Source organism: Marinobacter alexandrii, assembly GCA_039984955.1.
Taxonomy (GTDB): Bacteria; Bacteroidota; Bacteroidia; order Cytophagales; family Cyclobacteriaceae; genus Ekhidna.
On sequence record JBDWTN010000007.1, the window covers coordinates 1,581,544 to 2,042,916 of the forward strand.

A 461,373-nucleotide genomic window follows, 5' to 3' on the forward strand; every position below is an offset into this window, starting at 1 on the left:
TCTTTTACAGGAACAGCTAAATGAAAAGGTCTTAAATTATTCATGAGGAAAGCGTTTTAATTAACCAAGAAAAGGATATCTGTAATCAGTAGGGGAAACAAAAGTTTCTTTAATGGTTCTTGCACTAACCCAACGCATGAGGTTCATCATTGCTCCCGCTTTATCGTTTGTGCCAGAACCTCGCGCACCACCAAATGGCTGTTGGCCTACTACAGCCCCTGTAGGTTTATCGTTGATGTAAAAATTACCTGCTGCGTTTCTTAGTTTTTTAGTAGCAACGTCCACTGCGTATCTATCCTTACTGAAAATAGCTCCGGTTAGTGCATAAGGAGATGTCTCGTCCACGATACTTAAGATTTCCTCAAACTTATCTGCATCATATACATGAATGGTAAGCACTGGTCCAAAAATCTCCTCACACATTGTTGTGTACTTAGGGTCTTTCGCTACAAAAACTGTCGGCTCAACGAACCATCCTTTAGTGTCATCATAATTGCCTCCAGCAACTAATTCTACATCTTTATCGGTTTTTGCTTGCTCTATGTAACCCGAGATCTTTTTGAACGCAACACCATCTATCACAGCATTTACAAAGTTTGACGGATCTTCAGGAGAGCCCATTTTGATTGATTTTAAATCTTCAATCATGTATTTCTTAACATCTTCCCAAATGTTTGATGGAATATATGCTCTAGATGCTGCACTGCATTTCTGACCCTGAAACTCAAATGATCCTCTTACTAAGCCAGTAGCCACTTCTTTTGCATCCGCAGATCTATGAGCTACTACAAAGTCTTTTCCTCCTGTTTCTCCTACTATTCTTGGATACGTTCTATATGAATCAAGATTAGCTCCAATGGTTTTCCAAAGTGTTTTAAAAACCCCTGTACTTCCTGTGAAATGAAGTCCTGCAAAATCTCTGTGGTTAAATACGACATCTCCTGCTACAGGACCATCCACATAGATCAGATTGATTACTCCATCAGGGAGTCCTGCCTTTTTGAAGACTTCCATTATTACTTGTGCCGAATATACTTGTGTATAGCTCGGTTTCCACACAACAGTGTTTCCTAACATTGCTGGAGCCGCTGGGAGGTTTCCCGCAATGGCTGTAAAGTTGAATGGAGTGATGGCGAAAATAAAGCCCTCTAATGGTCTATACTCCAACCTATTCCATATCCCTTCTGATGATATAGGTTGCTGCATATACAATTCTTGCATAAAAGAAACATTGAACCGAAGGAAGTCAATGAATTCGCAAGCAGCATCAATCTCTGCCTGATGTACATTTTTTCCTTGACCAAGCATTGTCGCAGCATTCATTTTAGCTCTGTATGGCCCAGCTAATAAGTCAGCCGCCTTAAGAAAAATGCTAGCACGATTTTCCCAAGACATATTTTCCCAATCTTCTTTGGCAGATAAAGCTGCATCAATGGCCTCTGTGACATGTGAAGCATCTCCTTCTGAAAAATGTCCTAAAACATGCTTATGATCATGAGGGCAGGTCATTGCAACCTTATTGTCTGTATGCACCTCTTTGTCACCAATAAACATCGGAGCATTAACCTGGCTTGCATACATTTCTTTGTATTTAGCCAATAATTCTTCTCGAGCAGGAGTGCCCGGGGCATAGCTCAATATAGGCTCATTGATTGGGTCTGGTATGAAAAAATTTCCTTTAGGCATGTTGTATACATTTATTTGTTAGGTAAGACAAAACTAAGGTGAATGGTTCAAAATACTAGAGGTAACTAATTCAATAATCTAGAGGTAACTAGAAAATTTTTAAAAGCTCCATATGGGATTGAATAGTGTAATCTGCTAGTGATTTCTTTCTCCCACTTGGATCGTAGAAGACTGTCTTAATACCAAATTCTTGAGCTCCATGAATATCCGTTCTGGGATTATCTCCAATCATCACACTATTTGTTTTGGAGGAACCCGCTTTGCTAAGGGAGTACTCAAAGATTTCCGGGCTTGGTTTTCTTGAATCTGCACACTCTGATGTCACCATTATGTTAAAGTATTTAGCTATTCCTGAACTACTTAACTTTCTATTCTGAGCATCTAGGAATCCATTGGTAATTATGTGTAATTCGTATTTACCTGTTAGGTAATTCAAAGCCGTCAAAGCATCAGGCATGAGATAAGATTTTGACGAACAATTTTTCATGAAATAAGCCGAAGCATCTTTAGAATGCTGAGCATCTATCCCAATACTTGAAAAAATTTCATTGAATCTCTCATTCTTGATGTACTCGCGATCTATCAGCCCGTCATTGTACTTACCCCACAATTTATCATTCACTTCATAAAACTTGTTGAAAAGTTTTTTCTTCGTTAATCCAGACTTGGATAACTCTAGCTGAATGAATATTTCCGATAATGTTTCTTGTGCACTTCGATCATAGTCCCAAAGTGTGTGGTCCAGATCGAAGAAAATGTGCTTCATTCCCTTCACCTAATATAATTTTTCGCTTCTATCTTGTTCTTAGCTAAAGCAAGATTTGCGTTCATTGTTTTGTAAACTTCTAAATCCTTTCTCAAAATGAGATCTTTACTTAGAAATTCAAAAATCTGGCTAACCATATCATAGCCTTCCTCTTTAATACTATAAAACACCCACTGATCATATTTTCTAAAAGTTACCAAACCAGCATTTTTCAAATACGTTATATGACGGGAAGTTTTTGTTTGTGTAAAGTCAAGTATAGATTCGAGATCAGATATGCAAAGTTCCTCTTGACGATATAAAAGATGAATGATGCGTGTACGAGACTCATCTGAGAATGACTTGAAAATCTGGGTGCCATAAGACAAATTGAAATTCTTGAGCCTCATTTTTTAACTACTTTTACCGAAGTTAAACTTTTATTGAATAAAACACTTTATTAGTATAAAGAACTTGATTTGAGATATATACTGACATTATCTTTTTTATTTTTTTTAGTTTCGCAGCTATGCGCCCAAGAGCCGCATGAGAAAGTAATTCAGTTTACAGGAGTTGTATTTGGATCAGATAGTATCTCCGTTGTTCCAGGCACTCATGTGTACATTCCTAAATCTGGAAGAGGTACAACAACCAATCCCTACGGCTTTTTCTCTCTTCCGGTCCTAGAAGGTGATAGCGTTCTTTTCAGCGCTGTTGGATTTAAAAGAGCTTATTTCATTGTCCCAAAACATGAAAAGGAAAGTAGTTTTAGAATTATTATCGCTTTAGAGGATGATATCCAGTTTTTAGAAGAAGTGGAAATCAGACCTTATCCTTCTGAAAGTATGTTTAAGGAAGCATTGATAACAATGGAACTTCCAGATCAGAAAGAATATGCAAATATCTATCAATGGCTGAATAGCCAGGTGATGACGGAGGCATATCTAAATTTGCCTGCGTCACCAAATGCTAATCATCAGTATACTATGCAACTGCAAAGACAGTCATATATCAATCGCTACTCACCACCTCAAAATCAATTACTTAATCCTTTCGCTTGGTCAAGTTTTATAAACTCTCTCAAGCGAAAGAAAAATTGACTTCTTAGGCATCAGATCATTGTAGTCCTTGAGCCACCTCTTGCACTTTTCTCCATACTCGGAAAGTATTCTTGTAACAGATTTTCTCAATTTCCTTTGGTGTATAACCTCTTTTGAGCAACTCATTTAGTAGGTTAGGGTAGGTTGAGACATCTTTCAGTCCTTTGGGCAATGAATCACCAACACCATCATAATCTGATCCAAATGCTACATAATCAATTCCAACTAGGCTAACTACATGATCAATGTGGTCAGCAACTTTCTGAACGTCTTCATATACATCATTATCTATTGCATATTGATTTGCATAGGCAGTATAAACCGAATCATCTGAAGATAATCCATTCTCAGCGCGATAATTTGTTAAATCTTCTCGCATTTTATCAAACTTATCCCTGGACTCCTTTGATAAGAAAGTAGATCCAAAATTGATATGAATCACACCTCCATTTTCAGCTAAAGCATAGATAAGCGTATCTGGCATATTTCGTTCGAATTCTGGTGTGAATCTTCTACAAGAGGAATGAGAAGCAATGACTGGTGCCTTTGTTAATCTCAAAGCATCAAAAGCAGCACTGTCTGTTACGTGAGAAATATCCACCATAATTCCCCATTTGTTCATCTCAGCAATTACTTGCTCACCAAAAGGGCTGATCCCATTCCAAGTGTTAAGTGTATCATATGAAGAATCACTTATTTGATTATCCTTTGAATGTGTTAAGGTGATATACCGTATTCCTCGATCGAAAAAGTACTTCACATTATTTATATCGTCTTCTATTGGCGCTCCATTTTCCATTCCCATAGGTAGAGAAATCAACCCTTGATCAAAATTTACCTCGATATCTGCTGGTGTGTTGGCCATTGCAAACATTGTAGGAAATGTTACTGGAAGTCTAGATACCATATCAATAAGGGAATCAGCAAAATTCTTAGCTCCGCCTGTTTCTTGATACCCTGCAGGGATATAAATTGACATAAAAGGTGCATCCAACCCCCCTCGTTTTGATTTAGGAAAATCAAAATTACCAGTTGTTTCAACTGAAACGTCTTCTACCGTCTTGGTGATCATGAATCCTTTTATATTCATTCTATATGGAAGGTCAACGTGACCATCCACCATGATAAAAGTTTTAGCAAGCGAATCAGCAATAGCCATTACCTCCTGATCGGACTTCCCTTCAATACTCCAAGGTTCTTCTGTTGATGTTGAGCATGAAGCGAATATTCCAAGGATGATTGTAAAGGTGAGTGATCTTTTAAGTGAAAAATTCATATTGTATTTATCCTGTTGATTGATTTCAACAAAAATACCGAATAGGAACTACACGGGCAGTCCAACAACAATTCGATTGCCACTGTTACATTTTTTTTTGATATTTTACAACAAATTTGAAGAGCTCACCTACTTCTTATTTGCTTTATATTCGTTGATTTTTTAAAAAAATGTGGCATTTTTGTACTAGGAGTTTTTTCCGACTAATAAATAGACGCTATGACTGACCCTATTTCACCTGAACTACTTAGCAACTGGAACACCTACGGAGGATACCTAGCCATGGCCGTGGCTGGTGTTGGTTTATTAATTCTGTTAGGCCATTATTTAAAGTTGCTGGCTACCAGTGATTATAAAACAAGATATGACTACATCAATATGCATGAAATAAACATGCTATGGAATGGAGCATTATTAATTATAATCGGAGGCACACTCTTTTTCAATACTCTTTTTGCTGAGTCTACTTGGTTATGGTTTTTCGTGAGACTCTTTATGAGTTCCATGTTTGCAGTAATCCTTGGAGTAATTATTCAAAACGTTTTGAAATTTTACTATCCATTCTTTATCGAAAAGCGTCTTAAGAAATTAAGATTCACGCCAAGAACTTCTCCTGATGGAAAGAAAATGAAGCTTCTCAGTGAGGAAGAGGAAGATGTTTACCTCGATGAAGGTATGCAAGCTGAAGAAGATGCATTCTCAGTAGATTATGATGTTTGGATTGACGAAGAGTCAGGATTCACAAAAATCGAAAAATACAACGGTAGACTGCATGCACTTCAGTGTAATAACTGTAACTACCAGACTTTAAAAGTTGATAGAGAAGAAATTATTCAAACTGCTTCTGAAGCTGAAGAAGGAGAGTTGATGAAATATTATGCTTGTGGGTATTGTGGGCATAAAGAAAGAAAGTCTTTCAAGATTGCAAGATTGAAAGAAGGAGAATCGGTTTAGTTGCGGATTCACAAATAATAAAAACAAAAAACCTGGCTTAGTCAGGTTTTTTTTGTTTTAAAGCTTAATGCAAACATTCTGAGGTTCAGAAAAAAACCTGAGTGCTTCGTTCCCTCCCTCTCTTCCAATTCCGGAATCCTTCATTCCACCAAAAGGAGTTCTTAAATCACGCACTAACCAGCAGTTGACCCAGATAATGCCCGATTGAACTGCATGCGATACTCGATGGGCTCTTTTGAGATCAGAAGTCCAAATAGTACATGAAAGTCCATATCGCGTAGAATTTGCTATATCAATTGCCTCTTCTTCATTTTTAAATTTATTCAAGGTCACAACAGGCCCAAAAATCTCTTCTTGATTTGTTCTGCAGTTTTTATCTAATCCTTCAATAACTGTTGGCTCATAATAAAATCCTTCTCGAGCGATTCTATTTCCACCATGCAAGACCTTACCTCCTTCTTCTTTGGCCAATAGAACATACGAGTCTACTTTATTTAGATGATCTTCTGAAACGAGTGCACCCATGATAGATTTAGCATTCATAGGATCACCGACAACTATTTTTTCACACTCTTTCAAGAACCTGGCTTTAAACTCATCATAAATTGAATCCTCGACAAGGATACGTGACCCACAGAGACATATTTCTCCTTGATTAGTAAAAGAGCTTTTTACACTTGTTTTTACGGCTTCATCCAGATCACAATCCGCAAAAATGATGTTCGGATTTTTTCCTCCAAGTTCCAGTGATACTTTCTTGAATTGTTGAGATGCCGTGGCACCAACTATTCTTCCGGTAGCTGTACCTCCTGTAAATGAAATTGCCTTTGTCACTTCATGTTCAACAATTGCCTGGCCAATACTTTTACCTTCTCCATGCAAAATGTTCAATACTCCGTTTGGCATTCCAGCATCTTTGCTAAGTTTTCCAAGCAAAAAGGCAGTCATTGGTGTGAGTTCTGAAGGTTTTGCAATAACACAATTTCCCATGGCCAAAGCAGGGGCAATCTTCCAAGAAAAAAGATATAACGGCAAATTCCACGGTGATATACAACCAACGATACCGACGGGTGACCTTCTAGTATAATTCACCATGAAACCCTCTGAAACCTGCGCCTCCGAAGAAAAATTGACAATTGCTGAAGCATAAAATCTAAAATTCGCGCTCGCTCTGGGTATATCCACGGCCTTTGCTAACCATAAAGGTTTCCCATTATCACGACTCTCCATGAGTGCTAAATCATCAAGATTATAATCAATTAGATCTGCAAGCTTGTGGAGAATTCTACTTCTCTTATCAACAGCCATGCGACTCCAGACAGGAAAGGCTTCTTTACTAGCTTCAACAGCTAGATCCAGATCCTCTTGTGTTGAATTTGGAACCTGGGCAAAGACTTTTCCAGTGCCTGGTTCTATGTTTTCAATATAATCACCTTTGATAGGATCTCTATATTCCCCATTTACGAAGTTTTGAATCTTTTGCATTTTATTATATTGATCCTGTTCTACCTCCGTCAATTCTTAAGCTAGTCCCGTTAATATATGCGCCGCTAGGACTACATAGTAAGGCTGCATAAGCTGCAATTTCAGAAGCTTCTCCAAATCTACCTGCAGGTATCATTTTCTTCATACCTTCTTCGATTTCCATTTCGGTCTTACCCAAATTCTTAGATTTTCCGGCAATAAGGCTTTCAATGCGAGCCGTATTGATAAAGCCTGGAAGAATATTATTAACCGTAATACCATATTGACCAAGCTCACTCGCCAGGGTTTTGGACCATGAAGCCATAGCTCCTCTCACTGTATTACTAACTCCTAACCCAACAATCGGAATTTTCACTGATGTGGAGATTATATTAACTACTCTACCGTAATTAGTTTTTTTCATTCCAGGTAGCAGGGCTTGGACAAGTAAATGGCTTACGTTCAAATGTCTATTCATTGCCACCTCAAAATCCAATAAATCAGCTTCCGCCAGAAGGCCAGGTGCTGGTCCCCCAGAATTATTCACCAAAATATGATAATCGCCATTCTTAAGCCCTTCTTTCACCTTCGTCTTTACAGCATCCAGGTCATCAAAATCTGCTACCAAGTAGTCATGGTCTCCTGGCGCTAGTTCTTGAAGAGCCTCTTTCAAAGAATCTTCATTCCGTGCAAAAAGAGTAACTCGCGACCCTAATGAGCTCAATTCCTTTGCTATCGCCAATCCCATTCCTTGAGAGCTTCCACAAACCAAAGCTCTTTTACCTTTAAGGTCTAAATCCATAAATTCTTTCTAACTTTTCTTCAAAAATAAACATCTCTAACATGGCGATACAAAGACCTTTCAATCTACAAAAATGGATTGAAGAAAATCGTAACCTCTTAAAGCCCCCTGTTGGCAATAAGAATCTATATACGGAAGCTGGAGATTACATCGTAATGATTGTAGGTGGCCCTAATGCTAGAAAAGATTATCACTACAACGAAACAGAGGAGCTATTTTATCAACTCGAAGGTGATATCGAAGTTACTATTCAGGAAGATGGTAAGGCAGTCAAGATTCCAATAAAAGAAGGGGAAATGTATTTACACCCTGCAAAAGTTCCTCACTCTCCCGCCAGACCTGAAAATACGGTTGGACTAGTCATCGAAAGAAAACGTGAATCGGGTCACACCGACGGTCTTATGTGGTTTTGTGATAACTGTAATAACAAATTACATGACACTTATTTCAATCTTGAAGATGTTGAAAAAGATTTTCAGCCAAGATTTCGAGAATTTTTCAATTCTGAAGAGTTAAGAACTTGCGATAATTGCGGAGAAACCATGGAAACAGATCCAAGATTCACAGACTAAACTTACATTTTGAAGGAAGCATTACAAAAAGCTAAAGAATTAGATGATTCTGATTCTCTATCTCATTATAAATCTCAATTCCACTTTCCTCAACGTAATGGAAAGGATTGTATCTACTTATGTGGAAACTCTCTAGGCCTACAACCTAAGATTACAGAAAACTACGTTGTAGAAGAATTAAAAAATTGGCAACAAAAAGGTGTAGAGGGCCATTTTACTGGCTCAAAACCATGGGTCTCCTATCATAAAAACTCAAAAGCTTCTTTAGCCAGAATTGTAGGTGCTCTAGAAGAGGAAGTAGTCGCAATGAATAACCTGACTACAAACCTACATTTAGCCCTTGCTTCATTTTATCACCCTAAAGGCAAAAAGTCTAAGATTCTAATAGAACGTGGTGCATTCCCATCAGATTTTTATGCGGTCCATTCGAGGATTTCTTTAAGCGGATACGACCCTTATGAAAATTTGATTGAACTTCAACCACCTAAAGGCTCTGATTGTCTCAAGACAGAAGAAGTTATTGAAAAAATTAATGAGCTTGGAGATGAGCTTGCATTGGTAATGTTTCCAGGAATACAATACTATACCGGCCAGCTATTCGATATTAAGCGTATCACTGAAGCAGCACATAAGGTGGAAGCTAAGGTTGGATTTGATTTGGCGCATACTGCCGGGAATATTCCATTAAATCTCCATCATGATCAAGTTGACTTTGCCGTATGGTGCACTTATAAATATTTAAATTCTGGTCCTGGAGGAGTAGGAGGTTTATTCATTCATGAAAAGCATGCAAAGAATCAATCAATCCCTCGTTTGTCTGGATGGTGGGGTCATAATTCAGAAGATCGGTTTAAAATGAACAACACAATCAACCCAATACCATCTGTGGATGGATGGCAGCTAAGCAACATCAATATCATTTCACATGCTTCGCATTTAGCTTCATTGAGTCTATTTGATGAGGCCGGGATGGATAATCTAAGATCCAAGAGTATCAAGCTGACTGACTTCATGGAACATTTGATTCTTGATTCTGATATACTAAAAAACCAAGTCAAGATCATTACTCCGGGGAATCATGAGGAGCGCGGAGCACAATTATCAATCTTTCTATTGAATCATGGTAAGAGCGTATTTAATTATATCATTGACAAAGGAGTCATGCTTGACTGGAGGGAACCAAATGTGATTAGAGTTGCACCAGTCCCTTTGTATAATTCATTTGAGGATGCTGTGAATTTTGTAACTATTTTGGAAAACGCCCTAGCGAATGAAGGATAAAATTAGCATAGTAGGAGCTGGGCTTGTCGGCTCTTTAATAGCTGTAATGCTTAAGAAAAAGGGATTTTCCGTTCAAGTGTTTGAAAAAAGAGAAGATCCTAGAAATTCATTAGTAGCTCAAGGAAGGTCTATCAATCTTGCATTAAGTCATAGAGGAATTCAGCCTTTAAAATTAGCTGGGGTTTATGATACCATCGCTCCTTTTTTGATTCCGATGAATGGCAGAATGATGCACGATCAATCTGGAGCTCTCACGTATCAATCCTATGGCAAAGAGGGACAATTTATTAACTCGGTTTCAAGAGCCCAACTGAACGAACTGCTCATCAACTCAGCGGAAGAATCCGGTGTTGAAGTGTACTTTAATCATAAATGTACTGATATCGATTTCGAAAAAAACAATATTAGTTTTGAAAACGGGGTAAGCGTAGAATCTGATCTTATCATTGGCACTGATGGGGCCTTCTCCGCTTTAAGAAAAAAATTGCAATTCACTGATCGTTTTAATTTCTCTCAACATTACATCGAACATGGCTATAAAGAATTATCTATCAAGCCAATTAATGGAGAATTCGGATTAGAGCAGAATTACCTTCATATCTGGCCAAGAGGTAATTTCATGCTTATAGCTCTTCCGAATAATGATAAAACTTTTACTTGCACACTATTTTTCCCTTTTGAGGGGTCTCCTTCCTTTGCACAATTGAGCAGTAAAACGGAAGTTGATTCTTTCTTTGATCAATTTTTTGCTGATGCTAAGGCATTGATACCAGACCTTTCTGATCAATTTTTTGAAAATCCTACCTCTTCGTTAATCACTACAAAATGTGAGCCTTGGAATAAAGGCAGGAGTATTCTATTAGGAGATGCAGCTCATGCAATTGTCCCTTTTTATGGACAGGGGATGAATTCAGGATTTGAAGATGTTCGATTGTTTATCGAAATGAGTGAAAAAATGAATTGGGACTGGGATAGCATATTACCTTCCTATTCACAACAAAGAAAAAAGGATGCTGATGCCATTTCTGAGCTTGCTCTTATGAATTTCATCGAAATGAGAGATCATGTTGGTGATCCAATTTTTTTAAAAAGAAAGAAACTAGAAGCTAAAATTCAAGAACAATTTCCAAATGAATGGATACCACTTTACAGCATGGTAACATTTTCAGATATTCCCTATTCAGAAGCTTTACGTCTTGGGAAAATCCAAAAACAAGTCATGGATGAGGTTCTTCAATCGGAAACCGAAGAAATAGATTACAATAAAATAATTGAACGATTTAATGCTCTAAAGAAAGTCGGCTAGATAATTTATCAATGGCACGTTGTTCCTCGTGAGCTATGCCATCTGCTGCATTTGCGAACAAATACATTGCTTCATAAACAAATTCTTTCTCGTCAGGATGCTCCTCCAAATAGCTTTTCAGTGTATTGAGAAACTTCTTTTCCCACTTATCAATGTTTTCAAGTAAATAACGAAACTCAGTCCGAAAAAGAGTCTCCACTCGATCCGCGTTTGTATTTGGCATTTGGTCCAAGTATAACAATGCCAGGCCTTTTGAAATATTCAATACTCCATCCCACTCCTCCTTATCCAGCTTACCATCACTCATACAGACCAATAATGAAGGGTATATTTTGAGGATGTATGTGAACTGATCAATTGAAAGATCAGATTTTCTAATCTTGTGGTACTCTTCCAGTAGTATTTCGTGCTGGTTTTTCATGGCTAAGACGGGTATTAACTTCAAAGATAAGATTGTTTCCAGATATGACATACATCATTGATATATGTCATAGCTTTTTTTACGCAATAACCTCTACTGAGCGATTGTCTGAAGCTGACTTTGCTGTTGCAGGATTTCTTTATAGTTCTGATAAACATCTAATATCTTGGATACATAATCTATAGGTTCAGACCCTCTACAGTATCCAAATTCTACAACTGGGTCATTAAAGAATTTTGATTGAGATTTTTTTAGGAGGAATTCGCTTACATCGTCCCATTTTTTAGTATTACCGCCATATTTTTCTGTCAAACGAATGGCGTCTTGTAAATGACCTAATCCGACATTGTATGAGGCCAAAACAAACTTTAATCTTTCATCTTCGTCTTCTATCACCTTCTCCCATTGCCTTTGAAGCCAAAGTAGATGCTTCATCCCAGCATAAATATTATCCTCAGGGTCATACAAACTCAATACTCCATATTCTCTACCTGTACGTGGCATGACTTGCAATAGACCTATTGCACCGGCCCAAGATTCTGCATTCGCATCAAATTTTGACTCCCTAAAAACCTGAGCAGCCAACAATAACCAATCCCATTCAAGCTCATTTGCTGCATTTTTTATAAGTGAATCGTAAGGAGAAATTGCTTCAGACCCACCTATAGAAGAATACTTACTTCTAGATCTTCTTAGTGCAGACTTAGAACTCTTAAAGTACTTATCATAAATAACATAGTAATCTGTTGTCTTTCTCATTTTAATGATCCACTCATTGAGTGACGCTAACAGTTGACTTGAATTTTTTCTCACGCCCCATGCAATTTGCGTAGGGAAGCTGACAGGTGTTTTTATATCAATATTGGAATAATAGGTAGAATTTACCAAAGCAACATCTTCCTCTGCAACTGTATAATCTATAGTTCCTTCAGCTACTCTTTTGATTAACTGCTCAGTTTCCACATTCGAATCTCCGGCAACTATTAGAATATCACCGCCAATTTCATCTGATAGATTCACCATTCTATCATAGTAAGATGAATGCGGTCTAACCACTACTTGCTTTCCAATTAGATCGACCGGATTTCTTATCAGCTGAGCTTCAATTTCGTGTAGTTTAATTTTTCTCCAATTTTCAGGTTTTCTTTGAATCAAGACCTGACGTTGAAGGTTGTGATAATGAGTAAATGAAATTCGCTTTTTGCGCTCTTTAGTTACTGTAAGATTATAAGCTAAAATATCTCCTTCCCCAGTGTTTAGTTTATTAAAGCCTTCTCCTATATTCTGTGTTATATTAATTCGAAGCTGTAAACCATGTTCTGCACAAAAACGTTTTAGAAGTTCATATTCATACCCCATAGTCTTCCCTTTGTATACAAAAAGACCCGTTGAACTATTATCCATAATAGCGGTGAGATAACCTCGCTCTTTGATCACTTCAAGATCAAGGTCTATAATAAATTCTTCGCGTTCTGGATAATCTGAATTGGCTTGACTTGACGTAGACTTCTTACATGAAGTGGTCAATGAAAAAAGTAAAACAATGAGAATAATGGTTTTTAATCGAACCTTCATATTGTTTTAAAATAGTAAAAAAAACTTAGACCAGCTCTCTACCAGGGCATTCTAATTACTTCAGACTAGTGTTTCTTTTTTTGAAAGCACCTGAAAAACTGCTTGCTTAATCGCATTAACATCATAGCCACATTCATTATGCAGCTGCGACTGCTCTCCATGCTCGATGATTTTGTCTGGAATTCCCAATCTCTTCACACTAGAGTGGTAATTATTATCTGCCGCAAATTCAAGGATAGCTGAGCCAAATCCTCCCATGATACATCCATCCTCTAAAGTAATTAAGTGTCGGTGCGACTTGAAGATTTCGTGAAGCAGCTCTTCATCTAGAGGCTTGACAAACCTCATATCATACACTGATGGACTCAACCCTTCTTTCTGAAGCTCTTCAGCAGCATTCAAGGCGTAATTCCCTACTTGACCGATTGATAGTATAGCTATGTCTTTACCTTCAATTAATCTTCTTCCTTTTCCTATCTCAATCTTTTTCATAGCTGTTCTCCACTCAGGCATTGTTCCAGCTCCGCGTGGATATCTAATAGATATTGGTCCATCGTGCTCGCTGGCCGTAAACATCAAATTGCGAAGCTCTTCCTCATTCATAGGAGCAGATACTACCATATTGGGAATACATCTCATATAAGCTATATCATAAGCCCCGTGATGCGTTGGACCGTCAGCACCTGCAACTCCTGCTCTATCCATGCAAAAAACTACATGAAGATTTTGGATACACACATCGTGTATAACTTGATCATATGCTCTTTGCATGAAGGTGCTATAAATGTTGCAAAAAGGCACCATTCCTTGTGTAGATAACCCAGCAGAAAATGTAACAGCATGCTGCTCTGCAATTCCCACATCGTAAGCCCTATCTGGAATTTCTTCCATCATTATTTTCATAGATGAACCAGAAGGCATAGCCGGCGTGATACCAACAATCTTTTTATTTTCTTTGGCTAATTCAACTAATGTGTGACCAAATACATCTTGAAATTTTGGAGGTTGAGGAGTTTCATAGGTTTTTTTATTTATCGCTCCGGTAATTTTATCAAATGTGCCTGGGGCGTGCCATTTAGTTTGATCTTTCTCTGCTAATTCGTAACCCTTTCCTTTAACTGTAAGACAATGTAAAATCTTTGGGCCTGGAATTTTTCTCAAATCCTCCATAACATCAACAAGATGATTTACATCGTGTCCATCAATAGGACCAAAATATCTTAAGTTGAGTGATTCAAATAGATTGCTTTGCTTAAGTAATAGGCTTTTCATTGAGTTTTCAACCTTCGCCGCAATTTCCTGAGCATTGGGACCAAATTTGCTTACTTTCCCCAATAACTTCCAGATTTCATCTCTGAACTTATTATAAGTTTGACTAGTGGTTATATCTGTTAAGTAATCCTTCAATGCTCCTACATTCGGATCAATTGACATACAATTGTCATTTAAAACAATGAGAAGATTTGAATTTGAAACACCACCATGATTCATTGCCTCAAAAGCCAGACCTCCAGTCATCGCACCATCACCAATTACTGCAATATGTTGCTTCTCTTTTTCATTTTTCAACCTTGAAGCTTCTGCCATACCTAAGGCAGCCGAAATGGATGTAGAAGAGTGTCCAACACCAAAAGTGTCATATTCACTTTCACTTCTTTTAGGAAAACCTGAAATCCCTTTGTATTTACGGTTTGTGTGAAATGAATTCTTTCTTCCTGTAAGTATCTTGTGACCGTAAGCCTGGTGGCCTACATCCCATACTAATTGATCAACTGGTGTGTTAAAAACATAATGAAGAGCTACAGAAAGCTCCGTTACTCCAAGGCTAGCACCAAAATGTCCTCCATATACGGAGACATTATCAATAATAAAATCTCTTAATTCCTGACATACTTGAGCTAGTTGTCTAACATCTAACTTTTTAAGATCGTCGGGTGAGTCAATTTCCGCTAAAAGAGGTCCAGGTATTATCTCCATTTTATTCCTTATTTCTTCCAAACACCATCAAGTTCAGATTGTTTGAAAAGCTGTTCTATCTAGCTAAACAGTCTGCAAAACTAAACATTCGATAGAAAGGTAAATTAATCAAAACGAAATTCCATAGAGTCCTTAATTTTGAATGGTGGTAAGTGATCAAACATTTGAAATAAAGCTAGAGCTATTTGAAGGACCCTTCGACCTTCTCTTATTCTTTATAGAACGTGACGAGCTGGATATATATGATATTCCTATAGCTAAAATCACCAACGACTTTTTGGAATACCTTGAGCATCTTGAAAAATTAAATGTAGAGGTAGCTAGTGAATTCATTTTAGTTGCAGCTACTTTGATGAGAATAAAAGCTAAAATGCTATTGCCAAGACCCGTGATCGATGAAGAAGGGAATGAGATTGACCCTAGGGAAGAACTGATAAAACACCTATTAGAGTATAAGAAATATAAGTCTGTAGTAGCTACGCTTTCAAAAATGGAAGCTGATAGATTGGATCGAGAAAAACGAGGGAATCTTAAAAAAGAAATTAAGCGCCTTTCCGAGACTATCAACGTTGAAGCTGAGATGCAAGACCTTGATCTATACAAGATGATGAAGGTATTTCAGAAGGTAATGACACGCTATGAATTTGAAAAAAATAAGCCAATTCATAAAGTAGTCCAATACCCATATACAATCGAAAAACAAAAAGCCAAGCTCATGGAACGCTTAGTTTATGGTAAGAAACTTTCTTTTACTGATATGATTGATGAGAAACCAGAAAAAATTCTTATCATTTTTAATTTCCTGTCTATTCTAGAGCTGCTGCAATTAAAACAAATAGTCATTTCATTAGGTGAGGGATTTAATAATTTCTGGATTGAGAGAAGAGATGAATCAGCTTTAGCTGAGACAAAATAAAACCCACGATAATTTCTATCGTGGGCTCAAATTATTCCAAAAGTCTTTGTTTACTCTAAACCTTAAGTCTTAGAATCTCTCCGTCATTGAGAAAAAGAAGCTTGCCTCAATAGCAGCATTCTCGTCGGAATCAGATCCATGTATAGCATTTGCTTCTATAGATTTTGCAAATTGCTTTCTAATTGTACCTTCGGCAGCCTCAGCAGGATTCGTCGCACCAATAAGATTTCTAAAATCTTCAACAGCATTTTCTTTTTCAAGTACCATCGCTATAATGGCCCCTGAAGACATATAAGAAACAAGGTCATTATAAAATGGTCTCTCTTTATGAACTTCATAAAACTGCCCTGCACGTTCTGCAGAAAGTTTAGTCAATTTTGCAGCCTCTACTTTAAAACCTGCTTCTTCAATAATTTTGATGATCGCACCTGAATTACCAGCTTCATAAGCATCTGGTTTGATCATTGTGAAAGTCTTTTTTCCAGCCATTATTCGTTTTGTTTACGCTTCTAAAATCGCCGCAAAAATAACGGAATAGCAGAGAGTTTTAATGGCTAATAGAAGGTTTTATAAATGTTACTAATTTTGCCGTTCACATTTGCCCGTCAGGGCATTTTTTATGCAGGATATACAGGCGTTAAAGGATTATCTAAATACTCCTAAAAAAATTGTGATCACGACTCATGCCAATCCCGATGCTGATGCACTGGGCTCATCCTTAGGATTGCATCATTTCTTAGTTCAATTCGGTCATAAGGTCACTACAATCGTTCCGAATAGTTATCCGGACTTCCTAGAATGGATGCCTGGAAATCATCTGGTAGTTAATTATGAAAAATCTCAAGATGTTGCCGACGCATTAATCAATGATGCTGATTTGCTTTTTTGTTTAGATTTTTCCGGATTTGGTAGAATCAAACGAATGAAGGAAGTTGCTTCGAATACTCCAGCTAAAATTGCCCTTGTAGACCACCACCTTAATCCTGAAATTATTCCTGATTTTAATTTCTGGAATGATAAATCGGCAGCTACAGCAGAGTTAATCTATGATTTGATCAATAATTATTCTGGAAAGGATTCGATTAATCAAGATATTGCAGAGTGTTTATATGCAGGCATAATGACCGATACCGGGTCGTTTAAACATCCTTCTACCACTTCAAAAATTCACAGGACGGTAGCGGAATTAATTGACTTAGGAGCTGATGTTAATAAGGTTAGTCGATTTATTTACGACACGAATTCTTTAGAACGGCTTAGATTTTTGGGACATGCTCTTGCACAAAAACTTGAAGTAGATGAGATTGCCAGGGTTGCTTATTTTATCATCGAAGAGGGTGATTTTAAAGATTTTAGATTAAAACAAGGGGATACCGAAGGGTTAGTCAATTATGCATTATCCATAAAAGGTATTGCAGTAGCAGCAATAATTATTGAGAGAGAAAAAGAAATTAAGCTTTCCTTTAGGAGCATTGGGGACTTTGCAGTGAATAAATTCGCGGAAGAATACTTTAACGGAGGCGGGCACAAAAATGCAGCCGGAGGATCTTCAGATCTATCGCTAAAAGAAACTGAACAAAAATTTAAAGATTTAATAGAAAAAGACATTTTAAATACACGCATAAAATGAGAAAAATAGGATATATCGTAATAGCTGTGCTTTTTGCTGCATGTGGGACGAGTTCATTTGAAACAGAGAGTGGGGTCACAGTAACCTACCTTAAAAAAGGAAATGGAGATCAACCTGTTGACAGTCTGGTTTCAATGTTTATCATTAAATCTACAACTGAAGATGGTAAGGTGGTCATGGATAATGCCGATCCAATACCTTTAAAAATTGATCCAACCAATGCTCAAGATCAGGGTGAGCTTTTCCAAATATTACCACTTCTGAAAACAGGGGATAGCGTAAGCTTCGACTTGGCAGCATCAGAGTTCTTTCAAAAAACGTTCAGGGCTCCATTACCTGATTCTATTGCCCCTGAAAGCAAAATTAATTTCCAAGTCAAGTATGTAGATCAATTAACTGAAGAAGGTTATTTCGATATGGTGGCTAAGAAAGCTGAAGAGGCTGCTTCTAAACAAATTGTTATCGACAATCAGATAATAGATGACTATTTAATTGAAAATGGAATAGACGCTGCTAAAACAGAAAGTGGCTTGAGATTTGTAATGACTGAAGAAGGCACAGGCTCAAAACCCACACCAGGACAACAAGTCAGTGTAAACTACACCGGATGGGTTTTAAATGGCGATTATTTTGATTCTAGTAATAAGGAAGTTGCGATGGAGAATGGCATCTACAACGAAAGAAGAGAACCATATGTACCCTACTCATTCCCTCTTGGACAAGGAGAAGTGATCAAAGGGTGGGATGAAGGAATTGCGTTGTTAAATGAAGGTGGGAAAGCAAGACTATATATTCCAAGTACATTAGGATATGGCAGTAGTAACAGAAGTGCTGTTATCAAAGCAAACTCAATCTTAGTCTTTGACGTTGAATTAGTTGAAGTTAAAGACTAAAAACGGATGAAAGAAATAGTATTAGGTGTTGTATTAGCATTGGTGATTGCATCTTGCGGTGAAGGGGACGTGGCTATTATTACAGATCCTAGCATACAAGCTGAAAAGGATAGTGTTGCAATTGCAGAGTATCTAGAGATAAATGGATTTTTAGAAAATCAAATTGGTACTGCTACAAATGGTGTTAGATATGTAATTCTTGATTCTGGTTCGGTGAATGCCGCTGATAGAATTGACGAAAGCGATCAAGTAAATTTCAACTACATAGGTAAAACACTAGGCGATACAATTTTTGATACCTCAATAGAAGTTATTGGAGATTCTTTGCAAGCCTACTACGAAGAAAACCCATTCGTAATCGATAACGATACAATAAGTGTTTTTACTGGTCTAAATTATGAGCCACTTTTCATTACATATTCGAGTTCAGCTTGGACAATTCCGACAGGAGATGGAGGATTTGTAGCAGGCTTTGCAAATGGTATAGCAGGAACCTTCAAGCACTTAGGGATAGGAGGAAAAGCGATCATCCTAATTCCTTCTGGTCAAGCTTACGGTGAAAGAGGTATAGGTGTATTCATAGGGTCTAATGCTCCGATTCTATTTGAATTACAACCTGTTTCAGTCACAAAACAATAGAGCATGAAGATTTGCTTTGCCTCCCACAATCCAAATAAGGTAAAGGAAATGGCTCAAATAATGTCGGATCACTTCTCCATTGTTGGGTTAAATGAGCTTGGAATTTCGGAGGACATTGAAGAAACTGGAGACACCTTTGAGGAAAATTCGAGAATCAAAGCCAGATATGTTTACGAAAAACATGGAATCCCCACATTCGCAGACGATAGTGGGCTTTCTGTATCTTCTTTGGATGGAGAGCCAGGTGTTTACTCTGCCAGATATGCCGGAAAGCATAAAAACGATGATGATAATATCGACCTCCTCCTTGAGAATCTAAAAGACATATCTGACAGGTCTGCGAAATTTCAAACGGTAGTCACCTTTATTGACGATAAAGGAAATGAAAAGCAGTTTTCCGGAGAAGTAAAAGGAAAGATCATCGAGGCAAGACTAGGTACAAATGGTTTTGGATATGATCCCATTTTTCAACCTGAGGAATATGAGGAAACTTTTGCACAGCTATCTATCGAAGTGAAAAATAGAATTTCTCATAGAGCAAAGGCTGTTCAAAAACTTTTAGAACACCTCAATCAAACCTATGTCTAAACCAATAATAGTAGGAATCACAGGCGGGAGTGGATCAGGGAAAACCCTTTTCATGAATAGCCTGATTTCTCAAATCAAATCAGCATCTCTTCTTTCCATGGATAATTACTATGTTGAGATATCAAAGCAAAAGAAGGATGAAGAGGGTATAGAAGATTTTGATCGCTTAGAGTCAATTGATCATCAACAATATATTGAGGATCTAAAGAAACTTATCAAAGGAGAATCTATCTCATATAAAGAATACACTTTCAACAATAGTAATTCAAAATCAAAGATTGTTACCATTGAGAGTCAGCCCGTGATCTTGGTGGAGGGTATTTTTATTCTATATATACACGAAATTCGAGAGCTGCTTGACTTAAAGCTTTATATAGAAGCCCCAGATTATTTAATGATGAAAAGACGTATTATTCGAGATGCTAATGAAAGAGGATATGACCTAAATGATGTTCTATATCGATATGAGCACCATGTTACACCTTCATACACAAAGTATATTGAGCCATCAAAAAAATGGGCAGATCTTATTATTCCGAATCATGAGAATTTTAACACCGCGTTAAAGGTCGTATCTACCTACCTTAATCATTGATTTAGTACATTTGCCTCCGCTTTGAAATACTTCAACAAAATATCGACAAAATTTTCGCAAACAGTTTTTGGTTTTGTGATAGCCCTTTTTGTGCTCACACAAGCTGTAATCGTAACTGAAGAAAACAAAGAAAATCCAGAACAAGAACAATCAGACAAAACTGAAAATCAACAAGTTGGAGAAGCCATAGCAATACCTGCATCTTCTTTACAACTAAATTTAGATTACCAATCTTATCTAGTTGAGGAAGTTTTTTTTCAAAATGAAAATGAAGAAAACGCTCCTATTGTAAAATCAATTTTGCCATCCGCGCAAAAAGCTCTGAAGATTCTTTTTAGAAGAATTATCTCTCCTAACGCCCCCTAGTTCTTACGAGCTATCAAGTACTTACAAAAAAATTCTAAACAATTAACTTAAATGCTGACAGGTTAATACGTCAGTTCAATTCTTATTACAATGAAAAATAAAGGATTTATAGTCTTTTTAACGATACTCATCTCATTGCTGTGTATCTATTACTTATCGTTTACCTACATCTCTCAGAATGTGCAACAGCAGGCTGTAGAAGCAACTCAGGATAGCGATGGCGCCACGGATGTGGTTGAAAAACAACGATACCTTGACTCTATATGGAATGAGCCTGTATACGATCTTTTTGGGATTGGTTATACATATAAGGAAATAAAAGAAACAGAGTTAAATCTTGGACTTGATCTTCAAGGAGGAATGCACGTAACTCTCGAGGTTTCTCCTGTAGATATTATTAAAGGATTAACTGGAAATAGTGGAGACTCAGACTTTACTGCATCTTTGACCGCTGCAAAGACAAGTGTCAGAGGAACTCAGCTCGATTTCGTGGATGAATTTTATAATGAATTCAAAGAAAGGGCTCCTGAAAAAGAACTTGCTCAAATTTTTGCTACAGCCGCCAATAGAGGTAGAATAAGTTTACAAAGCACAGATTCTGAAATTCTTGATATTATCAATACAGAAGTAGAAAGTGCTATTGATCGTTCTTTTAACATTCTAAGAACAAGAATTGATCGATTCGGAACTTCACAGCCTAACATCCAAAGATTGCAGGGAACAGGTAGAATTCAGATAGAACTTCCAGGAGTTGATAATCCTCAAAGGGTACGAAAGCTTCTTCAAGGGGTAGCTAAGCTTGAGTTTTGGGAAGTTCATCAGCAGCAAGAAGTTGGACAAGTATTGCTCCAAATTAACTCACTGATAGTTGAGGAGATGAAGAAGAATCCTGTAAGTCAAGAGCTAGCAGAAGACGGTCAACAAATAAAAGATGATATTACGGCCTTGCTTAGCAGTGATGACGAAGCAGATTCTCTAGCGACTAATGAAGAAGATTCTGTAACCAATGATCAGCTTGATTCGCTGATCAATACCCAAAACTCTCCTCTACTTGATTTGATGATAAATACTGGTCAAGGAGGCTTTGTTTACAATGCAAGGGATACAGCAAAAATTAATCGAATTCTTGAAAGAGAGGATGTTCAAGCTATCATTCCATCTACCATGAAGTTTCTCTGGGATGTTCAGCCAAAAGATAAAGGTGATGATCTTACAGGACCCGACCTTCTCGAATTATATCCTATCAGAACAAACAGAAGTGGGAAAGCTTCTTTGACAGGTGAAGTTATCTCTAATGCATCTGCTTCTTTGAATGAAAGAGCCGAACCTGAAGTAAGTATGCAAATGAATGCATCAGGTTCCAGAACCTGGGCAAAAATGACGCGTGAAAATGTAGGTCAACGCATAGCAATTGTATTAGATAACTACGTTTTTTCAGCTCCAAATGTAATAGGCGAGATTCCAAACGGTAGCTCACAGATTTCTGGAGGTTTTCAAACCATTGACGAAGCGAAGGATTTGGCCAACATCCTGAAAGCTGGTTCGCTCCCGGCTCCTACCACTATTGTTGAAGATGTAGTTGTAGGACCAACTTTAGGGAAGGTGGCTCAAGATCAAGGGTTAAATTCAATACTCATTGGTCTGATAATCGTAATTGTGTTCATGGTCATCTACTATGCGAAAGGGGGGCTGATAGCCAATCTAGCGCTATTCTTTAATGTATTCTTCATCATGGGTATTCTTGCCCAGTTTGGCACATCACTGACTTTACCTGGTATTGCAGGTATAGTACTAACCATTGGTATGGCTATTGATGCAAACGTGCTAATATTTGAAAGAATCAAAGAAGAACTACGAAATGGTGCTGGACTTAAGGCAGCAATATCTTCTGGTTATTCAAAAGCTTACTGGTCAATTTTTGATGCAAACGTTACTACATTAATTGTTGGTTTCATACTATTTACATTAGGTCAGGGCCCTGTAAAAGGATTTGCAATTACCTTGATGATTGGTATCGTATGTTCATTCTTCAGTGCAGTATTTATTACACGTGTTGTTGTAGAAGCATTCTCTAAAAAAGGAGATAATTCAAAGTTATCTTTTGCCAATGCTTTCTCAAGAAATGCACTTACCAAATTGAATTTCGACTTCCTCAGCAAGCGCAAACTTGCTTATGTATTCAGTTCAATTTTTATTGGTGTTGGCATAATTGCCATGATTGTGAAATCATTAGCCCTTGGAGTAGATTTCAAAGGAGGTAGGGCTTATGTTATCACTTTTGATGAAGATAGAGATCCTACGGAAATTAAAACCTCATTAGGCAGCTACTTTGATAATGCAAGTACGGAAGTGAAAACTTTTGGTGCTGACAATATCTTAAAAATTACTACATCATTTAAAATCGACGATGAAACTGATGTAGCTGATGCTGAAGTTAGGGACAAATTAATTGAAGGTCTGACTGCCTCCACAGGCCTAGCTTATATTGAAGATGGGGCTATACTTAGTGATGGTAACTTTACCATATCCAGTTCTTCAAAGGTAGGAGCTACAATAGCTGACGACATTAAGAATTCATCTTACAAGTCTGCGATTTTTGCACTCGTATGTATTTTCATCTATATCGTATTTAGATTTAGAAAGTGGCAATTTGGACTTGGGGCAATCATAGCCTTATTTCATGATACAATGTTCGTATTGTCTGCTTTTGCTATAGCTAATTTGCTAGGCATTTCATTCGAAATAGATCAGGTCTTTGTAGCAGCAATTCTCACAATTATTGGATATTCTATCAATGATACAGTGGTAGTATTTGATAGAATTCGTGAAAATATGGGTATCAAATCAGGATCAGAACTGATTCCTGTTTTCAATGAATCATTAAACAGTACGATAAGCAGAACATTCATCACCTCTGTTACTACTTTAATTGTGGTAATTGTTCTATTCTTATTTGGTGGTGCGGTGCTACAAGGCTTCTCTTTTGCCTTACTTGTAGGTATTATCGTAGGTACGTATTCATCTATATTTATTGCAACACCTATTGTAATTGACCTAAATAAGAAAAAAGATTAGTCCATCTTATCTGATATTACGCCCTCATTTGCTTTGTGCAAATGAGGGCTTTTTTGTGCACATGAGTATTTTGGTTAAATTCAGGGTGCCAACAAAAATCACTGCAAACCAATGGGCAGATATCCAATCTATGCCATAATGGCTATTATCTTCATCGGGCTGATCAAACTCTTACAGGTTTCTGCCTTTGATGCTGATAAATACACCAAAAATAGAAAAGCTAGTTTTTCCGAACCTATTGAACAGCCTAAAGCTGGCAAAAATCAAAACAATAAAGAAATCAAAAAAGAGGCATCCACTGAACTTCAGACTCCAAACGAAAAGGAGGCATCTTTCCAAACTAATCAACAAGAGACTGACTCCACTTTTCAGGTGGACACAGAAAGTGTTGCCTTTAAAGAGGTTGAAACAACCGAAGTTGAGACTGCAAGAACTTATAGTTCTTTTTCCGATTTGAAAAATAATTATTTAGCTCCTAAAATGGCAAGCTTACCAGCAGGTCAGCTAAGAGAAGATATTGTTGTTAGGTATTATAGACATGAACAAGATGGTGATAAAGTTTATGCTTTAAAGGATCAAGGCTACTACATACATGAAAAGGAAGCTACTGAGACCATGGGTCTTGGAAGCAATATCCTTTACTATGGAGATGATGTAAATATTGAAGACATTCAATTAATCGCCTACATTCTGTTAGAAGAAAACCTGCCATTAAAAGCAATTGAGCCTACTCAATTTGGATGGAAATCCACTTCTGTAGAAATTGGTACCGACACACTTATGTTAGAGGAACAAACATTGTCTATTGACGATATCAAGAATTTTAGAAAATAGACTGTTAGCCTTCTTCTGCCACTACTTCTTTTACTTCAGGTACCATTCGCTTCAATAGATTCTCAATACCATTTTTTAAAGTAATGGTTGACGATGGACAACCACTGCACGACCCTTGAAGCGTAACGGTCACTACGCCATCTTTGTACGAAGCTAACTTAATGGCTCCTCCGTCCATCTCGACCGCAGGTTTTATATATTCTTCTAGTACTCCCTTGATCTTCGCTTCTGCGTCATCTCCAGTGAGTTCTTCATCAATATTATCTATGATTTTTTCTGTGATGATATCTTTTCCTTCGGTTAGAAAGTCTTTGATGTATTGCTGAATTTTAGCTTTTACCTCGAACCACTCAGTTTCTTCATTTTTTGTGATGGTAATGAAATTACTCATATAGAATACTCCTTCTATAAAATCAAACTCATTGAACAGTGACTTAGCCAAAGGAGCCTCTACTGTACTTTCATTATTAGGGTAGTCCCTGCTTACACCTTCAGGCATCAACATAAAGTTGGCAACAAACTTTAAAGAGTTAGGGTTAGGGTTAGATTCTGTATAAATATTCACTGCTCGTGATTCTTCTGTGGCTTGCATAGTTTCTGCGTTTAGCAATACAATGGTAAAGTTCGTAGAAAAGTTCGAAAGCAACCTAGACATATCTGTTTAGTTAAATAGATATCAATAAATCGCTTAACCTCTCTAGGTTTAGTAAATACGAAATAGCCCTAGCTTGTTAAGAATAGCAACAAGCATACGCTCTCAAATTGCATACTTCAAAGTCTGCTATTGCACTTGAATAGACCTCATAAGTTGAAATATAAGCGGTTAGCCCTCTATTTAGAGCATGTTATCGAAATAATATAGCATTATTCCTAGGAGTGGCTATTATTGTTAGCAAATAACCAAAAGTGAATTTATGTATACTAAGAAAAATCTATTGACAATACTCACAATGGTATTCTTTGCCTCTATTTTTGGGCTTGTAGCATTGCTAAAGGCCATAGCACTTTAGTATAATTAGGTTTCTGGTTTCAGTTCTCCTTCGGATTTTGAAATCAGCGTGGCTACAGTAGCATCTCCAGTTACGTTGACTACCGTTCTACACATATCTAAGAATCTGTCTACAGGGAAAATAATAGCAACCCATGCTGGATTCAACCCGACAGATTGTAATACAACAATCATCATAATCAGCCCTGCACTTGGTACCGCTGCTGCACCTATTGATGCAAGAGAAGCAGTTAAAACGATCGTGAGTTGCTGAGCAATAGTTAAATCGATAAAATGAAGTTGTGCCATAAAAATCACAGCTACTGCCTGATGAAGGCTTGTTCCATCCATATTGACTGTAGCTCCGATAGGTAATACAAAGCTTGAAATCTTTTTGGGTACACCTAATCCTTTTTCCACACACTCCATCGTCACAGGAAGCGTAGCAGCACTGGAACTTGTAGAGAATGCAAGGAATTGAGCAGGGCTCATTTTCTTGAAAAAATCTTTGTAGGAGAACCCTGAAACGAAGATTTTTAAAATTAATGGGTACAGAATAAATACTACAAAGAACAATCCACCCAGCAAAGTGAGCGAGTATGAACCTAAGCCAAGAAATATCTCAAAAACTTCTGCAGGTGTATCGGCCATCTTGGCCACCACACCTGAAAGTAATGCGAAAACAAAAAATGGAGCAGCTTTCATAACAATATCCACCATCTTGAGAAAGACAGAATTGACACTTTCTACAAATGAAACCACAGGGGCTACAGTGTCCTTAGGTAGTAGTACAATCGTTACTCCAAAGAAGATAGCAAAGAAAATCACCTGAAGCATTAGTTGATTGTTGGAGATGGATAGAATGATATTTTCAGGTACCATATCCACTACAAATTGAAGGGGAGAGCTTTCCTTTGTTTTCTCCGCCTTTTCCATTTTATCCTCCAGATCCTTCCGCTCTTTTTCAGACATCTCACGCTCTGCTTGAGCATCAGTAAGGTATTTATTGTATGTAGGATCAGACAAGAAAGACTGACCATCCTGTGAAAGTCCCATGTTATTGTCTTGCAACCATATCTCATAGGAAAGCCTATTCTTTATTCGTTGTGTCTCATCGACATGTGATCCTGGCTTAACTACATTAACGAACAGTAACCCAACACCAATGGCCAGAAATGTCGTAATCATATAAGCAGTCACCGTTTTTGCACCCAACCTACCAAGGCTGGAAACATCGCTCAATCCAGAGATTCCATTGATAATGGAAAAAAGAACTAATGGAACTGCAATAAACTTTAACAATCGAATAAAGATGGTTCCAAATGGATTGATCCAATCAATGGTGAATTCATTCCACCCTAGGTAACTAGAGGCAAATGCCCAAATAGTTCCGAGCACTAATCCAATTACAATCTTGGTATGTAGAGGTAATTTTTTCATTGATTCATTAATCGTTTACGTGCTCTTTCAATACTTCTTTATCGATAGCATTCTCCGTTGATGCCACAACGACGGATACAGCAGCATCTCCACTGATGTTGATCATGGTCCGCACCATGTCAAGAATTCTTTCTGGTGCCATGATAAGTGCAATACCTGCAGCAGGTATACCCACAGCCTCCAATACAATCACAAGCATGACAAGGCCTGCCCCAGGCACACCAGCTGTTCCTACAGCTGCCAGAGTTGCGGTGAGTACGATCATTAGTTGCGAACTGAGTGATAATTCCAAACCTAAGGCTTGTGCAATGAATATTGCCGAAACGCCCTGATACAAACTTGTCCCATTCATATTAATGGTAGCTCCCAAGGGGAGGACAAAACTGCTAACCTCTTCCGAAACACCTAAATGTTTCTCTACACGCTCCATGGTAACGGGCAGTGTGGCTGTACTAGAGCTGGTGCTGAAACCCAATAACATAGCAGGTCGCATTCCTTTGAAAAAGTCAAGTACGTTAATCTTCGTGAATGTTCTTAGCAATAAGGGATAAATAACCAGCATCATAATCAACATCCCTCCAATAACAGTCATTGAGTACCATAGAAGAGCATATAAGAGTTCCCAAGCTTTGGACGGATCATTGCCAGCTATTTCAATCATTAAGGAAGCAATAAGGGCAAAAACTCCGTAAGGAGCAATGAGCATAATAAACTCCACCACTTTAATAATTATATCATTGAATCCATTGAAAAAAGCAACAACAGGTGCACTCTTTTCTTTTGGAACTTTGAGCATGGCTATACCTATGATGATCGCAAAGAAAACAACTTGAAGCATGGCACTATTGCTGGTAGCGGCCATAAAAATGTTATCAGGTACCATATCAACCAAAGGCTGTAATGGCCCTCTTGACTTCACCTTTTCTGCAAAATCTATTTTGCCAGCTGCGTTTGAGTTATAAAGTTCCATCAAATTGGTCCTGGTCTCTTCTGGCAACTTATGACCCGGTTTAACTATCGCAACAATAGATAAACCTATTGTAATGGATATCACCGTCGTGACAATGAAGATTAGCAATGTCTTGCCCCCCATCCTGGTGAGCTTAGAGATATCACCAATATTGGCAACACCTATTATTAAGGAAGCCAATACCAATGGCACAGCTATCATTTTCAAACCTCGAATGAATATCGTCCCAATTGGCTTAACATAATCAATGGTAAATCCGGACATGGATGGAAACTGTATGCAAAGCATGCCAAATCCAAGTCCTAGCGCCATGCCTATTAAGATTTTGGTGTGGAGGGGTAGCCTTTTAATCATTGAGAAATGTTAGGTTAAATGAATTTTGAATGTCATGTTAGCCTCGCAATTTATTCGTTTGAGCCAATAAATAGAAATCTGCCATGACGATTGCCGACATTGCTTCAACTATTGGGACTGCACGAGGTACTACGCAAGGATCATGACGTCCTTTACCCTCGACAGTCGCAAAGTTTCCTTCTTTATCTACCGAGGGTTGATCTTGCATAATAGTAGCTACCGGTTTGAAGGCAACATTGAAATAAATATCTTCTCCATTCGAAATTCCTCCTTGAATTCCTCCCGAATGATTGGTGACGGTATGAATCTTCCCCTCTTTATTCTCAAATGAATCGTTGTGATTTGAGCCTTTCATTTCCACTCCTTTGAAACCACTTCCTAGCTCAAAACCTTTCACAGCATTGATGGAAAGCATTGCATGACCTAATGCAGCATTTAGCTTATCAAAAAGCGGTTCTCCTAGACCTACAGGAACATTAGAAATTACTCCTGTAACAACTCCTCCAATGGTATCACGATCTTTTCTAATTGTATCTATTAAATCAAACATTTGTTGAGCCATAGCATCATCTGGGCATCTTACATCATTTGATTCTGTTTTTGCCAAGTCTAAATCACTGTAATCTTTATCCAATTTCAAGTCACCTACTTGTGATACGTATGCTTGGCATTTAACTCCGACATCTTCTAAAATCAATTTAGCTATCGCACCAGCTGCCACCCATCCCGCTGTTATACGAGCAGAGCTTCTTCCCCCTCCTCTATAATCCCGTATTCCATACTTTTCCTGATAGGTAAAATCCGCATGGGATGGCCTGTAAACATCTTTGATATGATTGTAATCCTTGCTTTTCTGATCTTGATTCCTAATAAGGATTGTAATCGGAGAGCCTGTAGATATTCCCTCGAAAACTCCTGAGAAGAATTCAAATTCATCGGCTTCCTTTCGTTGTGTTGTAATTCTAGATTGGCCAGGTTTTCTTCGATTCAGTTCTGCTTGAATAGAAGTATTGTCCAGTTTTATGCCTGCTGGACAGCCGTCAATAACTACTCCAACACCAGAACCATGAGATTCTCCAAAAGAAGTAATTTTTAAAATGTTTCCGAAAGTATTACTCATCTAAATTATGCTGTCTTCTTGAACAGCATGTAAGCTGTAAGAGCCAATGTTAAGACAATAAAGATATTAACTATGATAGTAAACCAGTCATTTCCACTAATGGTATTAAGTTCATTATCTGCTGTGTTAATTTGATCATAAAAGTCACCTAAATCATTGGAAGCTATAGAGAGGTTTTTTCTACTTTCTCCTGTCACTGTTAAATTATAGTCTGACTTTAATGTATCATATGATTTCGTTGCAGGATTGAAGTATATCCATTTAAAAAAATCTGAAAGAGCATATGTGCCCGGCTCATTAGGGATACCGTAGTAATCATAACTTTTGATCCCACGCACCTTACCACCGGATCTATTGACTTGCTGAGTAACGTTTGGTGCATAAAAATCAAACACATCTTTTCCATCCGGATTTGGTGCTTCAATAGCACTGATATTTCCTTCACCTACAATGTCAAAAGAGTAATTGAGGCTTTGACCTGTTACTAATATTTCACTGCCAATTTTCTCATCTAACCGATAGTTACCTACTGCAACCTGATCTCTGAGGGGATGTGGGGGTAGCTCCTTTACCTTCACTTTCTTTTCTCTTGAATAAAAAGTTTGGAAATCCTCTTGCCTGTTTCTTCCAAAGAAGGAAGGATTTTTTGCAACCTTATATTTAATCATTTTTAGACCAACAGAAGGGAAATCAATATCCTGTTGTGTCAAGGGATAGTAGGCGGTTTGATAAATTTTATAGCGGGTATATTTTCTTCCACCTATGGTGACCGGATCTCCTGATATTTGATCAATACTGAAATTTTCCTCCCAGCAGTTTCCTGGCTTAACTGTTTTAACTATTTCAGTGATCTGGTTTGCCAAATCATAGAATCTCATTTCAGCTCTGTTCGCTTCAGCTACATAGAATGCCAAGGTGGCTGTGAATCCCTCGCCGACATAAACCTCATCTTTATCCAGTGATAATGCGACAAACGCATCAGCTTTGATATCAACAAATTCTTCAGGCTCTGATCTACCACCAAAAAGATCTTCAAAAGGATCTCTCCCAACTCGATTTTGTCTTGCTTGGCGCTGCACAGCTTCTCCTACCACAATTTGGATACCCTCAGATTTCACCTCCGTACCATTGATCGTTATGAAGAAGGGCTCTAACAAAAAGGTGCCTTTTTCAGTAGCTTGATAGTTTTGAGTAAGGCTTTGGGTGGACGACATCCTACCATTTACATAGTTAGTAGTGGTCGATGAAGAAGTACCCCTTTTTATAAAACCTTCAATACTAGGAAATTCACTGTACTGCTTGAGTCTGTCATTTTCAACTTGTAATGTGATAGTGAAATATTGATTAATCCCAATCTCATTTTTTCCCAACTTGATGGAAACATCTTGGCTGAAAACATTTGTAACAAATAGTAATATACCAGCACAACCTATCAAGAACTTGTTCGTTAGTTTCATGTGTATTGTTTGTTTCAATGCGAGATGAAATTAGTCTCAAAGATTTTCAAAACTAATTTTCATAGCACCGCAAATTTTTTACTCAAATTAAATGTTGTAATTAATCACTAGTCAAATCAGAACGCCAAATTTAAGGTGTGGGTTTGATCATTAACAATTATTCACATGCTAGAGTACTTCAAAACTATTTTATCGAAAGTAAGCTTTGATAAACGGCTATTTGAGAAAGAGCTGAAGAAAGCAATTAAAACCCTGGTAAACGACGAAATAGATCAGCTAAAAGAATGGTGTTATCAAAAATTCGGGATGCAGTATCAACCAATACTCGCCGACTGTTTTAGCTAAAAATAAAAATCCCAACTCAAAATGTGCTGGGACTTCTTTATCGATTACTTTTTCTTCCCCTGAAATTTCTTTAGAATCTGCTCCATGTGCTTGCCTGCGGCTTCACGACCTCCAAGTCCGTACGAAAGTGCTACAGCTATAGCGATAGCCCCAAGGGTAAGCCCAAAGGCTAGCTCTACAATACTGTTTGCAATGCCCATTGTTCTGAGTGCAATAGCTAAGAATAGGCCGACAATGGCTACTCTCGCTATTCCCGCAACAAAGGAATTCTCTCCTGAGCTATCCATTGATTTAAAGATGACAGACCCAAGAAAATTACCCATCACTAAAATTATTAGGCCGAAGAGCACATTTCCCGATAGATTCAAGATTGTATGCAAAACTTCAGCTAGCCTGTCTAATCCAAGCATTTCTACTCCTGAGATAACTCCGAAGAAGACCATGAAAAAGAAGATGATATTCGCAACAATGCTGGAAAGTTTTTGATCTCCCAGCACTGATTTTAATTGTAATCTTTCGATCAGCCTGTCGATTCCAATATTTGCCAGAAGATCCTTGACAAAGGACGTAATGAATCGTCCCCCAACAACAAAGATTGCAATTATTAGCACTGCACCTATAATATTAGGAACTGAATCCAGCATCTGGTGGAGAACATTGTTTGCCGGATTAGTTATAGCCTCTAAATGAAGTGCATTTAAACCCTGAATGATGAAAGGAATAAATATGACAATAAAGACAACTTGCTGGATAAAATGGACCAGTTTGTCTGTCTCTTTAAAGCCCATATTGTTGGCCAGTCGATCAAAGAAACTACCCGCCATTTTCACCAAATTCGAAATGAATTTCGCGATTATATAACCGATGAATATGATGGCTGATCCTGCCAGTATGTTTGGAATGAATCCTAAGAACTCATTCAACATATTTCTGATTGGATCCAAGACATAGCTAACGCCAAGCATCTCTAACACAATCAGTAAAATGATCAACATGAGTATATAATACACCAAGTTTGCAATAAACTTGTTTGTATCCAGGATTGTATTACCTAATAGTCGCTCATCCCACTCTGTCTTTTTCATGAGGCTATGGACAACTTTTCGAACAAGGATTGCAAAAAGCCATCCTACGATTAACACGAGAACTGCGCCTACTACTCCTGGGAGAGAGTCACTAATAGTATGAATTAATCGCTCTAGGTAATCAGGCATATTCATGGTAAGATTGGTTTAGTTAAAAATATTCTTCTCTTAATCCAAAGATAGACATTTTAGTAACCTCCTATCAAACCTTGAAATTTTCGTACTAGCTCATCACACGACCATCCTCTAATTGGATAACACGAGAACCATACTCGGCAAATTTTTCATTGTGTGTAACCTGAATAATGGTCATACCTTCTTTATGAAGCTGTTTTAAGACATCCATCACTTCCTCACCTTGAGACGAATGAAGGTTTCCCGTAGGCTCATCTGCTAAAAGCAACTGCGGTTTACCAATGATCGCCCTTACAACACCAACTAGCTGCTGCTGTCCACCGGAGAGTTGTTCAGGGAAAAGATCCTTCTTGGCAACCATGTTAAATCGATCTAGCATTTCTGCTATCATACTTGCTCTTTCTTTCCCTTTGATTCCTCTATAGATCAATGGTGTTTCAATGTTTTCATAAACGGTGAGTTCATCAATCAGGTGGTATGCCTGAAATATAAACCCAATGTGTTCTTTATGAATTCTAGAAATTCTTTTTTCGCGAAGCTTATGAACCGGTTCATCCATGAAGTAGTATTCCCCTTCTGATGGCTTATCCAGCATTCCTATGATATTAAGTAAGGTGGACTTTCCTGAACCAGATGGCCCCATTATGCTAGCAAACTCTCCTTCTTTTATTTCTAAATCGACTCCTTTCAAAATGAAAGTTCTTTGGTATTTAGATTCAATGAATTTGCTTACGTCTTTTAGGTTGATCATGTATTTTGAGTTTTACAAACTAAACCTAACGAAATGATTTGAATTTGGATGCATTAATCGTACTTATAGCCGCCAGGATTATTTTCAAGTTCAACACCAAGGCCTAGTACAATTCTATTCACGAAATTAAAATAGGCGACAACAAGAGTTGCGTCTAAAATTTCTCTATCAGATAAGCCTATTTCCTTTAATGGATTTACTAGCCCAGCATCATTTGATTTTTCAGGATTCTTGGTCAGATCCTTAGCAAAATGGCAAAGTGCTTTTTCTTTTTCATCCAATCCTGCATTTTCAAAATCTCGTTGAAATGAGTCGAGTTTGGAATCGTCTCTCCAAAAATTCTTTACGGCTTCCAGATGATGAGTTTGGCAATACTCACACTTATTTTCAATAGATACTACAACAGCCATCATTTCTCGATCTACTCTCTTGAGTGGAGACTTCCCAAACATGATAGTCATGTATAAATCCATATGATTCACAATAGAAGCTGGATTTAGCGACTGGATTTTATGTACTTCAGCAATCTTTCCCCTGCTCTCAATCAGTCCATCATAAATGTCTTTTAGGTCACCGTCTGCTTGATCAGGCTGTATTGTCTCGATGTATGGCATAGACCAAATATAAAACCTATACTAATCCTTATCAAAATGACAAAAGCATTGAGCTTATTAAGCGATTGAATCATGTTTCATATGTTAGATAGCTGACAGTCATTGAAGCTAATTTTTCGTATGCTCCTTGAAGCGGATCTGAAACCCATCAGCTGCTCTTTGATCAATCACTAATTCATCATTGATTATGTACGCACTACCTAGATCTTGAGCGCTTACCAATAAAGTTTTCTCACCATTGGTCTCTTTGATGGAATAATCATACGAACCAGAATCGAACCCGTCATAAACCATTTCATCATTTGGATTATTGTTGACCACTTTCACTTTTGATTCATCAAATTCCCAAGTGATAGATCCTGCAGGAAAATCAGTATCTACTCCTAGTAGACCTCCATTGACATTCATGAGGTCCCATTTAGCTTGGATTTGGGTTTCCAAAACTGAATCCTTTCTGTATTGATAGAGCAACGGCTCATCATATCCATCTAAATTTAATATAACAGATGAATAATTTTCTGTCTGTACTGGTGTTAAATCAAAACTCACCGTTTTTGTAAAAATCGCAGCACACGCTTCTTCATTTTTAAGGAGCATTCTGAGTTTTCTTTGGATTGGGAATGATTCTAAAATTTCTTCTGAATCAATCATCTCTTCTTCCCAGCTTTCTCCATCACATCCTGATGAAGAATATTCGATTTCCAGGCAATCCCCAGCAATTGACACAGAAACTATTGAGAATTGAGAGCTGGCACCATTTTGATATTTCTCAGCATCTAATGTAATGAGTGAATCACAGTCTGAACTGATGATATCATCCTCTTCACATGCATTAAGCATCACGAGTAAGGAAACAAGTATAAACGTCTTTAGATAAGTAGATGTCATAGATTAATTCATTGGTTACATCTACTACAGCTCATTTAAAGTTTACCCTACTAAAGCAGCTCGTTTGCAAGATTTGCCAGTTCGGATCTCTCTCCTTTTTCGAGCGTGACATGTGCGAACATTGGATGGTCTTTGATCCGATCAATTAAATATGACAATCCATTTGACTGTGAATCAAGGTAAGGTGTATCAATCTGATAAATGTCTCCTGTGAAAATGATTTTGGTATTTTCTCCTGCTCGAGTAATGATTGTCTTCACCTCATGAGGCGTTAGGTTTTGAGCTTCATCCACAATGAAAAAGATATTAGACAAACTTCTACCACGAATATATGCCAATGGTGTGATCATCAGTTTCTCCTGATTGACCATATCCGTAATGCGAGTAAATTCTTTGTCATTTTCTCGGAACTGATGCTGGATAAACTTGAGATTATCCCAAAGAGGCTCCATATAGGGATTAAGCTTGGACTTTATATCACCGGGCAAATAGCCAATATCCTTATTGCTTAGCGGTACAATGGGGCGAGCTAAGTAAATCTGCTTGAAATTTCTTCTTTGCTCTAAAGCCGAAGCTAATGCTAATAACGTTTTTCCAGTTCCTGCTACCCCATTGATACTGACCAGTTTAATTTCAGGATTAAGCATGGCATGCATGGCAAAAGTTTGCTCTGCGTTCTTTGGTTTTATGCCGTAAACGGTCTGCTTCTCTACTTTCTCTACAGTATCATTAATAGGATTGTAATAACCTAAAACAGAATTCTTTTCACTCTTGAGAATGAAGTAATTATTCGCTGGAAACTTTTTTCGCATCAACACTTTCTTGCGATCAATCACATTCCTTTTAAACAACTCATCGATGTGCTCTGAATTAATATCTTCAAGTTCTGATTTCCCGGTAGTCAACGTATTGACATTTTTTATTTTGCCAGTCTCATAATCTTCTGATGTCAATTCAAGTGACTTTGCTTTAAGTCTCAAATTGATATCCTTAGATACCAGAATCACTTTTCGCTTCGGCTCTTGCTCCTGAATGGTGAGCGCTGCATTTAAGATTCTATGATCATTCTTCCCATCATTGAATATCTGAGTCGCGTCTAATGTGCTTTCAGAATCCATGATCACCTTGAAGCATCCTTTTGTTTTTCCATTTAATGGAATCCAGTCTTTCAGGCTATGATCTTTAGCCAACTTGTCTAATAATCGGATAAACTCACGTGCCTCAAAATTTTTGGTATCGTTACCCTTTTTGAACTGATCTAACTCCTCCAAAACGGTAATTGGCAAGCCTACATCATGCTCGGCAAAATTGAGAATGGAATCGTGTGAAAAAAGAATAACAGAGGTGTCTAGAACGAAAATTTTTTTTTTCTTAGTGGATTTCGCCATGCGGTGTGTGTGGTTTTACTTTCCAATAATCGAACGACTGTAATATTGGAGTTTCACCTGAAAAAAAGAAGGGAATTATCAGGAATTTGAGGATTTTTATTTGACTGGCATAAAAATATCTCCCCCTTCTTTGGGCTCAATTTTTAAAGCACCAGATAAAGCCAAGTGAATTAACTTATTAGAGGCTAGCTTTTTATTCAGCCCACTTAACTGCCTATATTGTGCGAGTGTGATTCCTGAATGAGATTCAAAATATTTGAATAGCTCGCGTGTTTTATCTTCAAACTCAATCGCACGATGTGGTTTATCGCTTTGCTTTAAGATTTGCCTAACCTCATAACTTGCCTGAATAGAATGATCTGCCGAGCGAACAAATGCTTTTCCGTATCGGTGACGTTTTTCTAAAAAAGCAAAGTGAGGTTTGAGGTTGCTCTCTTCAATATGATAGTGGAGAATTTCAACATCTTCTCTCACCTGAACCAAATCAACTTTAAATTGAATGGCTGGTCTGCACAATTCATTTATGGCTTTTGTAAGAACAAACTCCTCATCTTCAGGATGTTTTAATCCCGCCAATGTGCCATCATCATTTACTCCAATAAACAGGTGGCCTCCTTTGGAATTGGCAAAAGCCACCACTTCTCGTATAATTTTCTCCGGGTGAGCTGCCTTCTTCTTAAATTCTACAAATTGACTTTCTCCTCCTCGAATTAACTTAAGAAGCTCGATAACGTTTTCTTGCGTATCGCTTTTTTTTAAAGGCCACATCGAATGCTCGTAATTCTTGTTCATCCTTCCTTCGCGCTTTTGGAGTTAGACTTATTTCATTCTTCATCCCCCATTTCCGGCATAGAAAACATGCTCGTAAATAAATCCTTGAATTGCATGCCTTGCTCAAGTTGGTGCTTACTAAGCATACTATATTCAGCTAATCCAAACAAAGCAAATTCCATTAAGAAGTATTTAAATCCTTCGTGGGATGTCTTCTGATACTTATCTACCAGTGCTTCGAGACCTGGAATACTCTTAAGTTCTTCTTGATAGTCGCTTTCTTTTGCATCGAACATTAGGTCTATCATGTTTCCCTTTTCGAACCATTCTTTGATAGATTCATAAGGGTTATCCGATTCCTTTTTTCTCTCCTTCTCAGGATCAGGGAAATAGTTGATGAATTGTGATCTTATTGCTTTTCCCACCAAATTATTAGCTACTATGCCTGGTCCTTCTTGTTCTCCTTCGTAAACTAATTCCACTTTTCCTGTGATTGCCGGAATTACCCCAACGAAATCAGTCACTCTCACGTTTGTCTTATCTTCTTCGCTAACTAGCATACGTCTCTCGCAAGCACTTACCAGATTCTCAAAAGCTGAGATTGTCAGTCGGGCTGAGACACCACTCTTCGCATCTACATATTCACTATCTCTTGCCTCCATAGCAATTTGTTCTATGAGGTCTTTGGCTAAATCAAAAACTTCTACTCCTTCTTCTTGCTCTTTGGCTAGTGCTGCTTCCTGCAATGTGATCTTCTTCCCAATTTCAATGGATGACGGATAGTGCGTAATAATCTGGCTATCAATTCTATCTTTTAGCGGTGTTACGATGGAGCCTCTATTGGTATAGTCTTCAGGATTAGCTGTAAAGACAAATTGAACATCTAAAGGCATTCTTAATTTAAATCCACGTATTTGGATATCTCCTTCTTGCAGAATATTAAAAAGTGCAACTTGAATACGAGCTTGCAAATCCGGCAGTTCATTTATTACAAAAATTCCTCGATGAGATCTTGGAACTAATCCGAAATGAATGACTCGTTCATCTGAATATGGAAGTTTCAAGCTAGCAGCTTTTATGGGGTCTACATCACCTATCAAGTCTGCGATCGTTACATCAGGAGTAGCTAGTTTCTCAGTATATCGTTCATCTCGATGCATCCACCCCATGGGTGTAGCATCTCCTAGTTCATTTATTTTATCGATAGCAAATTTTGATATCGGATTTAGTGGATCATCATTCAATGGAGACCCTTTTATAACAGGAATATATTCATCAAGGAGTCGTGTCATCATCCTGGCCATACGTGTTTTTGCCTGACCTCTGAGTCCTAGGAAATTGATATTATGTCTTGATAGAATGGCTCGTTCAACATCTGGAATAACTGTGTCTTCATATCCCCAGATTCCTTCAAAAATATTTTCGCCCGCCTTTCTGGTCTTGACTAGATTAGCTCTCAACTCTTCTTTAATGGATACCGATTCATATCCTGAATTCTTTAACTCGCCCAGCGTATTGATCTTCAGTTTTTTCTCAGCACTCAAATCTTGGTATTTCATCAATTATATTTTTCCGTGTATTAGCACTTTAGTTTCAAAAGCAATGTGATCGAATTATAGATTTTTTCTTCTATTTCTTCTATAGTCTTCGAAAATCAGGTTTCCTAAGCCTTGTAGACTACTGTAGTATGCATTGCCTTTATTAACCTCAGTAAATTCTCTCACAAACTCTTTTAGGTATGGATCTGAAGCAATCATAAATGTAGTAATTGGGACATTTATTCTCCGACACTGAGCAGCTAAGTTCATTGTCTTGTTTAAAATTTTAGGATCCAGACCAAAGCTATTTTTGTAATATTTCAATCCCTCTTTCAGGCAAGTAGGCTTACCATCCGTGATCATAAATATTTGTTTGTTCTTATTTTTTCTCCTTCTCAATAAGTCCATCGCCAATTCTAACCCCGCTACTGTATTGGTATGGTATGGTCCCACATTCAAATAGGGTAGATCTTTTACCTCTATCTGCCATGCATCATTGCCAAATACAATTACATCTAAAGTGTCCTTCGGATACTTTCGTTTCACTAATTCAGCCAACGCCATTGCTACCTTTTTCGCAGGAGTAATCCGGTCTTCTCCATAGAGAATCATTGAGTGACTTATATCTATCATCAAAACAGTGGAAGTCTGCGTTTTATACTCTCGTTCCCTTATCTCCAGGTCATTTTCAGTAAGCATCAGATCATTGAGTCCATGATTGATTTGTGCATTGCGCAAACTTTCCGTCATCTCGATTTGCTCTATTGAATCTCCAAATTGAAATTCTCTGTAGTCTGATGTGATCTCATCCCCTGAGCCTGTATGATTTGTTTTGTGATTTCCCTTTCCAGACTTTTTTAGTTTTCCAAAAATTTCTTCTAATGCACTTCTACGAATTTCCTGTTCACTTTTTGAGGTAATTCTAAGTTCACCCTTTTCATTTTTATCATCGATATAGCCTTTGTTTTTCAAGTCATCAATGAAATCACCAATCCCATAATCTGCAGTAGAAAGCCTATGTTCACGATCAAGGTTTGTAAGCCAGCTCAATGCCTCACTCACATCACCAGATGTAATGACCATAAGTTGGAGGAAAATATTCAGCAGATTGTCAAACGCATTCTGTTCTGGGTTTTTCTCTGGAATAAATTCTGTAAATCGATATCCGATCATAATAATTACTTTAACTAAAAAGATACAGGAATGATTTCTTCTGGATTAAAAAGAATAATGAAATCAGAATATTTCTGACTAAATTAACATACCAATACATTTAAAAATGCCTGGTAGACGACCCATATTCGTATCATTGGTTTCCAATCTTTTTTGGGGCACAAGGGACTTCATTTTCAAAGCCACGCTAGAGCCTGCCTCACCAGAAAAGAGAAAAAGGAAAGAGGCTGCTAAAAAAGCAAAAGAAGATAGAAATAAATAAATTCTATTTCTTAGGCATTGTTCCAAATATCATATCCCAAAAAGGAGATGATACGCCAAAGGCATTTCCAGGATCTTTATAATGGTGTATCCCATGATGAACCCAAAGAACTTTCCAGAAATTCTTAGGAGGTTGGAACGCATGTACCATATAGTGTACCCATAAGTATGACGCGTATCCTATTAGAAAGCCAGGAAGAAATGCAAATACATAAATTCCCATAATCAACTTAAAAAAGAAAAAGAAACCAGTAGAAAGAAGTAGACTTAAAGGAATCGGCATAGCAAGGCGATCTCTATCTTTCGGATAGTCATGATGAATCCCATGCACTGTATAGGCAAATTTTTCTTGTTTTTCAGTCTTAGGATGTAGGTGAAAAAGAAACCTATGCATCACATATTCTACCAATGTAAATGCTAGGAATCCAGCGAAGAACAAAAGAGGAGCGCTTAAGGCAGTAAGATATGTGCGATTAAATCCGAAGATCATTAATCCGGTTGAAATAGCTGTAAAAAGGATCAAAGGCATGGCTATGTGTGTTCTCGTCAATCGCTCCATAAATCGGTTATTGAAGAGCGCTTTTGTTCCCTTGGTATGTGGCTTATTCTTCAGTTCCATAGCTTTTTTTGAATTCACGGCAAAATTAGGAAAAAGAAACCCTAATTTTTCACAAACTCTCTGATAATGATTTTTTATGTTTTTCTAAAACGGATTCATAGTATGACTCGTATTTCGGTAGGATATTATTAACATCAAACTCCTTGGCTCTGGCGAGAGCTCCTCTTTTAAATGATTCTAAATTTTTCTCATCCAAAATATGAATCGCTCGCTTAACCATGGTGTCAACATCACCTACTTCACATACGTATCCTGATTTACCTTCATCATTTAATTCCGGCAACCCTCCTGCATTAGAAGAAATAACCGGCACTTCACATGCCATCGCCTCAAGTGCTGCCAGACCAAAACTTTCTTTTTCTGAAGTCATCAGAAAAAGATCACTTACCGACAATACTTCCTCAACTGCTTCCAACTTCCCTAAAAATCTTATGTCATCTGTACAGATACCTTTTGCGATATCTTCCATACTCTTCCTTTCAGGGCCATCTCCAATTAACAACAGTTTAGATGGAACAACCTTTCTTACTTCACAAAATACTTTCAATACATCTTCGACCCTCTTTACTTTTCTAAAGTTCGAAGTATGAACAACTAATTTTTCTCCATCAGGACAAATTGCCTTTTTGAAATGCTCTTTTGGTTGTTTCTTGAACCGATCCAAATCAATAAAATTAGGAATAACTTGAATAGGTACTGAAACATCGAAGTGCTCCAACGTATCTTTCTTGAGGTCCTCAGAAACAGCAGTAACTCCATCCGATTCGTTAATAGAAAATGTGACAACTGGTTCGTTAGTTGCATCTTTTCCTACTATCGTAATATCTGTTCCGTGAAGTGTCGTTATAAATGGAATTTCATAACCTTTTGTTTTCAAGATTTGCTGCGCCATATAGGCAGCTGAAGCATGTGGGACAGCATAATGCACATGAAGCAAATCAAGTTTTTCATGCAGGACTACATCCACCATTTTACTTGCCAATGCTAGCTCATATGGAGGATACTGAAAGAGCGGATATGATTTTACACTCACTTCATGATAATACAAGTTTGGGTTAAAGAAATCCAGACGAGTAGGCTGAGAGTAGGTAATGAAATGAATCTCATGTCCCTTTTTTGCCAGAGCTTTGCCAAGTTCCGTGGCGACTACACCACTACCCCCATAGGTGGGATAACATACAATTCCTACTTTCATGTGTCAGGTCAATTTCTTCAAGGGTTTTAAACCAAGTCTATCACGAATAAGTTTCGTCAATTAGTATTTTCCAATGATTGATATATAACATCATGAAGATTGGTGCGTGTATTTAGCTCTCCAAGCTTCCAATTATTAGCATCAGGATAAATTCTGTTGGCTAGAAAAACAAAAATTAAATCCTCCTCTGGGTCCGCCCATACCATAGTTCCTGTAAAACCTGTATGACCAAAACTTAGATCACTTGCAAGTGACGATGCTGAATCACGTTTTCCATCTTTTTTATCCCAACCAAGACCTCTTCGATTATCATCAAAATATCTTGCATTGAATTGACTTAAGGTTTCTTTGGAGATGTACTGCTTGCCACCATAGTAGCCATTATTTAAAAACATGGACATCATTTTAGCTAGATCAGAAGCTGTAGAAAATAGACCTGCATGGCCCGCTACACCTCCAAAAACCAGAGCATTTCGATCATGAACTTCTCCCCAAACTTGATAATTGCGATATCGCTGATCGTATTCTGTGGGTGCTATTTCTTCAAATGACCTGCCTTTTAGTTTTGGATTGAATGCCGTATGATTCAGTTTCATGGGCAGGTAAAAATTTTCTGCTAGATACTGCTCAAAAGGCATCTCTGAAATTTCTTCGACTAATAAATGAAGTATCATAAATCCAAGATCACTATAGGTATATTCAGTCGGGTCTTTAATTAGGTTTGACCTCACGATGAAACTCTTAAGTGAGTCTACCATACTAGGGTGTGGCTCCAATCCATACGTTCTCACATCATTCGCTTCATCTTCAGGAGTCTTGTAGTAAAATGCATCTAACCGATCTCCATCCATAACCATGCTCCAAAATGGCACATATGGAAGAAGCCCTGCATTATGAGCCATGAGCTGACGGATTGTAGCCCCCCCTTTATTTGACCCTCTGAATTCATCAAGATGTTGACTTAATGAATCGTCTAATGAAAGTTTACCTTGATCAATCAATAAAGCAATTGCAGGAAGCGTGCCTATTACTTTTGTGAGTGAGGCAATATCATACACCGTTTCATTGCTTACTGGCTTTATACTGTCGTACGTGTAGAATCCATATGGCTTTTCCATGACAACTGACCCATTTTTTACAACAACCAATTGCATCCCAGGAGTAGCAAAATTTTTGATAGCATATGACGCTAACGAGTCCATCCAAAGTAAATGGCTATCATTCATTCCCTCAAACTGAGGATCGGCAAAACCTAAATATGCTGGATTAATCATCTTCCTGGAATCTGAAACATCACTTCTCCCATGTATACCATGTGCTCCAAAAAGCATTTTTCCTATCAACACGTCTTGTCCAGCAAAATCCAGATTGGAAAATATTAATGCACTATTCCTTTTAATTTTTGCTTCAGTAAGTAGAAGAATATCTTCGTCAAAGTAGTCCCTCTCTCCATATCGGAGATCGACAATACAGGTAATTTCTTTTCTTCGGTAATTCAAAACTTTTGCATACTGTCCAAGTCTCTTCCTAAGCTGCTCATCGTCTCCTAAATATGTTACTGTCTTTTCCAGTATCGGAAACTTGATAGATGGATCGATCGCAATGACACTTTCTGAGAATACCCTTTTTGCCAACGAAACTGGAAATTCGAAAGCAGGAATGAATTCTACTTGTTTTGATTTTTTAAGTGCTGAATAAAAGGTAAACCTTTTCGAATCAGCTGCCTTTTTACTCCAACGATTGAGTTTCTTGGTATTCTCATTTTGGTTTGCTATCCAGATAGTACGTTGTATTTCTGACTCGACTAAAAATTCCTTCTTAGAATCGGGTAAAGAGTGTGTGAGGCATGATTTGAGAAGAAAATAGTACGGAGAGTGCTCATTTGCCTGAATGACTATTTCCTTTTCATAAACACTAAGGCCTGCTGTATCAGGCAAAATCATGTGATTTACACCGTAAGTTCTTCCAAAGCTTTCGAGGAATCTGAAGTAATCAATCCTTACATTCTCATTTTCAATGGCTGATAAATCTCGCAAAGAGGGTAAGTTGATGTTGTCATTTGGTAGTGGATCTAGTGTTAGACCTAGTTGAAGGGCTACATAATAATTATCGTCCGATAAAAACTGCTCTGTATATGTAGTCCATTTATTAAAATAAAGTGTGGTTTTTTTCTTATGATCTAGTGATTTATAAAAAGAACTACCGTCAATCCAAACCTCACTCAATGTTCCTGAGTCATTTGCAAAAACAATTGCGCAATTGAGAATGAATACTATTTGAAGATACCTTTTCATAACTATGGCCTACGACAAGAATAATAGATTGCCTGAATATTCTCAATCATGCTCATTTCATCTTAAATTTGAACAATTTTTCATTCACGTCGTGTTCATTAATAAAACATTCGACCAATAACTATACCTAATGCGATTTCCATCTCTTTTCCGTCTACCAAGACATCAGCAGTTTCGAATAAAACCGAGGTATTATGATCCTGTAAAAGAAGAAATAAAGGAACGTACTGAACGGATAAAACAGCGAATGGATGGAGCCGAATCTGTAGATTATCAACCCTCCAAAATCAACTTCAAAAGAAAAGCTAAATCAGCACCTGCTGCTTCCATGATTCAGCTCGGGATTGCTACCCTTCTGGGTTTAATGGTTCTCGGTTGGCTTCAATTTGGAAATGAAATTTTTTACTACATTCTGTGGGTCATTGTTCCCGCCTACCTTATTTATCGACTTAAAAATTTGAGGAGTAAAAGATGAGTGATGTCATTCACTTATTACCGGATAGTATTGCTAACCAAATTGCAGCTGGGGAGGTTGTGCAAAGACCCGCTTCTGTTGTAAAAGAGATGCTGGAAAATAGTGTAGATGCTGGTGCTACATCTATCAAACTAATTGTAAAAGATGCTGGAAAAGCTCTTATTCAAGTAGTAGATAATGGCTGTGGAATGAGTGGAACTGACGCACGAATGAGCTTTGAAAGACATGCAACTTCCAAAATTCGCACTTCGGATGATTTATTTAAAATCAGAACATTGGGATTTCGAGGCGAAGCAATGGCATCCATCGCGGCGGTAGCTCAGGTTGAACTTAAAACCAGACAGGAGAGTGATGAACTTGGAACACAATTGATCATAGAATCATCTGAGATAAAGAGTCAAGAACCAATTGCTTTCAACACAGGTAGTTCTATTAGTGTGAAAAATCTTTTTTACAATGTTCCTGCCAGAAGAAATTTCTTGAAATCAAACCCAGTGGAACTGCGGCATATTAGTGATGAGTTTCAACGTATCTCACTCGCCAACCCAGAAATTTCTTTCTCAATGATTCAGAATGATCTTGAGACTTACAAATTAGAAGCAGGAAAACTGAGTAAACGAATCGTCCAGTTATTCGGAAAAAATTATCAGCAGCAATTGGTTCCCTGTAGTGAAGAAACTGATTTAGTGAAAATTTCAGGCTACATAGGAAAACCTGAAAATGCTAAAAAGACCAGAGGCGAGCAGTTTTTCTTTATTAATAACCGGTTCATTAAGAACAGCTACTTGAACCATGCGGTGGTAAGGGCTTATGAAGGGTTATTGAAGGAAGACTATTTTCCCTTCTATGTTTTGTTCATTGAAATTGATCCTGTTCATGTGGATATCAATGTACATCCTACCAAAACAGAGGTGAAATTTGATGACGATCGAATGCTGTATGGAGTGATCAACTCTGCCATCCGGCAAGCCCTTGCATCATTCAACGTGACACCTTCGCTCGATTTTTCAGCTGATGTAAGCTTTGAACATTTAAATATCCAGCGAGAGAATCAGACTTTCACAACTAAGAAAGATCGAGATTATGGTTCCTTCAAGTCAATTGAAAATAGCCAAGAGCGACTTGAGAAGCTCAATGAACTTTATGCATCTGCCTCTCAAGAAGAAATCGCAACGATAGAAGAAGCAGAAAAGGAGCGTGTGATTCAGACAACTTTCACTAGTTCTATGAATCAATCTTCTGAGATTGAAGAAAAAAAACCAACATATCATCTTCACGGACGTTATTTGCTTCGTCAGGTTAAGAGTGGGATGGTAGTATTGGATAAGGTGTCTGCTTTGGAGCGAATCCTTTTTGAGCAATATCAGCGATCAATGAAGACAGGTTCGGGAGTATCGCAATCTTGCATGTTTCCCCAGCAAGTTGTGCTAAATCCTTCTGACTTTGCACTTACGATGGAGTTGAAAGAGGAGATTAATCGGTTAGGTTTCGAGTTTGAACAAATGGGCGAAAGCATGATTGTCATTCAAGGAATTCCGTCTGAGTTAGCCCCATGCAACGAAAAAGAAGTATTTGAGGGATTGATCGAGCAGTTTAAGTTTAATGCTGAGAAATTGGATTTACCTAGAAATGAAAGTTTGGCGAGAGCACTAGCCAAAAGAACAGCAGGGGATCGATGTAATAAGTTGAAAGAAGAAGAGATGGATCATTTAATGGATCGACTCTTTGCATGTACCCAACCAAATTATACACCTGATGGCAATCCTACGTATGTTTTGGTTAGTTTAGAGCAGATAAATGAGTGGTTTAAGAAAAGTTAGTAGTTAGAATTCAAAAAAAGTGTTTAGAAGACTTACCCCAGTAGCAAAGAATATCTTAATTATCAATGTAGCAATACTACTGCTATCATCATTATTGAAGTTACCATTATCTGAATGGTTCGGATTAAGAGTGATTTATTCATCCGAATTTGCTCCATACCAATTCCTTACTTACATGTGGTTACATGGAGGAATGTGGCATTTATTTGGGAACATGATAGCTGTATTGGTTTTCGCTCCTATGCTGGAAACGGTATGGGGATCTAAGCGATTTCTTATTTTCTATTTGGTTTGTGGAATAGGGGCCGGCATTCTTTATGGAGCTGCTGACGCTATTGAAAAATTACCTTTAAAAAATGCAGCTGAAGCCTACATGTCTGACCCAAGCCCTGAAGCTTTTGAAAGGTTTATCCTTGACAACAAATCCTTTATTAATGTGGCTAGAGGTGGAGAATTGCTAGACTTGTATTACGATGATCCATCATACGCAGGACAAACAGTAGCTGCAGTAAGAAGTATTTATGAGGGTGTTGTTACCAATGGAAACATGGTTGGTGCTTCAGGAGCAGTGTTTGGGATTCTGTTTGCTTTTGCTTTTTTATTCCCTAATACAGAACTCTTCCTACTTTTCCCCCCTATACCAATAAAAGCAAAATATCTGGTGTTCTTCTATGCGATGTATGAACTCTATGCTGAATTTAATAGAACACCTGGAGATAACGTTGCTCACCTTGCACATCTCAGCGGAATGCTAATCGCTTTTCTGTTGTTGAAGTTTTGGAAAAACGACACCAAGAAATTTTATTAGAATGAACGGAGGAATTTTAGAAGATTTCAAAAACGCTTGGAATAAGCCAAATAATGCGGTTGCGCAAATAATTCTTATCAACGTAATTGTCTTTGTTTTCACTGGACTTATGTTAATTCTAGGTCTCGGGGATCAGGTTAGACCTTGGCTTGGTTTGCCATCAAATCCATCAACTTTACTTTTAAAACCCTGGACACTTCTTACCCACATATTTGTTCATGATGGCTTCATGCATATACTATTTAATATGCTTTGGTTCTATTGGTTTGGTAGGATCATTCAGGACTTTATAGGAAGCGATAAGGTCATTGGAATATTTTCAATGGGAGCTCTATTTGGTGCCTTAGTTTACATTTTAGCTTATAATGCGATTCCAAAATTTGAAAATGCCTCTCACATAGCCACAATGGTGGGTGCAAGCGCAGGAGTTACCGCAGTTGTAATAGGAGCTGCAGTGCACTCACCTAATTACACGATACTCCTCATGTTTATCGGCCCTGTTAAGATCAAGTACATTGCCTTAGTATCAGTATTCCTCAGCCTGATTGGAACCAGAGGCAATGTAAATGCTGGAGGAGAATTTGCGCATCTTGGCGGAGCGATGATGGGATGGTTCTATATAACGCAATTAAAGCAGGGTAATAACATAGGAGGCTGGATTACTGCTTCTATACAATTCATCAAAAGCATGTTTAAACCACAAACTAAAATCAAGGTCACCCATCGATCTGGTAACAGAAGGCCAACTAAAAAGGCAACAAGTTCTAAGCAATCTGAGAGTGGCAGCACTCCACAATCAGAAATAGATGCCATTCTGGACAAGATATCTGACAAAGGCTATGAGAGCTTAACAAAAGATGAGAAGCAGAAGCTTTTTAATGCGAGTAAAAAATAGCGAAACCCATATCTGGATTTCGCCATTAAACGATTTCATTAGGAGTTAATCCTCAACCTTGTAAGAAATAAGACCAGGATATAACTCACTGTTCCTTGTTGCATAGATATATTCTGATCCATCGAGAAGAACTAGGAAAAGTTCTTCATCCAATACTGCATTTGCATGCATCTTAAATGTTTCCACTGTAGCGGGATCATCAAGGAAGGAAGTAGTTGTGAAAGTGATACTATCGTTTTCATCAAGTTCTGAAATTTCTAGTTCACTATTGAGAGAGGTCACAATAAAAGGATCTGAATTTTCATCCTTCTTCCCATCTAGAATTAGAAATTGCTTGTAAGTACCTTGAATTTCATCAGGGTTTCCCGAAGTTTTTCTCAGATTGAAATATCCTATGAAAGTGGAGTCGTTATGATCTACAATGTAACCCGGACTTGAAATTCTATTCCTGTATAAATAGAAAAGCTCTGGAGTTTCATTGATATTTTGATAAAGTGAGCCTATCCCAAAAAGTGTATCAGAAGTGTATTCAACCTCGAAAATATAAGCTGTGCCTCCACCAAAATTATACACAACACTGTCTGCATTGATATTAAACACATACTCAACCTCTGGGTCTCCATAACCTGTTGAATTGTAAGCGAAATAGAACCCATCCTCCCATCTTCTCCCAGATTTCACTGTAGATGTTAATATCACTTCATCTTCCAATTCTAATGAGGTAGCAAGGTTTCTGGCTGCATAAAATGGATGTACAAATTCAAGGTCTAAACTAAGGCCAGCGTTAAGAGTTGTAAGTAAATTCTGTAATTCACCACCAAAATTTGAAGATGATAAATCGATCGAATTAGATTCTATTTCATCTGAAACTTCTTTTTGAATAGCAATCCCATTCGAAGTATTTCCATCTGAATCGAGTGATTGCAGGAGTGACGCAATATTTTTCACTAAAGATGTATTGATTGTCGCATCTGCGCCTCCAAGATCAATTGGGCTAATTGTTTCCTTCGGAACAACTTTTCCAAGACTTACTGCTCCAACTCTAAATTCAATATCCTCTCCTTCTTCGTAAATAAAAGTTCCTTCAGAATTGGTGTACCCGGTTGTGTCTCCAGAAATAAATAGCAGCCCCTCAACTGGGGAGTCTAAAAATACTCCTGATAAATAAGACTTTTCTTGTTCCTTAGGTGTCGTTGAATCATCTGAACCACAACCTGTCCATAAAATAAGTACTATCAGAGCAAGCAAAATTTTAATGTAATTTCTCACTATAGTTGAATTTAATTTTAAAAATGCAAAGGTAGTATTTAACATTCGGATGGCAGAAGGATACTATTTCATCCGTTCAAAGACCAGCATCTCCTGTGGCTTTCCTTCGTTCTTCTCACTTAGTGTATAGAAGTTTTTTTTATACCAGCACATCGCCTCACCTTGAGGTTCGGGTGCATACGCTATGTTGATGGGATTCCAATCTAAAATCCTTTCTAAAGCTGGCTTCTTAGACGCACTCCAGAAATAGATGGCATCATAATGTTTTAACAATATCTCTCCATCCTCATTGATATCTGCAGCGGTAAAATTTCTAGAGGGTATTGTCCCTTTTGATTTGATGACTGTTTTAGCACTTTCCTTAAAAGGGAAAGAATAAACCATGGATTTTTTTTCTCGCTTGGTTATCAACACGAATTCCTCCGTGCGCTTATCATACATAATAGCTTCAGCATCTCTCGAGCCTTCTTGATATTGAAATTGCATAACAGCTATTTCTTCTTTTGGAATGGAAACACTCCCCCTTTTGTCAAACTTTGGTTCCTCAAGACGGATCAGTTTAACTTCATCATATACAGCTCGATTGTCACCAATTTCTGCAACATAGATATAAGAGGTGTTTCCCTCTCTTACGGTTACAATTTCCTCCCAATCGCGATTAATTATCCCCTCTAATTTCACCTCCATTTTCACCTGTCCATTCGTATCAATCAAGAACAGCATAGGCCGACCTCCACTATCATTGTGGGTCCAGAAATAACCAGGGTTTTGATGTGATTCTTCTAAACCAGAGGCCTCTATGAGCCTTTCATCTTCAATTATCGCGATTACCCGCTGAGATGAAAAAAACTGGGGTGATAAACTAGCAGACAATAATGTCAGTAAAATAATGGTAGCTGTCTTCAACATATGATTCTTAAGGATTTACAATATTAAGATTTTATGAAATGATTATGCAAGCCGTTCGACGAAAGCTCAACAAGCGTTGGGTTATTGGCTACTTAGCCACATATAGCATTCATATATTCTACTAGTTTTTGAAAGGAAACCTAAAGAATGAGCCCCATTAGATAGGTTCAACAAATTCCAATAAAAACTATTTCTTTTTGACTGTATGAGCGTAAATAACATTGCCATCCACATCTACATATTGATTGTAAATGGAATCTTGCGTAATAGAGCTAGCCACAAAACCCTGAATGGCTTTTGCGAAAACTGAGTGCTCCATCATACCTGTTTCCCGAACTTCTGATCCCGCACCAGAAATGATGTGATGAGTAGGTAATTGATCGTTTTTGATATGCTGTAAGTCATGTTCATGACCCGCCAAGTATAAGTGTACTTTATGTTTTGTCAGCAGTTTTTCAATATGTGTTCTTACCCACATTTGATCTTCGACTCGCTTCCCGCCAGTATATAGTGGATGATGTCCAACAACTATTTTCCAATCTACTTCCACATCTAAAACTTCATCCATCCAGGCAAGCTGTGCCGTCGTGTCTTGATCATGTACTTTGACATACTTGGTCTCTTGGTAGTACTCATCATTTAGAGGACTGGTATCAATGAATACAAATCGAATAATCGCTCCGTCATCAGTCTCAATATCTTTGAAATAGTATTGAGCTGGCATATTCCATCGTTGGCTGATGTTGGAATAATCGATTTGAGCCTGATAGTTTCCTCGGTAGTCGTGATTTCCAAGCACCACATACCACGGACAAAAAAGTGTATGCCCTGAATATATGTTTTCAAAAGATGAAACCCAATAAGGGTCCTGAGTGCTGGCCACACCATTGGGATAAAAATTATCGCCTGTTGAGACAATAAACTCCGGCTCAATCTTTCTGCCCGCAAGGTCCATCATATCTGCAAGCTCCTTTTGCTTATACTCTCCATTTCTTCCCCAATCACCAATAGTATAGAAATGATAGGCATCTTCTATCTCATGGAAATCTGATGAGACTTTTACTGCCTTCCCCTCGGTTGTCTTTTGCTCTGCAATTGGCTGACAACTAACAAATGCAATAATTATTAAAAATAAATATCTGAATTTCATCTTGTGTATAATTAAAGAAAGGAAGGTTGCTTTATAGCACCTTCCTTTACAATGATTTATTTGTTATTCTTATTTGTTGAACATGTCAAACTTCACTCCGAAGTTATACTTAGGACCGTAGAATTCAGACTGCATCGTTCTGTTCTGCTGACCTTGATAATACCTCAATGGTTGGTTCGTCAGGTTGTTTGCTTCTCCGAAAACCCTCCACTTGGATGTCACCGCGTATGATGCATTGATGTCGAGGAAGAACTGCTCATCGTAATATCTGTCTTCAAATGAATTCCCTCCAACCTCATCGATGTAATCAGATGAATAGTTTATAGAAGCTCTTATTACTAACTTCTTGGACTCAAAGGAAAGTGATCCATTGAACATGTTATTCGCCGTTCCCGGAAGATCAATATCATCTCTGGTATCTCCGTCCTCATTAGCAATGCCCGTTACATCGGAGGATAGATTGGTGTAGTTCAAATAAACTCCAATTCCTTTCCAAATGCCAGGTAAGAAATCTAGTTGACGCTGGACGGATACTTCAAACCCTGTGATGCTACCTTCACCTGAATTCTGTGCTTGGAATACATCGTAATTTTCTCCATCAATTACCTGCTCACTTGAGCCGATGTAAATAAAGTTGTCAATCGATTTGTAGAATCCTCCTATGGAAAAGAGACCTACTGACTGAAAGTACATTTCTCCCATCAAGTCAATGTTTGAAGAAGTAGTTGGATCCAAATTTGGATTGCCTAAAAACAATTCAAGGTCTTCCGTTCTGTTATCTACATATGGCACCAAATCGAAGTAGTTGGGTCTTGCCAATGAATTGGTCCAAGCAGCTCGTACAATTATATCATCTGTGAAATCATACTTGAAGTGCAATGAAGGAAGTATGTTCGTATAATCATCCGATCCTGTTATTTCCTGAACCAGTGTTTCTTCATCGACTACCTCGTTTCCAACATAGTCAAAAGATGTCCTTTCAATTCTCACTCCGGCCAGCACTTTCAGGTCACCAAAGTTTTGATCCACCTGAGCATAACCGGCAATGATGTTTTCTTCTGCTGTGTAGTTTGCGGCTAAGAATTCACTCGGCTGAGATTCACCTTCAAACAGTGCGCTGTTATCCAAATCAAGACCGCCAAGATATTGAGGCGATACAAAGTTTCCTGCCTGGAATTGGCTTCCGGCGAGGTAGTCAGCATCTGTTTGATTGATGGTAGGTACTTGACTTAAAGTTGCCACATTAGTATCATCCACCCATCCATACTCAGTGAAATTGTTGTCTCTGAATTTCTTCTTTCCTCGGTATTTAGCTCCAAATTTCAGAAAGCCTCCATCTTGAAATTTAACAGGTAGTTTAAAGTCTATTTGAAATACCTGATCCTTTTCTTCCGTGAATTGAAACTCTCTTTCAATTTTATCAAACGCATAATTGTTATCTGCTCCGTCTGCAGCATTCGTAGGGGTAATGAGTGGGAATTCCGGATCTGAAACATCCACATTCAGAGGTCCTCCTGCAAAATCTGTTTCGTAAACGATGTATCTCTCATCCGGGCGCTCCTCAGAAGCTTTGGCAATCGAACCCATCCAGCTCATGTCTAAAGCACCAAAGTCATGCTGTCCTCCGATAGATAGCATTCTTACTCGCTGATCTTCCAGTCGTCTGTTATCTACTCGATCACTTCCTACACCTCCTTTGGTCTGACGAGATGCTTCACCATAATAGGCTGTAGGAGCGCTGTTTGTGCCATTTGCGAAATCTGCATTTTCTACACTTGTTCTTAGTCTGAACCTATTTTCCCAATCATCTCTCCAAGTGTACATGCTTTTCACAAATAGGCTGTGACTTGTATTGATTTCATAGTTGAAGTCAAGTGACGCACTTCTTCGTGTTCTTTCTATTTGATATTCTCGGATATCCGTTTCAGCCACGTATGGTGCAACTTCATAGTCTTCACCATCCGCTGCGTTTTCTACTTCATTGGACCACTCTGCTTCAATATTATCAGACCCAATCATATCATTTCGATACGATCCGCTAAAGATCACGCCTAGCTTTCCAAATCCTTTACCTACTACAATTCCTCCATTGTATCCAAGGCCTTCACCAACTACTGCTCTGCTTGTTCCCAGGTTCCCTGAAACTCTCAGACCTGTAGGAGGCGTTCTGGTCACCAGGTTTACTGATCCTCCAATTGCATCGGCATCCATTGCTGGTGTTATCGCTTTATTAACCTGCACAGTTTGGATCATATCCGCAGGTATCAAATCCATCTGGATGTTTCTATTATCGCCCTCAGCAGATGGCAACCTGTTTCCATTCAATGTTACTGAATTGAGCTGAGGTGCCAGACCTCTGATAATGATGTTTCTAGCCTCACCTTGATCGCCTTGCATGGTAATGCCGGGTACACGCTTTAAAGCATCTCCCATGTTTGCATCAGGGAAGCGGCCTATTTGGTCTGCAGCGATTACATTAGTAATGTTGTCATTCGTTCTTTGCTGATTGATCGCCTTGGCCTGGCCCTTGAGTCGATCTCCAAGAACAATAACTTCTGCACCTTCGGTTGCTCCTGGCTCCATATCAAAATCAACTTTTGTATTTCCGGAAACTGTCACCGGCTGAGTGATTTTGATGTAACCAAGATAAGATACTTCAAGTGTGTAATCACCTGCTTCAACATTGATGGTGTAGTTTCCATTTCCATCGGAAATACCTCCTACATATTCCTTTTCGAGTACTTTAATAGTAGCGCCTGGAAGTGGCAAGCCAAATTCATCGGTGACTCTTCCTTTGATACTTTGTGCGAATAGCGAAGTGATACTGATCATGAGTATCACACCAAGTAAAATTCTTTTCATTTAGTTAGGGATTGATTATCCCGCTAATGTAGGAGACGTGTTTTGCGACAAGGTGAGCCTTGATTTAACAAAACATGAACAATCCCGCTCCAAAATGAACAGGCATTTACCTGTTTATTATGAATGTTAATCCTGCTTTAAGCCTAAAATGTAACCTCTTGATAATCAAGATACCTCTTCTTAACATAGGCCATTTCTGAGGTATCAAAACTCTCAAAGCTCCGATAAGGCACTAGGCGATAATAATGTCACCCACTAGATACTCGATGAGAATACTGCTGCTTAATATGATCTACGTATAATTAAATAGCTACTCTTGTCTTATGAAAAATACAATCTTCATTGCGCTCATAGCTTTTTCGTTAAGTGCTACCGCTCAAAAACAGATCTCATTTCCGTCGAAAGATGCGATTAGTGTTGTAGCTGATCTGTATGCTTCACATGACAAATCGGCTCCATTCATCATTCTGTTTCATCAGGCAGGATACAGCCGCGGTGAGTATCAGGAAATAGCACCCAAACTTAATGCTATGGGTTTTAACTGTCTCGCCGTTGATCTCAGATCTGGGAATGCTGCCAATGGTATTGAGAATCTTACTACTAAAAATGCCCGAAGTGCTGGTAAGCCAACTAAATATGTGAACACTATTCCAGATATTGAAGCGGCAATCGAATATGTTAAAAGCAATGATTTAGCAAACGAGCACCCAATCATTTGGGGAAGCTCCTATTCTTCTTCTTTGGTATTGAAATGCGCAAGCTATACTGAAGTGAGAGGGGTGCTTTCATTCTCCCCAGGTGAGTATTTCAAGAATGATGGAGAGTCTGGTGACTTCATTACAAGTAGTGTTAAAAACATTAAATATCCGGTCTTCATTACTTCTGCAAAAAGTGAGAAAGGCAACTGGTGGAAGATGTATGAATCAATATCTTCTGAAAAGACTTATTTTCTACCTGAATCTCAAGGTAAGCATGGATCCTCAGCACTGTGGGAAAAGACTAATGGCAATGAAGAATATTGGAAAGCTGTCACTTCTTTTTTAAGTCAATTTCTATGATGCAACCTTGCTCTTGTTAGCAAGTTGCCCACAAGCTGCATCAATATCTTTACCTCGACTTCTTCTCACACTGGTATGAATTCCTCCTTTTATCAAGTGATTGGCAAAACGATCAATGGTCTCCGGGTCCGCTTTACTGAATGACGCCTCTGAGATTGGATTGTATTCAATAATGTTGATCCGAGTGGGCACCCTGCGAGCATATTTCAATAATTTTTCTGCATCCTCAATTGAATCGTTGAAATCATAAAAGAGTATGTATTCAAATGTGATTCGATTACCGGTCTTTTCATAGAAGTAACGCAATGAATCCATTAAAGCATCGAGGGTGTTTGTTTCATTGATAGGCATGATGGTATCCCGCTTCTTATCATCTGCTGCATGAAGGGATAATGCTAGATTAAACTTTACTTCATCGTCCGCCAGTTTAGTGATCATCTTAGCGATACCTGCTGTAGAAACAGTAATTCGCTTAGGAGACATATTCAGGCCATCTTCGGAAGTGATTCGATCAATCCCCTTCATCATTCCTTTATAGTTAAGAAGAGGTTCACCCATGCCCATGAAAACTATGTTAGAAAGTGGTTTTTGATAATGCTCTTCTGCTTGATCGCGAATAGCAACCACTTGGTCATAAATTTCCCCTGCATCTAGGTTTCTCTCCCGCTTCATGTAGCCCGTAGCACAAAACTTGCAACTCAGTGAACACCCAACTTGAGAAGAAACACAAGCGGTCATACGATCATCTGCGGGAATTAACACCCCCTCAATCAAATGTTTATCATGCAATCGAAAAGCGGACTTGATGGTGCCATCATTTGAAAGCTGAGAATTATCTAGTGCAATGTGGTTGATACTGTATTCTTCTTTTAGCTTATCTCTCAATCCCTTTGAAAGGTTCGACATTTCATCGAATGTCTTTGCAGACTTCTCCCACAGCCATTCCCATACTTGTTTAGCACGAAACTTTTTCTCTCCATTGGCCTCAAACCAACTCATTAATCCGTCTAGCGATTCTTTACGAATATCTTGCATTTTGCAAAGGTATGAATATGGTATTGGTTCTTTTACTATTTTCGTCAAGTGACCCTGATTGATAAACTAAATAATACCATTGGGAAGGCTGTATCATGGCTTACTCTTTTGCTGGTTTTGGTAATTGTAGTGGACGTCATCCTTCGATACTCCTTGAGTATGACTTCCGCCGCTTCATTTGAACTAGAGTGGCACCTTTTTGCTATTGTATTTATGCTAGGTGCTTCTTGGGCATTACAAGAAGATAAACACGTAAGAGTTGATGTTTTTTATCACAAATTTTCTGAGGTCTCAAAGGCCTGGGTAAATCTAGTAGGAACCATTGTACTCCTGCTTCCATTTTGTGCCGTAGCTTTCTGGGAATCTTTGTCATTTGTAAAAACCTCTTATCTACTTGGTGAAACCAGCCCACAACCTGGAGGGTTGCCTATGAGATATATCATCAAATCAACAATCCCTATTGGTTTCCTTTTGCTCGGGCTTCAAGGAATTTCATTGTCTATTAAATCGCTTAAAACCATCCTGAATGGACGAAAAAAATAAGAAAAAAGAAGCTGGAGAAAAAACTCCTCAATGGCTCAAAACCATCCAATTAAATAGCTGGGAGGCTGAATTGCTCATATCAGCACTTGTGCTATATGCGTTGTATCAGGTACCAGATTATCTGGACAGGACAGCTTTGCAAAGTTTTGATAGAGGGAGCAGTATGCACAACCTTTTTTCGCTTTTAGAAAAAGCTGTTAAACTATTGAGTTTTGGGTACATCCTTCATATCCTCGTACGAGGAATCTGGGTAGGTTCGGTTGGCTTAAGTTATGTATTTCCCAAAGGTGTAAACCAGGATGCACTTAAATTCAAAGGTCAGTTCAAAAAAGAATTGCAAAAATCTGGCTCTTTGGTAAAGATGGTATTAAGACTTGAAGAACTCTCTTCAATCATCTACGGTATCTCATTTATCTTTTTCGGAACACTTGTAGGATTTACCGCACTTATCTTCTCATTCATTTTCTTCTTTGAGTTTGTAACTCCACTAATGAATGAAAATCCATACTTTGCTGTTCCTGTCGGATTTTTTATCCTTTTCTATTTTCTATTATGCCTAATCGTATTTATCGATTTTTTGACAAACGGATATTTCAGAAGAAAGAATTGGTCTGCCGATTGGTTTTACTACGTTGCTTATTTCTTTAGGATTGTCACTCTATCCTTTCTCTATAGAAGGTCTCTTTTAGTACTTATTTCAAACACCAAAGGCTGGAAATCATACTTGATCCCTTTCATTGTACTTGGAGTGACTGCCGGATTTGTTTATTTAAATGGATCTATTTCTCGTAATAAGACAGAGAACTACTATAAAGCAAGCGCTAGTGGTGATTATAATGGTGCAAATTATGAAAGTACTAGAAACGAACACGATCATTTAGTCACTACTATTCAATCAGACATCATCCAACAAAATACACTTAAAGTATTTATTAGAAATGTCGGATCTTTAGGTGGAGTCTACACTTTTGAAGGGAAACTAAACAAAACTAAATGGGATGTCCTTTCATCAGATTCAGTTTCTGCGTTTTTCAATAAAAGGTTGAGCATTCGTATTGACAGCACAAGAATTTGGAATATCCAATGGTTCAAAACGCAGCATCCAGTAAATTATGAATTTGGATTTACCTCTTTTATAGACATCAGTCAACTTGAAAGGGGCTCTCACTTCTTGAGAGTAGGAATCGATACAACTGGTATGAATAAAGCTGCCAAAAACGTAGTGGAAAAGGAAAACTTCTCCATGCAAGAAATGAGCAACATCTATTTTGTTTACGATAAGCCGTGATAGAGTATCTACCACTCATCCTGTTCGGGGTAATCTTTCTTGCGATCCTAGTAGGTTACCCAGTAGCATTTACGTTGGGTGGGCTATCCATTTTAGTTGGTCTTTTCGTTTTTGATTCAGACTTTTTTTACCTCCTCTCTCTTCGGGTTTATGGCACCATGCAAAACTTTGTTTTGCTTGCAGTTCCTCTTTTTATCTTCATGGGAATCATGCTGGAAAAGTCTGGCATTGCTGAAAAACTTCTTCATACCATGAGCATGCTTTTTGGAAATATTCGAGGTGGTTTAGCGATTGCTGTAGTCGTTGTAGGCGCCATGCTGGCAGCTTCTACTGGTATTGTTGGGGCTACAGTTGTGACGATGGGGCTCATCAGTTTACCTACCATGTTGAAAAATGGTTATGGTCCGAGAATAAGTACTGGCGTCATTGCTTCTTCCGGCACATTGGGTCAAATCATACCTCCATCGGTTGTACTCGTCTTACTGGGAAGTGTTTTAAATGTGTCTGTTGGTGATCTGTTTCTTGCAGCAATTGTTCCCGGAGTGGCACTCGTCTTGATATACCTGATTTACATCATTGTGTATGGGCAAATTTACCCTGATAGAGTACCTAAAGTCTCTAAAGAAAAACTCCAGGAATTTAGAAGCGAAGGTTTTTCCATGGAGGTAGTCAAATCATTCCTTTTCCCTTTCATCTTAATTTTAATCGTTCTGGGATCCATTTTCGCTGGTATAGCTTCTCCCACGGAGGCTGCTGGAGTTGGTGCGTTTGGAGCTATGATTCTTGCTATAATCAGCAAGAAATTTCATGTAAAAATGCTAAAGGAGGTGATGAGGGAAACAACCATGCTCACCTCCATGGTCTTTATGATTTTGGTAGGTGCTACTGCTTTTTCTCTTGTGTTTAGAGGTCTGGAAGGTGATAAATTTCTCTTGGATCTGATTCAGAGTGCTAACCTGAATGCTACTGGGTTTTTAATTTTGGTCATGATCATTGTATTCATTTCAGGATTTTTTATTGACTTTATTGAAATCGTATTCATCATTGTGCCTGTAGTTGCTCCAATCTTTGTTTCATTAGGTATTGATTTGATATGGGTAGGTATATTGCTTGCCGTCAACCTTCAAACTTCATTTCTCACACCTCCTTTTGGTTTTGCCTTGTTCTATCTCAAAGGTGTGGCGCCTCCAGAAGTAAAAACCAGCCATATCTATCAGGGCATTGTCCCATTTGTAATCATACAGTTACTATTTCTTATTCTGCTGATTTTATTTCCTGAGATGATTAATTTGGTAGGATGAACTCCACCGAATTAACATTCATTCTTTTTCTTAGTTATGCATATCGAGACTATAAACTAAAACAAAAAACCAAGACTAAATTGGCTACATGAAAGCACTTCATTTTCTATTTTTTTTCTGCACGTGCGCCTGTGTGTATAGTCAATACAATGTTTCCGAAGGTGTCACCCTAATGGAAGAAGGGCAGAGAATGGAAGAAGAGGGAAATTACAATAGTGCTGAACTTCTTTTTGATTCTGCAGCCGTCATTTTCAATAATGCGGAAGAATATAATCTTTATGTAGAAGCCGTTTCATTTCGCCTGGACATGATGGCTCAATCACAAAAATATAATGAAGCCATATCTATAAGCGAAAAATTGATATTGGAGTATTCGAGCTTAATTTCTGGGGATAAAAGACTCATCGCAATCTCACATAATGCTATAGGATTAAACTATGTAGGAAGTCAAGCCTCCATATCGAAAGGTGTATCCTATCTCAATCAGGCTATGGCAGCTGCCAGATTATTATCAAATTCAGAGCGATTAAAAAGGAAAATTGCATTTAATATCGCCGGAGCATTTTACTATCAAGCGCACTATGACTCTGCTATTCGCTTGTTCCAAGAAATCATTGAAAGTAGCAATAAGAATAAACTTTTGGAAAGTAAGTGTCTTCTCGCCATTGGAAATTGTTATTGGGGATTGGGACGTCTAAACAAGGCCTCATTCCATTATGATGAGAGTTTGTTGTTGCTTCATAGTATGAAAGAGGTAGATAGTTTAGCAATTGGAAAAACACTCCATTCAAAAGGATACATTTTTATGGATTCCAATAAGCTAGAAGACGCTCTTAATACGTTTAAATCTGCTGCAAACTATCTGTCATCTTCACTGCCTCAAATACATCCACATGCTGTTTGGATCTATGGGGATGTAGGAAGAGCATACAACGCCCTAGAACAATACGACTCGGCACTCATTTATCTTCAAAAAGCCTTAAAAGCCAATGTTTATGATTTTGAAAAAATGGATTATCACGAAAACCCAAAATTGACGAACGTAAACGATGTGTTTCAGCAATTTATGATCCTGAAATTAAAAGGAGAAGCATTGTCTGGTAAATACTTGAAAGTTCCTTTGGAAAAGGATTTACAGACACTTTACAATACCTATGATTTAGCAGATCAACAAGTAGATGAAATTCGTATGGGATTGTCAAGTTCTGACCAGTCAAATCTTGGCTATTATTCTGAAGAATTATATTTCAAAGCAATAAGAGATTACATAAGAATTTATGAAAAGTATGGAGATCCTGCAATCCTTGAAAAAATTCATTTTTTCTTCGAAAAGCAAAGTATCACAAGGGTCCAACTAAGATTTTTGGAAGTGATAGCTAAGTCAAGCAATATTCTTCCAGAAGAGATCGCAAATAAAGAAGCTCTTTTAATTTCTAAATTGGAGCGTGTAAAGACGAAAATTCTCAAGCAAAAAAGTGATAAGGGGGACTCCCTACAAATACTTGAAACAACTCGATTTGAGCTTGAGCAATCTCTAGATAGTCTTTTGATTCGAATCAAAAACAAATACCCAAAATACCATCAGACTAAGTATAATTTTAAGCCAGTTTCTTTAAAAACGATTCAAGAAAAACTTAAAAATCTCACTCAAAAAACTGGTGTTGTTTCTTCATATACATCTGGGGAAACATTGTATACTTCTTTGATAACAAAAGACACGGCTGTTTTTTTATCTCAAAAGACAGACGAAAGGCTCGAAGAGGTAGTATCAGAGTTCAGAAAAGAAATACTTGAACAAAAGCCAATAGAAAATTCGAAAAGCAACGACTTATTATATGATTACCTTTTTGGCAGAATTTCTCTAATTCTAGACACTCAAAAAATTGAAACACTTGTAATAGCTCGATCTCCATCATTACAGCTCTTTCCATTTGAATTGCTACATGAGAATAAATTTCTCTTTGAGAAATTCAACATCAGCTATCATTACTCTTCAACAATCTTCGCAGACGAGGAAATCAAAGGTTTGAAAACTGCCAATTCAGACTATCTCGGATTAGCGCCTGACTTTTCTAGCATTACAACTGATACATTGCTCTACAACGAGCAGTATGGCAATTTGCCAGGAGCAAAAATTGAAATTGAAAGTATCTCATCCATTCTCAGAGGACAAGTTCTGACAGATCAGTTGGCCACTGAAGAGGAATTTCGAAAACACAGTTCAGATGCAGGAATCATCCATCTTGCTACTCATGCGGTGATAGATGAGCTCTCACCAGAAGCTTCTTTTCTTCAAATGAGCAAGACTGATACTGTTCAGAAAAAGGACGGGAAGTTGCATTTCTTTGAAATCTATAACCTAAACCTCAACGCCCAACTTGTCACATTAAGTGCCTGTAATACTGGTTTTGGCAAAATTCAAAAAGGAGAAGGTGTGATGAGTCTTTCCAGAGCATTTGCCTACGCTGGAGTTCCTGCTACAGTCGTAAGCCTATGGCCTGCATCTGACAAGTCCACTCCAGAGCTGATGAAGCATTTCTATCAAAATCTAAAAGATGGACAGGCAAAAGATGTGGCGCTCAACAATGCTCGCAAGCAATACTTAGCAACTGCAAAAGGCAAAGCTCGTCACCCATTTTACTGGGGAGGATTCGTGCTGATCGGTGACAATAGTCCGATTGAGGAAGATGCAAACCTTCTCGTCTGGGTAATCCCGGGCGTTCTTGTAATCGTGATGATCCTGACGGTTTATAGAAGGAAACGAAAATCTAAAGTTGCTCCAGAAGTTTAGTTGAAACACTAGCAAACTCAGACTGACCGTTGCTTAGTTTTTCCAAAATTGGAATAGCTTCTTCTTGTTCCTCTTGTTTCAGTTTAATCAAAGCGGTATACCATTGCGCAGCACTTTCATAATCTTTATCGTGAAGGTCGATGACCGCATTAAAATCAGATAATGCGTCTTTATAGTTCTTTATCTGAATCCTGGCAATACCTCTAAATAAATAATCCGCTCCTAAGAGTGAATCAAGTTTGGTAAATTCTACAATCGCCAGCTTATAATTTCTTTGATCATACGCCTTGTATGCTTTTTCCCGAACGGAGGAATCTTCCTGACCTCTAAGGGAAGTAACCTCATAGTTAGGATACACTTCATAGTACTGATCAAATAGTGACGACTCATCACGCATGAGATAAACAACAAGTGAAGAAATCAGCAAAAATGAGGCTGCCACTCCGATAAAGGCAGGATTCATCTTTCTTGCTCGATGACTTCTTTCTTCAAAAGCACTCACTTTCGATTTTAACTCTTTACGGAACTCTTCATTGAGGCCTTCCATGATGCCTAGTTCCTGAGCAAGGAATGCACGTTGTTCAGGAGAAAGTTCTTTTTCAAAAGCTGCTCTCTCCTCTTCAGATAGACTAAGGTATTTTTCCAGTAACTCATCCATCCTCGTTAGTATTTTTCAGCTGTTCTCTAATCTTCTCCAGGCACCTTTTCTTTGATGTTCTAGAAACTCCTTCATTTTTATGTCCCATTAATTTGGAGATTTCAATCATCGATTTCTTTTCGAAATAGAAGTACTTAAGCAATTTCTTACAAGATTCTCCTAGCTGATTAAACGCATTCACTGCAAGATTTTTTGCCTCCTCAAATGTGCTGTGATTTTCAACCCCTTCTCCTAAAAATTGATAGTGCTCTGTCATCCCATCCAAATGATCATCAGCTTTTGCGTCCTTCTGAAACTTCTGTCGGATCTTATTTTTTCCAATTCCAAAAAGGTACGTCTTGATTGTACTTTCAATTTTCTCAAGCATGCCATTCGAAACCTTCTCAAAAAAGATTGTAACCGCATCCTGATAATGATCGAGCGCATCGTCTTCGGATACATTGTACTTATCCATGCTCCAGATCAAAAACTCACTTCGATATGCATGATAGATACGTTCCATCGCTTTTTCATCACCAGAACGGATTTGTTCTAGTATCTGGGTTTCGCTTTTTGAAAAACTAATTCTCACTTATTGGTCTGTGAAATGCTTAAACGTGAACATCACTTCAAATAAAAATAAAAAAAAATCAAAGCCATGTTCACATTCTGCAAAAGCAGTGACTAAGTGTGTAACAAAATCGCAAAAGCCTTATGAAATGAGCATGATTGAGTAATCGCATTTAAGTATGCCTTAGAATTCATGCGAATTCCATGTGCCTTTAGAAAAAAATAGTACACACATGAAAAAAACTTACTTACCCTTATTTCTATTCCTCCTCATTATGCTTGGAGTGGGAAGCGTAAAAGCTCAGCAACCAGAATTGGTTGAGGATATCAATACAAAACTTACTCGAACCTTACCCTCTTTTAGCCAGAAACTGGAATCAATTAATGGCAAGCTCTTCTTCCGAGCGGCTTTGAATGGTACTGAGCTTGGCGTATATGATGGGACCACCTTCGAGCCATTCGAACTTTATGAGTTTGGAAATTCCGAACCTGAAAACTTTACCGCTGTTGGAGAGGTGGTCTATTTCTCTGCAAGAGAAGAAGGAACCGGAGGGGCAGAGCTGTATCAATATTTGAATGGAGAGGTTTCTCTGATTGATATTAATCCGTCCGGAGCTTCTAACCCCGGCAATCTCATTGAATATGATGGAGCACTCTATTTTTCTGCAGAGGATGCAACGAATGGCACTGAACTTTGGAAATATGATGGAACCACTGCTACAGTCATAGATATTCAAACAGGATCTGGAAGTTCAGAGCCAGAATATTTTTATGTGTTCAATAATGAATTATTGTTTTTTGCCGACGATGGAGTAGTTGGAAATGAACTATGGAAATACGATGGGACTAATGTTTCCTTGTTAGAAGATATTCGTACTGGAGCAATTGGGTCAGTGGGGTCAAACGGTCCTTCCTTTGCAAGGAATGAAAACATAGTGGTCTTTCAGGCTTTTAGTGAACTCTATCAATACGATGGCACAAATGTTACTCTTGCTGCAGATATCAATCCCACAGGCGGTTCTACACCCAGGAACATCACCGAATTCAATGGGATTTTCTATTTCAGCGCTTTTGCTTCGGTAGATCAAAGCACCGAATTATGGCAATATGATGGAACCACTGCATCTCTTGTATCAGATATTTATCCTGGATCAGAAAGCTCTCAGGTTAACCGGTTAGTTGCAACAGATGACTACTTATACTTTGTTGCTCGTGATGGAGTTTCTGAAAAAGATTTATACAAATATGATGGTACTACCATCACTTCAATTGATGTGAATCCAAACAATTCGGATCGCAATGGAGAGGCATTTATAGACTTTCTGACTGCTATTGGAAATACCGTTTACTTCCAAGGTTACGGTAGTGTTGAACAACGCTCAGAACTATGGAAATATGATGGGACGACTCTTACAGAAATCGTTATTCGACCAGGAGAAGAAACCTCGGCACCAAGACACATAACTGAACTCAACGGCGAGATCTACTTTACTGCACTAGAAGGATCTGGCACACAAGGATGGCATCTTTGGAGATATGACGGAATCGATGCATCGGTTGTTGTGACTAATGGTATAAATGAGGGATCAAACCTTTTTAATCTGGTTGGTGATGGCGAAAGATTCTATTTCACTGCCACAGAGGATAACATTGAAAGTAATATTTTCACTTCAGATGGCACCATCACTTCCAAAATCTCGGATATCTCTTCCACACCAGTTGGGGAAGAACATTACGAGTTGACTGCATTCAATGGTGGACTCGCATATCTTGGATATGATGATGAAGATGACGGAGAACTCTATGTTTTTTATGGAGCAGATGTACAAATATTCGACATCAACACCGAGGGATCATCAGAGCCCGAAGAATTGGAGGTAGTAAATGATATTCTTTACTTCGCAGCAACAGATACTGATGGTCGTCAAATCTATCAATTCAATGGAACAGAAGTTTCTTTAGCCTTTGATTTGGTTACCGAAGGAATCGGTCAACCACGAGATTTCTATGCCGCCGGTGATGACCTCTACTTCACTGCTCAGAATGCCACTGTGGGGAGAGAGTTATTCAAATTTGATGGCACAGATGTGACGCTTGTAACCGATTTGAATCCGTCATCATCTACTAGTGTTTACGATTTGTTTGAATTCAATGAAATGGTATATTTCGTTGCTAATACACCTAGTGGAAGAGAGCTTTGCAAGTATGATGGCACTGCTGTAGAGATCATTGACATCAACCCTGGTAATGGAAGCTCATTCCCTTTCTATTTTACAGAATATGACGGAAAGCTATTTTTTAGTGCTGATGATGGCTCCAACGGAAACGAGTTTTGGTCATACGATGGGACAGATGCTAGTATAATTGATATACGGCCAGGATCTCTTGGTTCATCTCCTGGAGAATTCACGCAACTAAACGGCGTACTCTACTTTAGAGCACGAACTAATGACACTGGCTCTGAGCTATTCAAATATGATGGAACCTCTGCCTCCCTTGCAAGAGACATTAATGAGGGGAATGGCAACTCCTATCCAAGTAACTTATTTGCTCACGGTCCATATCTTTATTTTACCGCAGCAAATTTTAGTGGTGCGGAAGATCCATTGGGTGATCAGATAGGGCTTTCAATTGCTGAAGATCTAGAAGGGCTTTGGAGATTTGATGGAACTAATCTCGATTTCATCACAGAATTCAATTTAGACGAAGATGATGATAGAATCTTCTTAGGTAACTATGTATATCTCGCTGGAGATACCGATGAACTTGGGACTGAACTTTATCGCATTCGTGCCATCAGCGAAGAAGTCGAGATACTTACGTTTTCGTTGGCAGAACAATCAGAAGCAGCTTCCATTGATGAACAAAACAGAATCATCACCGTGAAAGTGCCTGCTGGAACTGACGTGACTGAGCTTACTCCAGACATTACAATTTCTGAACTAGCATCCATTGATTTAGATGGAGCACAAGATTTTACCAACTCTGTCATTTACACAGTCACTTCTGAATTTGGTAACACGCAAGCCTGGATAGTTACTGTCGATGTAGACAAATATACCGGCACGGATATCCTTTCTTTCGCAGTAGAAAATCAGACTGGAGACGCTAGTATTGATCTTTCTGCTCACATAGTGAGCTTGACAGTATCCAGAGGTACTGACGTCACAAGTCTTGCCCCTGAGTTTACGCTATCTCCTGGGGCATCTATTTCTCCAGAAGGCGCACAAGATTTCACCAACGCCTTTGTGTATACAGTCACGGCAGAAGATGGTAGCACACAGGGATGGACAGTGGAAGTTCAAGCAGAGCAGCTTTCAGGTACGGATATGCTTACTTTCTCCGTTTCAGGTCAAGTAGGAAGCTCTATCATTGATGCTACGGCTCATACCGTCTCAGTGATTGTTCCTTTCGATGCGAACATCACCGCGTTAAATCCGACCATCACTATTTCTGAAGGTGCTTCTATTTCTCCAGAAGTCGCTCAAGATTTTACAAATACTGTGACCTACACCATTGCAGCAGAAAATGGAGGCACGCAAGACTGGACAGTAACTATCACTAAAGAAGATCCGCCACTTGGGTTGGATGATGTGCAAGTGTCGGTTTATCCTAATCCTTCAAGTGACTTTATTCAGGTAGATGCCAAACAAGCAATATCAGTGAAAATGCTCGATTTAAACGGAAGAAGTATTCAATCGAAAGCAGGTAATACCATTCAACTTGACATTCAATCTCTTCAACCAGGTATCTACATTCTCCGAATAAGTGACGGAAAGCAAACCATTAATCACAGAATCATAAAGGCAAACTAAGGAAGCATAGACTAAGCAGCTATGCAAGGGCCGACTCCAGGAGTCGGTCTTTTTTATTTCACTGAGGTGCGTTTCCTAAAATGAATTTAATAATTTAAGGGTCACACTACTACCAATGTTGACCAAGGGAAAATTATTACTTGTATTATGCCTTAGCATTCTGATTTTTTCAGGACATGCCCAAGATCCCGAGTTTCAACGATTCACCAAAGAGGATGGACTTCCCGGAAACTTCGTAAGGTGCTTTCTCAAAGACAATCAGGGTTTTATGTGGATTGGTACTTCTTCTGGGCTATGCAAGTACGACGGATTAGAATTCAAACTCTATACTAAAAAATCGGGGTTTGGCATCTCCAATGATTACATAAGCTGCTTGTTTCAAGATTCAGAAGGGCTTATCTGGATAGGCACCAACAATGGGGGTATTAACGTCTTCGATCCAAAGACTGAATCATTGTCTATTTATCAGCATGACAAAAATGATCCTAACAGTATCCCGGGTGATCGGGTCGGAGTAATTACTGAAGACCAAAACGGAGTGATTTGGGTAGGGTTTGATAATGGAATTGGTCTAAGTAAAATAGACAAGAAAACAGGTACAGTTACCAATTACGATCCTTTTGCATCCATTTCAAGAAAGGGAGCCAAGGCCATACGGACGATTATAGTAGATCAATGGCGTCCTGATACTTTATGGATTGCTACCACAAGTGGTCTCATTTCGTTCGACAAAACGAATGAATCCTTTTATGTGATTGATCACCCACTAAAAAGCGTAAACAGACACGGCTTCTTTGATGCGGATCAGATAGATAAGGATCATATACTCGGGGGCCTTTTTCATGCTGGCACAGATATCTACAACATCAATGAAGATGCCTGGCAGGGAAATTTCGAAGACCTTGAAAAGGAAGTTAGGATTATGGATGTCGTTAGAAAATCTGAAACAGAATACTGGCTTGCAGTTAGAAAAAAAGGATTAGCTCTTCTCGACCTTAAGACAAACAACATTCAATTTGTCCCCTCTGATCTGAAAAACTATGAAACTGTTTTCCCCGGCTTTACCTATGCCGTTTTTTCGGATGAAAACAAGCTATGGGTCGGGGGAATCAATGGATTATCCTTCTACAATGGAATCCAACCAACATTTCCCTTTGACTCTCTTTCCTTTACTCAAGAGCTGTACGGCAGGGTATCGAGTGCTTCGGCAAAATATGACAAGAACTACCTGGCTGGTACTTATGGAGCAGGACTATGGGAAATCGATAAGCTGACCAATGAAAAGAAGATACATGCTTTCGATAATGCCTCTTCAGAGATTATTACTGATATGTTGGAGATGAGCGACAAGATTTTACTGGTTGGACATAGTGGACTAAAACTATTCAATAAGAGGACTGGGCAGGTAAGATCATTAGAAATAGGGCCTTTCATGGATCTTGAATTCTTTATGGAATCCATCCATCCATGGACAGACGAATTTGCCTTGATACTGACTCGACATGGAGGAGCCTTCAAGATACACTTGGAGACATTCGATATTTCCCCATTATTTGAAATCAATGAAAAAGTCATTCCTTATAATCATGATGTTTTCCAGACAAAAGATGGTAAGCTTTGGATAGCTACCGATAAGGATATCCTCATTTATGATCCACAAAATGATTCTATTTCACACTTCAGTCCTACGAGTATGTCCAGCCAAGGAAACAAGCATATTTTGACAATCAAAGAAGACAGACACGGCACAAAGTGGATAGGTACATTAACAGGACTCATCAAGCTAGAAGATGGAAAAGAAACACTTATCAATAGCTCAAACTCAAATCTGCCCTCAGACTATATCCAATCAATCTTATTCGATAAGAATCATGACCTATGGGTAGCCACCGATGTTGGCATCAGCAGAATAGATCATGAGACACTAGAAACTATCAATTACGATAACTCTGACGGGGTAAACTACTCTGGAGCCTTCGAGCGAGTAGACGATCAAATTTTAGTAGGATCTTATGGAGGCTACTCCCTATTTCATCCAGATTCTATCGATTTCAAATACGATCCTCCAAAAGTTTACTTCACTGCTTTCAATGTAGCCAATGAAAAGTACCAATCGGAAAAAGCAATAAACTATAGTGAGCAAATCAATTTAAACTACAATCAAAACTTCATCTCCTTTGGATTCTCGGCACCTTCATTTATACAGCCTAATAAATTGCAATTTGCCTACAAGTTAGAAGGACTGGATAGTGATTGGATTTATTCTGGCAACCGGAGATATGCCAATTATACCAATCTGGATGGCGGTGAATATTCTTTCGCTGTAAAAGCACGCTATGCAGATGGTGATTGGGGGGAAATCAAAACTATTCCCATCAACGTATCCTCTCCCTTCTGGGAAACCTGGTGGTTCTATACACTCTGCTGCCTAGCTATTGTTGGAGCAGGATTTAGCTTCTACAAAACACGCATAAACATCCTGCAACGAAAGGCAGATCAGGAAGCACAAGAATTGAGATTAGAGGCTTTTCAAAAGCGACTTATGGATTTGAATGCCTCTCCGCCAGACCTGGCACTCAACATGGATGAAGTGAATAGCAAGCTATCCACTCCACTATCTGAAAGAGAATTCGAAGTACTCCAGATGAGTTTGGATGGCAAGTCAAATGCGGAAATTGCCGAAGGGCTTTTCATTTCTATGAGTACTGTGAAGTTTCATTTGCGCAACACGTACAGTAAATTAGGCGTAAGCAATCGCAAAGAAGCCTTAATATATGTGGTCAAAAAGCCTTAGTCTAGTTTTTGTTCTACTTCCATGCGTTCTATTTTCTCAATCTGATCTTGCCAAATCAGCCAATGATTTGATAGAAGGTGAGAAATATGAAGAAGCCATTACTCGAGCAGATTCCCTATTGAGATTGCCTCAATTCTACGAAGACTATTACTACCTCTATAGCAGAAAAGGTGATGCCTACTACTATCTGGCTGATATCAAAAACTCGCTGAAGAATTATCTACTATCAATAGAAGAGCCCCAAATTTTGCTTTTAGAAAATCAAAAAGCACTTCAGGAATCACTTAGCAATGTTGGGTTTTGCTATAGTGAACTAGGCATCCATGAAAAGGCCTATACATATTACCAACGCTCCTTTAATCTGGCTGTTGAGTTGAATGATAGCACAGAAGTAGCAATTGGATATTTCAATATGTCTAACGCACTCTTGAAACAAGGGGATTTGCAGCGAGGTATGCAACTATTGGAAGAAGCCTATGCCATTGACAAGCAAAGAAAAGATACGGCCGCAATCGGATTCGACCTTAATGCACTTGGGTATGCTGCGCTCGAACTCAACAATGTAGACCAATCGATAAAGTACTTCAAAGAATCCATTGCATTACTTCAAAAAAGTACCGGAAACTACAATTCTCTGGGCACACGATACAACAATCTTTCAAAAGCTTTTCTGAGAAAACAGGCATGGGATAGTGCGTTGTACTACAATCGAAAATCCATTCAAATTCATGAAGAATTGAATGATGAAATCAATCTGGCCGAACGATGGGTGAATAGAGCCGTGATTCTCAATAAAATGAATCTCCCGGCTGAAGCGATTAATTGGGGAACAAAGGCAAAGGAAAAAGTAGCATCTCTCGAGAAAAGTGACCTGATTCTAAAAGCCAATCATACACTAATTGAATCCTATGAAAAACAAGGCAAATTAAATGCAGCACTTACACTGGCAGAGAACAATCTAAAACTTGCCGGCCAAGTTCGTTCCTTAGGCCAATCACTCATCGCTCAAAAAAAATACGCCTCATTACTGGCAAAAGTGGGAAGATCAAATCAAGCGTATGAAGCGCTCAATTTTGCAAATGTCCTTGCAGATTCTATCAATACCATTGACGCACAAAGAGCTACTTCTGAACTTGCTGTAAAATATGAGGTAGATAAAATTGAGAATGAGAATGAGATTCTAAAGCTTCAAAATGATGTTGCTAGTGCTCAATTAGCAAAAGAGCAAACGACTAATTTTTGGTTGACATTATTGGTGATAATAACTGTATTGGCTGGTGTTGTTATTTCGTATGTTTTCATTTCCAGAAGTAAAATCAAAGAGCAATTAATGCAATCTGAAATCAGTGAGTTGAGGCTGCAGATCAAACAACTGATTGACTATAAACCAGAAGAATCTAGTATCTCTCTGGAGCAAATTAATAAAGCACTCAAAGAACCTTTGAGTGAGAGAGAATTTGAAGTTTTGCAAATGGCTATGACTGACAATAACAACAGTCAGATAGCGGAAAAAATCTACGTATCTACTAATACTGTGAAATTCCATCTCAAAAACATCTATCAAAAGCTAGGCGTTTCCAACCGAAAGGAAGCATTGAAATTCGCCTTTCAGGCAACTTCTGGGTAATATATAACCCTATCAGGATTTTGAATCCTGATAGGGTTAGCTGGATAAATCGACAAAATGAAAAATACTCCGCCACTCGAACCAGAAACATATTACCATATCTACAATCGTGGCATTAATGGAGAGCCTATTTTCAAACGTGAAGAAAACTACACCTACTTTCTCGGTAAATATGACAAATACATTTCCCCAATCGCACACATATGCGTATTGTCTTTTAAATAATCATTTTCATTTTTTGATAAGGACGAAAGGTGAATCTGAGATATTGGAAAATAGTTCTGTTAAAGAAACTGTCCCAGAAGTCAATCCTATCAGGGTTTTGAACCCTGATAGGGTTTCTAAATACATCAGCCTTCAATTCTCCCATTTCTTCAACGGTTACACTCAAGCTATCAATAAACAAAATGATCGTACTGGCAAACTATTTGAGTTGCCATTTCGAAGGATAGAAGTAAACAATGACGCCTACCTTTCCATGCTCATCTATTACATCCATTCCAATCCCCAGAAGCATGGATTGATAGATGACTTTCGAGAGTGGCCTCACTCCTCTTATCATAGTCATTTAAGCGATCGTCCTACTAGTTTGAGCAGAGAAGAAGTGGTGGAATGGTTTGGAAATAGGAAAGCCTATCTGGATTTTCATTCTTCTTTTCAGGATGTAAGAGAAATTAATTCGGTGCTATTAGATTAACCCTATCAGGGCTTAGAACCCTGATAGGGCTGTTTTTCATAAAACCACCCACCAGGGTAGGTCAAAACTAGCCCATAAGGTCAGGCGATTTTTTAAGGTATTGCAGCAAGTTTGATTTCGAACTTTAAATCGCAATGCCTTATGAAAAAATTAGTACTACTTACATTTCTTCTTTCAACATTCTCAATAGTCCAAGCTCAAATTGCTGGAGGCATCTATTCTATAGGGGCAGGAGAAGATTATGAAACCTTAGTAGCCGCTTTGACAGACATCAACACAAACGGTATCTCAGGAAATGTCACGCTGGAATTGGTGGATGGACACGTAGAAGATGCTTATTTGCCTATTAGTAACTATCCAGGGAATTTTGATTTTGAGCTCACAATAAGACCAGAGGCCGGTGCTACTTCTGTACAGTTAATTAGTTCTGCAAATAGTTTTGTTATCGAGCTCTCAGATGCGACAAACGTCATCATTGATGGACGTGCCGGCGGAGTTGGTGAACCCGTGATGGAGATCAAAACTTTTGAAGCTGCCAGATTCGAGGCTATTCGCATAGCTCGATCCGCTAGTAACGTACAAATTAAATATTGCAAAATACAATTTGGCGGCTGGGGTATCGCTACCAATGGCAATTTTATTCAGACTGATATATTAATTGAAAACTGTGTTTTTTCCACGCCAGAGATTACTACACCGAAAGGCATGTATGCCGTGTTTGTAGTTAATGGTAACGTTGTTATTAGGAACAACTCTTTTCAAAGTCCAAACTTGAACTATACACCAGACGGAATCTCAGCATACTCGGCAATCCGCTCCAGGTCTATTGCCGAAATTTACAACAACTTTATTTCAGTAGGACATGTAGCCTCAGATGAACTATACGGTATTCATATTGAGCGTAATGGTACTGCTGAAATCTCGCATAATACCATTGCGTTTCAAGGCGGATCTGCCAGTAATGTTACCAACAGTGTATTCCCTCTTTTCTTCAATCACGGAAGCGGAGTAACTATTCAAAATAACATTATTTATAATGGTTTTGATTGTGATGGGGACTGTAATAGGGGAGCTATTAAATTTGATACTTTTCGAGGAGGAAGTCTAGCTTTAAATGACAATGCCATAGGTGTATCCACCAGCAATACAGCCCCATTTAATTTTTATTTTCTTGATGGTGAGTCGGCCAATATTTTGGAAAACTTCCCTAACAATAATTTTGTTGGAAGTGGTTCTTTTAATTTTGTCGATTTCCAACAAAATGATTTAACGATCACCGAAAGCACATTGAATAGCACCTCAGTATTTCGCACCTCCAATGATGCCGATATTGCTACGGACATTTTTGGGAATGCCAGGAATCCTTCTATTAAAACAAAGGGAGCTGTAGAATCTCCCTTTTCGGATGGGGATAACAATATCTACACCATGTCGGCACCAGAACTGTCAAGCATTACGCTTCAAGACATTGGAAACTCTGGAAGAATCAACATTGAGGTAGAAAACCCCACTACTGACCTCACATTCACACCAACCTTCACACTTGCTCCTGGGGCCACTATAGATCCTGAAGGAGGGCAACCATTTGACTATAGTCGAGTGGCTAATTTTACAGTTTTCTTTGATGTGACTGCTGCCAATGGAATAGATGCTAAGAGGTGGATACTTAGTGTGACAGGAACGAATCGCTGGCCAGCAGGCACATACAGTGTTGGTACAGGTGGAGATTTCGAAGACCTGGAAAGTGCTAGTAACTCATTCGCCATATTTGGAATCGAAGGAGATGTAACGCTCGAATTAAAAGATGGGTATTCTGCAAATTGGGATTCTTTTTTCCAAGGAGCTGGCATAGATGAGCACACCATCACCATAAGACCTGAGGTTGGCGCTACTGAAATAGCACCATTTTTTCAAAACGTAGGAGGTCGTCATCTCATTATTGACGGTAGGCCAGGTGGTGTGGGTCAATCTGTACTATCTTTCAAATCCCTTCGCGTAAATATGTTTAGTGGTGCGTCTTCTGCTCAAATACGATATGTTAAATTTTTGAGATTAAATGGTATCAATAGTGGAAACTTATTTGGACTACAAGTAAGAGGTGGGACCGGAGATGTATTAGTTGAACATTGCGAATTCAATACAAATGGGTTTGAGCAAAGAGGAACCTTACAAGGACTTATCATTGATGGTGCCGGAAACGCTCGAATTTCTAATAACAAATTCTATAACATTGAGCACAATTCTAGTGGAGAAAGTCGATCCATCGATGTATTAGGAGAGATAGGAAAAATCGATATAGTAAACAACAGCATAAGCCTGGGATCCACACGAGCTCTCAATATTTACGGAATACAACTAAACAATCAAGTCACAGGTGAAGTCAATATTCTTCACAACACCATCAACATAGGTGGAACCAGCAGCGGAAATACATCAGCCATGCTGATCTCTGGCGATCCTTCAAGCCTCAAAATCAAGAACAACATGGTGTCCTTAACAGGTGGGGGAAGTAGAACAGGATTAAGCTGGACGAATGGTTCAGGTACCAGAGATATCGATTTTAACAACATCTCCGGTATTGAACCGATTGCTTACAATTCTGGCGATGTGGTAGCAAATACAGCAGATGACTTCAAATCCAATTTTATCAATTCAAGCTCGGAAGATGTAACCTTCACAAATGCTTCCGTTGGCGATCTCTCTTTATCTGCAAGCTTGAACAACAACTCACAGGTTAGAACAGTATTTGACGCCAGCCTCCCTGAAGACATAAATGGTACTACAAGAAGTTCTTTTCCTATGAAGGGGGCTTATGATGCCCCAGGAAGTGGATTTAACGATATTCTTAGTTTGAATTTTGAGGGTGCTTCAGGTCTGACTCTTGATGCAGAAAATGCAACTGTTTCTGTTGATGCTGACCCAGCACTTGACAGAAGTAACCTAGCTGTTGATATAACTATTCCACCTGGTGCTTTCATTTCTCCTGACCCATCTGTAGGTCAGGATTATACTACCCCAATGACATTCACGGTTACTTCCGAAAATGATATTGACAAGACCTGGATGGTAACAATGCAAGATGCTCAAGTTGCTCCTTCAGGCCTCAGCTTGTCAACTAACGATGTGGTAGAGAATACACCAACGAATACCACTTTTGCAACCTTCGTCACAACAGATGGTAACTCAGAGGACACACACACCTATGAGCTTGTAGCAGGAGAAGGAGATGACAGGAACAACCGATTCACGATTGTAGACAATGGCTTACAATCAACCGCCGGGCTTAACTTCGAAGGTTTCAATACTTTAAGTATCCGTGTAAGAACCACCGACAATACGGGTCTTAGCTTTGAAAAAGCACTAATCATAGAAGTGACTGACATTAATGAAGCTCCAGAAGATCTGTATGTTGATGAGAATGAGTGGGACGAAGGAATTGCTGCCAATACGGCATTCACGGATTTATTAGTTGATGACGAAGACGAAGAAGATTCATTTACTTTTTCGTTTGTAAGTGGGGATGGGGATTCAGACAATGATAAGTTTGATTTAGACGGAGCGAATCTCATCACCTTGGTTGATTTTGATTTTGAGTCTCAAAATGAATTTTCTATAAGAGTGCGTGTTACGGACTTAGGTGGATTAATGTACGAATCAATCATTGAAATATTCATTTACGATATAGAGGAAGTACCAACAAATATCACTCTCAGTTCAAATAATATAGATGAAAACAGTCCTCCAGGAACAGTCGTAGCTAATTTATCTACCGAGGATGATGATGAAGCAGATACTCATACTTACTCCCTAGTTGTAGGAGATGGAGCTGAAAACAATAATGCTTTCCAAATATCTGGTGATCAATTGCTGAATGAAGGAGACCTCAATTTTGAAACAAAAAGTAGCTACAATATTCGTATTCAAACCGATGATGGCAATGGAGGAACTTTCGAGAAAGCATTTATAATCAGTATCAATAATGTTAATGAAGCGCCTACGGATATTTCTCTTGCCAATAGTACTGTGGATGAAAGTAATCCAGTTGGCACATTGATCGGCTTGCTAGATGTTACAGATGAGGACTTGACTGACAACTATACCTATTCACTTAAAGGAGGTGTGACAGACAATGAATCATTCGGCATAGATGAAGATCAATTGGTTACGACTGTTGAACTGGATTTTGAGACAAAAGCATCCTACACCGTGGAAGTAATCGTTACCGATCAGGGGGGATTGACTTTTGAGAAAGCCTTTATCATTACGGTAAATGACCTTCCTGCCCAGATAACTTCGATTGTTTTGGATGGCACCACCATCAATGAGAATGAAGCAACCAACAGTGCAGTAGGGAATCTTTCTTCTTTCGGTGAAGACCTTTCTGGAAGCTATACATATACCTTTGCCGCTGGTACTGGCGATGAAGACAATGCTTCGTTCTCTCTCTCCGGCGATCAGTTGCTTACATCTGAAAGCTTCAACTTCGAGGCGAAGAGCATCTACAGCATTCTAATCATGAGTGATGATGGGAGTCTTACCGGAACACAGGTCTTCACCATTAGCATAAATGATGTAAATGAAGCTCCTACAGATATGGATTTAGTTGGAAACAGCATCATGGAGAATAACACTGTTGGAGAGGTCATTGGAAGCTTAAGCGCTACGGATGAAGATGCTGGAAATAGCTTTACCTATAGCTTGGTAGCAGGAGTTGGGGATACGGATAATGCCGCGTTCTCCTTCTCTGGCGATCAACTTCTCGCGGCTACTGTTTTTGATTTTGAGGCGCAATCAAGCTACACGGTACGTGTGGAAACCAACGACGGAAACGGCGGAACGTATCAGGAATCCTTTACCATTGAGATCTTGAATGAGAATGAAAGCATTGTTGCTGCCAATCCAATAGCAGATCAGGAGTTAGATGAAGGGTTCTCTTCCCTGGAAATTGATCTGGCAGCTGTTTTTGTTGATACGGACGGTGACGTTCTTTCTTTCTCCGTTTCCAGCTCAAATACAGCGGTTGTCACAGTGAACAATACGGTATCAACCCTTACCATTACAGAAGTTGGAGGTTTTGGTTCTTCTACTATAACTGTAACTGCGGATGATGGGTCTGGTGTAACTACTTCGGATGCATTTGAGGTGACCGTGGTAGAAGTCAATGAGGCACCTATTGTTGCAAACTCTTTCCCGGATGGTTTTGGAGCTCCAGAAGGGTTTGGCATGACTCAAATCAACTACGGGGATGTATTCTCAGATCCTGATGGTGATGAACTTACCATAACGGTATCCAGTAGTGATAAGAGTGTGGTAACTGTTGAGCTTATACTCAACAACCAGTTTTCGGTAAACGAAGTTGGGGTAGGTGTAAGTACCATTACCGTAACTGCAACAGATGGCGATGGTGCATCAGCTAGTGATACATTCACTTTCACCGTCACAGAAGCTCCTCTGGGATTTGAAGATGAAATAGCTATCGAAGTATATCCAAATCCAGCAACTGACTTTGTAAACATCCATGCAAGTGAGCAGATGACGATTTATCTCACCAACTCGAAAGGACAATCCATCCAATCTGATACTGGACAAGCTGTACGAATGAATGTGAGTGAGCTCAGTTCGGGGGTTTATTTCTTGAGAATCACCAATGGTGAGTCTACCACATACAAACGAATCATAAAGGCAAACTAAGGCAGCATTAGCTATGGCTATTGCGATAGGCCGACTCGAGGAGTCGGCCTTTTTTTATAAAGCCTATCATCATTTGTTCACATTTCACAAATGACATGATAAAGAATCAAAGCAATTACACCAATAAACCTAATCTAACATCATGAAAATAAGATATCTATTATCGCTTCTAACAACTGTACTATTTCATTTCACAGAAGCAAATGCGCAAACTGTAAATATCCCAGATGCACAATTCAAAGCCGCATTGCTCACACATACACCTACAATAGACAGCAACAGCGATGGTGAAATACAACTTACAGAGGCCGAAAGCTACACCTATACAATGAATGTCAATAACAAAGGAATTACTGATCTGACAGGTATAGAAGCCTTTCCCAATATTTCACGATTGGAAGCCCGACAGAACAACATCAGTTCGGTAAACCTATCTCAGAATCCTCTACTAAAAAATCTATCCTTAGGTAACAATCAGCTTACTTCCATAGATCTTTCTGAGAACCTGCTCCTCGAATATGTATGGATGAATGGTAACCAGTTGTCATCACTAGATTTTAGCGCACACACTTTCTTAACTGACGTTAATTTATTGAGCAATAATCTGGAAACACTCGATGTTTCTAACAGTCCCAATCTCACAGATCTAGTACTGGCAAATAATAGCATTCAGGAAATAGATCTGAGTAATAATATACTTCTACAGCAACTGTATCTTAATGAAAACTTTATCTCTCAGCTATCTCTTGCTTCACAAAGTGAGCTTGAGATTTTGGTATTGTACGATAATCAACTCACCCAGATTGACCTTGCCAACAACACGGCACTTAGGTCGCTGGACTTGAGCGAAAATCCTGTTTTCGGTCACTTGGATTTAAGTGCGCATACAAGCATTGATTATCTAAAAGTCAACGACACTCAGCTAGAAACTCTCAACATTGCCAATGGCAATAACATGAACGTAAATTATTTCAGCGCAAATAATAACGATTCACTAGAATGTATCCAGGTAGATGATGTGGCTTACGCTACATCCAATTTTACGGTAGTAGATAGTCATGTTTCGTTCAGTTTGGATTGTCGTCCTATCATTGAAGTAGATAGGCAATTGTATGACTGTGTAGATCTTGGCACAGTTGCTACAGCCACTCTTACAGATGTTTCATTTATCGGCGAAGTAGACTTCACTTTGGGAGATGTGCTACTTTACAAAACAAATAGAGGGCGATACGGAAAGCTCCTGATAACCTCCAACATCGATGGAGAAATTGCCTTGGATTGGGTGACTTACAATACCAATGGATCAGTCTACACTGAAGGTCAATTGGACGTCGTTCAAGCCACAGATTTAGATAGAGGCACTTCGCAAAGCATCCCAAATGGCAATGCGGATTTTGTCTGGTCCAGAAACACATTTTCACCTACAAATGGTGCACTGTTCAATGTTTATGACGGAATCGTAGAAATCCCTGATGAAGATTTCAAAAATGTATTGCTTAACCATGATCCAGTCATTGACACCAACGGTGATGGTGAAATTCAACTGTGTGAAGCCAAAGCATTTGATGGCTTTCTATACGCAGATAATGCCAGCATATTCAACCTACAAGGCATTGAAGCCTTTTCAAACATTCCGTATTTGAATGTAAGTAAGAATACCATTAGCAGAGCGAATCTGGATTGGAACCATGCACTGAGATACCTGAATTTCAGCGAAAACAATATGCTGGTGCTAGATGTAAGCAAGAACACACAGTTGATAAACTTGGACTGTAGCAACAACCGCATATTCGGTCTTAATCTTCAAAAAAATACTGCGTTGCAGTCTTTGGTTTGTTCAAATAATCAACTGCGATCACTCAACTTATCTGAAAATGACAGTCTGTACGTATTGGTGGCCAGCCATAACTTATTGACACAGCTAGACCTTTCACTTAATCCGCTATTGCATACTATAGATGGCTCATACAATAGGCTCGAATCAATCGATTTGAATCAAAATAGAAAACTTAAGAAAGTGACGTTGAACAACAATCAGCTTCGCTTCATAGACTTTACCAACCAGGCAGTTTTGAATTCGTTGGAGGTCTCCCGCAATGAAATCGAAAAAATTGATTTAAGTCAAAACAATGAACTATTGTGGCTGAGTGCTTCTGACAATGCACTGATCACGATTCTTTTTCCGACAAACAAGCGTCTCTATGAAATTGACTTGAATGACAACCGATTACGTTCATTAGATGTCGCTGATTTTTCTATTTTAGAAAAACTGAATGTAAGCGAAAATAGGCTTGAAACAATCAATGTTACTGGAAGCCTGTCTTTGAAGTACCTCAATATTGGAAGTAATTTCTTGTCAGGATCGATTGATTTGAGTCGACACTCAAAGCTTAGAACCATCTGGGCTGCAAAGAATAATTTTTCTGAGGTTAATATAGCCAATGAAGCAAATCATTTCATAAGAAATCCTTACCACTTTGATATGCGCTCCAACCGAAATCTATTTTGCATTGAGGTGGATGACGTTGGATATGCAGAGACAGTATTTACCAACAAAGATTCGCATACATCTTATAGCACAGATTGTAATAAATCGAAATCGAATATTTCGTCAAAGATTCAGTCTGATAGCAATAGTCAAGAAAAAACACTTGAAAATACAATTGCCATCTACCCAAATCCAACTACCAATGTGGTTCACATTAAAGCAAGTGAAATCGTTTCAGTAAGTCTTATCGATATCAATGGAAAAGTAATATTGGTCGATAGAGGGATGAGCCTAAAATTCAATATTAGATCTTTCACATCAGGCATTTACATCCTGCAGGTGAATAATGGCACCAGCTCCACTAAGCATAAGATCATCAAAACAAACTAAGGCAGCATTAGCTTAGACAGCTTAATGCGTGGGCTGGTCCGCCAATTGGCGGATCGGCCTTTTTTTATTAATCACATTTTATGCTTTCATTTTACTCCATATCAACAGTTAACTTCTTTATCTATTTTTAAAGTTGCTAATGGAACATTTTAAACTCCATTGCAATACATAAAGTAATCCTATAGTTTTCACACCGCTTAAACCAATTAAACTAAGATGAAAAAATTATTTACTGCCCTCTTAATCATCCTTGCATTTGCATGTGAGGAAGAAAATGAACCAATGCAAACTGGTTTCATATCATTATCTGCCGATATCGGCATAGAAATTATTGAGAATGAGAATGGTCGAACAGATGAGGTTGTACCTCTTGATGACTTTATTGTTGAAATATTTGATGCAGAAGACGTCCTTGTTGAATCATATGAAAGATATGCTCTTTTGCCCTCAGAAATTGAATTGCCAATAGGTAATTACCGAGTGGAAGCACACTCCAATAATGAGTCGGAAGCCGAGTTTGACAATCCATACTACTATGGAGAAGCCCAATTCACGATTTTACAAAGCCAAACAAGTCTACTTACAGTTTTTTGTGAGCTTGCCAATGTAAAAGTATCCGTTGAATACTCAGAAAATGTTGTTTCAAATTTCACATCCTACCAAACAATTGTATCTAATACCACTGGAGCACAATTAGTATTTGAGGAAAATGAAACAAGAGCAGGTCATTTTACAGTCGACCCACTAAGCATTATTGCTCAATTGACCTATATAGAAGTAGATGGAGACATAATTGATGTAGAGTTTACAGGAGCTATCACGGATCCTCAACCAAAAACACATTATACAATTAGGGTTGATGCTATCATTCAAAATGGACGAGCTATGATTAATCTAGTCCTTGATGATTCTACCAATGAAGTTGATATCGTACTCGGGAATAGTGATCTAGATGCAGATGGTGATGGAGTCACGATTGGAGATGGAGATTGTGATGATACAGACCCGACCATCTACCCAGGGGCGACAGAAATTCCTAATGATGGAATCGATCAGGACTGTAATGGTTTTGACTTAGTGGAGAATGTCGATGCAGATGGCGATGGTTTTTCAGTTGATGCTGGAGACTGTGATGACCTTGATTCAACTGTATACCCAGGAGCTACCGAAATTCCAAATGATGGTGTAGATCAAGACTGTAATGGTTCCGATTTGATTGATGGTGATGGTGATGGTGTTTCTTCTCTCGATGATTGTAACGATACTGATGCTACAATTTACCCTGGAGCCACAGAGATTCCTTATGATGGAATTGATCAGGATTGTAATGGTTCTGACTTAATTGATGTTGACGGAGATGGGGTTCCATTCCCAACAGATTGTAACGATAACAATCCTACGATCCGTCCTGGAATACCAGAAATTCCATATGATGGAATTGACCAAGATTGTAATGGTTCTGATTTAAGAGATGTAGATGGAGACGGATTTGATTCCGAAATCGCAGGTGGCGCAGATTGCAATGACAACAATCCTTTCATTAATCCTGGAGCTTTTGACATTCCTAATAATGGAATAGATGAGAACTGTGATGGATTTGATGAGTTTAGTTGTGGTGGAATTGGAGAAGATCCGTGTCAATAATTGATGAATCAAACTAATTAAGCATTACTAATCCAGGAGGTATACTTCCTGGATTTTTTTATGTATTGAAAACTGGAGGAAATAGAATTTTATATTGATGTGAGATAGTCTATTTTTCTATAGCTAATAAACAAGTAGTATCTACTTAAGGGTTTACTTCATATTTCCTTAAAGCTATTTACGATCCAAAAAATACACTTCTTGAATTTTATTGGCTGAGATTTTATACATGACCATGGCATAAATTTTCTTACCCTCGCCAAAAGTTACTTCCTCATGTTCTATCACCGTATTATTCACTGCTATTCTATTCAATAGATTACAATTCAAATCAGGCGTTCTTTCGAACATGCTACCATACTGCGTTCGCATCGTTTCTTTACCTTGATATAGTAACTCCTTCGTGCCATTATACACTTTCACCGTATCCGAATATGGTGCTAGGAATGCTTCAATATCCTGATTGTTGTACGCTTCTAACTGAGCATTAGCCAGCTCTTCAGGAGTTTGGGAGAATAGGCTTAATCCCATTCCCGAAACAAAAATTATCACTAATAGATATTTCATTTATTTACTTTTTTGAATTGCACTTAGTATATCTTCAAGAATATCATTGCGGTGCTCCAATCCTACTGAAATTCTCACCATTCCATCAGTAATCCCTACCTGATTTCTTTCCTCTTTAGTTAGTTTACTGTGTGTGGTTGAAGCAGGATGGGTCGCAATAGTTCTAGTGTCTCCCAGATTCGCAGATAAAGATATCATTTGAAGCTCATTGAGAAATTTTCTTCCTTGATCAAGACCTCCCGCCAGCTCAAATGTGACGATCCCTCCGCCATATCTCATTTGTTTTTTGGCCACATCATGCTGAGGATGAGATTTGAGAAAGGGATATTTAACAAAATTTATTCCTTTCTGTTTTTCCATTTCCTTCGCAACGTACAGCGCATTTTCACAATGCCGCTCCATTCGTATTGCTAGCGTTTCCAGACTCTTGGACAAAAGCCACCCATGAAAAGGAGACATGGACGGTCCAGAATGCCTCGCTAAGAACTTCAATTGAGGGTAAAGTTCTTCGGTTGTAAGAATAGCTCCTCCAAGAACTCGACCTTGACCATCAATATACTTTGTCGCTGAATGGGTAACCACATTGACACCCCACTTAGCAGGGTTTTGGAGGAAGGGTGTTGCAAAGCAGTTGTCTACGTTCACGATTAGCCCATGTTTTTTTCCGAGATTGCCAATCATCTCTAAGTCAATGAGATCCAAAGCTGGATTTGAAGGAGTCTCTAAGAACAACATCCGTGTATTTGAGTTGATAGCGGCCTCCCAGTCTTCCTGTTTGTCTCCATCTACATAGGTATGCGTGATGCCCCAGCGAGGTAAGAGGTTTGTCATGATCTGATGTGTAGATCCAAACAAAGCCCTGGACGCCACAATATGATCCCCTTGCTTCAAGAAAGCTGTAATGCTGGTAAACATAGCAGACATGCCACTAGCGGTTGCAACTCCTTTTGGAAGTCCTTCAAGCAAACAAAGTTTATCTATAAACTCATTGGTGTTTGGATTTGAATATCTGGAGTAGACATTCCCTTCTTTTTCTTCAGCAAACTGAGCTCTGGCATCTTCCGCATCTTCAAACTTAAAGCTTGAAGTGGCATAAATTGGAACCGAGTGTTCTCCATTAAGTGATCTTTTTGCTTGCTCTCTAATAGCTAAAGTTTCAAATTTCTTATCTTTCAATCTGATTTTTTAATTTAAAATTAGCACCAAATAAAGTGAAAGAGATAACCGTACTAGAACTTAAGAAATTGATGGATGAAAAAGCGGATTTTCAATTGATAGATGTGAGGCGTGAGGATGAGTTCGCTTTCGCAAACCTTGGAGGTGAATTGGTCGAGCTGGATGCTGTTCCGGATAATGTCGAAAAGTTTCACAAAGAAAAGCAGGTGATTGTACACTGCAGAAGTGGGAAACGAAGTGCTGATGCAATTCTTTATCTAGAAAACAATCATGGATTTAACAATCTCTACAACCTGGTAGGTGGTATTTTGGCTTGGTCAGATGAAATTGATCCAGGTATTCCAAAGTACTAATCACATGATTTGATCGTAAAATACGCGTTCGCTCACATTCATCCACACACTCACATCTTTTCTGAATTTCTCAAACGCCTCATACACTTTCTTACTTGGTGCATCTTTTTCGCAAAGCTCAGCTAATGCTTCTTTCGTGTATCCTTTAAGCGCCTCCAGTACTTCAATAGGGAAAGGGGCAACAGTCACATCAGTTTCATTGATTATTTTCTGCAAATACTTTCCATTTCTTGCATCAAATTCAGCTCCCATCCAGCGATTAGTTCGGTAGCATGCCGTTCTGATGATTTCTTGTAAGTCGGTAGGAAGTGCATCAAATTTTGGCTTATTGATAAGCATCTCCAATGCTGGACCTGGCTCGTGCCAACCCGGGTAGTAGTAGTATTTGGCTACATTGTAAAACCCCATCAAATAATCATGAAATGGCCCTATCCATTCGGTTGCATCGATAACTCCACGCTCTAGGTTTGTATATATTTCTCCACCTGAAACGAGCACTGGAGTTCCTCCTGCTTTTTCCAATACCTTTGCTCCCAATCCTGGGATACGCATTTTCAGTCCCTTCAGGTCTTCTAGTGTTTTGATTTCCTTCTTGAACCATCCAGCCATTTGAACACCCGTGTTACCACACAAGATTGGTTGAATGTTAAAGGGTTCATACAATTCTTCCCAGAGCTCAGCCCCACCTCCAGAAATGATCCATGAACCCATCTGCTGGGCATTCATCCCAAAAGGCACTGCTGCGAAAAATTGCGCCGCAGGCACTTTTCCAGCCCAATAGTATGCAGCACCATGATTCATTTCCACAGCGCCATTGCTTACGGCATCAAATCCTTCTAATGCCGGAATAAGCTCACCTCCTCCATAGACGGTGATTTCCATCCGTCCACCTGACATCTTTTTAACCCAATCCACAAGTTGCTGGCATCCTTCGCCTACTACTGGAAAGTTTGGTGGCCATGTGGTGGTCATCTTCCACCGATACGTATTGTTGAAATTGATGTAAGGGCCCTTGCTTACCTCTTCTCCTTTTACACAAGAAGCTAGTGTAGATGCTCCTGCAGCTGCCAAAGCAGACTTGGTGAGAAATTTTCGACGTTTCATGTGTGTTATCTGTTTTTAAGCCACATGGAATTCGCAATCAGTAACATTCATTCAAGCACCTATGGTATAGGTGTGATCACTACTTATGCTCATTTCATAATTTAAAAATAGTCTATTGTAAAGACTACTCTTAAATTATTAAAACATCAAAATGTTGAGAATTTTATTGTTGCGCTAGCGGAAGTGAAACAGTAAAGGTGGTTCCTTTATTTACCTCACTTTTAACGTTGACTTTCCCTTTATTTAATTTGACAAAATCAAACACAAGCTGTAATCCTAATCCAATTCCCGTTTCCCCAGAAGTACCAGGAGTAGAAATCTTTTCATTCAGCTTAAAGAGATTGTCCAGTTTTTCTTTTGGTATACCTACTCCATTATCAGAAACAGTAATTACCCCGAAATTATTTTCCGTATCTATCTCTGCTCCTATATCAACCTGTCCTCCTGAAGAAGTAAACTTAACTCCATTATTAACCAGGTTTCTGAGGATTGTAAGCGTAGCATTTCTATCTACATACAGTTCGAAATCTTTATCTATGGAAGTATTCAGCTTAATGTTTTTTGAAATGGCCGTGTTGTTCGACGTTTCAATAACATTCTCCATGATGCTTTTAATGCTTATTTCTTCAGGAACATAAGGAAAATGACCACTCTGCTGAAGAGCCCAAGAAAGCAAATTCTCCAACAACTTGTTCACTCGCTTTACCAGCACACCCATGTTATCTACCATCTCAAGGATGTTTTCTTTCTTACCTTCTTTTACAAAATATCTAGCTACATCCACAAGTCCAATCAGTGTCCCAACAGGCCCTCTCAAATCATGAGAGATGATGGAGAAAAACTTGTCCTTTGTCTGATTCAGGGTTATCAAAGAGTTTTTCTGCTCTTCCAGTTGCTTATTCAATCTTATTTTAGATCTATAATTCACGTAGATGGTGACTACCAGAATAATGGTGATCAGTAGAATGATTCCACCAGTAATCATAATAATTTGATGACTTCTCTTCTGCTCTAGCAGCAAGTCTATTTCTACCTGCTTCCTTCCAACTTCAAACTCTGTTCTTAGGTTAGCTAGATACTGTGTTGTCTCCAGGTTTTGAATACTGTCTTTGTACGAATGATATTCCGTTTGATACTCCAGCGCCTTTTCGTAGTTCCCTTGAGCCTTATAAGATTGGTACAAAAGATTACTCGCATCCCGAGCCTGTTCCTTAAATTCCTCATCAACAGAGATATCATAGCTTTTCGAAGAAAATTCAATGACTTTATTGAAAGCTTTTTCTTCTAGAAATATGTTCCCAATTTGATTGTAGTAATCTGCCATTGCATAGTTATCACCAAATGGTTCTAGCATTTCGATAGCAGCAAATAGATCTTTCTTGGCCTTCTCCGGATCACCCTTTTTCCAAAAAACTAATGCACGGTTTCCTTTGATATAGGCTAGCCCAATAGTCATTCCAATATCTTGAAGGATTGGCTCAGATTCATTGTAGTAAGCCATTGCTGAATCATATCTACCTATCAGATAATAATCGTAACCATTATTCAGAAGTGTAAGCGCCAGCTCTTGTTTTTGGTTGGTCCCTCTAAGGATACTAATTGTTTTCGCACCGTACAATAATGCATTTTCAGAGTCTCCGTTTTGGGTATAACAAGTGGAGATTTCTGCATATATCTCTGCTAAAAAGACCTTTAACTCATCAATATCAGCTGCTTGATTTGCGCTTTCAAATAGATATTCTAGCGCTTTATCCAAATCTCCAGCAAACCTGTAGGCGAGTCCTAGTCTACATTTCGCCTTAATCTGATATTCAAGATTATTAGCTTCTTTGGATAAAGAAAGCAACTGCTCAGCATATTTTATCCTTTTTTCAGGAGAACTTGAATGAGTTGTTAACCAAAAATACGCTTCTAAATTTTCGCTTTTTGTGAGTTTCTTACTGTTAATAATTCTCTCAATACTATCAGCTTTTATCTGGTTTTGAGTAAAAGCTACATTTCCAACAAGGCACAGTAGTACAACCCAGAGTATTCTAGATATTAGATTGAACATGGTAATTTGGATTTCGTTAATTATTCGCCTTCTGTTCCATCATCTCCAACTGACACTGAGTTACGTCCAATAGTGATTTTTGGATCTAATCGAATGATCGGGCCAGCATTCCCTTCGAAATCATAAACGATATCATATTTCAGGTATTCAGTTCCTTCCTCTATATCCTCAGGCACTTGTATCACCCACATTTTATCTGGGTTGATCTCATCAGGTAGATCATGAAGAGCTGCTTCAGAAGCAGCATCAAAATCGATTCCTTCTAAGTCCGTGACACCACCACCAGAATACCAGAAAAGATAATCCCCGGGCTCAGCTTCTGCTGTTACTGTTTCTTCGGTTACGGGTTTATACCCAGCAGTAGTATCACCGGCAGTCTTAAAAAGTAATTGACCGTTTTCGTACTTAAATACGGTTACTGATTTTTCAACACTATTGATCCTGCCATTGGTTGAAGTGAGGTAATCATCTGCAAACTCAACAGCTGCGAGCATGTCCTCGTCCAATTGATCTAATTCATCCTCCGCTAAATTGCCCTCTTGACAGGCGAAAGTGATAAATGAAAAAGTAATGGCGAGTACGAGTAGTTTTTGTAAAGTAATTCTCATTAGAAGGTGGTTTAAGTCTTTAAATGTATTACAATAATTATCAACTGATAATGCAATTTGACGTATGAAACAATTTCATCGATTAAGTGTACGACTTTCTCGATTAACGATTTACAGACGTCTACAAACTACTGCTGGATTTCTTACTTTATTTCTTCTTTACCATCTGCATGTAAAGCGAATCTCCCTTTCTCTTTTGGGTGTACAAATTCATCTTTCGGCCAGGGCCAGCCACCAAACTGAGTGCGTTGATATTCTCTTATCGTATCATAAATTTCTTCTTGGCTGTTCATGACGAATGGACCTTGCTGCACTACCGGTTCGCCTATCGGTTTTCCTTGCAAGAGCAGTATATGAGCTTCTTCGTTTCCGTTCTTTATAGTTGCCTCTTGATCCGGGTGCAAGTCAGCGCCTTGTTGTACATTCAAGGTTTCATGATCGATGGAAATATGGTTGCCTTTATAGAAATAGATGGATCGGTTAACCTCTTTTTTTGCTAAAGGAAGTTTCAACTCACCATCTGCTTTTATTTTAATCAACCATACAGCTATACCATTTTCTGGATCAGCTGCCCATGAATCAGGTGTGGTATCCAATGATTTGGTTTCATTGAAATCTCCAGCAATAATCGTCACTTCTGCATCCGATGTTTTGTGTATAGGAATATCCTCCGCCCATAGCATCTTGTAGTGAGGTTCCACAAACTTGCTTCTGCTAGGCAGGTTGAGCCAAATCTGAAATAGAAGTAATGGATTTTCCTCTTCATTATTTACCAGTGGGAACATTTCTGAATGCAGTACGCCTTTTCCTGCAGTCATCCATTGCACATCTCCATGACCAAATCTTCCTGTAGCGCCCATACTATCGGAGTGATCAACCAGTCCTTCTGGCACAACTGTGATCGTTTCAAATCCCCTATGTGGATGCTGTGGGAAGCCAGGAACTTGTTGTCCATGATACATGCGCCAACCGTCCTTAATGGTAAAATCTTGTCCAATCATTCTCCCCTTCAACAAATCAGGGTCGGGACCCATTCCTTCATTTCCTTTTGGATATAAATCCCGATGATAGACACAGAAAAGAAAGGGGTCTTGTGTTTCCCATGGAAAACCAAGTGGCTTAATTTGCTTGATTACTGACATGAACTTTAATTTTCATGATAAACTAGTAACAGATAGGTAGAGTTCAAATCAATACTTTTACAGGATGAAAAGAATAGCCATTTTCTGTGGATCAAAAGTGGGTAACGACCCGGCTTACAAAGAAGCTACAAAAGAACTTGTTAAGACACTTATAGAAAAGGAAATAGAGATTGTATATGGAGGAGGCGCAGTTGGACTAATGGGAGTGGTGGCAGAAACCGCCCTGGAAAGCGGAGGTATAATCACGGGAGTAATTCCTGATAAATTATATGAGATGGAAGTGGCCCACACTGGACTATCTAAACTCTATCGTGTGAAAGATATGCACGAGCGTAAAGCGCTTATGGCTGATTTATCAGATGCATTCATCGCTTTACCGGGTGGTGTTGGCACATTGGAAGAAATAACTGAAGTCATGACTTGGTCACAGATAGGTTATCACTCAAAACCTTGTGCCTTCCTTAATACCAATGGCTACTATAATCATTTCATTTCTTTCTTCGATCATATGGAACAACAAGGATTTTTATATAAATCGATTCATGATCAAGCGATCGTTGAAGAGGTGGTCGAAAAGTTGGCTCTAAGGCTTTTAAAGTAGTCTTCTACCTATCAGATCTCTAGCCACTCTTCAATCTTTTTCTTGTTTTCCTCAAAAAGCTGTATTCCATATTCTTTGAGTCTGGACATATTTTCAGGTGTCGCACAATCCATATCAGGATCAATGTCTGTAGACTTCAAATCTCCATCTATTCGTAAATATTGATTGGGATTATCAATTGTACCATATATTTTCTCAAGTTGATAGTGCGCGACTTCAGAAGCTCCAGACATCATGATATCTATTACTGGTTGCACCCACTCTGCCATCCCCCATTTTTTCGCTTTTTTATACGGATAAGGTTTATATGTGTATCCAGTGCCTATCGATAAGATTTTCATATCCTTAGCAGTAGCTTCATCTCCATTCACTTTGAAGATGTTTCTCCCTTCGGCATACGCCACAAGTGCCGGATTGTTAACAAACACTCCACCGTCAATCAATGTATACGCACCCCCGCCCTGAGACATGATTTGTTCACATTCAAAATAAGTGGGCGCTGCAGAAGTAGCTCTGGCTACATCTTTTACTTTAAAGTTGAAATCAGCCTTCTGTTTCGCCTTGTGCTGACCAAAAAAATGACCCTTCCGATTTATAATATCATAAGATGTGATAATACACGGTTTTAAGAGGTCTTTTAACCATGCTTCTCCAAAATAATCTTGAAGAGCCTCTTCTATTCCATCAGCTGGATACTTTTCATCCAAAATCCCACCAGCAGTCCGAACTTTATGAAAGAACGGCACATCAAAAATTTCCTCTCCTCGCTTGAAATATAAGCCGACAACCTCCTCGGCGTTAAATTTGGGTGTATCTGGCTCGTTTATGTTCTCGAGTAAAAAGGCACATGCTAGGATTCCTCCAGTACTAGTTCCCGCTACAAGATCAAAGTCATTGGCTACTTTAACATTATACGCTTTTTCTATCTCCACCAGAACCTGACCTGGAATGATTCCACGTATTCCTCCTCCATCGATGGACAAAACCCTATTCAATTGCGACATGATCGTAATTGGTTAATTGATACTTAATATGTAACTATTTTCCTACTTTGACTTTCTTGAAGCCAAAGAAAGCCAGAACAATAGCCAAAACAATAAAAACAATTCTTGAAATCTTTTTCATAACTAAAGTGATATAAACTTACCCTAAAGTTCGTTAGTTATATACCTGATTATCAATACCCTAAAATGGGTAATCTTCCGTTTTTTCCTGATTTTCACCGACCTTTTTCAAGTATAGATCGAAAGTTAAAAATTACGCTTGAGGAATTGATGCGCATTTTCAAAGCAAATGCCTCTTACAGCAGCTTCCACATCCGTATCAGAGTGGAGGTGATATGTTGCTCCGTCTAGTACCTTCAACTCATTCATTTTATCTAACAAGTCATTTTCAAAATCATCGAATAATAATGAGTTACTATAATCTTGAGTAGGATCAATATATCCTTCGAAATCTGTCCCTATCGTGAAGTAGCTCCAGCATTTCTGTTTTTGATCTTTTGTTAAATCAGTACTTTCAATGATTTCATCTACCATCGCTTTTAAATTTTTCCAAATGAGATCAATACTGTTCTTTTTGTCTTTTTTATCTCCAAGGATTCGTTGGTCAAAACAAATTCCAATCAGGCCTTCTGTCTTGGCTACCCATTGTATATCTTCTCCACAAGCATTAATATTCCATGGGTAAAACCCATCCTTCAAATCCTTATCATTTTCATGATTAGCATTATCAATACTTTCCTTCAAAGTGTGCCAACCGCTGTAACCAACATGACTCAATATCACTGGGATGACATCTCCCTTATCTATACACGGACTCACTATTTCATCATAATACCACTTCCTTGATTTAGCTGCCGTATGTTTCAAATCCAGCAAAATTCGATGACCCAAAGAAGAATCTCTTTGAAGATCAGAATCCAAGCTTAGCAAAAGCTTTATTGCTTTCTCTCCTTCAGGCTGTACACCTTCGTTCATTCCATCAACCTGATCAGATACAATCTTTAGTGCGTCTGGCATACTATGAGCATGTCCAGCAAGAAAATTATTGAAATGGTGGGCGAAAGTGATAAAGAAAACAGGGTTGTCCCATTTTTTTAATTCATGAATTCTTTCTTCTACTTTGTTCAAATTAGTATCTGTTCCCAAAGCATGCATCCCTTCGATGGTTAACACCATCGCGATCTCATTTTTATCTAAAGTGTCTTTTACTTCTGAATAATTTTTGCAGAGGACATATTTACCTTCAGCATTCAGAGATTCAGGATATTTCTTTTTCAATTTTGAAGCGCTCTTAATCAATCGTCTAAGACCGGGTATGAAGATGTTGTTCTTCGTTTTTTGATCGCTATAATTAATCAAGAAATCACGTTCTCTTATGAGTTCTTCGTAATAATCATAGGATGGGGACACAAAGAATTTTATGCGCCGAATAGGCATGCGCATCAACAATGATTGTAGGAACGTACGAAGGAGCTTTAATACGGTAGGCGCACCCGTAAAAAAAGCCAGCACCAGTTGAGCCCATTTGATTGGATTTAAAAAACCTAATCCAGAGGTGGACAGAATATCGAGAATTCGTATGACTTTGCTTTGCTCCATCTGTCCTCCTTTGTAAAATCCTTTTTCAAATGGATAAAGTGAGGCAAAAACAAGCTTGGTCTCTCCATTCCAAAGCTTTACAGGATCGCACTGAGAGTAACTAAAAGCACGCTTTCCTTTTTCCTGTTTTTTGAAATTACTCAGAACGATGTTCCATGGATGATATTTTTTTTGCTTTCTTTCATATTTGGTATGACGCATCCAATGAAAAGCACGTGAGTGCGGATGACAATGCAGATCTGCATACTTTTTCATAGCAATTAGGTTAGGTGTGACATTTAAAGTTCAAGTTACCTAACCTAAAACTCAACTTGGTAAATCCTAACCAAAAAGTTGTTCAGTCTTCTTTCGCACCTTATATCCATAGAAAATCATTACGGGTGGATAAAGCATGTAGGTGAACCCTGCAATTCCGAAATTAAGCGCTCCATGCCCAAAAGGATGTAAGAACGCAATTACGGTAGAGAAAAATGGAATTGCGCTCATCAAGAGGTTTTGTTTTAAACCGACCTTCGTACAAAAAGTCTCAAATTCATTTAGTTCTAGCTCCTCTCTTTTTTTGTAGGCATGGCGATAGAGCCATGTCATAGCTACAAATATTAAAGTAGCTCCTGCCCCATAGGCTGTCATGAGTAAGGTCATGTTTTCGCTATTCATTTCACCTCCAAAAGATTGCATAAAGTTGACATTCTTACCAAAAAGAATAGCTGAGTAGAGTTCTACAAGAAATCTCGCCAAAAATTTCAGTGGATATATGTAAATCAAAAGAAGAAAAAGTAGAAATGTATTAACCACTACCGTCTTCGTATTCTGAAGACCAAACCTGAGAAAGAACAGATAATGCTGATACCAGATAACGACAATCAATACGATACATATAAATGAAGGAATGATATCATTAATCGATTTTCTAAGTTCATCAAATGTCTCAGGTACAGTAGTAGAAAGAACCACCAAGGTGAAGGCAACAGCAAATACTGCATCACTAAAAGTTTCGATCCTCGTCTGATTCAATCCACGATATCTAAACCTAGGGTCCAGGCCTACCAATTGATCTTTTAAATTCCTCATATCTATAAAGTTAGGTTCTCAATGATAACCATTCATCTACAAAATAACCCCTTGATAGAAAAGAAAAAGGTAGCCAGAAAAATCAGCGTTTTGATTAACACACTAACTCTCATACTTATGAACTACAACAAGAAATTTTTAGGAATGCTAATCCTCTCTCTATTAAGCTTTGGTGGATTGGCGCAACTGAGCACTCCACCGGGTGGAGGCAGTCAGCGCTCATATGTAAGGCAACACATTGGAGGTGTTGGGAAGGTCGCAATTGAATACAGTAGCCCGGGAGCACGCGGAAGAACCATATTTGGTGGAGTTGTACCTTATGGCTTCAACAATCTCGGATTTGGCACTAGTTCAGCAGAAAATCCTTCTCCATGGAGAGCAGGAGCTGATCAAAACACGACATTTCATTTTTCGCATGATGTAATGATTGGTGGGAAAGCATTGAAAGCGGGAAAGTACGGGTTTTTTGTAGCACCATCACAGGAGGGCGCTTGGACAGTAATTTTCTCAAGAGACAATAATCACTGGGGAAGTTTCTTCTATGATGAAAAAAATGATGCTCTCAGAGTAGAAGTAGCTGCAGAGGATGCAAGCTTCCACGAGTGGCTAACTTATGAGTTTATCGATCGACAAAACACTTCTACTACCGTTGCATTGATTTGGGGAGATAAGAAACTTCCCATAAAGATCGAATTAAAAGATCCTGTGAAAGCGCATATGAAAGCATTGACAGCAGAATTGAATAATCAGCCAGGGTTTACCTACCAAAATTATGGAGCTGCGGCGAGATATGCATCAAGCGTAGGAGAACATGATCAAGCCATAAAATGGTCAGATTTGGCAATAAATGCTCCGTTTTTTGGTCAAAAAAACTTTGGAACCATGCAAACAAAAGCAGGTGTCCTTACAGCAGCTGGGAAAACTGATGAAGCTATTGCCGTCATGGACGAGGCTATGAAATTACCAGGTGCGACGGCAGGTGCAATTCACCAATATGGTCGTCAGTTAATCACCGCTGGGAAAAAGGATAAGGCACTTGAAGTGTTCAAATACAATCAAAAAACTAATAATGGGGCATGGCCAACAAATTATGGTTTAGCAAGAGGATACTCGGCTGTAGGCAACTACAAACAAGCCATAAAATATCTAAAGCTTGCTAAAGCAAATGTACCAGCAGGAGATACTGTAAATGGCCCTCTCATCGATCAAAACATAGCGAAACTTGAGAAAGGTGAGGATATAAACTAAGTCTGAGCTCCGACATAACCTAAAGAGCTCGCGAATGCGAGCTCTTTTTTTATAACTCAACTAAGTAAATCTCGTAAAAAATAGTCTCACAAAACATTAAATGATGAAACGATCAATCTTAACCTTAAGTCTGGCGTTACTGGTATCTTTTCTATTCGGAAAAGATCCAGGAATGAAAAAGGGCACACCGGAGATCACCTCAATCTCCGTTCTATCTTTTAATCAAGATGGTATTCTTTTCGTAGGTGACTCCAAAGGTGGTTCAATTTATGCCATCGATCTCGGAGATAATCAGAAGAGCACGAATGACAAAGCATTGAACATGCTGGATTTGGAAGGAAAACTTGCTGAAATGCTCGGTACTACCTCGGATAACGTCATGATTCATGATATGGCTGTAAATCCTATTTCTCAAAACACATATCTGAGTGTCTCAAGAGGAAGAGCTAAATGGAGCTCCAAATGGGAAACTCCAAATGATCTGGTGGATGCGGATATTCTTATAAAAATTTCCCCGGATGGAGAAATGTCTGAAGCTAGCTTACAAAATGTTGATTACTCAATGGCTCGCCTACCAAACCCGATAGATTCTAATATAGAACACCGGTGGAAGAAAGGGGCCAAGCTAAGATCAGATGCCATTACAGATATTGCGTTCGATGATGGTAAAGTATATATCGCAGGACTATCTAACGAAGAATTTCGTTCTGCTATGTGGACTGTGCCTTTCCCTTTTACTAACAATGTAGAAGCAAACACGTTGGAAATTTTTCATGGTGCACATGGGAAATGGGAAACAGCCTCTCCAGTTAGGGCTTTCTTACCTTACGAGTTAAACAATCAAAAGCAACTTTTGGCTGCCTACTTGTGCACCCCTCTTGTAACCATAGATGCTACCAAGTTGAGTGATGGGCAACATGTGAAGGGTAGAACAGTAGCTGAATTTGGTGCGGGAAATTTTCCAATCGACATGGTTCTATACCAGAACAATGGCAAAGACTACATTCTGATGTCAAACAGTGCACTTCCGCTCTTACTATTTGATCCAAGTGATGTCGCAAGCTATAAAGGAGAAATCACAGAAGAAGTTAAAGGCTATTTGGCAGGCGTAAAATACACACCTCGCTCTGGTAATGGTGTTCAACAACTTGCTGACTTCAATGAAAAGTTTATTCTTTCAACTCAGCGATTGCCAAACGGCAAGCTTGCATTAACTTCACTATCAAAAGAGTGGCTCTACCCGTGATACACATTTCAAAAATGATTAGAGGAGGCGCTTTTAGCCTCCTTTGCTTTTTATGTACTTGTACCATGGTACAAGGTCAGAGTTTTTTCTCCGCACAGATTCTACCTCAATCCAAAAAGTATGGTCAGGTGTCTACCAGCCATTTATCTGAGAATGTAATAACTAGTTTAAGGAAACAGAATTTCACCTTTGAAGAATGGTCCTCATTTTTCAGCCTAAAAACGACCCCCAATGGTGCTGCAGTGATTGGTGAATATGCATTTGAAAATGATCAACTCATTTTCAAACCACGATTTTTACCTGATCCCGCTATTAGATATATCGTCTCCTTTTCATATCCCAATCTTGCCATTTTACTGTCAGAGATAGAAGAAAAATCTATTTACACAGATATTATTTCTTTTAAGCCCCCAGAAACAACCCAGCCTGAAATTATCTCTGTACTTCCCAAAATGGATGTTATTCCAGCCAACTTATTACGGTTGTACTTATACTTCTCGGCTCCTATGGGACTTGAAAATCCCTATGATTTTGTTTCTATAGAAGATACGGATGGAAAAAAATTAGTTGATCCTTTCGTAATCATACCCGAAGGTTTGTGGAATATAGATAGAACTCGTCTTACGCTGCTCTTACATCCAGGGAGGGTTAAACAGGGAGTTGGTCCTAATATGACACTTGGTGATGTACTGAAAGCCGGAAACAGTTATACACTCAAAGTGGATAAAAAATGGAAAGGATCCAGTGGAGAGGCTTTAAAAATCAACTTCATCCAAAAGATTAATGCATCTAATCCACTTCGAAATGCTATAAATGTGAATATCTGGGCCTTAAAAGCGAAAGCTGACAATATTGGAACATTAACCATTGTTACTGATCGTCCACTGGATCAGCCTCTTGCCCAACGCATGCTTTTTGTAAGAAATATGGATGGTGTCATTCTACCTTCCAGAGTTGAATTTGAAAATTCTGAAAAACTTAAAATACTTTGGAGAGCTGATGGATCAAAGGAACTAGAGCTTGTAATCGATCCTCGACTCGAGGATGTTTGCGGGAATACTCCACTGTATGCATTTGATCTTGAAGAGGGAACTAGGAACTCTATATCTGAAGAGATCAAGTTAAAATTTAAGGTAGAATAGGCATAAAAAAAGGGAGCACCTTCGTACTCCCATAGCCGATCCCAATGTGCTGGTTGGATCGAACTTTCGATCCGGCTAATAGCCGAATCTAATCACCGCCTAATTTACTCGCCTGTAAATGTAGACGGTAAATATAACCATTTGATCAAATTATCTAGCATAAAACGTAATTTTTCAATATTTAAATATCAGTTGTTCACAACAATCAAACAGAGTAGAATTTTCGTGCGTTAATTTGCGTATATGTCCATGACTAAGACTCTTTGTCTTTTGCTGCTTTCTCAATTTCTAGTTTTTGGTACGATAGATCGTATCAAAAAAGCATTGGAAAAAAAGGAATATGAGAAAGCTAGTGAGTTGATTTTAAAAGGATATGAAAAGGAGCCACTCAACCCAGGAGTTGACTACTATCATGCAACCCTCTTATTTGATCTTGAATTTGCGGGTTATGAATTGGATTCTGCGAGAATTACCATAGAAAAGTCAAAGCAAAAGTACTCTGAAGCTTCAGATGAATTCAGAAGTGAACTTACAGAAGAGGGAATCACTGAGGAACGAATAAACCAATTACACGATAGGATTAGGGATCGAGCATTCCAAAACACGCTGAATACCCTATCTCTTGAAAAGATTCTACGCTTTCAAGAGAATTTTCCTAATTCCATATTTCAGAATATTTTATCCTTTAAAAAAGATAGCATCGAATATAAGGAAGCTTCAATACTAAATACACAGACAGCCCTCTTAGAGTTTATCCGCAAAAATCCAACCTCCGTATTCAAACCAAAAGCAGACTCCATTCTAGATGGATTGAGGTATAAAGTGCTTCTTGAAAATGGGAGCTTAAGTGATTATTATCAATTCATTATCAGTTATCCTTTCACCAGATATAATGAAGCCATAGAGAGCTATATTCTTAAAGTATCAACTGCATCGCATAATCCCAGCAAATATGTTGACTTCATTTCATCTGCCACCAACAAAGCGCTCAAGAAAAAGGCAGGCGACATTCTTTACTACCTTCAGAATGCTACAATGCATCATCCAAGTATTGATTCCATCCAACAGGCACAAAAAGTATCTAATATATCTCTCTATCCAGTAATGGATCAAAATCAATTTGGCTTTTATGATCAGGCTGGGCTGTTGAGAATCAACTTTGCTTACTCCGATATCTTGAGTGATTATAAGTGTGAAGTAACAAATGACGATTGGATTTTTGTTTTCAATAGTGATGGTGGTGAAATTTTAACCAAAGATGGTAAGGTTATTATGAGAGACATAGAAGATTACGAATCCATCAGCCGCGATCTCGGACTTATAAAAAATAAAGGCCATTGGTTTTTATATCACAAGAGCGGTTTTCCCATAATAGATGATCCCGTAGACGGTGCAGAAGTCTTGGGAAACAAATGGATCAAAATAGAACGAAACGGGAAATTCGGATTGACAAGCTATTTAGGATACCCAATAGCCGACATTATGTATGATGATATCTTCAAAGAAGGATCGTTTTGGGTATTTCAAAAAAGTGAGCTTTTGGCCGTTTATACACAAGAATTGATTTTGAAGGAGGTAGAAGAAAAAGGCCTTTCCCTTGAATTTAAATTTGAAGATATTGAGTTAGTCAACAAGGATTTTCTGATCGGATTTAGAGACAAACGTGAGTGCTTACTTGATTCAACGCTAAATTTTCTCGTGCCTTGGGGCGAATATGAAATCAATTTGGCACAATCAGGGTGGTACTTAAAAACGGATGACGGATACAGACTTTACAATCAATCAGAAGCTGAAGTCATGGATCAAACCTACTCTTACATCGAATCCAACGAAGGGTGGCTGGCGATTCAAACAGAGAACGACTGGATGCTCCGGCCGCAAAAAACTGGACTCACTCCATCGAGGGGTTATGACTCCATTAAATTGGTTAATTCAAATGCTGTGATTACCATTCAAGGTGATGAGAGAACACTTCGATTTTTGTCTGGAATGAAAATAGATCTAGAAGATCAGCTAGTAAAATCGTTTTTATCTAACTCAGAATTTATCAGCATTTCAGAAGAATCCAAAAAGACTCTTTACAATAAAGATGGTGTTCCGATTATCGATGGAGACTTTGAGAAAATCACTTTTCTAAATGACACACTCATAAAAGTCGAAATAAGAAATAAACAAGGCATAATGAACATCAAAGGCGATTGGATTATTAATCCTGTTTTTGAGTCGTTGGATGAAAAGGATGGGCTGATTTTAACCTTATTGGAAAATAAAATTGGATGCTTCGATTTATCAAATAGTGCACTCATTCCAGCAGAATATGAAGCACGTCTTGAAAAAATAAACGATGCTTACCTGGCCAAAAAGAATGGTAAGTATGGTGTCATCAGCATCGGAGAAGAAAGCATTCTTCCATTTGACTATGATGAAATACAACAATGGAATGACAGCACTTTTATCGTGAGAACAGGTGAAGAATTTCTAATTATAAATAAGGAAGGTGAGGACATGTATGAGCCTATGGAAAGCATCGAGCTCCTCCTAGAAAATAATCAAAACAACATATTTAGATTTATCCAAAATGGTCGATATGGCCTACTGAGCAATACATTTGGCGAGCTGTTGAATTCAGAATTCACCGATATCTATAATATTGGAAACCAGGACAGTCCACTTTTTTTTGCAGATCAGCATTTAGATAAGGCTGGATTTCATGTGGTCAGCTATGTTAATCAATATGGAGATCTCATACTATCAAAGGCGTATACAAAGGTAGAGTTTGATCGAATTCTATGCGATAATTAACTGATCAAATAGCTCCATCACTTGTTTTATTAAAGAGTGATGTTCATCATTACGAATGACATAATCTGCTAATGAAATTTTCTCCTCATCTGTCATCTGCTTATCCATGATATCTTTTATATCCTGTCGATTTCGATGTGTATCTCTCTTCAACACTCGTTCTATTCTGATATCATCTGGAGCTGTGACCAAAATAACTTTATCAAGTGATCTAAATGACTCAGTTTCAAAAATTAAGGCCGCTTCCTTAAGCAATAACTTAGCATTCTTATTTTCATTCATCCAGTCTTCAACATCTTTTCCTACAACTGGATGAACAAGTGCATTCAATGTTTTAAGTAATGAGTCATTCTTAAAAACCTGCTTAGCGATATAGGTCCGATCAAGTCTCTGGTTCTTATAGGCATCCTGACCAAACAAATTTTTAATTGATTGAATCAGGTTATCATCATGTTCCATCAACCATTTAGCCCTATCATCCGCATAATAGGTAACCGCTCCCAGTATTTCAAATATTTTACAGACCGTAGACTTACCTGATCCAATACCGCCTGTTATTCCTAGTATTGGAGGACTATTTTTCATAAGTAATGGCAAGAGAATCGGGAGTAGTCTCCACCTCAATCACGTGATCAGGGTGAAAAACAATGATGGCGGGAGCTGTAGAATCTGCTTTGTCAATCAGGTTATAATCTACAACCACTTTAAAATCTTCAGCAAAATACTCTTCTCGCAACTCGCTTTGTACTACGAATTGAATAACAACATTGGGATTAGTTACAAAAACAGATGAATCACTTGGGAAATTTTGCATTTCAACCAAAGCTCCTAGCTCCAACTTATCAAATTGGTCGACTTCAAATCCCACATTTACTGTTGGAGGGTCAGAGCGGATTTCAAAAATTTCCGGAAGTCCTAATTTGACAAATCGATCAAAAGATTTATCAATATCATCTGCATCCAATGGGATAAAAAAATCTCTCCCCAGTGTATCTATAAAGCTTGTAGGCCCATATATCCTGGCCGTATCAGGTGTGAGAGAAATAGCTGATATGATGCGATGATCTGCATCCATGCTAATTTGAGCTGAGTCTATCTTGAGGTTAACTACCTTAGAGATTTTTCGGTCTACATCAATAAAAAGCGTATCTGTAAATAGAAAATTGATACGATATTCACTAAGTTGATCAGATATAATAGGTAGAATAGTGGGTCGCGTGAGATACCTGATTGCTGCAGGGTTATCCAGCTCAAATACAATGGGCTCAGTGAACCAAAATGATTCTCGAAATAAATCCCATCCACCACCAGAGACATCAATATCAACAAAATCTGGGAGTGGTTTAACTGCCACCAAACTATCCGAATTGTATACAAAATTAATTGGATGCTTGATTCTATAGCTATATTCTTTACCCAAGGCACTAAAAAACCAAAAGGTAGTAGCTCCCAAAAATGAGAGTAGTACTACCTTCCAATTGCCTAAGATCTTGGGAACTCCCATTGTTCAATTTATTTTTTTTCTTTCTTTTCTTTTTTCTCATCTTTTTCGTTGAGACGCTTACTGGCCTCAAGTGATACGGATGATTTCTCTATAAGCAATTTGGTACCACGATCGACATCTACAAGAACAGTAGTATCCGAAACTTCTACAATTTTGCCATGGATTCCACCTACGGTTACTACCATTTCACCCTTTTTGATCTCCAGTAAATACTTTTTTGTCTCCTTTTGCTTACGCTGTTGAGGTCGGATAAAAAAGAAATAGAAAATCGCGACCATACCAATGATCGGTAAAAATGAGGTGAAATCGCTTCCTCCACCTGCTTGCAATAAAACTGTGTTCATGTGTATTTTTTTGAAATAAAAAACCCTGACGAAAATCGTCAGGGCAATGTTAATAAATTGATGTGCGAAGTGGAAACTTACTCCCCTTCCTTCACCACATTAGCCTTAATTCTAACTCTCTGGGTAGTCGGCCAAGTATTTGATGTAAGAGTTACCGTTTTGTTTTGTACTCCAGGCTTGTTCTTACTATTAAATCGTACTTTAATTTCCCCAGTCTCTCCAACTGGAATAGGTTCTTTCGGCCATTCCGGGACAGTACATCCACATGTTGCTTTTGCATCCGAAATAATCAATGGCGCTTGCCCCTCATTCACGAATGTAAAAACATGTTCTACTACATCACCATCCTTGATGGTTCCAAAATCATGCAACTCTTCACTGAAGGTAATTGCAGGAAGAGGCCCTTCCGGCTTAGTTGCCGGTGCAACTGGTGTATTATTTACAGCGACAGGCTGAGCAGTTGGGTTTGCTTTAGCTACACCACCTTTTCCTTCGATGGCTGCTATTTTTCCTTCCAGTTTAGTAATTCTGGACTCTAAATCACTATTGCTACAGCTAGTCATAACTACTGCGACAATCACTCCTAATAAAATCTTTGCTATTTTCATTGCTTTAGTGTTTTTAACAATTGCATTACAAATTTACGAAAGATAAGGTTTCCAAAGTCTTAATGAAATGTTAAAAGTAGTAGAAATTAATTTTTCTTGATCTGACCAATCAACCCATTAACATCATCCAATAAGCGTTCAGCCTTGTCTTTTGCATCTTTTACGATCTTATCTCCTTGATTTTTCGCATCATTTGCAAATACCGCTTTCCCATCAGCAACGTCATCTACAAAGCCTTCTAATTGCTTTTTAAGCTTATCCAATTGAAAGCTAAGCTTATCTCTCGTGTTTGTGCCTTTGTCAGGAGCATATAGAATTCCTAACACCCCGCCAGTTACTATTCCTAAAAGGAATGCGAAAAAAGAACTTCCTGATTTACTCATGTCTACTTGTTTTTACTTATTATCTATAAGGCCTCTACCGCTCTTACGAATTTTGCCACTCGAAGTTAGCTCGTTTGAGAGTACATCCAAAACGCCATTTATAAATTGTTTGCTTTTGGGTGTGCTGTAAACCTTCGAAATTTCGATCGCTTCATTGATCGTCACTTTGACAGGAATACTTGGAGAATTCATCATTTCTACAAGAGAGAGCTTTAAAATAACTCGATCGGTCAAGGCTATTCGATCAACATCCCAATTCAATGTCTTACTTTGAATAATCTCTTCTAGAAAATCATCCTGCTTGATTACATCTATGAATAAACGTTCTAGAAATTTGAAATCATCCTCTCCATTTTTAGTCAATTCCGCCAATTCAACTCCTTCCCCGTCTTGTAATGACTTGATGGTTTTGACCACCATACTTTTAATGATTGGCTGATTCTCAACCCACTGAAGGTGATTAAGCTCCAGATACGAAGCAATTGCTTCATTTTTAAAAACTACTCGCTTAAAAAGCTCCAGAACAATATCATTCTCTGAGGCTTCTTCAGGTTTTGGGCCGCCAAAAAAGTGGCTTAATGCTTCAGAAGTTCTGATTTGATCTCGATACCATGACTTGATGTCTCTATGCTCATTATCCCAGCTAATACTAGATCGTGAAGCTTCTTTTTGAAGTGTGTCTGATTCTTTGAGTTGTCTTACGAGATCATTTCCTATAAAGGGATAGATTTTCTTCTCCCTGGTCAGATAAGCTTTATCTTCTTTTTCAGAGTCAAGTTTTTCACGTTGTTCAATTTCAATAGGAAAGAGTAGCAACTTAATGTAGGTATCCTGAAGCCTCTCAGCTTCTTTCATCATGTCATTCTTTCGAACTCTGGATTCTTTTTGAACATCATTTTCAAATTCTGTTAATGCTGTGTTGACATTTTCAACAACCTCCGCTTCCACACCTTCGGCCTTCCCTACTTCACCTGCAAGTATATTTTCGTTAAAAAGCTTGACTGCCTGTTTCTTCCGCTCTTCAAACAATGCTTTATCGGCAAAATCGTGCTTTGCAGGATCTAAAGCATGCATTTCCTCTAGCTCATTTCTCTTCACTTCTTTAATCGATTCCACTGCCGTGAAATGACCATACAATGCTTGCATTGCTTTTACCCTAAGTATTCGTCTATTTAGCATGTCTTTGGCTTATCGCCTAATCTTCCTTATTTCAATTATTTGCAGGTATCCTCTTTCGGATGCTGAAGTTGAGGCATTAATTTTTATACTCCAAGTTTTACTTTCCCAATCTTCTCTATTCGCTGAAGAGCTAGTTCTAAAGCTGCTTCATGTGATCCTATCCCATTCTCCTCCGCATGACTCAATACATCAATGCATACATTATAAATATACTCTGTTGAGGCTAATACGCGATCCTTATTGTAGTTACCTAAATATTCGTGATAGACATTTGCTATTCCTCCGGAATTAATCAAAAAGTCTGGTGCATAGATGATCCCACGATCATTCAACATTGCGCTATGTTTTTCTTCTTTTGCCAATTGATTATTGGCTGCCCCTGCTACAACGGCACATTTAAGTTCTGGAATAGTATCATCATTCAAGGTGGCACCCATTGCACATGGCGCATAGATATCCATCTCCATTTGAAATACCTTATTTGGATCGACTACCGAAACTTTTGAATGCTTATCTGTGATCGCTTTAATCTTGTCTTCAAAAATATCTGCTATAAACACATTCGCATTCTCTTGAATTAAATGATCAACCAGGTATTTTCCGACTTGACCAGCGCCTTGAACTAGAATATTTTTTCCATCAAGTGAATCATTACCATAAGCCTTCTTAGCACCTGCTTTCATGCCCATGTAAACACCATAGGCTGTCATAGGGCTTGGGTCTCCTGATCCACCCATATATTCCGGCTTTCCTACCACGTATGGTGTCTCCATACTCATGTATTCAATATCACGCATGCTGATATTCATGTCTTCAGCGGTGTAATACTTTCCGTTCAAGCTGTTTACAAACTTTCCAAAGCGTCTCATCAGAGCTTCATCCTTCACTTTTCTAGCGTCACCAATGATCACCGCTTTTCCACCGCCAATATTCAAACCCGCTAGCGCCGATTTAAACGTCATTCCTCTAGATAATCTAAGCACGTCATTAAGTGCTTCTTCATCTGTCGCATAATTCCACATTCGTGTACCTCCCATAGATGGGCCTAGTACAGTATTATGAACGGCGATGATTGCTTTTAATCCTGTGTGCTCATCTTTGCAGAAAACAACTTGCTCATGTTGTAAGTCTGTCATCTGATCAAAGATGCTGTTCGTTTTTACTTGGGGTTGTGTGTCTATCATTGTGAATGAACTTTATTCTAACTTTAAACCTTCTTTGCGAAGTGTGGGTTGCACTAGCATAAAAGGGTTGCAAAACTATCTATTTTAACTAAAACACGTTGGCTATCAGGCCTTTATAAAATTCTGTGAAAGACTTAGGCTACCTAAACAAATACTTACTCAAATATAAGTTTCGCCTAATTTTTGGTGCCTTATTCATCATTATTGCAAATTTCTTTGCGATTGTTCCCGCAATAATTGTGCGTTATGCATTCGATATTCTACAGCGTAGCTATGGAATTTTCTCTTCTTTCGAGGGTTTTGATATTCAATCTGATACGGTCGGCATTATTGGCTCAAGCATTATTATTCTATCTGTTCTGATCCTTGTATCAGCTTTACTCAGAGGAGTGTTTTTGTTTTTTATGCGCCAGACAATTATCGTCATGTCAAGACATGTTGAGTATGACTTGAAAAACGAAATCTACGAACATTATCAGACTCTTCCACTCAGCTTTTACAGAAAGAATAACACTGGAGATCTGATGGCCAGAATCTCGGAGGACGTAAGCAAAGTGAGAATGTACATTGGCCCAGCAATAATGTACGGGATCAACCTTTTCACACTTTTTGTGATGGTGATACCGTACATGATCTCGATCAATCCTACCTTGACGCTTTATTCACTTTTACCTCTTCCAATACTTTCAATAAGTATCTATTTCGTAAGTAATATTATTAACAAGCGTTCCACAGAAATTCAGGAGAGCTTATCAGGACTATCAACTTATGTTCAAGAGGCATTCTCGGGAATAAGAGTAATCAAAGCGTTTGTCCGCGAGGATGAAGTTGCGAAAAATTTTGAGACAGAAAGCATCGAATATAAGGACCGATCGCTAAAACTCGCTTTTGTGCAGGCCTTATTTATGCCTCTGATCATGGCGCTTATTGGCCTGAGTGTGATACTTACTATTTGGATTGGCTCCATCCAAGTTTTTAATGGAGAAGTGAGCACAGGTAATATCGCCGAATTTATCATTTATGTCAATATGCTTACATGGCCAGTGACAGCACTGGGTTGGATTACTTCAATCATTCAGAGGGCCGCTGCTTCTCAGCGTAGAATAAATGAATTCCTCAACACAAAAACAGATATTGTTTCTGAGAAAAATATTCAGAAAGAGATTGATGGACACCTGATCTTCGATGATGTTAGCTTCACATACCCCGATTCAGGAATTAAGGCTTTAAAGAATGTTTCTTTTGAGGTGAAACCAGGAGAATCCATTGCTATTGTAGGGACTACCGGGTCTGGCAAGAGTACCATTGCCAATATGGTATGTAGACTTTATGATATTGATAGTGGGAAACTTCAGGTTGATGACATTGGCGTGAAAGAATTCGACATTTCTTCTTTAAGAAGTCAAATTGGATATGTCCCTCAGGATGTTTTCTTATTCTCCGATACCATAGAAAGTAACATCGCTTTTGGAAATAGAAGCATGAGCAAAGAAGAAGTTGAAAAAGCTGCGAAGGATGCAGATCTTTTGAACAACATCAAAGATTTTAAGGACGGCTTCCAAACAAAATTAGGAGAGCGGGGAATTACTTTATCAGGAGGTCAAAAACAGCGGGTGTCTATTGCGCGAGCTATTGCGCGTCAACCCAAAATTTTAATCCTTGATGATGCGCTTTCTGCTGTAGATACAAAAACGGAAAATGCTATTTTAAATGCTATGCAGCAAATCATGAAGGATCGGACTTCCATCATCATTTCACACCGAGTTTCATCTGCCAAACTTGCGGATAAGGTAGTCATGCTGGATGATGGAGGAGTTGTAGAGCAAGGCACTCACAACGAATTAATGGCTAAAGAAGGGGCATATCGAGAGCTTCATGACAAGCAACTTGCGGGAGAAGAGGTATAGACTTCCTAATTATCTAGCCCAGCGTTCTACACTTAGGCTTTCATCCTCATAATATAACTCAAAGCTAACAGGCTGAAGCACTGCTCCTTCTTCAATAGCTTTCACTTCCATCAATTCTTTCATCTCTTCTGGAACAGGCCTTACAAGCCAATGTTGGGTAATGAAAATTTTAAAAATCTTATCCGTCTTAAATTCTTTGTAAGTGTAGCCTGCTGGCAATCTAAGCACATCATTTATTTCCTCAATAGAAGCCCCCATAAAGTAGTGAACAGAATCTTTTCCAAGATTATATTCATCATAGAATAGCACTGTTAGTTGTCCTTTGAGGAATCCAGAGTCAATGGCTGCCTTGGTTTCATCGAAGCGTCCTCCGAATATCTCGAAATCGTATTTCTCCACATACTCTTTCCCAATAACCGTTCGTTGCTTTCCTTCCATGACAAAGACATCTACTGGATCGAATCCGCCAAGGGTATAGTAAATACTAACTGAGATAATAATCAGGCAGATAACGATCACTGCCATATAGAACTGCTTAGCTCGTTTCATGGATATTTATTTGTTTTTCAGTAGCAAATACGGAATTCGTAAAAAGCTTATTCTTAGTTGCTGTAAAGTTCGAGTCTTGATTTTATACTTTCTTAGAGTCAAAGAAAAAGGAATTAGACTGCTTTTGCTACCTCTTTATATTGCATCTGATGAAGTTGCGCATAGAATCCATTTTTTTCAATCAATTGATCATGATTCCCTTGCTCTACGATTTCGCCCTTGTCCAATACAAGAATTTGCTTAGCATTCTGAATGGTAGATAATCTGTGAGCAATGACAATGGACGTTCTGCCATGCATCATTTTTTGAATAGCAGATTGTATCAACTCTTCGGTTTCAGTATCAACGGATGAAGTCGCTTCATCCAATACAATGATTTTTGGATCATAAACCATGGCCCGCACAAATGAAATCAATTGCCTTTGACCTACAGAAAGCGTTGCTCCTCGCTCCATCACATTGTAATCAAAGCCTCCAGGGAGTTTTTCAATGAATGGAAGGGCGCCTACCATTTCTGCAGCTTCTTTGACTTTTTCTCTTGAGATATTGGGATTTCTGAGCGTAATGTTATGGTAAATCGAATCTGAGAAGAGAAAAACGTCTTGCAATACCACCGCTATGTGATTCCGAAGATTTGCCAAATCATACTCTCTTACGTCCGTCCCATCTACGTATATGTGTCCTTTATTTATTTCATAAAATCGACTAAGAAGATTAATGACTGATGATTTTCCTGCTCCTGTTGCCCCAACTAGTGCAATGGTTTCTCCTGTATTGACTTCAAAAGAAATGTCCCGTAGCACATAATCTTCTTCTACATACGCGAACCACACGTTCTCGAATTTTACATCTCCTTTTAAATGTGCTGGACTGTGCTCTCCTCGATCCTCGATATGGTCCTCATTATCTAATAAATCTAGGATTCGATTGGAAGATACAATCCCCATTTGAAGCGTATTAAAACGATCCGCAATCATTCGTATCGGCCGAAAGAACATCTGCAGGTACAATATAAAGGCAATCAACATCCCAAATTCCATATTGCCCTGTATAAGTTGACCTCCTCCATACCATACAATCAAGCCAATTCCTGCAGCCTGAATCACCTCTGAAACGGGGAAGTAAATAGCATAGTAAAGCACAGAATTGATATTGGCTTTTCTATGCTCTTTGTTAATTTCTTTGAATTTTTCAAATTCACGCTTCTCACTGTTAAAAATTTGAACGATGTTCATGCCAGTGATATGCTCCTGCACAAATGAATTAAGGTTAGAGACAGCAGCACGTACCTCGTTAAAGGCCACTTTAATTTTTTCCTTGAAGATGTAAGTGGCAAAAAGGAGTATCGGAAGCAACGAAAGACTCACCAGTGTCAATGACCAGTTCATCCAAAACATGAAGCCCAGAATAACCATGAGTTGCATGACATCTGCTATAATTCCTGCAATCCCAGTACTGAACACCTCTGCAAGCGTTTCAATATCTGAAACATTTCTAGTGACGAGCCTTCCGATGGGAGTCTTGTCAAAAAAAGTGAGTTTCAAGCTTTGTATATGGCGATACAGCTTAATTCGAATGTCTTTGATGATGTTTTGTCCTAACCAACCTGAATAGAATGTATGAAGATATTGAACAATGGCCTGGATAACGAGCAAGCCAATCAATAGCATGATCATTTCAACCAGCCCTGGATAATCTCCTTTCGCAACATTGTTATCAATTGCCTTTTGAATAAGCATAGGCCTGAGGGGGCCGATAATACTTAATGAGACAGTAAGAAATATTAAAAAGTAAAAGACACCTTTATAGGGTTTAGCAAAAACGAATAAACGTCTCAGCACATTTAAGTCTACAATGTTTCCGCTTGCTTTTTCTTTTTCCAATGTGCTAGTCTAAATAAATTTCTTTTGGGTATACTACTTCCTGCAAAAAAAGCCCTTCCGCTGGAACTGCTCTCCCAGCTTTTTGTCGATCGTTGCTTTCCAAAATATCCCGTACACTATTCAAGGATTTTTTACCCAATCCAACGTCTATTAACGTCCCAACCACAGCTCTCACCATACCTCGCAAAAATCGATTTGCTGTAATTTCAAACAAATGATCCGATCCTGTTAGAACCCATTTGGCCTCAAAGATTTGACAGTTGAAGTTGTTTACCTCGGTATGAACCTTACTAAAGCACTCAAAGTTCTGCCATTTCTTAATTATTTCGCACGCTGAATTTATTTTCTCAACATTAAGTTGTGGATGATAGTAATAGGATACTCCTTTTTTAAAAGGGTTTTTGGCTTGATGAATGTGATAATGGTACGTTCTATGTGTAGCTTCAAATCGAGCACTTACATCATTTTTTACGGGCTTGATTTCATTTACAGAGATATCGCCATTCAAAAATGAGTTCAATTTGAATACCAATTTTACTGGATCTAATTCATCGGCATCAAAATGAGCGATCTGATGACTCGCATGGACGCCCGTATCAGTTCGCCCACTTCCTGTAATTGGTGTTTTAGATTTAAGAATAGTTGATAATGCTTTCTCTACTTCCTCCTGTACGGTTATCCCATTGGGCTGAATCTGCCAGCCATTAAAGTTGGTGCCCCTATAACTGATGTCCATGAAATATCTCACAGCGACAAATTTGTAGGATTCCTTCCATTTGATCATCGAATCCATTCATATTTGCAACTACATTGTTTCAATTAAAGTCATGCTGAATTTATTTCAGCATCTTTCCATTCAGAATTATCATAGATTCTAAATAATATAGAAATGCTTCAACGAGTACAGACCATTTTTATGACAATCGCTGCAATTGCCATGATTCTTATGTTATTTTTTCCTGTATGGGAAAAATCAGACGGCCAATTTGAAGCTGAAAAACGTGAGTATGCAATCATGGATGCATTTCAATTGCGATATGAGCAGCACATCACTGAGACTGGTGAAATTCAATTGTTAGGAACTCAGGATACCTTTCTGATTTCCATTGGCGGAGTGTTGGCAGCATTGGTCATGCTATTTTCTGTTACGCGGTACAAAAATCGCATGACACAAGTGAAACTCAATGCATTGTTTTCTCTGATCACTGCTGCTACATTGGTTGGAATCTACCTATACATAAGTAAAGCCAATGCCCTTTTTGACCCTACCGTACAAGGCACATTCCTGATAGGGTTTTACCTACCCATTGTCGCGATGCTCAACAACTTTCTAGCAAATCGTTTCATCCGAAAGGATGAGCAGTTGGTGAAGAGTGCGGATCGAATTAGGTAAACGTTGTGTAGCGGCCTTCAATTCAACCAAAAAGACACTAGTGTCCTGCCAACCTGTCAGTTTTCTTCCTCTGGAATAGAATTTGAGTTTAAGCACCGAATAACAACAAAAAATTGTAATCAGACAATGGCAGAGAAAGGTACAATCTCGATACACACGGAAAATATATTTCCGATCATCAAAAAATTCCTCTATTCCGATCATGAAATCTTCCTTCGCGAGCTGGTTTCTAATGCAGTAGATGCAACACAAAAAATCAAACAACTGGCTTCTCTGGGAGAGTACTCAGGTGAGCTCGGTGATTTAGCTGTCGAAGTGTCATTCGATAAGAAAAAGAAAACTATCACGATTTCTGATAATGGAATCGGGATGACTGAGGAGGAGATAAAGAAATACATCAACCAAATTGCATTCTCAGGTGCGACTGAGTTTGTAGAGAAGTACAAAGACAAAGCAGATAACCAACAAATCATTGGTCACTTCGGGCTTGGGTTTTACTCGGCTTTCATGGTAGCCAAAAAAGTGGAAATTAATACACTATCCCATCAAGATGGATCGGAATCTGCCAAGTGGATTTGTACAGGTGAGACTGACTTTGAAATCAAAAAAGGAACGCGTAAAAAAAGAGGAACAGATATCATCCTCCATGTAGCTGACGATTCTGAAGAGTTTCTAGAGGAGCCGAGATTGCAGGGCATTCTGGATAAATACTCCAAATTCCTTCCAATCCAAATAAAGTTCGGACAGAAAGAATCAAGTGTAGAGGATGGAAAGGACAAAGAAGGAAATCCAAAATACAAGACAGTCAAAGAGGATAATATCATTAATGATACTGCCCCAATTTGGACCAAGTCTCCAAGCGATCTGAAAGATCAGGATTACCTGGATTTCTATAAGACACTTTATCCATTCAGTGAAGATCCGCTTTTCTGGATTCACTTGAATGTGGATTATCCTTTCAATCTGACAGGTGTGCTATACTTCCCTAAGTTGAAAAAAGATTTTGATCTTCAGAAGAATAAAATTCAGTTGTATTCTCGTCAGGTGTTCATCACTGATGAGGTGAAGGATATCGTGCCTGAGTTCTTGCAGCTACTGCACGGTGTAATTGACTCCCCAGATATCCCGTTGAATGTATCTCGTAGCTACTTGCAGTCAGATTCCAATGTGAAGAAGATCAATGGATACATCACCAAGAAAGTAGCTGATAAACTAGCTGAACTATTTAAAGGGGATCGAAAAGGATACGAAGAGAAATGGGAAGATATTGGTGTGTTTGTGAAATACGGAATAATTTCTGAAGAAAAATTCGAGGAGAAAGCAAAGGATTTTGTGTTATTGAAGAACACAGAAAACAAGCATTTCACTACTGAGGAATATAAAAAGCACATTGAGGCCAATCAAACCAATAAGGATGGTAATGCGGTAGCACTGTATACTTCAAACCCTGAGGCGCAACATGGCTACATCGAAACTGCCAAGAAACGTAGTTACGATGTAATCGAGCTAACTGGGCCTATTGACAGTCACTTCATCAATCACCTGGAACAGAAGAATGAAAAATTCCAGCTACAACGTGTTGATGCTGATGTGATCGACAAACTCATAGACAAGGATGAGAAAAAGGAGTCTGTACTTTCTGAAAAAGAACAGGAAACCTTGAAAGAAATCTTTGATAAAGCAATCAATGACAAGAATAACAGTGTGAGCATTCAGCCCATGGCTACTGATGATCTTCCTGTAACTATTACACTTCCTGAGTTTATGCGTAGGATGAAAGACATGCAGGCAAGTGGTGGCGGCCCAATGATGTTTGGCGATATGCCAATGACCTTATCCGTTGCAGTAAATGCAAATCATGCCATGACCAAGAAGATCATGGAAGCAGACTCTGATGATGCAAAACAAAAGCTAGCAAAACAAGCGTATGATCTCGCTTTACTTGCGCAAGGCATGTTGCAAGGCAAAGACTTAACAGACTTTGTAAATCGTAGTGTGGAGTTGAGCTTAAACTAAAAAATCTTCATTCTTTAAGAACACAGAACCCACTCAATCGAGTGGGTTTTCTTTTATTGCTATTAATCTTTCTAATGCTCCTTTCAAGGTCAGGTAAGTAAAATCTTTTTGATCGTTGTAAGTAACGAAAGAAGTGTATTTGACAATAGTACCACTAGGACCAACGATGTATGTAAATGGGTAGAATTGAATATCGTAATCAGTTACAATATCCATAGCATCAGCAATGATTGGAAAAGTAACAAAGTCTTTTCCAAATAATCTATGATCCTCTTTTATAAAATATCGATCAAGAGAAGTAATCGAATCAAGATATATACTAAAAAACAAGACACCTTTTGTTTTGTATTCATCACTTAGCCTATTCAACAATGGCATTTCGTATATACAAGCGGAACATCTATCAGACCAAAAATTAAGTACTATTATTTTACCTCGAAGACTGTCTAAACAAACTTTATCACCTTTAGTAGTAGTTGCATTAATTGCAGGAGCAATGTCTCCAATAGACAGTGGATTAGTGAATGAAACACCTGAGAAGTTCATATAACCGAACTGCCATTCTTTCATATATTGAAGTTCTTGATCTAAATTTTCTTCCCCTATTAGTACTTCCTTCAGTATCCTATCATTCATAGTGTAAATGATTTTTATCTGATTTTCATTTCCCAACTCTTCTCCTAACCGACCTTCTCTGTCTAGAAATATTTGTTTATGCTCATTTACAATATCTGACGAAAAATGCTTTTCGAATCGTTTCTTCTTACCCGTAAGAATATATTTAACATGTGATAAAGGAGTTCCCCACCAATGAAAAAAAGGTGCAAGTAAATCAACTTCTTCCTGACCTATTTCATCTGATACAATGACATAAGTCTCAACCATTTTAGTAGTGTCGTACCCGATACTTTCTAGTTGCTCTTTTAGGTTTGTATACGAAAATCTCTGACTATACACATTACCAGTAAGTAGAAGAGCAACAGCTAGAATCAACAAACATCTCATCGTATTTTACTCTTTTAAATAATAAAATGAAAGATTTCCATTTACATAGACAGAGAAAATAAAGATAATTCACTTATATCTAGAACTTAAAACTCCTCACTAATTTGCCAATATGATCATCACATGGTTGCTACTTTTCTTAACCCCACCTCAAACCTCAGATGGATTCTCAGAGGATATCCTTAGAGGTCACAGATGCAGATTTGAATACATTGAAGATAGTGTAGGAATTAACATAGATCAAGTTCAGCAACCTGAATTTCAAGATCAATTTCTTCCAATGGATTCTCTTAAGAGAACCAAGAAGTTCCAACATTACTGGATGAAGATTTATGTGCCTGTTTTAGAAGACAGCACGACATACTACTTCAATCATTACGCTTGGTTTGATGAATTAGCTCTCTATTTTGCAAAGGGGCCTCCTCTTACCAAAAACTGGTATAAACCATCAGATACTTCACGATTTACTCCCGGAAGACGATATGTCTCATTAGAAAAAGATGACCTTTTTGAGGGAGGCTATTTCTACCTGAAGTGGTATAACTCCACTGATCGTTTTGATAGGCTTAACTTCCAAATTTTGAATGGAAAGGCTGTGTACACTTTCATTCATACCATAAGCGCAGATCAATTTGTAAGTTATGACATGTTCAATTTTTTATACCTGGGGGCAGTTTTCATTATTTTTCTCTATGTATTGACCACCTACTTCTACAACAGGGAACCTGTCTATCTGTACTACCTGGCTTATCTTTTTTCAGCAGGAATGTATCTTTTCTCTCGGTCAAACCTGGTATTGAACGATATTTTTTCACTTATCACACCTTATATACCCACCGTCCCTTATCACGCTAGGTACACTTTACAATACTGCATGCACCTGTCTTACTTATGGTTTGCAATGTCATTTTTGGATTTCAAAAAATACTATCCAGTCTTCTACAAAATAGGCAGGTATATGACGTATTTTTTCCTACTATGCATTGGAATAACATTTGTTTCTATTGAATTCTTCCCAAGAAATAAGGCATGGATATACATCTATGATATTGAGCGTCTGGTTGCAATCGTACTTACCATTGGTCTTCAAGTATATGTGTTCTTTAATAAAAAAGATCGCTTAGCAAATTTCATCATCGTTGGTTCAGCCTTTTTTATTGTTAGTGCACTTATTTCAATCATTGCTTTGGAAGTTTTCTACTTCCGGTTGGGAGTAATCATTGAGATCATCACATTCTCTTTGGGACTTGCTTACCGGTTAAGGCAATCAGAAAGTGCCAAAATCTCATTAGCGAAAGAAGTTGAAAGAGTCAAAATGATTGCTTTAAGAACGCAGATGAAACCCCATTTTCTATTCAATACCATTAATTCCATCAGAGCATTGATTTTGAAAGGAAGTAAGGAGGAAGCATATGAGCATTTAGCTGTTTTTTCTAAGCTCATTCGCTATGTATTAGAAAGTAGCGAGAGCGAATTAGTGCCCCTTAAGCAAGAACTTAAAATGCTGGATATCTACGTCGAGATGGAAAAAAGACGTCTGTCAAATGATTTTAACTACAAACAAATAATTGAACCTTCTGTAAATGAAGATACGACTTTGATACCACCCCTCATTCTTCAACCGTTTATTGAAAATTCCATTATTCATGGCTTATCTTCTAAAGAGGGACAAAAGAATCTTGAAGTTCAATTAACACGAGTTGATCATCAACTAAAATGCATAATCACAGATAATGGAGTCGGTCGTAGCTTTAAGAGCTCACGACTTGAATCTGTTGATAAAAAATCAATGGCCATAGACTTAACGGAAAAGAGAATAGCTCTACTGATGCAGGAAAAAACCTTCTCAAAAAGAAACCACGTTCAAATACGAGACATACGAGATGAAGAAGGGCAATCAGCTGGCACAGAAGTAAAGGTGACACTACCTTTGATATTAAGCCATGAAACTTAAAGCACTCCTCATTGATGACGAGCAGCACTGCCTCGATACCCTGTCTTATGATTTGGAGACCCACTGCTCCCATCAGGTAGATATTCAAGGAACTTCCAAAAATACAATGGAGGCAACTGCACAAATCAACAAGGTTAAGCCTGATCTCATTTTTCTTGACATAGAACTTCCAGGCATGAACGGAATTGAGTTTTTAGAGTCCATTGGAGAATTAGATTCTAAACTTGTTTTTACTACTGCGTATAGTCAGTATGCTTTGGAAGGATACAAGCATAACGCCTCTGGTTACTTACTCAAGCCAATTGATAAAGAGGAATTAATCAAAATCGTATCAAAGCTCTATGCTGAAAAGAAAAATGATCAATCAATCTTTAATGATCGGTTGACAATCAAAGATGCTCAAGGCACTGAATTTATCAAGCTTTCAGATATACGGTTATGTGAAGCGAGTAATAATTACACAATCATACATTTAACGGCAGGAGATAAAAAAACGGTTAGCAAGACCTTGAAGGCGGTACAATCAGAGCTCCCAACCAATCAGTTTGTCAGAATCCACCAATCCTACCTCATCAATATGCAGTGTGTTAAGAAATATTTGAGGATGGATGGAGGAACTATTGAATTAGATAACGGTGAACAATATCGATTGAGTAAAGGGTACAGAGAATCATTCCTTTCCATGATTCAGTAGGATCAGTTCTTAAGTAAGATTCAATACTCAAACAAAAGTGACGTCTACTCATCAAGTCTAGAAGGATACTCGAAGCGCATTGAGTTTCCATCACCTTCCTAATAGTTTTGGTGTGTTTAACCGTAAATTTTATTAAACATGAACACACAAAATTTTCTAAGAATCATTTCCATGATGGTCCTATTTATCTCCATAACTGCTATTAGTAGTTGTGGTTCTGATGATGAAGAAGCAGGTCCTGATGAGATAGTAAATGATGAAGTATCACTTGAATTCACTCTTGACGGCACGAAACAAACAGCAGTTTTTAATTCCGGAAGTTCTTTTCTAGCACTTTCTGATGGTGAATCTTCTGTTCTAAGTGGCAATGGATCATTAGTATCTGGTCAAAATTATGCCGTAGCTATTGCATTTGTAGGCACCTCGAATGGTACATATACACTTACTAACGCAGCTGGAGAAGATGATGAGAATACAAATGGAATGTCACTAATTATACTGAATGGTCAAAACTCAGTGGGGTATAATGCGAAAAATGTAACATTGGAAGTAACCAGTTACACAGTTATTTCACTCGGTCAAATTGTTGTAAAGGGTACATTCAGCGGAACACTAGAGAACGAGGACACACTAGAGGAAGTATCAATCACAAATGGATCTTTTGTGACTGGTTTTACCAGTTAAATAGACGCGGTTAAAAGCGGTTTCATTGAGCAATTAGTGGAGCCGTCTTTTAATTCCCGAATGAATCACAAGCGTAATCTCGTTTCCAATCATTGAATCCATCAGTCCAAAATCAAGCCCCACAGATTCGCGATCTATAACAACAGGTTCCGAAATCAGCTCATCATCAACTTTCATTAATGGAGTTTCAAATATTAATGGAAGCCCACGAATATGGGCTTCAACGGACATTATAAGAATACCCTCAGAAATTTCAATCTCCGCTACGAATGGAATGCTTGGATTTTCCTCCGCATTCAAGTACTGCTCGGTCAGGATCGTTCTATCACGCATAGAATTATCCGTATCAACACTTTTCACATCAATACGTCCTGTGATAATCCAACCTTTATCTTTTCTTTCGAACTTACCTTCGATATCACTAAACTGCCCCTCAACCTTCAGCGCACCTAAGTGCGAAATTTCAAAAGTTACAATTGCATCATCTAGATTAGGAGTCTGATTAAAGCAGACTCCTAGTAATAAAAAGGATAAGAACTTCATTGTTGAGCTAAGCCCAGTATTACAAAATCGATGTTCACTGAGTTATCAATAATAGTCATCCCGTTAGGTAATTTCATTTCTCGTCCTACATCAAAGGATGTCCGATCAATAGTTAGACTTCCCATAATTCCAACTGATTGCTTTTTGGTAGGGAGATCTATGGAAGGGCCAATAATGCTAACAGGACATTCTATTTCTTTTTTCACTCCATGAATTTCAAGTGTCCCTTTTGCTCTGTAATTGTCTTCTTCTCCAGTCAAAGAAGTCAATTCAAATTGGATTTCCGGGAATTCAGCTACATTAAGAAATGCAGCGCTTTTTATTGCATTTTCACCCGCCTCATTATTTGCCCTGTAGCTATCCGTTTTGATGGTAATAGAGGCCGTAGTTTTATTTAAATCTCCCTTTTCAAAAGTTACTTCACCACTGACATCACTAAATCTTCCTACTACTGGCACCACTCCAAATCGGATGACCTTAGACTGAAAAGAAGAGTGCCCCGCATCAACGACATATGTTTGAGCTGGAAGTGTCGCTACAATGGATATTAAAATCATGAATACCTTAAATCGAATTTTCATAGTTTTTTTTCATTCAAGGCTAGCCATTAAGCCAATCGAAATCGACAATTCCAATCGGGATTGCCGAATTAAGCTGTTTTTTTCATGTATCTGGAAGGAGTAGTTCCTTCGAATCGCTTAAATGCATTCACAAACGAAGTTTTGTTATTAAAGCCAGAATCATACGCAATTTGTAAAAGGGTATACTCAGGGTTTTTTTGAATTCTTTGCTTAGCCTCACGTACTCGATAGATATTGATCAAGTCAAAAAAGGTCGTATTGAGATATTGATTAATTAATTGAGATAATTGATGTGTATTGAGTTCTAAGGTCTCTGCCAAATCTTGAAGTTTCAGGCCTCTGATGAGATAAAGCTGTTCTTCCAAAATCACTTTGTGAATTTCGTCTTTATATTTTTCTGCTTCCTCCGCTTTTAGCCCACTTTTTTCATACTTCAATGTTGCAGCTGGACGCTCCCATTTCACTCCAGCCAACTTATACGAAACCAAATAAATCAATATCGATGAGGGCAATACATACAGATAGTCCATGTGCCTACGATAAATCTCTGTATAAAATAATATGGTCATAAACACCATTGCAAACACCCAAATAGTCACCAACCCAAACCACATAATACGCAACCAGCGAATGTCTTCTTCATTAATTGTAGACTGAGTTTTTTCAAGCTGCCCCTTGTAGTCTCCAATTGCATTATGTGACCTTATCAAGAAATAGAAGAGGTATAAAAATTGAAAAATGAATACGAAAGAGTAGGTATACTGAATCCAATTGATTTCATCCGGACGCTTATCAAACGGCGTTAGCATTCCATAGTGAACTTGGCGATAGCTAAGAAAATCTTGGAAAAAAACAGGGATAATAAGCGTGAAAATAATGAATGGAAGAAACCAAAGTCTGTAGGATTTTTCAGGTTTGTTTCCTGCCACGGATAAGATATATCCAAAAAACAATGGACCTATTAGCATCCAGGAGCCGAATCGACTTCCGTAGAATGACATCACACCCACATCAAACGGCCAGCGTATCGCAAGAAACTCAAGTTGCAACCAAAGAAGTGCTCCCATCAAACTCAGCAACCACTTGCCTTCAGGAGTTTTGTGATTTTTTTTGATTACGATCAAATTGATCACAAACAAACTGTGAGCAATACTTATGATTATAAGCAAGCTCCATATGTCTAAAGATTGAGGCATACCATGAAGTTAATGAATCGCTTTTTTTTGCTATAGGATATTTGATAAATGGATGAAATACCATCCATCAAACCTCTCTTTTTTCTGCTCTCGCATTTGGTTAGTTTAGTCATCCTAAAAATTTAACAGAGCATGAAGAAGCACCTCACCTTACTTTTAACCTTTTTATCTTTTTTCTCCTTTGCGCAGGTAGATATGAGTTATTATCTGCCTGAAGGATTTTCTTATAATCCTGACATCCCTACCCCCAAAGAAATTTTGGGCTATCACCCAGGAGAATGGCATGTAAGTCATGATCAGCTACTTTATTATATGCGAGAGGTGTCTGCAGCTTCAGATCGAATGATCATGGAAGAGATTGGCCGCACTTATGAGGGTCGCCCATTGGTTCAAATTACGGTCTCTTCTCCAGCTAATTTGGCCAGACTAGATCAAATCAAAGGAGATCATAAAAAACTCACTGATCCTTCTTCATCTGGATCAATGAATACAGATGAGATGCCCATTGTCATGTGGCTTGGATATTCTGTTCATGGTAACGAAGCAAGTGGATCTAATGCTTCATTATTAACTGCGTATTATTTAGCTGCAGCTACAGGTTCGGAGATAGACAATATGTTAGAGAATTCTATCATCATAGTCGATCCATCATTTAACCCAGATGGGCTACATCGATTCTCTACTTGGGTAAATATGCATAGATCACATACCATCAATCCTGATCCGAATGATAGAGAATATGGAGAGGTGTGGCCAGGTGGACGTACTAACCACTATTGGTTTGATTTGAATAGAGATTGGCTTCCACTTCAACATCCGGAATCAAGAGCGAGAATAGCAAGATTCCATGAATGGAAACCAAATATTCTCACAGATCATCATGAGATGGGCACTAACTCAACCTTTTTCTTCCAGCCGGGAATTCCTTCACGAAAGTTTCCTTGGACACCAAATAAGAATGTTGAGCTGACTCATAAGATGGCGGCTTTTCATGCAAAGTATTTGGACAATATCGGATCACTCTATTACAGTGAGGAAAGCTTCGACGATTTTTATATTGGGAAAGGATCAACTTATCCAGATGTAAATGGAAGTGTAGGTATCCTGTTTGAGCAAGCTAGCTCAAGAGGCCATGCTCAAGAGAATGATTACGGAATTCTAACCTTCCCAATGGCTGTTAGGAATCATTTTACTGCTTCGCTTTCAACGCTTGCCTCCGGCATTGAACACAGAAAAGAGTTTCTAGATTATCAAAAGGATTTTTATCGAGGCGCATCTAATCTAGCCTCAAATGATGCAACAAAAGCATACGTTTTTGGATCATCCAAAGATCTAATTAAAAATTATGAACTAGCGAAAATGCTTGTTCAACATAAAGTGAAAGTTTACGAATTAAAAAGCGCTGTTCGCAAAAATGGATCTCGATTTCAACCAGGATCAGCCTATGTTGTTCCGATGAATCAAGATCAATATCGATTGGCTAAAGCCATTTTTGAAACTCGCACTTCATTCAATGATAGTTTATTTTATGATGTTTCTACATGGACCATGCCACTCGCATTTAACCTCCCATACGCCGAACTTGGAAGTAAAGATTTTAACAGTGGTATCCAAGGAGCAATGGTAGATTATCCAGAAGAACCTAAAGCTCAAATGATTGGAAGCAAAGGGGCCTATGCCTATGCGATAGAGCCATATGGTTACCTGTCCTTTAGAGCTATCAATAGACTGTTGAGCAAAAAAGTAGTGGTTCAAATGCTGAACGAAACCCACAGTGATGGTAATCGAACGTACCCTAGAGGCACGATGATCATACCTGTAGGTGTTCAAGAAAATAGAAGAGCATGGATTGAAAACACACTAGATGAAATAGTACAGAAAGATGCTGTGAATGTCTACGCGCTCAGCACCGGATTAGCTAAAACTGGTGTTGACCTTGGTAGTAGAAGCAACACAACAATGAAAGAGCCAAAAATTGCTGTCTTAGTAGAGGGAGGAGTAAGCAGTAACGAGGCAGGAGAAGTTTGGCACCTCCTTGATCAACGATACAAAATGAAAGTCACTTTGCTTCCTATTGACAGATTAGGACGTGACCTCTCCAGATACAATCGAATCATTATTCCTAATGCCTATCTAGGTTCAGTCAGTGATTCTCAAAAGAAAAACCTCAAAGATTGGATTTCACAAGGTGGAGTTGCTATCGCTTGGAAAAACGGAGGTAAATGGCTTTCTGATTCAGAGATTACCGGCGTAAAATATGCGTCCAGTACTAATGATGAAGAGAAAAAAGAAGCCTTCAAGGCATACGAAAACCTAAATGAGGAGCGAGGCGCACAAGTAACCGGCGGATCAATTTTTGAAGCACGAGTAGATTTGACCCATCCACTTGCCTATGGTATGGAAAGTGATAGGATACCGCTTTTTAGAAATCATAACTTAGTTATGGAAAAATCTAAGAATGCCTACGCAAACCCCTTCGTTTACACAAAAAACCCTTTGATTTCAGGGTATGTATCTGAGGAGAACCTTGAGCGTTTTAAAAATTCGCCTGCGGTGACAATATCCAATGTAGGTAGAGGAAAAGTCATTACCTTGGCAGACAACCCAAACTTTAGAGCATTTTGGTATGGCACCAATAAAATCTTTATGAATGCGTTGTTTTTTGGAAAGGCCATAAGCCGGGGTGCCGGTGAATAAAAAAAATGAAACGAAGTACTGAATGAAGATTCAGATAAAAATAATCATATCAGTTAGCCTCATATTTATGGGGCTTTCTGCATTCTCTCAAGATGGTGAGTCGCTAGAAGCTCTCTTCAAAGTAGACTATGATACACCTCTGACCTTAGATTTAGAAGCTGAGGAAGGAGAAGATGCAGGTATTGAGCCTGTTAAGCAAAAGAAAAAAAAGAAAAAGCGCAATGTCTATTTTGGCTTAAAAACTAGAAAAGGATTTACCAGAACTATACGTGGCAATGACGTGATTTTTGAAATCTTCCATGTCCTTAAAGAATATGAGGGTCCTCCAGAATATGCCTCCGACTTCTATTGGCTTGACTATAAAAAAAAGAAGGTGATGAACACACTTCGAATAAAACAAAAAGATGCTCAAGTACTTCATGGCCCTTACAAAAAAACGCTTGGGGATCAAGTGATCGAAGAAGGTTGGTATTACAAAGGGATGAAACATCGAAGGTGGGTTCGGTTCAACAGGCACGACATACTACAAGACAAGGCCTATTGGTGGAAAGGGTGGCCACAAGAATCTAAGCTTGCATATTACGATTTTAAGAAGACCAAATTAAGGGAGGTTATCCCTGTTCATTATGCAGAAAGAGATGGAGAATACTGGGCATTTCATGAGGATGGTTCTGTAGCTGTGCGAGGCGATTATAAATTTGGTCACCGAGTGGGTATGTGGAGAGAATATTATGATGGTGGTAGAGTGAAACGTGAGGTTATGTATCCAGAAGATCCCTTTGACTTCAAATTCAATCCGTATATATCACGCGAATGGGATTCAAAAGGGACACTTATTTACGATCGAAAGAAGTTCCTAAAAAGTCTAAACTAGAGTTTTAACTCCATCTGTACATTACATCTTGAATACGGTGAATCCTTCCCATTCATCTCTTGAAATCCTAATTTTTTGTATAAGTTAATGGCAGGCGTCAATATGCTATTTGTTTCTAAGTAAACAGTTTTAGCATCGAGAGATCTCGCTTTTTCAATAGTTGCGTTCCCAATCTGCCAGCCAATCTTTTGCCCTTGAGCTTCTGGTGAAACTGCCATTTTTGCTAGCTCATAATTATCATCATCTATTTTTATCAACGCACAAGTCCCTACTGGTTTTTCATCCATCAAGGCAACTAAAATCGCACCCCCTTTATCTAAAATATATTCTTTAGGATTGTTCAGCATATTTTGATCTGATTCCTCCATTTCAAAATATTTATTAATCCATGCTTCATTCAGTTCCTTGAACGCTAAAGCATAAGAAGGTAAATAGTTTACAATTTTGATCATCGTTGGTAACTGTAGAATAGTCCGAATACCATAACTATAACAGTAAGCAAGGCAATATTAATTCCCACAGAAAAAAACATGATCCAAAAAATCAGAAGCCACCAGAGTGGGAAAACAAATAATCCAATCCCAAATTTTAGTGACGAATGAAATACCACATCGTCAATATCCCGAATAATTCGATGGATAATGTAGAGAGGTAATGGATTCAGTAACCAAGCTAACACATGTCTTTTCCTTTTTTTTTGAGCTCTTGGGATTTCCAAGGAAGGATCAACAGACCTTAATTCTTGGAACGATTTATCCTCATGAGACTCTTGAAAAATAGTTTTAGAACGCTTATCGTAATTAGGTGTTTCCTCAGGAATCACCAATGACTCTTTCATCCCAGCACTGATGGCATCCCTCATTTTTATCAATCCCTTTGCTTGATTTTTTCGGTATTCTTCAATGTATTCATTTACCGGAATTGGCTTTCCGAAACTTATCAAAACAGTAGATTTTGGTGCTTGATGATCAAAATAGTTTAATCCTACGGGTAGCACCATCAAGTCCTTGTCCATTGCTTCCTGAGATTGCAAGGCCAGTCTGGCCGCACCCTTTGTCAAAGGACGGAGGTAATAATGTTTTCCATGATTTCCTTCTGCAAAAATTAAAACTGACCCTTCTTTACTAAACAGCTCCTGACAACCCTCAAATACCGAATCATTCAAAGACAACTTAGCATACCCATCACGTATACGATAAATGGGTGTCATATTCATCAACCGCAAAAACGGCTTACTCCACCATGTAAATACATCTGAACGAGTCAAATAATGAAGTGAAATAGGTATAAACGCTCCAACCAGCAACGCATCTAAAAAGGCATTCTGGTGATTTGGAGTTACAATAAGTGGCGTATTTAGCGGGACATTTTCCCTTCCCTCAATTTTTATCTTTCTAAAGTATAAACGAAGAACAAGCTTCATAAAGACCTTAAAAAGTGAATAGAAATCAAGCATTTAAATCAATTCTTCTGCACTTACGAGTGTTAGTTTCACTTTATCAATTCGATTCTCTTCCATTGTGAAAATGGTGATGACGAATGGAGGTATCTCAATAACTTCATTTACTTCAGGAATATCTTCGTGATATTCGAAAATCAGCCCGCCTAATGTATCATATTCTCCCTCAGGCAGTGACAACTCATATTGATCATTCAAGTAGTCAATTTCATGCCTGGCACTAAAAATGAAGTTATGTTTATCCAATTTTTGCTCAGTTAGATACTCATCATCGTGCTCATCACGGATTTCACCAAAAATTTCTTCGATTACATCTTCGATGCTGACTAGCCCTGAAGTGCCGCCATACTCATCTACTACCAATGCTAAGCTCTTTCTATCCGTAATAAATTGAATCAACAACTCATTTGCGAGCATCGTTTCGGGCACAATTGGGATCTCCGTCAAAATCGATTTTATGTCATCAGGTTTTTTGAATAGTTCAAGCGCATGACAATATCCAATCACTTCATCTATCGACTCTTTATAAACCAGAATTTTTGAGTGCCCACTTTCAATGAAATTCTTCTGTAATTCTTCAACTGGATCATTGACATCCACAGCAGTAATCTCTGTTCTCGGAATCATACATTCGCGCACCTTTACCGTCTTGAACTCGATAGCATTATTGAAAATTTTTGCGTCAATTTCAGCTTCCTCCTCATCTTTGATATTGAGGATGTTATTCTTAATGTAGTTATTCAGGTCTGTTAGACCAAATACTGGTTTTTCGTCCGAAAGTTTGTATCCAAACATCCATATAAAAAAAGATGAAATTTTTACTACAAAAAACACCACCGGGTACATCAACCCGTAAATCGCCCCCATAGGGAGCGCAAATAACTTGAGCGAAAAGTCCGGATTTATGAGGAAGAGGCTTTTAGGGAGAAACTCAGCGGTAAGCAATACAATCGCAGTTGATATAATAGATTGTATGATTAGAACGACTACATCTGTTCCCAGGGAGAGCGGCAATATAGAAACAATAAATGGCTCTAATAGCCCCGCCATAAAGATTCCGTAGAGCACTAGTGCAATGTTGTTTCCAACAAGCATTGTTGCGAGAAATTGGGATTGATTATCCGTGAATAGTGCTAAAATCCGACCAGAAAATGTCCCTTTTTTTCTTAAAACTTCGATATGAAGCTTATCTGCTGATACAAATGCGATTTCCATTCCAGAAAAAAACGCTGACAATAGTAAACAGAGAACTATGATCAAATAGGAGAGCGGATCATCCATGCTTTCTCTTCTTTTTCTTTTGGTTTTTGGCCGATTTCAATTCTTCCTGTTCTCTTACTTTTCGCTGACCTTTACGATAACCATATAAAAATAAGAGTGCCAGGCTAAACATAAAAATCCAATAAGATTCTGCAAGACCAATAACTATTGCCTGATCAATACCTATAATGAACGTGCAGAATACCAAAACAAACAGAATTATATCAAAAAGTTTCATTTCTATTCTTTCTCTGGCTCCAGGGGAATTTCCCGGTTAGGTGGACGGTTTGGGTCGTCCTCAAGTGTGAATGTCCCGCTTGGCTTAAGAATTCGATATTCAGTAAAATCCTGGTTGGATTCCATGCCCTCTCCCGTATGTACCTCATCTTCTGAATTGATCGTCACAAACTTGTCGGTATAAAACTTCTCCTCTATTTGATTCCAAAAAAGCTCTTCCGTATTTAGCTCATCTTGATTCACGTTGCTTCTTACCACCACATTGCCTTCTGCACGATAAAGATTCTCTGATTTAGTGAAGTAAACGTAGTTAGCTGAAAAATAACTAGTCACTTGTCCTCTACTATTATACCATTCGATATAAAACCCTTTTGGCCATTCCTGATCTCCATTTTCAAAATTATTCTGAAGATGTGAACTCATGTTCATGACCACTATACCTGAATCACTTAACAAAGTAATGGAACTATCCATGGAGGACAAAGGGCCTTCATAAAGCGATTGGTCTATCAGGTCTTTCCTTTGATTACAAGCAATCAATATCAGCCAAAAGCCTAAAACCAAAAAGCGACCTGAAATGATATTCAAGGTCGCTATTAAACTTTTTTGTGGTGCACTACTAGTTGGCAGGTCTTCTTTCAAGAGTCACTGTGGTGTTAATCCAACATCCTACTGTAATCGATTGGCCTTCTTCTTTATTTTCATTGAAAATATCTTCAATAGAAGGGAATTGAGCTTTTGCTGCATTCATTTTAGCTGAAGCGCCTGCTCTACGGTATTGATCGTAAGCAGCAATAAATACTGCTCTATCTGCAATCTGACTTTTTTCTTGATAACAAGGGCCACTGCCAAAACTTGAGAAGTAAAGATCCCCTATTAGTTCAAAAGCATCTTTGAAAGCAGGGTCAAAAGAAAGAGCTCTTCTGGCACTATTCCTTGCTGTAGATTTCTGACCTTGTTTTACGTATATACGTGCAGAATTCACAAACATCTCCGCTTTTTGTGAATTATCATCTGTTAGCGAAACAGCTTCGTTGTAGTATTTCAATGCCTCTGCATGATTTTCTTCTTTGGCATACTTAGCGCCTAAGAATTTGGCCACTCCATATGTTGGTTCATCTTTTTGAATTATTTCGGCAGCTTTAAGAGCAAGTGGACGATCAATACACTCACCATCTATCATTAGTTTAAAAACCTTCTTGGCAATTTTTACATCATTACCTTGATCTAATTTTGAGCCAAAGTTCTCCTCTACAAAATCGCAATTAATATCAACCTTGGTTGCCAAAAGTAGACGGTCAATAGTGTCTAGAGATTTGTCCATCTTCTTTCTATTCCCTTCGGAAGCACCTTGCTTTTGAATTTCAATTGCATCAGAAATATCAAAATAGATATCAATAACTTGAGTGTCACTTAATTCGCCTCCTGCAAACCGATATTTATAAGCTGAATTCATATAAGCTACCAAGTAACGATGATCCATTTCTTTACCTTCAAGCTCAAAGGCCTTAGAAAAAAGCTCAAACAATAGAGGATACTTTTCTTTAGTCTTGTTATAATAAGAATAAGCGAAATATGCCTTTCTAACACTTATATCTCCTTCTTTTCCGAAGTACTGAATTCTTTTATCATGCAGATCTAATGCTTTTTGAATGTACTCGTCTTTCTTAGAAGGGTCAGTCGCTTTTTTCGCCAAACCGTCATAGACTTTAATTCCCTGAATATAAATTGAAGGATTTAAATCAGGCGTGTTTGTCAATAGCCAAGTCAAAGGCTTTACAGCTGCTTCATAATTTTTGGCTTTCAATGCATCTGTATAGAGCACATTTTTTTCTTTGGCAATATCCACTTGCTCTCCCCAGTTCCATCCGTTTTGAGCGTTAACTCCAAGTGCTAGAGAAAGAAAAAAAGCTGCTCCAAGTATTTTAGTAATCGTCTTCATAACTCACTTTTTGCTAGTCGTACTTTCGTTTTATGAACCACCTATCATTAATGGTTGCTCCTATAACAACCTTATAATAGGTTTCCTTAATTAATCCGTTTGATGATTCTCCAAGCTGACCCCATTTAAAGGCTAAGTCCAGACTTGAAAATCCACTTACTGGTAAAGAGGCACCAAAATTAATACCAAAATCTGTAAGTGACCGGTTATTTACGATGTATGGTAATCTCTGATAGTTAAACCCTGCAGAATACCTGGTACGTTTCCAGTATGAATTAACATTATCATAGTCTGGAATCCATGAAATACCCATCGATAATTTGTATGAATTGTTGAAATCCTCTGATTCATCCCCTGCACCATTCCAAGCTTGGGTCTCATAGTCTACTCCAATTTTATAGAGATCGACTTTTTCATAAGACATCCCAAAACCTAGCGTTTGCGGCAAATCGAATGTGATACTTTCTGATGAAACTTCTACTGTTTCTATTTCTCCACCAGCACTAGAAAGACGGGTGAGAGACAGGTCAGAGTTGCCACTAAGGCTACTCTTTGCGGAATAGGTCAAACCAAAATTCAAAAAAGACTCTTCAGAAAGTGTATGTCGGTAGCCAAGGCCAAACAAAAAATTCATGTCTGAATATGACTGCTGCAAAAAAGAGGAAACTGGATCTCCTATTTGGAAATTAACCACAGTGGTGTCCCCATCGTTAATGACCTCTCTTTGTTCAAAGAGAACTATATCTGAATTTTTTTCAATAGACCCAAAAGTATAATTGATTCGTAAGCCGACAAGTAATTTTTTCTTGATTCTGAATCCATTCGCCCAATAAAAATTAGTCAAACCACCCTCACCTCTATTATCCGAAATCTGTTGAACTGGGTTTTCAGTGCCCAAGACTTCTCCCTGAGAAAACGTGTTGTAATCAACTGAGCTATAGGGCAAAATACCAATTGAAGAAGACCACTTCCCTTGAATTACCGGAAACGCATATCCTAAAAACCTGAGACCTCCTCCTGTATCATTTCCAGAAACTCCATCTCCAGAAAAACTTCTCCTATCTACTTCAAGGCCGACTTGAAATGTACTTAAAGTATTATAAATGAGGTTAGCAGGATTTTGGGTATTAATATGCCATATAGCTGGCGTTCCTATACCAACCTCACCCATTCCTACATTATTGGGCATACCTTGGTGATTAAGGCTTCCTAATCCTTGAAATGAATAAATAGACTGTGACTGACTGAAGTGCCCCAACAAAATACAACAGGTTATTCCTGTTAAAATCCTTTTCATTTATTTCTTCTTACTTTATCAACTGCCTTCTGGGAATGACTCGTTTACTAGCAACTATCAAACCATTCATTTTTAACAAACCAGCAAGAGGGCTTAATTACGAGTTGGAATTTGACTGCTGTTTCCAAATTTTGTAAAGTCCTTTATGCACAATTTTTGAGCCTGCAAAGATGTGGGCTTTTAGCTTGGATTCAAAGAAATGAGCATCTCCTCCGGTTAATAACATGTTAAGACTTGTGAAATCCTTCTCTAATGTCCGGAAGACACCTTTTATTTCATGCATCATGGCCCAAAATGATCCACTCAACAGGCATTCTTTCGTTGTTTTTCCTATTTCAGAGGAATTTATCTCCAACCATTCTTTAGAAATATCTGGAAGTTGATCTGTAAAATGATTCAAAGATTTCATCCGCATCTGCAAACCGGGGGATATAACACCTCCCTGAAAAATCCCTGAGCTATCGATCAGATCAATTGTCATACATGTACCAAGATCAACGATCAAATTATTTCTATCGGGAAATAGGTCGTGTGCCCCCACAGCAGCAGCAATCCTATCAGCTCCTAGTGTTTCTGGAGTGTGGTAATCCAATGATATCGGTAATAAAGATTCATCGGACAGAAAATGAACTTTTCGATTTGCAAATACGCTTTGATCCAGGTTTTTTACGGATGAAATGATGAATGGTATTATCATATCATAATGGTTTTGTATTGACAAGAAGTCTTTCCATACTATAGTCTTTCCAAACTCCCCTCCAGATACCTCAGCAGTTTTGATAGAGCTATTCCCAACATCAATTAATATTACCTCTGTCTTTCTCTCCATGATGCTACAAAAGAAATGAAAACATCTTATTCTATTATTGGTGCAATGGCCGGCTCTTCAATGGATGGCTTAGATTTAGCACAAGTGACATTCTCTTTGCGAAAAGGTTTTTGGGATTATGAGATTGAAAAATGCGAAACGATACCTTACAGTAAAGTGATATTCGCTGAATTAAAGAAGTCACCTCTTTTAGAAGAGAGCGAAAAAAAGAAAATTGACAGCTCATTTGGTAAATGGATTGGTGAGAAAATAGAGGGATTCGTGTTAGATACGCCTGCGGTTGATCTTTTGGCAGTTCATGGCCACACCTCTCTTCATGATCCAGAAAATGGCATAAGTGAACAATTGGGCAATGGAGAAGTCATTGCATCCGCTTGTGGAATTCCTACCATAACAGAATTCAGAAGTAGAGATGTCAAACTGGGAGGTCAAGGCGCTCCTCTTGTGCCAGTTGGTGATTTTGATCTTTTCAAAGAGTTTGATGCATGCCTAAACTTGGGAGGAATTGCCAATGTTTCAATGAAGTTTAATAAAACTGCCTGGGATATCTGCCCATGTAATCAAGTATTGAATCATTTTTCTGAAAAGCTTGGATTACCATATGATCATGAAGGTAGAATTGCGGAAAAGAGCTCTTTGGACAAGTTATTTTACAGTGAAGTAGCCAACTTAGATTTCTTTAAGCAGTCTCCTCCAAAATCATTGCCCAATAATTATGTTTCAAGTGAAGTGCTTGAAAAAATAAACCCTAAAACAGGATTGCACACCTATGTTGCAATTGTTTCTGATCTAATCTCACAAGCCCTGAATCTTTTCCCTAAGAAATCTAAATTGCTGATTACAGGTGGTGGAGCTTTTAATACATACTTAGTTGAAGAGATTTCAAAAAGATTAATACAATGGGAAGTTGTCATCCCTGATGCCAAACTAATCTCATTTAAAGAATCTTTGGTTTTTGCATTTCTTGGACTAAAAAGATTTCGAAATGAAATAAACGTACTCGCCTCTGTTACTGGAGCAAGTAAAGACACCTGCTCTGGTGTGATTCATCTTCCCAAATGATTAGATTTGCGCCCCAATATTTATAATTATCTATGAAAGATCTCCTGAATAAATTTGAAAATAAGACACCAGAAATTGTTTTTGAATGGTCTGACTCTGAAACAGAAGCTAAAGGATGGGTAGTGATTAACTCATTAAGAGGAGGAGCTGCAGGTGGCGGGACCAGAATGAGAGTGGGCCTAGACAAGCGAGAAGTAGAGTCTCTTGCTAAAACGATGGAGATTAAATTTTCAGTTTCAGGACCTCAAATCGGTGGAGCTAAATCTGGAATAAACTTCGACCCCAATGATCCTAGAAAAGAAGGTGTACTTAAGCGATGGTATCATGCTGTATATCCTTTACTAAAAAATTACTACGGGACCGGTGGAGATCTAAATGTGGATGAAATTCATGAAGTAATCCCCATTACAGAAGATTTTGGTTTATGGCATCCTCAAGAGGGAATCGTAAACGGCCATTACAATCCACGTAAACCCACTAAAATACACATGCTTGGTAGACTAAGACAGGGAGTCTCCAAAGTCTTAGAAGATCAGGAATACATTCCCACTTCGCCAAAAAAATATGTTGTTGCAGATATGATAACTGGATATGGTGTGGCTGAGGCAGTACGGCACTATTATCAAATCTGGGGAGGAAATATTGGAGAGAAAAAGGCAATAATTCAAGGTTGGGGGAATGTTGGATCTACCGCTGCTCTCTACCTTGCAAAGTATGGAGTCAAAATCGTTGGAATAATTGATCGTGTGGGCGGACTTATGAATCCTGATGGATTTACATTGGACGAAATAAAAACACTTTTCCATGATAAAGATGGAAACAAACTGGTAGCAGATAATTTAATTCCGTTTGATCAAGTAAATCAAGAGATATGGTCAATGGGTGCCGAAGTATTTATTCCTGCAGCTGCTTCAAGATTAGTCTCAAAAGAGCAAGCAGAGTCAATGATCAACAATGATCTGGAAGTTGTTTCCTGCGGTGCTAATGTCCCTTTCAACGATACTGAAATATTTTATGGTCCTATCGCCGAATTCGTTGATAGAAAAGTTTCTCTCCTTCCAGACTTTATTGCAAACTGTGGAATGGCAAGAACTTTTGCTTTTCTAATGGATCCAGACAATGATGACGTATTAACTGACTCAGATATTTTTAATGACTGCTCTAAAACGATAGGTGACGCATTGCAAGCTGTCCATGAACAAAATAAGGATCGAGCAAACCTAGCGGAAACAGCCTTTACCATTTCATTAAATAAGCTTGTTTGATCATGGATAGATTTGTTTTTGTCTATGTGAATGATAACTTTAGAATTAATCCGTAACGCCTAAGCATGATCGCAAGAATTCTTGTTGCTATTTTATTTATGTCAGTGCTAATCGTGGCAAATGCCAATGATGATTTGCCTGTACAAGAGCAGCAAGAAACTCATCAGACATTAGAGCACGAGGTTGATGAGAATGAACATCATTCAGCCAAACCTCCTATGTGGAGTGTGATTCCATTTGTTTTGCTCCTGGTAATGGTAGCCACAGGGCCACTTTTTTATCCTCATTTCTGGCATAAAAGCTACCCTGTAATTTCAATTATTTTGGCCTCCCTGGTCTGCGTATATTATCTATTCGTTTTACATAATCAACATAGCCCTGTTCATTCGGCAGCTGAATACATACAGTTTATAGCTCTTTTGACCGGGCTCTTTGTGGCATCAGGTGGTATTCTAATTATTGTTGACAAGGAAGCTAAGCCACTAACCAATTTAATTATTCTAGCTATAGGGGCGGTTATCGCAAACATCATTGGGACTACTGGCGCTTCTATGCTTTTAATCAGGCCTTTCATTAGGCTGAATAAAAACAGGATAAAACCATATCATATAGTTTTCTTCATTTTCATAGTCAGCAATGTTGGAGGGTCTCTAACCCCAATAGGTGATCCACCACTGTTTTTAGGTTTCTTGAAGGGTATCCCTTTTGAATGGACTGTAATCCATAATCTAGTACCATGGGCAATAGCGTGTGTTATACTCCTTGTGTTCTTCTATTTATTTGATATCCGAAATAAGACAAACTATGCTCTAATGAGAGGGGATGAGGAAGAGGAAGAACCAGTAACCGGAGCGATTGAATTAAAAGGGAAAAGAAATTTCATTTGGCTGGCAATAGTTGTGGCAGCAGTTTTTCTAGATCCTAATGTTTTTCCATGGGTTCCTGGAATTGAATACATGGGACAAAAATTCTCCTATCTGAGGGAGGTCATAATGCTTGCTGCAGCTTTCGGTTCTTACAAGTTTTCTGATTTACAAGCGATGCAAGGGAATGAGTTTAGTTTTGAGCCCATAAGAGAGGTTGCTTTTCTTTTCATTGGTATATTTTTCACTATGATGCCAGCGCTTGAACTGGTTAGTGACTTTGCCCAATCCCCTGAAGGCGAAAAATTAATCAGACCTAGTACTCTTTATTGGGGTACTGGAATCTTAAGTGGATTTTTAGATAATGCTCCCACGTACGTCAATTTCCTTACGGCATCAATGGCAAGTGTTGGGGCTGATGTAAACAAAATGCAAGAAGTCATTGCATTTGCAAATAATGAGTATAAAGATTCCATGCTCGATTTAATGGCTATCTCGCTGGGGGCCGTATTTTTTGGAGCTTTCACCTATATTGGAAACGGGCCAAATTTTATGGTTAAGTCCATTGCTGAGCAAGTGGGAATCAAAATGCCTTCATTCTTTTCATACATCATCAAGTATTCCATCCCGATACTTCTACCCGTATTAATAATCATTTGGCTCATATTCTTCATGGGCCATTGACCCAATCAGAATTGTATTGTTCCGATATAGGATAAAATTTCCTTTATTTGCGGTTAATTACTTAGTTTGGGTTGCATCCAGATTAACCATAATCGCCTATAATAATGTTGTTGAATTTATTTAATGGACAAAATGAAGGAATACTCTTTGGGGTATTTGGGGTGATTATTGTCGTTTTCCTAATCGTTGATTTAGGTGTATTTCACAAAAAACATCAGAAAGTCACTCAAAAAGAAGCAATCCAACAATCTATTTTTTGGGTCCTAGTATCTGTCGGATACGGCACACTTATTTACTTCTACGGTGAGGGTTCAGGAGCTACTCTCCAGTTCTTCTCCGCTTATGTAACAGAAAAGGCTCTTTCTGTTGATAACATATTTGTTATTCTTTTGATTCTACGCTACTTCAAAGTAAAAGAGGAGTACTATCATAACATTCTATTCTGGGGAATCTTAGGCGCTATTGTATTCAGAGCCATTTTCATCTTCGTTGGCGCTATTTTAATTGCTGAGTTCCACTGGATACTCTACATATTTGGTGTATTCCTTGTTTATTCAGGGATCAAACTGTTTAGTGAAGAGGATGATATGGAGATAGAGCCAGAAAAAAACCCTCTGCTAAAGGCGGCTAAAAAAGTATTACCCATAAGTACTACAGATAAAGGCGGTAAGTTCTGGTTTCGCGAAAAAGGAAAACTCTTATTTACGCCTCTATTTTTGGTAATAATATTAATAGAATCCACGGATCTAATCTTCGCTGTAGATTCAATCCCTGCAGCATTTGCCATTACGCAAAATGAGTTTGTCATCTACACCTCAAACATTTTTGCAGTCATGGGATTACGAGCAATGTTTTTCTTATTGGCCAATGTTCTTGACAAATTCTATTTGTTGCAGAAAGGCTTATCAGTTGTATTGACATTTATTGGTGCAAAGATGCTCGCAGAAATCATCGACTTACATATACCAATCTACTTGTCTTTTGGTATTATCATAGGAGCTTTAGTGGTCGCAATAGTACTCTCGCTCATGTTTCCCAAAGAAGAGGAGCCAGAGTCTCTAGAAGAAGAATTGCCTGCTGAATAGGCTAGTTATTTATCCAGGCTCTTTACGCTTTCCATCACCTTATCACGTAAGCCATCTTTATATTTTTGAAGATTTTCCGCTGTAGAAGAATCAGTTGATCCTACAATCTCAGCAGCAAGGATACCGGCATTTTTGGCACCATCCAGAGCGACAGTTGCTACTGGTATGCCTCCTGGCATTTGAAGAATGGAGAGAATAGAGTCCCAGCCATCAATAGAGTTACTTGACTTTACCGGAACGCCTATCACTGGAAGTGTAGTTAATGAAGCCACCATTCCTGGTAGATGAGCTGCTCCACCAGCTCCAGCTATGATCACCTGGAGACCTTTACTCCTCGCGGACTCAGCATAATCTAGCATTCGATGAGGAGTGCGGTGAGCTGACACTATAGTTAACTCAAAAGGAACTTCAAGGTCTTTTAAAATATCTGCAGCTTGCTGCATAACAGGAAGATCTGATTTGCTTCCCATAATTATGCCTACTTTCGGATTACTCATTTTGATAAATTGATTAAGCTTTAACCTTAAGCGTATTCTTGACTTTTCTTGACTTCACTTTCAAATTGTCAATAGATGTATCTGTAATAGTTACATGTCCCATCTTCCTGAAAGGCTTGGTTAATTTCTTGCCATAAAGATGCACATAAACTCCATGCATTGCCATGCATTCTTCCATTCCTTCGTATTTCGCATTCCCACTATATCCGTCCTCTCCCAAAAGATTCACCATAGCAGCAGGAGTGACTAATTCAGTTGATCCGAGTGGCATATTCAGAATAGAACGCAAATGCTGCTCAAACTGTGAAGTGCGATTAGCTTCTATTGTATGATGTCCAGAATTATGTGTTCTTGGTGCCACTTCATTAATCAGGAGCTCTCCATCCTTGGTCAAAAACATCTCAACAGCCAGTAAACCAACCATATTCAGTTTTTCAATTACATTTCTGGCAAGATCATAAGCTTCATCTTCAATAGTATTATCTATTTGTGCTGGCGCAAATAGAAATTCAACCAAATTATATTCTGGATGATAGGAAAGCTCAACCACTGGGAAACATTCCATTTCACCATTTTCATTTCTTGCAACTACTACGCTTATCTCCTTTTCAAAATCAACCAATTTTTCAAGTAATCCAGGTCTATCAAATGCCTTAGTCATGTCTGACGCTGTTTTGATCATCTGAACGCCACGTCCATCGTATCCTTCAGTTCCAAGTTTATTCACCGCCGGAAGCATTTCTATATGCTTAGCCACATCCTTTGCATCTTCTGTCAAAACAAAATCTGATGTTGGAATTCGATTGGCTTTATAAAATGTTTTTTGTTTTCTCTTGTCCTGAATCAACTCTATTATCTCAGGTTGTGGGAAAACTTTTACCCCTTCTGCCTGAAGTCTTTTGAGTGCTGGGACGCTTACGTTTTCAATTTCAATAGTGATCAAATCAAAATTCTTTCCCCATTCAAATACACCGTCCTCATCGGTTAGCTTACCCGTAGTAAAATTCTCAACCAAGTGTGAACAGGGTGCGTTTTTGTCCGGATCTAGAATTGAGATATCTAAATTATAGTTAATCGCAGATTGGATCATCATTCGACCTAATTGGCCTCCTCCTAGTACTCCAATTTTTAAGTCTGTAATATCTTTCTTAGGCATGGGGCAAAGATAACCTTCAACTTTGTTTTTCGGTTTAAATAAGAGTTAGCTTAACAAATAGAATTTATGGAAAGAGAGGGCTCTGAAAAATCCGAAGGAAAAATAGAAACGGAGCAATTCGCAGAAGAAATAAAAAAAGAAAAGGGCGGATTTCCCGAAGACGTAGATTTTAAAAAATTCTTGGGATGCGGTGGGTAACTCCTATCTACTCCGAGATGAATATCCTTTTTACGCGATTGCTAACATTCGTTAATATCTCATAAGGAATTGTTCCTGACCATTCCGCTAATTCTTTAATACTTGGTTTCTCTCCAAAAATAACCACTTCATCCCCTTCTCTGACGTCAACTCCAGTCACATCTATCATCGTCATATCCATGCAAATGCTTCCTATAGTGGGACATAACTTATTTCCTATTAGCACTTGTCCTATACCACTCCCAAAGACTCGAGAATAGCCGTCCTCATAGCCAATCGGTATAACAGCTACCTTACTATTTTTCTTAACTTTTCCCTTCCTTAAATACCCCACTGTATCTCCTTCTTTCAAATGTTGTATTTGAGACACATTAGTGATTAACCTACTTGTGCTTCTTAAATCCATCAAGCCTGTAGGATCAAACCCGTGGAGGCCAATACCAAGCCGAACCATATCAAAATGATATTCAGGCCATCTAACCATTGCTGGAGAATTGCAGGCATGCTTTACAGGGTTATAGCCAATAGCATCTACTATTTGGTCATATGTTAATTTAAAAACACGGGCTTGCTCAATAGTAAAGTCATCCTCCTGGCTTGAATCAGAGCTAGAAAAATGAGTAAATATCCCCTCAACTTGTACTTTAGGGTTATTCTTAAGCCTTTGAATTAACGGAGGGATTTCTGTTTGCGTAAAACCCAGTCTGTGCATCCCAGTATCTATCTTTAAGTGAATCTTAGGAGGGTTTTGAGTATCCTTCAACATGCGATCAAAATGACGAAGGCTAAATATCTCCGCCTGCAAATCATATCTTTCGAACTGCTCGAAACTGGTTATATGAGGATTCATTATCATGATAGGAATGGAAATTCCATTTTTCCGTAGTTGAATAGCTTCATCCACATAGGCTACCCCTAACATGTCGGCTCTTTGATGCTGCAGAAAATTGGCTACCTCCAGAATTCCACTCCCATAAGCATTCGCTTTTACCATGACCATGAGCTTTGTTTCTGTCCTGATCAAATCTCTGTACTGATTCAAGTTATGCCTCAATGATTCAAAATTGACCTCCAGAACAGTGCCATGGTTTTTTTCTTCTAACCTTTGGACTACTCTCTCCAATGCAAAATCACGAGCACCCTTTACGACAATCATCTCATCTTGAAAATCTGGAAAGTTTTGTAAGAAATTTTCAGTACTCTCAAAAAAATGACTGTTTTGAGGAAACACATCTCTCATACTTCGTATTCGTGGGCCCACACCTATCAGTCTAGAAATATGTTTAGACCTAAGAAGCTCAGCTATCAGTGTATAGAGTTCTTCATCAGATCGCCCAGTATGAAGAATATCAGAAAGAATCAATGTTCTTTTTGTCTTTTGCTTGTGAGATTCCAAGTAATCCAAGGCTACTTTCAATCCGATTTCATCATTGTTATACGAATCATCCAGTATGTAACATCCATTTATCCCACTTTTCAACTCCAGCCTCATCGGGACTCCCTCTATCAGATTTATTCCTCTCTGAATTTGTTTAGGATCTAATCCTATTTCCAAACAGGTGACTATGGCATGCGTCAAATTTTCAAGTTGCGTTTCACTTGTAAAGTCGCATTGAAACTGATATTCACCTATCTCTATGAGCCCATCGACCCACGAAACATCATATTGATTGCCTTCATCTAGACCCCAAAAAATTACCTTTTCAACAAGTATCTCTCTTATCTCCTTCGAATAAGGTTGATCAGATCTGCAAATCACTTTATCTACAGACTTAAAGAGTACTAATTTTTCTGCTAACTTCTGACTTTTAGACGCAAACCCATCATCATGAGCCTGACCCAGATTTGTAAAAACTCCAATAGTTGGCTTTATCATTTCCTGGAGTTTTTTCATCTCGCCAGTTTGGGAAATACCGGCCTCAAAAACCCCTAATTCATGGTTCTTTCTTATCTCCAATAGTGATAGCGGAACTCCTATTTGAGAATTATAGCTTTTAGGGCTTTTGATCACAAAAAATTTCTCAGAAAGAAGTGTAGATATCCACTCCTTGACTGTCGTCTTGCCATTACTACCTGTAATTCCAATAACTGGCAGCTGAAATTTCTCCCTGTGATCTCTGGCTATATTTTGAAAAGTTGCCAGTGAGTCTTCAACTAATAGCACATTGGCATTTTCATTCAAAATTTCATCTTGAACGATAAAATTTTTAACCCCTTTCTTTAAAGCGCTTTTGATATAATCATGTCCATTTCTCTTCCCTTTTATGGCAATAAATACCTCTCCTTGATAGCCTGAAAGTGTTCTCGAGTCAGTAGAGTATTTACTCACTTCGATATCCTTATGCAATTGGAGCTGGCCTGTTGAAATTTTTTGAAGTTCAGAAAAAAGCATCGTCTAAATTATCAATTCCATCTCATATTGATTCACTTGATTTTGAAAACCATATTTTTTTAAAAAGGAATCAAATGCAATTTCATCATCTGGAATGTTCATGATAGTAAGTGGTTTTTCTGAACTGGCTTTCGCTGTTGCTAAGAGTGCATCACCAACACCTTTGTGCCTATGAATTCTATCTACAGCAAGTTGGGATATCCTACCTAAATGTGGTTGAAAAATCACATATCCTACAACAGAATTTTCTTTTTTTGCTACATAAATCTTCTCATCGCCTTTCTGAATATGATTAGAACTATCTATAAAAGACGGTTCAAAATCATTGAAATCGAAATTGACATCTGAAATAGATCCTTGAACAACATCAATTTCCGAAAATGAAGTAATTGACCGAGTCATCTTGTAACATCTAAATCGACGCTTAAATACAAATCCTAATTTTTCGTAAAGAGCAATTGCTTTTTGATTTGTTTCGATCACTTCCAACAATATTCTAGCTAAGAACTTGGCTTGGATTTTTGGAATCAAAAATTCGTACATCTGCTCAGCTGTTTTTTGATTTCTAAAACCAGGTAACACACCAGTCCCTCCATTATAAGCTGTAGGAATACCTTGATAAATATTAGAGCTATGAAGGATAAATCCAGTCATCTCATTCCCATCAAAAGAAGCTGATGATATGGCCCTGTCAAATAATAATTTTTTATGGATTCGATAAGAAAATTCTTTGAAAGTAGGTTGAAATCTTACTTCATTTTCGGTAAATGCCATTTTAAACGTATAAAACAGTTTTTCAAAATCTCCTTCTGTCAACAATCGTATATTCATGAATATAATTTGTTGATTAAGGAACTAACAACTCCTGTTTTTCTCTTATTACTTTCAGCATAATTAAAATTACGCCTATCTGATCAAAAGGAAAACCCTCCATGCAACTAGACGAATTAGAAAAATGTATTGATCTGGAGATTGTCAAAACAGAAAAGAGAAGACTCGAGATTTTTCTTGGTATTCTAGTAATCGCTTTAATCCTATTACTAGCTAACATCACATTCTTTCCAACTGCAATTTCGGAAACTTTCCTAGATAATAGGAGCATCATGCTCGGTATCTACACATCTGCAGGCTTCATAGTCATTCTACTAATTTCAAGATGGATGGTTGGGAAAATCGCACACTGCGAAAAGCCTCTTCCCGTATGGTATAAATATTACTCCGTTATTTCTGACTCAGCCATCCCTTTTATATGGCTTTATTACATAATCAAGTGGGAAGGCAATGGTATCTTCTTAGATTCCCCTTTGATATTCATTTTCGTTCCGATTATCATCGTGTCAGCATTGTATCTGAATTTTTGGATAAGTTTTCTTAATGGTGTGATAATCTCTGCTATTTATGCAATCATTATCTTCTGGACTTTTGAAAGCTATGATACTTCTTCGATGCTCCCTTCAATCGTTTATTACACAAAGGCAGTAATGTTTCTCGTTGCAGGAACATGCGCAGGATTGGTCGCAAGTGAGTTAAACAAAAGGCTTACGGTTTCTATTAAAACACAGGAAGAGCGTGATGAGATAGAGTCGTTGTTCAACAAGCAAGTTTCTAAGGAAGTCGTGCAGGCACTAAAGGATTCTGGAGAGGCCAGTTTTAAGATAAATGCATCTGTTCTCTTTCTTGACATCAGAAATTTCACTCATAGAGTCCAGTTTCTATCGCCGGAAGAAGTCAATAAATTTCAAAATAAGTTTTTTGGACCAATCATGGATTGCATTCACAATAATAATGGCATCATCAACCAGCTAATGGGGGACGGGTTAATGGCATCTTTTGCGACGGAAGAAGGGGATAGCCCTGAATTGGCTTTTAAAGCCGCCAGAGATATTCTTCAAACAGTCAGTCAAATGAATAAGTCAAACTGGGATCAAGAAATCAAAGTTGGAATTGGCATTCATAACGGAGAGATAATAGCCGGAAATATCGGAAATAGTACAAGACAACAATTCTCTATATCTGGGATTCCTGTAATCACAGCGGCCAGACTTGAACAAATGACCAAGGATTATAACTGCACGTGGCTTGTTTCATCTAGCTTTTATGAAGAAGTCAAGCATTTGAAAAATAATGGTTCCTCACTTGGACTAGTGAAGTTAAAAGGAATAGACCAAGAAATGGAGATTATAAAACTTGCCTAGCATGAAATATCTTGATCGCGATTTGAGTTGGCTATCTTTCAATTATCGCGTATTGATGGAAGCCATAGATCCATCGGTACCTCTATTGGAAAGGTTGAGATTTATTGCAATTTATTCATCTAACCTAGATGAATTTTTCAGAGTTCGCGTTTCCAATATCCGTAATATTGAGCGAATCGATAAAAAGAAAATTAACAAGAGAGTAGACTTTGATGCCAAAAAGCTTTTAACCGAAATCCATTCAGAAGTAAGCCATCAGCTAGTCGAATATGGACAAGCACTCGAGGCGATTATCAAGAACCTATCTGACAAAAGCCATATCATTTGCACCAAACTTGAAGACATTCCAGACGCACTAAGGCCTAAGCTTTTGCATTACTTCAAAACGACCGTTTCTGCTTTTTTGAGACCAATTAGGATGGACTCTGAAGAAGAGCTTTTTCTAGATAATCAGGCTATCTACCTTGCTATGGTGACTAATTCTGGAGAATCAATTGTGGTGAATATTCCTTCAGCACAGCTTGGAAGATTTTCTAGTTTCAGTGTTGATGGAAAGTCCTATTACATTTTTTTAGACGATGTGATTCGGGCGCACATAGACATCCTATTTTCAGGAGAGAAAATCAATAATGTATTCTCTATTAAGCTTAACAAAGATGCAGATCTTCAAATAGATGATGAATATGAAGGAAACCTAGTAAAGAAAATTGAGAAGCAAATTCAAAAAAGGAACCTGGGAACTCCCTCGAGGTTTTTATATGACCAATCAATGCCAGACAAGCTTCTCACTACATTGATAGAAAAACTTGAACTTGCTCCAGAGGACATGCTCACAGGAGGTAGATATCACAACCTAAATGACTTCTTTCAAATAAATATCAAAGACGCTGGATTATCTTATGAAAGTCTTCCCTCCATCCATTCCCTAAAACTCGAAGGAAGCAGATCAATTCTTCAAGAGATTGAACAACAAGATCATCTATTGCATTTTCCATATCAATCATATGATTATGTGCTACAGTTTTTCAATGAAGCTTCGATAGACCCAGAAGTTGTAGAAATAAATGTCACTTTTTACCGAATGGCAAAAAAATCAATCATAGCAGAAGCACTAATAACTGCTGCTAAGAATGGTAAAAAAGTAGCCGTATTCATGGAAGTAAAGGCTCGCTTTGATGAGCAAAATAATCTGGAATGGGCAAAAAAAATGAAGGATGCCGGAGTAAAAATAATATACAGTCTTCCTGGACTAAAAGTACATGCCAAAGTGGCACTGGCTAAGAAGAAGGATAAGATGTATGGGTTCTTCGGGACGGGCAACTTAAATGAGAAAACATCCGAAATCTATTGTGACCATGGTCTACTTACTGCCAATGAAGCAATGACAAAAGAGTTATCTAATCTTTTCCAGCACTTATTAACTAAATACACCCCTCCTTCCTTTGATGAGCTAATCGTATCTCAATTTGGCGCCTATGAGAGTTTTTTGGGGAAAATTGATCGAGAAATAAAACACGCTGAAGCTGGCAAAGAAGCTCGAATCATTATTAAGGTGAATAACCTTCAAGAAAAAGTATTGATTGATAAACTATACGAAGCAAGTAGTAAAGGCGTGGACGTAAAACTCATCGTGAGAAGTATCTGCTGCTTAGTTCCTTCTAAAAAATTAAAAATTAAGCGTATAGTTGATCGATATCTGGAGCATGGAAGAATCTTCTATTTTCATAATGATGATAATCAAGAGGTTTTTCTTGGATCAGCGGATTGGATGAACCGTAATCTTCATAGAAGAATAGAAGTGTGCTTTCCTATCAAGGAAGATCATATGAAACAAGAAATTCTTACATTCTTAAAGTATCAATGGAAAGATGATGTAAAAGGTGTTTGGCTTTCAAGTCAAATGAAGAATAAAAGACCGAAAGTTGAGTATAAAGTAAGATCTCAAAAAGAGATCTATGAATATTTGAAAAATCAATACGGGTAAGGAGATCTTAGAAAGAGTTCTGCTATGATAAAACCTAGAATTGATAGCACAAAACCAAACATAAAAATGGTATAGCTCATTCTTAGCAATCGATACTTCTTTCCAAGCACAGCGCCAAGGAAATAAATATCCTTTATCATACTTCCGTATAAGTAGTCGGCATCTTTGAGCATCTCTTTCATTCCCCATTGAAAATCCTCCAACTTCATTTGATGAAAGTTGCCAAAAAATAAGAGGTTCGCCTTCTTGTTAATAATATCCTCATGCTCAAATTTCCCTTTTGTCACATTTGGTCGAGTGGCGAGAACTGCAAATACAATGGTTGTCAAACAAACAAATGTGAGCATGACTGCAGGAATTGTCATATGCGGATACTCTTCCAATTTTCTAATTAAAACTGAAACCAATACTGATAAAATGATTGAGTTTATTGAAATCATAATATTTGCCTTATTGTCGGCAATAGCACTTAGCTCCATATGATTTTTGGAAGTAGTCCGAAACATCGTCTCAATACCCCTAGTAGGCTCATTGCCTTTCTTCTTTTTCTTCTTTTTTGGCTTAGTCGTCTTGCCTTCTAGCTTTTCTAATTTCTCGATTTCTTCCATGATTTAAGGCGGTCTCTAACCTTTTTTAAATTTTCCTTAACTGCTGATTCGTAGTTTTTCTTTGCATAATCAGTGAAAAAACAATGGTTATCCAGAAATTCCTGATTCATCTGTAGCCATTCCTTTTCGGTTATTTTGCAAAGCTTAGTTGTCTCGATTTCTTGATGAAGAAGAGCTGCTTTCTTAAAATAATCCCTATCTGCTAGATGCATAAGATCAGCGTCACAAAGAATTTTTTCAAGATTATTTTGGGGATTTTGCGGCATTTGAGTCGCCATGATACACCCTGCTACTTGCTCAATCTTTTCTTCAGGATAATTTTTTGTCGCTAAAAACTCACGTGCCATATCAGCACCGTTTTTTTCGTGGTGCTCACAACCTCTGGTATAACCTAGATCATGAAACCATGCGGCTATTTGAACGACTTCAACGTCATCATGTGAAAGGTTTTGTTTTTCAGCTATTTCTTCCGCCGAAGCAACCACATCTATTGTATGATTTACCGAATGATAGATCATATTATCAGGAAGTTGCTTTGAAAGCACCTTGATCGCATGATCTTTTACCTCGCTAATAATTACGCTTGAAACCATTATTCTCACTTATCCTTCACAAAATAGAACAAAAATTAAGCAATTTAGTGTTGTAACGTTGACATTTTAGACCAACCTATGATTTTCATAAAGAACATATCTACTCTTTTATTGTTCATTCTTGCTATTTCTTTTAACCAAAGTTGCTCATCAACTACTTTCGGTCAGCATGCCGACAGTCTTTTCTTAGTAACTGACAATGTGGAAATCCTTTATAATTTGAAGAGTCCAGATCAAAAATACTTTATGCCATACGTGCTAGAAGAAATTTCTGGTCTCAGCTTTATAGAGCCCAATCATATTCTAGGAGTAGATGATGAGTCAGGTAAGGTTTTTCAATACGATTTATTTCAAAAAAAAATTATCCACTCAATCACATTCCATAAGCCCGGTGACTATGAAGGTATAGAAATTATTGACAAGACTATTTATGTACTTAAGAGTGATGGTGATCTTTTCCAGTTTGAGTTTGGAACGAAAAAACAACTGGTCTCTACAAAGTATGAAAATGATCTAAGTAGTAATAATGATACGGAAGGATTGGGTTATGACCCTCATTCAAATCAGCTAATTATTGCATGCAAAGAGAATGGTGAGATTGAAGGAAAAAAAATAGACGGCAGAGCATTTTATATGATGAACATCGATGCTATGGAACTTAATAAGAGGCCCGCTTTCGTTATTGGTCCAAATGAACTTGAAACATTCTGGGAGAAAAATAGAGACTTTGATTACGAAAAAAATCGAATTAAATTCAAACCCTCTGCAATAGCCACACACCCAATTTCAGGCCATTATTATATTCTATCATCTGTCGGTAAAATGCTTGTAATAGTTAATAAGTCAGGTGAAATACAGGCTACATATCCTATATCCCCTAAAGTTCTTGGTCAACCTGAAGGAATTTGTTTTTCTTCTTCAGGGGATATGTTTATTAGCAGCGAGGGACAAGGAGACAGAGGATATGTTCTGAAATTTAAAATGAAACAACGCTAACACATGAGAAAGCTGCTTTTCCTATTTATGCTTTTCCCAGCACTCGTATGGGCACAAAAAATCTTTCTGATTGGTGATGCGGGAGAACCAAAAAATCCAGATAAAAACCTTGAGCTTCTAAGTGAAAAAATCAAAGCAGCAACTGAAAAAGATTTCTTGATTTTTTTAGGAGACAATCTTTATCCAAAGGGATTGCCTGGTAAAGAAGATCCGGAACGAGAAGAAATGGAGAATAAGCTCATTCCTCAATTAGAAATCATGAAATCTTTCCCTGGAAAGGCATACATGATTCCTGGGAATCATGACTGGGCTCAAGGACGAAATTATGGTTGGGAGCGAGCTTTAGAGATGGAGCATTTCATCCAGAATTATTTTGATGATGAAAATGTATTTCTACCTACAGGTGGGTGCCCTGGCCCCTATGAGATTCCGATGAGTGATAAATCTACGCTCATCTTGTTAAACACTCAGTACTTTTTGCATGGATGGGATAAACCTGATGAGGATGATGATTGCGATAATAAATCCACTATCGAGACATTAGAAGACCTAAAGTCTATCATAAAAAGGAATGTAGGAAAACACATCTTGATAGCAGCGCATCACCCAATGTTTACTTATGGCGAGCATAATGGGAATTTTAGTTTCAAGGAACAAATGTCTCCTTTACCTATTTTGGGAAGCCTTCAACCACTCTTCCGTAAGTTGATTGGAAACATTCAGGACAATACACATCCGAAGTATCGCGCCATCATGAATCAGATTCTCATTGCAATGAATGAAGCTGAGAATGTCGTATATGCTGCTGGTCATGAGCATTCACTTCAATTCATCCAAAAGGAGGGACATCATTTCATAGTCAGCGGGTCTGGTTCAAAAGTCACACATGTGAAAAAGGGGGATGGAAGTCTCTTTGCAAAAAAAGAACAGGGGTTTGCTGTCCTTGACTTACAAGAATCAGGAAGTGCTTCGGTAGAGTACTCGGGTATCCATGGTGGAGTTCTTTATCAAAAAGAACTCTACAAAAAAAAGCTTAATGAAAGTCTGCAAGAGCTCCCTCCAATGGATTTTTCTGATAGTACAATTACAGTTGTTGCAAGCAGCAAGTATGAGGGTAGCAAAGGGAAACATCGCTGGCTTGGTAAAAATTATCGTGACGTTTGGAGCACGCCGGTGGAAGTAGATGTCTTTGATATTGGCACAGAAAAAGGCGGGTTGGAAGTGTTGAAAAAAGGTGGAGGAATGCAGACTAAATCCTTAAGACTACAAGCTAATGATGGAAGGCAGTATGTACTAAGATCGATTGAGAAGTATCCTGAAAACGCTATTCCAATAGCTCTGCAAAAAACATTTGCGCAAGATATAGTAGAGGATCAAATTTCATCTTCACATCCTTATGCCGCATTTATCATACCTCCTCTGGCCGAGTCTGCAAACATCTATCATTCAAACCCTGAACCAGTCTTTATCCCTAACGACCCACGCTTAGGTCAATTTCAAAATGCCTTTGCCGGAACACTTGCACTATATGAGGAAAGAGCAAATGGTGCTGCTGCCAGTGATGCTCACTTTGGTAGCGCTGAAGATGTTGAAGGCACATTAAAAGTTATTGAAAAACTAAAAAAAGATAACGATAACACTGTAGATCAAAATTTTGTTGTTCGAAATCGCCTATTTGACATGTGGATTGGTGACTGGGACCGCCATGATGATCAGTGGCGCTGGGCTGAGTTTGATAATGAAAATGGCAAAATGTATCGACCGATCCCCAGAGATAGAGATCAAGCATTTTTCATGAATCAGGGTATTATCCCAACAATCGCCGCTCGTAAGTGGGCTTTACCTAAGATTGAAGGTTTCGATGAAAACGTAGACTGGGCACCAGGCATCAGTCAAAACGCTAGGTACTTTGACAGAACCTTCATGAATGAACCGGATTGGGACGAATGGAAAGAACAAATTAATTTTTTACAGCAAAATCTTTCCAATGAAGTCATTGAAAATGCTGTATCTGACTGGCCGGATTCAATAGAAGAGCTTACCGGAAATAAAATCACTTCCGGATTGAAAGCACGTAGGGGAAACATGGAATCTTATGCCAGAGAGTTGTATCTGTATCTATCCAAAGAGGTTGAAGTAATAGGTTCTGACAAGCATGAACACTTCCTGATTGAACATTTAGATGAAGGACGAACCAAGGTTACCGTCAGGAAAAGAAAGAAAGATGGAGAGATTGAGCAAATCATATATGAAAGACTATTCAAAGCTGATGAGACCAAAGAGATAAGACTTTATGGGCTTGATGGTGAAGATGTATTTGAGATAAAAGGCAATCATTCCAAAATTAAAGTACGGATCATTGGAGGTACGGATAAAGACCTGATCATCAATGGCAATGAAGGTGAGAAGCTGTCCAAATTGAAAGTGTATGACCGACTGAAGAGCACAAAAGTGCAAGGAAATTCCAAAGGAATTTTAAAACTGAGCGATAATCCGGATATCAACAGGTACGACAGAAAGGCTTTCAAATATGACATACTCATGCCCTTAATAACAGGTGCAATCAACCCTGATGATGGAATTTATTTGGGGGCAGGTTTTGTCTACACAAAGAATGGGTGGAGGAAAGAACCCTTTGCAGCAAAGCATGCCTTTACCGCTATTGGAGCTTTTGAAACAGGTTCTTTTCAATTTAATTATTCTGGAGATTATACCGACGTTCTTGGACGATGGGACCTGAATACCAAAGTGCTTTGGCAAGAACCATTCTTCGTAAACAATTTCTTTGGACTAGGTAATGAGACCCAATTTCTCATGGATCAATTTGTCTTCCCAGATGATGATCCTATTGACTATTATAGGGTGAGAATGGATCGTTTGGAATTTGATGCTGGGCTTTCAAGGAATGTTGGAGCTCAAGCAAAATTCTACTTTAGCACAGGGTATAAAACTGTAGAAGTGGAAAGCACAGCCAATCGATTTATTTCCGATCTATCAGCAGATGCCTCAGATTTTGATGCAAATCAATATGTCAAGTTTATCGCTGGTATTTCTTTTGACTCTCGAGACAGTAAAGTATTGCCCAAAGCTGGAATGACCGCAATGGCTGAAGTAGAACACTTAGAAGCTATTACGGATATTTCTGAAAGTACCACAAGACTAAGCGGAGAATGGTCCTTCTTTTTAACAACTAAACTTCCTTCAAGGCTGATGATTGGCAACCGGCTAGGATTGGCTCACATTATCTCCGATGAATTCGACTTTTTCAATGCTAATATTTTAGGGGGACGAACGAATTTAAGAGGTTATCGAAGAACGCGTTTCTATGGTCAGACTTCTTTTTATCATAACCTGGATTTGAGGCTGAAAATAGCCTCATTTCGTAGCTACATATTTCCAGGACAGTTTGGGGTTCTGGCATTCCATGACATAGGGCGCGTGTGGATAGATGGGGAAAACTCGAGTGAATGGCATGCAGGCAAAGGATTTGGGATTTGGGTGAGCCCGCTTAATACCCTTGTACTCAACCTCAATTATGCATTCGGGGAAGACGAAAACATACCTACATTCGCAATGAATTTTTTCTTTTAGAAAGTGATAATCCCCTTGCTTTAGGCAAGGGGATTATGAATTCACTCAACTACTTCCCCTTTGAAATTCAGGTATGTATACTCCTCCGATTCGGATGTTTTGATTCGGATATTCTTTTTGAAAGCTCCAACGCTTCCCGATCTAAAATTAGCTGTAATAGATGCTGTTTCACCTGCTTTTATTTCTCCACTAGGAAACTTTACATTGGTGCATCCACATGAGCCTTTTGCTTCGAGAATCTGGATAGATGACTTTGTCACATTAGTAAACTCGAATGAAAGATTTTTCATCTCATTTTTAGTTACCTGACCCAAGTCAATAGAAGTCGTTTTCCATTTAATTGGAGCTACTGCAGCCATTGCAGCTACTGCAATTCCAAGCATTACGATAAATGTTGTTTTTCTCATTTTATTTAAAATTTGATTTCTCCAAATGTGAATTTTATGCATAAGAATGACTGTTAACAAGCACTTAATGATTGTTAATGAGATGTTAAACCCTAATTTCTACCATTCTTAAGGACTACATTTGAAATATGAAAAACGCACATATACGTGTTTTAGTCATACTCGCTATTCTTTCTTTAGTCGGGATAATAGGCACTCAGATTTTTTGGCTTAATAACGCTATAGAGCAACAGGATCAAGTTTTCAATCACAATGTTCAGGTTGCTTTAAGAAATGTAGTTGAATCACTATGTGAAGCAAATGGGAAAGACTTCCCTGAGGTCAATCCTATCGAACAGGTTTCCGGTAATTATTTTATTGTACGAACAAACGACCGTATTGATCTTGCCAATCTAGAGTATCTTATTTCTGCAGAAATAAAGAAAAGATCTATATCTCAGGATTTTGAATATGGAGTTTATGACTGCACCAACGATCGAATGGTATATGCAGATAACATTAATCTTAAGGCCGAATACAAGCGCTCTGTAATTCCTGTTTTACAAAATGAAGAGTATTACTTTGGCGTTTATTTTCCAGAAAAATCTAAAACTCTTTTTTCCGGATTTGATCTTTGGAAATTTACATCAGCTATTACCCTTGTTGTCATTGTATTCTTTGGTTATGCCTTGTTTGTAATCCTTCGACAAAAGCGCTTGAGTGAAGTTCAAAAAGATTTTATAAACAATGTTAGCCATGAGCTGAAAACCCCATTAGCTACACTTTCCTTGGCGACTTCAAGCTTACAGGAAAGATCCAATGGGAAGGATGGAAAGTACTTACAAATAATTCAAACTGAAGTTTCACGTCTCAAAAAAAATGTGGAAGATATTCTTTATTCTTCATTGGTAGATACCAGAATCTCAATCAAAAAAGAGGTTGTATCAATTCCAGATTTCTTGAATGAATTGGTTGATGAACTTAAGAATGAGTATGCAGCTCATATGATTGAATGGGAAGTGAAAGGTGAAACCAAACAAGTAGTTAACACGAATCAAAAAATATTGACAAATATTGTTAGAAACCTTGTGGATAATGCGGTCAAATACGGAGGGAAAAAAATCATTGTGGAATTTCATCAAGACGAAAAGAAAACAACGATCTCAGTCCAAGATGACGGCATTGGAATCTCAGAAAGTCAGATCAAGAAAATTTTTAACAAGTTTTACAGAGTGCCAGAAAGCCAACATCAGCACAATCAAAAAGGATTTGGCTTAGGATTACACATAGTTAGTTCTGCGCTAAAAAGATTGAAAGGAAGAGTCTCTTTATCATCGCATTTAGGTAAAGGAAGTACATTCAAAATTATATTACCCAATGGCTAAAATCCTACTAGCAGAAGACGATGAGAATTTAGGTTTCATGGTTCAAGACAATCTTGAGCAACTTAATCATGAAGTCGTATGGTATAAAAATGGGATCGAAGCATTCAATGAATTTCAAAATCAATCATTTGAAATATGCGTGCTGGATGTAATGATGCCAAAGATGGATGGATTTGAGCTAGCTTCTAAAATACGCGAGCAGGATGAGTTCATCCCTATCCTCTTTTTAACTGCTAAATCTCAAGAAGAAGATCGCCTTGAAGGCTTTGAGGTTGGTGGTGATGACTATATCTCAAAGCCATTTTCAATGAAAGAATTAGGCTATAGGATCGAAGTTTTTTTAAGGAGGAGTAATTCCAAAGAAATTGGTTTTTCTGATGAGACTAAACATTTTGGGAGTTCCGTTTTTGATGTCAAAAACCTTGTCTATAGATGTGACGACTTTCAGAGTTCATTAACTCAAATGGAGGCCAACCTACTTAATTTGCTTCTCAAGTATAAGAATCAATTAGTCAAACGAGAAGTTATTCTTGAAACAATCTGGGGTGAAAATGATTACTTCAAAGGTCGAAGCTTAGACGTATTTATTACACGACTCAGAAAGTACCTCAAAAATGATAGCTCATTAGAAATTAGAAATCACCATGGTGTAGGATTTAGTCTAATAATTTCAGAATAGGTGAAATTAAAGTCATCCCACATTAAGGTGGCTTTTTAAAACTTTAATTGATCACTATCTTTTTAGTCAATCTCTTTTTACCTTGACTGATTTCCATTAAATAAATGCCCTCTTTTTGATCAGATAAATCAATCATCTCTGAGTATGTTCCACCAAATCTTTCAAAACGTCTATTAAAAACTTCCTTTCCTTCCAGATCAGAAACACGAATATCCAACTCTCCTTCTTGAGGCAATTCAAACCTCACTTTAAAACGACCATTGGATGATGGATTAGGGGAAAAACTTAAATCATCTAAGACAAGCTTATTGCTATCTTCCACTTTCCCCTTTTTACCAAACTCATCTTCAACATCAAGAATTTTTATTCTCTTTGTTACAATTACCTTCACAGATTTATGAGCGTTACTATCATCTAACTTATCAAAAAGAACGTCCAGTTCGATACCTAGTTCTTTCATTTTTTCTTTGTACTCATCCATATTCATTCCATCTAAATGAAAATTGAAAAAGCTATTGGAAGAATCTCCATCAAAGTGCTTAAAAAAGAAGGTATTATCATTATCCTCCTCATCTTCTCCATTGTGGAAAAACTTAAAAAAAGATTTGCTGTGATCTCTCATTTGATCTAAGTGAAAGATCATTTCTTCATCATCAGATCCATCAAACCAGAAATCAAATGCTTCATCATCGCCTGCGAATTCCTTATAATTTGGATCCGCATTCATCTCTTCAGTAGAGTTATATTCTCCCTTAAAAGTTTTTTTCTCACCATTAATCTCTTTAGTGATTTCTACTACAATTTTTCCTTCATCTTGTGATTGAGCAAAAATTGAAACGTTCATAATGAGCAGCAGGCCCATGATTAAAATAGTTACTTTCTTTTCCATTTTATCCCAGTTTATTTTTTCAATTTGACTAATCGAAAGTACGAACTGGTTTTATATCTCACTGTTAATCAGTAGTTAATCCTTGTTAAAAATGGTTAAACAAGAACTACGCTCCATTCAACATCGTATTTTTGAACTATGAAGCGAAAGACACTTAGGTGGATAATAGGGTTAATGGGTTTGTCCATGATGGGCCTTATTGCTTTTCAGCTTTACTGGATTGATTCATTGGTTACTGCTAATGAAGAGCGTTTTAGAAAAGATGTTTTGGATGCTCTAAGCACAGTTGCTGGTAAGCTTGAGAAACAAGAAACATATGCTGCCCTTCAGAAATTGAATTATTTGAATTCCCCGATATATAATGATGTTCAACTTCGAGAAATACAAAAAAGTCAACAATCAAATAATTCTAGAAATGTAGAGGTAGTACAGCGAGGAAATCAGCAGGTTTTTGTTTTTGCCGATACTGTACAGAATGGCAGTTTCGAATTTGTTGTTAACTTTTCCAGCACTGCTGATAACTTCTTTTTTGAAGACTTTGCACCTCCATTAGGTTCCTCAATGGAGGAAATGCTGGAAGAGCGAGATGTTAAAATAGAGCAGCTTGAAAGTAAACTAGCTAAGGTTTCCAGAAAATATGAGCTAACTTTTGATGTAGTGAAAGACCTAATGGGTCCCAATAGATCAGTTTCCTCACGTTTTAATCCAAATCAACTAGACTCATTATTGAAAAGTGAGCTGATCGGAAAAGGAATTAATATAGACTATGATTATGGCGTTTTGCAGCCTCATGCGAAAAGATTCCTTCTCTTAACGAATAATATTAGACAAAATGAGCTGAAAGAGAGTGAATTTAGGACAACATTATTCCCGAATGATATATTCGAAAGTGATAGTATGTTAATTATAGATTTCCCTGGAAAGCAAGGGTATTTGGTTGGTAAGGTATGGTCTGCAATGGCAAGTTCGGGTTTTCTCGTTCTCGTGATCTTATTCTGCTTTGGGTATAGCATTAGAACGATAGTTCGACAGAAGAAGCTTTCTGAAATGAAGAATGATTTCATCAATAATATGACTCATGAACTTAAGACACCTATTTCCACTGTTTCATTGGCTGTTGAAGCTCTCAATGACAAAGAAATTGAGCAAAGTAAGCTCAGGACAAAATACATCAAGGTAATTGGTGAGGAAAATAAGCGTTTGGGAGATCAGGTTGAGAAAGTCTTACAAATAGCTGCTATTGATAGAAATGATTATAATCTTAAAGAAGAAATGTTAAGGATGAGTGATGTAATGAAAAGTGCTGCTGATCATATTTCTATTCAAGTAGAGCAGCGTGGCGGCAGATTAAATATGATCGAGAAAGCTGATAAGGATCTAGTCAAGGGTGACGAAATTCATCTTACAAACATCATTCTCAATTTATTAGATAATGCGAATAAGTATTCGTCCGAAGCACCCAATATCACCCTAAGAACTGCTTCGGATACAGAAGATTTTATTATATCCATTCATGATAAAGGAATAGGTATGACTAGAGAGCAACAAAAGCATATTTTCGAAAAATTTTATCGAGTTCCCACTGGGAACCTTCACAATGTCAAAGGTTTTGGCTTAGGCCTAGCCTATGTACAACGCATCGTAGAGGCTCATGGTGGTAGTATTCATGTAGATAGCGAGCCAGGAAAAGGAAGCAAGTTTTCAATCACATTACCACTAGCAAATGAAGCCTAGATTATTAATAGTAGAAGATGACCCAAATCTGGGCGAAATTTTAAGTGAATACTTAGGATTAAAAGGTTATGAAACAACATTAATGAGAGATGGTGAAGAAGGTGGAAGAGCTTTCAAAAAAGCCGAATTTGACCTTTGCATTCTTGATTTAATGATGCCCAAAAAAGATGGGTTCACGTTAGCTAAAGAGATAAGAGCTACCGATGATGATACTCCTATAATCTTTCTCACTGCTAAGTCCATGAAACAAGACATCATCAAGGGATTCACTATTGGTGCTGATGATTACATGACAAAGCCTTTTAGCATGGAAGAGCTACTTCTTCGAATACAAGCAATCCTTAAAAGGTCAATTAAAAAAGAAGAACCTTTTCCAAATCCTTTTACTATAGCAGGGTTGGTATATTATTATCAAGAGAATAGATTAATTACACCCAAAAGAGAAATCAATCTGACAACAAAAGAAAATGAGCTCTTGAAAATCTTCTTTGAAAATGTAAACAAGACTGTTGAAAGAAGTTCAGCTCTAAAAAAAATCTGGAAAGATGACAGCTACTTTAATGCAAGAAGCATGGATGTATATATCGCTAAAATTCGAAAGTATCTTTCGGATGAACCCAGCCTTAAGATATTAACAATTCATGGTGAAGGTTTCAAATTAGTGGAGGTCAATTGAGATAATTCTAGTTCTATTTGCTTATATTTATAAGAAGCGTTTCTCAAAGAACCAATCTTATTCAATCATGCTATTAGTACCATCAATATCAGTTATTGAAGGCAGAACCATACGCCTCAAACAAGGAGATTACTCCAGTGAAAAAGAATATAGTGACACTCCAATAGATGTCGCTAAACAATTTGAAGATCATGGTATTTCGAGAATTCATTTGATTGACTTAGATGGCGCGAGAAAGGGTACTTCCATCAATTATGATATTCTACACCTTATTTCAGCTTACACAAACCTTAAAATTAATTTCACTGGTGGTTTGCACACTGATGGAGATGTGCTTAAGGCATTCGAATATGGTGCAGAAAGCATCGCTGCTGCTTCTATTGCCTTCTCAAATAAAGAACAGTTTGCTAACTGGTTGATGTCGTATGGTCGTGAAAAGATTGCATTAGCAGCTGATAGCTTGGAAGGTAAAATAAGAATTAGGGGGTGGCAAAAGGGAACGTCAAAAGATTTATTTAATCATATTGCCTACTTTTATGAAAGAGGCTTGAAATACTTGAAAACAACTGACATATCTAAAGATGGAGCGATGCAGGGTCCTTCTTATGATCTATACATAAAATTATTGAATGAATTTCCAGACTTAAGCATTTTTGCCAGCGGTGGAGTTCGTACCATGGATGATGTAAAAAAATTGAGAGATTTAGGACTCTACGGCGTAATCTTTGGAAAGGCTTTCTATGAAGGTGCTATCACCTTAAAAGATATTGATGACTATCAATCTATATCAGCTACCTAGGGAGAAGTCTTGGTGTCGTATTTAAACTTGTAAAGGAAGTAGAAGATAAAATTGTATTTACTCACAGAATCATCTTTTAAAGAATCTATCGATTCCTTTTTCTGATAATCAATTACTTCCACTTTAGCTTCCTCGCTATTTGAGACAGAATATTCCTCAACAGAATCAGTCATTTCCGAATCAACGTTACCGTCAGGCCTCATCATCGTCTGGCTTTCCTTCCTTCTTCCATCCTGTTCTTGCTCTTGATTAATCGGGGAGTCATCACTCCCTTCTGTATTAGCCAAACCAATGTTGACAATAAAGATGAGTGTAAGTGCTAAAAATATACTGTGACTATTTTTCACCATGTGTGTATAACCTTCAAAGTAACGAAATAATTGATAGAAGGTTTTAATTTTTCACAAAACTTAACTTTAGGATTTAAAGAAATAATCGTGAACAGCCAGCATTAAACAAAAAAGCCTGCTTGGATGCAGGCTTTTTATTCGTAATTGAATCCTACAGCGTACGTTTTACCTCTTTCACTTCAAACCCTTCTATAATATCTCCAACTTTTATGTCATGGAAATTCTTGATACTCAATCCACACTCATACCCATTCTTCACTTCACCAACATCTTCTTTAAATCGTTTGAGTTGATTAATTTCTCCCGTGTGAACTACGATACCATCTCTAACCAATCTAACCTGATTAGATCTCTTCACATTTCCATCTGTGACATAACAACCAGCTACGGTACCTACTTTAGAAATCTTAAACACATCACGAACCTCAATATTCCCTGTGATCACTTCCTCGCTAGTCGGTTCTAGCATTCCCTCCATCGCATCCTTCACATCATTGATTGCATCATAAATAATTGAGTAAAGTCTTATCTCAATTTCCTCATTCTCAGCTAATTTTCTAGCTCCTCCTGAAGGTCGAACCTGAAATCCAACAATTACAGCATCAGATGCCGACGCTAATAATACATCAGATTCTGAAATTTGACCAACTGCTTTATGAAGAATATTTACTTGTACTTCTTCTGTCGAAAGTTTCAACAATGAATCAGCTAATGCTTCGATCGATCCGTCCACATCACCTTTCACTATAACGTTGAGCTCCTTAAAGCTTCCTATCGCAAGTCTTCTACCGATCTCATCTAATGTAATGTGTTTCTTAGTTCGGATGGATTGTTCTCTTAGTATTTGCTCTCTCTTATTCGCAACCTCTCGAGCTTCACGATCACTCTCCATCACATTAAACTTGTCTCCCGCTTGTGGTGCTCCATCCAATCCTAGCATTAAGACAGGAGTAGATGGGCCGGCTGTTTCAAGTTTATGACCTCTGTGATCAAACATCGCCTTAACTTTTCCAAAATATGGCCCTGCTAGAAGCACGTCACCAACTCTTAAACTTCCTGCCTGTACCATTATGGTTGAAACATAACCTCTACCTTTATCCAAAGAGGCTTCAACAACAGATCCTACAGCTGGTTTATCTGGGTTCGCTTTTAATTCTAATAGTTCTGCTTCCAGAAGAACTTTATCCAACAATTCATCAATACCTTCTCCAGTCTTAGCAGATACATGCTGACATTGATACTTACCTCCCCAATCTTCTACTAGAATATTAATTTGAGAAAGATCTTCTTTGATTTTATCTGGATTAGCGTTCGGCTTATCTACTTTGTTAATGGCTATTACAATTGGAACGCCAGCAACCTGAGCATGATTAATTGCCTCTTTAGTCTGTGGCATTACTGAGTCATCAGCAGCAACAACTATGATCGCAACATCAGTAATTTTTGCTCCTCTAGCCCTCATTGCAGTAAATGCCTCGTGACCAGGAGTATCAAGGAATGCTACTCTCTTACCACTCTCAGTCATCACATCGTAAGCCCCAATATGCTGAGTAATTCCTCCCGCCTCACCTTCTGTAACTTTTGAATCTCTAATGTAATCGAGCAATGAAGTTTTACCGTGATCAACATGACCCATAATTGTCACAATTGGTGCACGATCTAACAACTCACTTTCACTATCAACTTCTTCAACGATATCCGTCTCTTCTTTCGCCTCGGTAAAATCCACTTCGAAACCAAACTCATCTGCTATGACAGTAATAGTTTCGGCATCAAGTCGTTGATTTATTGACACAAACATACCCAAAGACATACATGCTGAAATAACATCATTAGCTGTCACGTCCATAAGTGACGCAAGATCACTTGCAGAGATATACTCTGTTACATGTAATATTTTTGAATCCTCTTCAGCCTGTAACTGTCGCTCTTCCTCCGCCTCAGCTTTTGCTGACCTTTTATCTTTTCTATACTTAGATCTTTGTGACCCTCCTTTGCCGCCTCCGCCGCTAAGCTTAGCAAGAGTTGCCTTGATTTTATCCTGAATTTCTTTATCTGAAAGTTCTTCAGTCTTTCTTCCTGAACTAGCATTCCTACCTCGGTCATTTCGATTATTACCTCCCCCACTTCTTTGTGGCGGCCCTCCGCTAGATTGAATACGCTTTCTAGGGCGCTTCTTTCTGTCTTGATTCGAATCAGAAGACGCAACCGGCTTAGGCTTAGGCTTATCCTTAGGAAGCTCTATCTTATCTAAGACTTTCAATCCTCTAAGAGAATCTGCTTTCGCTTTTATAACCTCATTTTTCGGCTCCTCTTTTTTCTCCTCTTTGGGAGCTTCATGTGTCGGCTTCTCAGCTTCCACCTTTTCCTCCTTCGGCTCTATCGTCTTTGATACCTCTTTTACTGGAGCTTCTTTCTTCGGTTCTTCCTTTACTGGAGCCTCTTCCTTTGGTTCCTCTTTAGGGGCTTCTGGTACCAGCTCCTCAACTTTCAGCTCCTCTTTTGCTGGCACTTCTTCCCTAGATTCCACCTTTGCTGGCACTTCCTTCTTCTTATTCAGGTCTATTTTGCCAACAATTTTTGGACCATCCAATTTGGTCCGAGCAGATATCTTCTCTGGTTCGGCTTCAGCACTTACGTTATCCTTTATGAGGATACGTTCATCTTCTTTTTTCTCCTCAGCAGGTACTTTTTCTGAATTGATAACAAAATTGTCGGTTTTACCCCCAATTGTTAGCTCTGATGCCTCTTCTTTGTCATGAGCTGAGTCAGCAAATTCACGGGCAAGCATATCATACTGATCCTGAGGAATCTTAGAATTCGGGTTTGAGTCTACCTCATGACCTTTCTCTTTTAAGAAATCCAGGATTGTATTCTTACCTACGTTTAGCTTTCTAGCTACTTGACTTAATCTGTATTCTGCCATATAAAACTTTCAAGTTAGTTTATTCAAATTCCTGGCTTAGAACTCGAATAACTTCATGTACTGTTTCTTCTTCTAAATCTGTTCTACGCACTAAATCGTCAGTTCCGAGTTTTAATACGCTTTTTGCTGTATCTAACCCAACTCGTTTTAGCTCATCTATTACCCAATCTTCTAGTTCATCGGTAAATTCATCCAAGTCCACATCTTCCTCTGAGGCTGCATCAAGCTCACGGAAAACATCGATCTCCATACCCACCAATTTACTAGCTAATTTAATATTTTGACCACCTTTTCCTATTGCCAAAGATACTTGATCAGGCTTGAGATATACCGAAACACGGTCTTTCTCTTCACTTATTTTCATACTAATAATCTTAGCTGGACTTAAGGCTCTAGCTAAATAAAGCTCCAGATTATCAGTAAAATTGATTACATCAATATTCTCATTTTGTAATTCACGTACTATTGAATGAATACGAGACCCTTTCATTCCAACACATGCCCCTACAGGATCAATTCTATCATCATACGATTCTACTGCAACTTTTGCGCGCTCTCCTGGTTCACGTACTACATTTTTTATGGTAATCAATCCATCATAAACTTCTGGTACTTCTGCCTCAAACAGACGTTCAAGAAAAACAGATGACGTTCTTGATAAAATCACTTTAGGGTTCCCATTCACCATCTCAGCTCGATGGACAATCGCTCTCACACTATCCCCCTTCCGATATCTATCCTTAGGTATTTGTTCTCCCTTAGGAATCGCTAACTCATTTCCTTCACTATCTGTAAGTAGAATTTCTCTTCCTAGAACCTGATACACTTCTCCTTGAATGATCTCTCCTACAAGTTCCTTGTATTTTTGAAATAGAATATCTTTCTCAAGATCCTTTATTTTTTGAATCAAAGTTTGACGAGCAGTCATCACTGCTCTTCTTCCAAAATCTTCTAATTTAATTTCTTCAGCAACCTCTTCTCCAATTTCAAAATCTGGTTCAATTTTTTGAGCATCAGTCAAACTTATCTTATCGTGATCCCATATGTCCTCAGAGTTATCATCAACAATCTCCCTAAATCTCCAAATCTCCAAATCTCCATTGTCGGCGTTTATAACGATATCGAAATTATCATCGGTTTCGTATTTCTTACGAATCATAGTTCTGAATACATCTTCCAGAATTCTGATCATAGTCGGGCGGTCAATGTTTTTGCCTCTGGCAAAATCCGCAAACGAATCAATTAATACTGACGCTTCCATTTACTTGAATAATACTTTAACTTTTGACTGTTTTATTTTCTCGAAACTTAGCGATAAATCTTCACTTTTATTCCTCAAAGTAATCGCTTTGTCATCTGCTTCAACTAGCTCCCCCTCAAACTTACTTCCATCGTCAATCTCCACTTCCAACATCCGCCCTATATTCTTTTTATATTGACGTAATAATGATAAAGGATAATCTAACCCTGGTGAAGAAACTTCTAACGTGTATTTACCCGACATAAAGTCTTCCTCTTCTAGCTCAGACCCAACTTGTCTACTTATTTTACTACATTGATCAATAGAAATACCATTATCACCATCCACAAACACAAGAACCTTCTGATTTCCTGTATTTCCTTTCACTTTTACATCAACCAAGAATAAGTCTTTCTGATCCTGAATCGCTTTCTCTACTAACTCTCTAATCTTCTGTTCTTCCAAAATTTCCATGAATAAAAAGAGGGGACTGTTGTCCCCTCTTTCGGTATTCTAATTAATTTTGAAGCAAAGGTAGAAAACATTAAGTTAATCCCCTAAAATCAGGTGAAAAATCTCTTTTCCCCCATCTGGAAAACCATTCAAATTCTAAAAGATGTCTTTCGTCTAAAGATCCATTCATAAGCAGTTGATTTTTTGGAAATTATCGTTGCTTAGTCTAATTTTTACACCCAGTTATAGAAATAGTTTCATCGCCCTATTTTTTTTAACCGAAAACCAAGATCAGCCGTTAGGCAGCCTTAGTAGTCTCATATAGATCCCCATGATTATGAAGCTTTTAAAAAAAGCAACAGCTGTTGTATTTTTTCTCTCTTATCTATTTTCCAATGCACAAGACAATTCGGTAGGTATCAATACCAATTCACCAAATGCAAACGCCGTACTGGAACTTGTCTCACCAAATTCAAACCAGGGATTTCTTGTACCAAGAGTAAATTCTTCCCAAAGATCTTTGATGTCTGGGTCACTGAGCAATCTAGATGATGGCTTAATGGTTTTTGACACTGACCTAAACGTTTTTTATTATTGGAACAATGGTAATTGGAGAGCTGGTCTAGGAATCTTGAACGCTCTAACTGCAGGCGGGGATCTGGTAGGGGCGTATCCGAATCCACTTATAGGATTAGCGAAAGTGACTGAAGAAAAAATTGCAGACCAAGCAGTTTCTAACACAAAACTTGGAAATGGTAGTGTAACTACCGATAAAATAAGTGACAATGCAGTAACTACCGATAAAATTGTTAATCAGGCTATTACAGGAGGTAAGCTTGAAGATATTGGATCTATAAATGCTGGAACTTATGGAACGGAGACTTTTAATGTTCTACAGCTTACCGTAGATCAAAAAGGGAGAATCACTGGAATCTCAGAGGTTGTTATAAACATTGGCAGTGGTAACATTACCAATGGCTCCATTCTCAATGAAGATATTGCAAATAGCACTATCACTATTTCAAAGATCAATAGCGGTCTTGGAAATCAGAATTCGGTCTTGACCACTGATGCTTCAGGGGTTCCGCGTTGGACAAATAGATCAGAATTTGCATCTTCAGCATTATCTCAAAATAATATTTATATAGGTAGTGTGGCTGGAGTAGCTCAAGGATTGCCTGTGATTGGAGATGTAAGTGCATTAAATACTGGTTCTGCTGCAGATATTCAAATCAACCCTAGTGCTGTTGGTACAACAGAAATTGTAAATGGTAGCATCACAAATGAAGATTTAAATAAAAGTAGTATCCCATTAAGTGGATTTGGGGATGCAGTAGATAACGTTAACCTTGGAAACAATAAATTAATCAATGTGGCAGATCCATCTAATTCTCAAGATGCCTCCAGCAAAAATTATGTTGACACTGAAATTGCAGACATCAACACTGAGTCGGATGCAGATTCAACGGCCATCTGGAATAAGGTTCAAGCAGATTCTACTTACTTAGACGATCGTATCGCAACGAATATCACCGATATCGCAACTCTGGATGCCGAAGTGGATGCCGATAGCTTGGCACTGTATACTAAGTTGCAAGTGGACTCAACCTATCTGGATGATCGTATTGCGACCAACATCACTGACATTGCAGGGAAGCAAGATAATGATGCCGCTTTAACTTCGATTGCCGGACTTACAACATCAGGAGGCGAGATCATATATACCAATGCATCTGACTCATACACTACTGCTACACTGACTCCTGCCGGAAGAGCCATTCTTGATGACACAGATGCAACAGCCCAAAGAACAACATTAGGGCTTGGCTCTCTTGCTACATTAAATTCTGTTTCTGCGACAGAGATAGCTAGTGATGCTGTTGGAGCCGATGAGATTATTGATGGCTCAATTACAAACAACGAAATTGCTCTCAATACCATTATTGCGGATGACATAGCAACAGGTGCTGTTACAACTCAAGAAATATTAGATGGAACTATCTCTTTCGCAGATATGGCTCAAAATGGTGCTACCAACGGACAAGTCATGAAATGGAATAATGTTTTGTCAGTATGGGAGTCAGCGGATGATGTTGCGGTTTCGGATGCTCGTTTCAAAAGAGATATAGTTGCAATTCCTGAGGCTCTTGCTAAGATATTAGCTATACGCGGAGTAAACTATTTCTTTAGATCTGAAGAATTCCAATCCTATCAATTCTCGGATAAAAAACAATACGGGGTAATTGCTCAAGAATTAAAAAAGGTATTTCCCGAACTTGTTTCAAAAGGCAAGGAGGGCTATTACAGAGTAAACTACGAGCAGTTGATTCCGGTACTTGTTGCAGCAATGCAAGAACAGCAAGAACAAATAAACTCTTTGAATAAAAAAGTCACTTCTCAAGAATCAAAACTATCAGAACTAGAGTCCGATAATAAAGAGATGAAAAGCGATCTTGACTTAATCAAGAAGATGCTCATCGGGGATCCAGCAGCAAAAAAGGAAGATAAATGAGAAAGCTGCTTTATATAATCGTTCTAATTCCTTGCTGGCTAGGGGCACAATTATATATTCCTAACAGTTCACTAGTTCATATATCTGATGGTGCCAATCTGGAAGTAGGTGGCGAACTCCAAAATAGAGGGATTATTCAAAATGAAGGCACTTTGTCACTATATGGAAACTGGTTAATTAATAACAATTTCAATGGACTCATTGGAACTTTACAATTTTTAGGGGATAGTACTCAAATGGTCGGGCCACCTGAATTAACTATCAGCGGGCTTGTGATTAATCAGGGAGGTGAAGTTATGTTTCCTGGTGATGAATATACTATTCTAGATAGGCTAGAATTGCGATTTGGCAATATAAAACCAGGAGATGACACAAGGTTTGTTTTAGGACCGACCGCTGAAATTTTTGGTGGATCTAACACTTCATATTTCGATGGCACATTAATTTCTAGAGGTAGTGGGATTAAAACTTTTCCAGTTGGATCTGATGGAGTGCATGCACCGATTACTTTGCTAAATGTGTTTGGTTTTGATACTGAAATCGCCGCAACTTTCCTAGGTGAAAATTCATCAGACCCTATCCCCGGAGATAGTTTACTTGGTGTTTCACACAAGGGGCTTTGGGAGGTCGAGTTATTGAGTGGTACCACAGACCCTACCAGAATTGCAATAGATTTCAACAATGAAGATTTGAATGATTTTAGAGTAAAGAATGATATTCGTCATAGAATCAGCTCTCCTGTCATTGCATATTCGGATAATCCTACAGGAATTTTTCAATCACTTGGCGTAAACTCTCTGGTTAATACCGATTCGATCACTTTTGGATCAATTGCTAGTCAACTTACCGTACGTCCAATTCGCGATCGAAAAATTTATCTGGCTTTAGCTTTAGCACCACAAGTACCAGATGAAGGGTTATATTTTATCCCACAGGCTTTTTCACCGCAAGCAAGCGATCCAAAAAATCAAACATTTAGAATTTTTGGCCAACAAGTTGCCGAAGAAGGATTTGCTCTTCAAATCTATAATAGGTATGGAGTATTGGTGTACTCCACTTCTTCATTTGCTGAGGCGAATCAGAGAGGCTGGGATGGAATTAGTCAGCAAACAGGTGCTTCCGAGCCAGCTGGTGTTTTTTACTATACAATCAGGTTACAATTTGAAACTGGCCTTCCAGTTGAGGAAAAAGGAGCATTCTATTTAGTTAAATGAAAAGACTCATTACCATATTGCTCCTAATTTTTGCTGCAAAAGCGTTAAGTCAAGATGCGCAATTTTCTCAATATTATGCCGCTTCGTTATACTTAAATCCCGCTTTTAGTGGCATATACAAAGACGCTTCTCTTCACATGAATCATAAGAGACAGCTTCAAAGTGCTGATTTGCTAAATGAGTTAACTCAGGTTTCTTTTATCTTTCCTATTAAACCAAAGGGGAGCTTAGAGCAATCTTTAGGAGGTGTTGGAGTGATGGCTTTTAATGAAAAAAGTGGATTTCAGGGTATTTATGAACGAAATTCTGTTTTCCTTAATTATGCTCATAACCTGAAGTTTGGACTCTTGAATTCTTATTTGATATCAATAGGTGTACAAGCGGGGTATGAAACGCGTAGGCTTAACTTTAGTAATCTTACATGGGGATCTCAATACAACATTTTTTATGGTTTCGACAATACATTGGCAGGGCCGGTAACAGAATTTGATGATCAGCAACAAAATATTGTTTTAAATGCTGGCATTATGTATTATTATAATCCTGAAAGAAACTATCTTCTTCATAAGTATAGTGCCTTTATTGGTATGTCTGCCACCAATCTTAATCGTCCAAATACCTCTTTTACAATCGATTCGGAAAGTCGCGAGCCTATGCTACTTAAATACAATGGAGGCATTGAATTTAAACTCAATAAACTGTTCGTTACCCCAAGCCTTCTATATCTATACCTAAGACGAAACCAACAATTCAACGCAGGTCTCAATATGGCCTATGTACCAAATGCTGAAAGGTACAGAGCAAGTGGCACTCAGCTTCTATTTGGAACATGGTATAGATTCAGAGACTCCTTTATTTTCATGGGAGGTGTAAAAGTAAATTCTTTGACTGTTCGTGTCAGCTACGATCTGAATAGTACTCTTTTTGTTCCTGAAAAGGGTGTTGACCTTGCTCAAAACAGCATGGAAATTTCAATTCAATACTCACTTTCTAAAAATCGTGGGTTGAGAAAGGCTTCCAATCCTCTATTCTAATTTTTAGGGTATATAATCAACCTACTTCCAGGTTCTAATTGAGTTGATGTTAGACCATTCTGCTCCATTATCAATTCTTCAGGCACATTAAATTTCTTAGATACAATCTCCAGATTATCTCCAGCTTGTACGGTATATACAAAGTCTGATCCACTTCGAATATCCGCTGGTACAACTAAGTTAAAATCAGGCTCGAGGTTATCAGATTTTTTGAGTCTAATTGGACGATAATCTTCTAAATTATCACCTTTCAAACCATTCAAACTTCGGACTTGTTCAGCAGGAACTCCCATGCTTGATGAGATCTTAGAAACAGTGGCTCCAGGTCGGATCAAATAGAAGTTACCGAAAGATTCATGTCTCTTACCAATTAATCTCACGTCAATACGTCGGTTTAATTGTCTACCGTACGGATTGTTATTGTCTGCAATAGGCTTCTCAGACCCATGCCAAATTACTGAGATTTTAGATTGATCAATTCCACGCGAAATAAGGTAATCTCTTGCTGCATATCCTCTATCCTTACTCAGAACCAAGTTTAACTCAGCACCTCCAGTATCATCTGTGTGCGACTCAATTTCAATTTTAGTTCCTCCTCCTCTAAACGCTTTAATTACCTCATCTAAGAGAATTGTTACTTCAGGCCTCAAATTTGAAGAACCGATATCGAAGAAAGCACGAGTAGCATTAGTAAATACTCCAGATTCTTTTTCCCTTCTCCCTTCTACATTAAAGCCTTCTAAAACAACGGACTCTGCACCAGTGGCTTTTTTGAATGTCAAATCATATTTAGCAGGCGATACTTGAAACTCAAAAGCACCAACAGCGTTCGTATACCCCTCTATAACTGTTTTAGTATTATCAAACTGGATGAGAGTTATGGAATAAGATGATAATGGTTGCCCGGAATTAGCACCTACAAGCTTACCTGAAATCGTTATTTCATCGTATCCATCAATTTTACTTATTGGAAGGGTGATTTTAATCTCGTCAAGCTCTTCTGATGCAAGAATATCTTCTTCGCCAAGCAGTTTCTGACTCTCTTGAGGATCAGGCTCTACATTGCTGGCAAGTGTCATTATATTCACTGGCACTTCATCAACATCTTTTGAATCTAGTGCTAGATTATCTGTAAGAATTCTATCATTATTAAACCTGAATTTTTTGACTCTCTCAAGAAGGCTTCTTTCACTCGAAGAGAGAGATCCCCGTGCTCTTGCATCACTTTCCGGAAGAATATAATTTCCATTTCTTTTAGGTAGTCCCTTGTCTAAAACAACTCTACTTATAAATGCTTTGCGATCTTGAGACAAGTTATTAAAGTAAGTAAATGCATCATTTATAAATGCTTGCTCGGTAGATCTAATTGCTTGACCAGATACTTTCTTCGAAAGCGCTGCAATGTGTACTTTCTCTTGACTATTAATTTCAGTTAGCTTCTGCTCATCTTGAAGACGAACCGTTCTATCCGAGTATTCACTCACGATGTAGTCAAGTGCTATTACATTATCAATCACTCTTTTTTTACTTTCACTCAACCCTTCATACTGGTTGATATCATCGTTGGTAAGTCTTGCTGATGGATCCGCACCAGGAACTGTTGAGCCTGAAGTTGTAACAACAGTAGGAGTTGTATCGAAAAATATTGGTTTAGCTTCACTCAAATAAGAATCATAAGCTGTCTTAACAAATCTTTTAACCGCACTCTTCTGCAAATCACTTAGATCAGGTCTCATTTCAAGTAGTTTCTCTACAGTTTCCTCTGAGGTTCCGCTAATCGCTGCTTGAAGTTCATCTTGAGAAAACGTTGTTTCTGTGAGATAAATACTTGAATTAGCAAGGTTTGAAATCTGCTTAAGAAGTAGTTTATCAAGACTGCTCTGATCCTTAGCATTCTTATTTTTGAAAATGTCAAGATCTGAATTGCTTACGTTTTGATCAAAGTTGCTAAGGTCAGAAACCATAAATGTTGTAGCAATTGATTTCAATCGCTCTTTATCCTCTTCATTCAAGGTTTCATAAAAATCTCTATCCTCTTTAACCAATCGGTATTTTTCTTCATTACTTAAGCCGATAAGTCTCTCCCTGATAGCCGAGTTCACATCTTCAACTCCTTCTTTATTATCTCTCATGAAAACCTTCTCAGACATATCAAGAGAGATACTTTCTAAATTTCTTTTTTGCTTTAGGTATTTAATAGCTATACCATCCAGGTTTTTTTGCTCTGCTGGTTTAAATGAATTGTATGTTGGAGTTGCTGGTTTAAACTGTTGAGCGTTTTTCAATCTATCCGAAATTAAAATATCGATCTTCTCACGCTCTTCAGTTCCTACACCACTGTAAAAACTAAAAACATCATCTGAAAGATTTACGCTATTCCCCATTCCTTGCTGCTCCAAATAAGTTGATACGATATTGTCAACTCTTCTTCTCTTATCTGTACTTAGTTGTTGGTAGTAATGATCATCCTCTGTACGAATCGAGCGAATCATGTTACTCGTCATTTTCCGTACTCTGGCATTAACAATTTTATTGATTCTCTCTATATCGTCTTCACTAAGGGAATTGTAAACAGCTAATTGCCTTTCAGTGAGAATTAGATCGACATCAGAAACTGATGATGACAGCATTCTAGAAATGATCTGATTTATAATTTCTGTTTCACTACTGTCAAAATTATAATCGTCTGTAAAAAGAGAGTTTCTTCCTGCGATTGTTCCTTCCGTTGATACTTCAGATATGATGTCTCCTTTAGATCTGATATTGAATCCATATACATCAAACTTACCTATACCTTCTTCTCTATTTGAGGATAAATAACCTTTGCCTTTACCCATGAAAAAGAATATATCATCACGATATGAATTAAATGGAATACCTGCATTATAAATCTCAGCTGTCTCAAACTTGGTTCCACGTGCTATGTATATATCAAACCCTCCGAATCCTCTGTGCCCATTTGACGCGAAGAATAGAACTCTCTCATTTTGATCGTAAAAAGGAGAAACTTCATTAAAAGGTGTGTTAATCTGCCCTCCTAAATGAATTGGTGGGCCCCAGTTATCATCTCCTGCATTTAAGCTCATGTATATATCCAACTCACCCAATCCACCCTCTCTATCCGAAACATAAAATAGTGTATCTCCTCCAGGAGTTAGGTTTGGATGTTTAGAGCTAAAACCATATTCATTAATGTTTAAATTCAAAGGCTTTGGTTCAGTCCACTTTCCACCAACTAATTTTGAAACATATATATGACATACCTCTCCTAAATCCTCGTCACAATTGGTATAGTAAAACTTATTTCTTTCTCTATTGAAAGAACCTGATCCGTCACCAAACTTTGTGTTAATTATCTTTTCAAAACGATCACTTTGATCATATTCTACCCACTCTCCATTTTGCTTAGAAAAGCGAAATAGATCAGCAAATGCCTCTCCGAATTGATTGTCAACTAAACTTCCTTTTCCACTCCCTCTCGCAGAAGTCAAGCAAACGATAGAGTCTGAACCTACACTAAAAGCAGCATAGTCATTAAATTCTGAATTCAGTGGAGCTCCTAATGCCAAAAATTGATAATCTGGGTGAACAAGGGTAATCTGATTTAAGGCTAACTGACATCCATCTATCTCAATCTTTCCCTGTTTATAATAATACCTATATTTCTCATCTTCATGAAGTTCATTTGCAGCTAAGAACTTTCTAAATTCTTTGAAGTTTTGAAGCGCCTGATCATATCTTCCTTTCAGTTTCTGCATCATGGCATGATAAAAGCCTGCCAAGGGAAATCTAATATCTTGTTCCGCACCGATGGCTTCATAATGATATTCTGCACTCTCATAGTCCCGAATTAATCGATAACACTCAGCAAGTTGGTACTGAGCTTTCATATTAGAGGGGCTCTCTTCAAGCGCTGCTTTATAGTTCCTTATTGCGCTCATGTATTGAGCATTTTTCAGATCTTCGTCACCGAGTGTCAACAATCTTGAAACAAAAACATTGTTCGTTTGAGCGAACGATATGGTTACAAACACAAGTGCGAGAAGAAAGAACAACTTTTTCATATCTTCAATTTTTTATCCATTTCCTGTTAAAACAAATGCACCCCACACCTTGGGGTCTCTATATTTCTCTCTCAACTTTAGTTGAGCATACTTCAAAGAATCATCGACTTTATCAGTCTCAGCAAACTTCTTGTAAAATAAAGTGATTAACTCACTTGTAACCTGATCATTAACATCTATCAAGTTAGTAATAACATTTCGGGCTCCAGCAACAACAAACGCTTTCTGGAGTCCAAAAACACCTTCAGCATTCGTGTTCTCTATTCCAGGTTCACACCCGGAAAGAAACACCAATCTTGTTTTACTGAGGTTAAGGTTCATTGCCTCATAAGTTGTCAGTATTCCATCGTTCTCTGAAATAGTGGGTATTCCATCCATGTACCTATCAAAAGTTTCAGAAGCACCGCTCAGAAAAATACCTGATTTGAAAGGAGAACTATTGATTGGGCTATTTGAAGCAATGAAGTTAAGTCTATCATTAAAGAAGCCATGTGTAGCAATGTGTAGTACAGTTGGGTTGTAAGCTGACCGTACTCTTAGTTCATTTGCATCACTCTTCAAATAAGACTTCACATTCCAATCATCTGTAAGAATGCCCTCAATCTCTCTTATTTCAAGCTCAGAGAAGGGAAGCTGTTTTAAATTAAGTCTATCATTGGAATTACCTTCATTGAAGTTAGGATTGCCAAACAAATAAGACTTTTTGTTGAAAATTTCAATTTCTTCCCTAAACAAATCTCTGGCACTTGTTATATAGGTCACATAATAGTCATCTATCACATACTGCCCTTCAGACTTAGTCAAGATGTTAGGGTTGATCTTATTGTAAACACCATCCGGTGAAACTTTAACGGATGTTATATCTCCCAATACATCACCAATTGGGCGCCAGAAGTAGTTATATGCGTCTGAAAAATCAACCCCTATTGAATTTTTGTAGTGGCTGAAGTGATCTTCTTCGAGCTGAAACTCATCACCCAGAATAGCATACTGTAGTTCTTCGCTCCCTTTTTTGAAAATGATGGCTAAGTACCTGGTTAAGTCTGTGAATCCGAAAAGTGTTCCTTGGTCTCTTGTCAAAGAATTAAACTCAGAAATTTTGACAATCTCTACAATTGCCTCATCTCCGCTCACATAACTCTGGACAGATCTCCAGTTTTGGTTCACTTTCTGCAACAATCCTTCAAAGTCTGGAAGTAGAGTCGCGAGCTCCTCCTCTTGTCTTTTTACTTTGGCTTCCTCGTATGGGAGATTTACATTTTGTTGTTCCAGCTCTTGCACCCCCATTTGGTAGTAACTAGCCAATAGTCTTTTATCCGACTGCCACCTTCGGTAATTGGATCTTAACTTTTCATTGGTGCTTTCAGCAATTTCTTCATGTACTTTATCAGAGGTACTGAAGAGGATATCTTTTGTTTGTAATTGAAAGTCAAAAATTGTTTGTACTAACTCTGGTTTCTTGTCTAGAAGGGTAAATGCAACATAATTGTATCGATCTACATTTGATTTCACTTTTCGGTAAAAACTCTGCCGTTCTTGTTCTGACATAATTGGAAACAACATGTGTATTTGACCAATCTGGATACTGACAGACTTACGGAAAAATTTTTCAGCCTCTTCTTTGTTGTCAACTGCCATGAAATGCATGCCCATATATTCCAAAGCTCCAGCATATGCCGGATGATTTTGTCCGAGTACTTTTTCACGAATGGACACGGCTTCCGCATAGAACCGTTCAGCTTCCTGCTCACGGCCCATTGAACTATAGAGTACCCCTACATTGATTAATGTTGTTGCGTAACCCGGGTGATTTTTGCCATAGATTTTTTCATCTATTTCAAGTACTTCCATGTAGTGTTTTTCAGCAACTTCATTGTTTCCCAGTTTCCTTTCTACACGAGCGAGGTTATTTAAGGTATTGGCATAATAAGGATGTACAGTTCCAAACTTAGCTTTGTATGTTGCTAGCGCGTCATTGAACATGTCTCGAGCACCAGCCACATCTCCATTAGCCAAGGCCAGTGTACCTAGATTATTTTTAGCTGTTGCGTAAAAAGGATGGTTAGTACCTACATTTTCTTCACTCTCCTTTACTACCTCTCTGAACATTTCACTCGCTTTTCGGAAATTCCCTAGCTGATGATACATCACCCCCAAATCATTCAAGGTTTCTATAATCAGAATATCCGCTTCATCGGGAATACTCCTTTTTAAACGTAAAACCTCAAGCAAGGTGCTTTCAGCTTCATCAAAACGTCCCATTCTTTCGTAAAAAACGGCAAGATGCTCCATGGACTCTGCTTGCTCTACCGCATATTGTGATCCTAAAGATTCATAAATTGTTGTACTTAGATTAATAAACTTTTCTCCTTCTACCGGCTCTCCGGTTAGAATCAGAATACGTCCTTTATGCATACATATCTCAGCAAAGTCAGGAGATAGGTCATTTCCGCTCGCGACCAATTGATCATAACAATTATTGTAAATGCTAAGAGCAAGTGTGTAGGAGCCTGCATCTTCATATAGGTAAGCCAACTTTGATCGGGCGATCCAATAATCAGGCTTATCTCCAGGAAGTTCTTCTAAAATATCAAGTGATTTTTGAATATATCTACGAGCAAGATCAAATTCAACTTGCTCTGTATATAGAATTCCCATGTTTAGTAAAGCATCGGCATAGTCTTTTTGATTAGGTATCCCTGCCTCCTCATGATATAGAATAGAAAGATTCATATAACTCTCGGATTCGAATGGATCGAGAAGCTGTAGATTTAAAAAACCAAGATCATTGTAGATGTTTGCCCTTTGCAAATAAGTAAGATCATCTACATGGTTTTCTAGAATATTTTTAAAGTTTCGGGTAGCTTGTTCCCAATGGTTTTTTTCTAGGTTTTCCTCTGCTTCAGCTATCAAATAAGTGATATTCTGAGCACTTGATATACCTATCGTGCATGAAAAAATGATACAGGCGAGTATGTTTTTCATTGTTGATGGAAAAGAATACACGAACCTAGTCATTTAATTAGCAAATTATAAATCTGTTTTTGCAGATAAAGGTGAATTAATTGCAGTTAAAAAGGATTCATCAACCATCACAATAATTTTTCGATAAATACCTTTCTTTGTCCCTCAAAATTCGCAGATGATAGGCAAACTCAAAATCTTTAATTCACTTACTCGACAGAAGGAGGAGTTTAACCCATTGAACCCCCCATATGTAGGTATGTATGTGTGTGGCCCAACGGTTTACAGCAACGTACACCTTGGAAATGTTCGAACATTTTTGAGTTTTGATGTGGTAAATAGGTACCTACGCTTCCTTGATTATAAAGTGCGCTATGTTCGCAACATCACCGATGTAGGACATCTTTCTGATACTGGCGAAGATAAAATCTCAAAGAAGGCCAAACTGGATAAGCTTGAACCCATGGAAATTGTGCAGATGTATGCAAATGATTTTCGTGATGTCATGCTGGAGTTTAATGCAATACCACCCGATATCGAACCATCAGCAATTGGTCATTTGATGGAGCAGATTGAGATGACAAAGAAATTGATCGAAAATGGATACGCATACGAATCCAATGGGTCTGTCTACTTCGATGTAGAGAAATATCATAGGGAAAATGATAATTCATATGGGATATTAAGCGGAAGAAAGATTGAAGACTTGCTCACTGAGACACGTGACTTGGATGGGGGCGGTGACAAAAGAAGTCCATTGGATTTTGCACTTTGGAAAAAAGCCGCTCCTGAACATATCATGCGATGGAAAACCGAATGGAGTGATGGCTTTCCTGGCTGGCATCTGGAATGCTCAGTGATGAGCACAAAATACTTAGGTGAAGAATTCGATATCCATGGTGGTGGAATGGATTTAAAATTCCCACATCATGAATGTGAGATAGCCCAGAATGCAGGTTCTCACGGGCATGGTGGAGCCAAATACTGGCTACACACGAATATGCTTACCGTGAATGGGCAGAAGATGAGTAAATCGCTTGGAAATTCATTCTTACCAAGAGAGTTGATTTCCGGTGACCATGAGCTCCTTGAAAGAGGATACAGCCCAATGACTATTCGTTTCTTCATGATGCAATCACATTACGCCAGTACTTTGGATTTTTCTAATGAAGCTTTAGAGGCTGCTCGAAAGGGATATGTTCGCTTAGCAAATGGCATGAGGACCATGCAAGAAATGGAATGGAAGAAAGATGATGGCATAGTTAATGAAAAACAGGTAGAACAGATCATTAAGATGTTAGACAACCTTTACTATGCCATGAATGATGATTTCAATACTGCCTTGACCATAGGTCATTTGTTCAACTTAGTAAAGAAGATCAACTCTCTTCATACAGGACAGCTTAAATTCGGAGAAATTGGAGAAGAAACATTCCTAAGAATGAAAGAAACATTCTTAGGATTCGCAGAGGATGTGCTAGGCCTAAAAGTAGAAGCTGATGTGGATTATAAAAATCTAGTAGATACAATCTTAGGTGAGTATAAAGACGCGAAGTTTAATCGAGACTTTGATCGAGTGGATAAACTGAGGGCAGAACTAAAAGCTGAAGGTATAGTAGTGAAAGATATGAAGGATAAGATTGAATGGGCGTTTGAGGAATAGTTTGATTTGATGATTTAAAGTAAAACTGGATTAGTAATAATCCAGTCATACAAATTATTTCCAATTAACATGTACTTCAGCAAACTTGGGTACTTAATGTTCCTATTGTAACTCGAGTTTGTGAACAATCTCCAGGGCCATGCAAAGTATTTGATAATAGTCATGAACTAAATCTCCAATACAACCGGATGTATCTCCAAATTGCTACAACTCCCCAAATCTTCATATCCACTTGGACAACCAGCAGCAGGTATCGGTTCCAAAATTCTTGCCCCTTTAGATTTATTTACATGTTCAAAAATTAAAACTTCATTAGTTTTAGATATCGCCTGATATCCTTCTAGAACGATGTTGTTTTCATTATTTATTATAAATACAACGACTTCTTCAATTTCATTATTCTCTTCCTTCATTAAATCAATTTCTAAGTAAAGATTCTTAAAAGCTTCATTAAGACTTTTAGAGTTATCCAAATTGCCCAGAACAACTCCATTCTCAAACAGATCATCTATTAGGATCTCAATATCACCTAGCTGAAAATTCTCAGTTACTTCAGAGTTATCAGTACATGAAGAACAACTAATAATGAATACAATTAACGAATAAATAGCGATTTTGCTCATAGCTTTTTAATTAATTGTTGATAACGTAAGGTATCAAAAAAATCGCAATTTTAAATCCTCAAATCTCCTTAGCCTTCTCCCAATACGCATCCATTTCTTCCAATGTCATCTCTCCAATGGTTTTACCCTCTTTCTTGGATTCTGATTCCAGGTATTGAAAGCGCTTGATGAATTTCTTATTGGTACGTTCTAAAGCGTCTTCTGGATTGATATCAACAAAACGGGCATAATTAATCAGTGAAAACAAAAGATCACCAAACTCTTCTGCTTGTTTCTCTTTTTCAGTCTCCTCTTTAAACTCTTCTATCTCCTCTTGCACTTTTTCCCATACTTGATCTTGGTTGTCCCAATCAAATCCCACTCCTCTTGCTTTCTCTTGGATACGCATGGCTTTGACCAGTGCAGGCAATGACTTTGGCACTCCACCAAGCACCGATTGATTGCCTTTTTCATTCAATTTAATCTTCTCCCAGTTTGCTTTTACCGTTTCTTCATCCTCGGCATTTATATCTCCATAAATATGCGGATGTCTTCTTATCAGCTTTTCACATACAGAATTCAACACATCGGATACATCAAACGATTGCTTCTCATCACCTATCCGTGAATAAAATACTAGATGAAGCATCAAATCGCCTAGCTCATTTTTAACTTCCTCTAGATCATTCTCGATAATAGCGTCCGAAAGCTCATAGGTCTCTTCTATCGTCAAGTGGCGCAAGGTTTCCATTGTCTGTTTTTTATCCCACGGGCAATTTTCTCTTAGCTCGTCCATAATGGTCAGCAGACGATCAAAAGCTTCGAGCTTTACTTTTCGATTCGGATCTAAAGAGGATAATGATTTTTTTGACATAAAAATGGAATTCTAAAGTCGTCTGTTTTGTTGACAGACTACAGCCGCAAATTGGCTAATTTTGTATCAAAATCTGAACGAATGCAGGTAGTATTATTAGGAATCGGAATATTCGCTTTATTTTTTGTGGGACTGTCTATCCGCATTTTGTTAAAAAAAGACGGAGAATTTAAGGGGACATGTGCTTCTCAGAACCCTTACCTCAATAAAGAAGGTGCGTCCTGTGGGTTTTGTGGTAAAACGGTTACTCCTGGTCAAGACTGTGGAAACTCTGATTCGGAAGTAAATAAAGTGTTAGCTAAATTCTAGTACAGTCTTTACGCTTTAGACTTTTTACTTCTAACTACATTTCTATATTTGCGCACCGCTAAAAATTTAGAAGACTTTGACATTAATTAAATCAATATCCGGCCTGCGTGGTACGATAGGAGGAAAAGCTGGAGATAATCTATCCCCATTAGATGTAGTTAAATTTTCTGCCGGCTATGGAGCTTGGCTGAAAGAGACTCATAAAAAAGCAAAAGTTATTATTGGAAGAGATGCCAGACCTTCGGGTGCATCCTTCACACAATTGGTTGCTAACACACTCATAAATCAAGGGATCGATGTTGTAGATCTAGGATTGAGCACCACCCCTACCGTGGAGATGGCTGTAATGGCTGAAAAAGCTCAAGGCGGAATCATTCTTACAGCAAGTCACAACCCTGCCGGGTGGAATGCTTTGAAGTTATTAAATGACAAAGGAGAATTCATTTCAGCCGAAGAAGGAAAAAGAGTATTAGATCTCTCTGAATCAAAAGATATAGAGTTTGCTACCACACCAAAGATTGGTGAATTCACCACCAATGATTTTTACATTGATTATCATATTGAACAGGTTGTTAAACATCCTTTAGTAGATGTAGAAGCTATTAAAGCTGCAGGGTTTAAGGTGATTGTCGATGCTGTCAATAGTACAGGAGGAGTTTCTATTGTCCCTCTTCTAAGACAAATGGGTGTTGAGGTAAAGGAATTATACTGTGATCCGACAGGTAATTTCCCTCATAACCCTGAACCCCTACCCGAAAATCTTCGAAAGATATGTGGTGAACTGGAGGATGGTAATTATGATTTAGGAGTAGTCGTAGATCCTGATGTGGACCGTCTCGCACTAATTTGTGAAAATGGTGAGCCATTTGGTGAAGAGTATACCCTTGTAGCAGTCGCGGATTATATTCTATCACAGAAAAAAGGTAACACTGTGTCTAATCTTTCTTCTACCCGCGCACTTAAAGACATCACAGAAAAACATGGATGTGAATACAATTCATCCGCTGTGGGTGAGGTGCATGTAGTAGCAAAAATGAAAGAAACAAACGCCGTGATTGGTGGTGAAGGAAACGGGGGAGTAATCGTTCCCGATCTTCATTATGGCCGAGATGCACTGGCTGGGATAGCATTATTCCTGACTCATCTTGCCAAGTTTGGTAAAAGTGCCTCAATGCTAAGGGCTACTTATCCTAACTATCATATTTCCAAAAATAAAATTGAGCTTACGCCTGATATCAATGTAGACGGTGTACTAGAGGCCATTAAGGAAAAATATAAAGGTCAGCCTATAAATACGATCGATGGTGTCAAGATTGAGTTTGATAGCGAGTGGGTACAGTTAAGAAAGTCGAATACTGAACCTATAATTCGTATTTTTGCAGAGTCCGAAAGTCAGAATACTGCTGAACATTTAGCAAAAAAGCTGATCATGGACATTAAGGAAGTTATTTCCGGATAAATATCTGTAAGTATGAAAGTTTACTTTGACAATGCCGCTACTACGCCCATCGACATAGATGTATTTGAGGCGATGAAACCTTATATGTTAGAACATTTTGGTAATCCATCATCTATCCACTCGCATGGCAGACAAGTACGAACAGCGATAGAACGGTCCAGGAAAAAAGTAGCAGAATTATTGAATGCCGCTCCCGCGGAAATATTTTTTACATCAGGAGGAACAGAAGCTGACAATACGGCCATTCGGTGCACTGTAAGCGAAAAGGGAATTAAGCATATCATTACCAGTAAAATTGAGCATCATGCGGTCTTACACACAGTAGAGTCGCTGGAAAAAAGAGGTATCAAGGTTAGTTATGTGGAATTAAACAATAAAGGTCAGGTCAACTATGATCACCTTGAAGTTTTGCTAAAAGACAACCCTCATACATTGGTGACTTTAATGCACGCCAATAACGAGATAGGAAATTTACTTGATATTGAGCGTGTTGGAGAACTTTGTAGAGCGCATGATGCTTGTTTCCATTCAGACACAGTACAAAGCATGGCTCATTATGCCCATGATATGTCAAAGCTTAATCTGGATTTTGCTGTAGGTTCAGCTCACAAATTTCATGGTCCAAAAGGCATTGGTTTTTTGTATATCAATCATGAAAATAAAATTCATCCATTTATTCATGGAGGAGCTCAAGAGCGAAACATGCGAGGCGGTACAGAAAATGTCTACGGAATCGTGGGGTTGGCTAAAGCCATGGAAATAGCCTATGATGACATGGAAGCTCACAGAAATCATATTGAAGGATTAAAGGCCCATATGATAGAGAGGTTGAAATCTACCATTGATGACGTAGCTTTCAATGGTGTCTCTGATGAAATGGATAAGAGTCTTTACACTGTTCTAAATGTTTGCCTGCCTCCAAGCGATGATAACGACATGCTACTCTTCAATCTTGATATCGAGGGGATTTCTGCTTCCGGTGGAAGTGCTTGTAGCAGTGGGTCCAGTATAGGATCACATGTCTTGGCGGAGCTAAATAGAAATCAAAATAGAGGAGCTATTCGATTTTCTTTCAGTAAATACAATACCTTAGAGGAAGTAGATTATGCAGTTGAGAAGCTAATCAAGCTATATCAACCTGAGACTACTTCTGCATGAAAGTACAATTGATAGGACAAGGATTTAAAACGAGGGATTTGATTCACATCATTCCCAGAGTTATTGTTGTCATCATTTTAGCACAAACCCTTCCATTTAAATTCAGTGGTGCGCAAGAAAGTGTCATGATCTTTACCCAGCTTAATATGGAGCCTTGGGGAAGGTATTTAATTGGCACTATCGAGTTGATATCGACTTTATTTTTAATTACCAACTTTTATATCATCGGCGCGATTATTTCTCTGAGTATAATCAGTGCTGCTAATTTTTTGCACTTCACTAAACTTGGCTTTATCATCAATGATGATGGAGGTACACTTTTTATATTAAGTATCATCGTGATTTTCTGTTCCTTATGGATCGTGCTATACTGGAACATGCAAAGGGTAGAGAGTAAAACGGCCAACTTTGAATTTAACTGGGATGACGAGGATGATGAGTTTCTGATTTAAGCTCTTTCAACCATTCCCTTTAAGCATTCCACCCATTTATCTTCAATGTTGAGACTTGGCACCAGGTCCCATTGCTCCCCTCCAGCTTTTATAAAATCTTCTTGATACGTTTCGCCCACTTCTACTGTCGTTTCTAAACAATCAGAAATGAATGAAGGAGAGAAAGCGAGCACTTTCTTTTTCCCATTGTCAGCCAGGTCTTCTAATACTTCATCAGTGTAAGGTTTGATCCATGGAGTCTTACCCAAACGTGATTGGAAACTTACGGTGTATTCCCCCTCTTTCAAACCTAGTTTTTTAACAAGCAGTCTCGTTGTAGCATAGCATTGCGCCCTGTAGCAGTAGCGATTCTTATCCGTTAGAGAATCGCAACAAGTCCCAAGCTGACAATGATTATCAACCGATCCTTTTATGATCTGCCTTTCTGGAATTCCATGATAGCTAAATAGAAAGTGATCATATTCCTTTTTTGCCATCATTTTCTTAGCATTATCGGCTATCGTTTCCAAAAACAATTCTTCCTCAAAGAATTGAGAAGTAAAACTAATATCCGGAATGATTTGCCAATCCTTCACAATTTCCATTACCTTATCTTGAACAGACCCAGTACTTGCCGAAGCATATTGAGGGAACAATGGGATCACATGAATAGAAGCGCAATCTTTCAACTTATCCAATCCTTCCTGAATGGAAGGGCTTTGATATCGCATAGCAAGTTCTATTTGATAAGAATTATCAACCTTTTCTATAAGTTTATCAAGCACCTCAAAACCAAAATATTTGAGTGGGGAGCCTTTTTCATCAAACAATCGCTCATACTCTTTAGCTGATTTGGGAGCTCTTAAAGGTGCAATGATCAAGTTAACTAACATCCATCGGTTAAGGAAAGGAATATCAATCACTCTTTTATCCATCAGAAACTCACGTAGATATTTCCTCACATCCGGAACAGCGGTAGAATCTGGTGTCCCCAGGTTTACAAGTAAAACGCCTCTCTTTTTAGTCATATAATTAGAAGATATTGGCTTCCCAGATCACAATTCCATACACTAAGAATCTTAGAAATCGGAATAATGAAAACCATAAATATTTTTTAAATGAATAATGCACTGAACCTACAAGCATTGCAATACCGGAAAATGGTAATGGAGTAAGCGCAGCAACAACTACAAGAAAACCTCCATAGTTATTTAGATGTTTTTCAAATTTTCCAAAAACCCGTCGCTTCATAGCTCTATAGAATTGGGTGTTTTTAAGGTAAGCTCCAATTCCAAAACCAATGATTCCTGCCATGTAAGAAATAGTAGAAAGCGCAATTATATTGTTGATGTAGGTTGAAAGGACTTCACTTCTTAAAGACCAGATCATGAAAAACTCCGGAGGTATAATTCCAAAGATGACTTCTGAGGCCAGAAAAAATAAGTAGACTATGGTTGGCTGGTCATAAACGGGTCCTAATACCGTCTCTAACGTGAAATCATAATTCTTTCTAGCATAAATAAACGCGATGACGATAACAGCTAACCACAAGAATCCTCTTAGCAGATTCTTTATCAGAAACCTTCTCCTATCTGGAAGTTCTTTTTCGGTTTTTGGAGTCATGTTGAAGCTAAACTGGAAATGCTAAATTATTGTTCCTCGATGGATGATTCGGTATCTTTTTTTGCTTTTGTTTTAGAGAACGATACTTTCCAATACGGGTCTTCTAATTCAGTGTATCTACCATAGAATTGAGTTAGCATAATTTTTACAGCATAATTGAGGCGATTTTGAGCATCTTGGAAGTAGTCCATCCGATTTTTTGGATGATAGATAAAGAACTTGATCACAGGAAAAGCGCATGTTCGGAAGTCTCCAAGTATTTTTTTCACATCTGCTTTTTCCTTCTCCAATGCTTCCATCGCTTTTCCGCAGCACTTTCCTATTCCTTTAATTAATGGGATGTAGATCATGCCTACATCCGCTTGACTTTCCTCTAGTTCCGTGCATGCCTCATCACAAAAAGCTCTCAAAATCCGGAGTGATGGAATACTCATACTCGCATCCGTAAATATATCTGGTTGCCATAAAATTTCTCGGAAGGTAAAAATGGATGGTAAAAGCTCTGTATCGTAAGTTTCATCATCCTTTAAAGCCAACATGGTTTCTGTTGTGATAGAATCAACTCTGACTCCTCCAGCGCATAGAGCATAAGACCAGCCTTGCTCCTTGCTGTTGACCATCTTTAAAAAATTCCATATTTCGTTGAGTGCTATCCTCATCTCATTCCTGTAAAGATCACAAAATAAACATTCAACATCATATACGACAAACCCATCTATTTTGCCTTTTGATTTTATATCTTCAACCCGTGGAAAAAAGATGGGTACATAAGGGGGAGCCCGAAAGTGAAATAGTCGAAAAGCTCAGCAAAGAAATTAACATCAATGAGTACTTATCAAAAATACTGATTCAACGAGGAGTCAAGACTTTCGAAGAGGCAAAGGAATTTTTCCGTCCATCACTTTCAAAATTGAATGATCCCTTTTTAATGCTCAATATGGACAAGGCAGTCAACCGACTGACCGATGCTGTATTCAATGAAGAGAAGATTCTCATTTACGGAGATTACGATGTAGATGGCACCACTTCTGTTAGTCTAGTGTATCTATTTTTGAAGCAGTTTAATGATACCATTGAATTTTATATTCCAGATCGTTATTCTGAAGGATATGGCATTTCTGAAAAAGGGATTAAACATGCCATTGATAATAGTTTTTCATTAATCATAGCGCTTGATTGTGGTATTAGAGCAATTGACCGTGCTTCTCAAGCACAAGATGCTGGAGTGGACCTTATCATTTGTGATCATCACATCCCAGGAAAAGAATTGCCAAATGCGTTCGCTATCCTAGATCCAAAACAGAAAGCCTGTAAATACCCGTTTAAAGATCTTTCCGGATGTGGTGTTGGGTTTAAGTTATTAGAAGGGTTCTGCCAACAGAATACCATTGAAAAAGAAAAACTATTTGAGCTTCTTGATCTGGTAGCCGTGAGTATTGGATGCGACATTGTTCCGATTGTTGAAGAAAATAGAATTCTAGCACATTATGGGCTAAAAAAATTGAACCATTCCCCTTCTGCCGGACTCAAATCTCTTATCGAGATTAGTGGTAAGAAAAAAGAATTCTCCATTTCAGATGTAGTCTTCTCAATAGGCCCAAGAATCAATGCCGCAGGAAGATTAACTCACGCCAAAGAATCCGTGAATCTACTCATAGGTGATAGCTCCGAAACATCTGCTTTTGCGGATAACTTAAACAGCAGAAATCAGGAAAGAAGAGAGTTTGACCAAAACATTACCGCAGAAGCTTTAGAGATGATTTCTAAACTTAAGTCAGATCAAAAATCTACCGTTTTATTTAAAGAAGATTGGCATAAAGGTGTAATAGGTATAGTAGCATCCAGATGCATTGAGCATTATCATCGTCCTACAATTATTCTTACAGAATCAAAAGGTAAAGCAACTGGATCAGCTCGATCAGTTGATGGATTTGATGTGCATTCAGCTATTTCAGAGTGCTCCGATTTATTAGAACAATTTGGGGGTCACACCCATGCTGCCGGATTGACGCTACCATTAGAAAACCTTGAAAGATTTGTTGAAAAGTTCGAGGATGTGGTAAGTCAAAAAATTCTTCCAGAACAGTTAATACCAAAGGTTGAGATAGATACCGAAATTCCTCTGTCTGCTATCAATTATAAGACTTACAACATCATGAATCAAATGGCGCCATTCGGCCCAAAGAATATGGCTCCTGTTTTTGGCACAAAAAATGTAATTGTCGATGCTAAACCAAAGCTGATAAAGGATAAACACATTAAAGGATCTGTTCGTGAAGAGAACAGCACAAAGCTTTTTGAGTTTATCGGGTTTGGAATGGCCGATAAAATGGATTCAATTGCTGTTGGATGCCCATTTCATATCGCCTATCATTTGGAAGAAAATAATTACCTAGGCAATAAGTCACTCATCCTAAACCTGAGGGATGTAAGATTTGATGCATAAATTGCAACTCTTTTATGGAATTACGCGCAGAACATTTAATCAAGAAGTACAAAAAAAGGAAAGTTGTAAATGATATTTCCGTTACGGTAAAAACTGGTGAGATTGTGGGTCTCCTAGGGCCAAATGGAGCAGGGAAAACAACATCTTTTTATATGATAGTGGGCTTGGTCAAGCCTAATGAGGGTCATATCTTTCTTGATCAGGAAGACATCACTGATTTACCTATGTATCAGCGTGCTAAAAGAGGAATTGGGTATCTGGCCCAAGAAGCTTCAGTCTTCAGAAAACTAAGCGTGGAAGACAATATCCTGGCTGTTTTAGAAATGACTGGAAAGAGTAAGCAGGAACAGAAGGAAAAGTGTGAAAGTTTACTTGAAGAATTTAGCCTTACCCACGTGAGAAAAAATCTGGGACAGGTCCTCTCAGGAGGAGAGAGAAGAAGAACAGAGATTGCCAGAGCACTTGCAGTAAATCCAAACTTTGTATTGCTAGATGAGCCGTTTGCAGGAGTGGACCCGATTGCAGTAGAGGAGATTCAAACAATCGTGGCACAATTAAAAAACAAGAATATTGGCATACTGATTACAGATCACAATGTGAACGAGACTTTATCAATTACAGATAGAGCTTACTTGATGTTTGAGGGTAAGTTGCTCAAAGCGGGTACGGCTGAAGAATTGGCCAATGATGAACAAGTAAGAAAAGTCTATCTTGGTAAACACTTTGAATTAAAAAGAAAGATCTAGACTAAGCCATGGAAATTCTGAACTCCATATTATCATGGGTAATGAAGAAGCGAATTCATCAGATCGAGCTTTTCATGAAATACCCACACGAAGTTCAGAACGAGCTTTTGGAAGACCTTGTAAAAAAATCTTCTAAAACTGCCTACGGAAAGCAATATGGTTTTAAAACGATCGAAAATTACGAGCACTTCAAAAGCAAGGTACCCATCGTAAATTACGAAGAGCTCTTTCCTTTTATCGAAAGATTAATGAAAGGAGAGCAAAACGTGCTATGGCCGTCAGAGGTGCGATGGTTTGCAAAATCCTCTGGTACAACCAATGCACGAAGTAAGTTTATTCCGGTATCCCAAGAAGCACTGGATGATTGTCATTATAAAGGCGGAAAAGACCTTTTAAGCATCTACTTCAATAATTATCCGGATGCAAAGATGTTTGCAGGAAAGGGGTTAGTTATTGGTGGTAGCCATCAATTGAATCAATTTGATGAGAATGCTAATTCATATTATGGAGATGTTTCAGCAGTTCTTCTAAAGAATTTACCCTGGTGGGCGCAGATGGTGCGAACACCCAGCTTGGATATCGCTTTAATGGATGAATGGGAAGGGAAGATTGATAAAATGGTTGATATTACCTCCTCTGAAAATGTTACGAACATATCTGGTGTGCCAACCTGGATGATCGTTCTTCTAGAAAAGATGATCGAAAGAAATAAGGTCAATAATATTCTTGATATCTGGCCTAATCTCGAGGTGTTTTTTCATGGAGCTGTTTCATTCACCCCTTATGAAGAGCTTTTCAAAAAACTAATTCCGTCCAAAAAGATGAGATATATGGAGACATATAATGCGTCCGAAGGATTTTTTGGGATTCAAGATCAAACTGATAGTAAGGATATGCTCCTTATGCTAGACTATGGCATTTTTTATGAATTTGTCCCTTTTAGTGAGCTTGATCAAAAGAATCCAAAAACGCTTACACTCGATGAAGTTGAAGTTGGAAAGAACTATGCAATTATTATCACCACAAATGCCGGGCTTTGGAGGTATCGAATTGGAGATACAGTCACTTTTACCAGCATCAACCCTTATCGTATAAAAATCTCCGGTAGGACTAAACATTTCATCAATGCTTTTGGAGAAGAGCTGATCATTGAAAATGCAGAATCAGCAATCGCTGAAGCATGCAAAAAGACCCATGCTACAATAGACAATTTTACTGCAGGCCCTATTTATCTGGAAGAAGGTCAAAAGGGTGGACATGAATGGGTCATTGAGTTTACGCATGAACCAAACGATTTGACTCGCTTTAAAAAACTTCTTGATGAGCATCTCAGAGAAATAAATTCTGACTATGATGCCAAAAGATACAAAGATATCGCGCTGCAGGAGCCTGTAATCCATGTAGTACCAAAAGGGTCATTTTATGAATGGATGAAGAACAGAGGCAAGTTAGGGGGGCAACATAAAGTTCCAAGGCTAGCAAATAATCGAGAATATTTGGATGAATTAGTCGGATACAGAACCCACTCATCATAAAAAATCTCAGCACCCTCGATCTTGACTATTATCTTTAATCTATAAATTGATTCGTGAAACTTTGAGAAATCAATTGGAGTTACTAGGGAAGATGAAAAACATATTTTTCACACGTATTTTAGTTTTTGTTCTCTGTTTTTCTATGATGGCTGAAATTTCAGTATCTGTCATAAACCAAGATGTAATTTCTATTGAAGCGGATACAGAAATAGAGCATGAAGAGGGTAGTGAAAAAGGCAAGGAAAAGCATGCAAGTAATAGGTATCTGTATTTACAAGAAATAGAAATCATGCCCCAGTTAGCAAAAATCACTAGCTATAAAGACTGGTATTGGAATACACCTTCTTTAGACTTCCAAACACCCCCGCCTAAACTGTGTTGAGTTAATCCGTTCCTCAATTATTCTTTACTCAACACAACTTAAATTATGGACTTAAATAAGACCGGTCTATTCAGCAATTTTAAATCTGATCTATCTGCCAGTGTGGTGGTATTCTTAGTAGCTGTTCCACTTTGTTTGGGAATAGCACTTGCCTCAGGAGCACCGCTATTCGCCGGGGTTATATCCGGAATTATCGGAGGAATTATCGTGGGGATGATTAGCGGCTCATCCGTAGGAGTCAGTGGGCCAGCTGCAGGTTTAGCAGTCATCGTTTTAGGCGCTATTCAAGACTTAGAATCATTTCCTATTTTTCTAGCTGCTGTAGTTATTAGTGGTATTATTCAAATCATCTTAGGACTTTCTAAGGCAGGTATTATAGGTTATTACTTCCCCTCCTCTGTGATAAAAGGGATGCTTTCCGCCATTGGAATTATCATCTTTCTAAAACAAATACCTCATGCTGTAGGATATGATGCTGATCCAGAGGGTGATCTTGAGTTTTTTCAACCGGATGGGGAAAATACATTTTCAGAGCTCTATAAAATGCTTGACTATATCCAAGAAGGAGCTTTGATCATTTTTGTTATCTCAATGATTATTTTAATTCTTTGGGAATCTCCATTCATGAAACGAATCAAGATTTTCAAAGTAATTCAAGGGCCGCTTATTGTTGTAATCACAGGTATAATAGCAAATATCCTATTCAAGGGTTCTTCACTATATATCGATGAGACTCACATGGTAAGCCTACCAGTTGCAGGATCTTTGAATGAATTTATCAATCAATTTACCTTTTTTGATCCTTCAGCGTTGCTAAGAAAAGATGTACTTCTACTTGGCGGAACGATTGCGGTAGTAGGATCTCTCGAGACGCTATTGTGTGTTGAAGCAACAGACAAGCTAGATCCACAAAAAAGAATTACTCCGACTAACAGAGAGCTCATTGCTCAAGGAGCTGGTAATATTTTCTCAGGAATGATTGGTGGACTACCAATCACACAGGTAATTGTACGTAGCTCTGCCAATATACAATCAGGTGGAAAAACCAAGATATCAGCCATATTTCACGGCTTACTTCTCTTGATATCAGCCATATTCATACCAAACATATTGAACTTAATACCGCTTTCAAGTCTAGCCGCGATTTTAATTGTGGTAGGTTACAAACTTGCCAAGCCTTCTTTATTTAGAAAAATGTATTTCGCTGGAAAGTCAGAGTTTATCCCGTTTATGGTCACATTGCTTGGAATCATATTTACTGATCTCTTGATTGGAATTCTAATGGGGCTAGCAGTAGGTATTTTCCAAGTTTTGTATAATAATTTCAAAAAACCATACGCACTTCAGACAGTAGAAGAAAATGGGATAACTAAGCTGAAATTGGAATTATCAGAAAACCTCACCTTTCTAAACAAGGCAAGCATAATTGAAACCCTTTCTCATCTGCCAGATGAATCTGATATTGTCATTGATGCGTCCAGATCTCATTTTATCCATCCAGATATACTTGAGATTCTTCAAGACTTCCGGAAAAATGCTGAGTACAGAAAGATTAAGTTGGAAATCATTGGAATGGATAAGGAGCATGAAAATCCAGTACAAAAGCTAAAGAACGTAACAAAGGATTTCTAATAAAATGGCTGTCTTAAAACCTTATGAACGTCATAGCGAACCTGCCTGCGGCAGGCAGTCGAAGTGAAGCTTTCTCTTAAATGAGAGAAGAGATTTTTCAACATGAGATCGCTTCGATTCCTTTACGATGACGACTTTTGAGACAGCCCCTTTTAGTCTATATGATCAATGTAATGCTTCCATTTTTCTAGCACCAATGAAAAATCTTCGGGAAGGTCCGAGTCTACAAAAACTTGTTTTTTGGTTACAGGATGAACGAATCCCAATGTTTTCGCATGAAGGGCTTGTCGAGGTATAACCTTGAAACAGTTCTGAACAAACTGTTTGTATTTAGTGAATACTGTTCCCTTTACGACCTCATTTCCTCCATAAGTAGCATCATTGAAGAGAGGATGCCCTACAAATCTCATGTGAGCCCGTATTTGATGGGTTCTTCCCGTTTCCAGATTGCATTTTAAAAGTGATACATATCTAAGATCTTCCAGTAATTTGTAATGGGTAACAGCATGCTTGCCGAAATCACCTTCAGGAAACGCACTAGTTATCCTCCTATCCTTTAAGCTACGCCCAACATTTACATCTATAGTTCCTTGTGCTTCTTCTGGTACTCCCCAAACCAAAGCATAGTACGTACGCTCGATTGAATGATCAAAAAATTGCTTTGCTAAGCCATTCATCGCCTGTTCGGTCTTAGCTATCACTAAAAGACCAGAAGTGTCCTTATCAATTCGATGAACCAAACCAGGCCTACCATCATTTCCTTTCATTTCAGGTAAGTTTTGGAAATGAAATGCAAGGGCATTTACTAGAGTACCTGACCAGTTTTGATAAGCCGGATGTACCACCATACCTGCTGGCTTATTAACCACTAACAGGTGCTCATCCTCCATCATGATATTTAATGGAATATCCTCGGGAACCAAATCTTCATCTCTGGGAGGTTCCGGTAGCATAACAGATATTTCGTCTCCTGGATGTACTTTATAATTCGGCTTTATCTCAGCTTCATTGACCTTGACAAATCCCTCTCTTATCCCTGATTGCACCTTATTACGTGTGACATTTGGCAATCTATCCATCAAGAATTTGTCGATTCGCAGTAAATCCTGACCAGCATCCACTTTGATATGATGATGTTCATATAAGTCCCCCTCGATTTCACTGCGTTCGTCTGTCATGGATGTAAATTTAAAGTATGGTTGCACTTCCTACACCAACACAAGAAATCATTCACCCTTTACTTAGAGAAAAGCACATCCGCTTATTTGTAAAGCGTGACGACCTGATCCATCCAGAAATCATGGGCAACAAATGGAGAAAATTGAATTATAACATTGAAGCTATGCGACAGGAAGGAAAGAAAACCCTAATCACAATGGGGGGTGCATTTAGCAATCATATTGCAGCAACTGCAGCGGCAGCCAAAATTTATGCATTTGAAGCTATTGGGGTTATTAGAGGCGAAGAGTTAAATACAAAAAGTAATACAACACTCGAACTGGCATCTAAAAACGGAATGACGCTTGAATTTATAAGCCGACAAAATTTTAAAGACATAAGAGAGAAGCCCTCATTGCTTACCGATAAATATCCAGACTATTACTTTTTACCTGAGGGGGGAACTAATGACCTAGCAATTAAAGGAACAAAGGAAATCTTGGAAGAGATTGAAATAGAATTTGATGTGCTTGCAACTCCAATTGGAACAGGTGGAACTTTTGCTGGTCTTTTAGCTTCTTCCTCATCCGAAAAAATTCTTGGAATAAGTTCCTTGAAGGGTTCTTTTATGCACAAGGAAATTGCTGACTTACTGAAAAAAAATTCCATTGACAGATCTAATTACCAACTATCAACTGATTATCATTTTGGTGGGTATGGTAAAACAACTTCCGAATTAATCGATTTTATCAACTGGTTTAAAGAAAAATTCAACATCCCCTTAGACCCCATTTATACCGGGAAGTCTTTTTTTGGCGTTTGGGATATGATTAAAAAAGGTAAATTTGAGAAAAATCTTAAAATAGTCCTATTACATACTGGCGGTTTGCAGAGTATATCAGGGTTTAATCGAAAAAATGAAAATATTATTCAATAAGACTTAACTTTAGATCAATTTGTCGGCGGTGAAAAAATTTGTGTGCATTATTATTACCGTATCTCTCTTTGCTTCGTGCAATGTCAACGAACTAGATTTTGACAATATAGAGGTACAGCCCATCACTGGTGTATTTAGCTTCCCTCTTGGGGAAACTACTTACCTCATGAGGGATATATTGACTAAGCAAACTGGGGATTCTCTGGATTTGTTGGAGGACAGTACATCTCTGTTTACACTTCAATACTTTGATACAATTACCTATAACGCTCCTGACGACTTCATTCAAATCAATGATATCACAGAAAGTGGGAGTATATCTTCTGTGCCAACAGCAAACGGCCCCATTACTATAAACTTTGGAGAAACATTCGTGTCTCTATATGATCCACAAAATGGTGAGCAGTTGGACTCTGTGTTTTATGAAAGTGGCGATCTTACCATCACTACAAATTCATCGATAAACGGAACTGTTGACTATAACTTTACTATTTCTAATACTACACGCGTAGATAATGGCACTCCCATAAGCTTAGGCGGCAGTATTCCTGCAGGTGTTGGCTCTGATACACAATCTGCCTCGTTAGAGGACTACAAAACTTCATTGACAGACATGAGTGGTGATAATAGATACATCATCATTTTTGATGTTGAAGTTACACTTGCTACAGGAGATATGATGGATCCTACTGATGACCTATCTTTCGATCTTACTTATGGAAATCAAACTTTTAGCTTGATCTATGGAAAGTTTGGACAGGATACAGTTCAGGTTGGAGATCAATCAATCGAAATAGATTTTTTTAGCCAAGCTGCTAGAGAAGGAATTACTTTTGGAAACCCCAGCTTGACCTTTGATTTTAGAAATTCATTTGGTGTTCCTGTAGAAGTTGATTTTTCTGGATTATCAGGCCAAGATGCTGAAGGAAATCAAACGTTTCTTACGGGTGACATTGTACGAAACCCTCGACAAATAGATGGATCCGATGTTAATACTCCTACAAGAGACGCCACTGGAGAGACGGTGCAATCAATTATTGAAATAAATAATACTAATTCTAATATCATCCAACTATTCGGCTCGTCTCCAGAAAGACTTTTGTTCGATGTGATAGGTCGTTCAAATCCAGATGACGTAACAGCACTTAACTATCTTCATGCAGAAAGTCAACTAACCGCCAATGTGCAATTGGAGGTTCCCATGGAAATTCAGCTAGAAAATTTCCAAGAGTCGGGCTTCTTTAGTTTAGATGGGGGTGTAGATCTCGAAAACATTGACTCTGCATTTATCAGAGTCGTAACAATCAATGAGCTGCCTTTTTCAGGGACGGCTACCTTGGAGATTCAAGATGCTGACAGTACCACACTCTACATCGCAGCAGACAATATTATTTTAAAAGCTCCTCTTATCAATATACAAGGAGTAGTTACAGATCCAGGAGGAAGCACAGCGGATATCCCATTATCTCAAGAGGGTGTAGATGCTTTGGCAATTGCGTCTCATGTTAAAATTACTTTGACTCTCAATACTCCTGTAAGTCAGACTTCAAGAGAAATATACGTGAAGGTTCTGGCCGATTACACACTTGAATTAAAAGTTGGAATAGGTGGCAAGTTTAATCTTGAATTATAGATGAAGAAATACCTAGCCGCAATAATATTCTTCTTGATCAGCCTGACCTTAGTTAAAGCTCAGACAAGTGTTTCATTTCAACACTTGGGCAATGCTACTTTTCAGAATAATCTATTAAACCCCTCTCTTATACCTGAAGGGCGATGGTTTGTAGGGCTCCCCATTTTATCTGGTGTCCACGTCCACGTAAACAATAAAGTAAGCTACAATGAGGCTTTTACTAAAGAGGCGAATCAAACGACAATAAATATTGACAAAATACTCGGAGAATTACAAAATCAAAACTTATTGAGTATTCAAGCTAATGTGAATCTTTTACATATTGGCTATCGTCTTGATTCTGGGCCTCTTGTCAGTTTTACTGCTAATGAACGTATTGAAGGTGATTTTCTTTATCCAAAAGAAATGGTTGACTATGTTTGGAATGGCAATAATAATTATCTGAATGATGAAGTAGTGGTCTCTAAGTTTGGAGTACGGGCTACTCATTTCAGGGAATTCGGTTTAGGGATAGCTGCTCCAGTAAGCGATCAATTAACTGTTGGAATACGGGCAAAATTTCTTGTCGGATTTGGCAACATTAGCACACCAGGCAACTTCAAAGCTTCACTTACCACAAATGGGGAAGCATACCAGATTGATGCGGATTGGAAAAATGCTTCATTAAGAACTTCTGGACTTGACATTTACCAACAAGAAGATGGTTTTACGAGCAGTGATCTAAGCTCTCATTTGATCATGAATGGCAATACAGGTTTTGCTATAGACCTTGGAGGAACATATAAATTGAATCGGTATTATACCCTCACTGGAGCCATCGTAGACTTAGGATTTATCAACTGGAAAGAAAATATAAATAACTACGCTCTAGGTGATACCACTTTCAATTACAGCGGTGTTAGCTTAGCTGACCTTGGTAATATTCGGCAGACACTTGAGGATTCGCTCTTCAGTAAGTTTGAGACTACTGAGAATAGCGAAGCGTATCGAAACTGGCTACCCATAAGAGCGCATGGTAGTTGGATCTATCATTACAGTCCAAACATGGATTTCTATGTTACAGCTGGAACACGACTGGTCCAAAGACAATTTAAGATGATGTATGGAGGTGGAGTCACATATAAATTTGGCAGGGCATTTACCGCATCTGCAAGTGCTACAAAACTTCCTCAACAATTCTTTAATGTTGGAGCAGCACTAACGGCCAAAGCTGGTCCTGTTCAGATGTATATGGCAGCAGATCAGATTGTCAACTTCTCAGTACCAGATGCTAAAGCCATTGATTTCCGTTTTGGAATGAATTTCGCCTTCGGGCAACTTGGTGGAGGCAAGGAATCTCCAAGTGGATTATCACGAAGTAAAATAGCAGGAGCAAGAGGATTGGATACAAATGTCTTCTTGGGCAAGAAAGTAAAAACCAAAAAACGTGACGGCATTTATTCTATCATAAAACGTCAAAAACCTAGGGAGCTTAAAAGCAGAAGAACAAAACGAAATGGTGACGTTAAAAAGAAAAGCTTGAATGGTAGAAGTGGCAAGAAAAATACCAACGGCTCAGAATAGGCTATTTTTTACACTCCAGAAAAGCTAATCCCCAATCGACAGAAAAGTAATTAGCTTTTTTTGTCCCTAGCTCTTTTAAAGCTTCCATTAATTCATCATTTGATGGATTTAAGTCTAGACAGAATAAAAGACGAAAAAAATCCTGGGCTTCTTCTTGATTTTCAAAATTCCACATGTAATCATCTTTGGCAGAGGTGACGTCAAAGCCTGCTTTAGAAATTTCTTCTATATCACTATCCTGAATAAACCTCCCAGCATGCCCCATGCTATTCCACTTATTAAGGAATCCATTTAAAAAGGAATCTAATTTTCCTCCTACAAGCGCATCCCCAATAATCAGCTTACCTCCCGGCTTAAGGACACGATACATTTCACTATAAAATGCTTCCCTGTCTACAATGTGATGCAATGCAGCAAGGCTAACTATTTCATCAATAGTTTCATCTTCAATGTTGACTTTTGACTCTTTACATTTTTTGATCGACGAGTGATTATCATCAAATTCTCCAGAAAAATCATATGCTAAATAAGTAACGTCTGGATTTAAGTATTTTTCAAGATAACCTCCGCCGGCTGGTAAGTCCAGAACAATACTTGTTGGTTTTTGATCAAGTCTTTTTACGATTGCTAAAAATTCAGCATCTCTGGCCAATGGATATTTCTCCATTGCCAGCTGGTAAGATTTTCCTCTCTTATTAAAAATTTCCTCATACCCCTGCATCCACAAATTCTTTTACATCCTTACAAGTTTGACATTTACCACAGGCCTGAGGAGGCTTGCCTTCTTTATACACAGGTCTTCTGCACCACCATGTGCTTTTTCTTACTTGCTCAGGCAAAAATTTCCAGATTTCCCCTTTCGTAAAATCAATTACAGGAAAAATATACTCCGGAAGATTCGTGTTCTCTAGTGACATCACGCTCTTAAAAATAGCCTGAGCTCTTTTCATACGAACCATAAAATTATCTCCACCAGAGTCTACATCCGTTTTCGTCCTACCCATGGCTACAAAATCTATTTCTTTTCTAGCTGCGCATATATTTCCAGAAAAGAAAGCGCACACATCCATATCGAATGGAAAACGGCTTGATTGAAGCGGAGCGAACCCTGTTGTATTAAACGTACTCTCTGTTACCAGAAACTTTCTATTTACATTTTTATGATAGTAATTCAGAATTGAACTAACAGCTGCCGCTTCTGCTTTAGCTCTATTTTCCCTATTAAAAATATGAATATGATGAACAATTAACGGGTGCTCTGTAAATTTTTCATTGGTCATTAATTGATGCAAAACACCCGTTGAATCAATCCCTCCTGAAAACATACAGAGTATAGCCGGCTTCTTTTCCATTAAAATAGATGTCTAAATGTATCACTGAGTTTAGAGAAAGAAAGCACCTTAATCTTGAATTGATCCATGTCCTTGGCTTTAAGGTTATGCTTTGAAATATATATTTCTTTAAATCCTAGTTTCTCTGCTTCATTAATTCTGTTTTCAATACGGCTAACGGGTCTAATTTCTCCTCCTAAGCCTACTTCTGCAGCAAAGCAAACATCATCTCCAATTGGAGCATCTTCAAAAGAAGAAAATATAGCAGAACAGATAGCTAAGTCTAATGCTGTATCCTGGACTTTAAGTCCACCAGCAATATTCAGAAATACATCCTGAGTACTCAGACGAATACCTAGACGTTTCTCCATTACAGCTAAGAGCATGGTTAATCTTTTATAGTCATATCCGGTTGTACTTCGTTGAGGGTTTCCATAACTAGTAGGGCTAACCAAAGCCTGTGTTTCAAGTATCAAAGGCCTGTTTCCTTCTAAGGTCGCTCCCAAGCCAATGCCGCTTAGTCCAGGTTCTCTTGGCGAGATGAGTATTTCTGACGGATTGGTCACTTCCCTCAGCCCATTAGCATTCATTTCAAACATGCCAAGCTCTGAAGTAGACCCAAATCTATTTTTGATCGTTCGTAAGATCCGATATGAAAGATGCCTATCACCTTCAAATTGGAGCACAGTATCAACCATATGTTCCAGCACTTTCGGTCCAGCAATGGCACCATCCTTATTCACATGGCCAATTAAAAAAATTGGAATTCCTTTTTGCTTAGCAAACTTCATTAGCTGCCCAGTACATTCTTTGACTTGAGAGATTGATCCGATTGCAGCTTCTAATCGTTCTGAATGCAGCGTTTGAATGGAATCAATCACAAGAATATCTGGCGCTAAGCTTTCTGCTTGTTTAATAACTTCCGATAGGCTTGTTTCAGCGAACAAAAAACACTGATCAGCAGTAGTCCCTATTCTATCAGCTCGCATCTTTATTTGCTCCGCACTCTCTTCACCGGATACATAGAGCGTTTTCTTTTGTAGCCTGACAGCCATCTGCAACATAATGGTCGACTTCCCTATTCCAGGTTCACCGCCAACCAAAACAAGAGAACCTGCAACGATACCTCCCCCCAAAACTCTGTCCAATTCACTAATTCCTGTGACCATTCGCTTACTCGCAGCATTTCCACCGGCTTCTTTAATGTTGATGGGAATACTTTTTTCTACTGAGAATTCTGGCACATTTGACGTGCTTTTTGAGACTACCTCTTCTACATAAGTGTTCCACTCACCACATGACGGACATTTTCCTACCCATTTTGCAGACTCGGTACCACATGATTGACAATAAAAGACGGTTTTAACTTTTGCCATATTAGCTTGAGATAAAAGCTAAGATATAAACTGTCTCATATAATTTTACGGTATGCAAAAAGATCAGAAAGTTTTCGACTTAATAAAGGCTGAAGAGAAGCGACAATTGGAGGGAATAGAACTGATAGCCTCAGAAAATATTGTATCACCTCAAGTGCAGGAGGCCGCAGGCAGTGTGCTTACGAATAAGTATGCTGAAGGTCTACCCGGAAAAAGATATTATGGAGGATGTGAGGTAGTAGATCAAATTGAAGATCTCGCCCGTGAAAGAGCCAAGGAACTTTTCGCAGCTACATGGGCAAATGTTCAACCTCACTCAGGTGCGCAAGCGAATGCAGCCGTGATGCTCGCTTGTCTAAATGCTGGAGATGAGATATTAGGATTTGACCTTGCTCATGGCGGTCACTTATCACACGGTTCCTCAGTCAATCTATCCGGAAAGCTTTACAAGCCAAATTTTTATGGAGTAGATAAGGAAACAGGATTGCTTGATTACGACCAGCTGGAGAAGGTAGCTCGAGAAAAAAATCCTAAGATGATTATTTGCGGAGCTTCTGCCTACAGTAGAGACTGGGACTATGCAAGATTTAGAGCAATAGCAGACGAAGTAGGCGCAATACTACTTGCCGATGTTTCACATCCATCAGGATTGATAGCAAGAGGATTGCTAAACGATCCTTTAGAATACTGTCATATCGTTACTACTACCACTCACAAGACGCTACGAGGACCTAGAGGTGGAATGATTCTGGTACGAGACGATATGGATAATCCTTGGGGTATTACCACTCCTAAGGGTGTAGTTAGAAAATTGAGTTCACTACTCGATTCAGGTGTATTCCCCGGAACCCAAGGTGGGCCACTGGAACACATCATTGCGGCTAAAGCTGTTGCTTTCGGGGAAGCTCTCTCAGAAGATTATATGAACTACCTTCTTCAAGTAAAAAAGAATGCTTCTGTCATGGCGGATGCTTTTTTGAAAAAGGGATATGATGTTATTTCTGGCGGAACTGAAAACCACTTAATGCTCATAAATCTTCAGTCCAAAGACATCACAGGGAAGGATGCTGAAAATGCACTTATCAAAGCAGATATAACCGTAAATAAAAACATGGTTCCTTTTGACGAAAGAAGTCCATTTGTTACCTCCGGCATGCGAATAGGAACTCCCGCCATTACAACTAGAGGTATGATGGAAGATGATATGGTCAAAATCGTGGATCTTATAGATACAGTCATCACGAATAAAGAAAACGAAGGCAAAATCAATGAAGTAAAAGCAGAAGTCAATCAATGGATGACTGGATTCCCATTGTTTAAAGGTTAATATGCCGCTAGATCAAATACCAGATGATAAAGAGATGTCTTTCCTGGACCATCTCGAAGAGTTAAGATGGCACATTATTCGTTCATTGATCGCCATAGTGATTTTTGCTATTGCTGCTTTTATCGCAAAGGATTTTGTAGTAGGCACAGTAATATTAGGTCCGTCCAGAACTGATTTTTGGACATATACTAAGCTTTGCGAACTAGCAGACTTAATTCGAACGCCTGCCTTATGTATTGACACGCTTTCATTTGAACTTGTAAGTAGGAAACTCAGCAGTCAGTTTATGACTCATGTGTCAGTCTCCTTTATTGTGGGTTTGATTATTGGTTTTCCATATTTATTCTGGGAAATTTGGCGTTTTATCAGGCCAGGATTGCATCCAAAAGAACGAAAAGCTTCAAGAGGAGCTACGTTTTCGGTAAGCGTGTTGTTCATTTTGGGAGTACTATTCGGCTATTTTGTTATTGCACCTATTTCAGTCAGGTTTTTTGCTACCTATCAAGTAGACCCATCACTTCAAAATCTATTTGACCTCTCATCCTACATTAGCACAGTCACAATGATAGTTTTTGGAAGCGGTATTTTATTCCAACTTCCAGTAATCGTCTATTTTTTGACTAAAGCTGGAATTGTCAGTTCTTCTTTGATGAAATCGTATCGAAAGCATGCAATCATTGTAATTTTAATACTTGGAGCTGTAATTACTCCTCCAGATCCTTTTAGTCAGGTACTCATTGCATTACCATTAATGCTACTTTATCAACTTGGCATTGTGATAGCAAAACGGATAGAAAAAAGAGAATCAAAACAAAATACGGAAACATGAAATGAGCATACTGCGAATTCCATCTGACTCAATTAAATAAATACTCATGAAAATAGCTATAGGTGGCGATCACGCCGGATTTCAGTATAAAGAGAGACTAATCAAGTACCTAGAAGGTGCCGGACATGATGTAACAGATTTTGGCCCTGATTCAGACGCTTCTGTTGATTATCCAGATCATGTACATCCACTAGCTTCCTCTGTGGCTTCAGAAGATCACGATCTTGGTATCTTGATCTGTGGTAGTGGTAACGGCGTGGCGATGACAGCCAATAAACATGAAAATGTTCGAGCTGCCCTGTGTTGGAATACAGAAATCGCATCATTGTCGCGGCAACACAATAACGCTAATATTATTTGCTTACCTGCAAGGTTTGTAGCCTATGAATACGCTGAAAGTCTAGCAGAGACATTTGTCAATACTGAATTTGAAGGTGGAAGACATGGACGAAGAGTAGAAAAGATTAATTGTTAATCTTTCGGTACTTTTTTTGATCTACTGCTTCGTAAGATTCTTCAATTATAGGAAAGCGATAAAAAAGCTTATCGATAATATCAATTTCATCGATAATATAATCCGGTTCCGTTTTCTCTAAAAGCTTGTAAAGTCTACCGGCAGAACCGTAGTATTCTAATCCATGAAAAGCTCTTTCTGTAAGAATATTGTGAAAGCATGGGGTGTAAGCAGGAATATCTGCGTAGTAATCGATATTCTCTCCTAGTATCATTGTTCGTTCCTTGGGTGCCTCATTTCTTTGTATTTCAAGTGGTACATAGAGGTTTTCGTATGAGTAAAAAGAAAAGGCTAAAAGACCTAAAACCATCAATACAGGCATTAAAAATCGGAATACACGTCTCTTTAGAAGAATGAAGTAATAGGTCCAGAAATAGGCTATCCCCGGAATTAAAAAAACGAGCTCGTGAAGTGCTTTTTCATTGGATAAAAAGAATGTGCCACCAGCTCCTAAAAACATCAACCAAATGACTTGTTGAATTTTTTGCTGAAAATTTGTCAGCCTGGATGAGCTCCAGGTTTTAAGAATAGACAGAAGGAAAATCACAATTAACCCAGAACTAATAATCAACCCCTCGACTATCGATAAGTTAGATTGAGCTGATAAAATGAAATTTTGGGTAATGTAACTGTCAAAAAAGATGGATAGATCATCTCTCCAATAGAAATATAATGAGCAAAGAGCAAAGACAAGTAGAAAACTAAAAAGGTATAATATCAACCTTCTTGCTACTGCTGTAGAAAACAGAATAAGAGCAAATAAGAATACGATTAGAAAAACTATTGCCGGAAGGTAAATCATTGTGGCAACTCCGATGTAAATACCAGAGTTTAAGAATAATTCATCTGTTACTTGATTATCTATTCTCCTGAGGACATTTCGCAATGACATCAATACGAAAGTTAGACTAAGCAATTGTGGGGAAAGAGTCATGAAATCAGGTACTGAAACCATCAGAATCACGTATAGAAAAGCCGGCAAGTAGCTGTTTTCATCAAACGCTTTATTCCGCAAAAGCAGTTGGTTAAAAATTCCTGCTTGAAAAATGATTACCAAGGAACTCACACCGTAGTGTATAAATTCTGTCCTGCCTAATAGAAAAGTCAGGTACTTATAAAACAGAACTGCAATGGGGCCCGTGTAATCAAACGCCTCGCTATACATACTATAGCCTTGATTGAGCCAATCTCCTAGTAACAACCACTTTAACCCAAAGTGTGATTGATCACCTATAAAGTAGCTTTGAACAAAGCGAATCAAAATCATCAAAATAAAGATGATTACTAGTCTATATGGGTCATTTACTCTAAAAAATCGAAGCAAAAGTTCCTTGATTTGAATGGATGAATGTTAGAATTATTTCGAAATTAGAATATTTGGATAAACCTCGTAACCAATATCTTCGGATATTTGCAGATATATGGAAAGTAAGCGCCAAGTAAAATATGGAAAACAACTTCAAAAAGATATAGCTGAGATCTTTCAGAAAGATTCATCTCATTATTTTGGTTCTGCCCTGGGAACGGTCACTGGAGTTTCTGTATCACCAGATTTAGGTCTTGCAAGAATCCACCTTAGTATTTTCCCAATAAGTAAATCAAAAGAGGTTTTTGAACATATCAATGAGATCAAAAGTGAAATTCGATTGAAACTTGGGAGAAAAATTGGCGACAGAGTACGAATCATCCCGGAGCTAGCTTTTTTCCTTGACGATACAGAAGAAAAAGCTTCACACATTGATAAGTTGATTGACAATCTCAATATTCCATCTTCGGAGGAAGAAGAATGAATTTTCCCTTTTTTATAGCGAGGAAGTACTTTCTGTCTGGGAAGAAAAAAAACTTCATCAATGTAATCTCGATCATATCAATGATTGTGGTGGCTATTGGGACAATGAGCCTCATCCTATCTCTTTCAGTATTTAATGGGCTGGAAGGGTTGTTAAGATCGATGTATGGCAATTTTGATCCAGATATTGTTATTACTCCCACTGCTGGAAAATCTTTTGAATTTGACTCTAGCTACGTTAAAAAAATTAAATCCATAGAAGGAGTTGTTGGTGTATCTGAAGTAATCGAAGATAATGTGCTTGTAGAATACAAAGAGGCGCAGCGATTGGTTAGAATGAAAGGTGTAAATCGAGATTTTGATCAATACAGTGGAATTAAAAACGTCATGGTTTCTGGCTCATTTCCTTTAGTCAGAGATAGTATTGGGTATGCTCTGATTGGTAGAGGTGTACAATACGATCTTTCATTAAGTCTTAGAAATGATTTCTATACTCTCCAGATGTATTATCCAAAGGATATTGGTCCTGGCGTAATAAATCCATCCAAAATGTACAACCTACTTAACATCATACCTGGAGGTATTTTCGCAATTGAAAAGTACTATGATGATAACTATGTCTTTGTGCCCATCGAGTTTGCCAAAGAACTTCTTGAATACGGAAATAAGATATCGTCGATGGATGTATACTTAGCGCAGGAAAAAGATGCAAAGACTGCAAAGACAGACATACAGGAAATCCTTGGATCGTCATTCCAGGTAAAGTTGGGAGAGGAGCTTCATAGTGATCTATACAAAGTCTTAAAAATCGAAAAATTATTTGTCTTTCTGATTTTAGTAGCAATCATAGGCATTGCATCAATCAACATTTTCTTCTCACTTACAATGTTGGTCATTGAAAAGAAAAAAGACATCTCTATTCTTTTTGCTCAAGGAGCCCAACCAAAGCTTATTCGAAATATCTTTCTTTATGAAGGTTGCATTGTTGCTTTTTCTGGCGCGCTCATTGGTCTTATTTTAGGCATAGGCATTAGTCTTGTACAGCAAGAATTTGGATTAATAGGAATGGGTATGGGTTCTGCGGTAATAAATAGCTACCCAGTTAAGATCGAAGTTTTGGATGTTGCATTAGCTATTCTTGCTATCATAATTATCACTATTATTGCTTCTATTCAGCCAGCAATTAAGGCTAGTAGATCATTTTCTACACATACATTACAATAAGTCTTAATTTCTTCACAATTAATTGATTGTCAAATTTCGAATTTTTACTACTTTCGAAGTTTATCTGATCTAAAAAATTTGTGAAAGTATCTCCTGACGAACCATTTGAGCTTATCTATTCTCTCTATGATCATGAATACTTAGGGTATCTCATTGAGTCTTTTGTTGTACAACTGAATGATAAGAATGAACTGACTTACTCCCATCAGAACATTTCTTCCAAAAACGCCGAGGAATTTAGTGCTAAGCTTGATGAAAACGATTACCAGATCATTAAGCTCATGGATCAGATTCAGCAAGACCGCATTGCCCATCATTTTCAAAAAAAGCGTCAAAAACCTGAAGAATTTTTTCTTAAAGTTTATGACAGTGAAAATGGAGATAAAGCGCTTAGGAGTGAAATAGATGGATATATTGAGCGCAGAAGATCTCAGATTTTAGCTCTCATACATGGAAAACGTCTTTTTGAGATGGGTAAAGACGGTGAGCCAACATGGAAAGAAATAGAAGTAGTCGATGAGAAAGCTACTGTCTTGTTTCACTTCAGAAAGAATGAAGACAATACTCATTATTTTCCCACGATTAAGCTTCATGATGAGAAGGTAGAGTTCCTAAACAATGGAAGCTACCTTTTGTGTAAAGAGCCCGCTTGGTTAGTTGCCAATGATCAACTTTTTACTTTTAAAAAGCCGGTAAGCGGCGGTAAGTTCAAGCCCTTTTTGAAGAAAAAATTCATTCTTATTCCTAAAGACATAGAAGAAACCTATTACCAGAAATTTGTAGCTCCTCTTATTTCTGAATTTGATGTTTACGCAAAAGGGTTTGATATTATCACTCACAAGCCGAAACCTACGCCAAAAATTACGGTTAGTGAGCTTCAAACAAGTCGCAACGCAACACTCTTCGACACTGCAGTTGATAGCCAGCCCGCAGATAGTGAAAAATTGCTACTAGAACTTTCCTTTGATTATGGGAAACATAATTTCAATGCTGACAAGCTTAGCAAAGTGAGTGTTTCCATGGAAAAACAAGAAGACAATTACACTTTCCATCGAATAAGTAGGGATCATGAGGGCGAGAAAGGGATCATAGAGCAGCTTGCAACTACTGGACTGCCTTTAAGAAACTCTCGTGTGACCCTTCCAAAAACAACTGCTTTTGATTGGATAGGCAGAAACCATGATCTACTTCAAGATTTTATAATCAAGCAAAACCAACAAGGCAAAAAGTTTTTTGTAGGAGAATCAACCATCGACCTGGAAGTAAATGAAGGAGTTGATTGGTTTGATTTAAAAGCTAAAATCCGGTTTGGCGACTTTGAAATTCCTTTTGAGGCTATAAGAAAATGTATTCTTAAAGGAAAGACGGAAGTTATGCTTCCTAATGGTGAGGTTGGTGTTATTCCAGAATCATGGATTGAGAGATACAAAGATTTATTGGCGTTCTCCTCAGAAATAGATGGAGGAATCACACTAAATAAAATCCACGTATCTCTGGTTCAAGAACTTAAAGACGGAGACTATGCTAAGGTGACAATGGACCGGAAGCTTGAAAAGCTATTGGACTTTGAAAAGCTAGAAGAATATGAGGTTCCGGGTTCATTTAAAGGTGATTTAAGGCCTTATCAACTGGCTGGATACAATTGGCTAAGATTTTTGGAGGACTACAACTTTGGTGGGTGCCTAGCAGACGACATGGGGCTAGGGAAGACGATTCAAGCACTTACTCTGTTGCAGCACCAGAAGAATGAAATTCCTGACAGCACAAGTCTGCTTGTTATGCCTACTTCCCTTCTTTACAACTGGGAAATGGAAGCAAAGAAATTTACCCCTCAGCTAAAAATCTTGAATTACACAGGGATCAATCGAGTAAAGGACAGTACGCTATTTGGGAAATATGATATTGTAGTAACCAGTTATGGAACAACCAGAGTAGATTCTGAAATTCTCTCCGAATTCTACTTTAATTACATCATTCTGGATGAATCACAAGCTATAAAAAATCCGGATTCTCTGATCTCCAAGAAAGTAAGAGACTTAAAATCCAGGCGAAAGCTAATTCTTACAGGTACTCCCATTGAAAACAGTACGCTGGATCTGTGGTCACAGATGAGCTTCTTAAATCCTGGGCTTTTAGGTAATGAAGCTTACTTCAAGAAAGAATACCTGAAACCTATCGAGAAAAAAAGAGATGAAGCCAAAACGAAAAAACTTAATGCCCTCATAAAACCTTTTCTACTTCGCAGAGAAAAAAGTCAAGTCGCTGCTGACCTTCCAGAGAAGGTCATTAACATTAGGTATTGCTCCATGTCTGAAGCTCAACGAGAAGCCTACGAAAAAGAGAAGAATGCTTTCAGGAGCAAAATCATGGATGTGATTGAAACCGATGGTATAGGTAAATCTCATATGATCCTATTGCAAGGATTAACTCAACTCCGTCAAATCGCTAACCACCCGAAGATGGTAGATCCTGACTATCAAGATAGCTCTGGCAAACTGGAAGAGGTTACTTACATGATAGAAAACTCCATTTCCAAAGGGCATAAGGTCTTAATTTTTAGTCAGTTTGTGAAACACCTGAAGATTGTATCTGAGTATCTTCAAGATAAGAGTATGGCATTTGCCTATTTAGATGGGTCAACTAAAGATAGGCAACATCAAGTAGAAAAATTTCAAAATGATGTCAATGTATCCATTTTCTTGATCTCCCTTAAAGCAGGGGGCACGGGACTCAATCTTACTAAGGCAGATTATGTTTTCTTACTAGATCCCTGGTGGAACCCTGCGGTAGAAGCTCAAGCAATAGATAGAGCACATAGAATAGGGCAAACCAGAAAAGTCTTCGCATATAAGTTTGTGACGAAGGATACAATAGAAGAAAAAATCATTAAACTACAAGAACATAAGCAAAAGCTGGCTTCAGATTTGATTTCTGTAGAAGAAAGTTTTGTAAAAAGTCTGTCGCAGAACGACATTAAGGATCTGTTTGACTAATTTTTATTGTTCAAATAAGGGTTGGTTTTTGTCCGTGTTGTTAAATGAGTGTAATTCACTACCTAAGAGACTTCCATATGAGAAATCCGATTTTAAGTCTGATTGCATTCTTTCTATTCATCAACGCTTGCCTTTGTTCCACCGTCTCTGGCCAGAAAGAGTTTGGATTCCGAATGCCTGCTAGCGTTAAGAAAATCAGCATCCCTTTTGAGCAACACAATAATCTTATCATCATACCAGTAACGGTCAATCGCTTCTTGACACTCAAATTTATCCTTGATACCGGAGTGGAAACGGCGATTCTTACGGAAAAAGTCTATGGCGATATTTTAAATGTAAACTACATAAGGGAAATAACTATTGCAGGCCCTGGGCTAGCAGATTCTGTGGAAGCGTTTGTGGCTAATCAAATAACTTTTGGACTTCCAGGAGGAGTACTTGGCAAGAACATGAACATGCTTGTGCTAAAAGAAGATTACTTGAAGTTATCAGAGAATATAGGAGATGATGTTCATGGCATTATTGGATATGACATATTTTCAAAGTTTGTAGTAGATATCAACTATGATGAAAATATATTGACACTCTCGGATCCAAAAAAGTATAAAAGAAACAAGAAGGCTGTTGCAATTCCCATTGAAATAAGAGGTTCTAAGCCTTTTATAAGCGCTACTATAAGGCAGGATAATAAAAAAACCAATCTAGATGTCATGGTAGATACAGGGGCAAGTCATGCTGCGTTGATTGATTATGCCTACGTTGATGGTGTAGACATGCCCAAGGATAGAATCGTGACTCGACTTGGGAGAGGTATAGCAGGAGAGATTCCCGGTTACGTTGGGAGGATGGATTCTGTACAAATTGAATCATTTGATTTCACTGAGATGCTAGTCTCAGCGCCATTCGATGGTGCTTATAATAAGGTAATAAAACGTGGCGCAAGAGTGGGGACTTTTGGTGGAGAGCTACTCAATCGCTTTAATGTAACCTTTGACTACTCTTCAAGAAAAATGTATCTCAGGAAAGGAGAACAGTATAGGTCCGCATTTGAATATGACATGAGCGGGATGACTGTAAACGCAGTGGGTAAAAATCTTGATACACTCAAAGTTGTGAATGTCGACAAAGACAGACCAGCTTATCAAGCTGATATTAGAAAAGATGACATTATTATGATGATAAATGGTAGAAGCCTTAAATACCATAGCTTATCCGACATCTATACGCTACTCCAATCTAAGGATGGAAGGAGAATAAGAGTTAAAATTTTAAGAGATGGAGAAAAGATTAAGACCTCTTTCAAACTTAAGAGAATCATTTAACCAAAAAATCAGCCTTCTCTAACTTGAAGAGCTGCCCAGTTCTCTTAAAATATCGTGTCAAGAAAACGGACAGAATAACAGGTTCAGATAGAACTCCGAGCTTAAATTCCACATGAGTTGATGGGATCTTCCTACAATTGAATGAATGTTCAGTATCAAGCTTTAATTGATACTACCAGTACATAACAAAAAAGGGATGACTACTGTCATTCCCTTTATCACAAGTGATTAGGTATTAATCTCTTACTATCACCCGATAGCTAATAACATTATCTTTTGGACTCTCTCGATCGAAGAACCTTAAGATATAAACACCTTCAGAGAAGCCTGAAACATCTATTCTTATTTGTTCATCAAATCCATTTTTAAGATCGGAAGACCACTTAGTATTTCCTGATAAATCCACAAGCTGAGCAGTCACATCGTTCGACTTAAGATGTCTATAGCTCACATTCAAGAAGTCTCTTGATGGATTGGGATAGATCTGAAGTTCTTTGAAGTAGTCTAGAATCACTCCTAGAGCTTCTTCTATCGTTACTTCAATACCATCTTCGGTAGCAAAGGCAGCAAGCTTAAAGTCTGTATCTCCTATACCTGCTTCGCCTACAATAAACTGTACTTCCGAGTTCTCATCTAATGGAATACCAGGGTATTCTACAAAGAATCTGTAAGTTCCTTCTGGAAGAAAGCCAAACTGGAATTCTCCATTATCATCTGTTTCTCCATAAGCGATCAATACAAACTCATCATCTTGATTTGTTCTTCCCCCTCTTCTTCTCTGTTTCAACCCACACTTACGTTTTTTCGCTCTCCTCCTCGCTTCCGTTCTCGCTCCATCATCTCCAAAGTCTTCTTCAATGGTAACACCCAGGGTACCTTCTCCATCGTCAGCTGTTAGTTCTGGTGGGTCAGCTGTCATTTTAATTATGAGTGTAGCGTTTTCTCTGAGCTCTATTGTATCAGCTTGATCCCACTCGAAAACATCTCCAAAATATGTTGGAATTAAGTCTTGCTTATTGTTGGGTTCAATACCACACAAATAGTTTGCAAGAACGACATCTTCGAATATAAATTCAGCAGAAACATTTCCATTTGTGCTTGCCAATGTATCATATCCAGCTGGTCTTCTAATAGCCTCAAGTAGTGCCCCTGTAAAAGTCTCACCACTTAAGAGTACCTCATCAAAGTCCGTAAGTCTCATCGTAATATCTGCGGTAGCTAATACCGCTTGAGGATCAATATTGATTGTTAAGCCTGGCACCACTGTACTCGATACCTCAGCTCTGAATGTCCCCATATTATCAAAATCAATTTCAACAATCTCAGTAACACTATTTAAAACATTGAAATCTGCAGTTGTTGATATAACCACATCATCCTTATACCAAACAAAAGTGTTTCCAGCTCCATCGATTGATATGTTTAAAACATAGTTCTCTAAGTGAGGAACAATAATTAAATCATCTCTCAAATATGCTGGTCGAATCTCTGGATCAAACTGGATACTTGCTTGAGTTTGATAATCTAAGCTCGAAATTCCCAGCCCTATAAGAGGTTCTAAATCTCCAAATGTTAGGCTATTATTTGAAACATTTAACAAATCAATACTTGTGGAAGCAAAATCTATTAGGCCAGTAATCTCATTGCCAGATAAGTTCATATCTATCAAATTCGAAAGACCTCCATCTGTCAATGCATCACCTGTGAATGGGTTTGGCATATCTCCAACAGAACTTGTTCCATCAAGGTCAACTAAAGAGACTCTCGTTTTACCAGCATCGAATTGGATACCATCCCAATCTCTCAGTCTGGCAGTTTCCCAATTCAATCCTTGTGGATTGATTGCGTCAAATATTTGTACCAATGCCAAGGAATCTGCCAACGTTGGAAGGTCAATTATTGTTTTTAAGGAAGTTGTGTTAGAATTCGCTAAAACTTCATCAGCTGTATTGACTACTCTTACGCGATAGAAATACTCTTGAGAGAAGTCAAGGTTTGTCAAGGTTTCATTGGTAGCTGTAGTCTCAAAGTTTTCGTAACTACTTACGAAAGTGGAAAAATCTGCTACTTCAGAAACATCAAGTTGATAAGTCTGAACATCTAGTCCCTCACTCCAATTGGCTTGAAAAGATGTAGAAGTAATATTTGACGCATTAATTGCAATAGTAGTCTGTGAAATAACAAGCTCATCCACTGTGGCATCTGTACCTACATTACCAGCTGCATCTGTACCAGTAACGATTACATCATATGTTCCATCTGTTAGAGTGGCAATTATCCCAGCAGGCAATGTCCAAGTACCATCACCATTATTTACTGCAGAATAGGAAGCTCCATCTACCTCAACATCAATAGTCGCTGTAGCATCATCTACTGTTCCGGTTAATTGCGGGCTAGTGATTGAAGTGCCGTAAGTATCAACTGTAACCACAGGGGCAGTCACATCACCAGATTGAATAGTAAATTCTCCTCCAGCATCTAAGGAGCCTAATGCATTCGTCTCTTGTACTATTCCTACCTGTTCCTCCAAATCAACAGCCAAGATTCTGAAGGAGTTGTTTGGAGTTGCACCCGCATCTATATCTACAGATGCATATATATATGTCGGAACACCTGGAGAAAGAACTTCACTAAAAAGAAGTGCTACCTGATTTGCGGGAACAGATCCTCCATCAGGAAGCATGTTACCAAACTCAAATGCACCTATCTCCGTTGCGGTAGCGAAATTTTCTTCCGCTGTATTGATCCAAACTTTAACCGGATTCGGAGCGAAATCATCGACCGTATAGTTGGGAGCGTTATCATCCAAACTTAGTATAAACCCTATCGTTTCGACTGGCGCTGATGGGTTCATACTGAAAGCATAAATCAAATTATTTATGGAGCCTATTTCCAGATTCACATCTGGGACAACAACCTGGTCGAATGTAATACCAACAGGGGTAACGACCGCATCGGAACTTACTTCATCAATAAATAGTGGATTAGAACCACTTTCATGTTCAATCCTGATAGGGCCTATAAGTGAAGGATCAAATAGCGAAACTAAATCAAAAGTAAACTCCTGGTAAGTCGGATCTGGATTGATTGTTCCCAATTCGTGAGGAAATGTAGCTCCCCCATCATTAGATGCCAGAACTCTATAACTACCACCAGTATTTTGCCCTTTAAATCTAAAATTAAAACTTGTCGCTTCATTCAAAGATGGGGTTTGTATATAGTTTCCTCCTAGAGGCTCCAATCTCAATGCGTTTCCAGCACCATCAAATGCATCTAAAGCTCCTGCCTCCAATGCATTTACGATTTCCCAAGTTCCCGAGGAAAGAAGAAGAGCCCCCGTTGTAGCAACCCCGGGAAGTGTTCCTTCATCAAAATCTTCAAAGAAAGTATCTGGACCTCCCGGATTAGAAAAGTTTAAGAATGGGCCTTCTACCCAATCCGTGTTTTCATCCATATTGGTAAGTGAACCATCAGGCCCTCCAACCAGGTCTGTGACTGTGATACTTCCAGGACCATTATCTAGTTGGTAATACGCCAAAAGACCCGCTTCATCTCCTATCAACCTTTCGTCTTTTTGTGATGTAATCTGAATATCATCCTTGGCAAAGTTCCAGATTCGTACTTCATCTATTTGACCATCAAGAGGGAAATCGCCATTCTTACTGATACCTAGTCTAAACGCTCCATCGGTACCTTCAGGCACTCGGGGTGCCTCAACTTCAAGCACTCCATCTATATAGGTTCTAATATCCGATCCATCAAACGTAACTGCTAAATGATACCATGTATCTATTGCCAATGTTGTCGTGCCAGTGGTATTCGCGCCTTGATTTGAAGCAAGGTTCTGACCAGAAAAGAACAAGTAAGCTCTACCAGTTCCTGTCCCATCTTCCTGAACAATCAAGTTGTTTGTTCCTGTAAATGCATCTGCTTTTGCCCAAAGTTCCACTGTGAAGTTATCCGTATTGGGATTCAATGGAATGTTTGGCAACTGCACAAAGTCATCCGTTCCATCAAAATCCAAAGCAAAATTTGAAATTGGATCAGATGTTCTAAAACTGATTGGGTTATTTACTTCCGTGTTTGTATTGTATGTATCGAATGTTGGAGGTCCATTTACACTTAAGACAGCTATTTCATAATCTGTGCTACCACTTAAGTTTTCAACGCTTGCATTATTCCCATATCCATTGTAAACCACAAACCATCCGTTATCCAGGTCTGAACCTAAACCATATTGATCAGCCGTTCCATATGAGCCATCTGCTGGAAAAGGAAACGGGTTTCCTAAGCCATCATGCATAAGCACCACTGTTCTGTCTCCTTCGCCACTTGTCCAGCTTATGTCTGCTGTGAACTCGGCCACATTAAATACAGAGATATTAGATGCCTGTGTTATAGGAGCTGTTGGCGTAAAAGAAGTGTTCCCTGAAGTCACGAAGTTTGAGGTCGCTCCAGTGAGTGCAAATCCATTCAATCCTCCATCAAGTGCACTAATTGTCTGATCAAAGATTGCAGTTTCACCGGTGTTGTTACCTCCTGCACTTCCTTGGTTGAAATTATAATGAAGTACAAGATTTCCGGAATTTGAACTCCCTATTAGGTCATCGTTATATAAAAAATTTCTTATTTCATCTTCAGGAAGAGCTATATCCCAGATTCTAACTTCATCAATATCTCCTGTGAAGAAATTATCGTTACCCGTGCCATCCAGGAAGCTACTTCCTACCCGATTGGCAGAAATGCCCGTCGAATAGATGGTGCTTGTCGCAACAACATCGAGTATGCCATCTACATAAATTCTTACTTCATTATCGCCACTCTTATGGGTAACAGCTACGTGATGCCATTCACCATCATTTACATCTACCGTTCCATCTATAAGATCAAAATCTGTAGCTGTTCCCTGATAATGGGTGTATCTGACTTTTCCATCGTGAATACCAAACGCTCCCTCAATTGCATTGTCATTATCTCCAATAACAGTCAATGCTGGATTGCCCTCGTAAACTGAAGAGTTAGCTGCAGAGGTTGTGTTGATCCAGGCTTCATAAGTTAATCCTGAGCTAAGATTTTGTCTTGTGAAGTCAATGAAATCATCCCCATCAAAGTTGAGCGCGTTTTGCACATCTATCTCAGTGACGAAGTTGAGTGTGGTATTATCAATGATTCCTGAATAAGGATTTGCAAAAGGGTCCACTATTGCTGTGCTAGCAATCTGGAGAGCATACGTTTCAAGTTCTTCAAGGTCTGCAGATGGAACTATAGTCAAAAAGCTGGTTCCAAAGCCTGTAATAGAAGCAGAAGGAAGGTTAAAAATTTCGTTCCCAGATCCATCATTCGTATCAAAAAGTGAAAAAGATCCAGAGCCTGCATTGACAGGCTCAGAAAATTCTAGTACAATATTTGTGTTTAAAGCGACACCTGTTGCCTCATCGAGTGGGTTCGAGTTTATAAGAGCAGGGCCAGCACCATCCGCCGGAGTGAAAATCTGACTTCCATTAACTACGCCTAACAAATCTAGTACCGTTGATGATATCACATTAATGTTGGGTATCTGATCGGTATCTGGACTCCCAGACTCATTCAATATCAAGTCCACTCCATTCGCCCCAGTTGGACTTGAGGAAGCAATTGTATATCCTCCAGCCAGCGTAAATTCCGCAGGAACGTCTGAAACAGATGGGCCATCTATGTTTTCAGAGAAGACGATCGAAATAGCATCAATTTGACCATTCTGATCGGTATCGAAAGTTACAGCAGAGGAGACAGCAGGTCCACTACCGTCAGTAGTGCTTGTAAATGACTGATCGGACACCAATGAAGAAATGCCATCACTAAGTCTCGCATTGAATAAAGTTATATCTGGAGTCACATCCGTATCTGGAGTCCCCGACTCTGTGAACGTAACCTCAATCAGGTTATCATCTGCAACACCTCCTGTGGTAGCAAATGAACCACTAAATGCTTCTACAGTCACGGTCGTTGCATCAAAAATGGATGAAGCATCTACAATATTCTCTGAAAGAGTAAGCATCAAAAGACCTATTTGACCATTGTTATCTGCATCAGCTGTAGAAGCTGCAATGATCACTGGGGGGGCATTATCAGTAGGCGTAAAAGCCTGACTTAAGACATTACTATTTCCTAATAAGTCTGTCAGCGTACCAACAAGTAAGGTAATATCAGGTATTTGATCTGTATCAAATCCACCTGATTCATTGAGCGTAAGGTCCACGCCATTCGTCCCATTTAGCGCAGTAGAAGCAATAGTGTATCCTCCACCGAGTGTGAATTCAGGTGCTGGGTCAGTAACTGACGCACCATCGAGATCTTCAGAAAAAAGAATAGAAAGCATATCAATCTGACCATTTTGATCAGTATCTGAGGTCGATGCAGAAATCATAACTGGAGCGAAAACATCTAGATCAAAAGCTGTAGATGTTACCCAGTTGGATGTAGCACCAATAAGTGCAAATGGCCCGGTTAATGTTCCATCATTTCCATTACCAGTAATATCTTGAAGGGTTGTCGCAGACGAATTATCCGAGCCGGCAATTCCTCGATTGAAATCAAGCGAGGCGACCAGACCAGGCCCTACAGACAATGTAGTATAAGCGTCTGATATGATCTGTTCCTGCGTTCGAGCAACATTCCAAACTCTTACTTCATCGATTTGTCCTGGGAAAAATTCTCCTCCTACGCTAAAGCTCCTCCTACCTATTGTAAATGACTCTGCTACTGTGGCATAAGTTCTTATCGAACTTACATCCAGTTCTCCATCGACATAAAGGAATGCTGTACTGCCATCAAATGTAGCAGCAATATGGTGCCATTGACCATCGTTCACTTGTACAGTCCCCACCATATCATTTCCTGATGCCACTACACTGACTTCTCCAGTAGCAGTAACGACTATGCCAAAACGCTGATTTGCCACCAAATCGTTGGAACTCCATCCAGCTACAGCAACATCTGTAGATGAGCTTGTATTGATCCATGCCTCTAGAGTACGGACAGTATTTCCAACTGGAAGCCCGATAGGAGAGGTTGTTTCAACAAAATCATCAGTCCCATCAAAGTTGAGTGCGTTGTTTTGTAGTGGAGCTCCATCTATATAGCCAATGGATCCTGCTACAACAGTTCCATCTTGAGATCCATTTCCACCTGCATTATCAGCTAGATTGTTTTCAAACTCTAAATAAACTTCCAAACCAGCTTCATCCCCAACAAGCTTAGCATCATAGTCTGCATTGATTTGTGTTCCTGTTCTGGCAACATTCCAAATTCTTACTTCATCGATGTAAATATCATCTCCTTCAGTTCCATCGGCTCTTCTCCCAATTCTGACAGGGCCATTATTTGAAACAGGCGAAGTAACATTTACACCAATCAAGGCTGCTGTTGCTCCATCGATGTAGATTTGACCTTCATTTCCAGAAGCAAGCGGGTCATAAACAATAGCTACATGATGCCAGTTTCCTGGTGTTATAACACCAGGTAAAGTACTATTACTTGATTCGGTTGCTCCGTCACCAAACAGGATACTAATACTTCCATCTGTATCTACATATGCATCTAGAGGAGCTGGAAGATTCACATTCGATTGATTAACCAGAGAAGTCAGAGAGGTAATTGTAGGAATGTGAATCCACTGCTCAACTGTGAATCCTGTCCCAGTATTGAGATCGTAAGTCACATTGACTTCATTTCCTGATCCAGAAAGATCTAAAGCATGCTGTGCTGTGCTAGAGAATGAAATAAGAAAAATAAGGGCAATTGATATTGACTTGACTAAGGTGGTAAAATTCATTTTAACTATTATATGGTAGATGACTAAGGCAAATAAGGTTATTTATAAGGCTAATTAAAATCCCCTAAAACAGGTATTTTAAATTGAATTAAGCAACTAAAATAAGTCGACAAAAGCCAATAGTATTTTATTAAATTATTATTTCGATCAATATTCTGAATTCGACTATTAACAGGGTGCAATCAGGATTTTAAATAACCTAATTTTCAGTTTTGAAATGTTATCCGGTTTTTTAATTGGGTATAGCCTTACTTTAATTTGTTGTAAATACACTACCATGAAATTCTTAACAACTGCCGCCTTAGTCCTCATCTCAACAACTGCTTTCTCTCAGTATTCCTTTGAAAGCAAAAAAGCTGAGAAGCTCTACAACAAGTTGGATGATGCCTATCTGGATTATGATTATAGCACTATTCTAGATAATGAAGATCTCGCTAAGGAAACCTTCCTTTCTAAAGAAGATACGATAGCGGCCAATGTTTATAGTTTTTTAGCTGAGGCATACGATTACGAAATTGGTGATTACCAAAAATCACTCGACTTCTACAGTCTTGAACTGGAGCTAAGAAAAAAGATTGATCCAACAGGAGAACGAAAAGATTTGCTTTATAACATGGCAACTCTTCAAACTGAACTCGGTTACTACAATCAAGCTGAAGCGCTACTTGTCCAAATTCAATCAAGGGATGCTGACCTATATGGGAAGAGCAGCGAAGAGTATTTTGACGTTACAAGCTCTTTAATTGAACTATACAATCAAACAGAGAAGTTTGATGAAATTCTATCGATTACAGAAGATTTAAGAAAGCATTTAGAAAAAAATACCGTTGAAGAAGCGGTTACATACAAGTGGATTGGAGATTCCTATACTACGAAAGGATCTTATAGAAAAGCGGAAAGATCCTTTGATAAAGGGCTTGGGATGTTTCAATCAAATGGACTTGAAACCACTTTTGAATATGTATCAACGCTGAATAGTTTGGGCATCTTATTTACCGATGCTGGCAAGTTTCCAGAGGCTGAAGAAGTTTACCAAGAGGCCTTGGGTATTTTGAATAGACTACAAGGTGAAAACGAAGACGCAGTAAGTCGAGTTCAAGAGAATCTTGCACAGGTTTATATAAAACTAGGAGACTACCAAAAGGCCATCGATCTTCAAAAGAATGTCATTACCTATTATGAGGAATACTTTGGTTCAGAGTCTTTGATTACTGGTGTGGCTCGCCTGAATTATGGATTGTTCCTAATCAAAACACGTTCATTCAATGAAGCAGAAAAACAACTCGTACAAGCCATCTCCATATTCGAGGAAGGTGGTGAAGGACAATCGTTGGATGTTGGTCGAGCGCAAAGTTTACTTTCCAACCTCTATGTGAAAACAGGGGCTATTGATAAGGCTATTGAACAAGGCAAAAAGTCAATCGAATCGTATGAATCAGCACTCTCGGATGACAATCCAGAAATAGCTTATCCATATTTCAATTTGGCAAATGCATACCTCGTGTATGATGAAGTGGAGAATGCTGAGAAATTAGCAATGAAAGCTTATGATTTGCGGAGAAAAGGATTAGGCAAAAAGCATCCATTCTTTGCTCAAAGTGCTAACCAGTTGGCTATTGTAAGCTGGAAGAAGGGTAATACGAAAGAAGCTCTATCTTATTACAAGGAAGCTTTCGATAATTATTTTAATCAAATAAACACATTCTTTCCTGTACTAACGGAGGAAGAAAAAACGACTTTCTATTACATAACAGTAAAGCCAGCTTTCGAGCAGTATGTTTCCTTTATTGAAGAAACCTCTCAAGACAATAAGGAGCTATTAGGCGAGATCTATGATTATCAGCTTTCGCTTAAAGGTTTGATTATGTATGCTACATCTAAAGTGAGGGAAAGTATCTTGTCTAGCGGTGATAATACACTTATTCAAATGTTTGAAGACTGGATTAGTCAAAAAGAACAATTAGCTAAGCTCTTTAGCGCTACTGATATTGATATAGCAATTAGAAATCAAAAAATTGATTCTTTAACAAGTACCTCTGACGAATTGGAAGAAGAACTAAGCAAAGCATCACAGGCGTTTGGAGAAAATTTCGCGAACAAATCGCTTAGTTGGAAAGATGTCCAAAATACCTTGAAGCCAGGTGAAGCAGCAGTAGAAATGGTAAGGTATCGTGATTTCACAACTGACTCATCAGGTGTTTTCTCAGACGAGATTCACTATGCTGCCATGATTGTTAGACACGATACGGAAGACTACCCTGAGATGGTCATTCTGAGAAATGGAGAACAAATGGAGAACAAATTCTTAGCTAACTATCGTAACGCCATCAAATACAAGATCTCTGAAAACTACAGTTATAAACTTTTTTGGGAGCCAATAGCAAGAAGACTAGAAGGAATCAATAAGATCTACTTTGCTCCAGATGGAGTTTACAATCAAATCAGTATTTACACACTTCAAAATCCGGAATCTAAGGAATACCTATTGAATGAGATAGACCTTGCACTAGTCACCAATACAAAAGACCTACTAACTGAAAGTGATCCATTTAAGAAAGATGGAAGAAGTGTTTTCTTTGGATACCCACAATATGATATGGGATCTAATGTAAAGAATGATAATGAAGCAGATAACAGAGGAGTTAGAGGTGTTGACAGAGGAATGCGGAGCGGTTCTGGCAAAAGTGAACTTTCTCGGGGAGCATCCATTCCAAGAGGAGTTAGAGGTAATTTAGTTAGATACATGAGATCTTTCAATGGCCTTGCTATGTTACCTGGCACCAAGAAAGAGGTTGAACTTATTGATAGTTTATACAGCGAAAATAATCGTGTAAGAGATGCATATTTCTTAAATGACGCATTGGAAGGGACAGTAAAGAGTGTAAACAATCCTAATATTTTGCATATTGCCACACATGGGTTTTTCCTCGAACAAGATAATGATGATCAAAGCGATCAGTATGTTCAAAATCCTCTTTTAAGATCAGGACTCATCCTAGCGGGGGCTAATAATTTCATACGAACAGGAAATATTGTCTCTGAACAAAATGGTGATGATGGTATTCTCACTGCCTTTGAAGCAATGAATATGAATCTCGATAAAACAGATGTAGTGGTTCTATCTGCCTGTGAAACAGGACTTGGTGAAGTGAAAAATGGCGAAGGAGTTTATGGGCTTCAGAGAGCTTTCCAAATAGCAGGAGCTGATGCTATTATCATGTCCATGTGGACAGTTGATGATGCTGCCACGCAAGAATTGATGACCACATTCTATGAAGAATGGTTATCACACGGAAATAAGCAACAAGCATTTAATGCCGCCCAAAAAAGACTAAAAGAAAAATATAACAAGCCCTACTATTGGGGTGCCTTCGTTATGATTGGCGAATAAGAAGGTTTAGTCGCATGAAAAAGGGGAAGTTATCGCTTCCCCTTTTTCTTTTCCCAGGCTTTTAAGTCAAGTATCAAAATTCCCCTTCCTTTTCCAGCCGGATCTTCCGCATGCGCATACTGAAAAGCCATGTACTTGCCATCATCGCTGATTACTCCATTTGATGCTTTGAACTCAGGGTTATCATTGAAATACGTGATTCGTTCTACCTCTCCAGATTCATCCAACTTCATCTTGTAAAGATCAAGTGTCAAAAATTCTTTCATGCCTTTATATTTTGTCCTGTGCCTGTTACTCTCTACTAAAAGGCTAAGGCCGTTAGGAAATGTTCCTTCAGCTTCGTCATACGTACTCTCACTTTTAGAATAATTTACGAAAGCCTTCTTCTCAATATCGTACCCCAATACTTCTGCCTGAAAGCCAAAGTTTCCACCAAAGGCATAAAAAATGAGTTCACTTTCATTTCCTGGTCTAAAATTTTGCGTTTCTAAATCCCATCCCTTCGCAGGTGTAGGTAGATCTGAGGATTGAAAAAGAGGTTTCCAATTTTTAAGTTTTGGCTTACCTTCTTCGTAAGCTATTTCTCCCTGATAGATTGTTGAGCCCAGAGCCCAAGCAATATTCATTTTGGTACGTGATACCGCAGGGCCTTCTTTACAATGTACTCCCAATGACGTTGGGGCAGATTTAAGGTCTCTTTTCAGTACCCATAATTCTGTATTCCTAGCATCTCTACTTTTCCAGGGATCATCCGAATTGAAGTTTTTTGCTCCTGAAAGAAGAATATCTCCATTTGATAAATAAAGAGCACGCACAAAACCTTCATGGAAAAAATGATGGGTCATTGGTCGGATGTTCCCCGTTGCAATTTCCACCTCGAAAACATCACCAAACGTTTTTTCTATAAAAAGTATTCTTTCACCATCATGTGACCAGTCAGCACGTTCACCAAAGAAAGTGACTTGTTTGATATAATCAGGAAGATCATCAATGGGGGATTTTTTTTCTTGTGAAAATAAGCTCGTACAAGTAGCAACAAAAATGACGATTGAGGTGTATATATGTTTCATGTAAATTGGGTGATAAGCCTCAAAGATAAAATGAAACTTCTCCTTACTATTTTCATCGCTTTTTTGACCTATTCATGTGTTTCTAAAACAGAAGGATCCATAGCAGATTTAGAAGTTGCCATACAGGAATTTAACGACGCATTTGAAAAAGGGGATACCCTGCAGCTTTCCTCAATGATCACTAATAATTATGTGCACACGAACAGCTCCTGGAAGTCTTTTGGGAAAAGTCAATGGATGAAGTACATGAAAGCAAGAAGTAAAAAGCTGCAAAGAGGCGAATTAATTATTCACCAATATATGATGGAAGAAGTATCGATTGAGTCACATGATCAAACTGCTATCGTGACTGCAAAAATCCTATCTTCCGGAGAAGAAGATGGAGTCTCTTTTGAAAAAGCTTTTAGAGTGACGAACCTTTGGGTGTATGATGGAAGCCGCTGGCTTAGAGCGGGCTTCCATGATACTGCAATCAAAAAGCCTACCTCCTGACTAAAGGAAGTAAGACTGCCTGATTCAATTTAACTGGTCTATTGCGTATTCCAGAATCGTGTCTCTTCCGTTCAACCGATCTTCATCAGTAATATCTACCTGAACGTCTGGTGGAATCCCATCCTCAATAATAAATCCATTTGGTAGATAGGTGATTGAATTTGAAAAATTAAAATTCCATCCGTTGGGGAGCTCCCATCCTAAAGGTACTCCTCCACCTCCTCCCGTCGTATCGCCTATTACTATAGTATTCGGAAGTGCTTTGATCATTGCTGTGAAGAAATTGCCGGCACTGTATGTAACTCTATTGGTAAGTAGAACAACTAGCAAATCGAATTTTGGACTATCATTTATATCCAAGTATGCTTCTGTTGGAGTGGTGAAATCCCCTCTTTCCGGCCCATTTTTATAGATAGTGGTATAGATATGAGTCCTCTCTGTTGCTATTCTTCTTGCGAGCCTAAAACCAAACTCCGGATCTCCTCCTTCATTATCTCTGATATCAATAATCAGCCCTTTAAGGCCATTGAATCGTTCCACCATAAAGTCCAGCTCTTTTTCCTCAATCGGTAGTTGGAAACTCGGATAATGAATGTAGCCGACTGAGTCAATCACTCCATTCAACAGATTACCTGTAATTCGAAGGCTCTCGCCCAAGTAATTATTTCTTACATCGTGAAAATGAAAGTTGCGTGGCGCATCCCCAGAATAGTTATAAAATGAAATGTCGAAATCCGTCCTAAGATTTACGTGTGCATCTCTGAGTGTATTCATCATATCTTCTATCACATCAAAAAGCTCTTGGGGTGTTGATTCGCTAGAAACCATTGGTCTATAAACCGCATACACAGAATCCCAATCGACATTCTTATACTCGAAAAACGAGTATCGTTCATCCATTCTATCCCACAAAATATCAAAATTGGTGACAGGGTCATTTGAGGGGTCTTCACCAAAAAAAGGTTCTTCGCAACTAACTAGCAGAACAATAAGCAGATAAACTATTCTTTTCATAACTGTATTTTAAAAGTGGAATAAGAAGGAGAACAAGTAGGTGTGAGTAGCATTGGTAGCCTTTAGCTCACTATCGATATGATAAAAGTCCCACTCATAAGAAAACCGTAAAACATTGCTAGTACTTATCGGGTAGAGTAGAGAAATGGTGGAAGTCACATTTGTGAAAGATGTGATGGACCTCCATTTGCTGTCATCCAATCGTTCTTCTACCCAATCATTCTCTGGATTGACAAAGTCATAAATATTCAGATAACTCGGACGAATTGTGTGGTTGATGATTGGAAGATCTAGCTGCCAACTTACTGTAAGAGGTTTCTTGGAAATTCGAACCTCTCTTTCCAAAACAGAGCTTGCAAACAACCCATTTGTAAACAAGAACGTGATGAAGGCTCCATCTAATTGTGGATTCATGCGCACATTTGAATGAGACCTAATTTTCCCTCCGACATACCATCGGGTAGTTCCATTCCAGAAAGAACGGATGTAATACTGCTGTGCATAAGCCAGGTCGATCCTAAAATACTGGCCTCTTGGATCAATTTCTCGATTATCTCCTCTTGCGCCAATGGTACTATAATTCAGTCCTATGGTTAAATTTCGGAGTGTTTTCTTTTTACGCTTGAATGCTCCCAGTTGGAGATACATGGAGCTTCCATAGTAATTCAGCGGGGACATATGCTCGTCATTTAGCTGTACCGCCATACTCCCTACTCCGAGGGTTAAGTACCTGCTTGTAGGAATATTAAGTACAGAATCACTATCCTGCGCATTTTCCTGGGACCAGCCACTGACGCTGACCAAACTGAGAAGACATAGCTGTCCCAGTCGAATAAAATTTCGATTTAAATTCATGATAAGTATTTGTTTAGTTATTTAGAAGGCTATCCCCAGTTGAATGCTTGTGGTAAAATCAATGCCGGGAGTATTGTCCTCAAACGAGGATATAATATTTTCAATACCTATATCAACATCCAGATAGCCGTATTTCCATAGTCTCCTTTGGACACCTAACAGAATGTCTATTGATAACTGGCTATCGGCTTCATTCGGTCTGTGTTTGTAATTGGTTCTGGCGCTCAAATAATTAGCTGAGAAGTTATTTGCGCTTCTCCCACGAAGTATCCTCTGCTTCATATCAAAGTAGTACCTTATTCCTCCTCTGTACCTGAGTTCAGTAAATTCAATTTTATTGGCTTGCCCGCTGAATGCCACAATCCAGCTCCACTCAGGCTTGAACTTCCTCTCAAAGGAAATTCCAATGAGGTTGAGTTTTGCCGTATCGATCCCGGACATGAGATACAGAAGAGGACCAAAAAGGTCAAGTTTAACTAAAGTGGTTTCTTCACGCTCTGCCATCACAATTCCTCTATAGCTTTTTACCAACCTAGAGAATTTTACACTGTCCATTTGCTCCGTAGAAGATTCAATAGAAGTATCCTGAGCACACAGGGGTATTGTAATGAGAGCTAATATGATAAGTAGAGATAGTTTCTTCATTGCTGTTTAATCATAATGTCTCCAAAATCTGTTGACAATTCAATCAGTGGCTGGTTTTCATTCCCGGAGAGAATCTTCGTTTCACTTTTATCTGAATCAGCTTCCTGCATGCTATGGGGAACATCAAGAGAACCGTATTTTGATCTAATCTTCCACAGGTAGGATTTAAGGTTTCTAGTTTCAATAGTGATGTCTGATTTTTCCCCGTTGATTTCCAGATGCTTCATCTGGTACGGATTTTTGATTAATACATTGCCAAGGTTAGAGTTGATCTTTGATGTGCCTGTAAAAGAATCCAATGTAATCTCAACATGATCTGTGTCTAAGAATAATTTGCCCTTCAGGTTCGATCCTTTGAAGTCTCCATAGTTTCCCTTAATTATACATTCTCCATTAAAGTCATTAATTATGATGTCTCCATAATCATTTTTGATATCCATTTTACCTGTCAACTTTATCAGTTCGATTGAGCCAAATGAATTAGTAATGGAAAGATCCACTCCTTTTGGAATACGAACTTCCATTACAGTCTCTTGAATAGTGGAAAGCTCCTTGTTGCTAGGGAGTAGCAAATAATTCCGAATAACAACAGTTTTTTTGAACTCATCAATCGCATATTTTTGATATTCTAGTTCTCTTTCTGCTATGCTTTTCGTAAGACCTTTAGAGATTAGTTTCAGGCGAACCCGAATGTCATTCGATTCTGATTCTCCAACGAAAATTTTAGCCCCTTGACCTTGTAGGGAGACATCATATCCACTTCTTAATGGAATGGTTTTTTCAACCGTTTTGGTAATCACTTCTACCTGGGTTTGGGCAAAAGACTCTGTGTAGCCCAAGATCACGCAGAATAAGATGTATGCCTTAATCTTGTTCATGAATTTCTCAATTTTTTAAGCATGTTTTTGCCCACTTTTGTCTGATTCTTTTCTACCCGAATCAGATACTTCATTAGCTGAGGTTGGTTTTTCTTTTCCAGTTCTTGGACTAATTCCTCCTTGGCCTCATTAAGCTCTATATATGTCTCCAATAACCCCTTAAATTCTGGGTCATTACACGTTAGAGCCAATCTTCTGCAATTTGTCCGGATGTAATTCAAAATGGCATCTTCGCCCGTATCCAATGATTCAATTTCCAACGCCACATTGAAGTTTTCAAGTATCTCAGTAGAATGTACAAGCTCTGACTCTTCGCTATTTTCGTAAGAGCTAACAAATAAGAAAACACTGCACAAAAAGAGCACAATAGAAGCAGCCACCATCCATTTGGAATGAAAACTCTGCTTCTTTGGAAGAGAAACTTCTATTGGGAACCAGATGTCCGGAGCTTGTTTTTGTGGTAACTGTCCAACGGCCTTTTCAAGGGAATTTTTGTTGTCCTCAGTCTTGCTCAATTGAGATTCAATGTTTGACCAAACGTCTGGAGCTTCAACATTTGAAAACTCAGAAATTGCTCTTAGTAAATGTTCCTTGTTTTGCTCCTCCATTTTTAGTTCTCTTTTAGCATTTGTTGCAAGCGCTTCTTGGCATGGTACAGCTGAGATTTAGAGGTGCCATCACTTATTCCAAGCATCTTCCCAACCTCTTGATGAGAATATCCTTCTACTTCAATCAAAAGAAACACACTCCTATAGCCATCCGATAGCTGAGCTATTGCTTTCTCTAAAATCTCTCCGTTTAGACTTTCTGGCCATATAATAGGTTCACTGTTTACTTGATCAACAGGAATTACCTCTAGTCTTGATTTTCTTCTTAAGAAAGCTATTCCGGTACGAACGACAATACTTTTGATCCAAGCGCCTAATGTCGATTGATGTTTGTAAGAGTTTAGTGCTTTGAAAACAGACACAAAAGTCTCTTGCAAAGCATCTGCTGCCTCTTCTTCATCATTCAACATACGGCATAGTATGGTGTACATAGCATCTTTATACTTTAAGAAAAGTTCTCTCTGAGCCATTCGATCATCATCGAGGCATCTTTCAATTAATTTTCGTTCTATCTCCGTTGGCAACTGAGTCACTTAAAAGCGCTTTTGAATTAAAGTAGAGAAAACCTCTTGATTGGTTGTATGTGGATGAAAAAAAATAAAAAATAAAAAAAGGGAACATTAAATGTTCCCTTTGAAATCTTGACTGGTTTTAGCTGTCTACTTTGGAGCCACCTGCGCTCCTTCAGGCATTGCAAACAAACTCTCATCCGGTGCATCAGCTGTGATTTGAATGTTTTCAAACGGAGTTGCTTCTCCTCTTGCCTCACCAACCGATTCACCATCATATTGAAACCATTGTAGCGAGGTTGGAAGCACTACACCGTTAAATTCTTGCCAAGTCCCATACTTGATAAGGCTGAACTTATCACTAGGCTCACCACTTCTATACGTTACGGTGTACATCAACCATTCCATTTTGCCTGTTTCAGGATCATACCAAACGATGTAATTATCATCAGGGGCATCACCTACTCCTGCATTGTAGGATACTTTGATACCACTGTAGGTCTTGCCATCCAATTCCTTAGGCTCTACATCTTCATAGTTAGCTCCGGGATCTCCTACTACAAATGGCATAGCATAAAAATAGAAATACAAGTTATGATAAAATCGAGCTCTGCTTGCATCCACAGAATCAGGAGTTACCCATACATCCTGCCCATCAAAACCAATTGTCTGGTTTGGAGATTCAAGTCTGATCTTTCTATTCTGAAGGTTAGTAATAGTAGACTCTTCTCCTTTTTTATAAGAGAGTGATTTCATAGTAGACCATTGCTCATGGCCACCATGTGCGTCAAATACTTTGGTTAGTGACTCTGAGTGATGCGCTGGCTTTTGATAAACAGGAACTGTTTCTTCGGCAGTCTCTTTTTCTTGAGCAGGTTGGCAAGAGAATGCTAACGCTCCTATTGCTAAAAAGGTAAGGTTTTTCATTTTCATAACCGCGAAGATATTATTCACTCAGGACCTAACCTCTTTTGAGGTATTAAAAACTCCCCAAACGTATTGAAGCTAACATTTTTAAAAATAGTTGTACTCAATTGAGACATTAAAACTACAATTAAGGTATAAGATATTTATTATTACTACATTTGAGGTAAATATCAATACAATGGGAAAACATCAATTAGGAGAATTTGAAGAAGTGGTGATGCTGACAGTCGCCATTCTCACCGATGACGCTTATGGATTTGCCATCATTGAAGAGATGGAACAGCGGCTCAACAGAAAGGTGAGCATTGGAGCGCTTCAAACTGTTCTCCGTAGACTAGAGAAAAAAGGCTACCTATCTTCAGAAATGGGAGAAGCTACTGCCGTTCGAGGTGGTAAACGTAAACGTTTCTTTCACTTAACCTCAGCGGGTAAAAACATCCTGCAAGAAACCAAAGAACAGCGACTCGGACTATGGAATGCTGTTCCTGAATTCGTAGTGAAATTCAGTCATTAAAAGATGAGTAAAACTCCTCCAAAATATTGGCTAAAGTTCTTTCGATGGTTCTGTAACCCGGACTATGTGGAAGACATAGAAGGGGATTTGTTGGAACGATTTGAAAAAAGACCATCCAGATGGCTTTTTGCCATTGAGGTATTGAAACTTCTAAAACCAGAAATAATAAGGCCCGCTGGAGGTGGTCAAAAACTTAACTATTACGGCATGTTTAAACATAATCTTCTTATCACATTTAGGAGCTTCAAAAGATACAAAAGCTCATTTTTCATCAATCTGATTGGATTATCAACTGGTCTGGCATGCACACTATTGATTTACTTATGGGTAAATGATGAACTAAGCATCGATAAATTCCATGAAACAGATTTACGTCTTTTTAGCGTGATGGGAAATTTCAAAAGCTCTGAAGGAATCAACACCTGGAATGGAATGCCTCCACCTCTGTCAAAGGCTCTAAAAGAAGAATTCCCTGAAATCGATAAGGCAGTAAGTACCACTGATCCAAAGTGGCATATTGTTTTCAATCTTTCAACTGAAATTAAAAAATTGAAAGCGGTAGGTAAATATGCATCAGAGGATTACTTCCATTTGTTTTCTTATGAGCTCCTCAAAGGAAATCAAAATCAAATCTTATCCGACCCAAATTCGATTACCATCTCAAGTCAATTAGCTAAGCGACTTTTTAAAACCGAGGATGATGCCATTGGAAAAACAATTGAATGGGCTACCCCTTCTCAGAACGGTGCTTCAATAATCACTGGTATTTTCAAAGCACCTCCTCGCAATTCTACAGATCAATTCGACTTCTTACTTCCTTTTGAGATTTATCAGAAAGAACAGCATGCTAATTGGTACGCTCCAATCTCAGTCGCTTATGTCTTGCTAAAAAAAGAAGCAAACGTTCAGGCAGTGAATCAACGAATTTCCGATTTCATGCAATCTAAGGTAGCAGACTCCAAGATTAATTTGTTTTTAAAGCCTTATTCGGAAAGCTATCTCTATGGCAATTATGAAAATGGCGTCTTATCCGGTGGCAGAATACAGTATGTAAAACTCTTCTCAATCATTGCCTTATTCATTCTCATCATTGCCTGCATCAATTTTATGAACCTTTCTACGGCGAGAGCTTCAAGAAGAATAAAGGAGCTTGGAGTAAAAAAAGCCTCTGGCGCCAGTCGTGGAAATCTAATTGTCCAGTACTTAAGTGAATCGATTTTAATGACTCTGGTTTCTTTGATTGTGGCAGGGCTTATTGTTTTCATTCTAATGCCTCAGTTCAATTCGATTACCGATAAGCAGCTTGTTGTTTCATTTGATTTTAATCTTATAATATCAGCGTTGATAGTCGCCTTAGCTGCCGGCTTAATTTCAGGAAGCTACCCTGCTTTCTATCTATCTGGATTCAATCCAATAATGGTTCTCAAGGGAAACTTCAAAAGCTCTGTTGGTGAGACCTTGCTAAGGAAAGGGCTTGTGATTTTCCAGTTTTCTATTTCTATTATTTTAATAGTTTCCGTGATTGTGGTCTTAAAACAAATCGAGTTTGTTCAAAATAAGAATCTCGGTTATAACAAAGAAAACGTACTGCTTTTTGAAAGTAATGGGAAGATTTCAGAAAGTTTTGACACGTTCATTAATGAAATGAAAAAAGTCCCGGGTGTAGAAAATGCTTCCGGAATGACCAACGGAATGTTTCTTGCTCCAGGTGGAGAACTTGAATGGAACGGTACAGAAACGAGTTCAAGTTTTAGTCGGTTCATCGTCCATTATGATTTTATAGAAACATTGGGGCTCACCGTAAAAGAAGGGCGCAGCTTTTCTAGAGAATACACGGGGGATGCTAATATCATGATCAATGAATCAGCTGCAAGACTCATGAATCTGGAAGATCCAATCGGTGCAACTTTGAAATTTTGGGGAAATGACGTAAAGATCATTGGAATAGTAGAAGATTTTCATTTTCAATCATTGCATGAAAATATAGGTCCGCTTTTCTTTCATCTGGCACCTACACAGTACCTATCGAGCATCGTGATACGACTTAAGCCAGGAGATCAACAATATGCCATCTCACAATTAGAGGATTTTTACAGTGAATTCAATCCCGGTTATGAACTAAACTATCGATTCCTGGAGAGTGAATATCAGTACCTCTATGAATCAGAAAACAAGGTAAGTGAACTTTCAAAATATTTTGCTGGCATAGCTATCCTGATCTCTTGTCTAGGTCTCTTTGGCCTAGCTTCCTTTACTGCAGAAAAAAGGATAAAAGAAATTGGCATTCGGAAGATATTGGGATCAAGTGTCTTCCAAATTGTAAAAATGCTATCTGGGGATTTTACTCGAATGGTTCTAATCGCCATTATTATCGCCCTTCCAATCAGTTATTTTATCGCAAGGAACTGGCTTCAAGGTTTTGCATTCAGCATTGAGCTTGAATGGTGGTTTTTCATAGGCGCTGGATCTGTGGCACTTCTAATTTCATGGATTACAGTTGGATATCAAACGCTTAAAGCTGCTAAGACCAACCCAGCTAATACATTGAAATATGAATAAGACACCTCCAAAATATCCCCTTCGCTTCTTTCGCTGGTTCTGTCATCCGGACTATGTGGAAGACATAGAAGGCGACCTATTAGAGCGATTTGAAAAAAGGACTAATGAAAAAAGGGCAGCCAAATGGCTGTTCACTATGGACGTGCTTAGGCTTTTCCGTCCAGGCATCATCCGAAATTTTGAAGGGGCTAAAAAACTCAACTACTACGATATGTTTAAAAACAATTTAAAAATCGCTTGGAGAAATGCGATTCGCCAAAAACAATTTACTCTACTAAATGTACTTGGGCTCACCATTGGTATAGCTACTAGTGTTGTGATAGGCCTCTATGTCTATGACGAAACCACGTATGATCAATTTCATGCAAATGGTGATCGCATCTACCGAGTCAATCAACCAAATATCTGGTTAGATTGGACTGAGCAAATCTCCACCACCGGACCAAATGTAGCCACAGCATTGAGAGAGGAAGTCCCTGAGTTTGAACAAATAACACGCGTGCTAAGTCTTGGCGCTCAAACGGTGAGCTCAGCCTCCAGAAACGTAAATGCAACCGTGTTTAAGGAATTGCAATTTTATGCCGCCGAGGAAAATTTCTTCGAAGTATTCTCATTTGAATTTCTTGAAGGAGATGCAAAAACTGCACTCAATGAGCCAATGAGCATGATCCTTACCTATGAAACTGCAAAAAAATACTTCGGTGAAGATTACTCACCATCCGAAGCTATTGGCAAATCGATAGAAGTAAAAGACTGGGACAATTCCTGGGCAACTTATGTAGTCAGCGGAATTTTAGCGGACGTTCCAATCAAGTCACACCTACAATTTGATATGCTTGTCTCCCTCAGCAGCTTTCCTGAAATGATGCAGGCCCACGGTTGGAAATGGATTTGGAATGCATTTGCTACCTATGGACTTGTCGTTGAGAACACTGACATTCCCTCACTCATTAGCAAACTTCAAGCAATCCCACCAAAATGGGCAGCACCTACCACAGAGCGGATTTTCAATCAGACGGTCGAAGAATTTACCGGGGGTCTCCCATGGAGATTGGATCTTCAGCCCTTGAGCGAAATCTATGTATCTGGATCTCCTACAAATTCCTTCGGCCCTACGGGCAATCCAGCATTCATTAAAATATTTGGTGCTATTGGATTACTTGTTCTCATCTTGTCTGTCATCAATTTCATGAACCTCTCAACTGCCAGATCTTCCAACCGTGCAAAAGAAGTTGGGGTAAGAAAAGTGCTGGGGTCGGAAAGAAAGGCCTTGTTGTATCAGTTCATTTTTGAATCTGTATTTTTTGCTTCAATAAGTACCTTATTGGCCATTTTAACCGTCTATTTTTCCCTTGATGCATTCAATGCACTGGCCGACAAAAACATTGAATTAACAGGGCATTTGAATAATCCATTTTTCTATGGGATTATTATTGGATTTGTGCTGATCATCGGAATTTTTGCAGGAAGTTATCCCGCCTTCTATCTCTCTTCATTCAAACCTATAGAAACGTTAAAAGGAAAAATCAGTGCAGGATTCAAGGGTAAAGGAATTAGAAATGGACTGGTTATTTTCCAGTTTACCATTTCAATTGCACTGATCGTATGTACATTTTTCGTGCAGAAACAATTGGCTTATGCTTCTTCCATGGATGTGGGATTTGCAAAAGATAACGTCCTACAAATACACAACATCGAACAAATGGGGTTTGATACAGAAAAGCTGAAAGCACGATTGGAAACAAATCCTGCTTTTACGAAAGTAGGAAAATCCTTTGGGCTTCCTCCTCGGGTATCTTCAGGAGACAGGTACAAGACTCCAGGTGCTGAAAGTGAAGTGTTCCAATTGAGAAACCTCCGTACTGAAGAAGACTATCTTGATCTGCTCGGCTTGGAATTTCTTGCAGGTAGAAATTTCGATCCATCCCGTCCAAATGACAAATACAAGGTGGTTCTCAATGCTGAAGCAATTCGCCTATTAGGTTGGGGATCGGTGGAATCTTTTGCCAGTGATTCCCTTGTCGGCAAAAAACTAGCTCTTGCATCAGGAGACGAAGATGAGTTTGAGGTCATCGGAGTAGTGAAAGACTTCAATTTTAACAGTGTGAAACAGGAAATTCTACCTCTGGTGATTATCCATCATTTGAATGATAAAGTATGGGATTATGGCAGAGGTCTATCTTATTATTCCATGAGGATGAATCCTGAAAAAATTAGAAATGGTGAGGATCTTGACCTGCTCATTGAAAATGTGCGAGATGAACTGACACAGGTGGATCCATCAGTCCCTTTTGAGTACAGTTTCATGGATCAGGATTTTGAAAATACATTCCGTTCTGAGCAACGTATGGGCCAGATATTAAACCTCTTCACCTTCATGGCTCTGGTTATTGCTTGCTTGGGCTTATTTGGACTTGCTGCTTTCTCAGCAGAACAGCGGACAAAAGAACTGGGAATAAGAAAAGTATTGGGTGCCAGAGTTTCTGAGCTTGTCATTACATTTTCCACAGAATTTACCAAACTCATCCTGATTGCCATTCTTATTGCTTCACCTATTGCTTACTTTCTTGTAGATAGCTGGTTGGGAAATTTCGCTTATAGAACACCAATTGATCTTTGGGTTTTTGCGGTAGCGACAATGGCTGCATTAGTGATAGCGATAGTAACCATTAGCTTTCAATCGCTTAAGGTAGCAAACAAAAATCCTGCAGAGACACTAACGAATGAATAGAACGCCTCCTAAATATCCCTTGCGATTCTTCCGCTGGTTCTGCGATCCAGACTATGTGGAAGATATTGAAGGTGATCTTTTGGAACGTTTTGAAAAACGACCTTCTACACTTCGATTCGGAATTGAGGTGTTAAAACTCTTTCGGCCAGGCATCATTCGAAAATTAGAAGGAACTAGAAAACTCAATTACTACGATATGCTAAAACATGATTTAAAAATCGCCTTTAGAAATCTGAAAAGACAAAAAAGTATTTCATTTATCAATATTAGTGGCTTGGTTTTAGGCTTGCTAGTCACGCTCATGATTGGGCTGTGGGTGGAAGACGAATTGTCATGGGATAAAGACAATGAAAACTATGACCGAGTAGTTAGGGTCATGCAAAAAAGAGTCTTCAATGAAGATCTTGCAGTAACACGTGCAGTGCCTCATCCACTAGCAACAACGCTTAGCAAAACGTACGATGATGTTTTTGATCATGTCGTGCTCTCTTCTTTTTATTATGATGTTCTCATAACCCAAGGAGAAGATGCAGTAAACATGACTGGAGTTCTTATGCAATCAGCAGCACCTCATGTAATGTCGCTCGAAATGATTAGCGGATCCAGAAATGGGCTCAAAGAAGAAGCGGCTATACTTCTTTCGAAAAGCTCCGCCCTTGCGCTTTTTGGGGATAGTGATCCGATGAATCAAATGGTAAATATGAATGATTTAGGCATGATTGTCCGTGGCGTATATGAAGATATACCACGTACTAGTCGTTTCAACGGAATAGGTTTCATAGCATCTTTGGATTTTTATCTGACAAATAATGACTGGATGAGAGAAAAAGCAGAACAAGCTGATTGGGATTCCAACATATATCAAATATTTGCTACGACCGCTGAGAATGTCGCAATTGAGACCACTAATGAAAAAATACAAACCCTGATTAATGATCATTTACCAGATGGCAAAAAAAATGAAAAAAATACGGTGTTTCTACATCCAATGAAAGACTGGCACCTAAAATCTTCATGGAATAATGGTGTTCAATCAGGGGGTGGTATCCAATATGTTCGCTGGTTCAGCTTGATAGGTTTGCTGGTATTGTTTCTAGCCTGTATCAATTTCATGAATTTAAGTACTGCACAATCTATCCGAAGAGCCAAAGAAGTGGGAATAAGAAAATCACTTGGATCTGTTCGCAATCAGCTGGTTGCTCAGTTTATGACTGAGTCTACGCTATTGGTATTCCTCTCATTCTTAGTCGTGACTGGAATCTCCTATCTCATTACTCCTTATTTTAATCACCTAACTGATAAGCAAATAAGCGTTCCGTTAGACACCTGGCAATACTGGGGTTATGGATTAGGTACTGTATTAGTTGTGGGTATTTTATCAGGCAGCTATCCTGCCCTTTACCTTTCTTCGTTCAGGCCCATTCACGTATTAAAAGGAACTTATCAGAGTCATTTATCCGCTAGCATTTTTAGAAAAGCCATGGTTGTTTTTCAGTTTACCATTTCCATCGCTCTGATCATTGGAACCATGGTCATTACACGGCAGATCGAACATGCAGTTAACAGACCGTTAGGATATGATGGTGAAGGCACTATTTCGATTGCGGGGAACTCTACTAAGCTTCTTGAAGATGAGCTCATGCGATCAGGAGCAATTGTTCACCTTGCAGAATCTTCTAACCCACTTACTGAGACCTGGATGATGAACAATGACTTTTCCTGGGTAGGCAAGGATCCTACCTATACACCTATGGTTAATACCATCTATGTTACTCATGATTTTGGGAAGACGATCAACTGGGAAACTGTAGAAGGAAGAGATTTTGATCAGGCTTTTTCTTCGGATTCAAGTGCGGTGATACTCAATGAAACGGCCGCTCGAACCATGGGTATAGAAAACCCAGTTGGGATGGATATTAAGTGGCAAGGAAACACCTACAAAGTCATTGGTATGGTGAAAGATCTTCTCCTTGACTCTCCTTTTAAAAACAATAAACCTACCTTTTATTTTTTTATCCTAGAACATTTTAGAAGCTTTACTCTGATAAGACTAAATGATCAGCTTGCAAAAGTAGAAGCGATCAATAGGGTAGCTGAAGTCTATGAAAAAGTACATCCCAATGTTCCTTTTGAGTTTGAATTTATACGTGACGAACATGAACGTAAGTTTCGATCCATTAACAGAATAAGTTCACTCTCTGGTATTTTCTCCTCATTTGCTATCATTATCAGCTGCCTTGGGCTTTTTGGTTTGGCTTCTTTCCTGGTAGAACAGCGGACCAAGGAGATCGGTATACGGAAAGTACTGGGAGCATCCGTACTTACCCTATGGCGATTAGTGTCAAAAGAGTTTGTTTTGCTAGTTCTCCTATCTAGTCTTATTGCTATTCCAATTTCCATTATTGCTCTGGGCAACTGGCTGGAAAGCTACGAGTACCGAATTGGGTTGGAATGGTGGGTTTTTGTATTAGCAGCTATGGGTGCTTTGGTATTGACTATCACAACAGTAAGTCTTAAATCTGTTGGGGTTGCTAAACTCAATCCGGCAAAGACACTAAAGGATGAATAAAACACCTCCTAAATATCCCTTACGATTCTTCCGCTGGTTCTGCCACCCAGACTATGTGGAAGATATTGAAGGTGATCTGCTGGAGCGATTCGAAAAAAGACCATCAAGATGGCTTTTTACGCTCGACGTATTAAGACTGTTTCGGCCCGAAATAATTAAACCTGTCAGTGGAATGCAAAAACTCAACAATTACGGTATGCTAAAGCATCACCTTAAAATCAGTTATAGGAATCTACTCAGAAGAAAATCATTCACACTAATAAATATTGGTGGACTTGTAATGGGTTTGACTATTACCATTCTCATTAGTCTTTGGATAAACTATGAGTTTTCGTTTGATCGACAAAACGATCATTATAATCGTATAGCTCGAGTCATGTTACATCAAAGCGTCAATGAAGAAGTACAGACAAAAGGCACTATCCCTTTTCCGCTCTCCATTGAACTGGAAAAACAATATGCTGATGATTTTGAACATGTTGTACTATCAACTTGGTCAGGTGATTTTACCTTATCGAGCAATGAGGTAGAGGTCACTACTCGCGGTGCATTTATGGGTGAAAGTGCCCCGAATCTCATGTCTTTAAATATGTTATATGGAAATCGAAATAGCCTATCAGAAGCAAGTAGTGCATTGATCTCAGCGTCTACCGCTAAGTCCTTATTCGGTGGTGAAGATCCTATCGGAAAAACCATCACTACTCATCAAAATTGGAGCATGACCGTAACAGGAATTTTTGAAGATATTCCTTCAAATAGTCGCTTTCATCGAATCAATTTTATTGGTAGTTGGAGTGTTTATGAAGCTTCGATTCAATGGATCAACAAAATGAGTTGGAATGGTGCTTCTTTTCACTTGTTTGTACAATTAAGAGAAGGAGTAAATATGGATGTCGTCAGTGAGAAAATATCTCCTATAGTTCAGGACCATTTAACTCCCGAAAGGAAGCAGTACAATACAAAAATATTTCTTCACCCTATGAAAGACTGGCATTTGAGATCAAATTGGAAAAATGGAATAAGGACAGGAGGTGAAATCCAGTATATCTGGTGGTTTGGGATCATTGGTGGTTTTGTACTGCTTTTGGCTTGTGTCAACTACATGAATCTAAGCACTGCTCAGTCCATCAAGAGAGCTAAAGAAGTAGGAATTCGAAAATCTATAGGAACTAATCGTGTACAACTAATTACCCAATTTCTAACTGAATCCGTATTCATTGTATTTATTGCCTTCCTCATTGCTTCTCTAGCAACTTTTTTCGCATTGCCTTACTTCAATTTATTGACAAGTAAAGATATTATCATGCCATTAAGCTCACCTTACTTTTGGGCGTTTGGGCTAGGATTCGCTGTACTTGTGGGCCTTCTATCCGGCAGTTATCCTGCACTTTACCTGTCATCTTTCAATGCTACTCAAGTATTAAAGGGAACTTACCAAAACACGCTTTCAGCTGTTTTATTTAGGAAATTTCTAGTGGTTTTTCAATTCACAATTGCGATGATTTTAATCATCGGAACGCTTATTATAGCCCAGCAAATCAATTATGCGGGTAAAAGACTACTTGGTTATAATCAAAGTGGCATCATCTCGATTCAAATGAAGACTGGAGATCACTGGAACAAGAATGAAGTAATTAAAAATGAGTTATTGTCTTCAGGGTTGATTTCCCACTTCACGCAAACATCAGCCTCGCTAACTGAAGTGTGGACTGAATATGGTGATATTAGCTGGAAAGGCAAAGATCCCAATTTTCAATCTTGGTTTTGTGCATTCTTTGTCAATCATAATTATGGAGAAACAATTAGTTGGAAAATTATTGATGGTAGAGACTTTTCTACAGAAATGAGCAGCGATTCCTCAACCATAATCATTAATGAAGCTGCTGCTAACTATATGCAATTAAATGACCCAGTAGGCAAAATCGTCAAATGGAATAAAAATTTCAAAATTATTGGTGTAGTTAAAAATCTATTAGTGGAGAGTCCATTTAGCGAAGTGAGGCCTACTGTGTACGTAGTTAATCGAGGCGACATGGCAAATCATCAATTATTAAAACTCAATCCTAAGGTTCCTACACTTAAAGCAATTGAGGGCATTGAAGATATTTATAAGCAACATGTATCAAAAGTGCCTTTCACATTTGAGTTCGTAAGTGATGTTCATGAAGAAAAATTTAAATCAATCAATCGAATTGGGATGCTATCTACAGTTTTCGCTGTATTGGCCATATTTATAAGTGGCCTTGGCTTGTTTGGGCTGGCAGCTTATATAGTGGAACAACGAACAAAGGAAATAGGCATTAGAAAGGTATTAGGAGCATCAATTTTTAGTTTATGGAAGCTCCTGTCTAGCGAGTTTGTATTACTTGTGCTAATCGCCTGCTTTATTGCACTACCATTCGCTTATTACTTTCTAAGTGACTGGCTTGAAGATTATGAGTATCGAATTCAAATTCAGGAATGGTTATTAGTAGCCTCTTGTTTAGGAGCACTTTTCATCACCTTACTCACCGTAAGTGCTAAATCAGTCAAAGCAGCATTTGCAAATCCGGTAGAGTCACTGAGAAATGAATAAAACACCTCCAAAATATTGGCTAAAGTTTTTCCGCTGGTTCTGTAATCCAGACTATGCGGAAGATATTGAAGGTGATCTATTGGAACGATTTGAAAGAAGGCCTTCAAGATGGCTTTTTACGCTCGATGTACTGAGGCTGTTTCGGCCAGGGATTATCCGACAATTAGAAGGGACTAAACGATTAAATTATTACGGTATGTTTAAACATAATCTACTTATCACATTTAGAGGATTCAAAAGACACAAGACCGTCTTTACAATTAATCTTGTTGGCCTTGTAGCTAGCTTAACCTGCATTTTATTCAGCGCAATCTGGATCAATGATGAACTTCAAAAAGATCGGTTTCATGATGGCTCAGATAAATTATTCCAAGTTTATTCCAAATTCAACAATACAGATGGAATAAATGTATGGCGTGGTGTGTCGGGTTTACTTGAGACAGAAATTGAAGCTCAAATTCCACAAGTAAGCCATTCAGCAGTCTCAACAGATGTCCATGAATATACTTTAAGTGTAGAAAATCAAGGATTTAAGGTTGGCGGTAGATTTGGTGATAAGGACTTTCTGAAAGTATTTAACTACCCATTGTGGAAAGGCGATAAAGAGGCGCTAGCAGATCCTTCAAATATTTTGATCACAAGATCTTTGGCAAAACGAATGTTTGGGGAAGAAGATGTCATTGGGGAATCTATCAAATGGTATTTTTGGAATACTGAAAAAACGTTCCGTATTGCAGGCATCCTAGAAGATATCACTTCGGCCACTTCTGAGCAATTCAATTTCATTTTGCCCTGGTCATTTTATCATGACGAACTAATCAATTTCAAGGGATGGGGTAATTACTATGGAAGAGCTGTGGTGAAGCTAACTGACCTTTCACAGAAAGAGCTGATAGAAGAAAAAATCAACGAGATTTTTAAAAGTAACACTGAAAATGAACAAGTCGAATTATTTCTTACAAGTTATTCTGACCAATATCTTTATGGAAACTATGAGAATGGCGAACAGGCCGGAGGAAGAATTGAATATGTGCATTTAACCATTATTGTTGCTGTCTTTATCCTTTTAATTGCTTGTATCAACTTCATCAATCTATCTACAGCTTTTGCTTCGCTTAAAGTCAAAGAAATTGGTGTCAAAAAAACCTTTGGTGCAACAAAAGGCGTATTGGCATTTCAATTTTTTCTTGAATCAGTAATACTAAGCACAATAGCTATTTCAATCGCCATTCTATTGGTTGCCATTTTGTTAGATCCATTCAATCAATTGACTGGTAAGCAATTAGATTTCAGTTTTGATCTAAGATTTGTTGGGTTCGTTTTCTTGTTTGTTCCATCTATTGGTTTAATCGCGGGATTGTACCCAGCAGTCTATTTGTCTGGAATGGAGGTTATTTCAGCACTAAAAGCTAAAACGTTTACTCGCCAGCTAGGTGGAATATGGAGTAGGAAAATTCTTGTTTTTGTCCAATTCTCACTTTCCATTATTCTGATCGTAGGCACATTAGTTGTTAGCCAACAAATGGATTATGCCTTAAACAAAAACTTAGGATATGACCGTGATAATTTACTCTATTTATTAAGAGAGGGTCGTCTTTTACAAGACGGTAATGCTTTTACCACAGAACTTGAAAGTATTCCAGGCGTTTTATTGGTTTCTGAAAGTGGCTTTTCGGTTGGTCCAGATATGCAAAACAGAACTGCTGGTATTAGCTGGGAAGGTAAACCCGAAGATCAACAAGTACAATTTTGGGAAAACAACGGGGATGCTAAGTCAATAGATATTTTGGGATTAGAGTTGATAGCAGGAAGATCATTCAGTGAACAACTGAGTAACGAAGAGAATAGCATCATATTCACCGAAACTGCTATCAAAATTATGGGTCTAGAAGACCCTATTGGTAAAATAGTAGAACATTACTCGGGAAAGAAAGAAATCATTGGTGTTGTTAAAGACTTTACCACAGAATCTATTCACAATCCTATGGAGCCCGCCATGTTCATGTATCGACCAGAAAGAGCTCACTATGTCATGGCAAAAATTGAAAAGGGAAAAGAGCTTCAAGCAATAGAAAAGATAGAATCTCTTTACCAAAAGTTTAATCCCAACTACCCGTATGAGCCCAGATTCGTAGATCAAGATTATCAAGCTATGTATGATTCTGAGATGCGGGTTTCAAGTCTTTCTAAACTCTTTTCTGGATTGGCTATTTTAATTTCATGTATGGGGCTATTTGGGCTCACCATTTTTCAAGTTAAGCAAAAAGTAAAAGAGGTGGGAATAAAAAAGGTACTTGGATGCAGCAGCTGGAATCTCACACTAGCCATGACCTATGACTTTACTAAATCCGTGTTCATGGCACTGCTTGTTGCTATCCCTGCAAGTTATTTCTTAGGAAGAAAATGGCTTGAAAACTTTGCGGATAGCATTGAAATCAGTTGGTGGATGCTGGCGCTCGCTGGAATCATTGCGATCTCTATTGCTTTGATTACTGTGGGCTCTCAAACATTGAAGGCAGCAAATGCCAATCCTATAGATGCACTAAGGGATGATTAGATAGCGTACAACACTTCAATTAGGAAACAACCTGAACAAGTTCTCGTTGACATTAGCTACTACATAAGAATATGTTAAAGAACTTCCTGCTTATTACCCTACGCAATATTTTAAAGAACAAAGGGTCTTCCTACCTAAATATTGCCAGTCTGACCTTTGGAATAGCAGTATGTCTCTTCATATTTCACTACATCTATTTTGAATTAAACTATGATACTTCTCCTTCTGAAAACAATGTTTATAGAGTTGAATCTCAGTTTTTTGATGATGAGGGACTATCCTATCAGGAAGCACGGACATCAATGTCTGCAGCTCCATTTTTACAGCAAGAGTTTGCCGAAATCAAAGACTATACTCGTATCATTTCATTTTCAGAGGAAGGTACTGGCTTGTTCCGAAAACAGAAAAATGATAGTGTTGAAGTAGGTGTCTATATCCCTAAAGTATTTTACGCTGAACAATCGATTTTCAGTGTATTTAGCTTACCTCTCGAAGAAGGAGATAAATCAACATGCCTAACCGAGCCTAATTCAATTCTACTCTCCAGTAAAACAGCAAATGACATATTTGAGAAAGAGCTAGCTTCAGGTAAGTCAATCATTGGAAAAAAGCTTAAATCTCCTGGAATCGGAAATGTAGTAGAGGAATTTGTGATAACCGGAATTTTCACTGATCGTCCAACCAATACACATATAAAATTCGATGCACTTGTAGCCAAGCCTATGGATAGAAAAGTCCATAGAATCGAATCGGAAGAAAAAAACAATACCTACTCTTATGTAGCTATTGCTAACCAGGTGCTTTCAGAAGATTTAACCAATGGGGTGAATTATCCGGAAAAAGTAAGCTTAAATAAGCTGGCACTACGCCCTATCAATGAAGTCCATCTGGCTTCTGGAATTTCTGGCAATACAGAGCCTGGTGCAAATAAGCGATTAATCACATTTTTATCAATCATCGCCGTAATTATTCTCTTACTTGCTTCTACCAATCATACTAACAATTCCATTTTCAATTCCATAGATAGAGCAAAAGAGATTGGCGTGAGAAAGCTTCTTGGCATAAAACCAAAACAGCTTTTCTTTACTTTATTGGGTGAGGCTTTCTTAGTCAATTTGATTTCGACAATCGGTGCAATTGTCATATTTCTGATAGGCGTTCAATCGGTTCAAGTACATACAGGCATTGCATATCCTTCATTCAAAGATGCTGATCTAATTGTCTACTTAGAAGCTATTCTTTCCTTGCTTATCATTAGCACAGTTTTGTCAGGAACTTATCCTTCTTTCTACCTCACTTCTCTGAGTCCTATAGCATCTTTAAAAAGTAAGTATGAATTGATGAGTTCAAGACAGTTCAGTTCTGCTGGTCGAGTCATTAAGTATCTTTTAATTTTTCAATTGGGTGTATCTATTTGTTTCTTGTCTGGATTGTACATTGTTTATGCACAGCTACAATATCTAAAAGAGAGTGGTCGCTCTCCACTAGAGGTCTCGATTACTGGCATTTTTCCAGGTTCCTCAGGTGCCGGCGAAAAATTTACAGAGGAAGCCTATTTTGGACTAAATGAGTATCAAAAAACAAATGCATTAGAAGCATATGCTATTTCTAACCTTTACAAAAATGAGATTAAAACCGTACAATGGTTAAGGCTTGATTCAATTGACGAGCTTATTAAAATCAGTGTAGTAGATCACGCATACATTCAGAAATCAGATATCTCTTTCTTATCTGGAAGAAACTTTCATCATGTATTTGGAAGCGATGCTGGAAATGCAATCATCACCCGCGAAGCAATGTACATAGCAGGGTATAATCATCCGGATAGCATTATAGACAAAACACTCATTTCTAAAGGGAGTAGATGGAAGGTAATCGGAGTAATAAAAAACAGAAGTAGTTCTAAGGAACCTGAAATTTACGTGACAGGCTTTCGCTACCGAACTTATGTAGATGTAATTTTAAATTACCCAGGAGGTAAAGGGGAAACACTGAATCAGTTTTTGGACAAAAATGAATATTACTTAGCAAAAGCTCTCCCATTCTTTTCCTTATTCAAGAGAAATTATCAAAATCAAGCAACCTCTGAAGAGTCCATGATGAAACTGTTTCTGTTTCTATCAATAATGACATTAGTGATTGCAAACATGGGTATGCTCGGATTGTCTTCTTTCATTGCCCAAAAGAAACAGAAAGAAATAGGTATTCGGAAAATACTTGGCGCTGAATCTATGCACATCCTGGTGGTTCTCCTTTTAGATTTCCTTAAACTCATTGGTTTGGCTTCAATTATTGCAATCCCATTAGTACTGGTCGGAAGCAAAAATTGGTTGGAAAACTATGCCTTCAGAATCAGCGTGGATCCTTCAATGATTTTGATTCCACTTTTAATTGTATTCCTTATTGCTCTAGTGGTAGTGGCAGAGAAGTGTTTCAAATTAGCAATGGCTAGTCCATTGAAATCGCTGAAAAATTAGACTCTTGATAAGCTCAAATTTGGTTTAGAGGAAAATAATTGAACCTTAGCACACTGTAAGAAGTATTATGACAGAGGCTTAAACAAAATAACCATGAAAATCTTCATTTTCCTATCTGTCCAATTTTTCCTGTTCTTCAACCTTTACGCTCAAGAAAGCAGCACTTATCTTGGTCAAGATACTCCAGATTTAGATCCTCAGGTTTTCGCCGAAGAATTTCTACCAAAAGGGGCTTACCTACATACAGTAAGCTTCACTGCTGATGGTAAGGAATGCTATTTCACTGCTGAGTCTCGAGCATATAATGGGGGAACAATCATGGTTTCTAAACTTGAAAATGGAAAGTGGACCAATCCGAAACCTGCACCGATTCCTGGTACTTATCGAGAGATTGATCCATTGATTACACCAGATGGATCAGCAATGCTTTATTGTACAAATCGACCTGTTAATGAGGGAGACGCTGTTACTGGCAACATGGATATTTGGATGATAAAAAGAGTGGGGCAGTCATGGGGAAAACCGATGTATTTAGGAGCCGATGTAAACACGGAAGGTCAGGATTGGTTTCCAACCATTACTCGGTCAGGTACGCTATATTTTTCTCCTTGGATCGGAGATGTGAGCAATATTCACACCTCGATGATGAAAGATGGAAAATACCAGAAAAGTAGAAAGCTCAGCGATCAAGTGAACTCACCCAATTTAGATTATGACCCGCTCATTTCACCCGACGAAAGCTTCCTTATTTTCTGCTCCGACCGACCAAATGGGTATGGTGATGTTGACCTATATGTGTGCTTCAAAAAAGAGAATGGCTCGTGGACCAAAGCCAAAAACATGGGAAATAGGATCAATACAGAGGGTGCCGAATTTGCTCCAACCATTTCCCCTGATGGAAAATATTTGTTCTTCGCAAGGGATAAGCAGATTTATTGGGTCAAGTCAGATATCATTAATCAGTTTAAATCTAGATGAGAATCTATATTGTGTAAGATGTGCTAAAGGCAATTAAATCACTCTTTTTTAACTATAAAAATAGTTGTATTACTATAATTATAGTTATGTTTGCGCAATGTTCAAAAACAATTTCAAAATAGGGCTAAGAAATCTCTACAAAAGAAAGGGCTTCACAGCGATTAACACATTTGGCTTAGCAATTGGTTTGACAAGCTGCATACTGATTGGCCTTTACCTTCAAAACGAATTCTCCTACGATAAGTCTTTTGAAGATGGTGATAGGATCTATCGAATGTTGGAAGAGCAAACTGTCAATGGTGATACAGAAATCAACAATAGGATTCCTTATTCATTTGTGGGAATTGTGCCGAGAGACTATCCAGAAGTAGATGGTGCCACGGCAGTAGCTGGTCCATTCGAAAGTCAGACTGTAGGAATAGTAGATGAAAAAGGACAGAAAACGAGTTTCCTAGAGGACAATGTATTGATAGCTGATAGCAGCTTCTTTGCTGTTTTCAGCTTTGAAATGCTCAGAGGAGATAGAAATTCGGCTCTTAAGAATCCGAATAGTGTTGTTTTAAGTAAAAGCACAGCCAAGCGTTTCTTTGGAGAAATTGATCCTCTGGGAAAACCTATTGCAATAGGCCGACGAAGTTGTATTGTTACTGGTGTTTCTGTGGACGCACCACCAAACTCCCACATTAAATTTTCCTATATCTTATCCTCAACGTCTATTCAGTGGTTTAGTCAAAACCACTTCAACTTGCGGGGAGCATTGTGTTATTTTAAGTTGAGGTCAGGTACTGATCCACGAACACTGGAAAGCAAACTACCAGATATGGTAGATACCTATATTGCTGCGGAAATCGAACGAATCAACAGAGTCACTTGGAAAGACTACAAAGAAGCAGGAAACGGATTTAGATACTTCATCAGACCTATCTCAAGCATTCATTTAGACCCTGATATTTCTGGGGGAATGAAGGCTGGCGGAAATATTGTAACACTTAGGATACTGATTGCAGTTGCAATTTTGGTCTTTGTGATTGCTTGTATCAATTTCATGAACTTGTCAACTGCCCGATCTATGGAACGTGCAAAGGAAGTTGGTGTAAGAAAAGTAATGGGTTCGTTCAAAACGCAATTAATTTTTCAATTTTTGACTGAGTCGTTGATTATCAGCTTTGCTAGTCTGGTTGTCGCAATTGGTCTTACACTTCTGGCTCTTCCCTACTTCAATATCCTCAGTGACTCATCTCTATACTTAGCTTTTAACTGGATCAACGTAATAGTATTCTTTTCAACAGCCATGTTTATTGCACTAATAGCAGGTATTTATCCAGCTTTTATTCTCTCCTCATTTAAACCTATTAAAGTACTAAAAGGAAATTTTACTGGAAATACGAGTGGGAAATGGCTTAAGGATGGTTTAGTAATTTTTCAATTTTGGATATCAATTATCCTGATCTCGAGCACCTGGGTTCTGTACAAGCAAATCCAGTTTCTGTCAGAAAAGGATCTTGGATATGATACAGAAGAGCTACTGGTCCTGAAGGGCGCCTTTCATATGGATCCTAATTTCACCAAATCTTACCTAGATGAAATAAGAGAAATTCCAGAGGTAAAGGAAGTCGCTGGAACACTTTGGATGCCCGGATTTCAAGGAGTCTGGAGGGATGAATATCGATTTCAGGAATCAACGGAAGTACACACTTTCAACAGAGGGGCAGTTGGTGATCGCTTGTTGAAAACCATGGGCCTAGAGCTTGCTATGGGAAAGTTCTTTGATCCAAGGACTAACGATTCCACATCCGTGGTTCTGAATGAAAGAGCTGTCAAAGTCTTGAATATCATTGATCCTGTAGGAAAGAAGCTTATCATGCTCGACCATGACGAAGGACAACTGGTTGAAATTCCATTTACAATTAAAGGTATAGTGAAGGATTTCAACTATGGAACCTTGCGTACGGATATTGAACCCCTTGTGCTTCTAAGTAATGAAAAGTTCTTTGGACGAGTCAGCAGTATTGCAATCAAAATTGAAGGAAGCAATTTGAAAAGTACGATTTCGCAGCTCGAAGAAAAGTGGAAAAAACTAATTCCTGATCGCCCCTTTGCTTTTCGATTTGTTGATGATGTTTTGCATGCAGATTACCTGAGAGAAGAGCGACTTGGGACAGTATTTACCCTTTTCTCAGGGCTAAGTATTTTCATTTCCATCATTGGGCTTCTAGCGCTTTCCATCTATTCGTCGGAGCTTAGAAAAAAGGAAATTGGCATAAGAAAAGTTCTAGGCGCTAGCATCAATGATCTATTGAAGTTGCTCTCAAAAGACTTCACAAAAGTCATTTGCATTTCCATCCTTTTAGCAACCCCTGTTGCATGGTATCTGATGGACAATTGGCTAACAGACTTTGCTTATCACATAAAGTTGCAGTGGTGGATATTTCCTCTTACAGGCTTAGGAACTTTAGTTGTTACATGGCTTACGGTCGGTATTCATACCTATCAGGCGTCCAAAACCAATCCAATAGATTCCTTGAAGGATGAGTAGATCAAAGCTTATCAATCTCGTATTGGTAGTCAGCCTGCAAGTCTTCATGTAGAGACGATAGCGCTTTTTCGATGCGTTTAATTTCTCTATGATATAGATTATTGATAGTGGTATGTCGGGTGATTTTGATCCCTTCCTTCCTAATGCATTGACAGAAGTATAGTCGTACTTCAACTTCTGTTTGCTTCTGCCCTGAGTATCTCAGCGACTTGTTAAGTGACCTTACTATTTTCTGAAGTCCTTTTTTGACGTAATAGAGATGTGTAGTATTGATCTCATCCATCATATCATCTACATCTTCTTTCAATAGCTTAGCATAGCCTCCTTCATCCTGCGCTTCAAAAAGCAAGTAGGTAAGCAGTTCTTTATTGTCTTTTTTGAATCGACCAAGACGGAGACACAGTTGAAGGATTTCCTCTGAATCACGGTCTTTTAGTTCTCGCTTTATTTCTGCCAGTGAAGCTGCTTTCATAACCCGAAGTTAAGCCCCTCTTTTAAAAATAATTTTACTACAAATAGGAATTTATAACCAAAATTCTCTTTATTCGTAAACACTACAAATAGGAATCAATTATAAGCGTGCCGCTTAACCCAATTATTGAGAACACCAAATCGGATATAATCAAAAGGGTGGCAAATCGCTAATTTTCAACTTTTAGACAAATGAAAAAATTTCAATTAGGCGAGTTTGAAGAAGTGGTCATGCTTACGGTAGCCATTCTTTATGAAAATGCATATGGAGTTTCCATCAAAAAAGAAATCGAGAATAGACTGGGTAGAAATGTAAGCGTTGGAGCACTACAATCTGCCCTCAAAAGATTGGAAGACAAAGACTATCTGGTGTCACACGACAAAGATGCCACACAGGAAAGAGCCGGTCGTCCAAAGCGATATTTTAAAATCACCTCTTTAGGTAAACAAGCCATGCAGTATACCAAAGAGACACGTAACTCGCTTTGGGATGCCATTCCTTCCATTTCATTGGAAGTAAAATTTTCTGAAGTATACAATGCATAATCCTCCCAAACTATTTCTCCATTTTTTCCGATGGTTTTGCCACGCAGATCTACAAAAACCGATTGAAGGCGACCTCATGGAACTCTATGAAGAAAGAGTAAAGGATATAGGAAAAAAGAAAGCTGATAGAAAGTTCAAATTAGATGTACTTCAACTTTTCCGACCGAGTATCATAAAGCCAGCAGATGGCACTTACAGACTTAATAATTACGGCATGTTAAAGAACTATTTTAAGGTAACAGTAAGAAATCTGTTGCGTCAAAAACTCTACTCTGTTATCAATATCGGAGGACTTTCCATCGGTATAGCATCGTTTCTTTTGATCTTCATTTATGTACAATATGAACGTTCTTTTGACAAATTCTATCCCAATGCAGATAATATTTATAATATCTATCAGCAGCAGCCAGGAAATCATTCATTAGGAACCGACTTATATGCAGTAACCCCTGCTGCACTAGCATCCACTATTGAGGTTGAGTATCCCGAAATACGATATGCGACCACAATTCTCTCTTATTCCACGCTTTTAGAGGCTAAGGATGAGCATCATTTTAAACAAGTTATAATGGCAGATGAGCACTTCTTCAATGTGTTCAAACACACTTTCATAGCTGGTGATCCTAAGACAGCATTGAACACAGCAGAGGGTATCGTTCTTACACAATCGTTTGCCAAAAAACTATTCGGTGATGAAGACCCTATCGGAAAAGAAATCAAGTTTTGGGCAGGGCCAGCCTATGTTACGGGGATCATCAAAGACCAACCTAAGAATTCTTCAATTAAGTTTTCTGCAATCCTTAGCATTCAAGCTAGTGAATACTACAGAAGCGAACGAATAAAAGAAAAGTGGGATGGTAATTCCTACTATACTTTTTTCACATTTGAAGAAGCGGCAGATCCTGTAGCATTTGAAAAAAAACTAGTCGATCTTCTTGCTGTTCGGTGGATGTATTCCAAAGAAATTCCCAACAAATACTTCGTAGATCCTTTCTCTAAATTTCATTTGAGAGATAGTGTCAATGAAGACTTTGGGACAAAGGGAAATGCAAAACAACTTAGCCTATTTTCAGTGATTGCTGTCCTCATCCTTTCATTAGCTGCAATCAACTATATGAATCTTGCAGTAGCAAGATCTATTAATAGAGCAAAAGAAGTTGGACTCAGAAAAGCTATTGGGGCTAGAAAAAACCAGCTAGTATTTCAATTTTTGACTGAATCAATCTTTCTCTCTGTATTAGCCTTTCTCATTGCATTGGGAATCACTCAGTTGTCACTCCCTATCTTCGGAAGTTTGGTAGAGCGCCAAATGGAAATAGGTCTTCTTAACGAATTAAACCTCATACCATTCCTATTCATTACTGTCGTGATGTTAGGTATAATTTCAGGTAGCTATCCGGCTTTATTTATGTCCTCTTTAAAGCCTGTTCACGTTTTAAAAGGTAGGTTGGGAAGAAGAAAATCTGGAGGGAAGCTGCAAAAACTTCTGATCATTTGTCAATATTCTATTTCAATCATCATGCTAATATGCACGCTAATCGTATATCAGCAAATGCGATTTATCAGTGAAAAGGAGCTGGGAATCAGTAAAGACCAAATTGTAGTAGTTCGTGTGAGAGGGAATGAGATGCGAGAGAATATCGAGCTGATTAAAGAACGGTTTTCAAACTATTCCAATGTTCAATCAGTCAGTTCGGTAAGTAGCTTCCCGACTAATATACAATCCAGCACCTTTTTTAATGCTGATTGGACTGGGGGTAACATCTATAGGCTATATACCGATCATCAGTTTTTGGATGTTTTCGAAGTTGAGTTGCTCGCTGGTCGTTTTCTCGACTCTGACCTTCCTACTTCCAATGAAAAAGACTTTGTAATCAACGAAACTGCAGCAAAAGCACTAGGTTGGACCGCAGAATCCGCCATCGGTCAAGAGTACATCAACGGAGATGGAGATCAAAAAAACATCATTGGAGTTATTGCAGACTTTCATATGCACAGCTTGCATATGCCCATCGAACCATTAGTCATTGGCAAGCGTGATCTGCTTCGATACATATCAGTAAAGATTAGCACCGGAAAAATTGCCGAGACTCTTCAATACTTACAGGAGACCTCTGAAGAGTATTCAAACTATCCATTTGATTATCAATTCATGGATAATCATTTCGACCAAATCTATAAAGAAGATCAGCGGCAAAGCCAGTTACTAGGGTTCTTTGCTCTGCTAGCGATGCTTATCGCAGGTTTAGGACTTTTTGGACTTGCAGCTTTTGAGGCAGTTCAGAATCAAAAAGAGGTTGGTATCAGAAAAGTCCTTGGTGCCACGATCCAAAACATCGTGTGGATTTTCGGGAGGAAGTTTTTATCTCTTGTTACCATCGGGTTTCTTTTAGCAGTTCCAATCTCATGGTTCCTCATCAATGGTTGGTTGCAAAATTTTGCCTATAGGATCACTCCAAGCTGGTGGATATTTGGGCTTGGAGGTGCTTTTGCTATCCTTATAGCCTTCCTCACTATTAGCAGTCAGTCGATAAAAGCGGCACTAGTTAATCCAGTAGAGTCCTTAAAGAATGAATAACCAACCACCCAAATATTTCCTCCGATTCTTCCGGTGGTTTTGTCATCCACGATTGCAAAAACCGATCGAGGGTGACCTAATGGAACTCTACGATGAGCGACTAAAAGAAATGGGAAAAAGGAAGGCAGATCAAAAATTTAGAAGAGATGTACTTCAGCTTTTCCGGCCAAGTATTATAAAGCCAGCAGATGGCACTTACAGACTAAATAACTACGGCATGTTTAAACATAACTTAATTATCTCCTTTAGAAGCTTTCTAAGATTTAAAAACACATTCCTTATTAACCTGCTAGGACTAGCAAGTGGTTTAGCGAGTGCTATATTGATTTTATTATGGGTAAATGATGAGTTGAACATGGACAGATTCAGTGAGAAGGATAGCCATCGCCATGTTCAGGTGATACATACTTACCCTACATCGGGTACATATCACACCAATGCCAATGGGTCTACGCCCAACCCTTTATTTGAAGCATTACCTAAAGCAATTCCTGAAATTGACTACTCTTTTCCTGTAAAAGCACATGCAAGCTATCAAGGCGTTCTCACCACAGGTGAAAATAATGTAAGAGCAAGCTATCAATTCATCGGGGATGGATACTTCAATGTATTTCCAGCAGACTTTATTCAAGGCAACAAATACAAGGCACTATCGGACAAGAACGATATTGTGATATCGGAAGAAATGGCACTAGGTCTGTTTGACTCTACTGAAGAAGCCATAGGACAAATAATTGAGTTGAAAGATGAAGATTTTGGGGGTTCGTACATGGTGACGGGTGTATTTATCCCTATCTCAAATTCTTCTCATCAATCTGACGTTCTATTTCATTATGACCTTTTCCGTGAGGCCGACTACATGCAGTGGTACAATGGTGGCACACAAGCTCATTTGGTATTGAAGGAAGGGGTCGACCTTGCTCAGTTTAATGATAAAATCAAAAGCTTTTTAAAGACGTTAGCCCCAAATTGGGAGGACATCTTGTATGCACAACCCTACGCAGAAAAATACCTCTATGGAAAATATGAACAGGGAGTACCTGTAGAAGGAAGAATTACCTATGTCAAACTCTTTTCCATTATAGCCATCTTCTTACTGGCCATTGCATGTATCAACTATATGAATTTTTCTACCGCGAAAGCCTCTAGAAGAATAAAGGAAATAGGAGTAAAAAAAGCCATGGGAGCAGGACGAAAATCACTCATTTTCCAATACTTCGGAGAATCCCTTTTTATGTCATTCATATCATTAATAATGGCGCTTGCGATTGTAGCCATCTTGCTTCCTCAATTCAATGAAATTACTGGGAAGCAACTTGCATTCAATCTTACAGGAAATGTGTTAGGATGGGTACTTGGCATCACATCACTTACTGGTTTAATTTCAGGTAGCTACCCTGCTCTCCATCTTTCAGGGTTTAAACCTGTTCTCGCATTAAAAGGAAAACTAAAGGGTGATTCGAAAGGCTTATTGATCCGCAAAGCCTTAGTCGTTTTTCAATTTTCCATCTCCGTGATATTGATCGTTTCAGTTATTGTCATCTATAAGCAAGTAGAGTTTATACAGACTTCCAATCTGGGTTATAATAAAGATCACATCATCACATTTCCTCGCGAGGGCAATCTCAAAAAGGATCATAGTGCTTTTTTCTCGGAGATCAGAAGTACCCCTGGAGTGGTCATGGCGTCTCACATGAGTGGAGACCTTCCAGGAAGAGTGGGTTTCTCACAAGGATATAAGTGGGAAGGCATGGGCGCTGAAGACAAAAGCCTACGGTTTTATCAGATTCGTGGCGGGTATGATTTGATCGAACTACTTGGTATCAAGATAAAAGAAGGGCGGAGTTTTTCTAGAGATTTTCCTACAGACAGAGATGCATACCTCTTTAATGAAGCCGCAATTCAGATGACCCAATTGGCAGAGCCTATTGGTCAAAAAATTGGAAATTTTAATACAAATGCAAACACCAAAGAAGTGATTGGCGTTGTTAAAAATTTTCATTTTCAATCGTTTCAAGAAGAAATACGTCCTTTTATTTTTTCTCTTACAGAAAAATCTGAAAAGTTCGTCATCAAAATACAAGAAGGTACAGAGCAAGAAACCATTGAGCGGATTAGAAAGATTTATCAAAATTATAATGACGGATATCCTTTTGAGTACACGTTTTTAGATGACGATTACCAAGCGATTTATGCTGCAGAGGAGCGGATCACAGTGTTATCAAAGTATTTCGCAGCGATTGCTATAGTCGTTTCTTGTCTAGGCCTACTGGCTCTTACTTCATTTAGTACACAACAAAGGTTCAAAGAAATTGCCATCCGGAAAGTACTTGGATCTAGTAATACTGGAATTGTACGACTTCTTTCAAGTGATTTCACTTCACTTGTTTCAATCGCCATCATCATTGCATTACCTATCGCATACTATTTAATGAAAATATGGCTGAATGATTTTGCCTATCGCATAGAACTAACACCAATCTACTTCGCAGCAGGTGGAGCATTGGTTTTTTTGTTGGCAGTTTTCACCATTACCATCCAAACTGCAAAGTCGGCCAAGGTAAATGTAACCGAAAGCTTAAGGGCCAATGAATAACCATCCGCCAAAATATTTCCTCCGCTTCTTCCGGTGGTTTTGTCACCCTCGATTGCAGAAACCTATCGAGGGTGATTTAATGGAACTGTATGAAGAGCGGGTAAAAGAACTAGGCCCGAAGAAGGCAAATCGCCTCTTTGGAAAAGATGTGCTTCTCCTATTCAGAAAAGACATCATCAGACCCTCAGGAGGCACTTACAGATTAACCAATTACGGAATGTTCAAGAACTATTTCAAAACCACAATACGAAGCTTAACGCGTCAGAAGCTATATGCAGCCATCAATATCGGTGGCTTGTCCCTTAGTATTGCTTGCGTACTCCTCATTCTATCGTTCATTCAGTATGAATTTTCTTACGATCGTAATTTTGAGAATCACGATAAGATCTACCGCGTCTACAATTCCCCAACAGGCAGTGATTTTCTGGGAAAAAACATAAATGCAATTACTCCGCTACAGCTTGCCTCCGCACTAGAGAGCGAATGTCCTGAAGTCAATAGCGCTACGGTATTTGATTGGTACAAGACGCTAATCGGGAAAAGTGAAGATAACCTTTACTATGAGTCCGGGATTTTTTCAGACAAACACTTTTTCCATGTGTTTCCACATGATTTCGTAGCGGGAGATTCTCAAACCGCATTGGAAGATCCTACAAGTCTGGTTTTGACAGAGTCCTTGGCCAGGAAAATCTTTAACCACGAAAATGCAATGGGTCAGCAACTGATCCATGGTGATCAGGTCTATCAGGTGACAGGGGTAATAAAAGACCCACCTAAGAACACCTCATTTCCTCTTGAGTTTGTCATGAATGCTGAGGGAGAGAACTGGTACAAAGAGTCCATGAATCGGGAAAAATGGAGAAGCAACGGGTACAACACCTTCTTTACCCTAAACGAAGGAAGTGATCTTTCACTACTCGAAAGTAAGATGCCGAAGTTGCTTGAAAAGTACTGGATTAACCTTGAGTTGTACCCTCAGCAGTACAGATTCGAAGCACTCAAAGACGTTCACTTGCAATCAGAATTCAACTTTGATTTTGCAGGAAAGGGAAGCAAAAAACAACTCCTCCTCTTTTCAACCATTGTCTTGCTTATTCTCATTCTGGCCCTTGTCAACTATACCAATCTGGCAGTTGCACGATCAATGAGTCGCTCAAAGGAGGTTGGCTTGAGAAAGACGGTTGGAGCGGGGAGAGGACAGTTGATCTTCCAATTCTTATTCGAGTCCACTTTCCTCACGTTTATCGCGATGATTGTTGCACTTCTTATCACCTCTGTATCGCTACCCATTTTTGGAGAACTTTTGGAAAGGCCTCTTCAACTGGAGATGGAGGCGCTAGTGACTGCAGCCCCATACCTCTTGGGACTTGTATTCTTTTTAGGAATTCTTTCAGGCTATTACCCCGCTTTTTTGACCTCTCGACTTCAGCCTATTAACGCGCTAAAAGGCAAGACCAAAGGCTTAACCAAAAGTCGTCTTCAAAAATGGTTGATTGTCGGCCAGTATGCGGTTTCAATTGCCATGATCATCTGCGCCATAGAGGCTAATCAGCAGTTTCAGTTCATTCAGGATAAAGATTTGGGGTTCCAAAAAGAAAACATTCTTACCCTACGAAATAGAAGTCGTGAAGTCACCGACAACTTTGAAGTACTTAAAAGTCAATGGCTCAATCATCCTAACATACTGGCCGTCGCAGGTTCGCAAAATCTGCCAATAAACCTACGTCAGGGTACTGTGGTCAATGATGATCAGGGAGGAGATCCCAACGACGATTTACACATCTATCAAATGCGAGCTGGTTACGATTTCCTGGATCTCTACGACATAGAGTTACTTGCAGGTAGAGGTTTTTCGAGGGAATTGAACGATTCACTAAACCTGTGCATCATCAATGAAACCACAGCCAAAGCGATGGGCTGGACTCCAAATGAGGCTGTCGGCAAGCGTTTTACAGAAGACTGGGACCTAAAGTATCGAGAGGTTATTGGAGTAATCAAAGACTTTCACATGCACTCGATGCATATGGAAATTGAACCGATGTTTATCGAACGAAGGAGTGCCAGGTCTTTTAGATATATCTCACTAGAGATAAAACCAGAAAATCTTCAAGAAACCATTGCTTACCTCGAAGAAACAATCAAACCCTATTCTTCTTACCCTTTCGATGCGAGGCTGCTGTCAGATCGGTATGACCAACTGTACGCTGAAGACATCAGTCAAAGCAAGATCTTCAACTTCTTTACGCTACTGGCCATTGTCATTGCCTCTCTTGGCCTCTTCGGGCTAGCCACCTACACCATTCACTTGAGAGTGAAAGAGGTCGGAATAAGAAAAGTTTTAGGTGCTTCCATATCCAGCATTGTATCACTGGTATCATTGGATTTTCTAAAACTGGTTGGCTTAGGATTTCTGATTGCCATCCCCTTAGCATGGATGGCTGTAGAGGAGTGGCTGGAAGATTTTTCCTATCACATCGCCATCCAGTGGTGGGTCTTTGCACTATCTGGCATTATAGCAGTAATCATCGCTTGTCTTACCATAAGCGCCCAATCGATCAAAATAGCATTATCAGATCCTGCTGAAATTCTAAAAGATGAATAGCCAACCACCCAAATATTTCCTCCGCTTCTTCCGGTGGTTTTGCCATCCTCGATTGCAGAAACCCGTGGAAGGCGACCTCATGGAACTCTATCAGGAGCGGGTAAAGGAATTGGGAAAAAAGAAAGCGGATCGACAATTCATCAAAGATGTATTGCTCCTTTTCAGAAAAGATATTATTAAGCCAACAGATGGCACTTACAGATTAAATAACTACGGTATGTTTAAAAATTATTTCAAAGTCGGATACAGAAACCTCATTCGAAATAAATCTCACGGATTCATCAACATTGGTGGCCTATCGATCGCCATGACAGTGGTCATTTTAATAAGTCTTTGGATCACAGACGAACTCAGTTTCAATCATAATCATAAAGAGCACCAGCGAACTGCAAAAGTGCTGAAAAAACGTACCCTAAACGGAGACACGCAGGTACGTTTTGCATTGCCAATTCCAATTGTGGATGAGCTAGATGATAATTACAGAGATGACCTTAAAAATGTAACTGTAGCAGCATGGCAAGGGTCATCTCTTGTTGATACAAAAGACAAACAGCTTAATCTGATTGGCAATTACATGAGTGCCAATGCTCCAAAGCTCTTGGATCTGGATATGAAGGCAGGTTCGCATGAATCGCTTTCTGAAAAATTTAGTGTAATGGTATCTGTTCAAGCCGCCAATTCCCTTTTTGATTCAGAAGATGTCATCGGAAAACAGCTAATCATAGATGGAGAAGTCACAATGAACATCACTGGAGTTTATAAAGATTTACCCTCACAATCTTCCTTTCATGGACTATCATTTATTGGAAATTTCGAAGGTTATGCCTCTACCCAAGATTGGATTCAACGCGCTATAAAGAACAGGAGATGGGATAGTAATTTTTGTCAAGTTTTTGTTCAGCTTCAAGATAACGCCTCATGGCAGTCTGCTAATAAGAAGATCGAAAAATTGATCTACAATAATTCTAGTGATAGAGATAAACAGAACAATCCCATCGTATTCCTCCACCCAATGGACGACTGGCACTTGAGGTCCAACTGGGAAAATGGAGAGCAAACAGGGGGTGCAATTCTATATGTTTGGCTTTTTGGCGTAATTGCTGTTTTTATATTGTTTCTGGCATGCATCAACTTTATGAACTTGAGTACTGCTCAAGCTGAAAAAAGAGCCAAAGAAGTTGGCATCAGAAAGTCATTGGGATCGCTTCGTTCGCAGCTAATCGGCCAATTCCTGATAGAGTCTTTTTTGATTGTCTCTCTATCCTTTGTCATATCTGTGTTCTTGGTAAACATTGTCCTGCCATACTTCAATATGCTATCAGGCAAGCAAATGAATTTCCCATTTTCACAATCATTTTTTTGGCTATCCGCTGCTCTTTTTATTGCTTTTACAAGTCTTGTATCAGCTAGCTACCCAGCTTTTTATCTATCAGGTTTTAGACCTGTAAAAGTGCTGAAAGGTACATTCAAAACAGGAAGAGCTTCTGCTGTCTTTCGTAGGATATTGGTTGTTGGACAGTTTGCTGTCAGTATTACATTGATTGCTGGAACTTTCATTGTGTATCAGCAAATAAATCATAGCAAAAATCGGCCGATTGGATACGATGCTAAAAACCTTTTATCTGTACGTTCTTCGCCAGAAGCATTTAGGAACAAACATCATGTCATTCAGGATGAATTGCTGAAAACTGGTGCAGTAATTTCTATGTCACAATCATCAAGTCCCTTGACGGAGCTAAATAGCTCAACAGGTGGGTTTAGCTGGGAAGGAAAAGATCCGGACTTGAAAGTAAATTTTGTCTTCTCATATGTCACTCACGAGTTTGGTAAAACTGTAGGTTGGAACATTCGTTCAGGACGAGATTTTAAAAATCAAAAATCGGATGAAAAAGCATATGTCATCAACCAAGCTGCAGCAGATTTCATAGGTCTAACAGATCCTGTAGGCAAAAGTTTAGCATGGTACGATGGCCCACATAAAATCATAGGTGTTGTTGATAACCTAATCCTTGAGTCACCTTTCCAACAAATAGAACCAGCGATTTATACCATGAATATGGAGGAAACAGAGTGGATGCAAATCAAGCTTGCTGAAAATCAACCAACAGCTGAGTCTATTGCCAGAGTTGAGGAAGTTTTTCAAAAAATTATGCCCAATGTCCCGTTCGGTTTTGAATTTATTTCAAGCCTTCACGGAGAAAAATTTGCTTCTATCTCCCAGGTTGGCAATCTCTCAAGCATATTCACCTTCCTCGCTATTTTCATTAGCTCACTTGGGCTATTCGGACTGGCATCTTATGTAGTGGAAAGGAAAACGAAAGAGATTGGGATACGCAAAGTACTTGGAGCAAAGGCCAGTAGAATTGTTTTATCACTGTCCTTGGATTTTGCTAAAATGGTGATCATAGCTTCTATCATTGCTGTTCCTATAAGTTACATAGTTGGCCATCGCTGGCTCGAAAGCTTTGCCTATCGAATCAATCTGGAGTGGTGGTATTTTGCTCTTGCAGGGTTCATCGCCCTTATAATTGCCGGTATTACTGTAAGCAGTAAAACCATTCAAGCGGCTACAGCAAATCCTGTTAAATCATTGAAAGATGAATAACCACCCTCCAAAATTTTTCCTCCGTTTCTTCCGATGGTTTTGCCATCCAGGCTTGCAAAAACCTGTGGAAGGTGACCTAACGGAACTGTACGAAGAGCGGGTGAAGGAGTTTGGAAAACAAAAAGCAGATAGGTTATTCATAAAAGATGTAATCCTACTTTTCAGAAAAGACATTATCAAGCCAGCACATGGCACATACAGATTAACTAACTACGGTATGTTTAAACACAACTTAAAGCTCGCCCTAAGAAGTTTCAAACGCTTCAAAACTTCTTTTCTTATCAACTTAGTTGGTCTGTCTAGTGGGCTCGCGTCTGTCTTTCTCATTTATCTATGGATCAATGATGAACTGTCTATGGACACATTTCATGAGAACGATGATCAACTGTATCAGGTAATGCAGAACATCAACAACCCCGACGGTGTAATGACCATAGAATATACGCAAGCACTTCTTGGTCAGGCACTAGTTGAGGAGATGCCTGAAGTAGAAATGGCAGCTTCTGTTGTCCCCGTTGGATCGTATGGGTCCGATAGAATTATTCAACATGAAAATAAGAAGTTGAAAATACTAGATCAGTATGCCAGTAAGGACTTCTTTAATGTATTCTCTTACCCTCTCTTATTTGGAAAAGCTTCTGAAGTACTAAAAACTAAAGATCAGATAGTCATCTCTCAAGTTTTTTCTGAAAAACTATTCGGCTCTGACGTAGACCCTACGGGTGAAACTGTAAAAATCTTAGAAGAGGATGAGCCTCAGTCCTTCATAGTATCAGGTGTCTTCAGAAACCTTCCAAGGAATTCAAGCAAAAAATTTGATGTGATATTAAGTCTGGACCTTTTTCTGGAAAGACACCCACATGTCCTAAAGTGGGAAAATAGTGACCCAGAGACCTATTTAATTTTAAAAGAGAATACAGATATTGCTACACTTTCACAGAAAGTAGAAAAATTCGTTGCAACCAAAGAAGAAGGCTATCGGCATACGCACTTTATCCAGAAATATTCTGATAGATATCTCAATGGAAAGTATGAAAATGGTGTGCCCATCGGAGGACGAATTCAGTATGTTAAGTTATTCTCCATCATAGCCGGTTTAGTACTTTTGATCGCCTGCATCAATTTCATGAATCTCTCCACAGCCAGAGCTTCCAGAAGGTTGAAAGAAATAGGCGTGAAGAAGGCAATGGGTGCAAAAAGAGGTTCACTCATTTCTCAGTATTACATTGAGGCATTTTTGATGACTTCTATTGCGATTGTAGTTGCTAGTGCAATTGTCTTGCTGATACTTCCTGCTTTTAATACGCTCACCGGAAAAGCACTCGAAATAGGCTGGAATAGCGGTTTAGCTTTCTCTATTTTATCAATTGGAACCATCACAGCCCTTCTTTCTGGCAGCTATCCAGCGCTATACCTATCGGGTTTTGATCCCATCAAAATTTTCAGAGGAAAAGTAACAGGTTCAATAAGTGATCTATGGGCCCGTAGAGGATTGGTAATTTTTCAATTCTCGATCTCCATTTTACTAATTACCTCTGTTGCAGTGATCTCCTCACAGATCAACTTCATTCAAAATAAAAATCTTGGTTTCAAAAAAGACCATGTGATCTACTTCAACATAGATGGAGAGTTGCAAAAAAGTGCAACCTCTTTTATCAGTGATTTAAAAAAGGAAACCGGTGTAATCAATGCTGCCATGTTTGGTCATGACTTTCTGGGAGGTAGTGGTGGTACATCTGGCATCAGATGGGAAGGAAAAGGAGAAGACGAGTATATTCAGTTTAATAACCTTGAAGTAGGCTATGGTCTGATTGAAACCTTTGGACTGGAACTCGTTGAAGGTCGAACGTTTTCTCGTGAGTTCGGCGATGAAAGTTCTAAAATTCTTTTTAATGAAAAGGCAATTGAAGCAATGGGGCTGGAAGATCCGATAGGCAAAATCGTTAACCTCTGGGGTCGAAACAGAGAAATAATTGGAGTAGTGAAAAACTTTCATTTCAAATCACTACACGAAGAAATCAGCCCATGTTTCTTTCAGCTTGATGGGCCATTGTCTACAATTGTTGTCAGAATACAATCAGGAAATGAATTGGAAACCATTGATCGAATTGAGAAGCTTTATCGAGATCGCAATCCGGGTCTGACCTTCAACTTCAAATTCTTTGATCAGGAGTATAACGCACTGTATCATGCAGAGCAGCAAATCGCAAGCCTTTCCAAATCCTTTGGTGCAGTAGCGATTCTTATTTCATGTCTTGGACTGTTTGGACTTGTTGCATTCACTTCTGAAAGGAGACAAAAGGAAATTGGCATCAGAAAAGTGCTGGGTTCCAGTGAGTATCGACTAGTGATACTTCTAACCAGCGATTTCTCAAAAATGGTTGGAATTGCTATTTTCATATCTCTCCCAGTGAGCTACTTCCTGATGAAATTCTGGCTAGAGTCCTTCGCCTATCGAATTGAGCTTAATCTTTGGTTTTTCATTGGTTCAGGCATTTTCTCAATGCTGATCGCCTTGCTTACCATGAGTGCTCAAACTATAAAAGCAGCAAAAGCAAATCCGGTAGAAGCCTTGAAAACAGAATAGAAACAGCATTTACGATCCTGACGTGGGACTAGTAATTTCAATTAGATAAAAGAGGTCTGGGAACTTAAAAGTGACTTTTTTGTTGTACTCGATCTAACTATTATAGACATGAAAAAACTTAACCTCCTACTATCTATTTGTATCATCACACTCGTTTCAGCTTGTGGTGGATCCACCAATCAATCAGAAGAATCTTCTGACCCTGAAACAGAAGAATCTTCTGACCCTGAAATTAAGCTTTACGTTTTTGAAGTAGGCGATATTTTGGTGAAAGATATCTCCCTATTTAACCCCGGTGTAGATACAGGACAAACAAAGAACTTCACAAATTCTGCATACTTAATCAGACACCCAAAAGGAGATCTCATTTGGGACACAGGCCTTCCAGATGCTCTTGCTCAAGCTCCTGATGGGAATGATTCGCAAGCTTTTCTCATGAAAATGCCAAAGACTTTGAGCGCTCAGCTAGAAGAGATTAATGTGTCTCCGACAGATATAGAATTTCTTGCGGTTTCCCATTTGCATGGCGATCATACTGGAAATATGAATTTATTCACTTCGGCTACTTTGTTATTGCAAAGTGAGGAATACGAAGGATTGTTTGAAGGTGAGACGGTAGCTCCTGCTGTTGATTCATTGCGGAATAATGAGTTTGTAAAACTCACTGGCGATCATGATGTATTTGGAGATGGAAGTGTTGTTATCAAACGTGCTCCCGGTCACACGGCTGGTCATCAAGTCCTTTATGTGAATCTTCCAGAAACTGGACCAATTGTGTTGTCAGGAGACTTGTATCATTTTACTAAAAACAGAGAATTGCGAGGCGTTCCAGCTTTTAATGCAGATAAAGAGCAAACCTTAAAATCCATGGATTCGGTAGAGGCATTTTTGAAAGAACAGAGTGCTGTACTATGGATACAGCATGATAAAGAGCAAAATGAAGGCATTGCACACTCGCCAGAGTTTCATAAATGAATAATGATAGTAATCATAGGAAGAAATTTTTAATCCTGTGATTACTTCATTTCTTTGTCTCATACTTCATTTCGAAATGCTTGACCTGAGTATCAAATCGCAGCAATTTTGATTTACAGCGATCAGGAACATGAGCTTTTTCCAGATCATCCCCTACAAAGGAGGCTACATTTTCTAATTTTTCAAACCATATGATAGAAACAAATTCAACTTCATCTGCATGATCATGTCTGAGTAACTGAGCTCCTCTATAACCTGGTATTTTTTTCTTCTCTACCTTCTCAAACACCTCAACTTTTATCAACATTTCATAGTCATCAGCATCTCTTGGAAGGGTCCAACCGTGCCATATTCGTGCTATCATAGGATTGTTTTTCTAAATATACAATGCTAAAACTGATATTAAAAGAGCCTATTGCAGGCTTTTTCTAAATGAAAGAAGTCCCCAATAAAACTATTTCCTAATATATGGTATATTTTATATAACAAATAATTTCACTTTGCGTATCTATGTATTATACAAAGTATAACAAATAGATGAGCAAGGAACATTTAGGTGAATTTGAGGAGTTAGTTTTATTGATGATTGTTCTTCTTAAAGATGATGCATATGGATTGGCCATTCGCAATGCATTGAAGGAACACGCAAATAGAACAGTTACCATTGGCGGGGTGCATGGTACAGTGAATAGACTTCAAGGCAAAGGGTTTATTGAATCCAATTTAGGAGGTGCTTCCGAATTGCGAGGCGGTAGACATAAACGGCTTTTTACCATTACTTCTTCTGGTAAAAGCATGTTAGAGAAAAGTCAGGAAATGAAGATTTCCCTGTGGTCTAAAATCCCCGATTTTGCACTTCAAAATACGAAAGGCTAGTTGATGAAAAACCGTAGAATCACACCTCCCAAACTTTCTGGACAAATTCTTAAATGGTTTGTTAAGGAAGATTTACGAGATGAGATACTGGGTGATCTCTATGAATACTATATGGAGATCGGACATAAATCAAAATGGAAACGGACTATTCTGTATTGGTTTCATCTGCTGAATTTTCTCCGACCTTTTGCCATCAAAAAATTAGAAGGAACTCAAAAACTCAACACGTACGGTATGTTTAAAAATTATTTCAAAGTAGGGATTAGAAATATCCTGAAGTACAAGACATTCTCTTTCATCAACATTTTTGGTTTGGCTGTAGCTATGGCTGTATCGCTTCTTATTATTCTCATGTTGGTAGATCAGCATCAGTATGATCAGTTCCATACCAAGAAGGATCGAATCTATCGAGTACATACCAAAATTGAAGGTTCAGGTATTGCAAATGCTTCCAGCCCATTCCCTCTAGCTACAACCCTGAAAGAAGGCTACTCCATGGTGGAAAATGCCACGAATCTGGTGCCCGGAATTGGAGGTGATGCCGTATTCACTGTTGATAAATACGCTGAGGTCAGGGGGTTTTTTGCTGACGCGGCATTCTTTGATGTATTTGATTTTGCACTTAAGGAGGGAGAACCAAACACTGCTCTTTCGCTACCAAACAGTATGATTATCACTTCTGATGTAGCATACAAACTATTTAATACACAACCAGCTGTCGGTAAAACAGTCAACTTTCAGGATAGGAGTCTGGGATTGATGAAAATTGACATTGGCACTGGGAAAGAAGAAATAGCAGAAGATTGGGGAGAGTTTGTCATTACTGGAGTCGTTGATTTAGAAAAGTATAAGAGTCATATTGATTTTGACATGTTAGTTTCTGCCGCTACACTTCCACGATTGTATCGAGAAGAAAGGATGACTGACAAATCAGATTCATGGGAAAATTACTCTCTAGGATATACCTATCTGCTTCTTGAAGAAGGATCTTCTCAAGAACAGCTACAAGGATCTTTGAATGAATTATCAGATGCTAAATACAGTGCATTTCCACAGCTAGAAGGGATGCAGTTACTTTCTAGAAATCTCAATGATATTACTCCTGGACAGTTCGTAGGAAATCCAATTACGCTGAGATTACCGATTGAAGCATATTATGTTCTAATTGGTCTCGCCCTTGTTGTCATGTTCTCAGCCTGTTTGAACTATACCAATCTTTCCATAGCAAGAGTCTTAACTCGAGCAAAAGAAATTGGTGTACGGAAAGTAAATGGAGCACGCAGGGGGAGTTTGATTTTCCAATTTTTAACAGAATCTGTTCTTACATCTTTCTTTTCGCTTATTATGGCGAATCTGATTCTACTACTACTTCGTCCTGCCCTTCGTTCACTTTGGATTAGTGATATTCTAAATTTTGATTTAACCGCTAACCTGACCGTCTTTGCCTCTTTCTTTGGCTTAGCCATGGTCATAGGATTGGTTGCAGGATTGTATCCTTCATTAGTGCTTTCCGGTTTTGCTCCGCTAAAAGCTTTGAAAAATTTGAACGCTGAAAAGCCGGGTAAAATTGGCTTGCGAAAAGTATTGAATGTGACACAGTTTACCTTCTCGCTATTCTTCATCATTACATCTCTTCTTATAGCTAAACAGTTCAGTCATATCATTGATTTTGAATATGGATTTGAAACAGAAAATGTGGTGAACATTCCAATCCAAGGAAACGACTATCAAATTCTTCAAAATGAGTTTGCTTCTGTTCCAGGGGTGGTTGGCACCTCAATGTGCGAATTTATTCCTGCCCTGCTGCACACCAATGGTGCTTCTATCAGCAATGAGGTAACAGAAGAAAACCTTTTCAACGCAGAATATATCAGTGTAGATCACAACTTCACAGAGAATATGGGCTTGGAAATTATTGCAGGAGAAAACCTCCCGCAAAATCAGACCAATGGAAATTTCATCTTGATAAATGAGATGACAGTAGAGAGATTAGGTTTTGAGACCCCTCACAATGCCATTGGAAAAAACGTTTACTTAGGTGGTCAGCGGCCCATGACTGTAAAGGGAGTAATCAGGGATATCAAATTTCAAAACCCTGTGATGGGAGAAGGAGATCTCCCTCTAATCCTGAGAAACAAGCCGGAACTTTTCAGTTTTATCAATGTCCGATTTGATTCGCAAAATCAACAGGTAATGAAAGCTTTGGAGGATAAATGGGAAGTACTAGATCAAACGCATCCATTCAAATCCTATATCTACGACGAGCAGCTTTCCCGATCCACCAAATGGTTTGGTGATCTTGTAGCCATCATCGCTTTTATTGCTTCACTCGCTGTGATTATCTCCTGCCTCGGGCTTTTAGGAATGGCTATTTACACGACTGAGAGACGGGCTAAGGAAGTAGGCATCCGTAAGGTGTTAGGAGCAAGTGGCTCTCAATTAACCTTGGCACTTGGTAAGTCTTTCCTCCTAGTTCTTTTCATTGCCATTGTTATAGGCGGACCGTTAAGCTATCTCGCCAACAATCTATGGCTGGAGAGTTTTCCAAATCGAGTAGATTTTGGTTTCGGAACTGTCATCATCGGATCATTATCGCTCTTCCTCATCGGTTTGTTAACTATTAGTTCTCAAATCATCTCTGTGAGTCGAAGGAATCCGGTAGAGTCATTGAAGGATGAGTAACAAGACGTTGCTCTTATAGTCAAGATTTGTGAAGGCTTACATACCATCAGCAATAATCATCTCGTTCAATAGTCAAACATTGTGACTTAGCCTAAAACTAAAAAAGCTGTGAATTTGTGTTAGCCACAGCTGGTGTTATCGTATGAATAGATGTTATGCAACCTCCATTGTCGGAGCAGGACTGGTGTGTCTATGTCTCTGCTCCTCTGCCCAAACAACCAACCGTATACCCTACAGAGAAAAGAAGGTGCAGTTTTCTACCTTTCCGGGAGTAAGCACTGCAGGATTTGAAAGTGCGAAATACACCTATAATTTTTCCTTTAACCTTTTCTCAGGAATAGCCGCAGGAACCAGGTATTTCTCTTTTTCTACGATATCCAATCTTGGAACTCGCTCTAGCTCGGGTTTGCAACTCGCAGGGCTTGCCAACATCATAGGTAGTCAGAGCTATCTACATTTAACCAACTTCGAGCAAAAGGAACTCGAGAATGAAGGCAAAACACCCAATCAGAAGGGAATTCAACTTGCCGGCGCACTCAATCTCGTAAGAGGCGAATCTTCTGGAGTGCAAGTTGCAGGAGGGATGAATACTGTCTATCGGAGCAGTTCCGGATTTCATCTTGCGGGTATTGGCAATTTTTCAGGAGGGAATATGATCGGTCTTCAACTAGGCGGGTTGTATAACGTATCTCAAAAGCTGGTACTTGGGGGCCAAGTAGCTGTCTTCAACGCAGCAGGCAGCAGGCTGAGTGGCTTTCAATTTGGCCTATTAAATCGCGCAAAATATGTAGAAGGAAAAGCAGATAATTCCTCCGTAAAGTCTTTTGGAATTCAACTTGGTATCATCAATCATTCAAAAACTAATAATGGAATTCAAATAGGTATTATCAATCGTGCTAGAAGAATGCGAGGAGTGCAATTTGGACTTATAAATATTTTTCAAAATGCTCCATACGATGGGGCTAACCGGTACAATGGTGTTCCGATTGGCTTGTTAAACATTGGCAGTAAAGACAGTAGGTTAAGAATTTCAAGATCTGATTTACTTCCTTTAATGGTTGAGTACACCACAGGAAATTGTCAAAATTGTTCCTTTACTGAATCTCAAATGCCCATTGGCGATATATTTTATAAAACGAATCAAAATGCACTGATCTTTGGATACGAATTCTCAGATGACGAAGAGCTTAACTGGGCGGTAGGCTATGGCTTCCAACGAGTTTATTATTATAAATCTTCTATGAGTGCTTTTGATCCTAAAAACAAGAAGTACTTTTTTAGCCCCTCCATTCGGTTTCTTCATCTAAACAGAGAAAAGAAATTTGATCCCACACTTAGCTTGCTTACTCAGTTTCAATTCGATGTTGGTTATCGATTTGGCTGGTTTACCTTATATACCGGGCTCAATATGAATGCCTTCTTGTATAAAGATGGATTGCCCTTGGATGTAAATTTCGAAATCGCAAGCCGTCAATCCGGAACTCAGTATCAAATTTGGCCTGGATACATTTTTGGCATTCAATTATAATTTTTTGCCAACAAGTAAGTACTCCGATAGTTAATCACCTCTTATACCTTCTTTCGAGATTATCGTAAAAATCTTTCTGAAAATTCTTCACGGAGATATTGAGCGATCGCTTGATGTCTCCATTTGTTTTTATCAAATCAAGCACTGCAGTCCAACCATATGTTGAATCGATATATTCAATCAAATAATAACCTAGTACGTATTTCAACTGAGACGTTCGATCTCTTTCAATCTGTTTTAGTGAAGGATATTTGCCTTCTTTCAGGAATTCAAGTTCGTATGGATTGTCGGTCCATTTACAACATCCTTTATATACTGCGATACCTTCCCACAACCACCCAGGAGCTCTTTGAGTATCAGAAATTAAGCTTAAATGAATACAATGGATAAACTCATGTAAAATCATTTCGTAGGGATCTATTTTCTCTTCCCTTATCTCTTCTGCCACAATTGTAGATAGCATCCTTATCTCGTTTTCATCCCAAGCTCTTCCCATTTGCCACTGAGGAGCTCCTGGTGTTAAAACTGCATTGTGGTAAGTTTTAAGATCTGGATAAATCCGTATAGTGGTAATAGGAAATCCCGTTATTTCAAAGTCCCTGATCAAATCTTCAAACTTCTCTTCGAGTGCCACAGCTACCGCTGGAGTCTTTGCCGTATCTATCACACTATACTCCAATAGGAAATGATCAGTATTATAGGAATAGCGCAATTCACTCTCTGTATTAACTGCCAAATCGCTTAAGTCTTCATTTCTGTACCCATACAAATCAGTAGGCCATTCACTTCTCGGTCTGAACACACGAAAACTCTCCAGTTGGTCGTTCTCAAAATTTAGTACTAAATAGTACGTCGAATCACTATCGGTAATTTTCATTTCCCCCTCTGATAAAAAGATAGTTGGCTTTAGCCCTCCATTTTCATAGGGAATAAGTTCCCGATCTATATCTGAGTCATAGATGATAAACAGTCGGTCATCTTTTAGGTACCAGCGACTTCTAAATAATGGTTTGTTTGGTCTGACACCTACATCATAGTAACCTACAAACTGATCGAGCGCGGGGAGTTGATCAGACTGAGAAAAGCTTTGAAGTAATAGAATTGAAAAAGCAAATGAAAGTACGGTTCGCATAAAGAGTTTTGAAATGTTTAAGTCACGAAAAAACTCAATACTTCATCGTCATGCGTCCCAATAGGTAGAATGGCACTAATTCTTTGACACTTTTCTTAAGTATTGACTTGGTGTATCTCCAGTCATTTCTTTAAAAACACGATTAAAGGATGTTTTCGAATTGAAACCACATTCCAATGCAATGGCCAACAATGTGAACCTATTTCCATCATTTCTCATCAACCTCTGTTTGACAGCTTCTATCCGATATGAATTCACTAGTTCAAAAAAACTCTTCTTCAAATGTGTGTTGATCACAAACGAAACCAAGTTCGGATCTTTGGCTAAAACACTGGCAAATTCTTTGAGTGAGAGCGTTGCATTCATGAAAAGGTCGTTCTTCTCCATCTCCGTTTTTATCGCTGCAATTAATTCTGATATTTCACTTTGAGCTAGATGGTGATAGCCTCCTTTTATATTTTTTATTAGATCACCAATATTCATAACGAACCCCTTTTTCAGTCCTTGAAGTCCAACCCAATAGGTAAGGTAAGTAAGCAGGGTCAAGAGGAAATAGGTAACAGCAATTGTAAATACATTTTGAATTTGCCCTCTGAAGAGGATTAAAAAACTCACAGCAAATGGAATCCAGATCAACCAAAACAATCTGTAATATTCCAAAAGCTTAATCAACCATTGCAACGTCTTTTTCCGAATCTCCGAAAACTGCTGTACCAACAATTTTTCATGAGATTCAATTTCCTTCATCGACCTTCTCAAATAATAGAATATAGAGATGGAAGCCGAGACATAAATAAGCGGTGTAATGATCCGATCAGTAGGCACATTGTAATAAATCTCCCTTGAAAGTATTGCCCAACATATCTGAAAGAGCTGTAATATCAACTCTATTCCCAAAGGAACGAAGTGCAGCATCTCTTTTTTCGAAAGCTTGAAACCAGAGCGAGTAAATGAGCACGTGTAAAAGAACAACAATGGACCTATCGCCAATAAAAATGAATATGGAATCCACAGCAACCAAGGAAATAGGTTGTCCAAATTTAAATCCAGAAGCATCAAATATGTCAAATGTAAATTGACTACCAATATTAGAAAAGCAAGTAAACGGTTGCTTCGTTTATTATCCGCTTTGCTAAAGATTAGAATCCCCGAGAGAATAAAAATCTGCACTATTCCTGAAACAATGAAAAAGTTGATGGGATGCAGGTTGAAGTATATCTCAGTTTTCACCTAAAATTATTTTGTGAGCTGAGACAAAAATGATGCTAAAGATCATCACTTAAAGGGTTTGGTGGATTTTAAGATATATCAGTAAAGCTCACAAAAATTGAAGCTTTTTTTAAAAGATGAAAATCAAAAAGTGGAGGCTATAAGCCTCCACTACTTTTCTTTTCGTTGTTGTCTCGCTTTTTGCGCTTAAGTGACTGTCTCTTCCCACTCCCAAACCTATGAGAATATCCTATAAAGAATGTTTGACTATCCCAATCAAAAACACCGCTTTGTAGAACAGGTCTCTCTCCTTCAAACGAGAACTGCTGAGTATGAAAAATATCATTAAAATTTATGCTGAGTGTCCCTTTACCTTTGAACATTGAGTACCTGGTACCTGCATTCACAAAATAGAAAGCGAGTGTTTCATATTGAAGATTGGTGTTAGCTCCTCGGTACAAGCCGATTAGCTGAAAAGTCAATCTCTTGCTCGCCTTGAAACTGTGGTTCATCCGAAAATTGTAAAGGACATTTTGAACTTCTCTAAATTCACCTTGCGCCACACCTCTTTGTGTTTGAGCATAAAGATCAAAGCTTGAGGTAAGACTCCACCATGACGCCAGTTGATAGTTACCACTAAGCTCAAACCCATAAGCTGAGTTATTACGATAGTTGTTGTACGAGAATAAAATGTTGTCTGAATTATCCGGATCATTGAAGCCAAAACGGGTGATCTCATCATGAATTCTTCGATAAAATATCCCAGAAGTTATACTTCCTGCTTTTAATTGTCTCGTGTAGTTTAATTCTGCAGAATTAGTGAATTGTGGTATCAATGCAGGGTTACCAACATTCGTGATTCTTGCCGAACTCCATGCTCGCATCGGATTTACCTGATCAAGATTGGGCCGATCCACTCTCCGACTGACACTGAAATTGAAGGCGTCACGCTGTTTCTCAGGATCAGGGACATAACTCAGGAAAATAGATGGATAAACTGAAAAAATCTGATCATCAAATCGTTGCTCCAAGTTATCTATTTCATTGAAACCCCCAAGTGTTCTAAAATCTTCTAGCCTCGCACCTAATTGATACGACCATTTACCCAGATCATTTCCGAAACTAAAATAGATAGCATAAATATCTCTATCAAAATCATACCCAGAATTCCGAAAGTTTGGATTGGTTGTTTTATAGGTATTGTCTGTAAGTTGCAATCGTACTTCGGCACCAGCCTCTAGCTTCTTTGTTTCTCCCAGACTCAATTCATAATCCAGGTTGATCGTGGTATTTTCTCGGTCAGTGCTGATATTTTCCTCTGCATTATCGACAGCAATTTCGTTCCCGTAAAAGTCGAAGTTGGCTTTTTCAACTCCTTCAAATCGACTATAATCAACCTCTACTTCCAATGAAGACTGGCCGCTGAATTGATGCTTGGCATCAACATTAAATGTCGAAGTGTAATTATCAACTTCACTGGCATACTCTTGCCCAAATTCCGAATCTTCATTCCCCGGAAACTGGATATCCGTTGAACGAAAAGCTGCATTATCAAACCAATTTTGAACGGTGTAGCCAGACAAAACTGTGCGCTCACCCAGCTCATAATCTACGCCAATCTTGGCTAAATGAGAGGTCCTATCATTGATCGTAAACCATACTTCCTCTGACGGATCTCCAAGTCTTGTTATTGAACCCCATGTGGGTGAGGGACCATCTGTGAGACCATAGTTGAGATAGTAGTTGGCTTTCTTGGTTTTATAATTTGTGTCTACCGACCCGTTCCATCTTTGCTCATGACCACTTGTCAAGCCACTTGTCATACTTCCATTGAATCCCAAATTGGTGTTTTTATGCAAGATGATATTAATAATCCCACTCATACCTTCGGGGATGTATTTAGCAGATGGATTGGTGATCAATTCGATTTGTTTTATCGAACCGGAGGGAATTTGCTGTAATAATTGCGAGGTACTTAGGTTGGTCGGCTTACCATCCACAAGTACCATTACATTGTCATTCCCCCTTAAAGATACAGTCCCATTTTGATCCACATCAACCGATGGGATATTGACCATCAGATCTACTGCACTTGGACCCGTGGTGGCCAGATCCTTCCCGATGTTGATTACTTTTCTATCAATCTTTTGCTGGATAGTAGATCGTTCAGCAACAACCTCTACTCCTTCGAGCTGAGTAGCCTCCTCAATCATGAAAATGTCACCTATTTCTACCTTCTCGTTTCTCTCAGAAATCGTAACCTCTTTACGCAACGTTTTATAACCAATAAACTGAAACTCTAACACATAATTACCCATTGGTATATTCTTGATTCGAAATGTCCCGGTCTCATCAGAAATCTGTCCTCCAATGATTCTATCAAAATCTTTCGATTTTATCGCTACTGTCACATACGGTAGTACCTCTTCCAAATTTTGGTCAATGACTGAACCAGTTACTTCGGCTTTTGCATTGTCTTTTTGTCCGTAGATTACGGAAGAAGAAAACAGAAATAATAAGGTTAACAGTTTATTTTTATTTATTTTTTTCATAACGGTATTGATTATAAAACAAGCCAATAATGCATCGAATTCCAGATAGGAATAAGTCCAAATGCAGTATAGATTTAGTTTAATTCACGAGCGAAGTATTCCCTTGGGGAAGTGCCCATCAGTTTTTTGAATGATTTATTAAAGGTGGTTTTGGAGTTAAATCCTGCCTCCTGTGCAAGCCCAAAAAAGGTTAGGTTTTTAGCTCTATCTGTTTTCGCCAATTCTACAAATTCTTTAATTCGATGATAATTGACATACTCAAAGAAATTCATGCCAATCCTCTCATTAAGTAATCTTGCCACTTCTGGATTGTTCACCCCAAGCATTTCAGCCAGGTCAGCTTTCATCAGGTTTCTATTGAGATAGGGCTTCTTTTCCTCCATCAGTTGATCCAGTTTTACTTTCAGCTTATCTAAATCTCGTGTTGAGAGCTTTGACTGAATGTACTTTTTAGGACTGATGTGTTCTGTCACTTTGAAAAGTTCTGGCTCCTTCATAGTGTAGTAGGTTATGAACAAAATGATCAGCGCTATACTCGTCCATATGTAATTCCGAGCGTTTATTTCCAGCTTCTCAAACCCAAACATGCTAACGAAGTACACTATGACCCAAAATGCCAGACAAATACCGATGGCTATCAGGAAGTTTCTAAAAAACTTTGTTTTTACCACATAACTTAACTCATTCCCAAGTTCTTCACGGAAGCGAAGGAATATCCTAAAACTGGCAATCCAATAGGCAATATTGAATATCAATGCAAAGCCAATAAATGTAATGACATGTTCGAAAAGTCCACCATCTTTAAATCGATCGCGGATTTCTTCATTACTAGGAAGGATAAATATGACCGAGATCAACGAACTGTAGATCACAGCAGGTATGTAATGAACCAACTCTTTGTATGAAAACCGTTTGTTGAGCAACGATGATTTTGTAAATAAATACACCGTTGAACCAAACAGTAGATTGGCAAATTCAGAAATGGTAATAAAACGTCTATTTGATCCAAAGATCTCCGTTGCACTCAAGACCCTTCCCGACAACCCTACTATCAATACGACAATCAAAAAAATCAGATATCCATTCATGTTTCTTCTGTTCTTCTCAGAAAAGGCATAAATGCCTAACAGAAAGAGGGCTTGAAGAAAACCGAAATATACCAGTTGATTTAAAAGTAACTGCATGAGCGCGCTAATTTAGGCTCATGTTAAAACATGAGCCCTCTTAAGTGATTATTGAATAGCGAATTGATTGACGTGTTTTACGGAGCTATGATCCATGCCTTTGTTCTTTGCATTGAAAGAGTCAAAAGCTTGTTTACTTTCCCACTCTACGATCGAAAGAAAGTCGGGATTGTATTCATAGCCAAAAGGTGAAGAGCCCTTCAGAAACCCAATCAGTTTATTACCTCCAGATTCTTTTACCTGCTTAAGCCAGTCCTTTCTAAATTTTTGAAACTCTGCATCGTCAATTCCCCAGTACGCTGTGACCACATTAAATTTTTCTGGATTCACATCAAACGAGTAATCTTGGCTCACCTCCCAGTAGGTAAGATCAAAATTGGACCAGATCGCACGTCGCATTTCATGAAAGTTGGGAACTGACTTGTCAATGTTGGCAACAAACTTCTCGCGTAATTCAATGGACTCCCATGCTCCAAATACCATTACTTCCGGATGGTAGTTACCTTGTAAGGAACTGTCGATGGCGAACCCATTGAGAGGCGTATACCCTCCTTTCTCAGCAATTGGAAAGGCTAATTTGAAGTAGTCCTTCTGAATATCGTCAGTGCCGTCTTTTGTGCTGAGGAAGATGATATCGAATACCTGACCCTTTTTTAGCGAGTACGATTTTATTTCCGATTGAGCTTGAACTCCGAGGGAGAGAATAAAAAGAAGAGCAGATAATAAGTAGCTTTTTGTCATTGTCATAATGTATATTTTTCGTTTGGCCAATGTTACGGCCACAAAACCTGCTGGTTTGGAAAAAAGCCCTCTGATACGTTCTTATACCGTATGCGTACTCCATTTAGGATGATTGATCATGTAAAAAGATTTTTCTACTCTTTTGATAGACTCCCGTTCGCAATAAATAAATCATTCTGTTTTCGTAGCTAAATTTTGTTGTGATGTTGTCACCTTTTGTCTACTTCATCAATATTGAATACTTCATTTGATTCTATTCTTTTGCTTAAGAAAGAGTGCAAAAGCTTTCTAATTTGGTTTGACATCTCAAGAATCATTTGCTTACTACACTTGATTACAGTTCTCTACTGATTGCTTGCGATGAATAATAGAGTTCTTGATGGATATAGAGCAAACATAATTGGCTCACGCAACCACTTTTAAAAACATGACGTCTTGAAAAAGAGATCGGATAGATCTTAGGTTAACAAATGAATAAAGTAAAACTCTCTCAAATGGTTATTGACTGCAAGCAGGGGAAAACTGGCAGTGAGAGAGTGATTTATGAGCACTTTTATTCTTATGGAATCAGTATCAGTATGCGGTACAGTTCAAATTACGAAGAGGCAGTAGAGGTTTTGAATGATAGTTTTCTCAAGGCATTTAAAAATATCAAAAAGCTAAAGGAAGACAATTTTAGGGGATGGCTGAGGCGTATCATTATTAATTCCGCAACTGATTATCACAGAAAGAATAAAAAGTACAGTTTTATTGAAAATGATTACGATTTAGCAAATAGTGAAATCTATGCAGAAGAGGTGATCATGGCGCAGCTGTCTTACGAAGATCTCCTTCAGGTAGTACAGCAGCTTACGCCAGCGTACAGGACCGTCTTTAATCTATATGTAATGGACGGGTATAAACACGAGGAAATAGCAAAAATGGTAGGTATTTCAGTGGGAGCATCGAAATCCAACCTTTCTCGTGCACGACAAATGCTCAAGGACTTGTTAAAAAAAACATTGAATAATGAGTACTCGGAAGCTATCGGATAACGAATTTGATAAGTATGCCAAGAACATCCTGAAACGTCCGGATGTTGTACCATTCGATCAATCGGCTTGGGCCGCTATGGAGTCAAAGTTAGCTTCTCAGCCAATTCCAGGCTGGAAGGGAACCATATCTCAATGGACATCTTACGTAATAAACTCCGTAATTCTTTTCAGTCTGATGTTCATCATTTCTCACAATGGAGAAACCTCTGCTTCCAAAGTAAGTTTGATTCAATCTGAAACATTAACGCCATTAAACATACGTAGCGAGGATAGTGTAATCGACACTGCTTTAGTTGGTTTAGAAAAACCTATACAAGAGCACACATCGAATACCACTCAGGCTGATACAAACATAGATAAGGAACTAATATCTAATTCATCACAAGATTCAGGTTTTGAAATTGTAACAAACACCAAAAAAAATAATGTTACGGAGGAAGCCAGTACTGTTGAACTATACAGTCAAAGTACTACCACTACAGAAAAATCACAACTACCGAAGGCCGATCCAATTATCCTTATTCGGAATTCAAATGCTGCATTAAATAATGAGCACTCGTTTATAATGCGCAGAGGTGTAGACATCAAAACTGCAGAATTATCTATCCCAAAGTTTTTACTATTTCAAACAGATTCCGTCTCTACAGAAGAGCAAGTCACAAAATCAATTAGAAAAAAAGGAATTAATCTAGGAATTGTTCTTTCACCTGACTTCACAACAGTGGGTGGATTCAATGAGTTTGATTCACCAGGATTGGATTACGGGATTACTTTTGAATACTATGTTCTGGATAGGTTCTCTGTGTCCAGTGGAGCGGTTGTTACTAGCAAACTTTATCGGACGACAGATTTAAACGAATATCAACTCCCGCAGGGATTTTGGAGTGGTGCAATTCCAGAGCAGATTAATGCAGACTGTCGTGTCATAGATATTCCGTTGAACTTGAGGTACTATGCGATTGAAGGAAAGCGAAACACGCTATTCCTCAGCGCTGGTATGTCTAGCTACATTATGCTAAATGAAGTGTACTCGTACGATTATCCACAACAATACGCCAACGATCCGAATCGCAGAGATGCAGTTACAGTCACAAATGAGAATAATCATTTCTTTGGAGTCTACAATCTATCTGCGGGTATTCAAAGACAAGTCAGCGAAAAATTTTTTATCGAGTTTGAACCCTACTTAAAACAATCCTTGGATGGGGTTGGCTGGGGACAAGTTCAACTGAATAGCACAGGCGTGCTATTCAACATTAAATATCACTTTAATACAAACTAAATTTTAAATTAAAATGAACGTAAGAAAGAAACGGAATTTTTTCCGAACGCAACAAGTGTGCTCAAGATTTGGAGCATTGATCATGATAGCCTTAGTGCTAGTCAGTTGTGGTGATGATGATGGTGGCACAGATCCAGCAAATCTCACAAATGTGAGGCTACTGAATGTAGATGCGCCAAACAATCAAGTAACACTTAAGAATTTTGGAAGTGAGACTGCAGATATCAGTGGATACTGGTTTTGCTTAAAGCGATCATACAGTGCACTGGAAGAGGCTACTACAGATGCTGCAGACTTAAACCTGGATGCAAACGAAGAAATAACCTTTACTATCAATATAGACGATGAAGCTTCTGATGTATCTATCTATAACGTGAATGGGAGCTTCGGTTCTGCGGATGCTCTGATTGACTTTATGCAATTCGGCTCTTCGTTTGCAGGAAGTACTGGCAGAGAAGATGTTGCCGTGACTAAAGGCATCTGGACCGCAGGTGATTTTTTAGAAGTTGGCGATGAGTATAGTTACACCGGAAATGGAGCAACAAGTGGACTAAATACGTGGGATAGTGATTCAGAACCAGCAATAGCTCCCGCTGTAAGAATCGTTTCGATAGACCCAGCTAATGATAAAGTAGTTCTGAAAAATTTTGGAGGATCTCAAGATATTTCAGGATACTTCTTCTGTAGAAGAAAAAGCTATCAGGCGCTTGCTGGACTTACTCCCACTACAGGTGATTTAGTTTTAGATCAAGATGAAGAAGCAGAATTTACCATTAGTATCGATGACATTTCTTCTGATTTTGCTTTGTATAACACTGGTGGTTCATTTACCTCTGAAACTGCTATTGTTGATTTTATGATGTTTGGTGATGATATTGATGACGCAGGAAGAGAAGCTGTAGCGATAGCGGCCAGCATATGGGTAGAAGATACTTATGTTAATGGTGTAGGACCTTTCACTTATACAGGTGATGGATCTAACAGTGGTGCAGGTGAGTGGTCTTCAGCAGAAGCAGGTTCACCAAGTGTAAGACTGCTAAATGTAGACCCTGCAAATAATAAGGTGACTTTAAAGAACCTTGGAAACGCTTCACAAAACCTGACAGATTATTGGTTTTGTGCAAGAAAGCAATATGATCAGTTAAATACACTAACAATTTCAGAAGGAAACTTGATTTTGGCACCTAATGAGGAGCTTGAATTTACACTTGAAGTAGATGACACCTCTTCTGATGTAGCACTTTATAATACGGGAGGTGCTTTTGCCTCAGCGACTGCCATCGTAGACTTTATGATGTTTGGTGAAGACATAAATGATGCAGGAAGAGAAAGTGTAGCTGTCGAGGCAAATATTTGGACAGAAAATGATTTCGTAGATGGGACTGGCTCATACACTTTCATTGGTGAGGCAAACGAGAATGGATCAGAGTTTTGGGAGGCATCTACAGTTGCTGATGCCACCTTTGCTGTAACCAATACTGGTGCAACAGCATACGTTTTTAATGGAGGGGACCTTACCAACTCTTCCAACCCAGACCTGACTTTCAAGAGAGGAAATACCTATGTTTTTGAGGTAAGTGCTTCTGGTCATCCATTCCTGATCAAATCTGTACAAGGAACCGGAACCGGAAATACATACGATGTAGGAGTAACCAATAATGGTATAGCTACTGGTACCATTACTTTCACAGTTCCTTCATCAGCTCCAGATCAATTATTTTATAATTGTGAATTTCATGGTTCAATGACGGGCGTCATAACCATTACGGATTAACAAAATATATTTAGGTAGTACCGCTTTAGCGGGGGCCATCTACTTGACAGTAGATGGCTTTTTTGTTTTATATCAAAGCCGTACTCAGGCCTTTTTACAATAGAACTGCCTGCCTCTCAATAGGCAGAAAAAGAGTCTTCATTTCTAAATAAACACTAGTTGTTTATTTGTTTTACAACTTAAATAGAAATGGTTCGTATATTTGTTTTACAAATTCAATAATAATGGGTAGAACAAATTTTTTAGGTGAATTCGAGGAGCTAATACTGACTATGGTCATGATCCTTGATGAAAATGCATACGGCAATACAATTGTAAAAGCCATTAAGGAACACCAGAATAGAGACGTAAATCTTAGCTCTGTACATATCACCATGTACCGACTCGAAGAAAAAGGATTCCTTGAATCATATATGGGAGGAGCCACTAAAGAAAGAGGTGGTAGAAAAAAACGCTACTTCAAAATCACCAATGCGGGCAAGGTATTGCTTCAAGAAATGAAGGACTCGAGAACCAACCTTTGGAAGCTCACCACACAGTTAAACTTTCAATCCATTTTATAAAAATGAATAAACTGCCATTTATCCTTCTTCTTGGATTTTTAGGAATTCTTCGTGCATCGTTTGGGCAAGAGAAGGTTATCCTAAGAATTTCTTCCTTGGAAGAGGAGGTGGACTACATCTGGCAAAATATTCAGGATATTCAATTCTTTGAAGAAAAGGGATATCAAGTTGTTTTTCCAAAGTTGAAATACATTGACTTATTAAAAGAAAAATCTGAGGATGCTGAACTCAGTAGCAATGACTATGAAAGGCTAAAATCTCTGTTTACTGACTCAATCTATAAATCCGTAGATTATTTGGCTGGGTTAGAAAAGATGAAGCAAAATCAATCACTCATTGAAAAGATGATTGGTATGTTAGGGCAACTAGAATTGGATTGGAATTTCAAGATTCATCAACCTTATGTAGTCAAGTTGACCCTATATGGTCCCGGCGGAAGTTACAATCCAGACACTGGTCATATTGTACTATTTACTACTACTGAAGGAGGTTTTAAACAATATGAGAATCCTGCATGCACCATCATTCATGAGATTGTTCATATGGGTGTAGAGCAATCACTGATACAAAAACTTAGGATCCCACATACATCCAAAGAACGGATTGTCGATCAATTTGTCTTGCTCAATTTTCAGAATTTGATTCCATCCTATCAATTGCAAGATATGGGGGATTATAGAGCCGATGCATTTATGAATTCCTTAGATGATTTGAAGGATTTAGATCAAAAAATTAAAGATGCATTAGGTGAATAAGCAATTACCTCTCATATCGAAAAAATTCTTCCTCTGGTACTGCATTCCGCGGCTTCAGGAAACTATTATGGGTGACTTGGAGGAGCAGTTCGAAGAAGATTTACAAAAGAAAGGTCCAGCTATGGCTAAGGCTAGATTCACCTGGAATGTGATTCGTTTTTTTAGACCCGGTATTATTAAGCCACTTGGTGGTATCACAAAACTCAATTATTACGGCATGATCAAAAATGATTTTAAAGCAGCATTCAGAGTAATTAAGAGAGAAAGACTCTACAGTGGCATTAACATATTAGGACTTACATCAGGATTTGTAATCGCTTTGTTGATTCTTTTCTACGTTCGTTTCGAGCAGAGTTATGAGGATTACAATCCGAACTCCGATAAGATAGTACGTATTACCATGGACTACCTTGATGGTGAAACTCTCATTGATCAGGATTGTGAAACCTATCATAATCTCGGGCCAATGATCAAAGATGAGTTTCCAGAGGTTGAAGATTACACAAGAGCTTTCGGTTTTGACGTATTAATGGAAATAGATGAACGATTTTTTCGCGAGTCGAAGGTATATGCTGTTGACGCGAGCTTCCTTTCCATATTTGGGTATCCTCTCCTCTATGGAGAACCCAAAACAGCACTAAAAGAACCCAACCAAGTTGTTCTAACAGAATCTACCGCATTAAAATACTTCGGGACTACCAATGCGATAGGTAAAACCATTACCATGGATGAAAATACACTAACTAAAGTAGTTGGTGTAATAGCTGACAATCCGACAAACACGCATCTGAAATTCAACTTGGTTTTCTCATACAGCACTATGAAAAAAATGCTGAGTGAGCGTGAAGATATATGGAATAGCAACGACACATTCACCTACTTAAAACTTAGTAATTCGGATAATTATCCAAGATTTAAAGAGAATCTTGCCACACTTTCCGATCAATTAAGAGCAGAGGATCATATACCGGATGAAAGAATCATTTCGCAAAAGATAGAAGACATTCACCTTTATTCTCACAAGTCCTATGAGGCCGAGCAGAATGGAAGTTCCACACTTGTTATTTTCTTATTTGGAGTAGCCCTCTTAGTTATCCTAATTGCCATTGTCAATTACATCAATCTATCTACCGTTAAATCAATGGATCGAGCAAAAGAGGTAGGTATTCGAAAAGTGGTAGGCTCCTCCGTAGCTCAATTAAGAATGCGATTCTTTCTGGAATCTATCATCATCAATTTAATTGCAGGATTGGCTTCTATTATGCTAATACTTGTCGTTTTTGATAGCTTTAAAACACTTGCAAACCTTCCAGAATCCACACAAATAATAAACGATTGGTCCACGTGGAAGCTGCTTGGGCTGCTATTTATACTGAGTACAGTGCTATCAGGAATATTTCCTTCATTGATACTCAGTTCACTGTCACCAACATCTGTTTTAAAAGGCAAGTTTTCCCATTCCTCCTCAGGTATTATTTTAAGAAAAGGATTGGTTATAGTACAATTTTCAATAGCCACTTTCCTTCTCATCCAAACCTTTACAGCAAGTAAGCAGCTAAGCTTTATGATGAACAAGGACTTGGGCTTTGATGCAAACCAGGTAGTTGTCATGAATGGTCCTTCAATGGAAGAAAATAGGCAAGACTATATCTCCTTTAAGAACTCTCTGCTGGAAAGATCAGCATTTCAAAAAATAGGACTTTCTTCCACTGTCCCAGGTATGGCGACAGGAAATATGGGAAGCACAACGAATCTTAATCTGGACGAAGATGAGAGAGATCTTAAAAATAATTTTTACATCTATCATGTTGACTCTAGCTTTTTTGAGACTATGGGAATGGAAATAATTGAAGGAGAAAACTTTTCGAATAGTGTGAATTTTCAATACCCTATTCTGATCAATGAAGAAGCACTAAGAGAGTGGGGTATATCTGATCCAAAGGATGTCATTCATAAAAAAATGACTTATTGGGGGAGAGAGAACACCATTATAGGAGTGGTGAGAGATTTTCATCAAATAGATGCAAAGTCAGGACACCTAGCTATGGCATTTAATTACTCTCTCAGTAGCGCAGATTACATAAGCGTGAAACTGGGACCTGGGAATGTTTTTGAACAAATTGAAGACTTAGAAGAGATTTATAAAAGCCACTTTGGGCATGATCCATTTGATCCTTTTTTCCTCGATCAGAATTTTGATGCTCAATACCGCGCAGATCAACAATTTCAACAAGTATTCGGAATATTAAGCGTTTTTGCAATCCTAATCACATGCTTAGGCCTTTTTGGTCTCGCTTCTTTTACTGTAGCCAAAAGAGCTAAAGAAATTGGCATTCGGAAAGTATTGGGAGCTAATGTGTCCCAACTCATTACACTTTTATCAAAAGATTTTGTGGCGCTGGTTTTAACCTCATCGATCATTGCCCTACCCATTACTTATTTTCTTGTAAAAAACTGGTTGGAGCAATACACATTTAGGATTGATCTCAGTTTTTGGCTATTTGCCGGACCCACACTTTTCATCTTAGTAATCGCATTCTTTACTGTTTTTTCAAAAACCTTTCATGTATCGAATGCCAACCCTGTGAATTCCTTGAAAGATGAATAAGCCCTATCCTCCATCGATTGCAAGGAGATTCTTCCAATGGTATTGTAACCCACGATTACAGGAAACTATACTAGGTGATTTGGAAGAGCAATTTGAGGAAGACCTCAAAGCATCTGGTCCTCGAAGAGCTAAAGCAAGATTTACTTGGAATGTCTTACGATTCTTTAGACCTGGTATCATTAAATCATTTAATAATGGTCAAAAATTAAACACCTACGGCATGTACAAACATTACCTCAAAATAGGATGGAGAACGATTCTTCGAAACAAACTCCATTCGTTCATCAATGTAATAGGGCTCTCTACTGGAGCAGCCATATGCTTAGTGACGTTGCTTTTTTACAACTACGAAACATCTTTTGATCATCATCATGCAAATGCTGATCAAACCTATCGTGTTGTACAGCACACTCACAAATCTGATCAAGAGCTTTATTGGAACACCACGGCCTATCCGTTAGCTGCGGCATTGAGAAACGATTTTCCTGATTTTGAACATGTGACTCAGGTAGCTGGTCCTATGAAAAGGCTTTTCAAACTAGAATCGGAGAAAACTGAGGTCGTACGTTTTGAAGAAGAACATGTATTATTTGCTGATCGTCATTACCCTGAAGTCTTCGATCTTGAATGGATTTCTGGTAGCAAAGAATCTGCATTAGATCTACTCAATTCGGTCGTGATTACTGAAAAAATTGCCGAAAAGTGTTTCGGTCAAAATTTTAGATCTTCCAGGGTAGTCGGACAAACACTGTTGCTAAACAATAAAGATGCTTTAATCATCACTGGTGTAGTAAAAAATCCTCCACCCACAACGAGCTTAAAATTTAACATGCTCATCTCCTATGAATTTTTCAAAAAACATAACCCGTATCCTAGCGGTAACTGGTCAGGCAATTATCAAGGTACCACATTCGTCACATTGAAAGACCAAAGTCAAGAATTACTAGTAGAAGATAAAATCAATAATTGGAAAGGCAATTACTTAAATGAGGTCGATAATGAGCAGATCTCGTACTTTCTGCAGCCTCTCAAAGAGATACACACTGAAACCCTTTACGGAAGTGTTCCAACGGGTTATCAAATAGATAAAAAAACATTGAACATTTCTATCATGGTAGCTTTGTTCATCTTATTTATTGCAGTAGTCAATTTCATTAATCTAGTAACCGCCAGAGCGTCTATCAGATCTAAAGAGGTAGGAATCAGAAAAGCAATTGGAAGTAGTCGAGGCTCTCTTATTAAGCAGTTCCTTTTTGAAAACAGTATACTCGTAATTATCGCGATGATTGTAGCTTGTGTACTATCCTGGCAGCTGTTAGTGCTTCTGAATAATTCGCTTTCTATTATCGGCATGAAATTATCATTTCATCTCCAGGAAGTCGTACTGATTATTGGAGCATGTTTTCTCATAATCGTTTTATCGACTGTTTATCCTGCGTTTGTCCTTTCATCATTCAAACCGATAAAAGCCCTCAACAATAGTGGCGCAGGAGGAATAAAAGGATTTTCCTTCAGAAAAGGACTCACTTTGTTTCAGTTCACACTCGTTCAGATTTTTGTAATTTCTGCTTTGATTGTTGGTATTCAAATCAATTATTTCAATAGTAAGTCGCCCGGTTTCACTTCCGATCAAATCGTGATGATTCCCATTCCAAGTCATGATAAAATCGATGTGATCGCAAATCGATTTTTAGAAAACAACCAGGTTAGTCAAGTGTCCTTTGGATCAGGTCCTCCCATGGCAGTAAATAATTTTGCATTGGGCACCAATTGCTGGCTTCCTCATCAGGAAAAATTAGATGCTATTAGCACTCAAATGAAAATTGCAGACCCAGCATATATTCAATTATACGATCTGGAATTAGTTGCCGGAAGGAATTTCATAGAGAATAAACCTCAATTTGATGAATTTATCATCAATGAAAAGCTAGCCAAGTCATTCGGATGGAAAAATCCAGAAGATGCTTTGGGACAATCATTACGAATTAATGAAGGCGAAGCTAAAGTTGTTGGTGTGATCAAAGATTTCCACAACCAGCCATTTCAATATGAATTGACTCCTGTCGTACTGATGAACTGGACAGCTTGGCAATGGCGAGCTTTTGCTAAAATTAATTCGTTTGATGCCTTAATCCACATAGAGGAGACATGGAAATCACAATTTCCAGAGTCAATCTTCACTTACAACTTTTTAGATGACTCAATCAAAAAAGAATATCTGTTAGAAAATCTCATATATAGAGGCTTCAAGCTTTTTTCCATGCTTGTAATCATCATAGGGTGCTTAGGTCTACTTGGATTGATGTCTTTCATCACACTCCAAAAAACCAAAGAGATTGGTGTGAGAAAAGTACTAGGTGCTAGTGTCGTTCAGATTATTAGCAATCTATCAAAGGAATTCTCAATAATCATTTTTATCGGATTCATTGTAGCTGTACCAGTCGTCTACTATTTCATGGGGATATGGTTGAATAATTTTTCCTATCGCATTGAATTATCTCTGTGGATATTTATCGCAGGCGGCTTGATCACCTTTCTATTCGGAATAGGTATTTCATCACTCAAGTCTGTCAAAGCTGCAAGAGCCAATCCAATAGAATCATTAAAGTATGAATAAAAATACTCCTCCATCGATCCCTCGTAAATTCTTTCTATGGTATTGCAAAGAGCGATTTCAAGAATCTATTATGGGCGACTTGGAGGAACAATTTGAAGAAGATCTAGAGAACCATGGACTAATAAAAGCCAGGCGAAAGTTCGTTTGGAATGTTCTTAGATTTTTCAGACCTGGAATTATTAAAGCTGCCTTTGGCGGTCAAAAACTCAACACTTACGGTATGTTTAAAAATTATTTCAAAGTAGGGATCAGAAATATCCTGAAGTACAAAATGTTCTCATTTATCAACGTCTTTGGGTTGGCAGTAGCCATGTCTGTATGCATGTTGATCATTCTCATGCTTTATGATCAAAAAAGCTATGATCAATTTCATGAAAAGAAAGATCAGGTACACAGAATACTCGGAAAACCTGAAAAAGGGAGCATGCCATATGCCACTATTCCATTGCCACTTTCAAAAACACTAAAAGAAGATTATCCAATTATAGAAGAGGCTATAGCGCTTAGAAGAGGTGTAGGGGGTGACGCATCTTTCAATCAAAAAACCGTGGAAATGAAAGGTTATTTCGCGCCAAGTTCATTTTTCAACATTTTTAGTTTCCCATTAGTAAAAGGAGATCAATCCACAGCACTAGATGAGCCCAATTCGCTAATTATAACCAAGGAAAAAGCTTACCAGTTATTCAATAGTGAGAATCCAATAGGCAAGCAAGTCACTTTTGAGGATCGAGGATTACATATCATGGATATTGAAGATGGAAGAAGTCCAGTTGATTGGGGTTCATATACGGTTACTGGAGTAATCGATCTATCTTCTTACAAGACTCATCTAAAGTTTGATGCTTTAGTTTCATCCGCAACATTACCCGCTCTATATAAGGATAGCTTATTGGCAGATGTATCAGAAAAATGGGAAACATACTATACGGCATACTCTTTCATTTCGCTAAAAGAAGGAACACAAAGAGCCGAGTTAGATATCGCTCTTGCCGATCTTGCACAAAGGAAATATGCAGATTCAGAGAACTACCCTGACTTCACATTCATTTCTCAAAGTCTCTCAAAAATTACTCCTGGCATACTAGTAAATAATGAAGCTACATTTAGATTGCCAGAGGTAGCCTATTACATTCTATCGCTACTCGCACTGGTCATTATGATAATGGCTTGTTTGAATTATACCAATCTTTCAATAGCTCGTTCACTATCCAGAATGAAAGAAATTGGTGTGAGAAAGGTGACTGGTGCTACTCGTAAAAATCTAATATTTCAATTTCTTACAGAATCAATCATTACAGTGATGATAGCGTTAATCATTGCTACAGGCATGCTCTATTTCACCAAAGAAGCTTTTATGGGACTTTGGTTCAATAAATACCTCAATTTTGATTTGTCTTCTTCGCTTCCAGTTTATTTGATCTTTGTGGTTTTCGCGTTTTTAATTGGAATTATTGCAGGAACATATCCAGCACTTCTTCTTTCCAAAAGACAGCCAATACATGCATTGAAGACAAACGCTACTCCCGCTGGTAAATGGGGAATGCAAAAGATTCTTAATGTTTCTCAGTTTGTCGTATCACTTATTTTTATTGTGACTTCTATGGTCATTTACAATCAATTCAAATTCTATACAGAGTTTGAATATGGCTTCCAGTCCGAAAACATTGTAAACATTCCTCTTCAAGGAAATGATCATGAAATGCTAACAAATGAGCTATCATCAGTGGCAGGTGTTACTACTATTTCTGCGTGCGATTATGTACCTGCCACAGGCGTCACCAATATTACAGAGTTCACATCTCCTGAAGAAGGGGCTGATCCATTTGTCCTCCTCAAATTGAATGTAGATGAGGATTTTATGAAAAATCTAGAACTGGAATTGCTCGCTGGAAAAGGTATTTCTAGCACTGATAATTCTGGGAAGTATGTCGTAATAAATGAGTCTGCAGTAGAAAAACTAGGCTATGAAAATCCGCAAGAGGCCGTTGGCAACATATGGGATAGAGAGTCTGGTGGTTCAGTGCAGATAGTTGGAGTTGTAAAGAACTTCCGCGCATCACTTCTTGTCAATGGTACTGAAATTAGACCTCTTGCATTGGCGAATGATGCGTCTACTTTCAATTACTTAAATGTAAGAATTTCGGAGGGCAGTCCTCTTGGGACAATTGCTGACATTGAGCAAGTCTGGAAGAAAATAGATCCCGTCCATGAATTCAAATATGAGTTTTTTGACAATGAGCTATCCAATACAAATCTTGCCATTTTCGATATCGTATCGATTATTGGTTACATCTCCTTTTTGGCAATCCTCATTGCTTGTTTAGGAATGCTTGGAATGGCTACCTATTCAACCGAGAGGCGAATGAAAGAAGTAGGAATAAGAAAAGTGCTTGGTGCCGCCGAGATGAGAATCATCCTGATTTTATCCAAAAGCTTTCTTAAGTTGTTAGCCATTTCCATCCTAATTGCGGCCCCACTGAGTTACTTTATCAATCAGTTTTGGCTGGACAATCTTCCAAATCGGATGGACTTTGGATTCGGTACAGTCGTCATTGGTTCACTCCTCATGTTGGGGCTTGGTTTGCTCACTATTGGTTCACAAACTATTCGTGCTGCAAGACAAAACCCTGTAGAATCATTGAAGGATGAGTAACTTTCTACGCTAACAACAATTGAAATTAAAAGACTATGATTGCTAGAATTTGGAATGGCTCCACCCGATTGGATCACTACGAGGGATACACAGAATTTATGAAATCCAGAGCCATTCCAGATTATCAAAATACAGTCGGATTTATAAAGCTTACTTTCTTGAGAAGAAAGGAAGAAGAAACAGCCAAATTCACCTTAATTACCTATTGGGAAAATATTGAGGTCATTAAAAATTTCGCTGGTGATGAATATGAGCTAGCTAAGTACTACCCGGAAGGATGAGAGATTTCTTTTAAAATTTGAAGAAAACGTCACGCACTATGAAGTGTTTGCTGAGGAAAGCTAAGTCCAAAAATGAGAAGAGCCACATATTTTAAGTGACTCTTTTTTGTTTAAACCAACACTGCAATTAGGAATTAACCTATTTCTCTTTTATTATTGCAACACTGCAATTAGGAAAGAACTATGGGAAAGTATCAATTAGGTGAATTCGAAGAAATTGTGCTGCTTACTGTTGGAGTCTTATTTGGTGACGCATACGGCGTGTCTATTAAGCTTGCTATTGAGGAGAAACTCAACAGGAAAGTGAGTGTAGGTGCACTTCAATCCGCATTGAAAAGGTTGGAAGAAAAAAGTTACCTCACTTCGAAAGAAGGGGAGTCTACGAGCGAAAGAGGTGGAAGACCAAAACTGTATTTTACCTTAACGGCCGCAGGACGAGATGCTATTGAGCACGCACGCGAAGTAAGAAACGAACTCTATAATGAAATACCAAAGATTGCATTAGACCTGAAAATGGTCTAGCAATGAACACATCACATTCAAATCCGCCAAAACTATTACTACGGTTTTTTAAATGGTTCTGCGATCCTCGACTTCACAAATATCTAGAAGGAGATCTATTAGAACTATATGAATATAACATTGAAAAACAAGGACTAAAAAAAGCCAAATGGAAGTTTAGTTGGGAAGTATTCAAGCTATTTCGTCCTGGCATTATCAAATCATTCGAAGGAACTCAAAGACTAAATAATTACGGTATGATCAAGAACTATTACAAAGTAAGTATGCGAAGCATACTCCGAAATAAGACATTCTCATTCTTAAATATCTCAGGACTCAGTGTAGGCATTGCCAGCTGTATTTTAATCCTCATTTACGTAAATAATGAGCTATCGTACGATACGTACAATAGTAACTATGAAAATACCTATCGCGTCATTCATTACTACGGTGAACAAGGTGCTGAACCTAATTTTTCTTCTCTTCCTACAAATGAATATCAGGTATGGGGGAATGCTCCAGCCGCTCCTAGTATGCAATCGTTCTTCCCTGAGGTACATCAAGTTTTCAGGTTTACCAGTGATTCTCCTTGGTTAATTTCTTATAATGGGATCACTTTTTCTGAAACAGGTATCTTATTTGCAGATTCGACTGCTTTTGATGTCTTCGACTGGAAGATGCTGGCGGGCGATCCAAAAACTGCGCTTGTGAGACCAAACACGGTAGTGCTTACCAAAGAGCTAGCTAAAAAATATTTTGGAGATGAAAATCCAGTGGGGAAGACAATCATAATGGACACTGAAGACCCCTTTGAAGTAACGGGCGTAGTGGAGGTTCCTTCGAATTCACACTTCTTCTTTAATGGGTTAATATCTATGAGCACATTTAAAAACAGAAGACCCGGAATATTTGATAGCTGGGGATATGTGGATTTCTATACGTATTTCACACTAAAGCCAGGAGCTAGTATTGACATACTAAAACAAAAAGTTCCAGAATTCCTTGAGGCTAACTATACCGATGATCAAAATTACTACATTGATTTTGAACCGCTATCTGATGCGTATCTACATTCAGAGGCAGGTCGTCAGCCGGGAGCTATTGGTAGCATTGGCAACATCTATATTTTCACGTCTGTTGCAATCTTCATATTACTGATCGCTTGCATCAATTTTATGAATCTTTCTACTGCCAGATCAGTGGAACGCGCTAAGGAAGTGGCTATTCGGAAAACCATAGGATCACAACGTAGCGCATTGATTTATCAATTTTTAGTCGAGGCTATTATAATCACATTAATTGCCTCTCTGTTTGCAGCAGTGCTTGTTTTCGCCGGGCATTCTCTGTTGGAGACCATTTCTGGAAAGACGTTACCAATTAACTGGTTGTTTTCCATTCAAAACGTCCTTTTAGGACTTGCAGCCGTCTTGTTTATTGGAGTTGTTGCAGGAAGCTATCCCGCATTTGTTCTTTCTACATTCAGGCCCATAACAGTGCTAAAAGGGTCATTCAAGGCCTCTTCCAGCGGCATCTGGCTAAGAAAGTCCTTGGTTGTACTACAGTTTTCTCTATCTATTATTCTACTAGCTGGAGCAGCTGTTGTTTCATCCCAACTGGACTTTCTCCAAAAATACAATATGGGTTTCGATTCAGATCAGATGCTTGTAGTGGACTTTGGTTATGATGGTTTAGTACAGCAGAAAAGAGAATACATCAAGCAGCGGTTTAATAATCATAAAGATGTGGAAATGGCATCTGTGTCACGTGCAGCACCTGGAGATTTTTTTCCCAACGCAGGTACGGGAATTACCGATCCTATCTCTGGGGAGATCGTATACAAGGGTCCCGCGATTTACGAAGTAGATGAAGATTTTATTCCTACCTACAAAATGAATATAGTAGCTGGAAGAAATTTCTCCGATGACTTCCCACTGGATTCTGCAAATGCCTTAATCCTCAACGAGTCTGCAGCTAAGTTATATGGCTACTCTAATCCGGAAGACATCATCGGCAAATCTTTTGAACAATGGGGAAGAGAAGGAAAAGTCGTTGGAGTCGTGAAAGATTTCAATTACGTGTCTTTGCACGAAGAGGTAGAGCCACTCTCTCTTCGCTTTGGTACCCGGTATAATGTGTCTGTCTTTTCATTGAAAATCAACAGTCAAGACTTTTCTAAAACGCTTGCAGAATTAGAAAGTATATGGCAAGAGATCATCCCTCATAGACCCTTTGATACTCGTTTTGTTGATCAAAATTTTAACGCACAATATGAATCTGACGAACGATTCGGAATGATTTTTTCCATTTTTTCTGGGCTGGCCATTTTTGTTGCTTGCTTAGGTCTTTTTGGATTAACCATTTACAGTACAGCACAAAGAAACAAAGAGATTGGTGTGAGAAAAGTGCTGGGTGCTACCACTACTCGAATTGTAGCCCTTCTTTCAAAAGACTTCCTTACTCTTTTCATCATCTCTTTAATCATTTCAATACCACTATCGTGGTATGTCATGAACAGTTGGCTAGATGGATTCGCTTATCGGATTTCATTGGGCTTTGAAATCTTTGCAACTTCAGCGCTGATAACCTTACTGGTTGCTTTTATTACCATGAGCTTCAAGACAGTGAGTGCAGCGCTATCAAATCCTATTGATTCTTTGAGAGATGAGTAAGTCTCAATAGCAAATTATATACTAGAGCCTGATGCTATTTCCATTAGGCTTTTTTTTGCTTGAAATCGAGCTATTTGTATATGTGAGTATTTCTTATAATTTTGTATATTATACATTATTATAAGTAATGAAAAATAAAGGACTCGGAGAATTTGAAGAATTGGTATTACTCGCGGTTTGCATCTTAGAAGATTCGGCTTATGGTATATCAGTAAAAAAGGAAGTTGAAAAACACTCAGGAAGGTCTATACTTCTTGGTGCCGTTCACATCACCTTGTATCGCTTACAAGACAAAGGTTTTCTAAAATCAGAATTGGGCGGCAATACAGAGAAACGAGGAGACCGTAGAAAACGACTTTTTCAAATCACACAAGCTGGCATGAAACAGCTTAAAGCATCTCAAGAAGTACGACAAAAAATGTGGCAATTTATTCCACAACTAAAACCAAGTACTTAATGAAGCAAAGAGAAAACAAGAGCCTTCGATTTGCTAATTGGGTATTCTCAAAGTTTATTGGCCAATCCTATCTGGAAGAATTCCTTGGGGATCTTCAGGAAATCCATGAAGATAGGCTTGAATACAAGAGTAGGTTTTACTCCTCATTCATGTATTGGATAGATGCTTTTCACTTAATGTTCGGCTTCTCTTCCATCCGTTTTTTCAAAACTCAAAACAATACGACTATGCTAAAAAGCTATTTTAAAATCGCTTATCGAAATATGCTGAAGTACAAGTTTTACTCAGCAATTAATGTAATCGGACTTTCTATTGGGATATCCATGAGCTTACTTATTGCCGTTCATGTCTTCAATGAACTTGGCTATGAAACTTCATACCCCAAACATAAACTGATCTATCGCCTCGCTTCCACCAACTGGGCTAAAAAACCCCCGGTTATGGGAACTGAATTCAAAGAACAAATGCCCGAGGTAAAAGAAGTCGCCCGACTCTTTTCCTTTGGTCCAAGTGTGTTATCACATGAAAAAAAAGAACAGCTCATAGAGCGCCCATTTCTTGGCGACCCATCTATGATAGAAATGTTCGACCTGGAGTTTATTGAAGGGACGAAAGATGCTCTCGATGAACCCTCCACCATCCTATTGACAGAATCCGTAGCAAATCGCCTTTTTAAACCAGGAGAAAAACGGTTGGGTGAAGTGGTTGTTTTCGATGATGGCTGGAGACAAACTGTAACGGGAATCATTAAGGATTTTCCCAAAAACACACACCTTAAAATAGATTGTATATCCTCTTCCACAGGATCATTTATTGCTAAAAACACCGATCTTAGCTGGGCTGGTGTATCCGTTTTTGCACTTTTTGAGTCTCAAGTGGATGTTAAGAAAGTAGAGGAAAGACTCATGGATTTTCATGTCCAATTCTATGAGGGGTTAGCTCCAGAAGAACAGATCAGACAAGAAATAACCGAATCAGGTGAGTTCCTTGAATTACATCCTATTGCTGACATCCATCTCCATTCTCACAGAGAAAAAGAGATTGAAGCGAACAGCAATGTTATATTTATTTATGTGTTTTCAGCCCTTGCAGTGTTTATTTTATTGGTTGTCATTATCAACTTTATCAATCTTTATGTAGCCCAAACCTTGAACAGAATCAAAGAAATTGGTTTAAGAAAAGTCATGGGTGCCTACAGGGGTCAGCTCATTTTTCAATTTCTCGCAGAAGCCTTTTTCCTCGTATTGGTAAGCAGCTTTTTTGCGGTTGGTCTTGCCATTTTATCCCTTCCTTTTTACAATGAATTAGCCAGTATTCCAATCACCATAAATGAGTTATTATCTACTCGATTGCTTCTCATGCTAGGTATATTGATTTTAATTGTCGGATCTATGGCAGGAGGTTACCCCGCTTTCTATCTATCGCGATTTGGCATCAGCGAAGGATTAAGTAGCAGAGGATTAAAAATCAACAGTAAACTCCCATTGCGGACAGCTATGGTTGCTTTTCAGTTTCTCATTTCTATTTGCTTACTCTCAGCCACACTCATTGTCAGTGAGCAAATGAATTTCATTGAAGCAAAAGACATGGGGTTTGCCAAAAAAGAAATCATAGCCATCAAGCTTCATAGAAAACTGAGAGAAGAGGCGATTCTTTCTCGCGAGAAAATAAGAGCTGAACTTACAAAGCATGCGAACGTTGAGCAAGTTTCATTTAGTTCTCACCTAATTGGTAGCCGTTTCAGCGTTGAACCGAGCTATCTTAAAAGCAGACCGGAAGATCAACTGTCTTCAAGAGTGTTAGTAGCGGACCCGATGTTTTTGGAGACAATGGGAATTGAAGTAGTAAAAGGAGGTTTGCAAACGAAGGAGTTTGTTGGTAGAAAATTCTTTTTAAATGAAACAGCTGTGAGCTTGCTTCAGCGAGAGAATATATTAGGGGAAACTGTATACAACACCTGGCAAGAAAAGGAAGGTGAAGCAGTTGGTATTGTTAAAGACTTCCATTTTGCTTCTTTGCACAATCAGGTGGACCCATTGATTATCCAGCTCTCAATTGATGATACTAATGCCCTTGAATATATGTTAATAAGGGTAAAATCGAAAGATCTAGCTTCGACTATTAGTACCATAGAGAAAACTCTTCTGCAAATAGCTCCTGAAACTCTGATAGTTCCCCAGTTGGTAAATGAGCATATGGACCTTTCTTATAGGGCAGAAAACAGTATGTTTTCCATTTTCAAGATGTTTTCCTCCATCATTATAGGCTTAGCCTGCATAGGGTTATTTGCTTTGTTTGCGTTTGTGGTACAGGCACGTACGAAAGAAATGGGTATCCGAAAAACATTAGGTGCCACTATGACCCAGTTGCTTCTAATCATGTCTAAAAGCTACTTAGGAATACTCGTCACTATCGCAATAATTGCCGCTCCAGTCGTTCGGTATTTTTCCAATGATTGGCTTGACAGTTTTGCGTTTAGGACGACAGTAAATTGGTGGTATTATGTGTTACCGGGAATACTCGTGTTAACTCTAGCAGCTTTGGCTATTGTCGTACAATCCTGGAAGGTGGCGAAGGCTAATCCAATTGAATCACTCAAAAGCGAATAACTAGTAGCTATTCGATTTTAAAAGAATCTGCTTATGTATTTCCTGAGCTTCCTTTTGCTTCACTAAACTCTCTTGAGGGTTGGCTTTGGACAGTACATAGGCTTCTTTCATCAACTTATCATACTTGTTTTGAAGGGACTCTATTTTAGATTTTCTTAAAAATCTGAGCATATCGAATATTTATAAGGATTGAAAAATGATTAAAGTCCGACGGTGATTTTCCGACTTTAAATCATAAGATGACATTCATCCAGAAAACTTTCGCTTGTAAATAGGTTTTCGATATAAGAACTGTCCATAGAGTAAAGGGTACATCAGTGCATCAGTTAGAACCGTTCCTGTCGAAAAAGTGATTTCGTCAATAATGATCGAACCAGAACCTGCTTTTTCAACTCCATGGTGGTGTCTCCACTTCTTTAAAAAGAAAGGAAGTCGTGATCCTTGATCTACGAAATACCAAGATTTTTCATCCTCATAAGCTTCCGTAATGTCGCTAATCCACTTTTGCTTAAAAAGAAGAAAGTTTAATTCTAGCGCCACCTTATCCCCTGTTCCACACCCATCAAACTTCAGAAGTTTGACAGGAGGAAAAGGTGGATTTAGAGACATAAAAAGGTCTCTGGTAAAGCCTTCTTTCACTCGCTCTTTTGTTGAACTGACTTTGGTTTTAATCTTGATTCTCACATATAGAGAACTTAAATTTCACCCAGAAGTTTTGAAGGATTTTAAAGGGGCTTAGCGATAATTTCCCGTTGCACTTCTTGAGCCTGTTTTTGTTTCCGAAGACTTTCTTCTGGATTTGACTTGGATAAATCGTAAGCTTCTTTCATGAGCTTATCATACTTCTTCTGAAGCGAACTTACCTTTGACGATTTGAAAAGATTGATCATAGCTGTTTGGTTTTGTGATGAACTTCTAGCTGGCGAAAGTATAGACGAGAGTAACCCGTAATAAACTTTCTCTTCGAAAGGTCAGAATTATTCGACAAAATGTGAAGTGCTCTTGAAAATATTCAATCTTTTGCCAAAAGAAAGTTGATTTAGTAATAGTCTAACTTAAAATATTTCAAAATAACTTTCTATATCCAGCCCAGACTAGTCATTCACTAGCTTTCAGAAACGATGGACTTTCTACCTGCAAAAGTTCAGTTTACAAATGAGAATTATTAGTTGATCAGCGTCTGCTTAAATGCATCGAAATCGGAAACTGCATCATCTCCAATAGTGGTGTCGCATCCAATTTCAGCAGCTTTGGCATTGATATCTTCTACTCGGTTATCAGGGCTAGGGTGTGTACTTAAAAATTCAGGTTGCTGAGCTGCATTACTCTCTAGAAGTTTTGCAAAAAAAGCGGCCGCTCCATTACAGGCATAGTCATTAACATCTGCGAGATAAAGTACTGAGAAATCATCTGCTTCCGCTTCTGCATCCCGACTAAACTTTAACGTGCCTAGCGATGCAGCTATTTGACTTAAAAGTCCAGGATCTCCTCCTGTAATTACACTCAATAGCACACTAACACCGTATTGCCTTTGCAGTTGTTTTGAGCTATGCCTTTGATCAGCATGAGCAATCTCATGACCCATTACACCAGCTAAATCATCCTCTTTTTCAAGAAAGAAAATCAAACCAGTATACACATAGATTTGACCTCCGGGCGTAGCAAAAGCGTTAAGCGTCTCTGAATCATCTATAATATTGACTTTCCAAGGAAACTCAGTTCGATACGTAACACTATTAGATGCCAAAATTGAATTCATCATGTTTTCCAAATACTCATACGCTTCGACATTAGAAGCTCGATTCAAAATTGGAAATTGATCTGGCATGCTTTCTATTTCACCAGCCACCTGCTGACCAAGTGATATGTCGTTATTGATACTAAATAAAACTATGTCTCCATTCTTATCACAGGAGACAGTAATACCCATAATAATGATTAGAAGAAACAGAAAGTAAGATTTATAGTTTTTCATTTTAGTTCTTGTTTTTCAGAAGCTACACCCATCTGTTTTTTACAATCAGACAGGCCTAGATATGCTTTTTACGGCTTCCACAAAATTACTTCTTCTTAAGACCCTATTGCAATTGGTCAACGAAGGATATAATGCGCTAATCCAAAAAATCTCCCAAAGAACCTGTATCCCATATCAAATTTCCTCTTTTCGTACTAACTGATCTGCCTTGGAAAGTAGAACTATCTCTACAATAAGTACCGCAGGAAGAAGGACCAAACCAATAAAGGAAAATATGAGGGTCATATAAGCTATGCCGTAAGCTATTTCAAGCCTTCCGGCCACTTTTGCAATACGGCCCATCCCGTCTTGAAGTCTGATTAGTCCCATCCCAAGAATGATACCAATAGCGCCAAAAGGAACCACTGAAAAAGCGCCCATAGTATCAATTATATCCAGATAATTAGGAGACGTTAGTGTGATTATGATTTCTGCGGAATAAATAAATGTAATTGTCGCTATAGAAATGTAAGAGGCAATTTTGAGTAATTGATTTTCAAACAAAATACTAAGTGAAAGAAATCCTCTGGTGAATAGAAAAAAGGAAACAATGATAATCACCTTAACCAATACAGCTACCGCAAGGAGAGGTATTGAACTTCCTTGACTCTCGATGTGGACATTTACACCGATTTCTATTATCCCAATTAGCAAATAAATAATTCCGGAAATCCAGGCTGGTGTTAAGGCATTTTTTTGTTCTTGCTCGGATGCGCTTATTAGCAGCATGTTTTTAAATGTTTCAATTGAAAATCGGTTTTCAGCATTCACATTGAATGACCCAAACCAATCTTCCACATTCTCACCTAGTGCTTCGAGCAGAATCTTTATCGTTATGGTTCGTGGGGTTACAGCACCAGATTCAATTCTCTGAATAGTGCGAACGCTTACATGAGATTTCTCTCTCAATTCTAATTGAGTAAACCCTTTTTCAACTCGGATGTCATAAAGCTTTTGACCAAGCTTTGGTTGATTAATTGGATTGAGTTTTCCCATGAGTTTTCCTTCTATAGATATAAGTAAAAGCCACCAATGCGATAAAAACTAGAAGCTGTATTGCTACCCCAAAATACTCATTTGATTTTAACATTTCATCAGTAGGCGAGCCCGCAAAGTCGATAGTCCATATTGTAGGAATCCAATATTTGTTGCCTATAGCTGCAAGTGACAAGTTTAACCCAAAATGAAAGCCAGTAGGAAGAGCAATGCCTTTTGACTTCAATGCCATCAAACCGAATGCAAAACTCCAGATTCCAGGCCCTATAAATGATGCCATTAATGACCATCCACCAATGTAGTGGTAGAGAGCAAAAAGTATAGACATTGTGATTTGGGCTGTCCATACTCCATAAGATTCATTTAATTTAAAAAATGGATAGGATCTGAATGCCAGCTCCTCCATGAAGGCTAATGGTATTAATGATAAAGACATCAATGCAAACTGTCCTAAGTCAACTTTGGCTAGGCTGATTTCCAACCCACTATACCATGCCTGCAATAGGAATAATGCAGTACACAAAACGACTCCAATGACAGCTCCTTTCAGAAATCTGATCGGCGTACGTTTCTCAACTTTTAAATGATAATTACCCCATGTTTTTTTATCTACTTTTAAGAACATGAATATAACTGCCAATGCCGAGAGCGAGCCAACAACACCATAAGTAAACCTCTCATTCTGATTTAAGAACAAAGGACTTATACTTGTCAAAGCTACCATCCATAAAAGCAAGGAGAATAGTATTGGAACTCCGAATGAGATTAAAATGATTTTTACATTCTTATAAGTCATAATTTCTATTATTTGATTGATTGCAATGCTATTAGCTTCATATTCAAATGATGAATTTGTGATGCGACATTGATGCGACACTTCAGAAAAGGTTTGAAAATCGCTCAAATTCAATCAATTTTAAAAAGTATAATTCAAGTAGATAATGTCTTCTTTGAAATGATCCGATCTGCAGAACCAAAAGATTCCAGTGAAATTGTAGAAATCTACAATCACTTCATCCTACACACTCATGCTACCTTCGAGCTGGAGCCTATCACAGCCAATGAGATGACTTTGAGAATAGAAAAAGTCCAACAGGAATTTTTGCTTCCATGGATTGTATTAGAGATCGAAGGCCAGGTTGTTGGTTATGCATATGCAACACAATGGAAAGCAAGACAGGCATATTCAAAAACCACCGAAACCTCAGTCTATCTTCATAAGGATCAAGGAGGAAAAGGGTACGGAAAGATGCTTTATTCACACCTACTAGAACAGCTTAAAAGACTCGGCTTTCATGCCATCATTGGCGGCATGTCATTGCCCAATGCACCCAGTCAGGTCTTGCATGAAAATCTGGGGTTTAAAAAAATTGCTGAATTCAAAGAAGTAGGCTACAAGTTCGATCGATGGATAGATGTAGGCTATTGGGAACTGATCCTTGATTAGCTCATTCTTGTCAGTTCTAAGCTATATGTTGGAAACAGGAGTCGCTATTTTTTTATTCACTTATCGTATACTGATCACCATTTTTCTCAATGGTAATAACGTCTATTGGCGTATTAAGACTACCGTTGCTAGGAGGAGCTGATTGCGTAGTTCTAAATAATTCATTTCCTTCTGATGTGACTATAAAGGAATAATTCACAGTTTCGCTTCCTGTGAAATAAAAAATATTTGCCTCGTAAGTTCCGTCTGCATCATCGTTCGAAATTTGCAAAACCTCTCCAGGTGTTTCAGACTCTGAAATACTAACACGCTCACCTTGCAAATCCAGAGATAAATCCAAATCGACTGAATTAGGAGTCCACATAAGGTTAATGGAAATCATATTTGATGAGGAAGGCATAGCCTCAGGGTCATCTGAGTCATCATCAGAACAGCCCATAAAAATTAATAAAAAAGGTAAAATAGATAGTCTAATAATTTTTGCCATTGCTTTCGTGTTCAATACAATCTATAATAAACAGGTTACGTCGATCACTCCCTCATAATGATTGTGAAATACTTTTAGAATTTTTCGAGGGGACAGAATTTAATGTAGGCTTTGGTTCATTTTCGTACAAAATCTAACTTCGGTATCCGATTTTCTATCTAAGGTTGCCATTCGTTTATTTCCTTTCAAAAAAGTGTCTCGATCAGTCTATCAATGACATCCATCTTTAGACTGCAATGCAAAATCTATGTCAGTAGTTTGATAACTTATTGTTGCGGTTCTTTGATAAACTCTGGAGTCACCGCCTCTCCTTTGAAAAAATCACCTTTTAGACCTTTACTCATTCCCCACCGATGAATCCATGAAATACCCCAGTCGTCAAATATTGTAACCTCTAACTGATAGGCTGGATACTTTAGGGCTGCTTCCTGAGAAATGAATTCATAACCTTTCTCTTTATATATATCTAGTAATTCATCTAAATAATGCGCATTCAACAGGTTGGCGTGGATAAGTAGGATATGATCCATATTTCTTCCCAGTAGATCATTGGATGCCTTTTCATAATATTCCTGCTGAAGAGTCATGTATTCCAAATACGATTCTGCTACCTTCAGCGCTTGCTCTTTATCTCCTTTTCTGATTGCTACTGCATAGGCTTTTGCAAATAAATATTCTTCATTGTCAATAGTGACCGGCGCTTCGATATAGCCATTTGATTGAAGAAACTCTTTTAGCGAGTTGCTGGTCTCTTTCGTCGCACCACTTCTAAGATACGGATGACGGAAATACTGCACTTTCCTTTGATACTTTTCCGATAGCGGCTTTATAATTTGCTCCCCTTTCAAAATGTCCTCTCCAAATGCTTCCAGGCTATTTTTATGGTAGTTCATATGAGAAAACGAGTGATTCCCAAGCTCGAGTCCAGATTTGAGCCACTGCTCTAGATATGCCACTCTTTGCTGATCCAGCACTCCATCTTTGTATAGTTTACCCTCGTTCACATATCCTATCGCAGGAACTTCATACTTGATAAAAGTCGCAAGTAATCCATCTGTGATTTCCGCTCGATTATTTAGCCCGTAATGAACGGCCGGAAGATCATCGACGGTGACACACATTCGTCTATTTTGAGCTTCGCAGTATCCAAGAAAACAGATAAGAATTGTGAATAGTGTTGTCTTCATACCGCAATTATAACTATACAAATAGTTTTATTACTATCAAAATAGTAATAAAGCTATTCTGATCGCAAAGCATCTACCGGATTCCCTAATGAAGCTTTCAGCGAATGATAGCTCACAGTGAACAAAGCGATGAAGAACCCCCCAATAGCAGCAATGGCATACATCCACCAAGTAATCTCAATTCGATATTCATAGTTTTCCAGCCATCCGTTTAGAAAGTAGGATGCCGCAGGAATGGCCAATACAGATGAAATCACCACTAGCAATGAAAAGTCTTTAGATAGCAATTTCCAAAGTGTAGGTATGGATGCACCCAACACTTTTCTAATCCCAATTTCTTTGGTGCGCTGCTCCACGATGAAGGCTGATAAGCCAAATAAACCCAGACAGCTTATTACAATGGCCAGCCCACTAAAGAAAGTAGCCAAACTTCCAATCTTTTCTTCTGATCGGAATTTGGTTGAATACGCATCATCAACAAACTCATAGTTAAATGGATGCCCCGGTAAAATCTTCTCAAATGCTGCCTGAATCTTCGGGATTGCTTCTACATATCGTACACCCTTTTTCATTCGGATAAATGAATAGCTTTCGGCATCTTCACTAGCAAAAAGCATCAAAGGCATTGGTGGTTCGTATGGAGATCCTTTGATCATATCCTTGACTACTCCGATGATCGTTAGTTCTTTCTGTCGATCACGCATTCCTCTCTGGGAAATCAATCGTTTTCCCACTGGATTTTCCAAGCCCATTTGCTCCACAGCAGACTCACTGATAATGATATTTTGTGTTTCATCTCCATGCTCTCGTGAAAAGTCTCTTCCTGCTAATAACTCCCACTTGGTGGCTGCACCGTATTCCGGGGTAACGAAAATGGTATTGAATGAAAAAGAGTATGCAGCGTCATTTTGCTCCAAGCGAAATCCACCATTGTTTCCAAGCGTATTCATCAATGGATAATTGGCAGATGCCATTTCTTCAACCATTCCTGTCTGTTTCACTGTTTCACGCAACACATCAAATTTTTTGTAGAATTCACTTGAGCGTCCTCTGACTGTAATCAAATCTTCCTGATCGTAACCAACCGGCCGAGACTTAGCATGCTGAATTTGATTATGTACCGTGAAGGTTCCTATCATCAATAAGATAGAAATAGCAAACTGAAAGACGACCAGAATTTGCCTTAGTCGAACACTTGCTTTCCCCTGTCTCAAGGTGCCGCCAAGTGCTTTCAACGGGCTGAATGAAGAAAGGAACAGCGCCGGATAGCTTCCAGCAACAATGGCAGAAAACAGAGTGAAAAAGATCCCTATCAGCCAAAACTCCGGAACGTCCCAAGGTAAGCTTAAGTCTTTGTCGGAAATGCCATTAAACCATGGAAGAATCAACCAGGTAACTAGAATAGATACCACAAAAGATACTGAAGCATAAAGCACAGACTCGGCTAAAAACTGTGATACCAATTGTTTTCTTTGTGATCCTACCGTTTTGCGAATCCCAACCTCTTTGCCTCGACTTTGATAACGTGCCGTGTTTAGATTCATGAAATTGATACAAGCAAGCATGAGCACGAAGATGCCAATGGCTCCATATAATCTAATAAAAACAACTCGATTACTGGTCATCTGGCTTCCATCAACAGAGTTAAAATCAGCTTTAAGTCGCCAATCTTTCATGGGGAGAAGGAGCAAGTCCATTGGCCCATTTTCCTCTGAGATGTTATCTGTCAGTGCGTCCTTAATGATTGCTGAAGCTTCTTCTGCTTCAACTCCATCGTTTAATTGTGCATATATTTTCGTATTGTAGTTGTTCCATGTTGGTGGGCTATCATCATTATAAATCAGCTCCATAGAGAGTATGAAATCCATGTCGGAGAAAGTAGAATTGAGTGGAATATCCTTGTATACACCATTTACAATCAACTGCGTTGATGTATTAATCTGCACAAACTCGCCAATGGGATTTTGATCGATGAAAAGAGTTTTAGCCAGTGACTCAGACAGAAGCACTGCTTCTTTATTTTCTAATGAAGCCTGTCCCGCTATCATTTCAAGAGAAAGCATTTCGGGAGCATCGGTAGAAAAAAAGTATCCTAAACGCTCCAATGACTGTTTTCCGACGGTTACCACCAACTGCTGGTTTCTATAGAAAGTAATAGCTACTTTCTGGAATATAGTTGGATAGGTTTGTTTTAAATGCTCACCCAATTTGCTCACGTGAGAACTGTTGACCTCTATCTCTCCATTTTCCATCTCTTTTCTAAGCACCTGCACGATGCTCTCGTAGTTTTTGTGATGCGTGTTGAATGAGAGTTCGTCATGAATCCACAAGCCGATGAGGGTAGTGACTATCATACCCATGGCAAGTCCACCAATGTTAATAGCTGAAAATACCTTGTTCTTTTTGAGAATGCGATAGCTGATTTTGAAGTTGTGCTTGATCATAGTCGGAATAATTGAGTTTGACTTAAAAAATTTGAAAGCAAAAGGTCGGAGGTAATTGAAGACTTGATACCAATAGTTGAGCTTTGCTCGTCTCAATGATTTTTTTTCTATAGTCCAGTAGAATTTTTCATCAAGATCGCCGAGTACCTCTTCTGCTAATTCCTTTTTTAAGAATAGAAGTAGAAATTTCTCAGCTAGTTTTGGTGGCCTTAAATTGTTCACCCAAAAACAAAGTTGAGTTTACCTTCTGCAAAGGCAGGAAATTGATTCCAAAGTGTCATTTTGAGCTCTCTGGAAATCTCCAGTGCCCGCTGACCTGTGGCCGTAATGGTGTAGATTCTTTTTCTTCGGCCTCCACGCTCAGCTGATGATTCTCCCATTTTCGAGGTAAGAAATCCTTTTTCCTCAATTCGACTCAGCGTAGAATGTACTGCGCCAATAGAAACTGGTCGTTTAGTTTGAGTTTCAAATTCCTCAGCAATCTTGAAGGCATATGCTTGGTCTCCGAGAATGCCAACGAGCAACAGAATCGTTTCTTCAAAGTCTCCTAGTTTACTTTCTTTCATTTTACTTACTACTAAATTGTAGAACAAATATACGGAGCTTATTTTAATTTGTTCTACATTTTAGTAGTAAACAAGAATTTATTCGTTTCTGAGTGATTCAGTAGGGTTTGATCGTATCACCTTAATGGAGTGCAGAGATACAACAAGCATCGAAATGATAATGAGGCTGACGCTCGGTACCACAAATTCCCAAGCACTCAGATCTATTCGATAACTATAATCTGATAGCCATTTCTCCGAAGACAGATAACTGACCGGAACCCCAACCAGTATCGCAATTGCCAGCATAAGAGAGAATTGTTTACTTAGAAGGATCAATATTTCACTAGCTGAAGCACCAAGCACTTTCCTGATTCCAACTTCCTTGGTTCGCCTTTGCACTTCAATGGCTGCAATGCCTAACAGGCCTAGGCATGAAATGATAAGTGCCAATATGGAAAAAGACTTGAATACAAAAAACATATTGTTCTCCTTGGCATAAAGCTGTTGAAGTCTGTCATTGACAAAACTAAACTGAGTAATCGCATTCGGTGATTTTTCCTTCAGACTAGCTTCAATGTATTCCATGGTTTCAATTGGATTTTCGCCGTTGATCTTAAACAACAAGTTGCCTGCCCAAGATGGCTTAAGACACATGGCCAATGGTGCCACATCGCTGTGTAGTGAATAGTGATTCACGTCTTTGAATACTCCAATAATGGGTCCTTTTTCATCTCTATATTGAGCAATCGTTCCTACCATATTGCGATCCCAGTTTTTAGCTATTTGTTCGCTTACCAGAAAAACGACAGACGTATCCACTTTAGCTCTAAAATTCCGGCCTTCGATCAGTTCCATTCCCATTACATCCAAATAAGCCTCATCGGTCCATAGCATATGGGTCGCACCATAGTCAACTTCGGGATCAGCATCCGCAGGTCTAAAATATTCTCTGCTTAATGGTTCGCCCACTACATTGGATGCAAGTGAAACCTCGCTGATGTTTGAATTTTGCTTAAGCGATGCAAAAAAAGATCGATGGTTCTTGCGAATTTCTTTTCCTAAGTTTCCGTAAGTTTTAAGCGTAACTACCTGATCAGTATCAAATCCTAAATCCTTCTTTTTAATGAAATTCATCTGACGATTGACCACCATTGTAGAGATCAGTATGAAAAGCGAGAGAGTAAATTGAAATACAATCAATCCCTTTCTGAACAAGGAAATACTAGCCTTGGGGTTGACATTCTTTACAATTGACTCGGAAAGCTTTTGTCTGGTAACAAGTAGCGCAGGATACATTCCGGAAAGCACGCCAAGTAAAATAGCTAGCGAGGCAATGAGCATAATATTCGTGGAGACAATAAGCTCAACCCATGTAATGGTCAAGTTGGCCAATGCATTGTAGTATGGTAGGAATATCAGGCATAAGATCAATCCGAGCGTAGCGGCAAGCATCGCCGTGACACATGCTTCTAGCAGCAATTGAAAAACTAGTTGCTTCCTTTGTGCCCCTGCAATCTTGCGTAACCCAATTTCTTTCACACGCTTAAAGGCTAATGTTGTGAAAATATTAATGAAATTGACACTGGCTATGATGATGATGAAAATGGCAAGCGTCCCGAAAATGTAGATATATGTGATGCTACTATTTGGTCCCATTTCACCTGTCCTATTTGACTTTAGATGGATATCTGTCAAAGGCATGACTTCAAAGAATTGACCATTCAAAGCCATCTCCTCAGCAGCCTCCTCATTGAAATAGTGCACGGTAAAATCTGACATCCTTTGCCTCAATTTTGTAACACTTTTCTGATCGTCCAGAAGTGCATAGGAATACATCACCATCCACCCACGTGAACCTGTCCAGTCTTCGGGAATCTGCTCATAAAAAGTAGGCATTGAAACCAAGACTTCTGCCTTTAGGTGAGACTTTTCCGGAAGGTCAGCAATCACCCCTGTGACTTCAAATTTTCGTTTCTCTTCATTAATTTCTATAGATTTCCCAATTGGATTTTCGTTTCCAAAAACCTTTGAAGCGATGCTTTTAGTTAGGACGACTGTATAAGGTTTATCTAGAGATCCTTTTTTAGATCCTTGTAAAAAATTCAAGTCAAAAACGTGTATTACAGATTCGTCTGCTTGAAAAATTCCCTCTGAAATGAATTGTTTTTCTTTTGTCCCAATCACAGAGGCGTTTCCTCCATACTTCGCAAAGCGAGCTACATCTTCTATTTCAGGGAAGAAAGACTTGAGTTCCTCAGCAAATGACGGTGGTGATTGAGCCCAATCTTTACTAGAAGACACACGGAAAATTCTATCATGCTTAGCGTACTCTTTTTCAAAACTTAATTCGTGATTGATGTGGATGAAAATGATCAAGCTTATAGATATTCCAATAGCCAAACCCATCATGTTTCCCAAGCTGTAGACTTTATGCTTGCGGATGTTTCTTAGTGAAAGTTTTATTGAATGTTTTATCATGCTTAGTTGATTAAAGCTTATTGATTGATTAGAAAGCCTACTATTGTAGGTACGTATGAAAAGAATAGCATTCCACACGTAGAATAATTTTGCTTTGAAGATCCCTTTCTCTTGTTTCCAGATGGTAAACATTTCTTCTAGATCCCCAATTATTTCCTGCGTATAGTAAGGGTGACTGTACCATTTTACCAGTCGGACGGCCCACTTTGGGGGAGTTCCATTTTTCATGATTGACCTCCTTCCCAAAGTATTTGCGGCATATGCTGCCACATGTTTTCACGCAGCTGACGTGCTTCATTTATAGCTTTCTTTCCTAAGAGTGTGATCTCGAAAAGACGCTTGGTTCTACCTCCTCTACTTTCGGTAGCTCCTCCCATTCTTGACTCTAAGAATCCTTTTTTCTCGAGTCTTATGAGAGTAGAATGAATAGTACTCAGTGTTGACTTTCTTGAAGAAAACTTCTCTACCTCCTCTTTTACTGACACGCCATATGCATCTTCCTGAAGAATACCGACTGCCAGTAGACAGAGTTCTTCAAACTCGCCAAGTGATGTTCCTTTCATAATACTATTCCCGGTTTCATTTATTTGTTCCGCTTTTGCCAAAGTAATATACGATAAATATTAGATTCGGTTTTGCCGATGTAATAAAATCACATAATTGAGTTTCTGTATTTAGCGAATACTAATTGTAGATGACATCTAATTTTTTTTGTCACATTTTGTAGACATGTGCCTCAGAGTGTTACCATTGTCAACAGACTGTGTACCATATGAAATGATAACAATATTTATATAACTTCCTGATAAATAGTCAGTTATATTTATCCCGCTACGTTGGCACATTATTGTAATATCAGTTATAGAAATTATTCGAAACTAAAATTATTACGATTATGAAAAAGTTAATAGCTAAAAGTCTTTTACTAGTGGCAATGTTTGTGTTTGCAGGTACTATATCGATGAAAGCACAAGATTCAAATCAACCAGCAAACACAGAGCTTCAGCAAGATCAACAAGAGCAGATTGCTATAAAGGATGTTCCAAAAGTGGTGCAGGATTCATTCAAGAAAGATTTTGAAGGCATAAAAATTGAAAAAGCATATAAAGTGAGTGCTAAAGAAGGTATTAACTACATGCTGGTGGTTACTTACGAAAACGAGAAGTGGTCATTAAAATATGATGCAAACGGAAAGTATCTGGAAAAGACTAAAATAGGTTCATAAAGTACGAGATTCATTGCACCTTTTTATGAAGCTTAGCAGACATTGCTAAGCTTTTTTTGTTTACTTACTCAAAGTAAATGAGCTTAGCATATGGCTAAAATATTAGTTGTAGATGATGATCCTTCTTTCAATAAAATGCTCATCACATTTCTAATTAGGAATAGCTTTGAAACAACGGCTGCTCATTCGTCGCAATCTGCCCTGAGGGCACTAGATAATAACTCTTTTGATCTTGTTTTAACTGATTACAAGCTGCCTGATTTTAATGGGTTGGAACTCATTGAAAAAATCAAAAAAAAAGAGCCTAATCTTCCTGTAATTCTTATGACCACTTACAGTGACGTGCGAACTGCTGTAAAGTCTATTCAGTTGGGAGCTTATGAGTTTTTGACTAAACCCGTAAATCCTGATGAACTGCTGTTGCTTGTGCAACGAGTGCTCTCAATGGACAAAAAGCAGGAAGTAAGTAAAGAAAATAAAGCTAGCGCCAATGAGTACATCGCCGGAGATAATGAATCAGGTCGGGAGCTGATTCAGCATATTGAGTTAGTAGCACCTACTAAAATGAGCGTGCTGATTTTAGGTGAAAGTGGTACTGGAAAAGAATATGCCGCACGCATGATTCATCAAAAAAGTAAGCGAAAAAGTAACGTCTTCTTCGCTGTGGACTGTGGTGCTCTTTCTAAAGAACTGGCTCCCAGTGAACTTTTTGGACATATAAAAGGAGCTTTTACAGGCGCATCACAAAATAAAAAAGGAGCTTTTGAACTTGCAAATGGTGGTACGCTTTTTTTAGATGAAATAGGAAATCTCAGTTATGAGGTACAGGTACAACTACTTCGTGCATTGCAGGAGCGGAAAATTCGTAAAGTAGGGGATGATACAGACATCTCCGTGGATGTAAGAATACTGGCGGCCACTAACGAAGCTCTGATGGATACCTCTGAGACAACTGATTTTCGCCTCGATTTATACCACCGAATCAATGAATTTACTTTGAAAATTCCACCTCTCAGGAAACGAATAGAGGATTTTGAAAAGTTTGTGGATCATTTCTTACACCTGTCCTCAAACGAATTGAATAAAGATGCGCCGGCAATTTCATCTGACGTAATGCAAATATTTAAAAATTATCACTGGCCGGGAAATCTTCGTGAGCTAAGAAATATTATCAGAAGGTGTGTATTGCTGAGCACTGGAGATAAAATCACCTTATCTCACTTACCAGAAGAGATAAAAAATTCCATTCAAGATGGTAATGAAAAAACAGCAGGGACGAATCGAGAAAATATTAACAAAGAGGATTTAAAAGCTCTTCAGAAAGAGACTGAGAAAGAAGCCATTATCCGAGTACTGAAGGCCGCTAAATACAATAAGAGCAAAGCAGCAGAAACACTAAATATCGATCGAAAGACTTTGTATAGGAAGCTTAAGAAATATGATATTGATCATTGATCTCTTCAAATTTTCTAATTGCTTTTTCTAGCTCTAAGATAGCTTCATTGGCCAGTTCTTTAGCTCGATCAAAATTTGAAATTTCAACGTATAGCTCAATTGATCTTAACAGTTCGCTTATGTGATGCTGCTTCGTATGTTCATAAGTAGGTATCATCCGGTGAGTCAGCTCCGCTAATTCTAGCCATTTTTCCTGATCGAGCAAGTACTTGTATGACTCCAATTGTTTTTGGTTATTGGTTTTTAGCTCTGCTAGTAGTTCTTTCAGCAATGCTGGGTTATCTCCGGCAAATTTTTTAAGATCACTAAGGTCAATGTTAGAAACGTTTTGTTCACCTTTTTCTTTACTACTAACACTCTCTTTTACAGCCTTATCAGGCAATAGATCTGCAAGAACCAGATCTATTTCTTCTTCTTCATAAGGCTTGCTGCAGATAGCTTGTATATCCATAGACAAAACTTCATTCTTTTGTTCTTTTTGGATATGTGCTGTAATCGCCACTATAGGTTTGTCAAATCCATTTTTGCGACATGATTTTACTAAATCTTCACCTCTCATTCCAGGCATCTTCAAGTCGGTAAACAACAAATCAACTTGCTTTTCATTCTTTTGTAAAAAGCCTAACGCATCAAGAGGATTATGAAAAACTTTCACTTGAGCCTTTCTCCGGGTCAAAATCGTTTTGAGCAGTAGAGCATTCCAGTGATCGTCTTCCACCAATACTATGTATGCATTAGGGAGATTTAATTCCCCAATCTCTTCGGATGGTAGAACCTCAGGCAAAGATCGCTCATCTACTTTTACCATAGGGATGACAACTTTAAAACTACTGCCTTTTCCCTTGTTGCTTTCGGCATGAATGCTTCCTTTCATAGCCTTTGTTAGCCTGTAGCAGATCGCCAAACCCAATCCCGTACCTCCGAACCTGTCTGCAGTATCATTTTCCTCCTGACTAAACACATCGAATATGGCAGATAATTTTTCGCTCGCGATACCAATTCCTGTGTCCGAGACAATAACCGAAAAGTAAAATTTCTCCTTATACCAATGTCCATCAAAAGTCACAGTTATATGACCAGAGCTGGTAAATTTTACGGCGTTGCTAAGTAGGTTGCTTATGATTTGTTTGACTCGAAAAGCATCTCCCAGAAGCCATTGTGGCAATTCATTGGATTCTGTTAGCTTTAGTTTAAGACCTTTTTCTTCAGCATTTAGCAAAAACATCTTTTTGATGTCATTTTTTAACTTCTCAGTAGAAAATGGCGTTTTATTGATATGAAGTTTTCCCGATTCGATCTTCGAGTAGTCCAAAATGTCATTTACGAGCTCCATTAGGTAGCCTGAAGAACCGCTTACAGCGTGCATATACTTTTGCTGACTACCAGAAAGACTGGTATTTTCTAAAATCTTGGTAAATCCTAAAATGCTGTTTAAAGGAGTACGAATTTCATGACTCATATTGGAGAGAAAGCTTCCCTTTATGTTGGCAAGTTTCTCCGCTTTTGATTTAGCTATTTCCAGTTGCTTTCTCAAGTAAGATGCCTTCGTGATATCCTTCGTGATAAATATGAATAAGATACTTCCTATTAGCAAACTGACTACACCTATGATCACAATTACCCTGGTCGAATCTGTAGCCAGGATGAATGCACTCTTGCGTCTGGCGTTTGCTGCCTCACGTTCACTTTTATCCAGATTTGTTATAATGGATCTGATCTGTTTCATAAATATCTGATCCTGTTCAATCATTGCCAGTTCCTGTCTTGTCAGGTTTTGGAGAAACTGCACTTCTTTTCCCTCTGTCTCAGTCAGTATCTTTTTGACTTGCTGCAAAACAGAATCTGGAGAATAGGATTTAATAGTTGCCGTATCATGAGAAGTTCTTTCAAACGTATAGTAATCGTATTCTACTTTGGTGACGGTATCTACTATGTATGAATTTCCAAAAAGTCTTTTTACTGAACTCCAAAAACCCTTAGAGGTATCTTCCCTATTGATTATATGCTTTTTTTCGATGGGCTTTAAGCTTCCAGAAATATCTGTTTTAGAATATACTTTCTGCTCCAGCACAGAAGTATCTGTAGTAGAAGCTTCTATTTGCTCCCTTGCAAGTGTGGTAAAAGCGATCGATTGCCTTTGCCTTTTGAGTACGAAGAATTTATTGAGATAATCAATCTTCTTTTGAAGAATTACATCCAGAGAATCTATTCTTTTCAATTGGGCACTATCATTTCGATTCAGAGTCGCTAACTGATCAATGCCCAGACGGGTTTTATCAATTAGCCCCTGATAGTTTCTTGCTGCAGATATATTTCCTGTAATTATATAGTTCTGAATATAGTTTTCAGCAGAAATAAAATCTTGAAAGGTTGAGTTGATCAGTGCTACTTTTTCATTTGGTTGACTTAGCTGGTAAATAGACCCTGAAAGCTGATCAAACTTGTGGGTGGTCCATAAAATAGCTCCTGCAGCGATTACCGCTGCAATAGACAAGATCAGCCATATCTTAATTTTTAAACTTTTTTCAGGACTTGCAGCCATATTATCAAATCCAGCTTACCGCTTATGTTTTTACTAAAACGAAAGGTTTACATAAGATTGTTATGACCCAGTTATCTTGTTCATCAAATTAATACGTTCCTATCATTTTTATTAGTTCCTATTTACCGATGTAATGTATATGCACAAAATAGAGCCACTCCAGTTGTCTTACGCAAGTGCTAACAAGATTAAATTTGATCTATTTCAGAAGTTCCATTTCAATCGAATGAATATGAGCCTTGCCTGAACCTTATAGTCGTCAAAAAACTTGTCGTAATAAATCTGAGAAATCAGATCTAGATCCAGATTTTGCTTCACGGAAAATGTTACGGATGGATTGATAAAAAGCGCATCCCTTTTACTTGGATAGTAAATGGTGGCTACTCCCCCATTTATGAGTGGATGAAAACTGTAGCTTGCTTGCAGAAAAGTAGCATAGCGGAAAGGGGAGAGTTCTTTGGCAGTAATTCGATCGGTAGCAAAAAGGTTGATGTTTTCCTGGAAATCGGGTGTAACTGAAGCAGCAGTATTAACAAGCAACGAACCGTTGATGTAAAACGAACTTTCGAATGAATAATCCAAAGCGACTGTAAAAAGTAATGCTTCATCTCCTTTCCCTGTGTAAGGTGAGAAATAAGTAAACTCTCCTTTAAATCCAGCATCTTTTATGTTTCCCGCCCATCCAAAACCAACTGTATAGTCTTCTCTTGCCTTTCCAGCCAGCAACTGAAAATCGTAGTTCCACTTATTCCAAGCCCATTTGCCTGCTATAACCATATCATCAAATTCACCAGCAGTGTTGCTGGCTAATTCCAAGCTTGATGCTACACCCGTATATTTTTTAATACTTACAGCATCGCTTCCAGGTCGTTCTTCATAATCAAAATCAAAAAAGGAATAAGCGTTGAAAAGATCGTTGGGGTTCCAAACTACATTGATTCCCCAATTAATTCGCTGACGTCCAACTCGAACTTCCCAATCATTCTTATACCACTCAAGGTAAGCGCGATCGACCATTGTATGGCCTAAGATGCTATTCTTACCATTCATGGCAGATAGGTCAAAATGGTCGTTATTAACATCGACTAATTTCCCATAATTCGGAATACTTTTCACTGTCTCACCCCAGAAAAATCGATTTCTCAGTTCAATCTTTACATTGATTTCATCATTGGGAAACCACTTGAAATTAAGGCGATTGTGTATCAGGTTGTCAAAGGTGGTAGAGTCGTTGGAGATATTCACATTTACCAGATCCTTGACATACCCTCTTATCCACCAGTTCTTCTCCTTTTCTTGTTTTTGACTCCAACTTGGAATGTAAATCAAAAAAGCCAGCATTATGATGAGCAGCTTTTTCACACCGCTTCTAGTACTTCTTTCTTTTTGTCTGATGCGATTGCTCCATCGACTAAGGTGATCACTCTTCTCGCCCGGTCTATTACTCGCTGATCATGTGTCGAAAAAACAAAGGTGACACCCTCACCATGATTCAATTTAGCCATGATATCCAATAGCTTACCAGCCGTTTTAGAGTCAAGGTTAGCCGTAGGTTCATCAGCTAAAACGAACTGCGGCTTAGATGCTAGCGCTCGAGCTACTGCAACTCGTTGCTGCTGACCACCCGAAAGCTTGCTTGGTTTCTTATTCATTTGATCGAGCAGACCGACTTCTTCCAAAAGCTGATGAACCCGTTGATTCCTTACCTCATCAGGGACCTTTTGCAATAACATGACAAACTCCACATTTTCTTTGGCTGTCAAAACTGGAATAAGGTTATAAGCCTGGAAAACAAAACCGATATTCCTCAACCTGAAATCGATCAACTCATTTTTGGAGAGTTGAGTGATATCTTGATTATGAAGCCAAATCTTCCCAGCTGTTGGACTGTCGAGTCCTCCAATCAGATTTAGCAAGGTGGTTTTACCAGAACCGGATGGCCCCACAAGAGCGGTGAATTCTCCTTTCTCAATATGTAGATGTACATCATTTACTGCTTTCACAGGTACTACACCTTCATATACTTTGGTGAGATCTTCTGTGTGAATAATGCAGTTTTCGTGATTTTCAAGTTCTTTCTTCATATCATTCAAATTTTTCTAATCGCCGTGACTGGGTTCAGTCGCAATGCTGTAATTGCCGGGTAAATCGATGACAGTATCGCAGTGACAAGTACTAGCCCCATGATCCTGATATAATATTCAAATGCTAATTCGGGGTAAATCATTGATTTGAATCCGTATTGGGCGTAACCCTCCGCGTATATGCTTGATAGGTCTAAGCCATATTTTCCTAAATATTCAATAGTCGCATATGACAGCAATAAGCCAAAAGGAGCAGCTATCATGACCATAAAAATGGTTTCCAATGAAATCATCCCGAACAGACGGATTTGGTTCATTCCTATAGCCATCAACATTCCTATTTCTCGTACGCGCTCCAAGACTGCCATTAGCATGGTATTGATAATACCGAAGGAGAGGGCCACCAAAATGACGATCAGAAATATGATCATGGATTGATCCATGGTTTCAATCATCATACTTAACTCGGGCGATAGTTCTTTCCAGGACTCGATGGTCAAGTCAGAATAAGTTAGTTGCAACTCTTTTTGCAAGTCCTCTAGCTGTTTCGCTTCTTTAAGCAGTATAGCGATCTCATGATAGTCTGATCCATCCCCCAAAAGTTTAGACAGGTCTTTTCCTTGTGTATAGACATTTAGTCCCTCAAGCGCCGAATTATGACTTTTATAGATTCCCTTCACCCGAAAAGCTCCTGCAACTATGTCTTTGTTTGTGTCTTGAAATGTTAAGACAACTTTTGACCTCAACTTTATCTTTAGCTTCTTGGCCAGCTTTTCTCCAATAACTATCTTATTCCTGTCACCAGCATTAAGGTATTCCCCTTCTGTTATAAAGTCCTCCAGTTTGGTCAATTGGTTCTCTTTTTCAGGATCTATTCCTATTAATTTTGCACCTACTGATGCGGTTGGAGAGTTGATCATTCCTAAAACCAAAACCCTACCTGCCCCCGTATGCACGGAAGGATGATCGGCAAGCGACTTCATTGTTTGTGAACTATTTGAGATCGTAAATTTTGGATCATTGTCCTCCTGATAATCTGGATGATGCAGTTGCATGTGGCTAATTTCCGTCTCTATCGCATCCTTCAATCGCTGATCCATCATCCCAAATACGTATGCCATGATGAAGGAACCTGCCCAAAGGCCCAAAGCAACTGAGGCAATCACGATTCCGCTTCTCACCTTGTTCCTCCAAATATTTTTCCATGCAAGTACTGCTAACATATCATTTTCTTTAATGCATCATGGTCAATCCCGCATTGCTTCTACTGCATCAAGTCGATTAATTTTCAACATCGGGTAGATCGAAAGCACCAAAGCGATGATCAGCACCACCAGCGTTTGAGAATAGAAAATTTTTGGCTCGATGGAGAAATAAAAAACCGGATCAAATCCGTAATTTTCGTAAGCCTCTTTCAGCTCCCCAGTTACCTTGATAGGGTAGGCGTTGAAGTAAGCAATCAAAGGAATGCTGACAAGTGTTCCTACAAATGCTCCCATTAGGGAAACGAAAATATTTTCCAGAACAACCACCGAAGAAAGCTTTAGCTTCTTCATCCCAATAGCCACCAGCACACCAAACTCGAACTTGCGCTCCATGGTCATCATCAGAATGGTGCCAAAAATGCCAAAGGAAATAAGCAAGTAGAGCACAAAGAGGAATATGACATTTTCAGCACGCTCACCCTCAATAAACTGATCCAACTCCGGTAGTAAAATACTCCAATTCATCACCTCATATTTAGCTCCGGCGAGCTGTTCAAGATCAGCTGCTGTCTCTTCTGAGTCATTGATATTGTCCACCTGTAGTACAAGTGCCGACAATCGATCAGTCGCTCCAAATAGCCATTGTCCTTCCTTCAGGGGTAAATACACTATGCTCTTGTTTAGCTGAGGTGAAGCAAAGTCAATGATTCCTTTGACCGGATACTTTCCCGCAGCACTTACTCCATGATACCCTTGTCCGATGATGACAATGGTATCTCCTACGTCAAGCGCAAGATAGTTTGCCAGACCTAACGTAATCAAAGCTGCTTGATCATCTTTCTGAATAAAGTCCCCAACTACAATCTTCTGATCAATCTTGGTGATCAATCGCTCTTTTTCCGGATCGATGGAGATAATTAGACTCCCTCTGGAATTATCTGTAGAAGCAGTAAGCGCAAACGATTCCAGCCTAGGTACGACACTAATAACATTTTCATGAGCAATCATTTTGTCAACAAGATTTTCTGCAGCTTCAAAGGTGTTGTTGATGGTTTGATCATCCCAATATCCATCTTGATGCAGTTGAATGGCGCCCGAATAAAAGCTTACAACATTCTCTTGCATTTTGACAAGGATACCTTCCTTGAGAGAATTGAGAAAAATGGCAAGTAAAACAGCAAAAACAACAGACGCAGATGTGATAACCGTTCGCTTCCTGTTTCTCCAGAGATTTCGCCATGCCAGTTTCAAGATCATCACTTTACCCTTTTCATACTTTGTAACGAAAAGAAATTCTCACTTATTCGTGCATCATAGTCTACCTGATGGTAGCGAATCACCGTTTTATGCCCTTCTTTTTCGGCAGGAATAAACTCCATGACTGAAGGTAGCATTCTTCCACCCAGATCTTTAATCTCCAGAAAGTTCACCTCATTTACCAGGTACCCATCTTCATCATACATTTCACTTCTTAGCTCAATGTATTCATCCTTATCAATCCAATTGAGCACCTTCCCCCAAACCACCGCCACATCTTCCTTTGGGATCAACTCAATCACCCAACATTCACGATCCTGAATCACAGAATCACCCAGTATTTTATGTGTATAATCATCTACTACAGAAGATTCCTTGATCAAGTCATCATTGGTAAAATCCGACCCCATCCATGACTGCATCATCATCGAGGGAGGGAGTTTGACATTTCGCTCGATGGAAGGGAGCCAGTTCCAAATTTCCTTATCCCTCTTCAAAAAGACTGAACCTTTATCTCTGGCCGGAGAAGTGATCAATATCAGAGAGTAATCCGTGCCTCTAGACCAGCTCTTCACATCCATGTCCCGACTCCAAGTAGGTCTTATGATACTAATGGTCATTTCAGCAGTCGCCGCATCCCCTCTACGCTTTTGATCGGTCTTGCGTATGATCTCCTTCGCATCCTGCGAGAATGTTTGGCACATGGTGCCTATTAGAAAAAATAGGGCTAAAAGCGTTCTAAGTAAGCATTTCATAAGATAGCAATCTAAATGACACACTTCGGCATGCATATGATATAGCTCAAGGAATTCGGTGAGTTTACTCACCCAGTAGTCCTATTCATAGGATCTGAATTTTCTTAATGTTCAGTTAAGTGCATTTTTTATTGCTGCAAACGCATGCATTTTTGTGGTATCAAATAGAGGAACCTGCGCATCATTAGATGAAATAAGTAATGGTAATTCTGTGCATCCCAATATGATGCCTTCCACTCCTTCTTTCTCCAATTCCCTGATTATTCTCTTACATTCATTTCGAGATGCTGACTTGATCTCTCCTTTTACAAGTTCATTGTAGATAATATCATGAATAATTTGTCGATCGGATTCATTGGGTATGGTCGTTTCTATTTCATAATTATCAAGAAGAACTTTGGAGTAAAAGTCTTTTTCCATTGTAAAGCGGGTTCCCAGTAAACCTACTCTTCTTGCATTCTCCTTTTTTATAGCTTGCCCAGTAGCATCAGCAATGTGCAAAAAGGGAATATTCGTTGCATCAGTAATGAAATGGCTTACAAGGTGAATGGTGTTGGTGCATAACACAATCAAATCAGCTCCTGCACTTTCAAGTTGCTTAGTGCCTTTTGCCATCATTTCACCAATCTCATCCCATTTACCTGCAAAAGTCAACTTCTCAATTTCATCAAAGTCAACCGAGACCATGACACTCTTTGCTGAGTGAGAGCCACCTAACTCTTCTTTCACTTTTCTATTGATGAGTTCGTAATATAGTTTGGAAGATTCCCAGCTCATCCCTCCGATCAGACCTATTGTTTTCATACAATAAAGCTAGAATGACAGCAATCTCATCCTCTTTAATTTCCATGAATGTTTCTATCATCTAGCATTAAAAAATTTCATGAATAGATATTTTACTGACAAAAGTGAAACTTTATTATCTTCGCACCAGTATAATACTGACAATTGTGAAATAAATGAAAGATATCAAACTAGGAAACTTCGAAGAATTAGTTCTGCTGCTGGTTGGCGTGCTGTATGATCAGGCCTATTCGGTCAACATTGTACTGGAGTACGAAAAACAAACTGGCAAAAAGATTAACGTGAGCGCTATTCATACCGTGCTCTATAGGTTGGAGGACAAGGGGTTTTTAGAATCCAAAATGAGTGAGGCAACATCAGAACGTGGTGGAAAGAGAAAAAGGCTTTTCTATTTAACTCCTTATGCTCAAACAGCATTGGATGAGCTGTCTTCTCTGAGAGAGAGATTGCGCTATCAAATTCCGGATAAAGCACTCAACTGGAGCAAAGGCTGATGACAAAAAAAGGACTACATCGGCCCCCGGCTTTAGCACTCAAATTCTTTCGCTGGTATTGTAAATCAGAACGACAAGAAGAACTCGAAGGAGATTTAGAAGAATTCTTCTACTTGAGGATAGATAAAGGCTCATCCGTATGGAAGGCACGCTTTTTTTTCTGGTGGAATGTTCTCAGATGCTATCGCAGCTATTCAAAAAAGAAAACTCAAAAGACTAATACTATGTACCCATTATTCAAATCTTATTTCAAGCTGGCCATGCGGCATTCATGGAAAAACAAGTGGTCTGTGATGATCAATGTAGTAGGATTAGGGCTGGCGCTCAGCATGTGCATTTTCGTGTATACAATGTTTGCGTACAATTCTGAATTTGATTCTTTCTACAAAAATATGGAAGATATCTATCGCGTCAACTCGATGACCTTCGAAAACGGAAGCGAAAGAAGAAATGAACTTTCTCCTATAGCATTCGACCAAGTACTTAGAAATGAGTTCAGCGGCGTAAAGCAGGTAAGTAGCTTCTTTGATGAGCCCATGACTATCAAATTTGGAACAGACTATTTAGAGAGCTCTATAGGAGTTGTTTCGTCAGATTTCTTTAAGATGTTTGAAATACCCCTTTGGTATGGCTCATTTGCCGAATTTGGCCAAAAACCTGTTGCTTATTTAACAAAGCCTGCAGCTAAGCGCTTTTTCGGTAATGAAGTAGCTCTAGGAAAAAAATTATCGATCTACGTCTCGAATAATTCGAAAATTGAAGTTACCGTAGCTGGCGTATTTGAACGAATTCCACTCAATTCCAGCTTTGATATTCACATAATGATAAATCTAAATGATTATCAACGAGCTCTGAATTTAGATATGAATGACTGGTCCAGACATTTTTATACTAGTCATTTCATAAGAACATCTTCAGAGCAATCAGAAGTCATTACATCAAACTTGAATAAATATGTTCCCATGCAGAATGAGAACCATGAAGAGTTAAAAATGACACGCTTTGAATTAGTTCCATTTCTAAGTCCTATTCATAATGACAGTGATATGTATAGAACCAATTCTAATACTCGGTTAGATGTCGTTGTAAAAATCATTTTTACCTCATTAGCTTCTATGGTCTTTCTCATCGCATGTTTTAATCTAGCCAACTCTTCCATTGCCATGGTATCTAAACGATTGAAAGAAATTGGAATTAGAAAAACTTTAGGTTCTGAAAATCGGCAAATTATGGTTCAGTTTCTTATGGAAATGGGGATAGTATGTGCTCTTGCATTCATCATTGGGCTATCAATGATCAACTACACCTCTAGTACAATCATGGGGTTATTTGGAGAAACTTTTCTAATAAAAGATATAGATCTCACAGGTGTTATTCTCTTTGTGCTAGGGTTCTTAATATTCACAACGCTTGTTGCAGGGATAATGCCAGCGCTTTATGCCTGGAAGTTTCAACCAGTAGCCATCATGCGAAAGTCCGTGAAACTACGGGGTGTTGGTTGGATCAATAAAACACTGACTGTCGCGCAATACAGTTTTTCTATTGCCGTCTTATCAGCCGCCTTTTCATTCTCCAACAATCTGCAGTTTCTTGATGACCTAGACCTAGGTTATGCTAACGAAAGCATCTACACATTAGATCTTCCCGATCAATCCGATTATCAAAAAATCAAACAAAAAATTGATCAAATTCCAGACATACAAACTGTAGGAACATTTAACCATATTCAAAGATTTGGTAGTTCTAGTCGAAGAAAATTGTTAGAAATAGACACTTCCTCATATGAACTCCAAACCTATACAGTGGGCGCGGGCTACTTAGCTCTGATGGAAGTGCCTATTACGCTAGGTCGATCATTCATTTCCGGCAGTGAAGCAGACGAGCAGAATTCAATTATTGTAAATCAGGAATTCGTAAAGCAATATTTTGGAAATGAAAATCCGTTGAATAAAGTAGTGAAGATTGGTGACGATAGAAAAACAATTGTCGGTGTAAGTGCCAATCTTATCCAAGATGTATATCTAGACTCGGAAGACAAACCTGCTGCATACTTATACTCAGAAGTGAATCAATATAGATTTTTAATTGCCAAGGTAGGAAGTGGAGACAAGGGTGAAATTGAAAGTAAATTCAAGGCTATTTGGAGTGAAGAGGTGGATAGACCTTATGAAGGTAGCTGGCAAAAGGACTTAGCTTATGGATCTGCAATAAGAGATACAGAGAATTTGCGTGTCATTTTTCTAGCAATGGCTATACTCGGAGGATTCTTGAGTGTTGCCGGTATATTCTCCTTATCCAAATTGAATGTTGCGAAGCGCATCAAAGAAATAAGCATACGCAAAGTTTTAGGCTCATCAATGAAACAGCTTCTAATTAAAATCAACAAGTCCTTCTTTTATGTGCTCTCAATCTCCATATTCATTGGATGCGCGCTAGGTTATTTGATATCAGAGATGGTATTAAGTATGTTGTACCGCTATTACGTTATTGTATCTCCTTTCACAAGCCTGGCAAGCGGGCTATTTATTTCAACCGTGGCAATTGTTATTATAACACTTTCAGTAGTGACACCAGCAAAAGCCAATCCTGTTATAGGTTTGAGAAATGAATGATCATGTTTTACGAATAATTTCGTAACTAAATGCGAAATTATTCGTAAAATTGTGTGTGGAAAATATACTGAATGATCCGGCGGCCAGATATAGAAAAGCTTCAGAGGGCATTTCAAAATCTGATTTCTTAGTTATTGTATCAGATACTGGATTAAACCTAACTGAGTTTTCTGCCTTGCTTCCCGTCTCAAAAAGAACTATCGAAAAGACAAAAGAAAAAGACTTACTGAGTCCAGCCGTTAGTGATCGTGTACTACAAATCGCTTCATTATATCAGCATGGAAATTTAGTTCTCGGTTCATCTTCTGCTTTCAAAGAGTGGCTTCATTCATCTTTGATTTCTCTAGGAGGTCAAAAGCCCATTAAGTTTATGAATAATGATACGGGTATCTCTATGATCAATGATCTTTTAGGAAGAATTGAACACGGCGTTTATTCCTAATGATCTTGTATCGAATTACTTCAAAAGCATACGCAAGAGATTTGTCTGGTACAGGAGCAATGTTGCATGGTGGGCGATGGAATCCAAAAGGAGTAAGAATGCTTTACACCTCGCAGAGCTTATCACTAGCTGCTCTTGAAACAATTGCTAATCTATCAGGGGATAAACTTAGAGGTAATCTCTATTGTGTAGAACTAGAATTTCCAGATCATCTATCGGTTGAAACCATTAAAAAGGTGCCCAAGACGTGGAATACATTCCCCTTCAACTCAAGTACAGTTGATATAGGTAGGGAGTTTATACAATCTGAAAAACTCTGTCTGAAAGTACCCAGTGCCATTATTTCCAGCGAATACAACTATCTATTGAATCCTATGCATGATGATTATATGCAAATCAAATTCATAGATGCACGTCCTATGATTCTTGATCAACGCCTTTTTCAAAACTGAATAGGTTCTTTGGCTCACATCATCCTATTTTTGCTCTTTAATCTCAAACCATGGACGAGGCAAAGAAACCATTGAATTTTATCGAGCAAATGATCGAAAAGGACCTGAAAGAGGGTGAGCATGACTCGATTATTACAAGATTTCCTCCCGAGCCAAATGGCTATCTTCATATTGGCCATGCCAAATCTATTTGTCTCAACTTTGGGTTAGCTGAAAAGTATAACGGAAAGTGTAATCTCCGTTTTGATGATACCAATCCAGAAAAAGAAGAAACGGAGTACGTTGAGTCAATTAAATCGAATATCAAATGGTTAGGGTTCGAGTGGGATGATCGTGAACATTATGCTTCAGATTATTTTGATCAGCTATATGAAATGGCTACACAACTCATCAAGAAAGGATCAGCTTATGTTGATGATCTTTCCGCTGAGGAATTCCGGAAACTCAAAGGCACCCCCACTGAGCCAGGAAAGCCGAGTCCTTTTCGTGATAGATCAGTAGAAGAAAATCTCGATCTTTTTGCTCGCATGAAATCAGGTGAGTTTGGCAATGGAGAGAAAGTATTAAGAGCCAAAATCGATCTAAGCTCTCCTAACATGCACATGCGCGACCCCATCTTGTATCGAATCAAGCAATTGCCTCATCACCGTACGGGCTATCAGTGGTGCATTTATCCTACATACGATTTTGCACACGGTCAGTCAGACTCAATCGAGAAAGTAACGCATTCGCTTTGTACATTAGAGTTTGAAGTACACCGCCCATTGTATGAATGGTTGATCAACGAACTAGGAATCTACCCTTCCAAGCAAACTGAGTTTGCCCGACTAAACCTTGGATATACTATTGTCAGTAAGCGAAACCTTCGTGAGTTAGTTGAACTAGGTCATGTCAATGGATGGGACGACCCTCGAATGCCCACAATATCTGGTATCAGAAGAAGGGGATTTACTCCTGCTTCCATCCGTAAGTTTGCAGATACAATTGGTGTAGCACGTAGAAATGGCATCACAGATATCGCTCTTTTAGAGCATGCCATAAGAGAAGATCTAAATGCCACGACTAACCGCGTATTCGGCATCATGAATCCATTAAAAGTCATTATAACAAATTGGCCTGAAGACAAAACAGAGGTAATGACCGCCGTTAACAATCCAGGAGATGAATCGGCTGGCACTAGAGAGATGCCATTCACTAGAGAGCTTTATGTTGACCAAGCTGATTTCATGGAAGATCCACCAAGCCCAAAGAAATGGTACCGATTGGGCCCAGATCGCGAAGTACGATTAAAGTTTGGTTATATCGTCAAATGCACAGGGTTCAAAAAAGCGGATGACGGCACTATCGAAGAATTGTATGCTGAATACGATCCTGCAACAAGAAGCGGACAGGATACCAGTGGAAAAAAAGTGAAAGGTACACTCGGCTGGGTTTCTGTACCACATGCCCTAAAAGCGGAAATAAGAGAATATGATCGGCTGTTCAAAACAGAGAACCTAAATACCATAGAGGATGATTTTAAAAACCATCTCAATCCTGATTCACTGACAGTAAATACGAAAGCTGTACTTGAGCCATCCTTAAAAAATGCCAAAGTAGGTGATCAAATGCAGTTTGAGCGGATTGGTTATTTTCGAGTGGATGAGGATTCAACTCCAGATAACTTAGTCTTTAATAGAACCATAACCCTGAGAGATAATTGGTCAAAATAAAATCATGAAATATCTATTTGTCGTTGCTTTCATCTTTTTCACAACCGTATTATTTGGACAAGGAGAATTTGAGACACTAGCTACTGATCAGTACTCCATTAAATACCCTTCTACATGGGAAGTCAATCAAACGGGTCAAATGGGGATGGCATTTGGGTTATTCTCGCCCGCCGGCATGCAAGGCGATCAGTTTAGGGAAAATGTAAACCTGATCATTCAAGACATATCCTCTCAAAATCTAGACTTGGTAGATTTTGTTTCTCTTTCTGAGAATCAGATCACAACTATGATCGTTGATGGGAATCTTTTGGTTAGTGAAAAGAAAGATGGCTATCACCAAATGATATACACTGGAACTATGGGACAGTACAAGCTTAAGTTTCAGCAATACTACTGGGTGATTGGGGGAAATGCATACATTTTAACGTTTACTGCTGAGCAAAATCAATACGATAACTACATAGGAGTTGCGCAGCAACTGATGGATAGCTTTGAAATAAGGTAACTACTTTCTAAGACTCCAAATCTCATACATCGGCTTGCCGCGACTAGTATTTCCTGAGTGATGCCACTCACCATCTTTCAATTCATAGTCAAATTCAAGGCTTGCTCCAACGCGACTATCATCTCGTGAAAAGAACTCGATATTCTCGGTGTAGGTACCACCAACTGTGGTGTAGGTACCACCGCCCGTTCCCTTGAATTCTTTGGTTTCTGTATTGTAGGCAATCCATTGAAAACGAGTTCCAGAAAGAATCTTCATGGTTTTCCTGGGACTAAAAACATCTATTGGTTGCAAATCTCCATTCCTCATTCTTCCCGAAATAAGCCATGCTCCTGCTAAGTTCCCTGGGTCTCCAGCATCAACACGTGTTGCCCATCTTTCTGTCCCTGCTATGCGCATACGATCATTTCCATCCCATTCAATTTCAAAAGAAATTGGCTTTCCCACCTTATCAGCATCTTTAGAATTAAACTCAGGCATTTCTGCCATGGTATTTCCATCTAGCTCCCAGGTCCCCCCATTAGTTTCTATAAATGCTCCTGTTTCAGCATCAAACCAAGCAGCTACTTGATAGCTTTCAGTGAACGTTACTACTCCTTTGATTTGCTTCCCGTCTTCATCTTGTTCAGTCCACACCCAAGCACCTATAAGGTTCTGGCTAAATACCGAGCAAGTCCAAAATGAAGAAATTAAGAATATCAATACCTTCATGATTTTGTATTATTTGTGTGATATAAAGCTACTCACCTTTCATAAAATCTCAAATTATATACCCGATGTAGAGCAGAAATAAAACATTATTTGTCATTATGCTTTGAAGAAATGGTTAAAACATTATCTTTAATTTATCGAGATCAGTTCCGAAAACTGCTTGATACAGCTATGTTCAATAAAATACTTGTTTTGGGAGCAACGGGAAACGTAGGTTATCCACTTGCTCAAATGCTAAAAAATCGCAACGCAGATTTTTGCATCGGAATAAAACCAGAAAGTGAGTTGCCTGAATCAATGAAAGATATTGAATCAGTCCATGTTGACTATGATGATATTTCCACCGTACAAGCTGCGCTTACTAATGTTGAGAATCTATTCATTCTAATACCTGATTCACCTCTTATGGTTGATCAAATGGCAAATATCAACACCGCTATTTTAGATAGTAGTGTAGCTCGGTATGTGTATATAAGTGGAGCTGGAGTGAAAATAGCACCAGATACCTGGTTGAGCCAGAACTTATTGAGATGTGAGGAATTACTTCGTTCCAATGATTTACCAGGGACTATTTTAAGGCCTACTTTCTTTATGCAGAATTTTCTCAATCACTATCCGCCAAGCGACAATCAAATGCATTTACCGGTAGGTAACGGAATTGTGAATTATATTGATGTCAATGATGTCGCATCTGCGGCCTGTGAAATTTTGATCAAAGACTCTATACAAAAAGGTGTAGAAGTATTCCATTTAACAGGTAAAGAATCGTTTGATATGTACGAAATAGCCATGTTATTCAGTAAAAAATTAAAAAAACACTACGAGTATATTCCTATTTCACTAGAAGAGTCAAAACAGGTTATGACAAGGAATAATTTACCTGATTGGCTAATCAATATGCTACAGCAGATTTATAAGAAAGTTAGTGAAAATCTATATGCATTCTACTCACAAGACTTACAATTCCTCACAGGAAAAGAACCCAGAAATTTCTCCATGTTCATCGAAAAAAATCGATTTTCCTTCGAATAAAAGACGTATTTGCAATAAATTCAAAGAATTCTAATAATTTGAGAATCAAATCAAAATCATTAACTAATCAGCAACCCAAATTATGGCTCAGTATCAAACATTCGAAAATGGCATAACTACCAGCGCAATCTCTCCTTTTATGCAAGGTGGTTTTATAGCCTCTAAGCAGAAAACAACGATTTTAAATAAATACGGAATAGATCATCTAGAAGAGGGTAAAGATTATGACTTGCAAAATTTTCTAAACGCTTTCAAAGAGTTAGGAGAAAATGTAGGAGAAATGAATCTTTTTCTAATTGGCAAATCTGTTATGTCAGAGACAGAATTTCCCCCAATGGATGGACTGGAAAGTGCACTCAGGTCAATTGATGTTGCCTACCATATGAACCACAAAAAAAATGGTAAAGCAATGTTTGATCCCAATACTGGTGTAATGACAGAAGGGATTGGTCATTTCGAACTTGTACGGTTTGATGGAGTCAATAAGGAAGCGATTATGGTATGTCACACGCCATATCCAAGCAAGTTTGAAGAAGGAATAATTCTTCAGATAGCAAGGCAGTTTAAGCCAGAAGGTTCATTAATGCCAAAGGTTCAGCTTGATACGACCAAAGAAACCAGAAAAAATGGTGGTGATCGTTGCACTTTTATCATCACTTGGTAAACACAAATAATTTATCGTCTTTGCGTCATTTGTCAATATTAATAAATAATAATATAACAAATAGCGGTTTTTAAAGTTATAATTGTTTAATAACTTAAGAATAATCTTATGTCTATTCAAACTATTTAGTATTTAAAAACCAAAAAAGCTATGATTACTCACGTTCAAAAAACAGTTGAAACCAAGAATGAAAATGATTTAAACTTTAAGCTTCAGGAGGAATTTCAGCTTGGCGCTGAAAAATTTGCCAACAATCCTCTACATCAAAAGCTTAAACAAGAAGTTGACATTCGGAAGCAACTCAACTTTGTTCCTAAAATGCTCTTCTTCGTAATGGGATTTAAGGACTTAATGCAGCTTGTTCGTTATGAAAACCCAACAAATGACCTAGAAAAAAGTGTGAATACTCACAGTGATGAGGACTCTAATCATTGGGAGTGGTACTTAAATGATCTTGCGTTTATGAGCGGGCAATTTAAGAATGCATCTTCAGTTGATCTGATTACGGATGTATGGGGAGACTCTTCAATGGAAGTAAGGGAAACGATATATTCTTTTTCAAGGTACATCAAACAATACACAGACCCTGTTGCCAGAATGCTCATGGTAGAAGTGTTGGAAATTACTTTTGACAAATTCAAAGAAGCTCTGCACCCTGCACTGAAGGATGCTGATCTTTATAGTCAATTAGATTATTTCGGAAAAATGCATCAAGAAACTGAGGAGAACCATTCAACAGGAATTAGTGATGATGAAATTGCTGAACTAACAATGTTATTACCAGAGGAACTAAAAGAAGAGATGATTCCAATTATAAATCATCTTTTTGATCAAATGTATAATATGGCCAAGAATTGGGCTGAAGCTTAATTTTTCTTCCTCTATCAAAACAAAGAAACCAGGGTTGAACCTGGTTTTTTTATTTCTGATACCTCTTAATTATCATGAATAATTGAAAATAGGCGGTCCAATTGAAAGTTCATCACATGATCACAATCAGAATCTTTCTGCGGAATTCTATAGTCTGAGCCAAACTTCTCTGAAAGAGAACTAAAAATTTCAATCTTGGTAGCCTTTAAAATTTTTGCTCGTGACGGGTAAATCTTTTCGCTATTCATATCTGGAATTGGTTTGCTGGTTATTTATCGATTTCTAGTGTTAAACTATACAAATCAAATTCATTCCAACATTCTTTTCGGTGAATCAAAAGGATTACAAGTTTACCTCCCGTTATATGTCTACTAGCGTTTTTGTACAATAGTTACCTCTTCCCCGGTGTATAGGTTTCTTCCGCTCGCGCTTCTACATCTTCACGATAAAATGCCACATCCTTAAACTCTCCTTTAGCATACATTTCAGCTTGGTCATCAAAATGAGGCGAATTAGGATCACTACTCTGACCTCCTGCCAAAAGCGTCTTTGCAACCAACCGATCTCCAAATTCTACAGCTGCCACAAAACTGTTTCCTCTCGTACCATATATTTTGTTCACATCATGCTTTCCTCGCATACCGTAGGCTGCAAGATGCCCCCAACGAGCAGTTGTTAATCCTACTGGATAGCTAGCTGCATTATCATCGAAAGAAGCATCAATATCTCCAGAGATACGCTGGAATCTGCTAATCTCTCCCCAAGGAATGATCCATGTGCCATATCTGCGATCCATTTCCTCAATTGCCAATTGAAATATCCCAACCCTTTCTCCCATTGGCATATCTGTTCCAAAAAATTCAAAACGTTCCATGCCTTCCAAGTTACCAGGAATGTCGCCCTCTCGATAGAGCATCATTCCATAGAAGTGGGCTAAACTCATCGCTTTTGATTCTACACCTGTTTTAAAGTCCCAATTTCTAAGTAATTCAATTTCCTCACTCAAAGACTGATCGCCAACAGCATCGTACGCTTCTATCAACCCTGGAATTACCTTTTCAAATGCTGGCAGATAAGGATTATAAGCAAGATCTATTAAACCATCCAACGAAAGGTTTTCTGTTTCTGATAATAATCGAATAGCATTCACTCCTCTGAAATTTTCCGGAATGCGAGACATGTAATTTGGGTAGTCCTCTTTCTTGGGACTATACTCTGCAGCAGATGTAAAGGGAGTTGAGTTGCAGTTTTGAATCCATCCGTTTGGAGGGTTCATCACCGTAATTGCCTCCTCTACTGGATGAAGTCCCTGCCAATCTGTTTGCGGATTACTCCCATCAACAGGTTTAGTGTAATCAAACTGTACATCTCTAATCGGAATGAAATTACCATGATAGTAGGCAATGTTTCCTTCAGAATCTGCGAATACAGTGTTATTGGAGGAGTTAGTTCGAATGTCCATCATCTCGTTAAACTCTTCCAGATTTTTCTTCTTTGATCTAACATAGGATTGCTCCAACGCTTTTACTGGTTCCCACATTAGTGCCGTGGCTGTCCACTGACCGTCAACCTCATGAGTGATCGGCCCATGATGCGTTCGGTAAACGGGGAAAGTTTTCTCTTTCATTTCACCATCCTCTACATATTTTAGAATCACTTCTTTTACCTCAACGGGTCTTTCTTCATCGCCATATTGATAGTATAAGCCATCCTCTTTTTCTATGATGGTTTCTTTAAAATCGTCGATTACATCTGTATAAGTAGAGGTATGCATCCATCCTGTATTTTCATTGAAGCCTTGATAAACAAAAAACTGCCCCCAGGTAACAGCCCCATAAGCATTCAACCCTTCTTCACTGACCACATGAACTTCTCCTCTGAAATAAAATGAAGTATGCGGGTTGATTAATAGCATGGCATTTCCTGACTCTGTAAGATCTCCTGATATTGCAAATCCATTTGATCCTTGAGGTTCTTCGAGGGCATAGCCCTCTTTTAATATCGGTTTGTCGAGCACAGCTACTTTTTCCCTTTCATAAAACTCTTTTATTCGCCTTGTAGATACTCGCTCAATATCTCCTCCAATAGATCCTTCTGTGAAATACATCGTCATCCATGGCTCATACTTTTTAATCACTTTAGGTTTTACTTCGGGATGCGTGTGCAGATAGTAATTGATCCCGTCAGCCCATGCAACGCATAACTTTTCCAACCATTTCGGAGTAGATTGATAATTAGCTTTTGCTTCATCTTCCGTCATGAATAATCGGGCTCTTAAGTCACTATAAATTGCCTCTTCTCCTTCTGCTTCTGCCAACCTACCAATGGCCCAGGTGAAGTTTCGTTCTACTCTTCTAAAGTCATCTTCACACTGCGCATAAAGTAATCCGAATACCGCATCAGCATCTGTTTCACCATAAACATGTGGGACACCATAATCGTCACGGATGATTTCAACATTGGCTGCCTGAGTTTCCCACTTGTTAACTTCTAGGTTAGAAGTCTTAGGTGAGCAGGCAATTAGTGTAATAAATAGAAGTGTGAGAATTCGATACATTGGTCTTAGGTTGAATTTATTGATATCAAATATCGTAAAAACCTTTCAACATAGATTACATATTGTGTTTGGTAACATGTTTATTTTTGATGCTTATAAACCTAAGTTCATGAAAAAATATACTACTACTATAGTCCTTGCCTTCTTATTTGCCTGTGGAGACGACTCAGCTGGGATAAACTATTCTTTTGATGGAATTACTAACTTAAGTGGATTTATAGGGGATACGATTTTCTTTTCTGGCACCAACTTCGATGATTTTGATAATGGAGTTGATTTGATCTATACCTTTGATACAGGTAACGGATTCGGCGAATTAGGAGGGTTAAGCTCCGATATCATTAAATTAATGATAAACACATCACCATAATCCCATGTTTATCAGGTTTCAGAACTTATACATTAAAGCTTGCTACTCAGAATGATCAAAATGAAACTTTTCCAGAAGAGCATTTTCTATTGCAGGAAAAATTTGTACTAGAAAAACCTGTATTCAAAGGGTATAATGTGGATACAATATTACTTACAAGAGATAGTCAAGAATTTGAGATCAAGCTTCAATTTGAAGGTTTATCAGAATGCTTAATAGATCGCGATGAACCCAATGCTAATTTGATAGATCTTACTAATGATAATACGTCTCTAATGACTGCTGCTTATGGAGATTCTGAAAATGAGGTGATTGTGAAAACTATTCCAGAATCTAACATCTTTTCAGAAGCAAGCTATACTTTTAGCTTAAATGGTGTTTTAGATGGATTAGATCGGTTTGAGATTACCTCCGCAAAGACATTCTATATCAAATCAAGCGCCTGGTTTCTCGACAGTGAAGCTTCGATTTCAGACCCTGATGATCAAATCATTATTAACACTAACAGAGTTAATAGTGAACGGGATGGTTTTCTAGAAATTAACAACCAAATAATTCAGGCAACAACAAATTTTGGAGGTACTTTTTACTTCTCTCTTCCAACTGAGATAGCCCCTGGAACATGGCCCGTCAGCTTTAGAGTAGATGATAGATACATAGATTTTGAAGGTAAATCTGCAATTACTGTTACACCTTAAATCTCATTTTATGCTTTTCACGCTTAGCTGACTAAATTTCGATAACTGTTCTAGTTAAATATCGAAGAATTAGATTGCTGTAATTAGAGTTGAATCAGAGTATTACTAGTATGAAAACTATTTACGTTTTAAACATCTCAATACTTTTATTTTAGAGGCGTGTCAGGAGAAACTATCAATTTATGGGTCATGGCAATCCTCTATATTATCGCCGGAGTTAATCACTTTGTGATGCCTCGGTTTTATAAGAAAATTATTCCTCCATTTTTACCTTATCCAAAACTCATAAACTGGGTGAGTGGCATTGCTGAGATTGTTTTAGGTATCCTATTACTCATCCCTTCATATACCTCACTTGCTGCATGGGGAATCATTCTTTTGCTCATAGTCATATATCCTGCAAATATTTATCACTTCATAAAAGGATGGCGAAAAAAGAAGATGATCTGGGTACTGGCACTACGACTTCCACTACAGTTTTTACTTATCTGGTGGGCATATACTTTTACTTAGAAGCAACCTTTTAATCTTTTTAGAATCAAATAGATATAATCACTAACACCATTGTGATCATTAAGGTGTGCGATTTCGAACTTAATTAAACTTGATTTAATGGATAACATTCTTTAAATCAGATACTTAATGCGAATGGCATACTTTCTGAGATATTCAAAACTCTAACTGAAAGAAATTATGTTGCGCAACTTCTTCAAAATCACTCTTAGAAATTTTCTCAAAAACAAATCGTACGTATTCATCAACATATTAGGCCTTGGACTATCGTTGGCCTGTTGCATTGTTGGGTACTTGAATTGGAAATTTGCTGCTGAATATGATCAGAATCATGCAAATCATGAGAAAATCTATAAGATTCATATCAACAAAGATGTACAAGGAAGAAATGTGCCTTATGGTATCACTCCACTTGCATTGGGGGAGGTGATCAAAGATCAAATCACAGGTATTTCTCATTATTCCAGGTATACGTCCAGTGGATTAATCCTGAAAAAAGATTTGAATGTCTTTAATCGTGATATTGCTTTTGCTGATGAGGGCTTTTTCGAAATGTTCTCCTTCCCATTCAAGTATGGAAATAAAGAAGCCTTCCTCGATCAAAGTAAGGTTATTCTAAGCACCAACACATCCAATAGCTACTTTGGTGAGGGTGTCGATCCGACTGGAGAGATTGTCACAATCATTGACGAGGATGGGAATCAGTATCCGATGACTGTAGGGGGTGTGCTTAATCCATTTGCCTCCAACTCTTCTGTGACTTTCAACGCAATTACACGATTTGATAATTACCTAAAAATTCGTGAACTGGAAAACACAAATTGGAGCAGGTTCGTAGGGGCCACATTTGTGATGTCAGAAGGTGGATACCCACAAAATCTAGCAGAAGATCTAAACAACAGCTATGTTAATATTCAAAATGAGGCTAGAGAAGATTTTTTAGTAAGTAATTATTACTTAGTTCAACTTACTAACTTGGGCAAAATAGCCGAGTCTATTCGATCCAATTGGTTAAACCAACCTCCTCCACCTCCTGCTGTTATTACGCCTTTAATCATGGCATTTCTGATGCTTTTAATCGCTTGTTTCAATTTTACAAATACGAGCATAGCTATTTCGAGCAAACGGTTAAAAGAGATTGGAATTAGAAAAGTTATGGGTAGCAATAGAAAGCAGCTCATTTTTCAATTTATGGGAGAGAACCTTCTTCTTTCATTTATGGCTATGGTCGTTGCTCTTGGGATAGCGTACTTTCTGGTACCCGCCTACAGCGCAATGTGGGATTTCATTAATCTGGATTTAAACCTATCTACAGACCGTGAAATATATTTATTCCTCGGAGGGCTGCTGATCACTACGTCGGTCATTGCGGGTGGCTATCCTTCGCTATACATCAGTGCTTACCAGCCAGTAAATATTTTAAGAGGTAGTCTTACATTAGGTGGAACAAATTGGTTTTCTAAGATCCTTCTTGGAATGCAATACTTACTTACCATCATCGCACTCATTTCGGCACTGGCATTTTCAAACAATGCTGACTATCAAAACAACTATGATATAGGCTTTGAGAAAAATAACATCTTCGCCGTACGGGTGGAGAATCAGTCGGAATTCGATAGGTTTTATAACCTTACAAATCAAATGCCAGAAGTAGAGCAAGCTGTTGGCACGACACATCACATTAGCTGGTGGACGTATGGCAGAACACTAAAATCAGAAGAGAATGAAGTTGAGGCTGAAATGATGAATTTTAGTCTGGACTATCAGGACATCATGAATCTTCAAATGGTAGATGGTAGATACTTCGATTCAGAGATTTCTGATTCTGATAGAGAGAGCTCCATTATTGTCAATGAAGCAATGGTGAAGGAATTTGGTTGGGAGAAACCTCTAGGCAAGATTGTAAACATTGATGACAGCACTCGATTAACCGTCATCGGTGTAATGGAGGATTTCTACATGTGGGGCTTTTTCAATCCTGTGCAACCCTCCGCATTTCGTCTCGCAGATAATGACAACATGAATTTTGTGGTCTTGAAAAGTAGCATGGGCCAAACAGAGTTCAGAGATTTGATGGAGGAAAAGTGGTATGAAGTAGCACCTAATACTCCCTTCAATGCAGAATTTATTGACGAAGAGCTTGCAGGTACTGAAATGGTCAACAAGAATATCATGAAGATGTTCCAGTTTCTGGGTTTATTGGCTCTAGTGCTTTCGTCCATTGGTCTATACACGCTGGTATCTCTCAACATCATCAAACGAGTGAAAGAGATAGGCGTTCGAAAAGTCCTTGGAGCATCCATTGGTCAAATACTGGTTTTGATGAACAAGCAATTCTTTTGGCTCTTGTTTATTTTCGCGATTATCGGAAGTGCGCTATCCTATCTTGCAATCGATGCATTGATGGCATCCATCTTCTCCGTTTATCAAGCCATAAGTTTATTTACAGTCGTAGCTCCATTCATCCTTTTGATGGTAATTGCCGTGGTGATTGCCTCAGGCAGAATATTGAGAACAGCAACGCGTAATCCGGTGGATTCTTTGAGGTACGAATAGGAAAAAACACAATGTGAAAAAAGCTCGCTGATTAGCGAGCTTTTTTTTATCTACAATCAGGAGTTTTGTTAAATTGAACGCATGATCTCTGGAGGAACCATCATGGTTTTAGGCGCTTCTCAGGCAATCTTTTTTGCTGCCTTAATTATTACGAAAAAAAGAAAAACACCTCCCGACTTCTTTTTAATTACCTACTTGATTCTCCTCGTAATTCATCTGCTTTATTACTTCAGTATGTTCTTCTTTCCGGAAAAAGTCCCTGATGTAATTGGAATATTAGGTTTCTCATTGGTTATACTTCATACTCCTATATTCTTTTTGTATGTCAGGTCCTTAGCTATTGAAAAAATAATCGACGGGAAAACGATACTCCTTCATACTATCCCCTACATAAGCTACAATGCTATTCTTTTGATTGGGTTATTTACGGGTGTGCTAGAGTTAAATCCAAAGAATGGATTTTTAGGTATTACCCAAACCGATTTTCCAATATTCTATCAAAGCGGACAGGTGCTTGCACTGGTAACTGCTGCTTATATAGTTTGGGGATTTTATCTGCTCAAAGCTTTCCGTAGGAGTGTTAGCAACAATCAATCTAATCTTACTTCTTATAAATGGCTCTCCTTTCTTGTTTTGAGCTTTTTATTTTATTTCATTTCTATTTATTTGGTACTTTCTGTTGCATTAGATAGTGAGGCACTATCAGTCAACAACGTGTTTTATTATGTCTCATTCATCATTATGGCATATGTTTTTGTCCTTGGTTTTTTCGGGATTAAACAACAAGCCATTTTCACTGATCTGCAGTTTTTTGAAAGCAAAAAAACGGTAGAAGAAAAATATGCTAAATCCGGACTCAAAACTGAGTCCATCGTGCACATAAAAAGCGAGCTCGAGAGAATAATGCTCGAAGACAAACTCTTCTTAAATTCAGAAATTTCACTGCCTTTCCTAGCGGAAAAAATGAACTTGAAAGCACCTTATCTTTCACAAGTGATTAACCAGCAGTTTCAACTTAACTTCTATGACTTTATCAATCAGTACCGAATCGAAGAAGTAAAGAGTCGGTTAAACGACTCTAATTATAAACACCTATCCCTCCTTGGTATCGCTCTAGATTGTGGATACAAATCCAAATCTTCTTTTAACAAGTCATTCAAAAAACATACTGGAACCACTCCAACAGATTTCAAGAAGGAGTTCAGAAGTTCTTCCTTATAAGAAAGGACCTTTTTAAAGTCTCACCTTATCGGCATAAGCGAAGCTGCATAAATCTGCAAAGATCTTAGCAGGAAAAAACTATGCATCTCATTTTATCTTTTTTACTTTCATTCTCGTCCCCACAACAGCAAGCAGGTAATGCTAAGATTATTGTCACTGTTTCAGGAATAGAAGAAACTACTGGTGTCATAAGAATAAGTCTCTTCAATGATGAAAAAGGCTTTCTACACCATTCTTTTAAAAGGCAACAGCAAGAAGTTCAACAACTAACTATCCAAGAGATTTTCGAGGATGTTCCTGAAGGTACATACGCTATTAGCATCTATCATGACATAAACTCAAACGGCAAATTGGATAGCAATTTTCTGAGAATTCCGAAGGAGCCTTATGGTTTCTCTAATAACCCTTCTACCACATTTGGTCCGCCAGACTTTGAAGGAGCTTCCTTCTCTCACACATCCAAAGGAGTAACCTATATAAATATCAAACTATGAGACTATTAATCTCTAAATCCTTCATCATCCTTGGATCTATAAGTATGGCAGTGATGGCCTCCGCTTACTTTATCTATACCAAGAACTCTTTTTTTGATGCCAAACCGCTAAGCTCTGAACTGTGGTATGCTATTGTTTTCAAAACACATATTGCACTTGGGATCATTTCAATTGTAGCTGGAGCGTACCAATTCATTCGCATGTTCAGGAAAAGCTGGACCAGCTTGCACAGGATAGTAGGCAAAGTTTACGTTCTCTCCATCTTTATTAGCGCGCCATGTGGATTGATTGCAGCGCAATTTGCTACCGGAGGATTAATTACCAGACTGGGCTTTTCAATTCTTGCTATTCTCTGGTTTTGCTTCACATATTTAGCCTATCATCACATCAAATTAGGTGATGTTGAAAAACACAGAATTTGGATGTATCGGAGCTTTGCTTTAACATTCTCATCACTCACTTTGCGATTATTTCTACTAATAGCTCTTTTCAATCCAATAGGCTTTGTGGTTGTCTATCAGTTTGCTTCTTGGGGTAGTTGGATTGTCAATATTTTCGTTTGTGAAATGATTTTACATAATGCTAATAAGAAGAGGATGATTCCTAACCCTAAAGTTTGATTTGCTATCATCGAACGACTTTTGAGTTCATTTCCGAACATATTTCATTCAATTAATTTCTTTAATTCGCTATTAATCAGGCGTTTGTAAGCGTTGGCATATTTGTTGACAAATAAACGATCTAAATACCTGACCATGTTTAACAACTTTCTGAAGATTACGCTAAGAAATTTCTCCCGTAATAAATCTTATGTCATCATAAACCTGATTGGGCTTGGACTCTCATTAGCTTGCTGTATTGTAGCTTATCTAAATTGGAATTTTGATGCCCAATATGATCACAACCATGAAAATCATGCTCGTATCTATAAAATTCATTCTTACAAAACCGTCCAAGGAGAACAAGTACCTTATGGAATTACTCCAATAGCACTAGGTGAGCAAATAAGGGGTAAGATTCCAGGCGTAACCCATTATTCAAGGTATGAGTCTAGCAGGTATGTTGTAAAAAAAGATGCTAATGTCCTTGAGCAGTATATCGGTTTTGGTGAGGATGATTATTTTGAAATGTTCACATTCCCGTTCAAGTATGGCGACAAAGACGTACTTCTTGATAGAAGTAAAATTATTCTGAGTGAACAAATGGCTGAAACTTATTTTGGCAATGAAGATCCTAGAGGAGAAATTATCAACCTTATAGATAGTGAGGGAAATGAATTTCCATTTATTGTTGGAGCAGTTTTGGAAAAAATCCCGATAAATTCTTCAATGACGTTCAGGGCTATTACCCATTATGATAATTACTTGAAAATAAGCGGACTTGAAAATGATGACTGGGAGCGTTTCAATGCTGCAACATTCGTCATGTCAGATGGTCAGTATCCTCAAAACTTGTTAGACTATATAAACGATAATTACATAGAAGTACAGAACGAAGCTCGTGACGATTTTACAATCTCAAGTTACTACCTTGAAAGACTTACTACGCTTGCCAAAAATTCGGAGAACATTAGATCTAATTGGTTAAATAATCCCGTCCCATCATCAGCTGTTATCGGTCCGGTAATTATGGCCATTCAACTCTTGTTGATTGCTTGTTTCAATTTCACGAATACTTCTATAGCTATATCAAGTAAGCGGCTAAAAGAAATTGGTATTAGAAAGGTAATGGGCAGTAGGCGTAAACAGCTCATTGCTCAATTTATGGGTGAAAATTTGATTCTTTGTCTGGGCGCACTGCTAGTCGGACTGGCCATAGCAGATATATTGGTTCCCGCTTATAGCGCCCTTTGGGAGTTCATTGATTTAGAACTAAGCTTTAATTCGAATCCGGAGATCTACGTTTTTCTCATCGGACTACTGCTTTTTACTGCATTAATAGCCGGAGCATATCCTTCGCTTTATATAAGCAAGTATCAACCTGTCAAGATTTTGAAAGGCAATCTTCAGCTTGGAGGCAGCAGCAAGTTCTCAAAGTTCTTGCTGGGTGCACAGTACATGACTACCGCCATGGCTTTAATTTCAGCTTTCGCCTTTTATAATAATACAACCTATCAGTCTGAATTTGATCTGGGATATACCAAAGATCCAATGCTTTCGATTGGCATAGAAAGCGAATCTGAACTAAAGGGTTTCAGGCCTGTTCTAGAGCAAATGTCTCAAATCACTTCAGTAGCAGCAACTTACAACAGAATCGGAAACTGGAGCTATAGTAGAACACTTTCAAATGGAGAAAAGCAAGTTGAGTCTGACATGGTAGATTTCACTCCTGAATATTTTGAATTCATGGAATTGAAAATGATTGAAGGGAGATTTTTTAATGATGAAATAGAGGATTATGACCGAGCTAACTCTATTGTGGTTAATGAGATACTGGCAAGAGAGTTCGGCTGGGAAGAACCTATCGGACAGGTAATCCGAATAGACGATAGCACCAGGTTGAACGTGGTGGGAATCGTCAATGATTTCCATCAAGTAGGAGTGTTCAATGAAGTAGAGCCAATGGGAATACGATTGGCTCAAAAGGATAAGAGATACTATATGCTGGTAAAAAGTGAAATGGATCCCGTCAAACTTTACGACCGTCTGGAAGCAGAATGGCTGGATGTATTTCCAAATAAACCATTCAATGCAGATTATGCAGATACCACCATTCAAGCTGAAGAAATAAATACCAATATCGTGCTCATGTTTCAGTTTCTTGCTTTCGTTGCGCTTACACTTTCAACTATTGGGCTCTATACACTGGTCTCTCTCAACATCATCAAACGAATTAAAGAGATTGGCGTAAGGAAAGTACTTGGAGCGACTATCAATCAAATCATCGTGCTTTTAAACGCAGAATTCTTCTGGCTGTTGATAGTATCTGCTTCGATAGGTGCCGTCGCTTCGTACTATTTATTGGAATGGATCATGGTATCCATATTTGAAGTTTACCAAGGAGTTACAATTCTTACCATGTCCTTACCATTTATGCTGATCGTATTCGTAGCGCTGGCAATCGCCTCGGCAAAGATTTTAAATACTGCTTTGAAGAACCCTGTAGAGTCTCTTAGATACGAATAAAATAGGACAATTAAGTATCAAACGAAGCAGAGGGCAGAATCATCGATTACTGCCCATTTTTGGTTTGGCTAAAGAGTAATCTTTTTATTTTTAGCTAACCAATTACTTCAACTACCAAACATGCGACTAACACTAACCTGCCTTACCTCTATTTTATTGGTATTCTCATCTTACGCTCAAGTCACACTTCGTGGTTCAGTAGTTGATGCAGAGAATCAAGGAATAGCTGGTGCGACTATCAAAGTAGATGGTGTAGAAACTTATTCTACTACCAATGCTTCCGGTGCGTTTACCTTGAATTTAAATGATGGATACGAGACGCTCATCATTACTGCCGAAGGGTTTCAATCACAAAAAATTTATTTAACCGGCCAAGCCTCGATTTCTATCAGCATGAGGTCAAAGGCTAATTCAGACAATGTAGTCAGCATGGGCATAGGCTCTCAAAGCAAAGATGAATTGACAAGCAGTATTTCTAGTGTATCCGCTGAAGATGTTAGTCCAGCTCCATTAATCAATTTGGAGCAAGCCAATCAAGGAGTGACGGCAGGCTTGTTTGTGCAAAATTCAAGTGGCACATTAGGCCAGCCTACTCAAGTACGAATTAGGGGAGGTTCTTCACTCTCCGCATCCAATCAACCTCTTTATGTGGTGGATGGAGTACCACTCGCCTCTCAAAATCAATCGAATATCAATCCAAGTAATATTGAATCTATTGAGATTTTAAAAGACGCCTCTGCTACCGCTATTTATGGATCGCGAGCAGCAAACGGTGTTATCATTATTAATACCAAAAGTGGAAACTCGGGTAAAATGCAAGTGAATGTTGACTATCAGTTTGGTGTTAGTGAAACCCCAAAAAAATTAGACATCCAAAATGGAGATGAAAATCTTCTTCAAACATTTGAATTCATCCTTCGAGGATTTGAAGACTTGGCTAATGATCTGGTATTTAATCCTCTTATTGAAATAGATGGAGTTACATACAACCAAATTGACCGCCAGTTTTTAGAGACTTTTTATACTTCCGGGATTGACTCTGTGAGGTTTGTTCCTGCCAGTGGTACTGGCAGAACCATCAACCTAAATATTCCAGGATTTTATGACGAGTTACGCACAAGTGGCAGTACCAATTGGCAAAATGAAGTTTTTCGTAGAGGCATTTCACATCGTGCCAATGTTGATTTTCAGGGTGGGTCTGAAGAGTTAGGATATTTTGCTTCTGTAGGATACACCACTCAAGAAGGTATATTAATAGGAAATAAATTTGATCGATTTAATGGGTCAGTTTCCCTCGATAGCAAAATCAACGATCGACTTTCAGCAACTTTCAACTTAAACTATATCTATACAAAAGACAATCAACTCCCAGAAAATCAAGACTTGGCTTTTCCTTTACAGGCGATTGTTCTCCCAGCCTCAGATACGTACAATCCGACAAATAATTTTCAGTTAGACGTTCGAAGTTTAGAGTACAACCCGTTGACGGAAGTCAACTTTGCTTCTAATATCGTAACCAATAATAGTATCATTGGTAGTCTGGGATTAAAGTATGAAATCAATGATAACCTAACGGCAGATATAAATGGAGGTGTCGACTTAAGTGATATAACGTCAGACAGGTTTCAAGGATCACAAACACAAGAAGGAGCAGGCACTGGAAATGGAAGAACGAGAACGAGCTCAGAAGAAGTTGTAAATACAATACTCAATGGATGGCTTACGTACACTGATGAAGTCGGTGATGGAGATAACCTCTCGGTCATTTTAGGTGGCTCATACCAGAAATCAGAATCCTCTTTTACGTTTAATGATACTTTTTTCGCCACTGAAGCCGGCATCCCAGGTAGTGCATTTGTATTTCTTTCAGGATATACAAGAATCAGCTATTCTCTCGGAAATCAATTTGATTTCCAATTAAGTGGAAGACTAGATGGAAGCTCAAAGTTTGGCAAAGAAAATAGGTATGGATTCTTCCCCGCTGTATCAGCAGGGTGGAAGTTGAATAATGCCCCTTTCTTCGATGTAGAAACAGTCCGTCTTTTGAAACTAAGAGCGAGTTATGGTTTAGTTGGTAATACTCCATTGGATGATTTTGCTTATCGTCAGAATTACTTTAGATCTTCCAGATATGGTGTGAATGCAACCTTAGAGCCTGCAAACCTTGCCAATGAGAACTTGAAATGGGAAACGACTGCTCAACTTAATGTTGGATTGGATTTTGGAATTATCAATGACCGAATTAGCGGTTCATTCGATTACTATGTAAAAACAACCAGTGATTTATTGTTCCCGGTACCTCCACCACTGTATACAGGGTTTTCAGAATACTTAGCAAATGTGGCTGAGATGAAAAACCAGGGTTTTGAAGTCAACTTAAGTACCGTCAATGTTCAGAAAAGTGATTTTTCATGGACTACCGATTTTAATATCTCATCCAATAAAAACACGATAGAGGACTTAGGAAATCTTCCTGAACTTACGGTAGGCGTGAACGCGTTTAGAGAAGGTGAGTCTGCTGGCGTGTTTTATATGAAGAAATTTGTAGGTGTAGATCCAGCTACTGGAAATTCGCTTTATGATGATGGAGAAGGAGGAACGACAGATAACTGGAATGAAGCTCCCAGAATGATCGTTGGTGATCCAAATCCCGAACTCTTTGGGGGGCTAACCAACTCCATTGCTTATAAGAACTTTGAGTTTTCTTTCATGTTTCAGTTCGTCTCTGGAGTAGATCTTTATTTCCAAACTGGTGAAATCTTATCCAATAGTGGAATTCTGAATTTAGGTCAATCTCAAGACCAAGTCAATCGATGGTATGCTCCTGGTGATGAAACTAATATTCCTCGCCTGGATCCTACCAATAACTTCCCTCTGCAAAGCAGTAGGTGGCTTTCAAGCGGGGACTATATACGACTGAAGAACATTACATTAACATATAATTTCCCGGAATCTATGTTGAGTAGTCTGGGAGGGCTCAGAAACATGAGTATTTATGTCTCTGCATCCAACCTACTGACCTTTACGGATTACATCGGATATGACCCAGACGTTAGTTATTTCGATCCGCTGGATGGCATCATTGGACAAAACATCAGTAGAGGTATTGATAATTTCAATACTCCACAGCCTAGAATCATTATGTCAGGAATCAAAATTGGACTGTAACATGAAGACATTAAAATTTAGCAATTACCGCAGACTATTCATCATTGCTATTGCAGTTCTTATCGGAGGATGTGATGGCTTATTAGACATTGAAGCTGAAAACTCTTTGAGTGGAGATATTTATACGTCTGATCAAAATTTTGAAGATGCTTTAAATGGCGCATATGTGAATTTGGGTGGAATCTATGATGGGGGAGATGGAGGCGAACTCTACGGGGGGGATTTCCAGATCATTGGCACGTTGTTAGCCAGAACTATTAATACTATATTTTTTTGGAGAGCAAGTGAAGCACCCGCTTACCAAGATTTCATGGACAAAGACATCCTTCAGATCAACTTACGAGTAGAAGCCAACTGGCGAAGAGCTTATGAGACAATCAATATCGTCAATGGTATTATAGCCAATATTGACAGGGTGGATGACAGTACATTGAAAGATAGAATTGAGGGTGAAGCCCGAGCTATTAGAGGTATCTTATATTTTGAATTGGCTCGATTTTGGGGTCCTCAATACGAAGCTAGCACAATAAATGAGCCAGCTGTACCCATCCTTCTGGATCAAATCAATGATGCAAATGAAATCCCTGAGTTAACTCGTTCTTCTGTAGGAGATGTGTATCAGAGAGCAATAGATGACTTGGAAGCGGCTGAATCATTACTCGGAGTTCTAGAAAGTAGAATAGATGTTAATGTTTGTCGAGCTTTCCTGGCACGAATAGCGATGCAGCAGAACGAATTCAATACGGCCTTAGGTTACCTAAACCAGCTCATCCCCAATTATAGTTTGAACACGAATGTCATGGATGCATTCAACAATACGTCAATATCAGATGAAGACGTATTTGTCATTCAACAAAACTCTGTTTCGTCCACAGGCAGCATTGCGACAAGGACAGGGTTGGTAGCGCACTTAGCATCTCTCAATGGAGTGGGGTTTGCTGCATTAAATATTAATTACGAACTATTAAATATCCAGAGTACCTTCAACAACCTTCCAGGATTTTATACTCCTGATGCCAGGTTTGTGTTGCAAGAAAACCTTACGACAAACTCTTCGGCGAACGAGGTAAGCAATACCGCAGCTTATTACAACGATGTGATAAATACTACGCAAGTAAGCTCTGCCAAATTCATTAGAACGGACGCAAACATTCCTGTTATCAGATTGGCTGAACTTTTACTTTCAAGAGCAGAAGCTATTCTTGAGGATGGAGGATTTACTTCGCCAGTGATGGGAGGAGCGCTGGATGACTTAAATGCTGTAAGAACACGATCCGGACTCCCCGCCTTGTTAGATACGTTGACTGCAAATGCCTTTTATGACAGTCTTGTTATCGAAAGAAACCGAGAGTTGATATATGAAGGTGTCTATTTTCATGACTTAAAGAGATGGGCAGTAAGTGGCAGAACGGATGTCTTTATTGGTGGAAGAGATCCAAGATCAGACATGTTCATTCTACCTATCCCACAATCTGAATGCGACGCAAGTCCTCGACTATGTAATTAGATTAATGAGGCTGTCTCAAAAGCCGTCATCGCGAGGAATCGAAGCGATCTCGCTATAGAAAAAAAGCTTAAATCATTTGAGATAGCTTCACTTTGTTCGCTATGACGTTCATGTGGGCTTTTGAGACAGCCTCATTACCCTTTGATTTTCAGGTTGTATTTGGAAAGCAAACCTGGCAATTGACTCATTGAAAGCTTTGCTTTCGTTATACGGGTAAGTTCTGGATCTATTTGGAGTCTTACTGACATAAGAAAGTCAGCTCCCTCAAGGTTCGCTCGATCAAAATTCGCATTGGACAAATCGCATCCTGTAATCTTCACTTCTTTCATATCAGCAGCTGTAAAATCGGCCCCTTCCAGGCTCGAATTGGTAAACTCCGCTTGTCGAAGCTTCATTTCATAAAATGTACAATCGTTTAGCTGGCAATTTTCAAAAATCGCTGAAAACAACAATGGATTGCTCATATCAAACTGAATTCCAAGCATTTTACAACTCTTGAATTGCACATCCAATATTGAGGTCTCATTTAACTTTGCATTACTGAGATTGCAATCAATAAATTCAGATTCGATGAATTTTGTGGCTGATAGATTCCCTCCAGAAAAGTCGCAATTTTTGAACGTGCAACACTCATACTCGTTTTGATTATCCAGAGCTGTGAGTTTCTCGAATGTTTCGTTGGCAATTAACATAGTTGATTTTAGCTTCCTTGTTTCTTCTTCCAATACCTCACTAACCCAGCCACACTCATCCATGAAGGGTTTGCTAATTCGTATTGTTTGATGCCATGATCTGAAACACCTCTGTCTTTCAATTGCTGAGCTGTATACTTCATAAAAAGAGGAGTGATCTCATCATTACTCAATCCTTCTTCCCATTTAGCTTTCATCCATTGTCCCCAGTCATTTAAAATCTCCTTCAGTTCCTTCATATGAATATTCGGATTCATTTCTTCCCCAAAGTGAGTCAAGACTAATCGGTTTGGGTTTTTAGAAAGTATGAGGTCAATTGAATGCATCCAGTCTTCCAGATTGATATCTGGTGGTGGGCACGGAGGCACCACGGGTCCTCCCTCTATCTTAACCCCTGCTGCATCTCCCGTAAAAATGGTGTCCTTCCAGTGCCAGGCAATGTGATGCTTGGCATGTCCAGGGGTATGTAAGGCTCGAAAAGATTGACCGCCAATTTCCAGCACTTCATCATGCTCTACTATATTCAAATTCTTCTTCGCAATTCCCTCCATTCTTCCCCATAGTGTATCCATCTGATCACCATAAATCATGGTAGCTGAAGCCACTAATTTGGTTGGATCATGCATATGATCAAATCCAAACGGATGCAGATAAACCTTCGCTCCCTTTTCAGCAAAAGCCCAGGCTGCTCCAGCATGATCAAAATGGATGTGTGATAAAAGTAGATGTTTGATGTCTCCAACCTTATATCCAATATCATTTAGCCCCTTTTCTAGACTCGGAAAAGTGCTATATGGGCCTGATTCAATTAATACAGGACCATCCTCGGTTTCTATGACAAAAGCTGCAATGGCATGATCATAATTTTGAAAATGTAGGTCGAGAGTGTGATACATATTCGGTTAATTTTGGAAGAACGCTTCTTCGTAAAGTTACTAAAATGAGTGAGTCAAAATATTTTCAAGATCACATGCCTGAGAATGTTTGTTTTGGATGTGGTCATAATCATGCTGGTTTGCAGATTAAGAGCTATTGGGAGGGTGAGGAGTCTGTGTGTAAGTGGCATTCTAAAGAAGAATACCATGGTTGGAGTAACCTAATGAATGGAGGTATCATGGCTACATTGATAGATTGCCATTGTATGGGGACAGCTATGGCTGATGCTTATCGACGAGAAGGAAGATCGCTAAATACAGATCCTGAGTATCGCTATGCTACAGGAACACTCTCTGTAAAGTATCTTAAACCCACACCCAATACGGAAGTAGAACTTAGGGCTCGAGTCATTGAAGTAAAAGGACGCAAGACTGTACTGAAATGTGACTTTTATTCAAAAGATGGTATAAAAACTGCGGAAGCAGATGTGGTGGCTATTCGAGTATTTGATAGCAACGAGACTAAAGAAACAGTTTTTAAAAGCTAATTTTAAGGATGCATCCGGAACTCTTTACAATTGGTGATTTTACGATTCATACCTACGGGTTCATGATCATGATAGGAGCTACGCTTGGATTTTTTTATATGACCTATTCTGTAAAAAAAGACTTGGGTATTGAGCGTGAAAAGATTCAGAACCTTGCCATCCTGATTATATTATTTGCCTTCATTGGCGGCAAGCTTTTCTTTTATCTGGAAGACCCTTCCTTCTATTTTGGGTCATGGAAGAATATGAAACAGAACTTTCGTACTGGTTTTGTTTTCTATGGCTCACTCCTTTTTGCTATTCCCATCATTGTATGGTACTTCAAGAAAGAAAAATGGCCTCTTTGGCCACTAATGGATCGGCTAGCTATCACAGCATGCATCATCCATGGGTTAGGAAGGTTGGGATGTTTTTTCGCTGGATGCTGCCATGGAACGCCCACAGATGCGCTTTGGGGCATAACGTTTACAAATCCAGCTTCTCAAGCTGAACCGCTACACACTCCTCTCCACCCAACTCAACTTTATTCTGCTACTTTAATCTTTGGCATTCTTGTGATTTTGCTGATGTTCAAAAGACATAAGCGTTTTGAAGGACAGCTATTCTTTATTTACATCATTTTATATGCTTTTGGACGGGGAATCATAGAATTCTTCCGTGGAGATGAGGCGAGAGGATACATTATTGATGGAGTACTTTCTCACTCACAGTTTATCAGTATAGGTGTGATTGCCGTTACTGCTTGGTTCTATTTAAGGTTTAAGAAGAAGGCTAAGTTTAAGAGAGAAGAGTAAGAGTTGTGAATTGTGACGGATTGAATAAGAAAATAAAGTTCTGATCTTACATTAATTACCACGTTTAGGAAAAAACATGGCAAAACATGCTGTAAAACCTATCCGTTTTATGGTATTTTTTTAAAATGTTAGATAAACTTGTAAATACCTAGAATAGCTTCATCTTTCAATTTTTCAAAACCTAATCATCATATGAAATCACTGAACCCTCTATTCTTACTTATTTTTTTGAGCCTCTTTTTGTTTACCTGTACTCAATCAGAATAGGTTGAGCTCCAATTTGAGGAGATTGTTGAACTTGTGAACCCTCAAGACGATGATCAACTTTTTGGACTCATGAGGAATTTTAATAACACATCTGAAAGAGGGCGAACCACGTTTGATTTCGAATCAAACAAGATTGGAGATTTAGATCTTGAGAAGGTGATGAAGACTCATATTGATCCTAATAGACGAGGAGCGCATTATTCGATCCCAATAAAAAGTGAAGTTTCTGGAACTAAAGAATATTTAGTACTGGAGCCTACAAACGATGGATATGTAGGATACATTCAACACTTTGAATTTGAGTTTTCTCTGTTTAGTCTATCCACATTTACCGGTACTCATCAGATTCTTGATCTGAATAGAAATATTCAATCTTCATCTTATTATGAAAATGGAGAAGAAGTCACTCATGTGAATGCGAATGGCCGGACAGATAGTGATGATAATACTCTTTCTCTACCAGACTGCTGTGACTGTGGATATATATGGCTTGATGGGGGCCCAATAGATAGTGACGGAGATGGTTTAAATGACGGTAATGCTGCTGTAAGAGCATGGCACTGTGATTGCGGTGATGCGCATTGCAGAGGCGGTGGAGGTAATACTGGTGGACCAACTTTGGGAGGAGGTGGAGGACTAGGAACTCCACTACCTGAAAGACCGGAAAGAACAGGAGGGGGTTCTAGTGGAGGTTCAGGAGGTACGATTGGAGTAGCTGATGATTGTGGGACAGGCGGAATTGGTGGAGCAAATGGGAATTGTATTGAAATAGTTAGTCTTGATGAAGATCAAGAGTCTTTTCCCAAAATTTCCTACGATGACTCAAGTGATTCCCGAAAAGCAGCACAAATCATGAATTATCTTCGGTATTGCAAGAAAAATAATATAAACGGGAACACTAGAAGTATATTCTCTGATTTGCCTAACACAGTTTATGATCGATTTAGTGCAATTATTAAAATAGGTGGCAAGAATATTAGTATTACGTACACAGAAATCATGATTGATTCTGACTTAAGTACGTTTAAAAGTACTATGTATGATTATACGCATCAGTTTTTAAAAAGGGGAGTTTTACACCGGAATATTGAATATGCTGTAGATTGCAATGGGTGTTCCCATCCGGCAAGAAGTATTTTAATACAAGTAAAAGAATCTGATTTTAGTGTTGTTTTTGATTTTTTAAATGGAAATTAGATGAATTTAAAAACAATACTCCTCTTCTTCTTGACTTTGTCTCTATTTCCTAGTTGTGATCAAGTAAAGTCCAGTAAAACTGAAAGTGAAGAATATGCGAGACCAATAGATGATTCTGTATCTATAGAGCCATCTATTTATCCAGATTATCGCATGCTAGATACTATTCCCAAACCGATCTGGATGATGTTACAGAAACCTCCAACTCAGTATGATTCTATTGAGCTTGATAATTTAGAATTTGATGAAATCATTTTTGATTTTAAAAAAATCATTTTTGAAGATGAAGGATCAAAACTTGAGAAAAAAGCAACGACAAAAACATCAATTGAAGCTGATGACGTCTGCCTAACTTTAAATAATCATGATGAAGTGAAAAATCTCTTTTTTGAAGGATTGAAGTATAAAAAAATAGGAGATATAGTTTACCTACAAGAGATTGACTTTAGAGTATCTGAGAATAAATTAATTCTTGACGAGTTAAAAGTAGATAATAAAACAACCAAAGATTCTTTAGCAAAGTTGTTTCCTAACTCATTTCAATGGAGAAATTACGGAATCACTTGGGTGCCGTCAATCCTTGAAGCTGAGGAAAGTGCAAACTTTAGTTTCATGACATTAAAGGTTTCAAATCGTAAAGCTCTAATTAGGCTTAATTTTCTTGATAACAATCTATTTTATTGTGATATCATATATGAATGTCATAAATAAAGCGTGATAAATTATCAATATATCTTGTTGGGAAAATACTAATATTGGCCAGGATCTGATGCTGATTCAAAAAGAACTAAATCTCAGCTTCAATGCCTTTGGCAGCACCTTAATCTCAAAAGGTGGCTGACCCATTCTCTCGCCATCTATATGTGCAAATAGAGCGTCATTTCCTGCTATGCTTACTTTTTTAGCTTTGTAAAAACTGACTTCACTCATCGATCCATGTGTGCCTCCCGATAGCTTTCCAACATTCAAAAACCTTCTGAATCCAGATACTTTGCCTATTTCACATATTTCTAATAAGCCATCATCAATCTTTGCCTCTGGCATCAACTTAAAACCTCCTCCGAATGTGGTTCCATTGCCTATAGTTAGTAGAATAAGTTCCTTTTTAAAGGAATAATCATCGATTTTATATTGAAAGGAACGCTCCCGATAACCTCCAAGAATACGAAGCACATGGTAATAATAGGCAGTATGACCTTTCAGAAGAGGAACACGCTTGGATACCATATCTTCAACAATTTGACCATCGAATCCGATACCTACACCATTCACAAACTTTCGGTCATTGCACTGACCAAGATCTATCTGTTTTACCTGACCATAAATAGCTGTTTGTATTTGATCTTCTAGATTTTTCCCGATTGAAATATTCTTTACAAAATCATCTCCTGTTCCAGCAGGTATTATGGAGACCGGTATATCAAATTTTAATCCGTTGATTGATTCATTAATGGTTCCATCACCACCAATAATGATAAGATCGGTAAAAGACCCATCCAGGTTTTCAGCTACTGATTTAGTTGCATTTTGAGTTTGAATAGTATCAAAAGAATGATGATCAATACCTTCATGGAAAAGTCTTTTCTTGAGAGAGTTTGTAATCTTCTCAGATTTACCCCCGGAAAAAGGGTTTGAAATGATAAAGACTTTTCTTTCCGTCATAAAATCAGAAAGGTAGCTTGGTCAAGTCTACATTACCTCCTGTAAGAATAACACCTACACGTTTCTCTTTGAAGAGTTCCTTGTTCTTTAGAATTGCGGCAAATGGAACAGCGCATGAAGGCTCAATCACAATTTTCATTCGCTCCCAAATCAGCTTCATGGCAGAGACGATTTCTTTTTCAGTAACTGGAAGTACTTCCTTTACGTGATCCTTTAAGATGTCGAAATTCTTCTGACCAACTGTTGTTTTCAAACCATCTGCGATCGTATCTGAAGATTTATTGGGAATAATTTTTCCTGCCTTTAATGATTGATATGCATCATCAACGGCTTCCGGCTCTCCAAGATAAACTTCCATGTTTGGATCAAGAAAGTGTGCTACTAGACATGTGCCCGCAGCTAATCCTCCGCCACCGACTGGACTAATGATTGCGTCCAAATCATCTACCTCTTCAATCAGTTCTTTGGCGGCTGACGCCTGACCAGCGATAATATTATAGTCATCAAAAGGATGAATGAGTATGGCGCCTGTCTTCTTTACAATGTCTTCACATGTCTTCGTTCGTGATTGATCATTGGGTTCACAGAAAATGACTTCTGCATTGTATCCTTTCACCGCATCAATCTTCACCTTTGACGCATTTTTTGGCATCACTACGTATGCTTTTGATCCGGCCAATTTAGCAGCAAGTGCTACTGCCTGACCGTGATTCCCAGAAGAGTGACAAGCAAAGCCATTGGCACGGTCTTCAGGGCGATAGCTGAAGATCGCATTAGCTGCTCCTCTCATCTTAAAAGCACCTACTTTTTGAAAGTTTTCACACTTGAAGAAGATATGACATCCTGCTATTTCATCGATGTTTTTAGACGTCATTACAGGCGTTTGGATAATGTACTTCGAGATTCGCTGATGCGTACGCTTGATGTCAGAGAAGGAAGGGATTGTGGTGAGCATAGTATTGGACAAATCCTTATTAAATTGATTGACAAATTTACTCGAATCTAGTTCCCCCTTGAGGGGGTTAGGGGGTGATATTATTATGATAAATTATTCTAATAACAACTACAACAAAAATTTAAAGCAATATGCACGAGAACTAAGAAAAAATCCAGCTAAATCAAAACAGTTATGTGGCGAGAAGTACTTGGCGAAAAAAGAATGATGGGTTTTCGATTCTTAAGACAAAGGCCCATCGGAAATTTTATCGTAGATTTTTTCTGTAAGGATTTGAAGCTAATCATCGAGGTAGATGGATATAGCCATCATATCGAAGAAGTAGCAATAAAAGATCAAAAGCGAGAAAAGAAACTAATTGAAATGTGATATGAAATTCTTCGATTCGAGGACTCTGAAGTTTTATCTGATATCAACAATGTGATTAGGACAATCGAAAATTGGATTCTCGATAAAGTCACCCCCTAGTCCCCTCAAGGGGGAAATAAGTATCATCCTAAAATAAGTTAAACATAGTAATCCTGACATAAGTTAATAGTTGTTGTTAGCGTTTCATCAAGATAAAATCTTCAAGACTTTTGATCGATTCTCCGTCTATGGTTTGATCCAACCTGAAATGAATTCTGCGGCCTTCAAGCGTGGTGAAATCAATGATAGTAAATCCCATATTTTCATTAAATAGAAATTTTGCTTTGGATGTGCCGACGGATGATTTTGCTTCAGCTTCTATGGCAAAGAAGCTAGTCTTTATTTTCTCAGTGTCAACAACCTTCTCCTCTACAACCTTATAGCTGATTTCAAAAAGTAGATTTCCAGTCCATTTCCCTTGAGACCACTCATCTCCAACCTTCAACTTTTCATGCCAGACGTCTCCGTCTTTTATAGGAAATTTTACATACGGAAATGGGCATGTTTCAAGCACTTCAAAAAATGAGCTTCGTGGAGGATGAAGCCATAAGTTTTTAGCATTCTCCACAATACCTGTCGCCTGATATCTTCCATTATCAGGGTCATAAGAAATCACTACCTCTGTTTGGTTCTTATTTGTCCGTTTTGATTGCTTTACATCCAAAACTGTAAAAGTCACCTGATCAGGGATATCCTCCCCTGGAATAGTTGTCGTTACAATGTACATAAAACTTCTCCCTGAAACGAAGAGTTTGTTATCAGCATCAACATCCTTCTTTTCAATAAAAACTCCCTCGTACTGCTGTCCTAAAAGACCTAAGGTGCTAAATAAGCAGAAAAAAATCAGACTCTTTCTCATCATTAATGAGCCTCAAGCCAATTCACACCCACGCCCATTCCTATTTCCATTGGAACTTCCAATGGATGAGCGTTTTTCATAAATTCTTCCACTTTTTTCATAAGTAGACCTTGCTCGTCTTTGTGCATGTCAAAGACCAATTCATCATGTACTTGCATGATCATTTTCGATTGAAGTTTTTCTTCCTGCATCCATGCATGGATATCTATCATGGCAATTTTGATAATATCTGCTGCGCTTCCTTGAATAGGTGCGTTGATAGCATTACGTTCATCAAACCCTCGCATCGTGAAATTCCGGGAGTTGATATTTCTCAAGAAGCGCCTACGCCCAAGAATTGTCTCTACATATTCATCTTTCTTAGCTTTCTCAATCGTCTCATCCATATATTTCTTCACGTTTGGAAATTCTTTGAAATAGGAGTCAATGATTTCCTGTGCTTCTCCTCTGGAGATATTTAAGTTTTGCGAAAGCCCATAAGCCGATATACCATAAATGATCCCAAAGTTCACTTCTTTGGCTTTTCGTCTCATGTTAGGCTCTACATTATCCAGATCTACACCAAATACTTTGGCAGCCGTATTTGCATGAATATCTCTTCCTTCTCTAAAAGCTTGGACCATGCTTTCATCCTTTGAGAATGAAGCCATAATTCGCAGCTCAATCTGCGAGTAATCGGCAGCCATCATCAAGTGATGATCATCTTTAGCAATAAATGCTTTTCGAATTTCTCTTCCTTTTGCTGTTCGAATCGGGATATTTTGGAGGTTTGGGTTATTGGAACTCAAACGGCCAGTAGCAGCTACCGTCTGACGATAATCAGTGTGAATTCGATCATCTGTTGGACTTATCAGCTTTGGTAATGCATCTACATAAGTAGATTTCAGTTTTTGATATTCTCTGAATTCCAGAATCTTGGCTGCAATTGGATGTTCATCCGCAAGTTTTGACAAAATATCTTCACCGGTTGCATACTGCCCTGTCTTCGTTTTTTTAGGTTTTTCAACAAGTTTCAAGCGATCAAACAAGATCTCTCCAAGCTGCTTTGGTGAACCTATGTTGAACTCTACTCCTGCAATTTCGAAGATTTCTTCCTGCGCTTTCCTACTTTCTTCATCCAACTCTCCCGACATCTTTTCTAGCGTATCAGTATCCACTTTCACCCCTTGATACTCCATGTCAGCAAGTACGAAGGACAGGGGTTCCTCTACTTCGTGCAGCAATTTTTCCAGCTTTCGTTCAGCTATTTCTTTTTCAATGGCTTCTTTTAGTTGAAGTGTGATATCTGCGTCCTCACAGGCATAATCGCTTACCTTTTTCGGGTCAATCTGATCGATGGTTTTTTGATTCTTCCCTTTTGGACCTACCAAAGACTCAAAAGAGATGGTTTTGTAATTGAGATAGGTTTCTGCTAGCCAATCCATGCTATTGCTTGACTCTGGGTCTAACAAAAAGTGAGCTAACATGGTATCGAAAATCGGACCTCTTACACGCACATCATAGTTACGCATCACTTGAATATCGTACTTAAGGTTTTGGCCTATTTTCCTGATCTCATCATTCTCTAAAACTTCCTTAAATGAGGATGCTACTTCTTGGGCTTTATCTCCGCATGAAACATACCATGCTTCTCCTTTTTCAATGGCAAAAGCAATTCCAACGAGCTTGGCCTCACGGGTATCAAGACTTGTGGTCTCTGTATCGAAACAGAAAGACTCTTGTTGAGATAATTTCTCCACAAGAGACGTAATCTCACCTTCAGTTTCTACTAGGTGATACGTATGTTTCACAGTCTCAATGAATTCCTTACTACTCGCTGCTGGCTCGCTTTCACCACCTCCGTCAAAAAGACCCAACTGAGCCGTATCCGCTTTCTTTATTTCATTTTCTTCTTGAAAGACCCGCCTCGCAATGGTTTTGAATTCTAGTTCGTCAAAAATGGGCTGAAGAATATCTGGATTTGGATCCCCGTACTTTAATGCGTTTTCATCGAACTCAATAGGTGAATCAATGTTGATGGTAGCCAGCTGCTTCGACATAATGCCTTGTTGGCCATGCTCCTGTACTCGTTTTTGCAAAGCGCCTTTTAGCTCGTCTACATGATCAATAATGCCTTGAACAGAACCGTATTCTTTCAAAAGTTTAGAAGCTGTCTTATCTCCTATTCCTGGAATTCCTGGAATATTATCTACTGCATCTCCTTTGAGTCCCAAGACATCTCTTACTTGATCTACATCATCAATATCGAACTTGGCAAGCACTTCAGGTATACCCATGATATCCACACCACTTCCCATCCTTCTTGGTTTGAAGAGTGAAATATTCTCATCCACCAATTGAGCAAAGTCTTTGTCTGGCGTCATCATAAAAACCTTGAACCCTTCCTTACCTGCTCTCTTCGCAATGGTACCAATCAGGTCGTCAGCTTCAAATCCATCTTTCATCAAAATAGGAATATTGAAACCCTCCACAATCTTGAGACAGTATGGAATGGCCACCTTAATTTCTTCAGGCTGCTCTTGTCTCGTCGCTTTATACTCCTTATATTCTTCATGTCTGAATGTCGGTGCATGTGTATCAAATGCTACACCTATATGAGTAGGATTTTCTTTAGTAATAATCTCTAAAAGCGAGTTAGTAAACCCCAAAATAGCCCCTGTGTTGATGCCATTGGTCGTGAGTCTGGGGTTTTGGCTCATCGCAAAATGAGCACGATAGATCAGTGCAAATGCATCGAGTAGGAAGAGTTTCTTTTCTGACATGAGGTAAAGGTAATTGAGGGGTTGGCAAAAACTTTCATCTGATTATATCTAAAAACCTAAACCAGGTTTAAAATTTTGCCTCAGTTTCAACTGATTACTAGTAGAAGAATTGAGAAATACATATTGGAGTATCAGGATATTTCAAGCGGAAATAATGAATTTCATACCAAAATCAGTCATTTTTTCTCACAAGCCCTGTTCACACCATCTTCGCCTCGAAAATTTATCAAAGGACTTGCCATTCATCTAAATTTTCAAAACGAATCCGTCGCAAACAGAACTTGCTGAGGCTAATATTTGTAAACCGGGTTTAGGCTAAAAATACTAATTTCAAGCAGTTTAGCTTTTATATGATACACCTATTGAAGAAAGGTTTAGCCCTTTTGGCTGTTCTGTCCATTTCTGTTGTTTTATTGGCTGCTTATATGAGTTCTAGCAATTTGTCTAAAGAATCACATACAGAAGTTATTGACTACTCAGAGTCGATAGAAAGTCGTGACTCAACACTTAAGGTAATGACATTTAATATTGGCTATCTATCCGGGATGACGAATAATCTTTCGATTCATAGGGAATCACAATTTTTCGCTGACCAGCTTATGCAAGCAAAAAATCTCATCAAAGTTGCGAATGCAAACGTTGTGAGCTTTCAAGAAATTGATTTCGGCGCTAGTCGATCTTTTCATGTAGATCAACTTGATTCCATCGCATCCGCTGGTAAATTTGTATCCGGATACAAATCCATTAATTGGGACAAAAAGTATGTGCCATTCCCATATTGGCCACCATCAAATCATTTTGGGCAAATGTTAAGTGGGCAAGCAATTCTTTCTCGATACCCGATTGAAACTGATACAACCATCATACTCAACCCCAATTTGAGTGCACCAGCCTACTATCGCGCATTCTATTTAAACCGTCTGCTCCAAATCGCCGAAATCAATTTTCGAGGCAGTCAAGTGAAAATCATGAATGTCCATCTGGAGGCATTTGATAAAAAGACGCGATTAAAACAGCTAGAAATAGTGAAACGTGAATTTGAAAAATACGCTTCACAACAGCCTGTTCTCCTGATGGGCGATTTCAATAGTGAAGTTCCAGACAGGTCAGCCGAAAGAGATGCTATTGATCTCCTGATGGAAGCAAAATGGATCACATCAGCAATACCTTTCGATCAGGAGCTTGAAAATAGGACGTTTTCAAGCGAGCATCCAGTAAGGATGATCGACTATATTTTCTACAACAAAAATTACTTCCGTTGTATTGACGCAAAAGTCTTAAATGAAGCAGGTCCAATTTCGGATCATTTGCCTCTTTGGGCAGAGTTGGAGACAAGATGAGCATCCTAAAAATCCATGTGCAAGGATGCCAAAGCCTGTTCATTTACCTAATAAGGCTTGGGGAATAGGATACTTCTCACTTTCCATCATCCAAAGCATAGAAAGAATCCAATACCTATTACCATCATAAAAATATTGATAGCTTGTGAAGCCGCGACCCTCTGCTGTTTTGTCCTCCATCCAGAATTTATATGTACTGATGGATTGCGTAATTGACCCATAAGATTCGTTTGATACATATAGTTCTTCTTCAAAGAATCCTTTTTTATCCAGATAATCAAGCTTTTCTATATAGCCTTCTATGCCCATAGGCATAAGCTTGTTTTTCTGTTCTTCTTCGGACCAGAAGCTATAGACAAGGTTGGCTTGTGGGTGAAACAGATTTCTTAATCTATCAAAATCTCGCTTCTGCCCTATGGGGCCTGATACAATTTCATAATATGCTTTTCCAATGCTTTCGATAGAAGTCACATCTTCTTTATAACCCTTCTTTTGAGCAACGGATGACATGGCGATCATGATAAATAGGGATGATAGTGTTTGCTTCATGTTAAAAGTGTTTAAGGAGCGATGAGCTCGATTGTATGATTGTTTTGATCAGAAATTGTATAATCCAGTACTTCTCCTAGCCCCGTAAACTTAATTCGTAGACCAACAAGGCTGCCCATCGTTTCATTATACGCTTTGCTATACACTTGTTTGTCATTAATAAGCACAAAAACTTGCTTGTCTTTTACCTGAATAGAAATGTCATTCGGTTCTGAAAAATCAGCACTCAAAGGGGAGAGATCATTCTCCTTGCCTCTCAGATACACATCGTTTAACATCAGGTTATTATCCGATACACAGCCAATCTTTGAAAAAGGGACGATCATTGCACCTGAGGTTCCAATGAAGTAAATGCGCAGTGACTGACACACTGCCCAACGATCATCGAACGTATTTCGAACAGTCGCAGTGAAACTAAAATCATCTCCAGAAACATCTCCCAGGTCATCTATAAAATGGAAAGTAGATTCCAAAGGATTTTCAGATGATTGCACTTCGTTGATAATTCTCTCAGGAAATCTGAGACTAGAGCTATCACCCAATTTTGGTTGAAAGTATTTAGGAATTGGATTGTATTCAATCAATCCCAACCAGCCATTACTTTTTAAAAAGAGATCATGAGCTTTGGCAACCTGACCATCCACCAGCAGTTTAGCTTCAAAGTAGCCTGGGAAATAGTAGATGCCAGTGGCCTGCGTTTGTTCCTTTGAAACGGCAATAGTCTTCGTTGGATCCCAATATTGTTGGATCTTCAAACTATCCGCTCTCAGGTTTGTGGGTACCTCAAAATCAAACACTACCGAGTTGGGATATTCATTGCTTAGCACTTTGCTTGAAAAAGTAAATTCCGCAGTATCTATAATCACTTCTGGACGCCTGTTCCCAATCAGACTGACCATCACCAATGCAAGTACAAAACCTATTGTCACATAGATCGATTTTCTTGGCTTTCTGATGGGCTTATGCAAGATTCTGCCACCAGTAAGTTTATACGCTCTCCAATTCTCTTTATCAACAAACCTGGATAAAGCATCTAGTGTAGTGATACTTGGTACACCTGTGTGCTTAACCACTCCAAAAAAACGCTTTAGCGTTGGCACACTTAGCATAACCTGTGTCGCTTCAAATACCTTTTCCGAAAGTTCATCAAACATAGAACTATGCCATGATGAAGCATTCCCCCATTCGAGTTTGCTTTCAATTTCGCCTTGAAGATGTTGTAAATCTTGCTCTGAAAACTTGGCAGTCATAATCAAATGTCTAAAAGATCTTTCTTCTGAACAACTCTGAATGAGTTTGAACGAAGATGAAACAGAATTGGATGGATCTAGCTATTTGATCCCCGTAAGGTTGTGGTATGAAAACACGAATCAATATCCTCGCATTGATGTTCTGGATGAGCTTCAATGTGCATGCTCAAGAAATTATCCCTATAGATACCACCAACTGGAATATAAGTGCACGTGCCTATATACTCGAAAACTATCGAGGGGCAGACGCCATCTATTTGCAAGGTGGGAGCATTACTTTGAAAGATGTCGAATTCCTAAATGGTACCATAGAGTATGATATTTTTCTAAAGGAAGAACAGGCTTTTCCTGGAGTATACTTCCGAGGAAGTTTAGAAAGTGGCAATGCCGAGCAATTCTACATTAGACCTCATCAATCAGGAAATCCAGATGCTAATCAAGCTGCCCCAACCACACAGGGGATCACAGCCTGGCAACTTTATTTTGGCCCTCGATATTCTTTTCCATACGAGTATACATATGATGATTGGACGCATGTTAAAATAGCGGTAAATAATGACCAGGCACAAGTGTTTTTAGATTACTCAGAAACTCCCAATCTATCATGGAACCTATTTCATGAATCAAAGAAAGGTTCATTGGCATTTACAGGGGGTAACAATTCAGGGATGCATATTGCAAATATTTCAATTGATCATACAACTCCAGAGCTAGTTGACTTTAAGCCTATTGAACGAAAGCCCATTGAAAACTTGATTGAAGAATGGGAAATATCTGACAAGTTTAGCGAAGAGATGCTGAATGATCCCAGTGATCTTGGATCTGTTATTCGAGAACGAAGGTGGCAAGGAGTAATTAATGCTGAAGAAGGAACTGCCGCCAATATTTCTAGAATCCAGAAACTACGAGACGGAGCTCCCGGAAATACAGTTCTCGCTAAAGTCACCATCGTTTCTGATTCAGATCAAATCAAACTTTTTGAGTTTGGTTACAGCGATAGAGTGGTAGCTATTCTCAACGACAAGCCCATCTATTGGGGGAATAATAGGTGGCGATCACGTGACTATAGGTATCTAGGTACCATTGGCTTGTTTGATGGAATTTACTTGGATCTCAAAAAGGGTAGAAACGAACTTATTATGGCTATATCAGAAGATTTTGGTGGGTGGCTGATTACCGGAAGGTTTAAAGATCAATCAGGTATCAAGATAAAATAATCTAAAAGGGTTGGCTCGATCCAACCCTTTTTCTTTTCTTACTACTCATATCTTAAAGCGCGAATTGGATTGGTTTTAGCAATCGACAGGGTCTTGTTGCCAACGGCAATCAATGCGATAAGTACAACCAGAAGGGCTGAAATAATGAATACAGAAACTCCGATTGCTATCCTACTAGTAAAGTTATTAAGCCATCCATCCATTATCAGATACACCAAAGGCCATGAAATAATATTAGCTATTGCAATGAGAATCAGGAATTCCCTTGAAAGGATCATAACTATTTGGGAAACATCGGCTCCCAATACTTTTCGAATCCCGATTTCCTTTGTTCGTTGAAGAGCTGTGAAAGATGTCAGCCCAAAGAGTCCAAGACAAGCAACAATGATTGCAAAAAATGCAAATAGCGTAAATGCTCGACTGAAGTTTTGTTCATTGGCATATTGCTTATTATAAAAGTCATCCAGAAAGAATGTATCAAACGGATTCCCCGGGAAGAAATTATCAAAAATGCTCTTACCATCTTCATAGGCCGCCTGGTATTCACCAGTCTTAAGTTTAACCGTAATGAAGGAGGATGAATTTTCAGCAAGTGGAAATACCAATGGATTGATGCTATTTTTTACCGACTGTTGGCGGTAATTATCAACAACACCAATGATGGTTCCTTTGTCTCCTGAAAGATTGATTTTCTTGCCTATCGCTTCTTCAGGAGATGATATTTTCAATGACTCCATAGTCGCCTTATTGATAATGATGTTAGCGGTATCGGCGCTAAAACTCTTATCATAATTTCTCCCAGCCAGAAACTCTATTCCGTAGGTTGGGAAGTAATCGTGATCCACTCCTACGAGATAAACAATAAAGTTTTTGTCTTGTGTATCCTCTTGATTCCTCATCCCCCTTGTCCAGAAGATCTCATCTCCCGGCACATTGGAGCTGTTAGTCACGCTTTCAACATTGGGATTGTTCTTCAACTCATTTTCAAAAGATGAGAGAGCTGAACCAAACAATGAGTCTACTGCAAATACCTGAGGACCTCTAATAACCATGGTATCTGTCATATCAAACCCTACGTCTAATTTTTTCATGTGACTTAGCTGCTGGTAAACGATGATGGTACCTGCAATCAACGTAATAGATGCTGCAAACTGGAAAACAACCAAGGCTCGTCTGAGCAAGATCCCTGACTTATTTGTAGTCATCTTCCCTTTCAATACCTGAATAGGTCGGAATGAGGAAAGAATAAATGCTGGATATAATCCGGAAAGGAACGAGCCAAGCACATAAATACCTGCTACAGCCAACCAAAAATTGGACTGAAGAAAAAACGCTCTACTGATTTGTGAATCAACTAGCTGACCAAAAAAAGGTGTAGTAATGATAACCACGATAACAGCGAGTAAAAGTGCAATTAGATTTAAGACGAAAGACTCTGTCAAAAACTGATTGACTAACTGTTTTTTATACGCACCCATTGATTTTCTAACACCAACTTCTTTTGCTCTTTCTAATGATTTTGCAGTAGATAAATTGATGTAGTTAATCCAGGCAATAATAAGAATGAAAGCGGCAATAATGCTTAGAAAAAACACTGTGTCACCGTCTCCTTGCTCTGCTGGTTCTGATTCCTGAAGTAAGTTTGAATAGAGGTGAATGTCTATGATTGGCTGGAGTGGAAACTCTGCTTTGAAGTCATATTTTTCAAAATCTTCTCCTCTTTCTTCGTATAATATTTCGGCAAATTTCTCATCGTAAGCTTTTGGATCTGTTCCCTCTTTAAGCAAAACATACGTATTGAAATCATACCATCCCCAAGCTGTTTCTGAAGATGCGGTTCCATCATCATTCCTGGTTTGGTTGTTTAATGTTTCGTATGAAATGAGAAAGTTGTATTTCAAGTGGGAATTGTTAGGAACATCGGCTGTAACTCCTGTTATCTCCAATTTGGCTTCAATCCATGTATATAGGTTTATGTCTTCACCTACTACATCCGTTCGTCCAAAGTACTTGTTGGCAATCGATTCAGTGATTACCACCTTATTGGGACCTTCCAAAGCGGTTTCTACATCCCCATGAATCAAGGGATAATCGAATATTTTTAGGAATGCTGGATCTGCAATCTGAACCCTTTTTTCACGAAATTGTCTATTGTCCTTCTCGAACACTCCGGATATAGGAAATGCACGTGCAAAATCCACAACCTCTGGCATATTTTCCTTCATGAATGGTCCTACTCGCGGAACGGCTGCTGCACAATCAATGTCCAATTCACCTCCACGGTAGACCATATATTTCACCCGATAGAGATTCTCATGGTTTGAGTGAAATTTGTCGTAGCTGTATTCGTAGCTAACATACTGTGCTATAAACAAGCACGCAGCAATACCTAAAGCTAAGCCGAAGATATTAAGTGCCGAATACACTTGGTTTTTTGCAAGCGTACGAAAAGTAGTTTTGATATAATTTTTGAACATAGCGATTGAGTTGTTTTGAATGACCTTTCTTTTTCTTCTTAAATCGTAATTACGGATGGAAAGAAATGCATCTTTGAAATAGTGCATACGTGCCCTAAATAGTCCTTTGCTTTGAGCACGATCTTGAAACATTTCCTGTAAATCTCCAAGGATATCATCGAGCATCTCATCATCATATATGAGTCGGAGTAGCTTCTCTGCTGCCCTGGGAGGAATGATATATTTTTGATGGGTTGACAACTTAAATGTGGATTATTGCTAATTGTGGTATGGTCTTGTAAAAGTCTTCTTTCAATTCTTTTGCTTCTCGCAAGACCACAAAACCTGCACTTGTTACCTGAAAAAAGCGCTTCTTCTTTCCTCCGCGCTTTTGAGTAGCTCCACCAAACTCGGAGATGAGAAAGCCTTTGTCCTCCAGTCTGTAGAGTGATGAATGAATAGCACTGATGTTTGTTACTCTCTTAGCTCTTGTTTCCAGCTCTTCCTTTACGGAAACAGCGTATGCGTCCTTTGCCAGTGATGCTACTGTTAGCAAAATGAGTTCCTCAAACTCACCTAAATTATTTCCTTTCATATTTTATAAGCTTAAATCTGAGCGATTTGGTACAACCACATTATAGAGAGCAGCATGATCTCTATGATTCGGTTGAACGTTTCGTTTATTATTCCTCATAAATGTAAATATTATATATGATAATACTCATGTTTGTAAATAAAATTTAAAGCCTATCTAATGATTGATGAATAAAATTCATGACAAACTATCATCATTTTCACTCATTCATAGTTATCATATAAGTCCTATTGCAGAGTTTTGACTTATTAAATTTTAACTCTTATGATTACTTGCTACGTCAACTATAAAATTGATCCTGACAAACTTGAGGAGTTTGAGGCCTACGCCAAAATGTGGATACCATTAGTCAATAAATTTGGAGGACAACACAATGGCTATTTTCTACCGCATGAAGGGGCAAACAATGTAGCTGTTGCGCTATTTAGCTTTAACTCCCTCGCTTCTTATGAACAGTATAGGACAGATAGCATGAATGATCCTGATTGTATAAAGGCTTATGAATATGCTAAAGAAACCAAGTGTATTGTTAGCTATGAGCGAAACTTTATGCGGCCGGTTTTTGGCGAATAATTAGTCATTTTTAATTCCTCTCACCATCTCTTTCTTACCCATGGCCCCTTGTAATGTTTCTACTTTGAATCCAACTTCAGCTAGGTTTCTTTTGAATTGCCCTTGAGCACAGTAGGTAGTTAAAATTCCTCCCTCTTCCAGAAGTGAATAGCATTTTTTCAGGTTTCCCAAGGACCAAACTTCTGGTTGCTTGCTTGGAGCAAACGCATCGAAGTAAATAATGTGGAACAGTTGAGAGGTGTTGAAGTGCTCGAGTTTTGTAGTTGTTTTATGTAGCTTGAATGTAGGCATCAAGTCAAGTTCTTTTTCCCAATCGCTTTCATGAATATTTAGAAGTAAATCCTTTTCCTCATCAGACTGATGAAAGTTGAGGTCTTCATAAATTTCTTTCCGAATTGGAAACGGCTCAAGTGAGGTAAACTGGATTTTTTGATTCTTTTCTTCAGCGAATTGTGCCGTCAAAAAAGCATTGAGTCCCGTGCCTAATCCTACTTCCAGAATCTTGATTTCCTCTGCCTGATTTTGAGACAGCCAAAACTCTAATCCTTCCTTAATAAACACATGCATGGACTCTCCTCTCGCCCCTCGAGTAGAGTGATAGGTTTCATTTAGCTCTTCGTTAAAGAGACTATGTGAACCATCCTCGGTGGTTATTATTTTAATTGGCATTAGTCTTTATAAATCAGAACAGTGGCATGAGCAGCTACTCCCTCTTCCTTACCTACAAACCCGAGTTTCTCCGTAGTAGTCGCTTTGATGGAAACGTCCTCCTCTTCAACCCCCATTACTTCAGCCAAACACTTTTTCATTTCTGGAATATGCGGATTGAGTTTCGGCATTTCCAAACATACGGTAGAGTCAACATTCCCTACCTTATACCCTTTCTCTCCTATGATTTGAATGACATCTTTTAACAAGATTTTACTGTCGATTCCTTTGAATTTTGGGTCTTTATCTGAAAAGTGAAAGCCTATATCTCGCATGTTTGCAGCTCCTAATAGGGCATCACATATGACATGAATGAGTACGTCTGCATCTGAGTGACCATAAGCACCATGTGTGTGTGGCACTTTGATTCCTCCAATCCAAAAGTCTACACCTTCTGCAAGGGCATGTACATCGTATCCGTATCCTATGCGTATGTTTGGTTTCATGCGATTATTTATTTGAATTGTTGCACGGAATTCGAAGTGTTTCTTTGTTGCATCAGGCAAAAGTAGGAAACATCCCCCTGCTATCACACCTCCCATCGCACCCCCTTATAAGGGGGAATTGCTTCTGGTTAGATTTCATTAGAATTTGATTTTTTCTTTGCTCTAATTCTTTGTACGACTTTAATAATGATAAATGCTAAAATCCCAAATGGCCATAGCGCCAATAGGTAAATCATGAAGGTCAAGAACCCTTGCCACCCTGCTGAGAGAGAGTTGAGCAAACGCTTCGCAAAGCCTGGTCTTTGTTCTCCATCTAATTCGTAAGGAAGAAGCTCGTAAAATGAAACGTCTAGATTACTGTAGCTTATTTTATGACTTAAGAGTTTAAATTGACCTTGAAGAGATTCAATTTCCACCCTTACTTGATTTAGATTTCGTTCTACTTCTAAGATGTCGCGAACATTGTCTGCTTTTTTCAGAATCTCTTGGTAACGTTCCTCCAGTTTCTTTTTGTTCTCAATGCGTGATTGAAGATCATAGTATCTCTCAGTCACATCATCGGTATTGACCCACCGATTTTCTACTTTCTTGTCTTTCGTAATATCCGCAATCAATGCATCAAAATGCTGTGGCGGAACTTTGATATTGATATTATAATTGATCCGATCGTATCCTTTGCTTTCATTCTCCGAACCTATGTACGCATCATACTTTTTTAGAAAATTGGAAAGCCGGCTATATTCTTCTTTAGTGCTTTCTACTCCATAAGAAATCCCTCCGGTTTTAATAACTTTTTTTTCAATTGCTTCTTGCTGTTGCTGAGAAGGGCTGGAGGCTTTTCGCATGGATGAACCCGAAATGTTGGAGTCTGCAAGCTCCTCTACCATTGGCGCAGGCTCATATTCTGCAACTGCTAAATCTGATCCAGATGTTCCTCCCCCACAGGCAGCCATTAGGAAGGTTATTAGTAGTGTTAGTGTTTTCATTCTTTTAAGAATTTTTCTTCATAATTAAAGAGTTAATTATTACTGAAGGTTGAAATAAGATTAATATAAGGGATATGCTTAATACATCTGATGCTGCAGTAAAGAATACTACAATAAAAATCAATACTTCCAGAGTTACTAGTCCGTGCCACCAATTGGACAATTTTAATTTTTTTTGTTTCAATCTAGCCCTTAAAACCAATGGCAGTGCAATTAGCAGGAAGAAAAAGAATGTAGAAAGCACATATATCTTTATACTTTTTAAAAAATCTATTTGATTAACAACATTTTCTGAAACAGAATATGATAAAAGGAAATCGATGATTCTATTGGCTACCAAAAAGCCCAAAAGCAATGATATTAATACTAATACAATTGGCTTTTTATCATTATTCATCACGCCAGAATTGATTTGGCAAAGGGTTTCATAACCCTAAATTTAGCGTGTAAGGAACAAGAATCTTACCAGTATTTCTTTATGGTGTCAAGCAGATTTTGATGGATCTTTCCTCCCGCCACCATCTCCCGCCCAAAAAGAAAGTCTCCTCCTCCTTTAAAGTCAGTAACTATACCTCCGGCTTCCTGCACAAGAATCACACCTGCACCAATGTCGTAGGAATTGAGATTGTACTCAAAATAGCCGCCATATCGTCCACAAGCAACATAGGCCATATCCGCGGCAGCACTCCCCATTCTCCTCAAGCCTTGTGTGTCTTTCATCAGCTGATTAAGAATTTTCAGGTATTCCTCAAGCCGCTCAAACTCATAGTAGGGGAAGCCTGTAGCAAGGACACATTCAGAGAAAGAGGGCGCTCCTGAAACCTGAATTTTACTTCCATTTAGATATGCTCCCCCTGCTTTCCAAGCATAAAAACATTCGTCATTTGCCACTTCATACACTACACCGGAAACAATCTTTCCTTCATGCATCAAACCAATACTTACACAGTAATTTGGTATGCCATGAACAAAATTTGTGGTTCCATCTAGTGGATCAATGATCCATGTATACTCTTTTTGACCTTGAATGGTCGTTTCTTCCTCGGTAATAAAACCTGCTGCTGGTAAAAGTTTCTGTAAACCTGAAATAATCTGTTTTTCTGACTCTTTATCTACATAAGACACTAAATCACTTTTCCCTCCTTTATACTCAACTTTATCATACGAAAAGGTTCGTCTTTCTTGCCTTATAAAAGAACCAACTGCCTTGGCCAATTCTGCAACTTGTAATGTTATGTTTTCCAGATTCACTTTTTACCTTCTAGTACTATGACAAATTCTCCTTTGATGGATTTACTTCCAAAGTACGTCAAAACATCATCTAGGCTACCTGTGACTGTTTCTTCGAACTTTTTAGTTAACTCTCTGGAAACCGAAACGTTTCGATCCCCCAAAATTTCTTTGAATTGTTGAAGTGCTTTTAGCAATCGATGTGGCGATTCGTAAAGCACTATTGTCCTAGACTCATCTTTTAATGTTTCAATCCTCGTCTGACGACCTTTCTTATGTGGCAAGAATCCTTCGTATACAAATCGCTCACATGGAAATCCAGATTTAACAAGTGCAGGCACAAAGGCTGTTGCTCCAGGTAATGAATCCACTACAATTTCATTAGCTAAAGCTTCTCGAACTAGTAAAAATCCTGGGTCAGAGATGCCTGGAGTACCTGCATCTGAGATTTGCGCAATGTTAGTTCCAGATTGAAGTTTATCAATGATCTCATTGATTCTCTTATGTTCATTGTGCGCATGAAAACTCTGAGCTGGTGTCCCAATTTCATAGTGCTTTAATAAATAGCCTGAAGTTCGGGTGTCTTCTGCCAGAATGAGATCTACTTCTTTCAATACTTCTACCGAACGGTAGGTCATATCCCCGAGGTTGCCGATGGGTGTGGGGACAAGGTAGAGTTTGCCAGTTTCGGTGGTCATGGGGCTAATTTAGAGATTTAACCACAGAGGACACAGAGAATGATCACAGAGGACACAAAGGTTCGGATCAAATAATTACCTTCATTGCGATCCCCCGATTGGCGGAGAAGCAATCTTTTAGAGTTAAGATTGCTTCGTTATTCCTCCTCGAATGACGGTTTAAACAAGAGCATCAATCGCTTCTGCGAGTTTATGATCTTTTTCAGTGACTATATCTCCAGCATCGTGGGTGTTCAGCTCAAAACTTACTTTGTTATAAACATTGCTCCAATTTGGATGATGGTTCATTTTTTCAGCAATAATGGCCACTTTGCTCATAAAGCCGAATGCCTCTACAAAATCGCTGAATTCAAATGTCTTTTTAAGCTTATTGTCTTCTTCTTTCCAACTCATATCTATTTGATTTTATAGCGCAATAATCCCCTCAATTGTATTGGCTTGTCTGTATACTTCTATCACTTCCTGACTAGATTTCATTTCTCTGATTAATGTTATGCTCACATATTTATTGCCAGAGCTTGGTTTTAGTTTAATAGTGGCCCCTGGAAGAAGGCTCTCAACCTTTAATTGATGCTCGGGTTTAACAATAAATTTAAATGTATAACTCTCTGGAAAGTGATGTGTTCCTTCCAGTTTTTCTAAAAAGGATGCTTCGTCCCAACTCATAACATTAATTTATTCGAATAATCTGACATTTATCAAATACAAATCTTAAATCAATTCCTTATAAATAAAAAAGCCATCCTGAAAATTCAGAATGGCTTCAAATATTCTCTATTTATTTTTTAGAAGAATTTATATCTCATGTCTTCAATATCCGCAAATTCCTTTATCGCGTCATCAATCTTTCTTGGTACAAAGATCCTGAAGTATGAAAGTGGAAAGTCTGATACTATCGCATTTTGACCTAGTCTCTGACGTGATACTTGCAATGCGAACGACGAATAATCATCAACATCAGCAGGAATATCTTTCGCGGAAAGCTTCACCACAATTACTCCGTCCTGGATATAGAAAGCTTGGGTAATCTCCTCTTCTTCCAAAGCAAATGAAAGTCCAATGGCCTCTGGTGCATACCCAACTCCTGTGATGCTATTAGAAAACATCTGAAAGTCTGCAGTACCTGTTTTAGCACCATCTCCGTACGCAATAGCTAAAGATTCTACATCTGACCCATCGAGTCCATTCAACTTACTGATAATTGACTCTGCCTTTTTCTGATTTCTTACTTTCCTTTCAACCTGATTTCTTACCTCATCAAGATTTGCAACTCCTTCTTCTTGTTCAGAAGTCATTGCCGCTACTACATATCTATCACCTACTTCACGAACATCAGAAACAGCTCCTGTAGAAGCATCATTGTATAGCCAAAGAACAAGGCTTCTTGCCTCGATCATAGGCCCAACTCGCTGAGCATTTTTCCCAATCCTATTTGCTTCTCTAACGGTTAATCCTTGCTCTGAAGCTAAGCGATTAAACTCTTCAATATTTCCGGCTGAAGCAGCAAAAAGATCTGCTTGCCTGTAAGTCTCATTGATTGTCTCATCCGAAACGAAAAACTCCTTCTTCATTTTAGCCACACGATATAGCACGCTATCAGAAGTGATTTCATCTCTTCTGGAAAGCTTGTAAAATTCATAGGATCCGTTTACAATTTCTGGTTCTGAGACAAATCCCATCTCCTGTTCTACTAATACCGAAGGAAGGTTGTCATCTGTGTAAGTTATGTATGGATATGGATCATCCGAATTGATGTTCACAAAGCTAGAATCGTTTGCAGCGTTACTCAGAGATAATTTCAGATCTACAACTTCGTCAGCCACAATTGCCGAATCAGCACTTGAAGGTGCTAAATCAAAAATCACATAGGATAAACTTCTTGTTTCTTCTCTTTGAAATTCCGACTTATGGCTTTTCAGATATGCCTGCAGCTCACTATCGCTTATGCTTACTGTAGAATCCGATACACTCAAGAAAGGTACATACATGTAATCGATTGTACTTGTTGCATTCTGACTCACATACTCATCCTTCGCTTCGTATTTGGTTACGTAATTCGTCTTTGTGAAGAGGTTAGCATACTTTTCAATTTTCCTACTGGGTACAAGTGATCGCTCAAAAGCAATCCACGAATCTCTTTGTTGCGGTTGTGCTTGTTGAAGGCTTCCAAGAAAAGCAGTCACATTTTCTTTTTGGAACTCTCCCGTTTGTGGATTTGCAAAAAACTGGCGGATTTGAGGGCTGATATTACTCCCTTGAACCATATCTACTAGCTCTGTATTTGTCACTGTAATGCCAAGTTGATCGAATTGCTCATCATAAGCTTCTTCAAGGATTAATGCATTCCAAGCTTGGTTTCTGATCTGATCTGTTTCCTGTTGAAGTGGATTCCTTCCAGAATTAATTGCGAAGTTGTACGACAACTCGTCTACTTTGTTTTGAAACTGAGCGTTCGTAATACTTGATCCGGCAATCTCACCTATCGCAGGATTATCTCCATCACCAAATAAGGTGGAATTTCCGATTAAGTCAGTGCCAATGAACGCGACCATAGTGACCATGATTGCTCCCACCACGATCTTACCCATCTTGTTTCTCAGTATGCCTATTAGTGCCATATTCTTCTAAATGCTCTTTTAATAAGGTCGGCAAAAATAAGGAAATAATTTGCTATTGACTATTTGCTAAAACAATTCAGGAAAGAATTGTATTCGTAGGTTAATCCGCTGATAATCAGATCACCATCTCAGGTTTAAAATTATCGTTTAGAATCTCCTACCTCTGCTGGAATCATCCGCTCACTTCTACTCCAAAAATATGACAAACAAAGACCCGAAATGATATGCCATATGCCCCACCATGCAGCGACAATCGCCATACCACCTAAGCCATCAAAAAAACTGAATATCAGGATCAATCCTAAGCCCGAATTTTGAATGCCTGTTTCGATAGCAATAGATCTTTTATCTGTTTGATCTAGTCTAAATAACACACCTATCTGATAGCCGGTGATCAAGGCAACTGCATTGTGGGCTAACACAAGCAAGATCACAAGATGAATGTATTCCAAAAACAAACTGAAGTTTGCGCTGAATGCCATGAGCACTATCACAGCAAAAATGAAAATAGATACATAGTGCATGATCGGATGCATTCGATCACAAAACTTTGGTTTAAATTTTCTTAACAACATCCCTGCTGCAATAGGCAGAAGAAGGAGCATGGTGATTGTTTTCAGCAATTGCCAAAAATCCAGGCTTACTTCGGTCAAAATATTAGCAGTAGGGGGATAGAGGCTTGCCCAAATGGTGAGATTAAGAGGAGTCATTATAATAGCCAATGAACTTGAAACAGCGGTTAGACTAACTGATAGCGCGGTGTTTCCTCTTGCCATTGCCGACATAAAATTTGAAATATTCCCCCCTGGACATGCTGCAACTAACATCATTCCAAGGGCAAAACTTGGACGTGGCTGGATCAGCATAATGAGCAGAAAAGTGAGCGCAGGAAGTACGAAAAATTGAGAAATTATCCCTGCGACAACTGATCTCGGATACTTTAGTATCCTTATGAAGTCCTCAAGTTTCAAGTTGATTGCTACACCGAACATAATCAGCCCGAGACTGATGTTTAGATAAAAGAGTTTTGCTTCGCTAAAGTTTAAGGTGACCTGATCTATGGTTTCCATCAGGTGAAAGATAAAAAAACTAGCTAACTACCAGAAGTGGCATACAAATAGGCACTTCTAAAGCTTGCTAACCATGGCAGCAAAATCACTATAAAAGTCGGTCTGGTAATTAAACCCCTCAGGATCTGCACACCGAACAGCTACTATTTGCTTCTCTGGAATGATCACTAAGAAATTTCCTCTATAGCCATTAGCATAATATGCAGTGATTTCATCACTAAAAATTCTTTTACTTGAATGTAAACCTGCCACATTGTTTTTTTGTAAAACACCAGACCAATCCTCACCTAAAATCTCTTTTAGTTTATCAAAAAAAACATACTTATTTTCAAATACCTGACCTTTTATTGGTTGGATACTTTCAATTAGTTCGTCACTAGCGCCTCTTTTTTTCCAGTTTATCAATGTCTCACCATCTATTACTCTATGCTCATAAGCGGGCAACCTCCACCAGAGTAACCCCCACATTGGAACATCTGGCTGTCCTTGTTGAAAAGAGAGGTCTATCCATTCTTTTGAGATCAGCCTATTATCTAAATATGTGCCCTCATTAAGCATCAAAGTACCAAACTTCAATAAGTCACTAGGTTTAATGATAAAGGATCCGTGGGCCGTCGGATTTCCTGATCTATCTCTAATCCAATCAACATCTGAAATATTCATTGGTTCAAAGAAGTATTTTTCAAAGAATTGATCCATTCTAAGCTCTGACGCTTTTTCAATGACGCCACCTAAAAGAGCAACAGCTTTGTTATTGTATGATACAACTTCACCTGGTTTATCATCTAATTCTGCTGCAAGTGCAAGACGAATAATGTTATCAACTTTATAGTCCGGTGCTGGCTCCAATTCAATACTTGCGTTCTGATGGTTTTGCAGTCCAGAAGTATGATTTAAAAGCATCTTAACAGTAATAAGGCTCTTATCTCCTTGCTTCCATTCTGGAAAGAAATAATGGATCGGTTGGTCCAAAGAATCTAAGAAACCTTCAGACAACAGCTTACCTACTCCTAGACTTACCAAAGATTTTCCTGCTGAAGCTATGTAGATAGGGTTATCTGTTCCCTTTTCTACTATTACCTGACCTGCTTTTTGAATGATTAGAGCATCTGAATGAGTCTGATTTGATTTTTCAATTATCCTTTGAAGTACAGAATTGTCAACATTCTGAGCTTGCGAAAACATCAATGATGAAAACATTAATGCTGCAGTTATGCATTTATGAAAACTCATATTATTTCTTTCTGATAATAATATCCCCGTGCATGTTTTTGAAAGTGTATTCCGGACCACCTCCATTGATATCTCCAAAGACCCACGAGTTTATTGACACTTTGTATTGACCTCTATCTGATTTTACTTCAGGTTTCGAACGATCAACTGTCATATCAAAGTCGGTGAAAATCTCCCCTTGATCTGAGCGCATCTTCGCTCTAGCCTTAATGCCTGGAGGAAAGGTCACATCCACATTGCCATGTAGCGTTACAAAAGACATGGGTTCATTTTCAATAACCGATTTGAAGTTGACAGTAATATCTCCGTGGACCGTATTGGAAACAATAGACCCACTCATATCTTTTAATGTCAATGGTCCGTGAACAGCAGATATTTCATGCGTCCCGCTGATGCCTGTTACATCTACTTTGCCATGTACTGTGGAAACTTCCAGGTCAAAATTAGCAGGGACTTTTATATTGAGGTTGATGGGCTTCTTCCACGAATTCGTTTCTATTTCTACCACATTGTTATCCTCCGAAGCACTTAGCTCTATCGGGCTTGAAGCAATTCTCTTCATTCCTGCGGGTGCTGATGATTTACTGTCGTTATGATCATCACAGCTGGCACAATCATCATCACTTGATTTTGTGCTTGCGGTAGCTTCTATAATTACTTCTTTCCCATCATAGGCTTCCACTTTAATGTTTCCTCTAACCAGCCCCACCTCCAGCTTACCTTTTGAATTTGGAGAACTTAGAGGTATGGCTATTTTTTCGTTGAAATCCTGTGCCCAAGCACTTGCTGTGGCTGCCAGGAATAATATGGTTACTATATTTTTCATGTTACTATATTTTGTACACGCTTGAATCGTGTAGTTATTCAGATTTATTTAAATAAACGTTTCCATTGATACTTCTAAAAGACAGTTCAGGTCCTCCAGAGCCAATTTCAACGCCAGTCTTAGTGCCTATTTTAAAGGTCCCATTTTCTTCGCTTTTCTCAATTTTTGGACTCATCCGCTTATAGTCAAAAGAAGTATATAAGTCTCCATGCATGGAATTGAAATAAACTTTAGCACTAAAATTTTTTGGGAGATCAAAGTTGAAGTCCCCATTCACCGTATTAAAGTCTACTGGCTCTGTTGGCACTTCTAAAAAGTTGATGGTTACATCTCCATTCACAGTGGATGCTTGAAGCACTTGTCTCGCATTCTGGATTTCCACTTCTCCATTGACATTGCAGGCTTTTACAGGACCATCAATGTTAATAACCAAAATGTCTCCTTTATTGATCGTTCTGGCCTCCAGTTTTACATTTTTGGGAACTTTTAACTTGTATTGATATTTGAATCCATATGCTGGCTCATCCCGCATGTCATAGCCCCATCCACCATTTCTCCAATCACATTTTTTTACAAATGGTGCTTTCGTATAAAAGACCAACGAGTCATCCGTCAATAATTGACCTAACTGCAACTCTTTCTTTGCTTTTTCAACAAGTTCGTCGCTGTATCCTGATATTTGGATTTCAAGATAGAGGTGCACGAGGTTATCTTCCGACTTTTCCACAACAACATCTCCGAAGATATTGTCTACAATCACAGTTGTATTGCTTGGATCTTCTAAAGGATATGTTTTGAATATAACAATCTTGTCCTCCTTGAGGGTTGGATTGATCAATGTTATAATTAATAGTAAAAAATTCATTAGTCCTTGATTTTAAGTGTTTTGCAGTGTCTGGATACTTTGGTTGAGCTTTTCTTTCACAAATTCATCTTGCGTACTTTCCTTGAGCTCTTCCATTGCTTCAACTGAAGATTTTTCCTGTATGTCTACCAATGCATCAGCTATAGCTACCAGCATCAAAGGAGAGTCTTGCATTTTTAAGGCATCTACAAGCGCGTGTCTAACCTCTGGTTGATTGGCATACCTAAGCAATGATTCGAGAGAGGCGAGGCGAACATTTAAATTTTCATCATGATTAAGTGTTGAGATCAACGCCTTAATTACTTTTTCATCGGCATTTGGAAGCTCTGCTGCAAGGTTTACCGCTCTTATTCTTTCCTGTGCCTTAGGTTGTTCAATAAGCGTTAGCATCATCATCTCTTTCATAGATTGTATTTCATTGCTGAGCTGAGCTATATCTTGCTTTTGATTTTGCGAGGGCAGCATCCACCACCCAATGAAGAGCCCCATGACCAATGATGCTAATCCAACTTGCCAACTTCGAGTCATCCGCTCGACAATCCAATCCATCACATTTGGTCTAGCAGTCTTTTGCTTCTCTGCATAGGCAGACATCATTCCTTCAAATCGAGCATCCATCTTCTCGGAAGGTTCTGGTCGTTCGATTTCTTCAAACAGATCCCATGTTTGCTCAAGGTCTTTCAATTCTGAAGCAACTTTAGGATTTGAATCCAGAAACTGTTTAAGCGCGACTTCCTCATTCTCACTGATATCGCCAGCGAGCTTATCTTGCCACAGTTCTTCCGCTTTTTTCTTTGTTAGTTTCATATCAAACGTCCAGTTTTAAGTAGGACTCTCGTAATTCTTTTAATATTCTGTGTACACGCACCTTTATAGCACTTTCTGTCACTCCTAGCATCTCAGCTACTTTGGCATATTTCACTTTCTGAAACCTTACCAACTCTATCAACTCTCTCTTTTCATCTGTTAGATTTGAAAGCGCCTTTTTTAAATAATTCAGTTCATCAGAGCGTTCCATATTCACCTCCGTATTTGTTGTTTCGCTTAGCTGCTCTTCATATGGATTCATATCTTCTTGAAAAGCATAGCGTTTGTTTTTTCGGTAATGATCGTGATGCACATTGCGCGCCATCTGAAACGCCCAAACCTCAAAATCTCCATTTTCTTTGTACGTATGCTTGTACTTCAAAATCCGCACGAATACGTTTTGAACTAGGTCTTCACTAGTTGCTCCATCGCTGGTCATTCCGTAGAAAAATCCAAAGAATCGGCGACTGTATCGTTTATAAAGAAGGTTGAGTTTTTCAACATCACCCTCTTTCACTTTCAGCATCAGGTTGTGGTCTTCCAGTAGGTTCATTTGGTGCATTCTATCGGGGAAACTCAAGTAAGTTCGGAAGGTTACATGGGGATTGGAAATTTCTTTTTTCAATGTCATTCTGAGAAAAGCGAAAAATCTTCATCATTATAAGATCCTTCACTACGTTCAGGATGACATTTTGTATTTAGGTTTGAACTATGAACTTCGACAGCCTTCAAAAGGAACTAAAAGGTGAACTCCATACTGGAGAAGCTATCAAACGTATCTATGCGACAGATGCGTCCGCCTATCGTGAAGTTCCTCAGGCAGTTGCTATTCCAAAAACGGATGAAGACATTCAAAAGCTCATCCAATTCGCGAAAGCAAATCAAACATCACTTATTCCTAGAACGGCAGGTACCTCTCTTGCCGGACAAGTTGTTGGTGGTGGAATTATCGTTGACGTATCGAAATACTTTACCAAGATCATTGAAATCAATACCGAAGAGGAGTACGTATGGGTTCAACCTGGAGTAGTACGAGATGAACTGAATCGCGAGCTAGCCAAACAAGGCTATTTCTTCGCTCCTGAAACTTCTACAGCAAACCGGGCCATGATTGGTGGGATGATTGGAAACAATAGTTGTGGTTCCAACTCTGTTGTTTATGGAGGTACTCGAGAGCATTTACTTGAGGTCAAAGCGTTCCTTTCAGACGGATATGAGGTTCTTTTCAAGGAAACTGAAGATTTAAGAGGATCAGCAGATCTGGAAACAGAACTATATGAAAATATTTCGGAGATTCTTTTGGATGAAACCAACATTAAACGGATTAAAAAAGAGTTTCCCAAGCCAAATATTCCAAGAAGAAACACAGGTTATGCCTTAGATATGTTGGCTAACATGCAGCCATTCAATTCCAAAGGAGGATCTTTCAATTTCTGTTCGCTAATTGCAGGATCAGAAGGAACACTGGCTTTTGTTACTGCGGCTAAATTAAAACTCACTAAAATTCCTGAAGGATATAAGCGACTGGTTTGTATTCATTGTAAAAGTGTGGATGATGCGCTCCAAGCAAACCTGATTGCACTCAACTATCAGCCTTATGCCTGTGAATTGATGGACCACTATATCCTCGAAGCGACTGCAAGAAATAAAGAACAAGCAGCAAATAGATTCTTTGTGGAAGGAGAACCTAAGGCTATTCTGGTGGTAGAATTAATAGGTGATACGGAAAAGGAAGTAGACATTCGCATTCTCAACTTTCTCACAGAGCTAGGCAAGCAACGACTGGGTTACGCATTCCCAATAATTCGTGGAGACGACATTGCAAAAGTGTGGAACTTACGCAAAGCCGGATTGGGTCTATTATCCAATATTCCAGGTGATACAAAGCCTGCACCAGTCATTGAAGACACGGCTGTAGATGTCAAAGATCTACCAAACTACATTGGAGACTTTAATAAAATTCTCCAAAAGCATGACCTCTACAGTGTGCATTATGCACATGCAGGATCGGGTGAATTACATCTCAGGCCCTACTTGAATCTTAAAACAGAAAAGGGTGTAAAACTCTTTCGAACTATAGCACAGAAGATTGCCACACTCGTAAAGAAATATGAAGGATCGCTCTCTGGAGAGCATGGGGATGGTCGCTTAAGGGGAGAGTTTATCCCTAAAATGATTGGGAAGGACAATTACCAATTATTGCAGAGGGTAAAAAAAGCGTGGGATCCCCATAACATTTTCAATCCAGGAAAGATTGTTGATACCGCTCCAATGGATACCTCATTAAGGTATGAAAAAAACCAAGTCACACCGGAATATGAGACAATGCTTGACTTTTCCAACGATCAAGGGGTTGTTCGTGCTTCTGAGTTATGCAATGGATCTGGAGACTGTCGAAAATCGGAGCTGACCGGAGGTACCATGTGCCCAAGTTATCAAGCTACTCGAGATGAGAAAGACACCACAAGAGCCCGTGCTAACATCCTTCGGGAAATGCTCACTCGACCAGAGACTGGAAATCCCTTTGCTCAACCAGAAATCAAAGAAGTGATGGATCTATGCCTTTCTTGCAAAGGCTGTAAAAGCGAGTGCCCTTCTAATGTAGACATGGGGAAGCTAAAGGCAGAGTGGCAATACCAAGCTATGAAGGAAGAGGGTGTTCTTTTTAGAACAAAGATGATCGCCAACTATGCTAAAAGTATGGAGCGATTTGAGAATGCTCCATGGGTATTTAACCTTACACGAAACCTTTCTAAACCTCTATTGGGATTTGCACCTCAGCGGTCTATTCCCAAAATGGCCTCTCAGACTTTAAGATCCTGGTTTGATAAGAAATTTCATTCGCTCCAGCGAAAACCAAAAAAAATTGTTTACTTCTTCTTTGATGAGTTTACTAATTATCTGGATGTAGAAATAGGCAAGAAAGCAATTATGCTTTTGGATCGCATGGGATATGAAGTGCGAGCGGCTAATCATGAAATTAGCGGTAGGGCTTATCTTTCTAAAGGGATGCTCAAGGAAGCTCGAGAGCTTGCAAAAGAAAATGTAACGCTTTTTCATTCGCTACTCAAAAAAGATATCTGCCTAATTGGCATTGAACCATCTGCTATTCTCACTTTCCGTGACGAATATGCTGATTTGCTAAGGGGGGAGGAAAAAAAACAAGCCTTGGAAGTTTCTAAAAAGACGTACACGATTGAAGAGTTTTTGGCAACCGAGTTAGGTTCAGGAAACTTAAAGCCGGGAGATCTTTCACATGAAAAAAAGAAAATCTTAGTTCATGGTCACTGCCACCAAAAAGCTCTTTCGTCCATGACACCCACAATGAAAGTATTGAAAGCAGCAGAGAACTTTAAAGTACAAATGATTCCAAGTGGATGCTGTGGAATGGCTGGTTCATTTGGTTATGAAAAGGAGCATTTCGAGGTATCCATGAAAGTTGGTGAATTGGTTTTATTTCCTAAAGTACGTGAAGCAGAGGAAGACACTATCATTCTTGCATCGGGCACTTCTTGTCGTCATCAGATTTGGGATGGAACAGGTAAAGTGGCGAAGCACATAGTGGAAATATTATAGTTTGGCTTTCCCAGCAATAAAGCCCTCAATCCTCCAGAGATACCAGAGCTTTCCATCCTTCTTTTTAGTAAACCCTGTGTGTCCCCCATATCTAGGAGTCTCAAGGCTCACATATTCATTTTTTTGACATTGCTTATATGGATAGCAGTACTCTGATAGCAGCGGGTCGTTCTGAGCGTTCACAATCAATAAGGGAATTTTGATCTTTGGAAGAAACTGGCTACTTGACCATTTTGAATAGTATTGATCTAAGTCGGAAAAGTCGTGATGCAGCAATACATATTCTTTGTAAAGCTTTTCTAAGGAGTCCATAGTTTTAAGCTTTTCCAAATCAAATAACTCAGGAAAAACAACTGCCTTTCGCTCAATCTTTCTTTTCAATTTCTTAATAAAGCTTTTCTCCACCAAATGATTCAATCCCTTCTTCAATTTCTTAGAGGCTGCTGATAAATCCATAGGGGTGGAAAACACTATACCACATTTCACTATATCACTTTGTATTTCACTACCCAGATAGTTTACTACGAAGTTGCCGCCCATCGAAAATCCAAGTAGAATTACTTGACTATAATTTCCTTCTTGTGCCGCGTGCGTAATAACCTCATGCAAATCCCGAATGTCTCCATGATCGTAAAAGCGAGGCAGTCTGTTAAGATCCTTGCTGCAACTTCGATAGTGCCACACCAAAACGTCAACACCCTTTTTTCCAAAATGGGAGGCTGATTCTTCGATAAAATGATCTTGAGAATTTCCTTCAAATCCATGCGAAATGATTATCAACGTTTCCGAGTCTTTTCTCACCCAATCAAGGTCCACAAAATCACCATCATGTAATTCCAACCGCTCACGCTCATAGACTACCTTGTGACTTTTTGCAGTAAAGTAAGGAACAAGCGTTTCCATCCAAGCATTAAAGTAGAGTGACGGTCTTTTTGAATAACTTGATTCCTTTATTATTGGCATTTAATTCTCATAGTCATCTGTGCTTCAATATACTTTCAAAACTTTCAATGCATTGCTTTATACAATTAGGCCTTCGGCTACCATTGGTGCATGCATGCTGACATTAGCTGCTTTTAATCCTCAAAAAAGTGAGATGAGCCTAGTGATTCCGCTCATGACAGCAGCCTTTTTTGGCAGTTCTTTTTGCTTCCTGGTTAATGATATTTACGACAAGGAAAAAGATCTTTTGAACAAAAAAACAAGACCTATAGCTACAGGAGTACTTTCCATAAAAGTTGCCGTTGGAAGCTCGATATTTTCCATGCTGGTTCTCCTGATATCTGCTTGGTTTCTGGGTGTTTACACATTCGTATTGTCATTTGGCTTTCTAGCTATTGCAATTACTTATTCATACTTAAATGCTAAAACAGGGCTTTTTGCAAACATGCTCGTGGCGCTTATCGTCTCCGGTACGCAATGGGGTGTAGCGATTATTAAGCCTGATGAGTACCTCTGGATAATTGCTTTCTTTCTGTTTTTCTTTACCATCCCAAGGGAAGTTTTATTGGATTGGCTGGACCTCCCCGGAGATCAAAAATCTGGTAAGAAATCATTCCCAATGAACTACTCACCAGCGAAAGTCAAGCTGCTAGTATGGATTAGTTTAATACTTTGTACCTCTTCCATTTTTTTCATTCTTGATCAAAATTCAAATGCATTATCACTTACTTTTTTCGTTTTAGCATTGATTACTTCATGGGCTTCATTCGTTCCTTTTTTTAGAAGCACTAATGATCGTGGAGCGTTGCTAAGCGTGAGGTGGTCTCACATGACGTTTGCTTTTCTTATCCTAGCTTTATTCTGCAGATGATCCAGCAAATGACTTTTTTAAGACTTCTAATCAGCGGAATACTCGCTATCCTTTATGTTCGGTGCTATTCTCAGTACTCAGAAGTTGAATTGGTACGCAAAATCGATTCTTTTCAAATTGAACAGGATGAATTCTATGACACTGGACTGTTTCCTTCAAAGCGTACATGGAGTTTTTCTAGCAAGCCGGTGGAAGACAATACTATATTTTTTACTGCTTCGATTATTTCTACGCTTCGGACACTTGGAGATAAGCTAGATAAAGAAAATCGCGAGACTGCAAACTCGATGATTTCAAAGGCTTCAATTGTTTATTCAAAGTATAAGAATCGGAACGGTGGAGTTACCTACAATTTTTGGCAAACAGTTTCTCCAGATCTTCCATTCCCTAACGGGAGCAAGCTTATTTCCAATGAAAGAATGCGACTGCCAGATGATTTTGATACAACCATTTTAATAGCACTTTCACAAGAAGAAAACGACAGTTCTGATATGCTGATTAGGGAACGAATGATAACCTATTCCGGCAGGAAAAATAGGGATGATACCAGATTGATTACGCTTAGCGAATACCAAGACCTGAAGGCTTATGAAACATGGTTTGGAAAAGATATGCCTCAAGCATTTGATCTATGTGTCATGTCTAATGTGCTTTTATATGTGATTGGCAGAGGTTTTGAGTTGAATGAATACGATAGTGCAACTGTTTCTTTGGTTAAGCAGATGATCATGAATAACGATCATATCTTGCGAACCTCGGACGTTTCATTTCATAGTAATTCTCCTGCACTAATACTGTATCATGTTGCTCGGTTAATCGCGGCTAATAGCCAAGGTCATTTTGATGAAATGAAAGAAAAGGTGATCGCTGATTTGATGAGTCTGATAGAAGAAGTGGAAAACGAAGTAGAGAAAGTGATGATACTGTCGTCGCTTCGTCGATTAGGCCATGAAACTCCTAATGAAATTAACTTCGAAAAACTTAAGGTAGATGTTAGGACGTTTAGCTTCTTTTCTGTCAATCCGTTTAATATGAGCAAAGGGGAAAGTAGATACCTTCCGTCTGTCAGCTGGGTGTGTGAAGCGTACAATTGGGCCTTAGTGCTGGAATTAATCGTCTTGAAAAAACAGTAGTTTTCTCCATAAGTTATTCTATCATAATTTCTCCCTTCAAGTAAGTCACCGCATTGCCCGCTATTAAAACTCGATCTCCTCTATTTGTACATTCCAGATAGCCCATGCGTTCTGAGAGCTGATAAGCAACCATTTTTTCTTTACCCATTTTTTCTGACCAATAGGGAATCATCGAGCAATGAGCAGATCCTGTCACAGGATCTTCAAAAACAGAAGCTCCGGGCAAGAAGAAACGTGAAACGAAATCTGCCTCATCTCCCTGTGCCGTGCAAATGATCCCTCCTTTTCCAAAGTCAGAGGCACTCAGCATACTCGAGTTTACAACCAGCTCACGTATCTCTATTTCAGACTCAAATACCAACATATAATCTCTAGATTTGTAAATTTCCTTTGGTTTGATGCTGAATGCTTTCAACATGGATTTTTCCATGATAGCTTCTTCCGGCATTCGAGATGGAAAGTCCAACTGGAGGAGTCCTTCTTTCTTTGTCACCACAAGTTCTCCACTCACCGTATCAAAATAGATCTTGTCCCCTTTGTCATGTAGTTCCGTAAAAATGATGTGAGCGGATGCCAACGTAGCGTGACCACACAGGTCAATTTCAAACTCAGGTGTGAACCATCTGAGTTGATACCGATTCTCTCTTTTTTGGAAAAACGCGGTTTCTGCCAAGTTGTTCTCAATGGCTATTTTCTGGAGGACATCATCTGTAGGCCACTGGTCTGAGATAAGAACCACAGCAGCGGGGTTTCCTCCAAAAAGATGATTCGAAAATGCATCAACCTGATAAATGGGAAGTTTCATGTCTGCAATATTACGTTTCTATACTAAGCCATTTTGAAAAACAGCTGAACTATTCTCATGGCATTGTCATCAAAGTCTAAGTCACCACTAATGATATTATTGAAAATGTCTTCTTCCTCTTTAAGTGGCACTGTATTGAATTGTACTCTATCAAAATCCTTGTATCCCATTTCCCAAGTTGGGAATACTCGCTCTTTGATAGACTCGAAATTTCGTTCATTCACTGTTGTGTGACGAGGGTCCTCTTTAATCAAGTTGAATAATGCTCTGATATCATCTTTTCCTCCTTCAAGGTACTGGATAAACCGACTATTGGAATGCAATAGAACCCCTGTGATCATGTTTTGAGAATTATTCCTTTTACAAGAGTTTAGGATATTTTCAATCTCCTTCTGGTCACAATGGGGCTTTCTGAAACTGGTATATACCAATCTATAAAGTGAGCTCATTACGTGGTTAGGTTAGAGTTTAATATCTAAATATAACTCCATCAGATGATATATAAAATAGTTATGTGAAACACAAAAAGGCCCGCTAAGGCCTTCTAATGGATTGTATCAAATTTCTAGTTTTCTGCAGATGCAAGCATTACTCTCTTCGTTCCAGTGGTTTCAATGACGTACTTATTCTTTATAGACTTAAAGTTTTCCTTGGTTACTTTTTCACCTGTCTTAGCATGATGCTCTACAGCTATGAAGTAATCTTGAATGAGTTTCTTAAACTTCCCTTTGGCCATCGGTCCCATAAACCCTGGCTTAGTACGATACTGCATATCAAATGAAAATTCACTTGTCCCATTTCCTAAATCTTTAATGCTGTAAACAGCTCTAGTATATTCAGGATCTACGGGAAATTTTCCTGCCTGGTAAACCGTGTTCGTAAATGACATCCCATCAGGAGAATAGTTGATCATCTTCTCTTTCAGAAATTGTGTCTGCTTTTCATTGAAGTAGCAAACTCGCTCAGCTCCTTCGCCTGCTTTTAATGTGCCATTGATATACTCCGATTCCACTATCTTTGGATGAGAGTAGGCGATTCTTCCATAATCTTCACCAACTACTTCCCACAGTTGTTCAGCAGGCAAATCAATCACTTTGCTTACCTGAAATTTCTGTACTTTCTTCTGCTTCTGCGCCATCGCGCTACCTGAGATAGCAACTAGTATTACCAGTGCTAAAACTTCCACTTTTTTTCTCATTTCTATACTATTTTTTGTTGATACCTATTAGATTACACATAATGAAATGTGTTACAGCTTTTAAAGAGTAAAACCGCAATAAGCAGCTATTGCTTTTCTTTCTCGTAAAGAGATTTTATCCAGGCCTCTCAAAATGGCAGGCCCTGCGACAAAGCGGAACATGAGGTAAAGTATGGGTTGAAGAATCTTATACTTAGGTACTATCTCCACATGCATATATGCGCTGCTTATTCTCTTATCAATCGATGAGACACCTAGTGTAGCCCGAGCAGATTTGATAGGCATAGTTGTTTCAAAAATTTCTACGGTATAAAATTTCCCTTCTTCCCACTCAATAATTCGTTCTTTGATATAAGATCCATCCAGCATAAAACACTCCCTTTCTGCACCTTTTCCTTCCATACAAGAGCCCTCGATAAATTTCGAATTCTTCAATAATGGGTGAAATTGGTAGATGTTAGAAAAATCAGCTAAGTATCTCCATAGTACCCCTGTTTGGGCTCTCATTTGTCGTTGAATATGGACTTTCATCGTTATTACTAATTCAGATTAAACAATCTGACTACCTTCTCATCGCTGATCACTTCATCTAAAAAAGTCTTGCGATCAAACTCTTTTTTGAATGGCAGTCTATCGTATAACTGACGATGCTGATCTTCTACAATGGACAACAACTCATCGGCATCTTTCGAAATATATTCTTGAAAATTGGAGTATTCTTCTCGGCTGAACAACAGGTTTTTACTGTCTATCCGTTTGCTTTCAATCATCACTGTGACTTTCTTATAACACCTACAAGGATTCGTTTTGTTGACTAACCCACATTTATTATTCATAAACTGAAAAAGATCTCTTCGAGCTCTGGACAGTCGTACTCGAAAGTTTTGTTTGCTGATTCCCAGAATTTCGGATCCTACTGTATGATCTGCATTGAATAGCTCACCAAGAATATAAACCATGCGTTGATCTCTGGTAAGGCATAGCAACATGCCAGACATACATGCCAGATTCATCTCTCTGATTTCAATTACTCGTTCTTCTTGCTCCAATTCTGTCAGTTCAATGTTATCAAAAGTATCAAGCACATTTCCGAACGTTTGGAAATCAGTAATCACTTCTTCACGACCTATCTTTCGCATTTTCAAAAAGTGATTGGCCACAATTCGATACAGCCAGGTTCGAAATTGCGATTCTCCTTTGAACTGGGATAGCTTAGTGGTAACCTTGATGAGGACTTCCTGAGTAATGTCTTGCGCATCATTGGGATTTTGCACCATCTTCCAGGCAATATTGAAAATAAAAGGCTGATGCTTTTTTAGTAGCGCTTCTAGCGCTTCCTTATTCCCTGTCAAAGCTTTCTGGATGAGACTTTTATCGTCTTCGTCTGTTTGATATTCCTGTTGAAATGGATTCATACTATTCATTATATACGCTTTGATCTTGAAAAAGTAAATGTGTTACAAGAGTCCGCCAATATTCTTTGAATTTCGACAGACTCTGTGTGTGTTTATATGGAAAGCTCTGCCAGTTTACTGGAAGAAGTTGAATAAATTTCTTCGATTCCGGGTTTCACTTGTTCGAAGGTCTCCTCATTTTCCACCTCAAATTCTACATTCCATTCTAATTTGGTCTCTCCATTCTTTCCTGAGAACTTCATTGTTCCAATTACATCAGAAATAGGCATGAAGGACTGTTTATCGATCCGATATTGAAAAAGCTTTTGCTCATCATCTGATTCCAAAATGGTTTCAAAAAGCTCATTACCATCATGCATTTGGCAGACACGCTTCGCTCCTTTTCCTTCCCCATTGATAGTGCTTCCTGAAAGTATAGGTAGCCATCTTTCCCATTCGGCCCCAGTTCTTACATTGTTCCATACTTGATCCAAGTTCGCATTCAAAGTATGAGTGGTTTCAATTCGTTTTTTCATATGCTCATTTTTTAAAATGTTTCCCTTTTGATCTGGATTCGAAAAATGTGTTACAGGATTTGGTTGAGAAAATTGTTCTTTACCGAACAGTTTCTTGTGCGTGGCTGAACAGATAACTCGTCGATTTTCAAATACGTTTAACTAACCTGAACAAAGACTAAAGACATGAAATTACTCCTTTGGCTCATTCTATTGGTTATCTGCTGGCCACTAGCCCTGGCAGTTTTGTTGTTTTATCCTGTTATCTGGTTAGTGCTGCTACCATTCAGGATTTTGGGTTTTGCCGTTGAGGGCGTATTTGGGTTTGTGAGGGCATTGTTTATGCTACCGGCGAGAGTGTTGAGTTAATTGTTCTAACCACTTTTGTTTTTTAGGAAATAGATTCCTTCGCTGCACTCAGGATTATACTCCGGTTAAACTAGTACGTAAAACTTAAATAGCTTTTCAATCTCATTTCTGGGCTTTATGCAGACGAGAGGAAGCATCTCTTGAGGAATCGCAAAAAAGAATAAGATTCTTCATTGCATTCAGAATGATAGCCCGACTATCCTCTTCGTGACAATTCAATCATTCCATAAATCTTTGTCATTCTATTGACGTGTACTTATGATTATGAAAACACTCACATCCATATTCTTTCTTCTTTTAACATTTGTAGTATCCGCTCAAAAGAGTCCAATCTACACCACGAAGGATGGAGCTATCAAAGGATATGATCCAGTTGCATATTTCAATCAGGGAGAACCGGTGAAAGGTAGTGAGGCATTTACTTACAAATGGAAAGAAGCCGATTGGTATTTTAGCTCGAAGGAAAACCTAGATGCTTTTAAAGCTAATCCTGAAAAACACGCACCTCAATTTGGAGGCTATTGTGCGTATGGTGTTTCAAAAGGAGCCCTGTACAAGATTGAGCCCGAAGCATGGAAGATCGTAGAAGGAAAGCTGTATCTGAATTTCAGCAAAGGCATTCAGAAAAAGTGGGAGGCTGATCAAGCCACATTTATCAAAGAAGCTAAAGTCAATTGGCCAAAAGTGATTGAATGATTTACTGACACCTTAAGTTTTATTAGGTAGAACTTTAGAAGTAAAATAAAACGTACCAAAAGGAACAATGGAAGCTATCAGTGCTATTAAAGTCACCTTATTGTTCCAACTTCGATCAATTCTAAATTGAACAGCCACAAATATGTATATCACGAATAATACTCCATGAGCCATGCCTATGATTTTATTCGGACCAGGCATTTCAAAATAATACTTTAGCGGCATGGTAATAAACAGAATCAATAAGAAGGACACTCCTTCAGCAAAAGCTAAAACCCTAAACCTATCTTCTTTTGTTTTAAGCATGCTTTTAAATTAATCAGAAAGCTATTGAGCAGCCCCTCGTTTTGATTCTACTTCTGCTATCGTCTTCTCTACTTGCGAGTTCATTTGATCAAACGTAGCATATCCATGTGCAATCATGAATAGCTGATCATTGTGTAGTAAAATCATTGTTGGATAACCCTGAACTCCCCATTGCCGGTTGAGTGTGAACTCATTATTCGTTTCATAGCGTACTTCCTCACTTTCAAAGCGCTCTGAAAACTTTTCAAAATCAATATCGAACTTATCACAAATGGTTTGATAGAACTCTACTTCCTTGGGATCTTCAGAATCGACATAGAACTTTCGCTGTACCTCCTCAAAAAACTCCATTTCCTGATCTTGTACCAAGGGCCGAGCAGCTATAATGGCTCTACAGCTAGGCTCAGTATCATAATTGAACTCATCTTTCTCCATCAACTTATAGCCGAAAGGTTGACCACTAGCTTGTGTCACATGCCCCCAATGTTCTTTGAGAAAATTCTTCATCTCGTCATTCCAGGGATCTCCTCCTCCTGGTCGCAATCCACCAACCATCACACGGTATCCGATTTCTTTGCTGCGATAGTGATCTCTAAGCTTGATCAGATCTGGTGAAATCCCCCAGCACCACGAGCACATTGGATCTCCAACGTAGATAATCTCTGTTTTTTCTGTTAGCTTATCTTGACCTATTGAATACAGATCATCTAAAGTTGACGGTGTACATATGCCGGTTTCAGGATCACAAAAAGGATTCATTCTTTTTTTTTGAATCACAACAGCATTATGAAAAGCTGAGTTCTCTGAAGGCCAATTATCTTAACCTATCTTTGTCAAGTTAAACAGCCTGTCACGTTGAGGCTCTCTAAAACGTATGATCAGAGGAGATTTCGACAGGCTCAATTGACATACGCTCTAGAGATTTCAAACCTGACAAAGTAGGATTAATGCTTTCTTGCAAACGAAGTAACGATTCCAAACTTTATTCCTGTCAGATTTACCCCATCTACCTGATAAAAAGGAATGGAAACAGCGGTAAACAACTTTAGGTTAACCGTGGAGTTTCGGTTGATCAGCAACCCTCCCCCCACATATGCTCCAATCCCACTGTCTGTAGCTCTGTAGTCCTGATCGAGGTAGGTGTCCTTCACGGTAGCATATCCATATTCCATTCCTCCGTTGATAAACAGGGTAGTTCTTTTTCTAGAAAGCGGATACATTACTCCTAAATTGACATTCCCGTTTTGCAGTCTTCTCCCTGATTGGTTATCAATAATCAAATTGGATGATGGGTAGAGTTCAAAGTCAAAATTGAAGAGTATGGTAGAAGCATCATATGTATAAGCAAGTCCAAAACCAGAAAGGACTCCTTCATTGAACACATGCTTTCCTCCTAGCATAATTCCCACAAAGTGATTGACCTTGATTTGTGCAAGTTCTACACCATTTTGGTCATACTCTGTAACTTCATCTATTTCTATGGCTGTTTTGGCTGAACTATTGGTTAAGAAAGATCTCCCAAGTCTAGACAATAGTGGATCCAAATCTTGCTCTGTTGAACCTTTCGCCATATCATGCCATACCTGTTCATTGGTTGGGGTCCTATAAATTCCTAGTGAGATAATATAAACGCCCTGCAAGTAATGAATCTCTCCTCGCATAATGTAAGGAGCGCTCATTTCAAGCGCCTTTTTAGTCGAAACAGTTATTCCCTCTTTTTCGGCATAGCCAGATGATCCTACCTGCTCATCCAAGATGATGGTATATTCATGATTGTTTTCAATGTAAGACTTTATCAATTTGGAGGTAGAGTATTGCAGCCCCGAAGTAGCATTCATATTTATCAACTCAAAGCCGGGGAAGTAGACAATCTTCTGAGCATTGGAATAGCTGAATGCGAATAATGCAATCAAAATAATTAAAGCTCTCATGTTGGTTAATGTTAGTTTTCCATTAGTATGGAGTAAAAAACACTTCCCCTAATCAACTGACCAATAATTGAAAATAAAGTAGAAAGCTTTGGGGGAGGATATCAGCTATTGTGCCTAAGGCAACTTTTAGAAATAACGTTCGAGTTTGTAGATTGAAGAAAATCCATTGAACCTTTTCCCCTTTCCATCGACTAAGGGTTAGCAAATGAAAACATCGGATCAAATAATAGAGGAATGGCTGGTAATTAATTGCCAGGCTGGCGATCGAAAAGCATTTGAATTGTTGGTGAAACGGTGGAATCCCAAAATGTTTGGTCGTGTTTACTACACAACAAAAGATGCCGTTGCATCAAAAGACATTGTGCAGGAAGCCTGGATTACCATTATCAAAAAAATAAAGACACTCAGAGATCCAAGAGCTTTTCAAGGATGGTCTTTAAGAATTGCCACTACTTTGGCTATAGATTGGATTCGATCCAATCAGGTCAACAGGAAAAGAGAAGCAATTCGAGAGCTTGTTCAAGCTGAATTTGCTGAAAAAAGCCTCGGTCCAAAAGAAGAAACACTCATCTCACTGAAGAAAGCCATTGATGAATTGCCTCCAGAACAGCGCACAGTAATTCAAATGTTCTATCAGGAAAATTTATCCATCCTTACCATAAGTGGAATACTGGACTTGCCAACAGGAACGATAAAATCGAGACTCTTTCGAGGGAGAGAATACTTAAAAAAAATGTTAGAAAATAAACTATATCAAGATGAAAAAGAATGATGAAATAGATCAGATGATCAAAGAAGCTTTGTCTGATGACGAAAGGGAATTATTTAATAATTACGAAGAGCAAGGCATGTTTGAAATGATTGGTGGACTGTTTCAAGGAAAAATGAAGTGGCTTAATGGATTAACAGCATTCATACAACTGATTATATTAGGGTTTGCTGTGTATTTTGGATATCGATTTTTTGGAACAGATCAGGTAACTGAAATGATTCGATTTGGCGGACTCTTTTTCTTATTCATGATTATGATGACCACCTTAAAAATCTTCCATATGATGGAGATGAATAAGAATGCCACTATTAGAGAAATCAAACGAATGGAACTTCAAATATCTGTTCTCACGAATAGCTTGAAAAAGAATTAGATCGGTGGTAATTCAGGATAGGGAATAATCGCTTCGATTAACAACATCACACCATCCTTTGTAAGAAGGGAGAGTGTGATTAAAATGCTACTGATAATCAGCGAAACACCTACATTGTTTTTTCTGATTTCCTCAAACTCGTCAATGGGTGTCAGCTTGCTGTATAAGAAGGTGCTTATCAATCCTATGAGAATAGTAGCAGTATAGGCAATTGCTATGTAAATAGCTCCGGTACCTATGTACTTGAAAGCCAGAATAAAACTGTTGGACTGTTGATTGAGCAACCTAAAAGATGAAATGAGGGGTTGCACAATTCCACTAATCATGATACCAACTGAAAGGATAATAGCGGAGACAAATATGCTGTAAGAGAGGTTATACTCTTGAATACGGTAGTACTTTCTACCTACCCATTGCACAATCTTATACGTCAAAGCCAGAATAAATATGCCAATCGTGATGGCGGATATAATTTCTATTAATGCAAGTAGTGCGATGTTAGTGTTCATTTACAAGAGCAATTTTCCAATAGTTAACATTATTTGTAGTAGGAGGTAAGATCCCGACAGGCCACCCTTTAGCAGTAGTTTCCCAAAAGTAATAGTTCTTGCCTCTGTATTTTAAATGGTCGCCTGCTGCTGGAATATTCAATGCTAGCATTGCATGAGCATATTCATTGCTAACGACAATCATTGGATCAAAAGCAAGTTCTTCGAGTATTGTATATATCAGTACTGCCCTGGTATCACAATCCCCATATAGGGAATGCAAAAACTCATAAGGAGAAAGCAACCCGAGGGCTATGTTTCCGATACACGGCTTTCCATTATTTTCACTTTTTTCACAATCTTCTGAGCGCACGTAACTGTAAGGAATGTCTTGAACAAATGTGACAATCATTTCTGCTAATTCACTTCGCGTAAGCTTTTGCTCGATTGAAATATCTATCAGTGAATCAACCATAAAATCAATATAGGATTTACTGTCTTTAATCAAACTTGAATAAACCGAGCCCCATATATCTGCATAGCTGGCCCTTTCATAGATGATTTCATTTCTACTCTTTCCTGCCTTTAAACTCAGCAATTCTGTTGATTGATAAGATGCGCAGAAAGATTTTGAGTAGTTCATCAGGTCCCAACTTCGCTCATGAAGTCGATCATTGTGAATGTTTACCTTTTCATAACTATCTACACATATATCTTCATCAAACTCTCCTGTTTTAAAAAGTCCGATAGCGCCAGTGATCATTGAATAAACCACCAACACGAAAAGTAAAAATCGAAGAACTGATTTCATTGGGCTAAAGATGCGATAAATCGAAGAAACTCATCACTAATTGTCAAATCGATCTTCCCTACTCAATAAATTTTCCTAATTTCCTTTTCTTCTAACTATCATATTTCTTTTATGCTTTTTTATACCATTTATACCAGCACTCCTCGAGATCAAGTGACGCTTGAAACGCTAAAGGAGATTAAGATAGTCTCTCAAAAAAACAATCCGGAGAAAGACATTACAGGTATTCTATTGGGTATGGAAAACAAATACCTACAATACCTCGAAGGTCCAGAGGACAATGTAAATGAGCTTTTCAGCAAGATATGGAAAGATTCTCGTCATCAGCATGTTACCCAATGGATTAAAGGATATTCTGAAGAACGTGTGTTTGGAGATTGGTCCATGGGCTCATGGATGCTAACGAATGATGAACTTAAAAACATGCCCTCCCTTTCTGATCTCAAAAAATTTCTGGAAGACCCACTAAAGAATGAATTGAAATCCACAAAATTCATTGCCATGATGAATAGTCTTTTGAAAACATGGATTGCACATGAGCCAGAAAGGTTGAAGAAAATGAGGGGCGGATTGTCCAATTAGATTTTCTTCGTACGTCATGAAAGAAAAAAACATGAAAAAGCTTCTTCTTCTCTTCTTTGTTATAATAAACCTATCAGCTATTGGTCAGGAGTCTGCACCTTATGCTTGGCTTGCCGGAAGCTGGACCGGCAATGGTTTCGGGGGCACTTCTGAAGAAATGTGGTCCCCACCTTCTACAGATGGTACTATGATGGGTGTTTTCCGTCATCATAACGAAGATGGAAGTCTCAATTTTTACGAATTTATGGTCTTAGACTCAACCGGACTCAAGTTGAAACACTTCAATCCGGATATGATGGCATGGGAAACCAAAGAAGACTTTGTTCATTTTAAAGCCATTGAATTCACAAAAAATAAAATCGCTTTGAAAGGACTTGTTTTTGAGCGAAAATCAGATACGTCTATGGAAATTCGATTAGACCTCAAAGACGGGGATAAGCAATGGACAGAGGTATTTCAAATGACAAAAAAATAAAAAAGGCCCACTTTCCAGTGGGCCTTTTTATTATCTGTCCTCTTTGGCAGGAGAAGCAGGTTTCCCTTGATAGTTTTTTAACTGTTCATTGATATAATCGATTGCCCGTTGCAGTTGTGCATCATTCCCTTGTGCCAGTTGCCCCGGATTTTCTTTTACTTCAATGTCAGGATCTACTCCATGTCCTTCTTTGAACCATTCTCCATCTGGATCATACATTCTAAATGTAGGTACTGTCACAGTTCCACCATCTATCAATGCTGGCGCTCCTGATATTCCAATTAATCCACCCCACGTACGTGACCCAATAAGTGGGCCCAAACCTGCCTTTCTGAAATAATCTGGAAATGCATCTCCTCCGGATCCACTCCAGCCATTAATCAGCATCGCTTTTGGACCAAAATTTCCGTTTGGCGGCCATGACCAAGTTTCTCCATCCCTCACAGCCCAATAGGCTAATGGTTTTCTATTGAGCAGTTCAATGAATCGATCTGGAATCTGCCCGCCACTATTAAATCGCTCATCAATAATTAAAGCATCTTTATGCATCTGACCAGCAAATTGTCGAATCAATTCATTCTGACCATCGATCCCAGTACTTCTCACATAGATGTATCCCGCTCTACCATTTGTTGCATCTTCTACTTTTTTGCGATTGGTTTCAATCCACTCCAAGTGTCGCAAGCGTGCTTCACTTCTCATGGTTTTAACTAACACTTTCTTTGCATTGGACATTGAAGTTGTTCCATTCACTGTCAACTCAACTGTTTCACCAGCTAAGTCTTGAAAAGCTGCATAAGGGTCTTTTGCACCATCCACAAGCATTCCATTGACGGCTAGAATGTAATCTCCCTCTTGCACCTCCACTCCAGCTTCATCCAATGGAGATCTTACTTCTGCATCCCAGGATGCGCCACGTATGATTCTTCCTACTTGATAGTAGCCGTTGTTTTTCTTCCAATCAATTCCTAAGTAACCAACATTTACATTGCTGGCTCTTTCCTGATCTCCTCCACCACGATAGGTGTGAGAAGCATTCAACTCGCCAATCAATTCGCCCAAAACATAGTTTACATCCCACCTGGTTACGGATTGCTCTATGAGCTTTTCATACTGAGCTCCCACTGCATTCCAGTCGAGTCCGTGCATATCTTTATCATAGAAGTAATCGCGCTCAAGCCTCCATGCTTCACGGAATATTTGTTTCCATTCATTCATAGGGTCAACGGTCATTTTGACATTTGACAAGTCTACTGCTTTATCAATTTTTTGTCCTTCATCAATGGATACCACTCCAACTTTACCTCCACTGGAAACGACTATTTTTTCGCCATTGGCTGCTATTTCAAATCCATTGGCATTATCCATTATAGTCTTCACCTTTCGGTCTTCTATGTCGTAGAATTTTATTGCTGAACTCCTATCTGCGGAGCCAGAATTAGGGAACTGCATAAACACCACTTTTCCTGAGACTGCTTCTAGCGACCCATAATTGCCTGCATCTACAGCAAGAAGTATAATTCTACTTTCAAAACCATCAATATCTATCTTCACAGGTGGATCAGACTCTTTATTATCCCCTTTCTTCTTGTCTTTTTTCTTATCATCCTCTGCCTCTGTTTTTTCTTCCTTTTTGATCTCTACTTCATCATTTTTAGGTTTTAGCAAATGGTCTGTATCCCTAGTCAGAGGTACCGCTGCTAGCATAGTGCTATTTGGGTAAATGAAGGTATTGTCCAAATCAGAATAGACTGGACTTATATTTCTATTGGTCAAGAAGAATAGGTATTTATTATCCGGGGCGAATGTGGGCGCAAAATCATTATAAAACTCACTCGTAACCTGATAACCTTGCTTGGCTTTCGTGTCATATAAATGAATCGTATTGTTATAGTTCTTATTGTCTTTGGAGTATGCTACCCACTTACTATCGGATGACCAAGAAAAAGAAAAATTATTCAATGCACCATGAAACATGAACAGCCCCTCATCCATTTTAGTGGTCTGCTTTGATGTCAAATCGAAGTAATTGAATTCCATTGCCTGATTCACAAACGCTAGCTTCTTACTATCCGGTGACCAAAAAAGTTGGTACCTAAAGCCATCTGTATATTCAGTTAGCTTCTCTTTAGTTCCAGACTCGACATTGTGGATCATGAGCTGATATTCCCCTGTCTTATCACTCCAAAAGGCAATCTTTTTTCCATCAGGAGACCAACTTGGAGTTCGGTCATGCGCATCATCACTGCTGGTAAGGTTACGAGTAACTCCGTTTTCAGCAGGAACTGAAAACACATCTCCTCTGGCAGATATGATTAGGCGTTTTCCATCTGGAGATACATCATACCAGTTCATGCTATTCCTCGCATTTACCATCTTTTCTGCTAATGAAAGTTGGTCAGTGATTACATTAACACTGACTTCACGTGTTTCCTGACTGGATAACTCCATCAGGTAAAGCTTCCCTTCATTTTCATACACAATATCACTAGGGCCTAAAGACGGATAGTGAATATCAAAATTCTCATAATTAGTAATCTGAGAATTTGTGCCAGAAGCCAAGTCGTATGCCCACAGATTGTATCTGCTGTTTGGGCCGCTATCTGAAGAATAAAATATTTTTCCATCTCCCCACATCGGGAATTCGTCACTGGAGGCATTATTGGTAATGTTAGTAGACGTATTCGTTGCTAAATCATAGGTCCAAATATCTGGTGCCCATCCTCCTTTATATCGTTTCCAGGTTCTGTTTACCCTTGATTTAAAATTGAATGCAACCTTAGTGCCCTCTGGAGAATACGAACCCAAGCTACCATACGGCATAGCTAGCTTTTGAGGCAGTCCGCCATTGATATTAACTTCAAAAAATTGGGAAAACCGCTGGCGACCACTTTCTCGTGATGAGGCAAACAAGATTTTTGTCCCATCAGGGTGCCAATCCAATACCTGGTCGTATCCACCATGGGTGGTTAATCTTTTCGGTACGCCTCCCTTAGTAGGGATCACGTAAACATCCCAGTTTCCATCGTAATTAGCCGTAAAAGCTATTTGACTTCCGTCTGGAGAAAATTTAGGAGATTTTTCCTCCCCTGCAGGGGAGCTAAGTTTATTTGCAGTACCTCCTTCTTTAGGTACCAGCCATATATCCCCTGCATAAACAAAAGTTATGCTATTTTGAGATACATCTGGCTCACGAAGCATTCTGGCGCTGATTTGAGCACTAAGCTCACTACCAAAAAAACATAGCAATAGTGTGATAATTAGGATTTTCTTCATAGTGTATTAAGTTGGTTATCGATACAGATACTCCTACGAGGAAAAAGGTTACATGTTCAAGGCGACTATCTTTGGTGCGTTAAGAACTACAGAATCTAAAAGAATCTCGCTGCTTTTTTGGCTGTAATGATCTCTGTATTCATCCCTACCCAATGAAGATTACCATTGTATCGGCCATGTTCCATCTTGATGCAACGATCCATAATCACTTGCAGTCCATTCTTAATTGCCAATTCTCCAGCATCTCTGTTGGCGATAGTCAGTTGCATCCAAACTGCTTTCGCGCCTACTTCGATAGCCTCTTCGACTATCCCATAACAGTCTTGTGGCTTTCTAAAAATATCAACGATATCAATTTTCTCTGGAACACTTTTCAAATCAGGATAACACTTCTCTCCTAGAATTTCTTGCTTCATAGGATTGACCGGAATGATATTATATCCTTCCGACTTGAGATATGACCCTACAAAATTACTTGCTCTCTCAGGTTTATCTGATAGCCCTACTATCGCAATATTCTTTGAAAAATGAAGCAATTGACGAATTACTCCAGGGTTTTGATATTTCTGACGCTCTTCCTCATTGAGGTTGGTGTTCATTGAGATATCGCATGAAAGGCTTGTTCCAAGTCCCATATTAAATCTTCTGTTGTTTCTAATCCTACTGATAATCTGATAAGTCCAGGTGAGATACCTGCCTGATTTAACTCTGTCTCCGTGAGTTGCTGGTGTGTGGTGGATGCAGGATGTAAAATCATACTTTTTGCATCTCCCAAGTTTGCTACATGGCTGAAGAGCTCTACTTCTTCCAATAATCTTTTCCCTGTTTCTCTTTCATTGGAACCTTTCGCTGATTTGATTCCAAATGAGAAAACAGATCCAGGTCCTTTGGGTAGATACTTTTTAGCCAAATCATAATGATGATGACTCTCCAAGCCAGAAAAATTGACCCATTCGACTTGCGGATGTTCTTCAAGAAATTTTGCTACTTCAATTGCATTTTTCACATGACGATCCATGCGCACGGATAATGTTTCCAAACCGCTGACCAACTGGAATGCCTCATGAGGTGACATGGAAGCCCCAACATCTCTCAGTGTTTCAACTCTCGCTTTCATCAAAAAACCATAGTGCCCAAAAGTCTCATAAAACTTGAGCCCATGGTACGGTACTGATGGCTCTGCAATCGTTGGGTAATTACTGTAATCGAATGCTCCTGAATCTACGATAACCCCGGCTATTCCCGTGCCGTGCCCGTTGATGAATTTAGTTGCGGAGTGTACAACGATATCTGCTCCATGTTCAAGTGGTCTGCAGAGGTAAGGTGAAGCCAGCGTATTGTCAACGATGAATGGAATTCCATTTGCTTTCGCCAGTTTGCTTATCCCTTCAAAATCGAGAATTGTCCCTTGAGGGTTTCCGATTGTTTCACCATACAAAGCCTTGGTTTTGCTAGTTATTTTTTCTTCCCACAGGGTAAGATCGGAAGGGTCAACAAAGTGAACCTTAACAGAGAGTTTTTTTAATGTATGCTCAAATTGGGTATAAGTACCTCCATATAAATGTGAGGATGCAACCACCTCATCGCCAGGTTGAAGTAGCGTCATAAGCGTAACAAACTGTGCCGCCATGCCACTTGCCACTCCTATCGCTCCTGTTCCCCCTTCCAGGCTAGCCATTCTTTCCTCAAATACTGCAACGGTCGGATTCATTAATCGCGAATAAATGTTACCGTACTGCTTCAACTCAAAAAGTGCTGCAGCTTTGTCAGGGCTATCAAAAACGAACCCCGCAGTAGAGTATATCGGTACAGCTCGAGAACCGGTATGAGGATCAGGAATGTGTCCCGCGTGTAACATTCTGGTTTCAAAACCAAATTTCTTCTGACTCATTAATTATGATTTAGATCTCAAATAAACTGTGACTATCTAGATTAAGTTGCTTTTCTATTCACTTTATTATTAAGTATCAGTTACAGCTGACAAATGGTCTATTTTTTATCTGCGGCTTTATCTTCTCTGCTAAGGGCGTATAATCCCAAAGCAGGCCCCAGTGCCAAAATTATCCACACATACTCAAAAGGAACATACTTCAATAGAATACTAACCAGCTGGATACTTAAAATCGTAATGGTAAATCCTATACTATTGGTAATTGTCAGTGCTGTTCCTCGTATTTCTGGATTAACATGATAAGCGACTAACGCGGAGAGCAAAGGAGAATCTACTATCACAGTACATCCCCAAAAGATCAAAAAGCCGAGGAATAGGTAAATAGGAGCATGAAACATGAATGGAAAAAGCAAGCAACAAAGACCAGAAGATATCAGCGCAATAACGATCACTCTTTTCTCACCAAATCTGATACTCAAAAGCCCTCCAATAATACATGCCAGGCTTCCAATAGCTATAATTAAAAAAGCCCAAATTGAAACATTAAACTCTATTTGTTGAGCTGTAGCATATGATAGAAGCATCATTGGGACAAAAGCCCAAAACGTGTACAGCTCCCACATGTGACCAAAATAGCTAAGAGTAGCTGCTTTGAAATTTGAATTCTTAAAGGCCTTAAAAATGCTCCTGAAATCTCCTTTCTTTCCTGGTCTTCTGTAGGGTCCAGGTTTTACAAAGAGGAAAATTAGACTACCTCCAACAAGAGTAAGAAAAGAAGTAGCATAGAATACTGATTTCCAAGAGAAAGAAGAAAGGAATTCATTAATCAGATGAGGAAAAGCTGTCCCTAAAACTAACGCTCCTACTAACAGGCTTAAAGCTTTGCCAAGCCCTCTGGCAAAATAATCCGAAGCGATCTTCATACCAACAGGGTAAATCCCCGCCAGAAAAAATCCGGTAAAGAACCGAAATCCCAAAAGCATCGAAAAGCTGATCCCATCAATAACGATCAACATATTAAATACAGACCCGAGAAGAGCACTTATAAAAAACACCAACGAAGGATTATAGCGATCTGAAATTGTCCAAAATGAATAAGACAGTGTACCAACAATAAATCCAAACTGCACGGAAGAAATGATGTAACCAATGTCAGCGTCTTCCAGCCCACACGACTTCATTAGGTCGGGCATCACAGCATTTCCTGCAAACCAAAGAGTCGTACACAAAAATTGAGAAAGAACAATGATGGGTAATATCCAGGCTTGTTTCTTCATTTTTTACGCAAAAAACCAGTAGTCCTCGACAGGCTTTTTCTCCCAGTCTTTCAATTGATTTTGAATATCTTTTTTATCGTCAGGAGAGGCAACTACAATGAGAATCTGTGGATCTCTAATAGAAGAAATATCTTCAAAGTGTTGCATGATAATACCATAAACATCTTTTCCTATCTTTCTTTGATTGTCACAAACCCAATGAAACTCATCTTCCTCTTCCAGAAGAAGCTTTGCTAAGTCTTTTCCATTTCTACCTGCTCCCCAAAGTACAAGCGGACGATCTTTGTTTCGGTCAATCTGATAAAAGTACTTCACCTTCATCTCAAAATACCTGTTGTCTTTATACTCTTCCCAAGTCCTTGAAATTCTATTTGAGCGATCTCTCCAATAATGTAGGATTTTGTCAATTCCATGAACTTTAAGGTCATTCTTATAAAACCTAAAGCATAGATCATAATCTTCCGGGTATACCTCAGGATTAAATCCATCTACCAATTCAAAATCATCTTTGTGGATAATCCAGCAATGTGAAGGAATCACGCACTCTCTATAAATCTCCTGATAGTGCTTTTCATTTTTTGCAACATCATTGAGCCACTCCTCATATCTGCGAAAGCCTCCACCTACTTCTCCTTCATCTACAAAATGTTCTGTTCCTCCAGCTATGATGTGACCCATGCCATATTTCTGCCATTCTCTCACTAAGACCTCCAGTTTATCATGAGGCATTTTATCATCCGAATCCATTCGATTAATAAGTTCTCCTTTGACATGCGAGTAGCCTTCTTTCAGCGTGGGAATGAGTTTGTGTCGTTGACTATGAAAAACTCGAATTCGTGCGTCTTTTTCTGCGTATGCTTTAAGGATTTCCGGGGTTTGATCAGAAGAGTGATCGTTGATAGCAATGAGCTCCCAGTTTTTATATGTCTGTGTCAAAATAGAGTCCAGGCAGGTTGGTAAATACGGAGCTGTATCTTTTACTGCCATAATGATAGAAACAAGGGGCTGCTTCATTTTAATTAGTTAGATTTTTGCTCCAATACTTTTCTGCATACTTAGAAACCGGAAGGCCTAAATTAAAGCGAAAGAACATATTGATATCAAACCAGGTAACACGGAAGAAACCATATTCTGTAAATCTCCTCGAAGACGTTTTTATTGGTTCTTTGATTAAGGCTAACCGCCCTTTTCGCTTTAAAGCTCTACACAAATACGCTGCTTCCATTAAAGGTTCTTTTGGTATTCCTCCAATACTTTTCAATGCTTCCTTTCTTGCAAAAATGGCTTGATCTCCATAGTAAGTCTTCGTTATTCGATAACGCACGCCATTAATCAAGGTCAAAATCATCAATTTTAAATCGGGGTTTAAAAAGGAAAACTCAAATGCTCCCGCGATCACATTTTTCTTAGAAAGCATTTTTCGAATCAGTAAGTCAAAATCTTTGGGAAGAATGGTATCAGCATCTAAAAAAACAACAATATCTCCTGAACTCTCCGATAGTCCAAAATCCAAGCTCATGAATTTTTTTAAGGCAAATTCTGGTTTGGAAAAACTCAGAATCCCTAGTTCATTGACAATATCTAATGTGCCATCTGAGCTACCAGCATCAACTACAATGATTTCCAAAATTTCCCGCTCAAAAGCATTATCCAACGTCTGCTGGATTGTGGATTTTATGAATCCTTCCTCGTTCAATGTTGGGATAACAATGGAGATCATTTAAGCCTGTTTTTAGAATAGTGCTCTTCTAGTCATTCGACTTTCCTATAACTCACAGGTTTCCTAAATGTGTATGCTTAAAATTATCATCAAACTTTAAACCATATCCGAGAATTCGATCTATACTCGCATGTCCAAACAATATGATGCCCGCTAACTGCATCTCTGGAAGCTGCCACCAGAAACCGGCAAATCCTATCAAAATAGCAATCCCTTTGTGATGAAAAAGATTGTAGGCAGTTGCCCCAACCTTGGTATTGACTGAATAGCCAAGCATGCCAATATCTGGTGTCAAAATGAACACCAAATAAACCCACCAAGCGTAATCCAGAAGGCTAAATAGATACATTGATAACAGGAACATTGCCAATTCCTCTACCTTAATAAGATTCTTCATAAAGTAAGTCCTGTTTATGCTATTGACTTAATCCCATCTAGAAGTATGTCTAGTTCTTCAGTAAGGTTGTACAAACTAGGAGTTACCCGTACAACTTCCAGATCTTCCAAATCACGAATGACTGTAAAAATTTTTGACCCCTCATAAAGTTTCGAAATGACTTCTTTCGTCTCCATTCCTTCGATCCTAAAACTTGCTATTGCACAGCTCCTATTGGGATCTGTGGGCGTGGTAATAACTACATTCGGAATTCCCTTTGCTTCAGATGTCCAATAGTTTTGGAGATGTCTGAGTCGTTTTTCTTTGACTTGCAGCGTTACTGTTTCATTAAAAGACTGAGCTTCTGGTATGGTAAGTATGGTAGGCACAGATAAAGTACCGAAATGACCTAGCTTTTTAATGCTGTTTTCGTCTTTGGATTTATCTCCATACATCGGTTTTAAGTCTTTGATTCTTTCTTTTTTAACATAGAGCAAGCCTGCTCCAAGAGGGTTCCCAAACCACTTGTGAAGATTCACTCCGACAAAATCAGCACCCAAGTCTTTTAAACTGAAATCTAGCTGAGCAAAGCTGTGAGCAGCATCAACAATAACATCAATTCCTTTTGGTCTAAATGCATCTGCGATTTTCTTTACCGGCATGATCTGGCCTGTCAGGTGAATCATGTGTGTCAATAGAATACATTTTGTACGAGTAGTTACAGCCTCTTGATAAGAACTGATAATCTCAGAATCGTTGGAAGGCAGTATAGGAATCTGAATTCGTTTTATTCTTATCTCCTTTTGTTTTTCAAGCATTTCGAAAGTCTCGATCATGCTGTAATAGTCTTGATCTGAGAGAATGACTTCATCTCCCTTTTCCCAGTTTAAGCCTTGAATTGCAATGTTCAATGCCTCCGTAGCATTTCTTGTAATCAATGCTTCATCTGGTTCAATGCCCGCGAAATCAGACAAGCTTGAAACAATACCACGAAAATCCTTTCCATATTGGGTCCTCAGATATCTGGATGAGTTAATGTTTAGTTTCTCTACATTTTTTAAATAAGCATCAAAAACAGGTATTGGTTGCACACCAAAATATCCATTTTCGAGATTGACAAAATCTTTTGGGACGTCATAAAATTCTTTTCTAAACTTCTTCCAGAATTTTTCATCCGTGGTTTTATCAGAATTAAATTCATCTCCGTAAACGGAAATATTAGGGGAAGTAGCTTTTACTCCTATGAAAGGAAGGCTAGCAACACCAAATCCTAGCCCTTTTAATAGTTGTCGACGGTCCATAGCTGTATCTTAAATGAATAACCATCTAAAGATAAGCCTACTTCCCAAATAGCTCTTCAAGTACCTTTACCCTGTATTCAAAAATACCTCTGAGCTGCTTTTTAATTAGAAGTGATTGCGCAATGTGTCCTAAAAAACCAAATGGAATTTTATACGATACTTTATCAATCATAAAAACTCCTTTCTCATTTTCTTCAAAATGATGTTCATGATGCCACATACTGTAGGGCCCAAACCTCTGTTCATCCACAAAAAACTTATCCTCAACCACATGTGTGATTTCAGTTACCCAATTGGTTTTAATTCCGGGTAATGGAGATACTATATAGCTTATTATTTGCCCAGGATACATCTTATCCGGTACTTCCGATGTAATCTTGAAGCCCATGTGAGAAGGAGTAATTTTTGCGAGGTTTTTCGGCGATGAAAAAAATTCCCATGCCTCAGCCAACCCCATAGGCAATTGTTGCATTACCCTTAATGTATAAATACCTGAATGTCTTGAAAACTCTACCATACCGATAAAACTTGATTTCTATAGAAATGTTAAATAATACTAATTCAAACATTCGTGTTTATTTAAAAAGGATATTTGAGTAGTGAAAGTTGTTATCTACATATCGCTTCTATGTAGCTGTTTGCTATCATTCTCACAGCGGAATTACGCATATGGAGTTGTTCGTGATAGTATTTCTAACGATGTATTAATCGGAGCTCACATCAGGAATATTGATGCAGGTAGCCTTACTTCTACCAACGAATACGGAAAATTCAAAATGCCTGTCAAAGTTGGTGACACACTTGTGTTTTCTAGCGTCGGATATCAAACACTGGCCTGGATTGCTGATTCAAGCTGGTTCGAATTGGACCAAGTCGAGTTCTTGCTTCCCTTAAAAACCATTTACCTTGATGAAGTGGTTGTCGGAGATTTTCCAGAGTATGATCGATTCAAAGAGCTAATTATTGAAGCGCAACCTGAAGACACTACTCTTAGGATTTTTGGCGTTCCTCAAGTAGTCATGGATCCTTATCCACAGCTCGAAAAGAGTGAGTACCTAAATCCCATCTATGCATTCTTTCATCCCATATCTGCTATTCATCACTCTGTGAGTAAGAAAGAAAAAGAGAAGAGGAAAATGCAACACATTCGGAAAACTAAGTTTATTACTGAAAAAGCACGACTAAATTTCACTCGAGAATGGGTAAGTGAAAACACAAAACTAGAAGGAGATAAGTTGACTAGTTTCATTGCCTACTGTAATTTTTCAGATGCTTACCTAGCAACCTCATCTCAGTTTGCTATCTATGAGTTAATGATGGACTTACTCCCAAAGTTTTTGGAAGAGTATGAGGACAGTTAATCTTTTTGACTTTCTATGTAAGCATCTACTCTTTGCTCCACATTTTCTCTAATATTCATGTAAAAGAGATTATAATCCACCACATGATAACGATCCCAGTTCAGTAAAATATTTCCAAAGAAACGTGGTTTGTTAATCCATAACATTCCATCCACGTTTTGAGCATCTGCTAATCCCGGTCTAATTTTTTTAAAGTTCTTAAGCACTCCTCCTCTATTCGCTCCCCACGAAATGCGAGAAGTATCGGTTTTCCAGGAGAGGGGGTTCACATTCAATGCATCATAGTATAAAAAGTTATGGTTTGGCGGATAATAATCTTGAATGTAGGTGTTCCAAGTAAGCCAGCATCCAATCTCTGATGGTTCGTCACATATAGGAATATCTGAAAAAGTTCCTTTGCTTAATGGCATACCTACTATGTAAGCAGCAACTAGCTTATTCATCAAGGGTCTATTTTCAAAAAATTCTCTCAATAAGTTAACAGCATGAGTAGTCCCCTGACTATGCGAAGCAATGATTATTGGGCGATCTTGATTCCAATTTTCAAGGTAGTATTCAAATGCTCTTTTTACATCCATATAAGCATACTCTAAGGCTTCTACCTTGAGTGGAAGGTTATCTATATAATACACTCCGATATGGGCTTGCCTGTACAGTGGTGCATAAACTTTTGCCGCTGAGTTGAATACTGTGGCTTGATTCTTAATAGTAGATTTTGCAATCTTTTCATTCAGGTTTTCATCATCCACGTCAGCAAACCATGGGTGATCAGGGTTTTGCTTTTTAGTATAAATCGTGGGGTAAATAAAGAAAACATCCACATCAGCAGAGTCTTGATATTCCGCCAATTCTCCTTTACCCGGAACCAAATCTGCCATATCCTTAATATTTGGATGAGCAATCCAATAATTCATTTGGGCATAGTCTGGAGCTTTTGGTACCATTTCCAAATCATCCCTTGTGTACTTGGTCTTAAATTTTTTTTGCGATTGTGATAATCCAATAAAACAGGTAAATACCAAAATAATACCTAAGACTGGCTTTGTATAAGCTGAACTTATGACCATATAAAATTTATAAATTATCTTAATACTAGATTTACGTAAGTAAAGTATTAAACCCGTAGAAATTATGACTAATCATTCATCCAATAATAATGGTGACGCTAGCCAATGTCCTTTTTTAAGTGGTACACAAAATACTGCCGGTGGTGGTGGTGTTAAAAACCGAGACTGGTGGCCAAACGAATTAAAACTCAACATCCTTAGACAGCACGCTACAAAATCAAATCCAATGGGTGAAGATTTTGATTATGCCAAAGCATTTAGCAGTGTGAATTTCTCAGAGCTGAAACAAGATGTCCTTGACTTAATGACAAATTCTCAGGATTGGTGGCCAGCCGATTATGGTCATTATGGTGGTTTTATGATCAGAATGGCATGGCATAGTGCAGGTACATATCGAGTAGGAGATGGACGTGGCGGTGCTGGCACTGGAAACCAACGATTTGCACCAATAAACAGTTGGCCTGACAATGGAAATTTGGATAAAGCAAGATTACTGCTATGGCCAATTAAAAAGAAATATGGTAATAAGGTCTCTTGGGCAGACCTTATGATCCTAGCTGGAAACTGTGCGTTAGAATCGATGGGATTCCCAACATTTGGTTTTGCAGGAGGCCGAGAAGATATATGGGAGCCAGAGCAAGATGTGTACTGGGGAAGCGAAACAGAATGGGGCGCAAATGAAGATAGATATGCAGCGGGTGATCTGGAAGATCCCTTAGCAGCAGTAATGATGGGATGGATCTATGTAAATCCAGAGGGTCCTAATGGAAACCCTGATCCGATGGGTTCTGCCAAAGACGTAAGAGAGACTTTTGGTAGAATGGCAATGAATGATGAAGAAACAGTAGCACTTGTTGCAGGAGGTCACACGTTTGGTAAAGCACATGGAGCCGCTGATCCTGGCCAATATGTAGGTGCAGAACCTCATGGTGCATCTATTGAGCAAATGAGTACTGGCTGGAAAAATACATATAAAAGTGGCGTTTTAGAAGATACAATTACCAGCGGTATTGAAGGTGCCTGGACACCAAATCCAACTCAGTGGGATGCCGATTATTTTGATGTATTGTTAAATTATGATTGGGAACTGACGAAAAGTCCGGCTGGTGCGCATCAGTGGACGCCAACTGCTGAATCAAAAGCTAAAATGGCACCAATGCCGAATGATTCAAACGGGACGCAGGCTTTAATGATGACTACTGCAGATATTGCTTTGAAAACAGATCATGCATACCTGGAAATCTCAAAGAAATTTCATGAAGACCACAAAGCCTTTGAAGATGCATTTGCAAGAGCCTGGTTTAAATTGACGCACAGAGACATGGGTCCTATTGATCGCTATTTGGGTCCTGAGGTACCTGGCGAAGAACTTATCTGGCAAGATCCTATTCCTAAAGTTGATTACACCTTGAGCAATAGTGATATAGAGTCTTTGAAGAAAATGATTTTAGCTTCTGGACTGACCATATCAGAAATAGTCAAAACAGCATGGGCTTCAGCTTCTACCTATAGAGATTCTGATAAGAGAGGAGGTGCTAACGGTGCTAGAATTAGGTTAGAACCACAACGAAGTTGGAAAGTAAATAATCCTGAAGAATTAGATAAAGTACTCAACGTGCTAGAAGGAATTCAAAAGGAATTCAAAGGAGAAATCTCCATGGCAGACTTAATTGTCTTAGCTGGAAATGCAGGAGTAGAAGAAGCTGCAAGAAATGCAGGTCATAATACAAATGTCCCATTTAGTTCAGGCAGAGGAGATGCTACTCAAGAACAGACAGATATCGAGCAATTCAATTATTTAAAACCAGTCGGTGATGGTTTCAGAAACTATCAAAATGCGAATCTGGATATAGCTGCAGAGGATCTATTAGTAGATAAGGCTAATTTATTGTCGCTTTCTATTCCAGAGATGGCTGTATTAGTTGGAGGTATGAGGGTACTAGGTGCAAACTTTGACAACTCTAACCATGGTGTCTTTACTGATAATGCAGGTCATTTAACTAATGATTTCTTCAAAAATTTAATAGATATGACTTTCACATGGAGTGCTACTTCTGAAGATGATAAATTCTTTGAAGGCAAAGACAGAAAGACCGGATCTGTTGTTTTTACAGGAACCAGAGCCGACCTAATTTTTGGTTCTAACACTGAGCTAAGAGCAATTGCAGAGGTGTATGCAACTGAGGATGCTGAAGAAAAATTTGTGAACGATTTTGTTACAGCATGGACCAAAGTGATGAACCTTGACAGGTACGACCTTACTTAACACTAAAACTCAGATACTCACTCTATAAGGGTGAGTATCTTTTCTTTATTACAAATACTATTTATTTATGTCTATGGAACTCGTAAACTTGATTCGTACAGGGGAAATCAACTCAATCAAGGAAATAATTAAGTCTAATCCAGCACTTGTGAATGCATGTGATCAAAGAGGCTTTACCCCCCTGATTTTGGCAACTTACATGGGACAGAAAGAAATTGCAAAACTGCTTATAGAAAATGGAGCAGAAATAGATGCACAAGATGCAGTAGGAAACACAGCGTTGATGGGTGTTTGCTTCAAAGGCTCACCTGAACTAGCTGAAATTCTCATTACAAAAGGAGCAAATATTGACATTGCCAACAATGAAGGGGAGACCGCACTTTCATTTGCCCAGAACTATGGACAGAATGCAATCGAACAATTACTCATTGCTGCTGATGCCAATCAAACACTTGAAGAAAATAGCTAATCAATCTAAAAAAAATGCTTCATTACATTCACATTCAAGGGAAGGAAGCACCCCAATTTAGTTTTAGAAATAAGACAGCACAAAACTTTAAGTCACTCATTCAATCAATGACTGATGGGTCTTCTTTAGTTATTTCCTCTCTTTACAGGACAGACGTTTTTTACACTGCCAATCAAGATCATTCAGAACAAATTCTCAAACTTTGGGCTCTTCAAGAAGACGCTTTTGACTCAACGAAACTCACGATAGTGAGTGGAAGAGATAATGCTTTAGAGCTATTCTTTACTTCGCTTGTTTCTTTCAGCTCTGCAAATAAATGGTATCAAGCCCACCTTAAAGAGTTTCGCCATGCTTGCTCAATGGATCAAAACAACCCGATATTAAAAGATTTGAAGCTTTGTGAGCAATACCTACAAAAGTCTCATCAAACAATTTCACGGCCTATCTCAGGATCTCAATCGGGAGATTTGTTACCTAGCAAAGAAGTCTTCGAAGATCTGTTACAACACATAAACGACTTTCTGAATTGATTCATACATTTTCTGCCTGAACGTATCATTCATGGTATTTTTCGTTGACCCTCTTTTTTTTGATCAAGCCATTTTTACTGTTTGTAGAATATTTGAGAGTGATCATCTATTCTCTGATTTCCCTATTAATTATTTATTTAGATTACTTTATAATCTCTACATTCCCCTAATGGATTAATTAGCAGCACTTTAGCGAATTATCCATTCGGTGAAAAAACTGTATTTATGAAATCCTTTATTCTAAGTATCAGGCAGAAAATGCTTCTGCTTATCCTTGGCATCACTATCATCATCTATTTAATAACGGTAGGATATATAGCATTCTCTCTCAGAAAAAATGCGATCGATGAAGCAAAAAAATTGGCTGACACTTCTGCAATTCAGAAAGCCAATTTGATCAATTCCAAATTTGAGCGATTTCTGAGTATCTCGCGTACTATAGAAGCGTTGATTAAAAATAAGAACGTTTTAAATCCAAGCGAAAGGCTTTCCTATCAGAACAACATACTACAGAATATATTAAGGTATACTCCAGGCCTGGAAACGATCTGGATTAGTTGGGACATGGAATCTATTGATCCTGAATGGCCTCACGAGCATGGAAGAGAACGGCATGTCTATGTAAACACCCCAGCTGGTGAGAAAATGGTACATGATACTACCGATATTGAAAGCTATGATCCGAATAACTTTTATTACATCATCAAAGGAGAAGGAAAAGAAGGGCTTGCCGAACCATATGACTTTGATGCGAATAACGTGCTTTCTAATGATGTTGTTTTAGGGACTTCTGCTGTGGTCCCAATCATGCAAAATGGAAAACATCTAGGTCAAGTTGGCGTGGATATAGGGCTCGGAGATTATACAGCTATGACCAGCTATGATGCTTTTGAAAACAGTTATGCTTTTGTGCTTTCTGCAAAAGGATTGTTGGTGGCTTTTCCTGACTCAGAATTTATCTTCAAATACATTGATCAGGTTTCATTTATGAAAGATCAAAATATTCTTTCTGCCAAAGAAAAGATTGAGTCTGGACAATCTTTTTCATTTGTTGCTTACGATAGCAATGTTTCCAATGAATCCGTTTATGTCACAATGGCTCCAGTAAGCGCTGGTAACAAATTTTGGGCTGTGGGTACGGTGGTGCCTTTTTCTGAAATTGTAAGAACCTTTAATTCTATTTTTATTACAACCATTGTTGTTGGCCTCATTGGCTTAGTGCTTTTAACAACTTTGATCATAAGAATGTCTTCCAACATATCCAACGCATTTGAAAGCTTCAATGATGTTCTTAAAAGACTGGCTAGAGGCGAATCCATCACCACCAAAAAAATGGAAGTCGCTCGCACAAAAGAGCTTTTACAAATGTCCGCCTCGATAAATGTTTTAGCAACCGAGCTTGATAAAAAGGCCAATTTTTCCCAACAAATTGGAATCGGAAATTTGGATTCTGATTTTGTGGCTGCTAGCGACGAAGACCTTTTGGGCAACTCACTTCTAAAAATGAGAGAAAATTTAACTTCGATCGTCAATAATGCAAAAGATGTAGTACTTGAAGCAGGTGAAAACGGAAACTTCTCAAAGAGAATACATGCAGAAGATAATTTTGGAACATGGACGGAGCTCATTCAGACAATCAATAATCTACTCGATTCAATTTCAGAACCAGTAAGCAACATAAATGAGGTAATTGGCAGTATGTCAAATGGCGATTTGGCAGTAAGGTATTCTCGGGAAGAAAAAGGAGAAATGAAGAAATTGACGGATAATCTAAACATTGCATTGGACAGTTTAAACTCAATTCTTGTAAGAGTCTCAGAAAAAACCGACTCTGTGAGAGAGTTTACACAGGAAATAATGATTACCAATCAAGAAATGAAGTCAACTTCATCTGAAATTGCTGCTGCAATGGCACAAATAAGCAATGGAAGTGGAGTACAGGTTCAAAAGGTTGATCAGTCATCAACACTTGTTGAAAAAGTCCTTCAGTCTTCTTCAGTCATGAATGAGCAGATGACCGCCATCAATCAGGCTGCTGAGAATGGAAAGGAAAATAGTGATGCTGGCCTTAAATTGATCAAAGAAGTAGGAGAGAGTATGAGCGAGATCAAGCGAGTTGCTACCGAGACTGGCGAGTCGATCACTATTCTAGACGATAGGTCTAAGGAAATTGGAAGAGTCATGAGTGTAATCACTGATATTGCAGCACAAACAAACCTACTTGCACTTAATGCAGCTATAGAAGCTGCTCAAGCTGGAGATGCAGGAAGAGGCTTTGCCGTAGTAGCAGAAGAGATACGTAAACTGGCCGAAGACTCTCGAAACTCTGCCAAGGATATTGAGAAGTTAATTGGTGATGTACAGAACGATACTCAAACAGCAGTTGAGAAAATACAGCACATGAACCAAACGATTGAAGGGGGAACAAGTGCCTCCTCTAATGCTTCTAACGCATTTCAAGAAATCACAAAAAGTTCTAGTCATACACTAGGGCTCTCTGAAGAGATCCTTGAGTCCACCAAGCTTCAGATGGACAGCATAAAAGAAGTGGTTTCAATCATGGAAGGAGTAGTGGTGATTGCTGAGCAAACTGCTGCTGGTGCAGAAGAAGTAGCCAGTTCCTCTTCTGAATTATCTGCTGGCATGATTAACTATGCCGAAAAATCGGAACAGGTCACAAACATAGTTGATGAACTAAAAGAGGGAATGGAGGCTTTCCGTCTGCTTCAAAAGAATTAAGCTGCTCCCCCCCTTTCTAAACAGGCATGATTCATGCTTTTATTTCAATCAAATGATTGAAAACCTGATAAAGCCTTGAATTATGGAAGTTAAGAAAAACAAAAAGTATGATCTAGAAGCCAAGAAGCCTTTATTCTTTGGAATAGGGATGATTATTTCACTCTCATTAACGCTTGTTGCTTTTGAATGGAAGTCACCAATAGATCCAATAGTTGATTTTATACCTATAGAAAATGACACCTATGACGAAATACTGATCCCACCAACCGTACATACTCCACCTCCGCCTCCACCACAGTCCATTCCAATTATTAAATCAACAAACGAAGAATCGAAAGAGGAACCGGATATCATTATCGATATTGATATCTTAGATGAAGATCCCATTGTAATCCTTATCCCGACAGAAGTTCCTGATGAAAAACCCGATGAGGTTATACGTTCATATGCAGAGGTGATGCCTTCCTTTGAAGGTGGAATTCAAAAATTTTATTCGTTCATTAGTGATCGCATGAAATACCCTCGAGCAGCATCTAAATTGGGAATTGAGGGAAAGGTATTTGTGCAGTTTATTGTAGGAAAAGATGGCTTACTTTCCGACATCCATGTAGTAAAAGGGATTGGTTCTGGTTGTGACGAAGAGGCATTGCGAGTAATGAACCTTGTACCAAAATTTATACCTGCTAAGCAGGGTGACGTTCGAGTACCAATCAAAATGATTGTCCCTATCACATTTAAATTGCAATAACTAAAACTGTACAGTTGGGGCTTCTTCAGCTCCTTCTGTTGCTTCGTAAAGTGGCTTACGCTCAAAACCAAACATTCCAGCTAGCATCGTGTTCGGAAATTTTCTGATGTAGGTATTATACGATTTCGTTTTCTCATTGTAGCGTGTTCTCGCGACTGAAATTCTATTTTCAGTTCCTTCCAATTGTGCTTGAAGCTCCAAAAAGTTTTGATTGGATTTAATATCCGGATAGCGCTCCACTGTAACTAGTAATCTTGAAAGGGCGGAATTCAAATTAGACTGTGCATTAGCGAAATTCTGCATAGCCTGTGCATCGAGATTAGAAGGGTCTATTTGAATACTTGATGCTTTAGAGCGTGCTTCAGTCACCTGCGTCAGTACCTCTTTCTCTTGCTCAGCAAAACCTTTTACAGTATTTACCAGATTAGGAATAAGGTCATATCTTCTCTGATACTGTGTTTCTACATTCGCCCACTCGGTATTTACCTCCTCGTCTAAAACCACCATCTGATTGTACTTACCTGCAAAAAAGTTGTAAACCAGAAATAGAACTACAACAATGATCAGAATCGTAATTAGTCGCTTATTCATCTTATTTTGTTATTTTGATCGAAGATATGAAATCATACCTAAAATCAATAGTCTTGGTAGTGTGCACTACCGTCTTTACTCTTCCACTTTGGAGTCAAGAGCAACCCATTCCTAAACTCAACGAACGGGTTACTGATTTGGCTGAACTCTTAAATGAATCTGAAGAAAGCTTTCTAATCAATCAGTTGAAAAGCCTTGAAGAACGAAAAGGTAGTCAAATAGCCATTCTTACTATTGGAACAACCAAACCAGAAACCATCGAACAGTTTTCTATTCGCGTAGTAGATCAATGGAAAATAGGCAGAGAAGATATAGACGATGGAATATTGCTCATCATTGCTAAAAATGATCGTAAGGTGAGAATTGAAGTAGGCTATGGATTAGAAGGAGCAATCACTGATGCATACGCCAAGCGAATTATTAACAATATCATCGTTCCGCACTTTCGTGATGGAGACTACTATTTAGGAATAGAAGAAGGTGTGGAATCAATTATCTCTTTGATTGACGGAGAAGAATTACCGGAAGTAACAAGTAGCAGCTCCGCTTCTGGAAATCAAAAAAGCCTTGGGCTTCTCTCTTTTATTGGTATCATCATTCTCATATTTACTGCTGTGATTTTAAAAGTTGTTTTGACCAAAAAGCTTGGTAACGCTAAAAGCAATTTGATTATCATTCCTGTTGTTTTCCTGATCTTTTGGATAATGGTAAGTTTATCAACCGCCATTTTCGTCTCATTATTCTCATTGGTTTTTCTGAATATGAAAAGTAATGGAGGACGCAGAGGTGGTGGCGGATTTTATGGTGGCTACTCAGGAGGGTTTTCTGGAGGTGGCTTCTCGGGAGGTGGAGGTTTCTCCGGTGGTGGAGGTGGTTTTGGTGGAGGTGGTGCTTCTGGCGGCTGGTAAACATTGAAGTTATGAAAAAATACATATTTACAGAAGCAGAAAAGCATCAGATAAAACAGGCAGTAGAATCACTCGAAAAAGAATCTTGTGGTGAGATTGTTCCCTTCTTTGCAAGAAAGAGTGACGATTATACTGAAGCATCTTGGTATGTCTCTACTTTACTTGGTGTTGCTGGATTAGCTGTTATTGCACTGCTATCTTATACATGGAGTCTACCGAACCTCTCCTTTTTAGAATCTTTTGTCATCATTATTGGACTGATGATTATTGGCTACTTACTGCCACTAGCATTTCCTATTTTAAAAAGAGCATTCGTATCTCAAGAACGTATCATGGAGATGGTTTCTCTGCGTGCTAAAGAAGCCTTTTTAAATGAGAAAGTTTATGATACGAAAGAGCATGTTGGTATTCTTATATACATCAGTCGACTGGAACATATTGTGCTAGTTATTGGAGATGAAGGAATCAATCAAAAAGTGCCAAATGAAGAATGGGAAAAGGTTGTTTCTCTCATAACAAGTGGTTTGAAGAATAAGCAAATAGGAAGTGGGTTAGTAAACGGCATCAATCATTGCAAAGAACTACTTCTGAAAAATAATTTCACTAGAAAAAAAACGGATACGAATGAGCTCTCGGATGAGTTAAGAATTAAAGACTAGCATCTGAACGACTCTTCGTACTTACATTTATCCTAAAAACACCTGACTATGAAATTTAAATCTATTTACACATTACTGATTGCGGCAATCACATTTTCTTGCTCAGCACCTGAAAAGGAGGAAGCAAGTGAAAGCATTGAAACGCCTGAAATGAACGTGCTCGGAAAGGTAACTTCCTACACAAGCGATACAACCAATATGGTTGGTTACCTTTCATTGGACATTAATGACTCTTCCAAACGTCCTGGAATTCTTGTCGTACATGAGTGGTGGGGCCACAACGAATACTCCAGATTAAGAGCTGACATGCTCGCTGAGCTCGGCTATGTAGCTCTCGCCGTAGATATGTACGGTGACGGAAAGCAAGCAGCCCATCCAGATGAGGCGGGCACTTTTTCGGGTATGGTTCTGGGAAACTTTGATGAAGCAAAAGCTAGGTTTGAAGCAGCTTTAGAAACTTTAAAAAATCACCCCAATGTAGACAGTGAAAAGATTGGTGCCATTGGGTATTGCTTTGGAGGAAGTACTGTTTTGAGTATGGCAAATGCTGGATATGAGCTAGATGCAGTGGCGGCTTTTCATGCTGGACTTGGGCTTCCAGTAATGCCAGATGCAGGATCGGTAAAAGGAAAGGTTCTGGTTGCAAATGGGGCTGCAGACAAGTTTATAACTGAGCAACAAATTACTGACTATAAAGCGGCTATGGATGCAGCAGGAGCAGATTACAAATTCATCAACTATGAAGGTGCCTTGCATTCATTTACCAGTAAGGCTGCTGATTCATTAGCAACAAAGTTCGAAATGCCAATTGCCTACAATGCTGCTGCAGATAGTGCTAGCTGGGAAGAAATGAAGCTTCTTTTTAAAAACGCCTTCTAATAAGAAAAGAATTATTGAATGTAGCCTCTTAGTATTTCTAGGAGGCTTTTTATTTTATAATAAGTCGTCTCTTTTGTTGAAAGGTCCCATTATCTGCTTCGAGAAGGTAAATTCCAGATTTCAAATTAAGATCTAATACTACAGCATTAGTTTCCACCCATAAATTTTTGCTTAAGACAACTTCTCCCGAAATAGTAAATAGACTAAGTTTTGAAGTCGTATTCACAAATTGATTACCAAAAAGTATCGTTACTTTCTCAGTGGTCGGGTTTGGATAGATATTAAAGATATCAGCAGTATTGGAGAAAGCACGAATGATTCCAAGATCTTCGCTTTTTCCATCAAAATCTCGCTGAATCAGGCGATAGTAATTAGTTCCTGAAACGGGTGTTTGGTCCCTATAATCATAATTAAGTATCGTGTTGCTGTTTCCTCCGCCTTGAATAAATGCTATGCGGGCAAAGTCTGTTCCGTTCGTGGATTTGTACAAATCAAACCCCTCGTTGTTAAGCTCACTAGCAGTGGCCCAGTGAAGCGAGATATATGAAATTTCATCCTCCCAGTCAAATGAAAGCAACTCCACGGGTAAAACTGCTGGCGGTGATGCTGAACCATCTCCAGGAGAAATCTCTCCGTCTCCTGCCCCTGCATCTGTACTTATATCAGTGTCACATTCTCCACCGCAGCAATCACCATCAGCACAGGTCACAGTAGTGTTTGAGCAAATTTGATCAGTAGTTGTATTATCAGTGGAATTAAAATGTCTTACAGAATTATTACGAGCACCGCCAAAGTAACTAGGCCCATCTAAGTCGAGCGTCCCTGCACCACAGACAAATGTATTGTCCCCATCCAGGTAAAGGTCATCGCCCACACCTGCTACTGCAGTTGATTCTACGTTAATTATGGCGTCTCCTGAAATCGTAAGGTTTTGATTTGTAATTAATGAACCGCCATCTCTAACATCCACTCTGCCGATAAGGAAGAGCGTTGAGTTTGCATTTAGCCTAAAAGAGCCCGTGTTTTGAATCTCTACATCTCCTTCAAAAACAGTGGCCACCGTACTTGTAAAAGCACCACCACCTGTCACCATTATGGTTCCCTTATGATAAAAGGCATTTGTATTACAGATAGTAGGGCTGTCAACACATCCAGTTGTACCAGTGCCAGTACAACCACAAACACCAGCTACCGCTTCATCATTCGGTTGAGTTTCGTTGGCAGAGTTGTCCAATGTGTTATTTACGGAGACTGCATGACCAATACTTACATTATCATTTCTTCCTGGATAATCAGTGCCTATAGTGGTCCCTGGACAGGTACCCCATGTAGCACAGTCGTCCCAATCACCCGCTTGAACCGATGTGAATTGAGCTATTAAAACGTTTATTGCGAATAAAAATAAAAAGGCGGTAACTAAGGCTTTCATATTGTAAAAATGCCTTAATAACTGATTTTCAGCAAATTACAGTAGTTGATTACGATGAAATTGATCGTTTTTACCACAAGATTGACATATTCTAAGTTATTCTACCTAGATGCTTATTATTAATCTTCATGACACTATACATCAATATATTAATTCATTACACGTGTATGAGTCTACTTCCAAACGTGAATATTCCCTCGACTGTCTAACATGATTTTTTTATGATCTAATGGCACAACAACTTCAAAATCACTGCTTAGCACTCCCAATTTCCATGTTTTCTTACTTTTGATAATGGCGTAATTTCCTGTAAAATCACTGATCCAATATTTCTTCACAGAACCTAAATTTCCGATATGTGTCCCTTTGGAATTAAAATGATCACTCAGTTCATGAAAGCTTTTGCTTAGATCGTCGAGTTCGACAGGCACTATTACTTTTCCTGCTTTATCAATAAAGCCAAACTTACCGTTCTTCTCTACCAAAGACCAGTTCGAATTTTGTCTGTCAAAGCTGCTTATTCTATCATAAATAGGTGGGACAACTTCATTGCCTTGCTTGTCAATAAACCCAAATAGCCCAGACTTTCTTACAAGAGCTAAATGTGATGCTCCTTTATTTCCAAAGCTGTAAATCCGTTCATATTGCGGTGCAATAACCTCTTTACCTGATCGATCTATGAAGCCATAAAGACCATTCTTTTCTACTCGCGACCATCGGCTTGTGATTGTTCCGAAAGAGGAAATGGAAGTATACTGAACGGGGACGATTAGTTTTCCAGAACGATCTAGGAATCCAACTAAACCGGATTTTTCTACTTTGGCCCAGTCTGTTCCTATTGATCCAAAGCTCCCGATTCTCTGGTATACAGGTGGGACAATTTCTTTCCCATTCCTATCAATGAAGCCATACTGGCCTGCCTTCTCTATTTTAGCCCATGTGCTCCCATTGGTGCTAAAGGAATAAATATTTGAATATGCAGTTGGCACAACCTCCTCACCTGATCTATTGATAAAACCGTACTGCCCATTTTTTAAGACCAGCGCCCAGTTGACATTCTTTTCTCCAAAAGAATAAATACGATCATAGATTGGCTTTATCGCCACCTTTCCATCTCGATCTACAAAGCCATAACGTCCGGATTGCCGAACCTTCGCCCAGTTTGTGCTGGATTCGCCGAAGGAAAAAATTTTCTCATAAACTAGCGGCAGGACTTCCTTCCCCTGTCGGTCTATCATTCCGTATTGCTCTTGCTTCCGCACCACAGCAAATCCGCTGTGACCATGCTCACCAAAACTGGCGATATAATCATACTTGGATTCCTCCTGAGCGTAGGATGTAAGTACAGAAATGGAAAAGAATAAAAAAATAGCCTGAGTAACTTTCATATGTATAAGTCTTTCAAGCTAATGACACATTCTGCCAACGATGGTTTCTTCAATTAGCTACCACAACCCACGCACTCGATCTCAGAGTTCATTGGTCGAGTCCCATTAACCTTCATTTTAAGGTTATGAATCTTGTCTTTGATCTCCATGTCGTTAAACATGTCTCCTGTCAATTTTGATTCTAGCTCTGTAATTTGCGATTGGATTTCTTCTGTAGTCATGGCAAAGTTGTTACGGGTATTATCTAAAGATAATTATGGATCGTAAGAAATGGTTCAAAAAAGAATAAATTCTTTCACTCCTTTCTAATATGAAGGATTGAGAGATCACCTATTCATATACTCCCCATGGCTTAAGCTTTCGCTACCATATATCAACCAAGAGCTTTAATCATCATATTGAGAGACTAGTTCTATACTACAAAAACCTTACTGATCCTTCTTCAAGGAACCACCTTTTAATTAGATCGATGGTTCGCATGCTAATATTCAAAACTTTGATGACTTGTTTGTTGGTTACCTTAGAATATTCACCTTCATCACCATTCAGCAATACGACGGCATACAATAGGTGTAGGGAGCTATGAGCTCCCTTATTAATAATAAGTTAGCAGTACATTTTCCTAATCAAAATGTACAGATCTATTTCTTCTACTAACTCTCAAAGTTCACCTTCTTCACCACCATCGCCACCGCCACCACCAATACTACAATCCACATATTCTACCTCTGTACCTATCCATTGAGAGGTGCCGCAGGCATTGGTTGCTCTCGCTTGAAAAATGTACCAACCTGCCGGTGGGGTGTAAGTCGCAGTACCAGATCTTCCCGTTCTAATTGATGAAGTATATAAGACCGTTCCCGAGAGATTTTTAAGGCGGTATTGATGAGAAGATATTTCAAAAGCATCGGGAAATGAGTAGGTGTTACCGTAATGAGAAGAACAGAAATAGCCTGTGCTACCATAAGGATCATTGGAGAACTGGGCATCAGGTCCCACGTCTGGCTTTCCTACCCATATGTCCTTGGTAGAATTAAAGGTGACTCCATTTATCACTACGCTGAAAGTAAGTGTAGCTTCCGTACTGACCAAGTTAGAGGCTGGAGTTAAAACAGCAGTTGTGCCATTTCCGGTATTTTGATTCAAAATATTAGCTGGGGTTACCTGCCATGTGACTGTACCTCCCTGAGGAACATGAGTCAGTGTAAAAGTATTATTGCCTGAACATACAAAGGTATTTCCATTTATTACCAACCCAGCATAAGTATCAATAAGAGCGATTTGATCAGCATTAGTAAAAGGCCTGTTGGTATTATTACTACAAGCCAGCATCCAGGATCCCGCTTCCGGCCCTACAGGTGTATTAGGTATATGGTTTGCACCCACTCCAGCATCGCCTTCATCATTATTTAGCTCGACAACACCGCAACTGAACGCCCTGTTCATAAAGTCTGTATGCCTAAATCCAACAGCGTGCCCAATTTCATGGGCAATTGTGGTAGCAGCATCCGGGCGGGCGGCAACATCGCTGTAGTAAAGTGTATTCAGCCCAATATTTCTGGCTGGGTTGCCCCCAGAAGGAGATCCAGCACTAAAACCAAGCGTAATACTGTTTTCAAAAAACGCCTCAATGGAAATATCACTATTGTTCTGATTAAGCGTCCTCACAAAAGTAAGACGGAGGTTCAACGCATTGTATCGGGCCAGTGCATCATCAAAAGCATTTTGCATGAAATTTCCGAAATCTGGATCCATAAATACTCGAATTGTTCTGAATCCACTAACCAGGTTATTGGTTCGATACTGCTCTGTAGTCGGATGACCTTCTTCATTTGGAACTAGTACTTCGATCTGATCTCTGGTTAGATAAATATCTGTTTCAACCAGATAACCATCTCTGAACTCTCTCAATCCTTCCTCGGTGGCAAAGCCAGCCTTTTCAAGACTTGCAATGATCTCTTGAGGAATTTCATTTGTATAAACAACCTCTGAATCCGTACATGAAAATGTAAAGAACAGTAATGTTGAAATAATTGTGGTCCTCACAATTAATTTCAGGTGAGTTTTTTTCTTCATAGCTTTAAAATGAGGTTATTATAAATAACTGAATTAAAGTTAACAATTATTTATGAACGCTTTTTTGTAAACTTGGAATAGTTTCTCTAGGCTGGCTTTCATAGCCCAGGCATTCAATCTCAGAATTACTACAGTCATTCTGTAGTTAATTTGAGTACTAAGAAAGCTGGGGCACACATCCAAACAATCTTTTACTTCATTTCACCGCATACTTCAATAGCTTCACTCTTCCTCATCCTCCTCTACGATTTCATGCTTAACATCATCTAAGGACTTGAATTCCTGATTGTAGGTGTTGTGGAAAGCGATCATTGTCCCAATGATCGCCACCCAAAACGTTCTTTTAATAAGTTTCCAAAGCTTACTCAAGCTCCACTGTATCCAAGTTCAGAAATTCCACTTGTCCATTATCAGAAAGTGTTACACCTATCACTGAATCCTTGGCAATTTTTCCAGCTAAAATTTCCTTAGAAAGCTCATTTAGAATCTCACGTTGTAGTACTCTCTTCAGGGGTCTCGCTCCAAACTGAGGATCAAATCCTACTCTTCCTAAATGCTGTAATACTTTTTCATCTGCCTCAATCTTAATTCCATTTTCCTCAAGCCTTTGCTGAATTAATTTAAACTGGATTCCAACAATTTTCTGAAGATCCGCCTGGCTCAATGGCCTGAACATAATTGTTTCGTCTACTCTATTTAAAAACTCTGGCCTCACAGATTTCTTCAATAATTCAAATACTTGATTCTTGGTCTCCTCAATCACAGGTTCTGGGTTTTTTTCATCTAGTTTCTCAAAGTTTTCCTGAATAAGGCTAGAACCAATGTTGGTCGTCATGATGATAATGGTGTTTTTAAAATTCGCAACACGTCCCTTATTATCTGTTAACCTTCCATCATCTAGAACCTGAAGCAAAATATTGAACACGTCAGGGTGTGCTTTTTCAATCTCATCCAAAAGAATAACACTATACGGCTTTCTACGTACTGCTTCAGTCAATTGTCCTCCTTCATCGTAACCAACATAACCCGGAGGCGCTCCTATCAATCTACTTACGGCATGGCGCTCTTGATACTCAGACATATCTATCCTCACCATGGAATTCTCATCATTGAATAAGTATTCAGCCAATGTTTTTGCGAGCTCCGTCTTTCCTACTCCAGTTGTTCCTAAGAAAATAAAGGATCCTATTGGGCGCTTTGGATCATGCAAGCCTGCTCTACTTCTTCGCACTGCATCCGAAATTGCTTGAATGGCTTCACTCTGACCCGCTACTCTTTGACCTAATTCGTCCTCTAAATGAATGAGCTTTTCTCTATCACTTTGGAGCATTTTAGAGACAGGAATACCCGTCCATTTTGCTACTACCTCTGCAATATCTTCTGACTCAACCTCCTCTTTCAAAAGGCTTTTTTCTCCTTGCATCTCTACTAGCTGGTTCCGATACTCCTCAAGTTTTTTTTCAGATTCGACAATTTTTCCATATCGAATCTCTGCTACTTTTTCATATTCGCCTGCACGTTCAGCTTGCTCTGCTTCCGTTTTATACTGTTCAATATTTTCTTTCTCCTCCCTCAAGCCTTGAATGACCGATTTTTCATTGTCCCATTTTGCTTTCAGCTCATTGCGATCTGCCTCTAGATCAGCTAACTCTTTGTTTAACTGCTTCTCTTTATCTCTATTTTTTTCACGACGAATTGCCTCACGCTCAATTTCCAGTTGCATGATTTTTCGGTTCAACTCATCTAACTCTTCAGGCAGTGAGTCAATCTCAATTCTTAGTTTTGAAGCCGCCTCGTCCATCAAATCAATAGCCTTATCAGGTAAAAAGCGATCAGCGATGTATCTATTTGAAAGCTCTACCGCGGCAATCACCGCATCATCCTTCACTCGAACACCGTGATGAATCTCATATTTATCTTTTATTCCTCGAAGAATAGAAATTGCATCTGTAACACTTGGTTCGTCTACTACAATTGACTGAAATCTTCGCTCTAGTGCCTTATCCTTTTCAATGTATTTCTGATACTCTTGTAGCGTAGTAGCACCTATTGCATGAAGCTCTCCTCGAGCCAAAGCTGGTTTTAGCAGATTGGCAGCATCCATGGCCCCTTCTCCACCGCCTCCTGCTCCTATCAATGTATGTATTTCGTCAATGAAGAGAATAATTTCGCCATCACTATCCGTTACTTCTTTGATCACCGCCTTCAACCTTTCCTCAAATTCTCCCTTATACTTTGCTCCCGCAACGAGTAATCCCATATCAAGAGAAATGATGGTCTTGGATTTTAAGTTTTCTGGAACGTCTCCATCAACAATTCGTTGAGCCATTCCTTCTACAATTGCCGTTTTGCCTACACCGGGTTCTCCTAGCAGAATTGGGTTATTTTTTGTTCTTCTGGCGAGAATTTGTAGGATCCTTCGAATCTCTTCATCCCTACCAATTACAGGGTCTATTTTGCCCTTTTTTGCAAGTTCATTTAGGTTTTTTGAGTAACGTTCTAAAGAACGATACTTTGATTCTGCATTCTGATCTGTCACCCTTTCACCTCCCCGAAGCTCCTTTACTGCAGAAATCAATTGTTTTTCCTGAAAGCCAGCATCTTTTAGTATTTGACTTGTTTTGTCACCACCAGCCAAAATTCCCAGAATGATATGTTCTACTGCCACATATTCATCCTCAAAATCTTTTAAGTATTTTTCTGCTTTCTGTAGGGCCTTAGCTGCATCATTAGATAGGTATGGCTGACCTCCAGAGACTTGTGGATAATTAGCCACCAACTCATCTAGAGGTGCTTGTATCATTTGGTTGGTGGTTCCTATTTTCTTTATTAAAAAAGAAATAAGGTTCTCATCAGACAATAAAATTGCCTTTAATAGGTGCCCACTTTCAATAACTTGATGACCTCCTCCCGAAGCAATTTCAGTTCCCTTTTGAAGTGCTTCTTGTGCTTTGATTGTATAATTATTGAAATTCATTCGTAATCGTTTAATTGTACAATTGGATGAAGTCAATAATTATTCCAGTAATATTTTAGGATTATTTCAAGACACAATGTCATATATTTTAAGATTTGAAGTAAAAAACAAGACAAGGCGTCATGCAGAAAAAATCAGAAGTAATTCTCGGAATCATAGATTTTTCTTTTGGAAGATTTACGAAATACACTCAATCATTTGTTTATGACGGCTAAAACCTTCTAGTTTTGTAGCTATAAACTTAAACCTGACTATAAAAATGAAAAAGATTTTAGTACTATTAACGATGGTTGCATTCCTAGGTGCTTGCAGTTCATCTTCTTCTGAATCTAAAGCAGAAGATGCCGTAGAAGAAGCTACTGATGCCGTTGAGGATGCAGCAGAAGATGCTGGAGACGCAGCAGAAGATGCTATGGATGAGATGGAAGAAAGTATCGAAAACGAAATGGATTCTGTTGAAGTAGCTGCTGAAGAAATGGAAGAGGAAGCTACTGAGGAATAAGTATTATTCTTTCAAATAATAAAAAGCCCCGAATGGGGCTTTTTTTATTTAAAGTCGCTCATTTTCCGATCTTGTCTATAGACCCAAATCATAAGAATAAATCCTGCCAGTGTCAAAGGAATACTGAGAATTTGTCCCATATTCAAGACTAGATCTTCTTCAAAAGCTTCTTGATTCATTTTAAAAAACTCATCTACAAACCTCAAAGACCACATCACTATCATGAAAAGTGCGAAATTGAAACCTTGTGGAAGAACTTCTCTTTTCTTCTTCCATAGCCAGTATAGAACAATCATTAAGATACAGCTGTATAATGTCTCATACAATTGAGCCGCATGTCTGACCTTCCCTAAAGCAGAAATCTCAAGAATTTCCTTACCCTCCTTTTGATAATTCTTATAGATCAAAGGCCCTGAACCAAAATCCACATGCTCCCTAACTTCAGAATATCGACTAAGGGTGCTTTTTAATTGATTTTCCACAAAGAGCTTATCCTTCATCTCAAATTTTACTCCTCTACGATACTCAATAATCGCAGTAATTGGAACAATGCCCGCCTGGTCACTTACCATTTCTCCTCCCTTCTGAAAACTTACAGAAGATACATCCTCAGAGTAGGTAAGTACGTCTAGTGTTGCTCTAGCATACACTATTCCAGTAGTAGAATTTGTTAGCGTTCCCTCCATTTCAGAATTAAACAAATTTCCTGTTCGTATCAAAGCGGCTGTAAGTGCCGCCACAATAACTAATCTATCTAGAACCCAGAGGTACCTGTACTTATACTTTTTGCAGAAAAGATAAATAGCTATTAAAATACCGAGTGTCCCTCCATGACTTGCCAATCCTCCTTCCCACACCATCAGAATCTTCAGCGGATTAGATAGGTAATACTCTGGATTATAAAAAAGACAATGCCCCAATCTTGCTCCAACGATGGTTGCCAATACCATATATCCGGTTATTCTTTCTACATCTTTTTCTGGCCTACCTTCTGTTTTGAATATCCTAAAAAAGACTTGTTGAGAAAGTAGAAAGCCAAGTGCGAAAAGAACTCCATACCATCTTGGAGAATAATCAATCCCAGGGATTGTAAAAATCGATGGATCTACTGTCCAAATTATATAGCTCAATGTGTTCATTACCAGATTTTAACGTGGCTCCAAAGATGTCTTAAACTCATGAAAGACCTTAAACTTTTCTCCAGAAATAAGGAGTAAAAAGAATTAACACTGTAAATAGTTCCAACCTACCCATCAGCATCATAAAAGATAAAATCCATTTTACTCCAGTAGGCAAGTGTGCAAAGTTGTCGACAGGACCAACTTCTCCAATGCCCGGGCCGATGTTTCCTAAAGTAGTAGCAACAGCGCCAAGCGAAGTATTGAAATCAATCCCAAATGACGAAACTGCAATGGCTCCAAAACACATCACCAATATGTAGATCATGATAAATGCCAAGACATTAAATGTGATATCACGATTTACTGACTTCCCATTAAATCTCACTGGAATGATGGCGGAGGGATGTAGAATTCTTTTCAATTCTTGAAGGCTATTCTTAATCAAAAGAATATGTCTTACAAGTTTCACTCCTCCAGCTGTTGATCCAGCTGATCCTCCTGCAAACATCAGTAGGAAGAAAATAACGGTCAAGAATGACGTCCAAGCAGTATAATCATGCGTTACATATCCTGTAGTTGTCACTACGGATACTACTTGAAAAAGAGCATCTCGTATTGATTTTTCAAATGTATCATGACCGAGATTGAAAATAATCAGCCCAACAATCAGGGAAACAAAAACACAAAATATTAGATAAAACCTGAATTCTTCATTTCTAAGTACTTTTTTGAAGTTTCCATGTAATCCAAAGTAAGTCATCGTAAAGTTGGTGCCAGCTAAGAACATGAATCCAATGATTACATATTGAATAAATGGATCTTGAAAATGTGCTATACTGGCATTTTTAGTAGAAAAACCTCCGGTAGCCATGGTAGTTAGGCTATGATTTATTGAGTCATAAAAAGTCATGCCCCCAGCCCATAATAAAATCATTTCTGTCAAGGTGAGGCCACAATAGATTATCCATAATCGCTTAGCCGTTTCTTTAATCCGTGGTTGAAGTTTATCTGGAGAAATACCAGGAGCCTCGGCCACAAACAATTGCATACCACCAATGCCCAAAAGAGGTAAAATTGCTACAGTAAGTACAATAATCCCCATTCCACCTATCCACTGAGTAAGGCTCCTCCAAAAAAGAATTCCCTTAGGAACAGATTCAATATCTGCTAAAACTGTAGCTCCTGTTGTGGAAAAACCAGAAAGTGTCTCAAAAAAGGCGTTTGTAAGATCGGGTATTGAGCCGCTGAAAATGTAGGGAAGTGAACCAAAAAAAGACATAGAGAGCCAACCCATAGTTACAATTAAGTAACCATCTTTTTTTCGCATATCATTGCTCTGAAGGTTTCTTGTTAAGAAAAACAACAACGCACCAAAGCCCATTGCGATTGAAGAAGCTCCAATCAAAGCAAAATGATCTCCGTCATTGTAATAGAAACTAAAAGGGAGGCAAGTCAACATAAATGCTCCATTAATGAGGAGCAGAATGCCAATTACCTTAAAAATTACCTTGTAGTTAAACTGCATGCTTTACTTAAAGAAGCTCTCCACTTTTTTGATGCATTCTGGCTTAGATAAAACTACAACTCTGTCTTTAGGTTCAAATTCAAAGTTTCCTCGCACCGCAATTCCTTTTCCATCTCGAATTACTCCACCAACAATTGCCGTTCGCGGAAAATCCAGATCCTTAAGTTGTTTGTCCATAATCTTGCACTTACCACTTATTTCAAACTCCAGTATCTCCGCATCAACTCCATGAATACCTGCAATGTTTAACACTTCTCCTTTTCTAATGTACCTGAAAATGAAGCTCGCAGCGATCAGTTTTTTGTTTATCAAGGTATCAATACCAATACTCTGAGAAAGATGTATATAATCAACATTTTCAACCAAGGCGATTGTCTTTCGAACTCCCTGATTTTTTGCAACCAAAGAAGCCATGATGTTGGTTTCAGAATTTTCTGTAAGAGCCACAAAGGCATCCATCCGATCGATGCTTTCCTCTTTCAATAAATTAATATCTCTTCCATCTCCATTGATGATCATGGTATCAGGAAGCTCATCAACCAAGTGCAAACACTTCTCTTTGTCTGCTTCTATCATTTTGATATTGTACTTCTTGCTTAAAAGCTTTGCCGTATTAATCCCTACTTTACTAGCTCCAAGGATCATTACATTTTTGATTTCAAAACTTTCCTTACCTGCAAGGGCTGTAACTCGATCTATACCATCTGGCTGTGCGATGAAGTATGCATGATCTCCATCTTGAAACTTGTTTTCTCCGTAAGGTATAATTGTCTTGTTGTCTCTTAGAATAGCAACCGTGGTGAAATTATGATCAGGGTTTAAGTATGCCGTTTCAGTTAATGTTTTACCATAAAGCTGAGACCCCTCATCTACCGTAATTCCAACAAGGGAAAGGGTCCCCTTTTCAAATTCAAAGGTATCTGTGAGGGCAGATTGCTTTAGAAGCCTTTTAATCTCTCGAGCTGCCAAAGATGCAGGCGAGATTACTTCATCTATTCCTACATTACTTAAATTCAATTCATCTCTGGAATGCAACAGCTCTGTATTGGAAATACGGGCTATTGTCCTCTTTGCTCCAAGGCTTTTACCCAGAAGACATGTTGTGATGTTTGTTTCTTGAATAGACGTAACAGCTATTAAAAGATCTGCTTTGCCGATATTTGCTTCTTTTAAAGTTCGCGGGGATGTAGAACTACCTCGAACTGTGCTCACATCCAAATGTTGTGACACATATTCCAGCACTGAGGAATTGGAATCAATGATTACAATATCTTGCTCTTCCGCGGTTAAAAGCTTTGCAAGATGAAAGCCCATCTCACCAGCTCCAGCTATTACGATTCTCATTCTATCTTAAACGATAATGGCTGCAAAGATATCACATCTTATAAGCAGCATTCCAAACATTTACTCCGATACTTCGTCGAAATAGCGTTTAGCAGCCTTCATTACTTTAGGTGCTAGTGATATTGCGGATATCATTGTAGGTATTGCCATCAATCCATAGCCTACAAAAACAAGGTTGATCACAATATCAAGACTCGACACAGACCCAAAAACAACAAGCGCTATATAGTAATAATGGAAATACTTGGTATACTTAGCTCCAATCATGAATGAAAAGCATTTTTGGCCATAATAAGCCAGACCAAATATGGTCGTTATGGCAAAGATCATCACACAAATTACCAGTATATAAGGTCCCACTCCTGGCAAACTAGCTTCAAAGGCTTTTGATGTCAGAACAATCCCATCTACCTCCCCACTATTCCAGACACCTGTTATCAAAATACATAATCCTGTCATTGTGCAAACCACAATGGTATCAATTGCTGGACCTAGCATAGCTACTAGGCCTTCTCGTACAGGTTCTTTTGTTTTTGCCGCTCCATGCATCATAGGAGCTGTACCTATACCAGCTTCGTTCGAAAAGGCTGCCCTCTTTGCTCCTTCAATTACAATTGCTCCTACAGCTCCACCAAGTACTGCTTTGGCTGAAAAAGCATCCTCCAGGATGAACATAAAGGATGGAATTATCTCTCCGATATTCATAATCAAAATGACCAATACACTGCCTACGAAAAGTATTACCATTGACGGGACCAACTTCGAGGCTACATTTCCTATTCGCTTAATCCCGCCTAGAATGACTAGTCCCACGATCACCGCAAGCACTATACCTATGACTAGGTCAACGCCGAATGAATCCTGAACTCCCGCCGGGATAAGCACTACATCTTTAAATACAGCAACCATTTGATTGGCCTGAAATACAGGAGTAGCTCCTATGAAACATGCCACACAAAAGAAGAATGCAAGAAACATCCATTTCTTACCCATTCCTTCTCGAATCACATACATGGGCCCGCCTTGTAAATCCCCTTCTGAGTCCTTCCCTCTGTAGAGTACCGCTAGTGTACAAGTAAAAAACTTGGTAGCCATTCCAAAAAATGCACTGATCCACATCCAAAACAAAGCTCCCGGTCCACCTGCTGCTATTGCCAGCGCCACACCACTCACATTTCCCATACCTATGGTAGCTGCTAATGCTCCTGATAATGCTTGAAAATGATTGATATCTCCCGGATCATCCGGATCGTCATATTTTCCCCGAAGGACATTTATTGCATGTCCAAAAAATCTAAATGGAAGAAATCTTGAATAGATAAGAAAAAAAAGACCTCCACCTACAAGCAAAATAAGCAATGGCGGCCCCCATAAAAAGTTTACCGCATCAGATAAAAACGAACTAATTGATTCCATAAAGCGCGTGAAGGTAATATGTATCTTTGAGTGAAATAGTTTTTAGGAGCAGTGAAATTACATTTTAGAACATTAGGAGCAGGCGAACCCCTCATTATAATGCATGGGGTATTTGGGTCGTCAGACAACTGGCAGACACTTGGAAAGGTTTTTTCAAAAGAATACAAGGTGTATCTCGTGGATTTAAGAAATCATGGCAATTCCCCTCATAGCGAGGACTTTGATTATGATTTTATGGTTGGTGATGTTGTTGAACTCATGAGTGATGAAGGTCTGAGTAAATCTCATATACTAGGCCATTCCATGGGGGGGAAAGTGGCTATGCATCTTGCCACGAAGCATTCGGAAATGGTTGATAAGCTTATCGTTGTGGACATTGCTCCCAAATACTACCCTCCTCATCACCATCAAATATTCGAAGGCTTTCACGCTGTAGATTTTAAAAATCTTCAAAATAGAAAAGATGCAGACAAACAAATGTCAGCAGTAATCTCAAACATTGGTGTCCGACAATTCATCCTCAAAAATCTCGATCGAAAAAAAGATGGAAGCTTTGAATGGAAACTTAATATAGCTGCGATAGAAAATGCCATTGAAAAAGTAGGTGCAAGAATTGAAGGTGACGTTAGTTTCGATGGTGCAACCTTGTTTATTGCAGGAGGCACGTCTGATTACATAGATAACGAAGACCATGACCTTATTCGTTCGTATTTTTCGAAAGCCGATATAGTACCTGTGGAAGGAGCTGGTCATTGGATTCATGCTGAAAAGCCTGAAGAGTTGGGTCAAATAGTCATCAAATTTTTAGCATCATGAGTCAAGGCAAACTTTTTCTTATTCCGACTTACTTATCATCAGATAACGATGCTTCTTTCATGTCTCCAATGGTGTCAGAGGTACTGAAAAACACAGGACACTACTTTGTTGAGAATGTTCGCACTGCCAGAAGGTTCATTAGTAGTTTGAAAGCGGGGATTACTATTGAAGAGCTTGAATTTCAAATTCTAGATAAAAAATCAAATTGGGACCAGATGTATCCTCTATTTGAACCAATCCGAAATGGTAAAGATATGGGTGTAATTTCAGAGGCGGGTGTTCCATGCCTAGCAGACCCAGGAAACCTTGCGGTTAGTTTTGCTCACCAAACCAGAATACAAGTTGTGCCAATGCCGGGTACTTCCTCCATTCAAATGGCTTTAATAGCATCTGGCTTCAATGGACAAAAATTTACTTTTCACGGATATCTCCCTATCGACAAAAGTCCTCGACAGCAAAAAATAAGCGAACTAGAAAAGCTTAGTCAGTCGGGATATACGCAACTTTTTATGGAAACTCCCTACCGGAATCAACAATTAATAAAGGACATTCTGAAGATCTGCAGACCAGATACTTTATTAAGTATTAGTGCAGATATTTCAGGTTCAACTGAAAAGATCCTTACTCAGCCAGTTTCTAAATGGCAGAAAACAGACATTCAAATACATAAAATTCCGGCTATTTTTAGTTTTGGTCAATTTCCCTAAGCTATTTCACTGAATCTTATAAATTTGCCGTCCCAATTCAAAATTGAATATACATGCCATATTTGTTTACCTCTGAGTCCGTAAGTGAAGGACATCCTGATAAAATTGCCGATCAAATTTCAGATGCTTTAGTAGATCATTTTCTAGCATTTGATCCGGATAGCAAAGTGGCTTGTGAGACCATGGTAACAACCGGGCTTGTAGCTTTAGCTGGAGAAGTAAAAACAAAGGCATATATCGATGTACAAAACATCGCCCGTGAGGTCATTAATAAAATAGGCTATACTAAAGGTGAGTACATGTTTGATGGAAATTCTTGTGGCGTAATTTCGGCCATCCACGAGCAGTCTCCTGATATTAATCAGGGTGTTGAAAGAGCATCCGAAGATGAGCAAGGGGCCGGAGATCAAGGAATGATGTTTGGCTATGCTACCAAAGAGACAGATAATTATATGCCTTTGGCGTTGAATCTATCTCATCGGATTTTAATGGAGCTTGCAGATATCCGTAAGGAAGGCAAAGAAATGACTTACCTAAGACCAGATGCCAAATCTCAGGTGACCATCGAATATGATGACAACAATCAACCAATAAGAATTGATGCAATCGTAGTTTCTACTCAGCATGATGATTTTGACAATGAAGACAACATGCTCAAAAAGATTAAAGAAGATGTAATTAGTATTCTTATCCCACGAGTAAAGTCAAAACTTAACGATCAAAACCAAGGACTCTTTAACGATCAAATAAACTATCATATTAATCCAACTGGGAAATTTGTCATTGGCGGCCCTCATGGAGATGCAGGTCTGACAGGACGGAAAATAATTGTTGATACTTATGGTGGTAAGGGAGCGCATGGCGGGGGAGCTTTCTCAGGAAAAGACCCTTCAAAAGTAGACCGATCAGCGGCGTATGCTACTCGACATATTGCAAAGAACCTTATAGCTGCTGGAGTAGCTAATGAAATTCTTGTTCAAGTATCATATGCAATTGGAGTTGCTCAGCCAATGGGTATTTATGTCAACACATACGGCACTGCTAATGTGGATATGAATGATGGTGAGATTGCGAAAATTGTAGAAAATATTTTTGATATGCGTCCTGCATATATCATTAAAAGATTAAAACTTAAAGAACCGATCTATTCCGAGTCTGCTGCATACGGACATATGGGTAGAACACCTGAAGTAAAACAAGTTAATTTCATAGGAAACGGAGGAGAAGAAGTGAAAAAAGTGGTTGAAACATTTACTTGGGAAAAACTTGACTATTTAGATCAAGTAAAAGAGGCCTTCAATTTATCATGAGAAAGATTGCTGTCGTCTCAATAGTTCTTTTTTCACTCTGTTCTCAACCCAAAAAAGAGCAGACAGAAAAAGTAACTATTGAACCGATAGCAACGGGAAAATCTTTCAATGCAGCATTTCTAATGATTGATGGGGTGTATAACTCGGAGCTCATGGCTCCTTATGATATTTTTCAGCACACCATTTTTCATACAGAGGGAGGTATCAATGTATTCACCGTGAATGAGACAATGGATACAGTCACAACCTTCGAAGGGCTTAAACTTATTCCGCATTATTCATTTGATAGCCCTGATCTTCCAAAGATAGACATATTGGTAGTACCCAGTGCGGAACACAACATGAGTTCTGACCTACAAAATGAAGTCCTTATTAATTGGGTTTCTGAAATCGGAGGTAAAGCTGATTATGTGATGTCGTTGTGTGATGGAGCATTTGTCTTAGCAAAGGCAGGATTGGTAAAGGGTAAAGAATCCACTACGTTTCCTACTGATATCAATAAATATCGTGAAGCATTCTCCGATCTAACAGTGCATGAAGATGTTTCCTTTGTTCATCATAGCGACTTACTCACATCAGCTGGCGGAGCTAAATCTTATGACGTTGCTCTTTACCTCGTTCATCATCTCTATGGTGAACAAGTAGCTAAAGGAGTAGGCCGAGGTTTAGTTATCGATTGGGACCTCAATGATTACGACTTCATTATCGTTGAATAAAAATAATTTCAGTCTTTAGCTACTTCATTTTCATTAGTGGAACACCACATGTAATCCGATAGACAATTAGTGCTTTTATATTTGACCCAGAGGTAAACAAACCCTTCTGACATAGAGAATCTAACACATAGGTTTTAGTTAGAGGAACTCTAAAAGTTTACTAACGCCATATTCTATTCAAAAGAATACCACTAACTAGTGGTATTCTTTAAATCAATCATTTACCATTCCATTCTGCATGTATTACACTCACCAGAATCACAATATTCTCCAATAATTTTCTTTTTATAATCACAACCAGAAGAGCCTGAAGTACATGAACAAGTAGTCTCTGCAACAGCTTCAACTCTTGAAGAATAGGTTAAAGGAGTATATACATTTATTACAGTACCATAAACATCGAATGGAACTAATTGAGAATTATCAGGATCAATTTGATCCATCCCTCCCCATAGATCATTTACGAATTCCTCTATACCTGCTTTAGCAATTGGATGCTTAATAAGTGTTTCCCAATTAGGTTGACTTAAAGGCACATAGGAATCTTTATCTGCTAACACAATACCACGATTTAGATCAATAAACCCTCCGCCATTTATATCAAAAGAACCATCACAACTATCTCCTGTACATTTTGTAATAAAACCTGTTTCACATGCGGAACATCCAACACCACCCCCTGCACTAACAACATTACAACCTTTTGTACAAGAGCTAGTGCATTCATAGCAACCAAGACTGTACTGAACCAACTCATTATCAATGATACCCACATATACAATTCCCTCCGGAAGTTCAAATTGTACTGATGATCTGTCATTAGAAATTTTTGTTCTAGTCCCTGCAGGAAGTATTACATTTCCAAACTCCAAACCACCCGCATCCATAGGTAGTTGAAGGTCTAAATCTGATTCATCCATTGACAGATTTTCCTCTTTAGAGCAAGAGGCCATTAGCAAAACACCAAAAAGAATAATTAGAATTTTTAAATTTTTCATACTGAAAATAGTTTAATGTTTTATTAAAATTAACTGATTTAGTTACAAACAAGTTAATGATTATTAATTTATCTAACAACGGCATGCTGTTTCATTAAGATTGGCGTCTTATATTAAAACAACCTAAATCTGTACAGAAGTCGAGTCATACTTATTTTCAGTATTTCAATATGAACGTTGACTAATCTTTCATAACAAGCCATTCAAGCCAATTGATCAATTAGCTATTTTGGTGTTACAAGCGAAAAATAGAATACTCATCAACTTAGGAGCTCTGCAAATGGTCGGGGGGATTCCACATTGGGAATAATTAATGACTGTCGGTCTTTCATCAAAAAAAGGAGAACTATTCGAATTACAAAAGAAGACTCGTTATATCATTCATAAAGTATTATAAATGATATTGACAAAACCCTTGAGAATAATAATATTGAACAGCGAAGTTTTGTTTTCAAAATCTCTTCTCACCTATATGGATTAGTGTGTTTATTTGTGGAAAAGTCCTCCATGCAAATACTTGAAGTCAACGATCAGAAAAAAGCCAGTCAGTTTTCACGATTCCCGGTAGAGCTGTATAAAGACGAACCTCATTGGATCCGACCGCTAGACAAAGACATCAATGGTGTCTTTGATCCTGAAGTCAATAAGTTTTTCAGAAATGGGGAGTGCGCTCGCTGGATTCTAGCAGATGAGAAAGGAAAAACCGTCGGTCGCATCGCTGCTTTTGTAAACAAAAAGACAGTCAATAAAGACAATGATCAACCAACAGGAGGAGTAGGTTTCTTCGAATGTATCGATAATCAGGAAGCAGCAAATATTTTATTTGATACAAGCAAAAAATGGTTAGAGGAAAGAGAGATAGAAGCCATGGATGGGCCCATCAATTTTGGAGACCGTGATACCTGGTGGGGGCTATTGATTGATGGATTTGATAGACCTCCTAATTATCAGTGCAATTACAATTTTCCGTATTACAAACAGCTGTTCGAAAACTATGGATTCGAAGTTTATTTCAAACAATTTACGTTTGGGCGACTTGTCATGGATCCTCTTAGTGACAGACTTTATGAGAAAGCTGAAAAGGCGAAGAGAGATCCAGACTATTCCTTTAAACACATTGAAAAGAAAAATTTAAAAAAGTATGCGGAAGATTTTAGAACCGTCTATAATGACGCATGGGCTCGGCATCCTGGTGTAGCCAAAATGCCTTCTGTTCAGGCGAATGCTATAATGAAAAAAATGAAACCCATTATGGATGAAAAAATTATGTGGTTTGCCTATCATAAAGATCAACCAGTAGGTTTTTACATTAATATTCCAGAGTTGAATCAAGTCTTTAAGCACGTTGATGGAAAACTAAACCTCATAGGAAAATTCAAATTCTTGTACCATAAGCTAATGAAGACCAACAAGAAAATGGTTGGGCTAGTCTTTGGAATTTCTCCTGCTCATCAGGGCAAAGGGGTAGATGGTGCAATAATCACAGCAATAAGAGATGTAATTCAGGAAACATACACACGATACGAACAATTGGAAATGAACTGGATTGGTGATTTTAATCCCAAAATGATCCAAGTGGTGCAGCAGGTAGGCGGTGGTGTGGTGAAGACGCATCACACTTATCGATACTTATTTGACCGCACGAAGGAGTTTAAGAGAATGCCCATTAAGAAGTAGTCTTCTTATTTCTCTTCTCTTTGTAGTACGCCTTATCAGCTACATAAATGGTCTTTTCAATCTCGCAGAACAGCTTCCCCTCTTTACTTTTAAGGTGAACATTTTTTACCAGATCAATTTCTTTTTTATCAGCAACATCAAGCTTTATTTGTTCAACTTCTTCTTGTGTAAATTCAAATACAGCATATGCATCTGAACTAGCTGGACGTCTGAACTTTACATCAGATGATTTATCCCAGACTACAAAATCCCTTCCTAATAGTTGAATTAGCTGAACCATGTAAATAGGATCTGTAGCAGCAAAAAGACTACCTCCGAATATCGTTCCAACATAGTTCTTATTCTTGTACGAAATAGAAATCTTGATTTCTACACGACTGAAATCCTTACTTACAGAAGTTACTCTTCCTGTGGTTCTCCTATACATAGGAGAAATATTGAAAAACCACTTAAACAAATTATGCGAATGACTTTTAAAGTATCGATGGGAAACGCTTGAGAGAAACTGATACATTCTTCAAAATTGACACAAAATGTTAGCAAAACATAGTTAATCAATAGCGGACTAGTCCAATCTGAAGAAACGTTTTTTATCACTTCGCTTTTCCAGACCATTGCCCTTTAAGTAAGGATGCCTTTTACAACCTTCAGGATTGACTCAAATTTGGAATCGTCGGATATCTCTTTCTGTGTAAGTATCAAAATATTCGACTTCCGTTCAAAAGATTCCAATTTAACCTCATCTAAAGAAACAAGCTCAAATGGTATTTCATATTGCTGAATATGAGTCCCTGCAGTGATCTTTGTGCTTCTTACAGAGGAATAAGAAGCAAGAAATATAGGCTTGTCAGGAAAGATTTGCATAGCTTTTTTGATCACCTCCCAGTACTTTTCCTTCACAGTTGACGATAAGGCAGTGGATATGACGATCCCAGCAACATCCTCTGGAGAAAAATTTGCTAATTCTTCAATTCCGGCTAAAGGTTTGGGTTCACATCCTGTTGAGGAAATTAATTTCCTCATATCATTTACAATCAAAGAGCTAGGTCTAGCTAAAAGAACATATTTCATAATGCTTTCCTTTCTTTTTCTAGTACTTAATTAAATTCATAATAGCGTACACTAGATTGGTGCTCGTATATTAAGAATTAAATAAGCTAGTCATTCAAATATTGTCAATTGATAATAATGTTCACTCAAAGATTCGACGAACTACGGAAAAAAGCTCCTAAGGCGCTTGTTTAATGTCACTCTATTTATCGTCTACAGTCACTTTTCATAAAAATGAATTGAAAACGGCAGTTATTTCTAAAACAGACGATAACCGCTTCAAGGTTGAAGTTTCAATTGACCATCAAAAAGAGGTTCTCTCAAATAAAGTAGAGTCAACTGCAGATTGTGATTTATTGCAAATCGGATTATATGATAAATCTGACAAATTAATCATCATTGAAAACGCATGCCTCAAAAAAGGTATTAATCAACTTTCCTTTGCAACCGATCAACAAATATCAAAAGCTGTATTAGATCCTAATATGATAACAATAGAGAAGAATTTGGACGACAATGAATTACTCATTGAGGAGGAGTAACAGTCCATCCCTCTAAATCAACAGTTCAGTCAGTCTGGTTTCCTTAAAACAATAATCCATGATTAATTGCCTTCAAAAGCAGTTAATCATGGAAAAATTTCTAATCATATCTCATATAGTTTGCGGCGGAACCGTACTAACCATAGGCCTCATTCAGATGCTCAATCGCAAGGGAGGAAAAAATCACATCATTCTTGGAAAAATTTATGTGGGAGCTATGTGGTGGATTTGTCTGAGTGCTCTTAGCATCATTACGTTTTACAGATTCAGCGCCTTTTTGATGGTTATTGCTGTACTTACTTTTCACACCTCATTTGTTGGTGTGAGAGTGCTGAAAAGAAAGAAAATTGGGACAGAAAAATGGTATGATTGGGCCGTGGCTATTGCAACAATTCTGTTTGGAATTGGTCTTGTAAGCTATGGTGGATATCTATATTTCCATACTACTCAAACTATCTTAGCTATTCTATGTGCGGTATTTGGAATACTTACATTAAAGAATGGATCCGATGATCTACGCTTTTTTATGAAACCTAAAACTGTTGATAAGCATTGGTGGCTTTATCAGCATATTGGCGCTATGGGAGGGTCATATATAGCTGCAATCACGGCCTTTGCAGTTCAAAACCCAAATATTTTTCTACCTAACAGTTCCAATCAATGGCTCCTATGGATACTCCCAGGAATAGTCGGAACACCTATTATTTCAATAGCAACTAAGCGGTGGAGAAAAAAACTTAATCCAGCTAGTGCAACTATGTAGTAGGCATTGTCATCATTGATGCAGATTCTGAAGATGTAAAAAGAAATAATTGGCTCATCAACCCGTTTGTTGGATAACCAATTTAACACTGTCACCAAGTATGAAGAACACCCTAATCATCATAGCGATGCTTTTAAGCATTGCTGCAATTTCGCAATCGAAGACAATAAAAGGAACCGTTTTTTATGAGGAAACAAAAGAACCCGTCCCTTTTGCCTATGTCAAACTCAAGGATGTTGCTTATGGTACCGTAACTGAGTATAATGGTACATTTTCGCTGAAAATCCCAGAGAAGTATTTTGATAGTATTCTTGAATTCTCCTATGTGGGGCTCAAACCTTACGAGCTTCCGCTCTTCAATTATAAGGAACCTGTCAAAATTTATATGGAGACAGATATCACCGAACTCTACACGGTCATTGTAAGTACCAAGCGTGATATCAATCCAAAAAGCATTCTCAAAAAGGCTTTGAAAGCGATTCCTGATAATTACGTGAATGAAGAATTCAACCTGGAAGGGTACTATCGTGAACATGTAAAAGAAAATGACAATCCAGTTAAATATGCTGATGCCGCCTTTGTATTAGATCTCAAGCCTTATACGGGCAAAAGCGAAAAGAGAAAGAAATTTGAAAATCCTGTAGACCTCTCAGGCGTAACAACCATTGGGAGTTGGGTCTCACGTTCTTCATCGCTGCATAGATGGCATTTTCATCAAAGTGTACTAAAAGGCGAAAAGGCAAAGATTATTGAAGCAAAGTCCAGCGATGATCTAAACACCACAAGACTCTACTCCAATATCCAGGGAGGACCTTTAAGTGCTCTTACAAAGGATAGATTAAAGTATCCAAAAAACTTTCTCACAAACTTTGGTAAATATGAATACACGTTGCTGGAGGTAGAGAAAAATAACGAGGGCTATTATTTGATCAATTTTAAGCCGGAAATGTCCGCGGAAAAAATGGGGGACAAAAGACGATCATTTAATTACGAATACAAGCTAGGCGGGAGCATCCTTATACGAAAAGAGGACCTGGCCATTACGGAAATAAACTACTCAGTGCCTCCGGAGTACAAACAGTATATATGTGGATATCGAGGATGGTCTGTGCGCCACTTTGATTTCTCGGTAGAAAGTAAATATGCAAAAAGAGGTGATCGCTATGTTCTTGAGTATTTGAAGCATTCCGATGAGTTTATTGTAGAAGATACAGCCACTGATAGACGAGTTCCATATGCTGCTATTTCTGAGTTTTTCACTCATGATGTAAAAGTCCAGGACAAGCTAGCTGTCAAAAAAGACGAAAACTTCAGCAATTCCGACTACAATTATCTATTCGACTTACCCGAAGGATACAACACTGAGTTTTGGGCTAAGTATGGTTTAGAGCATCCGGAAGCAAAAGTGCCAGAGCCTATTTATGTTGCCTTAAGTGCTGAAACCAAATTAGAAAAACAGTTCGCAAACAAACTAACCAGAGATACAACACTGGTTCCTCCAATAGCAAAAAAGAAACCTGAAGTACTACAAATTCATGGGCAGAAAATTCAAGATGACTATGCTTGGCTCAAAGACACTAAAAACCCATTGGGCAATGAGGAAGTCATGCAGCATCTCAGCCAGGAAAATGGATATACTAACAACTACTTCAAACCCCTGAAACCACTCCAGAGAGAATTATTCAAGGAGGTAAAGTCATATGTTCAAGATAATTATAAGTCCTTACCCAAAGAAGAGGGTGGCTATAAGTATTACTATAAATATGCCCCTGAAGAGGAATATGCTAGATATTACAGAATTTCAAAAGAGAAGAATAGCAAAGAAGAACTCCTATTTGATGTAAACAAAATGGCAGAAGACAAAGGATTCTACTCCTTTGGCGGTCTTATCGTAAGTCCGAATGATCAGATTGTTGCATACTCAGAAAACACCACTGGAAATGATAAGTGGGTATTAAAATTTAAAGACTTCAGTAGGGACAAATTACTGCCTCATCAAATTGAATATGTGGGCGGAATGATTTGGCTTACAGATTCAACCCTTCTCTATGTAAATCTTGAAGAGAAAACATTTCGTTCTTCAAAGGTCTTCAGGTTTGATTTGAAGACCGGAGAAAAGAAGTTGGTCTATGAAGAAAAAGACAAGAAATTCTCTGTTGGAATAGGAAAATCTAGAAGTAAGCAATTTGCTTTTATAAGTTCCTCTGCAAGCAATCAGAATGAAGTAAGGTTACTGAACTTAAACAATCCCGATGGTGAATTTAGAATAGTTACACCAAGGAGAGAAAAGCATATATATGGTCTCTCTCATTATGAAGACAAATTTTACATTCTAACGAATCATAAGGCTATAAATAATAAGCTGATGGTCACCGATACTTCCAGTTTTGAGGAAAAGTATTGGAAAGAAGAGATTGCAGAGAACTCGGAAATTGAAATTACGGGTGTGCTTCCATTCAAAAATTGGATGGTATTTCAAGAAAGACATGGACTACTACACAAAGTGAAAGTGGTAAGTAAACTGGATGGCAAAGAACACTACATAAAGCAAGGGAATGATCGTGCAGTCTATTTAGGCAAAAACAATGACTTTGATACTGATACTTTAAGAATAAGCAAAGTAAACTACCACAGACCTCTTCGCATTCTTAACTATGACATGGAGAAGAAGAAGTTTAAGCAACTTAAATCTGTTGGAGGAATTTCGCCTATGTTTTTTGCTAGTGTAGAAACCGTGTATGCAGAAGCAAAAGATGGTACTAAAATTCCAATCACATTAATCTACAATAAAAGAATCGTGAAAGACTTGAAAAAAGCCGGGAAAACCCCTTCACTGTATATCACGGGGTATGGCTCTTATGGCTCAAGTTATTCTGCTGGGTATAATCCCAACGTTTCACCTCTTTTACAAAAGGGATTTGTATATGCCATAGCTCACGTAAGAGGAGGAGGAGACCTTGGAGAAGAATGGTATCAGGAAGGAAAAATGCTGAAGAAGAAAAATACATTTACCGACTTTATCTCGTGTACTGAGTTTCTGATTTCTGAAGGGTATGGCGAAGAAGGGAAAGTTATTGCGGAAGGTGGAAGTGCCGGAGGTCTACTCATGGGAGCAATTGCCAATATGCGACCTGATCTTTACAAACTGCTTATCCTGAATGTACCATTTGTAGATGTAATCAATACGATGATGGATGAGAAACTTCCACTCACAAGCCTTGAGTACGACGAGTGGGGAAACCCAAATGAAAAGAAATATTTCAAATACATTAGATCGTATTCTCCATACGAAAACGTAGAAGCCAAAGACTATCCAAATATGCTATTCTTGACAGCCATCAATGACTCTAGGGTAGGATACTGGGAGCCTGCAAAAATGGTAGCCAAACTACGTGAGATGAAAACCGATGATAATGAAGTGCTTCTAAGAACAGATTTTTCTTCTGGACATGGAGGAGCTTCAGGACGATACGCTTCGCTAGCAGAAACGGCTTTCAAATACGCTTTGATTTTGGAAATGATAAGATAATTTTGGTGTAGAATATCAAAATGTATGGGAAAAAGAAAGTCTCGGAAAATAGATTGGGGGAAAATAGCGGTAGAGATGATCTCTGTGATCTTTGCTGTTTTGCTGGCGTTGCTCCTAAATGAATGGCGTAACAATATCAAGCAAAACCACCAACTGGATAAAGCAAGAGCCAATCTAAAAGAGGAGTTGCTTTATAATCTCGAAGAAGCAAAAACAAAACTGAATCAACATAATATTCAGCTCACACAGCTAGAAAAATTGGCTGACAGCATTCCAGAATTGGATCAACCGTTCTATCAATACAACATGTCTGTTGGCTTCCTCAATTTAAAAAAGGCTGTTTGGGAATCCATCATCCTCACCGATGTGGTGAACCAACTCGAGTTTTCAGAGCTCAGTGACTACTCCGAATTATACAGAGATTTTGAATTGATAGATGAGCTTCAAAACGCTTATCTGCGTGAAGTTTTTTCTCTTGAATTCAATAAAATCGAAAATGCTCAACAAGGTTATCTAGTGACTAAAAACCACCTTCTGCAAATGACTATGTGGGAGGGTGAACTTATCAGTGAGATTGATGGGAGATTAGAGAACTAAAGAACAGAAGTATTTTCACCAAAAGTATTGGTCTTAAGGCAGTTAATTTTAAAAAAGATTGGCTCATCATTTTTGGCATTATTTGATTTTTCCTGATTAAATGTTTTAATAAACCCCATAGGCCAAAAAACGACCTATGGGATGAAGAGAACTAGTCCTTACTAAACAAAAGAGTATTGTTTCCATCATCTAACTCTAGCTCATCAGCAGTTAGCATTTCTACATCCAATTCCCAATCGGATATATTCTGATCATAATCTATAGCTATTTCATCCTGATCATTATTCCATTCCCATTCACCTGTGAATCGTTCTAACTCACCGTTTTCGTTTATCTCCTCTTCATAATCACCATTGGCTTCAAACGTGACTTCAACTTGAAGGGACGAGTTGAGATTCACTCCATTTATCTCTTCCAAATTCCATTTCCCGATCAAAAGATCTGTTTGCGATGGCCCAGCATCATCTTTACTACATGAAAATAGCATTACAAAGCATATAAACAAGTACGATAGCATAATAGAGGATTTCCAACTATTCCTCTCTTTTCTTCTTGATAGTGTTTTCATAACTGTGATAGTTTTTATTTGATGGCAGCAATCTAGAATTGTAGTCAGTGGACTCATACCACCCATGTTTCAACCTTTGGTAGTGAGGTAACATTTGTACTTTTTCTTACTTTTATAGACTTTTAACGCGCAAAAGAGGTTTGTCTTTATTCACCAATCTCACCGATTATGAAGTACAGACTCTGTTTTCTAGTTCTGCTAAACTGGTGGCACGCCACTAGTCAGGACAATAAGAGCTTCAAGAATTTTAATGTTGAGGATGGGCTTTCCTACAGCTTGGTTTTTGAAATTATCAAGGACCAATACGGTTTCATGTGGTTTGGAACCACTGATGGGCTGAATAAGTTTGATGGCTATGAATTCACGGTCTATCAAAACATTCCAGGTGATACGACCAGCCTTCCTGACAATAGCATATGGGGACTTTTAGAGGATTCAAAAGGTAACATTTGGATCGGAACCGATGGGGGTGGCCTATCCTTTTTCAATAGGGAAAAAGAAACCTTTTATACATATAAGCATGATGCGGACAACCCTAATAGTCTTGTACATAATTCTGTTAATTCGATAATTGAAGACAGAACCGGGGCACTATGGATCGGGACTTTTGGAGGAGGAATCTCACATGAGTCGAGTCCGGGTGTTTTTGAAAATTTTGTCCACAACGAAGAAGATACGACATCCCTCAGTCACAACTTTGTACATCAGATTTTTGAAGATCAAGATGGCCAAATATGGGCTGGAACGAAGAGTGGCCTAAATTTATTTGATCCCATCACCCGGAGTTTTAAACGAATTACCAGAGATAAATATGATTTGGAAAATGATAATGTCTTGTCAATCGCACAAGACAAAAACGGTCTTCTTTGGCTGGGTACCTGGGAAGCAGGGCTTATTTCATTTAATAAAGAAAGCGACATCTTCACCAGTTATACACTGACCGAAGAGTTGAATAATCGAGTGGCATACGTCACCGTAGATTCTGATAATACCGTTTGGGCTGGCTATGTAGGTGGCGGATTAATCTCCATTGATGAATCAAATACACTATCCACTAGCATAAATGATCCTCAAAACTCTTCGAGTATTGCGAATAATAGTGTTTGGATGATTTATGAAGACGATCTAAAAAACATCTGGGTTGGAACGGAAGGAGGGGTCTCCGTTTTTAACCTTAATCAAAAACCTATTAATGCTCTAACTGCATCTGATCTCAGTCCAGCATTTAGAAGTAATGTCATTACAAGTTTTAGTGAGACACAGGAAGGAATTTTATTTTCAACTGAAGCAGAAGTCGGTCTACAAACTAAAGAATCAGTAAAAAAGATTATTGAAGTACCTGATATCTGGTCAATGTTACATTCAACAGGAAATGAAATTTGGGTTTCATCTTATGGACATGGGGTTTTTCGATATGATGCTAATTACAAATTAATTCACAACTACCTAAATCCGATAAATAAATCTATTGAAAATGCTACTTATCTATTTGAAGACAAAAGTGGGATAGTCTGGATAGGTACCTTTGGAGAAGGTTTGTTTTCATACGATCCTAAGGCAGACTACTTTATGTTTTATGCTCTTCTCGATTCCGGAAATCATGATTCTCCTCCTGTATTGAATATGATAGACGAGTCAAATGGCACCTTATGGATTGGCACATATAATAAAGGACTAATCAAGCTAAATGTAGAGAAAGGATTAATCGAAAGAATCGACACTGAAAGTAAAACTCCAATAAGTCACAACACCGTTCTAAGCTTGCACTTAGATCAAGAAGGCTTTCTCTGGATCGGTACGGATGGAGGTGGACTTAACTGCCTGAACACTAAAACTGGAATGGTTACTCTGAAAACCACACATGATGGATTACCTAGCAACGTAATTCTTGGAATTCTAGAAGATGATGACAAAAATCTTTGGTTGAGCACAAATTCGGGCATATCAAAATTCAACACGCAGCTTAGCTCCTTTGTAAATTATGATCAATCCCATGGGTTAGCTTCAAAAGGGTTCAATCCTGATGCTTTTTTCAAAGATTCTTCTGGCCAATTTTTTTTTGGCTCGGGTAATGGTTTCAATTTTTTTCATCCAGATAGTATCCGACCATCAACATACTTTCCTCCTGTTTTTTTTAGTGACTTCAAAGTTCTTAATAAGTCCGTTCATTTAGCAGAAGGGCTATTAAACAAACATATAAATCTGGTAGAAACGATCTCACTAAATTATAAGCAGAATTTTTTCACCTTAAACTTTGCGGCATTAGAATATTTCGCACCTGAAAAAATCGACTATGCGTATCAGCTAGATGGTTTTAGCTCAGATTGGATTTATACGCCTGCTTCCAACCGACAAGCAACTTTCACTAATTTGGATCATGGCGAATACACCTTAAACGTCAAGGCATCTAATAGTGATGGGTTTTGGGGTGATAATATCAAATCAACAAGACTAGTAATTCTACCTCCACCTTGGAAAACATGGTGGGCTTATGCGCTTTACGGAGTATCATTCATCGCTGTTTCCTTTGCAATGGTACGGATGATAAACGTTAGGCAACAGTTGAAATCCTCGTTGAGGCTTGAACAGCTGGAGAGAAAAAAAATGGAAGAAATAGATCATTTAAAATCCCGATTCTTTGCTGGAATTTCTCATGAATTTCGTACGCCCCTTACGTTAATCTCTTCTCCAATTGATCAGTTAATCAGAAAATTCAAAAGCAACCACGAAGTACGCTGGCCTCTAGAATTAGTCAAGAGAAATGCAGACCGCCTTCTAAGACAAATAAATCAGCTTTTAGATCTCTCAAAGATTGAAGCAGGTAAGCTAAGACTACAGGTAAGCAAAAGTGACATAATTAACTGGGTTAAAATCACTGCATCTTCGTTTGAGTCAAAGGCTGCAAATGAAGACATTGATTTTTCTGTATCCCTACCAGAAGAACCTATAGTCATGTTTTATGATAAAAATAAAGTTGAGCAAGTACTAATCAACCTGCTATCTAATGCTTTCAAACACACGAATCCTGGAGGGAACATACGATTATCTGTTGCACACAGCAATAGTAATATTGCTCTAGAAGTAGCTAATGATGGCCTTGAAATACCTAAAGAATATCAGGAGAAAATATTTGGTCGATTCTACCAGATCGGGCAAACAAAAAGGCCGGTTGAAGGCAGTGGAATTGGTTTGGCTTTAGTAAAAGAGTTTATAGAATTACATCACGGTTCTGTTGAAGTTCGTCGCGTCGATCCATGGACAGTATTTGCACTATCCATCCCTTCTTCAGATTCTGCATATGTTGAAGATGATCGTGTAACTATTGAGGACACAGAAGTATTCAAGGCAATACGACAGCAGGATGAAGAAAATGAACCTCTAGGCAAACAAATTGAAGGCACTGAAGAGCTGCCTACTCTACTCATTGTTGAAGATAATTTGGATTTGAGATCTTACATGGCATTGCAGTTAGCAAAAGAGTATGAAGTTATACAGGCAGTAAATGGTCAGGAAGGCCTGGAAGTAGCCAACTCTCAAATACCTGATTTAATAATAACCGATCTAATGATGCCAGAGATGGATGGCATTGAAATGCTGCAAAAAATAAGAATTGACCACAAAACAAATCACATCCCCATCATCATGCTCACAGCAAAAGCAGAAAAAGAATCTAGATTAGAAGGATTGGAAAAAGGTGCAGACCACTACTTGAATAAACCATTTGATGTTGAAGAGTTAATAATAAGGTGCAGAAGTCTCCTTCATCAACGAAGAAGAATTAGAGAGCACTATCATAGCGAATTTCTCATCAACCCAAAAGCTGAAGATATCCCATCGATGAATGATCTTTTTTTAGAACAGGCAGTTGATGTCATCGAAAGTCACCTTAGCAACCATGAATTTTCTGTAGATCAATTTGCAAAAGAATTAGCCATGAGCCGCGTCCAACTTCACCGCAAAATGAAAGCGATAATTGGATGCTCCGCTTCTGAATTCTTGAGACACTATCGCCTAAAAAAAGCATTCCGCCTTTTGAAAAAAAAGACAGGATCAGTTTCTCAAATTGCCTATTCTGTAGGTTTTAATAATCTTTCTTATTTCACCAAAGCATTCAAAGAAGTCTATCATAAGAACCCTTCACAAATTGGAGATTAACTCATCAAATACTTTACTGCTTCTCTCAAAACAGATGTAACATCTGTACTAAACCTTGAAACACTTGTGGCAAACATTCCTCTCATTGGACTCTAGCTTGGTATCTGAAATAAAATCAGAATATCATGAAAAAATTACTCCTTCTTTTCTTAGTCATTCTTACCCAGAAAATAACCGCTCAAGATGTTATTGTAATGAAAAATGGGGATGAAATGAATGTAATTGTACTTGAGGTTGCTTCTGAAGCAATCAAGTATAAAAAACACGAAAATCAACAAGGACCTACCTATACTGTTGAGAAAGTTGACGTCTTTATGATTCGATATGAAAATGGTACCAAAGATGTTTTCAATTCTCAAGAAAAAGCTCCCGTTCATCCTGCAAAAAGCTCCTCTTCATTTCCGAAAAGTTCATTCAATATCAACCCTCTTGGACTATTACAATTTGGACCAATTTTTCAGTATGAGACCAAAATCGGATCTTCTAGCTATCTGGTTCCTTATTTCCGCTATGCATATGCTGGCCTTGCCACGCATGCCGTTTGGACCGGTTTTGAAGAAGATAGTGAGCTTTCAGCATCCTCAGCCGCGGTTGGTATAGGAATTAAAATTTTACATCAAGTAATAACTCCTGGTATTATGGAGGAATACTGGATTACAGCTGGACCACTGCCCGATATGATGTAGGTGAATCCGACGCAACTGAAGAAAAAGCCACCAATATGGGGGTTGTTTCTAATCTCGGATATCGATGGAGATCTTCCCGTGACACCTACATAAACCTCGGTCTTCTGGCCGGAGCTGCTTTTACATTAAAAGATGAGGAACGTTTCATTTCAGATGGATCTCTATATGAAGAATATGATGGTGTCACCATCTTCGCTATGATTGAATTGTCATTTGGATGGGACTTCCGATGAACATAAGAAAGTTGCTTATCATACTTCTAAGCATATCATTTATGGTCTCCGCTGCTCAAGACATTATTACTAAAAGAGATGGTAATGATATTAAATCGATTGTTATTGAAATTTTGCCTAATGCCGTAAAATACAGAAACCACGATAATCAGAAAGGCCCAATATATACACTAAATAAAAGCGAGGTATTTATGATTAAATATGAAAATGGATCCAAAGACATATTCGCTTCGCAAACAGCCAGTGATTTGATAGGGTCTAAGTCAGCAACCATCTATTTCTATAGACCTAAGAAATTTGCCAGTGGCAGGACTAAAATCATCGTTGGGACAGTTGAACCTGATGAAGTAGTTGTCACTCTCAAGAATGGGAGTTGGTACAAAATGACTTATGAGCATTTAGGAGAACGAAATTTCGTCGCAGGTGTTTTTTCGCTAAATACAGAAACTTATAAACTGAACATAATTGGAGATAAAACTTATTACATCAAATGTTCTGTTTTAACAAAAGGTTTACTAGTAATGGCAGAGCTTGAATTTATTGACAAAACAATTGCGTTAAAAGAAATGGAAGGGCTAAGGAAACAGAAAGTACCTTGATTTTGAAAACTATTTTCTCCCATTCTCATGACCACCATTATGTGGCCTAATTCTATTGCTCAGATTACTCGATTGGCCTTTATAATATTTATCTAGAGACGAAGAGTAAAGTATATACACGAAGTAGGCCATAAAATAAAAACCCTAACAGAGATAATTCTGTCAGGGTAAATTAAAAACTAATTTTGGGTGGAAGATGGGGTGCTGACGCTCTGGTCAGCATCGAGATAAGAGCATAGCTCTTCGTCTCGTCTCGAACTTCAGCTATATTTTTTGATAAATGATTCTAATTTATCTCTGTTCATATTTTTGAGCTTTCGCTCAAGTATGATGGCCTCTGAGCGTGTCCGTTTTTCAACGTTCCATACCAGCCTCCAAGGAACTCCTGATTTGGTGTATTTCTCATGACCACTATTATGTCGTCTAATCCTATCGTTCAGATCATTCGTTTGACCTTTATAATATTTATCTAGAGACGAAGAGTAAAGTATATACACGAAATAGATCATAAAATGAAAAGCCCTGACATTATTGCCAAGGCTTTTGGGTGGAAGATGGGGCTCGAACCCACGACCCTCGGTACCACAAACCGATGCTCTAACCAACTGAGCTACAACCACCGTATACTTTCAGGAATCCTGAAAAGGACTGCAAAAATAACATGAGTCATCCATACTACAAATGCTTTTGTCTTATTGAACGATACTATTTCTGCATTCAACGACTAATGTTGACTCTATCTAGCTCATCGCTATAAATTGTGATCTAATATTCGCCTAAAATCGTCCTAAAATGAAAGGTTTATCTATTCTCATGAAGCTTGGCTTTTTGATTGTTGGTTTAATTAGCTCCTTTACACTTTATTCTCAATCCAAAAAAGATAATTCGTATACCGTTGAAAAAGGATACATCGATTTGTCAAACTATAATCCACACGAAAATGACCCAATAGCCTTAAATGGAGATTGGGAGTTTTACTGGGAAACACTACTAGATCCTGCTGATTCAACTTACCAATCAGACTTGCTGGAGGCTACTTATTACACCGTGCCAGAAGGTTGGTCTGAAAAGAATGATGTCTATAATATAGGCATCAACAATTATGGGTATGGCTCCTACAGGCTAAACATACATTTTGGGAAACCTCAATTTAACTTGGGTCTCAAGGTTAGGTCATGGGGCCTAGCAAACAAGATTTTCATTAATGGAGAGGTTCTGGGACAATCGGGGCAAGTAGGAACTTCAACCACTAGCTGTGTGCCGGAATCTAAAGTAGAGGCTATTTCTTTTGACGCACCAGAAGGCACAGCGGAGATTATTATTCATTCCAGCAATTTTCATAACAGGGCAGGAGGGTTAGCCGCAGAAATTGTTTTAGGCGATGGAGATGTTATTCAAGCTTCGAGACGAAACCTGGAATGGTTAGATCTATTTTTAGTAGGCTCCATTTTTATCATGGGTGTTTATCATATTGGTCTTTTCTTCGTAAGGAAGAAAACGTTCTCTCCTTTACTATTCGCTCTTTTTTGTTTCACGATAGCACTCAGAATTATCACCAATGAGAATTTCGGAACAGACATCATAACGATGAACGGCTTTCTACATCGTAAGATTGACTACTTAACCTATTATCTGGCTTTTGGTCTCTTCTTTTTTTACAGTACTCGGCTTTTTCACAAAGATGTTATTCCATGGGTAGTAAAAATTGCTCTAGGCTTCATCTTAATCTTTTCAATAGGAGTAGCAATTCTCCCAATGAAAGTTTACACGATGGGACTCATTGCGTTTCAGCTCTTCACATTCGTAGCAATGTTGTATCTCACTTTTGTAATGATCCTAGCTACAATACGGAAAAGAGATGGTGCAAGAATCTATCTTATTGGTTGGATTTTACTTTTCACCACAGGCATAAATGACTTACTTCATTTTTCTGGACTTATTGAAACCACTTCTCTTTCTCACATTGGAATTCTTCTATTTATTCTTTCACAGGCTTTGTTGCTTATGTTCAGATACGAGAGATCCTTCAAACGAAGTTTTTATCTTGGAAGAAAGCTCAATCACGTAAACAAGAATCTTGAAAAAATTGTAGCAAAGAGAACTAAGGATTTAGCGGAAAAGAATAAGAGCATAACAGAAAGTATCAGTTACGCAGAAAAAATTCAGACCGCTTTACTTCCACGAGAATCTGACATCAAAAAAATATTCCCCAATTCATTCATCGTATTAAAACCTAAGGATGTAGTCAGTGGTGATTTCTACTGGTTTGCACACCTTGAAGAAACAAAAAGAGGTGCCGTTTCAATTATTGTTGCTGCTGATTGTACTGGTCATGGTCTTTCGGGAGCGCTAATGACCATGTCTGGGTCTACTTCGTTGGATCAAATTGTAAACCTACAAGGGATAACTTCTCCAGATTCCATCGCTGCATCATTAAATAATTCCATTAGAAATCTCCTTCATCAAACTGACTTACAGAACAGCAATCAAGATGGGATAGATGCTGCTATTTGCACCATATATCATGATGAAAAAATTGTAGAATATGCTGGAGCTAATGGTCCGTTAATTTTTGTCAATGATGATGAAATAGAGACTATCTCTCCAACAAAAATCTCTTTGGGAGGTAATTCAATGCAAGTGGATAATAGTGTATTTCAAAAACATAGCTTTTCATTCGAGCAAAATGATGTTTCCATTTACTTATTTTCAGATGGGTACATCAATCAAGTCGGAAGCCCTAAAAACGAAGCATTTGGCATAACTCGTCTTAAAAAATTGATATTGAAAAATTCAAAAAGCAACCCAAGGGATAAAGCATTAGAATTTGATACCACCTTGGAAAATTGGATAATACAAGGAAAAGCAAATCAATCTGATGATATGCTGATAATGGGGATCAACTTATCAAACACCTAATATTAGACTAACGATCAAATGCAAGACGCTGACCCATCTTGCTTTCATTCAGCTCACCATTGTCATAAGCCAAGTGACCGGAAACAAAAGTCTTTTCTACACTTGACTTAAACCTGTGTCCCTCAAACGGAGACCAATTGCATTTTGCCAAAATATTTTCTTTAGTTACTTCCCAGGGCTTTTTCAAATTCACTAATGCAAAATCTGCGTAGTACCCTTCTCTGATATATCCTCGCTCTTTCACATCGAAACATTCAGCCACCGCATGACTCGTTTTTTCTGCAATTCGCTCCAGCGAAATTTTACCTTGATGATAAAAATCTAGCATCGCCGTTAAAGTATGTTGAATGAGCGGGCCTCCTGAAGGTGCTTTTAGGTACTTATTATCTTTTTCTTGAATGGTATGGGGTGCATGATCCGTAGCGATTACATCGATCCTATTATCAAGCAATGCTTCCCAAATTTCATCTCGATCTTGAGCCGTTTTCACTGCAGGATTCCATTTGATATAGGCGCCTTTCTCATCATAATCCTGATCCGAAAACCAGAGGTGATGAATACAGGCTTCAGATGTGATTCGCTTTTTACCTAGAGGTTCATCATTTGAAAAAAGATGTGTCTCCTTTCCAGTCGATATATGAAGAATATGTAGACGAGCATTATTCTTCTTCGCCAATTCAACAGCTTTGGAAGAGGATAAATAGCAAGCCTCCTCGTTTCGGATAAGAGGATGGCACTTAAACGGAATATCTTCTCCGTACTTTTCTATATATGCCTCCGTATTTGCACGAATAGTTGCTTCGTCCTCACAATGGGTCGCGATTAAAATAGGTGCATTTCTAAAGATATTCTCAAGTGTTTCAGGGTCATCAACCAGCATATTTCCTGTCGAAGAACCCATAAAAATTTTAATGCCACAAACAGACGCTGGATCTGTTTTTAGGACCTCATCCAAATTATCATTCGTGCTGCCCATGTAAAAGGAATAGTTAGCCAAAGAATTCTTAGCCCCTATTTCATACTTCTTAGACAATAGCTCTTGGGTAATAGTTTGTGGGTTCACGTTCGGCATTTCCATGAATGATGTGACTCCACCAGCAACAGCCGCTCTGGATTCCGTGAAAATATTCCCTTTATGAGTTAATCCTGGCTCTCTGAAATGTACTTGATCATCAATCACCCCAGGAAATAGGTGAAGCCCTTCACCATCTATTAATTGATGATTTTCTGATAAAGTCAGCTGGCTTCCAATTTTCTCTATTCGATCATTCTTAATCAGAACATCTCCATGAGCGATTTTTCCTTCATTTACAATTGCTACATTTTTAATCAAGTACATATCACTATTTTGTTATTTGATTTGAATATTCTGGAAACTCAGATGAAGAAGCGTTTTTTGCAAAATTTGTTTCAAAAAAAATGAAAGCTCAAAGAAAAAGTGAAAACCTTCGAAATACGATAAAAAGAGCTAATTATTAGTTTCTGGCTGCTTAAAATTTTTCCCTTGCCTTTTTTTGCTGCAATTATTTAAAGGAAACCGTATTTAATAATTATACTTGTGTCAGAAAGATGGATATTTTATCTTTCTTTCCATAGCTGGTTGAAAAGATCTTGTGGGGCAAATGCCCCACAATGATCGATTCTCACAACTTCTTCCAGTCTTCTCATTTATCTACCTTAACTCTTTCTGATCGATTTGCTACTTCCCAACCTGTGTGGAACACAAGTCTTGCTCTTTTTTCCATTGTTTCAAACTCAATCTTTTCTATCGTATCAGTCGATTTGTGATAATCAGGGTGTGTTCCATTAAAATAGAAAATGATTGGAATGTTATTCTTAGCAAAGTTGTAATGATCTGATCGGTAGTAGAATCTATTCGGATCATTCTCATCATTATATGTGTAGTCCAGATTCAGATTTGTATATGTCTTGTTTACCTTTTCTGAAAGCTCATGTAACTCTGTAGACAGCTTATCAGAGCCAATCAAATAGATATAATCTGAAGCATCAGAATGCGCATCATCTACTCGACCCACCATATCAATGTTTAAGTTAGCAACGGTATTCTCCAATGGAAAAATCGGATCAGTATCCGTATAGTATCTAGACCCAAGTAATCCCTTTTCTTCACCTGTTACAGTCATAAATAGAATACTCCTTTTCGGTCCTTTTTTCTTCTTTGCTGCTGTAGCAAAAGCTTCAGCGATTTCTAAAACCGTTACCGTTCCTGAACCATCATCATCAGCACCATTGTAAACTTCCCCATCGATGATACCAACATGATCATAATGGGAGGTGATGATAAGAACCTCATCAGGCTTTTCTGTTCCTTTCATGAATCCAAGAACATTTTCCGTTCCAACTGGCTTGTCCAAATAGTCTGCATTGAGAATTACTTGCGTATTGTCTCCTGCTTTGATCTCTTCGAAATCTTTATCAAACATCCATGCTGCTAGAGACTTATCTGCGATAATCATTTTATCTGCAGTGTTATCTCTTGCATCAATTCCTAAGCTTGCGCGTTTCAAAAATGGACCAAATCTGCTTAATGTTGAGCTATACTCATCATCGTTTGTTACAACAATGATGAAGCCAATGGCTCCTGCTTCTTTTGCCTTATCAATTGTTTCTTGAAGTCCACCTAACTTTTCTGTTACATAAACCACATAAGATCCATCAAAGCCTTTCATTTCATCATCATCTTCTGATGCCATGACCACATTGATATACTCTTCTCCCATGGTCTCAGATCTGGAGTAATAAACAAAATCTTCAAATCCAACCATCTTATCATCTCCTCTTTTCATATATACAGACCCTATAGAAGACTGTGTCAGGTTGAATTTCTGAAAGTACGATCCATCTACAGGTGGTTCCAAGCCCAGAGATTTAAAATGATTAGCAATGTACTCAGCAGCCATCTTCTGTCCTTTTGTTCCTGTTTCCCTTCCTTCGTACTCGTCAGATGCCAAGATTGAGAGGTGCTCTTTCAGGTCTTCGGAGGTAATTGTCTTAGCGTACTTAATGGCTGTTTTATCCTGTGCCAACAGTCCAAAGGCCACTATCAGGCCCAAAACGTAACTTATCTTTCTCATTGTGATTAATGTGTTAAAATCAGAACCTAAAACTAAGAAAAATAGATTCTGTCAAACCAATTAATTACACAAATGGTTAAGGTCTAAATCCTTTCTGTACTCAAAGTCCTGACGTAAATTTGCGGCCTTAAAACAGTAGCCCCTGATGAAATTAAATCTTAATGATCGTGTAGCATTCGAAAGAAGACATAATGGTCCTTCTAATGAGGAAGTTTCCAATATGTTGGAAGTGATTGGTTTAAAATCAGTTGATCAATTGATTTCTGAAGCAATTCCAGCTCCAATACTCAAGAAGGAATTAATGGACCTTCCTCCTGCATTAAATGAGTTCGAGTATTTAAATCATCTGCAAGAGGTCGCGGATAAAAATAAGGTTTTCAACTCTTTCATAGGACAGGGGTATTACAATTGTGTAGTCCCTACGGTTATCCAGCGTAATATTTTGGAAAACCCAGGCTGGTATACTGCTTATACACCTTATCAGGCGGAAATAGCTCAGGGTAGACTTGAAGCACTGATCAATTTCCAAACAATGGTTATCGACCTGACAGGAATGGAAATAGCTAATGCTTCTCTACTTGATGAAGGTACTGCAGCCGCTGAAGCAATGTCTATGCTATATGGCTTGCGAAAAGGAGACAAAAAATCATCAAACAAATTTTTAGTCGATAATCAAGTGTTTCCTCAGACGCTGGATGTCTTAAAAACACGCGCCCTTCCTTTCGGAATAGAGCTAGAGATCGTAGATCTTGCCAATGTAGATGTTACATCTCCTGAAATTTTTGGGGTATTTTTTCAATATCCAAATAACTCCGGATCTGTCAGAGACTGGTCTGCCATTGTAGCGGCTGCTAAAGAAAACGGGGTTTTCACAGCATGTTCTTCAGATTTATTGGCACTGACTTTACTAACAGCACCAGGAGAGTGGGGAACCGATGTTGTAGTAGGAACGAGCCAACGCTTTGGGGTGCCAATGGGCTATGGAGGACCTCATGCTGCTTTCTTTGCTACAAGAGAGGCCTACAAAAGATCAATCCCTGGTAGGATAATTGGCGCTTCAAAAGATGCCCATGGAAATGATGCCTATCGAATGGCGCTCCAAACAAGAGAGCAGCACATTAAACGAGAAAGAGCCACTTCCAACATTTGTACTGCACAAGTCCTTCTAGCTGTAATGGCTGGAATGTATGCGGTGTACCATGGTTCGGAAGGGTTAAAAAATATTGGTGCAAGAACTCACGGACTAGCAAAAGAAACTGCAAATAACATTGCTCAATATGGCTTTGAAAATCAAAATACTTTCTTTTTCGATACGCTAAGAATTCCGCTAAGTCCAGAGCATCTAACAACAATCAAGCAGTTAAGCGAGGAAAGTCAAATTAACTTTCGCTACTTCGAAGATGGTGTTGGTGTTTCCTTTGACGAATCTCACACTGTTGAGGATGCCAATAAGGTCGCTAAAATATTTGCCCGACTTGGAAATGCTTTTGAGTCTCCAATCGTTGAGGATTTTGAGGTTGAGTATCCTTCTTCACTTACAAGAAATACTCCATACCTTCAGCATCCCATTTTCAATCAGTATCATTCAGAACATGAGCTTCTTCGGTACATGAAGAGGTTAGAGAACAAAGATCTTTCATTGGTTCATTCAATGATTTCGTTGGGCTCGTGTACCATGAAGTTGAATGCAACTTCAGAAATGATTCCCGTAACATGGCCTGAGTTTGGAAATATTCATCCGTTTGCTCCAAAGGATCAGGCTGAAGGATACGGCATACTAATCAATGAACTTCATGATTGGCTGGTAGAGATTACAGGGTTTCATTCTGTATCATTTCAACCAAATTCAGGTGCGCAAGGTGAATATGCCGGTCTGATGGTAATCAAATCATACTTGGAAGGTACAGGCCAGCCAAATAGAAATGTAGCGCTTATTCCATCATCAGCACACGGTACTAACCCAGCAAGTGCCGTTATGGCTGGCATGAGAGTTGTCATCGTAAAATGTGATGAGAATGGAAATATTGATGTTGATGATTTAAGAGAAAAGGCTGAAGCCAATAGCAACGAACTTGCTGCACTAATGGTGACCTATCCTTCTACTCATGGGGTGTTTGAGGAAGAGATCATTGAAATATGTAAAATCATGCATGACAATGGTGGGCAGGTCTATATGGATGGAGCTAACATGAATGCTCAGGTAGGGCTTACTTCTCCTGGGATCATTGGTGCAGATGTATGTCACCTTAACCTTCATAAGACATTTTGTATTCCTCACGGAGGAGGCGGTCCTGGTATGGGTCCGATTGGCGTTGCAGAGCACCTTACTCCGTATCTTCCAGGTCACTTTACGGAACATAGTAACAACCCTTCCGTATCAGCAGCACCTTATGGAAGTGCCAGCATTCTTCCTATTTCTCATGGATACATCGCCATGATGGGAGCTCAAGGTTTAACTAATGCGACAAAAATTGCTATTCTAAATGCTAACTACATAGCAGCGAGATTAAAAGATCACTATCCTGTTTTATATGCAAATGACAAAGGAAGAAACGCTCATGAATTGATTATTGACTGTCGTCAATTCAAAAAATCTGGTGTTGAAGTTGAAGATATTGCAAAAAGGCTCATAGACTATGGATTTCATGCTCCTACCGTTTCTTTCCCCGTTCCTGGAACGATGATGATTGAGCCTACCGAAAGTGAAGTTCAAGAAGAGCTAGATCGATTCTGCGATGCGATGATTGCAGTTAGAGCAGAGGTTCAGGAAGTGATTGATGGAGTGGCGGATGCAAAAGACAACCCTCTGAAAAATGCACCGCATTCATACAAAGTTTTGATGTCAGATGAGTGGAAGTACCCTTACTCAAGAGAAAAAGCTGGATTCCCGGCACCTTATGTGAGGGAGAATAAATTCTGGCCGGCAGTTAGTCGTGTCGACAGTGCATATGGTGATAGAAACCTTATGTGCAGCTGTCTCCCGTTGGATGCGTATGAAGAAGAGGTAGAAGCTTGATAAAAAAGATTTTAATCTGGCTAATTATAGCTTGTCTTTTCTTAGCTTTTTCCCTGTTTGGTGTGATGCTTTGGATGTATCAAATCATAGAAAAGGGATCGGTTTCTTTTGAGTCTGACTGGATAGAAATCCCTTATGAGTACACTTCTTCAGGGCATATAAAGATCTATTTAGAAGTAGATGGAACAAAATATCCTTTTATAGTAGACTCAGGGGCAAGCAATATTCTTTTTGGTGATAGCCAAGGTTTATCCAATGAGTTCAAAGGATTTAGTTTTTCCGTAGATAGTAATGATAAGCCCTCTTTTGTCAAAATAAGATCCGTCGAATCAATAACCATAGGTACGCTTACCGGTAATGATCTTCGATTTAAGATTATAGAATACTCCGCTGACTGTGAAGGTGAAGCGATTGGTATCATAGGGAAAGAAGCTATGAGACATCATGTTTGGCAATTTCTTCCAGAAAGAAATATGATTCGAATTGCAAAAAGCCAGGATCATATCACTCACTTTCCTAATGAAGATACAATCAAATTGAGGCGCAATAAGTACAGCCACCATCTGTATGCCCGCATTTCAATAGATGGTCGCAAAAGCAATTCTTATTTTGTTGATACTGGGTCTAACGGAAAGATTACTACCCCACTTGATTCAACCTGGAAGGTACAAGAGGCGAGTAAAGTTTTTGGGCGAACGAGCAAAGGATTAGGCGGTATTGATAAAACGGCAAGCTATATTTTTAGAATTGATAGTCTGAATTTTAAAAACGGAGGAGGGACTAAAGGACCTATGGATATCTCAGTGAGTGATCGAAAATTCAAAGCTCTGGGATCAGCGTTTTTAAGAAATTTCAATTTTACTCTTGATTGGAAAAACAAGCAAATGATACTTGCCCCTCTTGAGAAACAACGATTCATTTATCGTGACTTTGGTGCTCGGCTAAATGTGGATGAAGACGGAGTTTTTGTAACTACAATCATAGAAAACTCTTCTGCTTATCAAGCTCAATTAGAGGTGGGTCAACGAATAGATAAGGTCAATGGAGTATTAGCTTCAGAATTGGATGGTTGTACACTGGTAGAAAAGGTGAATGAAAGCGATACACTGAAACTCACCTTTAAGAAAGAAGATGAAATCAATTCTGTAAATCTGCTGAGGGAGAATTTATTCAACTAATTGCAAAGTCTTATCTCAAAAGATCCTTCAACTGTATTGTCATCATCAAGAACTGCTTGCAAGTATCCTATCACTACTTGTCCGTCGATTGCAAATATTTCCATAAATCCACTTGAAGCTATAAGATTTTTTGAAGGTGATATTTCGAATGAAACTTGCACCTGATTGTTATCGAGAACTTGCGGAGAAACAAAAAAACTTCCTTCCGAAGGTCTAAAGATTGCCTTTATATGCTCAATAGAAGGACTAGGTAAAGTACAGGGATCATTTACAGATTCCTCACTGGAAAGAAACCGGATACGGTATTGGAAGTCGGATGATACCAGATATCCATTAGCAGATGAATAGCTCCAAGCCTCACCGTTAATCTTTCCTTCAAGTATCTGATCCGGAAGTTGAATTTCATCCTTTCCACAGCTTGTGAATAACAGCATTAAGGCACTGAGAATGAAAGATTCTCTAGATTTAAGGATTGTCCATTTAAGCGCTATGAAGAAATTTTTACTCACACTCCTGATCATTGTAATCCTTTTATTGGCTTTTGTCCTTTACACATTCACGTCAACAGGATATTTCCGTGAAATTAATAACACTGAAAACTATGAGGTTATTGCAGAAATCCCCTTGAAAGGTGCAGAAGATTTTACAATAAACTATGAAGATAGATTTATGATCATCTCTCAGGATGATCGTGCAGGGCGAAGAGATGGGACTAAATCAAAAGGACATCTCTATTATCTTGATCTGGACTCAGGTGAATTCCGACCTAAAAAACTAACGGCTAACTACAAGCTGCCTTTCTATCCTCATGGCATTAGCTTGTTAAAATTGGATTCTGCTCACTATCAAATACTTGCTGTGAATCATGCGAGAGGTCATACGATTGAAAAATTTGAATTGTTTGGAGATAGCCTGGTTTACATGGCCACTTTCAGAGATAAGAGTATGATTAGCCCCAATGACGTAGTTATCCTTGATGAAGAGTCTTTCTATTTTACAAATGATCATGGATATTCAGGAAAATGGGGAAGACTTGCTGAGGATTATTTGGGAGTGGCTGCTTCGAATGTGATGTACTATGACGGAAATTACAAAGAAGTCGCTTCCGGAATAAAATATGCGAATGGCATCAATATCTCGAAAGATAGAAGTCAGCTGCTTCTGGCCTCTCCACGCGGGTTTAAGCTAAAATACTTCGATATTCAGCAAGATGGCTCTCTGGAGCTAGATAAAGATTTGGATGTGGGAACGGGCATAGACAACATTGAGCTGGATGAAAATGGAGACCTATGGATCGGATCACACCCAAACTTGCTCGCTTTCGCAGCGTACGCTGCAGGTAAAAAAGAAAAAGCACCCTCAGAGGTAATTAAAATTTCAAATGGTAAGGCAGAGAGCTTGTATGAAGATGATGGTTCCTTCATATCCGCGAGTAGTGTTGCGGCTCCTTATAACGGTTTACTTTTTGTTGGTACAGTGATGGATGATAAGCTAGTTGTGCTGAAGAAAAAATAGACGTCTGGAGAATATGAATAAACGAAGCAATCTTATAGTGAGATTGCTTCGCTCATGTTGCAGTGGCTTTCTTATCCTTTTCTGAGATAAATGTTTCCACTAATAGTCTCAAAGTTGGATTCGATTCCTCCACTACTAACCCTGCCTCGAATATCTTGGCCCACAATCTGATTCAACCCTTTTTTACCATAAGGATATTTGATTTCGATATCAGAGTAGATCTCTCCAGATATTGTCTTTGCTTTGAAATCCATCCCTTGCTTTTCGGAGATCGTCACATCAATTACTCCAGAAATTGTTTTTAATTTCATCTCTGCGCCAAAGTACTCGAACTCATAGTCTCCTGATATGGTATTGGATTTCACATTCAGCTTCTTTGGAAGATATACGGTATAGTGGATAGTCGATGTATTACAATTCTTCCGCTTCCCATTTTCATCCTTTATTCTTTTCCACATGTCTTCATCCATCTCTACATAAATAGTAGAGCTTGATTTATTGGTTTTTAATGAGAATACATCATTGTCTTTACCATTGTTGATCTCTACCATCACCTCTACATACACTTCATTCTTATCCCATGTCTTAAAGATGATGTCATCAGCATATGCAAACTCTAGATCTAACAGCTCCTGACCAGATACAGGAACAGATGCTGTTACTTTTTTTGGCTGTGCAGACAACCCTAGATTTGCCATGCACAATATGATTATAAGGACTCTCATCTTATTCTGGTTTTCTTACGTAGATATCTCCGCTAACCGTCTTCAATGAAACTTCCACTCCTCCTCCATTTAGTTTCCCAGTTGCATTTTGACCTCCAATTCTTCTGATTTTTGCATCCTCACCAAAGTCAAAATCAAATGCAGTGTAAACTCCTCCCGAAACGGTGGCCATTTTGAATGTCCCTTTGGTGGATTCTGGTAACGTCACATCTATATCTCCACTTGTAGAGCTCAAAGAAGATGGTGATGTACTAGAAAGAGAAGTGAATGTGACCTCAAGATCTGAACTTAGTGTATGTGCTACAATAGGTCCTGTTACATCTATAAACTCTAAATCACCTACTTGACTTTTTGCCTCTACTTCGCCGGCCATTCCTTTGATTACTACATCACCAGCCTGCCATGAGTTATAGTTGACTTTAAGTTTTAGGTTTTTCGGTAAGTACATGATATAATCTGCATTATCTGCTTCTCTGTGAGCTCCGGAAAGCGTAATAGTGTTGCCTTCCTGCTTCATACTCAACCCTATTCCTGTATTTTCCGGTCCTGAAGCTGAAAGTGGCTTAAGTCCTTGGGCTTTATCTGGAAGGCCTCTATAATTTTTGCTTTCAATTTTTATGTCTGACCCTGAGGTTCCTTCTATTTTCAAGTCGGAGCTAAGGTTATCTATTACCAGCCATGTCTCAGCTGCATTTCCTTTTACCGAAATGGTAAAACTGCTCTTTTTATCGTTTTGCGCCATTCCACTGACACATGTCAATAGTATTAGGCCTGCTATAATCGTTTTCATTTTATTGTTATTTGAATTTTTAGTCATTTGAATAAGTACCGGTATGTTTTTTACGTCAAAACCTGAATAGCAACTTCTGCTTGCTGCTTCACCTCAGGTGATGTATTTTCTTTTTCTATCATATCTCTCAATGGTGCAATAGCACTTCGTTCTTCCGCTTCTACCAAAATGGTAATCAGCGAAATCTGAATGAGAGGATCTATTTGTGACTCAAGCGACTTAACTAACTCCGCTCGAACATCTGCTTCGCCAATAAACTTTTCAAGAGCTTGTAGCGCAGCGTATCTCACATTCGGGCTTTCATCCGAATTAAGTGTGGTGATCAGCGTTGAGATCAGCTCAGTATTAAGTGTCGATTTCTCTTCAATTTGATTAACCGCCATGATGCGCTCACTTGCCGAATGGCGCTGTAGCGCGCTCGTTAGCGTTACTTCTCTAAGCGACTGTATTTCACCTTTTAATAGTGCCAATTCCTGTGACGAGTCATTAGTAGAGAATTTACCCATTCCGAAACCGACAATCAGCAATGCCACAGCCGCTGCTACTTGCATCCACGACCAATGATTCCCCTTTCTGTTGATCTTTTCATTGATTAATGCTTGCTGAAAGCCTGTCTGAATATGTACAGGCACCTCAACTTCGCTGGAGGTCTCAATTGCTAGCATTATCTCTTTCAAGTCATTGTAGCGCTTCTTCAAGTCAGTTTCCGTATTAATTTTGGATTCCAACTCTGCATTCGCCTCTCCCTCAAGGAGTGCAATTAATTGTTCATCTGTGATTGTTTCTTTCATCACGCTTATTTTTTAATCTTCTGCTAATTCAAAATAGATATCTCTCAGCTCTTTAATCGTCCGGTGTACTTGCACCTTTACATTACTGACTGACGTATCCCGCATAGTCGCTATTTGTTCATATTTCATTCCCTGAAATTTGCTAAGAACCAATAGCTCCCTTTTTTCATCTGAAAGTGATTTCATTGCCTCATGAAGTTTCCTTTCTCTTTCAAACTCTTCTTCCCCATTTTCGTCAGTTACTTCTGGAATTACTTCCAAAGGGTTGAATTGATCTTTGTGCACCTTCATCTTTCGAAAGTGGTCTTTCACCATATTTCTGGCTATTTGAAAAATCCAGAATTGAACAGAGTGACCATCCTTATAAGAATTGCGATACTTCATCACTCGGATAAAAAGATCTTGTGTTAGATCATCGCTATCGGATCGCTCGAGTGTGGACTTTAGAAAGTAGTTATAAATACGCTTACTATAGCGATTAAAAACTTCATTCAAATAATCCAGTTGTCCCGCCTTCACCAGCGACATTAACTGTTCGTCTGTTACTTCCAAATTCTAACCAGGTTAGTCCCGAATCATCGGGTGGTGTTGTTAATCAGATAAGTTACAAGAAAAGGGAAGGAAGGTTACAGATGAAAATAATTTTTATTGAACGCCGATCTTTTGCATGAGTTTTTTGAATCTATCCTGATTCCTTAGCGGTTTCCAAATAGGGCTAACATGCATTAGGAGAACTGCTCCGATTCGATTGATCAACTACTTTGCTAGATCCTATTTCTATACTTTCTTCTTTTCAACCATAAAAAAAGCAATGCCAGCTGATAGAAATGAAAGAGCAGCGCCTATCTGGCATACCATCTGGTATACCGCAATGAAGCTATTATCAAAAATAGAGTTGATTGAGGCTTGCAGACCTGAATCATATGCTGTTGGTGCAATGGCCTCACCCAGCTTGGATGCTTCCTGCATCACCTGTTCTTTGATTGTTTCTGAAATGGATAATGTTTCCATCGATTCCAGTACATAATTTCCAAAGACAAGTATCACAACCGCACCCAATATTGCGTTCATAAATGTTCCGGAAATACGTGTAACACTATTGTTGATGCCTGATGCTATCCCACTTTTGCTGTCTTCAACACACGCCATTACTGCTGTTGTAAGTGGCACTACGGTGATCGCTATTCCTACTGCAAACAATAAAAATGGTGGAAAAAAAGTAGTCCAATAGGCTGAGGGACCATCTGTCATACCAATGAAGGAAAACCATACCATACCCAACCCTGTAAGTGTTGGACCAAGAATTAAAAATCGTCTAGCTCCATGTTTACTAGTAAGCTCTCCCATCTTACGTGCAGCCAGCACCATAATGAAAGAAAAGGGGAGAAATGTCAAACCAGCTTGAAACTGAGAGTACCCTTGAACCTGAATAATGTTTAATGAGAGGAAGAGCATCATAGCACCCATGCCTGCATACAAGAAGAAACTCAGAAGATTGACACCAGAGAATGTCTTATTGGTAAACATATCGAGAGGTACCATTGGATCGTTCACTTTTTTTTCAATAATGACAAAAAGGATCAGAAAAAACGTACCAAGCGCAAGGCTCAAAATAACCACAGGATGCTGATAGCCCAACTCTGGCATTTCCAGGAAACCAAACGTAAGTGCTGCTAGACTCAAAACAAGTGTTGTTGCTCCTTTCCAATCAATTTTGGAAACTTTTGGTTGCTTGCTCTCAGGCACTTTGAAATGCAACGCCCAAATTGATAATAGTCCAAATGGTATATTAATGAAAAATATGAGCCTCCAAAGTCCGGCATCTGCAAGGGCTCCACCCAATACTGGTCCACATATAGTAACGATTGTGGTAGTAGCGGACCATGTACCTATGGCTTTTCCTTTCTCTTCTTTACTAAATACGGCAGAAATAATCGATAAGCTTCCAGGGATCATGAATGCCCCACCTATTCCCTGAATTGTTCTAAACGCGATCAACTGAGTAATGTCTTGAGAGAAACCACAAAGAGCTGAACCAAGAGTAAAAACAAGGATTCCGATTTTAAATACTTTTACCCTCCCTAATTTATCTCCGAGACTGCCACCGACAATTATCAGTGCGGCTAACATGAGTAGGTAGCTATTGAGCACCCAAAATAAGTCAACACCTCCTGCAGATAAGTCTTGCTGGAGTGAAGGCAAGATTACGTTCAGAGCCGAACCATCTATAAACGCCATGCTGGTAGCCAAAATAGTCGAAAACATGGTCCATCGACCTGTTGGACAGTTGAGAGGGTTGTGATGTTGTGATGTTGTCATACGAAATACAAGATAAGTAATTCATCGCGGTAGAAGTACAACTGAAGCAGTCTCGAAATCGCGCACTACATAATGACCGTCATTAGGAATGAAGGCATGACCGACGCAATCTCATTATAATAAATCCAGAGTATTGATAACCTTATCAATCTTGAGATCGCTTCATTGCATTCGCGATGACATTCGCAATTTTAACCGTCATTACGAAGGAAGTATGACTGAAGTAATCTCATATTTTCAGAATAGCGCATTTAATCAATATTGAACAAACCTTATTTTAATGAGATTGCTTCACTGCGTTCGCAATGACGCATTGCATATCGCGATGACGTTACGGGATCTGATGCTGCCATTCGAAATACAAGACAAGTAATCACTTAAATTAACCAATCAAAAATTGGCAATCTTACTTGTTCATAGATGAATATTTGTTATTGTGGAATTAATACAATTCATTATAAAAAAAATGATATGATCAAAATTTGTTGTAATTTCGCCGCTACATTTTATTACTACCATTTTAAAACATTTAAAAAATGAAAAAATCGATTATTGCAAGTTTATTTGTGATAGTATTACTATCCGCTTGTAAGGAAACAGAAACAACAACTGTAGATATTACAGGTACTGCGACAATTACAGGTACTGTAAGCGCAGATGTAGACCAAACAGATGGTCAATCACAGTCAGAGATTTTACGAGGAGTACCTGTAAGAATTTTCTGGAGCACAGAGGATATAGACATATACGATGATGGAGAAGACGACAGAACACAATCAATTACGGTAACAACTGATTCCACTGGTGTCTATACAGCAGAGGTTCCTACTACTGAGGATGGAATTGATTTTACTCTTGAATTTGATGAAGTCGAATTAGATGTCACATTCGATAATGGAACTGGTACTTCGACTGAATCTGTAGTTTTCGAATCTGATGATGCCACTGCTACCGTAAGAATTGGTGAAACAGTTACCGTAGATTTCGATTACGAAAGCAATTTCAAAGGCGGTCTTGTATTAGAGAAATTTGGTACCATCTCAGGAACAGTAGTGGCTGATACCGAGCAAATTACAACTGAAGGTATTCCAGAAGTTGCTGTAGGAGCAACTGTAACTGTAAAATGGGAAGATGGAAGCGGAAATGATAGGTCTCTTTCTACAACTACCGATGCTTCTGGAGCATACAGTTTTCAGGTTCCTACAGAAGATGTAGATGACGACTTTACTGTCGTATTCGAAGAATTTACGACAGGCGTTGACTACAACGATGGATTCAATAACGTAACAGGTTTCAGTGCAACCTTCGAAGAAGGTGAAGAAGACGATGTAGAGTTAAATGCTGGAGATACAGAAGAAGTAAACTTTAGCTACGAAGATAATCTAGTAGATAATCTTCCAATTTTTGCTACAATAGAAGGTGAAGTAGAGGTAAGAGTGAACGCTATCGCTGGTAGCGAAGATGAAAACCCTGTAATCGGACTTGTTATCCGTTTTACTTGGAATGACAAAGACAATATCCAGCGAGGTGCAACAGCTACCACTGACAACAATGGTAGATATTCCATTCAAGTTCCTCTTACAGATGACAGCACAATTGACGTAGTAGTTCCGGAAATAGTTATTACGAATTACCAATTCACGAATGGCGGTGGTGATGATGTTACAGGTACGGCTACTTACGATGAAGTAAACGCAACCAGAAATTTGAGTAAAGGGCAAGAAGATACATTTGATATTTCTGATACAACGCCTAATTCAGTAGTTGAAAACTAATATTTGAGCGAAATAATTTATGAAAAATATATTATCAATAGTTTTAGTACTCTTTGCCATTGCAGGATTTGCACAAGATGCGAGTCAGACAGGGACAAGAGTAACTAAACTAAAAATATTCAAATCCTCAGGAGAGGAGAATGAATTGCTATCTAAGAATGGTCATCAGATCCTTCCGAAGAAAGGTGACTGGTCATTAGGTATAAATGCCTCTTCTGTATTGCAATACTTTGGTAATGCTGCAAACGGAGAAAACCTTAATGTTTCACCAGCTTTTAACCAAGTAAGTAAAGGTCTTCCAAATGCTACAATTTGGGGTAAATATTTTATTGCTGATGATCTTGCATGGAGAGGTGGAGCTCATATTTTTGCTAATGCAAATAGAACGAAGTTTAGAGTAGATGATGATGCCAGTACTAATCCTGATGAAGTTGTCTTTGATATTCGAGATATTGAGCAGTTTGGACTTACATTGAGTCTTGGACTTGAAAAACGTAAAGGTAAATCAAGAGTACAAGGAGTATATGGTGCAGATGTATATGTTCATTATACTACCGAAAACACTTCGAAATTTCAGTACGGAAATGAAATTACTGCGACTAACCAGACACCAACTGGTACTGGTTTCGGGAATCCAACAGGTGTTACCGACCCTGCTTTAGGTTTTAGAATCACTGAAGGTAACTTAGGTAACAACTTGCAATTCGGTCTAAGAGGGTTTGTTGGCGTAGAATATTTCTTTGCTCCTAAAATGTCCCTTGGAGGTGAATTTTACTGGGGAGTAAGCTATTCTACTTTCGGAGATACCTCTGTGACTTTCGAAGGATATGAAGGATCTCAAGATGCCGTAATCGAGACAAGTACATTTACTGAAGGTGATAGAACTTTTGAAATGGGTTTTGATAATACTTCAGCTGCAATCAACTTATTCTTCTATTTCTAATAGTTAGAAAATATTTTCAAAAAAGGCTCTCAGTAATGGGAGCCTTTTTTTTGTTACATATAAAAGATCAGTGCTGCTGCACCGCTGAAGATGATCATGGCAGAAACCACATACATGATGTTTACCATCAGTAGCTTGAAAAATGTAGTAAGCCACTTTTGATCATAGACTCTTTTCAGGGCAATTAACAAATAGAGCTGAAGAAGAAACATCGTGATAATCAAAGACCATTGACTTAGAAAGACACTACTCGGAAAGATATAATCAATCAAGACCACCATAAGTGTCAAGAGAACAAAGATGAATGCATGCAAATGAATTGAGAAAATAAAGTGTGTGAGATAGAATCTTCCTGGCTTCCGAAAAAGCATGTAAAGAAACAGGGCAAACAGTGGTAAAAGCAGAAAAAAGAGCCTTGGAAACCACACATTGAAAAAATTATCCAGAAATTCTGCCTCCTCATTTCTTTCCAGTGCTACCGTTTTTTCTACAGGCCCCAAAATCAAAAAGAAGATAATGCTGATAAAGATAAAGAGCCTCAGCGGAGGAATGTATCGAACTCTGCGGCCTACAATAAATTCGTTTGTGAGAAAGCCCGGTTTTATTAAAAGGGGCTTTACACTACGTATGATTAATGAGTCGAAAGTAAAATAGTCTCCTAGAAAGTCAAGGATGAATTGCTTAAAATGAACTACTTTGTCTTTGTGTTCCTGTCCGCAAGAAGGACAGTATTTAAACTCGTTATCGAGTTTTTTCTCACAGTTTTTACAAATTCTTTCCAATATTCTCTCTTTATACTAATATTGATGATAATCGAAAATACTTCGTTGCATTGAGTTATAAACTATTCATCACCGGACTTTTATTCTTCGCCGTAGTTTTTTCTGCTGCTTCCCAGAAGATTGTGGTGGATACTAGCT

The 461,373-nt window shown here is 38.6% G+C and carries 383 protein-coding genes and 1 tRNA gene (2 of these 384 cut by a window edge); 186 read left to right on the forward strand and 198 right to left on the reverse strand.

Annotated features, from left to right (window positions below; genetic code table 11):
• From ABJQ32_13365 to ABJQ32_13375, 3 genes are all read right to left on the reverse strand, one after another.
• Window positions 1-44, reverse strand: the 5' end (the start) of a protein-coding gene (locus ABJQ32_13365; protein MEP5290631.1) for a VOC family protein. Its footprint begins 376 nt before the window's first position; 44 of the gene's 420 nt are visible here — the first part of the coding sequence; it begins with the start codon at window positions 42-44; its stop codon lies beyond the left edge, outside the window.
• A 16-nt stretch (window positions 45-60) separates the two neighbouring features.
• A complete protein-coding gene (gene pruA, locus ABJQ32_13370) occupies window positions 61-1,686 on the reverse strand; it encodes an L-glutamate gamma-semialdehyde dehydrogenase (GenBank protein MEP5290632.1) in 1,626 nt (541 codons plus the stop codon).
• Window positions 1,687-1,774: 88 nt separating this feature from the next.
• Complete coding sequence (locus ABJQ32_13375) at window positions 1,775-2,452, reverse strand: YjjG family noncanonical pyrimidine nucleotidase (protein MEP5290633.1); 678 nt, start codon at window positions 2,450-2,452, stop codon at window positions 1,775-1,777.
• Between the two features lie 458 nt (window positions 2,453-2,910).
• On the opposite strand from ABJQ32_13375, the gene ABJQ32_13380 reads away from it, so the two are divergent.
• Window positions 2,911-3,531, forward strand: a complete 621-nt coding sequence (locus ABJQ32_13380; protein ID MEP5290634.1) for a carboxypeptidase-like regulatory domain-containing protein — start codon at window positions 2,911-2,913, stop codon at window positions 3,529-3,531.
• Window positions 3,532-3,547: 16 nt separating this feature from the next.
• Here ABJQ32_13380 and ABJQ32_13385 read toward each other — a convergent pair whose 3' ends face one another.
• The gene (locus tag ABJQ32_13385; GenBank protein ID MEP5290635.1) at window positions 3,548-4,807 is read right to left on the reverse strand and encodes a dipeptidase; all 1,260 of its coding nucleotides are present in this window, start codon (window positions 4,805-4,807) and stop codon (window positions 3,548-3,550) included.
• Between the two features lie 219 nt (window positions 4,808-5,026).
• Here ABJQ32_13385 and ABJQ32_13390 point away from each other — a divergent pair, with 219 nt between their 5' ends.
• Window positions 5,027-5,761 (forward strand): hypothetical protein, encoded by a 735-nt coding sequence (locus ABJQ32_13390; protein ID MEP5290636.1) that lies wholly within the window; start codon window positions 5,027-5,029, stop codon window positions 5,759-5,761.
• A gap of 57 nt (window positions 5,762-5,818) precedes the next feature.
• Here the strand turns inward: ABJQ32_13390 and ABJQ32_13395 are convergent, their stop codons facing one another.
• The gene (locus ABJQ32_13395) at window positions 5,819-7,246 is read right to left on the reverse strand and encodes an aldehyde dehydrogenase (GenBank protein ID MEP5290637.1); all 1,428 of its coding nucleotides are present in this window, start codon (window positions 7,244-7,246) and stop codon (window positions 5,819-5,821) included.
• Between the two features lie 4 nt (window positions 7,247-7,250).
• On the reverse strand, window positions 7,251-8,027 hold the full coding sequence (locus ABJQ32_13400) for an SDR family oxidoreductase (protein ID MEP5290638.1): 777 nt from the start codon (window positions 8,025-8,027) through the stop codon (window positions 7,251-7,253).
• Between the two features lie 41 nt (window positions 8,028-8,068).
• Here ABJQ32_13400 and ABJQ32_13405 point away from each other — a divergent pair, with 41 nt between their 5' ends.
• Genes ABJQ32_13405 through ABJQ32_13415 form a run of 3 tightly spaced genes read left to right on the forward strand, consistent with a single transcriptional unit; the run spans window position 8,069 to window position 11,186 of the window.
• On the forward strand, window positions 8,069-8,599 hold the full coding sequence (locus ABJQ32_13405; protein MEP5290639.1) for a 3-hydroxyanthranilate 3,4-dioxygenase: 531 nt from the start codon (window positions 8,069-8,071) through the stop codon (window positions 8,597-8,599).
• 9 nt (window positions 8,600-8,608) lie between these two features.
• Entirely contained in the window at window positions 8,609-9,880 is a 1,272-nt protein-coding gene (kynU, locus tag ABJQ32_13410) for a kynureninase (protein MEP5290640.1), read from the forward strand.
• Window positions 9,870-11,186, forward strand: a complete 1,317-nt coding sequence (locus tag ABJQ32_13415) for an NAD(P)/FAD-dependent oxidoreductase (GenBank protein MEP5290641.1) — start codon at window positions 9,870-9,872, stop codon at window positions 11,184-11,186. The genes kynU and ABJQ32_13415 overlap by 11 nt, the downstream gene beginning before the upstream one ends.
• On the opposite strand, the gene ABJQ32_13420 is transcribed toward ABJQ32_13415, so the two are convergent.
• The 3 genes from ABJQ32_13420 to dxs all read right to left on the reverse strand — a co-directional run bounded on the left by ABJQ32_13420 (window position 11,161) and on the right by dxs (window position 15,159).
• Window positions 11,161-11,607, reverse strand: coding sequence for a hypothetical protein (locus ABJQ32_13420; GenBank protein ID MEP5290642.1), 447 nt, complete (start codon window positions 11,605-11,607; stop codon window positions 11,161-11,163). The two genes, ABJQ32_13415 and ABJQ32_13420, sit on opposite strands and share 26 nt — an antisense overlap.
• Window positions 11,608-11,700: 93 nt before the next feature.
• Window positions 11,701-13,182: a transporter substrate-binding domain-containing protein gene (locus ABJQ32_13425; GenBank protein ID MEP5290643.1), complete on the reverse strand. Its 1,482-nt coding sequence runs from the start codon at window positions 13,180-13,182 to the stop codon at window positions 11,701-11,703.
• Window positions 13,183-13,242: 60 nt separating this feature from the next.
• Complete coding sequence (gene dxs / locus ABJQ32_13430; GenBank protein ID MEP5290644.1) at window positions 13,243-15,159, reverse strand: 1-deoxy-D-xylulose-5-phosphate synthase; 1,917 nt, start codon at window positions 15,157-15,159, stop codon at window positions 13,243-13,245.
• Window positions 15,160-15,301: 142 nt separating this feature from the next.
• On the opposite strand from dxs, the gene ABJQ32_13435 reads away from it, so the two are divergent.
• On the forward strand, window positions 15,302-16,075 hold the full coding sequence (locus ABJQ32_13435) for a segregation/condensation protein A (GenBank protein MEP5290645.1): 774 nt from the start codon (window positions 15,302-15,304) through the stop codon (window positions 16,073-16,075).
• A gap of 69 nt (window positions 16,076-16,144) precedes the next feature.
• Here the strand turns inward: ABJQ32_13435 and ABJQ32_13440 are convergent, their stop codons facing one another.
• Window positions 16,145-16,564, reverse strand: coding sequence for a nucleoside-diphosphate kinase (locus ABJQ32_13440; protein MEP5290646.1), 420 nt, complete (start codon window positions 16,562-16,564; stop codon window positions 16,145-16,147).
• A 130-nt stretch (window positions 16,565-16,694) separates the two neighbouring features.
• Between ABJQ32_13440 and ABJQ32_13445 the strand changes: the two genes are divergently transcribed.
• The 8 genes from ABJQ32_13445 (at window position 16,695) to ABJQ32_13480 (ending at window position 24,695) form a co-directional block, all read left to right on the forward strand.
• Entirely contained in the window at window positions 16,695-17,705 is a 1,011-nt protein-coding gene (locus ABJQ32_13445; GenBank protein MEP5290647.1) for a bifunctional oligoribonuclease/PAP phosphatase NrnA, read from the forward strand.
• Complete coding sequence (locus ABJQ32_13450; protein MEP5290648.1) at window positions 17,702-18,598, forward strand: FKBP-type peptidyl-prolyl cis-trans isomerase; 897 nt, start codon at window positions 17,702-17,704, stop codon at window positions 18,596-18,598. The genes ABJQ32_13445 and ABJQ32_13450 overlap by 4 nt, the downstream gene beginning before the upstream one ends.
• A 6-nt stretch (window positions 18,599-18,604) precedes the next feature.
• The gene (locus ABJQ32_13455) at window positions 18,605-19,237 is read left to right on the forward strand and encodes an FKBP-type peptidyl-prolyl cis-trans isomerase (protein ID MEP5290649.1); all 633 of its coding nucleotides are present in this window, start codon (window positions 18,605-18,607) and stop codon (window positions 19,235-19,237) included.
• Between the two features lie 3 nt (window positions 19,238-19,240).
• Window positions 19,241-19,825, forward strand: coding sequence for an RdgB/HAM1 family non-canonical purine NTP pyrophosphatase (gene rdgB, locus ABJQ32_13460; protein MEP5290650.1), 585 nt, complete (start codon window positions 19,241-19,243; stop codon window positions 19,823-19,825).
• Window positions 19,818-20,420, forward strand: coding sequence for a P-loop NTPase fold protein (locus ABJQ32_13465; GenBank protein ID MEP5290651.1), 603 nt, complete (start codon window positions 19,818-19,820; stop codon window positions 20,418-20,420). Before rdgB ends, ABJQ32_13465 begins: the two co-directional genes overlap by 8 nt.
• 21 nt (window positions 20,421-20,441) lie before the next feature.
• Window positions 20,442-20,786, forward strand: coding sequence for a hypothetical protein (locus tag ABJQ32_13470; GenBank protein ID MEP5290652.1), 345 nt, complete (start codon window positions 20,442-20,444; stop codon window positions 20,784-20,786).
• Window positions 20,787-20,876: 90 nt separating this feature from the next.
• The gene (gene secDF, locus ABJQ32_13475) at window positions 20,877-23,861 is read left to right on the forward strand and encodes a protein translocase subunit SecDF (GenBank protein ID MEP5290653.1); all 2,985 of its coding nucleotides are present in this window, start codon (window positions 20,877-20,879) and stop codon (window positions 23,859-23,861) included.
• 138 nt (window positions 23,862-23,999) lie between these two features.
• Complete coding sequence (locus tag ABJQ32_13480; protein MEP5290654.1) at window positions 24,000-24,695, forward strand: hypothetical protein; 696 nt, start codon at window positions 24,000-24,002, stop codon at window positions 24,693-24,695.
• A gap of 4 nt (window positions 24,696-24,699) precedes the next feature.
• On the opposite strand, the gene ABJQ32_13485 is transcribed toward ABJQ32_13480, so the two are convergent.
• From ABJQ32_13485 to ABJQ32_13545, 13 genes are all read right to left on the reverse strand, one after another.
• The gene (locus ABJQ32_13485; protein ID MEP5290655.1) at window positions 24,700-25,350 is read right to left on the reverse strand and encodes a NifU family protein; all 651 of its coding nucleotides are present in this window, start codon (window positions 25,348-25,350) and stop codon (window positions 24,700-24,702) included.
• Window positions 25,351-25,710: 360 nt separating this feature from the next.
• Window positions 25,711-27,123 carry a dicarboxylate/amino acid:cation symporter gene (locus tag ABJQ32_13490; protein MEP5290656.1) on the reverse strand — a complete coding sequence of 471 codons (1,413 nt, stop codon included), beginning with the start codon at window positions 27,121-27,123 and terminating at the stop codon, window positions 25,711-25,713.
• A 7-nt stretch (window positions 27,124-27,130) separates the two neighbouring features.
• Window positions 27,131-28,447, reverse strand: coding sequence for a dicarboxylate/amino acid:cation symporter (locus ABJQ32_13495; GenBank protein ID MEP5290657.1), 1,317 nt, complete (start codon window positions 28,445-28,447; stop codon window positions 27,131-27,133).
• A 37-nt stretch (window positions 28,448-28,484) separates the two neighbouring features.
• Entirely contained in the window at window positions 28,485-29,567 is a 1,083-nt protein-coding gene (gene aroC / locus ABJQ32_13500) for a chorismate synthase (protein ID MEP5290658.1), read from the reverse strand.
• Window positions 29,568-29,572: 5 nt separating this feature from the next.
• Window positions 29,573-31,024, reverse strand: coding sequence for a BatD family protein (locus tag ABJQ32_13505; protein ID MEP5290659.1), 1,452 nt, complete (start codon window positions 31,022-31,024; stop codon window positions 29,573-29,575).
• Window positions 31,025-31,413: 389 nt separating this feature from the next.
• The gene (locus ABJQ32_13510) at window positions 31,414-32,583 is read right to left on the reverse strand and encodes a mechanosensitive ion channel (GenBank protein MEP5290660.1); all 1,170 of its coding nucleotides are present in this window, start codon (window positions 32,581-32,583) and stop codon (window positions 31,414-31,416) included.
• A 94-nt stretch (window positions 32,584-32,677) separates the two neighbouring features.
• Window positions 32,678-33,340, reverse strand: coding sequence for an ABC transporter ATP-binding protein (locus ABJQ32_13515; protein ID MEP5290661.1), 663 nt, complete (start codon window positions 33,338-33,340; stop codon window positions 32,678-32,680).
• 53 nt (window positions 33,341-33,393) lie between these two features.
• Window positions 33,394-33,954 carry a peroxidase-related enzyme gene (locus tag ABJQ32_13520; GenBank protein MEP5290662.1) on the reverse strand — a complete coding sequence of 187 codons (561 nt, stop codon included), beginning with the start codon at window positions 33,952-33,954 and terminating at the stop codon, window positions 33,394-33,396.
• A gap of 108 nt (window positions 33,955-34,062) precedes the next feature.
• Complete coding sequence (locus tag ABJQ32_13525) at window positions 34,063-34,842, reverse strand: hypothetical protein (GenBank protein ID MEP5290663.1); 780 nt, start codon at window positions 34,840-34,842, stop codon at window positions 34,063-34,065.
• Window positions 34,843-34,892: 50 nt separating this feature from the next.
• Entirely contained in the window at window positions 34,893-36,230 is a 1,338-nt protein-coding gene (locus ABJQ32_13530; GenBank protein MEP5290664.1) for a PhoH family protein, read from the reverse strand.
• 96 nt (window positions 36,231-36,326) lie between these two features.
• Window positions 36,327-37,022 carry an ATP-binding protein gene (locus ABJQ32_13535; GenBank protein ID MEP5290665.1) on the reverse strand — a complete coding sequence of 232 codons (696 nt, stop codon included), beginning with the start codon at window positions 37,020-37,022 and terminating at the stop codon, window positions 36,327-36,329.
• A 32-nt stretch (window positions 37,023-37,054) separates the two neighbouring features.
• Window positions 37,055-38,560, reverse strand: coding sequence for a sigma 54-interacting transcriptional regulator (locus tag ABJQ32_13540; protein ID MEP5290666.1), 1,506 nt, complete (start codon window positions 38,558-38,560; stop codon window positions 37,055-37,057).
• 54 nt (window positions 38,561-38,614) lie between these two features.
• Entirely contained in the window at window positions 38,615-39,712 is a 1,098-nt protein-coding gene (locus ABJQ32_13545) for a VWA domain-containing protein (GenBank protein MEP5290667.1), read from the reverse strand.
• 106 nt (window positions 39,713-39,818) lie between these two features.
• Between ABJQ32_13545 and ABJQ32_13550 the strand changes: the two genes are divergently transcribed.
• Complete coding sequence (locus ABJQ32_13550) at window positions 39,819-39,974, forward strand: hypothetical protein (protein ID MEP5290668.1); 156 nt, start codon at window positions 39,819-39,821, stop codon at window positions 39,972-39,974.
• Window positions 39,975-39,977: 3 nt separating this feature from the next.
• Here ABJQ32_13550 and ABJQ32_13555 read toward each other — a convergent pair whose 3' ends face one another.
• From ABJQ32_13555 to ABJQ32_13565, 3 genes are read right to left on the reverse strand one after another with little or no spacing between them, the layout of a single operon-like run.
• Window positions 39,978-40,592 (reverse strand): sterol desaturase family protein, encoded by a 615-nt coding sequence (locus tag ABJQ32_13555; GenBank protein MEP5290669.1) that lies wholly within the window; start codon window positions 40,590-40,592, stop codon window positions 39,978-39,980.
• Between the two features lie 49 nt (window positions 40,593-40,641).
• Window positions 40,642-41,787 (reverse strand): N-acetyl-alpha-D-glucosaminyl L-malate synthase BshA, encoded by a 1,146-nt coding sequence (gene bshA, locus ABJQ32_13560; protein MEP5290670.1) that lies wholly within the window; start codon window positions 41,785-41,787, stop codon window positions 40,642-40,644.
• Between the two features lie 56 nt (window positions 41,788-41,843).
• A complete protein-coding gene (locus ABJQ32_13565) occupies window positions 41,844-44,081 on the reverse strand; it encodes a serine hydrolase (GenBank protein MEP5290671.1) in 2,238 nt (745 codons plus the stop codon).
• A gap of 130 nt (window positions 44,082-44,211) precedes the next feature.
• Between ABJQ32_13565 and ABJQ32_13570 the strand changes: the two genes are divergently transcribed.
• The 4 genes from ABJQ32_13570 to ABJQ32_13585 are packed head-to-tail and all read left to right on the forward strand — an operon-like array spanning window position 44,212 to window position 48,079.
• A complete protein-coding gene (locus ABJQ32_13570; protein ID MEP5290672.1) occupies window positions 44,212-44,556 on the forward strand; it encodes a hypothetical protein in 345 nt (114 codons plus the stop codon).
• Window positions 44,553-46,376, forward strand: coding sequence for a DNA mismatch repair endonuclease MutL (gene mutL, locus ABJQ32_13575; GenBank protein MEP5290673.1), 1,824 nt, complete (start codon window positions 44,553-44,555; stop codon window positions 46,374-46,376). Before ABJQ32_13570 ends, mutL begins: the two co-directional genes overlap by 4 nt.
• Before the next feature lie 19 nt (window positions 46,377-46,395).
• A complete protein-coding gene (locus ABJQ32_13580; protein MEP5290674.1) occupies window positions 46,396-47,184 on the forward strand; it encodes a rhomboid family intramembrane serine protease in 789 nt (262 codons plus the stop codon).
• Between the two features lies 1 nt (window position 47,185).
• Complete coding sequence (locus ABJQ32_13585; GenBank protein MEP5290675.1) at window positions 47,186-48,079, forward strand: rhomboid family intramembrane serine protease; 894 nt, start codon at window positions 47,186-47,188, stop codon at window positions 48,077-48,079.
• Window positions 48,080-48,124: 45 nt separating this feature from the next.
• Here ABJQ32_13585 and ABJQ32_13590 read toward each other — a convergent pair whose 3' ends face one another.
• From ABJQ32_13590 to ABJQ32_13605, 4 genes are all read right to left on the reverse strand, one after another.
• Window positions 48,125-49,348, reverse strand: coding sequence for a hypothetical protein (locus ABJQ32_13590; GenBank protein ID MEP5290676.1), 1,224 nt, complete (start codon window positions 49,346-49,348; stop codon window positions 48,125-48,127).
• Window positions 49,349-49,411: 63 nt separating this feature from the next.
• Window positions 49,412-50,257, reverse strand: coding sequence for a hypothetical protein (locus ABJQ32_13595; protein ID MEP5290677.1), 846 nt, complete (start codon window positions 50,255-50,257; stop codon window positions 49,412-49,414).
• Between the two features lie 187 nt (window positions 50,258-50,444).
• The gene (locus tag ABJQ32_13600; GenBank protein ID MEP5290678.1) at window positions 50,445-51,407 is read right to left on the reverse strand and encodes a metallophosphoesterase; all 963 of its coding nucleotides are present in this window, start codon (window positions 51,405-51,407) and stop codon (window positions 50,445-50,447) included.
• A gap of 69 nt (window positions 51,408-51,476) precedes the next feature.
• A complete protein-coding gene (locus ABJQ32_13605) occupies window positions 51,477-54,269 on the reverse strand; it encodes a TonB-dependent receptor (protein ID MEP5290679.1) in 2,793 nt (930 codons plus the stop codon).
• A 323-nt stretch (window positions 54,270-54,592) separates the two neighbouring features.
• On the opposite strand from ABJQ32_13605, the gene ABJQ32_13610 reads away from it, so the two are divergent.
• The gene (locus ABJQ32_13610) at window positions 54,593-55,327 is read left to right on the forward strand and encodes a dienelactone hydrolase family protein (GenBank protein ID MEP5290680.1); all 735 of its coding nucleotides are present in this window, start codon (window positions 54,593-54,595) and stop codon (window positions 55,325-55,327) included.
• On the opposite strand, the gene rlmN is transcribed toward ABJQ32_13610, so the two are convergent.
• Window positions 55,322-56,362, reverse strand: a complete 1,041-nt coding sequence (rlmN, locus tag ABJQ32_13615; GenBank protein MEP5290681.1) for a 23S rRNA (adenine(2503)-C(2))-methyltransferase RlmN — start codon at window positions 56,360-56,362, stop codon at window positions 55,322-55,324. The genes ABJQ32_13610 and rlmN overlap by 6 nt on opposite strands.
• Before the next feature lie 48 nt (window positions 56,363-56,410).
• Between rlmN and ABJQ32_13620 the strand changes: the two genes are divergently transcribed.
• From ABJQ32_13620 to ABJQ32_13635, 4 genes are all read left to right on the forward strand, one after another.
• Window positions 56,411-56,905, forward strand: coding sequence for a TRAP transporter small permease subunit (locus ABJQ32_13620; GenBank protein MEP5290682.1), 495 nt, complete (start codon window positions 56,411-56,413; stop codon window positions 56,903-56,905).
• Window positions 56,889-58,193 carry a hypothetical protein gene (locus ABJQ32_13625; GenBank protein MEP5290683.1) on the forward strand — a complete coding sequence of 435 codons (1,305 nt, stop codon included), beginning with the start codon at window positions 56,889-56,891 and terminating at the stop codon, window positions 58,191-58,193. Before ABJQ32_13620 ends, ABJQ32_13625 begins: the two co-directional genes overlap by 17 nt.
• Complete coding sequence (locus ABJQ32_13630; protein MEP5290684.1) at window positions 58,190-59,494, forward strand: TRAP transporter large permease subunit; 1,305 nt, start codon at window positions 58,190-58,192, stop codon at window positions 59,492-59,494. The genes ABJQ32_13625 and ABJQ32_13630 overlap by 4 nt, the downstream gene beginning before the upstream one ends.
• A gap of 88 nt (window positions 59,495-59,582) precedes the next feature.
• Window positions 59,583-62,285, forward strand: a complete 2,703-nt coding sequence (locus tag ABJQ32_13635) for a CHAT domain-containing tetratricopeptide repeat protein (GenBank protein ID MEP5290685.1) — start codon at window positions 59,583-59,585, stop codon at window positions 62,283-62,285.
• Here the strand turns inward: ABJQ32_13635 and ABJQ32_13640 are convergent.
• Complete coding sequence (locus ABJQ32_13640; GenBank protein ID MEP5290686.1) at window positions 62,263-62,943, reverse strand: hypothetical protein; 681 nt, start codon at window positions 62,941-62,943, stop codon at window positions 62,263-62,265. The genes ABJQ32_13635 and ABJQ32_13640 overlap by 23 nt on opposite strands.
• Window positions 62,936-63,514, reverse strand: coding sequence for a sigma-70 family RNA polymerase sigma factor (locus ABJQ32_13645; protein MEP5290687.1), 579 nt, complete (start codon window positions 63,512-63,514; stop codon window positions 62,936-62,938). Before ABJQ32_13645 ends, ABJQ32_13640 begins: the two co-directional genes overlap by 8 nt.
• A gap of 211 nt (window positions 63,515-63,725) precedes the next feature.
• Here ABJQ32_13645 and ABJQ32_13650 point away from each other — a divergent pair, with 211 nt between their 5' ends.
• From ABJQ32_13650 to ABJQ32_13685, 8 genes are all read left to right on the forward strand, one after another.
• The gene (locus ABJQ32_13650; GenBank protein MEP5290688.1) at window positions 63,726-67,307 is read left to right on the forward strand and encodes a DUF5018 domain-containing protein; all 3,582 of its coding nucleotides are present in this window, start codon (window positions 63,726-63,728) and stop codon (window positions 67,305-67,307) included.
• A gap of 115 nt (window positions 67,308-67,422) precedes the next feature.
• Complete coding sequence (locus ABJQ32_13655) at window positions 67,423-70,101, forward strand: two-component regulator propeller domain-containing protein (protein MEP5290689.1); 2,679 nt, start codon at window positions 67,423-67,425, stop codon at window positions 70,099-70,101.
• On the forward strand, window positions 70,082-71,728 hold the full coding sequence (locus tag ABJQ32_13660; GenBank protein ID MEP5290690.1) for a LuxR family transcriptional regulator: 1,647 nt from the start codon (window positions 70,082-70,084) through the stop codon (window positions 71,726-71,728). The genes ABJQ32_13655 and ABJQ32_13660 overlap by 20 nt, the downstream gene beginning before the upstream one ends.
• Window positions 71,729-71,785: 57 nt before the next feature.
• Complete coding sequence (locus ABJQ32_13665; protein ID MEP5290691.1) at window positions 71,786-71,953, forward strand: hypothetical protein; 168 nt, start codon at window positions 71,786-71,788, stop codon at window positions 71,951-71,953.
• A gap of 13 nt (window positions 71,954-71,966) precedes the next feature.
• The gene (locus ABJQ32_13670; protein MEP5290692.1) at window positions 71,967-72,425 is read left to right on the forward strand and encodes a hypothetical protein; all 459 of its coding nucleotides are present in this window, start codon (window positions 71,967-71,969) and stop codon (window positions 72,423-72,425) included.
• A 141-nt stretch (window positions 72,426-72,566) separates the two neighbouring features.
• Window positions 72,567-78,116 carry a cadherin domain-containing protein gene (locus tag ABJQ32_13675; protein ID MEP5290693.1) on the forward strand — a complete coding sequence of 1,850 codons (5,550 nt, stop codon included), beginning with the start codon at window positions 72,567-72,569 and terminating at the stop codon, window positions 78,114-78,116.
• Window positions 78,117-78,258: 142 nt separating this feature from the next.
• Entirely contained in the window at window positions 78,259-80,994 is a 2,736-nt protein-coding gene (locus tag ABJQ32_13680) for a T9SS type A sorting domain-containing protein (protein ID MEP5290694.1), read from the forward strand.
• A 216-nt stretch (window positions 80,995-81,210) separates the two neighbouring features.
• On the forward strand, window positions 81,211-82,638 hold the full coding sequence (locus tag ABJQ32_13685) for a MopE-related protein (protein MEP5290695.1): 1,428 nt from the start codon (window positions 81,211-81,213) through the stop codon (window positions 82,636-82,638).
• A 174-nt stretch (window positions 82,639-82,812) separates the two neighbouring features.
• On the opposite strand, the gene ABJQ32_13690 is transcribed toward ABJQ32_13685, so the two are convergent.
• Together ABJQ32_13690 and ABJQ32_13695 are read right to left on the reverse strand one after the other, a co-directional pair.
• Window positions 82,813-83,205 carry a nuclear transport factor 2 family protein gene (locus ABJQ32_13690; GenBank protein MEP5290696.1) on the reverse strand — a complete coding sequence of 131 codons (393 nt, stop codon included), beginning with the start codon at window positions 83,203-83,205 and terminating at the stop codon, window positions 82,813-82,815.
• On the reverse strand, window positions 83,206-84,381 hold the full coding sequence (locus ABJQ32_13695; GenBank protein ID MEP5290697.1) for an aminotransferase class I/II-fold pyridoxal phosphate-dependent enzyme: 1,176 nt from the start codon (window positions 84,379-84,381) through the stop codon (window positions 83,206-83,208).
• Between the two features lie 35 nt (window positions 84,382-84,416).
• Between ABJQ32_13695 and ABJQ32_13700 the strand changes: the two genes are divergently transcribed.
• Window positions 84,417-84,734: a rhodanese-like domain-containing protein gene (locus ABJQ32_13700; protein ID MEP5290698.1), complete on the forward strand. Its 318-nt coding sequence runs from the start codon at window positions 84,417-84,419 to the stop codon at window positions 84,732-84,734.
• Here ABJQ32_13700 and ABJQ32_13705 read toward each other — a convergent pair whose 3' ends face one another.
• The 4 genes from ABJQ32_13705 to ABJQ32_13720 all read right to left on the reverse strand — a co-directional run bounded on the left by ABJQ32_13705 (window position 84,735) and on the right by ABJQ32_13720 (window position 89,641).
• The gene (locus ABJQ32_13705; GenBank protein MEP5290699.1) at window positions 84,735-85,838 is read right to left on the reverse strand and encodes a TRAP transporter substrate-binding protein; all 1,104 of its coding nucleotides are present in this window, start codon (window positions 85,836-85,838) and stop codon (window positions 84,735-84,737) included.
• 163 nt (window positions 85,839-86,001) lie between these two features.
• Window positions 86,002-87,891: a tetratricopeptide repeat-containing sensor histidine kinase gene (locus ABJQ32_13710; protein ID MEP5290700.1), complete on the reverse strand. Its 1,890-nt coding sequence runs from the start codon at window positions 87,889-87,891 to the stop codon at window positions 86,002-86,004.
• A gap of 20 nt (window positions 87,892-87,911) precedes the next feature.
• Window positions 87,912-88,499: a hypothetical protein gene (locus tag ABJQ32_13715; GenBank protein MEP5290701.1), complete on the reverse strand. Its 588-nt coding sequence runs from the start codon at window positions 88,497-88,499 to the stop codon at window positions 87,912-87,914.
• A gap of 143 nt (window positions 88,500-88,642) precedes the next feature.
• Complete coding sequence (locus tag ABJQ32_13720) at window positions 88,643-89,641, reverse strand: pirin family protein (GenBank protein ID MEP5290702.1); 999 nt, start codon at window positions 89,639-89,641, stop codon at window positions 88,643-88,645.
• Window positions 89,642-89,705: 64 nt separating this feature from the next.
• On the opposite strand from ABJQ32_13720, the gene ABJQ32_13725 reads away from it, so the two are divergent.
• Window positions 89,706-90,242 (forward strand): TIGR00730 family Rossman fold protein, encoded by a 537-nt coding sequence (locus ABJQ32_13725; GenBank protein ID MEP5290703.1) that lies wholly within the window; start codon window positions 89,706-89,708, stop codon window positions 90,240-90,242.
• A gap of 11 nt (window positions 90,243-90,253) precedes the next feature.
• Here ABJQ32_13725 and ABJQ32_13730 read toward each other — a convergent pair whose 3' ends face one another.
• The 3 genes from ABJQ32_13730 to ABJQ32_13740 form a co-directional block, all read right to left on the reverse strand.
• A complete protein-coding gene (locus tag ABJQ32_13730; GenBank protein MEP5290704.1) occupies window positions 90,254-91,246 on the reverse strand; it encodes a patatin-like phospholipase family protein in 993 nt (330 codons plus the stop codon).
• A gap of 246 nt (window positions 91,247-91,492) precedes the next feature.
• Window positions 91,493-93,100 (reverse strand): hypothetical protein, encoded by a 1,608-nt coding sequence (locus ABJQ32_13735; GenBank protein ID MEP5290705.1) that lies wholly within the window; start codon window positions 93,098-93,100, stop codon window positions 91,493-91,495.
• A 66-nt stretch (window positions 93,101-93,166) separates the two neighbouring features.
• Window positions 93,167-93,916: a TMEM175 family protein gene (locus ABJQ32_13740; protein ID MEP5290706.1), complete on the reverse strand. Its 750-nt coding sequence runs from the start codon at window positions 93,914-93,916 to the stop codon at window positions 93,167-93,169.
• Between the two features lie 117 nt (window positions 93,917-94,033).
• On the opposite strand from ABJQ32_13740, the gene ABJQ32_13745 reads away from it, so the two are divergent.
• The 4 genes from ABJQ32_13745 to ABJQ32_13760 all read left to right on the forward strand — a co-directional run bounded on the left by ABJQ32_13745 (window position 94,034) and on the right by ABJQ32_13760 (window position 100,354).
• Window positions 94,034-95,164, forward strand: a complete 1,131-nt coding sequence (locus ABJQ32_13745; GenBank protein MEP5290707.1) for a DUF2911 domain-containing protein — start codon at window positions 94,034-94,036, stop codon at window positions 95,162-95,164.
• A gap of 103 nt (window positions 95,165-95,267) precedes the next feature.
• Window positions 95,268-96,410 (forward strand): hypothetical protein, encoded by a 1,143-nt coding sequence (locus ABJQ32_13750; GenBank protein ID MEP5290708.1) that lies wholly within the window; start codon window positions 95,268-95,270, stop codon window positions 96,408-96,410.
• A gap of 14 nt (window positions 96,411-96,424) precedes the next feature.
• On the forward strand, window positions 96,425-97,552 hold the full coding sequence (locus tag ABJQ32_13755) for a hypothetical protein (protein ID MEP5290709.1): 1,128 nt from the start codon (window positions 96,425-96,427) through the stop codon (window positions 97,550-97,552).
• 249 nt (window positions 97,553-97,801) lie between these two features.
• Window positions 97,802-100,354 carry a hypothetical protein gene (locus ABJQ32_13760; GenBank protein MEP5290710.1) on the forward strand — a complete coding sequence of 851 codons (2,553 nt, stop codon included), beginning with the start codon at window positions 97,802-97,804 and terminating at the stop codon, window positions 100,352-100,354.
• On the opposite strand, the gene coaE is transcribed toward ABJQ32_13760, so the two are convergent.
• The 7 genes from coaE to ABJQ32_13795 all read right to left on the reverse strand — a co-directional run bounded on the left by coaE (window position 100,340) and on the right by ABJQ32_13795 (window position 105,556).
• Window positions 100,340-100,939, reverse strand: a complete 600-nt coding sequence (coaE, locus tag ABJQ32_13765) for a dephospho-CoA kinase (GenBank protein MEP5290711.1) — start codon at window positions 100,937-100,939, stop codon at window positions 100,340-100,342. The two genes, ABJQ32_13760 and coaE, sit on opposite strands and share 15 nt — an antisense overlap.
• Window positions 100,929-101,858, reverse strand: coding sequence for a hypothetical protein (locus tag ABJQ32_13770; GenBank protein ID MEP5290712.1), 930 nt, complete (start codon window positions 101,856-101,858; stop codon window positions 100,929-100,931). The genes coaE and ABJQ32_13770 overlap by 11 nt, the downstream gene beginning before the upstream one ends.
• Before the next feature lie 8 nt (window positions 101,859-101,866).
• Window positions 101,867-102,202, reverse strand: a complete 336-nt coding sequence (yajC, locus tag ABJQ32_13775) for a preprotein translocase subunit YajC (GenBank protein MEP5290713.1) — start codon at window positions 102,200-102,202, stop codon at window positions 101,867-101,869.
• Between the two features lie 77 nt (window positions 102,203-102,279).
• Complete coding sequence (locus ABJQ32_13780; protein MEP5290714.1) at window positions 102,280-102,810, reverse strand: DUF1573 domain-containing protein; 531 nt, start codon at window positions 102,808-102,810, stop codon at window positions 102,280-102,282.
• A gap of 86 nt (window positions 102,811-102,896) precedes the next feature.
• A complete protein-coding gene (locus tag ABJQ32_13785; GenBank protein MEP5290715.1) occupies window positions 102,897-103,193 on the reverse strand; it encodes a YtxH domain-containing protein in 297 nt (98 codons plus the stop codon).
• 12 nt (window positions 103,194-103,205) lie between these two features.
• On the reverse strand, window positions 103,206-104,372 hold the full coding sequence (nusB, locus tag ABJQ32_13790; protein ID MEP5290716.1) for a transcription antitermination factor NusB: 1,167 nt from the start codon (window positions 104,370-104,372) through the stop codon (window positions 103,206-103,208).
• Window positions 104,373-104,455: 83 nt separating this feature from the next.
• The gene (locus ABJQ32_13795; protein MEP5290717.1) at window positions 104,456-105,556 is read right to left on the reverse strand and encodes a Glu/Leu/Phe/Val dehydrogenase dimerization domain-containing protein; all 1,101 of its coding nucleotides are present in this window, start codon (window positions 105,554-105,556) and stop codon (window positions 104,456-104,458) included.
• A 125-nt stretch (window positions 105,557-105,681) separates the two neighbouring features.
• Between ABJQ32_13795 and ABJQ32_13800 the strand changes: the two genes are divergently transcribed.
• Complete coding sequence (locus ABJQ32_13800) at window positions 105,682-107,463, forward strand: ABC transporter ATP-binding protein (GenBank protein MEP5290718.1); 1,782 nt, start codon at window positions 105,682-105,684, stop codon at window positions 107,461-107,463.
• 9 nt (window positions 107,464-107,472) lie between these two features.
• Here ABJQ32_13800 and ABJQ32_13805 read toward each other — a convergent pair whose 3' ends face one another.
• From ABJQ32_13805 to truA, 3 genes are all read right to left on the reverse strand, one after another.
• Entirely contained in the window at window positions 107,473-108,012 is a 540-nt protein-coding gene (locus ABJQ32_13805; GenBank protein ID MEP5290719.1) for a hypothetical protein, read from the reverse strand.
• A gap of 113 nt (window positions 108,013-108,125) precedes the next feature.
• Complete coding sequence (locus ABJQ32_13810; GenBank protein ID MEP5290720.1) at window positions 108,126-109,895, reverse strand: ABC transporter ATP-binding protein; 1,770 nt, start codon at window positions 109,893-109,895, stop codon at window positions 108,126-108,128.
• A gap of 4 nt (window positions 109,896-109,899) precedes the next feature.
• Complete coding sequence (gene truA / locus ABJQ32_13815; GenBank protein MEP5290721.1) at window positions 109,900-110,679, reverse strand: tRNA pseudouridine(38-40) synthase TruA; 780 nt, start codon at window positions 110,677-110,679, stop codon at window positions 109,900-109,902.
• A gap of 105 nt (window positions 110,680-110,784) precedes the next feature.
• On the opposite strand from truA, the gene ABJQ32_13820 reads away from it, so the two are divergent.
• Together ABJQ32_13820 and htpG are read left to right on the forward strand one after the other, a co-directional pair.
• Window positions 110,785-111,288, forward strand: a complete 504-nt coding sequence (locus ABJQ32_13820; GenBank protein ID MEP5290722.1) for a DUF4293 domain-containing protein — start codon at window positions 110,785-110,787, stop codon at window positions 111,286-111,288.
• Between the two features lie 126 nt (window positions 111,289-111,414).
• A complete protein-coding gene (htpG, locus tag ABJQ32_13825) occupies window positions 111,415-113,304 on the forward strand; it encodes a molecular chaperone HtpG (protein ID MEP5290723.1) in 1,890 nt (629 codons plus the stop codon).
• 33 nt (window positions 113,305-113,337) lie between these two features.
• Here the strand turns inward: htpG and ABJQ32_13830 are convergent, their stop codons facing one another.
• The gene (locus ABJQ32_13830; GenBank protein MEP5290724.1) at window positions 113,338-114,309 is read right to left on the reverse strand and encodes a TlpA disulfide reductase family protein; all 972 of its coding nucleotides are present in this window, start codon (window positions 114,307-114,309) and stop codon (window positions 113,338-113,340) included.
• Window positions 114,310-114,421: 112 nt separating this feature from the next.
• On the opposite strand from ABJQ32_13830, the gene ABJQ32_13835 reads away from it, so the two are divergent.
• The 3 genes from ABJQ32_13835 to ABJQ32_13845 all read left to right on the forward strand — a co-directional run bounded on the left by ABJQ32_13835 (window position 114,422) and on the right by ABJQ32_13845 (window position 117,641).
• On the forward strand, window positions 114,422-116,263 hold the full coding sequence (locus ABJQ32_13835; GenBank protein ID MEP5290725.1) for a histidine kinase: 1,842 nt from the start codon (window positions 114,422-114,424) through the stop codon (window positions 116,261-116,263).
• On the forward strand, window positions 116,253-116,957 hold the full coding sequence (locus tag ABJQ32_13840; protein MEP5290726.1) for a LytTR family DNA-binding domain-containing protein: 705 nt from the start codon (window positions 116,253-116,255) through the stop codon (window positions 116,955-116,957). Before ABJQ32_13835 ends, ABJQ32_13840 begins: the two co-directional genes overlap by 11 nt.
• 138 nt (window positions 116,958-117,095) lie before the next feature.
• Window positions 117,096-117,641 (forward strand): hypothetical protein, encoded by a 546-nt coding sequence (locus ABJQ32_13845; protein ID MEP5290727.1) that lies wholly within the window; start codon window positions 117,096-117,098, stop codon window positions 117,639-117,641.
• Between the two features lie 33 nt (window positions 117,642-117,674).
• Here the strand turns inward: ABJQ32_13845 and ABJQ32_13850 are convergent, their stop codons facing one another.
• The 3 genes from ABJQ32_13850 to ABJQ32_13860 all read right to left on the reverse strand — a co-directional run bounded on the left by ABJQ32_13850 (window position 117,675) and on the right by ABJQ32_13860 (window position 119,961).
• The gene (locus tag ABJQ32_13850) at window positions 117,675-118,184 is read right to left on the reverse strand and encodes a YceI family protein (protein MEP5290728.1); all 510 of its coding nucleotides are present in this window, start codon (window positions 118,182-118,184) and stop codon (window positions 117,675-117,677) included.
• Window positions 118,181-118,765 carry a YceI family protein gene (locus ABJQ32_13855; protein MEP5290729.1) on the reverse strand — a complete coding sequence of 195 codons (585 nt, stop codon included), beginning with the start codon at window positions 118,763-118,765 and terminating at the stop codon, window positions 118,181-118,183. Before ABJQ32_13855 ends, ABJQ32_13850 begins: the two co-directional genes overlap by 4 nt.
• A gap of 68 nt (window positions 118,766-118,833) precedes the next feature.
• Complete coding sequence (locus ABJQ32_13860; GenBank protein MEP5290730.1) at window positions 118,834-119,961, reverse strand: helix-turn-helix domain-containing protein; 1,128 nt, start codon at window positions 119,959-119,961, stop codon at window positions 118,834-118,836.
• Between the two features lie 132 nt (window positions 119,962-120,093).
• On the opposite strand from ABJQ32_13860, the gene ABJQ32_13865 reads away from it, so the two are divergent.
• Together ABJQ32_13865 and ABJQ32_13870 are read left to right on the forward strand one after the other, a co-directional pair.
• The gene (locus ABJQ32_13865; GenBank protein ID MEP5290731.1) at window positions 120,094-122,658 is read left to right on the forward strand and encodes a M14 family metallopeptidase; all 2,565 of its coding nucleotides are present in this window, start codon (window positions 120,094-120,096) and stop codon (window positions 122,656-122,658) included.
• 22 nt (window positions 122,659-122,680) lie between these two features.
• Window positions 122,681-123,532, forward strand: a complete 852-nt coding sequence (locus ABJQ32_13870) for a hypothetical protein (GenBank protein MEP5290732.1) — start codon at window positions 122,681-122,683, stop codon at window positions 123,530-123,532.
• Here ABJQ32_13870 and ABJQ32_13875 read toward each other — a convergent pair.
• The 8 genes from ABJQ32_13875 to ABJQ32_13910 form a co-directional block, all read right to left on the reverse strand.
• A complete protein-coding gene (locus ABJQ32_13875; protein ID MEP5290733.1) occupies window positions 123,529-123,984 on the reverse strand; it encodes a GNAT family N-acetyltransferase in 456 nt (151 codons plus the stop codon). The two genes, ABJQ32_13870 and ABJQ32_13875, sit on opposite strands and share 4 nt — an antisense overlap.
• On the reverse strand, window positions 123,981-124,988 hold the full coding sequence (locus tag ABJQ32_13880; GenBank protein ID MEP5290734.1) for a lysophospholipid acyltransferase family protein: 1,008 nt from the start codon (window positions 124,986-124,988) through the stop codon (window positions 123,981-123,983). The genes ABJQ32_13875 and ABJQ32_13880 overlap by 4 nt, the downstream gene beginning before the upstream one ends.
• The gene (locus ABJQ32_13885) at window positions 124,989-126,272 is read right to left on the reverse strand and encodes a hemolysin family protein (protein MEP5290735.1); all 1,284 of its coding nucleotides are present in this window, start codon (window positions 126,270-126,272) and stop codon (window positions 124,989-124,991) included. It abuts the gene before it with no gap.
• Window positions 126,265-126,489: a hypothetical protein gene (locus tag ABJQ32_13890; protein ID MEP5290736.1), complete on the reverse strand. Its 225-nt coding sequence runs from the start codon at window positions 126,487-126,489 to the stop codon at window positions 126,265-126,267. Before ABJQ32_13890 ends, ABJQ32_13885 begins: the two co-directional genes overlap by 8 nt.
• A gap of 2 nt (window positions 126,490-126,491) precedes the next feature.
• On the reverse strand, window positions 126,492-127,130 hold the full coding sequence (gene lptC, locus ABJQ32_13895) for an LPS export ABC transporter periplasmic protein LptC (GenBank protein ID MEP5290737.1): 639 nt from the start codon (window positions 127,128-127,130) through the stop codon (window positions 126,492-126,494).
• The gene (locus ABJQ32_13900) at window positions 127,108-128,430 is read right to left on the reverse strand and encodes a hypothetical protein (GenBank protein ID MEP5290738.1); all 1,323 of its coding nucleotides are present in this window, start codon (window positions 128,428-128,430) and stop codon (window positions 127,108-127,110) included. Before ABJQ32_13900 ends, lptC begins: the two co-directional genes overlap by 23 nt.
• Window positions 128,431-128,443: 13 nt before the next feature.
• Window positions 128,444-129,727 (reverse strand): hypothetical protein, encoded by a 1,284-nt coding sequence (locus ABJQ32_13905; GenBank protein ID MEP5290739.1) that lies wholly within the window; start codon window positions 129,725-129,727, stop codon window positions 128,444-128,446.
• A gap of 97 nt (window positions 129,728-129,824) precedes the next feature.
• A complete protein-coding gene (locus ABJQ32_13910; GenBank protein ID MEP5290740.1) occupies window positions 129,825-130,556 on the reverse strand; it encodes a type III pantothenate kinase in 732 nt (243 codons plus the stop codon).
• Between the two features lie 15 nt (window positions 130,557-130,571).
• Between ABJQ32_13910 and ABJQ32_13915 the strand changes: the two genes are divergently transcribed.
• From ABJQ32_13915 to ABJQ32_13930, 4 genes are all read left to right on the forward strand, one after another.
• A complete protein-coding gene (locus ABJQ32_13915) occupies window positions 130,572-131,618 on the forward strand; it encodes an anhydro-N-acetylmuramic acid kinase (GenBank protein MEP5290741.1) in 1,047 nt (348 codons plus the stop codon).
• A 32-nt stretch (window positions 131,619-131,650) separates the two neighbouring features.
• Entirely contained in the window at window positions 131,651-132,883 is a 1,233-nt protein-coding gene (locus tag ABJQ32_13920) for a Glu/Leu/Phe/Val dehydrogenase dimerization domain-containing protein (GenBank protein MEP5290742.1), read from the forward strand.
• Between the two features lie 65 nt (window positions 132,884-132,948).
• A complete protein-coding gene (locus ABJQ32_13925) occupies window positions 132,949-134,430 on the forward strand; it encodes a sodium:proton antiporter (GenBank protein MEP5290743.1) in 1,482 nt (493 codons plus the stop codon).
• A gap of 104 nt (window positions 134,431-134,534) precedes the next feature.
• Window positions 134,535-135,515 carry a TerC family protein gene (locus ABJQ32_13930; GenBank protein MEP5290744.1) on the forward strand — a complete coding sequence of 327 codons (981 nt, stop codon included), beginning with the start codon at window positions 134,535-134,537 and terminating at the stop codon, window positions 135,513-135,515.
• 5 nt (window positions 135,516-135,520) lie between these two features.
• Here ABJQ32_13930 and purE read toward each other — a convergent pair whose 3' ends face one another.
• Both purE and ABJQ32_13940 read right to left on the reverse strand, forming a co-directional pair.
• On the reverse strand, window positions 135,521-136,012 hold the full coding sequence (gene purE, locus ABJQ32_13935) for a 5-(carboxyamino)imidazole ribonucleotide mutase (protein ID MEP5290745.1): 492 nt from the start codon (window positions 136,010-136,012) through the stop codon (window positions 135,521-135,523).
• 13 nt (window positions 136,013-136,025) lie between these two features.
• Window positions 136,026-137,168, reverse strand: coding sequence for a 5-(carboxyamino)imidazole ribonucleotide synthase (locus ABJQ32_13940; GenBank protein MEP5290746.1), 1,143 nt, complete (start codon window positions 137,166-137,168; stop codon window positions 136,026-136,028).
• A gap of 66 nt (window positions 137,169-137,234) precedes the next feature.
• On the opposite strand from ABJQ32_13940, the gene ABJQ32_13945 reads away from it, so the two are divergent.
• The gene (locus ABJQ32_13945) at window positions 137,235-137,366 is read left to right on the forward strand and encodes a hypothetical protein (protein MEP5290747.1); all 132 of its coding nucleotides are present in this window, start codon (window positions 137,235-137,237) and stop codon (window positions 137,364-137,366) included.
• Between the two features lie 7 nt (window positions 137,367-137,373).
• On the opposite strand, the gene ABJQ32_13950 is transcribed toward ABJQ32_13945, so the two are convergent.
• On the reverse strand, window positions 137,374-139,758 hold the full coding sequence (locus ABJQ32_13950; GenBank protein MEP5290748.1) for a bifunctional UDP-N-acetylmuramoyl-tripeptide:D-alanyl-D-alanine ligase/alanine racemase: 2,385 nt from the start codon (window positions 139,756-139,758) through the stop codon (window positions 137,374-137,376).
• Window positions 139,759-139,761: 3 nt separating this feature from the next.
• Entirely contained in the window at window positions 139,762-140,589 is an 828-nt protein-coding gene (locus tag ABJQ32_13955) for a GNAT family N-acetyltransferase (GenBank protein ID MEP5290749.1), read from the reverse strand.
• Between the two features lie 101 nt (window positions 140,590-140,690).
• On the opposite strand from ABJQ32_13955, the gene ABJQ32_13960 reads away from it, so the two are divergent.
• Both ABJQ32_13960 and ppk1 read left to right on the forward strand, forming a co-directional pair.
• Window positions 140,691-141,953 carry an adenylate/guanylate cyclase domain-containing protein gene (locus ABJQ32_13960; protein MEP5290750.1) on the forward strand — a complete coding sequence of 421 codons (1,263 nt, stop codon included), beginning with the start codon at window positions 140,691-140,693 and terminating at the stop codon, window positions 141,951-141,953.
• A gap of 1 nt (window position 141,954) precedes the next feature.
• Entirely contained in the window at window positions 141,955-143,937 is a 1,983-nt protein-coding gene (gene ppk1, locus ABJQ32_13965; GenBank protein MEP5290751.1) for a polyphosphate kinase 1, read from the forward strand.
• Here the strand turns inward: ppk1 and ABJQ32_13970 are convergent.
• Both ABJQ32_13970 and ABJQ32_13975 read right to left on the reverse strand, forming a co-directional pair.
• Complete coding sequence (locus tag ABJQ32_13970) at window positions 143,925-144,545, reverse strand: Pycsar system effector family protein (GenBank protein MEP5290752.1); 621 nt, start codon at window positions 144,543-144,545, stop codon at window positions 143,925-143,927. The genes ppk1 and ABJQ32_13970 overlap by 13 nt on opposite strands.
• The gene (locus ABJQ32_13975) at window positions 144,524-145,063 is read right to left on the reverse strand and encodes an HD domain-containing protein (GenBank protein MEP5290753.1); all 540 of its coding nucleotides are present in this window, start codon (window positions 145,061-145,063) and stop codon (window positions 144,524-144,526) included. The genes ABJQ32_13970 and ABJQ32_13975 overlap by 22 nt, the downstream gene beginning before the upstream one ends.
• A gap of 153 nt (window positions 145,064-145,216) precedes the next feature.
• Between ABJQ32_13975 and ABJQ32_13980 the strand changes: the two genes are divergently transcribed.
• Together ABJQ32_13980 and ABJQ32_13985 are read left to right on the forward strand one after the other, a co-directional pair.
• The gene (locus tag ABJQ32_13980) at window positions 145,217-146,134 is read left to right on the forward strand and encodes an SdiA-regulated domain-containing protein (protein ID MEP5290754.1); all 918 of its coding nucleotides are present in this window, start codon (window positions 145,217-145,219) and stop codon (window positions 146,132-146,134) included.
• Between the two features lie 3 nt (window positions 146,135-146,137).
• The gene (locus ABJQ32_13985) at window positions 146,138-149,725 is read left to right on the forward strand and encodes a BamA/TamA family outer membrane protein (protein ID MEP5290755.1); all 3,588 of its coding nucleotides are present in this window, start codon (window positions 146,138-146,140) and stop codon (window positions 149,723-149,725) included.
• A 41-nt stretch (window positions 149,726-149,766) separates the two neighbouring features.
• Here ABJQ32_13985 and ABJQ32_13990 read toward each other — a convergent pair whose 3' ends face one another.
• On the reverse strand, window positions 149,767-150,132 hold the full coding sequence (locus tag ABJQ32_13990; GenBank protein MEP5290756.1) for a DUF1573 domain-containing protein: 366 nt from the start codon (window positions 150,130-150,132) through the stop codon (window positions 149,767-149,769).
• A 128-nt stretch (window positions 150,133-150,260) separates the two neighbouring features.
• On the opposite strand from ABJQ32_13990, the gene ABJQ32_13995 reads away from it, so the two are divergent.
• Together ABJQ32_13995 and ABJQ32_14000 are read left to right on the forward strand one after the other, a co-directional pair.
• Complete coding sequence (locus ABJQ32_13995; GenBank protein MEP5290757.1) at window positions 150,261-151,496, forward strand: HAMP domain-containing sensor histidine kinase; 1,236 nt, start codon at window positions 150,261-150,263, stop codon at window positions 151,494-151,496.
• Complete coding sequence (locus tag ABJQ32_14000) at window positions 151,489-152,175, forward strand: response regulator transcription factor (protein MEP5290758.1); 687 nt, start codon at window positions 151,489-151,491, stop codon at window positions 152,173-152,175. Before ABJQ32_13995 ends, ABJQ32_14000 begins: the two co-directional genes overlap by 8 nt.
• A gap of 43 nt (window positions 152,176-152,218) precedes the next feature.
• On the opposite strand, the gene ABJQ32_14005 is transcribed toward ABJQ32_14000, so the two are convergent.
• Window positions 152,219-153,064, reverse strand: coding sequence for a T9SS type A sorting domain-containing protein (locus tag ABJQ32_14005; protein MEP5290759.1), 846 nt, complete (start codon window positions 153,062-153,064; stop codon window positions 152,219-152,221).
• Between the two features lie 138 nt (window positions 153,065-153,202).
• Here ABJQ32_14005 and ABJQ32_14010 point away from each other — a divergent pair, with 138 nt between their 5' ends.
• The 3 genes from ABJQ32_14010 to ABJQ32_14020 all read left to right on the forward strand — a co-directional run bounded on the left by ABJQ32_14010 (window position 153,203) and on the right by ABJQ32_14020 (window position 156,273).
• A complete protein-coding gene (locus ABJQ32_14010) occupies window positions 153,203-154,798 on the forward strand; it encodes a HAMP domain-containing sensor histidine kinase (GenBank protein ID MEP5290760.1) in 1,596 nt (531 codons plus the stop codon).
• Complete coding sequence (locus ABJQ32_14015; GenBank protein ID MEP5290761.1) at window positions 154,788-155,474, forward strand: response regulator transcription factor; 687 nt, start codon at window positions 154,788-154,790, stop codon at window positions 155,472-155,474. Before ABJQ32_14010 ends, ABJQ32_14015 begins: the two co-directional genes overlap by 11 nt.
• A 67-nt stretch (window positions 155,475-155,541) precedes the next feature.
• Complete coding sequence (locus tag ABJQ32_14020; protein MEP5290762.1) at window positions 155,542-156,273, forward strand: 1-(5-phosphoribosyl)-5-[(5-phosphoribosylamino)methylideneamino] imidazole-4-carboxamide isomerase; 732 nt, start codon at window positions 155,542-155,544, stop codon at window positions 156,271-156,273.
• Here the strand turns inward: ABJQ32_14020 and ABJQ32_14025 are convergent.
• The 4 genes from ABJQ32_14025 to rimP all read right to left on the reverse strand — a co-directional run bounded on the left by ABJQ32_14025 (window position 156,270) and on the right by rimP (window position 161,263).
• The gene (locus ABJQ32_14025) at window positions 156,270-156,623 is read right to left on the reverse strand and encodes a hypothetical protein (GenBank protein ID MEP5290763.1); all 354 of its coding nucleotides are present in this window, start codon (window positions 156,621-156,623) and stop codon (window positions 156,270-156,272) included. The genes ABJQ32_14020 and ABJQ32_14025 overlap by 4 nt on opposite strands.
• A gap of 151 nt (window positions 156,624-156,774) precedes the next feature.
• Window positions 156,775-159,549, reverse strand: coding sequence for a translation initiation factor IF-2 (gene infB, locus ABJQ32_14030; GenBank protein MEP5290764.1), 2,775 nt, complete (start codon window positions 159,547-159,549; stop codon window positions 156,775-156,777).
• Window positions 159,550-159,568: 19 nt separating this feature from the next.
• The gene (gene nusA / locus ABJQ32_14035; GenBank protein MEP5290765.1) at window positions 159,569-160,810 is read right to left on the reverse strand and encodes a transcription termination factor NusA; all 1,242 of its coding nucleotides are present in this window, start codon (window positions 160,808-160,810) and stop codon (window positions 159,569-159,571) included.
• Window positions 160,811-161,263 (reverse strand): ribosome maturation factor RimP, encoded by a 453-nt coding sequence (gene rimP / locus ABJQ32_14040; protein MEP5290766.1) that lies wholly within the window; start codon window positions 161,261-161,263, stop codon window positions 160,811-160,813. It abuts the gene before it with no gap.
• A 316-nt stretch (window positions 161,264-161,579) separates the two neighbouring features.
• Between rimP and ABJQ32_14045 the strand changes: the two genes are divergently transcribed.
• The 3 genes from ABJQ32_14045 to ABJQ32_14055 are packed head-to-tail and all read left to right on the forward strand — an operon-like array spanning window position 161,580 to window position 166,002.
• Window positions 161,580-163,754 (forward strand): tail fiber domain-containing protein, encoded by a 2,175-nt coding sequence (locus ABJQ32_14045; protein MEP5290767.1) that lies wholly within the window; start codon window positions 161,580-161,582, stop codon window positions 163,752-163,754.
• A complete protein-coding gene (locus tag ABJQ32_14050) occupies window positions 163,751-164,968 on the forward strand; it encodes a gliding motility-associated C-terminal domain-containing protein (protein ID MEP5290768.1) in 1,218 nt (405 codons plus the stop codon). The genes ABJQ32_14045 and ABJQ32_14050 overlap by 4 nt, the downstream gene beginning before the upstream one ends.
• Window positions 164,965-166,002, forward strand: coding sequence for a PorP/SprF family type IX secretion system membrane protein (locus ABJQ32_14055; GenBank protein ID MEP5290769.1), 1,038 nt, complete (start codon window positions 164,965-164,967; stop codon window positions 166,000-166,002). Before ABJQ32_14050 ends, ABJQ32_14055 begins: the two co-directional genes overlap by 4 nt.
• On the opposite strand, the gene ABJQ32_14060 is transcribed toward ABJQ32_14055, so the two are convergent.
• Together ABJQ32_14060 and ABJQ32_14065 are read right to left on the reverse strand one after the other, a co-directional pair.
• Complete coding sequence (locus ABJQ32_14060) at window positions 165,999-170,066, reverse strand: OmpA family protein (GenBank protein MEP5290770.1); 4,068 nt, start codon at window positions 170,064-170,066, stop codon at window positions 165,999-166,001. The genes ABJQ32_14055 and ABJQ32_14060 overlap by 4 nt on opposite strands.
• A gap of 12 nt (window positions 170,067-170,078) precedes the next feature.
• Window positions 170,079-173,051, reverse strand: a complete 2,973-nt coding sequence (locus tag ABJQ32_14065) for a CHAT domain-containing tetratricopeptide repeat protein (GenBank protein ID MEP5290771.1) — start codon at window positions 173,049-173,051, stop codon at window positions 170,079-170,081.
• A 157-nt stretch (window positions 173,052-173,208) separates the two neighbouring features.
• Between ABJQ32_14065 and cysS the strand changes: the two genes are divergently transcribed.
• Window positions 173,209-174,693, forward strand: coding sequence for a cysteine--tRNA ligase (gene cysS / locus ABJQ32_14070; GenBank protein ID MEP5290772.1), 1,485 nt, complete (start codon window positions 173,209-173,211; stop codon window positions 174,691-174,693).
• 167 nt (window positions 174,694-174,860) lie between these two features.
• On the opposite strand, the gene ABJQ32_14075 is transcribed toward cysS, so the two are convergent.
• Window positions 174,861-175,316: a hypothetical protein gene (locus ABJQ32_14075; protein ID MEP5290773.1), complete on the reverse strand. Its 456-nt coding sequence runs from the start codon at window positions 175,314-175,316 to the stop codon at window positions 174,861-174,863.
• 58 nt (window positions 175,317-175,374) lie between these two features.
• Window positions 175,375-176,169 carry a nucleoside triphosphate pyrophosphohydrolase gene (gene mazG, locus ABJQ32_14080; protein MEP5290774.1) on the reverse strand — a complete coding sequence of 265 codons (795 nt, stop codon included), beginning with the start codon at window positions 176,167-176,169 and terminating at the stop codon, window positions 175,375-175,377.
• An 81-nt stretch (window positions 176,170-176,250) separates the two neighbouring features.
• Between mazG and ABJQ32_14085 the strand changes: the two genes are divergently transcribed.
• From ABJQ32_14085 to ABJQ32_14100, 4 genes are all read left to right on the forward strand, one after another.
• Entirely contained in the window at window positions 176,251-176,478 is a 228-nt protein-coding gene (locus ABJQ32_14085) for a hypothetical protein (protein ID MEP5290775.1), read from the forward strand.
• 76 nt (window positions 176,479-176,554) lie between these two features.
• The gene (gene glmM, locus ABJQ32_14090) at window positions 176,555-177,937 is read left to right on the forward strand and encodes a phosphoglucosamine mutase (protein MEP5290776.1); all 1,383 of its coding nucleotides are present in this window, start codon (window positions 176,555-176,557) and stop codon (window positions 177,935-177,937) included.
• Between the two features lie 12 nt (window positions 177,938-177,949).
• A complete protein-coding gene (locus ABJQ32_14095) occupies window positions 177,950-179,095 on the forward strand; it encodes a cysteine desulfurase family protein (GenBank protein MEP5290777.1) in 1,146 nt (381 codons plus the stop codon).
• Entirely contained in the window at window positions 179,092-179,547 is a 456-nt protein-coding gene (locus tag ABJQ32_14100; protein ID MEP5290778.1) for a hypothetical protein, read from the forward strand. Before ABJQ32_14095 ends, ABJQ32_14100 begins: the two co-directional genes overlap by 4 nt.
• Here ABJQ32_14100 and hemH read toward each other — a convergent pair.
• From hemH to ABJQ32_14115, 3 genes are read right to left on the reverse strand one after another with little or no spacing between them, the layout of a single operon-like run.
• Window positions 179,544-180,554, reverse strand: coding sequence for a ferrochelatase (hemH, locus tag ABJQ32_14105; protein MEP5290779.1), 1,011 nt, complete (start codon window positions 180,552-180,554; stop codon window positions 179,544-179,546). The genes ABJQ32_14100 and hemH overlap by 4 nt on opposite strands.
• A gap of 4 nt (window positions 180,555-180,558) precedes the next feature.
• The gene (locus ABJQ32_14110; GenBank protein ID MEP5290780.1) at window positions 180,559-181,149 is read right to left on the reverse strand and encodes a VTT domain-containing protein; all 591 of its coding nucleotides are present in this window, start codon (window positions 181,147-181,149) and stop codon (window positions 180,559-180,561) included.
• 26 nt (window positions 181,150-181,175) lie between these two features.
• Window positions 181,176-181,808: a hypothetical protein gene (locus tag ABJQ32_14115; protein ID MEP5290781.1), complete on the reverse strand. Its 633-nt coding sequence runs from the start codon at window positions 181,806-181,808 to the stop codon at window positions 181,176-181,178.
• Between the two features lie 89 nt (window positions 181,809-181,897).
• Between ABJQ32_14115 and recJ the strand changes: the two genes are divergently transcribed.
• From recJ to ABJQ32_14140, 5 genes are all read left to right on the forward strand, one after another.
• Window positions 181,898-183,595: a single-stranded-DNA-specific exonuclease RecJ gene (gene recJ / locus ABJQ32_14120; protein ID MEP5290782.1), complete on the forward strand. Its 1,698-nt coding sequence runs from the start codon at window positions 181,898-181,900 to the stop codon at window positions 183,593-183,595.
• A gap of 14 nt (window positions 183,596-183,609) precedes the next feature.
• A complete protein-coding gene (lptB, locus tag ABJQ32_14125) occupies window positions 183,610-184,341 on the forward strand; it encodes an LPS export ABC transporter ATP-binding protein (protein ID MEP5290783.1) in 732 nt (243 codons plus the stop codon).
• Window positions 184,342-184,382: 41 nt separating this feature from the next.
• Window positions 184,383-185,876, forward strand: coding sequence for a GH3 auxin-responsive promoter family protein (locus ABJQ32_14130; protein ID MEP5290784.1), 1,494 nt, complete (start codon window positions 184,383-184,385; stop codon window positions 185,874-185,876).
• A gap of 91 nt (window positions 185,877-185,967) precedes the next feature.
• Window positions 185,968-186,258 carry a hypothetical protein gene (locus tag ABJQ32_14135; GenBank protein ID MEP5290785.1) on the forward strand — a complete coding sequence of 97 codons (291 nt, stop codon included), beginning with the start codon at window positions 185,968-185,970 and terminating at the stop codon, window positions 186,256-186,258.
• A 45-nt stretch (window positions 186,259-186,303) separates the two neighbouring features.
• Window positions 186,304-187,890, forward strand: coding sequence for a SulP family inorganic anion transporter (locus ABJQ32_14140; protein ID MEP5290786.1), 1,587 nt, complete (start codon window positions 186,304-186,306; stop codon window positions 187,888-187,890).
• 152 nt (window positions 187,891-188,042) lie between these two features.
• Here ABJQ32_14140 and ABJQ32_14145 read toward each other — a convergent pair whose 3' ends face one another.
• Window positions 188,043-189,068: an RluA family pseudouridine synthase gene (locus tag ABJQ32_14145; protein ID MEP5290787.1), complete on the reverse strand. Its 1,026-nt coding sequence runs from the start codon at window positions 189,066-189,068 to the stop codon at window positions 188,043-188,045.
• A 17-nt stretch (window positions 189,069-189,085) separates the two neighbouring features.
• On the opposite strand from ABJQ32_14145, the gene ABJQ32_14150 reads away from it, so the two are divergent.
• From ABJQ32_14150 to ABJQ32_14160, 3 genes are read left to right on the forward strand one after another with little or no spacing between them, the layout of a single operon-like run.
• Window positions 189,086-189,985 (forward strand): pyridoxal-phosphate dependent enzyme, encoded by a 900-nt coding sequence (locus tag ABJQ32_14150; protein ID MEP5290788.1) that lies wholly within the window; start codon window positions 189,086-189,088, stop codon window positions 189,983-189,985.
• A 28-nt stretch (window positions 189,986-190,013) separates the two neighbouring features.
• The gene (locus tag ABJQ32_14155) at window positions 190,014-191,618 is read left to right on the forward strand and encodes a hypothetical protein (GenBank protein ID MEP5290789.1); all 1,605 of its coding nucleotides are present in this window, start codon (window positions 190,014-190,016) and stop codon (window positions 191,616-191,618) included.
• Window positions 191,619-193,181, forward strand: coding sequence for a DUF5723 family protein (locus ABJQ32_14160; protein ID MEP5290790.1), 1,563 nt, complete (start codon window positions 191,619-191,621; stop codon window positions 193,179-193,181).
• A 1-nt stretch (window position 193,182) separates the two neighbouring features.
• Here ABJQ32_14160 and ABJQ32_14165 read toward each other — a convergent pair whose 3' ends face one another.
• Genes ABJQ32_14165 through radA form a run of 3 tightly spaced genes read right to left on the reverse strand, consistent with a single transcriptional unit; the run spans window position 193,183 to window position 195,888 of the window.
• Entirely contained in the window at window positions 193,183-193,902 is a 720-nt protein-coding gene (locus ABJQ32_14165; GenBank protein MEP5290791.1) for a methyltransferase domain-containing protein, read from the reverse strand.
• A complete protein-coding gene (locus ABJQ32_14170; protein MEP5290792.1) occupies window positions 193,889-194,533 on the reverse strand; it encodes a 7-cyano-7-deazaguanine synthase in 645 nt (214 codons plus the stop codon). Before ABJQ32_14170 ends, ABJQ32_14165 begins: the two co-directional genes overlap by 14 nt.
• The gene (radA, locus tag ABJQ32_14175) at window positions 194,533-195,888 is read right to left on the reverse strand and encodes a DNA repair protein RadA (GenBank protein MEP5290793.1); all 1,356 of its coding nucleotides are present in this window, start codon (window positions 195,886-195,888) and stop codon (window positions 194,533-194,535) included. The genes ABJQ32_14170 and radA overlap by 1 nt, the downstream gene beginning before the upstream one ends.
• 52 nt (window positions 195,889-195,940) lie before the next feature.
• Here radA and glyA point away from each other — a divergent pair, with 52 nt between their 5' ends.
• The 3 genes from glyA to rpiB are packed head-to-tail and all read left to right on the forward strand — an operon-like array spanning window position 195,941 to window position 198,519.
• A complete protein-coding gene (gene glyA, locus ABJQ32_14180) occupies window positions 195,941-197,215 on the forward strand; it encodes a serine hydroxymethyltransferase (protein ID MEP5290794.1) in 1,275 nt (424 codons plus the stop codon).
• Window position 197,216: 1 nt separating this feature from the next.
• A complete protein-coding gene (gene tatC / locus ABJQ32_14185; protein MEP5290795.1) occupies window positions 197,217-198,044 on the forward strand; it encodes a twin-arginine translocase subunit TatC in 828 nt (275 codons plus the stop codon).
• A 46-nt stretch (window positions 198,045-198,090) separates the two neighbouring features.
• Window positions 198,091-198,519, forward strand: a complete 429-nt coding sequence (rpiB, locus tag ABJQ32_14190; GenBank protein ID MEP5290796.1) for a ribose 5-phosphate isomerase B — start codon at window positions 198,091-198,093, stop codon at window positions 198,517-198,519.
• Here the strand turns inward: rpiB and ABJQ32_14195 are convergent.
• On the reverse strand, window positions 198,509-199,882 hold the full coding sequence (locus ABJQ32_14195; GenBank protein ID MEP5290797.1) for a hypothetical protein: 1,374 nt from the start codon (window positions 199,880-199,882) through the stop codon (window positions 198,509-198,511). The two genes, rpiB and ABJQ32_14195, sit on opposite strands and share 11 nt — an antisense overlap.
• A 97-nt stretch (window positions 199,883-199,979) precedes the next feature.
• On the opposite strand from ABJQ32_14195, the gene ABJQ32_14200 reads away from it, so the two are divergent.
• From ABJQ32_14200 to ABJQ32_14215, 4 genes are all read left to right on the forward strand, one after another.
• A complete protein-coding gene (locus ABJQ32_14200) occupies window positions 199,980-200,348 on the forward strand; it encodes a ribosome-binding factor A (GenBank protein ID MEP5290798.1) in 369 nt (122 codons plus the stop codon).
• Window positions 200,345-201,571, forward strand: a complete 1,227-nt coding sequence (locus tag ABJQ32_14205; protein ID MEP5290799.1) for an FtsX-like permease family protein — start codon at window positions 200,345-200,347, stop codon at window positions 201,569-201,571. The genes ABJQ32_14200 and ABJQ32_14205 overlap by 4 nt, the downstream gene beginning before the upstream one ends.
• An 80-nt stretch (window positions 201,572-201,651) precedes the next feature.
• Window positions 201,652-204,564: a DEAD/DEAH box helicase gene (locus ABJQ32_14210; GenBank protein MEP5290800.1), complete on the forward strand. Its 2,913-nt coding sequence runs from the start codon at window positions 201,652-201,654 to the stop codon at window positions 204,562-204,564.
• A 77-nt stretch (window positions 204,565-204,641) separates the two neighbouring features.
• Window positions 204,642-205,886 carry an aspartyl protease family protein gene (locus ABJQ32_14215; GenBank protein MEP5290801.1) on the forward strand — a complete coding sequence of 415 codons (1,245 nt, stop codon included), beginning with the start codon at window positions 204,642-204,644 and terminating at the stop codon, window positions 205,884-205,886.
• A 235-nt stretch (window positions 205,887-206,121) separates the two neighbouring features.
• On the opposite strand, the gene ABJQ32_14220 is transcribed toward ABJQ32_14215, so the two are convergent.
• Window positions 206,122-213,699: a LamG-like jellyroll fold domain-containing protein gene (locus tag ABJQ32_14220; GenBank protein MEP5290802.1), complete on the reverse strand. Its 7,578-nt coding sequence runs from the start codon at window positions 213,697-213,699 to the stop codon at window positions 206,122-206,124.
• Between the two features lie 277 nt (window positions 213,700-213,976).
• Here ABJQ32_14220 and ABJQ32_14225 point away from each other — a divergent pair, with 277 nt between their 5' ends.
• On the forward strand, window positions 213,977-217,090 hold the full coding sequence (locus tag ABJQ32_14225; protein ID MEP5290803.1) for a CHAT domain-containing tetratricopeptide repeat protein: 3,114 nt from the start codon (window positions 213,977-213,979) through the stop codon (window positions 217,088-217,090).
• A gap of 29 nt (window positions 217,091-217,119) precedes the next feature.
• On the opposite strand, the gene ABJQ32_14230 is transcribed toward ABJQ32_14225, so the two are convergent.
• Window positions 217,120-218,160: a hypothetical protein gene (locus ABJQ32_14230; GenBank protein MEP5290804.1), complete on the reverse strand. Its 1,041-nt coding sequence runs from the start codon at window positions 218,158-218,160 to the stop codon at window positions 217,120-217,122.
• Window positions 218,161-218,190: 30 nt separating this feature from the next.
• On the opposite strand from ABJQ32_14230, the gene ABJQ32_14235 reads away from it, so the two are divergent.
• Complete coding sequence (locus tag ABJQ32_14235; protein MEP5290805.1) at window positions 218,191-218,652, forward strand: nuclear transport factor 2 family protein; 462 nt, start codon at window positions 218,191-218,193, stop codon at window positions 218,650-218,652.
• Window positions 218,653-218,676: 24 nt separating this feature from the next.
• Here ABJQ32_14235 and ABJQ32_14240 read toward each other — a convergent pair whose 3' ends face one another.
• The 7 genes from ABJQ32_14240 to ABJQ32_14270 form a co-directional block, all read right to left on the reverse strand.
• A complete protein-coding gene (locus tag ABJQ32_14240) occupies window positions 218,677-219,666 on the reverse strand; it encodes a S41 family peptidase (GenBank protein ID MEP5290806.1) in 990 nt (329 codons plus the stop codon).
• A gap of 9 nt (window positions 219,667-219,675) precedes the next feature.
• Complete coding sequence (locus ABJQ32_14245) at window positions 219,676-220,521, reverse strand: hypothetical protein (protein MEP5290807.1); 846 nt, start codon at window positions 220,519-220,521, stop codon at window positions 219,676-219,678.
• Between the two features lie 21 nt (window positions 220,522-220,542).
• The gene (locus tag ABJQ32_14250; GenBank protein ID MEP5290808.1) at window positions 220,543-221,166 is read right to left on the reverse strand and encodes a hypothetical protein; all 624 of its coding nucleotides are present in this window, start codon (window positions 221,164-221,166) and stop codon (window positions 220,543-220,545) included.
• A complete protein-coding gene (locus ABJQ32_14255; protein ID MEP5290809.1) occupies window positions 221,163-222,044 on the reverse strand; it encodes a DUF4097 family beta strand repeat-containing protein in 882 nt (293 codons plus the stop codon). The genes ABJQ32_14250 and ABJQ32_14255 overlap by 4 nt, the downstream gene beginning before the upstream one ends.
• Window positions 222,041-222,652: a hypothetical protein gene (locus ABJQ32_14260; protein MEP5290810.1), complete on the reverse strand. Its 612-nt coding sequence runs from the start codon at window positions 222,650-222,652 to the stop codon at window positions 222,041-222,043. The genes ABJQ32_14255 and ABJQ32_14260 overlap by 4 nt, the downstream gene beginning before the upstream one ends.
• A gap of 2 nt (window positions 222,653-222,654) precedes the next feature.
• Complete coding sequence (locus ABJQ32_14265) at window positions 222,655-223,185, reverse strand: RNA polymerase sigma factor (protein ID MEP5290811.1); 531 nt, start codon at window positions 223,183-223,185, stop codon at window positions 222,655-222,657.
• 126 nt (window positions 223,186-223,311) lie between these two features.
• Complete coding sequence (locus ABJQ32_14270) at window positions 223,312-224,088, reverse strand: DUF6503 family protein (GenBank protein ID MEP5290812.1); 777 nt, start codon at window positions 224,086-224,088, stop codon at window positions 223,312-223,314.
• 178 nt (window positions 224,089-224,266) lie between these two features.
• On the opposite strand from ABJQ32_14270, the gene ABJQ32_14275 reads away from it, so the two are divergent.
• The 9 genes from ABJQ32_14275 (at window position 224,267) to ABJQ32_14315 (ending at window position 243,584) form a co-directional block, all read left to right on the forward strand.
• The gene (locus ABJQ32_14275; protein MEP5290813.1) at window positions 224,267-224,602 is read left to right on the forward strand and encodes a helix-turn-helix transcriptional regulator; all 336 of its coding nucleotides are present in this window, start codon (window positions 224,267-224,269) and stop codon (window positions 224,600-224,602) included.
• Window positions 224,603-224,605: 3 nt separating this feature from the next.
• Window positions 224,606-227,161 carry an ABC transporter permease gene (locus tag ABJQ32_14280; GenBank protein MEP5290814.1) on the forward strand — a complete coding sequence of 852 codons (2,556 nt, stop codon included), beginning with the start codon at window positions 224,606-224,608 and terminating at the stop codon, window positions 227,159-227,161.
• On the forward strand, window positions 227,154-229,892 hold the full coding sequence (locus tag ABJQ32_14285; protein ID MEP5290815.1) for an ABC transporter permease: 2,739 nt from the start codon (window positions 227,154-227,156) through the stop codon (window positions 229,890-229,892). Before ABJQ32_14280 ends, ABJQ32_14285 begins: the two co-directional genes overlap by 8 nt.
• The gene (locus ABJQ32_14290; GenBank protein MEP5290816.1) at window positions 229,885-232,461 is read left to right on the forward strand and encodes an FtsX-like permease family protein; all 2,577 of its coding nucleotides are present in this window, start codon (window positions 229,885-229,887) and stop codon (window positions 232,459-232,461) included. The genes ABJQ32_14285 and ABJQ32_14290 overlap by 8 nt, the downstream gene beginning before the upstream one ends.
• Window positions 232,454-235,036, forward strand: coding sequence for an FtsX-like permease family protein (locus ABJQ32_14295; protein MEP5290817.1), 2,583 nt, complete (start codon window positions 232,454-232,456; stop codon window positions 235,034-235,036). The genes ABJQ32_14290 and ABJQ32_14295 overlap by 8 nt, the downstream gene beginning before the upstream one ends.
• Window positions 235,029-237,593 (forward strand): FtsX-like permease family protein, encoded by a 2,565-nt coding sequence (locus tag ABJQ32_14300; protein ID MEP5290818.1) that lies wholly within the window; start codon window positions 235,029-235,031, stop codon window positions 237,591-237,593. Before ABJQ32_14295 ends, ABJQ32_14300 begins: the two co-directional genes overlap by 8 nt.
• Before the next feature lie 71 nt (window positions 237,594-237,664).
• Window positions 237,665-240,070: an FtsX-like permease family protein gene (locus tag ABJQ32_14305; protein ID MEP5290819.1), complete on the forward strand. Its 2,406-nt coding sequence runs from the start codon at window positions 237,665-237,667 to the stop codon at window positions 240,068-240,070.
• Between the two features lie 93 nt (window positions 240,071-240,163).
• The gene (locus ABJQ32_14310) at window positions 240,164-241,048 is read left to right on the forward strand and encodes a hypothetical protein (GenBank protein ID MEP5290820.1); all 885 of its coding nucleotides are present in this window, start codon (window positions 240,164-240,166) and stop codon (window positions 241,046-241,048) included.
• 97 nt (window positions 241,049-241,145) lie between these two features.
• Entirely contained in the window at window positions 241,146-243,584 is a 2,439-nt protein-coding gene (locus tag ABJQ32_14315) for an ABC transporter permease (protein ID MEP5290821.1), read from the forward strand.
• A gap of 1 nt (window position 243,585) precedes the next feature.
• Here the strand turns inward: ABJQ32_14315 and ABJQ32_14320 are convergent, their stop codons facing one another.
• A complete protein-coding gene (locus ABJQ32_14320) occupies window positions 243,586-244,056 on the reverse strand; it encodes a hypothetical protein (GenBank protein ID MEP5290822.1) in 471 nt (156 codons plus the stop codon).
• A 191-nt stretch (window positions 244,057-244,247) separates the two neighbouring features.
• Here ABJQ32_14320 and ABJQ32_14325 point away from each other — a divergent pair, with 191 nt between their 5' ends.
• The 7 genes from ABJQ32_14325 to ABJQ32_14355 all read left to right on the forward strand — a co-directional run bounded on the left by ABJQ32_14325 (window position 244,248) and on the right by ABJQ32_14355 (window position 258,544).
• Window positions 244,248-244,601, forward strand: coding sequence for a helix-turn-helix transcriptional regulator (locus ABJQ32_14325; protein ID MEP5290823.1), 354 nt, complete (start codon window positions 244,248-244,250; stop codon window positions 244,599-244,601).
• Window positions 244,594-247,179 (forward strand): ABC transporter permease, encoded by a 2,586-nt coding sequence (locus ABJQ32_14330; protein MEP5290824.1) that lies wholly within the window; start codon window positions 244,594-244,596, stop codon window positions 247,177-247,179. The genes ABJQ32_14325 and ABJQ32_14330 overlap by 8 nt, the downstream gene beginning before the upstream one ends.
• A complete protein-coding gene (locus tag ABJQ32_14335) occupies window positions 247,172-249,775 on the forward strand; it encodes an FtsX-like permease family protein (GenBank protein MEP5290825.1) in 2,604 nt (867 codons plus the stop codon). Before ABJQ32_14330 ends, ABJQ32_14335 begins: the two co-directional genes overlap by 8 nt.
• Window positions 249,768-252,377: an ABC transporter permease gene (locus ABJQ32_14340; GenBank protein MEP5290826.1), complete on the forward strand. Its 2,610-nt coding sequence runs from the start codon at window positions 249,768-249,770 to the stop codon at window positions 252,375-252,377. The genes ABJQ32_14335 and ABJQ32_14340 overlap by 8 nt, the downstream gene beginning before the upstream one ends.
• Entirely contained in the window at window positions 252,370-254,982 is a 2,613-nt protein-coding gene (locus ABJQ32_14345) for an ABC transporter permease (GenBank protein MEP5290827.1), read from the forward strand. Before ABJQ32_14340 ends, ABJQ32_14345 begins: the two co-directional genes overlap by 8 nt.
• Complete coding sequence (locus tag ABJQ32_14350; protein ID MEP5290828.1) at window positions 254,975-257,569, forward strand: ABC transporter permease; 2,595 nt, start codon at window positions 254,975-254,977, stop codon at window positions 257,567-257,569. Before ABJQ32_14345 ends, ABJQ32_14350 begins: the two co-directional genes overlap by 8 nt.
• 108 nt (window positions 257,570-257,677) lie before the next feature.
• Window positions 257,678-258,544: an N-acyl homoserine lactonase family protein gene (locus ABJQ32_14355; protein ID MEP5290829.1), complete on the forward strand. Its 867-nt coding sequence runs from the start codon at window positions 257,678-257,680 to the stop codon at window positions 258,542-258,544.
• Window positions 258,545-258,590: 46 nt separating this feature from the next.
• Here the strand turns inward: ABJQ32_14355 and ABJQ32_14360 are convergent, their stop codons facing one another.
• Complete coding sequence (locus tag ABJQ32_14360; protein MEP5290830.1) at window positions 258,591-258,908, reverse strand: antibiotic biosynthesis monooxygenase; 318 nt, start codon at window positions 258,906-258,908, stop codon at window positions 258,591-258,593.
• Between the two features lie 173 nt (window positions 258,909-259,081).
• On the opposite strand from ABJQ32_14360, the gene ABJQ32_14365 reads away from it, so the two are divergent.
• The 3 genes from ABJQ32_14365 to ABJQ32_14375 all read left to right on the forward strand — a co-directional run bounded on the left by ABJQ32_14365 (window position 259,082) and on the right by ABJQ32_14375 (window position 263,630).
• Entirely contained in the window at window positions 259,082-259,420 is a 339-nt protein-coding gene (locus ABJQ32_14365) for a PadR family transcriptional regulator (GenBank protein ID MEP5290831.1), read from the forward strand.
• 3 nt (window positions 259,421-259,423) lie between these two features.
• On the forward strand, window positions 259,424-262,102 hold the full coding sequence (locus tag ABJQ32_14370) for an ABC transporter permease (protein MEP5290832.1): 2,679 nt from the start codon (window positions 259,424-259,426) through the stop codon (window positions 262,100-262,102).
• 142 nt (window positions 262,103-262,244) lie between these two features.
• Window positions 262,245-263,630, forward strand: a complete 1,386-nt coding sequence (locus ABJQ32_14375) for a hypothetical protein (GenBank protein ID MEP5290833.1) — start codon at window positions 262,245-262,247, stop codon at window positions 263,628-263,630.
• A 34-nt stretch (window positions 263,631-263,664) separates the two neighbouring features.
• Here ABJQ32_14375 and ABJQ32_14380 read toward each other — a convergent pair whose 3' ends face one another.
• The 5 genes from ABJQ32_14380 to ABJQ32_14400 form a co-directional block, all read right to left on the reverse strand.
• Window positions 263,665-264,762 carry a hypothetical protein gene (locus tag ABJQ32_14380; GenBank protein MEP5290834.1) on the reverse strand — a complete coding sequence of 366 codons (1,098 nt, stop codon included), beginning with the start codon at window positions 264,760-264,762 and terminating at the stop codon, window positions 263,665-263,667.
• A 75-nt stretch (window positions 264,763-264,837) separates the two neighbouring features.
• Complete coding sequence (locus ABJQ32_14385; protein MEP5290835.1) at window positions 264,838-265,992, reverse strand: helix-turn-helix domain-containing protein; 1,155 nt, start codon at window positions 265,990-265,992, stop codon at window positions 264,838-264,840.
• Window positions 265,993-266,129: 137 nt separating this feature from the next.
• Window positions 266,130-268,523, reverse strand: coding sequence for a TonB-dependent receptor (locus ABJQ32_14390; protein MEP5290836.1), 2,394 nt, complete (start codon window positions 268,521-268,523; stop codon window positions 266,130-266,132).
• A gap of 74 nt (window positions 268,524-268,597) precedes the next feature.
• Window positions 268,598-269,707, reverse strand: a complete 1,110-nt coding sequence (locus ABJQ32_14395) for a helix-turn-helix domain-containing protein (protein MEP5290837.1) — start codon at window positions 269,705-269,707, stop codon at window positions 268,598-268,600.
• 48 nt (window positions 269,708-269,755) lie between these two features.
• A complete protein-coding gene (locus ABJQ32_14400) occupies window positions 269,756-270,454 on the reverse strand; it encodes a hypothetical protein (protein MEP5290838.1) in 699 nt (232 codons plus the stop codon).
• Between the two features lie 464 nt (window positions 270,455-270,918).
• Here ABJQ32_14400 and ABJQ32_14405 point away from each other — a divergent pair, with 464 nt between their 5' ends.
• The 13 genes from ABJQ32_14405 (at window position 270,919) to ABJQ32_14465 (ending at window position 290,251) form a co-directional block, all read left to right on the forward strand.
• Window positions 270,919-271,482: a sigma-70 family RNA polymerase sigma factor gene (locus ABJQ32_14405; GenBank protein MEP5290839.1), complete on the forward strand. Its 564-nt coding sequence runs from the start codon at window positions 270,919-270,921 to the stop codon at window positions 271,480-271,482.
• Window positions 271,457-272,764, forward strand: coding sequence for a hypothetical protein (locus ABJQ32_14410; protein MEP5290840.1), 1,308 nt, complete (start codon window positions 271,457-271,459; stop codon window positions 272,762-272,764). The genes ABJQ32_14405 and ABJQ32_14410 overlap by 26 nt, the downstream gene beginning before the upstream one ends.
• A 13-nt stretch (window positions 272,765-272,777) precedes the next feature.
• The gene (locus tag ABJQ32_14415; protein ID MEP5290841.1) at window positions 272,778-274,538 is read left to right on the forward strand and encodes a hypothetical protein; all 1,761 of its coding nucleotides are present in this window, start codon (window positions 272,778-272,780) and stop codon (window positions 274,536-274,538) included.
• A 224-nt stretch (window positions 274,539-274,762) separates the two neighbouring features.
• A complete protein-coding gene (locus ABJQ32_14420; protein ID MEP5290842.1) occupies window positions 274,763-275,101 on the forward strand; it encodes a PadR family transcriptional regulator in 339 nt (112 codons plus the stop codon).
• Between the two features lie 2 nt (window positions 275,102-275,103).
• Window positions 275,104-275,856 carry a hypothetical protein gene (locus tag ABJQ32_14425; GenBank protein ID MEP5290843.1) on the forward strand — a complete coding sequence of 251 codons (753 nt, stop codon included), beginning with the start codon at window positions 275,104-275,106 and terminating at the stop codon, window positions 275,854-275,856.
• Window positions 275,849-278,464: an ABC transporter permease gene (locus ABJQ32_14430; protein ID MEP5290844.1), complete on the forward strand. Its 2,616-nt coding sequence runs from the start codon at window positions 275,849-275,851 to the stop codon at window positions 278,462-278,464. The genes ABJQ32_14425 and ABJQ32_14430 overlap by 8 nt, the downstream gene beginning before the upstream one ends.
• Complete coding sequence (locus tag ABJQ32_14435; GenBank protein MEP5290845.1) at window positions 278,457-281,081, forward strand: ABC transporter permease; 2,625 nt, start codon at window positions 278,457-278,459, stop codon at window positions 281,079-281,081. The genes ABJQ32_14430 and ABJQ32_14435 overlap by 8 nt, the downstream gene beginning before the upstream one ends.
• The gene (locus ABJQ32_14440) at window positions 281,074-283,734 is read left to right on the forward strand and encodes an FtsX-like permease family protein (GenBank protein MEP5290846.1); all 2,661 of its coding nucleotides are present in this window, start codon (window positions 281,074-281,076) and stop codon (window positions 283,732-283,734) included. The genes ABJQ32_14435 and ABJQ32_14440 overlap by 8 nt, the downstream gene beginning before the upstream one ends.
• Before the next feature lie 35 nt (window positions 283,735-283,769).
• On the forward strand, window positions 283,770-284,015 hold the full coding sequence (locus ABJQ32_14445; GenBank protein ID MEP5290847.1) for a hypothetical protein: 246 nt from the start codon (window positions 283,770-283,772) through the stop codon (window positions 284,013-284,015).
• A gap of 183 nt (window positions 284,016-284,198) precedes the next feature.
• Entirely contained in the window at window positions 284,199-284,537 is a 339-nt protein-coding gene (locus ABJQ32_14450; protein ID MEP5290848.1) for a helix-turn-helix transcriptional regulator, read from the forward strand.
• Between the two features lie 2 nt (window positions 284,538-284,539).
• On the forward strand, window positions 284,540-287,185 hold the full coding sequence (locus ABJQ32_14455; GenBank protein MEP5290849.1) for an ABC transporter permease: 2,646 nt from the start codon (window positions 284,540-284,542) through the stop codon (window positions 287,183-287,185).
• Window positions 287,186-287,312: 127 nt separating this feature from the next.
• Window positions 287,313-287,642 (forward strand): helix-turn-helix transcriptional regulator, encoded by a 330-nt coding sequence (locus tag ABJQ32_14460; protein MEP5290850.1) that lies wholly within the window; start codon window positions 287,313-287,315, stop codon window positions 287,640-287,642.
• Window positions 287,642-290,251: an FtsX-like permease family protein gene (locus ABJQ32_14465; GenBank protein ID MEP5290851.1), complete on the forward strand. Its 2,610-nt coding sequence runs from the start codon at window positions 287,642-287,644 to the stop codon at window positions 290,249-290,251. The genes ABJQ32_14460 and ABJQ32_14465 overlap by 1 nt, the downstream gene beginning before the upstream one ends.
• Here ABJQ32_14465 and ABJQ32_14470 read toward each other — a convergent pair whose 3' ends face one another.
• The 6 genes from ABJQ32_14470 to ABJQ32_14495 form a co-directional block, all read right to left on the reverse strand.
• Window positions 290,252-290,422 (reverse strand): Lacal_2735 family protein, encoded by a 171-nt coding sequence (locus tag ABJQ32_14470; protein ID MEP5290852.1) that lies wholly within the window; start codon window positions 290,420-290,422, stop codon window positions 290,252-290,254. It lies immediately after the preceding gene.
• Window positions 290,423-290,497: 75 nt separating this feature from the next.
• Window positions 290,498-290,935, reverse strand: coding sequence for a hypothetical protein (locus tag ABJQ32_14475; GenBank protein MEP5290853.1), 438 nt, complete (start codon window positions 290,933-290,935; stop codon window positions 290,498-290,500).
• Window positions 290,936-290,976: 41 nt separating this feature from the next.
• Window positions 290,977-291,141 carry a Lacal_2735 family protein gene (locus ABJQ32_14480; protein MEP5290854.1) on the reverse strand — a complete coding sequence of 55 codons (165 nt, stop codon included), beginning with the start codon at window positions 291,139-291,141 and terminating at the stop codon, window positions 290,977-290,979.
• A 275-nt stretch (window positions 291,142-291,416) separates the two neighbouring features.
• Window positions 291,417-292,226: a M48 family metalloprotease gene (locus ABJQ32_14485; protein MEP5290855.1), complete on the reverse strand. Its 810-nt coding sequence runs from the start codon at window positions 292,224-292,226 to the stop codon at window positions 291,417-291,419.
• 174 nt (window positions 292,227-292,400) lie between these two features.
• Window positions 292,401-293,261 (reverse strand): helix-turn-helix transcriptional regulator, encoded by an 861-nt coding sequence (locus ABJQ32_14490; GenBank protein MEP5290856.1) that lies wholly within the window; start codon window positions 293,259-293,261, stop codon window positions 292,401-292,403.
• The gene (locus tag ABJQ32_14495; protein MEP5290857.1) at window positions 293,239-294,057 is read right to left on the reverse strand and encodes a type II CAAX endopeptidase family protein; all 819 of its coding nucleotides are present in this window, start codon (window positions 294,055-294,057) and stop codon (window positions 293,239-293,241) included. The genes ABJQ32_14490 and ABJQ32_14495 overlap by 23 nt, the downstream gene beginning before the upstream one ends.
• Before the next feature lie 72 nt (window positions 294,058-294,129).
• On the opposite strand from ABJQ32_14495, the gene ABJQ32_14500 reads away from it, so the two are divergent.
• Entirely contained in the window at window positions 294,130-294,708 is a 579-nt protein-coding gene (locus ABJQ32_14500; protein ID MEP5290858.1) for an N-acetyltransferase family protein, read from the forward strand.
• 52 nt (window positions 294,709-294,760) lie between these two features.
• On the opposite strand, the gene ABJQ32_14505 is transcribed toward ABJQ32_14500, so the two are convergent.
• The 6 genes from ABJQ32_14505 to ABJQ32_14530 form a co-directional block, all read right to left on the reverse strand.
• Window positions 294,761-295,195: a hypothetical protein gene (locus ABJQ32_14505; GenBank protein ID MEP5290859.1), complete on the reverse strand. Its 435-nt coding sequence runs from the start codon at window positions 295,193-295,195 to the stop codon at window positions 294,761-294,763.
• A gap of 266 nt (window positions 295,196-295,461) precedes the next feature.
• A complete protein-coding gene (locus ABJQ32_14510) occupies window positions 295,462-296,382 on the reverse strand; it encodes a polysaccharide deacetylase family protein (protein ID MEP5290860.1) in 921 nt (306 codons plus the stop codon).
• A gap of 53 nt (window positions 296,383-296,435) precedes the next feature.
• A complete protein-coding gene (locus tag ABJQ32_14515; GenBank protein ID MEP5290861.1) occupies window positions 296,436-299,048 on the reverse strand; it encodes an ABC transporter permease in 2,613 nt (870 codons plus the stop codon).
• Window positions 299,045-299,392: a helix-turn-helix transcriptional regulator gene (locus ABJQ32_14520; GenBank protein MEP5290862.1), complete on the reverse strand. Its 348-nt coding sequence runs from the start codon at window positions 299,390-299,392 to the stop codon at window positions 299,045-299,047. Before ABJQ32_14520 ends, ABJQ32_14515 begins: the two co-directional genes overlap by 4 nt.
• A 78-nt stretch (window positions 299,393-299,470) precedes the next feature.
• Window positions 299,471-302,080, reverse strand: coding sequence for an ABC transporter permease (locus ABJQ32_14525; protein ID MEP5290863.1), 2,610 nt, complete (start codon window positions 302,078-302,080; stop codon window positions 299,471-299,473).
• On the reverse strand, window positions 302,077-302,415 hold the full coding sequence (locus tag ABJQ32_14530) for a PadR family transcriptional regulator (GenBank protein ID MEP5290864.1): 339 nt from the start codon (window positions 302,413-302,415) through the stop codon (window positions 302,077-302,079). The genes ABJQ32_14525 and ABJQ32_14530 overlap by 4 nt, the downstream gene beginning before the upstream one ends.
• A 332-nt stretch (window positions 302,416-302,747) precedes the next feature.
• Here ABJQ32_14530 and ABJQ32_14535 point away from each other — a divergent pair, with 332 nt between their 5' ends.
• On the forward strand, window positions 302,748-303,077 hold the full coding sequence (locus ABJQ32_14535; protein ID MEP5290865.1) for a hypothetical protein: 330 nt from the start codon (window positions 302,748-302,750) through the stop codon (window positions 303,075-303,077).
• Window positions 303,078-303,167: 90 nt separating this feature from the next.
• A complete protein-coding gene (locus tag ABJQ32_14540) occupies window positions 303,168-304,532 on the forward strand; it encodes a sigma-54 dependent transcriptional regulator (GenBank protein MEP5290866.1) in 1,365 nt (454 codons plus the stop codon).
• Here the strand turns inward: ABJQ32_14540 and ABJQ32_14545 are convergent.
• The 7 genes from ABJQ32_14545 to ABJQ32_14575 all read right to left on the reverse strand — a co-directional run bounded on the left by ABJQ32_14545 (window position 304,507) and on the right by ABJQ32_14575 (window position 313,179).
• Entirely contained in the window at window positions 304,507-307,074 is a 2,568-nt protein-coding gene (locus ABJQ32_14545; GenBank protein ID MEP5290867.1) for an ATP-binding protein, read from the reverse strand. The genes ABJQ32_14540 and ABJQ32_14545 overlap by 26 nt on opposite strands.
• A 204-nt stretch (window positions 307,075-307,278) precedes the next feature.
• Complete coding sequence (locus ABJQ32_14550) at window positions 307,279-308,436, reverse strand: hypothetical protein (protein ID MEP5290868.1); 1,158 nt, start codon at window positions 308,434-308,436, stop codon at window positions 307,279-307,281.
• Window positions 308,433-309,158 (reverse strand): ABC transporter ATP-binding protein, encoded by a 726-nt coding sequence (locus ABJQ32_14555; GenBank protein MEP5290869.1) that lies wholly within the window; start codon window positions 309,156-309,158, stop codon window positions 308,433-308,435. Before ABJQ32_14555 ends, ABJQ32_14550 begins: the two co-directional genes overlap by 4 nt.
• 5 nt (window positions 309,159-309,163) lie before the next feature.
• Window positions 309,164-310,381: an FtsX-like permease family protein gene (locus ABJQ32_14560; GenBank protein MEP5290870.1), complete on the reverse strand. Its 1,218-nt coding sequence runs from the start codon at window positions 310,379-310,381 to the stop codon at window positions 309,164-309,166.
• 24 nt (window positions 310,382-310,405) lie between these two features.
• A complete protein-coding gene (locus ABJQ32_14565) occupies window positions 310,406-311,620 on the reverse strand; it encodes an FtsX-like permease family protein (protein MEP5290871.1) in 1,215 nt (404 codons plus the stop codon).
• Window positions 311,620-312,375, reverse strand: coding sequence for an outer membrane lipoprotein-sorting protein (locus ABJQ32_14570; GenBank protein MEP5290872.1), 756 nt, complete (start codon window positions 312,373-312,375; stop codon window positions 311,620-311,622). The genes ABJQ32_14565 and ABJQ32_14570 overlap by 1 nt, the downstream gene beginning before the upstream one ends.
• 111 nt (window positions 312,376-312,486) lie before the next feature.
• Window positions 312,487-313,179, reverse strand: a complete 693-nt coding sequence (locus ABJQ32_14575) for an aspartate/glutamate racemase family protein (GenBank protein ID MEP5290873.1) — start codon at window positions 313,177-313,179, stop codon at window positions 312,487-312,489.
• A gap of 155 nt (window positions 313,180-313,334) precedes the next feature.
• Here ABJQ32_14575 and ABJQ32_14580 point away from each other — a divergent pair, with 155 nt between their 5' ends.
• The 6 genes from ABJQ32_14580 to ABJQ32_14605 are packed head-to-tail and all read left to right on the forward strand — an operon-like array spanning window position 313,335 to window position 319,396.
• Window positions 313,335-313,673 carry a hypothetical protein gene (locus ABJQ32_14580; GenBank protein ID MEP5290874.1) on the forward strand — a complete coding sequence of 113 codons (339 nt, stop codon included), beginning with the start codon at window positions 313,335-313,337 and terminating at the stop codon, window positions 313,671-313,673.
• Entirely contained in the window at window positions 313,673-316,285 is a 2,613-nt protein-coding gene (locus tag ABJQ32_14585) for an ABC transporter permease (GenBank protein MEP5290875.1), read from the forward strand. The genes ABJQ32_14580 and ABJQ32_14585 overlap by 1 nt, the downstream gene beginning before the upstream one ends.
• A 55-nt stretch (window positions 316,286-316,340) precedes the next feature.
• Window positions 316,341-316,727: an antitoxin Xre/MbcA/ParS toxin-binding domain-containing protein gene (locus ABJQ32_14590; protein ID MEP5290876.1), complete on the forward strand. Its 387-nt coding sequence runs from the start codon at window positions 316,341-316,343 to the stop codon at window positions 316,725-316,727.
• Window positions 316,727-317,179, forward strand: a complete 453-nt coding sequence (locus ABJQ32_14595) for an RES family NAD+ phosphorylase (protein MEP5290877.1) — start codon at window positions 316,727-316,729, stop codon at window positions 317,177-317,179. Before ABJQ32_14590 ends, ABJQ32_14595 begins: the two co-directional genes overlap by 1 nt.
• A gap of 50 nt (window positions 317,180-317,229) precedes the next feature.
• Window positions 317,230-318,891 carry a glutamine--tRNA ligase/YqeY domain fusion protein gene (locus ABJQ32_14600; GenBank protein MEP5290878.1) on the forward strand — a complete coding sequence of 554 codons (1,662 nt, stop codon included), beginning with the start codon at window positions 317,230-317,232 and terminating at the stop codon, window positions 318,889-318,891.
• Between the two features lie 4 nt (window positions 318,892-318,895).
• Window positions 318,896-319,396, forward strand: coding sequence for a hypothetical protein (locus ABJQ32_14605; protein MEP5290879.1), 501 nt, complete (start codon window positions 318,896-318,898; stop codon window positions 319,394-319,396).
• Here ABJQ32_14605 and ABJQ32_14610 read toward each other — a convergent pair whose 3' ends face one another.
• Window positions 319,397-320,107 (reverse strand): hypothetical protein, encoded by a 711-nt coding sequence (locus tag ABJQ32_14610; protein ID MEP5290880.1) that lies wholly within the window; start codon window positions 320,105-320,107, stop codon window positions 319,397-319,399.
• A gap of 111 nt (window positions 320,108-320,218) precedes the next feature.
• Between ABJQ32_14610 and ABJQ32_14615 the strand changes: the two genes are divergently transcribed.
• The 3 genes from ABJQ32_14615 to ABJQ32_14625 all read left to right on the forward strand — a co-directional run bounded on the left by ABJQ32_14615 (window position 320,219) and on the right by ABJQ32_14625 (window position 322,673).
• Window positions 320,219-321,139 (forward strand): NmrA family NAD(P)-binding protein, encoded by a 921-nt coding sequence (locus ABJQ32_14615; GenBank protein MEP5290881.1) that lies wholly within the window; start codon window positions 320,219-320,221, stop codon window positions 321,137-321,139.
• An 82-nt stretch (window positions 321,140-321,221) separates the two neighbouring features.
• Window positions 321,222-321,803, forward strand: a complete 582-nt coding sequence (locus tag ABJQ32_14620; GenBank protein MEP5290882.1) for a hypothetical protein — start codon at window positions 321,222-321,224, stop codon at window positions 321,801-321,803.
• A gap of 150 nt (window positions 321,804-321,953) precedes the next feature.
• The gene (locus tag ABJQ32_14625) at window positions 321,954-322,673 is read left to right on the forward strand and encodes a hypothetical protein (GenBank protein ID MEP5290883.1); all 720 of its coding nucleotides are present in this window, start codon (window positions 321,954-321,956) and stop codon (window positions 322,671-322,673) included.
• Between the two features lie 65 nt (window positions 322,674-322,738).
• On the opposite strand, the gene ABJQ32_14630 is transcribed toward ABJQ32_14625, so the two are convergent.
• A complete protein-coding gene (locus ABJQ32_14630; GenBank protein MEP5290884.1) occupies window positions 322,739-322,921 on the reverse strand; it encodes a hypothetical protein in 183 nt (60 codons plus the stop codon).
• A gap of 143 nt (window positions 322,922-323,064) precedes the next feature.
• Entirely contained in the window at window positions 323,065-325,230 is a 2,166-nt protein-coding gene (locus ABJQ32_14635; protein ID MEP5290885.1) for an acylase, read from the reverse strand.
• Window positions 325,231-325,339: 109 nt separating this feature from the next.
• On the opposite strand from ABJQ32_14635, the gene ABJQ32_14640 reads away from it, so the two are divergent.
• The 10 genes from ABJQ32_14640 (at window position 325,340) to ABJQ32_14685 (ending at window position 338,882) form a co-directional block, all read left to right on the forward strand.
• Window positions 325,340-325,600: a hypothetical protein gene (locus ABJQ32_14640; GenBank protein ID MEP5290886.1), complete on the forward strand. Its 261-nt coding sequence runs from the start codon at window positions 325,340-325,342 to the stop codon at window positions 325,598-325,600.
• Between the two features lie 137 nt (window positions 325,601-325,737).
• Complete coding sequence (locus tag ABJQ32_14645; GenBank protein ID MEP5290887.1) at window positions 325,738-326,298, forward strand: hypothetical protein; 561 nt, start codon at window positions 325,738-325,740, stop codon at window positions 326,296-326,298.
• 189 nt (window positions 326,299-326,487) lie between these two features.
• Window positions 326,488-326,811: a DoxX family membrane protein gene (locus tag ABJQ32_14650; protein ID MEP5290888.1), complete on the forward strand. Its 324-nt coding sequence runs from the start codon at window positions 326,488-326,490 to the stop codon at window positions 326,809-326,811.
• Between the two features lie 180 nt (window positions 326,812-326,991).
• Entirely contained in the window at window positions 326,992-329,367 is a 2,376-nt protein-coding gene (locus tag ABJQ32_14655) for an FtsX-like permease family protein (GenBank protein ID MEP5290889.1), read from the forward strand.
• Window positions 329,368-329,448: 81 nt separating this feature from the next.
• Window positions 329,449-330,588 carry a helix-turn-helix domain-containing protein gene (locus ABJQ32_14660; GenBank protein ID MEP5290890.1) on the forward strand — a complete coding sequence of 380 codons (1,140 nt, stop codon included), beginning with the start codon at window positions 329,449-329,451 and terminating at the stop codon, window positions 330,586-330,588.
• 80 nt (window positions 330,589-330,668) lie between these two features.
• Window positions 330,669-331,082, forward strand: coding sequence for a DUF2141 domain-containing protein (locus ABJQ32_14665; protein MEP5290891.1), 414 nt, complete (start codon window positions 330,669-330,671; stop codon window positions 331,080-331,082).
• Window positions 331,079-331,702 carry a DUF2306 domain-containing protein gene (locus tag ABJQ32_14670; protein ID MEP5290892.1) on the forward strand — a complete coding sequence of 208 codons (624 nt, stop codon included), beginning with the start codon at window positions 331,079-331,081 and terminating at the stop codon, window positions 331,700-331,702. The genes ABJQ32_14665 and ABJQ32_14670 overlap by 4 nt, the downstream gene beginning before the upstream one ends.
• Before the next feature lie 135 nt (window positions 331,703-331,837).
• On the forward strand, window positions 331,838-334,207 hold the full coding sequence (locus tag ABJQ32_14675) for an FtsX-like permease family protein (protein MEP5290893.1): 2,370 nt from the start codon (window positions 331,838-331,840) through the stop codon (window positions 334,205-334,207).
• Between the two features lie 120 nt (window positions 334,208-334,327).
• Window positions 334,328-337,375, forward strand: coding sequence for a SusC/RagA family TonB-linked outer membrane protein (locus ABJQ32_14680; protein MEP5290894.1), 3,048 nt, complete (start codon window positions 334,328-334,330; stop codon window positions 337,373-337,375).
• A gap of 1 nt (window position 337,376) precedes the next feature.
• A complete protein-coding gene (locus ABJQ32_14685) occupies window positions 337,377-338,882 on the forward strand; it encodes a RagB/SusD family nutrient uptake outer membrane protein (protein MEP5290895.1) in 1,506 nt (501 codons plus the stop codon).
• A 134-nt stretch (window positions 338,883-339,016) separates the two neighbouring features.
• Here ABJQ32_14685 and ABJQ32_14690 read toward each other — a convergent pair whose 3' ends face one another.
• Window positions 339,017-339,637: a pentapeptide repeat-containing protein gene (locus tag ABJQ32_14690; protein ID MEP5290896.1), complete on the reverse strand. Its 621-nt coding sequence runs from the start codon at window positions 339,635-339,637 to the stop codon at window positions 339,017-339,019.
• Window positions 339,583-340,470, reverse strand: a complete 888-nt coding sequence (locus ABJQ32_14695) for an MBL fold metallo-hydrolase (protein ID MEP5290897.1) — start codon at window positions 340,468-340,470, stop codon at window positions 339,583-339,585. Before ABJQ32_14695 ends, ABJQ32_14690 begins: the two co-directional genes overlap by 55 nt.
• A 44-nt stretch (window positions 340,471-340,514) precedes the next feature.
• On the opposite strand from ABJQ32_14695, the gene ABJQ32_14700 reads away from it, so the two are divergent.
• The 4 genes from ABJQ32_14700 to ABJQ32_14715 all read left to right on the forward strand — a co-directional run bounded on the left by ABJQ32_14700 (window position 340,515) and on the right by ABJQ32_14715 (window position 343,966).
• Window positions 340,515-340,997 carry a PaaI family thioesterase gene (locus ABJQ32_14700; GenBank protein MEP5290898.1) on the forward strand — a complete coding sequence of 161 codons (483 nt, stop codon included), beginning with the start codon at window positions 340,515-340,517 and terminating at the stop codon, window positions 340,995-340,997.
• 8 nt (window positions 340,998-341,005) lie between these two features.
• Window positions 341,006-341,791 carry a prolipoprotein diacylglyceryl transferase gene (gene lgt / locus ABJQ32_14705; GenBank protein MEP5290899.1) on the forward strand — a complete coding sequence of 262 codons (786 nt, stop codon included), beginning with the start codon at window positions 341,006-341,008 and terminating at the stop codon, window positions 341,789-341,791.
• A gap of 336 nt (window positions 341,792-342,127) precedes the next feature.
• On the forward strand, window positions 342,128-343,255 hold the full coding sequence (locus tag ABJQ32_14710) for a hypothetical protein (protein MEP5290900.1): 1,128 nt from the start codon (window positions 342,128-342,130) through the stop codon (window positions 343,253-343,255).
• Entirely contained in the window at window positions 343,256-343,966 is a 711-nt protein-coding gene (locus ABJQ32_14715; GenBank protein ID MEP5290901.1) for a hypothetical protein, read from the forward strand.
• Window positions 343,967-344,032: 66 nt separating this feature from the next.
• On the opposite strand, the gene ABJQ32_14720 is transcribed toward ABJQ32_14715, so the two are convergent.
• A complete protein-coding gene (locus ABJQ32_14720; GenBank protein MEP5290902.1) occupies window positions 344,033-344,917 on the reverse strand; it encodes a diacylglycerol kinase family protein in 885 nt (294 codons plus the stop codon).
• A 4-nt stretch (window positions 344,918-344,921) separates the two neighbouring features.
• Window positions 344,922-345,872, reverse strand: a complete 951-nt coding sequence (locus ABJQ32_14725) for a threonine/serine dehydratase (protein MEP5290903.1) — start codon at window positions 345,870-345,872, stop codon at window positions 344,922-344,924.
• A gap of 174 nt (window positions 345,873-346,046) precedes the next feature.
• Here ABJQ32_14725 and ABJQ32_14730 point away from each other — a divergent pair, with 174 nt between their 5' ends.
• Window positions 346,047-346,241: a DUF559 domain-containing protein gene (locus ABJQ32_14730; protein ID MEP5290904.1), complete on the forward strand. Its 195-nt coding sequence runs from the start codon at window positions 346,047-346,049 to the stop codon at window positions 346,239-346,241.
• A 175-nt stretch (window positions 346,242-346,416) separates the two neighbouring features.
• Here ABJQ32_14730 and ABJQ32_14735 read toward each other — a convergent pair whose 3' ends face one another.
• Together ABJQ32_14735 and polA are read right to left on the reverse strand one after the other, a co-directional pair.
• Window positions 346,417-347,142 (reverse strand): hypothetical protein, encoded by a 726-nt coding sequence (locus ABJQ32_14735; protein MEP5290905.1) that lies wholly within the window; start codon window positions 347,140-347,142, stop codon window positions 346,417-346,419.
• Window positions 347,142-349,901 (reverse strand): DNA polymerase I, encoded by a 2,760-nt coding sequence (gene polA, locus ABJQ32_14740; GenBank protein MEP5290906.1) that lies wholly within the window; start codon window positions 349,899-349,901, stop codon window positions 347,142-347,144. The genes ABJQ32_14735 and polA overlap by 1 nt, the downstream gene beginning before the upstream one ends.
• A 350-nt stretch (window positions 349,902-350,251) precedes the next feature.
• Here polA and ABJQ32_14745 point away from each other — a divergent pair, with 350 nt between their 5' ends.
• On the forward strand, window positions 350,252-351,241 hold the full coding sequence (locus ABJQ32_14745) for an endonuclease/exonuclease/phosphatase family protein (protein ID MEP5290907.1): 990 nt from the start codon (window positions 350,252-350,254) through the stop codon (window positions 351,239-351,241).
• Between the two features lie 39 nt (window positions 351,242-351,280).
• Here the strand turns inward: ABJQ32_14745 and ABJQ32_14750 are convergent, their stop codons facing one another.
• Both ABJQ32_14750 and ABJQ32_14755 read right to left on the reverse strand, forming a co-directional pair.
• A complete protein-coding gene (locus ABJQ32_14750) occupies window positions 351,281-351,790 on the reverse strand; it encodes a hypothetical protein (protein MEP5290908.1) in 510 nt (169 codons plus the stop codon).
• Between the two features lie 11 nt (window positions 351,791-351,801).
• Window positions 351,802-353,040, reverse strand: coding sequence for a hypothetical protein (locus tag ABJQ32_14755; GenBank protein ID MEP5290909.1), 1,239 nt, complete (start codon window positions 353,038-353,040; stop codon window positions 351,802-351,804).
• Window positions 353,041-353,147: 107 nt separating this feature from the next.
• Here ABJQ32_14755 and ABJQ32_14760 point away from each other — a divergent pair, with 107 nt between their 5' ends.
• On the forward strand, window positions 353,148-354,257 hold the full coding sequence (locus ABJQ32_14760) for a hypothetical protein (protein MEP5290910.1): 1,110 nt from the start codon (window positions 353,148-353,150) through the stop codon (window positions 354,255-354,257).
• Window positions 354,258-354,298: 41 nt separating this feature from the next.
• On the opposite strand, the gene ABJQ32_14765 is transcribed toward ABJQ32_14760, so the two are convergent.
• Both ABJQ32_14765 and ABJQ32_14770 read right to left on the reverse strand, forming a co-directional pair.
• Entirely contained in the window at window positions 354,299-356,974 is a 2,676-nt protein-coding gene (locus ABJQ32_14765) for an ABC transporter permease (protein ID MEP5290911.1), read from the reverse strand.
• 1 nt (window position 356,975) lies between these two features.
• Window positions 356,976-357,308, reverse strand: a complete 333-nt coding sequence (locus ABJQ32_14770) for a hypothetical protein (GenBank protein MEP5290912.1) — start codon at window positions 357,306-357,308, stop codon at window positions 356,976-356,978.
• Window positions 357,309-357,572: 264 nt separating this feature from the next.
• On the opposite strand from ABJQ32_14770, the gene ABJQ32_14775 reads away from it, so the two are divergent.
• Window positions 357,573-357,881, forward strand: a complete 309-nt coding sequence (locus tag ABJQ32_14775) for an NIPSNAP family protein (protein MEP5290913.1) — start codon at window positions 357,573-357,575, stop codon at window positions 357,879-357,881.
• On the opposite strand, the gene mnmD is transcribed toward ABJQ32_14775, so the two are convergent.
• From mnmD to ABJQ32_14850, 15 genes are all read right to left on the reverse strand, one after another.
• Window positions 357,882-358,550 carry a tRNA (5-methylaminomethyl-2-thiouridine)(34)-methyltransferase MnmD gene (gene mnmD / locus ABJQ32_14780; GenBank protein MEP5290914.1) on the reverse strand — a complete coding sequence of 223 codons (669 nt, stop codon included), beginning with the start codon at window positions 358,548-358,550 and terminating at the stop codon, window positions 357,882-357,884.
• Window positions 358,550-359,023 carry a 2-C-methyl-D-erythritol 2,4-cyclodiphosphate synthase gene (gene ispF, locus ABJQ32_14785; GenBank protein ID MEP5290915.1) on the reverse strand — a complete coding sequence of 158 codons (474 nt, stop codon included), beginning with the start codon at window positions 359,021-359,023 and terminating at the stop codon, window positions 358,550-358,552. The genes mnmD and ispF overlap by 1 nt, the downstream gene beginning before the upstream one ends.
• A 140-nt stretch (window positions 359,024-359,163) precedes the next feature.
• Complete coding sequence (locus ABJQ32_14790) at window positions 359,164-360,021, reverse strand: DUF4349 domain-containing protein (protein MEP5290916.1); 858 nt, start codon at window positions 360,019-360,021, stop codon at window positions 359,164-359,166.
• A gap of 4 nt (window positions 360,022-360,025) precedes the next feature.
• Window positions 360,026-360,418 carry a hypothetical protein gene (locus tag ABJQ32_14795; protein MEP5290917.1) on the reverse strand — a complete coding sequence of 131 codons (393 nt, stop codon included), beginning with the start codon at window positions 360,416-360,418 and terminating at the stop codon, window positions 360,026-360,028.
• 65 nt (window positions 360,419-360,483) lie between these two features.
• Complete coding sequence (locus tag ABJQ32_14800; protein ID MEP5290918.1) at window positions 360,484-361,272, reverse strand: inositol monophosphatase family protein; 789 nt, start codon at window positions 361,270-361,272, stop codon at window positions 360,484-360,486.
• Entirely contained in the window at window positions 361,269-361,949 is a 681-nt protein-coding gene (rsmI, locus tag ABJQ32_14805) for a 16S rRNA (cytidine(1402)-2'-O)-methyltransferase (GenBank protein ID MEP5290919.1), read from the reverse strand. The genes ABJQ32_14800 and rsmI overlap by 4 nt, the downstream gene beginning before the upstream one ends.
• A 159-nt stretch (window positions 361,950-362,108) precedes the next feature.
• Window positions 362,109-362,342, reverse strand: coding sequence for a 4a-hydroxytetrahydrobiopterin dehydratase (locus ABJQ32_14810; GenBank protein ID MEP5290920.1), 234 nt, complete (start codon window positions 362,340-362,342; stop codon window positions 362,109-362,111).
• 12 nt (window positions 362,343-362,354) lie between these two features.
• Entirely contained in the window at window positions 362,355-362,615 is a 261-nt protein-coding gene (locus ABJQ32_14815; GenBank protein MEP5290921.1) for a DUF493 family protein, read from the reverse strand.
• 119 nt (window positions 362,616-362,734) lie between these two features.
• Window positions 362,735-364,567 (reverse strand): SurA N-terminal domain-containing protein, encoded by a 1,833-nt coding sequence (locus ABJQ32_14820; protein ID MEP5290922.1) that lies wholly within the window; start codon window positions 364,565-364,567, stop codon window positions 362,735-362,737.
• 140 nt (window positions 364,568-364,707) lie between these two features.
• Window positions 364,708-365,637 carry a bile acid:sodium symporter family protein gene (locus ABJQ32_14825; GenBank protein MEP5290923.1) on the reverse strand — a complete coding sequence of 310 codons (930 nt, stop codon included), beginning with the start codon at window positions 365,635-365,637 and terminating at the stop codon, window positions 364,708-364,710.
• Window positions 365,638-365,694: 57 nt separating this feature from the next.
• Window positions 365,695-366,837, reverse strand: coding sequence for a serine hydrolase domain-containing protein (locus ABJQ32_14830; GenBank protein ID MEP5290924.1), 1,143 nt, complete (start codon window positions 366,835-366,837; stop codon window positions 365,695-365,697).
• A 34-nt stretch (window positions 366,838-366,871) separates the two neighbouring features.
• A complete protein-coding gene (locus ABJQ32_14835; GenBank protein ID MEP5290925.1) occupies window positions 366,872-367,696 on the reverse strand; it encodes a DUF4097 family beta strand repeat-containing protein in 825 nt (274 codons plus the stop codon).
• A gap of 34 nt (window positions 367,697-367,730) precedes the next feature.
• The gene (locus tag ABJQ32_14840; GenBank protein MEP5290926.1) at window positions 367,731-368,561 is read right to left on the reverse strand and encodes a DUF4097 family beta strand repeat-containing protein; all 831 of its coding nucleotides are present in this window, start codon (window positions 368,559-368,561) and stop codon (window positions 367,731-367,733) included.
• 12 nt (window positions 368,562-368,573) lie between these two features.
• Complete coding sequence (locus tag ABJQ32_14845; GenBank protein ID MEP5290927.1) at window positions 368,574-369,368, reverse strand: HEAT repeat domain-containing protein; 795 nt, start codon at window positions 369,366-369,368, stop codon at window positions 368,574-368,576.
• Window position 369,369: 1 nt separating this feature from the next.
• Complete coding sequence (locus ABJQ32_14850; GenBank protein ID MEP5290928.1) at window positions 369,370-369,921, reverse strand: sigma-70 family RNA polymerase sigma factor; 552 nt, start codon at window positions 369,919-369,921, stop codon at window positions 369,370-369,372.
• A 158-nt stretch (window positions 369,922-370,079) separates the two neighbouring features.
• Between ABJQ32_14850 and ABJQ32_14855 the strand changes: the two genes are divergently transcribed.
• Window positions 370,080-372,944 carry an FAD-linked oxidase C-terminal domain-containing protein gene (locus tag ABJQ32_14855; GenBank protein MEP5290929.1) on the forward strand — a complete coding sequence of 955 codons (2,865 nt, stop codon included), beginning with the start codon at window positions 370,080-370,082 and terminating at the stop codon, window positions 372,942-372,944.
• Here ABJQ32_14855 and ABJQ32_14860 read toward each other — a convergent pair.
• Window positions 372,939-373,907, reverse strand: a complete 969-nt coding sequence (locus ABJQ32_14860) for an alpha/beta fold hydrolase (GenBank protein ID MEP5290930.1) — start codon at window positions 373,905-373,907, stop codon at window positions 372,939-372,941. The two genes, ABJQ32_14855 and ABJQ32_14860, sit on opposite strands and share 6 nt — an antisense overlap.
• 52 nt (window positions 373,908-373,959) lie before the next feature.
• Here ABJQ32_14860 and ABJQ32_14865 point away from each other — a divergent pair, with 52 nt between their 5' ends.
• Both ABJQ32_14865 and ABJQ32_14870 read left to right on the forward strand, forming a co-directional pair.
• Entirely contained in the window at window positions 373,960-374,757 is a 798-nt protein-coding gene (locus ABJQ32_14865) for a UbiA family prenyltransferase (protein MEP5290931.1), read from the forward strand.
• A gap of 8 nt (window positions 374,758-374,765) precedes the next feature.
• The gene (locus ABJQ32_14870) at window positions 374,766-375,890 is read left to right on the forward strand and encodes a hypothetical protein (protein ID MEP5290932.1); all 1,125 of its coding nucleotides are present in this window, start codon (window positions 374,766-374,768) and stop codon (window positions 375,888-375,890) included.
• 13 nt (window positions 375,891-375,903) lie between these two features.
• Here the strand turns inward: ABJQ32_14870 and ABJQ32_14875 are convergent, their stop codons facing one another.
• The 6 genes from ABJQ32_14875 to ABJQ32_14900 all read right to left on the reverse strand — a co-directional run bounded on the left by ABJQ32_14875 (window position 375,904) and on the right by ABJQ32_14900 (window position 379,823).
• Window positions 375,904-376,695 (reverse strand): PhzF family phenazine biosynthesis protein, encoded by a 792-nt coding sequence (locus tag ABJQ32_14875; protein MEP5290933.1) that lies wholly within the window; start codon window positions 376,693-376,695, stop codon window positions 375,904-375,906.
• Between the two features lie 23 nt (window positions 376,696-376,718).
• The gene (locus ABJQ32_14880; GenBank protein MEP5290934.1) at window positions 376,719-377,144 is read right to left on the reverse strand and encodes a BLUF domain-containing protein; all 426 of its coding nucleotides are present in this window, start codon (window positions 377,142-377,144) and stop codon (window positions 376,719-376,721) included.
• 116 nt (window positions 377,145-377,260) lie between these two features.
• Window positions 377,261-377,893 carry an SRPBCC family protein gene (locus tag ABJQ32_14885; protein ID MEP5290935.1) on the reverse strand — a complete coding sequence of 211 codons (633 nt, stop codon included), beginning with the start codon at window positions 377,891-377,893 and terminating at the stop codon, window positions 377,261-377,263.
• A gap of 60 nt (window positions 377,894-377,953) precedes the next feature.
• Window positions 377,954-378,424, reverse strand: a complete 471-nt coding sequence (locus tag ABJQ32_14890) for an SRPBCC family protein (GenBank protein MEP5290936.1) — start codon at window positions 378,422-378,424, stop codon at window positions 377,954-377,956.
• Window positions 378,425-378,432: 8 nt separating this feature from the next.
• Window positions 378,433-379,308 (reverse strand): RNA polymerase sigma factor, encoded by an 876-nt coding sequence (locus tag ABJQ32_14895; protein ID MEP5290937.1) that lies wholly within the window; start codon window positions 379,306-379,308, stop codon window positions 378,433-378,435.
• A gap of 92 nt (window positions 379,309-379,400) precedes the next feature.
• On the reverse strand, window positions 379,401-379,823 hold the full coding sequence (locus ABJQ32_14900; protein MEP5290938.1) for an SRPBCC family protein: 423 nt from the start codon (window positions 379,821-379,823) through the stop codon (window positions 379,401-379,403).
• 165 nt (window positions 379,824-379,988) lie between these two features.
• Between ABJQ32_14900 and ABJQ32_14905 the strand changes: the two genes are divergently transcribed.
• Together ABJQ32_14905 and ABJQ32_14910 are read left to right on the forward strand one after the other, a co-directional pair.
• Window positions 379,989-380,171: a hypothetical protein gene (locus tag ABJQ32_14905; GenBank protein MEP5290939.1), complete on the forward strand. Its 183-nt coding sequence runs from the start codon at window positions 379,989-379,991 to the stop codon at window positions 380,169-380,171.
• A 264-nt stretch (window positions 380,172-380,435) separates the two neighbouring features.
• Window positions 380,436-380,867, forward strand: a complete 432-nt coding sequence (locus tag ABJQ32_14910; GenBank protein MEP5290940.1) for a YHS domain-containing (seleno)protein — start codon at window positions 380,436-380,438, stop codon at window positions 380,865-380,867.
• Between the two features lie 12 nt (window positions 380,868-380,879).
• Here the strand turns inward: ABJQ32_14910 and ABJQ32_14915 are convergent, their stop codons facing one another.
• The 3 genes from ABJQ32_14915 to ABJQ32_14925 all read right to left on the reverse strand — a co-directional run bounded on the left by ABJQ32_14915 (window position 380,880) and on the right by ABJQ32_14925 (window position 383,104).
• Window positions 380,880-381,173 carry a DUF3817 domain-containing protein gene (locus tag ABJQ32_14915; GenBank protein ID MEP5290941.1) on the reverse strand — a complete coding sequence of 98 codons (294 nt, stop codon included), beginning with the start codon at window positions 381,171-381,173 and terminating at the stop codon, window positions 380,880-380,882.
• Window positions 381,174-381,194: 21 nt separating this feature from the next.
• Window positions 381,195-381,932 (reverse strand): DsbA family protein, encoded by a 738-nt coding sequence (locus tag ABJQ32_14920; protein MEP5290942.1) that lies wholly within the window; start codon window positions 381,930-381,932, stop codon window positions 381,195-381,197.
• Between the two features lie 185 nt (window positions 381,933-382,117).
• Window positions 382,118-383,104, reverse strand: a complete 987-nt coding sequence (locus ABJQ32_14925) for a hypothetical protein (protein MEP5290943.1) — start codon at window positions 383,102-383,104, stop codon at window positions 382,118-382,120.
• A gap of 205 nt (window positions 383,105-383,309) precedes the next feature.
• Between ABJQ32_14925 and ABJQ32_14930 the strand changes: the two genes are divergently transcribed.
• Window positions 383,310-383,876: a sigma-70 family RNA polymerase sigma factor gene (locus tag ABJQ32_14930; protein MEP5290944.1), complete on the forward strand. Its 567-nt coding sequence runs from the start codon at window positions 383,310-383,312 to the stop codon at window positions 383,874-383,876.
• Window positions 383,863-384,249 (forward strand): DUF6768 family protein, encoded by a 387-nt coding sequence (locus tag ABJQ32_14935; protein ID MEP5290945.1) that lies wholly within the window; start codon window positions 383,863-383,865, stop codon window positions 384,247-384,249. Before ABJQ32_14930 ends, ABJQ32_14935 begins: the two co-directional genes overlap by 14 nt.
• Here the strand turns inward: ABJQ32_14935 and ABJQ32_14940 are convergent.
• Together ABJQ32_14940 and ABJQ32_14945 are read right to left on the reverse strand one after the other, a co-directional pair.
• The gene (locus ABJQ32_14940) at window positions 384,246-384,758 is read right to left on the reverse strand and encodes a DUF350 domain-containing protein (GenBank protein ID MEP5290946.1); all 513 of its coding nucleotides are present in this window, start codon (window positions 384,756-384,758) and stop codon (window positions 384,246-384,248) included. The genes ABJQ32_14935 and ABJQ32_14940 overlap by 4 nt on opposite strands.
• On the reverse strand, window positions 384,748-385,548 hold the full coding sequence (locus ABJQ32_14945; protein MEP5290947.1) for a hypothetical protein: 801 nt from the start codon (window positions 385,546-385,548) through the stop codon (window positions 384,748-384,750). Before ABJQ32_14945 ends, ABJQ32_14940 begins: the two co-directional genes overlap by 11 nt.
• A 111-nt stretch (window positions 385,549-385,659) precedes the next feature.
• Here ABJQ32_14945 and ABJQ32_14950 point away from each other — a divergent pair, with 111 nt between their 5' ends.
• On the forward strand, window positions 385,660-386,130 hold the full coding sequence (locus tag ABJQ32_14950) for a BLUF domain-containing protein (protein ID MEP5290948.1): 471 nt from the start codon (window positions 385,660-385,662) through the stop codon (window positions 386,128-386,130).
• A 31-nt stretch (window positions 386,131-386,161) separates the two neighbouring features.
• A complete protein-coding gene (locus tag ABJQ32_14955; protein ID MEP5290949.1) occupies window positions 386,162-386,605 on the forward strand; it encodes a DUF6265 family protein in 444 nt (147 codons plus the stop codon).
• Between the two features lie 30 nt (window positions 386,606-386,635).
• Here ABJQ32_14955 and ABJQ32_14960 read toward each other — a convergent pair whose 3' ends face one another.
• The 9 genes from ABJQ32_14960 to ABJQ32_15000 form a co-directional block, all read right to left on the reverse strand.
• Window positions 386,636-389,881: a PDZ domain-containing protein gene (locus tag ABJQ32_14960; GenBank protein ID MEP5290950.1), complete on the reverse strand. Its 3,246-nt coding sequence runs from the start codon at window positions 389,879-389,881 to the stop codon at window positions 386,636-386,638.
• A gap of 95 nt (window positions 389,882-389,976) precedes the next feature.
• Window positions 389,977-390,480: a CoA-binding protein gene (locus ABJQ32_14965; GenBank protein ID MEP5290951.1), complete on the reverse strand. Its 504-nt coding sequence runs from the start codon at window positions 390,478-390,480 to the stop codon at window positions 389,977-389,979.
• Complete coding sequence (locus ABJQ32_14970; GenBank protein ID MEP5290952.1) at window positions 390,477-391,772, reverse strand: O-acetylhomoserine aminocarboxypropyltransferase/cysteine synthase family protein; 1,296 nt, start codon at window positions 391,770-391,772, stop codon at window positions 390,477-390,479. Before ABJQ32_14970 ends, ABJQ32_14965 begins: the two co-directional genes overlap by 4 nt.
• A gap of 98 nt (window positions 391,773-391,870) precedes the next feature.
• On the reverse strand, window positions 391,871-393,049 hold the full coding sequence (locus ABJQ32_14975) for an MFS transporter (GenBank protein MEP5290953.1): 1,179 nt from the start codon (window positions 393,047-393,049) through the stop codon (window positions 391,871-391,873).
• A gap of 3 nt (window positions 393,050-393,052) precedes the next feature.
• Window positions 393,053-394,063 carry a glycosyltransferase family 2 protein gene (locus tag ABJQ32_14980; protein MEP5290954.1) on the reverse strand — a complete coding sequence of 337 codons (1,011 nt, stop codon included), beginning with the start codon at window positions 394,061-394,063 and terminating at the stop codon, window positions 393,053-393,055.
• A 1-nt stretch (window position 394,064) separates the two neighbouring features.
• Window positions 394,065-394,769 (reverse strand): glycosyltransferase family 2 protein, encoded by a 705-nt coding sequence (locus ABJQ32_14985; GenBank protein ID MEP5290955.1) that lies wholly within the window; start codon window positions 394,767-394,769, stop codon window positions 394,065-394,067.
• Between the two features lie 52 nt (window positions 394,770-394,821).
• Window positions 394,822-395,166, reverse strand: coding sequence for a DUF4260 domain-containing protein (locus ABJQ32_14990; protein MEP5290956.1), 345 nt, complete (start codon window positions 395,164-395,166; stop codon window positions 394,822-394,824).
• Between the two features lie 14 nt (window positions 395,167-395,180).
• On the reverse strand, window positions 395,181-396,446 hold the full coding sequence (locus ABJQ32_14995; protein ID MEP5290957.1) for an aminotransferase class V-fold PLP-dependent enzyme: 1,266 nt from the start codon (window positions 396,444-396,446) through the stop codon (window positions 395,181-395,183).
• Between the two features lie 37 nt (window positions 396,447-396,483).
• Complete coding sequence (locus ABJQ32_15000; GenBank protein ID MEP5290958.1) at window positions 396,484-396,918, reverse strand: SRPBCC family protein; 435 nt, start codon at window positions 396,916-396,918, stop codon at window positions 396,484-396,486.
• Between the two features lie 127 nt (window positions 396,919-397,045).
• Here ABJQ32_15000 and ABJQ32_15005 point away from each other — a divergent pair, with 127 nt between their 5' ends.
• Window positions 397,046-397,807, forward strand: coding sequence for a carboxypeptidase-like regulatory domain-containing protein (locus ABJQ32_15005; GenBank protein MEP5290959.1), 762 nt, complete (start codon window positions 397,046-397,048; stop codon window positions 397,805-397,807).
• On the opposite strand, the gene ABJQ32_15010 is transcribed toward ABJQ32_15005, so the two are convergent.
• The gene (locus ABJQ32_15010) at window positions 397,804-398,874 is read right to left on the reverse strand and encodes a DUF3089 domain-containing protein (protein ID MEP5290960.1); all 1,071 of its coding nucleotides are present in this window, start codon (window positions 398,872-398,874) and stop codon (window positions 397,804-397,806) included. The genes ABJQ32_15005 and ABJQ32_15010 overlap by 4 nt on opposite strands.
• A 64-nt stretch (window positions 398,875-398,938) precedes the next feature.
• Here ABJQ32_15010 and katG point away from each other — a divergent pair, with 64 nt between their 5' ends.
• The 5 genes from katG to ABJQ32_15035 all read left to right on the forward strand — a co-directional run bounded on the left by katG (window position 398,939) and on the right by ABJQ32_15035 (window position 405,626).
• Window positions 398,939-401,140 (forward strand): catalase/peroxidase HPI, encoded by a 2,202-nt coding sequence (katG, locus tag ABJQ32_15015; GenBank protein MEP5290961.1) that lies wholly within the window; start codon window positions 398,939-398,941, stop codon window positions 401,138-401,140.
• Between the two features lie 67 nt (window positions 401,141-401,207).
• A complete protein-coding gene (locus ABJQ32_15020; GenBank protein ID MEP5290962.1) occupies window positions 401,208-401,609 on the forward strand; it encodes an ankyrin repeat domain-containing protein in 402 nt (133 codons plus the stop codon).
• A 14-nt stretch (window positions 401,610-401,623) separates the two neighbouring features.
• Window positions 401,624-402,139, forward strand: a complete 516-nt coding sequence (locus ABJQ32_15025; protein ID MEP5290963.1) for a hypothetical protein — start codon at window positions 401,624-401,626, stop codon at window positions 402,137-402,139.
• Window positions 402,140-402,364: 225 nt separating this feature from the next.
• A complete protein-coding gene (locus ABJQ32_15030) occupies window positions 402,365-404,878 on the forward strand; it encodes a methyl-accepting chemotaxis protein (protein ID MEP5290964.1) in 2,514 nt (837 codons plus the stop codon).
• Between the two features lie 82 nt (window positions 404,879-404,960).
• Complete coding sequence (locus tag ABJQ32_15035; protein MEP5290965.1) at window positions 404,961-405,626, forward strand: energy transducer TonB; 666 nt, start codon at window positions 404,961-404,963, stop codon at window positions 405,624-405,626.
• On the opposite strand, the gene ABJQ32_15040 is transcribed toward ABJQ32_15035, so the two are convergent.
• Window positions 405,627-406,217: a LemA family protein gene (locus tag ABJQ32_15040; protein ID MEP5290966.1), complete on the reverse strand. Its 591-nt coding sequence runs from the start codon at window positions 406,215-406,217 to the stop codon at window positions 405,627-405,629.
• Between the two features lie 26 nt (window positions 406,218-406,243).
• Between ABJQ32_15040 and ABJQ32_15045 the strand changes: the two genes are divergently transcribed.
• From ABJQ32_15045 to ABJQ32_15055, 3 genes are read left to right on the forward strand one after another with little or no spacing between them, the layout of a single operon-like run.
• Window positions 406,244-407,125 (forward strand): TPM domain-containing protein, encoded by an 882-nt coding sequence (locus ABJQ32_15045; protein ID MEP5290967.1) that lies wholly within the window; start codon window positions 406,244-406,246, stop codon window positions 407,123-407,125.
• Window positions 407,126-407,136: 11 nt separating this feature from the next.
• A complete protein-coding gene (locus ABJQ32_15050) occupies window positions 407,137-407,784 on the forward strand; it encodes a hypothetical protein (GenBank protein MEP5290968.1) in 648 nt (215 codons plus the stop codon).
• A gap of 48 nt (window positions 407,785-407,832) precedes the next feature.
• A complete protein-coding gene (locus ABJQ32_15055; GenBank protein ID MEP5290969.1) occupies window positions 407,833-408,663 on the forward strand; it encodes a dienelactone hydrolase family protein in 831 nt (276 codons plus the stop codon).
• 49 nt (window positions 408,664-408,712) lie between these two features.
• Here the strand turns inward: ABJQ32_15055 and ABJQ32_15060 are convergent, their stop codons facing one another.
• The 6 genes from ABJQ32_15060 to clpB all read right to left on the reverse strand — a co-directional run bounded on the left by ABJQ32_15060 (window position 408,713) and on the right by clpB (window position 416,533).
• Window positions 408,713-410,092 (reverse strand): T9SS type A sorting domain-containing protein, encoded by a 1,380-nt coding sequence (locus tag ABJQ32_15060; protein ID MEP5290970.1) that lies wholly within the window; start codon window positions 410,090-410,092, stop codon window positions 408,713-408,715.
• A 173-nt stretch (window positions 410,093-410,265) separates the two neighbouring features.
• Window positions 410,266-411,480 carry a WG repeat-containing protein gene (locus ABJQ32_15065; protein MEP5290971.1) on the reverse strand — a complete coding sequence of 405 codons (1,215 nt, stop codon included), beginning with the start codon at window positions 411,478-411,480 and terminating at the stop codon, window positions 410,266-410,268.
• A gap of 53 nt (window positions 411,481-411,533) precedes the next feature.
• Entirely contained in the window at window positions 411,534-411,701 is a 168-nt protein-coding gene (locus ABJQ32_15070; GenBank protein ID MEP5290972.1) for a hypothetical protein, read from the reverse strand.
• A 439-nt stretch (window positions 411,702-412,140) separates the two neighbouring features.
• The gene (locus ABJQ32_15075) at window positions 412,141-413,556 is read right to left on the reverse strand and encodes a M57 family metalloprotease (GenBank protein ID MEP5290973.1); all 1,416 of its coding nucleotides are present in this window, start codon (window positions 413,554-413,556) and stop codon (window positions 412,141-412,143) included.
• A 222-nt stretch (window positions 413,557-413,778) separates the two neighbouring features.
• Window positions 413,779-413,925, reverse strand: coding sequence for a hypothetical protein (locus ABJQ32_15080; GenBank protein MEP5290974.1), 147 nt, complete (start codon window positions 413,923-413,925; stop codon window positions 413,779-413,781).
• Window positions 413,918-416,533, reverse strand: a complete 2,616-nt coding sequence (gene clpB, locus ABJQ32_15085; protein ID MEP5290975.1) for an ATP-dependent chaperone ClpB — start codon at window positions 416,531-416,533, stop codon at window positions 413,918-413,920. The genes ABJQ32_15080 and clpB overlap by 8 nt, the downstream gene beginning before the upstream one ends.
• A 259-nt stretch (window positions 416,534-416,792) precedes the next feature.
• Here clpB and ABJQ32_15090 point away from each other — a divergent pair, with 259 nt between their 5' ends.
• Window positions 416,793-417,035 carry a hypothetical protein gene (locus ABJQ32_15090; protein MEP5290976.1) on the forward strand — a complete coding sequence of 81 codons (243 nt, stop codon included), beginning with the start codon at window positions 416,793-416,795 and terminating at the stop codon, window positions 417,033-417,035.
• A 44-nt stretch (window positions 417,036-417,079) separates the two neighbouring features.
• Here ABJQ32_15090 and ABJQ32_15095 read toward each other — a convergent pair whose 3' ends face one another.
• The 4 genes from ABJQ32_15095 to ABJQ32_15110 are packed head-to-tail and all read right to left on the reverse strand — an operon-like array spanning window position 417,080 to window position 422,441.
• Window positions 417,080-418,174: a prolipoprotein diacylglyceryl transferase gene (locus ABJQ32_15095; GenBank protein MEP5290977.1), complete on the reverse strand. Its 1,095-nt coding sequence runs from the start codon at window positions 418,172-418,174 to the stop codon at window positions 417,080-417,082.
• A 49-nt stretch (window positions 418,175-418,223) separates the two neighbouring features.
• Window positions 418,224-419,681, reverse strand: coding sequence for a TrkH family potassium uptake protein (locus ABJQ32_15100; protein MEP5290978.1), 1,458 nt, complete (start codon window positions 419,679-419,681; stop codon window positions 418,224-418,226).
• A 3-nt stretch (window positions 419,682-419,684) separates the two neighbouring features.
• On the reverse strand, window positions 419,685-421,025 hold the full coding sequence (trkA, locus tag ABJQ32_15105; GenBank protein MEP5290979.1) for a Trk system potassium transporter TrkA: 1,341 nt from the start codon (window positions 421,023-421,025) through the stop codon (window positions 419,685-419,687).
• A gap of 60 nt (window positions 421,026-421,085) precedes the next feature.
• Window positions 421,086-422,441, reverse strand: coding sequence for a sodium:alanine symporter family protein (locus ABJQ32_15110; protein MEP5290980.1), 1,356 nt, complete (start codon window positions 422,439-422,441; stop codon window positions 421,086-421,088).
• A 51-nt stretch (window positions 422,442-422,492) separates the two neighbouring features.
• Between ABJQ32_15110 and ABJQ32_15115 the strand changes: the two genes are divergently transcribed.
• Genes ABJQ32_15115 through ABJQ32_15130 form a run of 4 tightly spaced genes read left to right on the forward strand, consistent with a single transcriptional unit; the run spans window position 422,493 to window position 425,990 of the window.
• Window positions 422,493-423,257, forward strand: a complete 765-nt coding sequence (locus ABJQ32_15115) for an alpha/beta fold hydrolase (GenBank protein MEP5290981.1) — start codon at window positions 422,493-422,495, stop codon at window positions 423,255-423,257.
• Window positions 423,254-423,964 (forward strand): SAM-dependent methyltransferase, encoded by a 711-nt coding sequence (locus ABJQ32_15120; GenBank protein ID MEP5290982.1) that lies wholly within the window; start codon window positions 423,254-423,256, stop codon window positions 423,962-423,964. The genes ABJQ32_15115 and ABJQ32_15120 overlap by 4 nt, the downstream gene beginning before the upstream one ends.
• A gap of 53 nt (window positions 423,965-424,017) precedes the next feature.
• Window positions 424,018-425,274: a methionine adenosyltransferase gene (metK, locus tag ABJQ32_15125; GenBank protein MEP5290983.1), complete on the forward strand. Its 1,257-nt coding sequence runs from the start codon at window positions 424,018-424,020 to the stop codon at window positions 425,272-425,274.
• On the forward strand, window positions 425,271-425,990 hold the full coding sequence (locus tag ABJQ32_15130) for a DJ-1/PfpI family protein (GenBank protein MEP5290984.1): 720 nt from the start codon (window positions 425,271-425,273) through the stop codon (window positions 425,988-425,990). Before metK ends, ABJQ32_15130 begins: the two co-directional genes overlap by 4 nt.
• 221 nt (window positions 425,991-426,211) lie before the next feature.
• Here ABJQ32_15130 and ABJQ32_15135 read toward each other — a convergent pair whose 3' ends face one another.
• Entirely contained in the window at window positions 426,212-426,988 is a 777-nt protein-coding gene (locus ABJQ32_15135) for a hypothetical protein (protein MEP5290985.1), read from the reverse strand.
• A 507-nt stretch (window positions 426,989-427,495) separates the two neighbouring features.
• Between ABJQ32_15135 and ABJQ32_15140 the strand changes: the two genes are divergently transcribed.
• Complete coding sequence (locus ABJQ32_15140; protein ID MEP5290986.1) at window positions 427,496-428,665, forward strand: hypothetical protein; 1,170 nt, start codon at window positions 427,496-427,498, stop codon at window positions 428,663-428,665.
• Here ABJQ32_15140 and ABJQ32_15145 read toward each other — a convergent pair.
• Window positions 428,655-429,179: a DUF4442 domain-containing protein gene (locus ABJQ32_15145; protein ID MEP5290987.1), complete on the reverse strand. Its 525-nt coding sequence runs from the start codon at window positions 429,177-429,179 to the stop codon at window positions 428,655-428,657. The genes ABJQ32_15140 and ABJQ32_15145 overlap by 11 nt on opposite strands.
• 107 nt (window positions 429,180-429,286) lie before the next feature.
• The gene (locus tag ABJQ32_15150; GenBank protein MEP5290988.1) at window positions 429,287-429,688 is read right to left on the reverse strand and encodes a hypothetical protein; all 402 of its coding nucleotides are present in this window, start codon (window positions 429,686-429,688) and stop codon (window positions 429,287-429,289) included.
• 221 nt (window positions 429,689-429,909) lie between these two features.
• Between ABJQ32_15150 and ABJQ32_15155 the strand changes: the two genes are divergently transcribed.
• The 4 genes from ABJQ32_15155 (at window position 429,910) to ABJQ32_15170 (ending at window position 435,146) form a co-directional block, all read left to right on the forward strand.
• Window positions 429,910-430,257, forward strand: coding sequence for a hypothetical protein (locus tag ABJQ32_15155; protein ID MEP5290989.1), 348 nt, complete (start codon window positions 429,910-429,912; stop codon window positions 430,255-430,257).
• 88 nt (window positions 430,258-430,345) lie between these two features.
• The gene (locus tag ABJQ32_15160) at window positions 430,346-431,020 is read left to right on the forward strand and encodes a hypothetical protein (protein ID MEP5290990.1); all 675 of its coding nucleotides are present in this window, start codon (window positions 430,346-430,348) and stop codon (window positions 431,018-431,020) included.
• 100 nt (window positions 431,021-431,120) lie between these two features.
• A complete protein-coding gene (locus ABJQ32_15165) occupies window positions 431,121-434,549 on the forward strand; it encodes a prolyl oligopeptidase family serine peptidase (protein MEP5290991.1) in 3,429 nt (1,142 codons plus the stop codon).
• 24 nt (window positions 434,550-434,573) lie between these two features.
• Window positions 434,574-435,146, forward strand: coding sequence for a hypothetical protein (locus ABJQ32_15170; protein ID MEP5290992.1), 573 nt, complete (start codon window positions 434,574-434,576; stop codon window positions 435,144-435,146).
• 151 nt (window positions 435,147-435,297) lie between these two features.
• Here ABJQ32_15170 and ABJQ32_15175 read toward each other — a convergent pair whose 3' ends face one another.
• A complete protein-coding gene (locus ABJQ32_15175) occupies window positions 435,298-435,714 on the reverse strand; it encodes a hypothetical protein (GenBank protein MEP5290993.1) in 417 nt (138 codons plus the stop codon).
• A 168-nt stretch (window positions 435,715-435,882) separates the two neighbouring features.
• Between ABJQ32_15175 and ABJQ32_15180 the strand changes: the two genes are divergently transcribed.
• The 4 genes from ABJQ32_15180 (at window position 435,883) to ABJQ32_15195 (ending at window position 441,387) form a co-directional block, all read left to right on the forward strand.
• Window positions 435,883-439,869, forward strand: coding sequence for a two-component regulator propeller domain-containing protein (locus tag ABJQ32_15180; GenBank protein MEP5290994.1), 3,987 nt, complete (start codon window positions 435,883-435,885; stop codon window positions 439,867-439,869).
• A gap of 125 nt (window positions 439,870-439,994) precedes the next feature.
• Window positions 439,995-440,555: a hypothetical protein gene (locus tag ABJQ32_15185; protein ID MEP5290995.1), complete on the forward strand. Its 561-nt coding sequence runs from the start codon at window positions 439,995-439,997 to the stop codon at window positions 440,553-440,555.
• Between the two features lie 35 nt (window positions 440,556-440,590).
• The gene (locus tag ABJQ32_15190; GenBank protein MEP5290996.1) at window positions 440,591-440,788 is read left to right on the forward strand and encodes a hypothetical protein; all 198 of its coding nucleotides are present in this window, start codon (window positions 440,591-440,593) and stop codon (window positions 440,786-440,788) included.
• Window positions 440,785-441,387 carry a hypothetical protein gene (locus tag ABJQ32_15195; GenBank protein MEP5290997.1) on the forward strand — a complete coding sequence of 201 codons (603 nt, stop codon included), beginning with the start codon at window positions 440,785-440,787 and terminating at the stop codon, window positions 441,385-441,387. Before ABJQ32_15190 ends, ABJQ32_15195 begins: the two co-directional genes overlap by 4 nt.
• A 545-nt stretch (window positions 441,388-441,932) precedes the next feature.
• On the opposite strand, the gene ABJQ32_15200 is transcribed toward ABJQ32_15195, so the two are convergent.
• A tRNA-His gene (locus tag ABJQ32_15200) sits at window positions 441,933-442,008 on the reverse strand.
• Between the two features lie 171 nt (window positions 442,009-442,179).
• Between ABJQ32_15200 and ABJQ32_15205 the strand changes: the two genes are divergently transcribed.
• Complete coding sequence (locus ABJQ32_15205; GenBank protein MEP5290998.1) at window positions 442,180-444,306, forward strand: 7TM diverse intracellular signaling domain-containing protein; 2,127 nt, start codon at window positions 442,180-442,182, stop codon at window positions 444,304-444,306.
• 7 nt (window positions 444,307-444,313) lie between these two features.
• Here the strand turns inward: ABJQ32_15205 and ABJQ32_15210 are convergent, their stop codons facing one another.
• Both ABJQ32_15210 and ABJQ32_15215 read right to left on the reverse strand, forming a co-directional pair.
• Window positions 444,314-445,645, reverse strand: a complete 1,332-nt coding sequence (locus ABJQ32_15210) for a dihydroorotase (protein ID MEP5290999.1) — start codon at window positions 445,643-445,645, stop codon at window positions 444,314-444,316.
• A gap of 325 nt (window positions 445,646-445,970) precedes the next feature.
• A complete protein-coding gene (locus ABJQ32_15215; protein MEP5291000.1) occupies window positions 445,971-447,401 on the reverse strand; it encodes a M28 family peptidase in 1,431 nt (476 codons plus the stop codon).
• 145 nt (window positions 447,402-447,546) lie between these two features.
• Here ABJQ32_15215 and gcvP point away from each other — a divergent pair, with 145 nt between their 5' ends.
• Window positions 447,547-450,417, forward strand: a complete 2,871-nt coding sequence (gcvP, locus tag ABJQ32_15220; protein ID MEP5291001.1) for an aminomethyl-transferring glycine dehydrogenase — start codon at window positions 447,547-447,549, stop codon at window positions 450,415-450,417.
• 74 nt (window positions 450,418-450,491) lie between these two features.
• Window positions 450,492-451,595, forward strand: a complete 1,104-nt coding sequence (locus tag ABJQ32_15225) for a hypothetical protein (GenBank protein MEP5291002.1) — start codon at window positions 450,492-450,494, stop codon at window positions 451,593-451,595.
• Here ABJQ32_15225 and ABJQ32_15230 read toward each other — a convergent pair.
• Window positions 451,592-452,104: a hypothetical protein gene (locus tag ABJQ32_15230; protein MEP5291003.1), complete on the reverse strand. Its 513-nt coding sequence runs from the start codon at window positions 452,102-452,104 to the stop codon at window positions 451,592-451,594. The genes ABJQ32_15225 and ABJQ32_15230 overlap by 4 nt on opposite strands.
• Between ABJQ32_15230 and ABJQ32_15235 the strand changes: the two genes are divergently transcribed.
• Window positions 452,085-453,110 carry an SMP-30/gluconolactonase/LRE family protein gene (locus ABJQ32_15235; GenBank protein MEP5291004.1) on the forward strand — a complete coding sequence of 342 codons (1,026 nt, stop codon included), beginning with the start codon at window positions 452,085-452,087 and terminating at the stop codon, window positions 453,108-453,110. The genes ABJQ32_15230 and ABJQ32_15235 overlap by 20 nt on opposite strands.
• Before the next feature lie 71 nt (window positions 453,111-453,181).
• On the opposite strand, the gene ABJQ32_15240 is transcribed toward ABJQ32_15235, so the two are convergent.
• The 5 genes from ABJQ32_15240 to ABJQ32_15260 all read right to left on the reverse strand — a co-directional run bounded on the left by ABJQ32_15240 (window position 453,182) and on the right by ABJQ32_15260 (window position 457,735).
• Window positions 453,182-453,808, reverse strand: a complete 627-nt coding sequence (locus tag ABJQ32_15240) for a hypothetical protein (GenBank protein MEP5291005.1) — start codon at window positions 453,806-453,808, stop codon at window positions 453,182-453,184.
• A gap of 28 nt (window positions 453,809-453,836) precedes the next feature.
• A complete protein-coding gene (locus ABJQ32_15245; GenBank protein MEP5291006.1) occupies window positions 453,837-454,625 on the reverse strand; it encodes a DUF4097 family beta strand repeat-containing protein in 789 nt (262 codons plus the stop codon).
• A gap of 50 nt (window positions 454,626-454,675) precedes the next feature.
• The gene (locus tag ABJQ32_15250) at window positions 454,676-455,416 is read right to left on the reverse strand and encodes a HEAT repeat domain-containing protein (GenBank protein ID MEP5291007.1); all 741 of its coding nucleotides are present in this window, start codon (window positions 455,414-455,416) and stop codon (window positions 454,676-454,678) included.
• Between the two features lie 12 nt (window positions 455,417-455,428).
• Window positions 455,429-455,968, reverse strand: coding sequence for a sigma-70 family RNA polymerase sigma factor (locus tag ABJQ32_15255; GenBank protein MEP5291008.1), 540 nt, complete (start codon window positions 455,966-455,968; stop codon window positions 455,429-455,431).
• A gap of 225 nt (window positions 455,969-456,193) precedes the next feature.
• The gene (locus ABJQ32_15260) at window positions 456,194-457,735 is read right to left on the reverse strand and encodes an MFS transporter (GenBank protein ID MEP5291009.1); all 1,542 of its coding nucleotides are present in this window, start codon (window positions 457,733-457,735) and stop codon (window positions 456,194-456,196) included.
• A 536-nt stretch (window positions 457,736-458,271) separates the two neighbouring features.
• Here ABJQ32_15260 and ABJQ32_15265 point away from each other — a divergent pair.
• Together ABJQ32_15265 and ABJQ32_15270 are read left to right on the forward strand one after the other, a co-directional pair.
• Window positions 458,272-459,510: a hypothetical protein gene (locus ABJQ32_15265; GenBank protein ID MEP5291010.1), complete on the forward strand. Its 1,239-nt coding sequence runs from the start codon at window positions 458,272-458,274 to the stop codon at window positions 459,508-459,510.
• Window positions 459,511-459,529: 19 nt separating this feature from the next.
• On the forward strand, window positions 459,530-460,453 hold the full coding sequence (locus ABJQ32_15270) for a hypothetical protein (protein MEP5291011.1): 924 nt from the start codon (window positions 459,530-459,532) through the stop codon (window positions 460,451-460,453).
• A 53-nt stretch (window positions 460,454-460,506) separates the two neighbouring features.
• Here ABJQ32_15270 and ABJQ32_15275 read toward each other — a convergent pair whose 3' ends face one another.
• Window positions 460,507-461,235, reverse strand: a complete 729-nt coding sequence (locus ABJQ32_15275) for a DUF3667 domain-containing protein (protein MEP5291012.1) — start codon at window positions 461,233-461,235, stop codon at window positions 460,507-460,509.
• A 50-nt stretch (window positions 461,236-461,285) separates the two neighbouring features.
• Here ABJQ32_15275 and ABJQ32_15280 point away from each other — a divergent pair, with 50 nt between their 5' ends.
• Window positions 461,286-461,373 carry the beginning of a hypothetical protein gene (locus ABJQ32_15280; GenBank protein ID MEP5291013.1) on the forward strand. Its footprint extends 239 nt past the window's final position, so only the first 88 of its 327 coding nucleotides appear in the window; it begins with the start codon at window positions 461,286-461,288; its stop codon lies off the right edge, out of view.

Bases quoted from the DNA above. Each gene is read 5' to 3' on its own strand.
- pruA (MEP5290632.1), bottom strand. From the start codon at position 1,686: ATGCCTAAAGGAAATTTTTTCATACCAGACCCAATCAATGAGCCTATA.
- ABJQ32_13375 (MEP5290633.1), bottom strand. From the start codon at position 2,452: ATGAAGCACATTTTCTTCGATCTGGACCACACACTTTGGGACTATGAT.
- ABJQ32_13385 (MEP5290635.1), bottom strand. From the start codon at position 4,807: ATGAATTTTTCACTTAAAAGATCACTCACCTTTACAATCATCCTTGGA.
- ABJQ32_13390 (MEP5290636.1), top strand. From the start codon at position 5,027: ATGACTGACCCTATTTCACCTGAACTACTTAGCAACTGGAACACCTAC.
- ABJQ32_13395 (MEP5290637.1), bottom strand. From the start codon at position 7,246: ATGCAAAAGATTCAAAACTTCGTAAATGGGGAATATAGAGATCCTATC.
- ABJQ32_13400 (MEP5290638.1), bottom strand. From the start codon at position 8,027: ATGGATTTAGACCTTAAAGGTAAAAGAGCTTTGGTTTGTGGAAGCTCT.
- ABJQ32_13405 (MEP5290639.1), top strand. From the start codon at position 8,069: ATGGCGATACAAAGACCTTTCAATCTACAAAAATGGATTGAAGAAAAT.
- ABJQ32_13415 (MEP5290641.1), top strand. From the start codon at position 9,870: ATGAAGGATAAAATTAGCATAGTAGGAGCTGGGCTTGTCGGCTCTTTA.
- ABJQ32_13420 (MEP5290642.1), bottom strand. From the start codon at position 11,607: ATGAAAAACCAGCACGAAATACTACTGGAAGAGTACCACAAGATTAGA.
- ABJQ32_13425 (MEP5290643.1), bottom strand. From the start codon at position 13,182: ATGAAGGTTCGATTAAAAACCATTATTCTCATTGTTTTACTTTTTTCA.
- dxs (MEP5290644.1), bottom strand. From the start codon at position 15,159: ATGGAGATAATACCTGGACCTCTTTTAGCGGAAATTGACTCACCCGAC.
- ABJQ32_13435 (MEP5290645.1), top strand. From the start codon at position 15,302: ATGGTGGTAAGTGATCAAACATTTGAAATAAAGCTAGAGCTATTTGAA.
- ABJQ32_13440 (MEP5290646.1), bottom strand. From the start codon at position 16,564: ATGGCTGGAAAAAAGACTTTCACAATGATCAAACCAGATGCTTATGAA.
- ABJQ32_13445 (MEP5290647.1), top strand. From the start codon at position 16,695: ATGCAGGATATACAGGCGTTAAAGGATTATCTAAATACTCCTAAAAAA.
- ABJQ32_13450 (MEP5290648.1), top strand. From the start codon at position 17,702: ATGAGAAAAATAGGATATATCGTAATAGCTGTGCTTTTTGCTGCATGT.
- ABJQ32_13455 (MEP5290649.1), top strand. From the start codon at position 18,605: ATGAAAGAAATAGTATTAGGTGTTGTATTAGCATTGGTGATTGCATCT.
- rdgB (MEP5290650.1), top strand. From the start codon at position 19,241: ATGAAGATTTGCTTTGCCTCCCACAATCCAAATAAGGTAAAGGAAATG.
- ABJQ32_13465 (MEP5290651.1), top strand. From the start codon at position 19,818: ATGTCTAAACCAATAATAGTAGGAATCACAGGCGGGAGTGGATCAGGG.
- secDF (MEP5290653.1), top strand. From the start codon at position 20,877: ATGAAAAATAAAGGATTTATAGTCTTTTTAACGATACTCATCTCATTG.
- ABJQ32_13480 (MEP5290654.1), top strand. From the start codon at position 24,000: ATGGCTATTATCTTCATCGGGCTGATCAAACTCTTACAGGTTTCTGCC.
- ABJQ32_13485 (MEP5290655.1), bottom strand. From the start codon at position 25,350: ATGTCTAGGTTGCTTTCGAACTTTTCTACGAACTTTACCATTGTATTG.
- ABJQ32_13490 (MEP5290656.1), bottom strand. From the start codon at position 27,123: ATGAAAAAATTACCTCTACATACCAAGATTGTAATTGGATTAGTGCTC.
- ABJQ32_13495 (MEP5290657.1), bottom strand. From the start codon at position 28,447: ATGATTAAAAGGCTACCCCTCCACACCAAAATCTTAATAGGCATGGCG.
- aroC (MEP5290658.1), bottom strand. From the start codon at position 29,567: ATGAGTAATACTTTCGGAAACATTTTAAAAATTACTTCTTTTGGAGAA.
- ABJQ32_13505 (MEP5290659.1), bottom strand. From the start codon at position 31,024: ATGAAACTAACGAACAAGTTCTTGATAGGTTGTGCTGGTATATTACTA.
- ABJQ32_13510 (MEP5290660.1), bottom strand. From the start codon at position 32,583: ATGCCTGATTACCTAGAGCGATTAATTCATACTATTAGTGACTCTCTC.
- ABJQ32_13515 (MEP5290661.1), bottom strand. From the start codon at position 33,340: ATGATCAACCTAAAAGACGTAAGCAAATTCATTGAATCTAAATACCAA.
- ABJQ32_13520 (MEP5290662.1), bottom strand. From the start codon at position 33,954: ATGCCATACATCGAGACAATACAGCCTGATCAAGCAGACGGTGACCTA.
- ABJQ32_13525 (MEP5290663.1), bottom strand. From the start codon at position 34,842: ATGACATCTACTTATCTAAAGACGTTTATACTTGTTTCCTTACTCGTG.
- ABJQ32_13530 (MEP5290664.1), bottom strand. From the start codon at position 36,230: ATGGCGAAATCCACTAAGAAAAAAAAAATTTTCGTTCTAGACACCTCT.
- ABJQ32_13535 (MEP5290665.1), bottom strand. From the start codon at position 37,022: ATGAACAAGAATTACGAGCATTCGATGTGGCCTTTAAAAAAAAGCGAT.
- ABJQ32_13540 (MEP5290666.1), bottom strand. From the start codon at position 38,560: ATGAAATACCAAGATTTGAGTGCTGAGAAAAAACTGAAGATCAATACG.
- ABJQ32_13545 (MEP5290667.1), bottom strand. From the start codon at position 39,712: ATGATCGGATATCGATTTACAGAATTTATTCCAGAGAAAAACCCAGAA.
- ABJQ32_13550 (MEP5290668.1), top strand. From the start codon at position 39,819: ATGCCTGGTAGACGACCCATATTCGTATCATTGGTTTCCAATCTTTTT.
- ABJQ32_13555 (MEP5290669.1), bottom strand. From the start codon at position 40,592: ATGGAACTGAAGAATAAGCCACATACCAAGGGAACAAAAGCGCTCTTC.
- bshA (MEP5290670.1), bottom strand. From the start codon at position 41,787: ATGAAAGTAGGAATTGTATGTTATCCCACCTATGGGGGTAGTGGTGTA.
- ABJQ32_13565 (MEP5290671.1), bottom strand. From the start codon at position 44,081: ATGAAAAGGTATCTTCAAATAGTATTCATTCTCAATTGCGCAATTGTT.
- ABJQ32_13570 (MEP5290672.1), top strand. From the start codon at position 44,212: ATGCGATTTCCATCTCTTTTCCGTCTACCAAGACATCAGCAGTTTCGA.
- mutL (MEP5290673.1), top strand. From the start codon at position 44,553: ATGAGTGATGTCATTCACTTATTACCGGATAGTATTGCTAACCAAATT.
- ABJQ32_13585 (MEP5290675.1), top strand. From the start codon at position 47,186: ATGAACGGAGGAATTTTAGAAGATTTCAAAAACGCTTGGAATAAGCCA.
- ABJQ32_13595 (MEP5290677.1), bottom strand. From the start codon at position 50,257: ATGTTGAAGACAGCTACCATTATTTTACTGACATTATTGTCTGCTAGT.
- ABJQ32_13600 (MEP5290678.1), bottom strand. From the start codon at position 51,407: ATGAAATTCAGATATTTATTTTTAATAATTATTGCATTTGTTAGTTGT.
- ABJQ32_13605 (MEP5290679.1), bottom strand. From the start codon at position 54,269: ATGAAAAGAATTTTACTTGGTGTGATACTCATGATCAGTATCACTTCG.
- ABJQ32_13610 (MEP5290680.1), top strand. From the start codon at position 54,593: ATGAAAAATACAATCTTCATTGCGCTCATAGCTTTTTCGTTAAGTGCT.
- rlmN (MEP5290681.1), bottom strand. From the start codon at position 56,362: ATGCAAGATATTCGTAAAGAATCGCTAGACGGATTAATGAGTTGGTTT.
- ABJQ32_13625 (MEP5290683.1), top strand. From the start codon at position 56,889: ATGGACGAAAAAAATAAGAAAAAAGAAGCTGGAGAAAAAACTCCTCAA.
- ABJQ32_13635 (MEP5290685.1), top strand. From the start codon at position 59,583: ATGAAAGCACTTCATTTTCTATTTTTTTTCTGCACGTGCGCCTGTGTG.
- ABJQ32_13640 (MEP5290686.1), bottom strand. From the start codon at position 62,943: ATGGATGAGTTACTGGAAAAATACCTTAGTCTATCTGAAGAGGAGAGA.
- ABJQ32_13650 (MEP5290688.1), top strand. From the start codon at position 63,726: ATGAAAAAAACTTACTTACCCTTATTTCTATTCCTCCTCATTATGCTT.
- ABJQ32_13655 (MEP5290689.1), top strand. From the start codon at position 67,423: ATGTTGACCAAGGGAAAATTATTACTTGTATTATGCCTTAGCATTCTG.
- ABJQ32_13660 (MEP5290690.1), top strand. From the start codon at position 70,082: ATGTGGTCAAAAAGCCTTAGTCTAGTTTTTGTTCTACTTCCATGCGTT.
- ABJQ32_13665 (MEP5290691.1), top strand. From the start codon at position 71,786: ATGAAAAATACTCCGCCACTCGAACCAGAAACATATTACCATATCTAC.
- ABJQ32_13675 (MEP5290693.1), top strand. From the start codon at position 72,567: ATGAAAAAATTAGTACTACTTACATTTCTTCTTTCAACATTCTCAATA.
- ABJQ32_13680 (MEP5290694.1), top strand. From the start codon at position 78,259: ATGAAAATAAGATATCTATTATCGCTTCTAACAACTGTACTATTTCAT.
- ABJQ32_13685 (MEP5290695.1), top strand. From the start codon at position 81,211: ATGAAAAAATTATTTACTGCCCTCTTAATCATCCTTGCATTTGCATGT.
- ABJQ32_13690 (MEP5290696.1), bottom strand. From the start codon at position 83,205: ATGAAATATCTATTAGTGATAATTTTTGTTTCGGGAATGGGATTAAGC.
- ABJQ32_13705 (MEP5290699.1), bottom strand. From the start codon at position 85,838: ATGAAACGTCGAAAATTTCTCACCAAGTCTGCTTTGGCAGCTGCAGGA.
- ABJQ32_13710 (MEP5290700.1), bottom strand. From the start codon at position 87,891: ATGTTCAATCTAATATCTAGAATACTCTGGGTTGTACTACTGTGCCTT.
- ABJQ32_13715 (MEP5290701.1), bottom strand. From the start codon at position 88,499: ATGAGAATTACTTTACAAAAACTACTCGTACTCGCCATTACTTTTTCA.
- ABJQ32_13720 (MEP5290702.1), bottom strand. From the start codon at position 89,641: ATGTCAGTAATCAAGCAAATTAAGCCACTTGGTTTTCCATGGGAAACA.
- ABJQ32_13725 (MEP5290703.1), top strand. From the start codon at position 89,706: ATGAAAAGAATAGCCATTTTCTGTGGATCAAAAGTGGGTAACGACCCG.
- ABJQ32_13730 (MEP5290704.1), bottom strand. From the start codon at position 91,246: ATGTCGCAATTGAATAGGGTTTTGTCCATCGATGGAGGAGGAATACGT.
- ABJQ32_13735 (MEP5290705.1), bottom strand. From the start codon at position 93,100: ATGAAAAAGTATGCAGATCTGCATTGTCATCCGCACTCACGTGCTTTT.
- ABJQ32_13740 (MEP5290706.1), bottom strand. From the start codon at position 93,916: ATGAGGAATTTAAAAGATCAATTGGTAGGCCTGGACCCTAGGTTTAGA.
- ABJQ32_13745 (MEP5290707.1), top strand. From the start codon at position 94,034: ATGAACTACAACAAGAAATTTTTAGGAATGCTAATCCTCTCTCTATTA.
- ABJQ32_13750 (MEP5290708.1), top strand. From the start codon at position 95,268: ATGAAACGATCAATCTTAACCTTAAGTCTGGCGTTACTGGTATCTTTT.
- ABJQ32_13755 (MEP5290709.1), top strand. From the start codon at position 96,425: ATGATTAGAGGAGGCGCTTTTAGCCTCCTTTGCTTTTTATGTACTTGT.
- ABJQ32_13760 (MEP5290710.1), top strand. From the start codon at position 97,802: ATGACTAAGACTCTTTGTCTTTTGCTGCTTTCTCAATTTCTAGTTTTT.
- coaE (MEP5290711.1), bottom strand. From the start codon at position 100,939: ATGAAAAATAGTCCTCCAATACTAGGAATAACAGGCGGTATTGGATCA.
- ABJQ32_13770 (MEP5290712.1), bottom strand. From the start codon at position 101,858: ATGGGAGTTCCCAAGATCTTAGGCAATTGGAAGGTAGTACTACTCTCA.
- yajC (MEP5290713.1), bottom strand. From the start codon at position 102,202: ATGAACACAGTTTTATTGCAAGCAGGTGGAGGAAGCGATTTCACCTCA.
- ABJQ32_13780 (MEP5290714.1), bottom strand. From the start codon at position 102,810: ATGAAAATAGCAAAGATTTTATTAGGAGTGATTGTCGCAGTAGTTATG.
- ABJQ32_13785 (MEP5290715.1), bottom strand. From the start codon at position 103,193: ATGAGTAAATCAGGAAGTTCTTTTTTCGCATTCCTTTTAGGAATAGTA.
- nusB (MEP5290716.1), bottom strand. From the start codon at position 104,372: ATGCTAAATAGACGAATACTTAGGGTAAAAGCAATGCAAGCATTGTAT.
- ABJQ32_13795 (MEP5290717.1), bottom strand. From the start codon at position 105,556: ATGATAGACACACAACCCCAAGTAAAAACGAACAGCATCTTTGATCAG.
- ABJQ32_13805 (MEP5290719.1), bottom strand. From the start codon at position 108,012: ATGAAACGAGCTAAGCAGTTCTATATGGCAGTGATCGTTATCTGCCTG.
- truA (MEP5290721.1), bottom strand. From the start codon at position 110,679: ATGATCAAATGGAAGGAATCCTACAAATTTGTCGCTGTGAGATATTTC.
- ABJQ32_13820 (MEP5290722.1), top strand. From the start codon at position 110,785: ATGCTTCAACGAGTACAGACCATTTTTATGACAATCGCTGCAATTGCC.
- htpG (MEP5290723.1), top strand. From the start codon at position 111,415: ATGGCAGAGAAAGGTACAATCTCGATACACACGGAAAATATATTTCCG.
- ABJQ32_13830 (MEP5290724.1), bottom strand. From the start codon at position 114,309: ATGAGATGTTTGTTGATTCTAGCTGTTGCTCTTCTACTTACTGGTAAT.
- ABJQ32_13835 (MEP5290725.1), top strand. From the start codon at position 114,422: ATGATCATCACATGGTTGCTACTTTTCTTAACCCCACCTCAAACCTCA.
- ABJQ32_13840 (MEP5290726.1), top strand. From the start codon at position 116,253: ATGAAACTTAAAGCACTCCTCATTGATGACGAGCAGCACTGCCTCGAT.
- ABJQ32_13845 (MEP5290727.1), top strand. From the start codon at position 117,096: ATGAACACACAAAATTTTCTAAGAATCATTTCCATGATGGTCCTATTT.
- ABJQ32_13850 (MEP5290728.1), bottom strand. From the start codon at position 118,184: ATGAAGTTCTTATCCTTTTTATTACTAGGAGTCTGCTTTAATCAGACT.
- ABJQ32_13855 (MEP5290729.1), bottom strand. From the start codon at position 118,765: ATGAAAATTCGATTTAAGGTATTCATGATTTTAATATCCATTGTAGCG.
- ABJQ32_13860 (MEP5290730.1), bottom strand. From the start codon at position 119,961: ATGCCTCAATCTTTAGACATATGGAGCTTGCTTATAATCATAAGTATT.
- ABJQ32_13865 (MEP5290731.1), top strand. From the start codon at position 120,094: ATGAAGAAGCACCTCACCTTACTTTTAACCTTTTTATCTTTTTTCTCC.
- ABJQ32_13870 (MEP5290732.1), top strand. From the start codon at position 122,681: ATGAAGATTCAGATAAAAATAATCATATCAGTTAGCCTCATATTTATG.
- ABJQ32_13875 (MEP5290733.1), bottom strand. From the start codon at position 123,984: ATGATCAAAATTGTAAACTATTTACCTTCTTATGCTTTAGCGTTCAAG.
- ABJQ32_13880 (MEP5290734.1), bottom strand. From the start codon at position 124,988: ATGCTTGATTTCTATTCACTTTTTAAGGTCTTTATGAAGCTTGTTCTT.
- ABJQ32_13885 (MEP5290735.1), bottom strand. From the start codon at position 126,272: ATGGATGATCCGCTCTCCTATTTGATCATAGTTCTCTGTTTACTATTG.
- ABJQ32_13890 (MEP5290736.1), bottom strand. From the start codon at position 126,489: ATGAAACTTTTTGATATAATTCTGTTTGTTTTGGTATTCTGCACGTTC.
- ABJQ32_13900 (MEP5290738.1), bottom strand. From the start codon at position 128,430: ATGAAGACGATTACTAAAATACTTGGAGCAGCTTTTTTTCTTTCTCTA.
- ABJQ32_13905 (MEP5290739.1), bottom strand. From the start codon at position 129,727: ATGAAAAGGATTTTAACAGGAATAACCTGTTGTATTTTGTTGGGGCAC.
- ABJQ32_13910 (MEP5290740.1), bottom strand. From the start codon at position 130,556: ATGGAGAGAAAGACAGAGGTAATATTAATTGATGTTGGGAATAGCTCT.
- ABJQ32_13915 (MEP5290741.1), top strand. From the start codon at position 130,572: ATGAAAACATCTTATTCTATTATTGGTGCAATGGCCGGCTCTTCAATG.
- ABJQ32_13920 (MEP5290742.1), top strand. From the start codon at position 131,651: ATGAAAGATCTCCTGAATAAATTTGAAAATAAGACACCAGAAATTGTT.
- ABJQ32_13925 (MEP5290743.1), top strand. From the start codon at position 132,949: ATGATCGCAAGAATTCTTGTTGCTATTTTATTTATGTCAGTGCTAATC.
- ABJQ32_13930 (MEP5290744.1), top strand. From the start codon at position 134,535: ATGTTGTTGAATTTATTTAATGGACAAAATGAAGGAATACTCTTTGGG.
- purE (MEP5290745.1), bottom strand. From the start codon at position 136,012: ATGAGTAATCCGAAAGTAGGCATAATTATGGGAAGCAAATCAGATCTT.
- ABJQ32_13940 (MEP5290746.1), bottom strand. From the start codon at position 137,168: ATGCCTAAGAAAGATATTACAGACTTAAAAATTGGAGTACTAGGAGGA.
- ABJQ32_13945 (MEP5290747.1), top strand. From the start codon at position 137,235: ATGGAAAGAGAGGGCTCTGAAAAATCCGAAGGAAAAATAGAAACGGAG.
- ABJQ32_13950 (MEP5290748.1), bottom strand. From the start codon at position 139,758: ATGCTTTTTTCTGAACTTCAAAAAATTTCAACAGGCCAGCTCCAATTG.
- ABJQ32_13955 (MEP5290749.1), bottom strand. From the start codon at position 140,589: ATGAATATACGATTGTTGACAGAAGGAGATTTTGAAAAACTGTTTTAT.
- ABJQ32_13960 (MEP5290750.1), top strand. From the start codon at position 140,691: ATGCAACTAGACGAATTAGAAAAATGTATTGATCTGGAGATTGTCAAA.
- ppk1 (MEP5290751.1), top strand. From the start codon at position 141,955: ATGAAATATCTTGATCGCGATTTGAGTTGGCTATCTTTCAATTATCGC.
- ABJQ32_13970 (MEP5290752.1), bottom strand. From the start codon at position 144,545: ATGGAAGAAATCGAGAAATTAGAAAAGCTAGAAGGCAAGACGACTAAG.
- ABJQ32_13975 (MEP5290753.1), bottom strand. From the start codon at position 145,063: ATGATCTATCATTCGGTAAATCATACAATAGATGTGGTTGCTTCGGCG.
- ABJQ32_13980 (MEP5290754.1), top strand. From the start codon at position 145,217: ATGATTTTCATAAAGAACATATCTACTCTTTTATTGTTCATTCTTGCT.
- ABJQ32_13985 (MEP5290755.1), top strand. From the start codon at position 146,138: ATGAGAAAGCTGCTTTTCCTATTTATGCTTTTCCCAGCACTCGTATGG.
- ABJQ32_13990 (MEP5290756.1), bottom strand. From the start codon at position 150,132: ATGAGAAAAACAACATTTATCGTAATGCTTGGAATTGCAGTAGCTGCA.
- ABJQ32_13995 (MEP5290757.1), top strand. From the start codon at position 150,261: ATGAAAAACGCACATATACGTGTTTTAGTCATACTCGCTATTCTTTCT.
- ABJQ32_14000 (MEP5290758.1), top strand. From the start codon at position 151,489: ATGGCTAAAATCCTACTAGCAGAAGACGATGAGAATTTAGGTTTCATG.
- ABJQ32_14005 (MEP5290759.1), bottom strand. From the start codon at position 153,064: ATGGAAAAGAAAGTAACTATTTTAATCATGGGCCTGCTGCTCATTATG.
- ABJQ32_14010 (MEP5290760.1), top strand. From the start codon at position 153,203: ATGAAGCGAAAGACACTTAGGTGGATAATAGGGTTAATGGGTTTGTCC.
- ABJQ32_14015 (MEP5290761.1), top strand. From the start codon at position 154,788: ATGAAGCCTAGATTATTAATAGTAGAAGATGACCCAAATCTGGGCGAA.
- ABJQ32_14020 (MEP5290762.1), top strand. From the start codon at position 155,542: ATGCTATTAGTACCATCAATATCAGTTATTGAAGGCAGAACCATACGC.
- ABJQ32_14025 (MEP5290763.1), bottom strand. From the start codon at position 156,623: ATGGTGAAAAATAGTCACAGTATATTTTTAGCACTTACACTCATCTTT.
- infB (MEP5290764.1), bottom strand. From the start codon at position 159,549: ATGGCAGAATACAGATTAAGTCAAGTAGCTAGAAAGCTAAACGTAGGT.
- nusA (MEP5290765.1), bottom strand. From the start codon at position 160,810: ATGGAAGCGTCAGTATTAATTGATTCGTTTGCGGATTTTGCCAGAGGC.
- rimP (MEP5290766.1), bottom strand. From the start codon at position 161,263: ATGGAAATTTTGGAAGAACAGAAGATTAGAGAGTTAGTAGAGAAAGCG.
- ABJQ32_14045 (MEP5290767.1), top strand. From the start codon at position 161,580: ATGAAGCTTTTAAAAAAAGCAACAGCTGTTGTATTTTTTCTCTCTTAT.
- ABJQ32_14050 (MEP5290768.1), top strand. From the start codon at position 163,751: ATGAGAAAGCTGCTTTATATAATCGTTCTAATTCCTTGCTGGCTAGGG.
- ABJQ32_14055 (MEP5290769.1), top strand. From the start codon at position 164,965: ATGAAAAGACTCATTACCATATTGCTCCTAATTTTTGCTGCAAAAGCG.
- ABJQ32_14060 (MEP5290770.1), bottom strand. From the start codon at position 170,066: ATGAAAAAGTTGTTCTTTCTTCTCGCACTTGTGTTTGTAACCATATCG.
- ABJQ32_14065 (MEP5290771.1), bottom strand. From the start codon at position 173,051: ATGAAAAACATACTCGCCTGTATCATTTTTTCATGCACGATAGGTATA.
- cysS (MEP5290772.1), top strand. From the start codon at position 173,209: ATGATAGGCAAACTCAAAATCTTTAATTCACTTACTCGACAGAAGGAG.
- ABJQ32_14075 (MEP5290773.1), bottom strand. From the start codon at position 175,316: ATGAGCAAAATCGCTATTTATTCGTTAATTGTATTCATTATTAGTTGT.
- mazG (MEP5290774.1), bottom strand. From the start codon at position 176,169: ATGTCAAAAAAATCATTATCCTCTTTAGATCCGAATCGAAAAGTAAAG.
- ABJQ32_14085 (MEP5290775.1), top strand. From the start codon at position 176,251: ATGCAGGTAGTATTATTAGGAATCGGAATATTCGCTTTATTTTTTGTG.
- ABJQ32_14095 (MEP5290777.1), top strand. From the start codon at position 177,950: ATGAAAGTTTACTTTGACAATGCCGCTACTACGCCCATCGACATAGAT.
- ABJQ32_14100 (MEP5290778.1), top strand. From the start codon at position 179,092: ATGAAAGTACAATTGATAGGACAAGGATTTAAAACGAGGGATTTGATT.
- hemH (MEP5290779.1), bottom strand. From the start codon at position 180,554: ATGACTAAAAAGAGAGGCGTTTTACTTGTAAACCTGGGGACACCAGAT.
- ABJQ32_14110 (MEP5290780.1), bottom strand. From the start codon at position 181,149: ATGACTCCAAAAACCGAAAAAGAACTTCCAGATAGGAGAAGGTTTCTG.
- ABJQ32_14115 (MEP5290781.1), bottom strand. From the start codon at position 181,808: ATGAGGATAGCACTCAACGAAATATGGAATTTTTTAAAGATGGTCAAC.
- lptB (MEP5290783.1), top strand. From the start codon at position 183,610: ATGGAATTACGCGCAGAACATTTAATCAAGAAGTACAAAAAAAGGAAA.
- ABJQ32_14130 (MEP5290784.1), top strand. From the start codon at position 184,383: ATGAAGAAGCGAATTCATCAGATCGAGCTTTTCATGAAATACCCACAC.
- ABJQ32_14135 (MEP5290785.1), top strand. From the start codon at position 185,968: ATGAAAAACATATTTTTCACACGTATTTTAGTTTTTGTTCTCTGTTTT.
- ABJQ32_14140 (MEP5290786.1), top strand. From the start codon at position 186,304: ATGGACTTAAATAAGACCGGTCTATTCAGCAATTTTAAATCTGATCTA.
- ABJQ32_14145 (MEP5290787.1), bottom strand. From the start codon at position 189,068: ATGACAGACGAACGCAGTGAAATCGAGGGGGACTTATATGAACATCAT.
- ABJQ32_14150 (MEP5290788.1), top strand. From the start codon at position 189,086: ATGGTTGCACTTCCTACACCAACACAAGAAATCATTCACCCTTTACTT.
- ABJQ32_14160 (MEP5290790.1), top strand. From the start codon at position 191,619: ATGAAGAAATACCTAGCCGCAATAATATTCTTCTTGATCAGCCTGACC.
- ABJQ32_14165 (MEP5290791.1), bottom strand. From the start codon at position 193,902: ATGCAGGGGTATGAGGAAATTTTTAATAAGAGAGGAAAATCTTACCAG.
- ABJQ32_14170 (MEP5290792.1), bottom strand. From the start codon at position 194,533: ATGGAAAAGAAGCCGGCTATACTCTGTATGTTTTCAGGAGGGATTGAT.
- radA (MEP5290793.1), bottom strand. From the start codon at position 195,888: ATGGCAAAAGTTAAAACCGTCTTTTATTGTCAATCATGTGGTACCGAG.
- glyA (MEP5290794.1), top strand. From the start codon at position 195,941: ATGCAAAAAGATCAGAAAGTTTTCGACTTAATAAAGGCTGAAGAGAAG.
- tatC (MEP5290795.1), top strand. From the start codon at position 197,217: ATGCCGCTAGATCAAATACCAGATGATAAAGAGATGTCTTTCCTGGAC.
- rpiB (MEP5290796.1), top strand. From the start codon at position 198,091: ATGAAAATAGCTATAGGTGGCGATCACGCCGGATTTCAGTATAAAGAG.
- ABJQ32_14200 (MEP5290798.1), top strand. From the start codon at position 199,980: ATGGAAAGTAAGCGCCAAGTAAAATATGGAAAACAACTTCAAAAAGAT.
- ABJQ32_14205 (MEP5290799.1), top strand. From the start codon at position 200,345: ATGAATTTTCCCTTTTTTATAGCGAGGAAGTACTTTCTGTCTGGGAAG.
- ABJQ32_14215 (MEP5290801.1), top strand. From the start codon at position 204,642: ATGAGAAATCCGATTTTAAGTCTGATTGCATTCTTTCTATTCATCAAC.
- ABJQ32_14220 (MEP5290802.1), bottom strand. From the start codon at position 213,699: ATGAATTTTACCACCTTAGTCAAGTCAATATCAATTGCCCTTATTTTT.
- ABJQ32_14225 (MEP5290803.1), top strand. From the start codon at position 213,977: ATGAAATTCTTAACAACTGCCGCCTTAGTCCTCATCTCAACAACTGCT.
- ABJQ32_14230 (MEP5290804.1), bottom strand. From the start codon at position 218,160: ATGAAACATATATACACCTCAATCGTCATTTTTGTTGCTACTTGTACG.
- ABJQ32_14235 (MEP5290805.1), top strand. From the start codon at position 218,191: ATGAAACTTCTCCTTACTATTTTCATCGCTTTTTTGACCTATTCATGT.
- ABJQ32_14240 (MEP5290806.1), bottom strand. From the start codon at position 219,666: ATGAAAAGAATAGTTTATCTGCTTATTGTTCTGCTAGTTAGTTGCGAA.
- ABJQ32_14245 (MEP5290807.1), bottom strand. From the start codon at position 220,521: ATGAATTTAAATCGAAATTTTATTCGACTGGGACAGCTATGTCTTCTC.
- ABJQ32_14250 (MEP5290808.1), bottom strand. From the start codon at position 221,166: ATGAAGAAACTATCTCTACTTATCATATTAGCTCTCATTACAATACCC.
- ABJQ32_14255 (MEP5290809.1), bottom strand. From the start codon at position 222,044: ATGAACAAGATTAAGGCATACATCTTATTCTGCGTGATCTTGGGCTAC.
- ABJQ32_14260 (MEP5290810.1), bottom strand. From the start codon at position 222,652: ATGGAGGAGCAAAACAAGGAACATTTACTAAGAGCAATTTCTGAGTTT.
- ABJQ32_14270 (MEP5290812.1), bottom strand. From the start codon at position 224,088: ATGAAAAACCTTACCTTTTTAGCAATAGGAGCGTTAGCATTCTCTTGC.
- ABJQ32_14275 (MEP5290813.1), top strand. From the start codon at position 224,267: ATGGGAAAACATCAATTAGGAGAATTTGAAGAAGTGGTGATGCTGACA.
- ABJQ32_14280 (MEP5290814.1), top strand. From the start codon at position 224,606: ATGAGTAAAACTCCTCCAAAATATTGGCTAAAGTTCTTTCGATGGTTC.
- ABJQ32_14285 (MEP5290815.1), top strand. From the start codon at position 227,154: ATGAATAAGACACCTCCAAAATATCCCCTTCGCTTCTTTCGCTGGTTC.
- ABJQ32_14290 (MEP5290816.1), top strand. From the start codon at position 229,885: ATGAATAGAACGCCTCCTAAATATCCCTTGCGATTCTTCCGCTGGTTC.
- ABJQ32_14295 (MEP5290817.1), top strand. From the start codon at position 232,454: ATGAATAAAACACCTCCTAAATATCCCTTACGATTCTTCCGCTGGTTC.
- ABJQ32_14300 (MEP5290818.1), top strand. From the start codon at position 235,029: ATGAATAAAACACCTCCAAAATATTGGCTAAAGTTTTTCCGCTGGTTC.
- ABJQ32_14305 (MEP5290819.1), top strand. From the start codon at position 237,665: ATGTTAAAGAACTTCCTGCTTATTACCCTACGCAATATTTTAAAGAAC.
- ABJQ32_14310 (MEP5290820.1), top strand. From the start codon at position 240,164: ATGAAAATCTTCATTTTCCTATCTGTCCAATTTTTCCTGTTCTTCAAC.
- ABJQ32_14315 (MEP5290821.1), top strand. From the start codon at position 241,146: ATGTTCAAAAACAATTTCAAAATAGGGCTAAGAAATCTCTACAAAAGA.
- ABJQ32_14320 (MEP5290822.1), bottom strand. From the start codon at position 244,056: ATGAAAGCAGCTTCACTGGCAGAAATAAAGCGAGAACTAAAAGACCGT.
- ABJQ32_14325 (MEP5290823.1), top strand. From the start codon at position 244,248: ATGAAAAAATTTCAATTAGGCGAGTTTGAAGAAGTGGTCATGCTTACG.
- ABJQ32_14330 (MEP5290824.1), top strand. From the start codon at position 244,594: ATGCATAATCCTCCCAAACTATTTCTCCATTTTTTCCGATGGTTTTGC.
- ABJQ32_14335 (MEP5290825.1), top strand. From the start codon at position 247,172: ATGAATAACCAACCACCCAAATATTTCCTCCGATTCTTCCGGTGGTTT.
- ABJQ32_14340 (MEP5290826.1), top strand. From the start codon at position 249,768: ATGAATAACCATCCGCCAAAATATTTCCTCCGCTTCTTCCGGTGGTTT.
- ABJQ32_14345 (MEP5290827.1), top strand. From the start codon at position 252,370: ATGAATAGCCAACCACCCAAATATTTCCTCCGCTTCTTCCGGTGGTTT.
- ABJQ32_14350 (MEP5290828.1), top strand. From the start codon at position 254,975: ATGAATAACCACCCTCCAAAATTTTTCCTCCGTTTCTTCCGATGGTTT.
- ABJQ32_14355 (MEP5290829.1), top strand. From the start codon at position 257,678: ATGAAAAAACTTAACCTCCTACTATCTATTTGTATCATCACACTCGTT.
- ABJQ32_14360 (MEP5290830.1), bottom strand. From the start codon at position 258,908: ATGATAGCACGAATATGGCACGGTTGGACCCTTCCAAGAGATGCTGAT.
- ABJQ32_14365 (MEP5290831.1), top strand. From the start codon at position 259,082: ATGAGCAAGGAACATTTAGGTGAATTTGAGGAGTTAGTTTTATTGATG.
- ABJQ32_14370 (MEP5290832.1), top strand. From the start codon at position 259,424: ATGAAAAACCGTAGAATCACACCTCCCAAACTTTCTGGACAAATTCTT.
- ABJQ32_14375 (MEP5290833.1), top strand. From the start codon at position 262,245: ATGAATAGATGTTATGCAACCTCCATTGTCGGAGCAGGACTGGTGTGT.
- ABJQ32_14380 (MEP5290834.1), bottom strand. From the start codon at position 264,762: ATGCGAACCGTACTTTCATTTGCTTTTTCAATTCTATTACTTCAAAGC.
- ABJQ32_14390 (MEP5290836.1), bottom strand. From the start codon at position 268,523: ATGAAAAAAATAAATAAAAATAAACTGTTAACCTTATTATTTCTGTTT.
- ABJQ32_14395 (MEP5290837.1), bottom strand. From the start codon at position 269,707: ATGCAGTTACTTTTAAATCAACTGGTATATTTCGGTTTTCTTCAAGCC.
- ABJQ32_14400 (MEP5290838.1), bottom strand. From the start codon at position 270,454: ATGACAATGACAAAAAGCTACTTATTATCTGCTCTTCTTTTTATTCTC.
- ABJQ32_14405 (MEP5290839.1), top strand. From the start codon at position 270,919: ATGAATAAAGTAAAACTCTCTCAAATGGTTATTGACTGCAAGCAGGGG.
- ABJQ32_14410 (MEP5290840.1), top strand. From the start codon at position 271,457: ATGAGTACTCGGAAGCTATCGGATAACGAATTTGATAAGTATGCCAAG.
- ABJQ32_14415 (MEP5290841.1), top strand. From the start codon at position 272,778: ATGAACGTAAGAAAGAAACGGAATTTTTTCCGAACGCAACAAGTGTGC.
- ABJQ32_14420 (MEP5290842.1), top strand. From the start codon at position 274,763: ATGGGTAGAACAAATTTTTTAGGTGAATTCGAGGAGCTAATACTGACT.
- ABJQ32_14425 (MEP5290843.1), top strand. From the start codon at position 275,104: ATGAATAAACTGCCATTTATCCTTCTTCTTGGATTTTTAGGAATTCTT.
- ABJQ32_14435 (MEP5290845.1), top strand. From the start codon at position 278,457: ATGAATAAGCCCTATCCTCCATCGATTGCAAGGAGATTCTTCCAATGG.
- ABJQ32_14440 (MEP5290846.1), top strand. From the start codon at position 281,074: ATGAATAAAAATACTCCTCCATCGATCCCTCGTAAATTCTTTCTATGG.
- ABJQ32_14445 (MEP5290847.1), top strand. From the start codon at position 283,770: ATGATTGCTAGAATTTGGAATGGCTCCACCCGATTGGATCACTACGAG.
- ABJQ32_14450 (MEP5290848.1), top strand. From the start codon at position 284,199: ATGGGAAAGTATCAATTAGGTGAATTCGAAGAAATTGTGCTGCTTACT.
- ABJQ32_14455 (MEP5290849.1), top strand. From the start codon at position 284,540: ATGAACACATCACATTCAAATCCGCCAAAACTATTACTACGGTTTTTT.
- ABJQ32_14460 (MEP5290850.1), top strand. From the start codon at position 287,313: ATGAAAAATAAAGGACTCGGAGAATTTGAAGAATTGGTATTACTCGCG.
- ABJQ32_14465 (MEP5290851.1), top strand. From the start codon at position 287,642: ATGAAGCAAAGAGAAAACAAGAGCCTTCGATTTGCTAATTGGGTATTC.
- ABJQ32_14470 (MEP5290852.1), bottom strand. From the start codon at position 290,422: ATGCTCAGATTTTTAAGAAAATCTAAAATAGAGTCCCTTCAAAACAAG.
- ABJQ32_14480 (MEP5290854.1), bottom strand. From the start codon at position 291,141: ATGATCAATCTTTTCAAATCGTCAAAGGTAAGTTCGCTTCAGAAGAAG.
- ABJQ32_14485 (MEP5290855.1), bottom strand. From the start codon at position 292,226: ATGAAAAACTATAAATCTTACTTTCTGTTTCTTCTAATCATTATTATG.
- ABJQ32_14490 (MEP5290856.1), bottom strand. From the start codon at position 293,261: ATGGGAAAACTCAATCCAATTAATCAACCAAAGCTTGGTCAAAAGCTT.
- ABJQ32_14495 (MEP5290857.1), bottom strand. From the start codon at position 294,057: ATGACTTATAAGAATGTAAAAATCATTTTAATCTCATTCGGAGTTCCA.
- ABJQ32_14500 (MEP5290858.1), top strand. From the start codon at position 294,130: ATGCGACACTTCAGAAAAGGTTTGAAAATCGCTCAAATTCAATCAATT.
- ABJQ32_14505 (MEP5290859.1), bottom strand. From the start codon at position 295,195: ATGGCAAAAATTATTAGACTATCTATTTTACCTTTTTTATTAATTTTT.
- ABJQ32_14510 (MEP5290860.1), bottom strand. From the start codon at position 296,382: ATGAAGACAACACTATTCACAATTCTTATCTGTTTTCTTGGATACTGC.
- ABJQ32_14520 (MEP5290862.1), bottom strand. From the start codon at position 299,392: ATGAAAGAAAGTAAACTAGGAGACTTTGAAGAAACGATTCTGTTGCTC.
- ABJQ32_14525 (MEP5290863.1), bottom strand. From the start codon at position 302,080: ATGAAAAATGGAACTCCCCCAAAGTGGGCCGTCCGACTGGTAAAATGG.
- ABJQ32_14530 (MEP5290864.1), bottom strand. From the start codon at position 302,415: ATGAAAGGAACATCACTTGGCGAGTTTGAAGAACTCTGTCTACTGGCA.
- ABJQ32_14535 (MEP5290865.1), top strand. From the start codon at position 302,748: ATGAAAAAGTTAATAGCTAAAAGTCTTTTACTAGTGGCAATGTTTGTG.
- ABJQ32_14540 (MEP5290866.1), top strand. From the start codon at position 303,168: ATGGCTAAAATATTAGTTGTAGATGATGATCCTTCTTTCAATAAAATG.
- ABJQ32_14545 (MEP5290867.1), bottom strand. From the start codon at position 307,074: ATGGCTGCAAGTCCTGAAAAAAGTTTAAAAATTAAGATATGGCTGATC.
- ABJQ32_14555 (MEP5290869.1), bottom strand. From the start codon at position 309,158: ATGAAGAAAGAACTTGAAAATCACGAAAACTGCATTATTCACACAGAA.
- ABJQ32_14560 (MEP5290870.1), bottom strand. From the start codon at position 310,381: ATGTTAGCAGTACTTGCATGGAAAAATATTTGGAGGAACAAGGTGAGA.
- ABJQ32_14565 (MEP5290871.1), bottom strand. From the start codon at position 311,620: ATGATCTTGAAACTGGCATGGCGAAATCTCTGGAGAAACAGGAAGCGA.
- ABJQ32_14570 (MEP5290872.1), bottom strand. From the start codon at position 312,375: ATGAAATGCTTACTTAGAACGCTTTTAGCCCTATTTTTTCTAATAGGC.
- ABJQ32_14575 (MEP5290873.1), bottom strand. From the start codon at position 313,179: ATGAAAACAATAGGTCTGATCGGAGGGATGAGCTGGGAATCTTCCAAA.
- ABJQ32_14580 (MEP5290874.1), top strand. From the start codon at position 313,335: ATGAAAGATATCAAACTAGGAAACTTCGAAGAATTAGTTCTGCTGCTG.
- ABJQ32_14585 (MEP5290875.1), top strand. From the start codon at position 313,673: ATGACAAAAAAAGGACTACATCGGCCCCCGGCTTTAGCACTCAAATTC.
- ABJQ32_14595 (MEP5290877.1), top strand. From the start codon at position 316,727: ATGATCTTGTATCGAATTACTTCAAAAGCATACGCAAGAGATTTGTCT.
- ABJQ32_14600 (MEP5290878.1), top strand. From the start codon at position 317,230: ATGGACGAGGCAAAGAAACCATTGAATTTTATCGAGCAAATGATCGAA.
- ABJQ32_14605 (MEP5290879.1), top strand. From the start codon at position 318,896: ATGAAATATCTATTTGTCGTTGCTTTCATCTTTTTCACAACCGTATTA.
- ABJQ32_14610 (MEP5290880.1), bottom strand. From the start codon at position 320,107: ATGAAGGTATTGATATTCTTAATTTCTTCATTTTGGACTTGCTCGGTA.
- ABJQ32_14615 (MEP5290881.1), top strand. From the start codon at position 320,219: ATGGTTAAAACATTATCTTTAATTTATCGAGATCAGTTCCGAAAACTG.
- ABJQ32_14620 (MEP5290882.1), top strand. From the start codon at position 321,222: ATGGCTCAGTATCAAACATTCGAAAATGGCATAACTACCAGCGCAATC.
- ABJQ32_14625 (MEP5290883.1), top strand. From the start codon at position 321,954: ATGATTACTCACGTTCAAAAAACAGTTGAAACCAAGAATGAAAATGAT.
- ABJQ32_14630 (MEP5290884.1), bottom strand. From the start codon at position 322,921: ATGAATAGCGAAAAGATTTACCCGTCACGAGCAAAAATTTTAAAGGCT.
- ABJQ32_14635 (MEP5290885.1), bottom strand. From the start codon at position 325,230: ATGTATCGAATTCTCACACTTCTATTTATTACACTAATTGCCTGCTCA.
- ABJQ32_14640 (MEP5290886.1), top strand. From the start codon at position 325,340: ATGAAAAAATATACTACTACTATAGTCCTTGCCTTCTTATTTGCCTGT.
- ABJQ32_14650 (MEP5290888.1), top strand. From the start codon at position 326,488: ATGGCAATCCTCTATATTATCGCCGGAGTTAATCACTTTGTGATGCCT.
- ABJQ32_14655 (MEP5290889.1), top strand. From the start codon at position 326,992: ATGTTGCGCAACTTCTTCAAAATCACTCTTAGAAATTTTCTCAAAAAC.
- ABJQ32_14660 (MEP5290890.1), top strand. From the start codon at position 329,449: ATGATCTCTGGAGGAACCATCATGGTTTTAGGCGCTTCTCAGGCAATC.
- ABJQ32_14665 (MEP5290891.1), top strand. From the start codon at position 330,669: ATGCATCTCATTTTATCTTTTTTACTTTCATTCTCGTCCCCACAACAG.
- ABJQ32_14670 (MEP5290892.1), top strand. From the start codon at position 331,079: ATGAGACTATTAATCTCTAAATCCTTCATCATCCTTGGATCTATAAGT.
- ABJQ32_14675 (MEP5290893.1), top strand. From the start codon at position 331,838: ATGTTTAACAACTTTCTGAAGATTACGCTAAGAAATTTCTCCCGTAAT.
- ABJQ32_14680 (MEP5290894.1), top strand. From the start codon at position 334,328: ATGCGACTAACACTAACCTGCCTTACCTCTATTTTATTGGTATTCTCA.
- ABJQ32_14685 (MEP5290895.1), top strand. From the start codon at position 337,377: ATGAAGACATTAAAATTTAGCAATTACCGCAGACTATTCATCATTGCT.
- ABJQ32_14690 (MEP5290896.1), bottom strand. From the start codon at position 339,637: ATGGATGAGTGTGGCTGGGTTAGTGAGGTATTGGAAGAAGAAACAAGG.
- ABJQ32_14695 (MEP5290897.1), bottom strand. From the start codon at position 340,470: ATGTATCACACTCTCGACCTACATTTTCAAAATTATGATCATGCCATT.
- ABJQ32_14700 (MEP5290898.1), top strand. From the start codon at position 340,515: ATGAGTGAGTCAAAATATTTTCAAGATCACATGCCTGAGAATGTTTGT.
- lgt (MEP5290899.1), top strand. From the start codon at position 341,006: ATGCATCCGGAACTCTTTACAATTGGTGATTTTACGATTCATACCTAC.
- ABJQ32_14710 (MEP5290900.1), top strand. From the start codon at position 342,128: ATGAGGAATTTTAATAACACATCTGAAAGAGGGCGAACCACGTTTGAT.
- ABJQ32_14715 (MEP5290901.1), top strand. From the start codon at position 343,256: ATGAATTTAAAAACAATACTCCTCTTCTTCTTGACTTTGTCTCTATTT.
- ABJQ32_14720 (MEP5290902.1), bottom strand. From the start codon at position 344,917: ATGACGGAAAGAAAAGTCTTTATCATTTCAAACCCTTTTTCCGGGGGT.
- ABJQ32_14725 (MEP5290903.1), bottom strand. From the start codon at position 345,872: ATGCTCACCACAATCCCTTCCTTCTCTGACATCAAGCGTACGCATCAG.
- ABJQ32_14730 (MEP5290904.1), top strand. From the start codon at position 346,047: ATGTGGCGAGAAGTACTTGGCGAAAAAAGAATGATGGGTTTTCGATTC.
- ABJQ32_14735 (MEP5290905.1), bottom strand. From the start codon at position 347,142: ATGATGAGAAAGAGTCTGATTTTTTTCTGCTTATTTAGCACCTTAGGT.
- polA (MEP5290906.1), bottom strand. From the start codon at position 349,901: ATGTCAGAAAAGAAACTCTTCCTACTCGATGCATTTGCACTGATCTAT.
- ABJQ32_14745 (MEP5290907.1), top strand. From the start codon at position 350,252: ATGATACACCTATTGAAGAAAGGTTTAGCCCTTTTGGCTGTTCTGTCC.
- ABJQ32_14750 (MEP5290908.1), bottom strand. From the start codon at position 351,790: ATGAAGCAAACACTATCATCCCTATTTATCATGATCGCCATGTCATCC.
- ABJQ32_14755 (MEP5290909.1), bottom strand. From the start codon at position 353,040: ATGACTGCCAAGTTTTCAGAGCAAGATTTACAACATCTTCAAGGCGAA.
- ABJQ32_14760 (MEP5290910.1), top strand. From the start codon at position 353,148: ATGAAAACACGAATCAATATCCTCGCATTGATGTTCTGGATGAGCTTC.
- ABJQ32_14770 (MEP5290912.1), bottom strand. From the start codon at position 357,308: ATGAAAGGAAATAATTTAGGTGAGTTTGAGGAACTCATTTTGCTAACA.
- ABJQ32_14775 (MEP5290913.1), top strand. From the start codon at position 357,573: ATGATTACTTGCTACGTCAACTATAAAATTGATCCTGACAAACTTGAG.
- mnmD (MEP5290914.1), bottom strand. From the start codon at position 358,550: ATGCCAATTAAAATAATAACCACCGAGGATGGTTCACATAGTCTCTTT.
- ABJQ32_14790 (MEP5290916.1), bottom strand. From the start codon at position 360,021: ATGAAAACACTAACACTACTAATAACCTTCCTAATGGCTGCCTGTGGG.
- ABJQ32_14795 (MEP5290917.1), bottom strand. From the start codon at position 360,418: ATGAATAATGATAAAAAGCCAATTGTATTAGTATTAATATCATTGCTT.
- rsmI (MEP5290919.1), bottom strand. From the start codon at position 361,949: ATGACCACCGAAACTGGCAAACTCTACCTTGTCCCCACACCCATCGGC.
- ABJQ32_14810 (MEP5290920.1), bottom strand. From the start codon at position 362,342: ATGAGTTGGAAAGAAGAAGACAATAAGCTTAAAAAGACATTTGAATTC.
- ABJQ32_14815 (MEP5290921.1), bottom strand. From the start codon at position 362,615: ATGAGTTGGGACGAAGCATCCTTTTTAGAAAAACTGGAAGGAACACAT.
- ABJQ32_14820 (MEP5290922.1), bottom strand. From the start codon at position 364,567: ATGGCACTAATAGGCATACTGAGAAACAAGATGGGTAAGATCGTGGTG.
- ABJQ32_14825 (MEP5290923.1), bottom strand. From the start codon at position 365,637: ATGGAAACCATAGATCAGGTCACCTTAAACTTTAGCGAAGCAAAACTC.
- ABJQ32_14830 (MEP5290924.1), bottom strand. From the start codon at position 366,837: ATGTTTTCATCATTGATGTTTTCGCAAGCTCAGAATGTTGACAATTCT.
- ABJQ32_14835 (MEP5290925.1), bottom strand. From the start codon at position 367,696: ATGAAAAATATAGTAACCATATTATTCCTGGCAGCCACAGCAAGTGCT.
- ABJQ32_14840 (MEP5290926.1), bottom strand. From the start codon at position 368,561: ATGAATTTTTTACTATTAATTATAACATTGATCAATCCAACCCTCAAG.
- ABJQ32_14845 (MEP5290927.1), bottom strand. From the start codon at position 369,368: ATGAAACTAACAAAGAAAAAAGCGGAAGAACTGTGGCAAGATAAGCTC.
- ABJQ32_14850 (MEP5290928.1), bottom strand. From the start codon at position 369,921: ATGAACCTACTGGAAGACCACAACCTGATGCTGAAAGTGAAAGAGGGT.
- ABJQ32_14855 (MEP5290929.1), top strand. From the start codon at position 370,080: ATGAACTTCGACAGCCTTCAAAAGGAACTAAAAGGTGAACTCCATACT.
- ABJQ32_14860 (MEP5290930.1), bottom strand. From the start codon at position 373,907: ATGCCAATAATAAAGGAATCAAGTTATTCAAAAAGACCGTCACTCTAC.
- ABJQ32_14870 (MEP5290932.1), top strand. From the start codon at position 374,766: ATGACTTTTTTAAGACTTCTAATCAGCGGAATACTCGCTATCCTTTAT.
- ABJQ32_14875 (MEP5290933.1), bottom strand. From the start codon at position 376,695: ATGAAACTTCCCATTTATCAGGTTGATGCATTTTCGAATCATCTTTTT.
- ABJQ32_14880 (MEP5290934.1), bottom strand. From the start codon at position 377,144: ATGAGCTCACTTTATAGATTGGTATATACCAGTTTCAGAAAGCCCCAT.
- ABJQ32_14885 (MEP5290935.1), bottom strand. From the start codon at position 377,893: ATGAGAAAAAAAGTGGAAGTTTTAGCACTGGTAATACTAGTTGCTATC.
- ABJQ32_14890 (MEP5290936.1), bottom strand. From the start codon at position 378,424: ATGAAAGTCCATATTCAACGACAAATGAGAGCCCAAACAGGGGTACTA.
- ABJQ32_14895 (MEP5290937.1), bottom strand. From the start codon at position 379,308: ATGAATCCATTTCAACAGGAATATCAAACAGACGAAGACGATAAAAGT.
- ABJQ32_14900 (MEP5290938.1), bottom strand. From the start codon at position 379,823: ATGAAAAAACGAATTGAAACCACTCATACTTTGAATGCGAACTTGGAT.
- ABJQ32_14905 (MEP5290939.1), top strand. From the start codon at position 379,989: ATGAAATTACTCCTTTGGCTCATTCTATTGGTTATCTGCTGGCCACTA.
- ABJQ32_14910 (MEP5290940.1), top strand. From the start codon at position 380,436: ATGAAAACACTCACATCCATATTCTTTCTTCTTTTAACATTTGTAGTA.
- ABJQ32_14915 (MEP5290941.1), bottom strand. From the start codon at position 381,173: ATGCTTAAAACAAAAGAAGATAGGTTTAGGGTTTTAGCTTTTGCTGAA.
- ABJQ32_14920 (MEP5290942.1), bottom strand. From the start codon at position 381,932: ATGAATCCTTTTTGTGATCCTGAAACCGGCATATGTACACCGTCAACT.
- ABJQ32_14925 (MEP5290943.1), bottom strand. From the start codon at position 383,104: ATGAGAGCTTTAATTATTTTGATTGCATTATTCGCATTCAGCTATTCC.
- ABJQ32_14930 (MEP5290944.1), top strand. From the start codon at position 383,310: ATGAAAACATCGGATCAAATAATAGAGGAATGGCTGGTAATTAATTGC.
- ABJQ32_14935 (MEP5290945.1), top strand. From the start codon at position 383,863: ATGAAAAAGAATGATGAAATAGATCAGATGATCAAAGAAGCTTTGTCT.
- ABJQ32_14940 (MEP5290946.1), bottom strand. From the start codon at position 384,758: ATGAACACTAACATCGCACTACTTGCATTAATAGAAATTATATCCGCC.
- ABJQ32_14945 (MEP5290947.1), bottom strand. From the start codon at position 385,548: ATGAAATCAGTTCTTCGATTTTTACTTTTCGTGTTGGTGGTTTATTCA.
- ABJQ32_14950 (MEP5290948.1), top strand. From the start codon at position 385,660: ATGCTTTTTTATACCATTTATACCAGCACTCCTCGAGATCAAGTGACG.
- ABJQ32_14955 (MEP5290949.1), top strand. From the start codon at position 386,162: ATGAAAAAGCTTCTTCTTCTCTTCTTTGTTATAATAAACCTATCAGCT.
- ABJQ32_14960 (MEP5290950.1), bottom strand. From the start codon at position 389,881: ATGAAGAAAATCCTAATTATCACACTATTGCTATGTTTTTTTGGTAGT.
- ABJQ32_14965 (MEP5290951.1), bottom strand. From the start codon at position 390,480: ATGAACACCAACCTCAATGAGGAAGAGCGTCAGAAATATCAAAACCCT.
- ABJQ32_14970 (MEP5290952.1), bottom strand. From the start codon at position 391,772: ATGAGTCAGAAGAAATTTGGTTTTGAAACCAGAATGTTACACGCGGGA.
- ABJQ32_14975 (MEP5290953.1), bottom strand. From the start codon at position 393,049: ATGAAGAAACAAGCCTGGATATTACCCATCATTGTTCTTTCTCAATTT.
- ABJQ32_14980 (MEP5290954.1), bottom strand. From the start codon at position 394,063: ATGAAGCAGCCCCTTGTTTCTATCATTATGGCAGTAAAAGATACAGCT.
- ABJQ32_14985 (MEP5290955.1), bottom strand. From the start codon at position 394,769: ATGATCTCCATTGTTATCCCAACATTGAACGAGGAAGGATTCATAAAA.
- ABJQ32_14990 (MEP5290956.1), bottom strand. From the start codon at position 395,166: ATGAAGAATCTTATTAAGGTAGAGGAATTGGCAATGTTCCTGTTATCA.
- ABJQ32_14995 (MEP5290957.1), bottom strand. From the start codon at position 396,446: ATGGACCGTCGACAACTATTAAAAGGGCTAGGATTTGGTGTTGCTAGC.
- ABJQ32_15000 (MEP5290958.1), bottom strand. From the start codon at position 396,918: ATGCAACAATTGCCTATGGGGTTGGCTGAGGCATGGGAATTTTTTTCA.
- ABJQ32_15010 (MEP5290960.1), bottom strand. From the start codon at position 398,874: ATGGTCATAAGTTCAGCTTATACAAAGCCAGTCTTAGGTATTATTTTG.
- katG (MEP5290961.1), top strand. From the start codon at position 398,939: ATGACTAATCATTCATCCAATAATAATGGTGACGCTAGCCAATGTCCT.
- ABJQ32_15020 (MEP5290962.1), top strand. From the start codon at position 401,208: ATGTCTATGGAACTCGTAAACTTGATTCGTACAGGGGAAATCAACTCA.
- ABJQ32_15025 (MEP5290963.1), top strand. From the start codon at position 401,624: ATGCTTCATTACATTCACATTCAAGGGAAGGAAGCACCCCAATTTAGT.
- ABJQ32_15030 (MEP5290964.1), top strand. From the start codon at position 402,365: ATGAAATCCTTTATTCTAAGTATCAGGCAGAAAATGCTTCTGCTTATC.
- ABJQ32_15035 (MEP5290965.1), top strand. From the start codon at position 404,961: ATGGAAGTTAAGAAAAACAAAAAGTATGATCTAGAAGCCAAGAAGCCT.
- ABJQ32_15040 (MEP5290966.1), bottom strand. From the start codon at position 406,217: ATGAATAAGCGACTAATTACGATTCTGATCATTGTTGTAGTTCTATTT.
- ABJQ32_15045 (MEP5290967.1), top strand. From the start codon at position 406,244: ATGAAATCATACCTAAAATCAATAGTCTTGGTAGTGTGCACTACCGTC.
- ABJQ32_15050 (MEP5290968.1), top strand. From the start codon at position 407,137: ATGAAAAAATACATATTTACAGAAGCAGAAAAGCATCAGATAAAACAG.
- ABJQ32_15055 (MEP5290969.1), top strand. From the start codon at position 407,833: ATGAAATTTAAATCTATTTACACATTACTGATTGCGGCAATCACATTT.
- ABJQ32_15060 (MEP5290970.1), bottom strand. From the start codon at position 410,092: ATGAAAGCCTTAGTTACCGCCTTTTTATTTTTATTCGCAATAAACGTT.
- ABJQ32_15065 (MEP5290971.1), bottom strand. From the start codon at position 411,480: ATGAAAGTTACTCAGGCTATTTTTTTATTCTTTTCCATTTCTGTACTT.
- ABJQ32_15070 (MEP5290972.1), bottom strand. From the start codon at position 411,701: ATGACTACAGAAGAAATCCAATCGCAAATTACAGAGCTAGAATCAAAA.
- ABJQ32_15075 (MEP5290973.1), bottom strand. From the start codon at position 413,556: ATGAAGAAAAAAACTCACCTGAAATTAATTGTGAGGACCACAATTATT.
- clpB (MEP5290975.1), bottom strand. From the start codon at position 416,533: ATGAATTTCAATAATTATACAATCAAAGCACAAGAAGCACTTCAAAAG.
- ABJQ32_15090 (MEP5290976.1), top strand. From the start codon at position 416,793: ATGAAAAAGATTTTAGTACTATTAACGATGGTTGCATTCCTAGGTGCT.
- ABJQ32_15095 (MEP5290977.1), bottom strand. From the start codon at position 418,174: ATGAACACATTGAGCTATATAATTTGGACAGTAGATCCATCGATTTTT.
- ABJQ32_15100 (MEP5290978.1), bottom strand. From the start codon at position 419,681: ATGCAGTTTAACTACAAGGTAATTTTTAAGGTAATTGGCATTCTGCTC.
- trkA (MEP5290979.1), bottom strand. From the start codon at position 421,025: ATGAGAATCGTAATAGCTGGAGCTGGTGAGATGGGCTTTCATCTTGCA.
- ABJQ32_15110 (MEP5290980.1), bottom strand. From the start codon at position 422,441: ATGGAATCAATTAGTTCGTTTTTATCTGATGCGGTAAACTTTTTATGG.
- ABJQ32_15120 (MEP5290982.1), top strand. From the start codon at position 423,254: ATGAGTCAAGGCAAACTTTTTCTTATTCCGACTTACTTATCATCAGAT.
- metK (MEP5290983.1), top strand. From the start codon at position 424,018: ATGCCATATTTGTTTACCTCTGAGTCCGTAAGTGAAGGACATCCTGAT.
- ABJQ32_15130 (MEP5290984.1), top strand. From the start codon at position 425,271: ATGAGAAAGATTGCTGTCGTCTCAATAGTTCTTTTTTCACTCTGTTCT.
- ABJQ32_15135 (MEP5290985.1), bottom strand. From the start codon at position 426,988: ATGAAAAATTTAAAAATTCTAATTATTCTTTTTGGTGTTTTGCTAATG.
- ABJQ32_15140 (MEP5290986.1), top strand. From the start codon at position 427,496: ATGCAAATACTTGAAGTCAACGATCAGAAAAAAGCCAGTCAGTTTTCA.
- ABJQ32_15145 (MEP5290987.1), bottom strand. From the start codon at position 429,179: ATGTATCAGTTTCTCTCAAGCGTTTCCCATCGATACTTTAAAAGTCAT.
- ABJQ32_15150 (MEP5290988.1), bottom strand. From the start codon at position 429,688: ATGAGGAAATTAATTTCCTCAACAGGATGTGAACCCAAACCTTTAGCC.
- ABJQ32_15155 (MEP5290989.1), top strand. From the start codon at position 429,910: ATGTCACTCTATTTATCGTCTACAGTCACTTTTCATAAAAATGAATTG.
- ABJQ32_15160 (MEP5290990.1), top strand. From the start codon at position 430,346: ATGGAAAAATTTCTAATCATATCTCATATAGTTTGCGGCGGAACCGTA.
- ABJQ32_15165 (MEP5290991.1), top strand. From the start codon at position 431,121: ATGAAGAACACCCTAATCATCATAGCGATGCTTTTAAGCATTGCTGCA.
- ABJQ32_15170 (MEP5290992.1), top strand. From the start codon at position 434,574: ATGGGAAAAAGAAAGTCTCGGAAAATAGATTGGGGGAAAATAGCGGTA.
- ABJQ32_15175 (MEP5290993.1), bottom strand. From the start codon at position 435,714: ATGAAAACACTATCAAGAAGAAAAGAGAGGAATAGTTGGAAATCCTCT.
- ABJQ32_15180 (MEP5290994.1), top strand. From the start codon at position 435,883: ATGAAGTACAGACTCTGTTTTCTAGTTCTGCTAAACTGGTGGCACGCC.
- ABJQ32_15185 (MEP5290995.1), top strand. From the start codon at position 439,995: ATGAAAAAATTACTCCTTCTTTTCTTAGTCATTCTTACCCAGAAAATA.
- ABJQ32_15190 (MEP5290996.1), top strand. From the start codon at position 440,591: ATGGGGGTTGTTTCTAATCTCGGATATCGATGGAGATCTTCCCGTGAC.
- ABJQ32_15195 (MEP5290997.1), top strand. From the start codon at position 440,785: ATGAACATAAGAAAGTTGCTTATCATACTTCTAAGCATATCATTTATG.
- ABJQ32_15205 (MEP5290998.1), top strand. From the start codon at position 442,180: ATGAAAGGTTTATCTATTCTCATGAAGCTTGGCTTTTTGATTGTTGGT.
- ABJQ32_15210 (MEP5290999.1), bottom strand. From the start codon at position 445,645: ATGTACTTGATTAAAAATGTAGCAATTGTAAATGAAGGAAAAATCGCT.
- ABJQ32_15215 (MEP5291000.1), bottom strand. From the start codon at position 447,401: ATGAGAAAGATAAGTTACGTTTTGGGCCTGATAGTGGCCTTTGGACTG.
- gcvP (MEP5291001.1), top strand. From the start codon at position 447,547: ATGAAATTAAATCTTAATGATCGTGTAGCATTCGAAAGAAGACATAAT.
- ABJQ32_15225 (MEP5291002.1), top strand. From the start codon at position 450,492: ATGTATCAAATCATAGAAAAGGGATCGGTTTCTTTTGAGTCTGACTGG.
- ABJQ32_15235 (MEP5291004.1), top strand. From the start codon at position 452,085: ATGAAGAAATTTTTACTCACACTCCTGATCATTGTAATCCTTTTATTG.
- ABJQ32_15240 (MEP5291005.1), bottom strand. From the start codon at position 453,808: ATGGCAAATCTAGGGTTGTCTGCACAGCCAAAAAAAGTAACAGCATCT.
- ABJQ32_15245 (MEP5291006.1), bottom strand. From the start codon at position 454,625: ATGAAAACGATTATAGCAGGCCTAATACTATTGACATGTGTCAGTGGA.
- ABJQ32_15250 (MEP5291007.1), bottom strand. From the start codon at position 455,416: ATGAAAGAAACAATCACAGATGAACAATTAATTGCACTCCTTGAGGGA.
- ABJQ32_15260 (MEP5291009.1), bottom strand. From the start codon at position 457,735: ATGACAACATCACAACATCACAACCCTCTCAACTGTCCAACAGGTCGA.
- ABJQ32_15265 (MEP5291010.1), top strand. From the start codon at position 458,272: ATGAAAAAATCGATTATTGCAAGTTTATTTGTGATAGTATTACTATCC.
- ABJQ32_15270 (MEP5291011.1), top strand. From the start codon at position 459,530: ATGAAAAATATATTATCAATAGTTTTAGTACTCTTTGCCATTGCAGGA.